Source organism: Niallia sp. FSL M8-0099, from assembly GCF_038006945.1.
Lineage (GTDB): Bacteria > Bacillota > Bacilli > Bacillales > Cytobacillaceae > Niallia > Niallia circulans.
The window spans coordinates 288,358-749,730 of record NZ_JBBOWF010000001.1 but is presented as its reverse complement, the minus strand read 5'-3'; the positions used below and the strand labels follow the sequence as shown (position 1 = coordinate 749,730).

Here is a 461,373-nt window from a genome sequence, read left to right as displayed (position 1 = left end):
AATAAATCTTGAACAATCTTTCCTGCTCCCACTATTCCAAGTTTCATTTTATTTACATCCCTTCATTCCCTCTTCTAAAATTGCCAATTGTAATAGCGTTTCCTCATCTTTTATTATTTTTTCTTCCCCATAGATGATTGTATTATACATTCCATCATACACTCGCCCATAATCCCCTGCCTCTGACACAACTTTTTCTTCATGGTAATTTCCATTCTCATCTATATAAGTTAGGGTGCCATAATGTTCTGGTTGGTCTACCCCAAAACCCTCTCCATCAGGCATATAGAAAAGTTTTAAATGTTCCTCTTGTCTATCTTTCGAATGTTTAATGAAGCTTCCCTTCTTACCGTAAACAACAAAGCTTGGTCTTTCTTTTAGACGGAAGTAACTTGACTTAATTGAAACCTTTAACTGATCATAATAAAAGTCTAAATCAAAATAGTCATTCATTCGTCCTTGACCTAATAATTGTCGTACATCATAATGAACATGCTGCGGTTTTCCAAAATAAGATATGACCTGGTCGATCGTATGGGTACCATGTCCGTACATAAAGCTGCGATAATTATTATAAACCTGGACTGTTTCTGGCACTTCTGGTCGATAATAGTCATAATTCAATTCTACTTCTAATAAATCTCCTAATTTACCACTCTCTATCACCTTTTTTGTTGTCAGAAAATCTGAATCATAACGGCGGTTTTGATAGCATTGAACAACAAGTCCTTTTTCTTTTGCATACAGGAATATTTCTTCGGCTTCTTCTACCGACATCATAAATGGCTTTTCCACTAGCACATGTTTATTATGATCTAAAGCTAACTTAGCAAATGCATAATGAGAGTCATGAGATGTTGTTACTACGATTAATTGAATCTCTTGATCCTTGAGTATCTCATTTAAATCCGTAGTATAATGAATATGTTTATGTTTCTTCCATGTATCATGGGCTGGATTTCTACGATAAATTGTTTTCACCTTAATATGGTCTCTTTGTAAAGTAAAAGGAAGATGATACCTATTTGTACTTTTGCCATTTCCTATGTATCCAATTGTCAGCATAAAAGACACTCCTTTTTTCCTTAATGGGACCATTATAGGATGGAATAACAGAGAATTCCATGTAAAGCTTTAGCCTGAACGGATTTAGGATAAAATGTTCAAGCTTCCATCTGAAATTAAGCTGATTTAATGAACAAAATGTTCAATTTTAAAGGAGTGAGCCGATTTGTTGCTAAAACAAATTGCAAATAGAACGGATTATACAACAGCAGAAAAAAATATTGCAAAATATATTTTGGAGAATGCTAACTTAATAGAGAGAATGACAATCCAAGAGTTAGCACAAAAAACATTTACTTCCCATACTTCTATCATTCGCTTTACACAAAAGTTAGGAATGAAGGGTTTTAAAGATTTTAAAATTATGCTTGTTAAAACTATTGAGCAAAAAAACCATGTTTTATCTGAAATTAATCCCAATATCCCATTTGAAGATGATGCTTCTCTTATGAAAATCAGCCAGGATATGATGTATTTAACTCAACAGGCCATCAAAGAAAGCTATGAGCTCTTAAAGGAAGAATCCCTTTTTAAAATGACTAAGTATCTATACAATGCAAACCGTATCTTTATGTATGCTGTAGGAGATTCGCAAATTCGGGCCGAAAGTTTCCAAAATAAACTTTTGAAGATAAATAAATATGCCATAATCGCAACGGCCCGTAATGAATTTGCCAATAACACTGTTAACATTGATATAAATGACTGCGCCTTTTTTATTACTTATGAAGCTAAATCAAATGAGGACTTCATTGCTGCTCGTATATTAAAAGAAAGAAAGGTGCCGATTTTATTGCTAACCGCCTTTCCTGAAAGTAAATTAGCCAAAATGGCAGATGTTGTTTTAACCATACCAGCTTTAGAAAAGAAAGAAACATACAAAATCGCTACCTTTGCATCACAAGTATCCATTGATTATGTGCTTAATGTCTTATTTTCCAGCTTGTATCAAATAAATTACTCACAGAACAGAGAGCATCAAAGAAAAAGTACGGAATTAATAGATCGCTTTTCTTTTTAGAATATAAGAAAATCCCTTAGTCTAAATATAGTTAAACTAGAGGATTTAAAACAGCACTAGCTGCTAAGTCTTTCTTGCACAGCTGGCATCCACTGGCAAAACAATCTTCTATTTTTCGATGAATTTTCCTTTTTTTGAAAAAAACAAAAAAACTCAGCTAAACCTTTAAGGTATTAACTGAGTTTCTTTTGTAACTTCTACGTTATTGCTTTCTCACCTTTAGATAAAAACGAGATTGGCTGGCATCAAAAAAGCCAGTTTTCTCGATATGCTGATACAAACGATAGAGTTCATTCTGGTACTTTTCTACGCTAAAATCAGGAACTTGCCAAGGAATCGCCTTTAAATAATAAATAAGTGCGCCCAAGTCATAGAAACGCTGGATAGGAAACTCCTCTTGGTACTCTAGAACCTCCCATTCAGTGAGAGAAAACTGGTTAAGAGCAGCTGAAAGTTTCCACTCTTTAAATTCAGGATTGAGCGGAACTCCAAACCAGTCATTTATTTCCTTGCAATCTAAACCTCCAACTTGCTGGGTAAGAAAAATACCCTTTGGCTTTAAGATTCTTTTCACTTCTTTTACAGAGTAAGATTCATGTCTGTTAATGATTAAATCAAAATGATTGTCGGGAAATGGCAATTCATTATCATCAACCACTTCCATCACTCTCACTCCTAATGGCTCAAGCTTCTTTTTGGCAATCGATACGTTCGGCTTGTACCCTTCCGTCGCATAAATGATACTTGGAAAATAGCCTTTCAATAAGGAGAGAAACTCTCCTCCCCCAGTTCCCATATCCAATACAGCTGTGGTTTCCTGCATTGCAGAAATTACTTTGCTCCCGTAAGACCAAGAAATCATGCTGTTTTGGATTCTGCCTGTATCATAAATGCTAGAAAAGTCCCATCCAGAAAATTTCTCGTTTATTTCCTCTAAATACCTATGAAAATTAATATCTGTCACTTTTTATTCCTCCCTATTTTTTATTTTTCAATAAAGAATAGAGGGAGGTCCTCTACAATAATGGTTTTATATTTCATGTTCCAGTGATCTCATACTCTTTCTCCCTTATTAGTTCTTTCAAGCTCTTTGAAACTAAGTACCTGCCACTCCAAGACAGATACTTATCCAACATATTTATGTGTGTATACCCTACATATCTCTAATGGTGTCATTTGTTAACCGAACAAGATTACCACTCGGCTCAAAAATAATAGAAATGAAAAATGTCAAAGGAAGAACAACAACATCTAAATAGCCTTTCACTATTTTTCGGATCAATTGTTCCAGATCCCTCTTCCTAAACTTGGAAATCTATACTCTTAATTATACACTATTTTTTATTTTTTCAAAATATTACACCTTATATTTTCTTATACATGTCTTTTTTCTATAAGCTGAATGCCAATACCTAGCATAATTGTTCCCATCAAACAAAGAATCCCTGCCGGAACCATAATATCATTCCAAGAAGCACTGTCGATAACACCTTTTTTTAATAGTTCCATTCCATAAGTAATAGGAACAACTTTGGATAACAAAATCATTATTTTCGATGTAACAATTTCAATTGGCCAATAGGCTCCGCCAAGCATCGCAAAGCTTACAGATACCAACGGAATAAAGGCATTAAACTGGCTTGGTGTTTTCACAAGACCTGTTAGGAGAATAGTCAATGCCACAATAGCGTATAAATATGGAATGATTAGAACAAACACCAAATGAAAATTCCCATTAAAATCAATATTTAATCCATACCTGAAAAGAAGGAAAATCATTATTATTTGGATATAACCTATCGAAAAACTAAATAATAAATTCCCTAAATATATTTGTGCTTTTGAAGTAGAGGATAAAATAAATCGATCCCATATTCCACCTTGTTTATCTCTTAGAATTTCAATAACCGTAAAGGAAACGGTATAAATACAGAAGAATAAAGTAAACCCAAAGAGCGACTGGAGTGATTGATTATAGCTTGCTTCTTTATCCGTTAATGTTTGTTCTGTTTCTACAGGTATAATTGGTGTCTCTTTATTATGTGCAAGCACCCTTTGAGCTTCTTCTTTATCCGCTGCTCCATTGATCAGCGCTTGTTCCTTAAGCATATTCGCATAATAGGTTTGAAGATAATTTTGAACCATTAATACATTGGACGTATCAGCTACTCGAAAAATAGTATAAGTGTCTGGATTTATCGACACTCCTATATCTGTTTTTCCCTTTGCTAACTGTTCTTTTACTTCTTTTTCTGTATAAATAACAAACGAATAACTTTCACTTTGATTTAAAGCTTCTAGAATATCAGTTGTTTTCTCCGATTGTTCTGTATAAACTGGCACTTCTACTTTTGTGAAAGAAGACATCCCAACTAAATAAGCAAAAACGATACAAATGAAAGAGGTTACAATAAATCCACCTGGCTGTCTAATAAATTTCTTACATTTCCCCCATAGAATTGCATTCATTGGCGAACCCCTCCTCTTGTTTTCAAGGTAATCACACTAATCAACAGCAAAGTAATAGAAAATAGGAGGATTGCTTTAAGATGGCTCCATAAATCTGCCAATGAATAGCCTTGATATGCTTTTAAATAAGCAGTAAGGGCTGCACCTCCAGGAGAATATTCGCCTAATGTTTCCATAAATCCACCAATCGCACTTACATCAAAAAAGCTGCCGCCAATAAACGCAAGAATAGGTACGATTAAGGAAGACATAATACTCTCCACATTTCGTGACTTAGCAGCAAAAGAAATAGAAGTTGCTATAGTAGCAAACGCTGCAGCCATTAGATTTACCGTTAAGATAACAACTAATTGGTTTATCATACTAGAAAAGACGACTCCATAAATCATTGCTATTAAGCTGAATAAAATGGTCTGCTGTAAAAAAGATAGAATAAAGGCTACAGTAAAAACACCTGCAAAAAACACAAACTTTGGAACATTTGCCAGTAAGATACGTTCATACAAAAGCTCTTCTTTTTGCTGATAAGCAAAGCCTGCTACCGTTGTAGATATATAGAATACAAACATCACAGACATGCCGACTCCATAATAAGCAAAAGCGCTGATTTCCTTTTTCTTTTCGATATTTTTGATTTGTCCATTTACCTTTTCACTAACTAATGTCGAATAATCGATTTGAAGATCTTGGGCTGTCTTTAGATACGTCCACTCTTTTTGATAATTCGTCATAATATCCTCGATAATAGTTGCCTGAAGGGACTCTTGGTTTTTTGTCTTTATTATCCACGATGGAAGTTCGGTTTCTTCCTCTAAAAAATTTGTATAAAATTCAGAAGTAAATCCTTCTGGAATATATACTACACCGTCAAAATCCTTTTCCTTTACTATGGTCCGGTCACTATATTCCGTAACGGAAAGGAATTTCTTTAAATCAGGATTTTCCCCGACTGCTTTCATAAATGTAGCTATCGGCTGCAGAGCCTGAATATGCGCTATTTTTGCTTTTTTCTCTTGATCGCTTAGAGGAGACTGGTTTATTTTTTCTATTATTTCTTGTTGGGCTTGCTGTTCTTGATCCTCTACCACCATAGCTAGCTTCGCTTTTACTTCTATTTCGCTATCATTATCCAAAGCCCCTAACGCGCTGCCAAGTATCGTGATAAGCACAAACGGCATTAACAACAAGACAACCAGCTCTCGCGGTCTTCTCCAAATCAGTAATAATTCTTTTTTTATCATTTGCCAAAGCATCTGGAATCCTCCTAATCTCTTAATTGACGGCCAGTTAAATGCAAGAACACATCTTCTAAAGTAGGCGCCTCAATATTTACAGAGAGTACATTTGTCTTCTGTTCTTCGGCAATCCGCAATATATCTTTTAACAAATTCACTCCTCTTGGTACGATAACCGTAATCACCGATTGTTGAATCGAGATATTCTTAATGCTTTCAAGATGACGGAGTGCTTCTGTAAATTCATGTTTGACGATTTCCACCTTAATGTTAATGGCTGTTTCTGCCGATAAAATATTTTTAATATCCTCCTTCGTTCCAGATGCAATGATTTCACCATGGTCCATAATATAAATCCGATTACAAAGAAACTCTACTTCTTCCATATAATGACTTGTATAAAGGACGGTCATTTGCTTTTCTTCATTTAGTCTTTTCACTGTTTCTAAAATATAATTTCTGGATTGTGGATCAATTCCAACAGTTGGTTCATCCATAATAATTATTTCCGGTTCATGTATTAAAGCGACACCAATATTTAATCTCCGTTTCATTCCGCCTGAAAAGGTTTTGACCAAATCCTTTTCCCGTTCTTTTAAACCAATAATTTCAAGAACTTCATCTACTCTCTTCTGTAAAATTTTTTTAGGAATCCGATGCATTTTACCAAAAAAGAGTAAGTTTTCTCGAGCAGATAAATCCATATAAACAGCGAGTTCTTGTGGTACTACTCCAAGAACTTTCCGTAAAGCCTGCGGTGTTTTTAAAATACTTTCATTATTTAAACGTACGTCTCCCTCTTGAGGAGAAACCAAAGAAGATATCATAGATATTGTTGTAGATTTACCTGCACCATTCGGTCCTAGTAAGCCTACAATTTCTCCACGTTCTAAATATAAATTGACAGAATTCACAACTTGCTTCCCTTTAAATGATTTAGATAAATTTATTATTTCTAACAAGGTCATCATCCTTTCTATATACAGCATAATGAAAAGACTCTTCCATTCATATACCTAAAGGTCATTTTTTTCCAAAAATAAAATGACTATAGTCATATCTTTTTATGCTAATTCAATAGCTGCTGCTTATTTAAGCATACTTTCATTTAAAAAGGGTAAAACAAATAAAAGATAATCATCGGAAAGGAGCTGTACTAATTGGGCATTCTAGTCTTGGTCATCCTTATTGCTTTAAACGCTTTCTTTGCAGCTGCAGAAATTGCGCTCATTTCCTTAAATGACAATAAAATTAAACATATGGCTGACACTGGCCACAAGAAGGCTAAAATAGTGCATAAATTGCTGTCAGAGCCGAGTAAATTTCTGGCGACAATCCAAATTGGGATTACTCTAGCAGGATTTCTAGCCAGCGCTTTTGCTGCGGACAGCTTTTCTGGTCACTTAACAGAGTTATTTTTAAGTATGGGTATTCCTCTCTCCAAAGGATTGCTTGACTCTATCTCCGTCATTATTATTACGCTGCTGTTATCTTATTTCACACTTGTATTTGGTGAATTAGTTCCTAAACGAGTTGCTTTGAAGAAAGCAGAAGGAATTGCGATGTTCGCCGCAAGTCCGCTAACAATGCTTTCTAAAATAACAGCGCCATTTGTCGCTTTCTTAACCTTCTCCACTAACCTTGTTGCACGGCTTTTCGGCGTTCGTCCAGATGATGAAGATGAGGAAGTAACAGAAGAAGATATAAAAATGATGATTGATGTAGGAAATGAAAGAGGAAGTATTGATGAAGATGAGCGAATGATGATACATAATATTTTCGAATTTGATAATAAAGATGTCACAGATATTATGACCCATCGCTCTAATATGGTAGCTATTCCTTCCCATTATACGCTAAATGAGATAGCTGCTCTTGTGAATCGTGAAATGTATACTCGCTATCCTGTATATGAGGGAAATATGGATAATATTATCGGTATCCTACATTCTAAAGATCTATTAGCCTATATGGGTAAAGAAGATACCTCCTTTCAACTAAGTAGGGTTATTCGCGAACCATACTTTGTACTAGAATCAAAAAGAATTGATGAATTATTTATCCAGATGCAAAAAAATAATGTCCTTTTCGCAATTGTCGTTGATGAATACGGCGGAACAGACGGTATTGTGACAATGGAGGATTTGGTGGAAGAAATCGTCGGCAATATTTTTGATGAATACGATGAACCAAAACCTCCTGAAATTAAGATTATCGGGGAACATACCTATTTATTGCAAGGGACTATCAGTCTAGATGATGTGCAAGAGTTATTGAAAATTACCTTGCCGATTGAAATTTATGATACATTGAGTGGTTTTCTCATCAGCAGGATTGGCTATATTCCTAATGAGAATGAAAAACCAACCATCCTCTTTAAAAATTTCGAATTTCAAGTCGAAGAAATTGTGGACCGCAGAATCAGTCAAGTGAAGGTTACAAAAATAATCGAAGAGCAGTCCCCATCAAATACTTCTTTAGAAACATGAGTGTTTTCCAAGGAACAGACTTAAACTTATGTTTTGGCTGGGACATAAGTTTCCCAGCCAAAAATATAAATGGATGTGATTATCCCCACACACTAAAATACACTACTCTTTCCATTAGACTGGATGAAAGCCCCTGTCTTTCGCCTGCTCGATTTCATTTTATTATCCATTTCATGGTGTCACATTTTTGTTCTTAAATCTATCATTTATACCGATTACAGTGTCATTTACATTCCCCTCTTCATATGTTCCGCAGCTATCCTGCTGAACCAACATTTATCCGAGTGAGTAACCAAATCATATTACTTTAAAACTTTTCCTATGAATTTGCGTTTTCCTTTATTATACTGGTAATAGTTTGCATTAAGTTTCTGTTATTATTGGAGGTTTTTTTCATGAAAAAATACGGAAAGGATATCCTAGTGATTATTTTTGGAGCCTTCCTTTTTGCATTGGCTGTCAATTTATTTGTTATTCCTAATGATTTGGGAGAAGGAGGAGTAACCGGTTTAGCCATTATAGCTTATTACTTATTTCAATGGTCTCCAGGTATAGTCAACTTTGCTTTAAACACCATTTTGCTTATAATCGGTTATAAATTTTTAAATAAACAAATGATTATTTATACCATTATTGCTGTTTTTTTCAACTCGTTATTTTTACATCTAACAGAGACATGGTCAATCCATTCTGACGAATTATTTGTTAATGTTATTTTCGGCGGCGTATTTGCCGGAGTTGGAATTGGATTAATTATAAGAGTAGGTGGTACAACAGCTGGCTCGACTATTCTAGCAAGACTAACCAATAAATATCTCGGCTGGAGTATAAGTTACGGCTTATTATTTTTTGATCTTCTTGTTGTTTTTGCCTCCTTCTTCCTAATAAAGGCAGAAGGTGTGATGCTGACAATTATTATGCTCTATGTTGGAACAAAGGTGATGGAATTTGTCATAGAAGGCGTTAATCCGAAGAAGGCAGTGACGATTATTTCCAATTACCCTGCAGAAATTGCGGATCAAGTAAACGAACAATTAAATCGTGGCGTAACTGTTCTATCAGGTCATGGCTACTATACAAAAGAGAACAAGGAAATACTCTATATTATTATTAATAAACAAGAAGTTGTGAAACTAAAGAAAATCGTGAAACAAACAGATGAGGATGCTTTTATTACCATTCATGATGTGAGAGACGTCTTCGGCGAGGGCTTTATTCACCTTTCTAAAGCGTAGTGAGGCATTTTCACCCGAACCATTATACAGAGCTGCTAATAAAGCTCTTATATAATCGTTCGGGTTTTATTTCAAAAAAAAGAAGGTTAGTGGAAAGCAGCCGCAGATGACTCTACTTCGCTTTCCTATTACTTAGCTGGCAATGAAATCAAATATAATCATTCCGCACCGCATAAATAGCTAATTGTGTTCGATCTCTTAATTCTAATTTTGCTAGAATTTGAGTGATATGATTTTTAATCGTTCCAACAGATAATAATAACTCACGGGAAATTTCTTTATTTGTTTTCCCTTGGCCTATTTTTTTGAGGATTTCTATTTCTCGTGTTGTTAACACAACTGTCTGATTCAGTTCTTTCTCAGGCAGGTTCTCTTTTTTTAACAGCTTTGGCATTAATTTTGCGGCAACTTGATCATGTATCGACATGCCGCCCGCCAAACAACTTTTGATACTATTTACTAAAGTAGTATTATCTGTTGTTTTTAGCAGAAAACCATTCGCCCCTTCTTGAAATACCTTTATTGCATAATCTTCATCATTAAAAGTAGTGAGGATAAGTATTTTTATATGTGGAAATTGCTGACGAATTTTTTTCGTCGCTTCCATCCCATCCATAATTGGCATACGAATATCCATTAAAACAATGTCTACAATTGTTTTTTCTAATAAAAACAACACTTCTTTTCCATTTTCCGCTTCAGCAACGACCTTGATGTCTTCTTCTTGTTCAATAATCATCTTTAAACCATTTCTAACAATTGCTTGATCCTCCGCAATTAACACGCGAATCATCTTCATTCCTCCCCAACAGGAATATTTCCTTGCAGGATAAATTCTCCATTCGATTGAAGAATCTCTAATTTTCCATGTCTTTCTTCTATTCTTTTTTTCATATTCTCTAAACCAAAACCAAAATGAAAAGGATGCTTATGTATATAGGGATTTCTGATTTCAAATGTCAAATGCCCAATTGGGGAAACACCTAGTGTAATATGCACAGCTTTCGAACTTCCATACTTCATCGCATTTGTGATACCTTCCTGTACAGATCGATAGAGGACAGCACTTTGTTTATTACTAAGGTTTGCTTGTAGTACCCCTTGCTTGGTTGTAAAATGGACGTGAATATTGTTTTCACTTTCCAATTTTTTTATCAGCGTAATAATAGAAGCAATTCCTCTTGGCTCGTCTACTTGTAAAAGACGTACCGCTTTTCTTGTTTCTTCTAAGCTGTCAGCTGCCATATTTTTCAAAGTTAAATATTGATCCTTTTTCTCCTTAATCCAAAATTGTTCGATTTGCATCATTAATGCAGTCAATTTATGACCAACGGAATCATGCATCTGTCTAGCAATTAGATTTCTCTCCTCCACTCTTGCTGCATGCTCATTATAGTAAGATTGTCTTTTCTGTATCCGATAATCATTTAGTAAAGATTCATATGTATTTCTTATTTGGCGATAATCCCCCTCCAGCTCATTTACATGAATAAGTAAATAGGAAATTAACAGAAGAAAACTTATCCAAACCAAAGCTAAATAGGGAAACATTATAATAACTATTGCAGCATTGATTAAAAGAAACAAGCTAATGACAATACGAAACAAATTAGTTGATATATAAGTACTCATTACTATCATAAAATACAAAAGCATTAGTAATAGATAGCTATATAACTCTCTTCCTACTGTAAAGAGGACTATTTCAAGCATAACAATGATAGTAAGAAACGGTATGCTTTTTCTTTTAAATACAGGCACGAGAAAATAGAATCCTATAATAATAGAAAACAGAAATAAGTGCATAGCAAAATGCCAAGCATCAATGTTATATGCTTGATATAAAGTGCCCAAACATAAAAAAACCAGAACCACTATTTTTATCGAAAAGTCCTTCATTGTTTCTCCCTTTTCTCCTTGATCTTCTTTATAAAAAAGCTTGTAAAAGATACCTCTTCTACAAGCCTCTTGATCGTTTCTATTAAATGCTGTATCCAATCGCTAACACAAGCGCAAAAGAAACTACCAATAAAATCCACAGCGTTTTTGTATTTTCGGATTTTTTCGTGCGAATAAGTACCATTTCAAGCATACCGATAACCCAAATGCCTACAAGCATCTTAATTGTATGCATGAAATCCATCCCTGTTTTGGCAATTAAGCCAATTCCAGAACCAATAATCAGAATATACACTACCCGTAACACCATATGTACGATTTTACTTCCCTTTTCTTTTCCTGCTTTATGTAAACCGAATGACAAGGCAAATAGAATTAGCCCAATAATCCATGTCAGTACATGAGCATCTGTTGAACTCATATAGATCCCCTCCTTTTCTCCATTATTTTACCATAGATTACTTTAATCCCTCTATTTTCGACTTATTATTCCTCAGCTGCTACTTGATTTATTAAGGTACCAATTCCTTCCACCGATATTTCAATGCTATCCCCTGCCTTTAAGAAGCGTGGTGGGTTAAAACCTTTCCCAACTCCTGCAGGTGTTCCTGTGGCAATAATATCTCCAGGCTCTAACGTCATCCCTTTAGACAATACACTTATTACTTCTTCGATTGGAAAAATAAAATGCTTTGTATTGGATTGTTGTCTTATTTCTCCATTTACTTTAGTAGTAATATTTAATTCATTCGGGTTGGGAATACTATCCTTTGTTACAATCCATGGTCCAATTGGCGCCGTCGTGTCTAAACTTTTTCCTATAAAAAATTGTTTGTGTTTCTTCTGCAGATCTCTAGCGGTGATATCATTTAAGATGGTATAGCCAAATATGTAATCCAATGCCTTCTCTTTCTTAATTCCTTTTCCTTTTTTTCCAATAATAACAGCTAGTTCGCCTTCATAGTCAAGCTGCTCTGTTACTTGTTTATGTTCCATAATATTCTCCATATGGCCAATAACCGTGGTGGGAGCTTTCGTAAAAATCATCACATGCTCAGGAATGTCCGCTTTACTTCCCATTTCTATTGCGTGTTCTTCGTAATTTTTGCCAACACAAAAGATATTTTTTCTCGGTCTAGGAATCGGTGCTAGAAACTTCACTTTTTCCATTGGTATATAAAGATTTGTGCTATCATAATGCTCTTCTGCCCAATGCATTAAACTTTCTACCTTGTTCATGAATCCTTCTTGTTCTATACATTTAATAAGATCTTCTGGATACGGTCTTCTTCCCGTATGCTTTTCCTCTGCATCATTTAAAGGTAAAACTCTCTTTTCCTCTACTACTCCAATAAAAACTTTATTCTTCCACGCAACCGTTGCAAGCTTCATAGATTAATCCCCCTATAATATCATTATATATATTAGAACATTTAAGAAAATTATAAACTTTCTCAAAAATTTTTCCAAATAAAATTCCCCCCCTCCATTCTGAGCGTTTCTAAGACAAAAAATCGCTATTTATAGCAGTGAATTAACTCCTATTCCTTTTTCTTGTCATAGTACAATCATTCAAAAGAATATGTTAGTTAAGAATAGTATGAAGCTATCTAGGTGAATGTATCACCTAATCCGTTATTTTCCATAGTATGTATAAGAATATTGTATAAAGGATGTTGTATATGCCAGCAATTGTTGGAGTAGCTCAAGTTATATCCGTTGGGGGTAGCTCTATTTTTAATATTGGCGATGTATACAAAATGATGCCTATCTCTAATGCGAAAACCTTTTCTGGATCAGGCTCTTTTAATACAGGGGATGGATTAAAGATTACCAACTACCGCAGTTCTACCAATACGTATGATAACGATGGATTGGATCAGCCAATTGCTGCGAATGCGTAATTAGACTAAAAGGTGATGTGTCTAATGAATTATTTTATCCAACAATCTATAACCATAAATTCAATTAAAATCGGGGGGATTTCTAACTCTTCTGTATTACAGATAGGCAGTGCTGGAATTATTAAACCTGCCTCATACTTATATAATACGGGAGGATTTACAGAATCAGCTCCTGAACTTCAACCAGAAGAACCTGGAATGGATGTAGCAGATGAAGATACCGTTTTCTCACCTGCTGTTCCCTTGCAATCTCCTCGAAAATAGGAATGATTTGCAATAAGGAAAAAAGGGGGGATAGAAATGTCTTATGATTTTTATCAATACAGTGAAAATATGCGTCATTATTTACAATTGCTTGAAAAAAGAATTAAAGATTTAGAAGCACAGGTTGCCAATCTTACGAATGAGGTTACGGCAATCAGCGAAAAGCCAACTGTCCATATTGATCGTATCGATTACAGCTTTGACCAATTAAAAGTGGAAACGTTAGAAGGAACCTTGAATATTGGACTTAATCCTGAAGACTTAAGCAACATTGAAGAACTTGCCATTAATCCAAATTCACCAACCCAACAGCCTCAGGCCCCTTTCTATCCACCCATTGATCCTAAGCAGATGATGAATCGATCCATGGATATAGAAGAGGTCATGCATCAATTTATTCAATTAGAATTGCCAGAAATCATTCGGCAAAAGCAATTAGAACTTAATATGCCCGAAGAGGAATCCTATGTCACCTTTATTCAAGAGGATATTACAAAGCAATTACCAACAAGGATTCAATATTATTTACAACAAAATACTAACCGTAAGCAAAGCGGCAGCACTTTATCTAATGAAGCAATTATCAACGCTTTAAAGGAAGAAATGGAAAATGGAGTTCATTTATTTTTAAGTCATATACCAGATAACATGAAAGGAAGTGGAAAAGAGTGAATTTTCAAGTATATAATCGAGAGCTTCAAGTAGGTAGAATTGATATTATAGGGGTTGCCAGCTCCTCTATTTGCTTAATAGGAGATACACAAACGATTCAATTAGCCTCCACCTTCGATACACCAGCCGAATCTTTAATTATTGGCCCTTTTGTTCCACTGCATCCAAAAATTTAACTATGTTACAGCGTACATCTGTTGTTGATTTAATCACTATTAATACCGTATCCTTTTCCTCCATTGTAGAAATCGGAGATGCAACTTACCATCAATCTGCCTCTAGGGCATTAGCAGTCCAAAGACAAAAAGAGTTCTTTTATGGTTCGGAAACAGAATATGAAGACTATTCTGTGTTTACAGAACCCATTCCCTTACTTCCTATTATCGAAAATGTAACATGTCATTTTGAAAATAGGAAACCGATCATTAAAGTAAATCATATAAATATTATTGGAATATCTTCTGCCTCCTTATTACAAGTAGGCAATTGCCGTCATCTATATGCAGAAGCAAGAATTAAACATATCCGGCAAATAGAGCAACCACTTGCAGCGGAAACAGAAAATAATTTGATCCAATTAAATGAGCCTAGTCAATTTAATACTACAACCCCTGAAAGCCCTATTTCCATTACTGGCACAAATCTTATAGGAACTCCTTTTTCTAATAACACAGAAACAAGTCTAGAATAATAGAAAGCGGAAGATAAAAATTTTTTCGAGAAGAATATTTTAGTATCAGATTAGAATAGATACCACAAAAGGAGGTTAAAAAATGCCTGCAATTGTAGGACCAGTACAAATTGTTAACGTAGGAGAAGGAATTGTGCAATTTGGGGATTCATTATTTATTTCTCCCAAAGGAAATTCAAAGGCAACCTTAGGCTCTGGTACCTCCAATACGGGAGCATTTATTATAACAAATAATGGATTAAACGCTAGTAACTATATAGATACTAGTTTACTTGATCAACCAGTTGTTGCAAATAACTAGCTGCTAAGCCCTTTCATTCGAGTGTTCATATATTTTTCAAGGAGGAAAGAATTATGCCTGCTATAATAGGTCCGATTCAAATTGTTAACACAGGAGAGGGAATTGTGCAATTTGGAGATTCCCTCTTTATTTCTCCAAAGGACAATGCAAAATCAACAATAGGCTCAGGTACTGGAAATAATGGTGCATTTGTAATTACTAATAATGCAGTCAATTCCAGTAATTATACAGATAGCAGCGGGATTGATCAGCCTATATCCGGTAATAATTAATAAATATTCTCCTCTGTTTTCTACATTAATTTGGCCTCCCACAATTTTTGCGGGGGGCCATTTTTATACGACTATGACACGAGAATTTTTACAACTTTAACACATGTGCACCATCAAAGAAGAATAAGTATTTCTCTTCTATTTTTCGCTTTAAGATTTTTTCCAATGCTTCTGTATAAAGCTCTATTTGCACTTTATAGCGTGATTCTAATATTGGTTTTGCTTCTTCATATCCACTCTTATAACGACCAGATATTGTGTCTGTTTTATAATCAAGCAATACAGTACCTAAGTCATCTTCAAAGAATACATCAATAATTCCTTGAATGAGAACAGGCTCTTCTTCTCCCTGCCAATCTGCATATACTCGGCTTGCTGGATAGGCAATATTAAAAGGAATTTCTCGTACAAGCTTTGGTGCCTGCTGCATTCTTTTTCCTAAAGATGATTGGAAAAAGGATAAAATAGAAGAAATATCAATAACTTCGGCCTGCTCAGTCGTTAATAGTTCTTTTTTGACCATCTCTTCTAATAATTGCTTTAGACCAGCTGCCGTAACTTCTGCCTTTACATCTACATGCTGCATAACCATATGCATAGCTGTTCCGATTTCTGCTGGGCTTAATTTTTTTTCCTGCATGAATTTCGGTCGATTCCAGACCGTTTGCTTCCATTTTTCAGCAAGGTCTGTCCCACTTTGAGCATCCCGCAGTTCTCCTTGGCGCTTCAATTCGGATACAGACTGCTTAGAGCGATGAGAGGTGCTTTCCTTAGAAGAATAGGACCATGCGAAAGTTCTCTTAATGTCTTCTTTATAAGCAGAGAAACGATCCATTCGCTTTCCTTCCGATACTATTTCAAGCCATTCATTTTCTTTATTTTCTTCCTCCACCGATCGGTTTAGAAGCTCCTCTTTTTGAAGAATTTTCACTTCCCAATTAGATGGATGAAAAGAAATTTCCTCTTTTTCCCTCCAACTTTCTAAATGAATCCATTTGTTGTCACGATGTCTCACTAATGCTGGACCGATCCAATCTAAGTATGACTTCGCTTGGGCACGATCAAACTCATTTAAAAGCCAATTGGAATGTTCTGCGATTTGGGACCATTTCTGTTTTGCCTTTTCTATATCCTTCACCGCACCTATTAAAATCAGCTTTTCCTTTGCTCTAGTTAATGCAACATATAAGACGCGCATCTCCTCTGCCAGCAACTCCATCTTTTTCTTTTTAGCAAATGCAATTTGCGGGAGGGACGGATAAGATATTCGCTTTTTTGCATCAATATATTTCGTAGCAAAACCTAAATCCTTATCCAATAAAAAGTTCTTTCTTAAATCCATTGTATTGAAATTACGGCCCAATCCTGCCATAAATACAAATGGGAACTCTAAACCTTTACTGCTGTGAATTGTCATAATTCGAATAACATCTTCTTGTTCGGTTAAAGCTCTTGCAGCACCTAAATCATTGCCGCGGTCCCTCATTCTCTCTACAAAACGAAGGAAGCGGAATAACCCGCGAAACGATGTTTCTTCATATTGCCGAGCCCTGTCATAAAGTGCACGCAAATTCGCCTGACGCTGATTTCCTGCTGGTAATCCCCCCACAAAATCATAGAAATATGTTTCCCGATAAAGCTTCCAAATTAGTTCAGATAACGCCCCTCTTCTTGCCTCAGCGCGCCAATCTGCAAATTTATCAAAGAATGGTCTTATTTTTGCATACAAAGCTTCTTCTTTCTGATTATTGGATTGAATAAAAGCTTGAATAGCTTCATAAAAAGCTCCTTGTTTCTTGGCAATCCGCAGCTTACTTAATTCTTCTTCCGTTAATCCCACAATGGGAGAACGAAGAACTGAAGCAAGCGGAATATCTTGATATGGATTATCGATAATCTTTAGTAAAGACATCATGATATCCACTTCTGTGGATTCAAAATAGCCTGTTGTTAAATTCGCATAGGTCGGGATATTATACTGCTTTAATTCTTCCATTATTTGCGGAGCCCATGTCATAGACCGCAATAAGATGACCATATCCTTAAAACGAATTGGTCGATATGCCTTTTGTTTTGCGTCATATACCTCTTGGTTTGTTTCAAATAATTCTTTTACCTTTTCGGCAATTACTCTTGCCTCCAATTGTGATTGCTCCAGTTCCGCTGCATCAAGTCCCGTTGGCTCTCCGTCCATCTCCATGTCTTCACTTGAATCACGCTGATTTACTAATGCAACTTCAATCGGATAAGGAGTTTCTTCTGGATAACTTGCACCTAGCTTTAATTCTGCGCTTTCATCGTATTCGATTTCGCCTACTTTTACACCCATAATTTGCTTGAAGAGAAAGTTGGTTCCTTCTAAAACTTCTTTTCTACTGCGAAAATTTTTCGCTAAATCGATTTTATAACCAGCATCTTCCCGTTCTTGAAACCGAAGATATTTCGCTAAGAATAGATTAGGCTCTGCTAATCGGAAGCGATAAATACTTTGTTTTACATCGCCAACCATAAACAGATTTCCTTCCGATTCACTATCCTTTGTTACTAGCTTTAAAATAGATTCCTGCACTAAATTTACATCCTGATACTCATCGATAAGCACTTCTTTAAACTGATTTCGATAAAACCATGCTGCTTCTGATGGAATAAGCTCCGTATTGGTTTCCTCGGGTTGACTTAAGATAGCTAAACAAAAGTGCTCTAAATCAGCAAAGTCCACTAACCCTTTATCCATTTTTATTTGTTGGAATCTTTGCCCAAAGGCCTCCACTAGATAAACAAGTGTCTCCACATGTGGCTTCATCGCCGCCATATCCTTTAAGAAGCTCTGTGGTTTTCTTGTAAAAAGATCGCTTTGCATTTCTTGCAATATTTTTTTTGCACGATCTCTGATTCTTTGTCCCTCTTCCACTAGCGCTGGATCATATTCGTCTCCTTTGCAAGGTTTTGCCCGTGAAAATTTCAATGACTGCATGGCCTCATATAAAGTTTCCCAGGAATGTGCCTTTGCCTTTTCTAAAATAGACACTAATTCTAAATCGTCCAAGAAGTTGCTCGCTCTCGGGGCGGGACCTCCTGGAAGCTTTGTCAATTCGTAGCCATACTCAAGCAGCTTCCTCACACCGTCTAGCTGCAGCTCCACATCATCGATTAAATGCTTCATAAATGGTAATTCAGTAATATCTGCATCTTCTTTCTTATCATACATGTCGATTAAAGACTGTAAATAAGCAGACGGAAATGGATTAGAGCGGGAAAAATCATATATTTCTTGAATCATTCGCTGCAATGCATCATCACTGCGATCATTTGTAAAAGCATCTACTAAATCAAAAAAAGCGAGATTATTTTCCTTTCCGTATTCCTCTTCAAAAAGATCTTCTAAGCATTCATCTCTTAATAATTGTCCTTCTGTTTCATCCGCAATTCTAAAACCTGGATCCAAATCAATGACATAATAATATTTTCGGATAACTTCTAAACAGAAAGAATGAATGGTAGAAATATGGGCTTTATTTAAAAGGGCCAGCTGTCTTTTTAAATGCTGGGAGGCTGGATTTGCATTGATCTCCTTTTCCAGCACTTCGCCGATCCGGTGCTTCATTTCTGCTGCTGATGCGTTCGTAAAGGTAACAACGAGCAATTCATCCACATTAATTGGCTGATCGGATACGATTTTTCGAATCATTCTTTCTACTAATACGGCTGTTTTACCTGAGCCAGCTGCCGCTGCGACTAAAATATCCTGGCCACTAGACATAATTGCTTTCCACTGATCATCTGTCCAGGTAACATCTGCTGGCTTGTCTGGTATATTAATCTCTTTCACTTGTATTAGCCTCCTCTCTAATTAATTGCAGTACTTCGTCTTTTGAGTAGGCTGGCAATTGTCTATATTGGTTTGTTTCTAATGCTTCATCAAATTGGCAGACAGACTTAAACGAGCAGAAAGTACAAGGCTTCTTGTCATTTAATCGATAAGGTTCTATGCCTACTTCCCCACTAATAATCTTATTTCCTGAATCTCTATATTTGTGACGTACAAATTTTTGCATTTTGCTAAAGTCGTCTCTAGTAGCTACCTTCGATGCCTTCGTAAGAGTGCCATCGGTTTTAAAGCCTGCCGGTACAATCGGCGAATTCCCTTTTTCCAATGTTTCATCCATTAACTGAATGACTCGTTCTTCTCCAAGCATTAACCCATTCATTTTAAATTTCTTTAATAGCTCTTCTTCGATTTCATCTAATGTGAGGATTTTTTTACTGGAAATCATCGGATTATGAACATGAAAATATAATACTCCAGCCGGGCTCGCTTCCTTATCCACCAAAATCGTGCTGTTTGTAATAATTAAGTCCAAATAAGTCAGCATCTGTAAGGACAAGCCATAGTAAACTTCATTCATATTTAATTCTTGCCCGCTTGATTTATAGTCAATTACACGTAAATATACTTCATCCCCTACTTCTGCTTTATCAACACGGTCGATTCTGCCAATCAGATTCATATTCGTACCGTTTTTCAGCGGAAAAGAAATCGATGGCAGCTTCCCTTTTGGTCCAAATTCAAGCTCTAAATCAATTGGCGAGAAACCGCTATGTTTGGCATGTTCGCTTAAAATAAGAGAAGCTCTGCTAATGATTTGTTCTAGCTTTCTTTTTATATAATGATGTCTATTAGTACTAAGCAATATCTCATTCTGCAATTTAGGTGCGAGCATTTCTACCGCATCTCTTGCTAAACTTTCACATTGCTCTCTTGTTAAACTAGACCACATTAACTCTTGATGCATAACTGTTTCCGCAATATATTTTAAAGCTGCATGAAATAAGTCACCAATAGCAGGCGCTTCTAAACGATATACCTGCCGTTCACGAAGCTTTAATCCATGGGTAGCAAAATGCGAAAATGGACAAGCATGAAATAACTCCATTCTCGAAACACTTGCTGATATGGTATCTCCATACAATTCACTGCTTGTTTGTTCCGATAATTTCTCGGTTTTATTTTGATAAGTTAAACTAGAAAAAACCTTTTTGGCTGGTTCTCTCCAATTTGGGTGTTCGATATACTCATTGTAAACATCCCACCAGAAATCATAGATAGGATACTCTCTTTTCTTCAAATAAAGCTGGCCAGTAAGGTAAGACAAAGTTGTTTGTAAATGAACCACATAATCAAGCTGGCCTTCTTCTGACAATTCTTTCGGATCAGACATATAATAGACAGTTTCAGCTTTTGGAAATAGATCCTGCATTCTTTTGATATAAGTAGATGGCAAGATAGACTTTCCTTCATCGTTTGCCAGTGGATAGGTTAAATAAAGATAATCCGTTGGCGTTGTAAATGCTTTGTATGCAAGAAACTCCTCGTCTAATAACCTTGTTTTGCTTGTAGGAGCAAGCTTCATCCCTTTTTGTTGTAATGATTCTCTATCTGTGTCTGCAAGTATGCCCTCATCCTGAAATCTCGATGGAAAAACACCCTCATTTAGACCGATAACAAACGCAACCTTTATATCATTTAAACGAGACTGTTCTAAGTCAGCAATCAATACTTGATCCAGTGCTGGAGGAACAAGAGAAAACTTTAATGTATCTAGCCCTGCACTAATCACCGTTGCAAATTGCTTGGTTGAAAATTCCTCTTCCCCTAGTATCTCCACAAATTGATCTAATAGATCTACTATACTGTTCCATGCTTGATCATGCTCTCCAGCTTTTACTAGCTCCCCTTTGCTTTCTAACTCATTCTTCCAATACTCCATCTTCACCGGCACTTCTAGCTCTTCTAAAAATAAATATAGTGCTTCACATTTCGCTCTGCCGTTTTTCCCTCTTTTCAAGCGGTTTTGAAGGCGGATTAGAGGCGCAGTTAAAGAGAGACGCAGCTCATTTAATTCTTGTTCGAATTCCTTTTCTGCGTCCGTCTGCACACCTTGTTCAAATTCCAGCCCCTTAATTCTTCGATACTTCCAGCGTTCTTTTGAAGTCCACTTACTTCCCTTTATTCCATATGCAAGACAATAGTTTTCAAGCCTGTCTACTTTTTCTCTAATATTATTTTTGCGTTCATGAAGTGGAAATAGTAACTCTGTTTTTATCGAACGAAACACAGGCTCATAGCGCCAATTTGTATCGAAAATTTCTAAAGAGGAACGGATCAGCTCCACCAAAGGATGATCATGCATTCGACTTTTCTGATCAATAAATATTGGTATATGATAATCTCTAAAAACAGTTTCTATAATATTTTGATAAGCTGACAAATTACGAGAGAGTAAACTAATCTCTCGATAGCGATAATTTTTATGTCTAACGAGTTTTATGATTTCCCGTGCAACCCCTTCTATTTCTGCACGCGGATTTACGCTTTCAGCAAATTTAATAGTTGTATCTTTAGTAAAAGCTACAGCTGGTCTACTATCAAAATGACTCTCTATATGAACTAACGATGGATGGCTATTTTTTTTGAATTCCGTAAGCTTGATAACCTCGACTTTCACTCCTAACTGCTTAGCCATTGCTTGGATTGTTTGGAAGGATTCTGTTGTCATTCGGAATAAACTTAAGTCATCATTTTGGAAAGTAAAAGGATCTAATGTATTCGTAATCGTCACCTTTTCACATGTATGCATTAACTGCTGAATGATTAAATACTCTTGAGGCGTAAAACTATAAAAACCATCAATGTAAATTTCAGCATTTTGCAAATAAGAGGACTCGCTAATCTTTTCCGCAAGCAAACGGAAATAATCCTCACCATCAATGTAATTTCCAATTATTCTTTCTTCAAATTTTTCATAGATTAATTCAAGGTCACTGATTTTATCCTGTAAAGCTTTGGTTGCTTCTTTTGTTCCTTCTAATTGTGCTTTCGTTGCTAACAGTTCCTCTGGAGTAACAGTATATCTTCTAAATTCCGTGACTAATTGTTCTACCTGATCAATAAATCCGTTCTTATCGGCAACCTTTTTAAATAGAGTTAGGTCATTTTTATTCTCTTCTATAATTTTTCGAATCAACATGCTTACACCCATACTATTGATGTGATAGCGGCTGATTCCGCCTGTTTCTTGCAACACTCTCCATGCAAGGCGGGTAAAACTATATACTTGTGAACGAAACATTCCCTGAACATTCGAGCCAGACAACAAACGTTGATCTGACATAAAGGTCATCTGATCTGGAACGATATAAATAATCGGATTCCCTTCTGGATTTTCAGCAAGTTTCGCTTGGATTTCTTCGATACAGAATGTTGTTTTCCCAGTACCAGATCGACCTGTTAATAAGCGGACGGTCATCCAAAATCCCCCCTTTTTTTCTATCTCCATTATTTCTTCTCTGTAATTATCATCATAACATAGAAACACATGTTTCTATAGAAAAGTGCTGCTGGATAATTTTTCTCTTTTTCTAAGCGTTAATTTTAACAAAAAAATGCTGGGACATAAGTATCCCAGCTTAAGGTAGACCCAAACAATTATACAAAGATACAGATTCATATAATTGTTTGGCTATTTTATTAATTAAAAAAAGATGCTTACGTCCTACTCTTCCCTAAAAGGAAAATTGTATTTCATTAAATGGCCAATAGCGCAAGCTGACTTTCCCAACTACTTGGTCAATAGAAATAAATCCGAAATGTCGGCTATCCCAGCTCCCTAATCGATTATCCCCTAATACAAATAATTTCCCCTTCGGAACTGTAACTTCTCCAGTAATCTCTTTTAATGTAAAATTCCCTGTCAGCCTTCCTGAAGAAACTTGTTTGCGGTAGTCATCTAAGAAAGGCTCCTCATACTTTTTCCCATTTATAAATAGGTGGTCATCTCTATATTCTACTTTATCTCCAGGGATGCCAATTACTCGTTTCACATAATCATCATTTTTATTTGCATGAAAAACAATAATATCAAAGTGATTAAAATCAGTCATTTTATAACCAACTTTATTAACAACTAATTTATTTCCGTCCTGCAGGGTAGGCATCATCGACTCGCCTTCCACTACATAATTGGAGAAGAAAAAAGCACGAATTATAATAAAGATGATAATTCCGATAGCAAATGCCTTTAACCATTCTATGCTTTCTTTCTTTATTGCTTCTTTCAACCTCTATCTCCTCCAAACAATATTTACAACCATTTTTTAATGGCTTCTCTCTTTCTCATCAATCCCTACATTATTCATTTTCATTTCGATTCTTTTTCCAATAAACCAAAGAATAAAGATAGCAATCACAACAGGTATCGTACGTAATGGCTGAGCAATCATGGATCGTAAATCATAACCAATAAAGCTAATCGTACTAATCATAACAAGCTTACCAGCGATTACTGCCAGAATATATTGGCTTGTACTAATTCTCGATAAACCAGCTACTATATTTACAAGTGCAGATGGTGTAAATGGAAAACATAAAAGCAAGAACAAAGGACCAAATCCATGTCTTTCAATCCAGATCATTGGCTTCTGCACTTTTTTATGATTACTTAAAAATCTCAGCATTCTTTTTTTTCCATATTTCCTAATAATCGAGAATACAAGCAATGCTCCTAAAATTGTTCCAACCCATGAATAGAGAAATCCCAGCCAAAATCCAAATGCGTTCACATTAGCCATAATAAAAACAAACAGCGGCAAAAAAGGTAAAAACGCTTCTATCAGCGGCAGCAGGACCCCTGGCAACGGTCCAAATGAACGATAACTATCAATTAAATCCATTATTCTATCAAGTGTAAACCATTCTTTCATTAAGTTTATATCCATGAGCACAAAACCCCTTGTATAACTTACGCATCTTTTCGTATGTGTATTCTTTCAATAGTGTTGATTTTTTAATTAATCCAATAAAATACAAGGATCATTCCGCTCCTTATATAGCCATTCTCATTTTAACATCGGCAGACCCAAAATTCCCCTGCCTTTTCCATTTTAATTCATACATTGCTAATAAACATAAAGAGTATGTTAATAAACACTCCATTTATTGCGCTAGAAATTCTTTTATCGCTGCTTTATTCGCTTCTAAATCGACAGATAATACAGCAGCCCCATTCACTCTCATATCTTGAAAAGTTCCGTCTACTGGAACTCTTAACGATTCTACCTCATGACTTTTTGAAGTCAGTAAATCTTTCCCGATAAATAGCATGTCGCCAGTATCCATGCTCGTATTAATATATGGCATAATAACTCCTGCCAATTTGGGTAATTTTGCAAATGTTTGAACCGCAGAAACTTGATCAGCGATTGCTTGTAATGTTTTTTGTTGTCTTGATACTCTGCCAAAGTCTGATTCTGCATCGTGTCGGAAGCGTACATATCCCAGTAACTGTTTTCCATTTAAATGTTGTAGTCCCGGCTCTAATGTCACACCAATATTTTTAGACATTTGCTTTTCTACATCGATCTCTACACCATTTGGGAATGCTTCATCAATTACTGCTTCAAATCCTTCAAAATTTACAATTGCATAATATTGTAAATCTATATCAAAATTTTGTTTAATGGTTTGTCTTAGTAATTCAGGACCATCAATCGTATATGCTGTATTGATTCTACCTTGTCCATATCCTGGTATATCTACATACATGTCTCTCATTAACGATATGATTTTATATGTTCCTTTATCTGGATGATATTGAGCAATCATAATTGTATCTGTTCTAGATTGCTTTTCACCTTTACGCTGGTCGCTTCCCAGTAAAAGAATATTCGTGCCCCCATTACTATCTTTTTCCCCATTAAATTCATATTTAACCTCGTCTATTCCTATCTTCCCTAACGATTGCTTTTCGCCTTGCTTAAATTGAAAAATACTATATATAGTTACAGCTAGTATAAATAGAATAAGGAATAGAAAGAAGACTCTTCCTTTTCGTAATCTCCTTCTTTTCTTTCCTTTTCTATACTCCGCTCTCCCCATTTCTTTTAATCCTTTCTATATCAATCTCATTTTTTAATTATTTCATTATTAATTGTAACCTTTGCAAAAAATTTATAGACCTTCTTTTCCATGTAAATTCCTACTGTTATCTAGCCCCTTAATTGCTTTGTCATTATCTTTCTTTTTACTATCATATCAAAAAATGCTCCATTCTACATTTTTTTCTGCTTAAAATTACATTGCAAGGTAACATTGTCCTTTTTCTCTCTTTTTCCATATACGCTCCTCTTAAAATTTCTCTTCCAAAAGAATATTCCTATATCAACAAAAAGAGGGCACCCAACGGCGCCCTCTTAATTTCTTATATATACTCTAAAAACCAATTGTTAATATAGTTTAATCTTTCTATTCGAAGTGCGGGTTTGCCACTCCTGGAAAGTTCATGATTTGATTCTGGAAAACGGACAAATTTTGTTTCTTTCTTTTGTACCTTTAACGCAATAAACAACTGTTCTGCCTGTTCAATTGGACAACGATAATCTTTTTCACCATGTAATATTAGTAAAGGTGTTTGTATATTATTTACATAGGCTAACGGAGAATGCTTCCACAGTGTTTCTATATCATTTAAATCTGCTTTTATTTGCCAATCAGTGAAGTAATACCCTATATCACTAACCCCATAGAAACTAATCCAATTAGAGATCGAGCGCTGTGTAACAGCTGCCTTGAAACGGTCTGTATGTCCAACAATCCAGTTTGTCATAAAGCCGCCATAGCTTCCCCCTGTAACCCCTAGGCGAGAAGCATCAATAAAATCAAATGTTTCTATTGTATAATCAACGGCATCCATAATATCTTCATAATCCTTTCCACCATAATCTCCACGTACAGCATCTACAAATTGCTGTCCATATCCATGGCTTCCTCTCGGATTAATAAATAATACAGCAAAACCATTGGAGGCTAATGTTTGAAATTCATGAAAATAAGAATTAGCATACATTGCATGCGGTCCTCCATGAATCTCTACTACCATCGGATATTTTTCGCCCTCTTTAAAACCTTGTGGCTTCATTAACCACCCATGAAGCTCCCAACCATCCCGAGACACAATTTGAAGCGGCTCTGCTTCAGAGAAAGCATGAGTTTCCGCAAACTTCTTATTTATATTTGTTATTTGCTGAGTTTCGCCAGTCTCTAAATTTAATGTATATAAATCTCCGGGATGTGTAGGTGTGCTAATAGCCACTACCGCTTTTTTTAAACTGCCTCCTGTAGATAAACCATAAACATGCTGGTTATCAATAAGAGATGGATAGATAGCTCCAGAAGTATTTCCAAAATAAACAACTGTATTTCCGTGATCTGTTGCTAAAAAGGTAAAACTTTCATTGTCCTCTCCCCACAGCATACCAGGCGTTACAGTTCCCTGTTGAAAATCACCGATTGCATAATCCCCAACATTCACATCCCATTCTGGAGTTAAGCATTGTAGAGAATCCGTTTCTATCTCATACACCCATAGCTGAGATAGGGTAGCATTTTCATACTCTCTGCCGCTCCCTATTAATCCTAATCTTCTACTATCAGGAGTCCATGTTGCTTTTCCGTAATTTCCATTGCTTTCCGTAATCTTCTTCCAACTGTCTTCTTTTCTATTATAGAGATAAATATCAGAGATAAAACTGAAATCCTTTTCTTTGCTTTCATCTGCACTAATTGCTATGTATTGCCCATCAGGTGACCAGCTTTGCAAATAATAATTATTTTCTCCAGAAGTAAGTTGTGTGATTGTTTTATTCTTAATATTTAAGACAGCAATATGATCATAGCTGCCATCCCAAAAGCCCTTTCCGTCTGATTTATATTTCATATTTGTCACTTCTAGAGCAGAGAGCTTTTCCTCCTTCTCATCTGTTTTCATCTCTTTATTTTCTACTGTTTCTCCTTTTTTTAAATGGCATTGAAAAGCTATTTCTGTCCCATCAGGTGACCATACTGGATTACTCACTCCGTTCGCTAAAGAAGTAAGCTGCTCCGCTTCTCCACCTTTTTTACTTAATAAAAATAATTGATTTGTTCCAGAACGATTAGAAATAAAGACAACTTCTTCTCCAGTCGGTGACCATCTTGGAGAATGATTTCGATGTTTCCCAAACGTCCATTGCATTGTTTCAAGTGTGTTTAGATCTTTATGATAAATATTGGAATAATATTTATCAGTCTCTTTGCAAATGGAAGTGACTACATACAAACATTCTTCCCCTTTTACTTGAGGATCCACCACAGATTTTAATTCATATAAATCTTCTGCATTTATTCTTTTACTTTCTTTCACTTCCATCTTCCTTCCTTATTAAAATAATTATATATTTCGACATCTGAAATAACTTTCCCTTCTTCAGCTGCCTTTTTTCTTTTCTATATTTTATCAAAGATAGCAATTGAGCCTCGTACATTACAGAGGCAAATCTGTAACCCACCCGAAAATTGTCATTATTCACTTGAAAATAGGAAATAAAAAAGGTATGATCATAAACAGAGAACAAATGTTCTGTTTTATATTGAAGGAAAGGGGTAACGAGTATGACAAGAATTCCTGAAATAGAAAGAGATGTTATGGAAAAAGCTATTTATCTTCCTATGCTTTTAACAATACTTAATCGAGATCTGCAGGTCATCAAAATAAGTAATTTAAAATTAAAACAACCTTATATAGATTTACTCGAAAATGCAATGAAAGTAGTACAATCGGAGTTAAGAAAAACGAAGAGTTATATGTATAAGCATACAATGAAGATTCAAGAAGTAAATCGTGATGAAGCATTTACCATGTTTTTATTTATTTATAACGGCTATGAAGAATATCATAACTACTTTAACCCCCGCCTTCGGAATAAAGTTCAAGAATTATTGGAACATTATTTATACAAAAGGTTTACTATTAGCTAACAAAAACAAATAAAAAAAGTTCAATTACTATCCTGCTTTTTTTTATACATCATTTGAGCTTCTGCTAATTTTTTTTGTTTATCCACCAGTAAACTTTTATATGTTAACTTGGGATTAATACTTGCTTCATGATTATAACGCTGTAATGTTTTAAGAGAATTTGTCCGCATTATTTGATTTCTTAGGGTATAGAGCGAAACCCCTATTTCTACACTTTGCAAATTTTGAAACGTTATTCTTACCTTAGAGGCTTCTATTTTTTTGGTATCAAGAATATGATGAAGAGAAATCCATGCACAGTTGTTATTCCTAGGAGAATGAGTGGGAAAAAAATAAACGGAATTAAAATCATCTATTACAATTGGAAGTTTATGATAATAGGTCATTAGTTGGCGAGTCCCCTCCCTTCTCCCTTCATAAGAACTTCCCAGATAACCACATGTTGCTTTCACAATCATTAACGGACTAAGTTTGCATAAGAAAACATTATTATGTTCATATACCTTTGAATAGATATCGCCATTAGCTACAATAGAAGGCAAGACTGCAAGCGTATGATAATTAATATAATACTTATCGACTATTAAAAAATTTTCTTCCAACGATAAATCCTCCTTTTTTAGTAATCTTCCCCTATAATAGCACTTTTTACCTAATGAATCTTAAGACAAAATAATTTTTCAGAATATAGACATACTTTATAATCAAATTTCATAATTTTTAAAAAACAAATTGATAATTATCCATTTCTCCCATATAATATTAAAAAGGCATCAGGAGGGAAAGACAATGAATGATAAGTCCTATACTGAGTTTACAAAGTTAAGTGGCCAGAAAAAAAACACAAATACTTATGTAAAAGACCTCTATATTGAAATGTTGCTTTCTGAAATTCAATTAAATAATGAAAAAGCAAATTTGATGTCCTTGATTGATAAAGCCATTGATGAACATGACAGAGAAACATTCAACGAACTGAGCAGCGAATTTAATTTATTATGTAAGCGCTTCGGAACTTGATAATAATGGATTATTTTAAAGCCAAAGGATGTTCTTAAAGAGTCTAATCACCTACTATGATTAAATTCTTTAAGACATCCTTTATTTTTGGATTATTTTTTCTGATTTTGTAATCGAATGCTTTCTTCTTCCAGCTTACTAATTCTCTCCAGCATCGTCGGATGGCTATAGCGGAATATTTTTACCAATAAAGGTGGATTCACTTCACTCAGTCCGGTCTTTGCTAGCTTCTGAAATGTAACAATACCCGCCTCTGGATTTTCTGTTAATTCGACTGCATAATGATCAGCTCTTTTTTCCTCATATCTTGAAATGACATTAGTTAATGGATTTACAGTAAATAGCAGCATCGAAATTAATAAAAGAATTAAAGGGAAGGACTGTATATCCTCTACTTTTACAATTTTAAGTTCTGTCCCCCATCGATTTACAATCCAGTGCAGCAATTTATAAATAAAATACAAACCAAATAAAGAGGAAAATAAGGAGATGCCTATTCCTATATAAATATGTTTTTCTACATAATGAGCCATTTCATGTGCCATTACAAATAAAATTTCGTCATTATCTAATTCCTTTAAACTAGTATCCCACAGCACAATTCTTGCATTGCTCCCTATCCCTGTAACATAAGCATTTAACGCCCTCGTTTTATCTGACATATTTACTTCAAAAACATGCTCGGCTGGAATATTAGAAGCACTCGCAAGCTTCAATATCTCTGCCTCTAATTCTTTATCCTTTAAAGGGGTGAAATCATTGTATAGCGGGTCAATGACGACAGGCTGAATAAACGTGAGAAATAAAGTAAAAGGAATGGATAATACCCAGGCATAAAGCCACCACCTCTTTTGACTCTTGCTCATTAGCCAGTATAAGACGGAAACAATAAGAAACATAATGACATAATTCACCCAAAAATCAATGAATTGATCCTTCATCCAAGAAGGAAAGCTCTGGGTAGAAATATGATAGGTTTTCGATACAGAATAACTAATATAACTAAGTGGAAAGGTAATAATAAAGGCAGTTATATTCAGCCAAAATAAGTAAATAGCCGTTTGTATCGACTTATATTTCGCAGAAGCCTCTCCCCATTTTTTAAATACTTTGGAAAAACCAAATAACAAAACAAATAAGTAAAAAAGCCATTCAAATGGTGTAGAAATAAAAAACAAGAAGTTCCTTACCCGTGAATATTCCCCACTTAATACTAATTCTCTGCTATTTAAAAAGGTACTTGGATCTGCTTGGGATCCTTGATATTCAAAGGGCAAAGCTGGACTAGTATATTGAAATAAATACCAATAAAAAAACAAACCGTATAACACATAGGCAACTACTGCATAAAAGCCAATTTTTCTAGTCATAATCTCCCTCCTGCCTGCCTAGTACAACCTATTATTAATAAGTAGTCCAAAAAGAATTTTTTTAGAACTAAAAGGAGATATTTTCACTATTTATTTTGATGTAAAAAAAGCGTGTCCAGCTCTCCGTTGCACTCTTACTTTCAAAAAGGGTATAAAAAAAGCATCCAAAATAAGAAGAAACCTTCTATCATTTAAGATGCTAAAAATTATTCTTCTATATAATCAATAAATCAATTGCAGAAAATCTTCTTTTGTCACATTTCCAAAATAATGCTTTATGGAAATATCACCTAATGCCTTTTCTAATTCGGAGCGGTCATAGCGGACCCCGATCAGTCGTTTTTCAATATCTTCTACATCGCCAACTCCAAAGAAATCACCATAAATTTTGCAGTTTTTCACAATTCCTTTTACTACATCAAATCTTACATCGATTTGACCAACTGGGAAACGATGTGAATGCTGTAAATTGAATTTAGGAGATTTGCCATAATTCCAATCCCAATTTTGATATCTTTCTTTAGATAATTGATGAATTTTTTCCCAATCTTCTGCTGTTAAGACATATTCTTGAATATTCTCTTCCCCTTCAAAAAGATAGCTTAATAACAGGCTGCGAAATTCTTGAATGGATATTTTTTCTGGAAGAAATTCAGTAATGTTTGCTACTCTGCTTCTTACTGATTTAATCCCTTTGGATTCGATTTTGTCTTTTTTCACTTTTAGCGCTGACACAATATGATCCATTTCTGAATCAAATAATAATGTTCCGTGCGTAAACATTCTTCCTCTTGTAGAAAATTGTGCATTGCCAGAAATTTTTCTACCTTCAGCAAGAAGATCATTACGACCACTTAATTCAGCATTTACTCCCATGCTTTTAAGTGCTTGAACAACAGGCTCGGTGAATTTTCTAAAGTTATGAAAGCTATTCCCGTCATCTTTCGTGATAAAGCTATAGCTTAAATTACCTAAGTCATGATAGACGGCACCGCCGCCAGATAATCTTCTAACAACATGTATGCCATTTGACTCTACATAATCAGTATTAATTTCTTCTATCGTATTCTGGTTTTTCCCAATAATGATAGAAGGTTCATTTATATAAAATAAAAGATACGTTTCATTTATGTCTAAGTTTTTCAAAGCATACTCTTCAATTGCTAGATTAATGCGTGGATCTGTTATCCCTTTATTATCTATAAACAGCATAAAAAGACACCCCTTATAATTTTGTAGAATTATATCCAATTTTCCCGAATTTAATTACCCTTTTATACTATAACGAAAAAACGGGAAATAATCACTTCATTTGTACTTTTTTCATCGAATTGGCAAAGTTTAAGAAATGGAGTGATCTTTTAGACACCATATAAAAAGCTGCAACTATGTATCTTCCCCACACTCTATCAAGGTTTCGCACAATAGAGGTAACTTAAGAAGATATAAAGTTAGCAGCTTTTTCAAATTATTCTACTGTTACTTCTACTTCCTTATTTGTATAATACCGTTTGTATTTAAAAATAAAATAAACAGCTGTACCTGCAAAGAATACAAGTGGGTAAATACCAAGAATCTCTGCATTATGCCACATAAAGTCCATATCACCAGTAGAGATAACTGCTTTTAATCCAGCTACTGAATAAGACATTGGCAATAGATTGTGAATATGTTGTAAAACATTTGGTATTAACTCTAATGGGAAAGTACCCGCACTTGTTGTTAATTGGAAAATCATGATGATGACGATAATAAATCGTCCTGGGTTTCCAAATAAAGTAACCAAAAATTGAATAATCGAGAAAAACACTAAACTAGTTAGAATGGTAAATAGGATAAACAATGGTACACTTTCCACTTCCATTCCTAAGATGACTAGCAACACAAAGGAGGCAACTAAAGCCTGTAAGATTCCTACCCCAATCAAAATAATCGTTTTGCTTAAGAACCAACGAATTCCACTTTTTGGCTGTTCTTCTGGTTCTGCAAAAGAGAACACAATTGAGAGCATTAATGCACCAACAAATAGTCCTAGCGAAATGAAATATGGAGCTAAGCCAGTTCCATAGTTTGGCACATCCGATACTTTGTCTTGGTCAACTAAGATTGGTTCAGCTATCATGTCATATGTTTTTTCATCAGAATGGATGGAACTTGCTTCCTCAGCTCCGTCTGATAATTTAGACGAAAGCTCCTTGCTTCCATCTAATAAGGATGATGTTCCATTTACCAATTCTTTTGATCCATCTTTGAGCAAATTGGTTCCATCTGATAAAGCAGTCGATCCTGTTGCAAGTGTATTCATCCCTGATACTAAAGTATTTGCACCAGAAGACAATTTAGTAGAACCATCAACAGCTTTTGCGAATTCAGAAGCATACTTATTCATACCAGCCACAAATTGTTCCTGACCAGCTACCTGCTGTTTTACCCCATTTTCTAGCTGGCTGCTTCCATCACTTAACTGATTAATGCCTGTTTGCAATTGTTTTTGCCCTTTATTTAAGTCTGTTATGCCATTAGACAAGCTTGTTCCGCCGGCTGCAAGCTGGTCTGCTGCTTGACTTAACGCTTTTGTATTGGTGGCAATCGAAGAACTGCCGTCCACCAACCCTTTAAGTGCTGCTACAAGCTGCTGCTTATTTTCTTCTGGCAAACCTTGCAGCATGGGCATTATCGCATTAATTGTTTCCTGTAAGGTTGTTGCACCTTCATGCAACTGATTAGCTCCAGCAGCTAATTGTTCTGATTTATCGCTCCAGTCTGTTAAGCCTTGTGTTAAAGTATTGGAGCCTGTTTGCAGCTTATTTGTCCCTTCTATTAACGAAGGAATATTTGCTTTAACTGTGTTGATTCCATCTTTGGCTTGCGAAACACCATCAAGAATTGCCTGGTCTCCCCCTTGCAGTTTCTGTGCAGCATTATTTAATTCCCCTTGGGCTGATTGCAATTGCGTTAATCCTTGCTTTAAATCATCTGCTCCATTGGCAAGCTCTTTCACTCCATTATTAGCACTATTAACACCATCGGAAAATTGTATAGACTTTTCAGCAAGTGTTTCTAGATTTTTATACACTTCTTCTGTACCCGATTTTACTTTATCTGTTCCATCTTTTAAATCTTTTGCACCATTACTTGCTGTTTTTAAGCCGTCTGACATTTCCGTAATATTTTCAAAAATAGATTCCGCATAGGTTTCTGTCACTTCTTTACTAACACCTTGCTTTATTTTTTCAATTGCGGAATTCCCTATTTGAGAAGAAATAAAGTTATATCCTGGATTAGAAACATATTTTAGATCCAATTTTTGTGGATTATCTTCAAGTAATGTTGTCGCATTATCGGAAAAATCCTTAGGGATTTCTATCAGCATATAATACTTCTGATTTTTTAAATTTTTATAAGCAGTTTCTTTATCGACAAATTTAAAATTAAAGTCTTCGCTGTCCTTTAAATTTTCCACTAAATCTTTTCCAATATCTAATGTTTTTCCATTCATCTCTGTCCCAGTATCTTCATTCACAACGGCAACAGGCAATTTATCTAAGTTTCCATAAGGATCCCAGAAGGCCCATAAATAAATACCAGCATATAATATCGGAACAAACACAATAGCGATAACAGAGATCAGCATCATTTTATTTTTAAAAATAGAGGACAGCTCTGCCTTTAGTAAACTTTGTTTCATATAATTCCCTCCATTTTTAATCAATCATTTATCCTTTAAAAAACAATTCTAATAGCTTAGTTAAAAGAAAAACATCCTGGTTATTAACTTTAATAACTAACAGACTATTTTCTCATTTATTAAGCGGGTTTGCTAATCCATGAAATAAATGTAATTCAAAACTAGAAGCTATTTCCTCTGTAGTAAGAGGTGGATGTTGTTTCTCCCACTCAAAAATAAGCGCTAAGTATACTTTAATAATAATAAAGGATGTCAACTCTGGATTCTGGGTTTCAATCTCTCCTTTATCTATCGCTTCTTGTACACGTGTTTTCATATAATTTAAGATCGCATTTTCTAAATGGCTAATTACTTCCTTTACTTCCAGTGTACCAATTTCTCGCTGTTCTTGAAAAAGCTTAACCGTCAGATGATGCTCTTTACGGTATTCAAGCATATTCATCAGTGCACGATGGGCATTTTCCATAAACGTAGAAGAAGGATCAAATGACTCATCTGCTCTTTCCTTCATTTCTTTAATTAAATCATTAACAATTTCAAAAAAGAGCTCCTCTTTATTTTTAAAAAAAGTATAAATCGTTCCTTTTCCTACATTTGCAATTTTAGCGACATGATCCATAGTTGTTGCTTTATAACCAAACATAGAAAATGATTTAGTCGCCGCTTCTAAAATAAGCTTCCTACGATCAACAGCCAAATATTCCACCTCTTTCTTTCCATGCGAATAAAAACAGTTTCTCCAGTTATGTAGAAGAGATTTTCTCTCCAACCATTTATTCGCACTTATTCGCCATTTATGCATTCATTATTGATTCACCACAAAACTGACTAAAATAACATTTCGGTCAGTTAGTACAAAAAAGAATATATCACAGAGTTAAACCCGTTGCAACAAAAGAAACCAAGTGATTTTCGAAAAAATCACTTGGTTCCGTTTACAATATAATAACATCAACAAAAAATAATTTACGGCACTTTACCCTTTAATAGGTACTGCAATTTCTTTTAAAACCACTGTTGCTAGTGCGTCAATAAATTCCGGCTGAGCATTTGGCATTTTTGGTCGATAATAGCTTGCTCCAACTTCTTCCGTCACAACAAGGCACTCGTAATCATTGTCATATAAGACTTCTAGATGTTCCGCTACAAATCCTACTGGCACATATACAAATGCTTTATATCCATATTTCGCATGTAAATCTCTTGTTAAATCCTGGACATCTGGACCAAGCCAAGGATCTGGTGTATTTCCCGCACTTTGCCAGCCTAGATAATAAGTAGATATACCTGCTCCCTTTGCAATTAACTCTGCTGTATCCTTTAATTGGTCTGGATAAGGATCTCCATATTGAAGGATTTTTTCTGGCAAACTATGCGCAGAGACAATTAACGCTGCATTTTCGCGTTCTTCTTGTGACATTTTAGCGTATGTCTGTTTTAATTGATTAATCCAATAACGAATAAATTTGGGCTCCTTATACCAGCTTTCGATACTATGAATGGTTAAGCCCCCTAATTTTTCTGCTTCTTCTTTAGCACGATTATTATATGCCTTAATACTAAAGGTAGAGTAATGAGGGGCTAACACAATACTCACTGCTTCTTCGATTCCATCTTCATGCATCATCTTTACTGCATCTTCTACAAATGGTTCAATATGCTTCAATCCTAAATACATTTTAAATTCAATATCATCTTGTATCTCATTAAGATGTGCTTCTAAACCCTTTGCTTGTTCCATCGTAATTTTTGCTAATGGAGAAATGCCGCCAATTGCTTCGTAGCGACTTTTTAAATCTGCCAGCATTTCATCTGTCGGCTTTCTACCATGTCTAATATCTGTATAATATCTTTCAATATCTTCTTCCTTATATGGTGTACCATATGCCATAACGAGAAGCCCCATTTTTTTTCGACTCATTTTTCATTACCTCGCTTCTTTCTATTATTTTGTATCTTTTTGATTTTAGCTATCCTTAAAATCCCTTTTATTTGCCTGAGCGCTTACTACTTAGTAAGTCACCGGAATATTCATGAATAAAACCAGTCAATTTTTTCAACACAGCTGGATCTACATCTGGGAACACACCATGTCCTAAATTAAAGATAAAGCCTTGCTGCTCTATTCCCTGTTCAATGATTTGCTTTGCTTTTTCCTCAATAACACTCCATGGTGCAAGAAGTACTGCGGGATCTAAATTTCCTTGTACAGCTTTGGTTACTCCCATTTTTCTTGCTTCTGATATAGGTAAGCGCCAATCTAGCCCAACTACATCTAAGGAAAGATCATTCCATTCAAGCGCCAAATGACTCGCCCCGACTCCATGCATAATGAAAGGAACATTTTCATTCTCCAGCTCAGAAAAAATCCTATTCATGACCGGCTTTATAAATAATCGATAGTCCTCCACATTTAAAGCACCTACCCACGAATCGAATATTTGAATCGCACTAGCACCTGCATTAATTTGCGCCTTTACGTAGGTAACCACCATATTACCAAGCTTTTCCATTAAAGCATACCAAGCTTCTGGTTTAGCATACATAAACGCTTTTGTCTTATGATAGTTTTTGGATGGTCCACCTTCAATCATGTAACTAGCAAGAGTAAAAGGAGCGCCGGAAAAGCCTATTAACGGAACATTTAATTGTTCGGTTGTAAGCAGTTTAATCGTGTCAAGGACATATTTAATATCTTGCTCAGGATGTAACATACCAAGTCTTGTAATATCCTCCATTGACTGAATAGGATTCTCTATCACAGGTCCGATTCCTGATTTTATTTCCACATCAACCCCAATGGCCGGAAGCGGCGTCATAATATCTTTATATAATACTGCAGCATCGACATCATACTGATCAACCGGCAATTTCGTAACATAAGCACATAGCTCTGGCTGATGCGTTATTTCAAATAAAGAATATTTCTCTTTAATTGCTCGGTATTCAGGCTGCGAGCGGCCTGCCTGTCGCATATACCATACCGGAACATATTCAGTGGGCTGTCCTTTTGCCGCTTTAATAAATGTATCTTTCATCTGTTTATTCATCCTTTTGATGTCCACCTTTCAAAGGTATGTATTTCGTTCTATATAGTGATTAACGTTTTTTATTTATAATAATTATTAAGTTATAATATTTATAAACAATATGCAAGTAAAAAGTTTTTTAAACAAATTTTTTTATGAACAACATTTGTTTCCAAGTTATTACCATCCCAATAAAAAGGAATGCCTGTCCTAGACATCCCATTCTTTTTTTTACTATATGTAAAAATCTTCTTTCCCAATCATGCATATATTTCAATAATATATCTTTTTTACTATCTTTGCATAGATAACTTATCACTTTGTCACAATTTAGACATTTTTTACCCAAAATTAAAGGAGATTACACCTCTTTTGCTAATTATAGGCAGCGCATACAAAAAGTTAAATCATGAGAACATAAGGGAAAAGCTTTAAATGGAACTAGGCATCTCGAATAACACGGTAGTTAATGTTAATATACAAATGAGAATAGTTTAAGAGGGTTTTATCGTAACTTTCCGCTTTCTATTGTATGCTTAAAATATCCTTATGACTTGGAGGGAGATTAGTGAATATCTATCTTACTAGCGGAACCTATGATTATTTAGGGAAAAAATACGAAAGTAAGTTTTCGAATGAAACATTGTTATTAATGCAGGAAGAAGCCAGCGATCGGGCAATACTATTACACGAAAGTCAAGCTCCTTCTTTCTTCCAAGAACCAAGAAGCTATGACATTTTATTCAGTTATGGAATGTTAGAAAATAAAGGGTTTATTACCATGAATCATATTCCAGTAAGTGAAGAAAATAAACCTGTTTTCGAGCATAAGATGATGAAGTACTTTACATCTATCCCAAACAAAACAATGACAGCTATACGCTTCCTTCGTCCTGCTAAGGGAGACACCTATATCCTCTTTTGTCTATGGGAAGAAAAAGCGAATTATATAAAATGGAAACAGCAAGAAGCAAATGTAGAAGCTCCCATAGGTAAGAGTAATGAAAAAAGCTGGAATAGTTCCCAGCATTCTATCTTTAATGGAAAACCGTATTTTGTACAATTAACGATTCCAAATGAAGAAAAAGCGTAATTAATCTAGTAGCCAGCTGAACTTATGACTATCTTGTTTTAATAATGCCATTCCTATTGGCATACACAGCAGCTTGGGTTCGGTCGGCTACTGCTAATTTCGATAAGATGTTGCTTACATGTGTCTTTACTGTTTTGATTCCAATATATAGTTCTTCACTAATAGCCTGATTAGTCATTCCTTCTCCAATACACATTAATACATCTAATTCTCTTTCTGTTAGATCATCATGTGGCTTTCTTTCTGTTGCTCGCAATTTTTTCACCATCACGTTAGCAACCTTTGGCTCAATCACTGCTTCGCCAGTATAGGCTTTCTTAATTGCTTGCACGACCTCTGTAGCACTTGCTGTTTTTAATAAATAACTAAATGCGCCTGCTTCTATTGCCGGAATGACTTGTGCTTCATCATAGAAGCTTGTAATTATGATTACTTTGCAGCTAGGATACTCTTTTAAAATAGCCTTTGTTGCTTCAATACCATTCCCGTTTTCCATTAATAAATCCATTAACACAATATCCGGCTTCTCCTTTAGTACAAGCTGAACTGCCGTCTGACCACTATTTGCCTCTCCCATAATGTGAATATTGGGTTCTGTCATTAGGTAAGAAATAATTCCTTTTCTCACCATTTCATGATCATCTACTACTACCACTCTAATCATTTTCCCACCCCTTTGTTGGCACTCGAATATCAATATAAGTTCCTTCTCCCATTTTCGAACGAAGTTCCATCACACCACCAATTTCTTCACAGCGCTCTCTCATTGTCTTTAACCCATATGATGCAATTCTTTCTATCGTCGGATCAAAGCCTTTGCCATTATCACTTATATGTAGAGAAGCATATTCTTCTCGTTCTTCCAAAATGATTCTTACTTTATCTGCATGAGAATGACGAAGCACATTGGATAGGGCCTCTTGAACAATTCGAAAAAGATGTTCCTGTCCAGCCGTAGATAGACCATCTATTTCATCAATGCTTGCAGAAAAATGAAGCATTGTTTTTTCTTTCAGCTCTTGAATAAGCTTGATTATGCCATCACACAACGTATCATTGCTTAATTCAATCGGTCTTAGATGAAGCAGCAATGCTCGCATTTCCCCTTGCGCTTTTCCCGCAATCGAAACAATTTCCTGTAACTGCTGCTTGGCTAAAGCAGGATCCCGGTCAAAAATTTTATATGCAGCAGAAGACATCATATTTAATGCAAATAATTGCTGACTAACAACATCATGCAAGTCCCTCGCCAGTCGTTGTCTTTCTTCTATTACTGCGGCATTGTGGGCTGTTTGCCCGAGCGTTGTTTTTTCATTTGCTAATCTCTGCAAAGAATGAATTTGCTCTTGTTGATAATCAGCGAGCTGATTAAGTTCTTCTTTTACATCATAAACATACTCACTTGTTGCAAGCGGCATTTTTGGCGGTATTTTTCCTCTCCTTAAAGATGATATAAACCAAAATATTTCATCTAATTGTTTCTTTATTTTACCGCTCCATTTAAAAGCAAAATAAAAACCCACCACTGTTATCAGAAAAAAAAAGATGGCAGCTAAGGCAAAACTCCCTATCCAAGACGTTGCAAAATTTGGAAGTAAATAGATACTTATAAATAGCAGCAAAGAAATAATCAAACTTGTTAAAATGATATTTCGATAATATCCATAACGACTAATTGTCTGTCTCATGTTTCCCCCTTATACCTTTTGCACTGTAATATCGCCAATATCAAGCAAAATATTTAGCTTTATTTTTTTTATTGCCTCTTCATAATAGGCAGATTTATGCTCCAGACTATTTCCAATTCCCTCCTTAACCGACTGCAGAATTCGTACTTCTCCAATCTTTACTTCGGCTTGAACATAAATGGCTAGATCATCTGGAACAATAATTTTCACATCACCAATCCTCGCATGGATAAACAGCTCGGTTTCTCCTTCAGGAATAAAAGCTTTGCTAAAATCAATATAGACATCTCCTAACCCATGAGAAATTTCCATCGGTTCGACAGCCCAATTATCTGTATTATACTTAACATCTCCCATGCGAAAGGATTTCTTGGTATAACGTTTTCCGCCACTGTCATATTCAAAAGTGAACTTAGGTTTGATGAGTCCTAGTGCCATTAAAATAATAATTAATGGCCATAATTTCCAAAAATCGATAAATCTAAATTCTAATACTTGAAAACGATCCAAAAGGAGAAGAATAGAGAAAATAAGAATAAATAAGGTGAAAAATAAATTGCTTTTTCGTTTTAATGTTATTTGATAGAGCGAAAGCAGACCATAAACAAGCAGCAAAAACGGATATATTATGACAAATAATTTTTTTATTTCCAAGGAAATGACACCAATATTAACAAGTAATAAGATTACTCCTACAATAAGTAAACTAATAGAAAACATTATTTTGGAGATTGATCTTCTCAAAAACTCCCCTTCTTTCCTAGACATCTATAGATAGAATTTTTGTGAAATTCTAAAAAGCAGTCTTTTTCAACTATAAATCTATTGTACTACCTTTATGTAATTTTTTGCTCCTTCTTTCGATGTTTTTTTCTCCACCTTGAGAAGGAGTCTTTGGCACATTTTTCTTCCGGATTTTTAGAATAAATCCTTCCTCCCATTCCAAAGCAATGAAGTGAAACACACTATATTTCAAGGAGGTACCAATCACCTTTTACATACAGCTACATAATCTGTATTAACCGAATGGTGATAGATGCCTATAGCATCCTCCACTTCAAATCGGGAAAGGAGCTGGATTTATTTGGGTATCGAATTAACAGCACTTCATTGGATATATGTACTATTTATTGTCTTTATCATCGGCTTTATGGTAATGAGAAGAGATACTACCTTTATTTGTATCGTTGGAATCTTTCTATTAGCGATAACAGCGACCGGATCTTTAAGTACCTCGATTAGCAGTATTTTCAATAGTTTCATCTTTGCTATTACAGAATTGTTACCTACTATTGTTGTTATCTCTATTATTGTTGCAATGAGTAAAATTTTGACGAAAACAGGTATTAACGATGTAATGATTTCTCCCTTTTCCAAACTTATTCGTTCACCTGGACTCGCTTATTGGACGATCGGAATAGTAATGATGCTCATTTCTTTCTTTTTCTGGCCATCCCCCGCAGTAGCATTGATCGGAGCTGTTCTCTTACCAGTAGCTTTACGGGTTGGTCTGCCAGGAATTGCTGTTGCCATGGCAATGAATTTATTCGGCCATGGGATTGCATTATCAGGAGATTTTATCATCCAAGCTGCACCGAAACTTACAGCAGATGCTGCCGGCATACCTGTCGAAGACGTCATGCATGCAAGTATCCCCCTTGTCATTGTTATGGGGGTTGTAACAACTATTACTGCATTTTATTTTATTAAACGCGATATGAAAAGAGGAACACTGACTTTTGCAACTGGTGTCACCTCTATTAATAAATCAGATATTCTTCCCCAAGTAAATAAATTACTACTAAGTAGTACACAAAAGAAACTGTTCGCCATTCTGATTCCCATTCTCTATATTCTTGATGTTGTTGCAATGTTTTTATTAGATTTACAAGGGGGAGATGCTACCGCACTGGTTGGTGGAACATCCATTTTTATTCTTCTTTTAATAACATTAGTAAGCTACAAAAATAAAGGCTTGGAGAAAACAACGACTTATTTGATCGAAGGATTCCAATTTGGTTTTAAAGTATTTGGACCGGTTATTCCAATCGCTGCTTTCTTTTATTTAGGTGACTCTGGTTTTAGTACGATTATCGGGGACTTTCTCCCAAAGGAGTCCCACGGAATCGTCAATGATCTCGGTATTGCTCTTGCTTCCACTGTTCCATTAACGAAAGAAATTGGCGCCGTTACACTAACAGCTGTAGGAGTTATTACCGGCTTAGATGGTTCTGGCTTCTCTGGCATTTCATTAGCAGGTTCTATTGCAGGGTTGTTTGCCCATGCAATTGGCAGTGGAATAAGCACATTAACTGCTTTAGGGCAAATTGCTGCCATCTGGGTTGGCGGTGGAACTTTAGTCCCTTGGGCATTAATCCCGGCTGCTGCAATCTGTAATGTCGATCCATTTGAATTAGCAAGGAGAAATCTTCTTCCAGTCTGTATCGGCTTAGTAGTGACTACTATTTTTGCCATGTTCCTCATCTAACTAGCGATAGTCAGTTAAAAATTATTTTTACTGGCAAACCCAAATAATTATACGAAGATACTAATGTATGCTTCGTATATTGTTTGGGTTTTAAACCTTTTTAAAAGGAAGTTCCATGAAATTTTCTATAACTTCTTTATCATCCATTAGCTACTTAGTTTTGTTCCTGCTCCTTTTTGTTTATGAAATCGATCATAAAATGTTTCATAGAAACCTACCCATACAAACAGCCAGATCCCTCCTAATAAATAACCACCAATAACATCTGTTGGATAGTGGGCCTCTAAAGCAATTCTACTTATACCAATTAGCAAAATGAATACAAAAGCAATAACTGCCAAAATCAGCTTTCCTGCATTCCCTTTTATTTCTTTCGCTAGAATATGTGCAATAAACAAATAAAGAAGTAATCCTACCATTGCATGCCCGCTAGGAAAACTAAAACTGTCTGTCTCTAATGCTTCAGCAGCTATGGGTCTAGGTCTTGCCACTAAATCTTTCACCCACTTATTCAGTTCATTTCCTAGTCCAACACAAAAGACAAATGCTGCAATTCCTACAAAATCTTTCTTTTTCCACCAAAGAAAAAGAATAAATAGGAAAGCGATAATTCCAATGCCTATTTTATCTGCAATGGATGATATGCCTTCCCAAAAAGGAATAAAACTAGCTGGAAACAATGTATGTATAAACTGGGTTAGTTCTGTATCAAATGCTAATATTGCTTGTCCATTTACAGCTAGGATTAGCAGGATAAACAATAAGAATGACAGGATTATTAATCCCCAAGCCATTTTTGATTTTCTAATATCCATAATTCCTCCTAAATGAATTTCATTTTAACCTTATTTTAACAACATCTCTCTTATAAGGATAGGCATAATCTTTACGATACATAATAGTTTATCCGCTTTTCACCTCTCTTCTTTATTACTACATGCTATAATAAAAATATTCTAAATAGTCAAACGAGGTGGAAGATATGCTACAAATTATATGGGAACAACTAGATAACTATTATAATGAAATGGTTAAAATACGGAGATACCTTCATCAATACCCTGAATTATCATTCAAAGAGGTTAAAACAGCTCAATATATCATCTCTTTCTATGAAAAATTAGGAATTCAAGTTACAGGAAACGTCGGAGGTAATGGAGTAGTCGCAAAAATATCAGGGGGAAAACCTGGAAAAACAGTTGCGCTCCGTGCTGATTTTGACGCTCTTCCAATCCAAGATGAAAAAGATGTTGCTTATAAGTCAAAGGTTTCAGGTGTCATGCACGCCTGTGGTCATGATGGGCATACTGCAACCTTATTAATACTTGCTAAAGTAATAAATGAGTTTAAAGAAGAATTAGCAGGGAATTTTGTTTTTATTCACCAGCATGCTGAAGAATCAAATCCAGGTGGCGCAAAAGCGATGATTGAAGCAGGCTGCCTGGAAAATGTGGAGGCTATATTTGGCACTCATTTATGGGCGACACTTCCCACAGGGACTATTTCCTATAAAGCAGGACCCATGATGGCAGCAGCAGATGAATTTAAAATTAAAATCCAAGGTCAAGGGGGACATGGAGCACAGCCGCACAAAACGAAGGATTCTCTTGTTACCGCATCTCAACTGGTCCTTAACCTTCAACAAATTGTCAGCAGAAAAGTAAATCCTATCCACCATGCTGTTTTAACAGTAGGCTACCTTGAATCTGGTAATGCTTTTAATGTGATTGCTGACACAGCGATCCTAGGGGGAACAGTCCGGACGTTTGATAAAGAAACGCAATTACTTATAAAGGAAGAGCTGGAGAGAGTAATAAAAGGCACGTGCTATACAGCAAATAGTACATATGAATATGAATACGATGACGGCTATCCAGCAGTCGTTAATCACCCTGAGGAAACTTCCTTTTTAGCACATTGTGCGGAAAAGGTCCCAGGAGTGACCGTTCTAGAGGGAGAACCTGAATTAACTGGCGAGGACTTCTCTTATTATCTGCAGCATGTAAAAGGTGCCTTTTTCTTTACAGGAGCAATGCCTGATACAAATGGTCCGACTTATCCGCACCACCATCCTAAATTTGATATTAATGAAAAGGCTATGCTTATTGCCGCAAAAACATTAGGTTCTGCTGCTATTACTTATAATATTTCCTTAAGCGCTGCAAAGGCTAGTACTAACTTAAATTCATAAAATCATAAAAAAAGGAAAGAGATTCTAAACACACGAATCCTTCCTTTTTTCATTTGTTTTGTTCCTGAAAATAACGCCAGCGATAAACATTCTTAGCTGCTTCTCCCAATTGATCCATTAAATTATAATTAGCGTAGGCACCCACAGCTGCCCCAATCCCCGGCACCAATTGCAGCATTTTTACAAAATCAATAAAATCGCGATATTCCTGCTGTAGATCCTGCCAATTAAGGCTAGCAGCTCTCAGCTTTTCTTCTTCCCAATTCTCTATTATCTCTAAAACTTCTCTTCGTTTTCCTTCACTTGAAAAAGCTAGCTGAAAGATATAGAGCAAATAGATTCTTTCTTCCACTTGAGCCGTATCGTAACCATATGTGGCTGCGGCTTCCATTAAAAAGTTCATTTTAATGGAAAGCAATAAGGGAAAATCAGCCAATCCAAGCAATATCCCACCAGCCCCCGTTCCGGCACCTTCTACAACAGCAACCTTTTGAAATTGACTTATTTTTTTCGTTAACTCTTCATCTTTTCCTTGCAAAGAACGGAAGATAGGTGGATTTTTTTTCTTGATAATATTGCTGCCGGCAAGTGTTGCTTGAATCATCTGTTTAATTGCTTCCGTAAGGGTCTGATGAACTTTATCTGGTATATAAGAATTTATTTTATTTTGCGCTTTTTTGGATACTCTATTTAAAATAGAAGACCGTTTTTGGATTTTCCGTTTCCACTCTTCTACTTCTTTTAACGCTCTTTGTTCATATTCATTCATTTATCTTCCTCCTTGCTTATGCTTACGTTCCATAAAAAAAATAGTTCCTGATTTTTTGAAGTTAATTATTAAAAAAGGAGCTTCCCTTCTAATACACACTAAGGTTTAAGCTCCTCTTCTATTTATCCCTTTTTTACTTTTTTATTTATATAAAACGAAGTAAAGAAGATAATAAAAACAATATTAACTACTAAAGAAATCAAAGCATACATCCAATCTCCTTTTAAAGCAATAATTAGAGACAAAATGATTCCTTGGCAACTTAAAATCACAGCTAAGATTTGTTTAAATGATTTTTCTCTAGCAGAGGCTGCCACTGGATAAATTGTAATCCACAATTTATTATCATAGGCATTCCAAAGCGGCAGCAGCTGCAAGCCTGTTAAGAAAACAAATAATACACTTATGAATACTTGTCCAGGTCCAAAAGATAAGAAAAAGATGAAAATTCCACTTATCAATGTTAGCCGAACCGTTAAGCCGAAATAATCTCCTGCACGGACATAGGTTCTCCAGTATAAATGCGTAAATACCTTTTCTCTCGCAAAAGAAACGCGGCTGAATAATACATCTAGAAAACGTCTTCGTTTTATACGATTTCTTAAACTCGGTACCTCTGTAAACATATTGGCAAAGCGATAAAAAGAGGCTAGTCTTTTTTCATCTTGTTCAATTAAATATTCCCATTTTACGCCTTTATTGCTTGTCGCTTTCTGAAAGTATATAAGCAAGAAAGCCATAATTAGAAGAAGAGCAAGAATAAATAACGGAGACGAGTCAGCAAATAATAAATACAAAATAGCTAAATTAATCAAAAATCGTACAACACTATCTATATGATGATAACGCACATTTACATAGTATTGTATTTGCCAGCGAATCAGCAAATTAGCTCCTTTACTTATCAACAACACAATAAGTAGATACCAAAAGCGACTAAAATCACCACCGTGTACTTTTGCATATAACGGCATCAAGGCAGCAAGAATGATGACAAGCAAGTAGCCTTGAAGGACAAAACTAATCATCATGGATTGGAGAAAATACCTTTTCATTTTGGTTTCTACTGCAATTAAAAAGATCCGGTCAGCATCCTTTAAAAAAGTATAGGTTGGACTATTTGTCATAAAAAGAGTAAGGATAATGCTCATAATAAGCGCAACAGGGAAGTCATTCGAAATCGTTTTTAACCATGCTTGATAATAGAAGGCTCCAGTCCCTAGTAAAAAAACTAAAACGATGACAACATGGCCATTAAGAATATACTTTAAATATTGACTATATTCTTTCGCTGTCTGCCCAGCTCTCTCTCTCCATAACTGCTTCTCATTAAATTCAAACATGTTCTTCTTCCTTTGTAAGATAGATATAAATATCATCCAATGTTGCAGCTGGCATGTTAAAGGCTGTCCTTAATTCTTCCATGGTTCCTTGACTCTTTATTTGGCCTTCATGAATAATAATAATCCGATCACAATATCTTTCGGCTGTAGCAAGAATGTGTGTAGACATTAGAATCCCCGCTCCCCCATCCTTCATTTTCTTTAGTTGATCTAATAACGATTGAATCCCAAGCGGATCTAATCCGACAAATGGTTCATCCACTATATAGAGAGAGGGTTCCACTAGAAAAGCACACATAATCATTACCTTCTGCTTCATTCCTTTCGAAAAATGAGCCGGAAACCACTTTAGTCTTTTTTCCATGCGAAATTCTTTTAATAATATTTCCATCCGCTTTTGATAATCAGACTCTGACAAGCCGTATGCCATGGCAGTAATTCTTAAATGTTCTTCTAATGTTAATTCATCATATAAAATAGGCGTTTCAGGTACAAAGGTAAATTCCTTTCGATATGCCTCTTTATCGCCTTCAAACGTCTTGCCATTAATAAGGATTTCTCCTTTATGCGGCTCCATCAATCCAATGATATGACGAATAGTTGTACTTTTTCCAGCACCATTTAATCCGATTAAGCCAACCATTTCATTCGCATGAATAGAAAAGGAAATATCCTTTAAGACAGGATTCCGTGTATACCCTCCAGTAACATTCTTTATTTCTAACAACGCCATCTATTGTACCTCCAATATGTATTATCTATAGTTTAACAACATTCTTCCTTAAATAAAAATGATTGCACAGAAAAATTTTCATTTTCTTCGTATATAAAATCTTGTTCAGGATATTCTATTTATTGAAGGGGAGCACCAAAGAAATATTGCAGTATAACTCCAATATTAAATGAGGTGTTTGCAAAAGATTCTATACAGATTCTTTAAAAAAGCTTCCATTCGTTTATAAAAGGGGATGTTTGCCTTGCATAAGCAAGTTAGGAACAGAAGATCAGTAACACCAAGCTGCTTCATTACGAAAACAGCCTAATTCATTTCCACTTTGAAATGAGGTGTTTGTCGCAGACAGTCATCCATTCTTTATACGTTTTTGACATATAAAGACATTTTAAGGGGATGGTTCGTTTGAACAATGATCGATTTCTCTAAAGCTTAACACAATTCATTTTTTAAATGAGGTGTTTATCAAAGAGAAGAACCCTAAATAACGTTAAATAGAAGTTCTCTCCTTCATTAGAGGGTGTCCTTAAAAGGTATTCTTATTATGTATATCCATAGTAAAGAGGTTTATTCAAACTTCTCGCTTGGACAATCCATATAAGAGGATCCTTTCCAAGGCACCCTCTTCCTTTTGTTGTTCAATAAAATAGTTCCTGTGTTAAAATATTGATAATACATAATGAAGGAAGGTATTTTTATGAGTGATTGTATTTTTTGCAAAATAATTGCTGGAGAAATTCCGTCTAAAAAAGTTTTTGAAAATGAACATGTAATGGCATTCTTAGATATTAGCCAAGTTACTAAAGGACATACATTGGTGATACCAAAACAACATGTAAAGGATGTCTTTGAATTAACTCCTGAAATTGCAAGCAATCTATTTGAAGTTGTGCCAAGTATTGCTTCTGCCATTAAAGAAGCTTATGCACCAATTGGTTTAAATCTCCTTAACAACAATGGTGAAAAAGCCGGACAATCTGTTTTCCATTATCATATGCACCTTATTCCACGTTATGGAAAAGGAGATGGTTTTGGAGCTGTTTGGAAAACAAATTTTGATGGATATTCAAATGAAGAGCTGACAGAGATTGCAGAAAAAATTAATTCTAAAGTTAGATAAGTCCATTAGCTTATTTTCTTGAAAAAACTTTCTAAAAAAATTCATATTTTCAAAAGCTATTTAATAATAGTTTCGTTTTTTATTGGAATACCGCTCCCTTCCTTAAAAAACAACTACGAAGATTCTAGTATCTGGAAGGAAATATTTTTCTAATAGCATGAAAAAACAAAGCATCTTTTTGAAAAATTCTCACTTTTTCAAAAAGGTGTTTTTTTCATCTGTACAAATCAGCTGAATTTGTTAGTATAAGGGTAATCTTTTTGTCTTTAACGCTTTACTATTTGAAAAGTTAATTTAGGAGGAAAGAACGTTGAAAAGAGCATATAACTTTAATGCAGGTCCTGCAGCTTTACCAGAATGGGTTTTACACGAGGCAAAGGAGCATTGGTTAAATTTTAATGATACAGGTATGTCTTTAATGGAATTAAGTCACCGCAGCAAAGATTATGAAGCTGTACATAATGAAGCAAAGGAACTACTTACATCTCTGCTTTCTATACCAGATAATTACGAAATTCTTTTTTTACAAGGTGGAGCAAGTCTTCAATTTACAATGATACCAATGAACTTGCTTCCTAAAAGTCAAACAGCTTATTACGCTCTCACTGGAGTATGGTCAGAAAAAGCCATGAAGGAAGCCTCCAAGCTCGGTAATACGGCCATTTCAACTTCAAGTAAAAACGATAATTATACCTATATCCCTGACCATGAACAGATTAACATACCAGATGATGCAGCATATCTCCATATCACAAGCAACAATACCATTTTTGGCACCCAATGGAGCAGCTTTCCAAGCAATTTATCTGTCCCTTTAATTGCAGACATGTCGAGTGATATTTTAAGCACACCAATTGATGTTTCACAATTTGGAGTTATTTATGCTGGCGCCCAAAAAAACCTTGGCCCCTCTGGAGTAACTGTAGTGATCATTCGAAAAGATTTAATCAAAGAAGATCCTGCTTTGCCAACCATGTTAAGTTATCATACACACGCTAAAAATAATTCTTTATTCAATACCCCGCCAACTTTGGGGATATACCTTTTATCCCTTGTTCTAAAATGGGTAGAGAAACATGGTGGAGTGGAAGGTATTGCTGCCATCAATAACGAAAAAGCAAAACATTTATATGAAGTAATCGATCAAAGCAATGGTTTTTATCGCGGCCATGCAGAAAAAACAAGTCGTTCTAAAATGAATGTTACTTTTACTTTACAGTCAGAAGATCTTACAAAGGATTTTTTAAGAGAAGCAAAGGAAGCAGGATTTGTTGGTCTAAACGGGCATCGCTCTGTGGGCGGCTGCCGAGCTTCTATTTATAATGCCGTTCCCCTCGAACATGTAATAGCATTAAGTACATTTATGAAGGATTTTCAGCTCAAGTATCAACAATAAAAAGACTTTAGCTCTATAGAATTCCCTTTACAATAGTAATGATGGCTTGAATACGTTATAATGATGAAAAAAAGAGCGAGGTGTAAGCAAATGAGTGCAAAATCATTCTTATCAGGATTTTTAATTGGAGGAATCGCAGCCGGAATCACTACCTTATTAACTACTCCTTACTCGGGTAAAGAAGTAAGAAAAGCCTGCAGTGATAATGGAAAAGCTTTTCTTCAACATATTCAAGAATTAAAGTTAGATTTAAATGAGATAAAAGACTCTATTAAAACAGCTACAGTAGAAGGTAAAACGGTATTTAGTACTTTTATTGAAGATCTTAAGCTTTCTTTGGAAACATGGCGGGAAGAAGTAAAACCACATCAAGAAATACTTCAAAAAGAACTAGATGGGCTACAATCCACGATTAATGAGTTAGAAAATGATTTAAAATAATTTAATCGCTTTTACTATACAGAAAAGCTAAGAAAAAAGGAGGAATTCTAACATGAATTTCCTCTTTTTTTCTATTCGCTCATGTCCTTTCTTTTCATGTTATATTTTTTAACACATTGATGTTAATTCTTATTCGCATATAATTTTTCATCACTCATTTTTTTTGTTTTTTCTTTTTTCACTTTTACATCTCTTTTATTATAATTTAATTTTTTATTCACTTTTTTTGGGACTTTTCCCTCCTCCATTTGTTTCCTCTTTGTCTCTAATTCTTATTTTATCCTTTCATTTTTGAGAGAAAATGTATAGACAACTTCTGAATTTTTATTTCTGATATTACATTTTTATGCAATAAAGCGCTTTCTTAAAAGAAAGATTCTTATTTCTAAAAATTTTGTTAATTTTTATCTTTATTAATTTTTGTTTTATTGGCATAATGTTTATAGATAACAGAAAAGTAGGTGAATTTTGGATGGATGAAAGTCAGATTTCTATGAAGGACGCTTTACTCTTCACACAAAGAATTGGACAACTTAGTAAAGCATTATGGAAGGCGATTGAGAAGGACTGGCAAAATTGGATTAAACCATACGATTTAAACATTAATGAACACCATATACTCTGGATTGCTTATCAGCTAAATGGCGCTTCTATTTCAGATGTAGCAAATTTCGGTGTAATGCATGTCTCAACTGCATTTAATTTTTCGAAGAAATTAGAAGAAAGAGGACTACTAGAATTCTCGAAAAAAGAAAATGATAAGAGAAATACGTATATTTGCCTTACGGACAAAGGGAAAAAAGTGTTTGTTCAAATTATGGAAGAATACAATCCAAGCAACAGTTCAGCTCTATCCGCCTCCTTACCAATCAAGAATTTATATGGAAAGTTTCCGGAGCTTTTAGACATAATGACTATCGTTAAACATATTTATGGGGACAATTTCATTGAAATTTTTGAGAAATCCTTTACTAATCTTGACGATATTTTGGAAGAGGATGAAGGACATTTAAAGCAAAAAGAACCAGTATTTACTAAATAGAGATAATATTAAATTGGGGAATAGGACTCCAGGTTTGGGACAATCTAGACCGGTGGTAAAAAAGATAAGAAGGCAGATTGCTTTCTTATCTTTTTTTCGGAAAATTCAAACAAAAATACATAGAGAATAGGTTTTCTTCTTCTTAGAATTACTAAATATAAAAAATGTCATAAATTTGTATAAAGAGACTATTGATTTTTTACTCTATTCATCGTAAAGTAGCAAGGTGAGTTCGCTTGATTAAAACGCAAGATAAGGCAAAGAAAAGATATTCTTCCAATTATTAGTTATTCAAGCAAGAACGTATCATCACAAGTAACTAAAAATTTCTCCCTATGGAGGGTATTAACATGAACTGTTGGAAGACTGTCCACTTCCATAAAAAATATGGAACTCAGCGCCTATTTATTTTGTCTACTATGACAATGATTGGTTGTTTTCTGTTTCTATATGTACCAATTATAAGCTATTTTGCACATAACAAACTTTCTGACGATTACTTTTTACTATTTATGGCAATGTTTTTACTTATGTATCCATTACACAAGCTGCTTCATTTATTACCTATGCTTCATTTAGGCGATAAAATAAAAAAAACTTGGACTAAGCATTTGCAAATTTTACCAATTCTTCACATTCAAGTTAAAGAACCAATTGGTAAAATGCAGTTTCTCTTTGCTTTAATTATTCCATTTGTTATCATTAGTGGAGTATTATTTCTATCTTGTTTCCTTTTTACAAGTTATGTTCATTATTTTTTAATGCTTTTCGCTTATCATACAGGGATTTGTGTTCCTGACTTTATTCGCATAAAAAATCTATGGCATTCTCCGCGCTCTTGTTATGTAGAAGAAAATGAGGATGGATTTGAGATATTAATAAATAATGTTAGTGAATTATCGTAAAAGAAGTCTATTATTGTTTTGTCGCTCATATAATGATATAAAACTAGATGGAATGTTGATTATTCTTTCTTATCGATAGATTATAAGGAGTCATCTAAGTTCTTTCCAGAACAAAATCTCCAAGTTTATATCAAAAAAGTTTATAATACTATCTTTTTATCCTTTTATTTGATAATGTAAATAACATACAATAAATTCCGCTTATAAGGAGGGAATCAATGATGATCTCCATTTTTATTATTTTAGCTATTTTTATTTTATATAATATTAATAGACTTACAAATGCTTTGTGTTTACAAAAAGAAATTCCTGAAGAAAAGCAGCCAAAAGTTTTTCGTACAATAAATGTTCTTATTACGATTCTTTTGATTTCTTCCTATGTAGATATTCTTTTTTAACAAACTCTATTTTCATTAATTAGAGCTATGTAGAAAAGAAGCAGTGTGTAGTTGGTAAGTAACCAACTATCGTACTGCTTCTTTTTATATTCCTTCAGGTCAACTTATAGCCAAGCTGCTCCGATGATTACTAATAAGATGAATAGTACTACTAATAAAGCAAAGCCTCCACCGTAAACTCCTCCACCAGACATGAAGATTCCTCCTCTCTTTATCGTTCCAGTTGTTTTTTGGCGCATCTAGGCAACCCCCTAGTAAGATTGCCGTTTATACGCTTATAGCTTACAGCCATGCAGCGCCAACGATAACTAATAAGATAAACAATACAACGATTAAAGCAAAACCTCCGCCGTAAACGTTACCCATAGTAACACCTCCTTTAAGGTTGCTACCATTTGTTCATTCATTTCATGGTGTTTCGGTTTTTCTTATTCTTTTATTTAATAGCTTAAGAGTCCTTTTATACATGCCCCATAATGTTTGCTCATATAAATCACACTAAGGCCCTATTGGTCACATCTTAAGAAGCTAGTTCTAAATAAAAGACATTGCTGTTAGGAACATTATTATGAATAGTCCACCCTTCTTACTGTCTTTTTTTCTCTATAAACCGTAACAACCTTCTGAATTTGCTAAGAGCGAATTCTTTAGAGCTCTTTTTCAAGCTCAATTTATCATATGTATTTGCCCTAATTTCGGAACAGGACATATACCCATTTTTTATAGGGATAGAAAGGGCAAGAAGATAGGGTTTAGATTACCCGCAAAAAAAAACAAAGGATCCTATCTACAAAATCCCTCCTAAATGAACCCCTGGTTAGGAACGAATCTTATACATGTCATCCTTTGTGATATTAAATAAGTAACCCTTCAGGCCTTATTCCCACCTATCATCTTCTAATTTCCATAAGATGTCCTTATTAACTTCGACCAAGTCTTACAAGATCAAAGCAACTACTTTCTACACATAATCTGAATTTTTTGGAGATATCCAGCCGCTTTCCCTAAAAGGTGCACCGATCTTCTCTATTTCAATAATTCTAAAATATCTACGTGCCATTTAATTTTCATATACTCTTTCTTCCCTATCTCTACGTTTTTTCTCTTCTTCTAACCTTTTCATGTATACCTCTCCTTCTCGTTCAATTATTTCATTTTCTGCTGCTCTATCCTCTTTCCCGGTTTTAACCGCCATAAAGGCACTAATCGCTATTCCTCCTAATACAAGAACAACCCAAAGTGGAATTCCTAGCATTGAAAATTTCCCCTTTCTAGTAATTTCTATCTTTTATTTCATCCTATGCTAGGAAAACTAGATTATTCCCTTGAACATAATTTATCTAGCTGGAAGTTAACTATATTAAAATCTCCCAACACAAAAAGGAAGAGAACCCATGGGAACTCCTCCTTAGTTTTATTTATGGAAAGTCGGCTTATAGAAAGAACGATTTTCTAACGGAAATACTCTTTCCGTAAATTCACCTGGTTTCACTCTATCTAACACACGATCTAGCATATTCATTTTGGCGTCTAAATTGTCAATATAGTGTAAGATTTCTGCTTCCTTAATTAACGGCGCTTTCGGGCTTCCCCATTCAGGTTTCCCATGATGGGATAATACTAAGTGTTGAAGTATTACTACTTCTTCTCCTCTTATCCCTAATTCATCTGCTGCTTTTCCTATTTCATTAATCATAATAGAAATATGTCCAAGCAAATTCCCTTCCAAAGTATAAGAAGTAGAAATCGGACCAGATAATTCAATTACTTTGCCTAGATCATGAAGAATGATCCCTCCATATAGCAAATCTTTATCCAAGCTCGGATAAAGAGAGGCAATCGCCTTCGCCAAATCAAGCATACTAACAACGTGATAAGCTAATCCAGAAACAAATTCATGATGATTTTTCGTTGCTGCTGGATATTGCAAAAACGCTTCTTGATGCTTCTTTACTAAATGTCTTGTTATTCTTTGTATATTAGGATTCTGCATTTCAAAAATGTAATGTGTAATTTTACTTAACATTTCATCTGTAGTTAAGGGCGCTGTTTCAAGGAAATCAGCCAATCGAATGCCCTCTTCTCCTGATGCCACCTTAATTTGGCGAATTCTTAATTGCAGTTTTCCACGATAACTTTGAATATCTCCATTCACTTTAACAATCGTTTCCGGGCGATAGCTCTGCTCATCCATTTCTGTAGCATCCCAAAGCTTTGCTTCAATTTCTCCACTTTTATCTTGAAAAATAAGCGTCATAAACGGTTTTCCGTTACTTGCAATAGCCTTTGTTGCATTCTTTATTAATAAATATGATTCAAATTGCTCCCCAACTTCATACTGAAGTACTCCTTTTTTCTCCAACTCACTCTCTCCTTTATCTTTCTCTTTATTTAGTATAGCACGAAGTCCTTCCATCTTTATAAGCTTGTTTCTCTTTCCTCTGCTGGTAATACATGCAAGCTTTCATCGGGAAAATATTTTAGTAGATGACGGTGACAAGTAAAGAAAATCAGCTGATTTTCTTTACATTTCTGCAGTAATTGAATTACTTTTTCTGTACGTTTTTCATCAAAATTAACGAAGCTGTCATCAATAATAAACGGAAAACAAAAGCTTTTATAAAATGTTTGCGCCAAAGCAATGCGAATGGATAAGTAAAGCTGTTCGGTCGTTCCCTGGCTTAATTCCTTCGCTTCATAAAAAAGATGATGCTGACTCTCTACTAAGAACCCAGCTCCTTCTTCCTTTGGAACTATCCGAATATATTTCCCTTCCGTTAGAAAAGCAAGATTTTCCTCTGCCTGTTGCAGCATAGCAGGCAGCTGTTTTTGTTTATATTGTTCAACGGTTTTCGCTAACAGTTGTTTGGCTACAGCAAATTTTGCCCATTCTTTCACATCTTCCTTGAACTCCGACTGAGCTTGTTTAAAGGAATGCAATAAATCTGTATATGTCCCTCCGCCTTCAATTCTAGAAATGGTAAAGTTAATTGCAGCTGCCTCTTCTACGAGTTCCTGTAAGCGAGATGCTAATTTATCCATTTTCGTTTTCTTTTCCTCTAATTGCAGCTCGGGATTTAGAATTTGTTGATACAATGAAATATGTTCTTTTGATATATTAGTCATTTCTAATTGAACATTAATCGCAGCAAGTCTTTCTTTATATTTAGCTCTCTCCGTTTCCAAGATGGCTTTTTCACGAAATGCCTCTTCATCCGCAACACCTGCAAGGGAAAATAAAGCAGTCTTTTCTTCTGCATAGCGATTATACTCTGTTTGATATTTATCCAGATTCTCTGATAGGTCTGTTTGCTTTGTCCGTAATGCTTCTTTTCGATCCGTTTTCTTTTTTTCTTCCTTTAGTGCCGTTTTTAAACGGTAGCACATATTAGCAATGGTATCTTTCTCATCTTCCATAAACTGTATGAAGAAATTGCTGATCTTGCTAATAATTTCCTCACGCTCTCGATGAATCTCATCCAGTTCTTGATGATAAGAGTTTCTTTCTCTATCCTTTCCTTTCCATTCTTCAATTAATAAAAAGGCATCATATATTTGTTGTGTCGCAAGTTCATATGGAATTTTAAGTTCATCGGCCAATTGTCTTAACAACTTCTGATGGGAAAGAAAATCCCCTTCCCACTTTTCAAATCCCTCTAATACTCTCTCATAACTTTCATTTTGCTGCTCTAATTTAAATTGGAGCTGTGTGAATTTCTCTCTTCTCGTTGTATCCTCTTCAAGCCTCTGAGCTTCATAACGAGAAATGCCTTGTCCTTTTTCAAAGCTTTCGACCAACTGAGCCCGTTCTTCCTTAATAAGCACTAATCTCTTCTCTTTTTTGCTGATTTCGTTTTTAGCCAATTTTCTTCCAGACAGGAAAAATAACACATAAACAACACATACAACGATGCAAATAACGGTTATGAACCATTGCTCAAAAAACAAAGCTCCAGCTCCAGCCAGTAGAAGAAACAGCGTTAAAACACTAGTTATCATTGTATTATGCTTCAAGCGTTTCTCTTCTAACTTCCTCTGATCTTCCAATTGATTTATTTCTCTAGAAAGTAACTCTGCCTTTTCCTTGTTCCAGCTATATTGATTTTCTGTTTTTATACGTTCTTCTAATCTAGCTCTTTCTTCTTTTGGCAAGAGCTTCTGCTTATTCTCCTTTACTGCCTCTTCTAAAGATTCTAAAGCTGTTTGCTCATCCTTCAGCCGCTCGTCAAGCTCTTCTTTCTGCTCTTTTAATCTCCGTTGCTTAGAGGCTGCTTGTGCACATTGCTCTTTTATAAAGATGCTTGTATTACTTTCCCTCAATAATATTTCTTCTTCAATCGGTAGATGCAACTTACTCTTTAAACTATCAATATCTTCTTCTATCTTATTAACTTGATTTTCAACTTGCGTCTGCCGATTTTGTAATTGTTCATACACGGGGAACTTTTCTACGGCAAGTAAGATATTATTTTCAGCGATAAGAAGTTCTTCCTGTATAGGAATGCTTGCTATTTCTTTTTCCATTTCTTCCATCCGTGCTTCTATATGCCGGATTTCAGCTTCTACAGAAAGCAATTTCTCCTTCAATGCTTCCCATCTAATTAATCCATTTTGAGGAAACTTGAAGTCCTTGTAAGCAGCTAATTTTTGCTCTAACAATTCCTGCTCGCGGACCATTCCCCTAATTTTCATCCATTCTTCCAATAACCATTTTTCATGCTCTTCTTTTTTTAAATCTGCTTCTGTCAGCTGTCTTTCTTGTTCTATCTTTCTTTTCTTTGCAAGTAATTGTTCATATTGATTATTATCCTTCTCTGCACTTTTTAATTGGCTATGCTTATCTCGTAAAACTTGCAGTTTTTCATTAAGGACAGGCTTCTTCCCGCTAGGCTTATAGCGTATATCTAGTTCTTTCTGAAGCTCATTTTCTACTTTCAATAAGCGGTCAGAGCCAACAGCACCAGTGGAAAACAAAAATCGTCCCAGCTCTTCTCCTCTTAATTGCTGGACATTTTGCAATCCGTGTAAATTAAAAGAGAAGATTGATTGATAGAGAGCTTTATCGATTCCTGCTAATAGTTCATCTAAAAGCTCCTCTTGTCCTCTTCTCCCATCCTCTAAAGTAACTGTCACGTCCCCTGTAGCTTTTCCTTTTACGCGTTCGATTGTTGTTAGTCCGAATTCTGGAAAATAGATGTCTAATTTCCCGCCATATTTATGCTGCAGCTTTGGCTCATAGCGTAATTCTGTTTGCTGTTTTGTTGGGAAGCCGAATAAGATGCTATGAATAAAACTCATAATGGTCGATTTTCCTGCCTCATTTTCTCCATAAAACACATGGATGGGGGAGTTAATGGAAAACGTTATATTTTCTAGCTTTCCATATCCGTAAATCGTTATTTTCTTTAATTCCACATTAGCTGCCTCCCCTCTTCACAAGCATTGTCAGCAGTAAATCTTCTGCCTCTTCTGCTAATTCTTGTTTTTCTTCAGCTGTAAGCTCTTCTAAAAAGCGATGGGCCTTTGAATGCTGAAATAAAGGTGCAACTGCTTCATTCACTAGTTCGAAATCTTTTGTTACAGCAAATAATTCTTCATAAAATGCCGATTCCCTTAACAAATTCTCTTTTAACCATTCTATATTTTCCTGTACTTTTATCGAGTTAATCCAGACAAAGAAGTCTGCCTCTATCTCCTCTTGCTGAAGGATCTCCAATAAATCAGAAGCTAGAAAAGAGTCTTGTAAGCGCAGTTGCTCTATCTCTAGTGAAATAATGTAAGAATATTTCCTATCTCCTATTGCATCCATTTCTTTCCGACAGAGCTTGTATAAATCATCAAAGGTATGGACAGAGCTGGCATCTATTTTCACATTCTCCCAAATCACTTCCGATGTTGGGATAAATTCTAAGCTGGCATCCCCATCGCTTAGTTCCACATAGTAGCATCCCTTTACTTCTGTTTCCTTTTTATGTCTTCCTTGTATGTTTCCTGGATAGACAATCGGGGGAACAGACTCTAACAATTCCCGTTTATGGATATGTCCCAATGCCCAATAATCCATTTTTTTAGCAAGCAAATCCCTCACTTGAAAAGGAGCATAGGCACTGTGTTCAGTCGATCCCTCTAAATTGCCATGCAAAATTCCTATATGAAAATTCGCCTCATCGCTTCGTTCGTATTCATCAATTCTTCGCTCTTTAATATGTCTTGTTTCATAACTAAACCCATAGAGATTCGCCGATAAATTATGTTTCACATATTTTTTTACTGTTACCATTGATGGAAAAACATGAACATTAGGAGGCAATTCTATTTGTACCCAGCTTCCATTTAAGTGATCATGATTTCCATGTATCAGATACACTTCTATTTGCTCTTCCTCTAAGCGAAGCATTTCATTTCGAAAGCGAATTTGCGCTTTTATACTTCTATCTTCCCCATCATATATATCTCCGGCAATAATTATAAAGTCTACTTTTTTGCTGATAGCTGCATCAATAACCTTTTTAAATGCAGTAAACGTACTTTCTTTTAGTTTGTTATGTATTGTTGTAGGTAAATTTTTCAATCCAACCATGGGGCTGTCTAAATGTAGATCTGCACAATGTATAAAGGATATTCCCATACTCTCACGTCCTAAAACTATTTGCTTCTATTCTACCATGCTAAAAATACGAATGCACGTTCTTATCCTTATTTGCTGCTTGTTTTTGGATAATAAAAAATGCCCCACTTATTATGAGGCATTTTCCGAATTATTCTTTTTTCGTTAGCTGCAGGGCTTTTTTAATATCTTTATAAGAGTTAGATTTTCCGTACATAAGAACTCCGCCTTTATATACTCTTGCACCAAAAATAGCAAGAATCATAATGGTTGCCACTAAAACAACAATTCCTAAAATAGGTTCCCAAACTGGCAAATTCAGCATTCCTACTCTCATAAACATAAGCATAGGTGTAAAGAATGGGATATAAGAAGTAATTGTTACAAAAGTGGTATCAGGTGCGCTTAATCCGAACATCGCAATCATAAATCCGGCCACAATTAATAATGTCATTGGCGTTATCATTTGCTGCACATCTTCAATTCTACTTACAAGCGAACCTAGCAATGCAGCCAGAGTGGCATATAGGAAATAACCTAAAATAAAGAAGATAGCTGCATAAATAATGGTGCTTACTGGCACCTCGCTAAATCCGAGGAATCCTTCCACCGAACCTAGGCTTTCATTGCGAGTTAATGAAAAATAACCTACAAGCATCAATATCGCCAGCTGTGTTAAGCTTAATAATCCGATTCCAAGAATTTTGGCAAACATATGCTTAATTGGAGATACACTTGAAATTAAGATTTCCATTACTCGGGATGATTTTTCAGTCGCCACTTCTGTCGCTATCATATTGGCATATAGGATAACGGCAAAATATATTAAAAATAAGAGAACATAGACTAACCCTCTAGCCTGGTTTAATTCTTCTTCTGTCTTTGCATCTTTCTCAAGAGCAATTTTTTCAAAAGCAACGGGTTCATTCAATTTCGTAAGCTGCTCATTCGTTAAATTGAGTTGATTCGCTGCTAATTGACTTTTAACCATTTGAATACTGTTGGTAATATTATCAGAAATAGTTGTTTCTGCAATATCCATTGTATAATAAGTCGCTATAGGTAATTTACTTTCATCCATATCCACTATCAGTAAGCCACTATACTTTCCTTCTTCTACTTCTTGTTTAGCTGCTTCTTCACTGTCCTTATAAGCAACTAATTTTAAATCTTCATTTAACGTCTCTGTCGCCTCTTGAATTGCTGGTAATAAAGAATTGCTTTGATCAATTACGGCTACTTCCGTCTTTCCTTCATCACTAGAAAAAGTATCGATAATGGTAGTAATATTTGTTAGTGCAACCACAAATATTAAAGTAATAGCCGTTGTAATTAGAAATGATTTCGTTTTGAACTTACTTAAAAAGGTATGAAATAAGATAACCCAAAAACTATTCAAGAGAAGCACCTACCTTTTCGATAAAAATATCATTTAAAGAAGGCTCTTCTAATGCAAATTTGCGAATAAAGCCTTTTCCAACTATATCATTTAAGATTCGCTCCGCAACTTCTTCTCCTTCAATTTGCAGAGAAACACCTTCTGCTGTTTCTTTTAATTTTAATACGCCTGGATAGCGAATTAAATGTGTCAAATCAAAATCAGCATGTATGGTTACATTCTTCTTCCCAAAGCTCCTCTTAATATCCTTAAGCGAGCCATGAACAACAGGCTTTCCTTTATGCATGATACATAGATGCTGGCATAATTCCTCGACATGCTCCATCCGGTGACTAGAGAAAACAATACTTGTTCCTTTATTTTTCAAATCTACTACAGCACTTTTTAACTGCTCCACATTTACTGGGTCTAACCCACTGAATGGCTCATCTAAAATTAGTAGTTTAGGCTTATGTAAAACAGCACTAATAAATTGAATTTTTTGTTGGTTTCCTTTGGAGAGCTCCTCAACTTTTTTATCCATGTATTCAGGAACCTTAAAGCGGTTTAGCCAATATTCTAGCTCACTTAATGCTGCTTTTTTTTCCATGCCTCTAAGTCTCGCTAGATAGATAAGCTGATCTCGTACTTTTAGTTTTGGATATAGACCTCGCTCTTCCGGCAGATATCCAATATATGGACTTGTTGAGTAATTAATCGGCTTACCATCCCAAGTTATTTGTCCTGCTGTACTTTCTAATATTCCTAAAATCATGCGAAAAGTTGTCGTCTTTCCTGCTCCATTTCCTCCAAGAAAGCCGAACATTTCATTTTCAGGAATCGAAATAGATAAATCATCTACTGCTGTGAACGAACCAAATTTTTTTGTCACGTTTCTTAGCTCTAATGACACAAAATCCCCTCCTCACTCTTTTATACGAATAGAACAGTAAAAGGTTTCAATGAATATTGGCTATTATTTGTAGGAAATACAAAATGCTTAAACATTTAGTGGAATAGAACGGAGTTATGTTGATTTTCATAAAAAAAGCTGCTGTTTACTCCATTGAGTCTCTAGCAGCAGCTTTTTTCTTTAATGTGGTAAAAACACTAATTGATAAAGGAATAATACGGCAAATACGTAAACGAGTGGATGAACCGTCTTTCCCTTTCCTTTTACTAGCTTTAATAATGGATAAGAGATAAATCCAAGAGCAATTCCTGTTGCGATGCTTGATGTAAGCGGCATGCTTAGGATGACTATAAAGGCTGGGAATGCTTCATCAAACTCTGACCATTTCACATCACTTATTGCCCCCATCATCAAGCTTCCTACAATTATTAGGGCTGGAGCTGTAATAGCAGATAAACCAGAAATGCTGCTCACTAAAGGAGCAAAAAAGGCAGAAATAATAAATAAAACCGCAATTGTAACACCAGTTAAACCAGTACGGCCGCCTGCTGCAACACCTGATGTCGATTCAATAAAAGCAGTGGTTGGGCTTGTCCCAAACATTGCGCCAACAGATGTTCCAAGTGAATCAGCAAGAAGTGCCTGCCTTGCTTTTGGAAGCTTATTATTTTTTATTAATCCAGCTTGCTCAGCCACCCCAATCATCGTACCAGTGGTATCAAAAATCGTTACCAATAAAAAGGAGAAAACGACAGCGTACAATCCATGTTGAATAACATCGCCAAATGCTGAAATTGGATTGCTAATGATAAGGCCTTCTGGTAAATGCGGGCTTGCCATAATTCCATTTTCAAAGGATAAGTAACCAGTAAAGTAAGCGATAATGCTTGTTACAATCATCCCAATAAATAACGCACCTTTCATATTCAGACTAAACAGAACAATCGTAATAGCTAAACCAATAAGGGCGATTATAACAGTGGGAGACTGAAGATCTCCTAGTCCAACTAGATTTTCTGGATTGGCAACAATAATTCCCGTTTGTCTCAACCCGATAAATGCTATAAATAAACCAATACCAGCTGTTATTCCATGTTTCAAATTATCTGGAATAGCTTGAATTAACTTTTCTCTAAATGATGTTAATGACAAGATAACAAAAATAATACCGGCAACAAATACTGCAGACAGTGCTACCGTATAATCGACGTTATTATTTCCAACAACCGAAAAAGCAAAGTATGCGTTTAACCCCATACCCGGTGCAATAGCAATAGGATAGTTTGCAAATAAAGCCATCCACAATGTCCCGATAGTAGCTGCTATGATGGTTGCTAGGAATACTTGGTCAAATGGAATTCCTGCTTCTTTTAAAATTCCTGGATTGACTACTACTATGTAAACCATTGTTAAGAAAGTTGTGAATCCTGCCATTAACTCTGTTTTCACAGTTGTATTATTTTCCTTTAACTTAAACATGAAAGAACCTCCAAAAAACGAACATTTAAAAACAACATTATCTATGTTATTCGTTTTTACTGCAAAAAGCAACTATTTTTCTCGATCGAAAAATGGCAATTTAGTGAAATACCTTTATTAGTTTGACACCAGTCTTTCTTTTCCATACGAAAATAATTCACAGAAACAAAAAAAATCTACCAGAACGGAAATAGTTCTAATAGATTTTTAATGATCCTTATTTAGATGCTTCTAATGAAAAATGTTCATTTAACAAAGCAATTTTTTTATCTGTATATTCCACGAAACTTTCATTATATGTTTTAGGATGCTTGGGATTAGAGAATTGGGTAATCTTCCCCGTAACAGGATGAATAAACTTGCTGGACGCTCCACAGCCTACACCAATAACCGTCTGCAGTTCTTCCATCATCATAATATTATAGATACTTTCCTGGTTTTTCTTCGAATAGCCGACATTCTCTAAATTTCCTAGAATATTTTTCTGACGGTATAAATAGTAAGGAACATAATCATGTTTCTCTGTCCATTCTTCCGCCATCTTCATCATTTCCTGAATTTCCTCTCTATCTGCTACCTTGTATCTGGATTTATTACGCGTCATTTCAGACGCACGTTTAAATGACAGGGTATGAACAGTCAGTGATTCAGGCATTAACTCTTCTGTTTTATCAAGAGAATATTGAAATTCCTCCACACCTTCACCTGGAAGTCCAATAATTAAATCCATATTAATATTATTCATGCCATGCTTACGTGCTAAATGATATTTATCAATTGTTTCTTCTACTGTATGATGCCTGCCAATCGCTTTTAAGGTTTGTTGTGTATACGATTGGGGATTAATACTAATTCGATCGATATTGTATTTTTTTAACACTTCCAGTTTATCTGGCGTAATCGTATCCGGTCTGCCTGCTTCAACCGTGATTTCACGAATGTTTTCTACATTTGGAAAAGAATCATGCATACGCTCATAAAGCATGTCCATTTCTTCGGCTGAAATACTTGTTGGTGTCCCTCCACCATAATAGACGGTTGTTATATTAATATTTTTTTCTTTCAGCCAGTCCCCTATCTTTTCCATTTCATAATGAAGCCCGCCTAAAAAGGAGGAAACAGAGCCTTGTCGTCCATTAATGGCATACGCTGGGAACGTACAGTAAGCACATTTTGTCGGACAAAACGGAATTCCAATATAGATGCTTACTTCTTTTTTCAAATCATATAAATCAGGAATCACTGCTAGTTGGCGATCAATGATTTTCTGCATGAGCTCGATTTTTTCATCGGACATTAAATATTCCTCACGAAGAGATTGATGCGCCTCTTCTATCGGTGTTTGCTTTTGCATATGACGATGAAGAAGTTTTGTTGGGCGAATGCCCGTTAAAATCCCCCATTTCTGCACCATACCTGTATACTCTTGCAGCATTAATAAATAACTTTTGGAAATGGCTTTTTTCATTTGCTTAAATATTTCTTTATCCGTTAATTGACTAAGATCTGCATGGCCGTTACATATAGTTTCTTCTTTTAATTCCTTGAGCTTGCCTTTTACGATAAATTCATGTCCAATAATTTCTGTTTCGAACTCAACATGAAGGTCTGCCTTTTCTTCTGGTTCCCTATAAAGCACCTTTGTATCTTCAAAAAACAAATTGCCTATGTGCTCTAACGGCCTAATATAACGTTCATCTGTTAACCCTTTTATATATATTTGTTTCATCGTTATTTTTCAACTCACCTTTTATTCTGAAATATTATCATGCTTTATTTAACCAATTATACTGTAGTGTAAAAAAAATAACTAGAAAGGTCAAAAGACTTTCTGTTAGCTATTCAAAAAAAGGGAACAGGAGAAGTCTCCGTATGACTTCTCCTCTATAAAAATATAAATAATAGCTATTTTATAATATTCATCTTGCGCAAAAAATCAATGGGATGCTGTTTACGGAAATGTTCCTTGACCATATAAGCAACCCCTTCTTGATCATTAGATCTCGTTACCCAGTCAGCCGCAATTTTCAACTGATTTGGAGCATTTCCCATTGCCACACCAAGACCTACTGCTTCAATTACCTCTAAATCGTCTAAGCCGTCTCCTATGGCAACCATTTCGCTGCTCTTTATTCCAAGCTTCTCCCCTAAAAGTAACAACCCGCTTCGTTTCGATACACCAGCTGGTAAAATATCTAGACGCAGCTCATTATGTTGAACAATATGGATATTGTCAAACATCTTTTCAAGCACTTCTTTTGCATCCTGGCAGTCTTTTTTCTCTTCAAAATAAACTTCCATTTTGGGCGGACTTACTGGTTCTTCTAATAAAACATCACTTAAAACATCGACAAATTGGTGGGAATAAAAGACTGGATCTCCAGACGACAAGACCGTTTTTGCAAGCATGTTATGATGGAGTTTTGATTTGTTAGCTAGTGAGAATTTTTCATGCACTAAACGAATTTGGCATATGAATCCTTCTAAGAATCGGACAATATCTGATGTAAGGTCTTCTGCGATTCGTTTAACAAAAATAGTATCATCTTCATGATTGGCCACTAATGCTCCTTCGTGTGCCACGATGTAACTATTTAATTTCAACGCTTTTGCCACCTTTTTCGCAGAGGGCAAGCTCCTTGCGGTTACAAGCGTTACATAAATTCCCTTTTGCTGTACATATTCAATCGCCTCTTTCGTCGCTTTCGTTAAGCGCCCATTTGATTGAAGGAGAGTACCATCGATATTTAAAGCTAGTAAGCGATATATCATAAATTTCCCCCATTTCTTCGATGTATTGTCTTTATATATCATTTATGTAGAAAACAAGCATAATAGAACTTTTGAGGGAAGATTAAACAAAAGATGTATGGATTTATTCTAGTAAGATTTTGCAATGTAAGGGTTGGTTGTTAGATAGTAAAATCTAATCCATTCTGGTATCCATCTCTATGGAAAAAATTTCTTTTTACTTTTTTGAATAAAATAGGTCATTTTTTTTAAAATAATAAACGTAACACAAATTAAATTACTCAAGGAGGAAACATTCATCATGGCAAATAACAATTCAAATCAATTATTAGTTCCTGGAGTATCTCAAGCATTGGATCAAATGAAATATGAAATTGCATCAGAGTTTGGAGTAAACCTTGGAGCTGAAACTACTTCACGCGCTAACGGTTCTGTTGGTGGCGAAATCACTAAAAGATTAGTACAAATGGCTGAGCAACAACTTGGCGGCAGCAGATTCTAAGTAATAATTAAATAAATTTGGCTAAATGGAGGACGGCGCCATGCCGTCCTCTTGTTTTATAAAAATAGCAAAAAGAAACGTCATCCCGCTACAAAAAAAACCCCTACTAAAAGTAGAGGAGTTTTGCCAGTATTATTGTTGTTGAGCAGGACCATAAAGCTCTTCTAATGGTTTCATGATGATTTGGTTCAATTCACCAATTAATACGCTCATACGTTGTTCTGCTTCCATCAGTTTCGAAATACTTTCGTGTTGTTGAACAAGTGCTACTGTTTTTTGGGCTTGTTCTACTTCTTCTTGTGTAATTTCCTGACCAGACATTTGCTTTTGCTGAAGCTGTAATTGAATATTACGGAAATTATCAAACATTGCTTTCGCAGAAGGATCTCCATTTACCGTATCATACATCTTTTTCAATTCTGTATATTCATCACTTTGACGAATCGCTTTCTCTAAAGCATTAGCAGGATCATGTAAATTTACTGCCATTTAAACAACTCCTTTTCATTAACAATTGACTCCACTATAACAAACTATGCATCATAATACCAGAAATACCTCTATTTCAGAAATTCAAGAAAGCTTCTAAAAACTTATATAAGCTGTTCTTCCCATCTAATCGATAAATCTTTTTCCTATGTCTTTCACAACTCTGCTCATCTTTCATAAGATATATCAGCACCAAAATAGGCGAATATCCGTATTGCCTCTTCATAACTTGAAAACAAATGGGGAATCTGGATGACTCTGAAATTTTTGCAACTAACAAAAAAAGATGATTTTCAAAAAACATTAAAAGGATTATCTATTGCAATCAGTCCCTCTTTATTAAAATTTTTACAAGTGGATCTCCATGATGCCGTTTATGTATGTATAGCTAAAATGCTTATTCCAGTAAATGTACAAACACATTCTCTTGAAAAACAAGATATTGTTTTTAGTACAGATTTAGAAAAAAACTTGCCCATTCCTAAAGAAATCAACACCTATCTTCTGCCCTATTATCACAAGAATCAAATAATCCATTTAGGCCCTGTTATTGGTATATTAACAGAAGTGAACGACGATAAAGAGGATATTTCTTTTCCTGCTATTCAACATCTATGCAAGGAATTGACGGAAGAATTAACGCAAATAGGCGGATTCTTTTATCTGTTCGGATTACAGCATGTTCAAGATGATTTCGTTCACGGTTATTTTTTTGCTAATAACACCTGGTCTAAACAACCATTCCCTTATCCGAATGTTGTTTATAATCGCCTTCATTCGCGAAAGGCAGAGGCAAGTACTTCTTTTTTGAAGCTCAAAAAAATATTAGAAGACAAAGAAATTCCTATTTTTAATAGTAAATTTTTTTCAAAGGATGAAACATATCAACTTCTCGTTAAAGATGCAGCAGCTGCTCTCCATTTACCGGTAACGGAGCCTTTAACTGCTGAAAACTTACACTTTATGCTAAAGCATTTTCCAGTTCTCTATGTGAAACCTGTTCATGGAAGCCAAGGCAGAAATATCATTCATATTGAGTCCATTAACAATAATTCTATTGCTACCATTTCTTCTGGAAAAAAGAAAGGAAAAAGCCAGCTTTTCACGGAAGAAAAAAAACTCTGGAAATGGCTAGAACGCTATAGTAAGAGAAGATCCTATATTTGCCAGCAAGGAATAGACTTTCAAAAATGGCAAGGGCGCGCCCTTGACTTTCGTATTCTTTGCCACAAAAACTACCAAGGGAACTGGACGATAACATCTACCGTTGCTAGGATTGCCCAAAAGAATGCAATTGTTGCCAATCTTGCCCAAGGCGCAGAGATGAAGCCTGCAAAAGCTGTGTTAAATGAATTGCTGCATACAGAAAATGCAGAACAAAAATTAGAGGAATTAAAAATATTAGCAATCAAAATTGCCAATCTCCTCAATAAAAATACAGATGGATACTTAGGTGAACTTGGAATTGACATCGGTATGGATAAACAAGGACACTTATGGATCATTGAGGTAAACTCTAAACCTTCTAAGAAATTAGAGGAACATATTGAAAAAACAAGGCCATCCACAAAAGCTTTACTTGAATATTTTATTACACTTTCCTTTTCCCCTTGTTTAAAGGAGCTATCAGACGATGAATAATTTCGGGATCATGTCATTATCCCTCGACCATGAAAATCATTACATTCACCAAATCGCAAAATATGGAAGGGATTTCGGATTTACTATTTATCATTTTGTCCCTTCTACTTATCATCCCTTTACACATACCGTAAAAGGAAAACAATATATACCAGATTCAGATAGTTGGATAGAAGCAGAATTTCCAGTTCCTTCTATTCTATATGATCGCTGCTTTTATCATGATGATTCACATTCCATTCAATGCAAAAATATTATTCAGTGGCTGAAAAAACAGCCAACAATTACCTTTCTCGGCAATGGATTGCCAAACAAATGGAAACTATACCAAATATTATGCGAGTCAGAACTTTCTGCATATATTCCTGAAACTTTTCTCTTACAATCAGCCAAACAAATAAATTTTCAACACTTAAATCCCGTCATTATTAAACCAATAAATGGTTCTCAAGGAAATGGACTTTATTTTATTAGAAAGCAAAATAATGAAATCTTAGTTAGAACAGATAAAAAAGAAAAAACAATAGAAAAAATATTTTCGGATCGGGTGACTTTTAATAAATGGCTTGACCAGCTTTTAAATAGAAACGCTTATATCATGCAAGCACATCTTCCCCTTGCTAACAAAGAAGACCAGCCATTTGATATTCGTGCTTTTCTGCAAAAAAATCCAAACGAAGAATGGAACATTATCGAAAAAGGAGTCCGCATTGGCGAAAAAGGAAGAATTATTTCTAATTTAAGTGCTGGTGCGTCGATTTTCCCATTTGAAGATTGGTTTCAAACTGCTCACTTTCCATTAAAAGGCTTTCTTAAACAAGAGATGGAGGAAATTCTTACTCTCCTTCCTTCTATTTTAGAAAATTCCTTCTCTGCATTATTTGAGATTGGCGTAGATATTGGCATTTCACCAAATGGGTCGTTATGGATGCTTGATGTAAATTCAAAACCAGGGAGAAAGGTAATCATGACAGCATATCCACATCTATGTGAAAAGCTCTATAAAGCCCCAATCCTTTATGCTGCTAAACTTGCTGATGAAAAAAGGAGGAATCGAGATGAAGAAACTATATCCTATCGAAATAATCTCTAACAGCGAACATACTGTCTACTTACCAACGGACTTTGAAACAAATAAAAATTTGAAAATGATTGCATTTGGAGCCGTCAGCAAAGAAGCCACTATAAAAAAACATAAAAAATCAAAAAATATGATAGGCATTAGTTCCGATCTTTTTAAAGATTTACTACTGCCTTCCAGCAGTTCAAATGTGCACTTATTTTCAGATGACGAAACCATCTATATTGGACCACTCGTAGGCATATTCACTTCAGGCTTTTCAACAATTAAAGTTCGCCCAATCGGAGATCGTTCGATTCTATTTTCTAAACTTCTTTCTGTCCAAAAAACAGTTGGAGTCATTGCTTTCCTATTTGGAGAGCAGCATATTAATTGGGAAACAGGAACGATTCATGGACTATTTTATGAAGATGGCTGGAAATCAGTAGAGGTTCCTTTTCCTAATGTCGTTTATGACCGTATCCCAAATCGCCGAATTGAAAATCTCCACCGAATCCAGACCGTTAAAACCCGATTACAGAAAGAATATTCTATATCCTGGTATAATCCTGGCTTCTTTAACAAGCTCGATATTTATGAACGGCTTCTTCAGGATGACAGTATTTCCGATTATTTGCCTGAAACCCATGCACTCACTAATTTTTCTGTCATTGAAAGAATGCTGAGCAACTTTGGCAATGTTTATATCAAGCCTAAAAATGGAAGCCTTGGTAAGGGAATCTACCAAATACTATTTGATAAAAAGGATGGCTGCTATTATACTCGCTTTAAAGATGAGGAGCAGGGCAATCGCTTGATGAAATTTGATCATTTAGAAGGATTAATGAATCACTTATTTGAAAATCAGAATTTATCTCATTATATCGTTCAACAAGGTATTCACTTAATTCGTTCAGAAAAAAAATCAGTTGATTTCCGTGTGCATACCAATAAAAATAAAGATGGCAAATGGGAAATGACGGCAATGGCCGCAAAAATTGCAGGCACCGGCAGTGTTACCACTCATCTTAATAATGGTGGTACGGTTAAAGCAATCGAGGAATTAACCAATACAGAACTTAATTGCGAAGAAATAAGCAATAAACTATCTAAGGCTTCCTTGCAAATAAGTAAGGCCTTGGAAAAACAAATGGAAGGATATATCGGAGAAATCGGCTTTGATTTAGGATTGGACCGAAAAGGACGCGTATGGTTATTCGAAGCCAATGCAAAGCCGGGAAGAAGTATTTTTAAGCACCCTTCTCTTAGAAAATTCGATTTAGAGACACGCAGAAAATCACTCGAATACGCAGTCTTCCTAATGGATCAAAGTATTAAAAGTCTTGAGGATATCTACCAATGAATATTTATTATGATTCCGAAAAAGAATGTTGGTACACAGCCTCGCGGGACACTTACTTTTTTGGGACATCTAACATGCGCTTAGCTACTTCAAAGCCAGCTGCCAACCATGCAGCTTTCCCAATTGTCCCACACGAAAATAAGGTTGGTCCATTAATCGGAATTATGATTGCAAGAAATAAGCATAATAAATTAATTGGAAATGGAGAGCTCTTTAAACAGCTACAGGAAAAACTTCAACAACATGCAGGAGGAATTATCGTTATCTTTCCTCCTGAAAACTTACAGACAGAAAAACTAACGGGATATATATTTTGTTCCAGCAGAAACAGTTGGATAAAAGCGATTACTCCGTTACCAAACATTGTCTATAATCGTGTTCCTTTTCGAAAAACAGAGAAGCAGGAACCCTTTCAGACAGCCGTATCTTTATTGAAAGAACAAGAAATCCCCTTTTTTAACGCTTCATTTATTAATAAATGGGAGCTTCATCAATTATTTCGTGATTCTCCCTTATTAAAAGAGCATTTGCCTAAAACCATTCTTTTAAAGCAGAAAGAAGACTTTGCTGATTTTCTGCTTACGTATAAAAATATTTATTTAAAACCAGTAGAAGGCTTTAAGGGGAAAAATATTTACCGTATCAGATTAAAACAAAACGATTCTATCCATGTCAGTACAACCGAGGAGACCAAATACTACTCTACTTTAAATCAAGTCTGGGAACAGTATCAGCAAGATTGGCTCCAAAGACAGTATTTGCTCCAAGAAGAAATTGACGGAGCTTTATACAATGGAAATCGCTATGATTTTCGCCTATTAGTTACCTTTGAAGAAAATCACTATGTCCTTACTGGGGTGGGGGTGAGACAATCAACCCAGCAGAATGTTACAACCCATATACCTTCCGGCGGAAAATTACTTTCCTATCAGGAAGTACAACAAAAAGAGCATGACTTATTTTTCCAAAAAATAGTTGATCACTGTGGAATCTTGTTAACGCAAAAATATGGTTTTACCGGAGAATTTTCCATCGACGCCTGTGTTGATAAGAATGGCCGGTATTATCTTTTCGAGATTAATGCCAAACCAATGTTATTTGACGAAAAAGAAATTGAAGAAAAACGATGCCAGCAGCTAATAAAGCTTTTTTATTCATTAACTAATTTCCCCTTTCAGAATAAATCGCAGGAGATGACCCATCCTAAAACTTAGGAGGGATTATCATGAAAAAAGCTAAAAAAGATCTCGCATACGAGGGAAAAGAAAAAGCTTATTTAGATATTGATCGAATCATAAATGAAGGGTTAGCAGGTGGAGCAGTAATAAATAGAGAAAATAACACAAATATGGAGGAAGCAAGAGAACTACCGGAAGAAGAACCCCCTCATCTAATCGAATAAACTGTTTAGGCATCCCCTCCTTTCGCTTATTATTGGCAAAGGGGATGCTTTTTTGCTTTCATTCGATTGATTTTAAGATTTTGTCAGCTAATGTGACGGATTTTCCAGCCAGATTTTTGTTTTATCACTCAAATCTGTGGGCTTTTCAGCCAAACTTTTGGTTTATCAGCCAAACTTTTATTTTATCAGCCAAAACATCACTCTTTTCAGCCAAACTTTTATTTTATCCACCAAAACACCGGACTTTTCAGCCAAACTCCCCTTTTATCAGCCAAAACACCACTCTTTTCAGCCAAACTCCCCTTTTATCAGCCAAAACACCACTCTTTTCAGCCAAACTTCCTCACCATAAACCATCATCATCACTTGCCCCTTTTCTATAAAACGGTATAGAATAAAATTATGAAAAAATTTCGGAGGGATCCATCTATTGAAGCATAAATTATTAGCCTATTATAAACATAGTTTGGAGCAAGCAGCCCCCCCCTCACCATCACAGCTTTCCGATTACTATTGGTTCAAGGTTGATTTTCAAGATGATTGGATTGGGATTCAAAAACAGGAGATTGATGGCTCTCAGCTAGAATTATTGAAAGCTTGCTATGATTTTTTCCAACCAGATGAAACTCTAGAAAAGGAAGAATATGCTTGGAATCAATATCTATATTTTAACGGAGAACAGCCCTCTTTCAAAAATATGGAGACAGTACGTTTTATCCAGTTTCATATTAAAGGTGATACGGCTTCTATTGAAAGAAAATTAATTGAATCGGCATTTGATGGTTTTATTCATGAAAATAGTCTTATCATTTGGAACGGCTCCAATGAAGGGGCTGTAATAGAGCAAAATGCACAATATTTAGAGGAGGAAGATTTCACCGCTCTTGCACAAGCTTTGCAATCCGATTTCTTTTTTTCCATTTGCTTTTACATGGGAAAAGAGCTGAAACTTAATAGTTCTATTCCGGTTATTTTTGGACAAGAACGAAACTTATTTTCAAAGGGTTTAGCATTTATGCCGAAATCCACCGTTCTTAGCTTAGAAACGATTCTTCCTAACCTGTTAATCAGCAGACTGAAGGAAGACGAACTTGATTTATTTAAAGAATGGTTTTCCATTTTTGAAGAAGACAAAGAATTACTGCTTACCATCAAAACATTTATTGAAAATAATGGACACAGCACTAATACAGCAAAACAATTGTTTATCCATCGCAATACCTTACAATACCGACTTGATAAGTTTACAGAAAAAACAGGTTTGAACCTAAAGAATTATCATTCCTATATCACCACCTATCTTGCCTGCCTATTCTACACTAGCGGGAAGTAGCTCATAAAGCCATTATTGGCTTTTTTTATGGAGAAATTTCTATACAAGTTCTTAGGCATTTTGCTCAAAACTCTGTAAGCGTTTTTCATGCATTTCGCCAATTTGAAAACGGTATCAAAAATGGTAAAGTAGAATTATCAAATTGGTAGGGGGAAAACAAAATGGCAGAACTAGTGTTAAAGAATATTTATAAAATCTATGATGAAAAAGTAGAAGCGGTTAAAGATTTTAATTTACACATTCAGGATAAAGAATTTATCGTATTTGTTGGTCCTTCTGGTTGCGGTAAGTCTACAACTCTACGTATGATTGCTGGTCTTGAAGATATTTCAAAAGGTGATTTCTATATTGATGAGTTACGTGTGAATGATGTTGCACCAAAAGATCGTGATATCGCGATGGTTTTCCAAAACTACGCTCTATACCCACATATGACAGTTTATGATAATATGGCATTTGGTTTAAAGCTTCGTAAATTCCCTAAAGCGGAAATTGAAGAAAGAGTAAATAACGCTGCAAGAATTTTAGGATTAGAAGAATATTTAAAAAGAAAACCAAAAGCATTATCCGGTGGACAACGTCAAAGGGTCGCACTAGGCCGTGCTATTGTTCGTGATGCAAAAGTATTCTTAATGGATGAGCCATTATCAAACTTAGATGCTAAATTACGTGTGCAAATGCGTGCTGAAATTTCAAAGCTTCACCAAAGACTGCAAACTACTACTATTTATGTAACGCATGACCAAACAGAAGCAATGACAATGGCTTCAAGACTTGTTGTTATGAAGGACGGAGTTATCCAACAAGTTGGTGCTCCAAAAGAAGTCTATGAGAAACCTGAAAATGTTTTCGTTGGCGGATTCATTGGTTCACCAGCAATGAACTTCTTTGAAGGAAAAGTAGTAGACAATAAATTAGTACTCGGCGATAATGCTTTCATTATTCCAGAAGGAAAATTAAAGACATTACGTGAACAAAATTATATCGGTAAAGAAGTTATTTTTGGTATCCGACCAGAAGATATTCACGATGAATTGGTATTCTTAAATAGTTCAGAAAATACAAGTTTTGATGCGAAAGTAGAAGTGTTTGAATTAACAGGTGCAGAAAGTCTTGTATATTCTACTCTTTCTGGAAAGGAATTTGTTGCTCGCTTAGATTCTAGAGCAGACCTTCAAGCTGGGCAATCTGTAAAATTAGCACTTGATATGAATAAAGGTCACTTCTTTGATAAAGAAACAGAACTTCGTATTCGTTAATAAAAAACTTAAATTCAAAGCTTACCTTGCTGATGCATGGTAAGCTTTTATTAATGGTTAGCCTCTATTCCTGGATAAACAATACCTCTTCTTGTCCACATTGTGGACAAAGCACAAGATGGGGACATAAATGTGATGATAAATCCTGATAGCCGTTTTCTAGCTTCATTTGATCAATCGGCATATAGGCACTATAGTCATCATAATAATCCATCACTCTGCCCTTGTCTTCTATGCGATAACCACAATTAGAGCAAGTTCTTTCTAAACTTTCCAAGCCATTACAGATAGGACAAATGGAGCCCATTTCAAATCCACCTCTCTTGATTCCGCCCCTAAAATCATCTTTTTTATGCGTTAAATTTATTCTTACCTTTAGTTTCTCTATTGATTTAGAAACTATCCAGCAGGAATAAAAGGAATTAATTTCCTTGATTTTTTCTAGAATAAGATAATGAAATCCAACCATAATAATAGTACAAGCAGCAACCAAGGTAAGAGCAAACATAAGCATCTATCACTTTCCATGATTATTGGGTTATACCTAGTGGTAGTAAGATATATCTTACAGACTGGTGCAATTCCAGTTAACCCAACCAAAAAAACAACTAGAAGGAGCTGGAACACAATGGCAAACAACAATTCTTCAAATCAACTTTTAGTACCAGGAGTATCTCAAGCTCTAGACCAAATGAAATACGAAATTGCATCTGAATTTGGTGTAAACCTTGGTGCAGAAACAACTTCTCGCGCTAACGGATCTGTTGGTGGAGAAATCACAAAACGCTTAGTACAAATGGCTGAAAAGCAACTAGGTGGATTTCAAGGCTAATTGAAAATTTAATATAATGGCTAGAGCCCTCCTAATTTTAGGGGGGCTTGCTTTATTTAGTGTATAACCACTTTATCGCATGGAGAAATTGTTGAATAAAGTACTCTCTTTTATGATCCGCATTTTCTCCCAGAATAAATTGATATTGTTCCTTTGGCAGTTTTTTAAAAAATACTTCATTTACCAGCAAAACATTTTCAACCATATACCTTTGGATATTCCCCTTGCTCTTTCCCTCGTCCTCACCAACATACAAAAAAACACTATTCTCCTTCTGCATCTCATTTTTTTGTACATAGGAAAGGCTGTGCGGATACCATAGTGACGGGGAAAGGAGCCCAAATTTAGAAAAATAGTCAGCAAAGTCATACATGGCATATAAAGAAATCAGCCCTCCTAAGGAGGCTCCTATCATTCCTGTGTTTTGTCGATCTGCTTTTGTTTGAAACATTGTATCAATATATGGTTTAATCGTTTGCGTAACAAAGGATAAATAGGCTTTTCCTTCCCCCTTAAATGGAGGCAAAGTGGGATTAAGACTAGGTGAATACCAAGGCGTATACTCATTAAGCCTCTCCTTTGGTTCAATTCCTACAAGTATTACTTCCTCTGCTATATCTAAAGAGAATAATTCTTCTAATTCATGTAAGATAGGATGAAAAAGATTTCCTCCATCATGAACATAGATTACTGGAAAACTACTTGATAATTTATTATAAGAAGGTGGCAGGTAGATACTCAAAGTTCGAGTTTGTATCTGGACCTCCCTTAACGTTCCCCTCATTTTCCTACTTCTGTGACCATCCATTTATCTACCTCTACACTTTAGCTTTTACTAATAAATAAACAAAATAAGGTGCGCCAATTATACTTAAAATTATCCCAGCTGAAATTTCTGCAGGTGCGACAATTGTTCTGCCGATAAAATCTGCTATTAACATGAAGAGGCTGCCAATTAACCCACAAACTATCATAGAATTTCGATGTTTTAATCCAACTAACAGTCTTGCCATATGTGGAGACATTAGTCCAATAAAACCTATGCTCCCTGAAACAGACACACATGCTCCAATCATGCCAACAGCACATAATAATAATAGCCATTTTTCTTTTTCCACTTTTACTCCTAAACCAATCATTACTGTTTCTTGCAATTGAAATAAATCAAGTGAGTACGCCTTTCGAATAATAAATGGAATGATTAGTAAAAACCATGGTAACATTGCAAGAATAAATAACCAATTGGCATTATAAATACTTCCAGTCAGCCATACTGCTGCCATTTCAAAATCCTGTGCTTTCATTTTTAAGGACATATACATGGCCAAAGAACCAAACCCAGAATTTATGGCTATTCCAGTTAAAATGAGTTTTTGCGAGTTCAGTCTTTCTCTATCTTTTGCTAATAAAAAAATTACAAATGCAGCAATAAATCCTCCAACTAAGCCAATAAGCGGCATACTTAACACAATCCATAAGCTATCCTTATTAAGATTAAGCACTCCTTGAAAGAAAAACATATAGGCAACAATCGCAGCTCCGGCTCCACTGTTAATTCCTAATATTCCAGGATCCGCAAGACCATTTTTCGTTATACTCTGCAGGATAGAACCTGCAATCCCCAATCCGAAGCCAACAAAAATGGCCAAAATAATTCTAGGCAGACGGAACTCAAATATAACTAGATCCGTATTAGCATCAGGATGATAACGAAAAATACTCCTTCCTATATCTTGAAAAGAAAGAATATATTCTCCTTTGGATAAACTAATGATCATGATGATGAGACATAAAGCAATTAATACATAGATCGATACATAGGTTCTTTTTCTTTCATTATCCACGTTGAGTATTCCCTCCTCCCTTTGTCTTTATTAAATACAAGAAGAAAGGAACACCTAAGAAGGCTGTTACGATTCCAATTGGCGATTCAAAAGGGTAATTAATGAAGCGACTGAGAGTATCACATATAACGAGAAATATGGCCCCTATAATTCCAGAGCATGGAATTATTTTTCGATAGTCAACTCCAACTATCATTCTTGTAATATGGGGAATAATTAAACCGACGAAACCTATTTTTCCCGCCAGCGAAACAGAGATCCCCGTCATCACTACAACTGCTGTCATCGTTAAAAGTTGAATAATGAATGTTTTCTGACCAAGGGATGTAGCAATTTCTTTTCCTAACGATAAAATAGCAATCGATTTGGAAAGCGATAATGCCAAAACAATTCCAATAATGGCTATAGGAAAGCAAATAAGCAATAGATCATTATTAAGCTGGTGCAAGCGGGCATTATACCAGAAGCTCATATTTTGGGATACTTGAAAATAGGAGGCAATGGCAGAAGATAAACTGCTTAAAAAAGATCCAAAAACGGTGCCTATAATAGCAAGTCTTAAAGGAGAAAAACCATTCTTCACAACGGAAGCTAAACCTAAAACTAAGAAAACACCTAAGGCAGATCCGAGAAAAGAAAAAGCAACCATTTGAAAGGAGTTCAATCCTGGAAAAAATACAAAAGCAAGTGTTATCATAAATGCTGCACCATCCGAAACTCCCATTATGGACGGCGATGCTAAATAATTCCTTGTCATTCCCTGCATCATAGCTCCGGACATTGCCAAAAGGCCGCCTATTAATAATGTTCCTGCTGCTCTAGGAAATCTGGCTGTCCGGATAATGGTATGCTCCACATTTTCTGCATCAAAATTAAAAAAGGCATCAAAGACTTCCTTTAATGAAATATTCATTGTCCCTAACGAAATAGATAAAAGAATAACTGCAATACATAAAAAAGGCGCACTATATATAATCGCATATGCTCTTACTGTCTCTTTATCCAAATTTGACATCACCTGATCGAATGAACCTCCTTTCAAAAAAAGACCCCCACCAAGATGGAGAAATGAGGTGGGGATAATTCCGTTTCCTTGTTCGCTCTCTTATTTAAATAAATCGGCAAAAGCTTTAAGAAAAGTTGTTTTACTCCATGCAGTTCCCCCAGCTGCCAATGGATCGACTACATTTTCATACACTTGATTATTTTTAACAGCATCAAGGCTCTTCCAAATAGAATTATTCTCTAAATCAGCTAATGCTGTTGGACTATCGGTGTTTTCTGTTTCCTCAAACTGAATAAATAAGTAATCTGGATTCATTTCCGCTAATTTCTCTAATGAAATCATTTCCTGTGCTTTTGCTTTTTTTACTTCTTCAGGAACATCAAGGCCAAGGTCTCCATATAGAACGGGGTTAAAATATACCGTTTCAGGATAAATATATAAGCTGCCTCCTCTTAATCTCAGCATAACAACTTTTTTCTCAGCCAGCTTATCTTGAATGCCTTCTTTTGTCTCTGTAACGTTTTTTTCATAATCCGCAATGATTGTTTCTGCCTTTTCTGTTTTATTTGTCAATTGCCCTAGTAATATTAAATTAGCTTTCCAGTTTGTTGAAATGTGAGAAACAGGAATCATTGGTGCAACTTTATTTAGGTTGTCCGCCACCTCTGGTTGAAATTTACTTGTGCCCAGAATAACATCTGGTTTTAGCTGCAAGAGCTTTTCTACACTTGGCTGCATTTTTTCGCCAATTTGCTCTGCTTCCGACATCGAGTCGCCTAGATAAGCAGGGAATTTTCCAGCTGTTGCAATGGCACCTGCTGGTTTAATCCCCAGCATCGCTGCATCTTCCATCGCTTCTTGGCTTGCTGTTACAATTGTCTCCACTTTTGCAGGAATTTTGTATTTTTCCCCTAAATAGGTAACCTCTTGAGTCGTACTTTGTCCGTCCCCTTTACTATCTTTTATCGATGAAGATGTATTTTTTTCTCCCGTTTGACTACAAGCTGTTAATAATAAAAAAGCCGCTAGGAAAATAAAAAATAAATTCTTTTTCATATACTCTCTTTCCTTTCTCTATATAACCCTAATTGAGATTGATAACCTTTATCAATTAGAATTATACTGAAAAAAGCTCTGATTATAACATGGATAATTTCCGCTAATATGCTTGTACTTTTTCCTTTTCTATCATCAGCTCTCGGAGATTATCAAGAACTCTTAAATGGGAACTTGCAGAATACTCATTCCATGGATCTGAATGGATAAAAGCAACTTTCCTATTTTTAACTGCTGCTATACAATTCCATTCTATTGAGCATTTCAATTTGTCCCAAGCGTCAATTGTCTCCATATCCTGGCGAATATTAACAAATAAAAAAGTTGGATTTAAGCTTACTAAGTCAGAAAGTGTAATGGCTTCGCTTAATTGAATATCTTCTTCAGGCTGTGCTGACGTAAATCCTAAATCTTTATACACAAGCTCAATAGCTGTTCTAGAACGATTGAGGACTATTGTATTTTTAAATAGGCTTACTACTAACACAGCTTCGTTCTGCAATGATTCCTTCAATAACTTTCTTGTTTCCTTTACTTTATCTTCATATATTTTTAAAAAGTTTTCTGCGTCTGTTTCGCAATTAATATAGGTCGCTATTTCTAACAATTGGTTTTTCCAACTGCTATTTTTGAATGAATAATAATAGACTGGTGCAATTTTTTCGAGTTCCTGCTTCTCTTCAGCTGATATGTCATCCTTCGCGATTATTTTATCTAGTTTCACTGCAGACAGTTTTTGTATGTTGTTTTCCCATTCTGAATGAATCTTGTAGGTATTTAAATGGATAAGAATATCATCTCGAAAATTCTGATAATAATAATTGGTCCATTTAGGATGCAGTGGAGCTGCATAGGGAATTATCTGAAGTGCAAGTAAATGACCGGTAGTCGAAAAATCATAAGATGCAATCTTCACCTCTCGCTTCTTCCTATAAATCGTTGGCGGTATTCCAACGATTTTTTTGAACACTCTACTTAAATAAAATTCATCCGCATAACCAACGCTTGCTGCAATCACTCGCAAGCTATTCGATGTTTTGATTAGTAATTCTTTTGCCCCGCGTATACGGATTTCTGTTAAAAAATCCTGCACACCTATTCCATACTCTTTTTTAAAAAGCTGGGAGTAGTATTTAGGGCTTAGCCCCGCTCTTTTTGCTAATAAAGCGGTAGAAATCGCATCAGCATAATGCTTCTCCATATATCTTTTGGTTTCTTCTATCGCAATCATTGTATCTTTTGGAATTTTTTGCTGTTGATTGGTCACAAAATAATGAAATATCATCGAACGTTTTGCCTTTTTTAGAAAATGATTATTTATTGATTCATCTTGTTCTAATTTGAACAGGTCCTCCATTATAGGCTGAATTGTGTCAGCTGACTGAAAAACAAATGATTTCAAGATACTTTTCTCATTCTTTAACACTACTTTTGTATATGTATCCCTATTTATCGCTTTCTTTTGATACAATTGAAATGGCAGCAAATAATAGTCAGCACTGCAAGTTTTTTTAAATTGAAGTTGATAGGTGCTATCCGCTGGAATAAATAAAAGATCCCCTTTACTGAAGAGAAACTTATCGATATCAATCGATAGCATCCCTTCTCCCCTATTAATATAAATAAATAGATAACTAGTTGATAAAACTCGCTCTATCTTCTTGTCATATAATCGTTCTATACGGCCATAGTCTATTTCCATACTCTCCCAGTTATGAATCATCTCATTTTCCTCTCTTGTTATTTTCTTTATTTATATGTACAATATATTAACCTAATTAATATTGATAATCATTATCACTTATTTTACCAAATTATTGCATAGAAAGAAATAGGTGGCGATATTCTTGATGAAATGGAAAGAAAGCTTTTATATTCCCAATACAGAAATTTGGACATATTCTATTGATGAGACAAAAAAATATAAACTCTTTGTCTATATCCCAAATATCCCCGTTCCTGAAGATGGATTTCCTGTCCTCTATCTTTTGGACGGCAACGCTAATTTTGGTAGTTATGTAGAAGCGGTACGCTTGCAGACTAGAACACGAGAAAAAACCGGATTACATCCTGCTGTTATCATTGGTATAGGCTATGAAACTACTGAACCTTATAGTGAGGAAAGATATTTCGACTTTACTTTTCATGCAGACCAGACACAGCTTCCTAAAAATCCAACTGGCACACAATGGCCTCCTCTTGGCGGCGGCAGACAATTTCTTTCCTTTATCGAACAGAAATTAAAGCCATTAGTAGCGCAAAACATTCCAATAAACACAAAAAAGCAAATGATTGCTGGTCATTCACTCGGAGGTCTTTTTGTTCTTTATACACTCTTCACCGTCCCTTCTTCGTTTCAATATTATCTGGCAAGCAGCCCATCCATCCATTGGAACGAAGAGCAGCTATTAAAAGAGCTAGACTTCTTTCCCAAAAGGCTAAACAATCTAGACACAAATAAATTGCTGCTTACCGTTGGAGAAAAAGAGAAATCACATTTTACACAAATGCATCAAAAGGCAATTACTCTCTCTGAGAAATTGCAGTATTATCATTCTCCTTCCTTCCAGCATATTTTTCATGAATTTAAAGAAGAAGATCATCTTACTGTATTACTGCCATTAATCAATAAAACGATACGTTTTATAAATGATAAATGAATTTTACTAAAAAAGGTTTTAAAGCAATCAGGTGGGCTAATCCCTTTTTTGGAGGTTAAATCGGATAGAAGAGATGGAGGCGTGGTTATTATCAAAATAAAAATGAACTTAAATACGGAAGAAGTGAATGTACAGAAGGTACAGACTTTATGGCCTTTAAAACAAAATGTCTATAAATAGCGCAAATAAAATTTATACCATTTTGTTTAAACTGCGGAGAAGTCAATTTAATCCGTTTTGATATCGCTATTTTTATAAAAATAGCATACTAAGTTAAGGAAGTCTTCCCATAACTAAAAAATGGTACTAGCATTTGCAAAATAATAGAATAGTTAAAGTTTACAGCAAAAAAACACCCGAGGCTTGCCATATAAAACGAATGAGGCAAATCTCGGGTGTTCCTATTTCTCCACAATAATTAACTTTTCCTAACTTACTAAACTTGCCCCTTGCTGCAACTGATACATCTGATAATACTTGCCCTTTCTTGCCATTAATTCGTCATGGTTCCCTTTTTCTACTATCTCCCCATGATCAAGGACAAGTATTTGATCCGCATTGCGAATCGTTGATAAACGATGGGCTATAATAAAAGTCGTTCTGCCTTCTTTTAGGACTTCCATTGCATGTTGAATTATTTGTTCTGTTTCTGTATCAATACTGCTTGTTGCTTCATCTAGAATTAGGATTGCTGGATCAAAGGCCAGAGCTCTTGCAAAGGAAATGAGCTGTCTTTGTCCGCTGGATAAAGTACTTCCCTTTTCTATCACAGGCTCATCATATCCTTTTTCTAAATGCTTTAATACTCTATCTGCCCCAACATCCTTCAATGCTTTCTCCACAGCTTCTCGTGAAATAGAAGGATCGTTTAAGGTTACATTGGACGCGATAGTTCCTGTAAATAGAAAAGGATCTTGGAGAACAATTCCCATATATTTACGAAGATCTTGCTTTGAAAATGACATAATATCTTTTCCATCTATCTTAATCTTTCCTGATTGAATATCATAAAAACGGAATAAAAGATTCATAATCGAGCTTTTTCCAGATCCCGTATGACCAACCAATGCAACTGTTTCACCTTGTTTTGCTTCAAAGGAAATATTCTTTAACACATAGTCGTTATCTTTATAGGCAAAGTTAACTTGATCAAAGGTGACATTTCCTTTATATCTTTCTAATGTAACATCTTTCACATCTATTCCATCTTCATCCAATAATTCAAATACTCGTTCCCCTGCAACAAGTGCTTGTTCTAAATTGGCCAATTGATTGACAATACCTTGTACTGGCTGGAATAGTCGGTTTATATAATCAACAAAGGCATAGAGCATTCCAAGAGAAAGTGCTGTAGCTGCTGATAAAGACTGACCAGCAACATACCAGATGAAAACAACAAATACGATGTTTCTTAACACGTTCACTAAGTTATGGGAAGTAAGACTGTTTAATCGAAGCATCTTATTTTGATAGCGAAAATGCTCGTTATTTAAATTCTCAAATTCTTTTCTCGTTTGTTTTTCTTTGCTAAACGCCTGAATGATATGCATCCCTTGAATAGATTCATTAACCATTCCATTAATATCACTAATTTTCGCTCGAATAACATGATTGTATCGGGAAGCAAATTTGCGATATCCGATCATCCATATATATAAAATCGGCAGTAAAATTAAACATATTGCCGCAAGTGGTGGATTTAAGATAAATAAGGCAATATAGATTCCAATAATATTAATTCCACTAGAGAAGAAGTTGGATAGGACTGTTACATATAGTTCCCTAATTGCTTCTGTATCGTTTGTTACTCTAGCAACTACTTTACCTGCAGGAAGATTATCGAAATATTTGATAGGCAACCGCTGAATTTGGGCAAATACATCTTCGCGCATTTTCTGAATAATTCGGTTGGCTGACTTTTGTAATAAATAGTGCTGGCCATATTGGAAAATGGCAGAAATAATGACTAATCCAAAATAAAAAGATAACAGCTTTAAAATAGGCGTAATCTCGGGTTTATAGAAATCAAATACTTCCGCATTTGATAACAGCGTGGCAGGATATGTTTCTACGTCTGTCCCTTTTCTTATAGTCAATGTTCCGTCATGAAACTCGCGACTTCCATCAAATGAAATCTTCCCTTCCACAAAAAGAAATTGTCTTCCCACTTGGAGGATTCTTACTTCTGCAAGCTTTTCTTCATCGGAATCAAGATACGCTGCTTTTTTGTAGAAATTCCCCTTATATTTTACTGCCTCTTTTGTTGGTTCTGTTTGATACCATTGTGATTCAATCCCCGTTATATGATCATCAATTACCTTTTTAGCAACAAATGGACCAGCCAGATCGGCGATAACAGCAATTGTCAGCATGATTAACGCAGCAATAATAATACCTTTGAATTTTAATGCATATTGAAATAATCGTTTACCAGTAGTCATGCTTTCACCTCCGCTTCATCTGCCTCCACTTTTGTCTGTTGCGTTATATATTGTTCCTTATACCAGCCATTTTGTTTCATTAACTCCTCATGTGTTCCATGTTCTGCAATATGGCCATCTTCCATCACAATAATATGATCGGCATGCTGAACAGCAGTCATTCGATGAGTCGAAATAATCGTTGTTTTTGCTTGTCGTTCTTTCTTTATATTCGTGATAATTTTTTGTTCTGTTTTTGCATCTACCGCTGATAAAGAATCATCTAGAATGAGAATTTCTGGTTTACGGATAAGTGCTCTCGCAATCGATATCCGCTGCTTTTGTCCCCCAGACAAAGCTACTCCTTTTTCCCCTACAAGTGTTTCTAACCCCTCTGGAAGCATTTCGATATCCTGGTCAAAAGAGGCAAGACGAATTGCTTCTTCTAATTCTCCTTCAGCAGCACCTTCTTTTCCAAATAAGATATTTTCTCTCACTGTTTTTGAAAAAAGGACATGATCTTGGGGAACATAGCCAATCCAGCCTCTTAATGTATGCAAATCAATGGAATCAATGCTATTCCCATTAATCACCAGCTTCCCTTCCCCTTTCGGATATTCTCGAAGCAGCTGTTTAATTATCGTTGTCTTTCCACTACCTGTTTTCCCAACAATCCCAACTGTTTCTCCTCTTCTAATGGTCAAATAGATGTCACGAAGATTCTCTTGTTTAGACGATGGATATTGAAATTGCACATCTTTGAACTGAATAATTTCAGGAACTTCTTCTGTCTTTCCATTCTCCGGATTACTTACATCCGCCTTGTAACTCAATGTTTCCTGGACCCGATCTAAAGAAGCGTTGCCTCGCTGCATAATATTCATTAATTCACCAACAGCGAACATTGGCCAAACAATCATTCCTAAATAAACATTGAATGTAACAAGCTGCCCAATTGTCAACTGCTGTTGAAACACTAAGTAAGCACCATATCCAAGTCCAATTAGATAGCTTAAACCAACAAGAATTCGAACAGTTGGATCAAATAAAGAATCTATTTTAGCCACATGTAAATTCTTCTTATAGACATCTTCTGTGAAATGATGGAATTGTTTTTGTTCTTCTTTTTCCAAAACATAAGCACGGATTACTCGGACTCCTGAAATAGACTGAAGAACACTATCATTCATATCACCAAATGCATCCTGTGCTTCCATAAAGCGTTTATGGATTCTCTCCCCATATATTTGCATGATAATGGCCATAATAGGCAGTGGAAGAATTGCTGCCAATGTTAATTTCCAGCTTACGGTAATCACCATTGTAATTAAAATCGTCAGCATAAAAATCGTAGAATCAACCAATGTCAAAATTCCAAATCCTGCTGTAACGGAAACAGCCTTTAAATCATTGGTTGCTCTGGCCATTAGATCGCCTGTTTTATTTTTTTCAAAAAAAGTTGGCGTCATCTTAAATAGATGATTCATAAATTTACTTCTTAACTTCAATTCTAAAATATTGGCTCCACCAAATAGCTTATACATCCAAAAATAAGTGATAATATACGTACTTATGGTGATCCCTGCCACCCCAAGTATATAGACCAATGTCTTATTGCTCGTTAATGATCCAATCGTTAGTTCATCAATAAACATGCCGAGGATTCTGGGCGGTAACACTTCTATAAACCCTACAAAAATTAAAAGAATAATAGCTATTGTATAACTCTTCCAATGTTCTTTAAAAAACCATTTTAATTTAAAAAATATCGAAAACATTCACTCATCCCCTGTCTCTCTTCATCTGCAACTAGCCACTTTCTAAATCCTTTAATGCCTTTCTTGCTTCTTTGATCATAACAATCATTACCTTCTCCTCCTTTATTTTTTGAAAACAAATGTTGATCACCCAATTAAGAATTTTTCCACAAAAAAAGAGACAGACCGCAACCATGCGATCTATCTCTTTTATGACAGAAAACTACACAGGCTACCTATATGGCAACCATCTACATCCGCACTAAAATGATCGAAAAGAAAGCAGAAGGTTACCGACATATGAAGTTATAAATACATCATGTCTATTTAGTCTTCTCATCGGTAACTCCTCCTTTCTCTACATTTATTTTCCAATATAATTGAGATTAACATGTAGATTTTATAATGTCAATTGCCATTATTCCGAAAATTATAGATTTTTAATAATTTAATTGAACTTCTTCTTTTCCAGCTATTGCGTCTTTTGCCTCCTTTTCTTTTGCTAATTTAGGTAATACTAGGCTGTAATAAAAACCGACTAAAAGAAAGCAAGCACCGACAAACCAGTATATTATTTCAATAGAAAACCATTTAGGATAACCAATAGAGATAAGTCCTAATGTAATAGACTGTGACAGCATCATTAACGGGGTTATCCACCCTTGAACTCTTCCCATCATCTTCGGCTCAATAATCGTCGGCATCCAGCCTCCTATTGCAATATTAATCAGCGGAAGCCCCAGTGCTAAGAAGAAACAGATGGTTAAGAAGACTAAGATATTCGGTGAATAAGATGCCAAAATAGTCATTATGGCAATATAAAATGCGCCAGTGATAATCAACTTATACAATTTAACCTTCTGTGCAAGAAGAGAGGAAAGGAAACTTCCAATCATAACCCCTGCTCCAAAGACAATTCCAAAATAAATCGATACTTGTTCGTAATTATCAGGTGCTAGTTTATATTTCAAAATAAAGACCTGCATGACGCTAAATCCACCATTGACCACTCCAAAGGCAATAAATCCATATATTAATGCCATCAATAACTTATTGGTCAATATATATTTTAAGCCAATCATAAAGTCACTCCATATAAAGCGAATATTTAATTCCTTTAAAGTATGACTGCCATTAGGCTTTCGAACAGTTTCATCCAGCTTCATTGATTTAATAAGCAATCCGCTAATAGTTAAGGTTGCTACATCCACTAAGATTGCGCCATAAATGCCTAGTGTCCAATAAACAAATATTCCAATCGCATTACCAAATAACATAAAGATACTATTCACTAATTGATTTAATCCTGCTGCGGTTGTAAAATCATCTTTTTTTAATACGCCTTGCAGAATACCTTGTTCCGCTGGGAAAAAGAATTTTTGAATGGCACTTCTTAAAAACAACATCATAAAAATAAGTGGCATCCAGCCAATAAGAACTGCCCCCAACACAAATAGTGACAATACAGCTGCAATCATCTCACAATAATAGGCAATCTTTTGGCGGTCCATCCGATCTGCTACAACTCCGACTAAAAAAAACACGGCTAAAGTTGGCAAAGAAAACATTAATTCAGTCACTGTTGCATAAGCAGGCTGCTCAGAAAAACGATCGAGAATATAAAACATAAAAGCCGTTAAACCAATAACACTGCCCATTTGGGAAGTGACATTGGCAATAAAGAGTCTAGTAAAGCTCGTATTTTTGAATATTTCTGCAAATTTCTTCATCTATTATCCCTCATCCTTTAGTTGATGAGTTCATTTTAGCTTTCTTCCTTTGGAATAAGAACATTCATCCGATGGTTTCTTCGTCGGTCTACAGACGGAAAGAAATTCCATTATAAAGGCTGATGCCCCTCCATTTCAGTAAGGAAGTGAGGGTTCTCTTCCGATGAAAAATAGAGATTGCTCTGTTGTTACTTATTAACTATATCAGCAGGATGGGAGGCTCTTTGCTCTCACTGTTCTCTTCTTTCTTTGTTCTGCTTTCTTTCGGTACAGTGACCCGTCCTCTTTTCCCTTTTCCCTTTTCCCTTGACTTCTCTTCCTCTCGGGCTCAAAGAACGCTTCTGTCCCCTTAGCAAGCAGCAAGCAAAACTTGCACGGACATATACCTTTTCTCCAAAACAAATAGGCTGTCCCTAAATTAATCTTGAATTGGTCAGTCATTCAAGATTAATTTAAAAACAGCCTATATCTTATTTCACGGTGCTTATTCGCCTAAAAGTTCATTAAAACGATCCTTTGATTCTTTTTCGTCAAAGCTAGAAAAAATCCGGAAATGATCTTCGTCAATAATACGAAAATGCTGACTAATGATATTCTGCTGCAGAATAAATCCGTTCTTTTTTTCTACTTCTCTCCACCATACTTTTCCGCCCAATGTTTTCTCTTTTCGGTAATCCATTCCATCACGAGCAACGGTCTCCAACACCTCTAAAGGTTCATTACCAAATAAGAAGCGAACTGTTTCAGTTTCTCTAAAGAGTGCGCAAACTGCTACTACAGTAGACCAGCCAGCATATAGCCTACCTTTCTCAATTTGCACTAACGTCTTTTTTGACAAGCCAATAACCTCTGCCATCTTATCTTGGGTATATCCCGCTTCTGTGCGTATTAATCTCATCTTTTCTGATACACTCTCAATAATTTCTTCTCTAGTCAAAGTTTCTTCATTCCCTTATTAGTTATGTGTAATTTTACACCATATTTACTATATTATAAGCTTCCTTTAGACAAATTTCAATTTAAAACTATTTGTTATTTAAAATTTATTTTTATTCTCCAACTTTATTTGACTAAATATTTGCTTTACTTCCTAAAAAAGGAACTAGTAATGGCAGAAGCTAAATAAAAATAAAAAAAGCCTATGTTCTCCATGAAAACAAGGCTTTCCTATTTATTATTTTGCTAGATTGTATTGTGTTAGCGAATCCTTTAATTCCTCGTTACTGCTCTTCATTATTTCTGCTGTTTTTGCCACATTTCCAATAGCAGAAGTTTGTTCATCTGTACTAGAAGCAATTTGTTCCACTGCCGCTGCAACTGACTCTGATACTTCTGATACTTTTGCAATAGAGCTAGAAATATGATTATTTTGCTCTACAACTCGGTTTAGCTCTACTGTCATTTCTTTCACTGCCTCAATACTATTTACTACAGCCCTAGCAATTGCTGTAAATTCTTTTTCTGTATCCTTTACGGCAGTATCTAATTCAGCGGTTTGATTAGTTGTTTCATAAATGGACATAACCGTGCTTTCCATTTCTTTCTCGATATTTTGAATCATATCTTGAATCTGTTTAGTAGCCGAATTTGTCTCTTCTGCTAAATTACGAACTTCATTGGCAACAACTGAGAAGCCTTTTCCATGCTCACCGGCTCTAGCAGCTTCAATGCTTGCATTTAAAGCAAGCAGGTTTGTTTGTTCTGCTATTCTATTAATTGTAGAAGTAATTTTAGAGATATCTAAGACTTTTTGATATAAGCCACTAATTCCAATACTTACTTCATTCGTTGATTTGCTAGCATTTTCATTACAAATTTTTAAAGTATTAATAGTCTTTTGTCCATTATGTGATGCTTCTTGAGCATTTTCAGTTGCTTTCTTAATGATTTGATTTTTCCCTTCCATATTATCGATGGAATTGGTTAAGCTATCTATCTCTCTTTTCACTTCTTCTAATTCGGAAGCCTGGCTAACAGCTCCCTCAGCAATTTCAGCCATTGCTCTACCAATTTCTTCTGCACTAGCCAATGTTTCTTCAGCAATTACAGATACATCACTAGCTTGACTTATTCCAGTTTCATTTACATTTTTCAAGCTTGAAACAAGGAAGGCAAACTTTTCTTGCAATTCGCTAATAGAACGATTCAGCTGGCCAATTTCATCTTTCGATTTATCATTGAATTCAACAGATAAATCACCATGTGCCAACCTATGTACCTTGTCATTAAGACGGGATATGGCTTTTAATTTCCCCTTCATTAGCACATTAAAAACCAGTGCGCTTAATATAGTAAGAATAATTACTGAAGCTACTATGATTAAATAATCGCTATAAGTGAAGGATAACAAGCCTTGCAAATTTTCGTTTTTAGCAATAAAAAACCCGCTAAAAGCACTAATACAAGTAGTAATAAGGAGAAGCACATTAAACCCAATAAGCGATTTCCCTTTAAAATTATCTTTCTTTTTCATTCGTAACATCCTCTCTTCCGCCGTCCATAATAAGGAGCCATTTCCTAGCAACACCTTTAAATATCCTTAAAACGCTTTCACATATAATAACTTTGTTCTCTCTCTATGTCTTTAATATCGGTAATTTTTACCCATTTTTTAGCCTTTATTTGTAATTCTTTTATAAATTTTTTTACAGAAATAAAAATAGGAGAAATGCCTAATTTTTTTTTCATTCACGTAAGAATCGGAAAGTTTACGAGCCAAATTTTTTTCTAAGCATAAAATACAACGATATCTCCTTCTTAGAAAATTAGAAAGGATGACTGATGTTGTTTAATATATTTGTAGATCAACAGATTAAATTACGTTTATTAGAGCGGACGGACTCTCATGAACTATTTCAATTAGTGAATAAAAATAGGAAGTATTTAAGAAAATGGCTTCCATGGGTGGATCAAATAACTTCTCCTTATCAATATCAAACAATCATTCCCATATGGAATCAACTTTTCACAGAGCAAACAGAACTAAATGCAGGTATTTTTTTTAATAGCAGATTAGTAGGAATGGTTACATTACAACAAATTGATTGGGCAAGCCGCAAAGCTAGCATCGGCTATTTTTTAGCTGAAGATGCACAAGGGCATGGCATTATGACAAAATGTGTTGTTGCTATCTTAAATTATGCGTTTTACTATTTAAAGCTAAACAGAATCGAAATACAATGTGGGGTAAAAAATAGCAAAAGCCAAGCAATTCCTGAGAAACTTTCCTTTAAAAAAGAAGGAATTATCAGAGATGGCGAATTTCTTTATGACCATTTCCATGACCTATATTCCTATAGCATGCTGGCCAGAGAATGGGCAGCCAAATATTAGATTTCTATTCCACATGTACACGAGAAGAAAGAATTTTTTATCTGCAGGACGTATTTCTCATCTTACTGGAGGTTTATGCACTTAACTACTTTACGGGCAAATTTCGCTAACACACATTTTCTATTTTAGCCGTTTTATTGCCCGTTAAGAGTGGAATAATAACAAAGAATCGCTTGAATCCTCTTCCTCTCTTTATCTTCCACGATTTTATTTTATGTAAGAAAAGGTATAATATAAGAAAATAGAAGTTTTAGGATACAAAAAGATTGTAAACTAATACTGCCTTGAGAACAAAAGAATGGTGATGAACGAAATAATGATTGGAATGCAACTACTATTAATTGTCATACTGACTGCTTTTTCTGCTTTTTTTGTAGCAACAGAATTTTCTATTGTTCGTGTGCGACCTGCAAGAATTGAGCAACTTGCAGAGGAAGGCCACAAAAATGCGCGTACTGTAAAAAAAATCATTGAAAATATTGATGCTTATCTTTCGGCTTGCCAATTAGGAATTACTATTACGTCTTTAGGATTAGGATGGTTGGGACAACCTACTATTTTGAAATTGATTCAGCCTTTAATGAATGAGTTGGCTGTACCAGCTGCTTTATCACAAGGTTTAGCCTTTGTTTTATCTTTTTCTATTATTACATATATTAATGTAGTGATTGGAGAGCTCTTTCCGAAGTCTGTTGCTATTATCCTTACAGAGAAGGTCTCTTTATTAGTGAGTAAACCATTAATCTGGTTTTATAACATTATGTATCCTTTTATATGGATTCTCAACAAATCATCTAGACAAGTAGCGAAGTTATGGGGAATTACCAATCCTACAACCAATAGTGACGCCTTGTCAGAAGAAGAACTGCAGATTGTACTAAAGGAAAGTTACAATAATGGGGAAATTAGTTTATCTGAATACAACTATGTTAATCGTATTTTTGCTTTTGATAACCGGCTAGCAAATGAAATTATGATTCCAAGAACAGAAATGGTTACTTTATCAGACCATTTATCCATTGATGAAGCAATAAATATCATTCAAAAAGAACGCTATACGAGGTATCCACTTACCAAAAATGATGATAAAGACAGCATTATTGGCTTTATCCATATTAAACAATTACTAACGGACTGGTTAAAAAATGAAGGTTATGAAAATAAATCATTATTGGAGTATGCACAACCGATTATTCATATAATCGAAACAACTCCAATTCAAGCTGTTTTCTTAAAGATGCAGAAGGAAAGAACGTCTATTGCCATTCTTCATGATGAATTCGGTGGAACAGCTGGTCTAATTTCTGCGGAAGATATCTTAGAAGAAATCGTTGGCGAGATTAGAGATGAATTTGACGAAGAGGAAACGCCTCTTATTCAAAAAATTAATGATCATCACTATATTCTTGATTCCAAGCTTCCCCTGACAGAGGTAAACGAGGTTTTATCGCTATCAATCGATCGAGAAGATATTCATACACTTGGTGGATGGATTTTATATCAAAATCCGAATTTAAAAAAAGGGGAAACAATCGAATATAATGGCTACTTATTCAAGATTGATAAAATGATTCGACAGCATATTTTTAGCTTTGATGTTCAAAAAATACCTGCACCCTTAGCAGAAGATAAATAAATTTTGTACGATGAGCCGTTTTATGTGTAAGAACGGTTCATCGTACTATTTTTGTTCCCTCTTCTTTCATATCTTGGATATAAGACAATTAACATGAAATTTCTCTTTTCTCATATATTTATTTTATAGACAGAAAATTAAAAAAGTAATCGCTATCAAGTTTGACTGGATAGTTTGGCTTACCGTATAATAATTAGTAAAACTAAACAATTGCGAGGTGGTATAATGGGATTGTTTATCTAAATAAAGAAACTTCATACAGCTTCTTTCATACAAACGTTTATTATACTAGCTTCCGCATCGAACCTGCTTTATAAATGTAATTTTTTTATAAAATATAAATCACTGGTGCATCCTCATGGCTGGAAAAACTGTGATTATGTGTAGAAAATAAAGAACTTTATTACTAGATTGTACTCGATAGAGATTTCGCTCATTTCAATCTGAATTAATCAGGAGGTGACTCCTTACTCGGTAAACGAGATAAGGAAATTTATTTGGACATATTTAACTTGGTTATAATAGCCATTTTAATTGCTTTGACTGCTTTTTTTGTAGCTTCAGAGTTTGCTATTATTAGAGTTCGTAGTTCAAGGATTAATCAGCTTATAGAGGAAGGTCATAAAAATGCCCTTTCCGCCAAAAAGGTTACTAGCAATCTCGATGAATACTTATCTGCCTGCCAATTAGGGATAACTGTTACAGCGCTCGGTATTGGTTGGATTGGCGAAGAAACAGTTCAGCACGTTTTAGCACCATTACTACAAATTATCCATGTTCCTGATACAGCAATAACCGTCTTATCCTTCTCTTTAGCATTCGCCTTCATTACTTTTTTACATGTAGTAGTTGGTGAACTTGCTCCCAAAACATTCGCCATTCATAAGGCAGAACAAATTACTTTATGGGCAGCAAAACCATTAATCCTATTTTATAAACTGCTTTATCCCTTTATATGGACTTTGAATGGCTCTTCTAGAATTATTACAAGAATGTTTGGAATAAAGGCTGCTTCTGAGCATGAGTTAGCACATACAGAAGAAGAACTTCGCATTATTGTTTCTGAAAGTTATAAAAATGGTGAAATCAACCAATCGGAGTTTAAATATGTAAATAATATTTTTGATTTTGATGATCGAATAGCTAAAGAAATTATGGTACCACGAACAGAAATTGCTTCTCTTGAACAATCAAGTACATTAGAGGAGTTGCTTAACCTTATCCAAAAAGAGCAATTTACTCGATATCCAATTACAGATGGGGATAAAGATCATATTATCGGCATGATTAATGTAAAAGAAATCATGACAGAGTTACTTAAATCAAGAGATCTAACGACTAAAACATTAAAGCCATATATAAGGCCTGTCATCCGTGTAATTGAAACCTATCCTATTCAAGATCTATTGTTAAAAATGCAAAAAGATCGTATTCATATGGCCATCTTAATGGATGAATATGGTGGAACATCTGGATTAGTTACAGTGGAAGATATTATTGAGGAAATTGTTGGCGATATATGGGATGAATTTGATCAGGAAGAGGTCCCTACTGTACGCACTATAAAGGAAAATCATTATATCTTGGATGCTAAGGTGTTAATAAATGAAGTAAATGCTTTACTGCAAATAGACATAAACGATGAAGTCATCGATACATTAGGCGGCTGGATTCTCACTTCTAATTACGAAGCGTCAGAAGGAGACACAGTTATGTTCAAATCTTACGCTTTTAAAATTGTGGAAATGGAAGACCATCATATTAAATACGTCGAAGTAAAAAAATTATCCGATGTCCCGGTACAGCAAACAAAGCATATTACGGTGCAGCAATCCATTCCCTCTCCTTCATCTGAGGCTGAGATTGTGTCCTAAAACATTTAATACCAACTTTAAATAGAGGGTGGGACATAAGTATTTCAATCAAATATACCCCCGAACAATTATACGTACACACTAAAAAATACTCGTATAATTGTTCGGGGGTTAATTAAATTTAAGAACGAAGGTTTGTGGTGATCACCGCAGCCTGAATACACTTCGCTTTCGATAGGGTACTCGTTAAGGCTATGTTCTCCTTCTAAGAGATTTCATTCAATTGCCGTAGCTGATTGAAGCAGAATGGAAATAAATTTTCTCTTCTTTAGTCATTCACCATTGACTCATCAAATTTATAACCTACACCCCAAATAGTATGAATAAAAGGTTGTTCCTTTGTGCCAATCTTATTTCTTAACCGTTTGATATGGACATCTACCGTTCTCTCATCCCCATAGAACTGATAGCCCCACACTCGATCTAATAGCTGTTCCCTTGTGAAAACTTGTTTTGGATTACTGATTAAATAATAGAGTAGATCAAATTCTTTCGGTGTTAAATTAGTCATTACTTTATTATTATAGATGACTTCTCTTGTTTCCTTGCTTATTTTAAAATGCTCTGTTGTAAGAAACTTGTCTTCAACCTGGTTCGTTGTTTCTTTTTGGTATCTTCTCGTTACCGCTTTAATTCTTGCCATCAATGTCAACGGGCTGAATGGTTTTGTTACGTAATCATCTGCCCCCATCTCCAGGCCAAGCACTTGATCTGATTCGCTGTCTTTTGCAGTAAGCATAATAATCGGAACAGAACTAACTTCTCTAATCTTACGGCAAATCGTAACGCCTTCCATTCCTGGCAGCATCCAATCAATAATGATAATATCCCAGTTTTGATTTTCTAGGAAAAAGTCTAAAGCTTCTTTTCCATTGTGAATAAAATTCCCTTCATATCCTTCTTTTAAGAAAAACATTTCCAGCATGGAGCAAACACTCTCATTATCTTCGATTACAAGTATTTTCATCCTAACACTTCCTATTTTCTAGCATTCCTTTTTTGCTACTTATTATAGCAGATGTAATGTGCAAGTTTCATTTCCAGCTAGCGAAAAGGAAGAAAAATAGTGTCTTTATTTGAAACAACCAAAACTCTAAACGATTCATCCAATATTTCTGCATAAAAAGTTTTTTAATTGTAGTAAACTAATAAAATGAACTATCCTAGTTAATAACACCACCTATAAAGGAGTTATTGATATGATTCATTCTCTCGCTATAAATAAAGAGAAGCAGCTACTCACTAATCTTTCCGTTGAAGAGCTAGTTGCAGGTGATTATGAATGGTTTTGGGTTGACTTTGATCAGCCAATCGATGAAGAAATTGAAAAATTACATCATCCTTTTAATTTTCACCCCTTATCTATTGAAGATTGTCTTCATAATTTACAAAGGCCTAAAATTGATTATTTTGAAACCTATACCTTTTTTGTCACTCATTGTTTAAATCCTAAAACAGTGAAGAAGGACGAGCTTAATATTTTTTTGGGGAAAAATTTTATCGTTACTTTCCATCATCATGCCTCTGTGGAAGTCAATGCCGTAAAAGAAATGTTACTAAAAGAGGAAACTGCAGCATGGACACAATACACGGTTCTTTATCAGCTACTCGATCACCTTGTAGATAATTATTTTCCTATTGTCTATGAAATTGAGGATTCTCTCGCAGAAATCGATGAAAATCCTACTAATAAAACGATGGAAGCATTGCTGGATGAATTATTTTCTACTAGGCACCAGCTGCTTTCCTTGCGACATACAGTCGTCCCAATGAAAGATTTATTACATCAAATGATTAATACGGAAAAACTGGCTGCTCTCTTAATGAAAAGAGAATATTATTCTGATATCTATGACCATTTATTAAAAATCAGTGAATTAATTGAATCCAATCGTGAATTAACAACAGACATAAGGGATAGTTATCTATCCTATAATTCTCATCATTCCAATCGAATTATGCAAATCCTTACTGTTATTACAACTATTTTTATGCCACTAAGTTTCTTAGCAGGCTTATATGGGATGAACTTTTTAAATATGCCGGAGCTGCACTGGCAATATGGATACTTCCTTCTATTATTTGTTATGGCCAGCATAGGAGTGGGCATGTTTATATTGTTCAAAAGAAAAGGATGGTTTAAATAATATTCTGTTATTAAATGCAGAGCATTGATTAGCTATATTTCAAAACTATTATGATAAAATAGAATTATCACTATTTTCACCATATAGGATTATTACATAGAATTTGGGGGGATTAACGATGGAGTCATCAAATTTTCAAACAGAGGCTATCCTAGAAAAACCACAGCATAAGATTATGCCGAAAAGAGTTTTAGCAAAGAGAATAATTTTCATTATTATCGGCAGTATTTTAATGGGAATAGGCATTGAGGAGTTTCTTGTTCCTAATAAAATACTAGATGGAGGAATTGTCGGAATTTCTATCATTCTCTCCCATTTATCTGGTGCGAAATTAGGCTATTTTATCTTTTTACTTAATATTCCCTTCTTCTATATCGGCTACAAGCAAATTGGCAAGACCTTTACTCTTTCCACTATGCTAGGTATCACAGTCCTTTCTCTTACTACAATTTTATTACACGATGTACCTGTATTTACATCTGATTTACTTCTCGCAACGGTATTTGGTGGTATTATCCTCGGCATTGGTGTGGGAATTGTCCTCCGTTTCGGCGGCTCCCTTGATGGAACAGAGGTATTAGCTCTCCTTTTCAGTAAAAAAAGCCCCTTTTCTGTTGGCGAAATCATTATGTTTTTTAACGTCTTCATCTTTATTAGTGCTGGATTTGTTTTCTCGTGGAATCGAGCAATGTATTCACTAATTGCCTATTTTATTGCTTTTAAGGTCATTGATATTGTTATAGCTGGTCTGGATGAATCAAAATCAGTCTGGATTATTAGCGATCATTCAGAAATCATCGGAGAAACGATATTAGCAAGACTTGGGCGCGGCGTTACATATCTAAAGGGTGAAGGTGCCTATACTGGTGACACGAAAAAAGTCATTTTCTGTGTCATTAACCGTCTCGAAGAAGCAAAACTTAAAACAATTATTGAAGAGTTGGACCCTGCTGCCTTTCTTGCCGTTGCCAACATCTCGGAAGTTCGCGGAGGCAGGTTTAAGAAAAAAGATATTCATTAATATTTTTCTCTTTGTTATTGCCTAAAAAGCTAAACATTTTTTAGGCTCCCTCTTTCTACGCAATCTTCCTTCTATGGGCACTTTGGAACCTTCCAAATAACTCCATACTTAGTCAGGAAAATAGAAAATCAAAACTATTCCTAGGTTTATTTCTCTTCTTTTTTGTGAAAAATTTCATTTGATAGGAGGTTATGATTTGCGGAAAAACATAACATTATCGATTATAATCGGCTCAAGCTTTGTTTGTTTACTTTGGCTAATTGGCTTAGGCTGGGTATTAATCGACTATAACATTCAGCCTGAAAGAAGCGCCAAAATAGCTAGTGAAGAGAAAATAAAAGAAATGGAGAAAGATGACATACGCCTTTTAGCTCTAGGTGATTCCCTTACCCGTGGAACCGGCGATGATACTGGGAAGGGTTATGTTGGTTATCTTTCTGATGCTCTAGAAGAAAAAACAGAGGAAGATATCACTATTACCAACTATGGGATCAAAGGATTAACGACCGATAAATTGGCCGAACAAGTAAAAGAAGACGAAGTACAAAGACAAATAACTCATGCTGATCTTCTCTTTATAACAATTGGCGGGAACGATCTTTTTCAAGGGGGAGAATCCTTATCTGAACTCAATGAAGATTCTATAAACAAATTAATGAAAGCTTATTCCAAACAATTGCAGGCGGTACTTACATCGATTCGATCCATTAATAAAGACATCCCCATCTATTTAATGGGCTTATATAATCCTTTTAATGATTTAGACAATAGTGCTTTAACTTCCCAGGTAGTCCGCACTTGGAATAATGCGACTGCTGAAATATGTGCTAATTATCCGCAAACTATTTTTGTTCCAACCTATGATATTTTTCAGCAAAATGTTCAGCAATATTTATATTCTGACCATTTCCATCCAAATAAAAAGGGCTATCAGCTGATGGCTGAACGGGTAGCATCCCTTATTTCCTGGGAGGTAAATGACAATGAGTGACATTACGTTATCAGTTTCGCATTTAACGAAAAAAATCGGAAAGCGGGCTATTATTAAAGACATTAGCTTTGAATTAAAAAGCGGAGAAGTATTTGGTTTTCTTGGACCAAATGGTGCTGGGAAAACAACAACCATCCGGATGCTTGTTGGATTAATCAAACCTACCTCTGGTCAAATATCCATTTGCGGCTATGATGTCAAAAAAGATTTTGCCAAAGCAATGGAACGCTTAGGCTGTATTGTGGAAAATCCAGAGCTTTATCCTTATTTGACCGGATGGGAAAACTTAAAATACTTCGCACGAATGCTGACAAATGCAGATGATAAGCGAATAACAGAAGTTGTAGAGTTAGTAGGATTAACGGAGCGTATTCATGACAAAGTAAAAACTTATTCCCTAGGAATGCGCCAGCGTCTTGGAATTGGACAGGCATTATTAAGCAGGCCGAAAGTTTTGATACTAGATGAACCAACCAATGGATTAGACCCTTCTGGGATAAGAGAAATGAGGCAGTTCATTCGTTTTCTGGCAAAAGAAGAAGGTCTAAGTGTATTAGTCTCCAGCCATTTATTAAGTGAGATTCAGCTCTTATGTGATCGTGTATCCATTATTTTAGACGGTAAAATCATCCATACTGAATCAGTACATACTTTACTGACGCAAAAGGAAAAATTAATTTGGCGATTTACCCCGTTAGAAAAGGGAATAGAAATCTTGAATAAACTTGCTCCATCTGTCACAGTCCAGGAAGAAATGGTGATTACCCCCTATATAGAAGAAGAAGTTTCTAAGTGGAGTCGTTCATTGATGGAAGCCAATGTCGCTATAAAAGAAATGAATCGGCAAATCCCTTCGCTTGAGCATCTATTCTTAGAGCTGACAGGAGGTGATTCTGTCGGTGAATAAACTCATCTATAATGAAATGCTAAAGCTCGTGAAAAGTAAACGCTTATTGGTTGTGACGATTATCATCGGAATAATGATCATGATGTTTACCTATGCACAGCATCGTGAAATGGAAAATGTCAAAAAAAGAATTGGCGATACAGACTGGCGCGTCACCCTGCAGCAATCAATTGTCGATATGCAAAACAGAATCGGTTCAAGCGGGATTTCCGAAGAATTCCGCTCCCAGTTAAAAGTTCGCATCGACCAAAGTCAGTATTATCTCGACCATAACATCAACCCGCAAGATCCAGGTGCTCCCACCTTTTTGCGCGTGTTTCTCGATAATTCCATCCAGCTGCTGCTACCGTTAATGGTAATGATTATTTCAGCTGATATGGTTTCTTCGGAAAAAAGTTTAGGGACCATTAAGCTGTTGCTGACAAGACCGGTACGGCGTTGGAAAATCCTTTTAAGCAAATATATTACGCTTATTCTCTCGGTTTCCTTTATCTTACTTATGTTCGGGCTATTTTCTTATCTCATTTCCGGATTATTCTTTGGATATACGGGATGGACTGCACCAGTGCTAACTGGATTTACCGTGGAGGCTGGTGAATTAAATACTGCCAATGTCCATTTAGTCCCACAATGGCAATACATTCTCATGATTTTTGGACTCGGCTGGTTTGTGTCTGTTGTCGTAGGGACGCTCTCCTTTATGTTCTCTGTCCTTATTAAAAGTACAGCAGCAGGAATGGGCGCTATGCTCGCATTCTTGATTTCTGGTACTATCATTAGTTCGATCGCTTCTTCATGGGAATCAGCCAAATACTTTTTTATGGTAAACTTGCGTCTAACAGATTATCTCCAAGGGAATATACCGCCAATAGAAGGCATGTCTCTTCCATTTTCCCTGATGGTACTATCTATTTGGGGACTTGCCGGGATTATTATCTCCTTCCTTGTCTTTACAAGAAGGGATGTTTACTAAAGTTTAATGTTGTTATACGCATAAAAACGGAACTTCCCATTTTGGGAGACGTTCCGTTTTTGCTTATATACTTTCAGCTTGTTTGACTAACGCCCACGTTAGTTTAAGTCCAATACTTCACGGTCGAAGAAGAGGAATCGGAATATTTAATACAAAAAGAGTGTGAGGTAATATACACTCTTTTCCTGGTTTTAACAATTTTCCTGTCATATTTATTCTTTTATTCATACAAATTTAATCTAAATCATAAAAAATTCTTTTTTTGGTTGAAAGCACAAAGAAATTATTCTATAATTATGACAGCTACTTTGCTATGCAAGGTAGCTGTCATTAGAATAACTAACTTGCAATGCAATTTAGTAGAGGAGGTTATAGAGTTTGTCCATTAGAACTCAATTGTTAAAAGGAATCCTAGATGGCTGCATATTGGGCATTATAGAAGAACAGCCAGTCTATGGATATGAATTATCAAAAAAGTTACTAAAAGCTGGATTGCCTAAGATAAGTAAAGGAACCATATATCCAGTACTACTCAGATTACAGAAAAGCGGATTTATTCGCAGTGAGACAATGACAGCTGCATCAGGGCATAACAGAAAGTACTATTATTTAACAGACAATGGTAAAAATGAATTTGAAAGCATCGCAAAAGAGTGGAGAGTAGTTGCAGTTTCGTTTAGTAATTTATTATTAAAAAGAAAAAGTAGTGTGATCCATAATGATACAAATTAATGAAATAACTTATTAAAGAGCTGATTATGAACAATCATTTTTTTAGAGCACAGTAAAAGGCGGGAAAATATTGTTACTCAATTGGATCAAATGGAAATTAAAAATCAGATGGGAAAATCAAATAAACCATATTCTCTTTTTTAAAAATAAACAGGTGAACAATAAATGGATTTGGATTGTTATATGGAGTTTCATTAACTTTTTTACCCTTTTAGGAGGAAGTTACTTCCTTTTTAAATCAACTATCCTAAATGAACGATTAATTATAAATGAGCAACCATCCAGTATCATTTCAACTCTAGCTATGCGCTTCCTCTTTACCCTAAGGGAAGATTATCATCTGCTATGGTCAATACTATTCTTTATCATATTCATACATGCTATTGTTGCCGGTATTGCGTCTTCTAAATGGCAGCTGCAGTCTATTGATAGAGATTGGTTAATTATTAATCTAAAGATTAGTGCGCAAAAATCAAATATTTATATTTATTTGGAAACTTTAATATGGGATTCGCGAAATTTCCTAATAACCTATGTGCCGATTATGCTATCAATTGGGCATTTGTTAAGTCTAAAACCAATAAAGATAATCCTCATATCTTTAATTGCATTTTTGTGTTTCCTGCTACTTGGAATAATGAGCTCCATTTTTCATAACCGATATATAAACTTACAAAAAAAGAGAGTAAATTCTTTATTTCGAATTGTTACAAGTATTCTTATAAGATCATTTCTATTAGTTACAGCATTAGAGTTGAGCAAATCATTAATGCCTTGGATTAAAGACTTTCCATTAACATCAAATAATATAGAGATTGAAGAATATTATGAATGGATGCAACTTGGCATCACATCTCTAGGACAATTATTTGGACCGCTAGAATATGTGATTTCTTTTCACATTTTGCCAAATAGCATTTTAGCAAATTACGCAATTGGAGACCTAGAGTTTCATGATTTACTCATTTTTTGTTTATTAATTCTTATTGCAGGCGGACTATCAGTTTTTTTAGCCTTTGATAACTCTAAACCTTCTAATAAAAATTACTCACTTTCTTTTTATGAAAAGTGGATTATCTCTTTAAGTGGAATGATAAAAACAAAACCATATATTACATTTTTAATTAAAAGCGATTTACGCACAGACTATTTTTTTAATAGATTTCCGATAATTTTTGGACCTTTCTCTTTCTGGATTCAGGTTGGGATATACACTAGTTTCATCCAAATATTTGAGCCAGCAGATAAGATGTATCATCTTATTTTATCCTTTTATTTCTACTTTTTTGTATATTTTTATGTGTCTACAATGTTCTCGAATTTAAACGGAATGTACTCTTTAGATAGTATTGGAAATCGTATCATATTACATCTGATCTCCAAAAATAATGTTTGGTCTATATTTCTATACAAGATTCGACTATTTTTAATCACTACACTGCCGTTATTTATTGTGTGTGACATTGTTTTTATAATTATTAATCGAATTCCCAGCAAGATTGCGATCATTATCGTTATCAATCATATGCTATTTTATTTGCTATTAAGCACTGTTTTATTTTTACCATCAGTTATATGTCCGCATTATAACTTTTTGAATCTTGAACAACTTGAAGATTATCCAGATCAAAAAACTATACGGAACTCTATAAAGTACTTAACAGTTGGTGTATTTATTCCGTGTTTAATGTTACCAGCAGCGTTGTTAATGTCAGATTACATAAGTATCTCTCAATATCTAATAGTAAATGTTTTTGGAACTATAGCCTTATTTTTTATACTTTTAGGATCTATTATTGCGCTTATAAAATCTAAATTAATAAACTATAAGAGTTTAGATGATTTTTCTTTATAGGAGGGGATAAATTGGAAAATATTTTAGAGGTTAAAAACGTAAATAAAATAATTGAAGGAAAAGAGATATTAAAGAATCTTAGTTTTTCATTACCAAAGAATAAAATTGTTGCATTTTTAGGACCGAATGGGGCAGGAAAAACGACCACACTTAAAATAGGGGCAGGTCTTTTAAAACAAGATTCAGGAGAAATACTAATTCTAGCAAATAAAGATTCACTCCATAAGACATCTCATCCAGTTATGTTTATACCTGATTACCCTTTATTATATGAAGAATTAACAGGCTTTGAATATATAGAAATGATGATTAGTCTTTTTGAAATCAAACTGAAAAATCCTTATGAAGACCTTGCTCTATATGATATGGATAATGAATTACCAAAAAAAATAAAGAATTTTTCTTTAGGAAACAAAAAAAAGATTGCCTTATTTACTACTCTTTTAAGTAAACCATCCTTATTATTGCTAGATGAATTTATATCAGGTATTGACCCATTAAATATGAAGATAATTAAGACTATACTAAGAGATTATGCTAATAGAGGAAATGCAGTACTTTTATCTACACATCAATTAGAAGTGGCTCAGCATTTTTGTGACACTCTTATCTTGATTAAAAATGGTGAAATCCTAGAGGAAAACATGTCAATTACCTCGGTAACCGACAAATATTCTACATTAGAAGATTATTTTTTATCCACATTAAGACTAACGGAGGAAGATTATGAATAAGAAGCTGTACATTATAGGAGCGTTAGTATTTTCTATATTTGCTGTTATTCCACTAGTTTTTTCATTGTATATGGGACATATTAAAGATGCTACTATTATCACTTGTATTCTTATTGCAGTGTTGGCATTTTTAACTGTTGAATATAAAAATTTAAAGAATAAGAAGGGAAAATAGCCCAGTAGAATAGATTAGTTTTAAGTTATCTATTTATCCTAAATTCCAATTAAATCAATCATATACCAGCATTTCCCTCACCACGGACTCCAAATAGTGGTCGAGTGGAATGCTGTAAATTTATTTTGTATTCTTAAGATATTAGTATTAAGCTATTCATTTCCAGCTATTACAACTTCTATTTCGCAATTCCTCAGCCTCTTTCCTCCACTTGGTTTTGGGATTTCTACTCTTCTTACTGGTTGGGGCTTGTATTTTCCTTCTTTTATGAGATTAATTAAGTCTGTTCCTTTTTCTATTAAGTAAAGGCGAGTAGCTTCAATATCTTTCGCATCGACTCCTGCTGCTCATTTATTTCTATTAACCTTCTTAAAAGCTTGGTTCAGATTTTCCTCGTCCATAATTTGTTCAATAATTGTCCGTTGTGATTTCATATTGTTCCCATGTTCTCAAGGTTACACGAGGTGAACTCCACACTTTATGGATGAATCCTGTTTTCCGAACATTCTTCCTGTCATAAAGTCATAAGTTGGCTGTGTCTTTGTTTCCCCGTAAATCGCTCTAACGTGGTCGCTCCTTTCATTCCGTCCTTCCCAATCCTGAGGATTGGTACTATGACATCTGCTGACTTCTCTTAGTTCAGTTACTTATCGCTAAGCAAGTTCTTAAATTAAGGTATCTAAGAGATCTCCCAGGGTAAGTTCATACACTTTCCCCTCATCCATCTGCACATTTATTCCTGCACCATCTGGGGATATTTAGGACTTCGTTTTGTTTAGCAAACTCGTCCTGGAACAGAAACCTCGAATGTGATTCGTGTACCTCAGACCGAGGGTTTGCCTAGAGCTTCCTTTAGATTCCAAGTCACATGGACACCCTTGCTTTCGGCTAATGGTTCGCATATCCCAACGCCCATAACGGACTTTCACCGTCTAGTTGATGAACATGCCTGGCACACTAAAAACGGAACTTCCCATTTTGGGAGAAGTTCCGTTTTTGCTTTTATACTATCAGCTTGTTTGACTAACCTGCCCCGTTTGTTCCACAAGATAAATCAACTATTATGGCAAAAGGCTGCAATAATGCAGCCTTCAGCTTGTTGACAAAAGGAATTTAGGAAATGTAAATGGAATTATTATGCATTGATTGGAGTGAAAGGGGTGAGACTCCTGTGGGATCTGCGAGACAGTCTGAGACCCTGCAGGCCTTTAGGCCGAAGCGGCTCAGCGCGAGCCCCACGGAAAGCGAACCCCTGCAACGGAAATCAACTCTTATTTAAAAGAATGTATATTTATAAACTAAGACAAACTCCTAATTACCGAATTAGGAGTTTGTCGACAGTCTGAAGGCTGCAATAATGCAGCCTTTTAAATTATTTTGTTAGAAAATCTGTTACCACATCACGGAATATATCTGCCGCCTCATAATGAGGAGTGTGACCGCAATTTTCTATAAAATAAATTTCACCTTGTTGTATATCATTTATATAAGTTTCAATTTGAATTGGGCAAGTAACAACATCATACTGACCTAAAATTAAAAGACAAGGCAACCTGATATCTTTTAATAATGGTAAGGCTGATTCAAATATCTTCCCCTCATCTCTAAGTCGGTTAAAATGAATTTCGGATTTATCATAGAATATATCCCACTGTTCATCGGAATACATACTAGTATCAGTTGGATTATTAAAGTTATGAGTATATATATGCATCCTTTTTTCTTCTAGAAATTCACTAAGTTCCATATAGCCTTCTACAAGTTCTTTTGTAGTACAGGAGGAGTCATTAGAAAGTTTTAGACACCTATATCGACTTTCAGACATCTTATATTTTTTAAATAAACTGGCTGTTTTTTCGAGAAGTGCCTTAGCCGTATATTTAAAGTCAAATGTTGGTCCTTCAAAGATTACTTTATCTATGGAGTTGGGATACCGAAAAGCATATAGCACAGCTAGATAACCACCAAAAGAATGCCCTATTATAGACCATTTCTTAATTCCCAGGCAACGGCGAAGTTCCTCACAATCTTCGACTAAATTATCAAGACCAAAGGGTTCATTCTCGCTAATACCTTCAGACCTACAAACGCCTCTTTGATCAAATGCAATCAATCGAAAGTTCTGACCCAATCTATTTGTTTGATGATAAGTAAAGTCGAAACAACTTTCTCCAGGGCCTCCGTGTAAATATAGTATTGCTTTATCAGAGTTTGTATCGTTGACTTCCACGTACAGCTTTTTTCCATTAATCTCAATGAATTGCCCATTCTTCATTAATATCTCCTCCTCATCTTTTAATGAATAGAAACTCAAATTCATATATAGGAGGAGGTCTTGCGAATAGACAAAAAATTAAGGGTTAATGAAATGGTTTGATACAGTATCTCATATAATAGTTCCTCCAAATAAAGTTTTTTATTATATTCGATGTGATTTGAAAAAATCCTTCTTCCGCTAACCTGCCCCGTTTCTTCCATAGGCTAGTTTCAAGGAATGCTTCCATAGTTCCTGAAGATGCAAAGCATTACTATAACTCCATTTTATTTAACTCGAAACTTAATCTTTAAAAATACCTTTTAATTTCGGGAATACTTAAGTGGGATGAGTTCACTAATTGCAGTTTTAATTAACTCGCCATTTATTTCTAGAAGGACAAAACATTCTGGTGCATAGTCAGAAATCAGCTCCCTACACATACCACAAGGACTTACTACCTTTATACGTCTATCTACTTCATCAGAATAGGGATGTCTGACTGCAACGATTGTATCAAAATCCTTTTGTCCATTTGATATAGCACTACCGATTGCAATAGCTTCCGCACAAACCGTCACTCGTCCAATATACGCTTCAATGTGTACTGCCGAAATAATCTCCCCTGTTTTCGTACGAATGGCAGCTCCCACATGATGTTTATCGTCTTCATAAAGCATTGTTATCTTCTGTGTTGCTACTTCTACTAATTCTATATCTTCTTTAGTTGTGTTAAATATTTTCATATGGACTCCTCTTACATTAGTTGAATTTATGCATTTAGTTATCTTCATTTATTATTCAGAATTTTAATGTCCTTGTTACAATGTCTTGTTGCACTATCCTGCACCTGATTGTGACATACAACATTTATTCTTGCAATATGGCTCTGATAAAAAAATAAAGAACTGCAATTTTCCCTGCAGTTCTTTCAGAAATATTTCTTATATAATTCTCGTCTTAATTGTCCACTTAGATAAGCGTAAATCCTTGTTGTTTCACTTTTCTCATGCCCCATCAAGTTTTGAATAACTTCTAATGGTGCTCCATTATTAATTAAGGTGGTTGCATAACTATGCCTTAATTGGTGCGGATGTATACACTTACTAATTTTTGCTCTTAACGAAATCTGTTTAATGACATATCTCATTTGTGCAACACCCATTCGGTGTGGGGCACGGAGAGTAACAAATAAAGCCTACTCATTATCTTTTCTTTCCTCTAGATATCTCTTTAGCCAAATGCTACTTCTTGTATTAAAATATACTTCTCTTTCCTTCTTCCCTTTTCCATATACAACAACCGACTGTTCAGAAAAGTTAATAGCACTTTTATCCAAGTTCATGATTTCACCTATTCTACACCCAGTCGAATACATAAACTCAAATAAGGCTTTTTCAAAAGTAGTTATACAGGCTTCCCGTAATAACTCTATTTCCTCTTCCGTTAAGAATTTTGGAATCTTACTCTCTAATTTCGGTTCTTTAATGGCTTGTGCTGGATTAAAAGTTATATATTTTTCTTCTTGTGCCCATTTAAATAAAGACTTAATAAAACGGATTCGATGGCATAAACTAGATGCTTTCAATTTACTAGCTACTTCCCCTAAATACCATTTTATAGATTCTCTTGTAATATCTTCTAGCAGAATATCTCCTAAATTATTTATTAATAGGATGGATTGTACCTTATATGCTTTTAATGTCTGTGATGAATAACCTTGAATTTGTTTATCGGCTTTATATAAATGCCAAGCTTCAGATAATATCATCTACGAATCTTCCTAACTTTTTAGGAACATTATTAACTAGTAATATATAAAATATACTTCTTTTAAGATTTTCTATGTAAGAAATGCCCCCGTTAACCCATAACGCATTAACTTTTAAACTCCATAAAGTGACTTGAATTTGGATAAAGATTTCCCCTTGTAAATCCGATAGAAGAATAAAATCTATCAGCTTGTTCGGTATCTGTATAAAGAACCAAAATTTTATAATGTCTTTTCGCTTCTTCTATTATCCTTTTTACCAAAAGACTTCCTATACCATTTCGCCTATATTCTTTATAGACATAAAACCTTCTCAGTCTACCGATATTTTGAGCACCTGAAAATGGGTCTTTATTTAACCCACCAATAGCAACAAGTAAACCTTCTTCATTAAAAACCCCAAATAAGCCTTCACCAAGATGGTTGAAAGTATTATTGCCATTTTGATATTCATTTAATAATCTTTCTACAAAACAAAACCCATCTTCTTTGCTTTGTTTTACTAAGCTAACCAAATCAAAATTCAACAGATTGTTAATGTACTTTACCTCAAACTTCTCCATACTCATCCTCCCTCTAGTTTATATAGTTCCTGCCCCGTTAGTGCCCGAATAGATAAAAAAGCATTCCTCCATCTTGGATTAATGCCCCCGAAGTGAAAGAACCATTGATGTTTTTAAGGTTCTTGAAATCCGTATATAGCGACGAAAGAAAGAATTCCAAAGCAAATAATCATCAATGAATTTATTAAAACTAAAGTTTTTCGTGTCGTTCCTTTTGCACTGAAAAAAGCACTTATGACACCAAAAACATTTATAAGGATAGGTGTAAACAAACTTATTCCAAATAAATAATCAAAAAAGCCAATTTCCCAACCTTGCGAGAGATGCATAAGCATAATAAGTGTAAATAAGAAACAACTAACCGATAGAACTGCAAATAATTTTTTCATATAATCTAATCCCCTTATTTTATGACTGCCCCATTACTTAATATTTTCATCAAAAGGGGCATTAACCCCTCTTGGATTAACGCACCCGATAATTGAATATAAATTAAGACAACTAAACGTTCTTCTTTTTAAAGAAGTTAGAAATAAGGAGTAGAATTATCCCTATTATGATTGATGGTAAGGAAAAAGGATAGAAATCTTCTGGAATATCTTCTCTCAACACACCTATACTTTCGTTAAACATGAATCCAAGCATAAAAAATAGAAATCCTAACCAAGCAATTACCTTGCCCAATATAGTATATTTTTTCGTCATAATGTTTAATCACCATCCATTTCATTTTAACTAAATTACCAGTTTACTCCACTAACCTCCCTCAATAAACAAACACTTATCTCTTAAATACGCAGTTTTTCTCCATATTGCTATCTAACTTGTTTAACTTTATAGATTCAGTTAGTGTGAAAAGATCATAAATAAGCAGTTTACAAAGAAAATGAGCGCAAGAAACTAGCCAACCTTCGGTTCATTTCAAAAAGTTGGATAAATAGGTATGTACGCACCAATGGATGTCCACATATCTTATGGAGGTCTACCCTCCCAAGTCTCACAGAGTCTACGCTCCTACATTCCTTCGTTCAACCTTTCCATAAGGTGGATGTCGGTCATGCTGCCCTACAGGATCTTGTCCTTACGTTAGTTGCGTTGCCGACTAATCCCATGCTGATTTTGTCTGTTCATCTGTTCAAATCTAGTCGATAAAAGTTAGTTTTATAGTGATTAAGCTGCTATTGGTTCTTGGATAAATGCATGCATATGTGGGATGTCCTTCAACATCTTCTCCTCTTGAAACACAAACTGTTTCTTACCAATAGAGAAGAGTATGCGGATGAGCTTATTACACAAAGCAATTAAAGACTGCATCTTTTTCAACGGATTGTCAGGTCTCGTTGTGTAGTAATGATGTAGGGCTTTAAAGGCTTTGTTCTTGGCTACTAGAATCATAGATGCCCGGAATAACAATGCTCGTAATTTCTTTCGACCACGTTTGGTTATTCTGGTCCTCCCTTTATGCTTACCTGATGTATTTTCTTTTAAGCTAAGCCCTGCCAGTTTGGTTATCTGACGAGGATGATTATATTCACTCAAATCGCCTACTTCAGCGAAGAAACCCGCCACTGTATCGCGTCCAATACCTGTTATCTCTAACATTTGATCAACACCTGGAATATCTTGAAGCAGTGTATCCAGAGTTTGGTCAAGCTCTTCGAACTTGGCTTGAATGAGTTCATACTTTTGGATTAAGGTTCTTAATTCCATTTTAGCCATCATGGCACCCTGTCGGATGCCAATCGAGCGATTGGCTGCTTCTTTTAAAGCTTGAATTTTCTTAATCCCTATACTACGTTTCACAGCTTGCCTAAGGTATTCTAGTAATTCTTCTTCTGTATATCTAACCAATTCTTCCGGTAATGCTTCAAGCTTTAATAAATGAAGAGCTGCTTTCCCTTCCCAACTTTTAAAAACAGTAAAGAACTCTGGGAAAAATCGATCTATCCAGTTGTGTACTTGTCCTTGTACAATCTGTAAGTCAACAGTTAATAGATCACGTAATTTCTTAGCCACACGCAGCTCCGCGAAAACTCCTTGTGGTATCGTTGGTTCGGCGTATCTACCATCTTTGATTAGTTGTGCAATGACTTTTGCGTCTTTGACATCATTTTTAGTGGGAGAGTTATCGTCTAGCTCCTTACTATGCTTGACGTGTAAAGGATTGACCGTGACGAACTTAATCTGTTCCTCCCTTAGAATATGAGCTAAATTAAGCCAATAATGGCCTGTAGGCTCCATTCCAGTAATGACAGACTCCATTTCGCATGACTCTTTTATTTGATTAATCCAATCAATAAATGTCTTAAATCCTTCTTGGGTATTTTCAAAAAAGCAAGTAGAGCCTAGCTCCATTCCACGATAATCCTGCGCTCTAGCTACATGATGATGTTTGGCAATATCAATACCAATTACTAGAGTTTTAGGTGTGATTTGAGCTATTTTATGATTTTGGTTATAATTCATAGTGAGACCTCCGAGTAGATATTTTGTCCCTTTTAGCTGGCCAGGCTTAGGACACATTTATCTTATCAAGAGGTCTTTTTTCTTTCAAACCGCATTTTCACTTATTACAGGAATGCTGCCCCGTTAGCCCCATAACAAAAAAGGAACGCCGCAGCGAATCCTCTTGTGCTCAGCACTCGTTAGTTGAGCAATCAGCTGACCACCTTATTTTCAAATATTAACTTTATAATTTAGTGTAAGTTCATCACCTGGTAATCCCCTAATTCCCCAATTATGTTTAGGGGTTTCATATATGGTGATTTCCACATCCTGAGAGGTTATGTTTAACTCGTTTTTAATTCGTTTGAACAGTAAATTAATCAACTTCTTCTTACTTTCTATTGTCCTACCTTCAAATATACTTATTTCAATTATGGTATAATCCTCTGTTCTTCCGTCCGCAAATAAAAAATCATCTTTATCCATAGGAAAGAAGCGATGAAACCTCTTTTCTGATGGATACTGAAATGCATCCATAACACAAGAATGTATTACCTCAGATAATTGTTTTTTAATTGGGTTTAAACTTTCTTTGAGACCAAACACTCTAATTTGTGCCATTCTCGATTCATCCTTCCTTATCTACTCTAAACTCATCTGACTTAATTAAAAGATATTCAATAAACTTTATAAAAATCCTTCTTCAACTATCCTGCTCCTTTAATACCTTAATAGATAAAAGTGCATTCATCCTTCTTGAATCAATGCAACAGTTAGCTAAAGAACTAGTGTATTATCTTATCTCTTTAAAGTCCCTATCCAAACATCACCCTTGTCGAGACTATATTGCAGGAAACTCCCATCTTCATCTTTAATTCTTACGGCATCATAGGCTTTTCCCTTAATCCTTGATACTTCTTTTTCGGTTAAAGCACCTTCTTCTAACCATTCATTTAAGTCATTTTCATCGTAATAATCACTCTCTATATGCAAATCCCATTCAAATTGTTCTAACTTGTCTCTCAAAGAATGAAATTTATCAAATGGAAACCCCTTATTTTCTTGCCTTCTTTTGAAGGTTTCATCATAAAAATCAAGACAATTTCTATATGCGACAACAATTTGTGAATTAATAAAATGAGGGTCATAAAGCCAGAGTTTCAAATAAAAGTCTTCATCTTCTTTTTTCATTTTTTGATGCCACTCTAGGTAAACTTCGATCATTGCATCAAGTAAAAGGCTTTTATACCAATTAGGAGGATTTCTTCGTTCTAATTTATAAAAAGGATTAATCCATAATTTTTCGTATTGTCTTTGATAATTCCTTAAGTAGTCCATATCTAAATTCATTGCATTTTGCTTCCATCTTTCGATTTTTCTTTTATGTCTTTTCCAACCTCGTATTTTCTTCTTTTTTGAAAAATAAAACACTTGTACACTTCCTTTATTGATTTATATAACTCAATGATACCTTATCTTCTTGTTTAACTAACCTCCCTCAATAAAAAATGCGATACCCCTGTCCTAAAATTAAGACAGGGGTCATAAAGTTGTTGTTAAATTGTTTAGAAAAAACACATTATTGGATAATATATTCTATCATAAAGTTACTCCTGCATTATCTGAATAAGGTTGCCGCATGTATCGTCGAAAACAGCTATTGTTACTTCGCCCATTTTTTTCGGCTCCATTGTAAACTTCACGCCGTTTTCCAATAATCGTTCATACTCTTTACGAATATCTGCCACGCCAAACATTGTTACCGGGATGCCTTCGGTAAACAGTTTCTTTTGATACTCTTTAGCGGCTGGATGGTTATTAGGTTCGAGCAAAAGCTCGGTACCTTCTTTGTCTTCGGGAGAAACAAGCGTTATCCACCTATATTCTCCTGCTGGAACGTCATGCTTTTTTACAAAGCCCAAGGTTTCTGAATAAAACTCAAGTGCCTTGTCTTGATCTTGTACGAATATACTGGTAACAATGATTTTCATATTTCTTTTCCTCCTTTGATATTGAAATGTATGTTGCTCTAGTCTCATTAACTATTTATATTATACTATTAAGAGCGAATAATAAAGTCAGCTCAATTTTTGGGAGAAACAATGGTTCTCTCTACAATAAACCTGAACCTATAGTTACATAAAAAATATTCATTTGCAGTTAGTGTACACTTGTAAATTCCTTCTTTTACTCTGCTTCTTACATTAGATATCAATAAATGTAATATAGCAGCCAATCACCTGCAGACATTTGACGCAAAAGTGATTGGCTGCCATACCGTGACACAGCTTTGCAAACCCACCTTCTATGGCTAAATTTTTATAAGAGGCGGATTCAACACCAATCCAATATCTGCTATTCTGACTTGTTAGATCCGCCATGACTCAATCCCCTACTCCTCAAATGCTAAACTCGTTTTCAACCGATCTAGTTGTAAGAAATGATGTCTGTAATGCATTACAATCAACAAAAACCACTCCTGTGCGTTTAATGCACCAAATGCCGGATGAAGCATCTTATTACTTACGACCGATTGATGTAAGATTGACTCCATATTCCTCATCCGTTCTACAACCCTATGAAGCCCATCTACCAGGTACTCCATGCTCTCAGGTGGTTGCGGAGTATAATTCGGCGAAGCAGGGACCTTAATACGAACGGCAGGAAATTGTTCTATTTTAAACACTGCCTTCCCCTGCTCCGTTTTTTCCATCGCTGGATTCAATGTCGATTCGCTGCCATCTAAACATTGCTCGGCATTATGCAGATGAATAAAAGCTGATTGAATTAAATGTACATACATCTGTCCAATGGACCAATCATCCTCGTTCAACTTTCTATTTAATTTCTCCATATTAAATTTTTTTAGTTCTGCCAAATATCTTTCTACTGTAATTTCAAATGACTTCAAAACTTCCTTTGTACTACTCATCCTTCTAGCAACTCCTCATCATTTTGATATATTCATAGTATAAAAAAACACTACTGACAGGTGTATGTCAGTAGTGTTCTAAAATTTTTCTCGCTACTTCTCGAACCTTGTGACGCAAAGATTTCGGTTCAATCACCTCAATATCTCCGCCAAAGCCAAGTAAAAAATGCAATATTTCCTCCGGATATCGAACACGAAATTGAAAGATAACCTCCTTCTCCCGCTCTTCAATGGTATCAATATAAAAATTAACTGCCTCTATAATCTTGTCGGCGATTTCTGGGATTGCCCTAATTAAGATTTTTTCATCTCGATTGTCAGGTGGCCGATAGCTGCTTAGATCAAAATTATTTGGCAAAAGAAATCGTTCCTCCAACACAGAAAGTTCGGTCATCCGTGACAAGCGAAAATGACGTATATCTTGTCTCAAATCACAGTGTGCGATTAATATCCAATTTCCATGAACTAGTGTTAATCCATATGGAGAAACCTTACGCTTATTTTTCCGCTTCCCATCCGTTCCTGGCATATTTTTGATATACACAAAACTGATTTTGCATTGTTTCAATATTGCGTCACGAACTTGATTAAGATAAGTTCTTACCCTATCTTCAGTTGATGGTTCACCTACATGAAGCAGTCGCATGGTTTCCCGAACAAGTGTTGATTGGTTGCGGACTGATTCCGATAAAGTAGCCTCGATTTTTCTTTTAGCAGTCTTAGCATAAATACCGTAATCAGTATCCAACCTTTGTTCAATAAAATCAGCTCCCATGAGCAGAGATACTGCCTCTTCTGCTGTAAAACTAACCGGGGGCAGAAAATATCCTTCCATTAAGGAATAACCCAGACCAGGAGCGCCTAAAATCGGAACCCCAGCCTCACTTAGTGCTTGAATGTCCCTATATATCGTACGGACACTTGTCTCAAATTGAGAAGCTAAGTCTTCTGCCCTCAGCGTTTTGCTTCGCTGTAATTCAAGCGTGATTGCAAGCTGCCGCTCAGTTTTATTCATTTTTTCTGTCCTCCACAGTTTATCTTTCAAAATATATTAATGATCCGTCATAGTTGAATAGCAGCATGCAGATCTCTAAGAGAGGATCATCTTCGCAATGTATACGCGCTAAATGCTTCGATTTGTTGCCTCGTAACGATTCTAAAATTCGCTATCCAACTAAAAATTCCCCATAGCAACTCTCGGGTTTCCATCCATGTTCACCAATTCTTAATCTAACAAATATTCTTCAGCAGAATTAATCATCTCTTACCTCAATTTGCAGATTTATTTCTTATAATATCATAAAAAATTTTGTACTAAATGCCCCCGTTAGTCCAATAAAGAAAAATGATACAGCTTACATTAACACAAAAGCGTTGTTGAACTGAGATCAACAACGCTCCTCGTTTTAATATCCCCCTAATTCTTTTCTATTTGGGGCATGTGGTGGTTCCTCCATCCATCCCCTGTCCATTAAAATATCAGCCCCATCCTTTCCAAACTTCAAAATTTCAGGAATCAATTTCAAATATTCAGTAGACAGGTCAATTCGTGATGTGATAGATAATGCATGCCCAATATAGGTCAACCCTTGTGTATTAAGCGTGTTTACAAGGTTCATAATTAACTTTTCCGAAAATGGAGATATAGTAGAAGTTGAAACTTCGGTATTAATCATGATAGTGCCAATTAAATCATCTTTAATTAAGGCATCATTCAGAAAGCGTATTTGTTTTTTAGCTAACTCTTTTCCTTTAATTAAATAATTTTTTATCTCTTTATCTTTTACAACTTGAATAAAACCTGTGAGTAAGATTAAACCAAAATAGTTCCTTTCAATGTTAAAAAACATTTCAGAAATTTCAAGTACATTTAGTGGCCGTTTTGGTTCAATAAATTTAGACAGTAGGCCTTCTTTAGTAACAAACTCGACTGAATCAGGATATGGAATCATTGTTGGTCTATCATATATTCCTTTAGATAGCATCAGATCAACTGATTTATTATAAAGGTCTAATGAAGAAGTCAAACAATTAGAGAAAAAAGTTCTAATATCTTCTCTTGCAACATTAGAAAGCTGAATACTATAGTTCATTAAACCTATCCGACTCATACCATAGATATAGCTTACTGAAAATAAATCAAAAAACAAAGGTGGTGCTGTGAGGTCAAGATCATCATCTGAAAATCCCTTTGGAATAGGGAAGCCTTCACTTTTAAATATGCTTTCTATTTCTTCTATATGTTTATTAGATATATCTAAAGTTAGTTGAATTAGAGGGTTAACATCTGTGTAGTTCGAATGATGTAAGAAATGCTTTGTAAGACAGATAGACAAGCTATCAGATATATAAGTTCCCCATAAACCTGCAATTTCAGTTGATGATAAGCCTACTGAATGTTTTGGCTCCATTGAAAATCTCCTTTTCAATAAAATTTTTTCTAATTTAAGTATGCTCAGTTCAAAGCTATATATACCGTGAGATCGAGTTGCCATAACATCATTCCTGTTCTGCCAACTATACACTTCTTTCAAATAGTAAGCATTAATCATGTAAATGAGCTGAATAATAACATTATATCTACTGATTTAAAGATCGTTTCTTTCTGCCGCATGTAAAAGATAACAACCCTCACAGTTAACAAAAGTTTATGGAAATCCATCCCTTTAAAAATATGGTTTCGGCCCTCTGCCTAACTGTCTATGCTTAAAGATAACTTTACTCCTCCAAGCCCCTCTATATGGATACCACGAACAATTGCATAATTTGTTCAACATTTTCTTGAGTACTCCGTCTTTATATAGTGAACTGACTTTCAGAATTAATAAACTGGAATAAAGAGACTCTAAAATAAGCGATGGAAACTAGGTGCCTAGAATGGAAAGAACCAACTCAATCTCGAGTTGGATTATATAATAATGCAGATAGCGCAAAAACTGTTCAAATGATAATCGATACAATAAAAAAAGAGAGAAAATGGTCGGGAAATACATGTGAAAAGAGGTTTTTTATTAACTCGCTAGAAGCTCTGGAATCCCGGTATAGCCACGAGCTTTCAAAACCATAAAAAGATGCTTTCCTTCATTCAGGAAAGCATCTTTTAGCACAATAATAAAAGTGTTTTTAATCAAAGATTTTTAATTAAGCCTCTGTTAAAGCTTAATGTTGATATTAATAGAAATAACGGAAGTTCCATAAAAATGGAACTTCTATTTTATTGTCTTATTGAACTAACGCACCCAATCGTTGAATAACCTAACTACCATCTTTCTCTAATTTCTTTTATGACAACTTCTGGATTATCCCAATGTAACATATGAGAAATATTAGGTACTAAATTTACAGTTGCTCCTGTTTTTTGTGCAAAGATGCCTGAAGTTATATCCCTATACGTATCTTGTGACTTAGGAAGGGTTGCACGGAGTAATAAGATATTTAAGTTATTAGGGAGTTTTTCATAGATATCCTCCGCTTCATCTTTGTACATACCTTTAATAATGTTACCAGCCGTTTTTCCCCTTGCGTGCCAATAATACTTTCCATCCTTAACAAGAGCTAAATCCTTTGCCGCAGTCATTAATAGTGGAGTTCTTCTGGAGTCACCAAAGACAGCCACATCCAAAAACTTTTCCCAAGTCCCTACATACTCTTCAAAATCCTTTTCGTAATACTCAATTTCTTCTTCTATTGAAGTAGAATTTCTTCTTTTAGTCTGGTAGCCACCGTCAATTAGAATTGTCCCCAGCACTTTCTTAGGATAATTAAGTATATAGAATAAAGAAACAAAACTTCCCCAAGAATGAGATAAAAAATAAAACTTTTCAATTTTTAAGATTCCGATAATATTTTCCAACCATTTTGCTAATGCGGGCATTTCATACCTTTCTACACGATTAAACCCATCTGTTTTACCGTGACCAGGAGCATCTATACTAAAAATTCTATAATCATTCTTTATTTCTTCTGCGATTTCAATAAAACTTAGGCTTGTACTTCCTAATCCGTGTAAGCAAAAAATTACAGGTTTATTTTCACTACCCCATTCTGTTATGTGTACATTGATTTCCCCGTCATTAATTATGTACCTTTTCAATTTTTATTTTTCCTCTCATATCTTTATTTTCTTCTTCAATAAAACTGCTCCATAGTTGAATAAAGAAAAGCCCTTTATACAGTAAACTTAGATAATCTAAGTTTATCATATGTTTCTGCATTTGGAATTTAATTCCCTTTTACTATTATATCGTTCTTAGTGACTTCATTTTGCTGATGATGATTGCTCTCTAACAATTGAAACCACCAAGATAGTTGTTCAGATACGTGGTCGCCACGCCGTTAAAAAGCTGTATCCAACCTTTCACCTTTCAGTCTTCGGTGGTAGTTGTGGACGTTCTGGATGTGATATAGACCCTTGGTGTAGGTATTAATTACACTGTATCTACTTTACAAGGCAACTCTTTAGAAGTTGATTTGTCACTATTAATAAAAAAGGGAATAAAAAACAGTGGGTAAATCATTAAATACAAATTTACTGCCCACCAGCTTATATCAAACTCTAAACTAAATCCCCAAAATGCAATAGCCTGCAAACCCGAACAAAAGGTCAGCACTAATGAAATTAAGGCATACGGCTTCCATTTTGCACTTGTTTTCTTATATAAGTATAAGCTATAGAGCCCTGTTGCTGAGATGAAAATATCTAAAGGAAAAAACGACCAGTTCCAAGCAATAATAATGGGATTATCATAATCCTTAAAGGCCCATTCTATAGGAATAAGACTGAAATATGTAATAATCCAATATATGATAAAGCCTATATCGGTGACGAGAAAAAAAGGCTTTAAATATTTCATTAACAAAATCCTTTCTTATTTAAATATTTCTTTACTGCTGAAATAAGACCAAATGTAGTCACAGTTACAATAAACAATTATAAGAGTTCATTCCTACAGGTAATAGAAGTAAAATAGGATAAAATTTGAATAACTAGTATAACTACTCGCTCATCTGAGACTTGTGATCAGATGCTTCACTATGATCGACAGTAAAGTTAAGAGTTACAACGCCGATAATAATAAGAAAAATCGCAGTTATTTTCACAAGACTTAAACTCTCATTAAAATAATATACTCCAATAATTGAAATAATTAGGATTCCTATACCTGACCAGATTGCATAAGCCACAGAGATTTCGATCGTCTTTAATGCCAACGTTAAAAATACTAAACTGTTTAGATAGAAGAATATTAATAAAATACTTGGTAATAACTTTGTTAAGCCTTCAGATAATTTCATACTTGTTGTACCAGCAACCTCAAATACTATTGCCAAACATAAATATAGCCAAGAAATATTAATCACCTTCCTTATATTTCGAAATGCCATTCAACAATATATCCATAACTGCTTCTAATTTTTCTTTAATTGTTAATGAGCTTTGCGAAGCATAAATTTGATTAATAGCACCTAGATACAATTCAATAAAGATATCTAGATTAATATCTCGAAGGTTTCCTTGTTCTATCCCTTGCTTCATCAAAGTAAGAACAGTTGACCATTCTTCTCTGAGGAAAATATCCAATTTCTCCCATTGTTGAAAATGGTGCTTTTTTAAATCGGACAATAAGCGAATATCCATAATCCCGAACTCTTCAGGAGTACTACAAAGGATAAGTTTAATCTTATCTAACACATTTGTATTCTCATCCATAACTATCTCTTGTTCATTTTGTTTTATACTATGAATAAGTTTTTCGATAATCTCGTCAACAATCTGATCTTTTGAAGAAAAGTATTGATAAATTGTTCGTTTGCTTGTTCCTAAATTAGCAGCTAACTCACTCACTGTAAAACTAAATCCTTTTACTTGAATCAATCTAATTGTTTCATCAATAATTCTATTATGCAAAAACAGACCTCCTACCAATACGAATGAAACTCATTCGGTTTTATTGGTACCAGTATAGTATAATATCTAAAATTGCACAATAGTTTTTGTTATAAAATGTAATAATGACAGATACTCGAACTCTATTTCCGGAATGAGAGAAGCTGCATTATAGTAGAGATAACTGACAAAATATTCATCTAAATGAATCATGAAGTGGATGGAACAGGTCCTCCATTGAATTTCTGACAACTGAAAAGTGTTCCACATTGTAATGTCCATGAAGAGTTGTATTATGGTGCTTGATGATTTGTTCTTCATTTATTACGTCATTGCCCAAAGTAGAGTGTCCATCACCTACTAACGTTACGTCAAAAGTAGCTTGACAAACCATATCGAGAGAAACCGTCTTCATATAATTCCGTTTTATCACTCTGCTTTCCTTGTATTAATAATTGTCCAAACAGAACTAAACAAATTCTTTTAGCCCCCCCTATTTTTACTATAAGTAAAAAGAAACCATTTTGAAGAGTCGTTAATCAAAATGGTTTCTTTTCAAGCAATCTCCCATATAAACATTCGTTAGTTTAATAGTTTTTGAACCTTATCGGCAATATAATCTCTTAATGAGACAAGTTCATCTTTCTCAAAAGTATTAGTAACATTTCCATTTTCATAAGAATCGACGACTTTACTAATGGTAATCCTTACATCCTTTGAGAATGTTTTAAGCCCCCAATTACCAGCTTCTTGCTTGGAGGAAACGACTCCTTCTTTAAGAAACCAAAATACTCTTATTAAATTTAACGAACAATAAATGGGGTCTTTTTCGATATTTTCCAAACAATCGTAATAGTCACCTAGTATGGAAGATGTATAATCTGCGCTTGGAACTAAAGGAAATACTTCCTTTATAGGTTTACCTTCTACACATATGCCTCTTTGATAAGTAATCGTTAAATGAGCTGCTAAATCGGCATCTGAATGAATATCACCATTTATATACTGATAGGTACCATTTAACAAATCTCTTTCGAAGCGTTCTCTCCAAAACTCACTATAATGGAAGTCAAATACACATGGATGCTGCCAATGCCGTAATTGATCCGTATTTAGAAAACTTATTTCAATGGGATATGGAGAATTGGAATAACCTAATAAGAACCGCGCTAATTTTCTTTTATCTTCTACTTCTAATGATTGATGCGTAATAACCAAAACATCCACATCGCTGCTTTTAGGATTAAATCCTCCCATAGCCAAAGAACCATGTATATAAAAACCAAGGTAATTTTCTTTTATAATTTCCTTCATACTTTTATTTAGATGAAAGACAAAATCCTTCACTTCAGAAGAACATGTTTTCCAAACATCCCCCATCTTTCTCCCCCCTGTTCTTACTCCGTTACCAATATGCTTATTTGTTAAAAATAGTAATTTTAGTTAATATTAATACTAACTATCGCCAATGTAAACATTCACAACTATCATATTGCTGTTCTCTGAGGAAATAAGAACATCGTACAAAAAAAAGATAGATAGAGCGAATTCCTTCCACTCTTCTATCCTTTTTCTTTCAATACATATACTGTATGATATTTTATCATCCTTAACTACTAAAAGCTTCACACGATAAAAGCAAAGTATAAAATGAATAACAAGCAAAGTACATACATAATTGGATGAACTTCTTTATAACGCTTTTGTGCTACTAAACATATTGGATAAAAAACAAATCCTAATCCAATCCCAATTGCCACACTAGAAGTAAGAGGCATCATAATAATTGTTAAAAAGGATGGAATGACAATTTCTAACTTCGTCCAGTCTATTCTCCTAATTTCCATTGCCATTAATGCCCCTACCACAATTAATGCAGCAGCTGTAACTTCTACTGAAATCACGGCAACAAGTGGGGAAAAGAACAATGCAATTACAAAGCAAGCTGCAATGACGACAGACGTAAAACCTGTTCTTCCTCCGACAGCAATACCTGCAGAAGATTCCACACTCGTAGCTGGTGTCGATGTACCTAAAATAGCTCCAATAGCACCTGCAGCAGAATCGGCTAGCAGTCCTTTACCGATATTGGGAATCTTATTATCTTTCATCATTCCAGCTTGGCTAGTTAAGGCAATTAATGCACCTGCAGTATCAAAGAAGGCAACAATTAAAAAGGTAAAGATAACTGTTAGTATTTCTGGCGTAAAAATCTTATCTAAATGAGAAAACACAACACCAAATGTTGGTTTAAGGCTTGGTATATCTCCAACAAGCGAAGAGGGAACTTCTATTAATCCAAAAATCATTCCCACAATCGTAGTAATGACCATTCCATAAAAAATCCCGCCGTTAATGCCGCGTACTAACATAACAATTGTAATAACAAGACCTATAATTGCCAGCAGAGTCATAGGGGACGTTAAATCACCAATCGAGACAAATGTATCTGGATTACCAATAATAATTCCACCATTTTTCAACCCAATAAACGTAATGAAAAATCCAATTCCAGCAGCGATTGCATGTTTTAAACTCGCTGGAATGATATTAATGATCTTCTCGCGGATTTTCATTAAACTTAATAACATAAAAATGATTCCTGCAACAAAAACACCAGTTAAAGCGACCTGCCATTCTATTCCCATTCCTATACATACAGAAAAAGTGAAGAACGAATTCAGGCCCATACTAGGTGCAATTGCGATTGGAAAGTTAGCAAGTAAACCTATAAGTAATGTTCCGATGATTGCAGTGAGCGCTGTTGCTGTGAATACAGCCCCGCTATCCATCCCAGATTGGCTTAAGATAATTGGATTTACAACTAATATATACGCTATAGACAGGAAAGTGGTTATTCCTGCAAGTGTTTCCTGCGCATAAGAAGTGTTCCGTTCTGCAAATTTAAAAAAGTCTCTCATGTTGTCGTCTCCTATTTGCTAAATTATAGATCGATAGGGAGTGATTCTAAGATTAGTTTTACCACTAATTCATTTTATTTTCCCCTTAATAAAAAAAACTTTGACCCTTATTTGGTCAAAGCTTTTCTACAAAACGGAATAAAAATGTTATAAAATTTCCATTCCTTGTAGACAAGCTATTTATTGGTAGCTGGTAGAAACTTTCAAGCCATATTCTTGAATTTATACAAGGTTCTATCTATTCTTTTAAAAAAACAATAGGAGAATAATAACAAGTTTAAATTATTATGTCAATAGTATAAATTGGAATAGGATTGTCTAGTAACAAATCAAAGTACTGAGAAGATTGAATGTAAAAAGAATTAAAGGAAAATAATTCGGAAAAAGCCATAAAAAAAGACCATTTCGGTCTTTTTTATGGCTTTGCTTCTTCTACTACTAATGAGATGAATTTATCATTTTTTGTATTATGATTCACCGTAACAATAACTGTTTTTTCCTTTCCACCCTCTTTTACGAGAAATTGAAAGGAATCTTGTTCTTCTTGCGGAGATATTTTTTTACGCCCTAAATATTTATAATCAGTTACAGACTCTTCTGGATAATCTGCCTTTACTACAGCAATTGCAACAGACCCAAATTTCTTATAATCTAACTCCTGGACAGCTAAATGATGCGATGGAAACATAAATGCCATAACTAATACTGATATACTAACAATAAGAACGGATAAAGATTTAGTCTTCATATTTACCTCCAATGTTTTTTCTTATTATGAATCTCCCAGCATTTTTTTATGTATCGCATCTATTTTTTTTGCTTCCTCAATCAGCGTTCTGGGAATGGTTTTATTTCTGGCCCATTCTTTAGAAAAGTTTGTCAAGGAAGGGTGGCGCTCATCTACCAATGGACATATTTCAATTGTATATGCGGGTAAATGATAGGTCGTAATAAACCAATCTGTAAATCCGCCCCCTACGGCATCTTTCGGAGGAATCCCAATCTTGTACCCAGTTTCCTTTGCGAGAACTTCTGCAATCATCCGATCTCTGTTCTCATTCGCCCCATTATTATATTGCCAAAAAATCTCCTGACCAGAAGAATGGTAGGCAACTGCAATGGTTGGTTTTATTTTTTCTGTTAACTTGACTATGGCTTGTACCTCTTGTGCTTCAAATGGAGCTTTCCCTTTATAATTTTTATAAAAAGGTTCTTTTTTGGAATCCTTTATATACTCCCATCCAGCAGGATATTGTCGATTTAGATCCACTCCTAGCCCATTACTTTTCCAACGCGTAAAATCATTTAGGCCGCCATTCATCTTCTTTATTTTTCTTTTCGAGAAAAACGGAAATTTGTTGATTTTCCCCTGTTGAATGGTGACTCCATCTGGATTGATCATCGGTACAATCCAAATCGAATAGGAACCAAGAAAATTGTCTCCATTCTTTATTGTCCTTGCAATATCCTCTGCCATTTTCATGGTTAATAAAGAAGTAATCCATTCCCTTCCATGATGTGCACCTGACAAAAGGATACTTTTCTTTCCTGTCCCTATTTGGATCGCATAAATTTTTCGGCCAAATTCTGATTTCCCAATCGCATGGACTTGGAGCTGTTTCTTATATTTACTTTTTAAAATCCAGACATCGTCTTGAAAGTTTTCATATGTATACACTTCACTCGCATCTACAACTGATTTCGCGTAGGACTCCTTTGTATTTACACAAAGAAAGACTGAAATTGCAGTTAAAATAATAATAAGTCGCCTTTTCATAATAACCCCTTTTTTCTTTATATTGTGGATATGCAGAAGTCCTTATTCATATTGCGTTGAATTTATCTTCAATGAAGCCATAAGAATTTATACAGGTAAAAATAGAAAATCCTTTGAAATCAATATAGCCAACTTTTAGTGGGTAACATTCTTACCTTTATCCATATAATATAATCATCTCCTTCCCACAAAAGGAGGCATTAAGATGAACAAAACAGATTATGATCGAGCCCTATACTATACTCATCGATCAGAGTGGGATAATCTTCTCATATTGATGGTAAGAACCCATGATAACTTTCTCTCAAAAAAAATTGAACAATTTCTGCATGCCTACAACTTTGAACATGATTATTCTGTCATAGAAAAACATTTATATTCCTTATTACGCTACATCGATCACGCCAACGATTTAGCCGCAGAAGAATGGATTCACACAACTACCATGTAATAGATAGAATCCCACCAAAAAACCACGACTCTTCTGTCGTGGTTTTTACCTTTTCATTCATATTACATCTATGATTGATTACTTTTTATATTCAATTCGGTATACATCAAAGCGTCTATCTTTTAATTGGCGGACTGTTCCTCTTTGTCGCTGTCTTCTTAGTATTTCTAAATCTACATCCCCGATCATAACCATTTCTATATTAGGGTTTGTTTCCCCAACAATTCCATCTCGGGCAAATTCAAAATCAGATGGCGCAAAGATAGCCGATTGGGCATATTGAATATCCATATTTTCTGTTTGCGGTAAATTCCCGACAGTCCCAGCAATCACCGTGTAAACCTGGTTTTCTACAGCTCGAGCTTGTGCACAATAGCGTACACGTAAATAGCCTTGACGATCTTCTGTACAAAACGGGGTAAAAATAATTTTTGCCCCCATATCTGTTGCAATCCGGGCTAGTTCTGGAAATTCAATATCATAGCAAATTTGAATCGCAATTTTCCCACAATCTGTATCAAAAACCCTAATGGCATCTCCTCGTCTTATTCCCCACCATTTCCGCTCATTCGGCGTTATATGTAATTTATATTGTTTTTCAATCGTACCATCACGTCTAAAAAGATAAGCAATATTATAAATTTCTTCATCGTCTTCTTTTACAAAATGAGAACCACCGATAATATTAATATTATATCGAATCGCTAAATTAGTAAAAAGCTCAATATACTGCTCTGTGTATTCTGTAACCTTTCTAATAGCCGTACTTGGAACACGTTCATCCAAAAATGACATTAATTGCGATGTAAGCAATTCAGGGAACACAACAAAATCCGATTCCGCATTGGAAGCTACATCTGTATAATACTCTACTTGATTGGCAAAATCCTCAAAGCTCTTTATTTGTCTCATCTTATATTGAACAACGCAAATTCGCACAGGATAGCTGCTTTTGAAAAAACGTTTGGATTTTGGCATGTATTCCACATTGTTCCATTCCATAATCGTTGCATAGCTTTTCGACTGTGCATCATCTGGTAAGTAATTAGGGTTAATCCGCATTAACGTGAAACCATTTAGTAATTGAAAGGACAGTACTGGATCATATATTTTATGATGCAAAACTTCTTGAACATATTCTCTTGCTGTCATTTGATCTTCATATTTATAATAATTTGGAATTCTGCCGCCAATGATTATACTTTGTAAATTTAACTGACGCACTAACTCTTTTCTTGCTTCATAAAGACGATGTCCTATTTTCATTCTTCGGTATTCTGGATCTACCATTACTTCAATTCCATAAAGATTATAGCCATGGGGGTTATGATTTGTGATATATCCGCCATCTGTCACTTCATCCCACGTATGGCGGGCATCATATTCGTCAAAATTTATAATTAAGCTAGAGCATGATCCAATAATTTCCCCATCATATTCTGCAACAAATTGTCCCTCTTGAAAAATCTCAATATGGCTTCTTAATTGATCCTTTGTCCAAGGATCCATGCCTGGAAAGCACTCCGCTTGAAGCTTCATGATTTTATCAATATCCTGGTATTCTGTGTTTCGGATAATGAGTTTTTTTTCAAATTTCGATAAATCCAATTTTGGCATATTATTTTACTCCCTTTATGTATGATCTTCTTAACCCATACTCTTACATTTTATTTACTATTTCTACATTTCCCCATTTTTTTTAGATATAATCTCTCTCCTTTTGGAATTCTAGTTTGTTTACATCAATTCCGTTTACCTTTATACTTTTTCTATAGTGAAAATATTCCTATCAATTTTTAGAATTCAATAAACACAATAAAGGAGAATCGTATGAAAGAAGAAACAAAGCAAAAGGACTCCCGGGAAAACATTTTATATTTAGCATGGATTGCAGCTGTCCTCAGTATGTTTGGCAGTCTCTACTTTTCTGAAATTAGAGACTTTATTCCATGTACTTTGTGTTGGTATCAGCGGATCTTAATGTACCCGTTTGTGATTATTTTAGGAATTGCGGTAATCCGAAAAGATTATAAAATCAGCTTTTATACCATGATTCTTTCTGGGATTGGCGCATGTATTTCCATTTATCACTACTCCATCCAAAAGTTAGCTAGCATCTTTGAAACATCATCAGCCTGCGGACCAGTTTCTTGCACAGGTGAATACATAAATTGGTTAGGATTTATCACGATCCCTTTTATGGCACTAATTGGATTTATTATTATCTTTACTTGCAGCATTATTATTTGGAAAAAAACAAAGGAGATGAATCAATGAAAAAAATTCTGTTTTTTCTGGTCTTTATTATTATTTTATTTGCTGGGGTAGCTTTTCTATCTCATATGAAAAAGGAAAAAGCTGTGGAAGGCAATCTCTATAAGAAAGCAGATTTGAGGCCAGCTACAGTCGAATTATTAGATAATCCGAATTACCAAAATATCATCCTTCCTGATGAACTCGAGGAAAAATTAAAAACAGAGGAAGACGTGACAGTTTATTTCTTTAGCTCTGAATGTCAATATTGCTTAAAAACTACTCCTGAATTAATGCCGCTTGCAAAAGAATTAAATGTATCTATTGATCAATATAATTTATTGGAATTTCAAGAAGGCTGGGATAAATACAATATCGAATCAACTCCAACCATTGTTCAATACAAAAATGGAAAAGAAGTAAGCAGAACTATCGGCTACAACGAACCTGCAGTCTTTAAACAATGGCTCGAAAAATATAGTGTAAAAAAATAAAGTCGCTAAAAAATTGTATCCAAAAAGGCCATCGTCTTTCAATTGACTGTGATGGCCTTTTGTCTTTCCTAAGAATAAGGAATAGGAAAATTAGAAAAAATTATAGTAAGTATGAATTGTTCGCCTCTGCATACATACTAAAATTCGCTTGATCGCAGGAATCCCCGTTGCTGCTGAATTTAAAATTATCTAAATGGAAGGGAAAGAATATATCCAATTCCTCGAGAATGTGGACATTTTTTGCAAAAAGATGTTTATATTTATGCTTATTCTCTGGATCTTCCAATATATTCACAAGGGTTTGAAGACTGGCAATTACTTGATAAGCTGTTTTTAATGTGCTTAATAACTGTGCTTTTTCCGGAGTAATAGCTAGAACCTTTAAGCGCTCGAATTGATTAATTTCCTCATCTGAAAAATAGAAAGGAAAAACCTTTGAATAAAAGGTTTGAATCAACTCATCAATTCTTTCCTCTTGGGTTTGGGTTGATGCAAAAACGACTTTCATAAAACGAAACACCCTCTTTATTTCTATATATTTACACAACCTATCTGTTACCCATAGTCTAACATATCCCTAAAAACCATTTCTGTGGTAATTAAAACCATGATATGATAACTAAGTTATATTTAAGACACTTTTATTATTCATTCTTATAAAAAATAAAGGAGATTTTATGTATGTTATTTGAAAGAAAGGGTGACTGGCTTTTCCTTAAAATCCCTTTACAATGGGAAGGATTATCAATTGAGGAGTTCTTTTCGCGAGTATTACTAGCTTCGAAAAAGCAGATTCATTTGTTTAAAATGGAGAAAAAAGTTCAATTAAATAACCAAAATGTACCATGGAATTCCCTACTTAAGCAGGAAGATATTTTAAAAATTAAGCTCTTTCAGCAGCAGCCAAATGACATTATTCCAACCTATATGGATCTCACTATTCTTTATGAAGATGATTTCCTTTTAGTCGTAAATAAACCTGATTCCATCGATACCCACCCTCATTCTTCTGAAGATACTTCTTCCTTATTAAATGGTGTGGCCTATTATTTATTATTAAGTGGAGAAGAAAGACAATTAAAGCATATCCACCGATTGGATCGGGATACTACCGGGTGTATACTTTTTGCTAAACACGATTTAGTTGCTAACATGCTTGATTATCTTTTAAGAGAAAGAAAAATTAAAAGAACGTATATCGCTCTTATTGAGGGATTTTTAGCACAGAAAAAAGGAACGATTAATAAGCCGATTGGGAAGGATCGACATCATGGCAGTCGTAGAAGAATTTCAGAGACAGGACAGCAGGCAATCACCCATTTTAAACGAATCAAGCGGCTGCCCTTCGATGATTTAACGCTTATCTCATGTACTTTAGACACTGGCAGAACACATCAGATTAGAGTCCATTTAAGCTCCATAAATCATCCTCTTGCTGGAGACAAACTTTATGGCGGAAAACCTATGTTCCATCGACAAGCACTTCATGCGGCGAAAATCCAATTCACCCATCCTATCTCTCAGGAACAAATTACAGTCTTTGCTCCACCATTAGACACCCCGCCGATTTTCCCTGATGAAGATTGGGAATCGTTATTAAGTTGAAGGATATGTTTTCAACAAAAAAAGGAAATGGCTTAAAAAAGCTCATTTCCTTTTTTCTCTTTCTTTATGTTGTTTTACGCATTCCACGCATAATCAAGCTTAGAATAAATACTAGCACGACAGCGCCGATAATGCTCGGAATAATGGCGAAATCAGCAATGGATGGACCCCAATCTCCTAAAATTAATGATCCTAACCAAGCTCCAACAAAACCGGCAATAATATTACCAATAACTCCGCCAGGAATATCCTTACCAGTAATTAATCCTGCTAACCATCCTATAATACCACCTATTATTAATGACCATAAAAATCCCATATTTAACACTCCTTTTCTTATAGTGTTGATAGTTTTCAATGAGATAGTGAAAAACATGCTGCAGCTATGATTTTCCCGTACGGTTTATTTTCACTATCTGCTTGTACTTATATTTACCACCCTTTGAGTCTTTTAAACATATCTATTACATTCATTGTTTTAAAAAGATTCATTCAAGTGCTTCCTAACAAAAAATCTACGCCTAATTAATTAGGCGCAGACCTTTTGTTTGTTCCGTTTTATAGTCCTTAAATTTATTAAAATAATAATTCATCTGGATTACTGCCAAGTCTTTCATTCATATTTAAGCGATCGATTTGATCCATTTCCACTAAGCTTAGTTGAAAATCAAATATCTCTGCATTTTCTTTGATTCTTTCTGGATGAACAGACTTTGGAATAATAATATTTCCATGTTGCAGATGCCAGCGTAAAATAACTTGAACAGGAGTTTTTTCATGTTTTTTTGCAATATAATTAAGTGTCGGTTCATTTACTAACCGACCTTTGGCAATTGGCGACCATGCTTCCACTTTTATATCTTTCTTCTTACAATATTCTCTTACGCTCTCTTGGGAAAGTCTTGGATGTAATTCGATCTGGTTAACAGTTGGCTTCTCATTTGCATTAGCAAGTAAATGATCTAAATGATGTTCATGAAAATTACTTACACCAATTGCTCTAACTAATCCTTCTTCATATAATTTCTCAAGTGCTTTCCATGTTTCCACATATTTATCTTTTCCCGGCCAATGAATTAAATATAAATCTAGGTAGTCTAAATCTAATTTTTTCAAACTCGTTTCAAATGCTCTTAAAGTGGAATCATATCCTTGATCATCATTCCATACTTTAGTAGTAACAAATACCTCCTGTCTTTGGATAGCGCTTTCTTTTATCGCTCTGCCTACTCCTTCTTCATTCTTATAAATGGCAGCAGTATCAATAGAACGATAACCAAGATCCAAAGCAGTTTTTACTGTATGGAAAACGGTGTCTCCCTCTTCTACTTTAAAAACACCAATTCCTAATTGTGGTATTTCTACTCCATTATGCAGCTTCACTTTCTGTTCGATGCTATTGACCAAACAAAACACCTCCAAAAATCAGAATTATCCATATAATAACACTTATTGGAATACTTCTCTATAAATATGAATTAATCCTTTTAAAAAATCGCCTGCTTCCTAATATATTTTTATTTTAAAATAAATTGAACGATTTTCTCCCACCATTTCCATGGCACAATATGCTTAAAAAGAATTGTACCTTTTGTTCCTTTTCCGACTATATAACGCAGTCTTGGATGCTTTTTCTTTGCGATGGAAACTATCTTTTCAGCCACTACCCTTGGATCTCCATTTTTTTTACTGCTATTATGTAAATATGTATCGAGCTGTTTCATATAAGAAGAATAAGGAGAAGAAGGCAAGGTAGATTTTTCAGCAATTTGCTTCCCTGTTGTCCAAATATTTGTTTGAAAAGAACCAGGCTCTACCAGAACGACTGGAATAGAAAAAGGAGCTAACTCTAATCTTAGGGCCTCACTCCATCCTTCTAATGCAAATTTAGAGGAAACATATGGAGATAGGCCTGGAAATCCAATTTCGCCACTTATGCTGCTTATATTAATAATCATTCCTCTCCGCTGCATCCTCATAAGCGGAAGAATACATTGCGTTACACGAATGGCTCCAAAAAAATTTGTATCCATCTGTCGTTGATATTCACCGATCGATATCTCCTCTGAAAAACCCGCTCCCGCATAGCCAGCGTTATTTATCAGTAAGTCAACTTGGCCTATTTTCTGTACATATAAACTTAAGTTTTCTACAGATTGGTCTGAAGTAATATCTAAAGAAACTATGTCTATATTAGAAATTATCCCCATTCTTGTTGCTTCCTCTACTAATTGCCCACTTTTATTCGTATCTCTCATCGATGCTATAACTGTATAGTTCGCTTTTGCAAATTCTAGTGTCATCCATTTCCCAAATCCACTATTCGCTCCAGTTATTAGTACTACTTTTTTTTCCACTTTTTCCCCTTTTCCTGCCACATATTATTCATATTCCCTTCTTAACATGACATTATATTGATTGTTGTTCGTGTTAACACTTCTCGTTGTAATTCTTCTATTCTTAAAGCCTTTTGATTGCATAGAGTGGATTGGGCATAATCTCCCCCACCTAATAAGAAATCTGCTTTCTTCTCGATAATCATAAGTCCATTGTAATATATAGAACTAGTTTATGGGATCCTGTTCTCTTCCCATAAGCCAACTTTCTCCAATAAAAATTTCATCCATTAACAGTGGCTCTCCCTTCTTTTTTGGACATTCTACTCTTACTTTATTATCATAAATAGAATTGGACACAATATAGGATGGAGATATGGAAAAACACTCCATTCTCTGGAGAAAAATATTAAATCCGTGCAAATATTGTAAAAAAGTAATGTAGTTTTCTTAAAACTTTGTAAAGCAAATATTAAGTTTTTGTAAATTTCGTTTCAAAATACTATGCTATTCGACAACTTTCCTATAAAATATGTAAGGCTTAGTCATAATTTGTTATATATTAATGGAGGTAACCATAATGGTTTTTAAAAAACAAGATAAGTTTGCTGTTATGTTAAAAAATATTGCTTCAAATTTAAAAGAAGGAGCAGACTTTTTTGCTGACTATAAACTAACAAATGTTAGCGATTTAAAAACTTTTTCTGAAACAATGAAGGAAATTGAAACAAAAGGTGATACATATGTTCATGAAGTTATCACAGAATTAAATAAAGCCTTTATTACGCCGATTGAAAGAGAAGACATTCTAGCTCTTACAATGAGTATGGATGATGTTTTAGACGGTCTTGAGAGTACTTCTGCACTTTTCGAAATGTACAATATCATTAGTGCAGATGAATATATGCTTCGTTTTGTGGAAGAAATCAAAAACTGTGCAGTAGAAATTGATAAAGCAGTAGATCTGCTTACAACTAAAAAATTACCTAAAATTAGAGAGTATGCAATTAGAATTAAAGATCACGAATCAAAATGTGATGGCATTTTACGTCAATCGATTAAAAACCTTTTCTCTGTAGAAAAAGATCCGATTCGTATTATCCAATATAAAGAAGTGTATGAAAATCTTGAGGATATCGCTGATTACTGTCAAAGTGTTGCCAACACACTTGAAAGTATCATTATGAAGAACGCATAAGGAGTCTTTTTCCAATGAATACATTATTAATACTTACAATTTTAATCGTTGTCTTTGCCCTAGCATTTGATTTTATTAATGGCTTTCATGACACAGCCAATTCCATTGCTACTGCAGTATCAACAAAAGCACTAAAACCGAAGCATGCCATTATTATGGCAGCATGTATGAACTTTATTGGTGCGATGACCTTTACTGGTGTGGCAAAGACAATTACAAAAGGAATCGTAGATCCTTTTCAATTAACAAATGGTTCTCTCGTTATCCTTGCAGCATTGATTTCTGCTATCATCTGGAATTTAGTCACTTGGTATTTTGGAATTCCAAGTAGTTCTTCCCATGCAATTATTGGATCAATCGCTGGAGCAGCAATTGCTTCTTCTGGTTTCTCCTCTCTTAATTACACTGGGTTTATTAAAATCATTGAGGCATTGATTCTTTCGCCTATCATCGCTTTTATTGTTGGATTTACCATTTACTCCATTTTTAAATTCTTTTTTAGGGATTTAAATTTAACAAAAACAAATAGACGTTTCCGCTATTTCCAAATATTCACTGCAGCATTGCAGTCTTATACGCATGGTACAAATGATGCTCAAAAAGCCATGGGGATTATTACGATGGCTTTATTAGCTAATAATTATGTTTCAACAAGCGAGGTGCCATTTTGGGTACAATTTGCCTGTGCTACTGCAATGGGACTAGGGACTTCTGTAGGTGGTTGGAGAATTATCAAAACCGTTGGTGGAAATATTATGAAAATTCGACCAGTAAATGGGGTAGCTGCTGATTTATCAGGAGCTATGATCATTTTCGGATCCACCTTAATTCACCTTCCAGTTAGTACAACCCATGTTATCTCTTCTTCTATTCTCGGTGTTGGTTCTGCACATCGTTTAAAAGGAGTTAAATGGGGAACAGCACAACGAATGATTATTACATGGGTTATTACATTGCCAATTTCAGCAAGTATCGCTGCAATTTGTTACTATATCCTGCATTTCTTTTTTTAAGTAGAAGGATTATCATATACGGCTTAATAAATAAGGCCATAAGAAAAACATCTTCACCCAATTGGGTAAAGATGTTTTTCTTATTTTAAAGGGTAGCCAATCTTTTTTTAACGCTGTTTTCGTTAAGATTGTTGTTTTTAGGTGAAAATTCCTGATTTCCTATTTTTCTGTTAAAATAAGGATATATCTAATACGAAATAGAGAATAGAATGGGGTTGATTATATTGAAATTGCTATTAACCTCTAACGGTTTTTACAATGATGCTATTAAAGAGCAATTTTTAAAACTCATTAACGGCGAACCAAACGAACTGAACGTTGCTATTATCACAACTGCATCGCCGCAAAAGGATAAAAATAGATTTGCTCAGAAGGCGAAAGAGGACTTTAAGGATATGGGGTTTCAAAACATAGATTTCATTGATATAGAGTTTGATAACCCAAAAAGTCTTGCACATAAAGATGTCATATACATCAATGGTGGAAATCCATTTAACTTATTATTCCATACTAAACAGAGTGGGGCAGATAGTATCCTACGAGAGTTAGTTACCAAAAATGTTGTTATTGTAGGTGTAAGTGCTGGTGCTGTTATACTTGGTCCAAACATTAAAGTCGTTCATTTCTTCACACCGCAAATGAATGCACTAAATACTAAGGATTTTTCTGCATTAGACCTAACGGACAAACTTGTTTTTCCTCACTATGACCGAGAAGATTTGTTCAAGGATAGTACAAGCAAGACAATTGAAGATAGACTAAAAGAATTTGAAATCCTTGAAGGATGCGAAGTTACGAGATTAAAGGATGATGAATATATCACGGTAGAAAAGTAATTTATTGACCTCGAATTAGAGGTCTTTTATTATGCACTTCTTCTAAACATCTCAACTGTCGTATAGTTTGATTTATGGACAGCACTAAATAAAAGTTGCTTCACTCGTTCTTTGCGAGCCACCTTTGTGCTTTGTTCAAGGTATCTGAACCAAAACAGGTAGTTATCAAGATATTTGGTTGCCACACCTTGAAAACGGTCCATAAATTGTTTTAGTCGTTTGTGATAAGCATTAACGTGTTGAATATGGAAGATAGATTTTTTCACATAAATCCCTTTCCGCAAATTCACCATTTCGTGCTGTAATCCCTTATCTTCGGCAAACTTTTTATAGTTCGTAGCTGCATCTGAACATAACAAAGCAGAGGTGTCGATAAAGGCACCTAATACCTTATCTATATCTGTTGATTTAATACACCCTTTTCCAGCCATTTGAGAGATGACTTGTCCATTTCGATCTTGTGCTACAAGAACACAGACCTGTTCCTTTGAGATACCTCGTTTTGTTGCGACACCGCCACGCTTACGAGGGTTTCTATGAGTAATAGACTTCTTCCCTTTGTCACTTTCCAAGAAAAAGGTTTCATCGCTTTCAACAATCCCTTTTAAAGTTTGATTGCCTAATGAACGGAGAGCATTCAAGATTTTATGTCGCCAGTAAAAAGCCGTAGAAATATGGATTTCTAAAGTATCAGAGATTTTAGGTAGCGTATAGCCTTCTACCATCATTTCAAAATATTTAACCCATTTATGAGGGTATCCAGAACCTGTCAACGGAGTATTGGTCATATCGTTAAAAGTCTTCCCACAGTCCTTGCACAAATATCGTTGCCTCGCACGATATTTGCCATTCTTCTTGACCGATACGCTTCCACAATGGAGGCAAGCCAAACCGCCAGAAAAACGAGTTTCACGAATATCTTTTAGCATCTTCGCAATATCTTCTCGTTCTTCAGGGAATAAGTCTTGTTTCATTGCTTCGTAGCTTTTATGATGAGCTTGTGCACATTCTTTGTTGAACACCACTTTTTCTTACAGCCGAGCGCATTCTGGCTTTCCTTCCCTTTATGAACACCGTTTTTCCTTGCAGCAAATAAATGCTCGCAATCTTCTGTTACTTAATTTCGCTAAATCACCAGTTTATAGAATTTAATAGCAAAAGTAGTACTTTTACCTATCTTACTTCTAACTTCAATAGCCCACTTGCTCAATCAATTTTCATCCTCATAAGTTCAATTATGTTCTTCTATGTTTATACTCTTACACATATGTATAAGAAGAATGGACAAGGAATAGATAGGATGATGTTTAATGATAGAAAAAATAGCGGCGATATTTGTCGGGAGCTTATTAATAGGCATGGGGGTAAATGGATTTTTAGTCCCACATCATCTGTTAGATGGGGGCATAATTGGAATCGGCCTTATTTTGCACTATCACTACGAGGTTCCGACAGGTCTGTCTATGATTCTTTTAAGCATTCCCTTATATATACTGGTGTGGTTTTATAATAGGGAGTACTTTTTTTATGGCATAATTGGCTTCCTTGCTTCTTCCATCTCTATTGATTTCCTATCTTTTTTACGTGATTTATTTTCATTGAAGCTTGTATTAAGTGCGATTTTGGGCGGAGTGATTATTGGCGTAGGAATTGGCCTCATGCTTCGATTTGAGACCAGCACTGGAGGGACGGATCTCCTTGCCCAAGTCCTGTCAAAGATACTTTCTATTCAGGTAGGTCTCATCATTTTTCTAATAGATGGAATCGTTTTAGCCAGCGGCTATAAAATAATTGGGCTGACAACTTTTTCAGCTTCTTTCTTAACTATTTTCTGTGTGGCTGTGTTTACGACTTTATTATCCAAAAACTCCCCTATAAGGAAGGAGAGGTAGCTATTACCTCTCCTTCCACTTGACTTTAAATGCGACTTTTCACTCTTTATCTTGTTCTGGTATCAATACTTGGCCCACTTTCCCCATCTTTAATAAGGTTTGCATAATCGTTTTAGAAAGTTGGCTAGTTTGGTATGGTTTTACGAGATAATCCATCGCTCCTCGTGATAATCCCTTTTCTTTTTCATCTAATGCAGATGATACGATAACCGGAATATTTCTGAGTTTTTCTGATTCTTTGATATGATTCAAGATTTTCCAACCATCAAAATTTTCATCTTCGAGCATGATATCAAGCACCACTGCATCTGTCGGGAGCTTTTCTAACATTTGCATTGCCTCTTGACCATTTTTATAATACACAACTTGGAAGCCGTTATCTTGCAATTCATGAACAATTAATTCTCCCAGGCTAATATCATCTTCTATCACCATGATCGAGTAAGTTTGCTTATTTTCTATAGATACTTCATCAGAAGCCTCCATTTTATGGACAAGGGGAAAAATAAGCGTAAACGTACTTCCCTTCCCATAATCTGATTCTACTGCCACTTGGCCATCATGGGCAATCATGATTTCTTGAACAATAGACAGTCCAAGGCCCGTACCACCAATCTTTCTTCGGTCCGTATTATCTACTCGATAAAACTTAGTAAATAATTTACTGATCTCCGCTTTTGGGATTCCTAGGCCTTCATCTTTAAACGATACTCGCAGCTGCCCGTTCTCTTTATAAATATTAATCTCTATTGTCCCTCCATCGGGGGAATACTTAATAGCATTACTTAGAAGATTCGCCAGCACTTGTTCAATCTTCGCTTTATCACCAATAATCATGGTTTCCTCTATCAACTGGTTTATTTCGATTCGATGAGAACTAGTATTAATGGATAGTTTTTCCTTGACTCTCTCTACTATTGGAATTAAATCAATGTACTTCTTCTCATAGGTTTGCTTTCCTGCTTCCATTCGTTGAATATCTAAGAAATCATTTATTAAGGAGGTCAGCCTCTTTGCTTCACCATATATTGTTTGTAAGTACTTTTTCTGCTTTTCCACTTTTAATTCTCGATTTATCATTAATTCTGTAAATCCAAGTATGCTTGCTAACGGTGTTCGCAGCTCATGACTCACTGTGCTTACGAACTCAGACTTCATTCTATCCACTTCATATTCTTTTGTTATATCCCTATAAACAAGGATGGTGCCGAACTTAGTGTTTCCTCTGTAAAGTTCCTCCGCATAGATATTAATTACTCGTCCATCTTTCATAAAGGCACTATAGGAATCCGTCTGTTTTTCCTTAATGGATGCTTCTATATATTGAAGCAACCCTTCTTCATCCATAAAATGAGCTGTTAATGGCTGCTTCCATTCATCCCATCTACAGCCAGGATAAAATATTGTTTCCTTTGTGTCCCCAATCATTTCTTCAAGCTTTTCATTCACGAATATTATTTCACCTATTCCACATACTACCTGAATACCCTCTTGAATGGTATTTAAGATATCGTAGTTTAATACACGATCATTTTCTGTTTGCTCAAATAATTCAATTTTATCTAAAGAAATACTTATTTGTTTTGCCAACGCAATAAATTCTTCCTTATCAAACACCGAGTAAGGATCGCTAAAACGACTCAGCATCATCACTGCTGTTATTTCATCATCCGAATTATAGACAGGAATATACAAATCATGTGTAAATCCTTTTTCAAGGTGATAGCCTTTTTCGGCCAATACCATTTCTCTTGAAATAATAAATGGGTCTTTCTCTTTTTTTAGTCGATCGAGCATTCCTTGCCATACATAATTTTTAAATTGCTCTGCTCCTTCTTCGACAATTCCGTAGGATGCATATGCTTGATCCTTTAATAGTAAGATAATTCCTCTGTCTGCCTGTAGAATTGCTGCTAGATGGGTAATAATACTCTCTAATACTTCATTTTTATCTAATGAATTCGAAATGCTATTAATTAATTCATTTCTTCGCCTTAATGATTCCCTATTTGCTCTAACTGTCTCTAAGACCTCTTCTAATTCTATTTGTTGTGCATGCAGTTCATCCTGCTGTGCAAGTAATTCCTCATTTTGCGCCAATAAGTTTTGTTCTTTATCTTGAACACTTTGATACATTTGATAAAAAGCAGCAGAGAGTTTCCCTATCTCATCAGCTCGCTTGGTGTCTATCTTTATCTGTGCATCATTTCCTTTCGCAATTTCATTTGCCGCAACTGATAAATCGGCTAACGGTTTGCCAATTTTTTTTAATCCAGCCCGCCCTATAAAATAAATAACCATCATAATGAAAATAATATAGACAAGAAAGCTGATTTGAAAAATGATGATATTTTTATCTAGTTCATTTACCAAATTATTCAGTTCATTCGTCATCGATTGTAAATAGTTATGTAACGAACCCTTTATATGACTAATTCGATCTGCTCCCCCATCATCTGAGAGTTTCACCACTTTGTCGATTTCTCCTTCATCAAAGTAGTTTAATGCTTTGGGGAGGATATCCTGAAAATAATAAGAATGAAAATTTGCTATCTCTTCTACTAACACTGCATCTTCATCTGTTGTAGCAACAGCTTTTAGCTGTTGAATCAATTCATTTGTCTTGGCATCCATTTTTAAAGCGGATGAACGCATATCGGGATTATTAAACGCGAAGTATCCTCTTGCTTCTGATAAAGCATTTTCTAGCATATCTTGTAATTCTCTAGTGATTGATATTTTTTCAAGGATCACTTCCCTTTCTTCTGCATAGCGATCATTCAATTGCTTTTGACTGAGTGCAAGGAAGGCACAGCCCATAAGGAAAAGCAAACTAAAAAAAAACAGTAAAGCTACAAACTGTCTTGATATGCTTTTACCAAAATAATCTTTAATTTTCATTCAATATTTCTCCTACTTTGTCTAATAAAGCAAGCGGGCTAAATGGCTTTGCCATAAAATAATCTGCTCCTGCTCCCATAATTTCATGTTGCTCACTCGCTTGGCTTTTGGCAGAGAGCATCATAATTTTAAGATGCTCTCTCTCTTTATCTGCTCTTACTTTTTCAATGACTTCTAAGCCGGTCATAATTGGCATCATATAATCAAGGATTAGTAAATCATATTGGTTCTCTTGAATTAACTGAAATGCTTCTTCTCCATCTTGTGCTTCATCCACGATGTACTCATCTTCCAATGTATCAACTATCAACATTCTTAATACTTCTTCATCTTCTGCTAATAAAATTCTTTTCACCATTTAATCCCCCAAATTTATTTCTAAAAAGGCATCCTTTAAGTGGTAATACGATGCCCTTAGCCGTTCATGGTAAGCTGGCATCTCCCATTCGTCCCACGTGTACCATTTAGCATCAGCAGCTAGGATTTCATTATATCTATTAAGCTTAGGGAAGGAAGAGATTATTTCCTCCTCTTTTTCCATTACCGCTGCTATTTGGATTCCCTTAGCCTGTACACTTTCCTCTAATCCCTTTTGCCATAAATCAGCCATTATCTCTTTCCGGCTCGGGTCTTTCATATTCAACAAGGCCCAAGGTATCCGGACTTCAATCGTTTTTTTATCTTTGCTCACGCTTATATCGGTTAAGCTATTAAATTCTTTACTAGCAGGATTTCCATTGCCAAATAGAAGATGTCCAGTTACATAAGATTGAAATGGAATTTTAGTATCTGGGAGCTCTAATTTCTTATTTAAGGTCAGTCGAATAGGATGAAATACTCCATTATCCTTTTTCTTTGCATAAGCTTCTTCTTTGATCATATGCAAAATGGATCCATAATGATAATGGAAGGAATCATAATAACTATCAACTAATATTTGCGAATTGTGTTCATTCGCTATTTTAACAAGAAAGTCAACGCCAAACGTTGATTTAATTGTTTTGTTTTTAAGTGCAATTGTTTTTTGGCCTTGCTTCTCAATGGTATTAAACAATAGATAGGTTGTATCTGTTTGTAAGTCTATTGGCTGGTGATAATCAATTCTCAAGTTGACCTGCTGTTCATCACTTGTTACATATATAGACTCTATTCCTTTTTGTTCCCTTCTATCTTCATACAAAGGAGAAATGCCGAGTTTTTCCCAGTCCTTTTTCTTTCCATCTATATAAATGGGCGACTCATATTTTCCAGGATCAAAGCTGAGTAAGCCAAAATGCTGTTCATTTGTTTGTAGATTGGACCAATATGGTCTTCTATCAGGATTATCATAATCCATCGTATTCCATGTTCGCTTGAACCATTCATCCTGCCAAGCAAATAGTAGCCCACCTGCATAATTTTCATCGACAATCATTTGAAACATTTCTTTATCGAAATTTCCTTGTTCTTGTTCGGAAAGAAACCCTTGTGTCATTCCATTTACATTCTCATGCGTTTTTCCTCTCGATGCGGGTACACCAAATTCAGCAATTAGAACTGGCATATCATGTGCTTCTCTTAACTCCTGTAAATAAGCTCCATAATTACTCTGCTTCCCTTGTTTATTTATATAGCCTTTATATGCAGGCTCATAGTTTAAGAAATCTGGATAATACGGATAGACATGATAGGAAGCAAGGAATCCCGCATGAAAATTCTCTGTCGTCTTTATATGATTGGGATTTACGATGGCCATATCTTCTTTTGGATCCGGCTCATAACGATGTTTAAGCAAGTCCGTTGTTACCCAATTGGTAAAGCTCATTGTATGCTGCCAGTCATATTTATCAACCTCATATTTCACTGTTTCATCCATCTTCTGTGCAAGCCAACTTTCAAAAGGAGAAGCATCTTTTGTTTCAAAGTAAGTGCCATCATATGAAGCTATGCTTTTATGTTTCTCATTTGTGTTCTGTACTACCTCTGGATCCCATTCGATTCCGATCATAATGCCCAATACATATTTTGATATATCATATGTATACTCGCCGGAAGCATGGCCAGGGGCAGCAGCTATAGATGCATTCCCATGAATGATATCTATCATATTCTTCAATTCTCGATTAAAATCATTATCCACTTCATTCGCGTAAGCATCCTGTTTTTCTAGGAGAGTCTCTTCATTAATCCATGCACCATGAAAAAGATATAAAGGTTCCTCTGCCAACTGATTATACTCATACAATGCTTGATAGAAAGCGGGCGGATGCAAGGTATACACTCTAATCGCATTTGCATGCATAGCGCCAATATCTTTAAACCAGCGTAAATATTCATCCTTCGTTATGGACGTTTCTCCTGGAAAAGTTCCTGGCTTTGCTATCCCCATATTAACTCCTTTAACAAGGAGATTTGTCCACTTATTGTCTTTCAACACCTGAATATACGTATCATCTGTTTTCGTATTTATCTTCAAATGATTCACAGTTGTTGTTTCCACATTACTTGCATGATCAGCGGAATGTAAACCATTCTTTAGAATCCCTTTCATAATAGGTACATAACTGTTCCAATAAAAGGAATGGCGATAAGTAATAGATCTTTTCCACGTATCAAACCCGACTGTTTTATAAAGTGCTGGTACCTCTGCTTCATCTGCATAGTCACCTGCAAAATAATAAGACGTGTATTGTTTATTCTTGTATTGAATGACTGCTGGAAACTGACTAGGTAAGCCATATTCGGTTAAGACTGCTTTCCCTTTTTCATTTACTGGAAGTGTATACGTAGCAAGAATATCGGTCTCATCTTTTGCAGCAACTATATCAAACCAATAACCATAATTCGATTTAATAGGCTGATTGAACAAATCCTTTCCTTTATCAGTAGTCGAAAATTGAAGGGCTCCGCTAACAAGCTCTTGATCTGACAATACAATTAGATGATCATCGCTATTAATCAAGATTAACCCTGATCCTTTAAATGACCACTTGTGATCATAGATTTGTTCATATCTTTCTTTGACCCATATAGGAACTTCATTGCTTTCCATGTCAGAAAAATATCTTCCTATCCATCCACTCCATGAAAGATGGAGAAGATTTGTTATTTTTTCGCGGGCTTGATCACTAGTTGGAGCTGCAAAGGTATTAAATTCAGCAATTAATGTTTTATTGGTGTTTTGAAACAAAGCTGACTCTACCCTTTCAACATCTTCTAACGCTAATCCGCCTTCCATCTGCTTCGAAACTTTCTCAACGCTATTCATTCTGGAAGCTTCTTCCTTATCTACTCCATATTGATCTGTCATATAGATCACATCATAGGAGGATAAATCTTTTGGCAGATGAGTTAATTGCTTGTGTTTTTCTTTCAAAGGATTAACTCCTACATAATCACGTTCTTTGCTATAAGGAGCTTGATTGCTTTTTACATATTTCTGATTATTCAACACCCATATTAATCCCGCATGTTCCTGATAGGAAGAATCCGGCACTGTTTTATCCATAATTAAGACATTTAATTCCTTTGAATGCTTTAACTGCCAAAGCCAAAAAGGACTTGTTAAAAGTCCTACACCAAAGAGAATAAGTAAAAAGAAAATAATCGATTTATTCCATTTCATTCGGATACTCCTTTACGGCTCATTTCTCCCCAACTTTTATCGCTTCTTATTAATTGCCAAATGCCTTCACATCGCCAAAAAACAGTTAACGGGCGGTACCAAAAAGATTCTGTCAGCGAATAGAAGAACAAAGAAATGATGTGGGAAACTTTCGGATATTTGCGCAAACTCCATTCTTCTAATAACACTGCTGCCATTGAAAAAATAGAGCCATAAATACAGGACAGTAATAAAATTAAGATGGCAAATTCTAAATATACTCCACCAAAAAACAAGGCAATAATCGTATAAACATATCCTAAAAATTCGACAATAGGGCCCAAAAATTCAATTAGCCAGAAGTATGGAAAAGATATTAGTCCGATATTTCCATATTTCGGGTTAAAGGTTAGCTTTCTATGATTCCATAGACTTTCATATAATCCCCGATGCCACCTTCTTCGCTGTCTTCTTAAAAACGTTATTTCTTCCGGAACTTCTGTCCAGCAAACTGGGTCTGGAACATAAACGATTTTCTTTTTTTCCTTTGTCTCTTTTAATAATCGATGGATTCGCACAACGAGCTCCATATCTTCGCCGACTGTATTCGTTTGATAGCCCCCAGCCTTTAGGACCCATTTTTTTGAAAAAACACCAAAAGCCCCAGAAATAATTAATAATAAATTATGTCTGCTTAATCCAATTCTCCCCATCAAAAAAGCTCTCAAATATTCGATTATTTGCATAATAACCAAGGGATTGCGAGACAATCCTATCTCGAGAACTTGTCCGTTTTTTATCTTACATCCATTAGCAATACGAATACTTCCACTTGAGGCTATCACTTCTTCATCACTATCCATAATAGGCTTCATTACCTTTAAAAAGGCATCTCTTTCTAAGACCGAATCACCATCTAATGAACAAATATAAGGAAAATGAGAAAAGTTCAGTCCTGCATTTAAAGCATCTGCTTTTCCGCCATTTTCTTTATCGATTAAATATAATTTAGGGAGCAGCTTCGATTGATAAATGCCTTTAATAGGCTTTGTCGTAAGTTGTTTCCTGACAACCTTTTCTATATGAACCATCTCATATTGTTCTATCATTTTCTGCAGCGTATAGTCCTTTGATCCATCATTGACAACAATGATTTCAAATTGAGGATAATTAATGCTCAACAAGGACCGTACACTTGGAATGATCCCAGCTTCTTCATTATAAGCTGGAACAATGATAGATACTGGTTTCGTATACCATTCATTTGAAACATCATCAAATGTATCTTCTCTATTTAATTTATATTCCTTTCGTAGCTGAAGCATGGAAATGAAAAGAATAACAGAATAAAACAATATAATAATTATCATATAAACAGCAATAAACGTGGCAAAGATTTGTACAGCAATTGACCACCATTGATAAACCATGCTAATAAACTCCTTTATTTAACCATTCTCTGGCCATATCCTTGGCAAACTTATCCTCTGATTGGTTAACGACTTCAAATAAAACTTCTCTGCCTTTTTTAAAGCTTATGATGGATTCAGCTGCTTGAGATCGCACCCACCAAGAAGAATCATGAAGAAGCTTTACTAACAAAGGAATATATTTATCGAGGCTACTACTCGTTCCTAATAGTTTGGCAACCATCATTCTCTCCTGCCAAACTTCAGAATCTGCCAAGAAAACGTAATCTTCTATATTTCTCACATAGCCAATTGAAGCTATTGCCTTCAAAGCTCTTAATCTGATCTCTTCCTCATACTTCGCGAAAACACTCTCTATAAATTGGACGTACTCTACCTTCTTTTTCATGCTTATTACGTCTAAGATTGCTAATTGTAACGCTTCTCGACAATAATAAAAAGGCTGAATAAACTTCCTAAAACTCTCAGGCTTTAAACGCAGCAGTATACTTCGGTAATTCTTTTCCGTAAGTTCTTCATCCTTATTTATGAGGCTCCAAATGTTTTCAGATTGGAAGGCAGCTAAAATCCGATAAATCTGGATTTTCTCTTCTTTATGACAATTTCTTTTGGATAATCGACTAATCACCTGGTGTTCGATTTCCTTCATATGAAAATCTTCTATTTTATATAGGACATTCATCCGTTTACTCCAATATCTAGACTTTATTTCTTTCCTATATTTATCTATCAAGTAAAACTCAGCAAGTTCAAGCAGCCGTTCTTCCTCCTGTTCTCCCTCTATTCTCTCAGAAAAATCAGTGAGAACCTGTTCTATTGCCTGCTTGTCTATTCTTGTTTGCTTTATATCCTTCAATCTTTCCTTCCCCTCCCGAAGATAGGAAAAGATTGGTCCAATCAGCTGTTTTTTTCGCTCATTAATTTGGTTATCTTGTCTATTCTCTATTATTTTCCTAATGACTAAATAAGTTAATAAGCATAATAGCGTAGCAAATAGGATAATACTAATTATTTGTAATACTCTTATCTCTTGTTCCAAATTAAATCATCCTCATAATTAACCTTGTTATTCTTGCCTGTAACTCTTTAATACTGAATGGTTTTGTAACATAATCATCTGCACCTAACCGTAACGCTTCAGCAATATCATGTTCACTTTTTCTGCCAGTCAACATTAAAATATGAGCATTATGCTGATAAGACGTCTTTTTAACAATTTGCAGGAGCTCGAGTCCATCCATTACAGGCATCATTCCATCCAAGATAAGAAAATGCATCCCATTCTCTTGTAATCGCTTGGATTCTAAAAATTGCATCCCATCTTCATATTCTGCGACATTTATGGTAAGGTTATTTATTTCGATGGAATCCAATATATTTTTTAAAATAGAACGAATGAAGGAATCATCATCAACAATCGAAATATTTAATAATTTTTTATTTGATGCTTCCTTCCTTTTATTAGCGCTTCGAATACAAGCACGTCCATCTTCCTTGGCTAAATAAAGCGCCTCATCTGCCTTCTCAATTGCTTTATTTAATGGTATGTCATTTGAAGTGACTTCAAATACACCAGCAGAAAAGCTCAAAGAAAATTTGCCACCATTTTCTTCGAATTCTATTCCTGAAAAACGCTTAAGCATCCTGTTTAATACATCGATAACTTCAGATTCTCCCGCTCGTTGAAAAAGAATGACAAACTCTTCGCCACCAAAACGAAAAAGTGTATCTGTGGTTCGAATATTTGTTTTCAAGAATTGGGCAAAAGCTTTTAATACCTTATCGCCTACAACGTGACCATATGTATCATTGACTCGTTTAAAATAATCAATATCTACAATAGCAATGGTACCAGAAGTTTTGGTCCGAGCTGTATCACTAATAAAACGAGTATAAGAATCCTTTAAAAACTTGCGATTATATACTTCTGTTAATTCATCAATTAATACAGACTGGTCAAAGATTTTCTTTCGCTCGATATGTCTCTCAATTCGAATCAGAAATTCTTCTATATCAAGCGGCTTTTCCATATAATCATCTGCGCCCTTCTTATATGCAGCTATTCTCTTTTCTCTTGAATTATCAATACTACATATAACCTTTGGAACAAATGAGTGCTTCGTATGCATCTGAATATCATCTAGGATATCTAAACCGGTTTTAAATGGCAGGTTCATATCAATAATGATACAATCTGGCTGCATACTGTAAAATTGCTCAATCGCATTCTCCGCATTAGAATTTGCTATTACCATCCAGCCTTTACGCTCCATCATTTCCTTTAAGAAAATCAATAAAGAAACATCGTCATCAATTAGCTGAATAAGCGGTACTTCAATATCTCTAAAGTCAGGAATTTTATTAATATCTTCGTGAAAATGCTCGTACTCTTCACAAATATCAAGTAATTCACTTAAAAAATTCTTTAGCTCGGATTGTGCCCAGTCTCCTTCTCTTTCTTCCACCTTTGTCATTAATCCCGAAACTAAATGAAATAACAAATCCAAATCTAATGTACCAGAAGTGCCTTTAATCGCATGCAATAACCTATAAACTTCCTCATTTTTAATGATCTCTGCTGCTTGTTTATTTAACAATTCATTTAACTGCTGTGTCATTCTTGTAATAAATATTGCCTTATATTTATCCAACACTATAAATCCTCCCGACTACTTTAACCAAATCATTAAGACTGTTTTGATATTTTTCCCGACATATAAAAATTAATCATAAACATTTCATCCTAAATATTAGGAAAACCAAAAGACTGCGCACAAAAAAACAGACCAAAAAACTGGTCTGATTACTACAATAAATATAACATTTCGATAGATGTGTATAATTAAATTACATTTTTCTTCATTATTAATTTTTTCTTTTATATTATATAAAAAGAAAACAAAATATAATAGAGAAACATTTCCTAATTTCTACTTTTATTACTTGTTAATTTTCCTTCTTCATTCTGCGATTTTTACGATCACAGCTTTCCATTGCTGCCAAAATTGTCCCTCTAAATTGATTTTGTTCCAATGCAGTAATTGCTTCAATTGTCGCTCCACCAGGTGTGCATACTTCATCTTTCAATATTCCTGGATGCTTACCTGTTTCTAAGACCATTTTTGCTGCTCCTAAAACAGATTGAGCAGCTAACTTGTAAGCTTTCTCTCTCGGTATTCCACTGCGAACGCCACCATCTGCCAATGCTTCAATAAACATATAGACATAGGCTGGGGAAGAACCGCTAATCGCAGGAATATAATCCATTAAGCTTTCTTCCACGACTTCCACTTGCCCAAATGCTGTAAACATTTCTATTATAAAAGCAATTTCCGGCTCTGTAACTCTTTCATTTGCACAAAATACAGTCATCCCTTCTCCTACAAGAGAAGGAGTATTTGGCATGGAGCGGATAACCTTTGCATTTTTTGATAACTGTGATTCTATGTATGCCATCTCAATTCCAGCTGCGATTGTAACAATGATTGTTTCATTCTTCACATAGGAGAGAATTTCTTGTAAGACCTCTCCATATAAATGTGGCTTTACTGCAACAATAAGTATATCTGCAAAGCTTGCTACTTTTTTATTATCTAATGTCGTTTCTATTTGAAAGGTTTCCCTTACCATTTGCGCGCTTTCCGCAGATTTCGTACTAGCCAAAATATCCTCTCTACTCAAAAAAGAAGACTGCAGCATTCCATTTACCATTGCTTGAGCCATTTTTCCACAGCCAATGAAACCAACTTTTCTTTTTTCCACTCTGATCTTCCTCTCATGTTTGTCCTTTTACTCTTACATAGTATGAGAAGAAAATCAACAAATCTATCTAAGCTGTTTAGTGTTTAGAATATTAGCACATCATTTTCGGACCATTTTTTCTTTGATAATACTGCTTAATTTGATCAATTCTGATTGCTTCTTCCATACATAAATTCCCTTTATCTGAATGAAAAGACAATAAACTAATACCATATTCGATTAAGGAAACAAGAATAATCTCCATTTCCATTCCATCCAGTCTCAAAATACTGTCATTACTGGTTGTGACTTTTTCCTTTACCATTTCTAAAATGAATAGAATTCCTCTGGATGCATTTCGTATACTAAAATCCAATGCTTCTTTTATTAATAAAAGATTTTCCTCGGTTACGTATATTTGCTCCTTCACTTTAAGCCTCCTAATTCACTTGAAATTCTATCCTTATCTCGAACATCCTTTAACCTCTATATAATCTGGAAGAAAAATCTCATCTGGTGTTTTGGAAAAAATACTAGATATCTGTACTGCTTGCTCATAAGATAATCCTCGTTTGCCATTTTCTATTTGCCAATAATAAGACTTTGTAATTCCTAACTTATCAGCCATCATCTGATAGGTATAGCCATATTGCTTTCTTATGATACGCAGCTTATTCCGATGCATTTTTTACACCTCATCTTCCCCATTCTCATTTTTTTCCTTATTAAAATTATACGGTAAACAAGTGGTTTACTTCAATATATAATTCCGAATTTGTTAACAAAAATTCATTATTTACTGTTAGCTAAACGTTAACTTATAATAGAAGTAACGAAATTAGGAGCTGGTTTAGATGAATTTTCCAGAAAGATTGAGACAATTGCGGAAATCTGCCAACATTTCTCAACAAACGCTTGGGAATGCAATGAATGTAACAAAAGTATCTATCTCAGGATACGAAACAGGTAATCGCAAACCTGATACAGACACCTTACAAAAATTAGCAGATTATTTTGATGTAAGCACTGATTACCTCCTAGGACGATCAGAAGCAAAGGAAACTAGAGCTAGCTATCATAGTAAAGTATCGGATAATAGTATGACGAGCGAAGAAGCAGAGCTGCTAACTCAATTGCAGAAATACCCGACCCTATATAACCATCTTATTAACAACCCTGAAAAGACAGTTTCACAGTTATATAGGCTCTGGCGTTTCTTGGAGGACGAAAAGCAAAATAAATAAGAGCTTCTTAACTTAACAAATTTCTTATAAGAGCGTATAATATACATAATTCTTATAAGAAAGGTTGGTTTTGATGACTAATCTGCTCAAAACAATTCCAGTACCATTAGTCCGAACAAATCAATGGACTATTTTTCTATCTGTATTACTTAGCTTAGTTTTTCAGCAATACTGGATCATGCTAATTCCACTTCTCGCAGGGCTCTGTGGATTATTATTCCAATGGAATCCTATTATGAAAACAGCGAGTATATTTCTTAAAAAACCCATGAGAGAATATCATCAAGAGGATTGGGAGCAGCAGCAATTTAACCAAATAATTGCTGTAATATGCTTGGCAATAGGTTCCCTTTCCTTTTTCTTAGATTGGAATGTTCTTGGCTATATCTTTTCTATTATGGTCGGACTTTCTTCGATTATTGCCATACTTGGTTTTTGTATTGGCTGCTTTATCCGGTTTCAATGGAAAAAATATCAGTATAATCGGAGCTTATAACACGAAAGGGATTCAATCAAAATCGATTGAATCCCCGTTTTTTATAAGCTTCTTTCTTTTATCTGCTTTCCGATCATTTGTTTAAATGCTTCTAAAGAAACTCCTTTTGACTGCTCTTCTCCATATTTTCTCACATTTACAGCATTTTGTTCTTTTTCTTTATCCCCTAATACAAGCAAATAGGGAATCTTTTGCATTTGTCCTGCACGGATTTTATATCCTAATTTTTCATTGCTGTCGTCTATCTTTACTCTTACTCCTGCTTCTTTTAAAACTGATTGAACTTCTAGACAATAATTTAGATGAACATTGGATACCGGAATAATTTCCACCTGTATTGGAGCAAGCCAAACAGGAAAGGCGCCTGCAAAATGTTCAATTAGTATGCCAAAGAATCGATCAAGCGACCCATAGATAGCACGGTGAATAACAACTGGACAGACTTTTTCATTGTTTTCGTTAATATAAGCTAAGTTAAAGAGCTTCGGCATTTGAAAGTCAAGCTGAATTGTTGCACATTGATGGCTTCTTTTTAAAGCATCCTTTATATGAAAATCAATTTTCGGACCATAAAATGCACCATCGCCTTCATTAAGAATATAATCTATTTCTAGCTGTTCTAAAACATTTCTTAATGCTCCCTCTGCTAATTCCCAAATGTCATCCCCATCGAGCGAATCATCCGGTCTAGTAGAGAGCTCTACAGTGTATGCAAATCCAAAAGTACGGTAAACTTTATCGACCAATTGAAAAATGCTTTTAATCTCTGCTTCTATTTGGTCTTCTCTTACAAATAAATGGGCATCATCCTGGCAAAACGTACGAACACGTAACATTCCGTTTAGTGCACCACTATATTCATGACGATGTACCTGCCCAAATTCTGATAAGCGAATCGGCAAATCGCGATAGGAATAGAGACTATTTTTGAAGATAAGCATATGTCCTGGACAATTCATTGGCTTTAACGCAAATTTTTGTTCATCCACTTCGGAAAAGTACATGTTTTCATGATAATGATCCCAGTGGCCAGACTGCTTCCACATTCGCTCATTCATCATCAAAGGAGTTCTTACTTCTTCGTAATCCGCCCCGCCTTGAAGCTCTCTTGAAAATTGTTCTAATTCATTGCGGATGATTTGTCCTTTTGGTAAATAAAACGGCATGCCAGGTGCTTCTTCTGAGAACATAAACAGCTCCAATTGCTTTCCTAGCTTCCGATGATCTCGTTTTGCTGCTTCTTCAATCATTTCTAAGTACTCTGCTAATTGCTGTTGACTGGAAAAGGCAACACCGTACACACGCTGCAATACTTCCCTATCACTATCCCCTCGCCAGTAAGCACCAGATACACGCATTAATTTAAAAGCTTTAATAAAACCAGTCGAAGGGAGATGAGTTCCACGACATAAATCAATAAACTCTCCTTGCTGATAAAGGGAAATCGATTCATTGCTTGGTATAGTCTCTAAGAGCTCCAATTTAAATATCTCTTCTTTCTCTTCAAAAAGCTGTTGCGCTTCCTCGAACGATACTTCTTTGCGAGTAAAAGGAAGGTTTTCCTTGATAATTTTCTTCATCTCTTTTTCAATGGCTTGCAAATCATGGGAAGTTAAACTGTGAGCGAGTTTCATATCATAATAAAAACCATCCTCTACCACTGGTCCAATTGCTAACTGTACATTGGGATACAATCGTTTTATCGCTTGTGCCATGACGTGGGCACTGGAATGGCGCATAATGGATACACCTTCTTCCGAATCTATTGTAATGATAGCTAAATGTACATCCTCTTTTATTTGATGGCTCATATCTACAAACCATTCGTCATTAATCTTTGCTCCAACTGCTTTCTTCTTTAAGCTAACACTAATAGACTCCGCAATTTCTGCGACTGTGCTTCCTTTTGGATATTCCTTCTTACTCCCATCTGCTAATACTACCTTAATCATTTTGTTCACTCCTTATCATTTTTTGGTACAAAAAAAACACTCGTCCCTATTGAAAGGGACGAGTGTTTTCACCCGTGGTTCCACCCAAATTCCCATAAAAAAACACAGTGGTTTTCTTATGGCTTGGTGCAGTAACGCTGCATACACGATATTGACTACTTCTCGTTCACCAATATAGCTCAAAGGTGGTAAATTATTTTCCTTTGCTAGGAAGCTCACACCTATCCTTCCCTCTCTGATAACAGTAAAAATAATTCATGTCCTTTTCATCGCATATTATGAAATTGTAAAAACAAAAAACGCACTCATCCCTAATGAAAGGGACGAGTGCGTTTACCCGTGGTTCCACCCAAATTCCCATGAAAAATACACAGTGTTTTTCATGGCTTGGTACAATAACGTTTGCATCTACGGTATTGGATACTATCAATTCCCCAATACGGCTCAAAGGTGGTAAGATACTTATTCTGCGTTAGGAAGTTTTCAGCAATTCTTCCCTCTCTGGAAACCGAAATAGTAGCTCATGTCCTTATCAAAGCTTTTTATAATCAATTTTTTTTAATATTCTATTACAAAGTAAAAAATTATGCAACCTTATTTTTTATTTTATTTATCTCTTTATGCTTTCTTCTTTCATTTACAAGACTTTTTGAAGCGAGAAAAATCGCTATATGACAAATGTCATATAGCAAGCATGACATGTATGTCTGCCAATTTAATTGATACATAATTATACTATAGATATCCATTAAGAGAAGGGAAATTAAAAATGAATATAAAAAACTTAAAACAATTAAGAACTGCTGTAGCGCCATTTGAGAAATCCACTGTAAGAATTAGTGTCTGGCAGCTTGCCAACACCATTTTACCCTTTGTTTTACTTTGGTTTGCTGCATTTAAAAGCTTAAGTATTTCTTATCTGTTAACCCTTGTGTTCGCCATAGCCGCCGCAGGATTTTTAGTAAGGATTTTTATCATTTTTCACGATTGCTGCCACTTTTCTTTCTTTAAAAACCGTAAAGCTAATAAGGTTTTAGGAACAATTACTGGAATCTTAACCTTATTCCCCTATAGCAAATGGCAGCATAGCCATTCTATTCATCACGCAACAAGCAGCAACCTGGATAAACGAGGAGTCGGCGATTTATGGATGATGACGATAGAAGAGTACGAGAATGCCTCTTTAATGGTAAAAATCCAATATCGTTTATACCGTAATCCGTTCATCATGTTTATACTAGGACCAATTTATGAATTTCTTTTAGCCAACCGCTTCAACCGTAAAGGAGCTAGATTGAAGGAAAGACTAAATACTTATATAACGAATATGGCGATTGTATTATTGGCTGTGCTTCTTGGCAGTACGCTTGGCTGGTCATCTTTCTTGCTTGTACAGCTGCCGATTTTTCTTATATCCGGCTCTGTTGGCGTATGGTTATTTTATGTACAGCATACTTTTGAAGACACGTACTTTGAAGAAGATAAAAATTGGGATTATGTAAAGGCTGCTGTAGAAGGAAGCTCCTTCTATCACCTTCCCAAATGGATGCAGTGGCTGACTGGCAATATTGGCTATCACCATGTCCATCATTTAAGTCCGAGGGTTCCTAATTACAACTTAGAACTAGTCCATAAACAGACAGAGCCCCTGCAAAATGTTCCAACAATAACACTTGCAAGCAGTCTTCGCTCTTTAAAGTTTCGTTTATGGGACGAAAAGGACAAAAAATTTATCAGCTTCTATGAATGGAAGAAGCAAAAGAAATCCCTTTCCATATCTGCAAGATCAGAAATGCAATAAATAAAAGCTTCTATCAGTCAGGTCCACTATCTTTAAAGCAAAAAGATTCCGTTTGCTTTAAGCAACTATCTGAGCAGCAATTAGGCCATTAATTGCTGCTCCATTATGTTAAAATGAATAAATAACAGTCAATAAAACGAGGTTAGAAACTGATGATGAAAAGATTAGAGGTTTTAAAAAAAAGCACGGGGATCTCTCCTTATATTTGGACATTGCTGACCATTCTGCCATTTTATTTCATATTCCATGCCTCTTCTGCAGTTGATGTAATATCAGGCATCATCCTTACCATTTTATTTTTTATTTTTTATAGAATTGCTTATCTGTCAAAAGGCTGGACAATCTATTTATGGCCGTCCTTATTAATCGGAATCTCCACCTTTGCTATTTATACATACAGCTATGTGTATTTTTCCTTTTTTCTTTCCTATTTTATTGGCAATATTAAAAAGCGGATTCCTTTTTTTATCCTTTATTTTATCCACTTGGCAGTTACTACATTTGCCATTTACTTCAAAATTATAATAGGTGATGCCTTGCTGATAAAGCAGCTGCCTTTTGTACTGATCATCTGGTTTGGCGTAATTTTATTGCCATTGAATATCCAGAACCGCAAAGAGAAAGATCAGCTGCAGGAACAATTAGAAGATGCGAATAAGCGTATTTCACATTTAGTGAAACTCGAAGAAAGACAGCGAATTGCCAGAGATCTTCATGATACTCTCGGCCAAAAGCTATCTCTTATTGGTTTAAAAAGTGATTTAGCAAGAAAACTTATCTATAAGGACCCAGAACAAGCCCGCATAGAATTGAAAGATATTCAGCATACTTCTCGATCTGCGCTGAACGAAGTCCGAAAAATGGTCTCTGAAATGCGCGGCATACGATTAAAAGACGAACTCCTTCTTGTCCAAAAAATATTAGGTGCGGCAGAGATAAGCCTGACATGCGATATAGCTTCCAATCTAAGAATTTCATCGATTGCAGAAAACATTATCAGCATGTGTCTAAAAGAGGCGGTTACCAATGTGGTTCGACATAGTAATGCCACCGCTTGCTCTATAAGCATCAGCCAGAACAAAAAAGAAACAATCATGGAAATTAAAGATAATGGAAGCACTCCTTTTCAAGAAGAAAATATGCACAAAGGAAACGGACTAGCGGGCATGAGAGAAAGATTAGATTTTATCAATGGTACTTTAGAAATTAGTGCCGAGGAGGGAACCATCGTAAAAATTGCGGTTCCACGTGATGGAAAAATAATAGAAAAGGAGGAATTAATATGATCCGCATTGTCATTGCCGAAGACCAGCGCCTGCTTTTAGGTGCTTTAGGTTCATTGCTTGATTTAGAAGACGATATCACGGTTGTGGGCAAAGCAAACAATGGAGAAGAAGCCATTCAGCTAGTCAAGGAAAAGAATCCAGATATTTGTATAATGGATATTGAAATGCCTGCAAAAACAGGCTTAGAAGCAGCGGAAGAACTTATGAGCCACCCTTGCAAAGTCATTATCTTAACTACTTTTGCAAGATCTGGTTATTTCCAGCGCGCATTGAAGGCTGGCGTATCTGCCTATTTGCTCAAGGACAGTCCTAGCGACGATTTAGCCAATAGCATCCGCAGTGTAATGGAAGGAAGAAGAATTTACGCACCAGAATTGGTTGATGATGTTTACAAAGAAGAAAATCCTCTTACTGAACGGGAAAAAGAAGTTCTGATGCTTGTTGCGAACGGCAAAAACACAAAAGAAATCGCCCAAGAGCTCTCCATTAAAACAGGCACTGTGCGAAACTATATCAGCATGATCCTCGATAAACTCGAAGTAAAAAACCGCATAGAAGCCATCACTAGATTTAAGGAAAAAGGATGGTTTAAATAGAAAAGAGGCTGGGACATAACTAGCCTCTAATAAAGAGAAAGGTGAATTTGAGGGGACTCAAATTCACCTTTCTCTATTTTTTCATGTTAATTCTTCTATTATCTTAGTTAATGGCAGTGAATTTTCTTAAATTCACTGCCATTAACGCGAGACCCATTTCGTTTTCCACCTTCGATTTTCCTCGTACAGAAAATCGAGTGAAACGCAAATTAGCCTTCAAGAATCCAAAAACTGGTTCCACATCGGTTTTGCGTTTTCGATAGATGGCACTCGTTTTCTCTTCTGAAAGCTTCGCTCTCACATATTCTTTTTGCTGTTCCCATTTTTTGTTCACCATTAGTTTTCGATTGTTTCCTTCTTTTGCCTTGGTACATGATGAGCGGAATGGGCATCCTGAACAGTCTTCGCACTCGTAGATTTTGAAACTCCTTTGGAAACCTGTAGCGTCCGTTCGGACAGAATGATATTGAAATTCTAAACGTTTCTGATTAGGGCATATATATGTATCGGTTTCTTGATCATATTCCCAGTTATCAGGATTAAATGTATTTTGTTTGTACTTTTTCTTTTGTTCCTTCAAAAACATGTTATATGTTATCAGTGCTTCTCGGTTTCTGTTTGAGAGAATATCACTAAAGTTTTGTTCACTACCATAACCTGCATCTGCAACAATATGTTTCGGTAACTCGAAATAATGTTGCTCTATCTCATCTAAAAATGGAATTAACGTACGTGTATCTGTTGGGTTTGGAAATAAACTATAAGCAAGCGCATATTGACCTTCCGTTGCGATTTGTACATTGTAACCAGCTTTCAATTGCCCGTTTTTCATATAATCATCTTTCATTCGCATAAATGTCGCATCTAGATCTGTTTTAGAATAGCTATTACGTGGTCCAAAGATTTTAAGATCCTGTTGGTACTTCCGTTTTCTCAAGACAAAATCAATCAACTGTTTACGCACTTGTTTCGGGTATTTTCGTTCACTTCGTAAGGCTTTTCGTTCAGTAACGTCTGAAGATGCTTCCATTTGTTTATCATATTCGGTCACTACTTCTTCTACTTTTTGAACCATTTGAGTGAGCTCTCCAAATGATAACTGTTCATCACTTTCCCGTTCAATTTGGGGGATGATTTCGTTCTCAAGCAACTCATTGTACAACTGGTTTGACTTATCGATTAAACTCTGATGAAATTTCTCAATCGCTTTCTTCCAGACAAACGTAAATTTATTCGCATTCGCTTCAATCTTTGTACCATCGATAAATATCGCTTCTTGATCGATCAGTTTTTCTTCAATCAATTGGCAGCGAAATTGGATAAAACATTGACGGATTAAATCTTTTACTTCTGGTTGAACACGAAATCGGTTAATTGTACGATAGCTTGGTTCATACCCTTGAGCTAACCACATCATACGGATACTGTCTTTTAATAGGGCCTCCATTTTACGCCCCGAAAAGACAGATTGAGTGTAGGCACATAGAATAATTTTAAGCATCATGCGTGGATGATAGGCAGGACAACCTTCATTTCGAAGAAATGGTTCAAACGCTTCTTGAGGGATACTTTCCACTAAATGATGGACATGGAAGGCAATATCATTATTTTGTAACTTTACTTCTAAATCTAAAGGTAAAACGATTTGATTCATGGTATAATCTTTAAACATAAGGACACTTCTTTCTGATTAGATTTTGTGTGGTAACTTAATTTTATCAGAAGTTGTCCTTATTTTTTATTGTAAATAAGCAAAACGGTGAAATTTTACTTGTCGTAAAATTTCACCGTTTTTTTCGTCTGAGAGGAGGGTTTTGTCCCAGCCTCTTTCTATTTAAAGTAGATTTCTAACCATAGCCAATTTACTGAGCAAAAAACTCAGGCAGTTGACCTTCACGTTTATCGAGCATAATCTGTTCCGGCTTGATGCCCTGTTCACGCAGTACTTCAATGTTCTGTATCAAGAAGTCATCACTGCCAACAACATAGAATAGACCATCCTTGTCTGCAGCTAAATTTTTCACTTCTTCATAATAATCATTACGGTTATCAACAAACTGGGCTTCAAACTTTTTGTCAGGTACAGATGTAAAAATATCTGTAAATAAAAAGGCTTTTGATGAATCAATATTCAAAGAATGAATGCGAGTGACGTTGTCAGCGCGGTCGAAATAATCCAGTACAATCGGTCGAAAAGTTGCCAGTCCAACCCCTGATGACAGTAGATAAACATTTTTGTTTTCTCTTTTAAGCGGTAAGTTTGAATGTGTTTTAAAGATAGCGACTTCATTTCCGACTTCAAGATTTCTTAAAATCGATTTAAATTCTGAGCACTGCTCTCTGATACGCGTTGTAATTGCGATTACATTTTCGTGTGGTAAAGAAGAGATAGACATATGGCGAATCAAACTGCGGTTTGGTTTGTCTCCGGCATTGAAACCTCTCAAAGCGAAATGGGTGTGGGAACCTTCTTCCCATGTAAAGTCTTGCGGACGGTCAAGCAAGTAAGTTTTAACCTCTGGGTTTTCCTCAATAATCTTATTTATTTTCGTCCAGTATATTTGCATGCTATATTCTCCTCTACGGTAACAATATTGTACTATCTACTATACAACAAATGATAATTATTCTCAATTAAAAAGATTACTTTTATAAAGAAAAGCAAAAATCCTTACCCGCCTATCATAAATAGGAACAGGTAAGGATTGGTAAGATTAGAACATAATTATTTTTTCACAGCATGTATATAGTGAATGGTTTCAAATGCTTGCAGGTTATCATCCCGATTAGAAAAAAACTGCTGTTGAATTTTTTGTGGTGATAGATGTTCATAGATTAATAATTCCTCATTAGCAAGTAAATCTTCTAATTCTGCAAGAGAAGCAGCAAACTTCATTGGTTCTCCGGCAGCTTGTGCCATCTGGACCATATTTTGCACACGATTAAAAATACCAGGTTCTGTAAACAAACCCTCATCGGCAAAATCAAAAATAATCGAACTTCCTTTTGAAAGGTCTTTAAAGAAGCCATGCAGCAACTGCTGAAGCACATCTTTTGTTAAATAATAAGATACCCCAAGTAAACTAAACACTGTTTTCTTAGATAGGTCCAATCCTGCCGCAGCTAGTTTTTCTAACGAAAGCTCTTTCGTGAAATCCATTGCTACAAACTTTAAATGAGCAGGAATTTCATAGCCCGCTTGCTCTAACCGTTCTATCTTAAATTTCTGTGTAGATGGGTGGTCAACTTCATATACAGTAACATTTGGTAATGTATCGTAACGCCAAGCAAAAGTATCTAAACCTGCACCCATAATGACATATTGTTCAGCCCCAAGCTGACATTCGTTCCGAACAACATTTTCTGCGTAGGCCGCTCTAGCAAGTGGTGTTGGTGATAGTTGAATTTGTGTAACCCACTTTAATATTGCGTCCTGATCACCTTTTAATTTTTCAGCCATTTCAGAACTAAAAAAAGTAATGCCATTAGACATATTTACTGCAATGGCTTGATATTCTTCTGGTGATAAGAAATCTTGCGCTATATAATCATTGAATATAATCGGGCAGTCCTCTTTCACATGATATGCTCGACTAAATGCTGAAATTAAAGAAGTTAAACTTGATTCATTATTCTTCATCGCTAACACCCCAAAAAAAAGATTCCCCCCTGGCCAGGAGAATCTTATTATATCAGCAATGTTTATTATTGTGAATTATAGCACAAATTGATTTTTTTGTCAAATATTTCAACTTATCTCATAACTATTTTCCAGGAAATACCTTTAAAACAAAAGACGTAAATAAAAGTGCGAATCTCATATACTACATGGATTTAGACACTTCTTTTAGTACTGACCTTCTCATTCCCAAACGTAGACAAGGGCTTTTCCAAACAATAGAGTTTTGTTTAGCATTTTTTATACGCCGTTTTATTCCTAACTCTCAAAACTATCCCATTAGCTTCCCAGCTTTTTCTCCCCAATAATTACAACATCTGCTTCAAAATTATGCATTCCAATAACGGTTATATTATCTTTAAAGGAAACATCCGCTTCCGCAAATCTTCTTTGCTCTAAATCTATTATGGTGAATTCATAGTTTTCTAATAGCTTATTTAATTTCAAGGTAGTGTTAACTGGCATATAAATAGCTATCTTATTTAACCCTGCAGTACTCGCAACCCTAATTTCTTCTGTATTTTTTAACACAATATCCAATGGCTGCAGATCATGGAGACTAAATAATTTAAATAAACTTTTTGCAAAAGCATAATCCCACGCACCTTCAAATTTCACTGCGTCTCTCCAATCAAAAGGCTTATCAAATGCCTCACCAACTAAGCCAAATCCTTTCCCTTTCTTGTGCCAGCTCCATATACCATGGGCTCCGTATGTAATCCCTGCTTCTGCTCCTGATAATAAACTTTGCCACGCTGCTTTTCTCACATCAAATCTAGTAAATCTTCCGTATAAATTTCTGCTATAACCCATTTGCTCGTAACATGGTTCTGAATTAATAGAAGGTCTTTTTACCGGCTTATTACTAAACTCTTCTGCGAGCTGGTAAGACATACTTTGAAACTGAATATTATGACCAGATTGAAACATATAAAAATCCAAATTATCACTATATAGTAGCTCATCAGGTATTTCCATTAGCCTCCCTCTAACATGTAAAGTAGTTAAACATTGAGGACTTAACTTTTTAATGGTATTTAAGGCTAAAGAATAATAGGTAATAGTAAGTTCAGTTGGAAAATCAGTATCCCCACTTACTAAATAAATAGGATTATACTTAGAAAATTTTCCATCGACGTATGTTACATAATCCTCAACTACATCTAAAGGCATATTATTCACACTACTAATTTCTGACCCCCAAGTTTCTGGTACATAGTTGCACCATAATAAAACCAATGCAGGAACAAATCCTTTCTCAACTGCCATTTGCACCATTTTTTCTGCTCGTTCAAAGTATGCTTCATTTCTCTTGGAAAAATCGAATGATCCATCCTCTTTATATTCAAATGGCTTCATATTTAACTCAGTTTCACTCGCATCCCACTGTTGAAGAATATTAATTTGAAGTACATTAAATCCTTGAGTCTTTCTAAGCTCAAGATAATCATTCCACTCTTCTAAAGCTGCATTAGTAAAGGCACTCCAAACCGTATCTGCCAGGTAAAAAAACTTTTCTCCATTGGTTGTTTCCAAGCATTTTTTATTCTCCGCAACTCTTAATTTAATCAATTGATTCCCCTCCAAATTAAATAGTAAAGAGAAAATAGTTTCATTACTATTTTCTCTCTCGACTCTGTTAAATCGCAATTCTATTACCCTACTAAATCCATTTTATATGATTATAGATTACTGTCACTGGTTACTGCAGACTTCTCTTTCGCTGGTTTAGTACTCACTTTTTTGGAATAGCCAAATAAGAAAGTAAGTACAAAAGCAGTTACTAGAGCTGCAAGCAACGAAACAGCAAAGCCATAAAATTCAGAACTGATTCCGTCCGGATCAATAAACATCGGTATCCCAAAAACTCCCCCTGATGCAAATCCCCCATACATCTTCGCACTAAAGAAGCCGGCAATTGCACCACCAACGCCACCGCCGATACACGCCATAATAAACGGCTTCTTCAGTGGTAAGTTAACTCCATAGATGGCAGGCTCTGTAATTCCTAAAAATCCTGAGATGGTGGCAGTGGTTGATAACGATTTCATTTTTGTTTCTTTTGTTCTTAAGGAAACAGCTAAAGCCGCTCCAGTTTGAGCAAATACAGTACAATACAGTAATGCATTTATAGGATCAAATCCTAATGTAGTGATATTATTGATAAATATTGCGATAAAGGCCCAATGCAGTCCAAACATTACTGCAATTTGCCAAATTCCCGCTAATAGTAATCCCGCAATAACAGGGCTTAATGAGTATACAGCCATCGCTCCCTTAGCTAATAATTCACTTGCATATACAGAAACTGGTCCAATTATAATAAAAGATAATGGAACAATTATGACAGTAATAAATAAAGGAACAAAAATCAATTGCAATGATTTAGGAATTACTTTCAGCAGCACTTTTTCTAATTTAGCTGTTAAAAACGAAGCTAGTATGATCGGAATAACCGATTGCGTATAATTCATAAGGATAACGGGAATCTGAAGAAAACTTAATGCTTCCCCCGCATTATAGATTTCAATCATTGTCGGATAAACAAGAGCCGCACCAATAGTTGCTGTAATATAAGAATTCGTTTTAAACACCTTACCAGCTGAAAATCCTAACAGGATAGGCATAAAATAGAAGAATGCATCAGATGCGGCGAATAAGATCTTATATACTCCCATTTCTTCATCTATCCATCCAACCACCGTCAGCGCTACCAAAAATCCTTTTAGAATCCCAGCAGCTGCCATCGCTCCCATTACAGGCATAAATATACCAGAAATAAGGGACACAAATTTGCTAAACAAACCTTTTTTTTCATCCGATTCTTCCGCAGCCTCTACATTTTGAGAAGTTCCTCCCCCAATTAAATTGACCACTTCTGCATATACAATAGGAACTTGATCACCAATCACTACCTGGTATTGCCCTCCGCTAATAACCACGGTCATAACACCATCCATATCTTTGATGACTTCAGTATTTGCAAGTGATTGATCCTTCAGATTAAATCTTAACCGTGTTACACAGTGTATAACACTATTGATATTTTCTTTCCCGCCCACCTCTTGAACAATCTTCTTAGCAAGTGCTCCATAATTCATTTTTTGGCCTCCAATCAACATTATCCTAACTAGTTAATTAAATAACATGCATTTAAAAATTGGGGATACAACAAGAACCTCAAATAGATTGTAAGAGCATTCACCTCCCTTACATAAATTAAAAGCGCATTCATTTACAATCTTCTTAGATTAAGAGAGTGTGCACTGCTTTCATCCATTCCGCATAATACCGCTCGCTCGTTTCTCTATCCATTTTTGGGCTATAAATACGTTTTTCATTATTTAACTGAGATATTTCTTCAACTGATTTCCACATATTCATTCCAAGACCACCAAGATAAACAGAACCTAGTGCTGACAGCTCAGAAACATGTGAAACAATGACTTTGACTCCTAATAAGTCAGAAAGAAACTGCATTAGAAATTCGTTAGCTGTTGCACCGCCATCCACCCTTAACTCTTTTACCACTACGTTTGTTTCCTTATATATTAATTGAATAATATCTTTTACTTGGTAAACGATACTTTCTAACCCTGCTCTTACTAGATGTGACTTGTTTGTGTTTCTGCTCATCCCAGTAATTCCTGCCTTTGTATTGGGACTCCAATACGGTGCACCTAGTCCTACAAAAGCAGGAACTAAGTATACTCCTTCATTATTATCTAGTGTTTCTGCCAATATCTCGGCTTCTTCAAAAGTTGTGAAAAGAGTAAGATCCTCTTTCATCCAGCGGATAATATCACCGGTTGTATTAATAATCCCCTCTAAAGCATAGTGAACATTGCCATTGAATCCCCAAGCTATTGAAGTAACTAACCCTTCTTTTGCTTGAACATATTCATTTGTATACACCATTACAGAAGTACCTGTGCCAAAAGTAGCTTTTGCCATCCCCTTATTAAAACACCGCTGCGCAAATAAAGCTGCTTGTGAATCGCCTATTACTCCCGCTATCGGCACCTTATGTATTAATAGTTCACTGTCCTCGACCATTCCAAATATACGATCAGAAAAATTTACTTCAGGGAGCATTTCCTTTGGTATTTCAAAAATCCTCAGTAATTCATCATCCCAACATAAAGAGTGAATATTAAATAAAAGTGTTCTACTTGCATTCGTTACATCTGTGGCGTGAACCCTTCCATTTGTCAATTTCCAAATTAACCAGCTATCAATTGTCCCAAGTAGAATCTCTCCCTTTTCTGCTCTTTTTTTGAGACCTGGGACATTTTCTAAGATCCATTTTGCTTTCGTTGCCGAGAAATATGGATCTATCTTAAGTCCTGTCTTCGCATGAACCTTTTCTTCACAGCCCTTTGCTTTCAAAGAAGAGCACATAGACGTCGTTCTTCTGCACTGCCACACAATCGCGTTATATACCGGCTCACTCGTATATTTATCCCAAATAACAAGAGTCTCACGCTGATTCGTTATTGTAAGGGTCTTCATTTTTCTCATTAAAGATTGATTTGAATCAACAATACTATTTATTACTTTCTTCACATTATCATATATCTCAATCGGGTCATGTTCCACCCAACCCGACTGAGGATATAGCTGCTTATGACTTGTCGTTTCTTTTGCAATGATAGAACCCTTTTCATCAACAAGTAATGCTTTTGTGCCAGAAGTACTTTGATCTATTGCTAGGATGTAACTATCGCTCATCGCTGTCTCCTCCTATTGACCAAGTAATTTTCTAGCGATACTTGAAATATTCTCAGGACTAATTCCATAATGTTGAAATACTTCTTTCGTGGTTCCAGCTACTGCTGGTTCATCTGGAATTCCTATTATTTTCACGGGAACAGGACATTTATTGGAAGTCACTTCTGAAACCGCAGAACCAAGCCCGCCATATATGCTGTGTTCCTCGATTGTAATGATGTATCCCGTTTCTTTAGCTGCCTTGATAATCGCTTCTTCATCTAGTGGTTTTATCGTATGCATATTTAGGACCCTGCAGCTAATCCCTGCTTCCTTTAGCAAAAAGGCAGTATCAAGCGCAACACGTACCGTCTCCCCAGAAGCAATAATCGTTAAATCACCGCCCTCATGCATCGTAACAGATTTGCCAATTTGAAAGTCGTACTCATCACTTTGATAAGAGTCTTCTACTGGATTTCTACCAATTCTCATATAAACAGGTGTATCATAATCCACTAATGCTTCAATCATTTTTTTCGTTTCATGACGATCAGCCGGCATCATAACATGTAAGCCTGGTATCGCTCTTGTCACCGCTAAATCTTGGACAGAGTGGTGAGACATTCCAAGCGCTCCATAGCTGATACCACCGCTGATTCCAATTAGTTTCACATTTGTTCTTGAGTAAGCGATGTCCACTTTAACCTGCTCTATACTACGCATACTCAGAAAACAAGCTGGAGAAGCAACAAATGGTATTTTTCCAGAAGCAGCCAATCCCGCTGAAATCCCTACCAAGTTTTGTTCAGCAATTCCTACTTCCACTAACTGTTCTGGTAATGCATCTGCAAAAGGAACCATCGAAGCCGAACCTCTAGAATCACTTGTTAAAACGAGAATGTCCTTATTGTCCATTGCTAAATCTAATAAAGTATCGCTTACCACTGTCCGGTTTGCAATTTTATTGCCAGTATTTTTTTTTAGTATGACGTTATTCATGCTAATACCTCCAAACGCTTAGAAAGTTCCTTCATTGCCAGTTCATATTCTTCTTGAGATGGAACATGATGATGCCAGCCAGCCTCATTTTCAGCGAAAGAAATTCCTTTTCCCTTAATTGTATTTGCGAGTATAATAGTAGGCTTCCCTTCTGTCTTCGGGATTGAATGAAAGACTTGCACTAATTCAGCTATATCATTGCCATCCACTTCGATAACGTCCCAGCCAAAGCTCTCCCACTTTTTATCAAGAGGTTCATTGCTCATTACATCATCTGTACTGCCCGTAATCTGCAATCGATTTCGATCCACTATTCCTACTAAATTATCAAGCTTATATTGCGATGCTGCCATAGCGGCTTCCCACACAGAGCCTTCCGCGAGCTCTCCATCACCCATTAATGTAAAAACTCGATAATCCTTATAATCCATTTTGGCCGCTAATGCCATTCCTACTGATATGGATAAACCATGTCCTAATGCACCGGTATTCATTTCTACGCCAGGAACTTTATTGTTTGGATGCCCGATAAGTCTTGTATTGAATTTAGAAAATGTCTTTAATTCTTCTTTCGGAAAGTAGCCTTTATCCGCTAAAACAGCCCAATAGGATTCAACAGCATGACCTTTACTCTGAATATACCGATCTCGTTCTTCCCAGTTTGGATTAACTGGATCATTCTTCATTACCTCATAGAAAAGAACGGTTAAGATATCTGTATTGGATAAGGATGAACCGGTGTGGCCAGTGCCAGCCTCATAAACCATATCAATCACTGTCATTCTAATTTCTGCGGCTTTTCGTTCTAATTTTTTTATATCTATCATAATTATCTCCTCCATTGCATCAATAATTTATGTCACTGCCTCGCAGCCATGCGCGAATTTCCTCTTCAGTTGGATCAACTGGGTCGGGAGTCAATCCAGGAATATACTGACATGCTTCATAGATTATTGGTATTACATTGGCATGAATGCCTGTAGAATGGTGAATATATGGTCCCTTCACTAATTTTTCTTCCCAAAGCGGCCAATCATTTACTTCAACCCACACGTAGGAGCCTCTTGAATAAGGTCCTTCTATCCCTCTTGCCTTTCCTAAAAAGATGGAATATTCCCCATTATCACCATCAAAACGAGCAATGGTCATTTCGCCGCCTTTTATTTCTCCTTCATGTGTACCAGGTGAATGATCATCAAATAAAAAGTGTTTATTCAATTGCGGTTTTTCTTCCACACTTAAAGAAACCGGGAAATTACCACAATGGAATAACAGTTCTCCATTTGGATTTTCGGGATGCCTAATCGTAATGTCCGCAAAAAAGGTTGGCAATGTATTTAGTGTTGCTGCTTGCACCATGATTGAAGTAATTGCGCCATGAATATCGGTTTCACAAGTAACAGGTATTTGCTCATCTGTCAAAATCGCATTTGCAAGGCAGGGCATAATTCCAATAATGTCTTGCAAAGTGGACCAGCATTGAATAGCAATAGCAGAACTGCCTGTTTCTTCCGCGTATTGCTTCATACCAACTTTTAGTGCAGCAATCCGACGAACATCTTCTTCCTTAACCGTACTCCAATCAAGTGTTTTTTTAATATAAGCTACTGCTTGCTCAAGTTCAGCGCCGCCCTCTTTTTCAATCTTAAGTGTTTTCTGTTTAATTTGATCTAAGGTAATCGGATATATTTGAATTCCGAATTTCTCTAACAATTCTCCTTCATTACAAATGACCGACCAAAAATCAGAAGGTCTTGTGGAGATTTGAAGGATTCGAAGTTTCCTAAAATGCTTAACAACATTTGCAGCCCCTATAAAGTTTTTAAAACCCCTCGCAAAAACTTCAGAGTCAACACTACTGTTTGTTATGTAAGTAAATTGGACCTTAAACCTGCGCAATACTTTTCCTGTCGCAAAAATTCCACATTGCGTATCCCGCAGTCTCATTCCATTTTCCAAAGGAGCTTCATCTCTAGGTCCCCAGATTAATACAGGCTTATCGATAGCCTTAGCAATTTTAGCAACAAGATCTTCGGTACCGAAATTACAATGGGGAAAGAATAATGCATCAACATCTTCCCTTTTAAATCGTTGAATGATTGCCTGTTCATCTGCACGGTTATATAGTAATCCTTCTTCATTGATTCCTTCTAAATCCACAATCTCCATATCCAAGCCGAAACTTCTTATCTTCTCTTTTATTAGTTCTTTATATTTGTAAGCATCCTCTTTACTAAACACGAATCTCCGTGTTGGCGCAAAACCTAATTTAAACTTTTCCATGATATTCCCCCAATTGACATTCACTACTAAACTTTCTAAACTATCCTAAACTTTTCTAAACCGTTATAAACTATACAATTACATAATAAGTTTTGATTTATTTCTCGGTATTAGATTAACACCTAAACTAAATTAAAGTCAATAATTTTATATAAACTTTATTTATTTTTTATCATTTTGTAAACGTTATTTTTAGTTAAGTTTAGTTAAATCGTGTAAAAAACCCTAATAAAATAAGCATTATAGTAATCATTTAGTAGTTTTCTAGTTTGACACAACTAAACTTTTTAACTAAACTAATATATGTACTCATTGGAAAATTTTTATTTACTTATATAGGGTGGAGGATTTAAATGAAGATAGATGATATTGCACAAATAGCGGAGGTATCCAAATCAGCTGTTTCTTTGGCGTTAAATGGAAAACCCGGTGTTAGTCAAGAAACGAGAGAAAAAATATTAAAAATCGCAAAGGAAAATGGCTATAACCCAAGAACTTTTTCAAAAGGGAAAAATACTTCTCCAACTAAAATATTTCGTTTTGTAGCATGTACCCATACCGGTATCGTTACCGAACAATATCAGTCGCAGTCTTTTTTTATGGAATTAATCAATAATATTGACCAGTCTATCTCATCAAAAGGATATTCCTTAATCATCTCCTCTATAAATATAGATTCGCTCGAGCAAGAAATAACGAATCTTGAAATGCAGCAACAGTCTTCTGGTATATTGCTGTTAGGGACCAACCTGACTGAAGAACAGATTAAAACCGTTTCTAAGCTGCAGCCAAATTTAGTTGTTTTAGATACTTGTTTTGAAACTTTGGATATTAACTTCATTGTGATGAATAATATCATTGGCGCTTACCAAGCGGGGGAATATTTGATTGAGTTAGGTCATAAGGTAATTGGATATGCAGAATCGGTTTCACGCATGTATAATTTTGATGCGAGGAGAAAAGGATTTCAAAAAATAATTAGTGAAAATGGATTAACCATTAAACCTGAACATATTTTCAAAATGTCTCCAACCGATCTTTCTGTGCAAGAGGATTTCAAACAAAATATAATGGAGTTAAAGGATAACCTACCATCCGCTATATTTTGTGAATGTGATTACATGGCGATTAGTATCATTAAATCACTCCATGAATTAAATATCCATGTACCGGAAGACATATCCATCATTGGATTTGATAATATTGTTGAATCTCAAATTGTCAGCCCAGAACTCACAACTATTCATGTCAAGAAAGACAAGATTGCATCACTAGCTGTTGAGAAGCTTATTCGAGAAATAGATGAAAACGAAGAAGATAAAATGAAAATATTTATAGATACAGAATTAGTGAAACGGAAATCTTGTGTAAAAGTTCCAAATCACAAAACGATACTAAGCTAATAACTAAAAGCAGAATCTAATTAGACTCTGCTTTTATTATATTTACGACTATCAAACTCCAGAATACGAAGAGAAACCTCCATCAATCGGCAGTGTCATACCGGTTATAAAGATTGAATTTTGTAACAGCCATACAACGACATTATCACATAGAATTGACAGCCCAATGTATCAAACCTGTCATTATAAGCAATAACGCCATAAAGAAGGTGATGTACAGCATAAGTCACTTTATAATGTTTATTTCTATTATTTGCTTATACATTACAAACCCTGGCACAATCGATATCAGCCATACAATCATTCCTTGAATGGAAAATAAATACGGTGAATTTGCTATCCATAATCTAATAAAAGAGGATAAAGAAAGGAACGAAACTTTATGACAACAAGAAAAGAAATTTTTTCTTATGCAAAAGAAAAGTATGGTACAAATCCAGAGTATCCATGGAAAAAATTCCAAAACTATGCTGTGTTAAGACATGATAATCAGGGTAAATGGTATGGTTTAATGATGAATGTTCCTAAAAACAAACTAGGATTATCAGGAGAAGAAGTAGTAGATGTCTTAAATGTAAAATGTGAACCTGAATTAAAAAATCAACTTCGGAAAGAAGAGGGTATCTTGCCGGCATACCATATGAATAAGGAACACTGGATTTCTATCGTACTTGACAGCCCATACCCTAAAGATGATATCTATAATTTACTTGATACTAGTTATCATTTAACAAAATAAAATGTGTTTACTACAACCTTAAAAGGTTACAAAGAGATAATTTACATTATAATGAATCCGTATATGAATCTACAGTTTTCTCTAGTTAATAACCTCTATATTTTTAGTTTTCTCAATTTGTAGTATCATTAATAAAGGACCCTTCTTTTAAAAAGGAAGAGTCCTTTATATATATTATAATCCCTCGTCTATCTATTAAGCAGGACGAGGAGGCAACCTCGCCTTTTGTTATTTAAGCTGATTATATGAAATTAATCTGTGGATATGGACAGCAAGATATGCTAATTCCTCATTAGGAATGGTTGTATCATACACTTGTTTGATATATTCCTTAATTTTAAATGCACCATCCATAGCCTGAGGATACAGGCTGGCAATCTGGTCAAAAAGCACATTATCTTTGTCTTCAAGCATGCTATCACTATAGAAACGTTCTACAAAAAATTTAACATGGGTTATAAACCGAATATAATGTACATTTTTCTCATCACTATTGATGTTCAACGTATAGCGAACAAGGTTAACGATGCTCCCAATCATTCTGGCTGTCTTCATTGCATCTTTGGATTCTTGTTTTTCTCCTTGGGCATTTACTAAATGGAATGCTATATTTGCTGCTTCTTCAATTGGCATCTCTATATTTAGCTTTTCATTCAACAACTTTAATGCGTGAACTCCTATTTCGAATTCTTCTGTATAATAATTTTTAATTTCCCAATATACACGATTGGTGATATTGATATTCTTTTTATATCGTTCCACAGCAAAATGCAAATGATCCATTAATGTAAAGTAAATACCCGTATTGAGCTTCGTATTCAATTTACGCTCTGCATAATTGACTATTTGCTGAGTCAGTTCAATAAATATAGATGGCATCGCATCTAATAAACTTAGAAACTCCTTCACTTTAACATTTTCAACCGGTATAAACATTTGATCAGCTTTGTTTTCTTCAATCACACTACCAACTTTTTTTCCATAACCGATTCCACTGCCTAAAAGAATATATTCTTTCTTTTGCGCATTTTCTACTAATACTACGCTTGAATTTAGGACTTTTTTTATTTTTATCACCTTAGTCACCTTCCATTAGTAAGTTTGATTCATTAATCCAATTGTCTTCCATTACTTTCAATCCCCTTTAGATATTTAAGTTTTTTGACCATTTAAGAAGTGAGCGCGATGATTAGTTGTTGATCTGCTTGTATTCTCAAATGCTTTATAGAATAACTCCCTCTTTCCACATAAAGGGTCTGCATATGCAGACCCTGACTTGCTTATATGTTTGTACCGTTAGTTTCAATGACTTGTTTATACCAATCAAAAGATTTTTTCTTGATCCGTTTCATTGTTCCAGTTCCATCATCTTGTTTATCTACATATATAAATCCATATCTCTTCTTCATTTCTCCTGTACCAAGTGAAACGGAATCAATACAAGCCCAGCTATTGTAAGCAATAAGAGGAACTCCTTCATCAATTGCTTGTTTCATTTCTTTTAAGTGGCTTTTGAAGTAATCAATTCGATAGTCGTCATGAATCTCTCCATTTTCATCCAATTCATCTGATGCTCCCAGTCCATTCTCTACAATCATTAATGGAACTTGATATCTATCATTCAAAGTATGGAGTGTGTAGCGCAACCCAATTGGATCTATCTGCCACTTCCATTCACTTTCAACTAAGTAAGGATTTTTTACCCCACCAAGGAGATTTCCACCTGTTTGTTCTTGATTTGGATCAGCACTAACGCAGACAGACATATAGTAACTAAATGAACAATAATCTACCGTATTTTCTTTTAATAATTCGTCATCCCCAGCTTCCTTTTGAATGACAATTCCTTCTTGTTTAAAGTAGTGATCTGCATAAGATGGGTAATATCCTCTATGCAGTATATCTGCGCAATAATAAACTTTCATCTGCATTTCTCTAGTTGCAAGAATAATATCTGCTGGGTTACATGTTAATGGATAAAATGTTAAGTGTGTAATCATAGAACCAAATTGGAAATCGGGATTTATATCTCTTCCCTTCTTCACAGCAAGAGCATTTGCGACAAATTGATGATGTAATGCTTGGAAGCGCAGTTGAGCGTTATCCTTTGTCAAATTAATTAGCGCTCCAGTCTCATCATAAATTATTCCGCCTGCTTGATATGCCTTTTGGGCAAGGGTTAAACAATTGATTTCGTTAAATGGAATCCAATACTTCACGACATTTTTATAACGTTTGAATAATACTTCTGCGTAGCGAAGATAATGATCAATCATTTCTCTGCTTGCCCAGCCATTTATGGTTTTAGATAAATGGAAAGGAAATTCATAATGGGCAATAGTTACAAGTGGTTCTATCCCATATTTCTGTAATTCTTCAAATACACTATCATAAAATTTCAGCCCAGCTTCATTCGGCTCTAACTCATCTCCATTAGGAAAAATTCTTGTCCAATTTATTGACAAGCGGAACATTTTCAATCCAAGTTCAGCCAGCAATTTAATATCTTCCTTATAATGATGGTAGAAATCAATTGCTTCATGTGTTGGATATCGTTCACTAGGATCTAGTTCTAGTGTTATTCGTCTCTTTTGGTGAAGCGACCCACCTGTATACATATCTAGAGTGCTTATACCTTTACCATCCTCTCTCCAAGCGCCTTCAATTTGATTTGCGGCTGTTGCTCCACCCCAATAAAATCCCTCTGGAAAACCTTTATTCATCATAACCATCTCCTCATTTTTAGTTTTCTAATAACGGTGATATATACATCAATGTATCTTTGGGTTCAACCTGCTTTATATCTGCAACTTTGACGGAGTAAGCTTCCTTATTTGTAATAATGGCAACTGTGACTGGATCAAACTTTTCTCTGATTCTATCTAGATCAAATTTCAATAATAGATCTCCAGTTTTTACTTCATCTCCAACTTTAACTTGAGGTTCAAAATACTTCCCAGCTAACTCGACCGTATCAAGACCAACATGGAAAAGAATCTGAGCCCCTTTGTCAGTTGTCATTCCCAATGCATGATTCGTTTCAAAAATCATTTCGATTTTGCCATCAGCCGGGGCATATAGCTCTCCTATGGAAGGAATTACAGCGATGCCATCTCCCATAACTTTAGAAGAAAAAACATCATCATTTACATCCGATAAATCAATCATTTGTCCAATCAATGGGCTTTTAAATTCACTTTCACCTTTTAATGATTTTTTAATCCCCGTCTCTTGTTGTTCTTCTGGAGTCTTTTTATCCATTTGTTTATCTTTGCCTAATAATAAGGCAGAAACAAATGCAACTAGAAACGAAATAACCAAGCCGATAATAGCATTAATAATATTTTTTGGTAATTCGTCAGAAATAAACATTGATAAGCTTGCTAACCCTGGCCCAACAAGAACGAATGACTGTAAACCAGAAATACCAATGTAAATACCTCCTACAAAAGCACCAATCATTACACTGCCTAATACCTTTTTATTTTGGACAGTTACCCCATATAATGCAGGCTCAGTAATTCCAAAAAGAGCGGAGATCCCTGCAGAAATAGCTGTTGATTTCAATATTTTATCTTTTGTTCGTAATGCAACTGCAAAACAAGCTCCGCTCTCTGCAATATTGTGTGCAAGAGAAGCTGGTAAATAAAGGAGCTCTTTTCCAAGTTCACTCATAGTTGTAACCGCATAAGGGACCATTGCTTTATGCATACCTGTTGCAACCATAAACGGCAATACAGCTGCCAATAGTGCTACTGCAATCCAGCCTACTTTATCAAAAATAAAAAGAATGACTGCAGACACCCCTTGTCCGAATGTAAAACCAATTGGTCCCAAAACTAATAATGCAATTGGAACAGTAATTAAGAGTGACATCATCGGAACAAAAAAGATTCTAATTGGTTTTGGAGAAATCTTTGTAAATAGCTTTTCTATCTGTGCATAAAAAAGAACCGTTAAAATTGCTGGAAAAACTTGATAAGTGTATGCAATATTCTCTATATTAAAACTGAAAAGCTGCGCTCCTTCTCCAATCATGGCTGCCATATTTGGCAGTACCAGCGCTCCTACTGCTGAAAGAGCAACAAGCGTATTAACTTTCAGCTTATTAGCAGTTGTAACTGCTACCAGTAAAGGAAGAAAATATAACGGTGCGTCTCCTATCATGTTAAAAATTTGATAGGTCTGTCCTGTCGAATCCATTAACCCCGTAACCGATAATAACAATAAAACCGACTTTAGGATTCCGCCGCCAGCTATTGCTGGAACTAGTGGCTGAAACACACCCACGATAAAGTCTAATATAACGCTTCCAATTTTTTGCTTTTGTTTTGGTTTACTAGCAGTACTTGTAGATTCCATATTTTTTCCTAAGAGTTTCATAACCTCATCATATACTTCTACTACTTCATTTCCAATGACAACCTGGCATTGCACGTTCATTTTTACAGCCATTACACCTGGAATGCTTTTTAATTTTTCTACATTTACTTTGCTATTATCATTTAAAGTAAACCGTAATCGTGATGAACAATGCTCAAAATGGGAAACGTTTTCATTTCCACCGACATTCTCTAACACTAAAGCAGCTGTCTGTTTGTAATCCATCCTTCATTCCTCCTTTTTTCAAATGATGAATGTAACTGGTTTAAAACACAAAAAGGCAGGACCTAAAATGACAAATAAAAAATATTCGTCATTTATAGATCCTGCCTGCATTACCAGTCACATGTCTAATTATATTTATTAGATTTGTCTACATTATATAATCCCATTTGAAAAGAGTCAATCTTTTTTAAAATTTAAGAGTTCGTTTTCTAGAATAATAGCTTACAGTCTCATTTTATAAAGAGCCTCTCTTATAAATAAGCAATCTATCTCACTTGCTACAGTATATCCATCTAATAACTACTTACCAAATCCTTTTTTTTCTTAGTAATTATTTTAGTTTCGGAAACGAAAAGGCCAGTTAGAGTCAGCAAGGTGCCAAGAGCTGCCATCCAAGTTAGAGGTTCCTTTAAGACTATCATCGCCGTGATAACAGTAATTACGGGAACAAGATAGATATATACACTTGCTTTAATTGCCCCTAATTTTTTAATGGCTAAATTCCAAGAAACAAAACAAAGTGCCGATGCGCCTAACCCTAGAAAAATGATGTTAAATAAGTAGATCGGCTGGGCAAAACGTTCGATTCCTAGTTTAAAGTCAAACAAATATAAAGCAGGGATCATAAATAAAATACCGTATAAAAAAATCCGCCTTGTGGCTTGAATCGTATTATATCCATAACTACTAATTTTCTTCGTAATAACAGAATAGATAGCCCATATAAGAGTTGCTGCAACAGCAAGTAAATCACCTAATGGATTTACTTTAAAATTGGCAGTGCCATTAAAGCTGATGAGAAAAATTCCTATTAAAGCTAGAATAAAACCAATGAAGAAATTTAATCGCAAGGGTTCACTTTTCAAATAATAATAAGTGAGAATAGCAGTGAAAAATGGCACCATCGCACTTATTACTCCTACATTAGAGGCAGTAGTAAAGGTCAAGGCAATATTTTCTAAGAGGTAATAAAGTGTTACCCCGCATAACCCCGCAAGTAAAAATAAATAATGATGCTTTCTATTTTTCATTTTTAGTCGATATGGATAAATGATGCTCAAGGCTACAATTCCAATAACAAAACGAAAAAATAATACCTCAATGGGAGTAAAATCAGTTAATAATATTTTTGTAGATATGTATGTTGTCCCCCAAATCAATATCGTGATCATTGCTGAAATATGTCCAAACTTCATCTTGTTCGCCACTCTTTCCTTCTAGTTGAAACGATTTAATTTACACTAACTATATATATATTTCGGTATTGTCCAGGCGTTAATCCAATAAAGTCCATAAAATAATGGCTGAAATGGCTTTGATCCACAAAACCAGTCTGAGCAGCTACATCGGTTGGTTTCATCCCTTGTTCTAATAGCTTCTTTGCTTTATTGATACGCACTGTCTGTAAATACCGATAAGGTGTAATTCCGCGAATTCGCGCAAATGAACGTAATAAGGTGTATTTATTCATATTGCATACCGCCACCAAATCATCAAGAGAAATCGAATCAACATAGTGCCTTTCAATAAATTCACAAACTTTTGATATTTCCTTGGCCATCTTATCCAATTTAATGTTTTTCTCTATTGCACTATATTCTTCAATCAATTGTTCCATTAAGAAATAAAAAGTTTCTTCTTTCTCCAGATCTCCTAACTCAGCCATGATCATTTGATGCAGCCGCTGTAATAATTCTGCATGTTCACTACGGAAGGCGACTGGACCTTTAAAGGAAGGCAGATAGTCTTTACCAGTGATTTCTTCAACTACTTTTCGCATTACTTCTGGCGTAATATTTAAACAACGATAATCTAAGGGCTCATCATCCATTTGTTCACAAGCATGATTATCAAAAGGATTAAAAAAGATAAGATCTCCACTATTAATAACATAATCTTTATTTCTGCATGTCAATTTTCTTTGACCACTCTCGATAAAGCCAATAACATAATATTCATGAAAGTGATTGGGAAATCTTTGCATAATCCCGTGAAAACGATAGGCCTCAATTTGCAAATCTTCATCATAACAAATTTTTCTTTCTTCCCTTCTCATCTGATACTGTTCCCCCTTGTCTTCTGTTTAAATAGCTTAGCATATTTTTATTAGTTGTTCTTGTAGGATATTGACTAAAAAAGCTTTAAGCAAATAAAAAAAGCGTCAAAACCATTTATCCTGGTAATAGACGCTGCTATCAAAAAAGTTACCTCACTTTTTCCATAGCTTAGTTCAAACTCATCATCAAAATTTTTGTTCCTCTAATGAAAGAATCATTTTCCGCAAACAGACGTTGCTATTAATGATTAGCTAAAAGACTAGCTTTATTACATTTCGTAAAAGTTATCTCTTTCTACTTTGCACACTCTTAGCGCAAAGCTTTGGTACCACTCTTTTTTTCCTAATTTCTGCGCAGCAAGATGGACGGAGTTTTCCTTCCAATTCTTTATTGCCTCTAAGGAATCCCAATAGGAAACAGTAATGCCCAGTCCCTCATCACGTGCACTTTCTACACCTAAGAAGCCTTTCTGCTGTGAAGCTAACTCTACCATTTTTTCTGCCATTTTTCCGTAACCTTTATCGCCTTCCGTTCGCTGCGAAGAAAAGATAACCGCATAATAAGGAGGTTTAGGAGTTTTAGCAATCCCATTCATTTTTAATTCCTCCAATACATCTCATTTTCAAAATCACTATTAATAGATGTTAATAACATCGTTTTACGTTTAGTCTGGTAAATTGCTATTTAACAATTGATTATATTCACTCCAAAACTCATCATACATGTTTTTATCAAAGTCATCAGAAATTCGTTTCTCTTTTGAAGAACGAAAGAATTCCCTTGCCTCTATCGCAAATTGACAAACTTGAAATTTATATTCGTTTCTACTAAGCTTAACCTTTAAATCGGGATAGTAGATGCTGCCTGATTGATTATCGGTACTAGTAAACTTAACAAAATCTGAAAGAAATACGTCATCCCCACAGTGCTTTACTGTCCAATGAATGGAAATAGGACAACTCGTCATCAATATTAAACCACATCCATGGAGAATTAACCCTTCATCCTCCTCGGGAGCACAAAGATAATCATTATCTAATGTTCGTAATAAAGCTAATGCCGATTCACTAATCCCCCATTCTTCATCTATTCCGGATTGAGTAATAACGGTGTCATTAACCTTTAAATATATTTCTCCATGAGAGCATAGATCCTCTTCTGAATCAGTTGATCCTAGCCAGTATTGTTTCTTGATATTGATTTTAAACTGTTTCATTGTTTAACCCCTTATAATCCATTTCTAATTTTAATCAAACTTTTAATTGCTTTTATTACTATTCTTTTTCCAATAACTTACTTATTCTATATAGTTTGGTATATTCCTTCTTCTCCCCCCATACCTTGATAGTTTGATAAGTCATCGTTGTTTTTTAGGGTGATTACTATTTAAGTACATTAGGATAATAATAAAAAACGTCTAATTCCTCATGAGTCAAGATTTTAGACGTTTATCCTGTTCTTCTATTTGTTTGAATAAGTAAGGAACTAATTGCTTACTTAAAGTAAACTTCCCCAATTCCTTATATCCTGTAATAATTTACTCCAATCTTCTCTATTAATATTTCAACTCCAATTGTCTATTAGGATAATCAATCACCAAGCTTCCATTATGAGCGATATCCATCCCAAAAACACCATCTAACTTAAAAAAAGTCGCAAGATCTGTTAACGTCTCTCTCACATTTTTTAAAGTAATAGATTGATTTTCATCTAAGTAGACAGGGAGAGTTTCGATAGTATCTATTTCTCTTTCTTTTACATCACCTAAGCCACCAGAATATTTAATGGTTTTGCCTATTTTAAGTTCATCGATTTTAGAAAGAAGCGTTTTTCCAAAATGAGACTTATTTGCACCTGTATCTAAGCCAAAATACAAAGGAACTTGGTTCTTCCCTTTTACTTTTATTATCGGGTATCCACAAAAGAAAAGATTGTTCTTTTCCCCATCTTTTTGTCGATGCTTCTGAATCAGAACTTTCTCTTTTCCATAATCGATCTCGAGGTGTAGATATTGGATGATATCCCATCCTATTATGCCGTCTATCTCCATAACTTTTGCTGAATGAGGAATTGGTATCTTTAATAAATCGCTCGCTAATACTAATGTCGACTGATTTAAGATTGTCAGATTATCAATAACAATGGTATCAATGATTGCCAAATCTGAATTGAAATTTTGGTTTGTGGAATTGCCAACTTCCAAGTCTTCGTTTTCTATAAGGGCCATGCCACATTCTTTCACTATAGAATCAGAAATAACTGTCATCCCCGCTCCTGTATCTAACCAAAAGCATTTCTTCCTTCCATTAATCATTACATCAATGGTTGGTGAACCAGATATGCTGCGTTTCATCGGAATACAGATTTTGTCATTAGAAAAGGAGAAGGTTGCCTGTTCAAACTGTCTTAAAGCTTTTGCAATGATCCGATTACTTTTATCAATGCTTTCATCTTCCAAGAGGCCTAATACCTCTAATTCTTTCCATTCAGAGTTAATGAAATAGAGCTCGAACAATATCTTGGCACAGCTACTTTGTAAGGAAGGATCATTTGACTCCATATACAGTTTTTTTAAGCAATCCATACTTAAGTCTTCTTTTCCTTCAGTCAATAACTTTAAGGCAGAGACAAACACTTTTTGTTCATCATTCATTCCTGATTCTGCAAAATCGAATTTTCTAAATTCATTGAATATTGTCATTTTTCATCCCTCCTATAAAAGCTTAAACATTCATTTTATACTAGTCAAGACTTACTATACTCATTATTCTAAATATTACATCCGATTTTTATTAATTCATCTAACATGTACTTTTCTAATGGACCGAGCAGCATAAAAAACACCGCCAAATCATTAAATCAACAAGAAAATTCTTCATAAACATTTTCCTTTCCGTAGTTATTTTGATTATTTCTGCATTATTGACATTGATATACATACTACCTAAACAAGAATGTTATGCTTCTGCTTCCTTCTTTTCCAAAACTCTTTACAGACAAATATAAATAAAAACAGACAACATTAGTTGTCTGCAAAAAATAGAAATTATGTTACCTGCCTTTATGTTTATTTTTAGCCTTTTGAACCTTACAATTTCTAATATACGTCTTTTTTTCTTCTCTTAGCTGTTTATTTTTAGCTGATTTTGCTTTCTTCCGTTGTTCATATTCAGCCTTGATGGCTTCTTGTGCTTTAGAAGAAACAGAGCATTGCTTTAATTCTTTTGAGACTTTTCTTTGAATTCTTTTAGGATTAATTTTCTTTTGTGATTTCTGACAAATAGGTATCCCTATTTGTTGATTAGATTCAATTACCCTTAATAATTTTCTGTTCACAAAATCTAATACTTCCTGATCTTTTGGTTCTTTACCGAAAATATATCGGCAGGCTTTAAGTTTATTTTCAGACACAATTTCTATAAGCCCTATATAAAATTGACCATCATAATAAATGGTTAGTTTCATTATAGGTCCCTCCTCCATTTATACTAGAACGATGGACATCCCGAGGAGGGGAAGGCTACTGACATTAAATTTTTTAATGCATTCGGACTACCAACCGAATTGTGTTTTTTCATTCCAAAATATATTATACAATAATTTACTTTTTATGTAGAGGTAATAAGATAGTTTTACTCTGTAACTGATCTTACTGAATTATTCTCCTACGTTTATGATAAAAGAATTTCTTTATTTAATACAGGAAAGCCGTTTAGTGCCGTAAGCGTATTAAAAAAACTCGTTTAGCAATTTATCTGTTGTAAGTATTGTGGCAAATTCTTCGTGCAATGTAGCTAGAGATATATTATGGATAGCAGCTGCATCATAATATGTACCATCTTGGTCCTTCATACCAAAAGCAGCTGTTGCATCTGAAATCAAATATGTATCAAAACCTAAATTACCACTCATCCTTGTCGTGGTAGATACACAATGAGGTGTCGTTAAACCAGTGATTACAACTGTTGTTACTTCATTAGCTATTAAAAAGTCTTCTAAATTTGTACCAATAAAGCTACTGTTTACTTTCTTATTTATTATTACTTCTTTATCAATGGGTGCGACGATTTCCTTTATAGCGAATCCTTCATTGTTAGGATGAAATACTGAATCAGGATTATCAGAAGTATGCTGTATATGTATTACTAACCATCCTTTTTCTCTCCAGAATTGTAGTATCTTGCTTATGTTTACTTCTGCATTAAGGTTGTTTCGCTCTCCCCATTTCTTATTATCAAATGCTTTTTGCACATCGACTATAATTAAAGCTTTTTTCTTGTCCTTCATAGATTTTTCCTCCTAGCATCCATTTCCTATCACTAGTTCAATTTTTTCTGTGATAGTTATATAAGCCTCAAACTCCATCGTGAAATAAGTTACCTAACATATCTTCCAATAGCAATTGTTAAATTAAAAAAGCTAAAGATCAGACATAATCTTTAGCTTACATATTAATTATTCATTTAACGAAACGTATGTTCTTTTTTAGGGACATCTCAAATAAGACATACTATTCTTGCTTCTCATAATATTATTATAATTCATAACTCAATATAAGTCTATATCTTTTTGGAAATATCACCTATATTATAAATACCTAGGCCTAGGCATCACATATTAGCGTTAGCCGAAAGGAAGATTACTATGGGAAAATTTATTTGGGATAAGAATTTAAAAGTTCGGCTTATTGGAGAAGGCCTTTTTAACCTGCTTTTTTGGATGTACTACCCCTTTATCACCGTTTATTTTGGCGAAATACTAGGCTTTCAGATTGCAGGTTTACTAATGGCTCTGCCACCTCTACTAAGTATAATTGGGAGCTTGTTTGGAGGAAATTTTGCTGACTCTCTGGGACGGCGGCCCGTTATGCTTCTTGGCACATTTATTCAAATGCTGATGTTTGTCATGTTTGCCCTATCTACATCACCATGGATAGATTATATTGCATTTATCGGAATTGGTTTAGGTTCTGCACTCTACCGACCTGCAAGTTCGGCAATGGTTGCAGACTTGGTGCCTGAAAGGAATCTTCGTCAGGTATTTGCGGCTTTCATGACAGTCAATAATATTGGTGCTGTACTTGGTCCGGTCATCGGAGCCATTTTCTTCTTCCACTATCGTCAAGAACTTCTTTGGACCTGTGCATTAGTTTTATTCCTATATTTATTGGCGATTTATTATATCACTTATGAAACATTACCTAACTCTAAAAAGGAACTTGATTTGACAAGCCCTCTTAAGCATTCTTTTAAAGAAAGGTGGAATGGATACACCATAATCTTTAGAGATAAAATTTTTATGGTATATGTAGTGGCAGGAGTTTTCTCTTTATTCCCAATAATGCAGCTTGACCTATATTTGCCGGTATATATCATAAATAATATACCAACTCAGCCACTCTTCACATGGAATAGTAATTCACTCCTATTATCCAGCAATGAAATTTACGGATGGCTTGTTGGCTTAAATGGCCTCTTATTTGTCTTATTTATTCTTCCTGTCACGAACTGGTTTAAGAATTGGCAAGAACGGAATATATTCATTCTTTCATCACTTTTAGCAGGAATAGGCACTTTTCTAGTAGGAATAAATAATAACATCTGGTACTTATTCTTTGTAACGGTTATCTTCACTTTTGGAGAAATTGTGCGTACACCTGTAACCCAAAGTTTTGTTAGCCACTATGCACCTGAACATGCCAGAGGTCAATACCTTGCGGCCGATAGCTTACAAAATTCTCTAGGAAAAGCAATGGCCCCGTTAACCGTCTTTCTAGCCAGTTTTACACCACCTATGGGCATCTTTAGTTTAATTGTAGTTTTTTCTATTATCGGTGTACTATTATACATTAAATTATTCCGTATGTACTCTCCCAAACTAAAGATAATGGATGAAGATTAAGCATAGGATTAGGCGTAGTTGCCAATTACGCCTTTCTCTCCGTAATCATATAAACTTAAACGATTTATCAGGACCATCGCTATACATAAATGACGAGATTTTCTTACAAATCGGCTTGACAACTTTCAAGGGAATAGTGCAGACACAATGGCATTATTTAATGTCCATATCAGTAATGTCCTATTGCCCGTTTTATTATTATTTTTCTGCTTTCAACGCTATTTTATCGAAGGTTCCAATATTTCTTCTAGTAGAAAAGGATAAAAGTGAAGTACCACCCGTTCTTATGGGTGGTACTTACTCGAGTGGATTTCCTCTCTCTTTCTATGCTTTTACCCTTGTTCTAGGTTTCCCTGTAATCAGTTTACCACGCTGGCTAACATGGTGTTTTTTCAAAATAGATGTATTTATTTATCGTTATAATGAAAAACTAATTCAAGAGTATTAACATGTTAATTTAAACGGGGCACTTCCTGTAAAAAGGACTTGCGCTTTATTTGAGATATCTACTAAAAAATCGCCCGCAGAACTCATGTAAAAGTATCAAGATCACTTTTTATGCCCATAATGAACTAATTTTAACTAGGGAAAACCATTAGATCTTATTATGGTTGTTTTCACTTCCTCTAGTTTCACTAGGTCAGTTTAATATCCTAGTAAACTGACTTCAAACCAGTTTTTCTTCTCTAATTTCATTTGTATCAGAATTAATCTTTTTTTTATGAGCATATGCAGTTAAAATGCATAAGGCGGCAATTAAATAAAATACAAGATTTGTACTTATTGGAAGGTGATAACTTCCCAATTTATCAAAAAATACTCCTCCTAGAGTTGCTGATATTGCAGAAGCAAATGAACCTACCATTGCTATGATAGAATAAATTTGACTATATTCTTTAGCTCCAAATGTTTTTCTTACAAAATAAGGGATGGCTACTAAAGAAATACCTTGACCTAAACCTAATAAAAATCCACTACCAACTAGTGATACTTCACTGGAAAACCAAATAAGTCCTCCCCATCCTACAATACCAAATATCGCATATAAACTAATTACCAAATTCGCATGGAAAATATCTAATAAAATCCCTATTAAAAATTTACCAGCAGCTGCTCCTAGCATTATTGCTGATACAACACTGGCACCTACAGTTAGATTAAAACCTTCATTTACTATATGGCCAGAAACATGTTGTACAATCCCGCCAACCATCGACAATGAAAACATGGTGATTAAATAAAAATAAAAGGATGAAGTACGATAAGCCTCTTTTGCAGTTATTCCAAGTACTACCTCTTCTACGACCTTTTTATTATCAAGAGTGTTACGTTCTCTTCCATAAGGGAGTTCACCCTTTTCCGCATTTGGAGCACTACGAAAAACAAATAAAGTAAATGGTAAAATACAAACTAAAATTAAAATGCCTGAAACAATTGTAGCCGTTCTCCAACCATTATTGATTATAATACTGCTAATCATTGGATTAAAAAATGCTCCACCTAAGCCAGAAACTCCTAATGCTACTCCCATTACAAGTCCTAATTTCTTTTCAAACCAATTTCCTAGCAGCACAGGTATCGCAACTACTAAAGCGAATGCTTGTGCAATTCCAATTAATGTCCACACAATCAAAAAGGGAACTATAGATGTAAAAAATGCAAATAGTATAAATCCGCCACCAAACATTAATATACACAGAGTTAATAGTAACTGGGTATTAACTTTCGACATAATTCTACCAGAGAATATTAAAGTGACGGCACAGGCAATTGCTTGTAAAGTTAATGTTAATGATAATTCTGTCTTATTCAGACCTAGTTCTTCAGTAAGTGGAGCAAAATACAAGCCATGTGTATTTACTACTAAACCAAAACCTACAAATGACATCAAGCAACAGCCAATAAAAATAATCCATGGATTGGCAAATGTTTTAGTTTTCATTTTGTTCACTTCCTAATTTATTTTTATTGTCTATATCTAACAGTAAACGATACAGTGCGCCATATAAGTTGGCATCATTATGGAATGCACTGTTACATATTTCCGGACGAGTTAATGTTTGTTTTGCCAATGGTATCTCATCCAAAATTTGATCATATTGAGAGTTAATTTGGTCAACAACTAAAGTTTGTTCACTAATTCCCCCACAAATGACAAAACGTTTTAGATCTATAACGGACTGAATATTAAAAATTAAAACAGCTATATTTCGACAATAATCATTAAATATCTTGCATGCCACTGGATTTCCTGCTTTAATTGCCTCAAAAACAGCAGGCCCATCATCAATATTTTTCAATTGGAGTTCCCTGGCAATTGACTGTATCATGCGGACAGCAGAACTATTATAACCAAATAACTTTTCATTTCCGGAAGCGTTATCATTTAACATAAAACTTAATTCACCAGCTTGGAAATGACTTCCTTGTATTAATTTACCATTAATAATAATCCCCCCACCAATACCAGTACCTAGCACAATTGCAGCTCCCTCAGAAACATCCTTTAATTGACCTAGCCACATTTCAGCTAAAGCTGCAGATTTCCCATCATTTTCTATACTAATAGGAACATCCTCTCTTATTTTTAATGCTTTTGTTAACTGGACACCATCTAGAAATGGTAAAGATCCACCAAAATGAATCGTTTTATTATTTTGATCAATCTTACCTGGACAACTAAAGGAAATTCCTTTAATTTGTTCTTGATACTTTTGAATAATCAATTCTATTTCAAGCTTAAAATATTCTAATCCTTGCTTAGGGGTAGGTATTTTGTTTCTTTCTATTATGGTACCTGCGCTATTTATTAAAGCGTATTTTAAATATGTACCTCCTATATCAAATGCTAAATAATTTTTTTGAAGTCTCATTACCATAACTCCATTCTTTTCATTGTTATATTTTCACACAACGCTTATTTTTCCTTAACAGTAGGTAATATCAAATGACAGCCATCAATATCACAATAAAGAGTTTGTTTTGCAATAATATTACTCTCCCCTACTGTAGACCATAGTTTTTTTGTATTAGAATGAATATGATACATTGGAAAATTCGAAGAGGAAACATCAATTCTTATTTTAGATCCCACTTGGAACTGCCATGCTATATCCCACATATCAATATCTAAAGCAACTTTTTCATATTTTTTATAGGAATTAGAATGAGTCCCATTTTTGTTAGAACAAATAGAAGTAATACCATCTGTTATATTATACGAATCACCATTAGCAAACTCCTCACACACTTTCACTGTGAATGCGGTATCTTCAGCTGAAGAACTAACTAACAATTTAACTGATATTTTTCCCATAACCGTTAGAGCTTCTCCTATTGGCTCCGACTTAAATATTAAAACATCGTTTCTGTCTTCGTAATCTTCTTGTTTAGTAAAACCATGTGGTAAATTAGTAAAACCTGGGGAAATCCATGCTAAAAGCGCACTTCCACCATTTGTCATCACAGGATTTTTAGGATCATAGTCAAATGAAACGCTTCCCTTTTTCGAAAGTTGGTCTGTTAAGCCATAATCTGCACTGAAAAATAACTTAGTTTGATGGCTTTTGGGCGGCCAGGTTTTAAGTTTTTCCCACTTTTTCATACCGATAACATATACTTCCGATTCAAGTTTTGCTTCTTCTCCTTTAAGCTGACTATCAAACCACAGAAGATGTGCATGAATATTCATAAAACCATGTTTACTACTCATTGGATACTGAAGTTTCCCTGTCGTATTACCTAAATGATCCCACGGTCCAATAATGAGTTTACTTCTGTCTTTTATCTCTTCATTTAATTGTTCATAGGCATACATGGTGCCATCTAGATGATGATCTGCCCATCCACCAGTAATAACAATAGGAATTTTAATTTTACTCGGTATTTCTTTTAAATTTTTCCAAATACTATCCTGCCAATAAGAAGAATCTTCGGAGCACTCCTTAATATAATGCTGATAAAAAGGCAGTTCCGTACCTAATAACTTTTTGTCTCGCTGATTAGCAGGTAGTATCTCCAGTGCTTTTTTATATAAATCGGCAATAGATAATTCACTCTTCACACCAGAATTTGCAAATGCCCAAGATGTATAAATATCTTCTCTAAACATTCCATTCATATAGATTTGACTAAAACGATCTACACCAAATACTTCTATAAACATTATTTTGACCTCTTTAGGTAAACAGTCCGCAACAATCCACTGTGTAAAACCTGAATACGAACGGCCAAAGGTACCAATATTTCCATTCATCCAAAGCTGTTTAGATAGCCATTCTAAACTATCAATTCCATCTTCACGTTCATTGATAAATGGTTCCCACTCACCCTCAGATTCACCTGTTCCACGACAATCTTGAATAACCAAACAATATCCATGCTCTACTAGAGGAGTATAAATAGCCTCCAACACAGTTTTATTATTTGGATAGGGATTTCTAGTAAATAAAACAGGCCATTCCTCCCCCTTATCGGGAAAATAAATAGTAGTAGCAAGCTTAACTCCATCTCTCATCGGAACAAATTCTACGACTTTATTTTTGCATGTATATCGACCTTTAGGTAAGCTCTTCTTGCTTTTATCATAAAATTCCGCCTCACTCATATTAAGAATCCTACCTCCCTCTATAATTCTCTAAGGAATTTATTAAGTACTTATGCAAATTTTTCGAATTTTAATGGTGAATTACCGAAATTATCAGCAGCAAATTCTTAGAAATTTCATGTCGTACTTGAGTTTAAGAATTTGTTTCATACTTACTTAAAAATAGTGCACAATGTTTTTTCTAAAAAAAATGTTTTTAGAACATTCAATTATACGGAATGCTATTCCATAATTAAAATAAAAAAATTTGCTTATCTTTATTGAAAAATTTTTACGATTTCTCCCCTTCCAATTATTTAAATTTAATAAGCACCTTAAAATTAATTCCATTATTTTGAATGATATACTTTATAATGGAATGAAAATCTGTTATAATTGAAATATTAGCATACGCTTTCATTTTTTTCAATCATTATTTTATCCTTTTACATGGAGGTCATCTAATGGCAAATGGTACTAATGTTACATCTAAAACTTTAGAAATTCTAAAGGCTTTTGTTGATAAACAAACAGAATGGGGAGTTAATGAACTTGCTAGATATTTAAACTATCCCCCCAGTTCTTTACATAGAATTCTAAAAATACTTAAAGAAGAAGATATATTACATATGCATCCATCTAATAAGAAATATACTATTGGAAACGAGTGGATTCGCATTTCTTCTGTGGTAAGTTCTAATGCAAGTATAAAAAATGTTGCTAATCCCTTCTTACAAAAGCTATCTTTAGAGCTTGACCAGTCGGTATATTTGGCTATTTACCATAAACAATATAAAAAGTTATCTTTTATTTCTCGCTTCCAAAGCACTAGTGCACTGCAATATTTATTGGAATTGGGAACTTTACAACCTATTCATGTAGCAGCCAGTGGCAAAGCAATACTTTCTTACTTAGATGAAAAAGAGATTGCGGAAATATTTGAACAAGAAAAAGTTTCCCTAGAAGAACAAAAACATATATGGAAAGATATTGAGCAAATAAGAAATCAAGGTTTTTCCTTTTCATTAAATGAGCGAAAAAATGAATCTATTGGAATTGGAGCACCTTTGTTTGATGCGACAAATCAAGTTATTGGCAGTATTATTTGTGCTATTCCCATTAACTTATATAAAAAGGAAAGAAAGGATGAGCTAATTAGTAGTGTCATAGAAGTAGCCCAGAATATATCTTCTGCTTTGGGATTTCAAAAAGAAAATAGCTAACATGATTAGACTGTCTAACAAAGAAATTAGATATATGATACTCACACTTGACGAATAGTGATGTTGGTCATGACTAACTCTTAAAAAAATCTAGCCGAATCTACGGCTAACAGCCCTTTATAACCTAAACGTTTTAAAGGGCTGTTGTTATCCGCTTAAACTCTCCTCCCACCTATAGCAACTTAATAAAGCCTTTGTCTTTCCCTCTACAAATAAGCATAAATTCGTAAATTTAGCGTTAATCTTTCTTAATCTTAATTACGGTATAATAAAGAAAACGTCGAATTCCTTATGTATCAAGGTATTAGACGCTTCGTCTTAGCAATTATTGTAGCGTTAATACGCATTATAAGAACGTTTGTTTCGTTTTATATTTGAGTTTATATCGGATTATATATGGAATGTCTTTTTTTAAAGACATTCCATATATAATCCACTTATTGTACTAACACCCCCCTTACTTTAAGCACATTTATTCACAAAGTAATCTTTTTTACAGGTCATTTAGTGGTAGTCCCAGGAAAATGCGAATTTACAACGTTAAGCAAATTCAACCATAAAAAAAGTCGAATTCCCTGTCCTTTAAGGAAAACGACTTTTTTATACGACTTCTTCAAGTAAATCCCCATTAACCTTTTTTAGGGACTATATGTAATCTCTGCACTGTGAAATTATACCTGAGCTAGCCCGCCATCTACGAACAATTCAACTCCCGTCAAGTAACTGCTTTCGTCTGAAGCAAGGAAAGATACAGCGTTTGCTACTTCTTCAGGTGTCCCAACTTTTCCAGCTGGAACAGTATTTTTGCTATTTTCCATTACTTCTTCAAGTGCATCACCAAAAAGCTCATCGTATGCAGGTGTAAGAATAGCTCCTGGACTAACCACATTTACACGGATTTCAGTACCTTTTAGGTCAAGAATCCAGTTGCGAACTAGTGCTCTTAATGCTGCTTTAGATGCTCCATATACACTAAACGCTGGGTTACCAATTGATCCAGCAGTAGAGCCTGTTACAATAATAGAACCTACTTTGTCCGGGAATAGTGATAACGCTTTTTGAACAGTAAAGATGGTTCCTTTAACGTTAATGTCGAACGTTCTATCAACCTGCTCTTCAGTAATTTCACCTAATGGAAGGAAGTTGCCGATGCCTGCATTAGCAAAAAGAATGTCCAACTTACCTTTTTCCTGCTTTATAATGTCATATAGTTTGTCTAAGTCTTCAAGCTTAGAAATATCACCTTGAACACCGGTTACGTTCTTGCCAATTTGGTTAACAGCTTTATCAAGTTCGTTTTGTCTACGTCCCGTGATATAAACATATGCACCTTCGTTTACAAATTTTTGTGCTGTAGCAAGACCAATCCCACTAGTTCCACCCGTTACAAGCGCTATTTTACCTTCAAATTTACCCATACTTAACACTCCTTTAGAATTAATTTTATTTTATGTCTAGTACCTTAAGTACTTGAAGAACAACTTACAAGATATAGTATCCTTCAGTAAGCACATTATCGGAAGTACCCACTTTTTTGTGATATAGTAACTAAAAAGTAATAAATGTGGAATGGAGAGCTTTAGACATGAAAAAATTTAGTTGTGGGTTTGAAGTGACAAAGGAAGTTATTGGCGGAAAATGGAAAGGTCTTGTATTATACTTTTTAATGAATGGACCAAAGAGAACGAGTGAATTAAAGCGCATTATCCCAAATATAACTCAGAAAATGCTGATTCAAACACTTAGAGAGCTTGAAGCCAGTGGACTTGTGAGCAGAAAGATGTATAATCAAGTACCGCCGAAGGTTGAATATTCATCCACTGAACTTGGAGAATCTCTTAAACCTATCTTGCAGGAGCTCTGTCAATGGGGAAGCCATTATGCGGAGCAAGAGTATGCAGAAGGTGAATATGAAATTGTACAACCAGAACAAGTTTCATATCAAGATAATATAATTTCATAGAGATCTAAAGGGATTAGTCATCTTAATCAATACCTTCAGAATAAGGTTTAGGAATACTTGAACGCACTATCAAGATATAATTACATAATGTAATACAGCATTACCTAAAAACACGGAGCTACTTTAGATTAGATGATTCTTATTATTATTTTAACTTTATAGTTTGGTGTATCTGATATATTTTCTAAAATTACAAAAAGAGAAAAACAATATATTAAAAACTATTTCAGATGATACTATTAAAAATTAGTCGAGATAAACTCGGCTATTTTCATTGCTTAAACTTTCTCTTGTTATTCAATTATCCTCCCTCAATAAACAAACACTTATCTCTTAAATACGCAGTTTTTCTCCATATTGCTATCTAACTTGTTTAACTTTATAGATTCAGTTAGTGTGAAAAGATCATAAATAAGCAGTTTACAAAGAAAATGAGCGCAAGAAACTAGCCAACCTTCGGTTCATTTCAAAAAGTTGGATAAATAGGTATGTACGCACCAATGGATGTCCACATATCTTATGGAGGTCTACCCTCCCAAGTCTCACAGAGTCTACGCTCCTACATTCCTTCGTTCAACCTTTCCATAAGGTGGATGTCGGTCATGCTGCCCTACAGGATCTTGTCCTTACGTTAGTTGCGTTGCCGACTAATCCCATGCTGATTTTGTCTGTTCATCTGTTCAAATCTAGTCGATAAAAGTTAGTTTTATAGTGATTAAGCTGCTATTGGTTCTTGGATAAATGCATGCATATGTGGGATGTCCTTCAACATCTTCTCCTCTTGAAACACAAACTGTTTCTTACCAATAGAGAAGAGTATGCGGATGAGCTTATTACACAAAGCAATTAAAGACTGCATCTTTTTCAACGGATTGTCAGGTCTCGTTGTGTAGTAATGATGTAGGGCTTTAAAGGCTTTGTTCTTGGCTACTAGAATCATAGATGCCCGGAATAACAATGCTCGTAATTTCTTTCGACCACGTTTGGTTATTCTGGTCCTCCCTTTATGCTTACCTGATGTATTTTCTTTTAAGCTAAGCCCTGCCAGTTTGGTTATCTGACGAGGATGATTATATTCACTCAAATCGCCTACTTCAGCGAAGAAACCCGCCACTGTATCGCGTCCAATACCTGTTATCTCTAACATTTGATCAACACCTGGAATATCTTGAAGCAGTGTATCCAGAGTTTGGTCAAGCTCTTCGAACTTGGCTTGAATGAGTTCATACTTTTGGATTAAGGTTCTTAATTCCATTTTAGCCATCATGGCACCCTGTCGGATGCCAATCGAGCGATTGGCTGCTTCTTTTAAAGCTTGAATTTTCTTAATCCCTATACTACGTTTCACAGCTTGCCTAAGGTATTCTAGTAATTCTTCTTCTGTATATCTAACCAATTCTTCCGGTAATGCTTCAAGCTTTAATAAATGAAGAGCTGCTTTCCCTTCCCAACTTTTAAAAACAGTAAAGAACTCTGGGAAAAATCGATCTATCCAGTTGTGTACTTGTCCTTGTACAATCTGTAAGTCAACAGTTAATAGATCACGTAATTTCTTAGCCACACGCAGCTCCGCGAAAACTCCTTGTGGTATCGTTGGTTCGGCGTATCTACCATCTTTGATTAGTTGTGCAATGACTTTTGCGTCTTTGACATCATTTTTAGTGGGAGAGTTATCGTCTAGCTCCTTACTATGCTTGACGTGTAAAGGATTGACCGTGACGAACTTAATCTGTTCCTCCTTTAGAATATGAGCTAAATTAAGCCAATAATGGCCTGTAGGCTCCATTCCAGTAATGACAGACTCCATTTCGCATGACTCTTTTATTTGATTAATCCAATCAATAAATGTCTTAAATCCTTCTTGGGTATTATCAAAAAAGCAAGTAGAGCCTAGCTCCATTCCACGATAATCCTGCGCTCTAGCTACATGATGATGTTTGGCAATATCAATACCAATTACTAGAGTTTTAGGTGTGATTTGAGCTATTTTATGATTTTGGTTATAATTCATAGTGAGACCTCCGAGTAGATATTTTGTCCCTTTTAGCTGGCCAGGCTTAGGACACATTTATCTTATCAAGAGGTCTTTTTTCTTTCAAACCGCATTTTCACTTATTACAGGAATGCTGCCCCGTTAGTTATATAGGAGTCTCTTTATTTAATGAACTACCTCAACTTCTCGATTGAGCGTTAATCCTTCTTAATCTTAATTATAGTATAATAAAGAAAACGTCTAATCCCTTGTGTATCTAAGGATTAGACGTCCATATCCATTTCACCTTCTGTTCTTTTTTTGAAGAAAATAAAGTGTTTAAATTCTTTTGTATTAACAGCCATTCTATGTATCCCTTTAATTCTTACTTAGATTGATGTGCCAGCTTAATTTATTTGATAAAAACTACAGCTGTTCTATTAATACTTATTTATACAGCAACAATGCCTTAATTTTTTCATAAAAGTACTTTTTCCAAGTTTTATTTTCCACCTTTAGTCGCTCCTTATTATAATATATATTCGTTTTGTTTTAGAGGATAACTAGTATTGCCTACCTCTTGTTTTTTGTGCATAATCATAGTTACTGTCGTGTTTAGTAGGGGATTTATACTGATGCTCTCCGATAAAGTCTATTAATAGCTTTTTACCGCAAATTTAATTATCTTGTAAAACTTGAAGCTTTCTCCCCAACTTTTCCTTAACACTAGAACCGTTATTTACATTTTTCGCCTGAACTCCTCCAGCTTGTTTTAAACAATTGCCTGATTTTATTATTTTATAACGATTAAGTCCAACTTCTTTATTACACACATTGCAATAGCTTTTCGGTCAAAAGAAACCCTCTATAATAGGGCGTTGTACCAAATATCTCCATTAAATATACGGTTATTATCTACCAAAACAACTCTTAAGTTCCCAGAAGAACTTAAACGTAATTTTTGTTGATAATACCTTAAAAGTTGCTGCTCCGTACGATTATCGCTTTTATAGTGTAAAATGACTAAACTTTTATTTTCTTTCTCTACCAAGCTTCTGAACATTCCATTTATATGGCCATCATCTCCGTTAAAACCATAACCAATCACACATACTATGTCTGATTCAACAAAATGATCATAAAGATCAACATACTTTCTTGACATACTGACAGAAGTCAAAGGTTTAACACCACTTTGAGTAAACATAAATGGTACAAGAATTCTTCCTTGTCTCTCCTCGGAAGAAGGTTCTGTTAAAATTTCATTTTTGTATGGATCATAGTATTCATTTACACTTCCATTTAAATGATACACAGGTGTTTCTGCGATTTTCGTCCCTGCTAATACCTGTTGTACAAAATTGTTATAATTGGTAGTTCCCACAGCTTTAATATGAAAATAATTTCTTAAATTTATTAAGTCGTGATAATATCCGGGACCATCTGAAATTCTTGTTTCATCAACATGGACTTTGTTAGTAATATATCTTTGAACAGTATGAAGGAATATAGCAATTCGACTAAATTTAGCCCATTGCGCTTTAGGATTATACAGATATCTAAAATGACTATCTATTAAAGCTTGGTAATCCATTGCTTGGCAATAAATTTCTTCTAATATGCTTCTACCAAGTTCTCTAAACACTGTAAGTCCGTCTGTATCTTCCTTTAAATCAATCGAGGTTTCTTCAATTACAATTTCCATTCCAGTTTGTCCAACACCTTGATAATTCAAAGAAAAAACCCCCGATAAATCATCAAATACGTTTAATTCATCAGGTGCTGCAGTAAACAATTCTTCGTTTAGCTGCGAAACAAGACTTTGACCAATTGCTCCAACCAATAATTCCAAAAAAGCCCTTACAATTCTTTTCAAATAACGATCTGTTGGATATTTTTCTAATAATCTTAAGAATGCTGAAAAATAGTCAGATTCAAACAGCAATACACTGGAAGCAAGCTTCTCATTTAACCGAATTGCTTGATTATATCTCATATCACCAATTTGTTCGCCTGTTTCGTTTGTAAACTTATCACGTATTATTGTTTCATTAAACTTCCATTTATTTAACAACTCGGAAACGTTTTCATCAAAATGATCCAGATAATCCAAAATGTTGCTTCTTCTATTTTCTAAACTAGAGGCAATAAGGCCTTCAAACTCTCCTTTTCCAAAAACATTTAATCTCTTACTCGCATAATTATCTGGAAGCCATTGAGTAGCAATCTGTGACCTAGAGTCTAGGCTTTGAATCTGGCTTCTAAATATTTCCTTATCTACTTCATTTGAAACTCTAAATATTTCTAATGCAAATTTCCCTCCTGACGGCAAACCATAACCTATTTCTGCACCTGCTCCGAAAAATACTGATAATGTTGGTAAACTCAAGCATTTTCACCTCATCCATCTATTTTTCTATTATTTTTCTTCAATATTCAAAAGGTTACAAAAATAAATTTTTTTAGTAAAACAAGCCTATGTTTTTTCGAAATTTATATCTTCTATGGTATACCTATTTAATGGCACTCACACATTCTCTCACAGTACTTAATTTCTTATATACGTAGTTTTATGAGAAACTAAGCATCCATCCCTAATGAACTACGCTCCATATTTCTTGGAGCCTGATAACCTTTTTCCTATATTCTACTTCTTAGGAAAAACCATGAACAAATAAAACCACATCATTAATACCAAAAAGATATTAGCATTGTAGATGCACAACGAATGCTATCTTAGCTAGCTCAAAGTCCCTTGAAATAAAGCGGTGATTAAGTATATTTAGTAATCAGCAGCCCTCGGTCTTTTTGCCATTCTGCATAAAACACTTCCTTATACTTTTTAATTTTTTCTTGCTTTAATTGTCTATGTAACCACTCTTCTGTTAACCCAGCCATTTGAAGATTTTGAGATTGTAATTTCCCATCCATAATAATTGCAAAGGATATCTCTACTTGTTTAGGAGGTATGGCTAAATCCTTCGCTGTTGGTACACTAAATGCATGTTTTGGTGCAACACTTATTTTCCCGTCTCTTTCCAAAATTACATATTCTGCTTCATAGATAGAAAAATAACCCTGCTGTCTCATAAGCTGCTGTAATTGGTTTAGATCCATATTATTTTTTTTTAGCTGCTTATAAATAATCTCTCCTTTTTCAATTAAGATTGTGGGATTGCCTTCAAAAAAACTCCGGAATTTTAGAGATTTTTGCGTCAAAAACTCTACTAGATAAATTAGTAACCCCCATATAACAATGCTAAATACTATCTCCAAAATTCCTGTTCTTCTTTCAAAAATTGCGTCTCCTACTAGGTTTCCCATTACCATGGCCGTGATAAAATCAAAAGGAGTTATTTGTGAAAATTGAATCTTCCCAAGTAATTTAAGGACTATTAATAAAGTTAAGAAACCAATAATCAATTCAACTGTTATGTCTTTGTACATTAGTATTTCCCCCTAATTAAACCGTAATTTTCAAATCGTCATTTTCCATCTCTCATACTTTTGCATAATCCTAATTCTACATCGTACATATTATGTTATATCCGATTAGTACGAATATCATACAACGGCTTTAAAATGCAAAATTAGGAGCGTGTTCGGAAAAGAGAGTGTGGTAAATAAATGTACTTAAACAATCCTGCCCGTTCGTACAACAACAATAGGCTGCCAAAGCAGCCAAACGATCTTATACTAATGCCCCCATTACTTTAAGGACCATACTTCACATCATCTTTTTGTGTTCTCACCAGATCTTTATATGTTTTATACTTTGCACGTTTCATTTAAAGACGAACAGAGCCATAATGATGTCGCCCCTCAAAAAGAAAAGCAATGATACTCTCATAATAAGGTATAAATTTTTTCAGTTCGATTAGCTCCAAGATTTCCTCTTTAGAAGCCCATTTGGCTGCTTGTACCTCTTCAATCTGTAATGTCAATTCATTCAAATCAAAGTCATATTCAATTAAATAAAAATCATCAAAGCCACGTTCAAAGTTAATAGTAAATTGTGGACGAATCTTTTCAAAGTTATATTGAATCCCCAACTCCTCGAATAGCTCTCTTGAAGCAGCCTGCTGACTTGTATCACCTGCAACCGCACTACCACCACAAGTGATATCCCAAAGGTTCGGCCATCCTTGCTTAAAGGATTGACGTTGCTGAATGAGCATTTCACCTTTTGAATTAAATATACATATGTGTACTACTAAATGAAACTCTTCTGGTTTCATTTCATCTCCACGAGTTATTTGTTTCTCTATTTTATAACGATGCTTATCAAATAAATCCCACTTTTCCATTGCAAAACTCCTTATGTATATTATTGTAATAAGATTTCCAGTATACTATATAATCAGATTATCATAATGAATTTCACAATAGATATTTAAAGATTGGGAATAAAGTTGAGTAAATTTCCCATAACGACGATTAGGAACATTTTTTACTTAGAGTTGAAAGTCCGCAAAAAAACTGACCATCTCCTTATTGCGCTAAAGCACCCGTTAATTTAAGTGTACCACTTCACAAAGCTAACCGATTTTAACATATATACAGTGAAACTATTCTTACCCACATATCATTTTATATCAAATAGAGCACCTCCCCAAAAAAAGGCACTCTACACACACGAATCATTGAACTCCTTGTTATTCTTTTCCGCTATACTCTAAAATATTTAAACTCTCAGATGCCTCTGGTGCTTCAAAAAATTTAGTAACATGAATAAACACCGCTTCCGTGTCAAAAGCTGATCTTTCTGGTTGTTCATTACGCCTTTGTGCGATTTGACGTAAGCATTGCTCGTTATTTAGATTAAGGAAAATTAGTTGATGGTTTGCATTGACCTCTGACGCCATATCCAAAAACCACTTTCGCAGTTTTTGAGTGTTAGCTGGAAAATCCATCACTACATCTGTACCAACACTTAATATGTTTTGGACATGCTTTTTCACCAATGGCTTGAGCTGCGCTGAGAATTTTAGATAGTCCTCAAATGATGCAATTTGATTGGGATAAAGAGATGAAAGCCATTCATCCTCAGACAACAGTACCGCATGTTTATCTATCGCCAATTGCTTTGATTTAGTTGATTTTCCAGCTCCCATTTTTCCACAGAAAAAGTATAGAGTCCCCAATTTTTTCATTTTTTTCAACCCTCTCAATTATTTTAGTTTAAACTTTTTACTTCGTGAGTTCCCCATAGTTATTATCCTCTTATTAATATTTAAACGTTAAGATTTATATCCAGTATACTTATTCTACCGATTTCGTTTATTTTCCTTTTTTAGCAAACCCACTCTTTAATTCAATAAAAAGAGATGCCGTAGCACCTTCCGTACCTAAATATAAGTCTAGTTAAAATGTAAGCCTCACATTTAATTTTCATTATAAAAAGATTGACACATAACTGACAATAACACTATACTGTTTATAACAGTAACATATTGATAAAAAGTTCATTACATTAAAATTAGGGGGTTCTATCTTTTATGAAACATACAGGGAGACATACTGGTGCATTTCTTTTGCTGTTTTTACTGGAGGGAGATAACTATGGGGGAAAACTGTTGCAAAAATGTAAGGAAGAGCTTCCCATCAATCCAATTGATAGCGCCATACTATATCGCACACTAAAAAAATTAGAGGAAGAAGGTGCCATTGATTCTTATTTAGATGTTTCTGATCAAGATAAACCGGTAAGGATGTATAAAATCACTACACTTGGAAAAAGAAAATTAGAAGAATTTCAAATTGATATTCAAGAAAAAATTAAAAATTTATCATTTTTTCTTGAAAAATACAAAAAATGGAATTGTGAAAATAATGGTTAATGGAATTGTTTTATATGCGATAGCTGCTATTTATCTGAGCCTGTCTTTTATAAAAGACCAATATAAAACAAAGGCAGCCTTATTAAGCTCATGGAAAATGTTTCGCAATGTTTTACCGGATTTATTAGCCATTATGCTTTTCGTTGGGCTGGTACTATCTTTATTGACACCGTCTCTTATTTCTTCAATTATTGGGGGAAATTCCGGTTTACTTGGTATCCTTTATTCAACAATCATTGGATCAATTGCTATAGTCCCTAGCTTTATCGTTTTTCCTCTTGGACATACATTAGTACAAAATGGCGCTGCTCTTCCACAAGTTGCTGTATTAATGTCGACATTAATGTCTGTAGGACTGACAAGTTTATTTATGGAACAAAAAACTTTTGGTCAAAGTTTTGCTTATGCCCGAAATATTTCTGCCATAGTAATGTCTCTTCTATTTGCATTAATTATTTGGGTGGTGATGACATGAAAAAGCTAAAAAGATATCGGTTCTTTCTCATTTTATTATTAGGGCTTCTGCTTATAGCATTTATGAATCAAACGATTGCTGCAAAAACAGTTCAGTTAACTGGTAAAAATATTTTGGATATGTTAATTCTACTTCCTCCAGTATTTATATTAGTGGGATTATTGGACCAATGGGTAAAGAAAGAAACACTCGTTAGGTATATGGGGGAAAAATCAGGTATAATTGGTGTCCTCTTCACCTTATTATTAGCAACAGTAGCTGCTGGACCTCTTTATATAGCCTTTCCAATCGCAGTACTTTTATTGAGAAAAGGAGCTAGCGTCCGCAATATAGTTTTTTTTTTAGGGGCTTGGTCAACAGTGAAATTGCCAGTTCTAGTGTATGAATTTACTTCATTTGGTCCTAAATTCACACTTATTCATATTTGTTTTGGACTCGTGTTTTACTATTTAACAGGAATTCTTTTTGAAAAAATGTATAGCCAACAAAAGTTGCTAAAGTATGATACAACTATCGGAAAATAGATTTAAATCATTTAGTATTTTAAACCCCACAATTCCAAATTCTTTAGTAGCTGTAGTCATTAAATTGAAAACATTCTGTTAGGAACCCCGACTTTTTCACGATAAAATATTATGGAAAGTATTCAGCGAGAATACCATTCGCCAATAAATAATATCTAGTCAGGATTTGATCGTTTAGTATATTGATGTGCGCTCGATTACACCAATAGATTTTATAACTCGAAAAACAGCAAGTATGGATTTGTTGGTAAAAATAGATGCCCTGTTGTTAACTGAATATTTCAACAGATAATTAGTACAACAAATAGGACTGCCCACGGTGCAAAATCTTTTCTGTAGAATGTATCTCCAAACTATATAAGCAATCTGCTGCAAAAAATTACGGGATAGAGCACACAGAAGCATATTCACAATAAAATAATTGAGAAAGCAATAGATTGCTTGGTAACATCAATATTATCGGTTTGTAAAATCGCATACCAAATTAGATTTTAACATACCTAGTCTGTTAGTCTTTTTAAAAGCAATGCCAATAAAACTCCAACGAATTATAGAAACTCATTTAAGTGGACATTTAATTTAACGTCACATACACTTCAACCAAAATCCATGAAACCCTCTTGATCAATCTCCCGGTGGAAGGCAATTATATGTTTCTATGGGTGAAGCCATTTGAACGAGAGATTGTTAGATTACTTAGGATTGTACTCGTAGTATCTATTATAGAAAGCCTCGGTTAAAGACTATGTATAATTCTTTTGAAGTTGAACTTATTTATACATCTTTTCTTTTGGAAAGCCAATCTTATTAAGGCATCTTCGTGTTGTTTAGTGAATAATTTCGGTATTTACTTTTAAAATCTCTGCTCCATGTTGGTCTGGAGACAAGTTTAGCAATTGAGCAACCTTCTTGTATAATTGACTCAAATTGTCCGTTTCTTTATAGTCTTCCCCAATGTCGTCAAGTTTCCATTTCAACATACTTTCACCCATTGCTCTGGTTGCAGTGATTGCGTTTTCTGTATCAGTCTTTGCTTGACTTAACGCTCTATTCCAATCATTTTCAACGTGTTCAATATTATATTTCGACAGTGAAATTCTCAAGCTCTTGTGGCATATATATAGTGTTTTCATATTGAACCTCGTCATTTACAAAAGCATAGCCATCACATTCCAAATAAGATATTACTGTAGCAGTCTTTTCATTTATTTAATGTTTTACTGCGGAAATGAAGAGAACCTTTTTTGTACCATAAGTGTCATATACTTACCCAAGCAATCCCAAGTCCCTTTAACCTTAGTAGTGGCAGTGAAGTCCTCATATCCATAATGATCGAATACCTCCATGGCCTTATGCGATACTTGGTTGGGATTAAATCCCTTGTTTCTTGCCAATTGAACAACCCTTTTTCCTCATACTGCCTTTTTTAGAATATCATAAATCTTATTCTTTCTATTCAACTCAACAATCTATCTCTTTCACTATATTGTTCCATTTTCATATAAAATGATTTTCTAAGCTGTCTGCATATATTTGTGGGCGTTTATATTTTAACGTTTTATAAAGTTTTTATAGACAAAGTTATATTAATATTTAAATTTATTTTAGATAATGTTGCCCCCACACTCTTAAGGAATTAATGATAGATGATAACTCATTTCCTTGTTCGGTTAGGAAGTATTCTACTTTTGGCGGAACAGTATCATCTACCTTCCTTTTCACAATTCCATCGGCTTCGAGTTCCCTAAGTTGCAAAGTTAATATTCTGTGCGAAATCCCTGGTATTACTCGTTTAAGTTCATTAAATCTGATTGATTTTTCGGATAATATGTCGATAATGATACCTTTCCATTTTCCACCTACAATCTGTAAAGCCAGCTCAATAGGACAAGCCTTTGTAACCTCTTCACTGCAATCACCATATCCTTTTAACCCACTTCCCATATTTTCACCTCATTCATTAAGTTACAAAAATGTGCGTACTTACATTGCATTAATCATTTGACTATACTTACTATATCAGAAATGAAAGAGGTTGATGCCTTATAAAATTTATACCTAAGACATTTTGAACTGCAACAGGTTAAATAAATTAATAAAGGGGAAGATTTTATGGATAAGTCAAAGATTGTTTTAATAACAGGGGGAAACAAAGGTATAGGTTTTGAAACAGCTAGACAATTGGGAAAAATGGGATATGAGATTTTACTAGGATCAAGAAATGAAAAAAGAGGACTTGAGGCGGTAACGTTATTGAAAAAGGAGAACATTAAAGCTAAAACAGTGGGTCTTGATGTTACAAATCCGACCTCCATTCTTTCTGCTGTAGAACAAATTGAACAAGAATATGGATTGCTTGATATATTAATTAATAATGCAGGCGTGTTTTTGGAAGGCAATCTCACTCTGAATGAACTGGAATTGTCCCACCTCAGAAGTACATATGAGACAAACGTTTTTGGTGTATTTTCCGTAACAAAAGCGATGCTCCCATTGCTCAGAAAGTCTTCTTCCGGAAGAATCGTTAATCTTTCCAGCGGATTAGGTTCCTTAACCTTGAATAAAGACCCAAAATCAGAATTCTATAATGTAAATACGATCGCCTACAATAGCTCCAAAACGGCTGTAAATGCTTTAACCGTTTTTTTTGCTAAAGAATTAAGCAATTCTCCTATTAAAATCAACTCAGTTTGCCCAGGATTTACAGCAACTGATCTAAATGGTAACAGTGGCTATCGTTCAGTCAAACAAGCAGCTTCCATTGTAGTAAAGCTTGCCACAATAAATAATGATGGTCCAACTGGAGGCTTTTTTGATGATGATGGAGTTGTACCTTGGTAAAATAGGTGGAAGAGATCCGCTTCAATTTTCAATCGTTACACCTTTCACCTGTAGCAGTAATTAACTATTATTTGTAGATGAGGATACTCAGTACACAAAGACAGATTCACCAAAAACTTTTCCAAGTCACTAGTTATCTTGAAAATCGATTTGCAAAGCATGCCCTTGTTTTCATTATGCTGAATCATTAGCAGATAAAAACATAAACATTATTCTTTTTTATACTTAAACTAGAATAATAAGTGTATAACTTATTCATAACTTTGCCTCAAAGGAAGTTAAGTTTTTAATATATTATAATAGTTTACAATAAGGATATAAACCTTTTTATGATTAAGCATAATTCAGATGGAAGGCGTATTGATAAAGCAACCTATTTCACTTGAGGATGCGGATGATATTGTTTGAAAACCATTCTAATGAAGAAACTACACATTACAGTTATGACCAACATGCAGATCTAAATCAAACTTAAAACTTGATAGAAAACTTAAGGCACCTAGAGATTGGTATGACCCAAAAAGACTTTCTCTCACCTCAAGGATCGGTACCTGTTCGATATTCTATCCAATTCATAGGCAATATTGAAGGTTTACAAGATATTAAAGATTATATGAGGTGTATTAATGGCAAATATCGAGGATTTTTTAAAATTAGATATCCGTGTTGGCACTGTGATTAAGGCAGAGCCATTTCCAGAAGCACGAAAACCCGCAATAAAATTAGAAATTGATTTTGGTAATATTGGTGTTAGACAGTCTTCAGCTCAAATAACACGCAGATACAAGGCAGAACAACTTATTGGTAGTCAAGTGGTAGCGATAGTAAATTTTCCTCCAAGGCGAATTGCAGGTTTTAAATCTGAGGTATTAGTAATTGGTGGTATACAAGGGAGAGATGACGTAGTGCTTTTAAAACCAGACCAACCTGTTAAAAATGGTACCCCAATCGCTTAAGAATAAACATACTGCCCTTTCTGGTATTGACGGAAGAGCCTGTCCATTTGATTAATAAATGGGTAATCAGGCTTTTTCTACATAACAGATTACAAAGGAACATTCATTTTATTGAAGAATTGTAAGAAGAAAACTGTTTAGATAAGAATACTTGAATATATCAAAAGGGGGGTACCTATGGTATGTATTAAAGACAACTTTTGGTAGAGTCGAAATACCGAAGCAGGGTATTTATTACAGGAACGCTGCCACCATATTGCTAAGTGAATGATTAGATAGCTCATTAATTTTAATTATTTAAGCCATTTTTCATTTTAGAATATGGCTAATTTCTTAATTTTGTGGAGTTTTACACTTATACTAGTCGAGTAGAAGAGAGCCTTTCTACCTTATGGTAAATTGTACTCTCCCCCCTCACAGAACCGTGCTTGCGCAATTAACGCACACGGCTCCTCCTAATTATCTTTTACAGAATATAGCTAATCTCTTTTCTTAATTCATATATGTTTACTTTAATTCTTGGAGTTGGAAGTGGAAACTTCTGTAGAAAGAGTCTAAATTTATCCCAGGTAAAGGATTTCCTCTGACTTCTTCTATTTAGCCATTTATATAGTAGTTCTTCAATCTTCTCTTTAAAACCATTTACAGTTTGCGTATTGTCTGTAATGCAGTAATAGTTGTAATAACCTATAAGTGACCTTTTAAATCTATCCATGATTAAATGAATAGATTTATTCCTATTAGTCTTCAACCATTCTTTAGTCTCTCTGAGTTTACCTTGGACTTTCTTCCTGCTCGACTTCCGTTTTACACGAAATTTCCCTTGTTTACTTTTGCTGCAATAATGGGTAAATCCAAGAAAATCAAAGGTTGCTGGTTTGCTATTTCCTATTCTTTTTGCGTTATGTTCCGCAAACCTCCCGAAGGGAATGACCTTCGTTTTATCCTCTGCTATCTCCAAATTAAATTTCTTTAATCTCGACTTTAAAGACTCATAAAATTGTTGAGCTTCTCTTTTGTGTTGAAAACAACATACAAAGTCATCTGCATACCTTACTATATAAGCCTGTCCTTCACATTGCTTCCTAACCACTTTCTCAAACCATAAGTCGAGAACATAATGGAGATAAATATTTGCTAAGATAGGCGATACTACTCCACCTTGAGGTGTACCAGTTTCCGTTTTGTATCTCCTACCTTCTTCCATATATCCACCTTTTAGAAACCTACTGATTATTCTCAGAAGGTTTGGGTCGGCTATTCTATGTTTCAAGAACTCCATCATCCATTTGTGATCAACATTATCAAAGAAACCTTTAATATCTACATCTACTACATAGCTTACTGCTCTCTTTTCAATATAAAAGTTTAGTATTTTCAACGCATCGTGGCAGTTTCTATTTGGCCGAAACCCAAATGAACAATTTAGAAAGTCATTCTCATAAATCGCATTAAGTACTTTGGCAATACCTTTTTGTACGATTTTGTCCTCGTGTTCGGGTATCCCCAATGGTCTTTTCTTGTCAGAATTAAGCTTTGGGATATACATTCGTCTAACTGGGACAGGGCGATAACTTTTGCTTTTCAGTCTACTTGCCAAGTCCATTATGTTTTCTTCCAGATTCTCGGTGTACTGTTCTTTAGTTGTACCATGCACACCGGTTGCCTTCTTGTTCGGCAGCTCAAAATGACAATGAGTGAGTGATTGTTCGTTTAATAGATGCGCAAGAGATGTAAATTTCATTTTGGTATTAGATTTTGCTAATTCTGCTATCCTTAGTAGTTTTGTTTCCATTTCTTATCCCTACCTCTGTGTGTAGTAAATGTTTCCCTAATAAGAGTGATAACTGGTAGCTAGCCTTTCCTCCATCGGTATTACCCAACTTCATTGGTACTACGCTGCTATCCGACTCCCTAAACAGCATTTGGTTTCCTTGCTTATTATCGCTTGTACACCATACTCTTCTATAAAGAAGAGACCGATAGGGTCTCCCGAGTTGCCGTATCATATCGATGTATAACGTGCCAAGGTCTCTGACTCCAAAGAGGTTTTATCCTTCTTGCCTTTAACAAAGGATAAAATGTTGCTTTCTGCACGCAGGTAAGGCATCAGCCCTCTCGGTTTACTAACGTTTATGGAGCTCAATCCCTTCAACCATATGGCTTTCGGCCCGCTACCTCACTGTCTACGCTTAAAGATTAAAGTTACCTTTAATCCTCCAAGACTCGCTACGAGCGAATGGCTAATTCTTACTCGGCGGGAATCCCACCCGCTATATGATACGACCTAGGCTCGGCCGCACACCTGCCCCGTTCGTACCATAGCCAAAAAAGGGAATTAATCCTTCATGGATTAATTCCCAATAGTTCAATGAGGTTCCAAATTTATTATAAATTCTTTTTAAATAAAACCCTATCTTGATTTGGTCCGTCATAGTCCTTATACACGGGAACTCCATCTACGACTGCATCTCCTTGTTCAATATCAAAACCCATATTAGTATGAAAGGAAATTGAAACTTTATTAATAGGTGAAGTTACACAACGGATTATACTAGCACCTTTTTGTTTAACCACATAAAAAAATTTGTTATAGAGTGTTTTTCCTACACTGTGTTTTCTATATTCTGGATGTACTCCAACGAAATGAATATACGCCTCTTCAGAATTTGATTGTGATAAAAACCCAATTAGAAACCCTACTATTTTTCCATCTTTTTCAGCAATAAAACTTGTATCTGTAAAATGATCAAAAAAGAGCTTTGGTAACTTATCAGCCATTTGTCTTCCACCCCACCATTGATTTAGTAATGGCGAGATTTCATAGTAATCTAAACTGTTTACTGAACGAATCTCCATTTTTAATCCCCCTACCTTGTATGTTATATTTACCCACTCCTATACTAATTACCAATTTTAGCACATCTTTTATTCACTTCTGTTCAACTAACCTCCCCTTTAGCGACACAAGAATATCGCTAATCTGTAATTAAAATATTGCATAAACTCCAGTTAATTCAATACGAAAATAGCAACTACAGGATGTATGGAATTATAAATCTGCATACCATTTTGTAGGTTTATCAAATTTTCCACAGCCATTTTCCACTTTAGCACATAGAATAGGCCACTCTTTTCTTTAAAGAAAGCCTCGGTTATTGATTATGTATAATTATTTTGTAGTTGAACTTATTTATATACACCTTTTCTTTTGAAAACCCAATCTTCTAAGGCATCTTCGTGTTGTTTAGTGAATAATTTCGGTATTTTATTTATTGGAAAGTACTTCAAATCCAATGTCTCAATACCATCTGCAGTAAGTTCCCCATCAATTGGCTTACATTGAAAAAAGTGAGTAATAGTCTGAGCTTTATCTCCGTTCGGAAACTCACAAAAATATTTAGAGTAGACACCAATAAGATGTTCAACCTTAACATTTAATCCTGTCTCCTCAAGAATTTCTCGTTTTGTTGTTTCTTCAAGAGATTCTCCTAGTTCCATAGCACCGCCTGGAAAACCCCACTCATTTCTATCTCCCCTTTTTTGTAAAAGAATCTCATTTCGTTCGTTATAAACAATACCTCCAGCAAAATTAAGAATAATTAAATCTTGTCCCACTTTTCCACGAATATAGCGAATGTAGTCACTGGATGTAGTCATAAATTTCCTCCTATATAAAAAATACAAGTTAATTATATACCAAATAGAAGAAAATGGTATTTCAAGTTATATTTTTCCGTCTTCCACTAACCTTTTATTTAAGGATGATTTTTTAACTTCCATTTCTAATAAGATTTAATATTAAATTCATTAGGATTTTTTATAATAAGGCAAATAGGAACTGATATGTAAAACAAATTATTTAAAGTCTTCTTTAGATATTGCTATTGAAGGGTAATGCCCAATTTGGGTTAAATCCACATCAAAAGGGACACTGTAAACCATATAGTAGTTGTCATCGTTGACTACAGAATTTATTTCCTCGATAAAACTTCTAGCTTTGTTAGAATCTGTAGTTGCATAAACTACAGCGACAACACCAGCCCCCTCTTCCATCCATCCTTTTAAAATAAGTTTCAATGGATTACTGTCTTTCAATGCAGTCTCTATCATATTCATATATTCGTTCATTTGAATCCTTCCACCTTTCTAAATAATAATTAGAACACTCCTTATCCCCATCAAATTTATATTACCATAGCAATACCTGAGTTTTAATGCATTAACTCTATACTGTTAATTCCTTCTCATACTAACCTCCTTTAGTGCAATAAGAAAATGCGATACCTCCATATTACAAAGTGTTGCTATAGTAACATAAGAGCCGCTCTACACCGAGAAATTTTTTTACCTAAACTTGTTATTTTAAATCCATTTTTTCGGTAAAATCTTACTGCTTCGTTGTCTGTTATAAAGAACCTATGTTAATGTTTATAAGACTATAAATGGTATAAAATATAAAGTTAGATGGTTCAACCTGCCCGTTAGCCCTAAAATAAAAAGACTTCCTTTTTATTTTAGAAAGCAGCCAATAATTGCAGAAAAGACTATTAGGGCTGCCCCCTCACAAGGCCATCCTAATAGTCTTTTTCCTAAATTGTATTTTTACCAATTAATATATCCAAATCAACAGTTATTTGAGCCGAATCCTTAATTAAAAAAGATTTTATTTGTTCCTCTGTTGTTGACCAAGTCAACGGAGTCATTTGAACCAACCATTCAATTGAGGATTTATTAAGGTTCATGGTATAGCTTAATCTTGAACATTCTACAAATTGAAAACTCTTCTTAAATCTCTCCATAGTCTCTGCATTAGAGTAAAACTGTTTTTCGTTTTTTTGAAAAAGATGTTCTCTCAACTCTTTTAAGTAACTATTTTGAGGTACAATTTTGATTACTATACCATTTGGTTTCAACAATCTATCAAATTCAGCATAATTTGAGGGTGATAGGATATTCAGGATAACATCAAATTGTTTAAATTTAAATGGTGTGTTCGCGAGATCAGCCACAGCCCAAATCTTATCAGAATAGTTCTTAGAAGCTACCATAATTCCTTCTTTAGAAATATCTATTCCTACTCCTAATACACTTTAGAAAAAGTTGGAACGAATAATTTCACAAATATTAGAAAGATGTGAACCTTCGCCACATCCCGTATCAAGAATAGAAATTGTTTCTTTTGTCTTAACAAGATGTTCCATAATAAACTTTGCAATTGCATGGCTTAATGGTGTAAAAAATTCCCCTTGGGTAATAAGTTTTCTTCTTGCTTCAAAAAGAGCTTTGCTGTACTTAGTATTTACTGAGTGAGTCATCAAGTTCAGATATCCTTGCCTTGCAAAATCAAATGTATGGTGATTTAAGCAGATTAAACTTTTAAAATCGATAACCTGCATAGACGATCTACATATTGGACAAGCAAAAATGTTTTCAAAATTACTCACATATTTCGCACTCTTTATTCTTTTATTTTCTTTTAACAGTCACCTCATTCATTCGTTTTTACATAAATGAAAAAGGCATAGACAAATAAACCCTCATCAAATTTTTTTGAAAATTCGAGTTGGATTTTATCCAAGTCTATACCCTTTCTATCTATAGCGAATGAATTGAATAATCATGACACTAGCTCCTTTATCCATGTGCAGCATTAAGCCTCACAGTAAATAATAACGAGTCTTTCGAAAATTGGCAAGACTATAAAGCACATAAGAAAAAGCTATCTCTCATATGTAAGATAATTTCTGCTTACGCAGAAATTATCAGCCCTTATCCTTCAAAAATATTCCTTTCTTAAAACTTTTAAGAAAGGAATATTTTATCTTAAATTTGAAACAATACCTTTGTATAAGTCAAAAAAAGGGGACCCATAATGGACATAAAAAAATTAGCCGATCATGAGTCATTGGATCTACATGAAGTTATTAATTTTAAAACCCTATGCTTAGCGAAATCAAAACTAATGCAAGGACTGGTATTTGATCAGGATTTGAGAGCATTAATGCAAAAAGATGTTCAGCAATCCATCCAAGCGCTTGGAGAATTACAGGAAATTTATCAACGCGCACCTTTTGAAGCTCCTGTTCCTCAAAACCGACCTACACCAATAATAAATTGAAAAGGAGGTAAATAAATTGAATCAAGACTATTTAGACCCTATTAACTCTCTACACATGCCTGAGTTAGCAGATACCACATTTGCGATGGATTTCCTCCTTCGTGCCAAAGAAGGTGTTCGCAATATTGCTGTCGCATTAACGGAGTCTGCATCACCTGATGTTAGAGCCCTTCTACGAAACCAGTTAATGCAAGGTATTGCCATGCATCAAGAAATTACGGAACTAATGATTGATAAGAAATGGTTCCATCCATACGAACTAAGTGAACAGTATAAACTAGATCAGCTCTCTGCCAACAATACATTGATGATTGGCAAAATGAATCTATTCCCGGTTGAGACCAATAGAAAAGGTATGTTTGACCGGACACCTGATGAACACTAACACTGGAGGCTATATATCATGAAGGCAGTTACGTATCAAGGTATTAAAAATGTTGTAGTCAAAGAAGTTCCAGACCCAAAAATTGAAAAACCAGATGACATGATTATTAAGGTAACGAGTACAGCAATATGTGGGTCTGATTTACACTTAATTCACGGCATGATTCCTAACATGCAAGAAAACTACGTTATCGGCCATGAACCAATGGGAATAGTCGAAGAAGTTGGTCCAGGTGTGACTAAGGTGAAAAAGGGAGACCGAGTCATTATCCCCTTTAATATAGCTTGTGGTGATTGCATTTATTGTAAAAATAATTTGGAAAGCCAATGTGATAATTCTAATGATAATGGTGATATGGGTGCCTATTTCGGATATTCTGGTACGACTGGTGGCTATCCTGGTGGGCAAGCCGAATATCTAAGAGTACCCTTTGCCAACTTTACTCATTTCAAAATTCCAGAGACTTGTGAAGAACCGGATGAAAAGTTAGCTGTCATTGCGGATGCCATGACTACAGGTTTTTGGAGTGTTGACAACGCAGGCGTCAAAAATGGAGATACAGTTATTGTTCTTGGCTGTGGTCCGGTAGGTCTTTTTGCTCAAAAATTCTGTTGGTTAAAAGGAGCAAAGCGAGTCATTGCCGTTGATTATGTCCATTATCGCCTCCAGCACGCCAAGCGAACTAATAAAGTAGAAATTGTTAACTTTGAGGACCATGAGAATGTAGGAAGTTATCTAAAAGAAATCACTAAAGGCGGTGCAGATGTTGTCATCGACGCTGTTGGTATGGATGGTAAAATGACAGATATGGAATTCCTCGCGAGCGGTTTGAAACTTCAAGGTGGAGCATTAAGTGCATTTGTCATAGCTTCACAAGCTGTGCGTAAAGGCGGGACAATTCAAGTTACTGGCGTTTACGGAGGCAGATACAATGGTTTCCCTTTTGGAGATATTATGCAGCGAAACGTGAATATCCGCTCTGGACAAGCACCGGTAATTCATTATATGCCATATATGTTTGAATTAGTTTCGACGGGAAAAATTGACCCAGGAGATGTCGTGAGTCATGTACTTCCACTTAGTGAAGCAAAACATGGATATGAAATTTTTGACGCGAAACTGGATAATTGTATTAAGGTCTTGTTGAAACCTTAAGGAAGGAGATAAAAAAATGAACTATGCTTTACATGAAGTTCTTGAAGTCCATGAGATATCTACATTTAAAACCACTTGTTTGACTAAATCAAAAACGATGAGAGCGTTAGTTACAGATCCGCAATTAAAAGATATTATGCAGTTAGACATTGATGTGTCTACGAGACAATTACAAGAATATGCTTCAATCCTTTCGAACGCTAAGCAGTAATTAGGAGATGAATATACATGAATCCAATCATTGAAAATTTAACTGGCATGAACGCACTATCCGACCAAGTAGTTACAATGGATTTATTAATTTCAGCTAAAAGTGGAGTTAGAAATTATGCCATGGCAGTTACAGAGGCAGGTACACCAGAAATTAAAGAAATGCTCACTCGCCATTTAGTGGAAGCTCTTGATATCCATGAACAGATATCCGCTTATATGGTAGAAAAAGGATGGTATCATGCTTGGGATACAAACGAACAAATTAGTTTAGATTTAAATAATATCCAAACAGCATTGAATTTACCGACATTATAAAAAATTCTAAGGTACAGTTTATAATTTACCAAATAAACTGTTCCTAAAAATATTTTAAGTTTTTTACGCCGGAAGTAAGTTAATACTTCTAGCTTACTTATGTTTGTTTTACACTATATTAATGAAAATGATTAATTAACTATTTTATTATGAAAAGGTCGGAGCAGGATTTTCATCAACTTTGAGACGAAGTAAACTATAAGGTTTCTGTCGTAAGTCTTTTCCATAATGAAATCTAGGCTGCCGATGTAATTGGTTCACAATGACATACAAATATTGATCCGGACCAATTGAAAAAGTATCCGGCCACAGAATTCTAGGATCATGGGCAATAGTTTCCATTATGCCATTTGGCAATATTTTACGGATACTGTTGTTTTCATAATCCCCCGCATAAACATTTCCCTTTGCATCAGTGATCATTCCATCAGATGCACCTTTTTCTCCCCAATACTCCAGATGATAACGTAAAGCCATGTCTGGTATATTTCTGTCTCTCAAGGCTTCTGTTGAAATCGAAAACAAATGACGACTGGTTAATGGCGCAAAAAATAACCTCTTTCCATCGGGAGATATCGCAAGACTATCAGATGCCAATCTAAATGGAGAAGTTGAACCATCTTTGTTTCTATTCATCAAAATTTCGCCTTCTACTTTCGGTAAAAAGTAAGGATCAGGCGAAGTTGATTTTGCACCATTTAACCGTCTAAACGCGTTCCCACTTGATAAATCTACAACAATAATAGCTCCTGGTCCTTTTGAAGAAGAATCCGTTATATAGGCATAACCTGCTTTTCCAACACGAAAATCAAAACGGACATCATTCATATAAGTTGTAGGCAAGACAACATCTTCTGTAAAATTATATACTTTCCTTATTGTATTTGTTTCTAAATCAACAGCGACTAGTTTTGCTTCACCTTTAATAGGTTCAGAAAAATTTGGTGCTGCTGTATCTAATATCCAAAGCGTTCCTCTACCATCTGCGACTACACTTTGGACGCTGATGAAAGACACTTTGTTATTCGCAGGGTTAAACAAATTAGTTTCATAACTAGGATAAGGCTGCAATTTCCCCCCAACAATTTCAGCTACAGTAAATTTAACAAGGTCTCCCCACTTTGGAAAGCAAATGAAAACGCGACCGGTTTCTGATACACTAACACCTGTAGGCATAGCTCCATAAAATGAATATACTAGTTCTAACTTACCGAAATATTTTTCCATAGGTAATAGTGGTTCCATTATATCCTCCTCATCAAAATAAAACTGGATACCATTTATATATGATTAAATTTCTTTCTAGTGCATGGTTCATACAGTGTATTTAACCAAACGAGAAAAACAAACTAATTAAAAACTGAATTGGAGGAACGAACGTATTAAATCACGTTTCTCTTAGGAAACTCTTACTAGTTTTTTATCTGGAACTTTACCTAATATATAATCTTTACCTTTTATAGTATCCAAGCCATAAACAAAGCTGACTCAATACCTAATTCCATTTACTTTTGGTATTAAAAACGTACCAAAAGAAATCAAAATTAACCTCAAGCCTTTTCGAATACTGATTTAGCATTAATTGTATAACCGACTATTAAATTCCGGCAGCTACTTGGTTCAAAACAACCAACAAATCGTAAAAGTTTATTAATTTTACCCATTCTTTCATTTGTATAAAGCTCTTTCCATGTTTCCCCCCAAAGTACTGCTGCACTTACTCAAAAAATGAAATAATTACCTTCTTTAATTATTAATAAACAAAATATATTAGGTTATTCTAACTATATAAGGCAAATATGAAGGAGGAATTTTTTTTTGAATCGTTTACGTGAATTTGACAAGATTCTACACGGTAGAAAAGAGAATACTGATTCTTTAATTAATTATTGGACAGACTATTCTAACCCTTCTACGTGGCAGTTCTGGTTTTTAATTGTTATTCTTTTAATCCCATTGGTTATTCTTTATATCAAAATGGACCGAAGTAAAGTATATCTAATTGGTTTCTATGGATATAATGTTCATGTTTTTTTTACATTCATCGATTTATACGGTATAAATCGAGGGTATTGGCATTACCCTTATCAAATTATCCCTGCACTGCCAAGCATCTCATTGGACACCTCCATGGTCCCTGTGGCTTTCATGCTTATTTATCAATGGACATTAAATAAGCATAAAAATTATTACCTATACTCTATAATAACTGCTGCCTTATTTGCTTTTATTTTAAAACCTATTTTAGTAAGTATTGGTCTTTTTAGAATGTATGGTGAAATTAATTATTTCCATTTATTTTGGGGTTACGTATTAGTACTTCTGATAGCAAAATTTATAACTTGGTTATTTCATATATTACATAAACCTAATTACTCAACTTCCAATAGAGAATAGGAAAAACACTTATAAAATATGGGTTCTTTTCCTATATTTTTGATTCCAAACATTTAATAAGTATATATTATCAATTATGGTTTTATATGAAAGAAATCCCCGCGTTTGTTCAAGTCAATTATTTCACAAACTTTTTTTATTTTACCTCGCTATAAGCTCTCCGGAACCATAAAATAAGGACCACCCGTGAGAATGAACTGCACCCCAATTGTTAGACACAAACTAACAGTTGGAGGTGCAGTTTTTATATGTCTAAATTTAATATAGAGGAAAAAATAGAAGCAGTTATTCGTTATCTACAGGGAACGGAGGGGGTAAAATTTATTGCGAAATCCATAGGGGTACATCATACAGTCTTATTAAATTGGATAAAACAATATGAATATCATGGTGCCGATGCTTTAATAAAACCCTATACATCTTATACAACACAGTTTAAACTAGACGTACTGAATTATATGAGAGAGACAGGGACGTCTATAAGGGAAACTGCTGCAATATTTAACATTGCAACACATAGTACCATTCTAAAATGGCAAAAAGGTTTTGAATTACATGGAATTGACGCCCTGAAACCAACACAAAAGGGGCGCCCACCAATGAAAAAGGAAACGAATAAACCTCAACCAGTAGAAGGGTCTGAAGAAGCATTACGAGCTGAAAATGAACGTTTACGGATGGAGAATGCTTACTTAAAAAAGTTACATGCCTTAATTCAAGAAAAGGAAAAACTACAGAACAGGACAAAGCGCAAATAATTTATGAATTAAGGCAAGAATTTAAAGTGATTGATCTAGTAAAGGTCGCTGGTATTGCGCGTAGTACGTATTACTATTGGGTAAAACAAATGGATCGCCCAGATAAATATAAGGAAGTTAAAGAGTTAATTCAGGAGATTTTTGATGAACATCAGGGACGATATGGATATCGTCGGATCACATTAGAATTACATAACCGAGGCATCAAAATAAATCATAAAACAGTCCGCCGTCTTATGAATGAGATGGGATTAAAGTGTCTTGTGCGTATGAAAAAATATCGTTCCTACCGTGGGCAAGTAGGGAAAATAGCCCCAAATATTTTGGAACGTGACTTTAAAGCATCGAAACCAAACGAAAAGTGGGTAACGGATGTAACAGAATTCCATCTACACGGGGAGAAGCTATATTTGTCCCCCGTTCTAGATTTATTCAACGGAGAAATCATCGCTTATAACATAGAAAAGCGTCCTGTTTATCTACTTGTTTCGAAAATGCTGGACAAAGCTTTTGAGCATTTGAAAGAGGGTGACACCCCTATCCTCCATTCGGATCAAGGTTGGCAGTATCAAATGAAGAAGTACCAACATGCTTTAAAGAAACATGAGATTACTCAAAGTATGTCACGTAAGGGGAATTGTTTAGATAACGCAGTCATGGAGAATTTCTTTGGCTTATTAAAGTCTGAATTACTCTATTTAAAAGAATTTGAGAGTATGGAGCATTTTAAAGAAGAATTAGAGAATTACATTCACTACTATAACCACAAACGGATTAAGACAAAATTAAAAGGCATGAGTCCGGTGCAATATCGAACTCATGCCCTAGTAGCTGCCTAAATCCCGTGTCTAACTTTTTGGGTTCAGATCAGAACGGGTGGTTTTCTCTGCGGCTGAAAGCCTTTATTACTGACCAAACCCTAAAGGGCTACTGAAAGGTTCGCCAATTGTACTACTTCTACTGGCCAGACCTCAAAGGCCTTCTCTCCTAATTTTTTCGTTTCTTTTTCTTCACTTCTTCCCCTGTAAATGGATCAATATATTCCATCATTGTTAATTGTTCTGCGACTATATCATCTTGTATTTGATTACGGATATATTCTTCAATTACCTTCTTGTTTCTTCCTACCGTATCTACATAATATCCTGTACACCAAAATTTTCGATTTCCATACTTATATTTCAATTGTGCATGTCGATCAAATATCATCAAGCTACTTTTCCCTTTTAGATAGCCTACGAATGCTGATACACTTAATTTTGGCGGAATACTCACTAACATATGTACGTGATCCTTACACGCTGTTGCTTCTATTATCTCCACGCCTTTCCTCTCACATAAGGTACGTAAGATTTGCCCAATATCTTTCTTTATTTTCCCGTAAATTATTTGTCTTCTATATTTTGGTGCAAATACTATGTGATACTTACAATTCCAAGTTGTGTGTGCTAAACTATTATTGTCTTTTGACATAAGGACTTCCTCCTGGCTATTTATTTTCGGTTGGCGAACCAAAAAATATTTTAGCACCAAGAGGAAGTTTTTTTAATACCACGCTGTAAGCTTTTTGGAACCCTAGGCATAGCCCAGGGTTTTCTTTTCTATAATAAGGAAAGGTGAATTTGAGTACTTCAAATTCACCTTTCTTAATTAGTTAAAGCTGGTTATATTCCAGCCTTAGACTCATTGCATTTCTATATAAATTCATTTAGCTTGTTTGAATTAATTCAAAACTTTCTTTTAAAGGTAAATCTTCACTACTAGAACCGATATAAACATCAAATTGACCAGGCTCGCTAGCAAAGCTTAAATCACTTCGATAAATTTTCAATTGCTCCTCTGTAATTGTAAATGAGATTGTTTTCACTTCGCCTTTTCTAATAAATACCTTTTTGAAGTCTTTTAGTACCTTTACTGGTCTAGCAGTACTGCCAAACTGGTCTCTTATGTAAAGCTGCACAATCTCATAACCGTCATAATCCCCAGTATTTTCAACCTCAACTGTTATAATTAATTCATCATGGCTATTTTGCCTTATTAACTTTTTATTAAGTGAGACAGAGTTATACTGATAAGTTGTATAAGATAATCCATAGCCAAAAGAGAATAATGGTTTATTAGATTCATCAATATATCGTGAAGCAAAGCGATAAAAAGCATTTTCTGGCAGATCTGGTCTCCCTGTGTTTAACTCATTATAATAGATTGGTATTTGTCCAACACTCCTTGGGAAAGACATCGACAGCTTTCCTGATGGATTACTTATCCCATAGAGAATATTCGCTAAGGCCTTACCTCCCATAATACCAGGAAACCAAGCCTGTATAAGAGCATCTGAGTGTTTTTCTACATCAGTTAAAATTAAAGGACGCCCACTATAAATGATAGTAATTATTTGTTTATTTAATTTTTTTATAGCTTCGAATAATTTTTGTTGAGGTTTAGGTAATGTAATCTCTGTACGTGATCCACCTTCACCACTCTGAAAAATACTTTCACCTAATGCTAGTATTACAATTTCAGAGTCCTTTGCTAAGTTAACAGCTTCTTCTATTAATTCATCATTACTTATTCTTTCATTTGGAATTTTATCTTCAAATTTTCCAAGTAAGTGTGCAGTTTCCTTCTCTATTAAATGTGATCCTCTGCAAAAGGGATTCTTATTATTCCCTACAATCTCGTTTATCCCATCTTTCAGTGTAATAGTGTCATTTATATCGCCTTTTATAGCCCACATACCAAGTGTTGATTTTTCATCGTGATATGGTCCAATAATTGCAGCCTTTTTGCCCTTTTCTAATGGCAAGACACCATTATTCTTTAATAAAACAATCGATTCCTCACTTAACATTAAAGCAGTCTTTTTATGCTCAGAACATAAGATACTAGAGTTTTCTGCTGATCTTTCTTTTAATCCTCTATATGGATCTTCGAATAAGCCCAGATCATTTTTCAAGGATAAAATCCTATAAACTGCTTTATTTAGTAAATCCATCATTTGCTCATTGTTATTAACAATTGCACCTAATTCATTAGCAAAAACCGATGTTTTCATATCAATATCTACTGTTGCTTTTAATGCTAGCTGCGCTGCTTCTTTTGGTCCATTAGCATATCCATGAGTAATTAATTCCTCAACAGCTGCATAATCTGAAATAAGTACTCCCGCGAATTTAAATTCATCTCTTAATATCATTTTATTTAACCACTCGTTACCGGTTGAAGGTACGCCATTTAAAGTATTGAATGCCGTCATAACAAGCTTAACTTTTGCTTTTACTGCCGATAAGTAACTCGGTAAATATACCTCCCGCAATGTATGCTCAGACATATCTACTGCATTGTACTCACGCCCTGCTATAGGAGCTCCATATGCTGCAAAGTGTTTAACACATCCAGCAATTTTATCTTTCGGTATTTTTTGCTCGGAATTACCTTGAAGTCCTTTTATTACTCTTTCTGCAAATAATTCCGCCATAAGCGTATCTTCTCCAGGAGATTCCATAACACGGCCCCATCTTGGATCTCTTACAATATCAACCATAGGAGAAAATGTAACGTGTAATCCTTCTTCATAGGATTCCTTAGCACTAATGGAAGCTGCTTCTTCTATTAAATCAAAGTTCCAACTACAAGTTTGTGCCAATGGAATGGGAAAGATAGTTCTAAATCCATATATAATATCTGCCATAAAAAGCAAAGGGATTTTATGGCCTGAGTTTTCTAAATATTTCTCTTGAATTTTAATTATTTCATGAGCATTAGTAATATTTAAGATTGATCCTGTATGATAAATATTATAATTTTCATTTAATCCTAATTTTTTTATTGGACCAGTTATCGTTTCTTCCGTTTCATTAGTAAAAAAATCTCCAGTTAATTGCACAAGTTGACCGATTTTTTCCTCAACGGACAGAGAATCGATTAAAGCCATAACTTCATTTTTTTGCATCGATACTCCCTCCTTATTATTTTGTTTTTGGGTGATCTTTATATCCAAAAAGATAGGTAAGAATAAATGCCACACCAAACCCGATTAGGGATACTAATAAATATCCAAAAATTTGACTATTCAGAAATAGCAAAGTCCCTGGAATAGCTGTGATAGACATTCCTGTGGCTGATAAGTGCATTAACCCAGCTACAAATCCACCAGCAGCACCCCCTATTAATCCCATAATAAAAGGCTTCCCGTATCTTAATGTAACACCAAAAATAGCTGGCTCAGTAATTCCTAGTAATGCAGACATAGTGGAGGGATATGCAATAGCCTTAGTTTTCACATTTTTTGATTTAACCGCGACTGCAAATGCTGCTCCTGCTTGAGCACAGATCGAAGCAGTACTTATCGGGTTAACCAAATTTTTTCCTGTATCAGCAAGCATTTGGATTTCAATTAAATTAAGAGGATGGTGCAATCCTGTTATAACGATTATTTGATTAATCCCACCATAAATTAAACCACCAATACCAAATGGTAATTCTAAAACATATGTTACTGCATGTAATAATAATAATTCTACTTCATGAAAAACAGGGCCAATTAAGAAAAACGCTAAAACTATCATGATTAATAAAGTGAAGAACGGAGATAAAATTAAATCAAGAGCACTCGGCACTCTTTTTCTAATAAATCCTTCCACCTTTGCTCCCAAAGCCCCAACAATAAATGCAGGAAGAACAGAACCTTGATAGCCTGCAACTTTTATAATTCCGAAAAATTTTAAAGGCTCTGCTACATTTTGTGCAACATCCCATGATGTGGGCAGACTTGGATGTACAAGCATTAGCCCTAACAGAATTCCTAATAATTGCGAACCTCCAAATACTTTGAAAGCAGACCAACAAACTAATACAGGAAGAAATGCAAAAGCAGTATCTGTTAATATTTGAGTAAACTTAATAAAATTATCTGAAATATGGTCTGGCGTTAAACCAAATACTGCGAGGATATCAGGTTGTAAAATCAATCCTCTTACACCCATAAATAACCCAGTAGCTACCAATGCCGGTATAATTGGCACGAATACATCTCCGAACAAACGTATCATTCTTAAAAAGATATTATCATCTTTATCTGAAGCAATCTCTTTCAATTCAGACTTTGTTGTTCCCGATACGCCTTCTTGCAACATCGCATCATAAACATGATTTACTGTACCCGTTCCAAAAATAATTTGATATTGACCAGAAGTAAAGAAGAAACCTTTAGCAAAATCAATATTTTCAATCAATTCATCATCAATTATATCCCTATCTTTTACAATTAATCTTAGCCTAGTAGCACAATGAGCCATCGAAATAATGTTGTCAGTCCCACCAATACCACGTATTACTTCTTGAGCAATATTTTTATAATTTTTATTACTCATTTCTCCCCCTCATTTCTGTTTATTAATTATCAAAAACACGTGTAATTTAGCTAACCACACAAACAAGGATAACAGGAATACGTTTACATTACGTTGCATTTTCTTACTAATTAAGGGTCATTTTTTGACCTTTTATAGTATTTGGGATTAATATTCATGGTTGATCGAAAATAGTTTCTAAATGATTTTACATTTGAAAAACCTGATTCATAGGCAATTTGTGTAATGGTTTTATCTGTTGTATTCATAAGCTCAATTGCTTTTTCTAAACAAAGATTTCTTTTAAAATCTATGAAAGTCTGTCCAGTTATTGTATGAAATAATCGAGAGAGATACGCTTCAGAATATCCACAGGCATTGGCAATTTCTTTTAAGCTAGGATTATCTTTATAGTTATTTTTGAGATGCCTTATTACAATTTCAAGCTGCTTCAATTTTAATTGTTTGCGATTATTATCTTCACATTTCCCATTAGCTCCAGAGGAAAAATTTGTTACCAACAAATATTTTAGATGAAGTATTTTACTCTGTTCCAATAAGTAGTCATATTCGTTCGTCGATACATGGTATTCTATAATTTCAGTTATTATTTTCCTAGTATAGTCTATTACTTGCGCATCATATTTGTTTTCGCAAGTGCTTAAATGAATCGATTTATTTTCTTCTTCAAGAAAATTTCCAGGAAACTGAATGATGCATACATTATTATGAGTTATACTTTGGGTAGAATGTGGGGTATTAGAATTGATTAATAGCAAATCTCCCTTTCCCAGGGTAACAATTTTTCCTTCATACCAGACTTTTAGCTTTCCTTCTACACAATAAATTAGTTCAGGACTATCATGCCAATGCATAGGGATAATTCTTTCTGTATCTTTGGCTTTGAATGAGAAAAATTTTATTGTTTTTTTCTGATTTATTTCAATATATTCATATAGTTCACCCATCAGTAATTTATCCTTTCGCCCCTATTAAATATTTTCCATACATTATAGCAGATTAATAAAATGATGGAATTTAAAATAGTTAGTGCATTAATAAAATTTATTCATAGTTTTTTTATTTAAAATGGAATAAAATATATTTTTTGTTCGTATAGCTCATACCGTTTTTTATAAAAAAATATGTCATTTATAACCTTTATCCTTCTATTCCATAGTACAATTCATTACGAACCATATGGTAATTTTAACTAACCACTTTTCTAAATTATTAACTCCTCCACTAATGTATTCCCTTACAAACTAAATTCATTTCTCTCGCATAATGAATAGCCCCTCTTTTATAATAAAACAAAAGGAGGAGTAGCAAATGGATTATGTTAAATTAGGATCTACTGGTTTAGAAGTCTCTCGTCTTTGTCTTGGTTGTATGAGTTATGGGGAACCCGATCGTGGCGGCCATGCATGGACATTAACAGAAAATGATAGTCGTCCCTTTATCAAAAAGGCATTAGAGCTTGGCATTAACTTTTTTGACACAGCTAACGTCTACTCTGATGGTTCAAGTGAAGAAATAGTAGGAAGGGCATTGCGTGATTTTGCTAATCGTGATGAGGTCGTTCTTGCTACAAAGGTACACGGAAGAATGCGTCCAGGTGCTAATGGAGCTGGTCTTTCCCGCAAAGCAATTATGAGTGAAATTGACAATAGTTTAAAAAGACTGGGCACCGACTATGTTGATCTCTATCAAATACATAGATGGGATTATGAGACACCTATTGAAGAAACAATGGAAGCATTACATGATATTGTCAAAGCTGGCAAAGCCCGCTACATTGGTGCATCCTCCATGTTTGCATGGCAATTTTTAAAAGCAAATCATGTAGCAGAGAAAAATGGCTGGACTCGTTTTGTTTCCATGCAAAATTACTTAAATCTGCTCTACCGGGAAGAAGAACGAGAAATGCTTCCCCTCTGCAAAGAAGAGGGGATTGGAATCATCCCTTGGAGCCCGATGGCACGCGGCCGCTTAACTAGAGATTGGGAAGAAACAAGTACGCGTAAAGAAACAGATGCCTTTGCAAAAACATTATACTCCCACACAGAAGCAGCAGACCGTCAAGTAGTCGAGCGAGTGAAAGCAATAGCAGAAAAACGCGGTGTGCCTCGTGCCCAAGTTGCCCTTGCATGGGTTTTACAAAAAGAGCCTGTTACTGCTCCAATTATTGGTGCAACGAAACTGCATCATCTAGAAGATGCGGTTGCTGCACTTTCTTTACAATTGTCACAAGAAGAAATCGCTAGCTTAGAAGAACCATATGTCCCACATCCAGTTCTAGGGTTCAAATAATTTTTTTAACCGGGCGTAACCATTAATGTTCGTCCGGTTATTTTAAAAAAGGGAAAAAAATTAGTTTTCTCCCATTAAAGCGAAAGATAAGCTAATTTTCCCCTCTTGATAAAGTTCCCAGTCTTTTTTATCTATACTGTAGATAAGCAAGGTTACTGTCGTAAATATTGCTTTAAACTGAGCGAGTTTCAACGAAGTATCATCTACTTCGCCATAGTTAGTGAAAAATTGTTTTCTCCCTTCAGAAGGGCACAGACTGTAGGCAATCGATAAATCCACGGCAGGATGACCAATATGCGTATCTCCCCAATCAATAATTCCCGTTAATTCCTTTTTTTCATTAATAAGCATATTACGAATATGGAGATCACCATGTGTAAGGACATGAACAGTTGGGACTTCTATATGGGTTAATTTTTTCGCATAGTCTTCTGCTAAATGGAATAAAGGTATATCTTCATGCATACGCAGCTGCTTAATCGAATCGATTAAGCGGGATTTTCTTTTATCAATATGAAGTCGATCAAATTCATCGTATGGAACAAGCTTGAATTGCTTGGTGGAGAAAGAATGCAATTTTTTCAAGAAGCTTCCTAATTGCTCTGCCATCTGTATTCTTTCCTTATTCGTTAAACCTTCTGGAGTATTTCCTGGTAAATACTCATATCCTATAAAAATTCGCGGAAAGGCCCGGCTGGCTGACCCTATATAAATCGGCTTAGGTATGGGGATAGGCAGCTGATCTGCAATAATCCGCAAAAGCTCCCATTCACTTGTTAAAAGCTTCACCGCTATTTCTCTTCTTGGGAAACGAAACGTATAACAATCGTTAACGAGAAGAATTGTATTATCAAACCCCTCCCCTATTTCTCTAATAGAATGAACACTAATTGGAAACTGTTCCTCCAATAATTGAGCAGCTTGCTCCTTTGTTATGGTGTATTCGGGGTCCCATATATTTGGCATTAGACTCCCTCCTTTCTAATCATTTTAATGATAAACAAAAATAAAGCCAACCAAAGAATAAAACTATTCTTTGATCGGCTTCGTCATAGAAGGATAAGAGGACTTAAATGGTCTTCAACCACCATTGCAATAATTGGTAAACGGTAAAGGGTAAACGAGTAATGGGTTAGTGGTCATTGGTTTAGCCAGCACCATGTAAACATACCTTTGTACACAAAAAGAGAAATCCTTCTATCCTTGAATAGGAGTCTCACCTATTCAAGGCAATAATAGATAAGTAAGTTTGAGTTCCTTTCGCGCCTTTTCAAGATAGGAGCAGCAATTTTGCTGCCTGCCCGTTAAGCATGCTATAAAAATTAAAAATATTTTTCCCCATCAAATTCTAGCTCAATTTGATAGTTTTTACTGTTAATTAAATTGGATAAACGGTTTGCTTTTCGTTCGCATTCTAAGCTTTTTAAACGATAATCCTCTGGTTCAAAGGTGGCTACCTTCATTAGTTGGACTGTTTCACTATAAGAATAGACGTATTCTTCCTTTTCCGCTGCCGCAAACTCTTTATATTTTCGGGCTTTTGCGCGGAGCTGTGTCGCCAGTTCAATTGCTTCCACAATGGTGATATTTGTATTTTCAAAGCTTATTTCGTTTTCGATATTGGCACTATACATTAATTTATCAAGCAATCGATAATCAGTGCGTACTTCTTCTAGCTCTTGCTCAACATCAAGGATTGTTCGTGTTTGCTTCGGAATAGGCTTGCCTGCTTCTACTTGTACAAATGCAACTCTATCCATTTCCTCTTCTAGTTCATGAATTCGCTTAGAAAGGACACTTTTTAATTTAACTGCTTCTGCTTGTGAAATTTTATTCATCTTTACCTCCAATAGGAAATGTTAGTGTGACTGGGGAATTATCTTGAGGCTATTAATTGGAAATTACTAGAATCCTATTTTACTATTAAACAAGTATTTTTTTCAACTATTAACCTATAAGAACAAAAAAAGGATTCCTTAAAAAAGGTCATCCACTGTTTTTTTCTTATTCTTTTATGATTACTTCCGGTTCCTCTTTTTTCGTCTTTATGATAAACATTGAAATGGCTTGAACAATCGCAATACAGCCCAGCATGATTCGAGTATAAAAATGATCTACAAGAATAGCGCTGATAGCTAAGCAGCTATAGCACGTGATAATGATTTTGATTTTCTGCTTTTTCGTCAATGCGCCTTTACGAAATCCTTTCACATAGTCACGATAGAACGTTGTAGAACGAAACCATTTATTAATACGCTCAGAACCCCGTGTATAGAAAAAGGATGTTAATAATAAAAAAGGTGTAGTTGGCAGCAAAGGTAAAAAGGCTCCAATTATTCCTAAAACCAAAAAAACTGTCCCTAGAAAAATATAGATCCATCGATAAACAGGCTTCATCTTTTGCTCCCTTCCTACCCTTTTTAAGCAACATTCCATTTCATAAACGGCCAAATTCCTAACGTCTTTTTCTTTTCACCCCTCTAACAACATCTCTTAAACCAAACAGAAGCATAATTACACCAGAGGATAAAAACTCCACACGGAAGATATCCGTATCAAGTACTCCTGCTGCATAAAGAACAATTCCAATGACATTAATTAACAGAATGATATTTACGATTTTTGTCATTTGCTTTCCTTTCTTAGGATTAACTTCTATCCTAATCACGTACAGTATGTAATTACTATTATTGAATGAAACAATCTACGTTACACTATTCTACTTCGCCATTTTACAATAAAAAGAAGGAAATAACTATGTTTTCTTTTAAAATGGGATAGAAAGATTTAGTCTGTCTCCAATATTTTCCCCTTGTTTGTAAGTACATAAACTTTAGAGAAAGCAAATTAGCTCATTTTGTCAAAAAGTTCTTTTTCCTTAACATTTCGATAACGAATCTTGTTATTAATGACTTAAGAATTATGCTTAGAAAAGAATAGTACCATTTCCACCACTTATTCCATTCAATTAATTTTGTCTTATTTTCAGCCCATAATTCAATAATAAAAAAGGGAAGTGTAAAAAAAATCAATTTATAGAAAATAGCAAAGGGTTTATCTCTCTTCGTTAATTGATTATAGAAAACAGTAAATGTCGGATAAATTAAGAAATCAAATAATATATGTATATTAAATATCGTCGGCAGAAAGCGAACTGGATATCTAATTACTTTATGAGATGTTAAAAGCATATCAAGCAAACCATTGGTAATAGCATTATACACAAACACAATAATCCAATCTCTAATTGGGGGTTTTCTATATAAAATCGGCAGCAGGATCAATAAATTTCCGATAAGTAATCCATTTAAAAATCGTTTCTCCATTTTATTTTTCTCCATTAAATACCACCTCAGCATTAATATGTGCTTCCTTGAGCGGTTTATTCGATACTTTTGAATTATGTATTAGTTACAAAGGTAAATGGAATACTAAACCGTAAAGGTGGTCGATGTAATGGATTTCCCAACAATACAAACAAACTTCTGGGATGCTGTCATCGCAGTCCCTGTAGTGATGATTATGACACAATTACTGAAAATGATGATAAAGATACCGAAAAAATATGTTCCGACCATCGCCCTAGCTTTGGGATTATTGATCTCTGTCTTTATTAGTCATAGACATAGTCTTGTTGCTGGTTTGTTTATGGGCTGGTTTTACGGCTATTCAGCCATTGGTTCCTATGCTTCTATGAAAACAACGATTTTAACTTTTCTTGAAAAGAGGAAGAAAAAGGAAGGCAAATGATAAGATACTCAATCGCAACCATATTTAATCGTATACAGTTTATTTGAGGAAGCATGGAAAGTTTCTCTGCCATTCGAATAATTTACTTCTTAGCTATATTTTCACAAATGTAGTGACACTTCTTTTAGAAGCAATGGTTCGGCTTGAAAGATCTTCCCGCCATCTTTTAGGATCCAATTGATATGCACCATATTGATCCTTATACGTTTTCTTCCAAAGATTAATGGTTCTTGCTTCTTCTGGAAAATTTTCAGAGAGCGTTATACCATTTCTTCCTTCTTCATAAATATAGTGTTCCACAACATCCCCTAATTGCATGAAGTCATCAAGAAAGATTATTAATTCTCTATCATCTTCCCCCCATTCATAGATGTATGGTAATGTAAAAGGTAATACCTCTTTATAAGCCTCACCACTTAGAAAAGAGTAGTTATTGTCCCCTTCATGAAATTCAGGAATAGCTCGCATTGTAGCAATAAAATAATGACTCGTCATTTTTCCACTTCTTTCTCAAGAATTAATTTAATATCGAGTAAAATCTAATCTTTTTTAATATTTGCTAGTATTGTATTATATCAATTACCAAACGGTAAACTATCTACTTAGGAATAGGGGATGAAAATGAATAGATTTTCTCTTGCTACTATATTAACAATTTTTATTCTGATTTTATTTATGATGGATATGATTACCGATAGACTTTTTGTCATAGCCTTTATCCCTTTGAGTATTTGGATGCTATTTATCGGTGTCTCTGCATTAAAAAAAACATTAAAAAGTAGAAAACACTGTTGAAGAAGATACAAACAAGCTTAAATAAGAAAACGCAAAAATATTCCTTTTTACTCTTTCTTACTAGTCATGCTGTACAAAGAGAGTAGTTTCTCTAAGTTTTAATTTTTGTAAAAGTAAAGACTTGTATCCATCATTAAATTTTGTATCATTTAGCCTTGTTAGGCCTACTTAAATACCACTTTGTCAAAAGTATCTAATATTTCACCCTGTATATAAGGGTCAAACGAGAGGGTGCTCTTAAGAAAATAAGTTGTTAAAACACGGACATCCTATTTCATCACACTTGTCCGATCAAAAAAAACACAACCCATTTAATGAGTTGTGCTTCTATTCTTTATGCGTACATCTGTCCCTCTTCCTCTTTCCGGAAGAAACTTGCCATAGCATTGAACACATCGGCTTTTTGTCTTAGTAAGTAGTAGCGGAATCTTTCATCTTGAATATTTTTGTAGGCAGACATGAGCGTACTGTGGCGATTGTATTGGTTCACTTCCCCATAGCCAAACATATTGGATACTTCCATCAGCTCTTCTACTAGCTTGACACATCGAGCATTATCAGACGTTAAATTGTCTCCGTCTGAAAAATGGAAGGGATAAATATTAAATCTGCCTGGGTCATACTTATCATTAATCAATTCCAATGCTTTTCGGTAAACAGAGGAACAAATCGTACCACCGCTTTCTCCTTTAGAAAAGAAATCTTCTTCCGACACAACTTTTGCTTCCGTGTGATGGGCAATAAATTCTATTTCTACTGTTTCATATTTGGTGCGAAGAAATCTCGTCATCCAGAAGAAAAAGCTTCTTGCCATATACTTTTCCCACAAGCCCATCGAGCCGCTCGTATCCATCATCGCAAGGACAACTGCTTTGGACTCTGGTTTTTGCACTTCGTTCCACGTCTTGAATTTTAAATCCTCTGGATAAATGGGATGAAATGCTGGTTTCCCAGACATGGCATTGCGCTTAAATGCTGAGATCATTGTTTTTTTCTTATCAATATTACCCATTAAGCCTACTTTTCTAATATCATTAAATTCAATATTTTCCACAACAATTTGATCTTGTTCTTTTCGTTTTAAATTCGGCAATTCTAATTGCTTAAATAGAGCTTCTTCTAATTCCATTAAAGAGACCTCTGCCTCAAAATAATCTTCTCCTGCTTGATCTCCTGCTCCTTGCCCTTTTCCTGGGCCTTTTTGATTTCCAGAACCATCGCGTGCGACCACATCGCCAACTTGACTGTCTCCATTCCCTTGCCCAATATGTTTGTTTTTATCGTAATTATATCGAATCTTGTATTCATCTAATGAACGAATAGGAATTTTCACTACTTCTCGCCCATTTGACATGACGATGTTTTCTTCTGTAATTAAATCAGGGAGGTTATTTTTAATGGCCTCCTGCACCTTTTCCTGATGTCGCTGTTGATCATCGTGGCCTTTGCGATGGAGGGACCAATTTTCTTGGGATATTACAAACTGATGTTTATTTTGCTTTTCGGTCATTTTACCCCTCCTAAAAAATTTTTTCTACGTTTTGTGCACATATAAAGTCCTCTGCGCATACACTAATTTGGGTATCACTCTATCTAAATAAAGTGATTACTCTATCATATGCAGTTGCCTTAAATAATTTACTAATAATTTCGATAATTTTACTTTTTTTAGAAATAGCTTTAGACATGCTCCATCTATTCACTTATTCTATCTTTAAGCCAAAAGAGGAACAGACGCCTTTTAGCCTGTTCCTCCTTGACCAATTTAATTAACGATTTAATAAGCTTCCTACATAACGCAGCAACTCGTTTGCTGATGTGGAATTATAGCCATGTTCATCGATAAGACGTGCAACCACTTCATTTACTTTCTTCAATTGCTGTTCATCTGGTGTCTTAGTAGATGTAGTAATTTTTACAACATCTTTCAGATCTGCGAATAACTTCTTCTGGATGGCTTCCCGTAAGCGATCATGAGAGTTATAATCAAATCGTTTTCCTTTTCTTGCATAGGCAGAAATGCGAATCAGGATTTCTTCACGGAAAGATTTCTTTGCATTTTCGGAGATACCAATTTGCTCTTCAATCGAACGCATTAGTTTTTCATCTGGATTGATCGGCTCACCAGTTAATGGGTCACGAAGCTTATTTTTATTGCAATAGGCTTCTACATTATCTAAATAGTTATCCATTAACGTTTTAGCTGACTCTTCATACGAATAAACAAATGCCTTTTGTACTTCTTTCTTCGCAATTTCATCATATTCCTTCCGTGCTAAGGAAATGCAATTTAAATACTTTTCTTTTAATTCATTCGTAATAGAAGAATGCTGATCCAAGCCTTCTTTTATGGATAAAAGCACATCTAATGCATTGATGCTTGTAACATCCTTGCGAATAATGGTAGAAGAAATCCGGTTAATCACATAACGCGGGTCAATGCCACTCATTCCTTCATCCCCATATTCATTTTGCAGTTCCTTTAAATCAGCCGAACTAAAGCCTTCTACACTTTCGCCATCATATAGACGCATTTTTTTCACTAGATCAATATCACCTTTTTTAGGCTCCTTTAATCTAGTTAAAATAGTAAAGATAGCGGCTATCTTTAAAGTGTGTGGGGCAATATGAACATCGGCAACATCACTTTCGCGAATCATTTTCTCATAGATTCTTTCCTCTTCTGATGCTTTTAAATTATATGGAACTGGCATGACAATAATCCGGGAATGCAGTGCTTCATTCTTTTTATTGGAAATAAAGGAGCGATATTCCGTTTCATTTGTATGGGCGACAATCAACTCATCAGCAGAAATGAGAGCAAATCTTCCCGCTTTAAAGTTTCCTTCTTGTGTTAAGGATAATAAATGCCATAAGAATTTCTCATCGCATTTTAACATCTCCTGGAACTCCATCATCCCTCGGTTTGCCTTATTCAGCTCGCCATCGAAACGATAGGCTCTTGGATCTGATTCAGATCCATATTCAGCAATTGTCGAGAAATCAATACTTCCCGTTAAGTCAGCAATATCTTGGGATTTCGGATCAGATGGACTAAAGGTTCCTATTCCAGTTCGCTTATCTTCTGAGAAAAATACTCTTTCGACGATTACATCTTCGATTTTTCCATTATATTCTTCCTGAAGTCTCATCATATTAAGTGGTGATAAGTTTCCTTCAATGCGGATTCCATATTCATCATAAAAATCTTTTCTTAGACTATGTGGGATCATATGAAGTGGATCTTCATGCATTGGGCAGCCTTTAATCGCATATACCGCTCCACGATCCGTGTACGTATAGGCTTCTAAGCCTCTTTTTAACATGGTTACCAATGTAGATTTTCCACCACTGACTGGACCCATTAATAATAAAATACGTTTCCTTACATCTAAACGCTTAGCAGCTGGATGGAAATATTCCTCTACTAATCTTTCTAACGGCTCTTCTAAACCAAAGAGCTGATCAGAGAAAAATTTATATTGTTTTTTTCCATTTACTTCATCAATACCTGCATCTTTAATCATGTTATAAACCCTTGAATGCGCGGATTGACCAACCCATGGCTTTTCCTTCAATATTTCTAGGTATTCTTCAAATGTCCCTTCCCACTTCAACAACTCTTCTTCTTGTCTATGCATCTCGATTTTCTTTAATATACTCATATGGACCTCCCCTGTCACTTTATCAGAGACGATTAATATAATCTATGCACCAGCGAATACGAACATGCTTAAAAGAGGGAATAGTTTTTTTAGTGAAGCGAACTAATTGGAGGAAAAACCTTTTCTTTGTAGGAAAAATGCTGTCTTATAATCACTAATTTCTTATTTTACTAATAAAAAACAGCATCGGTATACTTCCGACACTGTTTTTTTGTTTATTTCAAATCAAATTTTTTCTGCTGCACAAACTCCTTCATATACATACGCGATTTATGCTCAAAATGAGCAGCCATTTGCGCAGTCCACGTATCCGATCTTGCTCCATTTGTTCTTTCCTGATAATAAGCTGTGATTTCTTCATTATATTCCTGTAGTCCTTTTTTATATTGTGCATCATCCTGCTCATATTGATCTTCATGATAAATATGATGAAAAGGAGCTCTAGGCTTTTTCTCTGTTTGTTGGTCTGGATAACCTACAACTAAAGCAAATAATGGCAGTACATGATCAGGCGTTTTCAATAGCTGACTTACTTCCACTAAATTATTGCGAATACCACCTATATAACAAATACCAAGTCCTAATGATTCTGCAGCAATGGCCATATTTTGCGAAGCAAGCGCAGCATCAATAAGGCTTACCATAAACTTTTCCGTGCTTTCAATGGAGTCCTGAGCGGCTTCCTTCTTTCCTTCCATTTCAGCAGCAACTGTATGACGATATAAATCAGCACAGAAAATAAATAAATGACCATTATTCTCTACGTATTGCTGATTTCCAGCTAAGGATGCTAGTTTTTTCTTTTTCTCCTTATCCTTTACCCCAATAATACTATATGCTTGTACAAAGCTAGAGGTAGAAGCACTTTGCGCAGCTTCAACAAGGAGACGAATTTGCTCTTGTGTTAACTCCTCATCTGTAAATTTTCTAACAGAATGATGATTGAGTATGGTATCGATTGTTTGATTCATGAGATCTTCTCCTTTGTTTTTTCTTATTGTCTCCCAAAATTACTAATAGTAACTATATCCTATATAATATACCAATAATCTTTCTGACCAAAAGAATTAGCCTGCTTGCTAAACTAGATGCCTTTTCTCACTGTAATTCCCAAAAAATAAACAAGTATACGTAGAATCTTCGTATACTTGTTTCGATTTATCCAGTTTTCTAGTTTCATTTTATTTTAAATGAGCAAAGTTTTGCTGCCTTAAAGCCTCATAAATAAGGACAGCTGCTGTATTCGAAAGATTGTAGGAAAGAATATTGTCCGTCATTGGAATTCTTAACGTTTTATTTACATTATTCTGAATGACTTCTTCAGGGAGACCTGTTGTTTCACTTCCGAAAATAAAATAATGCTCTTTATTTAGCGTACTGAAATCGAAGGAATCATAGGGAGATTCCCCTGCCTTCGTCACATAGTAAAAAGCTCCACCTTCATTTTTATCGTAAAATTCCTCTAAAGAGTCATAATAATAAATCTTAACAAACTCCCAATAATCTAAGCCGGCTCTCTTTAACGCTTTATCCTCCATAGAAAATCCAAATGGACGAATTAAATGAAGCACCGTGTCTGTTCCCGCACATGTTCTGGCAATATTGCCTGTATTGGAAGGGATTTGTGGTTGGTATAAAACAATATGTATTGCCAAGTTTGTCACCTCTAAACTGTTACTTTCCGTTCCATTATACACTTTGTGAAAAGGAAATGCGAAAGAGATATGTCTCCTTTTTATCCATCGATAATCGTAAAAAATTTGTATTTAATATTCGGTGTATAAGCTGTCGAATCTTCATATTTCCAGTAACGCATGCGACTATTATACGTATGCGCATTTACTAATGGCTCGCCATTCGCATCTTTCCCTGTAACAATCGTTGTATGATTATATTTCCCATCGCCTTCAAAATCATAGCAAATGACATCTCCAAGTTTTAACTCCATGGCACTATCCACCCGCTTTGCCCGCAATCCAGCAGTAGAGGTTTCTAAGTATCTTGGGAACGCATTCGCTACGGCCCAGCTATAACTCCAATTGTTATTTTGCATCCACCAGCCTTTATTTCGATTAGGATAGCCTCTCATTGGTGCCCCGCCTTCATGCACACACTGAGATATATAATTGGTGCAATCTACTTCAAATTGATGGTATTTCGGATTATAGCTATTCCACCATTTTTCTGCATATTGAACAGCCTTTAAACGATCATACTTATAGCGGCTCTCTCTTTCTATTGTTTCTCCCCATTCTTCCGCTAATGGCACCTCTCGATAGTCTTCTGGATAAGCTGGCAGAATCTCTGTATCTTCAATTATTACCCCCTTGAAAACAACAGCTTTTCGATTTTCGACCTCTTCTTCAATCAAAAAAAGCTCGCCCTGCTTGATAAAATATTGAAAATGAACAGAATACACTAATTCTTCTGTCTCATCCGCCTTTTTTTCCATATCTTCAATTTTCCCTTTCGCCTTCACATGAACAATTTCAGCCTTTCTTTTATGCATACTATTTCTTTTTCTCTCTAATTTTTCATCCACTACTGCTTCCCTATCCTTTGTAACACATTGCTGAATCCTTTTCTCGATTAACTCCATTAATTGTTGTCTCATTCCATCTACTCCCTTCATTAATAACTATGTTAAAGCAGAGTAGAAGTGTACAAAAAAAGAAGGCATTGCTAGCCTTCTCAGCTTGTGGAGAAAGGCACTATATTTTCTTCCACAAGCTTTTTTATTTGGTTTAATATTTATTTTTCCACTGCCTTCCATCATTTTTATGTAAAAAACAAGGATCGTCACAATTACCCTAGCTTGGCTAGGTGCATGGCGATCTTTTTCATATTCTGACACGCTGCGGTGAGTAACACTTGCTCACTCGCGTTGTGCAAGCCCCGTAACCGGCAATAGCGAAGCCCATGCAGTTCTTTTGAATCTGCGAAGCTTCGCTCGACTTTCTCTTTTCTAAGTTTATAAAGCATTTTTCCGGAAAGGGAGAGTCTGTTTAGGCGTACCTTCTCCTTGAACTCTTCCCACACATGGCGTGTTATGACCTTTTGTTTGTTCTTTGACCTTGTGCACTCCTTCAGGAGTGGGCATTCCGAACATTTTTTAGCATCCGACTTATATTCTCTATATCCTTCTCTTGTTGTAGTGCGATAAACTAACTCCTGGCCATTCGGACAAACATAGACATCCTTTTCTTTGTCATAAGTAAACTTCCACTTTGGGAAAAGTCCTTTTGTGGGCTGAAATCTTCGGTGGGCAATGACGCCAAAAATACTTCTGTCGTGAAGACCTTTACAAATGGGATTCGTTAAATAACCTGAGTCTAGTGCTACAGCTTCCACTTTAAATCTAAATCGCTCAATCTGACGATCCAATCTAGAAAGATAAGGGACAGAGTCATGGACATTTCCAGGAGTAACATAGGCATCAGTTATAATATTAAACTTCATATCCGTTGTTCGGTGGTCAAGGTAACAGAACATTTCCTGCTTGTTATCCCTGGACATAAAGCCACAATCCGGATCGGTTGTACTTTTTCGGATTTCTTTTGTCTCTGTCACCTCCTCTCTATCTTTTAGAGCTTTTTTCCGTGGTTTGATCGGTCTTCATCAATAGCTTTATTGAGTTCATCTATGTATTCACGAGTCTCCATTTCTACTTCTTGACGAGTGAACTTGTGCTTGTTGGCATTCGCTTTAAGGTGAGTGGAGTCAGTAAATAAAACTCTTCCACCGACCATTTTATGATTGATAGCTTGAAGGACAATTTCATCAAAGATTTCTTGAAAGATGTTTGTATCCTTAAAACGAGTTCGTCGGTTCCAACTGATTGTTGAATGATCCGGAACGGGGTCATTGAGCTTTAATCCAAGGAACCATCGGTATGCCACGTTCATCTGGACTTCGCGTTCTAATTGTCGCTCTGAGCGGATGCCATAAAAATAACCAATGAACATCATCTTAAATAACATAATTGGATCCGAAGGACGCCCGTTTTTCTCAGAATAGAAGGGACGGACTTTCTCCCCAATAAAAGAAAAATCAATGTACTTATCAACCTTTCTTAGAAGATGATCCTCCGGGACCAAGTCCTCAATAAAAACAAATTCAGCTTCATTTTGTGATTCTTTTTTCGGTTTGAACATACCATCCACCATCCTAGTAATATTAACTATATTATATCATATTAACGCGGTGAATTATTGAAGCAAAAGCATAAAATAAAGACTGTCGAGAGTTTCTCGACAGCCTGAGAAGGCATTGCTAGCCTTCTTTTTTCATCTCGTATTAATTTGTTAAAATGATAAAAGAGTATTTTCTAATGAACGCCTGTTTTCTGCTTGCTCTGTGGATTATTACGTTCATCCGACTTATGAACACCACTTTTTCTCTTGCTCCACGAGATTTCGGCTTTCATCCAACTGATGAACGCCTCTTTTCCTCTTGCTCCGAAAAATTTCAGCGTTCATTCCTATTAATTATTTTGCCAACCGCTGTAATGCATCATCCATTTCTTTTAATACTTCGTGATCGGCTTCTTGTTGTCTTGCTAATTCTAGGGCTGTCTTTGATTCATCGCCGCCAATTTTCCCAAGTGCCCAAGCGGCTGTTCCTCTTATTACTGGTCTTGGATCTTTTTTCATGACTGTAATTAAATCACTGATTGCTCCTTCTTCTTTAAAATGAGCAAGTGCAATAATCGCATTACGCTGGATCGGCTTCTTCCCACGCCATGAACCAGAAATATGACCATATTTTTCTTTAAATTCTTTATTACTGATAAAAAGAAGTGGTTGAAGCAATGGTTTTGCTATTTCAGGGTCTGGTTCCATTTCTGGATGATTATGAAAATCAATGCCCTTATTTTTCGGACAAACCGTTTGACATGTATCACAGCCATAAATTCGATTTCCAAGCTTTTCTCTAAATTCTTCCGCTAAAAAGCCCTTTGTCTGTGTTTGAAACGCTATACATCTTTGTGCATTTAATTGGCCACCTTGAACAAGAGCACCTGTTGGACATACATCAATGCATTTATTACAAGTTCCACATTGATCCTCCATCGGTGTATCAGGCTCGATTGGAAGATTGGTAATCATCTCCCCTAAGTAAACATACGAACCAAATTCAGGAGTAATGATTGCACAGTTTTTTCCAGACCAACCAATTCCCGCTCGCTGGGCAACTGCTCGGTCTACCAATTCTCCGGTATCGACCATTGACTTACACAAAGCATCTGGAATTCGTTCTTTTATATAATCTTCAAGCTTCTGCAAGCGATCTTTTAAGACAACATGATAATCTGTTCCCCAGGAAGCACGACAAAAAATCCCTCTGCGCTCCCCTTTTTTGCTGACTACTCTTTCCTTCATTTTAGAAGGATAAGCTAATGCAATCGAAATAATGGACTTTGGCTGATGTAATAGAAGGGAGGGATTTACCCGCTTATCAATATCCTTTTCTTCAAAACCAGATTGATAGTTTAACTCCTGTTGGGTTATTAGTCGTACTTTCATTTCTTCAAAGGTGCTCGCACTTGTAAAGCCTATTTTATCGATTCCGATCGTTTTACTATATGCAATGATATCTTTCTTGAATTCACGGTAATCCATAGGACCCCCTCCTTCCTTTTCATTGGTTTTTTATAAAGATTACGCTAAAATATAGAATAACATAGACAACTATTATATTGGAGGTGTATATATTGGATATTTCAATCGCAAAAGAGATTAAAGAACGGATACCCAATTTTAAGATTGGCTACATTTATTACCAAGGTATGCAAGTAATGGACACGCCGCAAATGATTAAAGGGCGGATGCGACTTTTTCAAGAGTCTATTTTTTTTGATTTAGAAGATAGTAATGTAACGGATATCCCTTCTATAAAAGAATGGCGGGAAATCTTTAAAAAGACAGGCAAAGATCCAAATCGTTATCGCCATTCAGCCGAAAGCCTGCTGAGACGCATCAAAAAACAGAATTACTTAGAACCAATTAATAGTAGTATTGATATTAATAACTTCTTTTCCCTTCAATACGGTATTCCGATCGGTATTTATGATTGTGCCAATCTTCAAGGAAAAATAAACATACGTATCGGAAAAGAAGGCGAACAATACGCTGGCCTTAATGGAAGAATAAATTCCATTGAAAATTTGATTGTATCAGAAGATGAACTTGGTCCATTTGGCAGCCCCTTTGTCGATTCAGACAGAGCCCCTGTCCAATCATCTACGAAAAATGCCATTCAGATTATTTATCTCCCACCCTCTATTGCAAATGAAAAAGCCAAACAAATGGTAGAATCTCTACTAAAAATGTTTGTACAAGTTCATGGAGGAGAGGCCTCATTTTCTATTGTGGAATAATATGGTTGGAAGAAGAGCTTTTTATAGAACGCTTCTTCCAACTATTTTTTTCGTAAAATATAAAAAACGCAATGCTTCGTTCTTAATGAAACGAAACACTGCGTTGTGAGCTATGTATGGAGCGGGTGATGGGAATCGAACCCACGACATCAGCTTGGAAGGCTGAGGTTTTACCATTAAACTACACCCGCATTTATTAAGTTTTCTTTACTGTTTTTTAACATGTCCTTAACATGTTTTTTATTATATAATCATCATGTAAAAAAAGCAACCTCTTTTCGACAAATTTTTTAATTTTTCTTCAGCCTCTTTTTCTTACATGATTCTACTGCTTAAAGTTTTCATTGGTTAAGGGAATCTACTTATTTATTCAAACCTTCAAGCTAGGCTCCTAGATCGTCTCTGTCTCGGGGCCTTCCAATTCGTTTCTATGATATGTCATAGGTAGATTCCCTCGCCAAATCTTCTACATCAACATTCTATTCAATATCGAGATAATTATTAATACTTTTTTATTTCTTTACAATTCTTTTACTTTTAGTTGGCAGGGTTGAAAAAAGACCAGTTTACTTTTTATAAGTAAATCCGGCCTTTTAATTTACAACATCTCATTTAGGAAAAATGGATTTTCCCTCTTTCCACGCAAAGCCTGCAATTCCTACTAACAGTGCTCCCATAATGAGTACATAAGTCGTTACAGCCCCAGCTACCCCAAAAGACTGAGATAAATAGCCAAGACCAATAACTGGCAGGCTCACACCAAGATAAGTAATGACAAAGAAAGTAGATACAATATTCCCTTTCGTTTTACTTGGAGCTACTTCATTAACTAGTGCTAGACTTCCTGCATAAGCTGGTCCATTTCCCCCGCCAATCAATACAGCAGAAATCAACAATAAGGTCAGTGATTTCGTATCAATCGTAATAACTAGAAGGATAAGACCCAATGCAAGGAACACATATCCAATTGTCATTAATTTCATTAGTGATAATTGTTTTAATAAAATTTGATTAAAAGCAGCGGCGATTAATCCAAGTGCTACAACTACGCCTGATATCGTTAAACTACTTACAGTTGTAAAGCTAGACAGATTAGATGGAATTAACGACATAAACATACTAATAATCGACCATGCCACAAAAGAAGTAAAAGATGCTAGTAAGAATGGTTTCATTATCTCTTTTGGAACAAATGGCTTCTTCAATTGAACAGGCTTTAAACCTGGTCTAATATTTTCATTTAAGAAAAATAGGAAGATAAAGCAGGGAATGATAAATAATAAATGTACATAATAAGATAATCTCAATGGAATTGGAGCAAAATCACCAAGTAATCCGGAGAGAATGGGGCCGAACGCATTCCCAAGGGTAACAGCAAGAGCACATATTAACGCAGTCTTTTTTGTATTTTTATTCTCATCAAGCTCCGTTAAAGCAGCTACTGCTACCCCATTTAAAATTCCAACAGATAATCCTTGGAATAAGCGACCAATAAGCAGCATTCCCAGACCATTCGCTATGGTGAAGCAAAATGTTCCTATAAGGGAAAAGAAAATTCCCGGGATAAGTACTTTCTTTTTTCCAATCTGATCGGATAATTGCCCCGCAATCACAATTGCTGGAATAACCGTAAAAGCATAAATAGCAAATACAAGGGTAATCATTCCCGGTGTAAGTCCCCATTCTACACGGTAAAGAGAATAAAGGGAGGCAGGAATATTCGTACCGAATAATGTTAAGAACAAGCTGCAGGCAACTAGCCAGTAAGATACTTTCTTGCTTAGTGTTTTTTGCTCTCTTAGGGTCTGAATAGTATTTGTACGTTGAAGCAGTCGTTGCTGAAAAGCAGATTGATGAATGGCATCTGCATCTACCTCTACAACATCCATTAATCCCTGTAATCCTAGGATAAGGTTTTGTACTTGCTTCTCCTCTGCCGAACTAGAAATTTGTATTCTCGTCGTTGCTTCTCGTTTATATTTTTTCGTTTTGATATCTTCAATATTAACATGATGCGTTCCAAATAAACTGGATATACGAGCCAGAACTCCCGGCTGATCGTTTACAAGCATTGAAATGCGATATGCTGAAGTCATGAGCTCTTCACTCCCTTATTAGTTTCCATCTTCTATTTTATGATTGAATAAATATAAAGTCTATACATTTGTAAGAAAATATAACATGAATTCTTCGACAAATTATTCCAAGCTGATATTACGCGTTTTATTCTATTTTCCGATACATGAATCATCTTATATTAACAGTATTTTCAGAAAAATCTTGCATATTTTATGTATATTTTTAATTTAGTATTTCGGGAACTATAATAAGATCGTTAACTTTCGGTAGAAATGTGAACAAATTTCGAATATACATTATTATTGTGATTTTTTTCACATAATTTCATTGACCTCTTATGAAATCAACATGATAATAATAGAGTAAGAAACATTACTACAGTGTTAATCGAAGATAACCTTTTTTCAGGAGGATTAGGAATATGGAAGGCGCATCTCTTTATGAAGTAGAAAAATTAGCCTTAAAAAAATTAAAAATTTATAAACGCAGTAAGTTTCGCTTTTTTATGCGTGCCGTTGTCGCCAGCATGTTTATTGGATTTGGAGTAATTGTTGCATTTAAGACAGGGAATTTCTTCTATGCAGTGGAATCTCCTTTTGCCTATCCTATGGCTGCATTAGTATTCGGCGCAGCTATTATTCTTATCGCCTATGGTGGCGGAGATTTATTTACAGGAAACACCTTTTACTATACTTATGCTGCATTAAGAAAAAAAATCAAGTGGACCGATGTCTTTAAAGTTTGGGGAACTAGCTATGCAGGAAATATAGTCGGAGCAATTTTCTTTGCTGTTTTCATTTTATTAACCGGGCTGTTTAAGTCACCTAGTGTCAATGACTTTTTACTTCACGCTGCAGAAACTAAATTGCAGGCACCCATAAGTGAACTTTTCTTTCGAGGAATTTTATGTAACTGGCTTGTTTGTTTAGCATTCTTTATCCCTATGGCTTTAAAAGAAGATATCGCTAAAATAACGGTAATGATTTTATTCGTTTTCTGTTTTTTTATCTCAGGCTATGAACACAGCATTGCTAATATGGCAACATTCTCTATTTCTTATGTTTTAGATCAAAATCCAGCTGTCACTATCCCAGCCATTATTCGTAACTTAGTGCCCGTAACAATAGGGAATTTAATCGGCGGGGTTGGTTTTATGGGGGTTATGTATTATTACGTTAATAAGCCTTTTATGGAAGACGACGAAAAATAAACATTTTTATTAAAAAGAGCCGATTCTCCATGAGTATCAGAGTGTGGAATCGGTTTTTTATTATTTTTTGGACCATTTCCTTTTTTTATTTGCTGTAAGGAAGTATATTAAAGGCTAATTTTGCGGATATCAGCCAAACTCCATTCTTTATCAGCCAAAATTCACCCTTTTTCAGCCAAACCACAAACACCACAAAAACAAAAGAAAGCGGTGATTGAACACCGCTTTCCACACAAAACAATTAACTAATGCGACAAAATCAATCCATCCTCCTCTGCCTTTTCCGGTTTGTCTGCTACTATTTCGATTAAAACTTTATGGGGCAGACATATAATTGTTTGACCAGGTATGCCTTTCCATCCCATTTTGACGCCAATTTGGTCTGGACTATTATCTTCTTTAATTCTGATTTGTTCATTTTCCACTTCGATTAAATTATATTGTTTTCCTTTTCCTTTTATCATAAATTGTTCATTTTCTGTATGACCTGTTAGTTCTACTTCACGAATGACTTTCCCGTCCTGTGTAATGACTGCCATGACTTTATTCCCTTCTTCTTCCTTCCCTTGGTGCATCGCAAATACGACCATTGGGACAAATGAAATGATTAAGAGGAGAACAACCATAATAATATCAAAAGGCTTAATCATCTTGGAGTATTTTCTCATCGAAAACGTCCCTCTCTGTGTTAGCTGGTTTACACTTTTATTATAAAGGGTTAGATAGTAGAAACATATGGATAGCGTCAAATAGTCGATAAATTGCCATATGTTCGGAAGGGGTTGATAAAGAAGTGAAAAGCCATCGATCATCTTCCTTCGATGGCTTTTTCGAACAATTAAGGTTTAAGGACAACTTTAATTACTTCATCCTGGTGATCATTAAACATTTGATAAGCATTGCTCGCATCATCTAATGCAATGCGATGTGTAATAATTTCCGTTGGATCAATTTTTCCTGTAGTAATCCAATCAAATAACATGGGCATATAGTGTATTACTGGTGCTTGTCCTGTTTTAACTGTAATATTTCGTTCAAAAATATTTCCTAATGGGAACATATTATATTTAGATCCATAAACACCTGTTAAATGCATGGTACCAAACTTACGAACAGCATTCATACCAATTTCGATAGCACTGATTGTTCCGCCCTGAATCTTCAACTTTTGACCAATTGCTTCCATAGGTGTTTTCTTTCCGTCCATGCCTACACAATCGATTACTACATCGGCTCCACCAGAAGTCAGTTCCTTTATATAGTTGCCTGTATCTCCATGATTATCAAAATTAACAATTTCCACTTGGTTCATTTTTTGAGCGTGGTTTAAGCGATATGGAATATTATCAACTGCTATAACGCGCTTTGCCCCCTTCATCCAAGCAAATTTTTGAGTCATTAATCCAACAGGTCCACAACCTAAAACGACGACCGTATCGCCCTCTTTTACGCCTGAATTTTCGACACTCCAATATGCCGTTGGAAGGACGTCGGACATAAATAACAAGGCTTCATCCTCTAATTCACAGGACTCCGGGATAACAAAAGGAACAAAATTCCCGTATGGAACTCGTAACAATTCTGCTTGTCCCCCTTGATAATCTCCATACCGTTCTGTAAAGCCAAAATATGCTCCCGTATCTGCAATGTCCTTATTGGAATTAGCATTATCACATTGGCTTTCCATATCATGCTCGCAATAGTAACAATGTCCGCAAGCAATGTTAAATGGTAGTACAACACGATCTCCTTTTTTTACTCTTGTTACTTCAGGCCCTACTTCTTCCACAATTCCCATAGGTTCATGTCCTATGACATAGTCTTTTTCAGCCGGCAATGCCCCCTGATAAATATGTAAATCAGATCCACAAATAGCCGTGGAGGTAATGCGAACGACGATATCATCCTTTTTTTTAAGCTTCGCATTTTCCACTTCCTTTACTTGTACATCTTTCGTTCCTTGAAATGTAACAGCCTTCATCAGCAAACTCCTCCTGTTTTAGTTGATTGTTTATCTATACCATTTCAAGAAGAAGCTACAAACATCCAAATATTTCCGTTATTTACTGCAGGAATAGATTCGAAGTGCGGTTAATTTTAGGCGTAACTGCCGATAAAAAGACTAGATTTGGATTAACGATTACTGTTAAGGAAAAAAACAGAAAAATCTACTACTTCGCTTGATATGACTGCACTCTCCATTAACAAGAGTCATGGGAATTCTAAAGAAGCAGGTGATCAAATAAATGATTCCCTAGGAAATGATACTGCGAGAAGTACTGCAGCTAAAATAGAGCTGATTCCGCCTGTAGCTTTGAAATAAAGTTTGACCAAAAATGTTATTGTGACTCTTTATTTATCAAAGTATTCAAAAAATCCATTTTGAAGAAAGATTGTTAAAAATGGATTTTCTATTAATAGCTCTGTTAATTTTTTATAATAAAATTTGATTATTTCTAGAATCCTTATTCAACTAAAGCAGCCGTTCGTAAAATTAGCATATTAGATTTCTATCCTACTTTTTTTCCAATCCAATGAGCAAGCAAAGCAACTGGGATAATTAAGAGACAAAAAGGTAAGCATAGAAAAATAATTTCCCATGTAATTACTTCATTCACTAATAATGAACGATATAAAAATAAACTGTATGGAATGATAACAATCAACGAAGTAAATGCACCAGGCGTAACGGAACGAAGAATGATAGATTGACCAATATGAGTAAAAGCGTGTAGAAAAAAAGCCAATGTAATAATGGTGAAAATATAAATATTACCAAGTAATCCTTGAATAACATACTGATTTGCCATAACGGTTGAACTACTTACGAATAGAAATATAACTAATACGGCAACTGCAAACTGGGCTGTTGTCATAGAAAATTGTTTAATCACTCTATCCGCAATTTTTTCCGGCAATACGTCATATATCATAGTTGAATTCTTCTTCATCCACCCTTCAGCCATAATAATTTCTTCAAAATCATGAAGGATAAACATAATCGGAAATAACCAGATAAGTGTTTGAACATCAAGCCACTGTTCCATAATCGCCATCCCTTCCAAAAAACTTCTATTATTTTCTTTTAAATTTACTTGGCGTTCTTTCTTCAACTAAGCTGCTGCTTTTTCATACGTTCGAAACGAGAAGAGGTTCCAATTTTAAGTGAATTTCCCAAATATCCAAATCTATTTGATTAATTGTAAATTGTATAAAATATTAAGCTACTAATTGTTCATCAATATATGAATGCATGTGAGGGATGTCCTTCAACATCTTTTCTTCCTGGAACACAAACTGTTTCTTTCCAACGGAAAAGAGAATTCGTATAAGCTTATTACATAAAGCAATTAAAGACTGCATCTTTTTCAACGGATTATCAGGTCTCGTTGTATAGTATAGATGGATGGCTTTAAATGCTTTGTTTTTTGCTACTAGAATCAAAGATGCTCGAAATAATATCTACCATCTTTGACTAGTTGTGCAATGACTTTTGCGTCCTTAACATCATTTTTAGTTGGAGAGTTATCATCTAACTCTTTGCTGTGCTTAACATGTAAGGAAGCCACTAATGTCCTGTAGGCTCCATTCCAGTGATAACAGACTCCATTTGATTGATCTCTTTTAAATGATTAATCCATTCCATGAAGTGCGTAAATCCTTCTTGAATATTATCAAAAAAACAAGTAGAACCAAGTTCTATTCCTCGATAATCTTGTGCTCTAGCTACATGATGATGTTTGGCAATATCAATACCAATGACTAAGGTTTTAGGTGTAATTTGAGCTATTTTATGATTTTGGTTATACGCATTTTCACTTATTACAGGAATGCTGCCCCGTTAGATTAAGTTCACCTCTTCACAAACTATCTATCCCAATTTACAATCAAACTTTGTTTTAAATAACCAATCTTTAATTTAAAACTACACCACCTGCATAATACTGTATTCTTAATGCTGATCTCTGCCTTGTATATCTATATAAAAAGGTGTGACCAAAAAAAGTGTCAAAAACTCGAATAGAGAGTTTTTGACACTTTTCATTCTCCTTATTCTAAAACCTGCCTGACCGAAAAATCGAGTAAATAAGCCAAGCAACCATCAACATGGCGATTGAAAAGCCAATTTCAATGATTGGAAATTTCCAGAGAACGGTTTGTACTCCGCTAAGTGCAACGCCAATAATGAGACCGACCATCACGATACTCAATGCCAGCAGCACAATACTAAACGCGATTTGATTACTGAATCGATCAATTTTTTTGATTAATAAATCTAACTGTGGGGAGGTAAATTCCACCTGCACTTTTCCCTTACGAAGAATTCCCATTAACTGTTTGGCGGTAATCGGAATATCTTTTAATGAAGCAAAGTATTCTGGTATTTCCTCTACTATATTTTTCACTATTTTCCACGGCTTGAGCTTATCAAGAAATAGCTTTCTTCCAAATGGCTCCGCCACATCAAATACACTAAAAGTAGGATCAAGTGCTACAACAACTCCCTCCATCGTCATAAGCGCCTTTCCTAAAAGGGTTAATTCGGAAGGAATTCTTATGTTATGACGGAAGGCAATGATAAATAAATCATTAATTGCTTCACCCACACTTACGTCTTTCAGCGGAATATTATAATATTTATCGCGTAGCTCTTCCACATCAGCTGTTAATTTTTTTATATCAACATTTTCGGGAATCATGCCTAAATCAGAAATCGCGCGAATGATTCCTTTCGTGCTTTTATTACGAAGAGCCACAACGAAGGAAGCAAAACTCTTTTTCGTATAAGAAGAAAGCTGGCCTACCATCCCAAAATCTAATAAAACGATGCGCCCATCCTGTAGGGCAAGTACATTTCCCGGATGAGGATCGGCATGAAAATGACCAACCTCTAGAATTTGATAGAAAATCGTATAGGCTAATCTTTCTGCAAGCAGTTCGCGATCAATTCCAGCTTCATCTAATCGCTTATGGTCAGATAGCTTTATTCCCTCTATATAATCCATCGTCAATACCTTTTTTGTGGAATAATCCCAGTAAACTGACGGGATGACAACATATCCTATCGATTTATTCTGCTCTAGAAAACGCTCCATATTTCTGGCTTCGATTCCATAGTCTAATTCAATCAGCAGACCTTTTGCAAGTTCATCAACAATTTCACGAAGGCCATACTGCTTTGCCCAACCCCATGTATTCTCCGCGATTCGGGCCAAATCGGCGATAATTTCTAAGTCTGTTTCGATGATAGCATGAATATTAGGACGTTGTATTTTGACAGCAACCTGCGTCCCGTCTTTAAGGATTGCTTTATGCACTTGCCCAATGGATGCTGCCGCCAATGGAGTTTCAGAAAAATGTTTGAACAGATGATCGACAGAATCACCTAATTCTTCTTCTAAAATCTGAACGGCTTCTCCATATGTAAAGGGAGGTACTTGGTCTTGCAGTTCTTTTAATTCATTAATTATTTCTGGCGGAATTAAGTCAGGACGGGTACTGGCAATCTGCCCAAGTTTAATAAAAGTAGTTCCAAGTTCTTCGAGTATTAAGCGGATACGTCTTCCAGTGCTTTTAGGAGGATGTTCTTTATGAAAGAAAAACTTCTCCTCCAATCCGATCTTATTGGAAAAAAAGCCTATTCCGTTACGAGCGAGAATAGACGTTATTTTGCGATATCTTTTCATCTGTCTAATACGTTTACTTACACCCATTTACAAACCTACTTTATTCGTCGAGATTTTTTCTTTCTAATGCCTCTATTCTTTTTTCTAATTTCTTTACATCCTCTAAAGTAGCCAGCTTTAATTCTCCATAAGCAGCATTTACCTTTTCTTTAGCTACTGCTTCAAGCTGACCTTTCATTTCCTCTCCCTTTTGAATCAAATGATTGATTAAATCTTTTGATTCATTTTTGCTTACCTCTCCTTTTTTCACTAATTCTTCAACTGTTTTTTCTACTTGTTCTTTACCTGCAATCGCTAAACCTAAACCTAAGGAAAGTGCTTTTTCAATTGTTGTTCTCATCCTCAAAAAACCTCCTTATATTTTTCTAGCATGCTTCATTTTCCCGTTGACTACTTTTCTATTTGTCATTAAAGTAATGCAAATATGACTCAAAGTCAAATCATTCGAGTGTAATTTCTTTCTTTGTACCAACATACTTATGATATGCTTAATAATGTAAATAATGGTGACTTTTTCATAAGGAGGTGTCAAAATTATGGAGAATAAAAGAAGTCTGTATATCGAACTAGTATGGGGTTCCATCGGCATGCTGATTATCTCTCTGGTTATTGCCAATGCCCTCTTGTCCTCCGAGCACTCCTTTTCTGTACCTACTCTTATTCTAGGGTTTGCTCTCATAAACGGTTATATCTTTTTCCTAGAAAAAAGAGCGGGACTCAGCCAAAAAGTAATCTGGACACAATCATTGATTCTTGTTTGCATTTTTATTTTTTACATCGTTAGCAACTCTTCATAAAATGATCTTAAAATTAACTTCTTAGAACTTCTCACTCCCATTTTTCTTTATTTCGCTGTATGATAGGAAAGTCGCATTATTTCTTGACTATTTTGTCATGGAATAGGCACATTTTACTTAACTACTATATACTGTGGATTTCTTTCAAAAGATAAATAAATCTTTTACAGTCATTATTTAGCTAGTTAACGAGAAATAAAGAACGGAGTAATATAGATGAGTACATCCATACATTTCATTTCCCAATTCGGCTACATTGCCATTTTTGTGCTTTTTGCATTAAGCGGTTTAGGCATTCCTGTTCCCGATGAAGCATTGCTAACCTTTGTAGGCTATCTTTCTTCCATTTCCATAATGAATTTTCTAGCTGCAGATATCATTTGCCTTATTGGTGCCCTTAGTGCCATGGTTATCAATTACACATTAGGCAAGAAAATTGGCAAACCCTTTCTGCTTACCCACGGAAAATGGATCAAGCTCACCCCTAGCAAATTAGAACGCGTGGAAAATTGGTTTGATAAATATGGCCCTTGGACAATAGTCATTGCTAATTTCATCCCAGGTGTCAGAAGATTAACGTCTTACTTTTCAGGCATTTCTGGTATGAATCTATCAAAATATATGTTATTTGCCGCAATCGGTTCTTTTCTTTGGTGTTTACTTTTTAATATTATTGGTTACTACATGGGAGTGCTTCCACTTTAAATGGGAACACTCCTTTTTTTTAGGGGAAATTCCAGCTCAAATACTGTATCTTCTAGCTTGCTAATAGTTTATTTCAGCCTAAATAATCAAGACTATGATGAAAGTAGTGGCGGAAATCCAGCTCGGCTACACAAACTGGAGTAAAGTGAAAAGGGACTTTATCCTTAGAATGAACGCAATTTTTACTGGAGTAAGGCGAAATCTAGCTTTCATCCATCGAATGAACACCATATTTCTATAGAGTACGAATAATAAGAACTTTCACCGCCTGCTAGTGAACATGCCCGCACACTAATGAAAACAGCTACCAGTTAGGTAACTGTTTTCTGTTTTCTGTTTTCTGTTTTCTAATACAAGAGACTAAAGTTAGCTCATTCTGATTCAAATGAGTTCTGATTATCCTGCCAAAAGAAGTTAAATATTGCGGTTTTTTTCTCCCCATTCACATAACTGTTCTAAAATAGGCAGGATCGATTCTGCTTTATGTGTTAGACTGTATTCCACTTTAGGAGGAATTTGAGGATATTCCTTTCGTATAATCATCCCATCTGCTTCTAAATCTTTAAGCTGCGAACTTAATGTTTTAAAGGTAATTGTTCCTATTCTTCTTTTCATATCATTAAAGCGAACAGGTTGACTTTCTGAAAGGAGATACAGAATTAGCATTTTCCATTTACCTCCAACAACTGACAGTGTATATCCAAAAGGTGTCTCTTGGATATTACCCTTTTCTTTATAATCAGCCATACTCATATTGACACTTTCCTTTCTGATAGTAGCTATCTAAATAGTGCGTACTATTTTTTTCTTTATATTCATTTTATACTTTCCTTAATTCGAGATAAAGGAGAGAAAAAAAATGACTACTATTAAAACCTACAATCACAACCTATGGGACCACGGTATTACCCAAGGATATAGTGTCAACGGTACTATCTATATTTCAGGTCAATTTTCGCACGATAAGGATGGTATGTTCGTTGGCAAGGATAATATTGAGGCACAAACTCGCCAAACATTAGAAAACCTTGATCGAGTTTTGAATGAATTTGGTATTACGAAGTCCAACCTCGCTTATGTGGAAATCTTTCTAACAAATCCGCAGGAGCACACTGAGCCAGTCATCAGTCTGTTCAAAGAATACCTGGAAAAACACAGACCAGCCGGCAGCCTCATCGGTGTAACTTACCTGGCGTTTCCGGAGCAGTTGATTGAAGTCAAGGCTGTCGCACACTCTGATTAAGTAAGTTACAATTTCAAAATAAATAATGTACCTTGTAATGATATTGATTGAAATATCATTACAAGGGCATAGTTATTTTAAATTTCCTATTACTAATGTCACTTACCTTCCACTTTAGTTGTGATAAAATCAAAATCTGTTTGATTTAAGAAATATCCTTAAAAGAATGACATTCGTTTTTATACTTTTCTTTTTAACCATGTTCCTTCTGCTAACTTTTCATCGATAAAATCCAAAACGGTCTGTAATTGGGCCATCTGATTTTTTACTTTTTCCTTTTGCTGAAGCATACCTGCTATCATTTCAGGGGTCATCTTACTTGTTTCCGCAATACCAAGATATAATTTCACTTCTTCTAAACTAAGATTTGCCTTTTTCATACAAGTGATCATTTGAAGCCTATCCATATCAGCTTGCGTAAAGACTCGATGCTTATTCGGCAGCCGTTTAATGTTTGGAAGCAAACCAATTTTTTCATAATATCTGATTGTATCAATACTTAGTCTAGTAAGAGTACTTACCTGTTTAATGGTATACATTCGTTCGTCCTCCTTCTTATAAAGTCATTATAAGATATGGAGTTAACTCCAGGTCAAGGAGAATTCTTTTTATTGACATGGAGTTAACTCCATATTCTATACTTCCTTCATCACCAATAGGAGGTAATAAAATGATTATAGCAGAAAGAAAAACAGCTCTTGTTACGGGGGCGAACAGCGGAATAGGTCTTGAGCTGACTAAGAAATTAATCGAGAATGGGTGGGCAGTTGCAGCTTTAATTCGCTCTGAATTTCCAAAAGAAGAGCAAATGCTGCAGCAAAAAATCCGTGCAGGAGAAATCCGAGTTTATCATGCTGATATAGCTGATTTTAGGCAATTAAAGTCTGCTTTGAAGTTAATAAAAGAGAAAGAAACAAAGCTTGATGCTCTCTTCAATAATGCAGGAGGCAGTTTCTCGAAGCTCGTCTTTTCCCCACAAGGGCGTGAACTGCATTACGAAATTCAGACTGTGGTTCCCTTTATCATTACGATGGAACTACTTGATCTTTTAAAAAAAGGAAAGCCTGCTATTGTTATACAAACTAGTTCAGATGCATTTAAATTTAAAAAATCTTTCGTACCAGAGGAATTGGCAAACCCGCCTAAATTTCAGAAATTGATTGGTCCCTATGCATCGACGAAGTTGGCAATTACTTTGTGGACGCATGCTTTTGCGCAAGAATTAAAGCGAGAGGGTGTGACAATTATCAGTATAGATCCAGGCAATAACAATACAATGCGCAAAGGGAGAAATGGCTGGCTGCCACTAATTATACAACCATTCATCCATTTATTTGGTCCACATCCTAGTGTGGGGGCAGGTCGGTTGTTTGCTGGATTAGAAAAATCTCCGCATGAAGCTGGGCTATATTTTAGAAAAGGAAAGCCTGTGGAATTCAAATTTAAACAGCACGCAGCCCAAGTTTTACTGCAAGTGCAATATGTATATGAAAAGGAATATTTATCACTTTGAAAAAAACAAGGAGGCTGCCAAAACTCTCTTGACAGCCTTTTTTCCTGCAACGGCTTTAGGCAAAATTTCCATTTTGCAGGAGAACTTTATGTAATTTTTCTTGACACTTTTTTTGATAAGAATGCTTATAGAGTTTACTACTATTGAATTTCCCAATACATTGTCGGACATCCTTATCGTGAATAATTAGCCCTCTACACTCTTCATCATTAAGGTAATTTCGGAACCATTGATGTTTTTTTAGATGTTTTACATTTCTGCATACCTCTTCTTCATCAACCTTTAGAAAAGGTATATAAACTGCAAGATTTAATAAGTCGAGTAAAATTCCCAATGCTTTACCTCCCTAATAATTTGTTAATAAATGGTACGCTTATATGGAATAAAAAGTTTCACCTTATGCAATTTTTAGCTGTCCTAATTCTCATTCTTCCAACCGATATTTGGCCAATACGTATTCTGTGCTCCGGTAATTCTGCACAAACTATGCTAATTTTGACCCACACCACGGACAAAATTCAATTTCAATACTTGAAGTACCACCATCATGTATAAACAATCCGTAGTCATGATCCTTTTCATCGAATAAAATTAATTTATCTGGACAAGTCATAGGGATTTTCATGAATATCACACTTGAATGTTGCATGATACCCCATCCCCCCCCACAGCAATGCGTTTTCCTCTTTCTCATCTCCTTATAAACCATTAAACACCTGTACTAAATGCTATCAGGCAAATGATGTTTGTACATTTCTAATGCATCATTATGGCCCTTTAGCACATTTATTGTTTTGGGATTTGGATGAACATAAATAACGGGATAGTCCTTTTCATCCATTTTTTCGTTAATTGTAAAAGCTAACTTTTCTTCCTCTAAGGAAAATTGTGCATCAATGCCAGCTTTGTTTCCACGAGCATCTAATCGTATCCATTTATTTAGAGATTTTAAATAAACGGCATTTAAAGCATGTAGACAATATCCTTTTTCTGGAGAGTCAAACAACATCAATCGCTGATAACAGAAGCCTGTTGGAATATGCTGAGAACGTAATAAAGCTGCTAATAAATTTGCTTTTGCATAACAAATTCCTTCTTTGTACTTCAAAACATCAGATGCCTTACAAGTCACACGTTTCCCTTGAATATCCCAGGAGTGACCTATTTCATCACGGACGAATTCAAAGGCTGCTTTGGTTTTTTCAATTTCTGTTTGAGTTGAATTAAATAGGTCCTCTCTTTTCTCTTTAATGATTGGATTAGAATAATCCACTTCCTTTTGTTCAGATAAGTAATCTGTTAATTGGCCGGACTCACAAATCAATTTCATTAACTCCATCTCCTTTAATTTATGCATAAAAATTTACATATACGTATTATTATACACTTGATTTTAAAACAGAGTTAAAGATGTACTATAAAATCGCAACATTATTATGCCAATTGGAGAAAAAGAAAAGACCAAATCACAAATGATCTGGTCAGCTAAGAAGTATTAGTTGGAATATTTTCTCCCCGATAGGAACAGCTTATTCCAATGTTTCCATTCTTTTATGAAAATAAATCTGAAGATAAATAACGTTCTCCTGTATCAGGTGCGATACATAACACTTTAGCAGTTGATGGCAGTTCACTTGCTATTTGCACAGCAAAATGCGCGCTAGATGCACCCGATGCCCCTACAAAGATTCCTTCTTCCGCTGCAAGACGTCTTGCCATGACTTCTGCATCATGATCTTTTATTAATAAGACTTCATCAAAAATGTCTCTGTTCAAGATTTTCGGTATAAATCCTGGGCCTGTTCCTGGAATTTTATGAGGGCCTGGTTTACCTCCTGATAATACTGGAGAACCAAATGGCTCTACTACATATATTTTTATGTCTGGAATCATTTTCTTTAATTCTTCTCCAACACCAGTAACTGTTCCACCTGTGCCAGCTGTCAAAACAAGTGCATCTAGCTTTCCTTCAAACGCTTCAAAAATTTCAACAGCAGTAGTACCTCGATGGGCATCAGCATTTGCTGCATTTTCAAATTGCATGGGAATAAAGCTGTCAGCAATATCTATAGCTAAACGATTGGCTTCATCAATTGCCCCTTGCATTCGTCTGTTACCTGGGGTTAAATATACCTCTGCTCCATATGCCTTTAATATTTGGACACGTTCTTTTGTTGCATTATCTGGCATTGTAATGATACAACGGTATCCCTTTACGGCAGCAACCATGGCAATTCCTATCCCTGTATTACCTGAGGTCGGTTCAATAATGGTGCTTCTTCCCGGGATAAGCTTTCCCTCTTTTTCGGCACGCTCAATCATATTTAAAGCTGCACGATCTTTCACACTTCCCCCTGGATTAAAAGATTCTAATTTGATAAAAACCTCTGCTCCAGTAGTATTAGGTATTTTATTCAATCGTACAGTCGGTGTATTGCCAATTAATTCAAGTACAGAATGGTAAAGCTTCATTTTTCTTTATTCCTCCTATAATTTCCGAGCATATTTTTCAATTATATTACTCATCTCTTCTACCTTGGATGTCACTTTATCTGCATAGGTAAAGTCTCCATAGCAATAGGGATATCTAAAATTTAATTTGTCATTATTACATGTATAAATGTCTGGTGACCGTTCGACCATATATTCTGAGTATGTTTTGGCTGATTCTTCACTATGCTCGACTTGATTATTGCTGACAATGAAATCAATATAACCAGGTCCCATATTATAGCTTTGGATGATTGCTTCTATATCTACTCCTTGCTTTTGCCCATACTTGTACACTTCTGCAAAATGAAATACTCCTTGCTTAATGCTCTCGGATGGGTCTTCAATTGCATTTCTTTTCAGCCCTGCTGATTCAGAGGACTGCATGGGATCATTTCCTTTTCCGCGACTTTCTTGATCCATGATAGCAAGTAAAACAGGTGCCAGCTCTTCTGCATTTAATTCATTTTTTTCCAGTTGAGTGGCGATTTCTGGTAAATATTTCAACAATCTTTGTTCTTTATTTTGCTTAATTGTAGTAGAAGCAAATAAATAGCCAAAATATATAACTAATATTAAGACAATAATTGTATTTGTTGTAGTTTTCCTTCTTCTTTTCATCCCTATCCCTCGTTGACGCTTAAATATCAATTAAGCGTTTCGTTTTTGAACGTTGCATTTCCCGATACATTTATCCATTATACAAGAAACACTGTCGAATTTCATTCCTCGTAAGAGAACTTTTAAATTCTCCCAGCCTTTAAAAGAAAAAAAGACTTAGCTGCGCAAACATACTATGCGCACACTAAGCCTAACAGTTGAATCAAACTCTTTCAATAGAAGGTTTTCCAGCTTCGATTAATGCTTTGTCTTTTCCTAAGAAAATCGACAGGATCATAATAAAAATTCCTGTTCCTAATAATAACCATTCGACTTTAATAAAATCGGCAAGCGGTCCAAATATTAACATGCCAATTGGCATCATAGAGGTAGAAATCATCCCCATGACACCGAAAACTCTTCCTAAAAATCCTTCTTCTATTTTTTCCTGCAATAAGACGGTGGTTGGTGTATTAAAAATGGGCATTGCCACTCCGAATAGCGCCATAAATATTAAATAGATCCAAAAGAATGGAATCATCCCGAGTGCAAAAGTGCAAACTCCCATAATAATGCTTGCTAGGGTCATTGTTTTCACTTTATTCTCAAATCCACCCCATGCGGCAATGACTCCTCCGCCTACCATCATTCCAATGGAAAAAGCTATTTCAATGGCCGTTAGCCGCCAGACATCATCTCCAAAGCTGCGAGTAACCTGCAAAGGAGTTAAGAATGCTGCTGGTGCCATCAGCACAAAAAAGATGGAAAAATAAATAAAGAATTTTTTCAAAAAGGCATGATTATGGACATACTTCAGTCCTTCTTTAAAATCACTAAAATAACTTGTCGATTGTTCTAGCGATGCCTTTTGATGTGCAGGAATCTTTAAAAAGGCAAGCAAGGTAAAAATAGCAATAGCTGCCGTTATAACATCAATGAAAAAAATCGCTTCGATGGATGCCATCGTCAATAAAGCAGCACTAACCATCGGAGATATAAACATTATTACTGCCTGAATACTTCCATTAACACCATTCACTTTTGTCAGCTTATCTTTTGGCACTATTTGTGGCAAAATCGCCCCAACAGATGGCGTTTGAACACCTGTTCCAAACGCTCGAACTGCTGCCATCACAAAGAGCAGCCAAATGGAATCATATCCCATTAAAAAGAGCAGCGCCAATATTAATGTCGCAAATGCAATTAATCCATCAGATATCATAATCAAGAGTTTCCGGTTATAGCGATCGGCCCATACTCCAGCCACTGGCGACAAAAGAAACGTGGGAAGAAATCCACAAAGGATATATAATGTCATCATTAAACCGGATTCAGTGGTTAACGTTATATGCCACATAATAGCATATTGCACAAGTGATGATCCAAACAAAGATATCGTCTGGCTGCTAAGAAATAATACAATATTCCGATACCAATTTTCTTTATTATTAACTGTACTCATTTATAAACCTCACATTCTAATTTTTTGTCATGTGAATAAGTCTATCTATTAGAGCAGAAAAAAGAGCGAAGACTTGGTATCTCCCCTCTTTATTAACCATTATTAGGTTTCCAATAAACAGACAGACCAATCCCACTTCTTCTCAAAAGAAGACTATCCAAACGTATTTAGTTAACGATGAAATGTGGGAATCTTAGTCTCATTGATGCTGTCACAAGGAAAACCTCCGCTTCATTTATATTCCAATTAATCATAGCATATGCATCGCCTTTGCTACAATTTGCTTACAAAATAAATTTTTTTATTTCTTTATTTATGATTGCTGATTAAATTAGCTAATCATGTCTGCTTTTTGAGATAAGACTTTCTTTTATCAGCCATATTCGGTTTCTTTTCAGCTGAATTTTTCTTTTATCAGCCAAACTTGGGCGGGAATCAGCCAAATTTCCTTTTTATCAGCCAAAACTGCACACTTTTCAGCCAAACTTTTCTTTTTCTTATCAAAAGAATTTTCCTTCTTAATAACAGAAAAGCTAGTACTCTTCAGCCGAAAAGTACTAGCTTTTTTAGATTTTAACTAGAAATGATTATTTTGACAGATTCATTTTCATGCTGCTCTAATAACTCTCTAATATCGATATCATCGATAAAAAAATCATCTACATATTTCGTTCCTCTGTAGTAATGCTGCTTGCCTTCAAAGTAAAAAATATCAGCTGTTCCTTCATATGTATAAGTTTTCCCCTTTGCACAAACAATAGTAAGAATGATTTCTTTCCCATTGTAGCCTCTATAATACTGCGATACAGGGATATTATTAATAACTAATACATCTGAACCGATATCTCGTTGAATGACAACGATTCCTTCTAATTCCTTCATTTCTTCTTCCTCAATTATAAATACTAATTAGACTAAAATATATAAAAAATATCTCACAAACATTTTCACTTATTAAAAATCGTATTGGGCTTCCTTTTTCGCTCGTATTTCCGTATATGTCTCTGTTAATACTATTGTATCTTCCACTAATCGCTCAATGCGGAATAACACATCATCATCTATAATTTCTTTGCGCTGAAAATCTTTTTCCTCAATAAATACATATGTTTGAACAATCTGCGCTTTCATATAAGCCAAAATCGGTTTTAACTGCTGTTCTGCAATTAAATAATGTTTAGAAGAACCTGCCGTTACAATTATACTAACTACTTTATCGCGAAACGCATTTTGCGGCAATAAATCAAAAATGTTTTTCAACGTAGCAGGTATAGATGCTTGGAAAACTGGTGTACCTATAATAATCGCATCTGCTTCCATCAATGTCTTGGTGACAAGCCCTGTGTCCCCTTCATATTCTAAATAGTTTCTCCCATCACTAAATTGGATATCATAATCCGCCAAATCGAGTAACGTTATCTCAATATCGGGATAATTATCCGCAATAGCTTTCATTGTGTAATCCATCGCTGTTCTCGTTTTAGATCCGACCTTTGATCCGGATAATCCAACAATTTTCATAATCTTATGCCTCCGATTTTTTTGTGTATTTTCTAATAGCCGGCAAAATTTCCGTCCCAATGATCTCCACATTTTTCATAACATTTTTAAATGGCATACCACCAAAATCAATTTGGGCAATATAGCGTTGATGATTAAACATTTCATGTTGATAAAGAATTTTTTCTATGATTTGCTGTGGACTTCCGATATTCATAATGTTATGCGGATCTACCCCTTGAGCAAAATGCTGTTTTGGGAAGCCAGCACCATTTGTTTTTTTCATGCCTTCATTAATATGTGGGTACATATCTTTTAAAGCTTGCTGAGATGATTCTGCTGCATAGAAGAAGCCTGCTGTAGCCACTGGTAATTCGACTGGATCAAATCCGCTGTTCCGAGCTGCTTCACGATAAGCATCTACTGTTCGTTTGAATACAGATGCTGGACCGCCTAAATGTGCCATAAACATTGGAGCTCCTGCCATTCCAGCTCTGATTGCACTTGCTGGTGTCCCTCCAACAGCACGCCAAATCGGAATAAAACTTTTTTTAGGTCGTGGTAACACTCTGGCATTTCTTAACGGGGCACGGAATTCTCCATTCCAGTTCACTACTTCCTCTTCATTAATTTTCATTAATAATTCAAATTTCTCTTCAAACAATTCTTCATAATTACGAAGATCGTAACCTAACAATTCAAATAAACCGACTCTTGAAGCACGCCCAGCAATAATTTCAGCACGGCCTTTAGAAATTAAATCAATTGTTGCAAAATCCTCATATACCCTGACCGGATCTGATGTACTTATAATAGTAGAAGAACTAGCTATTTTAATATTTTTCGTAGCTTGTGCAATAGCTGATAACACAACTGAATGCGCTTGTGTAACAAAATATTCTTGATGACTCTCTCCAACACTAAAGAAATCAAGTCCTGCTTGATCTGCTAATTTTGCGTATTCGATAATCTCATGTACACGTTCTTCTGCAGAAATTCGTTCCCCTGTTAGTGGGTTTGGTAAATGATCCCCTAATGTATAGATTCCAAACTCTAATCCTTTGCTTGGATCTAATCCGTATTTTTTCAATTTCTTCACCTTTCTTCTATTCAGCATTATTTAAACTATTCTTTAATTCCTCAGGCGATCTCTCCCAATAATCATTGTTAAAATCAACAAGGAACTTTTTTAACGACTGCTTGGAATCGTAATCCATATTGTCTAACGCAAATCTTCGTTTGATAGCTTTATCAAGGCTATTTACATGCTCTGGCATCGCCTTGTAGCCAAAACGTTTTCTACTTCCTTCTTTCATTTTCTTTGCTACCAAGATTTCGCAAGCACCAGCACCAGAATAATAAGCACCCTCTTCGTTTCTGTCCAACGCAATCCAAATAACCCAATATTTATGCGGATCCAAATCTAGTACTTCTTCTTTTGTCACATTCTTAAAAAATACTTTTTGTTCCACTTTACTCCTGCCATGCATAGCACCTATATCAATAAATACTTCCTGGCTTTCTCGATCAATAATGATTGGCGTTACATTCTCTAAGGAGATAGATCCTACACCATAGCCGCCATCACCTTTTGTCGGATCATTTCGCAAAATATTAAATTGTGCATTTTTTTTGGATGAACCTTCCTTTTTATTGTCCATATTTGAGTTTGTTCCTCCTTTTTATACAAGTCCCTTATGCTTTTTTCTTATTTAGACCAACTAGATAAGGTATTTTCGGAAAACTAACTTACCGCTTCAAAATGACTTGTCTTGATTGCTATATTAAGGGGAATGGCGTTTTATGGCAATTATTCTGTTTGTTGTTACTATAAATAAGGATTTTTGTATGCTCATTTAATTTATAGCTTGCCATCTTTAGAGTGTGGCTATGTATGAAGTTTGGATGGAATACAGTGGTCGGTGAATTTTTGAATTCAGGTGTTTATGAACACCAATTTTCCCTCTTGCTGACGAACTTTTGGCTTTCATCCTCTCCATGAACACCACTTTTCCCTCTTGCTGACGGTTTTTCGGCTTTCATCCTCTCCATGAACACCACTTTTTCCTCTTCCTGACGAACTTTTGGCTTTCATCCTCTTCATGAATACCACTTTTTCCTCTGGATGACGGTTTTTCGGCTTTCATCCTCTTCATGAACACCATTTTTCCCTCTTCCTGACGAACTTTTGGCTTTCATTCTCTCCATGAACACCATTTTTCCCTCTTCCTGACGAACTTTTGGCTTTCATTCTCTCCATGAACACCATTTTTCCCTCTTCCTGACGAACTTTTGGCTTTCATTCTCTCCATGAACACCATTTTTCCCTCTTGATGACAGCTTTTTGGCTTTCATCCTCTTCATCAACACCATTTTTCCTCTTGATGACCAGGTTCTTGCTTTCATCCTCTCCATGTCAGCAGGCCCATTATTCTCTTTATATAGAAAGAAGTAAGTTTCTTCCCAAACAGAAGTGCATTTCTTTTTTATCTAAAGAGGACAGTTCTAATGCATCCAATTGGATACATAAGAACCGTCCTCCCTCTGTTTCCTTATGCTGGGTTTACTTCTAATTCTACTTTGATTTTGATATCTTTTCCTACTAGTACGCCGCCTGATTCTAATACCGCGTTCCAAGTAAGTCCAAAGTCTTCACGGTTAATTTTTGCTTCTCCTTCGAAACCGTAAACTTCTACGCCCCATGGGTTTGTGCCTTTTCCACCGTATTCTACGTCAAATGTTACTGGCTTTGTAACACCCTTAATAGTTAAATCACCTGTTACTTTATAGTCATCACCATCTTTTGTAATCGATGTTGATTTAAAATCAATTGTTGGGTATTTTTCTGTGTCGAAGAAATCTGCTGATTTCAAGTGATTATCGCGATCTTCACTATGTGTGTTAATGCTTGCTACGTCAAATTTAAATGCAATGCTAGCTGTTGTTAAATCTGCTAAATCTGCAGCTTCTACGTCTGCTGAGTAAGAATCGAATTGTCCCTTCACTTTTGAAACCATCATATGCTTTACTTCAAATCCTACACTAGAATGTGATTGATCTACTGTCCATTTTGCCATTTTAAAATTCCTCCATTTTCCTCTTATTATTTACTTTGAATTCAAGATATTTATTAAAAAAATTAGTTTCCCTCAATCTTATTGAATATTAAGGCAAACTTATTAGAGATATTCCTATCAAAAATACTTTGAAATAAATTATCTCTAATTAAAGATAATTTTACACACATCTATTTGTTTTGTCTACACTTTTGTGAAATTTTTTTCGGAATTTTTGAAAGAGGAGTTAAATTAAACTAATTCCAAAATATAGACATAATTTCATTAAATATAATTCAATCATCTATTTTAAAAATTCTCCTCAAAAAAAAACCCTTCCGCAACTGCGAAAGGGTCTTTTCAACTATTAATTTTATTAAATCTTTGAATATTTAACTTTTCTAAATACCAGGAATCCAATTCCGGCAGCTAATAATATTGCCCCAGCTACAATCATTGTATACATGTTTGTAGCTGTATTTGGAAGAGCATTTCCATCTGCATTGTTGTTTGTTCCTGGTGTTGCACCTTTATCTCCTGGCGTTTCTCCGTTATCTCCCGGGGTTTCTCCATTATCCCCTGGCGTTCCTCCGTTGTCTCCCGGGGTTTCTCCATTATCCCCTGGCGTTTCTTCATTATCTCCAGGAGTTTCTTCGTTGTCTCCTGGCGTTTCTTCATTATCTCCAGGAGTTTCTTCATTATCTCCAGGAGTTTCTTCGTTGTCTCCTGGCGTTTCTTCATTATCTCCAGGAGTTTCTTCGTTATCACCTGGGATTTCTTCTTCGTCTCCTGGGGTTTCTGGCTCAGCTCCACGTAAATCGACAATTCGGCCTTCAAGGACAGGATTTACCTCTCCACGTAAATCGTCTACCATATAAGAGCGTAATTGTTCCCAGTCAACTTCCCCAATGTCCTGTACCCGACCTTCTGCATACGCATTAGCAAATACTGGATACCCATCACCGCCTTTAGCAGTAAAGTTATTTGTCGTCACAAGGTATCTTTGGTCTGGTTGAATTTCTTGAAATTCCCCATTTATATTTACATACATAGAAACAACTCTGGAACCGGAATCTTTAGTGCTATCATAACTATACTTCATACCAGCTATATGAAGGAAACCTCCATTTTCCGCTGGAGCTTGACTAACACTCTGCTCAAGAATTTGCTTGATTTCTGCACCAGTTAATTCTAACACCACTGGATCGTTTCCAAATGGAAGAACTGCAATGATTTCTCCGATAGTAATTGGACCTTCATTAATTGCTGCTCGAATTCCACCGCCATTTTGAAAGGCAATTACTGTTTTTGGATATTTCTCTTTTGCTTTTGCTAACATGGCATCTGTAACAAGATTACCTAACTCTGTTTCATTAGCACGTACACTTACCGTACTTCCTTCACCTAGACGAGGGTTTGCTAATGTCTTTAGTGCAATTGCTCCTGATTCCTGAGTAGAAAGCTGTGTTATTTTATCTTTATATGGAGCTAATATAGCAGCAGCTTCTGGATCTGCTTCTTTTTGTGAAGCATTTATTAGCTGTCCTTCATGCCCAGAAACAACACCATTCTCATCAAACTCAACCGCTAGTTTTCCCAAATATTGTGCATATTGGTATGCTTGAACGATAAGAGTTGGATCTTTCTCCACACCATTCTCATCTGTTTTAATAACGGTTGGCTCATCTAATTGAGTATGTGAATGTCCACCAACAATTACATCAATTCCATCTACATACTTGGCTAATTGTAAGTCATTTCCGAAATCAGGGTTACTATCATAGCCAATATGAGTTACCGCAATAATTTTGTTAATCCCCATATCTTCAAAGGTCTTAACTGCATTTTCTGCCTTTTTAATATAATCTAAAAATTTTACATTTACCGGACTAGAGATGTTTGCTGTATCTTCTGTTGTCAACCCGAAAATACCAACCTTTTCTCCGTTAATTTCTTTCACTATACCATTGAAAATTTTTCCGTCTTCTGGTGATGCAGAGAATTCATTCTTTTGCAGATCTTTCATAAAATCATCGCCTGAAAAATCAACATTAGCTGCAAGGAATGGAAACTTTGCACCCTTAACAAACTCTGCCAATGATTTGTGACCATTCTCATTAGAACCTAAATCAAATTCGTGATTACCAAAGATCATCCCATCCAAATTCATCATGTTTAATAGAGCTAGGTCTGCTTTTCCACGATATTCATTGAAATAGAGTGTGCCGGAAAAAACATCTCCTGCATTAAATACTAATGCATTAGGATCTTCTGCCCGTACTTCTTTAATAGCAGTAATCATATTTGGCAGTAAATCGGCACGAGCATGCGTATCATTCATGTGCATAATCGTTAACTTAAAATGATTATTACTCTCTTCCGCGTATGTACTAGCTGGTGAAATAACAGATACTAATAGTGCTAATGTTGTTATGATGCTAAAAAGAAATGCAAAATGCCTCTTCCTGTTCATTTAAGCAATTACCCCCTAATTAGTTTCGTTGACTTAAAGCAAATAAAAATCAACTTTTCTCCCTTATTGTAGAAATTCTCTATTAACCTATGATGAAACGGTTGTAAATCTCTGTTAATCTAGCTTATCTACTTATTCATAAATTAAATACTTTCTTGAGATAGGTTCTCAACTTACATCCCGTCATTAAATACCTATAACAGGACAATTGCACCTCCCAACCTTTTTCTATATTACTAGTACCTGTTAAAATCTCATCTTCCATATTCAAGAAAAAAATAAATTTCCTCTTCGCGATTAATGAAACGGTAGAAGCTTTTATCAGGAATCCTATCTTTACAACTAGTATAGAAAAGATTGTTTGTATTTTCTACATTTTTTTCATTTTTTTAAGAAAACAGACGAAAAAAATACCCAAAAAGACGAACATTCAATATATTAAATACTTTTCCTGCCAACTTTAGGACTTAAAAAAGATATCCTCTTATATACTAAAATATTCGCACCTTCCCGAAATAAGTGAGACTTGGACATAAAAGAGAAAGACTTGCTCAAATTTCGATAGATTATTATCTTCTATTTAGATGTTTTTTTGAAAAGTTAAGTTTTTTTTACAAAAAAAAAAACAGGCATCATCTAAATGATACCTGCTTTTTCTCTTAACAAAATGTATCTTTTGACTTTGGTACAGAAAGTCCAAATAATGGACGAAGATACAAGGCAACAAATGTCCCAGCTAATGCTAATATTCCCCACACATAACCGTGAACACTGAATGATGCAATCCCGCCAAAGTAAGCACCTACGTTACATCCAAATGCTAGACGTGAGCCATAGCCCATTAGTAAGCCGCCAATGATGGAAGCAAGCACATTTCCAAGCGTCACTTTTGAAAATTTAAAGAGACCGCCAGCTGCTGATGCCAAAAAGGCTCCAAGGATAACACCGAAGTTTAGAATCGTTGTAGAATCTGCAAAAATAGAAGCTTCTAAAGCTTGAGCATTTGCCCCTTGCCAGAATCCCCAGCTTGCTACATCCATACCAAAAAATTGTGCCACTTTTGAACCCCATAAAGCAAAGGCAGAGGTGATTCCCCATGGTGTACCGCGTGTCATTAAGGTTAAAGCATTAAGTACAGCTAACACGATCGCTGCTGCGAATAATGGCCATGAACCGCGGAAAATACGTTTCCAGCCAGTTGTTGTTGGAAGAGGAGCCATTTTTGGTGCTTTTCTTTTTCTTTCCACAACTAATGTAATCCATGCAATTACACCAAATAGAATAATGGATACAATCCAAGCTCCACCATAGCCAAGACCAGTTGATGTCGCTAATGAAATTGGTGCAAAAGATGGTAAGTCTTCTGTCCAAAACGACAGATGAGCTGCACCAATTGTGGATCCGATAATGAAGAATAGTAATGTTACAAATGCAACAGAACGTCCGCCGCCTACTGCATACAAGGTACCAGAAGCACATCCGCCCCCTAGCTGCATGCCAATCCCAAACATAAAGGCACCAACGACAAGACTAACACCAACCGGTGATACATAGCCAGTAGCTCCTGTTCCAAAAAAGGAAACGCCGTATGCTAAAATTGGAGCAAATAGCGTTACCGCCACTGCTAACATCAGCATATGAGCGCGTAACGCCTGCCCATTTCCTACTGAAGCAAGTCTGCGAAATGCGGATGTAAAACCAAAACGAGCATGAAATAATGTATATCCTAGTAAGAGACCTAAAACTAATAATATCGGCTGCATACTTTTTTGTGTCATTAATAAATAGACTAGTAGAATCGCTGCTACAATGAGTCCACCAATAATTAAAGGCATCTGTGGAGCCTTTAATCCTTTTGGTTGTTCTTTTTGACTCTTTATCTTTTGAGCCGATTGAACATTTACTGAAGTTGCCACTCCAAAACACCCTTTCCCTATTAATATAGTCGGAATTACTTTTATCATCTTAATGGTATTTTCAATTTATGTCAATATAAAATTTCCCTTTTAAAAAGCTATATTAAACTTTGTTAATTAAAAAAATAACATTCCGACTGTAAATACACCCTAATTTTTAGAAATAGACGTTTATTTTTGTTTTACTACTCTCTTTGAATAAGATGTTCTTTTCCCCTATAGAGGGATTCACTCCGTAGGATTTGCGCTAAATCTCTGCCTGTTTTTCTCGCCATCCCACAGAGTCCTCTCGCTTTCACTTCTATACAAAAAATACTTTGTCTTTTAAATATAATCAAATATCTTTTGATAGCCTAAGGATAATACGGATGCAATAATTATACTTATTACAATGGAAAAACTTGAAAAAAAAACAAACTTTCGCAGTGATATTTCATCCTCTTAAAAGCGCTAATTAATGCCTTTATTATATAAAAAACAATAATGAATATAATGGCGGCTGAAAAAAAGCTTTTTAAAAACACTTCCATTACTTTCCTTTATTTCCATATAATTGGCATACCAATTTGATTTATTTCACATAATGCTTTTTGAAGTCAGGATAGATGGAAAATTTTCTCCGCAAATCAATAAGGTTCTTCCCAAATGAGTTTTCTAATATATCACGATGTTTCTCCAATATTTCCATTAAGTATAAATCATGGATCATTACTTCTGTAATCGGCATTACAAGTCCAACATGCATGGTCCAAGCTGCACGGCTTTCTTTTCCCAAGGAAATAATCCCAGCTAATACCTCTTGATCATCTCCACTAAAGACTAGCCATCTACCACCGTATTCCTCCGTAATTTCTTGACTCATATCATGGCGATATATATTAGCAAAATCTGATACTATTTCTCCATATGCAATAATCGTGATTGTTACGCCTCGATTTGCAGCCTGCTCTAATTCCATTTCTAGTTCCTTGAAATCCTCTGCCCATATTTCCATCAGTATCCTTTGTTCAGCAGAAGCAATACATTCTTTTACTTTAACCAATATCTCCTTACTTCCAGTGATGTTCCAGATGTTTTCGCGATCACTTGTTGTATTCTCAAATTTTTCCAATAACATTTCCGCCTGTTCAAAATTCTCTTCTGCTTTTAAGCGGCGATTTCGTATCAATTCTTTCGCTGGTACGGGAATGTATTGTGGTGTATTGCCATAGCTGACAAAAATGTCGCCACGATTGACAAGACTTTCCAGTACTTCGTAAATTTTGGAACGCGGCACTCCTGAATTTTTGGCAACGGCGTAGCCCGTTAAGGGAGATTCCGCTAATAAAGCTAGATAAGCCTTTCCCTCATATTCCGTAAAATTTAAATTTCTTAATGTCTCCAAAGTATTGTCTTTCATAGTCCCTCCGAATAGTTGCTACTTTAGTAACTATTATTTTACCAAAAGCTATTGCTTTATCACAAATCATTCTGCTACTATTTTAAGTAGTTACTTTTGTAGCTACTATTTTGAAAAGTGGTGTTGATGATGGAAAAAGGTATTCATATTTATTATTTAGCATGTATTAGTGCTGTGATATTGTGGAGTGGTTCTTTTATTACAACCAAATTAGCTTACGAAACCTTTGCGCCGATTCAGCTTGGAGCTGGAAGAACACTTATAGCAGCCCTTATCATCTGGATCATTCGCAAAATAACAAATTCAACAGAAAAAATCAGAAACAAGGATCGTAAACGACTTTTTTTAAGTGGTTTATTGGGAATTACCCTTTATTTCACCTTAGAGAATATAGGCGTTCAAATGACTTCTGCTTCTAATGCCGCCTTAATTGTTGCGTCCTTTCCTGCCATTACTGCACTGCTTGAATTTTTCCTTTATCGCTCCAAGCCTTCCTTACAAAAGATTTTAGGAATCTTTCTGGCTATTACAGGTGTTGCTATTTTGACACAAATTAAAGTAGATGGAAGCAATCAATCCTTTTGGGGGAATCTTATTCTTCTAGGGGCTGGAATAGTTTGGGCATGCTACAACTTTGTTACAAAAGATATAACGAGGAAATATTCAGCAATGACCATAACATCCTATCAAATGACTGTAGGAACTTTATGCTTTATACCGTTTTTACTTTGGGAAGATGAAGCGTGGAAAATGCCAAATGTGATCAGCATAACCTCTTTGCTCTTTTTAAGCATTGGCTGCTCCGTTGCTGCCTTTATTTTATATAATTATGGATTAAAAAAACTGTCTGCAAGTGCTTCCGTTTCCTTAATGAATCTTGTTCCTGTACTTGGGATAGTCTTCTCCGTTTTTCTTCTAAAGGAAATCGTTACATTGACCCAGGTTATTGGCGGAGCAATTGTCATTATCGGTGTTATTTTAAGCTCCATTCAAAAAGAGGAATTACCTCAACCGCTGCCATCGGAAGCTTCTGTGGAATAACAGCATGCAAAAAAACCAGAAGCTATCTACTCCTGGTTTTCCTATGTTTACAAATTATTGATTTCCTTTTTTAACCCACTCTGCAACGGTAACAGTACGTTTCGCTTGGTGTTTAACTGCACCTTGAACGTCTTCGATCATTTTTCCATCTTGTCCTACTGTTACACTTGTTCCATAAGGGTTTCCACCTGCACCGAAAAGAACTGGATCTGTATATCCTGGTGCAGCAATAATAGCGCCCCAATGCATCATAGAAGTGTATAAGGATAATAATGTTGCTTCTTGTCCACCATGTGGATTTTGCGCAGAAGTCATGGCACTAACTACTTTGTTTACTGTTTTTCCGTTTGCCCATAGACCGCCTTGTAAATCAATGAATTGCTTCATTTGAGAAGGCATTGTACCAAAACGTGTTGGAACACTAAAAATAATCGCATCTGCCCATTCAATATCTTCCGATGATGCAACTGGTACATCTTTTGTTGCATCCACTGTTGCTTTCCAAGCTTCATTGCTGTCAATAACCGATTGTGGCGCTAATTCTTGTACTTTTACCACTTTCACTTCTGCGCCAGCTTCTTTTGCTCCTTCTGCTGCCCATTGTGCTAGTTGATAGTTTGTTCCACCCATACTATAAAAAATTACTGCTACTTTAACATTTGACATATTTTCCATCTCCTTTGATTTTCCAAATAATTTGTTTAAAAATCCCATAAGTACACCTGCTTTATTTTTTTATTGATCTCTTATAAGAATCACCTCCACTGAAATAGTCTTTTCAATGTTAGCTGTTCTTCTTATTCCCCAATTGTAAAAATTTATGATTGATTTTTCTCTTTTTAATGATTAGTTATTCATTAAGGCCGAATACCATTTAGAAGCTGCTTTTACTTCCTCTGCTGTTAGCTGATGGCCTCTGTTTTCCCAATGCATTTCGACATTCGCATTTGCATTAGCAAGCATTGATTGTAGTTCATTTGATTCTTCTTTTGAACAAATTGGATCATTCGTTCCTGCGGTAATAAATACTCCTTTTCCTGTTAAATCAGGGAGCGTGATTCCTCTTCTTGGAACCATTGGATGATGTAGAATAGCTGCTTTTAATGCATCCTGATAGTGAAATAATAAGCTTGCAGCAATATTGGCACCATTAGAGTAGCCAATTGCCACGATATTGTCTCTATCAAATTCATATTTTTGGGCTGCTTCATCTAGAAATTCATTTAATTCCTTTGTACGAAAAATTAAATCTTCTTCATCAAATACACCTTCTGCTAAACGCTTAAAGAAACGCGGCATGCCGTTCTCTAAAATATTCCCACGGACACTTAGCACTGAAGCTTCATCATCAATCATTCCCGCTAGTGGCAATAAATCTAACTCTGTTCCGCCTGTTCCGTGTAACATCAATAACGTGGGTTTTTTCGGATCTTTTCCCTTATTGAAAATATGTTTCATCCCTTCTCCTCCTCTAAGATTCTAACCTCTACTTTAGGCAAAGCAGCTGTTAACTCATCACGCTTTTCTTCTAACCACTCAGGAAGCATAAGCTTCTCTCCCAGCTGTTCTGCTGGCTCATCCACCGCAAATCCAGGTCCATCAGTAGCTATTTCAAATAGAATGCCGCCTTCTTCATGAAAATATAAGGCTTTAAAATAGTTTCGATCCTTCACTTCCGTTGGATAATACCCTTTTTCTTGAAGCAGCGTTCTCCATTGCTGAAGCTCTGTCTCATCTTTTGCCCGCCAAGCAATATGGTGGACAGTTCCTGCTCCCATGAGACCACGAACAGACGGGGTCAATTTGATATCTATCACATTTCCTATCTGTGCATCTGCAAAGAAACGGAGATACCCTGCATCTTCTCCTACACATTTAAGACCCAATATATGTTCTAATACCTCTGCTGTTTTGTTCGGTTGTGCTGAAAGTAATGTTGCTCCGCCAAAACCTTTAATAGCAGCAGCGGGATAGATCGAACCTAGCTGCCAATTACTTGCTGGTCCTTCGTTTCGTTCCACTAATTCGATTTGCAGGCCATCTGGATCGACAAATTGCAAATATTTTTCGTTAAATCTCGCAGCACTTTCCACTTCTACACCAAAGGAAAGAAGACGATTTTTCCAAAATGCACTGCTACCTTGTGGAATAACATAACTCGTTACACCAACTTGCCCTTGGCCAATTCTACCTTTCAGCTGTTTTTCCCATGGAAAGAAGGTAATAATTGTTCCTGGTTCCCCTGTTTCATTCCCAAAATAGAGATGATATACTTCTGGGCGATCAAAATTAATTGTCTTTTTTACCAATCGTAGACCAAGGACACCTGCATAAAAATCAATATTTCTTTGTGCATCATTTACCATTGCTGAAATATGATGAATTCCTGCTGTTTTTTGCATCTTATCCTCTCCATTTCATGGAACTATTGTGGTCTTACTTTTGTAAACATGTCACCAATTTTTGCATAGTCATTTCCCGCTAATCTGCTGACAGCTGCTAACCCTCTTGGATCAATTCTGCCATTTTCATACAGGGTAGAATCAATGTGATAATGAACCACTCTTCCAATTAGAAAATCACATCCAGGAAGTGCCTCGGTACCTCCCAATTCTAATGAATGTTCCAATACACATTCCATACGAATCTTAGCTTCCTTTATCCCCGGTACAGAGATGGCGCTGCTATCTATCGGTGTTAATCCTGCTAATTCAATCTCACTTTCACTTGGCGCAAGACTTGCTGCCGTTTGATTGATTTTATCAACATTTTGTTCATCTACAATATGAATGACAAATTCCTTTTTGTTTAAAATGTTCCTTGCCGTATCCTTTGGTTTCCCATTGGAACGCTGAATGGATAACGATATCATTGGCGGATTAGATGATACAATATTAAAGTAGCTGAAAGGAGCCCCATTTAAGACACCCTCTTCCGACAAGCTAGTAACAAAGGCAATAGGTCTAGGAATTATGCTTCCAATTAGAAATTTATAATTCTCTCTTTCTGAAACGGTTTTCGGATCAATGGAATGCATCAAATCATCCTTTACAAATTAGTCGAGATTTCTAACATCAATTGGTATTAATCTGCTATTAAGCTGTTCTCTATATTGTTCATATTGACTTGGCAGCATTAATGTCTCCCCTAGTGTTTCTTTAGATTCATCAATGGCAAATCCTGGAGGATCTGTCGCAATTTCAAAGAGGATTTCACCATGCTCTCTAAAATAGATGGCATTAAAATAATTTCGATCCTTAACAACTGTTACATGGTATCCATTTTGCGAGACATGTTTTTGCCAGTCTAATTGGTCAAGATCATCCACTGCTCTAAAAGCAATATGATGAACAGTCCCAACACCCATCTCTCCACTTCTGCCTGTAGTTAATTTTAAATCGATGACATTTCCAATATCGCTAAAGGAACGGAAACGTACATATTCTCCTTCTTCGCCAACTTTTTTAAACCCCATCACTTTTTCTAAAAGTTCTGCTGTTTGTGCAGGTTGTTTCGATAAAAGCGTTGCACCGCCAAATCCTTTAATAGCATTTTTAGGTGTCACCTCACCAAACTGCCAGCTATTATTTTTCCCTTCTGCTCTTTCTACTATTTCTAGCAGTAAGCCATGAGGATCAGAAAAAGCTAAGTATTCCTCTCCAAAACGCTCTGTTTTTGTGAAAGAAATATTAAATTTTGCTAACCTTTTTTCCCAAAATGAAAGAGCTCCTTTAGGCACCACATAAGACGTTACGCCGACTTGCCCGTCTCCAATAACTCCTTGACGCGCTCCCGCCCATGGAAAGAAAGTAATAATCGTTCCTGGATTGCCGCCTTCATCTCCAAAATATAAATGATATGTCCCTGGATCATCAAAATTGACAGTCTGTTTCACTAAACGCAATCCTAATACACCTGCATAAAAGTCAACATTCTCTTGCGGGTGGCCTACGATTGCCGTAATATGGTGAATTCCACTTGTGCTCTTCGTCATTCCCGTTCACTCCTATTCCAATTTTCTAGCAAGCTTTATTTAATTACTATTTGTTATAAGCAGAAAAATCATTTATAGAAATTCTCTATTTTGCTCATTACTACGAATTAAAATATTATTAATTCGAGATATAACCTCAAAAAAAATCACATCTCTTGTGCATGAAGCCCTAATTTTTTGAGCTGTTCAATCAGTATTTCTTTTTCTTTATTGTCTAACCCGCCACATATCTCGTTCATAGCTGCTCTATGCTTTGGAAAGACTTTGTCCATAAGCTCGGTTCCCTCTTCTGTTATTACCACATAGGTTATGCGGCGGTCTTTTGGACAAGGTTTTCTTCTGATTAATTTTTTATTCTCTAATTTATCTACAACATAGGTAATGCTGCTGCTTGCAATCAAAACTTTTTCACCAATCTTTTGAATTGGCTGATCCCCTTTGCTATAAATCAATTCCAGCACAGAAAATTCTGTAGGGTTTAACCCGAGACATTTTATATCTTCTTCTACTCGTTTCTTTATCGATTGCAATGCTCTCGACAACACAACGAATACCTTTAGTGATAAATCTTCTTCATATTTACTTACTTCCTTATTATCCATGATAATCTTCCTTTCAATTATCTTGAATTCGAGATAATTATATAATACTTTATTTGTACATGTCAACTACTTTTCATAAAGTGATATACCAAGCGTGTATTAAAGTGGTGTAATCTACATTTGCTTATATAGTCTTACGAATTTCCATTATGCCCATTTCAAATAGCTTTATAAAGAGCTTTTTGACTAAGTAAATCTATTGCTTGTCTCTGTACTTTGATTGCATGTTTCCCATAAAAGATCAAAAGGAAAAAAATACACAAAAAAGAACCTTAACACTATGTTATAGTTCAGACTGTCGACAAACTCCTAATTCAGTAATTAGGAGTTTGTCTTAGTTTATAAATATAGATTCTTTTAAATAAGAGTTGATTTCCGTTTCAGGGTTCGCATTCCGTGGGGCTCGCGCTAAGCCGCTTCGGCTTAAGGCCTGCAGGGTCTCAAACTGTCTCGCAGATCCCACAGGAGCATTCCTGTGGGATTAGTTTCTGTGGTATTGCACAAAAAAAGATCCTCCTTTATGATGCTTATATTGAGACCAATCAACACAGCGTCAGAAGGAGAATCTATTATGAATAATACCCGTAATCACCGTTTAAATCAAGTGTCTACTTCCACTTTAATCATTGGAATTGACATTGCTAAAAATACACACTATGCATGTGCGGTGGACGATCGAGGGGTTGAGTTAAGTACCTCTTTTTCTATCCACCAGTCTCATCATGGTTTTCATCAATTTTATCTCAAGCTTCAAAATCTAAAGGCAATTCATCAAAAGGATGATTTATTGATTGGATTCGAGCCTACTGGGCACTATTGGATGAATTTAGCTGCTTTTCTTACCCAAAATGATATTCGTTTTGTCATGGTCAATCCTCTACATGTGAATCGTTCCAAGGAGTTGGATGATAACTTACAAACGAAGAATGATAAGAAGGATGCGAGAGTCATTGCTAAACTAATAACCAATGGATACTTTAGTGATCCTCGTCAAATAGAAGGAATAGAAGCAGAGCTTAGAGAAGGTTCCTCTATTCGGTGGAATCTGAAAAAGGACATTTCGAAAGTGAAGAATCGTATCATTCGCTGGACGGATCGTTACTTTCCTGAATTTAAAGTAGCATTTAAAGATTTAGGGCTGAATGCATGTGCCATATTAAAACATACCCCTTTACCAGTAGACTTAATGGAAAAAGAAATCGAGGAGTTAGTCCTTTTATACTTGGAAAAGGAAAAACTAAAGTATCCAGCAAGACCTAAAATAGCACAACTAAAGAGAGTGGCGGTACAATCTATTGGATTAACAGAAGGCTCCAATATGGCTCGTATAGAAATTTACTCTTTAATTACTCAATACGAACTTCTGACAAAGCAATTAGAACAGGTAAATGAAAGTTTAAAGACACTAGCAGAGCAACAAGCGGAATATCATTATTTATTATCAATCCCTGGCATTGGGGAAACTACCGTTATAGATTTACTAGCAGAAGTGGGTTCTCTCAAGCATTATAAACATCCACGCCAACTTATTAAATTAGCGGGATTAACCTTACGAGAGAACTCTTCTGGAAAGATGATTGGACAAAAGCGAATCTCCAAAAGAGGGAGAAGAAAGCTGCGAGCCCTTCTCTATCGTGCTGTCTTGCCTTTGATTAGAAATAATGAAACCTTTTATGATTTATATCAGTATTATATCTCTAGAAAAGAAAACCCTTTGAAGAAGAAAGAAGCATTAGTCGTTCTATGTAATAAAATGTTAAAGATTTTTCATGGACTTTGTCAGCAAGAAGTACTGTTTGATAAGGAGCGAATGAGACAAGATCTCTCTATCCTCCAACCCAAATAAAAATCTATAAGACGGTTATATTCAAAAAGATGACAGGAAAGCTGGCTTTTAGAGAGACTTACGACTTAGAGTCCATACAGGAGCATGATGCCAGCCTCTGCCTTATGATGAGACCAAACGAAGGAATGTAAGCGCGCGACGCTAAGAGACATGGGAGGGTACGTCCTCATAAGAAGAGTAGAGATACCGGATGCATCTAATAGTGTATATTTGTCAATAAATCCCTATTGGCTCTAGCGTCGCGTCCACTTACTTACCAAATATTATAATTAATGGAATAGTTAGTTAAAATATGATTCAAAGAGTTTTCCTAAAAAAATATTGGACTAAAAAAATAACGCTGTAAACGTTGGTATATCAACTTTCCTCGAGGGAGTCTCACCCCTTCCACTCCAATCAATGCATAATAATTCCATTTGCATTTCCTAAATTCCTTTTGTCAACAAGCTGCACTTTGTTATAGTTCTTTTCTGTTTACTAATTGCATATTTTATTGGTTGAGCTTATAACAGAAAAATGATGTAAAGCATCCCTTTTCCAGATAAAGGATAATTTATTGGATTAGAGTCGAAATAGTTATATGCTTTTCTCTTACTCTATTACATATCTATTTTAAACCAACTAAAATAAAACACTGATCATCATTATTAAATTTCTCCTCTCCTTCATTTTGAAGAGATTGCAAGACTTTTTCTTTTAACCCTATCAATGGTTCAGTTGAATGCTCCATTAACAAGGAACCTAGCCGATGGAAGCCAAGAGGTTCTGAGACGCCATCGGTGTATAAAAGAATTCTGCTGCCTATATCATAATGAAATGTTTCTATTTCATACTGTATCCCCTCAAATGTCCCTAGTGGAGGCGCAGTTGCTCGAAGTTCTGACTGACTCCCTGCAGAATTCTGAAAGATAGCTGGTGGATGTCCACAATTCGTATACTCTATCGTTTTTTTATCGGTATCAATTACAAGATAAATAGCCGTACAATAATGCCAGGATTCTTGATTGTGATGAAATAAAGTATGTAAATGATCATCTAATTCTTTTATCACTTCGTTAGTAGCAGTTCCTTTTGGAATCAACCTTTGGAATAAAGATTGCAGAGACATAGTTATTAGTGCTGATGAAATACCGTGTCCCATTACATCTAATAGAATAATTCCATATCGATGATTATTTATTTTATAACAGCCATAAATATCCCCTGATAATTCCTTCGATGCAGAATAAAAGGATTCCATTTCGATGTGATCGGCAGATATTATTTCAGGAAGTGATCTTTCTTGTATTTTCTTTGCTAGATTCAATTCTCTATGTGTATCTTTTTTAAATTGTTCATTCTGCTTATTCACTTCTAAAAGTTTCTTCTGATTTTCTTCCAAATTATGAAGGGCTTTCTCCAATTTTACATTAACAATGCTTATTTCCTTTAATGCATCCTCCGTAATTTTTTTGGACATAATTAACTGGTTTTCGTATTCATTTCTTCTCTGTATAGGGATAATTACACAAGTTATAATTTGACTATTCTTATCTTGGCTGAGTGATGCGTTAATCAGAACGGGTATTTCTTCTCCATTCCTATTAGTAAAAGAGAGATACATTTCTTCTACTTGATGCTGAACAGTTACCAAGGGAAAGAAATAAAGTTGCATAAATACCTGTGAAGGCTTAGGAAGAATGATATTGATGTGATGTCCAATTAATTGATCTAAACGATAACCAAGTAATTGAACTAATGTATCATTAATAGATAATAGAATACCCTCTTTCGAAAGCGTAATAAAACCACAAGGAGCTTTGTTTAATTGCTCATTCATAAGACGGGATCAACAACTTTACTAGGAACTTCTCCCAAATATTCTCGAATTAATTGAATCGTCTCTTCTGGATGACTCATATGCGGGCAGTGTCCAGTTGCTTTCATGTATGTCAGCCTACTTTTCGGAACATGTTGACTCAAATACTCACCTACTATAGTTGGAGCAATTATATCTTCAGAGCATTGCATAATCAGAGAGGGCACGGTAACTTTTGGCAATTCTTCCCGGCTATCCGCAAAGAAACAAGCCTCTGCAAATTTACGAGCAATTACGGGATCAGTAGAACAAAAGCGATTTTCCAACTCCTTTGCAACATCTGGCCGACCAGGATTATTGGTAACGGTTGAAGCAAAAATAGTTGCCCAGCCAATATAATTTTTATCCATCATATCAATTAAGCCTATTAGATCTTCTTTTTCAAAACCTCCAAAATAATCAGGAAGATCATTAAGATAACAAGGAGAAGGACCGACCATAATAAGATGGGAAAAATATTCCGGATGTTGCAGGGATGCTAATAAACCAATCATTCCTGAAACGGAATGACCAACAAATATTGCATTTTTAAGATTTAAGGCTGAACAAACATCTAACAAATCTTGAACATAACCGGAAAGATCGCTGTATTTATCCGAATCAAATGCCTTTATATCTGATTTTCCCATCCCAACATAATCAAATAAAACAATTTGCTTATCGCTTTCAAACGACTCTGATACAGATTTCCACACCGTTTGATCACATCCAAAACCTGGTGCGAAAATCATCGCTTGATCTCCATTTCCTAGAACATTGACATTATTTCGGTTCAGGATACTAGGATTCATAACAACGCTCCTTTCTTATCCTATCAATTAATTATAAAAAATTTTCAAGCCCTACTCTTTCTAATAAACCATTCATTCAACATTTTTATCCAAACATTACCAACCGATTCCCCATACAGTAAAACGGATAAACAATTAATGGACTCCAAAAAGTCACTTTGGTATTATAAATAACGTCCTTTAAATTAATTATATTCTTTATTTTATCACTGATTCAAAATAAAGAAAGTATACCCACTTAGTTCTAAAAGTTGGTAAAAGAACGAGAAGGAAAAACCGCCTTTTGTTCAAAGCCGATACCCATCTCTAGAATTAGTCATCTAACATAACACTATTGGGGAAGTCACAAACAATTATATATTGAGCTTGAGGGAGCATTTCTGAAGATTCTTTTTGAATGAAGGAAAACAACGAAAGATAACCGCTAGTATGATAGCTGGAACACTTATAAAATAAGGAAGAGAAAAAAAGTTTCTGCTGGAGCTAGAGTATTCCCCTTCATGCTGAGGAGAGCAGGAGAGCTTAAGTTCAAGAAAATAATATTATAATTAAAAGAAAAACAGGTGAATCTTACTCGCCTGTTTTTCTTCTTATATTCTCACGGTTAAGAACGTTTTTGTTTCTTTCTAGAAGAATCTGCCTTTGTTTTTCCTGTTTCCTTTGAAGTTGTTCCTTGACCTTCTGGCTGGCTAGAACCTAAACCAATTGTGGATGGATCTGCTTTTCTGTTTGTCATTCTATTCACCTCCACAGATTAGTTCTCCATGAATAAATGAAGTTATGTGAATCGTTGTAAAGAATGAAAAATATTCATTGTAACTTTAAATGCTGTTCTTCGTATTACTTTATATAAGGATAAAGCAAACAACCGCAGTATAGAAAGAAAACTTCTATCAGTGATAACCACTGATGGATCGACCTTCAAGGATACATCCCATCCCTAACTGACAGATTTTCCGGAGTTTGAGCTGGGCCAAGTAATAAGAGAAAGGAGGAACGACTGTCATGAACAATCAGACAAACACTAATTCAATTATATCGTTAACATTTGGTATTTTATCGGTATTAATTCCCTTCATTGGTCTTATCTTAGGAATTATCAGCATTATTTTTTCAAGAAAAGCAGTAAATGAAATCAATAAAACGGACGAAAATGGGAGAGGCTTTGCGACAGCAGGCTTAATATGGGGCATAGCGGGAATAATTCTCCAACTGTTAGTACTGTTAGGGATTATTGCGTTTTTTTCACTGGCCACTTTTGGATAAACTATATGTTTTTGTGAGGCTCCCCCTTTATGGAGAGCCTTTTTTGCATATACGAATCATATCTATGTTGCGTCGGACAGTACCTATGACATTTTACTAACAACTTTTTAAAAGCGTTTCTGCCCTTTCCATTATTTAAAAATATATTTCTAGAAAATAACCGTAATTCTAGTTCCTTCCCCTAACTTGCTATCTACAAATATCTTTCCGCCATGTGCTTCGACAATCTGCTTAGCAATAGCTAATCCTAAGCCACTTCCTTTATGTGCTTCTCCTGTATTTGTTCCACGATAGTAGCGAGAAAATAAATCCTCTAGTTCTCCTTCTTCAATGCCATTGCCGTTATCCTCTATCCATACTTTAATCGTTTCTTTTTCTTGACCAATAAACACTTGAATATAGGTATCGGGCGGATTATGAACGATGGCATTATAAATTAAATTCATTAACGCACGTTGTATCAAGGTTTTATCACAGCTAAATAAAACTTGCTCGGTTTCCGTTGAAAAATCAAGATTCGTTTCCTCGTATAAAGGATGATTCAAAATTTGAATAATGGACTCCCTTACGATCTCCACCAAATTTGCTTCTGACTTTTTCAAGAGAAAGACATTGCCTTTTAATTTATAGGTTAGGTTCAAATCATCGATTAAATGCTCAATATAGGCTGATTTATTTAAGATAATATCCACATATCGATTCTTTTCTTTAGCATCTAACTCGTAGTCTTGCAGCAGTTCCGAATAACCTTTAATGGAGGAAAGTGGTGTTTTTATATCATGAGTAATATTCGTAATCCATTCTTCTCTCATCTTTTCTAATTTTCTGCGCTCTGCTTCATTAGATTGAAGTGTATCCGATAATTCATTTAAATTCTCAAATACTGTTTTATAAACACCCTTCACCTGATCTCTTCTCCAAAAGTCCCCTCTCGCAAGCTTTTTAATCCCCTCAATAAGCTGAACAATCGGCTTTGCCAGCCTTCTACTAAAAAAGTAGCCAAATATTAAAGCAATTAACGTTACAACAATTACAATGGAAACAATCACGAGCAAAACATCTCGCAGTAGTGTTTCTGTCCGATAATTGATATAAGCCTTTCCAATAACTTTCTCTGGATACCCCATAATATAGCTCAAATGACGATTTCCTTTTTCTAGCATCCCAACATATATAGTGGAGTTTTCTAGTGCTCCCGTAAATTTATGATAGCGGATTATTTCAGCAGGCGTATAATGGGTAGGCACTTTTTCCGGTTTAAACTTACTGTATATCTCCGTTCCGTTTTCATCTAAAACTTGAATCCAAATTTGTCCCTCTTCGAGATCATCCAGCTTGTTCTTTGCAATAGAAACTTGATCATTTTCATATCGAATATTGTCTACAAAATCCAGTGTATAATAAGTCGGGTTCTGATAGGGGAATATACGTTCCTTTCCCAAATAGCTACTATAGAAGAAAAATACATTAAACAAAAGAAAAACAAAAATGGAAAGCAATAAACTTAATATCATAAAAAAGAGAAACTGCGTTGTAATCTTCCACTTCATCCTTCATTTCCTCTAACTTGCAGCTTATAGCCTAGTCCTTTAACTGTTTTTATCCATTTTGGATTACTAGGATCCTCTTCAATTTTTTCGCGAAGGCGGCGAATATGGACCATAATAGTATTATCTAAACCAATGAAATCTTCTCCCCACACAGCTTCACAGATTTTATTTTTACTAAAAATCTGATTCGGATGTTTGGCCAAATAAACTAATAATTGCAGCTCTTTCGCTTTTAGCGGTATGGAGTTCTCTCCTTTTTTCACTTCTCCAGTATTCGGTGAAATGATGATATCCCCAAACGTAATCTGTTCATCTATATTTTGGCTTTGAATCATATATTGACTTCTTCGGAGTTGAGCCTTAATCCGAAACACTAATTCTTTTGTGCTGAAAGGCTTTGTTACATAATCATCGCCACCTATTCCAAGTCCGAGCAATTTATCAATTTCCTCTGATTTTGCTGATAAAAAAATAATTGGCGCAAAGGTTATCTTACGCATCTTTTGACATACCTCATAGCCTTCCATATCAGGAAGCATAATATCGAGGATAATAATGTCTGGATTAAACGTTTCACTCAGCCTAATTCCCTTTTCACCGGTCGCTGCTTTTTCGATTCGCTTAAAGCCTTCCTTTCGCAATACGGTTTCTAGTAAATTTAAAATATCGACTTCATCATCAACTAATAGTATTTTCTTTTCTGTTAATCCTGTTAATGACATATTATATCCCTTTCTTTTCCACTTCTATATTGCTATAGTACATCTTTTGCCCGAAATCGTAAAAGGCCAATAATAATTGCAAAAAGAAAGATACTTATCGATATAACAAGCATGCTTGTATTTTTTCCACCTACTTCAAATACATCAGTCATCGAAGCAACAATTGGATAATCCCACGGATAAAAAATCCAATACTTCTCTGAATTAGCAACAAACATGGAAGGAAAAGCAAGTCCCGCTCCAATCGCTATAGGTACAGCAAAATGAGTGAAACGATAGCTTAAATAAAAAACAATCCCGATTATCGCGAATGATGAAAGCAATAATAAAGCAAATCTTTTTGCTAACCATAACAATGGAACTGCTTCTAACCCCAGAAAATTAGCTGCTAAAATAATTCCCGCAAACAGTAAAACTAAGCTATAGAAAATAATTCCGCCCCCAATAACAAGCTTTGCTAAATATACTTTCACTCTGTGTACTGGTAATGTCAGATAGTACTTCCAACTATTATTACTATGCTCCATTCTTGACATCATCACGAGAACAAGGGTGATAATAAGCGGGAAAATAATCCAGCTGTAAACAGTAGCAGTCCCTTGAAATAAAAAGTCTTTAAAAACATTCCCCTCCCCTTCTGCATGGCCAGATTTGGCAGAATCCCAGCCTTGATAAAGAGCAAGAAAAGTAAAAATCGTAGTTGCTAATAAAATTTTTGACCGCTTTAATTTATATAATTCTACTTTTAATAATGTAAACATTGTTTTCCCCTCCTACAGAACATCTTTTCTTATAAATTGCCATATTCCAAAACATAAAAATAACAACGTAAAAACGAGAGAATAAGGCAAAAACTCTGCTAATTCCTTATTGACCAGTCCATCTGTAACGTAAGGATACGTATAGGGAAAGAACTTTCCTGCTTCTGGATATTGAAACTTGACAATACCGGATACAATGACTCCAGCAAATCCAATCGCAATAGGAATGATCGTATTCTTAAAATAAGAGCTTAACCAATTATGCAAACTAGCAACAGCTAATATCATCACGATTTGTTTCCCCGCATAAACAAGATAATTGCTCCATTCCACCGCTTCAGGAAAATCCATCATATATCCTACTAAAATAAGGCCGAGCACATTTAGGATTATAAGAGCTATACAGCACAAAAGGCCTGCTAAAAACTTAGAAAAATATACAGTTTCTCGTTTGATAGGTAAGCTAAGAATTTGCTTCCAATTATTTTGGCTTTCTTCCACTTGAAAGATTAAGGAGTAAATGATGCCGATAAACATCGGTAAAAACATGCCCCACCCAAGAACACTATGATTTTCTAACAAAAGAATATCCCATGAATTATAACCAGGACTTGCTGTATCGCGTAAATAGTCATAGCGCTCATTAATATCTAAGAACATCGCCAATGTCGTTCCAGTAGGAATAACTAGTAAAAATAACCACAACCAGCCTTTTTTCTGCTTGTAGCTCTCTAACAAAATCAAGGTTGCAAGTTTCATAACACTGACTCCTTCCCTGTAATAGATAGAAATATTTCCTCTAAGGAGTTCTTTTTCATCATTAATTGATGTACATCATACCCATTCATAATCAGCTCTCGATTTACTTTCGCTGCCTGGTAGTTTGGTTCAAGGTATAAATAGTTCGTATCAGCTTCGAAAGATATCCCAGCATTTTTTAAATAAGCTTCTACCTCTGCCCTCGGCTCCGCCTCTAGTTGAATGACCTCCTTTTGTTTCTCTCGTAAATCATTCATTGAACCTTGAAATAGTAATCTTCCTTTGTTAATAATCCCAACATGGGTTGCCATTAGTTCTATTTCGCTTAAAATATGGCTGGATATCAAAATCGTAATGCCATAATCCTTTGGCAAACTTTTAATTAGTTCCCGAATTTCGATAATGCCAGAGGGGTCCAATCCATTTGTCGGTTCATCAAGAATCAGTAATTCTGGTTTTCCTAACAGAGCTTGAGCTATTCCTAACCGTTGTTTCATGCCCAAAGAAAACTTTTTTACTGCTTTGTTACGAACTTCTGTTAATTTTACAATTTCTAAAACACGCTCTATTTCCTTTTTTTCTGCACCTAAAATTTTTCGCGTTACTTCTAAATTTTCATAAGCAGTTAAATGACCATAATAGGAAGGTGTTTCTACCATGGAGCCAATGCGGCTTAGAATAGCGATGCGGTCATCCTTAATCGACTTATTAAATACCTTCACCTCTCCTTTTGTTTCTTTAATAAGTCCGAGCAGCATTCGAATCGTCGTCGACTTTCCAGCACCATTTGGTCCGAGAAATCCATAAATCCCTCCCTTTGGAACTAATAGGTTTACCTGATCAACGGCTAAAAACTTTCCAAATTTCTTCGTTAAATTGCTTGTTTCAATAATATAATCTGACATAACTTTCTCCTCCATTTCTTTTCTTCCATTTATTCTAGCCGCTCCATCTTAACTGTTCGTTTTCCATACCTTAACTGAACCTTAAAAAACTATAATTTTTCACCTGCACATAAATAGAACAAAAAATACAGTCTTTAAATTAAAGTTATTTTTTCATATAGTTATCACACGGGAATGCAACAGAAAAGGAGTAGTATAGATGAAAATAGAAGAACCAAAGATACCTGCGAACCTACCATCAAGAAATTTTCACGATATATTGTACGAGGAAGAATTAGAGTTAGAAGGATGCGAAGTGCATCACTCCATGTTTGAAGAAGAAGCATTAAATAAAGTACGGTTATCGAAAATGGTGCTGAAGAATTGTAAGTTTATGCATACTGATTTTTCCGGCATGGAATTAACAGACGTTATTTTTGAAAACTGTGATTTCTCTAATGCGAAGCTCAATAGTTCTTCCATTCACAAATGCCAATTTACTAACTGCAAATTATTGGGGGTAGATTTTACAGACTCACGTTTAAGAAATGTGCAGTTTACTGATTCCTTATTGAGGCTAGCCGCTTTTGGAAGCTCCAAACTAGAGAAAGTTAGATTCCAAGACTCACCTGTTGAATCTGCTGATTTTTATGACTGTCTCTTTAAAAAGATTGAATTTAAGAAATGTACGATGGATGGAGCAAATTTTGAAAGAACTTCCCTTAACGGTGTTGATATTAGTACATCTACCTTCCAATCATTGCTTGTATCTCCAACAGATTTAAAAGGGTGTAAAGTTTCTACCTATCAAGCCATCCAATTTTCCGCTTTATTGGGCTTGGAAATTGTTGATTGATTGCATAAAAAAGCTCTGGCTAGCTGAAATATGACGATTTGCTAGAGCTTTTTCTGTTTATCCCCAAACCTTCACATAATTCTTTCCTTTTTCACCATACTGATAGTCCTAATACACCTTTCTCTGATTTTCTTTCCTTTAAAAATCGAGATTGATTACTACTTCGCTCATCTTGATTTTCAAAGTCAGCATCCACCATTCGCACTCATTTAAGGGTTTGTTTGATTGCATTTCTCCCATCATTTTCTCCAAATTCTCTGGAAGTTCGATGGGATCTTCTACTAGCTTTTCTTCTTCCCTTTCAAAAGGTTCTAAGGGCTTTATTCCAGAAAGCAATGTGATTTATTTAAAGGACACCCAATTTGTCTATTTATCGCCAAAAAAGTTTTCTTTATGATATATGTGGTAATTTAGTAGAGGACACTAAATTAACGCCTGTTTCATACTCAACATAGATGAACGTTTTTCATAGAATGATGCTTTATGTAGACAGCCACTACAGTCAAGATTGCACATTGAAAGTCGCAGCAAAGCATCTGCAATATGATTATGCTTATCTTTCCAAACTGTTTGTTCATATAACAAATATGACCTTTACCGAATACTTGACCCAGTATCAAATATCACAGGCGTGTTATCAGTTAAAAAATAGGCAGCTGCCGATTGGCAAAATTGCCATAACTGTGGGTTACAATAATTTGCGATCCTTTCATCGCCATTTTAAAAAGATTACTCGCATTTCGCCTAGAAAATAGCGAGAACTCTCGTAAGATGTATAGAAAGCCGATATTATGTCCATTTTATAGATACAATGCTTAAAGGTGGGATTTCCATGGAAAACGCCTCCAAGAGATTGCAAATATTGATAGGCGACACGTTACAAATACTTGATCATATGAAAGTAGATGCTGACAAAGATCCTTTGCTTCAGCAAGTAAAGAATGATTTACAAGAACAGAAGAACAAAATGGATAACTTTCCAAAATTAGACGAAGAAATCATCAACACAGCCATTTCGATGACACAAAGTCTTGATAGAATAAACAATATGGTTCAACAATTGGAAGCTAGCTTAATGGAGGACTATCAAGCATCAACAGGGGGCATTGATGAATATCAGCATATGTCTATTGATGAGCAAAGAGAACAGCCTGAAAGCTATCATGATAAAATTGATTACATGAGTGCTGTAAAAATCCGCGAAAATATAAATCGAATGAATGAAGTACTACTCAGCATAAGATCTTAATAATATTTAAGTAAAGGGGAGGGGAGATTCCATGCCTTTCGTTATAACTTCACCATGTATGCATGAACAAGCAGGAGATTGTGTAGATGTTTGTCCTGTTGATTGTATCGCAAAGGGAGAAGATCAATTTTATATTGATCCTGATATTTGTATTGACTGTGGTGCATGTGAAGCAGTATGTCCAGTTTCCGCCATTTATCACGAAGAAGAGGTACCACCAGAAGAACAGCCTTATATCCAGAAGGCTATCGATTTTTACAAATCATATGAAGGATAACGAAAAACAAATCAACTTTATTTTTGTTGATTTGTTTTTTATTCTTTTCTTCGTGTTAGGAAAAGTATTGATTGATGCCTTATGCTATCCTTTCCAAAGTATTAAAAACCTTGCCAGAAATCTTCTGACAAGGTTCTTCATTACATCTTAATTTGAGGTCAAGCACCTATCTAACGAGATTAAAGAGATTAAGCTCCCTCTTTCTCCACGTTAGCATCTATATCTTCTTTTAATTTATTTACTTTATCTTCAATTTCAGCTGGAATATACTTCGTTTTATTCAAATATGTTTTACTTAATGTATAATCAGGAACTGCCTTAAAGGCATTTGCTAAAAAGTAAAAATTCACTTGGGCATCACTGCCAAGACCGATTGTTTCATCAATGATTGTTTGATATTCGCCTTTTTCCAATAAAGCAATAAATTTCTTATCTTCATCTGTTAATTCTTTTGCTTTTGTTTCTTGTTTTGCATTCGTTTGTTCTTTTACTGGTTGCTCTTTTTTCTCTTCCGCTGAATTCCCGCATCCTGCAAGCAAGAATAGGAACGCGGCCATAAATAGAGAAAGATATTTCATTTGAATCTCTCCTTATATTCATATAATATAATTACTATTCTATAAACTGTTAGTAGTATATAGCCTATATAAACACTTGGACAAAAATAATGTCCTCACAGTTCTTAGACTGTTGTGTATTATTAGAAAACTTAGAATATTATTTAAAATTACTTAATAATAGATTCTAAACTCTCCTACGAAGATGCTTGACTGGAACATTCTAACACATGATTTTCATTATATCAATATATTAAGATTTGTTTATTAATTCTAAAAAATCTATCATTTTTGATAATCATATCGCTCTTCCTTTTCTAAAATAGTCTAAAAAAACAGTGCTGAATCCCAAAAGGGACAGCACTGTTTATCTAGGCATAAATTATAACTCTTCGCCATTTGTCGCAATAACATTTTTGTACCAATCGAATGATTTTTTCTTTGTTCTCTTTAATGTTCCATTGCCATAATCGTCTTGGTCTACATAGATAAAGCCATATCGTTTAGACATTTCAGAGGTGCTGGCAGAAATAAGATCAATACAGCCCCAGCTTGTGTAGCCAATGAGATCTACCCCCTCTTTAATTGCTTCTTTCATCTGCTCAATATGTGCCCGCATATATTCAATACGGTAATCATCATTAATAGAACCATCTTCTTCTACTTTATCATGCGCACCTAATCCATTTTCAACGATAAATAAAGGTACTTGATAACGATCATACATTTTCTTTAGCGTAATACGCAATCCTTTCGGGTCGATTTGCCAGCCCCAATCAGATGATTCTAAGTATGGATTTTTCACTCCAGAGAAGAAGTTACCTTTTTCTTTTTTCTTATCTGGTGCTCCACTTGCCACCATAGACATATAATAGCTAAAAGATAGGAAATCAACAGTATGTTGTAAAAGCAGCTCTTCATCCCCTGGAAGCATTTCAATCTGAATATTATTTTCCTCAAAGTAGTTCAGCATAAAGCTTGGATAGTATCCGCGCACTTGAACATCTGTGAAAAATAAATTCTTCTGATCCTCTTCTAATGCTGCTAATACATCATCTGGATTACATGTTTCCGGATATACTTCCATACGTGCCAGCATACAGCCAATCTGTGCTTCAGGAATAATCTCATGACATGCCTTCACTGCTCTAGAGCTTGCCACAAATTGATGATGTAAAGCTTGATAAATAGCTTGTTCTTTATTCTCTACCTCATCAATTAAAATACCACTACCAATGTAAGGGGATAGCGTTGAGATATTAATTTCATTAAACGTTAACCAGTACTTCACCTTGTCCTTATAGCGATTAAAGACAGTTTCAGCATAATGAACAAAGAAATCTACTAATTGTCTATCTACCCAGCCATTATATTTTTGAACAAGGTTTAGTGGGATTTCATAATGGGACAGCGTCACTAATGGCTCAATTCCATATTTAGCCAACTCATCAAATACTCGATCATAAAAAGCTAAGCCCTCTTCATTTGGCACCAAGTCATCCCCGTTCGGGAAAATACGCGGCCAAGAAATAGACAGACGGAATGTTTTGAAGCCCATCTCTGCAAAAAGAGCAATATCTTCTTTATAGCGATGATAAAAATCAATCCCGCGACGTTTCGGAAAATTGTCGCCGCCTTTGCCAGCTAATAGTGCTTCTAATTCTGCTTTGCTTTTCACATCCATCTCGATATCATCGCCACGTTCTTCCTTTGGAACGAATGTGACCATATCAAAGATCGATAATCCCTTTCCGCCTTCATTATACGCACCTTCTAATTGATTGGCAGCTGTAGCTCCCCCCCATAAAAAACCTTCAGGAAATCCGTTTTTCTTCATTATATGTTTCCTCCCTTTTCTAATCTCTACCTATAATGATACGCTTACAAAAAAGAAAAAACTGGTCTCTTTCAGACCAGTTAAAAAGAAGGATATCGTTTTTGATAGTGATAGATAAGAATATCAAACAAACGTAATAAGGTATAACTACTCACAGCACTATTATCAATTTTTCCACATTGTATTATCTCATCAAATATTTGTTGGTGCTTCTCAGGATCTGAAAAAGTAATTAGTAATTTCTTTCCATTTGCCGCCTTAATTTTTTCTTTGATTGCTAACGCTTCTGTCAGGATGTTTCCTTCAATGGAAATCGTAATAATCATATCTTCTTCTGTCAAATGAGATACTGTTTCCAATTGTTTAAAAAAATTCGTATTGCATTCACATAGCTTTCCAAGCAGAAATAATTGCTTTTGAAGCTCCATCGCTTGAATCTGATGTTTTTCAAATCCTAGTATGACAATTCTTTTAGACTCATGAATCTTTTTTATGATACGGTCTAGTTGTTCCTTAGAAATCCCTTCCATCATCTCGATATTTTCCTTTAGTTTTAATTCAAATGTTTCTGTAGTTAAGCTCTTTTCCCTTTCCTCATACATTCCCCCTTGATAAGCTACACTGCTGCGGAGATTCGAAAAGTTGCGGAAACCAATGCGCTTACAGAAACGATTAATCGTAGATGGGGCTACATTACATACTTCTGCAGCCATTTCTAAAGAATAGCCTTCTATATGATGAATATTTTCCAGGAAACTATTGGCGATGGAATAGTTAATATCCTTTTCTAAAGAATTATTTATATATGCTAAAAGTGTATAAATTAATTGTTCCAAAATTTCCACCTCATGATGAGAGTATCATATTTTTTTAAGAATGGTTAGGGATTTGAAAGAATGATGAGTAAATGTTAGATTCCCACCTTTCAATAAAAGTTCAAAATAATTTATTTTATGTATATTTTATGAATATTCTTTTTCTATTATTTACTTTTTTTTCTAATTATTCTATATTTGCATTAATATACTAGAAGGGAGGAAATTTTAAATGAAGAAAAAAAACTTTGAGATACCTACTCGTTCTAAAAACTGTAATGGAATTAATTGCGGTTAAATTTATTGACCTTTTTGAAGATTCCCTCACAATTTTTTAGAAATCGTGAGGGAGTTTTACTAATTTATCAGATATATAGATAATTCGCCCCTAATCTAAATTATTATTTCAACTGTAATTTAAGGAGGAAATATTAATGTTTATCTCCAAATATAACATTTATATTAATGAAGATAATCGCATACTTTTTGATTTATTAACTTTTGATATATATGAGTTAAATGAAGAATTTTATAATGGTTTCATTAAACTCTATAAAGGTGAAGCTTTGAAACTTTGCCAGATATTGAAAAATATATTCAGCATAGGAATCCTGTTAATAGTATATTTGATAAATTTACTCCTCGCATTGATAATATTAAGCTTAATGTTTCGCATGGCTGTAATTTGAGATGTTCATATTGTTATGCTGGGCAAGGGAATTATGGTGATAATAGATTATTTATGAAGGAAATAATTGCTGATCGAGTAACAGAATTGATAGATAACTATATTACCAATATTAAATCAATTACCTTTTTTGGAGGAGAACCTACTCTTAATCCTAAGATGATTAAATATTTCTGTGAGAAATATCCTCATCTAACTTTTATGATGCAGACTAATGGCACAAATTTATTAAATCCAACTATTATGAATTTAATCTTAAAGTATAATTTTAAAGTTACTGTCAGTATAGATGGACCAAAAGAAATTCATGATAAGTATAGAAGAGATATTAAAAATAATCCAACGTATGAAAAAATACTAGATAATGTAAAAAAAATCCAAATGACAAATCCTGATAAAATTCTTTCCATTCAAGCAACTTATTCTCCTTCTACTAATCAGCTTTATTCAAAAAAAGAAATTGCTAAACAAATCTATCGTGACTTTGGTATACCAAATATAGCAGTTAATGATGTATGGGAAGTAGGAACGTCTAAATATGTTTATAATATAGTTAGAGAAGAAATTGAAGAAGACTTTGAAGAGTTTCTAAATGAACAATCTTATTTTATGAGAACTAACACTTCTGATATATTATCTTATTTCTTTTCGAAAGAAATAGATTGGTTTCACTTTTGTGAAGCTGGTTTAGAGTTACTATCTATCGATCCAAATGGAAACATTTGGCCATGCCATTTATTTGTTAATACTTCTGAAAAAATCACCAATATAGTTAACGCAGATATAAATTATGTCTGGAAAAGAATTATGAGTTATCCTGAAATATTTCATTCCAAAATGAAAGAACGAAAAGAGTGTGAGTTATGTATTGCTCGCTTCAGATGTGTCATATGTAAAAGAACTAATGAAAATCCATATCAAGAGATTAGTTGTAAGAGTAAAAGGGAAGAAACAAAAATTGTTTTCGATTTAATCGCAAAACACCATGATAGAATAGAGGATATCGTTTCTAAATTAGATAGAATTCATAATATTATTTAATTTTCCTTTAACACCAAAATTCTTTTGTAAAGAATCAACTTAAAAGAAGGTGACTACTTGTCTAAAAATATAAATAAAAAATGGTTAATTATTTTTATCTTTTTACTACCATTTGCAGCATTTGAAAATACCTTTAAAGCATTTGTTTTTAAAGAAGTTTTCGATTATTTTGAAGCCGCAAATAAACTTCCTCTTGTAAATTTAATTATCTTTACTATTGGTGGTTATTTCTTGATTATGATTAGTCAAACATTATATAACTTTACTGTACATCAGATAATTTTTATGAAGATTTCAGCCTTAAAACAAAAAATTTTTAAAGTTTTTATTTATTCAGATAATTTACTCCAAGAGAAGAATACTGCATCTTATGTTTCATTCTTATTAAATGATTTAAAATTAATTCAAACCAACTATTATGACTCCTTATTAAAAATTATTCTAAACCTAATAATTTTTTTCATATCTATTAGTGCTATTTTCTTTCTTAATAGTACAATGGCTATTCTATTAATAGTAGTGTTTATTATTCCTAGTCTTATCCCACAATTATTTAAAAAAAGGATTGTTAATCAAACAGAAGACTGGACAAATAAAAATGAAATTTATACTGGAAAGGTAAAGGATGCTTTTACAGGTATAGACACTATTCGAGGATATGGTATGGAAAAGCGAATGATTGATGATCATATTACATATAATTCTACTGTTGAAAGAAGTTTTGCGACATTAAATAATTGGCGTGTACTTTCAGATAATATTGTAGGTTTTTTTGGGCTTTGTGGCTTTTTCTTTGTTAATCTATATGGAATAATCCTTGCCACTCGAGGGGTTATTACTATTGGAACAGTTCTAGCAATTATTCAGCTTTCTAATACTATTATTGCTCCAGCGCTTGATTCATTGGAAGAGTATAATAAGATATTAACTACCAAAAAAATTCGTGATAGAATTCAAAACTTTATAAAAAGCACACCCGATATACCTGCTAATCATCAAGCAATCTCTTTTAAAGATGCATTAACATGTGAGAATCTCACATACAAAATAGGAGATAAAATGATTCTTTCAGATTTAAACCTTGAAATAAAAAAAGGAAAAAAAATTCTTATTACCGGTCCTTCAGGTTCAGGAAAAAGTACCTTATTGAAAATACTTCAAAAGAGAATTCAAAATTATCAAGGTACTATAAAACTTGATGGCGTAAACTTTCTAGATGTTGATGCAATTTCTTTTTATAAAACAATATCCATGATTAATCAAAAGCCGTTCTTATTTGATGATACGCTTCGAAATAATATAATACTCGGAGAAAATTACAGTGAAACAGATATTATAAATGCCTGTTCTCGGGCTGGACTAACTGAAGTAATTTTTGATAAAGGGCTAGATTATAAAGTTGGAGAAGACGGAAAGAATTTGTCTGGGGGACAGAGACAGCGTATCGAAATAGCACGAGCCTTTCTAAGAAATCGTGAAATTCTCCTTATGGATGAAGCAACATCCTCTTTAGATAGGGAAACTGCTAAGGAAATTGAACAAATAGTCTTACTAGATAAAGAACTAACTGTTGTTTCTGTTTCTCATCATTTTGAAAAAGAAAATTTATCTGTTTATGACGAAATTATTGTTTTGATAGATGGGAATATAGTAGAATTCGGCTCATTCGAACAACTTATGCACAGACCACATTCCTATGTGCATTTCTTAGCATGATTAAGAAGAAAATCAGAAATAAATATTTATTTAATTAAGGAAAAGAGAAAGGGCAATAATAATTTGCTCTTTTTTTATTGATTTGAGGGCCCTTTCATCAGCCTGCTTGACTTAAACCATAGTTTAAACCGTATACTAATATTGTCGACAATGATTGGAGATCTCCGAATGAAATAGCAGTGAAACATCAGCTAAATTTAATATTCCTGAATCAACGATTAGGTATTATGAAAAACAAGGATTACTTCCATTGCTAGAACGCGATGAAGCTGAAAGGCGATTATTTTTAGAAAACAAGATGGCACTATTTGAAACCGTTATTTGTTAAAAAAATACGCATATGTCGATAAAAAGAATTAAACAATATATTGATTGGATTATCGAAGGAGACAGCACCATCCAGCAAAGCCTTGCCATGATAGAAAATCACAAACATGATTTTAATCACTGAAAGATCGTTAATGAAGGAGTCCCTAAAAGTAATGGAAGAGAAAATTTCACGGTACTTGAAAAGATCGAGGAAAGAAAATAGGAAGTAATTAAATAGAATATAAAATAAGTGGAAAAGAGGAATCCCAATGAAACTCTCTAATAACACTATTCTCATTACAGGCGGAAATGCCGGAATCGGCTTAGCTTTTGCAGAAAGATTTATGGACGCTGGAAATACGGTGATTGCATGTGGCCGCAGGGAAGATGCACTTCAACAGGCAAAAGAAAAATATCCTAACTTGATTACATATGTGAGTGATCTCTCTGTGGAAGCTGACCGCATCGCATTATTTGAATGGGTAACAGCGAATTATCCAAAGGTGAACGTATTAGTAAACAATGCAGGCATACAACAACGGTTTAATGTGTTAAAAGCGGATGCAAAGAATGATTGGAGCTATTTCAATAAAGAAATTACCATTAATATGGAAGCTGCTATTCATATGTCTATGCTATTTGCACCTTATTTTTCAGAAAAAGAAAATGCGGCCATTATTAATGTAACATCCGGCTTAGCCTTTACTCCGATGGTTATTGCACCCATTTATTCAGCAACCAAAGCAGCGATGCATTCATTCACTGTCAGCTTAAGACACCAGCTTTCCGAGACATCTATAGAAGTAATTGAAGTTGCCCCTCCAGCAGTAAATACCGATTTAGGTGGAGCTGGGTTACATACAGCAGGAGAGCCTTTAAACGAGTTTGCCGATGGAATATTTCAAGGGTTAAAAGAAGGTAAGGTAGAAATAGGCTATGGCAGTTCGGTAGATCGCTTGCGGATGTCTCGTGATGAAGTGGATCAGCATGTGGAGAATATGTATGAGGCGATGAAGAAGACGATTGAGTAAGAATGAATTGGACAAAAAGCTCACCATAATCTTGGTGAGTTTTTTGTCTATCTAGTTAAATCCTCTATTCCGATCAACCAATGTTTACTTGAGTAACTTTATTTTCTCTTCTTATGGTGTTTCATCTTTTATAGTTTTTCTGTACAAGAGACTTTTCTTTTTTAATATAAAACGGATATTTTATGTTTTTGTAAATCCTCTAGTTCTATTTTTGATAAGGGTTTGTCTACAATCATATAATCAATATCAGAGCAATTTAAGCTTTGATGTAAGTATTTCTGATTCAATTTATCATGTGTTACCATCAGAACAACTTCTTTTGCCCCTTTTCTGAATGATTGCTTTATTAATGCTTCTCCTTCTGTTGTTTCTGTTGCACCTACAGAAAAATCAAAGCCACGACAAGAAACAAATGCTAGATCAACATTATAAGTTAGGGCATCATGATATGCCTTAGACCCATTAACTGTAAACCGCTTAGGAACAATCGAACCTCCTAGAATATTCACTTTTGCTGATGTGTACTCTGATAATAAACTAGCTGTAATAACTCCATTTGTAATCACTTGTAAGCCTTCAAACTTGTTTAATTGATGAACCAAATGTAATGCTGTACTGCTTGAATCAATAAATAGATTCATATCATTTTGAATCAATTCCTTTGCCAATTTTGCCATTCTTTCTTTCTCTTTATCATCATTAAACTTATCAACTTTCATTAAATAAGGAATATCAATCTTTCGGCGGTCAATAATCACGGCGCCGCCACGAGTTCTACGAATTAATCCTTGATTTTCCAATTCTATTAAATCACGCTTTATCGTTGCCTCACTATAATTTAATAACTCAACCAAATCAGTAGTCTTCATAAAATTTTCTACTTTTAAATGATTAACAATTTTATCTTGTCTTTCCTTTTGTATGGATGTTGTCATTCATATCCCTCCTTTCAATAAAGCTATGTTTTACTATTAATCTAGTTAAAATGCATGAAAGGCATGGACATAATCGTCCACACCAATTAATAACATTTAATACAAATCAGCCTTATTTACAGTGTTCAAGATATTTAATTTATGACGTACAACTTCCTTTACCTTCTCATTCGGCCGAATATACACTTGATTTGGTTCATACATGCCTGGATTATCTGCTAAAACTTGATGAACCTCATGAAAAAACACGCTCTTTAAATCAGAAGATAAATTTACCTTCCCTACTCCATATTTAATTGATTCAATGACTTCAGAATCGGGGTTGCCTGAACCACCGTGTAACACAAACGGAATATCTATTCGTTCATTTAATTCTTTTAGTAATGGAATGTTGAGTTTTGGAATAACGTCTTTTGGATAAAGTCCATGGGCGGTTCCAATTGCAACAGCTAAAGTATCAATACCTGTTCGTTTAACAAAATCAACCGCTTGATCTGGTTCAGTATAGATAATTTTATTTGAGCCACCTTCATAGGATCCATTATTTCCAATCGTTCCTAACTCTGCTTCAACTGAAACATTCACCTTATGCGCCAATTCTACCACAGCTCTTGTTATCTTCACATTTTCTTCGTAATCAGATAATGAGGCATCAATCATTACGGACGTATAACCATTTTTGATAGCTCGCATCACATCATCTATATTTCCTCCATGATCCATATGGATTACAACAGGAACTTTACTATATAATGCATATTCTCGAACAGCAGCAATAAACCGGTCTCCTAAATAAGCGATCTCATCTGGATGAATTTCAATAATTACTGGCGCATTCTGGTCTTCTACTTCTTCCATAATAGATTTCAACATATCAAAACTACAAATATTAAACGCTGGTACCGCAAACTGATTTTCCTTTGCCACTTTTAGTAAATCTCTCATTGTATATAACATATTATGCAATCCCTTCTTTGTTTTCCAATTCTCTAGATATGTTTTGTTCCTTTTTAATTGGTGTTTTTTTTAGTAATCCTACTGTCACAGCTGTAACAACTGTACCTGCTACTAATGCAAGAAGATACATTGGTAGATTGTTAATGACGTTTGGAATAAACATAACCCATACTCCACCATGTGGTGCCATTGACGTCACTCCTGAAGCCATTGAAATAGAGGCAGCAACAGCCGATCCAGCCATTAGACTAGGAATCACCCTGATGGGATCAGCGACTGCAAAGGGAATAGCTCCTTCGGTAATATAAGAAGCACCTAAAATCCAACAGGACTTTCCAGAAGTTCTTTCTTCCTCATTAAACTTTTGTTTAAATAATATAGTAGCAAGTGCTAATCCAAGTGGAGGTGTCATTCCTGCTATCATACATGCAGCAATTGGAGCATTTACACCTGCAGACATTAATCCAATAGAAAAAGTAGAAATTGATTTATTAATTGGGCCTCCCATATCTGCGGCCATCATTAATCCTATTAATAATCCAAACACAAGTCCTGAAGTTTCTCCTAATCCGTTTAAAAAGCTAGTTAATGTATTTAATAACCAAGAAATAGGCGTATCAATTAAAAACACCATAGATAGACCGACAACAGTAATTGCTACTAGTGGGACAACAATGAGCTGATAGATAGCCTGAAACGATTTTTTCACATGGATTTTATTTGCTATTTTATCCGTAATATATCCCGCTAATATTCCACCAATCATTCCACCTAAAAAACCCGAACCTCCAGCTGAAGCTAATGTACCGGCTACTAATCCTGGTGCAAATCCTGCTCTTCCTGCAAATGAAACTGCGATTCCTGCTGCTAAGGCTGGGACCATGAGTGCAAAAGCAGTATCGCCACCTATTTTGGACAAAGCAGCAGCCATTACATTGTATTGGTCACTGTTAGGATTCGATGCTTCTATACCAAAAGCAAAGCTTATTGCTATTAGAATTCCCCCAGCAATTACAAAGGGGAGCATATAGTTAACACCATTCATGAAATGGTTATACACACTCTTCTTATTCTGGAAATTCTGTGAGGTATTCTGGTTACTTTCTTGTTGATGAATATAAGTTCCCTTTCCATTAATAGCTTCTTCAATAACAAGATGAGGTTCCTTAATAGCTCTTGCTGTAGAAACTTTTTTCACTTTTTTTCCAACAAATCGATCCAATTCTACTATCTTATCTATAGCAAGTATTACTACATCTGCCTCTTCTATATCAGCGGCCGAAAGCACATTCTCTGTCTTTACACCTTGTGTCTCGAATTTCGTTGCATAACCTTTTTCTAATGCGGTTCTTTGCAGTTTTTCTGCAGCCATATAGGTATGGGCAATTCCAGTTGGACAAGATGTGATGCCAACAATTTTCATAATGAGCTCCCTCCTTTATTCATTAATAAGCTTTGTATATCACTTGCATTGCTTGCTTGTTTTAATTCTAATTTAAAGTCATCATTCATTAGTTGCCTTGCTAAATAGCTAAGTATATCTAAATGAATATCACTTGCTTTTTCAGGCACCGCTAACAGAAAAACACAATCAACATGTGAACCATCTAGCGCAACATAATCTACTATTTTTCCTGTATGAGCGAAAACGATCACAGGATTTTTTACTGTTTTACTTTTTGCATGTGGTATGCCAAATCCATCTTCCATTCCAGTTGGAGACTCCTTCTCTCTTTTTTCTAAGTCTTTTATAAAACGTTTCTTACTTGATATATAACCACTTTTTTCAAGAATAGTAGCTAGACGGGAAAACAAATCCTTTTTCAATTGAATCGTCGAATCAAACAAAATACAATTCGTATCTATCATGGATGAGATATCCATTGTCCCTCCTCCTTCGCTATAGGTAAGCGCTTACCTTTCAGAAATGATTCTATCACCATGCACCAATTAGTTCAATGAAATGAACGAAAGTTGACATTATGGCTTTTTTATATAGAAAATAGTCATTTAAATGATTTTTTTCGTTCATTTTTTCTTCAAGATGATCATCTACTCAACTACATTTTTTTAAATTAACGAATCTAAATAAACAATAAAATCGTGCCTTGCTAATGGTGTGATGAAACTTATTTAAAACGGAAAACAGCAATCAAGAAATTCCGATACAATTGTCACAGCCTCATCTCATTCACTGCACAAAAAACAGGCACCCTCTCTATTTGAAGGTGCCTGTTTGCAGAAAACATACTAATTATGCGTAATATGTTTAGGTGTATTCATCTTTACCGATGATTTACGAACCAATATATAATAAGACAAGAATGCTAGTAAGCTTGATGCGAAAATGATAACTCCCATCGGTACAGCGGTATGTTCTCCGCCGATTCCTACTAGTGGTGCTGTTAAAGAGCCTAGTAAGAACGGTAATAGACCTAATAGCGCAGATGCACTTCCAGCCATATGCCCTTTTGTTTCCATCGCCAATGAAAAAGACGAGGTTCCAATAATACTAATGGAGGTAACGAAAAGGAAAATAGGAATTGCTACTGCCACTAATGGTGCATGCACTAAAATAGCAATTACTAATAAAATCGATGCAGACATGGAAAGAGCTAAACCACTCTTCAAGAATGTTTTCTCTGAAAATCTCGATAAGCGGCCAACAATTTGTGTTCCAATAATTAAACCAATTCCATTTAAGCCAAACAATAAACTAAATACTTGTGGGGAAACGCCATAAATATTTTGATAGACAAAGGAAATACCAGATACGTAGGCAAAGATCCCTGCCGTTGTGAAACCTTGTGTAAAGGCATAGCCGGCAAATTCACGGTCTTTCAGTAAAGAACCGAAATTCGAGACTACTTTTTTAATATTGCTTGGTACACGCTTTTCCACTGGTAATGTTTCTTCCAATTTAAAAGCAACGACTAAAGTCAAAATAATTCCAACACAGGTTAATACAAGAAAAACTACTTTCCAACTCGCGAAAGAAAGAATAGCTCCGCCTATAATTGGTGCTACAATTGGACCAAGGTTTCCGATTAACATTAATGTTGCGAAAAACTTCGTCAGCTCTCTTCCACTATAAAGATCGCGAACGACTGCTCTTGAAATAACAAGGCCTCCTGCTGCTGCAAAGCCTTGGATAAAGCGAGCACCTATCAGCATATAAATATTTGGTGCGATTGCACATATTAACGAAGATAGTAAATATAAGCCAAGAAATGTAAGCAACGGTTTGCGACGTCCTTGAACATCACTCATTGGTCCAATAATTAACTGCCCGAAAGCAAGCCCTAACAAGCATGTTGTCAAACTAACTTGAACTAAGGATGCATTCGTATGAAACTCCTCAACGATTGTTGGAAATGCCGGCAGATATGTGTCTATTGTAAATGGACCTAATAGGGAAAGAGATCCCAATAGAAAAGCAATTTGTAATCGTTTCGTTTTGGTTAATGAATTCAACTTTTCATCGCCTTTCCATATGAAATATTTATTATTTATTTGAATAATGACCTGAAAAAAATGCTTCTTTCAAAGAAGGAAGCATACTTTCATATTGTATTATGAAACGTGGAATATTTCACTAATAAAGCTCACTTTTTTAAAATAAGTATTTTTTATAATAAAGTACTGTCATTTATTCATATGAAGGATAGTGTATTTTATATCAAAAAATTATCTTCTAGCCCAATTTTTCAAATTGCTGTTTTCCGGTTTAAATGTAGATTATTTGCAGCTAATATAGATAACCATCTCATTTGCCTTTTCCATTCTTGTTGAGCTTGTAATATTGATATAGGTTGAAATTTAATAGCATCACCAGGCTTTTTCTGAGCTACCAGGGGAATATCTGTGCCTATGACCATACCGATTTTTGTATAACCACCAGACATTTGGCAATCTGCCATCAAAATAATGGGCTTACCATTTGCCGGGACTTGGATTGTTCCTGGTGCTGCAAATTCACTAAGTATATCTGCAGACTTCTTATGTACTAGCGGATCTCCATTAAGACGGTATCCCATTCGATCTGATTGATTAGTCACTTGATAAAATCCTTTTACAAATATCTCCTTCGACTCTTCTTCAAATTCCCTATCATGCGGCCCCCACACAAATCTAACCACTTCATTTGAAAAATTCGGAATATAACAGCCTGGGATTCTCCGATTTTTCACCTCATTCATCCACTTAGGATGGAACGGTCCTATTGGAATATAATCATTACTTTGAAGAGCTCTTCCTTCTATTCCTCCATATCTTCCGCGAATAAAAGTTGCTTTACTTCCCATTACTGCTGGAACATCTATCCCGCCAAGGATAGCAAGATAGCTGCGACAGCCATTTTTCCCTTTTCCAAACTTCAAAATAGCTCCATCTTCGATATGGATAGCTCTCCACATAGGGATTGCTTTTCCATTTAATGCTGGCGATAAATCTGCTCCAGTAACCGCTATAATCCCTTCTCCTTTGAAAAGTATTTCTGGTCCTAATAATGTTATTTCTAAAGCAGCATAGTCAGGTGGATTGCCGACGATAATATTAGCCAGCTTCAAGGAAAGAGGATCCATCGCACCAGAAACTGAAACACCAAATGACTGATAAGATGGTCTCCCTAAATCTTGGATGGTTGTTAATAAGCCTGGTTTTAAACACTTTATATATTCCATAATTGATTCCACTCTTTTTGTACTTGACTGTTCCAATTTTGGGCGACTTCAGCTGAAATAGGCTCATATTTAACATAATCTCCTGCTTTGATAAGGTTAGGAGGATTCTTTGTCCCATCAAAAATATCCATTGGTGTCCATCCGACTAAGTGCCAACCTCCTGGAGATTCGACTGTGTAAATAGAAGTCATTTTGTCAGCGATAGCAACCGCACCTTTGGGCACTTTTACTCTTGGATTTGATTTTCTAGGAACAGCCATTCGTTTATCTAGATTTCCCATATATGGCAAGCCTGCAATAAATCCAATCATATAGACATAATAGGCATTTGAAGTTATTATTTCGATGATTTCCTCTTCACTTAAAGCCAACTTCTTTGCTAACTCAGGTAAATCAAGACCATACTGTTCATCAAAAACGACTGGAATATGAACCATCCGTGATTCTTGCTCTCGTCCGCTAACTTCTGTAAAATCAATATCGCTAAGCTTATCTTTTAATTGCTCAAAATTTATTAGCAGCGGATCATATAATATCGAGAAATTGCACATACCCTTAACAATATCTTTAACACCGCGAATGTTTAAAGACTTGATCACTTCAGCCACATGCTGCACCATCTGGTTGTTTTCAATTGATAAAATTCCCTCAAACTGGACGATTAAAATTTGTTCTCCCATTGGCAGAAATTCTATCTTTCTTTTGGTTTTCGGGGGTATTAGTTTCAATGAACTCACCTCTTGTCACTAAGCTTATACTCTACATGGATCTCTCCTCATTTTCTATTAACTTTATATGGGATATGATAAACTTCTATTTATTGTTTGTAAATAACAACTGTGTTAATTTTTAAAATATTCAAATAAAAATGCAAGAAGATTGCTGATTTAGGTTCCCTTTCCCCGTTTACTCGTCATATGAGTATGATGAATGGAAAATCATCTATTTTACTTATGACTCTCCATCCTGCTCCCTCCCTTCTAAAAAAAGAATGCGTACAAGAAATTCTTGCACGCATTGTAAACTATCATTATTATTCGTTGGTTAAGTCTTCCCCGTTGGAAGCTATTACTTTTTTATACCAATGAAACGATTTTTTCTTTGCTCTATTTAAAGTGCCATTTCCTTCATTATCGCGGTCCACGTAGATAAAACCATAGCGTTTTTTCATTTCGCCAGTTCCTGCTGATACCAAATCAATGCATCCCCAGCTTGTGTAGCCAAGCAGATCGACACCATCTTCGTCGACTGCTTCCTTCATCGCTTGAATATGTGCAGCAAGATACTCAATGCGATAATCGTCTTCTACATACCCAGATTCATCTGGTGTATCGACTGCACCAAGACCATTTTCTACAATAAATAAAGGTTTTTGGTAACGATCATATAAATCATTCATCGTGATGCGTAAGCCTAATGGGTCAATCTGCCATCCCCATTCGCTGGATTGAAGATAGGGGTTTTTAACAGTAGGGAACAGATTGCCCGCTGTCTTTTCCACATCAGAGTCTTCAGCTGCCGCAACACGAGAAGCATAATAAGAGAAGGAGATAAAATCAACCGTGTGATTTTTCAAAACCTCTAAATCTTCTGCAGTCATTTCTACCTCAATGCCTTTTCTCTCTAATGCTTTGAGTGCATAAGCTGGGTAGGCACCTTTTGATTGAACATCAATGAAAAAGTAATTGCCTCTATCCTTTTGCTTTCCTTCCCAAACATCTTCTGGTCGGCAGCTATAAGGATAGTAACTTGCAGCTGCCAGCATACATCCTATCTTATTCTCCGGATCAATTTCATGGGCGATTTTTGTTGCTTCCGCACTAGCTACCAATTCATGATGGGCAGCTTGGTATTTTATTTGCTCCTCATTTTCTCCTTCTTCAAAGCATAGTCCTGCGCCAAGAAACGGAGCATGCAGAATCATATTAATTTCATTAAAAGTAAGCCAGTATTTAACAAGCCCTTTATAGCGAGTAAATAATACAGTGCATAAACGTTTATAAAAATCAATCAGCTTTCGATTTCTCCATCCGCCATACTCCTCAATTAAATGCATCGGGCAATCAAAGTGAGTAATTGTCACTAACGGTTCGATTCCATATTTATGACATTCATTAAATAGATCTTCATAAAACTGTAGTCCCTCTTCATTCGGCTCCGTTTCATCCCCTTTTGGAAAAATGCGGCTCCACGCAATCGATAATCGATAGGTTTTAAAGCCCATTTCCCCGAACAAAGCAATATCTTCTTTATAACGATGATACATATCAATTGCTTCTTTCGCAGGATAAAAATAACCTTCCTCAAAAGAATACATCTTCTTTTTACCCGTAATAATACTTCTGCGATCAGGACCAGTTGGAATAACGTCCACATTTGCTAGACCTCTGCCACCTTCATTAAATCCGCCTTCACATTGATTCGCTGCGGTCGCACCGCCCCATAAAAAATCTTTTCTAAATCCCATTGTTTGTTCCTCCTATTTCATTACTTTTATTACTTCTTCACCAAAGTGAATGGGACCTTCATTTGCAATTAGAATATCTCCTACTTCTGCTGAATTTGTAATAACAACAGGTGTAATTACCTTATATCCTTTTGCTTTGATTCCCTCTAAATCAAATTGAATCAATTTGTCTCCTATTTGAATTTCTTGTCCTTTCTCAACAAAATATTCATATCCTTCTCCATTCAATTGAACCGTATCGATCCCTACATGAATCAATAGCTCCACTCCGTCTTCACTAGTAATACCAATAGCGTGTTTTGATTCAAATGTCGCACTAACTATTCCATTTACAGGGGAAAGCACAGTCCCTTCGGCTGGTTCAATGGCTACACCTTGTCCTAATATTTCCTCAGAAAACATACCATCATCTACATATTTTAAGCTGTGTAAATTTCCTTGCAGCGGAGATACGATTGTTGCACCACCGATACTCAAATTAGGTGTTTCCTTTGTTGTTGATTCGTCAGCTTCCTCTTTTTCTTCTGCAACAGGGTCTTTGTATAAAATTAATGTCGCAATAAATGTTACAACAATACTAATAGCTGCCCCAATACATGCATAATAGAAGAAACTTAGTGTATTATCTCCAATATAACTAGGTAATGTTAATAGACCAGGTGAACCGCCAGAAAAGTTACGGACTCTACAAATACCCATGAATAGCCCGCCTGCTGCTCCACCAATCATAGCAGCATATAAAGGTGTCTTAAAGCGTAAGTTTACTCCATATAAAGCTGGTTCTGTAATACCAAACAAACCAGTTAGACCAGCAGAATAAGCTAATTGTTTAATTGTACTATCTTTTGACTTAACACCAACCCCAATAGCCGCAGCCCCTTGACTCACGTTCGATGCAAGCATACCTGGATAAATCACGGTATCATAACCAGTTGTCATACGATTGTTAATTCCAATTGGCACTAGACCATAGTGCGTACCAGTTGCCACAAGTAATGGACTAAATGTACCAACCAATAACGGCACGATCCATGGACTTACAGATTCTAATGCGGTGATTCCGTTTGAGATAGCATCACTGATTAAATAACCGATTGGTCCTAATACTACTAAACTTGCTGTTCCTACTATAAAAATAGTAATCATTGGTTTACTAAAGAACTTAATTGCTTTCGGTGAAACTTTATCTGCAAGTGGTTCAATATAAGACATAAACCAAACGGAAAGAATAATCGGGATAACAGAAGAAGAATAGGAAACGGCCGAAATAGGAAGTCCCATTAGTTTAATGGCTTCTCCGCCTTCTTTCGCGATATTTACCATTGCCACAAAGTTAGGATGCAGCAAGATTCCCCCTACCATCATCGCCAAAAATGGGTTGGCTTTGAACTTTTGAGCAGATGAGACAGCTAGTAAGATAGGTAAAAAATAGAAAGCTGCATCTGCCATGAAATTAATAATCTGATAACTTTGGCTTTCTGTTGTTAAAACTTTAAACACTACTAATATAGAAAGTACTGCTTTTAGCATCCCTGCCGCTGTAATCGCTGGGAGAATCGGGGTGAAGATTCCTGTTATCGTATCGATGACCTTTGCAAAAGCAGAACGCTTATCTTCTCCCTCACTCTTAGCTTCATCATTAGCAATATTAGTTTGTGTAATAATTTCTTTATAGACATTTCCAACATCACTGCCAATAATGACTTGGTATTGTCCACCTTTATTAACTACTCCCATTATTCCTGGCGTACTTTTCAATGTTTTTTCGTCTGGTTTCTGATCGTCCTTTAAATTAAATCGTAACCGTGTAGCACAGTGAGTTAAACTTTTAACATTTTTTTCACCACCAACTTTATCGATAATCACTTTAGCCAAATCTTGATAATTCATTTGGTTTGCCCTCCATTATTTTTATAAGCTAAAAAATATTTGTTGTAGTTGTAGTTTAAAAGGAATAAAAAAATACCTAAATGAAACCTCACAAACAGTTAGAGGTTCATTTAGGTATAGCCTGCATTATCAGTAACAATCCTAATCACTAGTTATTCTTTTTATATGAATCGTCAGGTAGATTAACTCATCTTCTTCTAATTCTCTTCCAAATTCTTTCTTAATGTACTCTCTAATTTTCAGAGCACAAGCATACTCATCTGTATACTTTTCCTTCAGCATAAAAATAAAACTAGACGTTCCGGCATCATCCAATTTAACCCCACTAAACATTCGTTGAAAGAAAAATTTCAAGTGGGTGATAAATCGTTCATAATTTAAGGAATACTCGTCTAAATCAATTTTGAAGTGATACTTTACAATATTAAGAATATTCTGGATAACCTTTGCCATTTCTGATACTTTGCTTACTTGACCCATATCAAGCTCCGCATTCACAATATGCAAGGCGATAAATCCAGCCTCATCTTCCGGCAAGTCAACACCGAGTCTGTTTTTTACAATCGATAACGCTTCTTTCCCAATTAAGAATTCATGATTATAAAATCTTTTAATCTCCCAAAGAAGAGCATTCTTAATTTCCATGCCATTCTCATAGCGCTCAATTGCATAACTGATATGATCGGTTAATGTTAAGAAGATATTTTCGCTTAATTTTTTTCCAAGCGATACTTTTGCAAAGCTGATGATTTCATTTGCCACTTGAATATGTTCCATCGGAATAGAAGAAAGCATTTGAGTTAATTTATTGACGCTCCACTCTTTTGAACTGAGATACATATTCTCAATCTTCGATTCATCAATAGCATCACCTGCTTTTTTCTTAAAGCCAAGCCCTTTACCCATAATGACAACTTCTTGATTATCATCATTCCTAGACAATACGATATTATTATTAATTACTTTCCATACGTTCATAAGATAGTCCCTATTCTTTTATTTTCTTTCACTACAACAAAAAATAGGTATAGCCCACAATAAAGCGGTAACAATCCTTTAAAATCAGTCTATCATAGGTAATTTCTACTGTCAATTTGATATTTTTTAAAATCTTGAGACAAGCTGCCTTTGTTTATTCCTAAAATAAAACGGAAAAACTATGTAAGCATAAAAATTTATCCAAAGTATTTGTTACTATATAATGACACTAATACTTTTAAAAGGAGAAAATAATAGATGAATAACAATGAGCTTTTATCTTCTTTTACACTACCTAATGGTGTAACCCTTAAAAATCGAGTCGTTATGGCTCCCATGACTAATTTCTCTTCTAATCAAGATGGAACAGTCACAGCAGAAGAAGTTGATTATTATGCACATCGATCAGCTGGAGTTAGCATGGTTATTACTGCTTGTACAAATGTTACGCGTAATGGTCAAGGATTTCCTGGGGAATTTGCTGCCTATAGCGACGAATTTATTCCTAGCTTAACAAAATTAGCTTCTAGTATTAAAAAACAAGGCGCAAAAGCAGTTCTGCAAATTTTCCACGGTGGACGAATGTGCCCTCCTGACTTAGTAAATGGAGATGTCGTGAGTGCTAGTAATATTCCTGCTGAAGGAGAAGGAAATGCTATTCCAAGAGAATTATCAGAAGCTGAAGTCGAAGCTATTATCGATGCTTTCGGAGAAACAACTCGCCGTGCTATTGAAGCTGGTTATGATGGAGTAGAGATTCATGGAGCAAATGGATATCTTATTCAACAATTTTTCTCTCCTCATTCTAACCGCCGTGAAGATCGCTTTGGTGGAAGCCTTGAAAAACGAATGACTTTTCCTTTAGCCATTATTGATAAGGTTAAAAGTATAGTCGAAAAACATGCTGCCTCTCCTTTCATTGTTGGTTATCGTTTTTCTCCTGAGGAGCCTGAAACACCTGGAATTACCATGGACGATACCCTTGCTCTAGTGGATAAACTTGCCGATAAAGGACTGGATTACTTACATGTATCTCTTCAGGATTTCCATTCAACACCAAGAAGAGGAGTAGAGGATATATCCAAAACTCGTATTGCCTATTTACTTGAAACCATCCATAATCGTGTACCGTTAATTGGCGTTGGCTCTATTTATACTGCAGAGGATGCTCAAAAAGCATTACAAACAGGAGTATCTTTGCTGGCATTAGGTAGAGGCCTTATTATCGAACCACATTGGGTACAAAAGCTAGCGGAAGGAAAAGAAGATACAATTGCTACAACACTGAATAAAGAAAAACAAAAAGAACTCGTCATTCCAGATCCACTCTGGAATGCCATTATCAATGCACCCGGCTGGTTCCCTGGTGTATAAAAAAGAATGCAGCTTTATCAAAAGCACCTGCTAGCAGGTGCTTTTGATGTCTATTTTTTGGAAATCACAGTAAACATTCCTGTCATATTTGGGGAGAAGTCCTTAAAATTATATTTCTCATAGAACGTTTCTTTACCTTGTGAAGCAAACAAACCAACAAACGCTTTGTCTGGGGCATTCGATTTCAAATATTCAACTAAAAGCGCCATTATTTCTTTTCCAATCCCATTTTTCTGATAATCTGGATGGACCACTATATCTTGAATATAAAAATAAATCGCTCCATCACCGACTATTCTGCCCATCCCAATAATTTGTTCCTTATCCTTTACAGTAATGCAGTATAGCGAATTCCTTAATGAGGTTTCGGCCACGTCAAAATTCATAAAATTTGCCCATCCTACTGATTCACACAAAGATCTATATTCAGTTAAGGTGGGGATATTGTTTTCAAACTGATAGGTTTTCAAGTATTTTACCTCCACAGGCCTCTAAATTCCGTCTCTAATCATTCCATAGACAAATCTGGGATTTTACTAACAATGTTGAAAGGTTTCAAAGTTTTCGTTTAAGAAAATACTTATTACCCACTATCAAAATAATCCCCGGTATACCTACTATTATTCTGCCAAGCATAAAATCAAAATAACTAAAAGCTGCAAATAAGAAGAGTAGAATCCCAATTGTGATGGGGAAATTAAATTTCCATTCCGTGCGATCCTTCCATTTAAGCCTGTAATAAAAACAGAAAAAGCTGCCAACAAGGAAATAAGCTTCGATTATAGTCACTCCTAAGGCCTGAAGCCAACCACCATCCTCTTTTTTTAGCTATTTATATCAAAGATAAACAACTTCTTTTTATCCCTATATGGAATATACTACCACATCATAAATGATAATAATTAGATGAATTTTCGAAAATCTGCAGTCCTTTTCCTTATATAAAAACGAGGGTGGGACAAAAGAATTTTACATAAAGAAAAAGCCAAACTATAATACAATAAAACATCGTAATAGTTCGGTTTTTTCTTTTCGCTGATTTATCTTTTTTATAGCTAAAAAACAAGTTCGTTCCATTGCGCTCCAGTCACTCGCTTTCCGCGGGGAGGAAGCTGAGCCTCCTCACTGCGCTGCGGGGTCTCAGCCTTTCCTCTATTTCCCGCAGGAGTCGAGTGTCTTCCACTCCATTTCACTAACCTTATAAAATGGGGCGAGAAACAAAAATAGATTTTATTTATCATTCCTCTAATTCAACAAATGATTATTCAGCTTTAAGCATATCCTTTTTAGTTTTGTCTCAGCCCCGACTAATATATCCATTAAAGAATCATTCTCTTCACTTGTTTTACATAAAAATAGCGAACGATTAAGAAATAAAGAATCTGTATGAAAGCAAAGCTTCCTAACACCAATGCTGCCTCTCTTGTAATATTAAAATCAAACATATTGGATAGGGCAGTAAGTGCAACAGAACCATGAATTAAAGCAACTATAATCGGTGAGAAAAATAAAAGAGCTATTTGTCTGGTAACGACTCTTTTCAACTCCGTCTCCATTAATCCAATTTTGGCAATCGATTGGAATTTGCGCTTTTCTTCCTCTAAATCAGTAAATAATCGGAAATAAAGGAAGCTTCCTGCAGAAACGAAGAATACAATCCCAATAAACAAGCCAATAAACAGAATAGGTCCAAACGCTTTATTGATTTGGTATATGGCATAATCGACAGAAAAAGCTTTATAGGATAATTCCTCATCCAATTGTTCCCCAACTGCAAGGACTTTGTCTTCTTGTCCTTCTTTCGCTTGCCATACAACACTTAGCTTGCTTTTTATTGGTTCATCCAGCTGATCATAAATTTTATCATTTACTACATAATAAGCCGTTATTTCTGTTAAAACAGACGCATCTATTACTCGAGAAGGCGTTAATTCTCGGCCGCCTTTTAAAGGAATGGCCGTTTCCAATAGCTTTTTGCTAGGTTTCTGTCCGCCTTCCTTTAAGACAGCATCACTTTGTTCTACAACAATGGCTTCATCTTCCTTTGGATGAATTTTCGTCTCTCCAATTAGCTCGGCAAAACGATTGTAATCAGATGCTCGCGCAATTAACACGTTCTTCTTTTCCCCAGCTAGTTTGTAATAATTCAATTGAGTCTCTTCACTGCTCACATCAAGCTTTTCATTTTCTATTAACGTATTCATTTTACTCTTATCTTTGGCAATTACTTCTTCACTGTCCTCTTCCAATGGAGAATAAGTAAAAGTATAGCGATTTATTTCTTTTATTCCTTTTGTTATATAGGATTGGAAACCATATAGTGTTCCAATGGCGCTAAAAGCCACTGTTGATATAATCGCCACCAAGAAAAAGGTTCTTGCATTATCTTTCATGCGAAAAGATAAATCGGAAAACAAGAGCATATTTGTTTTTTTCCAAAAAATAGACTTATTCCTTTTTATCTTGCGGATAAAATACACACTCAGTTGAGTAAATAAGAGATAGGTTCCGAGTGTTACTAAGAGAACAACTGGAACCAGCGCGTAAACAACCAATATTCCCTCTACAGAAATTGCAATAACATATCCTACAAGTAAGAGCAATCCTGCTAAAATCGATAGAAATAATGAAGCTTTCGGTTCTCCTTTTGACTTTTTATCCCCTTTGATTAAGTCAATCAACTTATTAGTACGAAGAATAAAGGAAACAAAGATAGAAATAAAGAAAAAGAGAATCAGAAAACTAATAAAGGTCACCACAATTGCCAATGTAGGGAAATAAAAATGGAGTGATTCTGTAATAATTAATACATTCTCAGCAATCAAAAGAATTACCTTCGCAAATACTAAGCCTGCGAGAATCCCACTCACTGTGGCAAAAAAGCCGATTAGAATATTTTCTAGAAAAACCAAAAGACGAATCTGCCGGTTAGATGCCCCAAGCATCATTAATAAGCCAAATTCCTTCTTTCTTGATTGTAAGAAAGAGCTCATAGAATATAAAACAAAAAAGAAAGAAAAGATATAAATAATTCCGCCAGCAACACCCATACCAAATAGTGCATTACTATTCATGTCGGGACCAGAAAAGGCTGGATGGAAAGCAAAGATAGCAAAGGTGAAGAATACCATCACTGTAAACATGCTGCTGAGAAAATAAGCGATATACAGCCGTTTATTACGAAGTACGTTATTAAACGCGAACTGACGAAAAGTCATTGCCGTCGCCTCCCATCAACGAAAGCATATCGATTATTTTTTGGAAGAATGCTTGTCTACTATCTCCTCGATGTATTTCAGAATGTAGCTTTCCATCACGAATAAAGACTACTCTATCAGAATAACTAGCCGCTTGGGGATCATGTGTTACCATTAATAAACTTGTCTGTTTCCTTTCATTAATCGAGACAAGCATATTCATCACATCTTTTGCTGCTTTTGAATCTAAATTTCCTGTGGGCTCATCTGCCAATAATAGCTTTGGTTCATGAATCATTGCTCTGGCAATAGCAACCCGCTGCGCCTGCCCACCTGAGATTTCATATGTGCGTTTATTCAAAATCGCTGTAATCCCCAATTCCTTAGCAATTTCTTCTGCTTTCCTCTTCATTTCCTTAACAGGAGAGCCATCCAATGTTAATGGTAAAACGATATTTTCTTCCACTGTTAAAGTATGCAATAAATTAAAGTCCTGAAAGATAAACCCTAATTCATTTCTGCGAAACTTAGCTAGTGCGTTTTTCTTTAGCTTATGAGGCATTTTTCCTTCTATTTCCACAGCACCTGTAGTTGGACCATCATTCGTAGAAATGATATTAAGCAGCGTTGTTTTTCCACTTCCAGACGGCCCCATAATCACCACAAATTCACCTTTGTCAATTTCAAAATTAATATCAGTAAGGGCACGGTAAGCTACCTTTCCTTCGTAAACCTTACTTACGTTTGTAAGTTTAAGCATAATCCTTCTCCTCTCTAACAATTCTAGTAAAAGTATAGCCTGTAGAGGATATGGCATACTATCGATTATGCTTTCAGCAATCTTACATTGATGTAAGGTTTTGTGTATCCGAAAAAATAATCCTTATCGTTGTACCTATGCCGACCTTAGATTCCAATTCCAGACGATGCTCTAATCTCTCTGCCACTTCTTTTACTAAATAAAGCCCCATACCGGTAGATTCTCGATATTTGCGGCCATTTTCTCCTGTATAGAATTTATTAAAAACACGCTTCTGATCTACAATTGGTATACCAACACCAAAATCTTGCACCTCCAAGACAGCTTCTCCTGATTGTTCATATAAAGAAATAATGAGATGATTTGTTTTCCCTGCCGAATATTTCACAGCATTATGAACAAGCTGTGTCAAGAGAAAGAATAGCCACTTTTCATCTGTTTCTACTGTAATGCCTTGCTTTTCTTCTTTAAATTGCGGATACACTTCATTGCGAATATAAAAACGCTTATTTTCTTGATTCACCTCATGTATTAACTTAGAAAGAACGACAGGCTTAATTTGAAAATCTTCTGCAATGGTGCGAAGTCTCGCCATATAAAGAACAGTATTCAGCCCGTTTCGCATTCGGTCTGTCTCTTCCCGGATACTCGATGATTCTGGCTCATCCAGTGTTTGGGCTGTTAGCTCAATAATCGAAAGAGGTGTCTTCATTTGATGGACCCAGCGATCCATAAAGAGGAGGTGCTCATCTTGTCTGTCCTCTGCTTTTTGAATTTCTTCTTGGTATAAACGATACTGTACCATTAGCAACTGATCGAGAGCTTCGGAAATTGGTTTTGCTTCCGTCGTATCTAAAGAACCATCTAATGTTCCGATTGAATGTTCAAGCCTTTGATAAAATTTCCTTCTACTCACATATTGATATAGTAAAAATACTGTTAAAAATACGATTGATAAGAAAATAGCATATAGACATACTCTAATTCCTCGGTAACCATCCAGCCAAAATATAAACGGAATCAAAAGACATTGGATGAGCTGTATGATAATAAATAAAAAATGCTCGCGAATAAATAGCTTCATGCTTGTTCCTCTTTCCAAGTCGGCCGCAAGCGATATCCCGCTCCCCTTACTGTTTCTACTGCCTCCTCAATCCCTAGCTCTTGAAATTTTTTCCGTACACGCGTGATATTCACATTCAATGTATTCTCGTCGACATATGCTTCATCATCCCAAAGCTTTGCTAATAAATCTTGCCGGCCAGCAACACGTGGGTAGCGATCAAGTAAGCTTTCGATAATGTCTGTTTCTTTTTTCGTTAATTGCGTTACTTTGTCTTTAAATCGTAATTCAAACCGTTCTGGATATAAGCTCAAATCCCCTTCACGAAGCACTCTTTCCTCATGTTTTAAGGAATATTCCCCATATGCTCGGCGGAGCTGGCTTCTAATTTTCGCCATCACAATATCAGGATGAAATGGCTTTGTAATAAAATCATCCCCACCATTTTCAATTGCCATTACTTGATCCATTTCGCCCGTTCTTGCTGAAATGAAAATGACCGGACAAAGGGATTCTTTGCGAATTTGCCGGCACCAATAGTAACCATCGAAACTTGGAAGGTTAATGTCTAATAGAACAAGGTCTGGTTTTTCCCTTCTAAATGTCTCCATTATGGTTTCAAAATCAATTGCGGTGATAACTTCATATTGATATTTCTTTATGTAGGCACTGAGATGTTCTGCGATTTTTACATCGTCTTCGATAATCATGATTTTTTGCATTGTTACTTTCTCCTAGGACTTGATGATTTAGTTTAAGTTTAATTTAAGAGGAGATTCTGTTCAAGATTAGGTTTTGTAGAAGGGAAGGGAGAAAACAAAAAAAGAAGCAAAAGGACTTCTGCCTCCCTGCCTCAAAGCTGATACACTGAAATCCTCCTGCACCATCGACAATCGCTGCTTCATATTGTTTCTGCACCTATGTCCTCCGTTATTCTTTTTAATCTGTCTTCCTCGCCAAAGGTTTTCGAGCTTTTTCCTCCGATTTCCTGATTCATTATTTGAACATTCTTTGTGAAATAATCTTGAAGGAACTCTCCCAAGCCTCCTTGATAGTTGTTATCTTCCAATTTCTGGATAGTTGAATCCGTCGCAAGAAAAATTCTAATCTGATTTGACCTCATAAAAATGGCTCCCTTCCTTCGATGGTATCATCGCCTTTCCTATCTCTTCATTTTTCTATAATACAATGGAACATACCCAGTCACTTCCTTAAATACCCTGCCAAAATGGGTAACACTTCCAAAGCCAACTTTTTTGGATATTAAGTTTACTTTCATTGAAGAACTCTCCAATAGCTTCTTCGCCTCTTTAATCCGCACACTGTTCAAGTACTCTACAAAGGTAAACCCTGTTGCCTCTTTAAAGAAACGACTTAAGTAATATGGACTGATATAGAATTTCTCTGCCACTGATTGAAGCGAGAGTTTGTTCATATAATGGCTGTTGAGATAACGTACAACCTCCGAGATTCTCTCATGCATCGGGCTCGGCGATTCTAATGGCTGCGTGTTATTCTGTTTAATATGCCGGCAGCAAATAATAAGCATCTGCAGGACCAATGTTTGGATATATATTTCATAGCCTGGTCTTTGCTCTTGAATCTCCTCAATAACCTTTTGCGAAAGACTATCTATGGTAAGTAACTCATTCAGCGTGCACCTAACAATAATGTAATCATTCTCAAACAAGGGTTGATAAATATCTAGATAAGAAGGACTTATTTGCGCAAGATGTTTTTCATGAATATTAACTATAAACCGCTCATGTTTTGGCTTTTCTGTATTTGTTGTCCGATGGAGGATATTAGGAGAAATAATAACAATATCTCCTTGGTGAATTACTATAGTACGATCCTTAATAAAAAATTCCCGTTTGCCAGAGATTAAATAATAGATTTCAAATGTACTATGGAAATGATTAGCTGGCATATGATGGCTTAATGCTTTTCGCTGGGACACTATGAATGTCTCCCCCGCATTATGAAATAAAATATCTCTCAGTTTATTCCCCTCCCCTTTTTCCCTTATTATCTTTATTATACGTACCCAAAATTGCAAGATATAAGAAGTTTTTGGATTTTCTCGCAAAAATAGTACATAATTCTGTGCTACCCTAGTCTTATATTTAGGAAGGAGGAATATCAGGTTGACATTCTCTGAATCTAGCACTTATGTGAAGGCTAATGAAACTTTAACCCCTATCCAATGGGCGGAGAAGGCTTGTGAAACAATAATGACTAAATTTGAAGCTGAACAACTTCCACCAGAACGATTTCATTATCATCAAGGAGTCTTTTTATCTGGGATGGAGAAATGCTGGAAAGAAACAAAAAAGGATAAGTATTTTACTTATATAAAGAAATGGGTCGACAGCCATATTCGCGAAGATGGAAGCGTCACCAAATTAAAAACAGATGAACTGGATGATATGCAGCCAGGTGTGCTTCTTTTCAATCTTTATGAACAAACAGGCGATGAACGATACAAAAAAGCACTTTATCATATTGTTCCCTTATTAAAGACCTTAAAGTGCAATCCCTCTGGAGGATTCTGGCATAAAGAACACTATCCAAATCAAATGTGGCTGGACGGATTATATATGGGAGGTCCTATTGCCGTCCAATTTGCAAAAGCCTTCGGAGAAACAGAATATGCAGACATGATCACACACCAAGCACTATTACTGGAGAAACATACGAAGGATCCAGATACTGGCTTATTATATCATGGCTGGGATGAAACCAAAGCTGCCGAATGGGCAGATCCCATTACTGGAGCCGCTCCAGAATTTTGGGGCAGAGCAATTGGCTGGGTCCCTGCAGCTCTCTTGGAAATATTGGAATACCTCCCTGAAGACCATAAAGATAAAAAAGCATTAACAAGTATGCTTCAAGACCTGTTAATTGCTTTAACCAAATACCAAGATTCGAACAGCGGTTTATGGTATCAGGTAATTGATAAAGGACATTTATCCGACAACTGGCTGGAAAACTCTTGCTCTTCCCTGTTTGTTCATGCCATCGCTAAAGCAGTCCGTTTAGGCTATCTAGAAGACAAGTATTTGCCATTTGCTCAGAAAGGCTATCAAGGTGTGATTGATACATTAAAATATGATACGAATGGAAATCTAATCATTGGTAATATCTGCATTGGTACAGGAATCGGGGACTATCAACACTATATTGCCCGTCCTACTAGCGAGAACGATTTACATGGGGCAGGTGCTTTTATTCTCATGTGTGTCGAAATGAACCATGCTTTAGGTCAGCAAGCGAGTTAAAGCTACATTCCAACAAGATAAAGTGGAGGGGCGATTTTTCAGCCTAAAAAAAGCAAACTCTATCGATTGCCCCTTCTACTTAATGATAAATATAAATTCTCTTCCCCTATCCTTCTGTCCTGTTTTCTCGGATACTTTGTATAGAAAGAAGCAAAAGCATAGAGCACCCGATTTATCTTTTATCTGATTTCTCTCTCATTCGATTAGCATCCTCCCTTGGTGGAAGACCAAACATACGAGAATAATCTCGACTAAATTGCGATGGACTTTCATAGCCTACCCTAAATGCGATATTAGCAATATCTGACGAATCAGCTAATAATAAGCGCCTAGCTTCCTGGAGTCTCAATTGTTTTTTGAAATAATTAGGGCTCATGGCTGTAACCTCTTTGAAGTGCCTATGGAGAGAAGCATTACTCATATTAGCTATTTTTGCAAGTTCCTCAATTTTAATAGAGCGAGTATAATTGTTGATAATATATTCAATAACATTTCTTATTCGCTTACCTTTGCTGCCCTCTATAGCCATTTGTTCTAAAGATTCTCCGTGCGGACCATGTAAAATCCAATAGAGAATTTCCTTTGTAAATAACGGTGCTAGTACGGGGATATGTTCCGGTTTTTCTAGCAATCTAGCTAACCTAATAACAGCATCCAAAAGAAATGGCTCTATCTTGCTGACATACATAGCACGCTTGGTATTTTTCTTCATGCCCATTTGAATATCAGCTTCACTCAATACTTCTACGATTTGATGAGGTGTAAATTCAAGCTTAAGAGCCAAATAAGGAGTGTCAGAAGAGGCTTTTACTACTCTTCCGGTAACCGGCAAGTCAGCTGATGCAACAATGTAGTTGCCATAACCATACCTAAAGCGTTCCTTTGATAATAATACTTCCTTCTCCCCTTGAACGATAAGGCAAAAGGATGTTTCGTTTACTCTGGCAATTGGTTCGGAAGTAATTGATTCACGGATTAGGAAGAGTGAGTGGATAGCAGTTGAATGAACCCCATCCTCTTCTGAATAACGTTCAATGAGTTCGGCAAGTTCTTGCAGATGTAAGTTGATTTTTCTAGACATATGGGATTCTCCAGCATTTTTGATAGTCACATTCTATCTTATATTTGTCGATTGTGTAAATGATTTTGATAGGATTAAGCAAAAACTTGAAAGGATTAAGATAACGTTTACGCTTTCATCTGTTGCATAATAGACATAGCCTAATATATTCAAAAAGAGCTAGGAGTAAATGTCATGATTGAAAAACAATATCACTTTAGCGCTAGTATTGGATTGGCTCGTCTAGCAAGTACATTAGTACGTATTTCTAATAAACATCTATCAAAAGTAGTTGTTGAATACAAAGGGATTACAGTTGAATTGGATTATACACTTGAGTCAATCATGGATGTTATGTCCCTTGATATTAGACCTGGTGATCTATTCCACATAAGGGCTGTGGGAATAGACGAAGTTCAGGCTCTGCAATTAATTGAGGATCAATTTGGTAAGATGAATTTATAAATAGCAAGATAGAAATAACTTCAAACAGCGAGGGGGATTAACATGGAATACACAAAACTCGGTAATACAGGCTTAGATATATCGCGATTATGTTTAGGTTGTATGGGCTTTGGGGATGCGAACAAATGGATCCACCAATGGGTACTTAGTGAAAAGGAGTCTCGTTCTATTATCAATAAAGCACTTGAGTTGGGGATTAATTTTTTCGATACAGCAAATGTGTATTCTCAAGGGACAAGTGAAGAATATCTAGGGAGAGCTCTAAAGGAATACGCGAATCGTGATGAAGTGGTAATAGCAACGAAAATATATGGGCAAATGCATGAAGGACCAAATGGATCCGGACTTTCACGAAAAGCAATTATGAGTGAAATTGATAAAAGTCTTCACAGGTTGGAAACAGATTACGTAGACCTTTATATTATTCATCGCTGGGATTACCATACTCCTATTGAAGAAACAATGGAAGCATTACATGATATTGTAAAGGCTGGTAAGGTAAGATATATTGGCGCATCCGCTATGTTTGCATGGCAATTTCAAAAGGCACTACACGTAGCAGAAAAGAATGGCTGGACTAAATTTGTCTCCATGCAGAATCATTTAAACCTTATTTACCGCGAAGAAGAACGAGAAATGCTCCCACTTTGTAAGGAGGAAAGAATCGGTGTAACACCATACAGTCCACTAGCATCAGGGAGATTGACGCGTGATTGGTCGCAAACAACGTACCGTTCAGAAACAGATCAAATTCAAAAAGCTAAATACGACGCAACTGCGGATACTGATCGATTAGTGGTAGAGCGAGTTGCAGAACTTGCAAAAAAATATGGTGTTCCCCGTACTCAAATTGCGCTTGCTTGGTTGCTGCAAAAAGAAACGGTATCGTCCCCTATCATTGGAGCAACTAAAATATCTCATCTGATAGATGCCGTTGGTGCCCTAACCATTAAGTTAACAGCGAATGAGGCTGCATTTCTAGAAGAGCCATATATACCACATTTAATAGTTGGACATAGTTAATGAGTGATTTCATTTGAAGCATATTCTTTAAATAAAAGAGACAAATTCGGACAGCTTACAGAAGTAAATTGATTTTTGGTTTTAAATCACTACCTTATAGATTAGGAAATAATCTTATATTACATGTTTACCACTTAACTTTTTAACGATTCAGCATTTGATTTATTTCTTCGTCAGAATGTTCCCTTCAGCCTAATAATAACTTAATTAAGAAAAGAAACATACATTAGCCCTCCTGTTATGAAGGGCTTATATAATGTAGTAATTGAAAATGGGCCCCTACTATGCAAAATTGTCAATTGGTTGATGGAGCCATTAATAATCATGCAAATTTTTTATATTGCGACCTTTGCCATGAGGGATACATAATGGCGTCCCAAAGAGAGGATCTTCAGTCACTTCACATTCTAGGTTAAAAACGTCTTTAACCATCTTTGCTGTAATTACTTCTTCCGGTTTTCCCTGTACATAAACAGATCTATCCTTAATTGCAATTAGATTATTGGCATAGCGACAGGCTAGATTTAAGTCATGAAGAACCATTACAATCGTACGGTTTTCTTTTTCATTTAATTCGAATAATAAGTCCAGAACCTCGATTTGGTGGGTCATATCCAGGTAGGTTGTCGGTTCATCCAGCAAGATAATGTTGGTATTTTGTGCAAGGGTCATTGCAACCCAGGCACGTTGTCTTTGTCCTCCAGATAACGAATCAACCAGACGATCGCTCAGTGCAGACATACCAGTCGCCTCAAGAGCGTTATGAACGATTTGTTCATCTTCCTCCGACCATTGTCTGTACCATTTTTGATATGGATAACGGCCTTGTTTTACTAATTGCAAAACCGTTAACCCTTCTGGAGCAACAGGGCCTTGCGGAAGAATTGCTAATTGCTTGGCGATGTCTTTGGTGGACAGCTCAGAAATTTTTTGTGCTTCAATTAAAATGGATCCAGACTGTGGTTTTAATAAACGAGCTAATGAACGTAACAGTGTTGATTTTCCACAGCCATTACTGCCAATAAACACAGTGATTTCTCCTTTAGGAATCTTCATATATAAATCATCTATAATGACTGTATCTCCATAAGATAAGGTCAAGGAATTTGTCTCTAAAAGAACCATTGTTTAACTTCTCCTTCCTATACTTTTCGCTGCTTATATAAAAGAAAAATGAAATAGGGCGCTCCAATAGCAGCAGTAAATATTCCCGCAGGAACTTCAATCGGAAGGAATAAAGTTCGACCGATTGTATCTGCTATGAGGACTAGAATTGTGCCAATTAAAGCAGATAAAGGCAATAGCGCACCAAAAGAAGAACCAACTAATTTTCTAGCTATATGAGGTGCCATCAGCCCAACAAAGCCAATTCCACCTGCAAACGCTACAGCTGTGCCAATTAAAGCTGTACTAATCAGCAATAAAAAAAGGCGCTGCTGCTGTACTTTAGAACCTAAGCCAATTACTATTTCTTCTCCGAAATCTTGAATGTTTAAAGTCCTTACCATAATAAAAGATAGTATCAATAATAGAAGAATAATAGGTGCAGCAATCTGAATCTTTTTCCAATCGGCAGTACTGACAGAACCAGTAAGCCAAATATTTGCTTGACTAGCCTGATAAATAGGCCCTAAGATCATGAACAAGTTGGTCAATGCCTTTGTTAACGACCATAAACCAATTCCAACTAGGACGAGACGTACAGGTGAAACACCTTTTTTCCATGCAAGTACATATAGTAGAAACGCTACAAAAGATGCCCCGATAAAAGCTGCTAAAGGCATCCACTTAATGCTTATCGTTAATGAGTGATTCATGTCACTAAATAAAGCCAAAAATAGGACAATAGCTACTGAGGCACCACCTGTAATTCCAATAATATCAGGAGAAGCTAAAGGGTTTCGTACAACTGCTTGTATTATAGCCCCAGCAACTGCCAAACTCATTCCCACTAATATAGCTAAGAGAATTCGCGGCATTCGGAACGACCGGACAATTAAAGTGTCAAAATCCGAACCATGCCCAGATAAAATAGTTATGATCTGCCAAGGAGAAATGTAATCTTCCCCAATACCTGCACTTATGAAAAAAGCTACTAGCAGAATGATAAGGAATATTGATGTAAGGAATAATGCTCTACGATCCACTAAAAAGGAAATCTTGTCATTGGCCGTTCTAAACGATAAATATTTCTTCATGAAGACTTTCCTCCATTTCGTGCTATGTATATAAAGAAAGGGGTGCCAATGATGGCAGTCATTATTCCAACAGGTACTTCTTGGGGCATAAGGATTAATCGAGCACCAATATCGGCCAACAATAACAAGATTCCTCCTGTAATGCTGCAAAAGGGTAGTATCCAGCGGTAGTCATTACCAACCAGCCATTTTACTATATGAGGAACAACTATACCAATAAAGCCAATGGGACCAGCTACTGCAACCGCCGAGCCCGAAAGCAGGATAACCGAGATGCCAATCAGCAATTTGACGGTACCTGTACGCTGGCCAAGTCCTCTTGCTACATCTTCTCCCATGCTATAAACATTCATTTTATTAGAAATTAAAAAAGCTAGCAAAGTTCCGATAATCATATAAGGTAGAACAGAAAATAAAATCTCCAAGCTTCTTCCTTGGACGGAACCAGCCATCCAAAATAAAACTTCTTCTAAGGCAGATTCATTCATGACTAAAAATCCATGAGCAAACGATGAAAACATGGCTGCCATGGCTGCGCCGGCTAGTGTTAATTTTATTGGTGTCAGTCCTTCATTACCTAAAGATCCTAGAAAATAAACAATTAATCCAGCGGCGGCTGCACCTAAAAAGGCAAGCCAAGCAAATGCTTGTAATGAATTAATAGAAAAAAAGAAAAGTCCTATAATGACAAAAAAACTGGCTCCTGAATTAATGCCCAGTATATCCGGAGAAGCCAAGGGATTTTTAGTCAGTGCCTGTAATAAAGCCCCTGTAATCGCTAAACTGCTGCCAACGATAGTTCCAATTAATGCTCTAGGAAGGCGAACTTCTTTAATAATAATATGCTCATTCGAACCATTGAACTGCTGAAAAGCTTGTATGGCTGTCTTAAAGCTCGTATCGGCGTAACCTAGTACAATACTAAAAATGAAAATAGTACATAATAATAGTAAACCAATAATAAGCCCAATGATTCTCCTTCTGTTATTCAATAGTAACATGTAGTTTTCCCTCTCTAATAGTTTCTATTTTTAGTTTAGGAGAAGTCATAGGGACTGTCAATGACTATGAGAATCATTTTCAATTAATGATTGACATATTTTTCATTATAAAATATTATCTAATTGTTATTGAAAATCATTATCAAATAAAAAGGGGAGGCAAATATGCTTACATATTTTCAACAAAAACGATTTACTCCAATGCTGGTATCATTATTGGTAATTATATTTGTTGTGCTGGCAGGATGCGGAAATAACGAAAAAGAAGTATCAGGAAATAAAGAAACCTCCAGCGATACAAACACATCGGATAATAAACCTTATACAATTGAACATGCAATGGGAAAAACGGAAATTAAAGGGACACCAAAGCGTGTTGTCGTATTGACGAATGAAGGAACAGAAGCACTTCTGGCTTTAGGGATTAAACCAGTTGGGGCCGTACAATCATGGCTGGGAAATCCATGGTACGATCACATCAAAAAAGATATGGATGGTGTGGAAGTAGTTGGAGTAGAACACGAAGTAAATTTAGAAAAAATCGCTTCATTAAAACCAGATCTAATTATTGGAACAAAGATACGCCAAGAAGCTATCTATGACAAACTACGTGCTATCGCTCCAACTGTTTTTTCCGAAACTTTAAGAGGTGATTGGAAGGATAACTTTGAATTATATGCAAAAGCACTGAACAAAGAAGAAGAAGGAAAAAAAGTGCTTAGCGCATTTGCAGACCATGTTGCAGAAGTAAAAGCAAAATTAGGGGATAAAGTAAATCAAGAAGTTTCTGTGGTCCGATTTATGGCTGGAACTTCCCGGATATATTATACGGACTCTTTTTCAGGTGTAATTTTGGATGAATTAGGATTCAAACGTGCGGAACAGCAAAAATCGCTTTTCACTGCAGATAATCAGCTTGGTAATCTTGCTATTGAAGTAGGAAAAGAGGCTATCCCGAAAATGGATGCAGATATCCTTTTCTACTTTACCTATGCTCCACAAGATGACCAAAAAGCCTTAGATACGGCAAAAGAATGGACAAGCGACTCCCTATGGAAGAACCTAGATGTCGTCAAAAAAGGAAATGCTTATGAAGTAAGCGATGCAGTATGGAATACAGCAGGCGGTGTTATCGCAGCCAATCAAATGCTAGATGAACTGGAAGAGATCATGCTAAATAAATAACTACCCTGAAGAAAGACGCGATAAGTCACCCCACTAAAGCCCGACAATTATACGGAGATACTAACGTGATTTCGTATAATTGATTGGGCTTTATTAGGTTTTAATGAAGAATTGATGTAATCCCCCTCAGCCTTGCAAAACAGATGAAAAAACTAAAAAATGCCTCTTCCTTTATTCGATTATTAATGAGAAAATCTATTTTTCTCTGACTCTTCAAATGCCGATATTAGACTCTTTCTAAACAGATCTTAAATAAATATTTCTAAAAAGCATTGAGGCAACAGAAGCTTTCTTTAAATAGAAGGGAAAGCTTTTCATATTTTTAAAAGGACAGCTTACAAATATATGTAAGTTAATATATACAAAAGAGAATAGATGTTCCATTAAGTTATTCAACATGATATAATTCAACTTCTAATATTAGGAAATTCAGGATAATAAAGCTAAGGGAAAAATGACAAAAAAGATTGTAACAATAAATATATGGGGGAAACACATTGTGAATGAATTTTATAAAGCATTATCCTTTGTAAAAGAAAATTTTTATGAACCAAATCATTTTATTATAAAATCTATCCAAGAAGAAGCTCAAAATTCTGAGTATGGGGCAGGAAGATTTCAGCTGAATGCAAAATCGGTTAGATTTAGAGTGGCAAAGACTACCCCCAATAAGATAGGTCAGTTTGTTGCCTTCTGGGAAAAAGATGATGCTAATAAAAACCAAGCCTTTTCATGTGACAAAGCAACCGATTTATTGGTAATCAATACATTTTCTAGTAGAAATAGATTAGGACAATTTGTTTTTCCAAAGGAAGTACTCCTGAAACATAATATTCTTAAAACGGCTACTACTAAAGGAAAAATGGCCATAAGAGTTTACCCTCTATGGGATAAACCCACTAATAAACAAGCTATTAAGACGCAAAAGTGGCAATTAGAGTATTTTATTGAAATTAACAATCCTAATATTTCCCACTCGGATTTGCTGAAATTATATTGCTAAAGGGTAGTATTTTAGGATAAAAAAGGACAAAACTATATTAGAATGCAGACTAACATATAATCCAAACCAATTACCTATATTATTTTTGAATAAATGACCATAGTACTAGGAATAGTGATTACCATGATACAAAAAAGGATAATCAGCACCTGCGTTGCATCTAATGTCAAGAATCCTAAAGAGCCTGTTGCTAGAAATAAAACTAATAACGATAAAAAAAGTACAAAGTAGTTTATTGTCATTGCCTTCCCCACTATTTCTTTTGCTCGCTCATCTTTAGGGAAGATATGTGGTGATAAATAAGCTAGAAGCAATTGATTGATACCGAGTGCTAGAATCATTATTGCATTAGGAAATTCGCCTGCTATAATATCCTGATAGTTCAGATAGCCCCCCATTGAGACTCCTATTAACCCGGAGAAAATGTAGATGATTTGATTTTCTTTAGCACTTTTTTTACTTGCCATTCTTAATCCTCCTCATAGATAAAAATATCCTCAATGCTGCAATTGAAAACTCGTGAAACCTTGAAGGCCAAATTAATCGAGGGATTGTAACGACCTTTTTCTAATGAAATAATCGTTTGTCTTGATACATCTAATAATTCAGCTAATTCATCTTGCGTATAATTGTACTTAGTACGCAAGATTTTAATATTATTTTTCATATAATCACCGCCATATGTAAAGTAAACTTTACGTAAAGTTTACTTTACATAAAATTTGATGATACGTCAAGTCCACTTTACTTTTTTAATAGGCCTTTTCTTTCGATACTCGATAATTGAAGGATAATTATCTTACTAATAAAACAAGACATTCTTTTTTATATTATGAAGTAGTAGAATATGAGTAATATTACTTCAACTACCGAGTGGTTAAGTGAACAAAAATAAAAAAACGCCTCTACCTTGAGACGTTTTACTATTTACATTTTTATCCATATTAACAAGCGTCTATTTAACTTGATTCAACTTCTATTACTTAACACTTAACTGTAATGCTTTCAGATTTTCGCGCATTGCATCTAGATAGCCTAAGTCCTTTTCTTTCAGTTCCTTAGATAAAACCTCTAAATCATACAAAACAGCTGTCTTTGTCCCTGTTTCATTAGCAACTGTTTTTGCAATTGCCGAGTTTGCTCCATGTTGATAATAGATTACTGGAACATTATGTTCCTTAACAAGCGTTCCGATCTCTGCCATACGAGATGGGCTTGGTTCTACTTCTGTAGATAAGCCGCCAATGGCAATTTGTTCTAGCTGATATCGCTTTGCAAGATATCCAAATGCTTGGTGCTGTACGACAAAAGCTCGGTTCTTGGCATCTTTTAAAGTAGTTTCATATTCTTTATCCAATGCTTGAAGTTCTTTAATGAAAGCTGCTGTATTTTTATCATAGCTGTCTTTTCCATCTGGATCAGCCTTAATCAATGCATCACGAATAATCTTTACTTGCTCTTGGGCTAACACTGGATCTAACCAAATATGTGGATCGTGATTGTTATGATCATTAATAAAAACAGTTACAGGCTCGGATTCGGCAAATGTATGATGCTCCCCATCAAATAGTGCGGCTTTCACCTCAAAGCTTTCCCCAGTTGTTTTGTATTCAAAATGGTCACTTCCTTGACCAGTTACAACTTCCCAGTCCTCCTCTTCACTGCCGCGTGTATACCAATGCCAGTGATCGTAATCCGTCTCTTCTTTAAGTTCGGCAACAAGTGATACAACATCTCCTGTATGATAATGATCCGCTAATCCAACAATTTCAATCTTTTGAGCATTTGCATCACCTTCATGGTCGTGATCTTTGTCGGCTTTCTCTACATGGTCATGCCCTTCTTCTCCATCAGCATGCTCATGGCTAGCTTCCTCCCCATGATCGTGGCCATGATTATTAACAACTATTTCTATCGGGGCTGACACGGCAAATTCATTATGATTATCATCATATAATACTGCTCGTACCTCGAAGCTTTCGTCTGCTGCTTCATATTTAAACTTAGGCCCGCCTTGATTCGGAACAGTTACCCATTCCTTGTCCGCACTCTCTCTCGTATACCAATGCCAGTGGTCATAGTCTACCTTTTCCTCTAATTTTGCTGTTAATTCAATCATGTCACCAGTATGATAGTGGTCCGCTTTTCCTTGGATTGTTATTTTTTCATCACTTTCCTGATTTGCTTCTCCATCGGTATCTTCATGATCGTGTTCATGACGATGACCTGATTCATTCGTATCCTCTACATCTAGTCCATCCGCCGTGCGTGCTATTACAAGATTATCGTTATCTATCGATTTTAATAAGCTGTTTACCCAATACTCCATTTCTTCGCTGCTATAAACGAAAACATTTGCTTTATTAACCTTTGCTACGTCTTTAGCACTTGGTTCATAGTGATGGGCATCTTGCCCATCTGAGACCATTAACGACACATTTGCCCGATCTCCTGCCACTTGCTGAGTAAATTCATACATTGGGTAAAAGGATGTCACAACTGAAATTTTATCATCCGAACTACTTTCTCCCTTTTGACACCCTAAAAGAACTACACTCATTATTACACCTAGAAAAATAGCTAGTAACCAATTCTTTTTCATCTTATTCTTCCTTTCATTTGCCTAAACAAAGCGTAATGATTACGATTTAAAAACTAGTATTTTCTCATTCTATTTAAATCAAATAAACATCGTTACTTTTAATAAATATTAATGTGCTAACATGTCCCGGACTAACCCATCAGCATCTAATTCAGATGGATAATACGTTGGCCAATTCGTCACTTCTTCTAACAGTTTCTCTCGGTCGTCTCCCCAATACAGATGGTAATGGGCGGAATCAACTGGAAAAATATTATGGTCACTAAATTGGATATATCGAGGCATCTCCTTGGATCCATCTACTAATTTAAAAATAAAGCGTACACCTCTATTTCCTTTTTCATAGGTGAGTATTTCATAACCATCTGATTTATACTCTCCTGAATATTCTTTATCCTTTTCGAAAAAGGTCACCACATTATCCTTAATGGTAATTCGATCTACATCTGTTTTATAGCCTACTGTATAGTACTCCTTATATTCTTCTTTTGTCATATCGCCATTTTCCGCTTTATGTGCAAACACTTCATCTAAATCTCCAGAAAGAAGATACGGATAAACAGACTGCCAATCTCCTTCCCAATCAGATAGTTCGCGATCCTTTACTTGGTTATCATCAAAATACCCTTGATATATTTTTTTACTTGCTTCATCATGTCCATGATGATCATCAATGACAATTTGAGCTGGCACTGATTGAGCAACTGCCTTATCATCACTATCGAATAAGCCTGCTTTTATTTCTAAACCATTAACAGATGCTTCACCTGTAAATGTTGCTGTTTCTTGACCAGAAACAACTTTCCATTCGTCATTGGCACTTTCTCGATTATACCAATGCCAATGATCAGCATCTGTTTCTTTATCTAATACCGCTGTTAACTCAATCTTATCTCCAGTATGATAGTGATCAGCAATTCCTTCCACTTTTATACTTTCCGGAGCTTCATGCACAAGCTGTGCTGCATCTTTTTCCTCTTTATTCGCTTTCTCTTCTTTAGTTCCTTGACACGCGGCTAAGAACACACTTAATAATAATAAGCACGAAACGCTAAATAGCAGTTTTTTCATTTTTTCCCCTCTTCTCTATGTATTTTAATAAATCGTAACCATTACGTTTTATAACCTACCATTTACACCACTTTTATGTCAAGGGTTTTTGGGTATTTATCTATTTAATTAGCGGGACAAGGGGACAAACCCCTTGTCCCTCCTACAGTCAAAAAAGAAGCAAAAGAAATATCCCCTGCTTCCCTACTTAATCCGATCTGTTCCCTTCAATTCCCCAACAGTAGCCGCACCGATTCCGAACATTGTCATCTGTAATTCCAGTTCTCGCGTCTCAAACAATTCGATTAGATCTTCTGGTGATTCAGTAGCTTCTTTTAAAATGGAACGAGCAAAACCAACCATATCTGATCCTAGTGCGATCGCCTTAGCAGCTTCCATTCCATTTTTGATTCCACCGCTGGCAATAATCGGTTGATCAATTGCTTCCTTAACAGAAACAATGCATTCGGCCGTTGGGATTCCCCAGCTGCTGAATGCTTCGGCTGCTATTTTCTTAATTTTCTCTTTGGAGCGTAGCTTTTCTACTTGACTCCACGATGTACCGCCTGCACCTGCGACATCAATAAAGGAGATGCCAACATCAGTCAGTTTTTTCGCGGTGGTGCCATCGATTCCAAAACCAACTTCTTTTGCGCCAACAGGAATCTCTAGCTGTGTGCATACTTGCTCGATTTTTCCAAGCAGATCTTTAAAATTGCGATCACCTTCTTGCTGCACAATTTCTTGAATACTATTCAAATGGAGCACAAGCATATCTGCATCTGTCATCTCGATAATTTGTCTGCACTGGTCGATTCCAAAACCATAATTAAACTGCACTGCTCCTAAATTGGCGATGATGGGTATCGATGGTGCATATTTTCGGATTTGAAAGGATTCCCGATATTTTTCATTTTCAATCAGGGCTCTTGTGGAACCTAATGCAAAGGCCCATCCTCGTTCTTCTGCCGCAATTGCGAGGTTTCGGTTAATCGTCTCCGCCATCGCAGCCCCGCCAGTCATTGAGCTGACTAAAAAAGGAGTCTTCAGCTTTTTACCGAGAAACTCTGTGTTTAATGTGATGTCATCAAAGTTAATTTCCGGCAAGGCATTATGTAAAAAGCGATACGCTTCAAGACCAGTCGTAATATTATCTCCTGTGACTTTTTCATTTAAAACCAACTCAATATGCTGGGCTTTTCTTTTGTCAATTGAATCAGTCATTCTCTAAACTCCAGTCTCATTATATTTGGCTGCAGGGAGGATATCTAATGGTACGATACCAGCCTCCTGCCATTCTTTATGTAATCGTTCCAGCTTGTTTATACTTGTAAAAGCAATTCCACAATCGCCGCCGCCAGCACCAGATGATTTTCCAGCTCCATAACGATCAGCAATTTGAATTAACTTTTCTAATTCCGTCGTTTCAATTGCCCCGCCAGTTTCTCGACTTAGCTCTAATAAAGCAGACCGGTTAGCGGATAAACTCGCCATCGCCATCTTTAAATCGTTCTGTTTAAAGCCTTTCACCATTGCGGAAACAGCATCACGACTTTTCTGAAGGAATCCTTGATAGATATGGGAATCTTGCTGCTTTAATGGTTCAATCTTTTTTATTAAAGAAGCCGTTTTCGCAGCACTGCCTGTCCAGCCGACAGCAAGCACTAATTCTTCGGGCGCTTCTAGCTGTTCTATCTGGAGGTATGGCCAGCTCTCTTCCACCAATTCAGAAATAGAAACTTGGTCTGCAAGCTTTCCTTTTAACCAGCTTGCTTTAAATGCTGCATAGTGAAGCCAGCCGCCATATGTCGATGCTGCTACATCTGCACAGGATCCACTGCCTTGTGTCTGATAATGAGCGATTGCAGCGAGCTTATAAATATGTTTTTTCGTAACAATTAGTTGATCTTGATACAGTGCTAAAATGGAGGATACGACCGCAACTACTACTGCTGCACTAGATCCTAGGCCATATTTCCGACCAGTGGAAACATCATCTAATTCGCTAGTAACACTAAGTGAAAAAGGCTTCGTATGAACAGACTTTTCTCGTAAATACTGATGAACCACAGCCAATGTGTTTTCGATAAATTCCAATTTTGCATTAGTATCTTCCAAAACAACTTGTCCATGCTCGAATCGACAAGCAACATGGGGAAGACCTATTTGCGGCAAGGACAGCATCTGTTTTTCACTAAATGTCACGTTCGCTGTAATAAATCGGTCAACTGCTACAACTATTGCTGGATAGCCTGGTTCTAGCACTGCATATTCCCCAGCAATAAACAGCTTGCCCGGAACTTTTATTTCATGCATCTGGACTCACTCCTTTTAAAAGTCCTCATTTATACCACGCTTAACTGGACGTAACTCCAAGAGCTGGTATGGATAAATTATCCGTAAAGACTCGATAAATGCCACTTTCCTCCGTGAAGGAGATAAGTTTTCTTTAACGATCCCTTTTCCTTCTTATTTTACCATTAACCCACCCATTCAGATAAATATTGAATTCCAGGTCCTGGGTGACATACAACTACATCACGAACAGAAGCTACCGCTGCCAGTTTTTCTTTGATTATATGTTCTTGCTCTGGTTTACAGAGGACTTTTACATTCGGTCCGGCATCAATGGTGAAATAAGCCTCTAGCCCTTGTTGACGCAATTCCATCACCTGTTGCATAACATCGAGCGTTGCACTTTGCCAATATAAAAACGGCGGCTTTGCGCCTAACGTTGTAGCATGCATTTTCATTGCATTTGCTTCGGCAATTTCACCTAGCTTTGTAAAATCACATGCATTTATCGCTTCTTTCATCTGCTGTAAATCCTCAGCTACTGTCGCTAACCAGCCCGCATAGAAAGGAGAAGTTTCCACTGTCCGCTGCATGCCGTCTCGGCTGGATACCGATTTAGGACCAGCTTCCACTACAACAGATAGGACACTAATATCCCACGCTTTTTCGTCTAAAATTTGCGTTGCAAACGAATCCGTTCCGTCTGTCTTCTCGCCTTTCTGCCATTCCACAAATCCTCCAAAAATAGAGCGTGAGGCAGAGCCAGAGCCTTTACGGGCTAAAGCAGAGAGTTCTGTCCCTGTTAAATCTAGCTGCAATGCTTTACTTGCTGCGGCAGCCAACGCTGCATATCCCGAAGCAGAGGAAGCAAAGCCAGCAGCTGTCGGCACATGGTTCACCGATGTTACCTTTGCAAAAACTTTTGTACCTGCAATGTTCCGGACATGATCAAGAAAGGCTGTTATTTTCCCAATTTCCTGATCGGAAACTTGGCTTCCATCTAATATCAAGCTATCCTTTTCAAACTGGTCAGAAAACTGAACCTTGGTTTCTGTGTAAAAATGATCTAATGTAATCGACAAACTACTATTTGTCGGTAAAAACAATTGGGTATTCCGCTTTCCCCAATATTTGATTAATGCAATATTCGTGTGAGCTCGAGCGATCGCTTCCATTAACCACACTCCTCCATTTTTACTAGCATTCCGCTATTGTGTATTGCCATGTTTTGGCAGCACCAGCTTCCAGTAAGGCATCAGCCACTTTTTTTCCGATTTGCTCACTTTCTACTAATGCTAAAATACAGCCGCCGCGGCCGCCGCCTGTTAATTTTGCACCGACTGCTCCTGCAGATCGAGCTGTGTCTACTAAAGCATCTAATCCTGAATCACTGACACCTAACAAACCTAAATGCTGGTGTGCTTGATTTAATTTATCGCCAACCTGTTGAAAATCTCCTGCAGCCAGTGCTACTCGCGTCTCTTGTGTTAATATGCCAAGTAGTGTGATAGATTGCTCTATTTGCTCAGGCTTGATTTCATACTTATCTCGGATTGATTTAACTGCTGCAAAGGTATCGCCAATCCTGCCACTATCTGCTATAACCAGATGAAATGGCGCGCCAATTTGCACATGTTCAACCTCTTGCTGTTTTTTAAACCAAATCGGAGTGGCGCTGGAAGCTGTCATCATATCAATCCCACTTGGCGTTCCATGCGCAAATTTTTCCGCCCGCTCCACCAAGATCATTAATTGACTGTTACTTAGCTTTTGATTGAAAAAGGCAAAAAGACCGCGAACAAGCGCGATCGCAATTGCCGCACTTGAACCTAGTCCTCGTCCAATCGGAATCGTGGAGGAAATCTTAATTTCTAAACCGCAAGACTGCTGCTCCAAAACCTTTAATGTTTGGATAATACAATCACCAATTCCCTCCATTTTTTCAGGAATTTGCTCTATTGGTCCTTGATAAAAAGGGCTTTCGATTTGTAACGAGCTTCCCCCGATATTCTTAACGGTTACTTTTACTTCTATTTGTTTAAACGGAAAAGCAATGGCCGGCTGTCCATAAACAACCGAGTGCTCCCCAATTAAAATTAACTTACTATGTGCTCGGCCTACCGCAATTTTTTGTGGAGTTTCAAGCATCGATATCCCCACTTTCATCGAAATATATATATCTGTCAGGAATTTTTAAAACCAACTAATGATCCACGGTGCTGAATAAAGAATCATAAACTGAACGCCATAATTGACGCCCCAGCGGTGCAGCATACCAGCAAATAAACCGATAACAAGTACACCGATGATATTTATCCAACCAGCGTCCATAAAAGCTAATAATAACACAAGTCCAAAAAATAGTCCTAGAATTGCTTCATGGGGAACCCAGCGAAACACAAAGGCACAGATTTGGTTGGCATACTTCACTGAAACAAAATAGGTGATTACAAGAGCAATCGTGGCCCCGATTAATGTTGCCCACACAAAGTCTGCATTAGATAAGAGGTGATGCAAATTATGCTCTGGTGTAAACACTGGCGGTGCGTTAAAGAGAGCATTTGCTGGGCCAATCGCCATCGGAGACAACGGGATACCGAGCGCAATCAAAGGAATCAATGTTCCAGAAATATAGGTAGCATTTGTCAATCCTTCCATTGAAGCGATTGCTACTGACGCTTTTTTCACAGGATCCTTGATGCGACTTGAAAATACTTCTCCAAGAAAAATCGTCATGCCGACAGGGCTCATAATAAAGGTAATAGAGCCAATAAAGCTGGCAAGCATACTTGTTCCCGTTTCCTGTTTGGTCAATATTTTAAAAGGATTTGGAAAACCTTTAGAGGTATTCGTTTCCGCAAAACGAATCGTTTTCTTTGGATATCTTGGCATACTAGCTCGTTTTTCTTTATGTAATAGTTCAAACAATGTCAAAATAACAGGGCCAATGGTAATTCCTAAGAAAAAGGATATGAAGACATTCGTTCCTTCAGGCACAACCCCGATTCCCCAATAAAGATAGCGTAAGCCTTCTATTAAGAGGGCAAATGGCAGAATCACTAGAAGTGATAACAGCTTATTTTTCGTCATTAATGCCAGTAAAACAGCTCCAATGAAAAAGAGGGGATTTGCGTATTCTTTGATAACATCCGCAAATGGAATTAAGATTTGCGCCATCAATAGGCTCACTGGAACCGCTACAAGCGTCCCAATTACAGAACCAGATGCCATTTTGCGGATACTGATATCTGGCATGCCATGTTTTTTTAACACGAGGGCATGCTCTACCATCGGGGTCGCCATCACTCCCCCTGGAATTCCAGCAAGTGCGACTGGAATGGAATCTGTTACTTTATTGGCAACAATTGCAGACATAAAAAAGGTTAAAACCACAATAGGCTCTACCCCCGCAAGGACAATTGCCAGCGTTACCGGTGCTAAAACAGCCGTTTCGTCTGTCCCCGGTGCTACACCAATTATGGTATATAATACAGCTGCTAAAACGGCTGCAGCAATCATCTCAATAATTAATACGATATCCATTACTTTTCTCCCGTTCTTTCGAAATTTCTTTTTGGTTTAATGATATAACTACAGATAATAAAACCGATAATGGCACCGCCGAGTCCGAAAAACAATGGCTTTGGTGCCTCATTTGGCGCAATAAAATAAGCACCCATAGTCGTTATACTACAAATTATTAGTGCGATCACTAAATCTTTTATATTGATGAGATCCTCCCAGACCTCAATATTATCGTTTTCATCTTGATTATGTTTATTTTCCATGCAATCAAACTCCTTGTATTTAATGAGCGTAAATGAGCATACTGTTAGGTTCCGCTTCCCCACGAAGATTATACACTAAATCCCAACTATTGAAAATGATTCTCAATTGAATTCCGAAAATTAAATATGTATTCATGGTTGTTATACCACAAATAGTAAATGCTATAACCATTATTTATTCAGATATTCAATTCCTCTAAATTTTCATATGAAAGAAACCTCTTTTTCATAAGCAAAAACGATGAACCACATTTAATCATTAATGTGAATTCATCGTTCTTAAAAGGTTAATTAATCGCAAAAAGCCATTATCCCTTCCCCAGGTTAGTTACCCTAACTGACGTTTAAATGCTTTATTAGCGAAGAAATAAGCGATAGCCATGATACCGACACACCAGCCAAGAGCTATCCAGATATCATTTCTAACGGTGCCTTCATACAAAAGAGCACGAATGGCATTTACAATGGAGGTCACAGGCTGATTCTCTGCGAACACACGGATAAACTTAGGCATGGTTTCGGTAGGAACAAAGGCTGAACTGATAAACGGCAGAAAAATCAGCGGGTATGAATAAGCTGTAGCTCCTTCCATAGTTCCTGCTCTTAAGCCAGGAATGACGGCTAGCCATGTTAGTGCAAGTGTAAATAGTCCAAGTATCCCAGCTATCGCAAACCAATCTATAATAGCCGCATTGGAACGAAAGCCCATCAAAAGCGCAGCAAGGATAACGACCACCACAGTAAGCATATTGGAAATAATTGAAGTTAACACGTGCGCCCATAATATCGACGAACGTTTAATAGGCATTGTAACAAAGCGTGCCATCAGCCCGCTTTTCACATCCGTAAACAGCCGCAGCGAAGTGTAAGCAACACCGGATGCGATTGCCATCAGCAGAATGCCTGGCAGTAAATAATTGACGTAGTTATCCGTACCAGTTTCTATCGCACCACCAAATACATAGACAAACAGCAGCATCATCATAATCGGCGTAATCGCCACTGTAATTATCGTGTCTGGGCTGCGCATAATATTGCGCATTAAACGTCCTAGTAGTACCCATGTTTTACTTTTCATTTATATTCTCTCCTTTTTGCCAATTATTGCGAGGAAAATTTCCTCCAATGTCGGCTGCTTCTCGATATACTCCACTTTTCTTGGTGGAAACATCTCTTGAAGTTCAGTCAGAGTACCAGTAGTGATAATTTTTCCGCCATGTAAGATGGCAATACGGTCTGCTAGCTGTTCCGCTTCCTCCAAATACTGAGTCGTTAGCAAGATGGTTGTGCCACCGCCCGCAAGCTCCTTGACTGTATCCCAAACTTCCATCCGCGCCTCAGGATCAAGTCCTGTCGTTGGTTCATCAAGAAAAATGACAGACGGCTTTCCGATTAAACTCATGGCAATGTCAAGTCTACGCTTCATCCCTCCCGAATATTGATCTGCTCTCTGGTTGGCTGTGTCAGTCAGGCTGAATCTAGCAAGCAAATAGTCAGCAGTCTGGACTGGATTAGAAACTCCCCGCAGCTTTGCAACCATGATTAGATTTTCACGACCAGTAAGCATGCCATCTAATGCTGCAAACTGCCCTGTCAGACTGATGCTTTGACGGACATTATCTGGTTGACGATGGATGTCAAAACCATCTATACTTCCTTTTCCATCATCAGGTTTCATCAACGTGGAGAGAATGTTAACTATCGTCGTTTTGCCCGCTCCATTTGAACCTAGCAATGCAAAAATTTCGCCACGCCTCACCTCAAAATCTATTCCCTTTAATACTTCTTTGTCGTTAAAGGATTTCTTTAAACCCTTTACAGAAATTACTGTTTTGCTCATGCTTTTCCCTCCTTATAGAAGTGCTCTCCTAAAACTATCTTGTCTACATACATCTACTTAGTCTAACTGATATTCTGTAATACTTACTACCGGAGCAAAAAAATAACTGAATAGTTAATAATTCACCTTGGCAACAACCATTCAGTCGATACTAGCTTTTTCGTTTACTCTTGCTTAAACGTTTCATGTTGCATTTATTCATGATACTGCGGATGGAGCTAATTCAACCAAATTTTTGGGATTTACATCATTGGACCTAAACTTCAATAGGCAGTTGCGGTTATCCTCGACCAATAGTATCATTTAATTTTTTACGATACTTATCATTCCAAGTTTGTTCACCCTTCACTAGCTCATCGCAAAAAGCTGCCACATCCTCACCCGTAAGGTCAGTAACTTTCTTTCCTTCAGCTGCTCCTGCCTCGAAGAGATCGAGAATACCGTTAAAAATGCGACTGCTGCCCTCCCAGTCAGTGGGACCACCACCAGCATTCCATATATATTTTTGGATCGCTTTATAAGCGCTGTTATATTCACCTGGAAGTGCTTTTGCACGTGTCTCCATCGCCTTCCATTCCCGTTTTTCTTCCAGACTACCAATTATTTTTTCAAATATACTCATATTACAACATCTCCTTTGTTTTTTTTGTTTTAAGTTCATTAATTTTGCTTGATACAAACTCCCATTTTTCCCAAAACATTTTAAGCTGCTCTTGGCCATCTGCATTCAGCCTGTAAAATTTTCTTGGCGGCCCCATAGTGGACGGCTTCTTCTCGATATCAACTAAATTGTTTTTCTCCAGCCGCATGGTAATCGTATAAACAGTCCCTTCCACTACATCCGTGAAACCAAGCTCTCGCAGCTGCTGCGTGATTTCATATCCGTAAGTTTCCCCACGGCTTATAATCTCAAGCACGCACCCCTCAAGCACTCCTTTCAACATCTCTGTAATATTTTCCACATTTCCACCTCACTTACAGTTATTTTATATTTCAATACTATGCATCATCAGTACATTGTGTTACAGATATCAAGTATTACTTATTACTGGTATATAATAATACATATTAGATTTGTTTGTCAAGACGCAAAGAGATTTCTTTATGATGGTATGTCATATGAAAAGAAAAGGCTAAGATTATTTTGAAAATCTCAGCTCTGAAGGATAAAAATTCAATATAATAGTTTCTTTAATTCTTTATCATCTGTAATCAAGTTTCTATACTCTTTCCCATTTATACTTAAACAGCTTGCTTCAATAAAGAAGTTGTCTTTATTATTGACTTGGAAATAGAAATTTGTTGTAGATGAAAGTGTTTCCATTTCTTTTAATGCACTATTTAGGCTTTCAATCATAATTTTTTCCAAATCCTTGAGGAAAATAGCTTAATTCTGTTAATAATAAATGAGACTCATCAAAATTAGTTATTCAGTCTATACGTATCATGATTCTGGTTCTTGATAAATATAATAAGACATGACTTGTTTAAACGTCATATTAATTTTAATTAACCAATACAAAGTATGATCTTATTCGTCAATTTAGTAACTCTATTAACTCATCCGCCTCTTTACTTTTAATGATTTTTTGCACAATCGCCTTATTTTCGATAATAGAAATTAGCTTTTTAAACATGCCATCCAATTCACTATGTGTTCCTTCTTTAATATTTAATAGGCAGACAAACTGAACCATCTGCTGCTCATTCCATTGGACTGGATTTTTCAATGTGCACACTGTCCAAAAAGTTTCTTGCGTTACGGGAACCAAGGGATGGGGAACAGCCACGAGATTCCCATAGCTAGTCGGGGCTATTGCCTCTCTTTCTAAAACAAGATTCATATAGTCTGCTGGTACAAGATTTAATTGGTATAACTCCTTACTTAGAAATTCTATGATGCTTTCTTTATCTTGCAAGTCTAATTGAAGATAAATTCTAGATGCATCTAAGTAATTCCCTACCTTATAAGAAGCAGCTTTTAGATGGTCATGAATAGATCGTATATCCTTGTCCTCTAAGAAAGTATTCACCACTTGGACTGGTATCCCAAAATCTTCCCTTATCGGAATGGTGCTAATAATTAACTCAATATCCGTCAGGTCATATGAGGATAAATTATAATAATTAATGGTATCTATTATTTCCAGTTCTTGTTCAAATCTATTTTGCAAGCGATAATACAGTAACTTAGCACTCCCCACACCTGATGCACAAACGATGATTGCTTTTTTCCTTTTCTTCTTCTCTAATTCTAACCGTTCGAGCGCAACACCTATATGAAGAGAGATATAAGCAATTTCATCTTCTACCACTTCCATCCCTAAGTACTCCTCTATACATTTGCTGGCTATGATAGCTCCTTCAAAGGCAGCAGGGTATTTCCTCTTTATATCATTTAGTAAAGGATTACGTATACTCATTTTATTACGCAATCGATTCATGGCAGGGCGGATATGCAAGGTTAAAGCTTGGATAAACTCTCGATCTTGGCGAAAGTCCCAATTCAATTCAGTGCGCAGTCTTTCTATCATCTCATTTATGATCGTCCCCGCCTCATCAAACTTACTAAATTCGACTAGCTCTCTTTTATGCAAGAGCTTCGTTCCAAGTAAATGAACAATAATATAATTTATTTCTGTATTAGGAAACGTTAGACCAGTAAACTCTTCTACTTTACTAATAATCTCATCCGCTACTATCTTTTCAAATGGATACTCTTCCACTAGAACATCTGTTAACTCTTCTATTACAAAGCCTTCCTGAATTCTTCTGCATGCAATCGCTATATGTGTAGCTAGGTTTTCCAAAGAGATATCAGATATATCAATCTTATATTTAATCACCTTTTGTATGATAACCTCTTTAATCTTTTTTAAAAGAATCTGATCAATAAGCTGCAGAGAGTCTTCTTTAACAAATGTCTCTTGATTACGACTTAATAAGAAATTGGATAAACATAACCGTTTCATATATTCATCACCATGCACTTTAGAGCCATAATGTGGCCGGTTTATTAATTTCAAGTTATATTTATCTAGAATCTCCTTCACTACTTTTAAATCATTATTCAAGGTAGACATCGATATAAACAGTTCATCTGTAAAGTTTTCTAGTTTAATAAAATCCTTTTCTAGAAATAAACGCTTTAAAATATAGAGAACTCTCGTATTTTTATCTGCAAAATCATCCACTAGCTTTTTTTTATCATTAAAATGTTCATGAATAGTATTGGAAAATAAGGCAGGATTAACGATATTCAGTACATAGCCTTTTCCTCTAATGGAATCTATTATAGTCCCGCATGACTCTGTCGTGTCCTGCATCAATTTTATTTCTTTTCGAATAGTCCGATCACTGACACCCAATTCTTTAGCCATCCAGTCTGATGTTACAGGCTCCTTTGATTCTGATAAAAGAAATAAGATATCTTTCTGCCGGCTTGATAGTAAAGCCAATTTCAATCAGCTCCCTTCATTGTCCAATCATTGGACCATTTTTACTCAACTTACTAAATTATACATTTAAGCTCAATACATAGGAAAAAATGGAGTTTAAAGCAAACTCCATTTAGACTATGAAAGCAAATCCTGACCTACTAGCTAGATTAATAGGTACAACAGAAGGCATGCCTTCGAAAAAGATCAAAGTTCTTCCCCATTTGTTTCAATAACGTGTTTGTACCAATCAAATGATTTCTTCTTACTTCTTGCTAAGGAACCTTTTCCTTCATTATCTTTATCTACATAAATAAAGCCGTAACGTTTTTCCATTTCACCTGTTCCCGCGCTAACTAAATCAATACAGCCCCATGGTGTATAACCGATTAAGTCAACACCATCTAATGCGACCGCTTTTTTCATTTCGGCTATATGATCACGGAAATATTGAATTCGGTACTCATCATTAATCGATCCATCTTCTTCCACCGTGTCCCTTGCTCCTAGACCATTCTCCACAATAAATAAGGGAATATTATATCTTTCATATAGAGCATTTAATGAAAAGCGAAGACCAACCGGATCTATTTGCCAGCCCCAATCGCTCGCTTCTACATAAGGATTGCGAACAACGTGGCCGAATTCGCCATCAGATTCACTGCCTTCGACTTCACGACTACTCACTACTTTAGACATGTAATAACTAAAACCAATATAATCTACGGTACCTTCTTTGAGAATCTCTTCATCCTCTTTCGTAATATCCATTTCAAATCCATTGCGTTCCCAATATTTCTTCGTATAGTTAGGAATCTCTCCTCTAACATGTACATCGCCAAAGAACCAGCGATTATGCATTGCTTCTGCGGCATACATAACATCATCGGGATGACAGGAATATGGATAAACGGGTACAATGGCAAGCATACAGCCAATTTTAAAATCAGGGTTGATTTCCCTGCCAATCTTCACTACCTTGGCACTAGCAATTAGTTCATAAAGAGAGGCTTGATACATCGTCTGCTCTCGATTTTCCCCTTCCTCATATTTAATTCCTGAATTAGTGAAGCTCGCGAAATCCATGCTTGTATCTGCTTGATTATTGATTTCATTAAATGTCATCCAATACTTTACTTTCTCTTTGTAGCGTTTTAATACCGTTTCCGCATATTTAACGAAGAAATCGATACACTTTCTATTTCTAAATCCACCATATTTTTTTACAAGATGATATGGTAATTCAAAGTGAGAGAGTGTAATGACTGGTTCAATATTATGTTTTAATAACTCATCAAATAAATCATCATAGAATTGCAGTCCTTCTTCATTTGGTTCTGCCTCGTCTCCATTTGGAAAAATTCTTGTCCAAGCAATAGACGTACGGAAACATTTAAATCCCATTTCTGCAAATAGTTTAATATCTTCCTTGTAGCGCGAATAAAAGTCAATTGCTTCATGGTTTGGATAATTGTATCCTTCTAGCACACCATCTGTAATCTGACGGGCGACACCATGTCTTGCTGCTGTCATTACATCCGCAACACTTACACCCTTTCCCCCTTTATTCCAGCCTCCTTCAAGCTGATGAGCCGCAACCGCTCCACCCCATAAGAAATTTTCTGACAACGCTGTTTTTGACATAATGAGTTTCCTCCATTTAAGATATTAAGTTATTAATAAAAAAAGAAAGCGGTCTATCGTTTCTTGGAGAACCGCCTTCTTCCTGTTAAATGCTTAGAGCTATGATGGACAACTACTTTCGTGTAAGCATCCGTTTCTCCAAATTTAATTATTAGATTATAATACTGATTCTCCACCTTTTTCTTGTATTACTAACTTGTTATCATACATTTTAATAAATGGGAACCAAACCAAGAATGCTACAGCACCGCAAATTAGTGCTACAATTACTGCCATGTAGTCTCCCGCTGTACCAATAAATGCTCCAATACCAATTGGCGATGGCCAAGGTACTTGTGCAATAATCGCATCAACAAATTTCAGCTTGATCGCCCAATACCCAATCGAAGCCGAAGCCATAGGTGCTAAGAAGAATGGAATGGCCAAGTATGGATTATAAACAATTGGCAGTCCGAACAATAATGGTTCATTAATATTGAAAATACCAGGTGCAAGCGATGCTTTTCCTAATATCTTTAATTGCTGTGACTTAGCTAAAAAGGCAATGAAGAACACCAATCCTATAGTTGCTCCAGATCCACCCATAATGACAAATGAGTTCTGGAATTCACCAGCAAAGGGAATATTCCCTCCCTCTAAATTTGTCTGCATATTAGAAAGAACAATAGGTGTTAAGAATGCACCAATAATATTGGCGCCATGAATTCCGACAATCCAAAGGGCATGGATTAAGAAATAAATCACCATGATTCCTAACCAGCTGTTTGTTAAATTCACAACGAAGCTAAATGGAACAGCTACTACTTTGAAAATATCTGTACCTAATGCAACTAGAACCCCATTAATAGCCAAGATAACGACAGCCACTAAAAAGGCTGGAATTAATGCTGTAAAGGATCTCGATACCCCCCCCGGTACTGCTTCAGGCATTTTAATTACCCAATTTTGTTTAACACACAATCTATATAACTGCACGGCGATAATCCCGAGAATAATTGCTGCAAAAATACCTGTAGTACCTAACCGACTCACACCATCCCCAACCATCTGCCAGCCATTTACAATGGTTGTTTCATCATCAATTTGATGAATAAGCGAGATTTTTCCGCCGTCTATTACGAGCATAGGAATGGTCATAAAGAAGGCAAACATAGATAGTAAAGCCCCATTTAACGGGTTTAAATTTAAGTTATCTTCTTCAGCAATAATTTTCGTATACTCATATCCGATGACAAGGTTAAAATAGAGTGCTAATATTCCCATTGTTGATTTATTCGCTAACATATACAAGTCACTAATCTTAAAGAAAGTATTATTGAAAAATCCTTCTAAAAAAGTAAGTGTCTGCGGCAATACATTCAATACTAGGAACATAGAACCAACGATAGTAAAGGGAATGGAAGCCATCCCTGCTGCCATTACTGCCCGCACAAAGCGGAAGGAGGCAACTTTCCCCATTGGACCCATGAGATATTTTTCAAAAAGAGCAAATACTTTATTTTCTCCTGACATATAAACTCCTCTTTTCCATGGTTAATTAATAACTTTCTCATATAGTTTAATGCGGCTATAGTGTTTATCTTCATTTAAACAAATCTTGTGCAAACGTTTTAGCATGAAAGCAGCTAATAATATACCCGAAATTAAAATAGTTAGAATGAACATTCTAGATTCATCTTGATTAATTAAGAACGGATAAAGCAAAGCAAAAGGAGAAGAAAAACAAGCAGGCACTATACAAATTACATTTGCAGCGAGCAATGCCGTAAAACTGTATTTTGTAAATTTAGGATGATGGCTAGGACTGCTGTAAATCTTCACTTGCTCCACAACACTAGCTACCATAAAGAACAATAATACGAAAGGAATAAAGAATAACTTTGAATCACTTAGCACCAATGAAATAAACCAATATAAATTGGTAAAAAAGAATAGGGCAGTTACATAACGAACAAGTAAATACCGATTAAAATACATCGTTTTTATACTTTGTTTCTTTCTTTGCTTTTCTAGCAAGGCTCTTTGTTCATCATTCATATGAATCCCCCCTTCTCTTGTTCTTCGCTACTTGCTTCTTCATTTATTATCAAACCATCAATAGATACCGCTTTCATTTTTTGTAGTGAAAATTAGATTGAACGGACTCCATCGTAGAAAGGGAAAAACTAAAGTAGCTTCCTTCTCTTTCTATCCATTAGCACCTTAGTTCGGAAGTTCTTGTAAAATTACGTTTGCTAATTTTTCAATCCCCATCGGAATTGGAATATACGCTTGTGGTGGTATGTTAACAACCGGCTTCCCAACACGATCCCCTGTTTCTTTCAGCTTATTGAAATACATCTTTGTTTGCGGGCTTACTAAATATAAATCAAATTCACCCTTCTCAATCATCTTACCGCCTTCATTTGCAGATATAGCATCTAATACAATATCTTGACCTTTTGATTTAAAAAACTCCGTTGTCTTTTTTGCCATTAGTGATGATGACATACCAGCTGCACAAATAATTAGGGCTTTTTTCATTTTATATTCCTCCAATAATTAATAAGATTTTTTGATTAAAATCAAACAAATTCCCAGCTTAGTTAGGTAGTTTCTTATGAAGTTCTATGAATTCCTTTGCCATATCAACAACAGTCATGGCATTCATTAAATGATCTTGCGCATGGATAAGCAATAACCGAATTTCAAATTTTTCTCCACGAGCTTCCCCTTGAATCAAATCTGTTTGAAAGCGATGAGCTACGCGCATTGCTTCATTTGCTTCATCCAGTTTTTGCTCTGCTAAAGAAAAGTCGCCACTTTTAGCATCATTTATTGCTTCCATTGCTAAACCTCGAGCATTTCCTCCATTTAAAATAATTTGAAAACTAATTTCTTCTAAGTTCATGCTAATCCACCCTTACGTAAAAAAATATGTGCACCAATTCTCCTATTAGCAGTAAAGATAAAGCTAACAGTACATTCGACTTTAGTCTCTATCGATTGCTAGCTTAAAAGATTAAGAGACTAATCTGGATGACTAAAAATGGTTTGTTAGCGATTTCATCTCTTGCTATCAACTGCTTAACTACATACTATACCTAATTTAATTTAAAGTTAATTTAAACTCTTTCCTTTGCGCAACGGAAACCATTACCATAAAAACGGGTGTCAGGCACCACAAAAAGACAACTGTCTTTTCACGGTGCCTGACACCCACTTCTATTTTTTCCTTTTTTTAATTCGATGTAAAACCAATGCAATTATAATAGTCAACAAAGCAGCAAAACGGAAATTTCCAGGAGCGAACTTTAGTAGCCAAATACTAAGAATGATAGTTGCTAAAGTTAAATGCTCTAAATACTTTTCATGTGTAAGCTTATTTTTATTAGCTATTATAATTATGTACGCAATCGGTGGTACAATAACGCAAATTGCCCAGAGTAATTTATCACGAAGATACCACGGTTGAGTTTTATTCATAATTCACTCCACTTTTTTTGGTCCTTTAATTCACAGTTAGTATACAAAAATATCCATTGAGTTTTATGCTAAGTTTCAATTACAATGCTACAAAATACTCTAGCAGCATCTCACTAAGATATGCGTTAAAATCCATTAAATGCTTTAGTCAAAGCATCTAGCATTTGTTTCTTCATATATTTTGACAGCAATTCTTCGTATATAAATTTTTAAGAAAAGCAGTCCTAATGGTCCAAGGATTTCAATCAACTGGTATTTTTAATTCTGAATCATCAATAATCAAATTTTTATACTCTTCTTCATTAATAATTAATGCGTTAGCTTCAATAAAGAAATAGTCCTTATCATTAACTTGAAAGTAAAAATTTGTAGTTGATGAAAGTGTTTCTATTGCTTTTAATTCACTATGAAGGCTTTCAATCATTATTTTACCAAATCCTTGAGGAAAATAGCTGGATTCTGATAATAATAAATGGGACTCTTCATCAAACTCATTTAATCTAAAAGTATCATAAGCTGGTTCCTGAAATACATAATAAGACAACACTTGTTTAAACGTAATATTAATCAAATTGCGATTTCTATCACCCATTAATTTAAGGGTAATAGTTTCTTTCAGGTAATTAATATTCAAGTCAATAATAGCCAGAGACTCTATTTCCGAAAAAAAATGTTGTAATTTTCTTTCTGTATTCACTTTATCTTGCACCTATGTTCCCTCTCTTCTTTATAAAATGGTGTCAGGCACCACAAAAAGACAACTGTCTTTTTACGGTGCCTGACACCCACTTTACAATTGTTCTATCAATCTTTCTATATCCGCCTTCAATACTTCCTTTTTATCGTTATGAAGCAGCTTGATCATATCTTGGAGAAATTTAATCGCTTGATCGTTTTTTCCTTTCTCTAGGTGTTTTTCGGATTGCTTTAATTTATTGCTTAAGCTCTTATAAAGACTATCCTTTAATTCACCTGATTCCTTGTACATATCGAGTAATGTTTGAATAGACGTATGATCTGCTTGATACGGTCTAACTAAGAAATGATCAAACTTGGTATTATTATAATTGGACCTTACCCCCACTTTCCCTTGCGTAAAGGCAGTACGGCTATTGTCCGTAAAATTAATCTTTGGTGTCGCCATATCATCCACATATACTTTAATTGTTGTCCCAATCACTTCAATTTTCATATGATGCCAGGCAGCTTGTGGGTCTGTGATTGAGGCACCATCAAGATACTCCCAATTATAATTTTGCTTTCCAAGATGGACGCCGTCTTCATTTATATAGGCCACATATCCTTGCATAAAATCAGCATTATTTTGGCTATACTCAATTCCGTTTGCTGGATTATTTACTCGGAAAATGACTCCTCCGTCTCCGGATCCTTCAGCCACTTTAACATCTGCTTCGATAATGTAATCCTTCCACTCTTTTTCACCGATAACTGATTTTGCAAAGGTTTCGCTACTTGCATTGTACTCGCCTATTATTTGTGGCTCTGGTACTTCGATTTCCTCTAGGAATTCAAAATAATAGAAGTCAAATTCGCCTTTTACTATTTCTACTTTAATCGTATGCTGTCCTGCTGGTAAGGAAACATTTTTCTTAATAACGCTTTGCCAATTATTCCAATCGCCAGTGCTAGGGACATCAATAACACCTGTCAAATCAATCGAATCATCAAGCCATAATCGGATTTGACTATCTTTATATGTTGTAGCTACGTTTATGGCTAAATCATAGCTGCCTTCTTCCGCGATATCGACATTATACTTCAGCCATTCTCCTGTTTGATTCCAGCCAACATTGTAGCCACCTTCCGGATTCACACGGATATCGACTGCATCCTGGCGATACTCTCCGCCAATATTTTCAATGGTGTTGTCGTGATAGGCAACCCCTTCACCACCAGTAATATAATCTGCCGCCATTATTCTGCCTGGCAGCTTTTTATACTGATCAAATTGGTGGAACATAAATTTTGAAAGCTCAAAGCCACCTTCTACAGCAACTACTTTTAACGTATGCTGCCCTGCTGGCAAGGTTATATCCTCTAGTGATACAGTCTTCCAACTGTCCACGCTGCCCGTTTTCGGCAGATTAATTTCTCCCGTTAAATCTAGCTTATCATCTAACAGAAGCTTTACTTTCGATCCATCCTTTACAGAGGAAACAAATAAATCAAGACCATAACTTCCTTCTTCTAAAATATTCACATCATATGTTAACCATTCATCCGTCTCAATCGAGGTAACTGCATAATCCCCTGAGGTAGTTTTTCGAATGTCCACATCGTCATTACGGTACTGTCCCCCACTATTTCCTTCCGACTTATCATAATAAGCTACATTTTGCCCACCGTTGTTATAGTCTTCCGCTTCAATGAGCCCAGGTAGCGGCCGATGAACATCAAATGAAGACAATTCCATTTTCGTAAAGTCAAATTCCCCTTCTACGAATTCTAGTTTCAAAGTATGATTTCCCTTAGGCAACGTAATTCCATTTTTAATGACAGCCTGCCAATTGTTCCAGCCGCCAGTAGCAGGAACATCAAATACGCCGGTTAAATCTATTTTATCATCTAACCATAGACGCGCCTTTGCACTTGTAAAAGTTGTTGCAGCATAAAGCTTAAGATTGTATTCGCCAGCTTCTTGAACATTTACATTGTATTTCAGCCATTCACCAGTCTGATTCCACCCAACAGCATAGCCGCCGCCTTCTGGATTGGTTCGGATATCTACTGAATCTCTTCTAAATACTCCACCAATATTTTCTGGTGTCGTATCATGATAGGCAACTCCTTCCCCACCAGTATTGTAATAGGCTGCATTTATTACCCCAGGAACCTGTTTATACTCATCGAAATCAATATTTTGCTCTTCAAAAGGACCAACTTTCCATGTCCCCTCTACTTCATCCCATCCTTCAGCATCCCCATCATTAAAATCGTCATATAATACATCAACTGCTTTATAGCCTTGTACTTTAAAGCTTGAAAAATCAAACGAACCCTTTATCACTTCAATCGTTAGCGTATGCTTTCCTTTTGGTAGTTTCAGCTTTTCGATTGAGAACGTTCTCCAATCCGTTGATTGCGGAATACTTACATCCCCCGTTATATCCGACTTTCCATCTAACAAGATTCTTATCTTGGCATCTTGGGAGGATTCGCCAACTCGTAAATCCAGATTATATAAGCCGTCTTCGGCAATATTTACATTATATTTCAGCCATTCGCCTTTTTCATTTGATTCAATGTAATAACTGCCGTCAGAATCGTCAGCAATATCTACATAATCTTGGCGGTAGGCATTAACTGCTTCTTTCCTTGTTTTATCATGATAGCCGACACCTTCACCACCAGCATTATAATGAACAGCCTCAATTGTCCCTGGTAAAGGCTTGTACGCATCAAAGACATTGCTGCCGTCAACTTTATTGCTAAAAGCTGTATAGGCAAATGCTCCATGTACATCTGATGTGGTATAGCCGATGCTGCCAGCACCAATATTTCGAACTTCTCGTGTTTGCTTTTGCATGCCATCGACAAAGATTCTAAATGTATCTCCCGACCTTTCTACTCTCAATTGATGTAGCTTTGTGTAATCATAGCCTTCTGGCAGATCTGCATACTCCCAGCCTTGTTCCTCACCATCCACAACAAAATTCGTTTCCAATCGATTATGCTTCGAGCTTAGGACAGCTGTTCCGTAGTTCTTTTCATCCTTATAGGAGAAAACTACACCAAGTCGCGGATTTTCACTCTCCCCTTTTTCTACCATTTTCAGATTGAATTCTGCTGTATATTCCTTATCTGTAGATACCTTACTCACTTGTCGTGACCATTTTGCATCACCCAATTTCTTCTGTTCCAGCCAATTAGAAGTATCTTTCATGATACTCCATTTCCCTCCATTTACATTTTTCCAATCCGCTCCAAGTTCGGTTCGATTAAATCGATCACTAAAATCCGGTAAAGCAGGATCAGGCTGTTCAGAAGTTGTCGGCCCTAACACGAGCATTTTCTCGCCATTCCATGCAATGCGGTCGAAGTTTATGTTACGCCCTGGGTTCGCATGACTATGATAGACGATATAGTCGGAATCAAGGTCTGGTCCTCGCACAACTGTGTTATGACCTAAACCTACATTTTCCCCTTCTGTGTTTAGTAAAAGTGGATTCTGTTCTTTATTCGTTGTATAACCAACATTAGGAGAATCACTTACTCCATAGTCAATACGGTATGCTTTATTCCAAATATGGTTTCCTGTATAAGTCATATAGTATTTGCCATGTCTTTTCAGTACGGTTGCCCCTTCTGTCCAGCCATTCATTTTTGCACCTGTATCCGTTGCCTTGCCAAATTCTGTCGGCGTTGGCATAGAGCGTGCATCTATTCTATTTGATCCTGTACTATAAAAATACCATTTGCCGTCATCATCAATAAAAACATGTCCATCAATCCCCATCCCAAGATTATCGGTTTGTTTTTTAAAAGGACCAAGAGGGCTTGAACTTTTATAGACATAATGCCCATTTCCACCTGGAGATGTATACATATAGAAATCGCCATTCCAGTAAACAACTTCCGGGGCATAAGCAGCCTTCGTAGTAGGTTCTTCTGTAACAAGACCAGCATATGTCCAATTCATTAAATCTTCGGATGTCCACGCCTTCACACCGCTTTTATCATCTACGGTACTAACATAGAGATAATAAATACCATTATGCTTTAGGATATATGGATCCCCTTCTCCATAATACTCCCCGCTATCCCATGTCCAAGATTCTGGTAAATCCATCGGGTTACTGTAGGCCAATGCTGCATACGGTAAAGAAAGCCATAAACTCATACACAGTAAGACTTTTACTAACTTCTTCAGGATAATCCCCTCCCCATATTTGTTGAAATACCATCTATATAAAAAGGGCATACCTGATCAGTTATAAATTGATTTTGTACACCCTGAATACCTATATTCTAGTAAAATACTGTTCTCTTAAATTTTGTTGGATAATGTAATCTACTATTACCATCTCATTGTTTAGAAATCATATAGGAAGAGAGGAAAACGATTCATCTAAAAATTATCTACTTAATGTTGTTTTTTAAAAATAAAAGCGCTTACAAACATCTTATATTATCCTCATTCGTAAAAATATACTAAATTTAGTATATAATATACCTTTTATACTTTTTTGATGGAAAAGTCCTACTTATTAGAAGAAAAAGGAAAGAACTGCAAGTGGAGAAAAGGTGAGGAGGATATTTTCCCAACAAAAAAACTACCATAGTCAGGTAGCATTCTTACTTTCTATTTTCTTCGGCAATCACTACATTTACTGGGATAAATATTCGTTTTGGTTCGTATTCTCCAGCCATCTGCTGCATTAATAACTTCACCGCATCCTTGCTGCACTGCTGGATATCCTGCTGAACAAAGGTAATCCCTTCTATTCCAGGAAAATCAAAAGTAACCAACTCTATTTGACGCAAGGACTCTTTTTGAACTTCTAAAATAGCACGATGCGCATACTGTGCCAATTCCGCATTCATCGTAAATAGGCAAGCTAGCTTCGGGTTTTCTAATAAAAATTGTTTAATTATTGCAGGCGTTTCCTGAACGGAGATTTTATCAAATGGCAGTGTTAGCCAAAGGCTTTTATCAATTATAATTTCTTTTCTAAAAAAAGCTTGTTCAAATCCTTTTGCTCTTTCTTCCGTAACCGTGTTTGTTATTAAGGGAGAGATAAGTCCAATCTGTTCATATCCTTTATCCAACAAATAAGAAATAGCCGCAAACGCCCCTTGAGTATTTTCGGAACTGACACTATAGGTAGAAATATTTTTCATATATCGGTCAATCAATACGAGGGGAAACTTATCTAGTGACAGTCGAAGAACCGCTTCATTATACATTTCCTTTTCTGCAGGGAAAATAATAATTCCTTCCACACCAATCATACGAAAAGTCTCAATAGCTTCCGCTTCTTTTAGTTGTGATTCTCTAGAAATCTTAATGACTAAGTTATACCCTTGCTCCGTCACATATTGTTCAAGAAAATTGACAAAATCCTGCTCCACCTTTGTCTTCATCGTTGGAATAATTAATCCAATCAACCCACTTGAAGTTTGGTTTCTTGCTATTGAACCTGTTAAACTACTTTCAATAACAAACGTCCCTTTCCCCTTAATCCGCTCCACAATTCCTTGATCCGCTAAGCCAGCCAACGCATTCTTGGTAGTAATCTGGCTTACATGAAATTCATCCATCAAATCCTTCTCAGAAGGAACTCTATCTCCTACTCTCCATTTCCCGTCCTTTATCCGCTCTATTATCTTATTTTGAATCTGCTGATATAATGGTTCGTTTTTGATTGTACTCATCCTCCAGCCGTTTTATTGTATATATAATGGAAAATATATATCTACTATACTAAGTTTGGTGTGAAAGATGAAGGGGGAGGTTGGAAAGGTGGTTACTTTTAGAACTATAAACCTTTAAAGAAAAAAAGGCACTACAAGCATCATTATTCTATATTTTATAAATAATATCATTACTTTACTTTAATAAAAATTCATTTAAATGGATCTATATTTAGGCGATAAAAACAATAAATTTACTAACAAATACGTTCTGGTGATGAATTCATCATGATATGGCTATGTTTGCAAAAAAATAGTCATAATTCTTTTCTATATTTTTCCCCTTATTTTTTGCTGTCCTTATGCCTCTTGATTCACATCGTTTATATACTAAAAACAGTAACATTCATACCCTTCTCTTTAAACGTATCAATTTGAACCCTCCATTTACAAATAAAATGCTGAATAATGTCGAAATAAAATTTACAAACACATTAAAAAATGTAATATAATTTACAAAAAAAGGAAATTAGGAGGAGTTTCTATGAAAATATTAAAAAGGTCTGCCATATTTTTATCAGTTTTTAGCATATTGTTTCTGGGTATATTTCAAAATGTACCTCAAGTTTCGGCTGACTCTTTAGTAAAAAATACCAAGGTAACAGAAGAATTAGAGCTATATTTAGATGAAAACAATATTGAATTTAAGGATCAAGATAATACTCTTACCTTTTCTAGCATTCATGATAATATTGAATATATACTAACCTATTACAAAGAAGATGGTACATATCAAGCAAATGCTTATGATGTAGTTTCGGGGAGCGAATTAAATATTCAAGAATTAGAGACAAAACAAGAGCAAAATGGACAAGTTGTTATTAAACCAAGTACTCCTGAATCTGGTGGTATAACTACTATGGCTCTTCCTATTGTTTTAGTTCCAGTAGCAGCATGGGTTTTTGAACACCTCGTAGCTATGGCTATTGCAGCAACAATCGTAACAGTGGTTGCTGTATCTAAAGATAAAGTAAAAGCCGAATTAGAAACTAGATTGAAAAAAAAGAACCCAACTATTATATATAGAGGTGGCTCTTCGACAGCTTATAACTTAACGCCTAGAAAAACCGATACAGGTGGACTTTCATATTATCTCAAAATGCCTTCTGGAAAATTCACTGCCACTACAAAAGAAGCAGTGAATAATACTAAAGTATTAAAAGCAGTAGTTGATGGTAGCAACCATGTTTCAGTAAAACCAAAAAATTCAGCAGATATGGCTGGGTGGATAAAGTCGAAAGATAATGCTAATGAGAAACCACATAAATTCACTCGTATATTACAAGCTATTTCTGTTTCATCAAAAAATTGAGGGGTAATATATTATGTCTAAAAGTTATGAAATAGAGGATGAAGAAATTTTATATTACGTATATAACTTAAATTGGCTATTGCCAAAAGAAAATCAAGAAGTAGCTATTGATTTTCTCGCTAACTTACCCCCAGACAAAACCGATATGATTTTACCTAAATACGGGAAAGAGTGCTGGGAAAATGGTGTACATGTTATAAAAAAAATTGGCTATCCTAAAAATAAGAAAGCATTGCCAAAATTAGCCAGACTGTTACAGGACAGAAATTGGCCAGGTTCTTTAGAAGCAATTGAAATTTTCCGTGAACTTGGAAAAGAAATTGCTATCCCTTATATAGAAAATGAGTGTATTTCAGCAACTAAACAACAGGATTTAGACTGGTTAGAGCATTTATTTTTTGCTTGTAACAGCTTAAATTATAACGAAAATGATTTTGAGCACAAAGATGTTTATAGATTTATGAAAAAAAGTGCTGAATCACTTTACTAAAATTAAGCTATTTAAAGATACTACTAGTATAAAAGTACCAAAAGGGACTTAAGAATGTTCTTCTATCAACTTTCTTGAGTCTCTTTTTTTCTTCCAAAAGTTATGAGAGTAGGATTAATAGTCTCCCAGACGCTTTATAACTTTAACTACAAAATTTAAATCATCGTTCTATTCAATAAACCCCTGCTTCTTGCTCCGAATATACTTTGCGATTGTTTATTCATTTCATTCAATCATACTCACGTAATATCCTTTCTCCTAAAACGTTCGGTTTCCATGATTATATTCTAAATTCGCATGTCATTATGGATCATCAATGAACTTTTGCCTTTTAAATATCCTATAAAATACGATACAGACATTTTGGTGTGTATATGATAATGGATTGCATGTGCTTCCATCATTTCTACATCTTTCATATCACATAGTTTTCTGACAATAGCACCTATATCTTTTCTAAATTTCCCATACACTACTTTCTTTCTGTATATTGGGAATAAATACGATACTTACTGTTCCACCTTGTATATAATAAACTATTGTCGCTCGACATGAGCAGAACTCCTCTCGTTATTTGAAGTTTTTTCTAGTATAATTCTACAAGTCATTTGCATACAGGCATATCCTGTGGTTTAAAAAGATTGATGAAAAATATCCAAAAAGCCATAGCCCTTTGGATACCCACTACCTATTCTTTAATAACTTTCCTTCTCCTCAGCAATTTTGATATTTCCATATGCCTCTTCACTATATACGCTTTCTCTCATCAAACGAGTTCTAAAGTATTCTTCTAATTTCTTGTCAGTACAAAAGATATAGCAGCCCTTTTGTCCTCTAGTCATTAATGTGCGATACGTGTTACGAATAATTTTATCTGCTATTTCTCGAGCCTCTTCAGGAGATTCTTTAAGCATTTTCTTAATCCCCTTCAGTGATTGATCTGTTTTTGCTCTTTTTGTATAATCCGTTATAACTTCTCCATTTTCATATCGCAAATCATCACCAATTATAACTCCAACATAATCAAATTCTAATCCCTGACACGTATGTATACATCCTGCTTCATGCACAGAATTTTCATCAATAGCCCATGTTGTAGAGCTATCCAAGTTCCAGCTGATTCCGAAATTATGCTCTTCAATTTTAATATCATGGAAGTTGGAATTCATCCGATTATCCTTAGGCCATTCCCAACAATATCCGGAAACAATTCTAGATTTGTTATTGATTTTATTACTCTTCTCAATTTCTGCTTTCATTTCATTTGGACTAGAGAACACTTTGAAATCATAGTCTAATCCCATATCATTCGCATTTGCTGTTTCACGTATTTGCAATACATCATCTAGCCAGGCAATATATCCATCTGAGCCATCACATCTAAACTGTGAAGATAATACACCTGTTGTAACTTCTGCACCGTATTCTTTAGCAAATTGCATTATCATCTCAACACTTCCGATATCCTTCAGCGTTACTCGCTGATTTTCATCAATAAAAAATATAGACATTCTAGCAGTATGGATGATTTCCTTTACCTGGTTCTCCCCTAGATTTTGAAACATCCCAGATTTCTCATTTAATCTATGAGCTTCATCAACAATCAATACATCCAATTCATCTTTTTCCGATTCTGTATAGCTTCCAGAACCTTTGAATAAATTATCAATTCTTGTTTTTCTAAAGTCACCCTTCAACTTAGTAGAGTAAACATTGCGGGGGGCTGAATTTTTTGTGACATATTGACAAGTCATTGTTTTATTCGTCAATGCCACTAACAAGTTGACAGCCAATACGGATTTCCCAGTGCCTGGTCCGCCTTCAATTATCATAACTTGCTTTGTATCCGTCTTTATGGCCTTTTTTGCTAATTGAAGTGCGGTTTCATAAAACACCTTTTGTTCATCAATCATCACAAACTCTGGGTTACCATTTAGCATATTCGATAATGAATCCTGAAGTGATTTGGAAGGTCGAATTCTCCCTTGTTCCATTTGATATAGAATTTCTTTCTGATCTCCAAATTTTATATATTTCTTTATAAAATTTCGGAGCTTTTCCACTTCCCCTTTGGCATAAACAGGGGCAAGGTTAAGATAATAATCATAATGTTCATCTGTTAATGGATCATTATCACGAATTCGATAATTATGTAAATATGCACATGGCTTTAATTGAATGAATTGCTCTTGTACATTTTCATTGTAATCTTCAATTAGTGCAGCATAGGACCACGCTTGGTAAGAAGGATGAGTTACTTCATGCAAACCACGGTTTAAGGCCGTTTTAACAATAGCCTCTTTCCCCTCAACCTTTTGTACTTCTGACCATTGCTTCAATTCGACAATAACCACAGAATCTTTCTCACCATCATGTCCAGATAAAAGAAAATCCACTCTTTTGGATGTATAGGGAATCTTATATTCAATTGCAATTCCTGCATCATTCGGGATTAATGGATCATTTAAAACACGATACATATGTAACATCGAATTATCCCAAGAACGAATTTCCGACTCACTTGTATGTCCTAGTTTCAATTCAAATTGAGTGAGTATATGGGAAACAAGAACATCTTTATCAACATGTTCAAGAAATTCTTGTTTATTAGCTTCATAGACGATCATTTATGGACCTCCGAAAACAGTTCTATATTAATGAGAATATTTTACCATAGAAATTTGAATTCTTTTAGATTAGAGAAAAAACAACAGAATAAATAATTTGTCTATAACACAATTCCTAAACTCCATTATTACTTGACGTGTAAATAGATTCACACATCAAGTAATAATGGAGGATTCTATGCCAAAAATTTTTCGTTTAAATGAAGCAAGGCATCTAATAGCGCTATGCATCTTTTTGAGGATAATCTTTACGAAGATATTACTATGAAGATGGTTTTAGATAGTTTGTCTATGCACCCCGGAACATTTTATCGGTAAGAACTCAGAGGCAAACGGGATGCTATGGAGATGCGAAATCTTGTTACAGACTATACTAAGAACTTTTTTGACCATTACATACTGCAGAAAGATGCGAATCTAGAAAATTTGGCATACGACGGCGTGGACTTAATCAAAAAGACCAGCAATAAGTGACATAACCGATAAGCTGAGTTAAGCGCTTATCAAATAGCTAGCTGTACAGACACAAAGCCGATAGCACTATTACATAGTTATCGGCTCTTGTCTATTTATTTATTCTAAAGGAAAATGAGTTTTAAGAATGTCCAATATAAATTACAAATTGACAATACTGCCCGTAAGTTTAATGAATTAACAAGCAAATAACGATCAAAAGTACGTCTAATAGGCAATAAGAACACGTTCTTATCCATTCGGGTAATCAGTACAAATTCTTGTTCTTGGCTTTGGTAATCCTTTCATCAATTAATTCAGCCATAAACAACGGAATGATGACTTCCATGGCAATTTCAACAAGTAAAAATATAGGTTTTTGAAAATTTCAGCGAACATGCTTATAGTTTATAATCTCTGTATACCTTGAAATTGCTTATTTGCCCATGCAGCATAAGAAGGGTGTGTCTGAAGTAATTCTTCATGTTTTCCAACTCCTGTAACATGTCCATACTCAAATACAATAATTTGATCCGCATGTACAACTGTCGATAATCTATGTGCAATTACAATGGTTGTACGATCTTGCATCAAATAATGCAGTGCCTTTTGGACCTCATGTTCTGAGTCACTGTCCAAGCTAGCGGTTGCTTCATCTAACAGCAAAATATCCGGTTGTCGCAACAAAGCACGAGCAATAGCTATACGCTGGCGTTGTCCGCCTGATAGCTGAATTCCTCTTTCTCCTACCTCTGTTTCATACTTTCTTGGTAAAGCGTCAATGAAATCATGGGCATATGCAAGTCGGGCTACATTCATCATCTCAAACTCACTCACTTCGTCTTCTCGCCCATAGATAATATTTTCTCGGATTGTACCTGATATAAGAGAACTTTCTTGAGACACATAACCAATTTTTTTGCGCCAATCATGGAGTGAAAAAGAGTCGATTGGCGTATCACCCCAATATATGTTTCCAGTTTCCGGATCATAAAATCTCTCAATAAGCGAAAAAATGGTTGTTTTTCCGCTTCCGCTAGGACCAACAAAAGCAGTTACTTTACGATCTGGTATCGTAAAAGAAGCATTTAGCAAGATTTGCTTATCTCTTTCATAACCAAAGCAAACCTTGCGAAACTCTAAGATGTTATGCTTGTCCGGCATCACATCCTTTTTGTTGTCAGCTTCGAGGGGCTGTTCCAAGATAAGCCTTAGCCTCTCTGTCGATCCCATTACTTTTTTTAAATTCGAAAAAAATGCTCCAAACTGTTCAACAGGCATCATAATTTGAAACAAAAGTAAGATATATGCTACAAGTTTCCCTGCAGTAAGAGCTCCCGAAGAAACACGCACTCCGCCATAACCGATAATTACAACTAGTAGCACAATCATAATTAATGTCATCAATGGCATCAGTACTGCATTAACCCGAGCTTCTTTCATTTCCGATTGAAATAAATCATCCATGTTAGCTTCACCGTTTTTTAATTCTTTTCTCTCCGAGTTAGAAGCCTTAACCAGTCTCATTTCCCCAATGATTTGGGACAGCGTCGAGGATAGTGCTGCCAAATGTTCCTGTAAACGCACGGAATTTTCATACATCTTATTCCCCATCGGCATCATTACAGCTAAACTAATAGGTAATACCAACATAATGATTAACGTCATTTGCCAATCTAAATAAAATAACATGGCCACTGCACCAATAACTGTAATCAAGTTGGAAATAAAGTTGATGAAGTGATCGGTAATGAGTGATTTAATCTCATTTGTATCGTTTGCGATGCGACTCATAAGATCCGCAGAGCGGTAGCGATCAAAGAAACTCATCTGTAAATGAAGCATCTTTTCCCAAAGCTGTTTACGCAATTGATTGACCATTCTATTTCCAACATAAGCTAACAGATAGTATGAGAATCCACTTGATACGGCTTGCAAAATAAAGATAAAGACAAGCTGTATAATCGTACTGGCATTTATTAATTCCAAACGAAATTGGTCAATTATTTTTCCAGTAGCTATCGGAACAATCAACCCCACAAATGAACTGATAATACTTAAAATAAGGGCTATGCTTAGAACCAGCTTGGGAACTTCTGTAGAAAATAAAAGCTTCGCTAAATAGCGTAGACCGGTTTTATTTAAAGAGTTGTCACGATCGCGAATATTTGTAAATTTCTCTTGATTGCTCATAATTACTCCTTACTATATTTTTTTAAATTTTATACTTGATACCATTAAATAGGAAAAAGCAAATAATGAAATTACCGATATAAGTGTTAAATTAATCGTGCTTGGTGCAATCACCGAGTAAATGGACAGAATAAAACCTGCCACGGTTATTGGAATTCCACGAAAGATACCCTCAAACTCTTTGATATTAAATCGTGCTAATCTATATGAACCGCTGACGACGTATAACAATAGAGCAACTATACCTACAAGTCTCAGCATGCCAAGATCATCAAAGTTAAATTTAAAATAAACAAGTAAAGCTGGAGCAATCCCAAAGGAAACCAAATCGGACAAGGAATCCAATTCTTTACCGAATTCACTGCAAACATCTAATCGTCTAGCGATTCTTCCATCGTATCGATCTATAAATGCTGCAATAATAATATATATGGCACTTGCGAAGTAATTTTGATTAATAACCTCGACAATTGAAAGTACCCCAAATGACAAATTTACAAAGGTAAGCAGATTGGGAATATTCTTTATAAACATAGGTTCTCCTCACTAATAATGAATTTTATTATGACTCCCATTTATTGATATTTGGTAATCTGGTTAAATCGTTTTCGCCCTGTAATCTACCCTTTCCTGTTTGCTTATGATATATAAGATTATGGGAGATTTCTTAAGATGGGGGGTTCATAATTCTTAAGAATTCTTAAGTCGCTTAGTATTTACATTTTATGGGTAGCTAATTTAACAACTTGTTAGTACAACTGAATGATAAATGGAAAAGGAGCATTGATATGAAAGAAATAATAAAAGCAGACCATCAACCAGTCTGCTTTTATTGATTATATAATTGTTAATACCAGGATGCCGATAAACCATGACCTCGAACGCTCCATTTGCAATCTTAACCAGATCGCCGTCCTGTTGTTTCACCACGGTTCTGTCCCTTATGGATTTATTTTCTCAATTGTTTTTCTTATGCACCTTTTTCATCATGGATCTATATATCCACTTTGAAGCTATATACACTACATTTATCAACAAGTATAGAACAAATAAGAATAAGGCTACCAAGAACACACCATTATTCTTTATAACAATCTCCTGATAATTCATTGAATATATCAACACATAGAGATAAAACATACAGAACATAAACACAGCTTCAATAAAAAAATAGTTTAACTCCTTATGTTGTTAGAGATTAATTTATTTAGATACAAATTCAAACCGCGGAGAGTGAAGCCCCATTCCCTCCTTGACTCGGAAACAACTGATTTTGGTTCCAGTGACAAGTTGGATGCCCCAGAATCATTCAAAAGTCTGTGCGGTTTTATTTAAAATGACAGGTAACGTTACCTGTAGCAAAAAAGTATCTTTTCGTACCGATACGTTCAACGTCCCGTTGTGCTTCTGTATTATTTTCTGGCAACTAACGAGCCCAATTTTGTTGCTATCTTCCTTTTCGGCTTCACGTAAAATTTTATTCTCGAACCTAAGATCGACCCATTGTTGTTTCAAGGAAACCTGAATAAGAATGGGATGCGTCGGATCGGCATACTTTCGAATATTTGAAAATATATTATCGAATACACGGCGTATAGCGACCAAATTGATTTCCAGTAAAAATTGCTCATCATATGGATCTGCTTGAACTTGAATATCTAAATTATCCATAACCACCAGTTGCTCATCAATGAGTTGATCGATAAGCGCTCTGCCCTCATATAATTCAAATTCCACTTCCTCTTCTTCAGCGGCAGAGGACACCGTAAAATATTCGAATAGTTTGTCCGATAGCGCTTTGATTTGATAGGCCTTTTCCCGGCTATTATGGATATATTGCAGCAAATCCTCATGAGTCTTATACTTGTTAAGCTCGATGATATCCATATACCCCAGCAAAATTGTAAGTGGAGTGCGTAAATCGTGGGAAATTGCCGTGATCAATTCGCGATTGGCCATCCTCATCCTCTCCTCACTGCCGAGTCGCTCAGCAAATGATTTCCTCATCTCATCAATACTTTGGGCCAAAGAGGATAATTCATCCTTTCCAGAAACAGTAATTGAATAATCTAAATTTCCACCTTCAAGTATTTTGATCTCTTGTTCAAGTACTCCAATATAAGATGTTTTCTTATTAATTATCAGTAAGAAGGAGATAATGAATATAATGGCTGCTATGAAAATACCAATAAACAAAATGAGATTATAGTATTGATACTCATAAAGGCCTACCAAGTAGATCTGGGCATCTTGATCCGCAAAATGAACGGTAGTAGGTATTTCCGAAGGCGTAAATCGAGTTAGTAGCTCTTCGTTAATAGCAGGATCAACCTCTTTATTTGAGGAGAAAATTAATTTCTCTTTTGCAAAAATATACAGATTTAAATATCGCTCATTATTTATCCATTCAGACAATTGCTCCCGATCACGAGTGGACACGTTTTTGCTATTCACAAACTCTTCGAATCGTTCAAGCGCGTCTTGCTGCCTATTTTCCATAAAAGCGGATTTGCTTAAATAACTATTTAACACTTTCTCGCCAACGACTTGTAAAATGCCGAAAACACTTAAAGAAATAGCTGAGGAAATTAATACTGCCAGAACGAGCTTGATCTTAAGTTTTTTCCCCATTAGTAATCTATTCAATTTTGTACCCCTTTCCCCAAACAGTCTTTACATATTTAGGGTTCTGCGGGTCATCTTCCAGCTTACTTCTCAAATTACGAATATGGACCATAACTGTGTTATTACAGGTATAAAAGTAGGGTTGCCCCCAAACACTTTCATATATGTTTTCTGCCGAAAACACCTTACGTCGTTTCTTAGCTAACAGCAGCAAAATCTGGTATTCAATTTCAGTCAAAGTGATTTCCTTCTCTCCAACAAATACAGTCTTTGCATCCTGGTAAATCGTAAGATCCTTAATGATAATATGCTCCGTTTCCTCCGTCTTCTCCTTGCCACGATAGACATAATATCTCCGCAGTAAAGCCTTCACTCTCGAAACAAGTTCTGTATAAGAAAAAGGTTTGGACAAAAAGTCATCACTGCCTGAAGAGAAGGCCAATTGTTTGTCCGAATCCTGCGTTTTCGCAGTAAGGAATAAGATCGGTGCGCTTGTTTTTTCACGAATCTCCAAACACGCCTTCAGCCCTGATTTATTGGGCATCATCATATCTAAAATAATAAGATCTGTTTCTTCATTTACTTTATTAATCGCATCTTGACCATCTATCGCTTCAATCACTTCATAATTCTCACTTTCTAACAAAATCCTTACAATTTCTCGGATTTCACTGTTATCATCAGCAATTAAGATTTGCTTGTTCATCTGATCACCTCGTCTAATATCAGTATAATAGTCGTTTTGTGCAACTACCAGTAAATACAGTCGACTTAAGAATTCTTCAGAAATTATGTATGTAACTCTTAATTTATCCATTCTATACTACAAACAGGTAGAAGTAATTACATAAAGGAGTTTTAAGCTATGCCACAACTTTCGAAAAAAACAATCGTAGCAATACTATTAGGTCTAACTCTCATATTGTCTATTGGTTTGATCTATTATTCTCCTACCATTATTAAGATTATGTCGTCCATGAACAATTTTAGGGCGTTTATTCATTCAACAGGTAATTGGGGACCGGTCATGTTTATTTTATTTCAGATTCTTCAAATCGTGGTTGCGCCTATTCCAGGAGAAGTCGTACAGGTTGCAGGCGGTTATATTTACGGGGTTACATTAGGATCCTTATATACTACAATCGGCTTAATAATAGGCTCAGCGATTGCTTTTTATTTCACTCGGTTTATCGGGCGCGATTATATTTCAAAGCTACTGCAAAAGAAAAAATATAAGTGGATGTCGTTAATACAGGATGAGAAAAAGTTTTCTATCTTTTTATTTATCTTTTTCGTGATTCCAGGTTTGCCGAAAGACCTGCTTGTATTTGTGGCCGCTCTTACATCCATGAGTTCATTAAGATTCTTCACCATACTTATAGTTGGTCGTCTGCCGTGGATTATTGCATCTGCCGCTTTGGGGTCCACCATTCATATGCAGCAATATAGCATAGCCATTATCATATCGGTTATCGCTGTTATTGGTTTTATTCTCGGATATATCTATAAAGATAAAATGATGGATCGATTCTCCAATGTGAAGAAAACAAAAGGGACAAGTCATTCCGCCAAATCCAAGGTAAACCTCAGCATTAACAAAAAGGAAAGTTTATGTACAAAAAAAGGAGAATAAATCTAATACAAACAAGCAATTATTCTGCAAAGAAAGAATACCTACCGATTTTTATTTTTGCCATTATTGGTGGAGCGTAAAATCGATGGAATCCCAAAATGTACCCAATATTTCAAAAGAGCAGCAACAATCGGTACTAATTGAAAGTTAAAGAAGGGGGTTCAATACATATTATCACAATTAAATTTGAAAATAATTGCAGGAAAGTTTTTAATTTCTGGTTTAGCATTTGGCATTATACAACCTTTAGATGTCTTTGTCATTATGGAAAATTAGGTCTTGCAAAAGAGAAGGCACAGGGGTTCGCTGCGGCTGAAAGGATTGGAATGCTCATTAGCGGAGGGCTTGCTGTTGCTTTAAGCGCATTCGGAGAAAATCATACGAAGATCATTATGACCGTTTGTCTGTTAAATTTTTGCTATGATAACACTGTTAGAAGTACTATCAGTTAGGTCATTTAAGAATTTTATCTGGCATAGCTGCAGCGTTTTTCCAAGTTGTTTTTAGTACATTGATGATTAAACAGGTTGCCTCTGAATATATTGGACGAACGAACGGAGTCATTATGCCATTGATGATGGCAGGTTTGCTATTTGGCTCTGTTATCTCTGGATTTATTGTTTTTCAACTTGGGTTATTTGGTGCCTATTTCAATACAGCCATTCTAACTGCATTATGTTCATTTTAACAATTAAAATGAACAATCAGCGTGCAACAGCAGAATATATGGAGTAAAGGCTGCAATCTGAATAAAGTCTATAAAATAAGCCGAATAAAGAATCTTAAATAGACAAAATTCCTTGGGGAATATCGTCTACAATCATTATAAAATCATTCGCAATTAAACATCTTTTGAAACAGCATATGAATTTATACCGGCTAATTCAAAATAGATTTATAACTTTGAAAAAATGAAAAGTTATTTTTTAAGGACTATTAAAACAAAGCCTGTTGATGCTTATATGTATATATATAATATTGCTAATAAGGGAAAGCCCTAATCAATGTAGATACCTAATTATGCTTATTCAAGTGATTTCTAGGCCAACTTGTTTGGGCTTTATTGTACATTGATATAAAAAATAATCACCTAATAGTTGCAAGTACAGAAAAACCTTTATCGTTTTCTATCGTATACTCTAAAAACAAAGAAAGCTCACAATTCTTATTAAATCACCGTTTGTGAGCTTTCTTTAGCGATTAATCTAGACATAAATTAATCTGATGATACCGGTGGTCGGGGTCGAAATAGGTCTTTAAAGCTTGATATTACTAAGGTTTCTTAATGTAATGTATAAAATATGTGTAAAAAATAATATTTATTTTTAGCTTATTTCAAACTCTATTGTTTTGTTCTTGGTTATAAATATGCTCTTTTTAAACTTTTAAAAGAAAAACTGCCTATATTTTACTAAATGGACAGAGACTTAGGTGTACGGTGTGTCTAGGTAGCAACCCGAATTTTTAATAGGACTGTATTTACAACCAATTTGTGTATAGAGACGGCGGGAGTCGAACCAACCTTCTCATGAAATGCTGTAATATCCGTGTTTATAAGGGTTTATAGATGCTGGTAAAAATGTTTGACTACGTTTTTGACTACGTTTAATGAAAAATTGAGTTGCGGGGGCAGATTTTCTAATTAATAAGTTTTTATCAAAGTAATTTTGATTTAACACCTAATTAATTGATTGAATCTAATAGCAAATTCTGATGTAATTAACTAAAACTCAGTATACTTAGCATTTCTTCCATATGCCTTATCAACTGGGTATTTGTCATTGTTTTTTTGAATTTTTTGTTCTACAGCTTTCCTAAGGTCAATGCCAGTTTCATTTGCAAATAATAAAGTATAGATAAAAATATCAGCTAATTCATCTTTCATATTATTTAAATTTTTCTCCACAGCTTCTTCACTAGTTTTCCATTGGAAAGTCTCAAGTAATTCGCTTGCTTCTAATGATAGTGATAGCGATAAGTCTTTTGGATTATGAAACTTTTGCCAGTCCCGTGCATCTCTAAATTTAAGAATTTTTTCTGTTAATTGTTTAATCTCATTCATTCTTATCACCTAAATTATTTTGATATTTTATAAGTTGCTCTCTTAATGCATCATCACTGGCATATAAAAACAAGCCTTTTATACCACGCTTCATTAAAATGTTTAAGGAATTTAATATGATTCTTTCCTTAGCTGCTTCGACATTTTCAATTCCTTCTGTGCCTGAATAAGCTCCTATATCCTTGTAAGCATCAGTTTTGATGACCAATTCATCAGACTGAGAATTATAAGTAATCGATGGTCCTAGAATTACACCGACATAATTTAAGTCAAATCCTTGAATTGTATAAATTGAACCCGCTTCATTTACTGTCGAAGTTTTCTCAGCCCATGTATATTTACTATCTGTAATATTCCATGGGATTTGATATTCTCCCTGGTCCGCTTTAATGTAATAGACTCCCCCATCTTTTTTGTGTAAATAATCAAATGTGGCGACCACTCTACTTAACCCATGAATTTAGTTTTTCTCAATTATCGCTTCATGCATCTCTTTTAAGGTTGTAAATACTTTTAACTCGTATCCTTCATCATAAGGTAATGGCAATAAACGTTTTTGCTTAAATTGATTAATCCACTCAATTACTTCATCATTTGCTTGCATCCGGAACTGATTCGTTAACTGAAAATATTCTGTATTTGAACTTTTTTCACGTAAACTTTCCAAAGTTAACTCTTGCCATAAACTTTTTAATTTTAAAACTTGATCACTGTCATATACCATTACAACAACCTTTGCTAGCTTTAATAACTCTTCCAATTGATTTTCTCCATAGAAGTTATTGTATGTATCTGGTCGAGTTAACAATAGATGAGCTTCATCAACTAAAATAATATCTGCCCTTTTGTCTTGTTTAGTTAATTGATTGATTAAAGGAGTTGGTTTTGCAAAATTCTTAGCTTTTAAATGCTTTAATTGAGCAGCAATGCCTTTATAGGTTTTATACATTTCTTCATGATTTACAACTAAATAATTATCTGTTTTATAAAGAGGCGAAGAAGCTTCCGAAGTATATTCTTGTATCGTATTAAATATTGAACTCAGTACAACACTTTTTCCAACCCCTGCTTCCCCTTGGATTACAAACAAACTCCCGTATTCATTCTGTTGTGATTTAACTTGTTCTTCACAAAACTGTAGTACTTTTTCTTTCAAATCCAATTGTTCCAAGGATAGCTCTTTGAACGGGGATAATTTAAATATGTCTTTATTTTCAATAACGTGCTGGGAGTTTGCTACGATGCCTTTTTCATAAAGTTTACTCCATAACTCTTTAAAAACGCTTTGATCATAAAATGGTTTATTGAAATAGTTATGTGTGAAATCATTCGTTGTTTTACTCTTATTTTGAAGTTTATATTTTTCGTCACCTAGAAAATAATTAATAAGCTTCGTTTCAAGATGAAAAGTTGCAGACCGATTAAATTCCTGATGCTTTATAAGATGCATGGTATCTAAATTTTTTCTTTCTATATTTTTTATGTGAAACTTCATTCGCTTTTTAAAATAAACAGTTTCACCAATATAAGCTTCTTTCGAACCATTTAAAATATAAATAACAGGATAATTTAAATAAGATTCACTGTTATCGATTTGATTTAAACTTCTTTCATGGAATGGCCAAGATAAAATCACTAAATTCTCCATAATTTCACCTACAGTATTTAATATAAAGAACCCAATTTACCAAATTCAATTTAGATTTATTATATAAGGAAAACTCCAACATTTCCTTTATATTATTTTACACTAAAATATATACTTACAGTAATTTCGGAATTTATTAATCAATCCGAGATTAGTCATTCTTATTTTTAAAAAAATTTGATTTTAACTGAAACCCCCTAATCTATCTATTGTAATTCATTACAAATAGAAAACGTCAAAACCCTAATATTCTAGGGTTTTGACGTTCAATAAATCACTATGCAAACAACTATGAATACGGCCGGATATAGAATGTAAATCTTAAAAAGCCCGCCACAAATGTTTCCCACGCTTTAATTTCCGTGTGGTAACATATTTGGCACTTTTTATTAAATAACTGTGCTTGAGGAGCATTTTTGAATCTATTTGTTGTATTTGTTGTACAATTTTTTTCGTTTTAAATCATATTCTCACTAATCAATTGCATTTGAAAAAATTTAATCAAAAAGAAAGAAACCTAATTCTTCATTAGTTAGTAACGTACGATCCAAATACTTATTTCCACATTCACATGATGTTTCCGGTAAGTAAGTGCAATTATAGCATGCTGCACCGTTTGAATAATGAATACCTTGGCCTAATGCATGGCCTAATTCCGTACAAACTGGATCGGAACTGCACCAATGAGAAGCTGCTAAAGCATTATCTAATACTTTAAAGAACTTTTGTTTTCGTCCCATGCGTACAAGTCCACCAAATGTCCCTTCAATATCCCCCGCTGATGTATAGATTAAAATTCCTGCTTGATTTTCATCTACATATAAACGTTCACGTATCGAAGCTAAACTATAACCACTTGTTTTAGCGATTTCATCTATTAATAAGTGCGATAACGTATGCATCATCAGATTGCGTGGATGGTCGATGATTTCTGGCATGAAGTGAGTCATATTTTTAATACGTTCCAAATACTTTGCAAAGTACTTTTGAACAATTGGTTTATATTCCCATTTCATAATTTCGTCCAAGTTAAATTGAATAAAAATTCCTTCCCCAAAAACACTATACGCTGGAAGCCATTTTTGTTCATCTGGAATATCTTTATGATACATAAGACTATAATCTGGTTGGAATTTATAGGATCCTTCATCATCGACTGTCGTTACTCGTTTGAAACCAGCTAAAGCAGTAGTTTCTCTTAACTTCGTAATACGATTAACCTTTTTTATATATTTAGAGTATTTTCCAGCGAACTGCTCAGCATCTTCACTTTCATTTGACCACTCTTCAAATACTTTCAAAAATGGTTCATTTTGATTTTCCTTCAGTATTGCGAATTCTTTTTTTCTTAAATGTAGTGGTGATGACAATTCCTGATTTTCATCAACGTTAATTTGATTGCTCAAATATAAAATAACCTTTTCACATGCCTCGATGGTATATCCTTTATCACCAATTGAATCAAACAGCAATTTTGCTTTATTCTCTATTGACTCTTGACCTGAAAGTAGATTTCTTAATATGCTATTTCGCTGAACGATGTTAATAATTTTATCAATATTTTCATTACGCTCACCCGGTAATGAAATTACGCTTACTTTTTGAGGTAAATATACATTAATAGAATTTCTTAAAATCGCCATTACAGGTTCATGACATTCTTCGTAAACCTCTCCACACCAAGCTTTATGTCCAGTGCATGTATATTTATCATTTCCTTCATATAGCTCTTCCGTCAAAACCGTACTTTTTTCTCCACGGTTGGCAGTAATTCCACGTAGAGAACGACTGCTGCCACAAGAACATTTTACAGACCAAGAATCTAAAGAAGCCCCTGAATTTGTATTAAGCTGCATTTTTCCATTACAATCCTGCCCCTTATGAATCCATTTGCTCCAAGGGAAATCTGTAATATGCCCTTTTTTACAAATTGCAATGAAAGGCAATTGTTTAAAATATCGTTTTTCATTGCAACCTGAACACATTTTACGAGAAGATTCATTATTATTACCGAATTTCTCTAAAGTAAAGCACATCGGACAATAATGCCATAAAGGAAATCTTAACAGCGGGATAAGCTGCTCCTTATTCGGAATATCCATGGATGATTTACGATAATCTGGTGGAGAATATAACTTCTGCACCCCTAAAAAGGCTCGCAATCTCGGTTCAATAATTTCAAATTCCATTCGATTAGCTTCATTTTCAGCCTCATTTGTAAACCAATAATCTAAAGCTCCTACAATTGCCATTTCACCTTCTGGGCTAATAATGAGTGAGCCTGGACCATTAGAACCTACTAATTGGCTTCTTCTTAAAGGTATTCTTCTCATAGCAGATCCTCCAAACTATTAACAACTTTTTTCTGCTCATGAATCATTGCAGAAGTAATTCTGCCTAAGCTAGAAGCATCTACACTTCTTAACGAGTTAATTGTGGCAATTGCATCAGGGTATGTCACATTCGCAATCGGGTCTCCACTTCGATACATCATACCTTGTGGAGCATCTTCGTTAGCTTCCCAAGCATTATATAAACCACTTCTTAACAATCGGTTAAACTCATTTAAGTACTTTTTAAAAGACTCAAATTGTTCAGAATCAACTGATTTAACACGTTCTCCTAATGTTTTTATAAATTTACCGAACTTTTCTGTGCCAATAATATACTCATATTCTTCAACATCTGGTTCAATCGCCATTTTTTTAGTGAAAGCTTGTCGTAAAAATGCAATTAACATCGCATTTAATCCTCTTTCTAAACTAGCATCTGAAAATGGTGTAATACTTGTTGACTCTACTTGAGCGTATAATCTTTGGTGATATTCGACAAAATGCTCAAAATGAGATTTATCTCGCGAATTTTTATTCGAATAAATCGTAAAAATTACCCCTGGACGTTCGTCCCAGCGACGCCCAACACGACCTGTAACTTGGATATATTGTGCCGTAGATTTCGGTTGTCCAACGACTGCCATCATTGAAAGGCGATCAATATCGACACCTACTTCGATAATATTAGATGCAAGACAAACATCGAGTACCTTTTTCTCGTTACCTTTTTCCATTTCGACTTTTAGTTTATCGATTGTCTCGACAATTTCACTGTTTTGCATACGAGAAGTTAACTCTAATGGACTTTTTATATATCTATTTTCAGGATACTTCTCTCGATTACGGATAGACTTCATGTAAGAGAGAACGTCCATTGAACATATATTTATCCCTGACCCTAGCTCGCGCAAGCTATTGTAAAAGGATAATAACGTCCAATATGGATCACATTCATCTTTCGGTAATTGATAACCTTCTTGTAGAATGCTAGAAAAAGTTTTAACTTGCGCTTGCATTACACCGACACTAGAAGTATAAATACCTACATAATTTCTTCCTGGTAAAGGTTTACCTTCTTTATCCGTTGCAACTTTAGCAAAAAAGGAATCATCAATATCAAGACATGGACTTGGGAACAGTTTTGATTCTGAACGTCCAAATAATGATTTTGCTTGTGCTTCAAATTCTTTAATTGTTGCTGTAGCTGAAATAATTTTAGGTTTTATTCTTTTGCCATTTACTTTTTTCGTACATAACTCTTCAATAACTGTCTCATATAGACCAGCTAAAGTTCCAAGTGGACCTGAAATTAAATGAAGCTCATCTTGGATAATTAAATTTGGCGGATCTGTTACTTGTTTTCCGTTCTCATCAATCCCAAATAATGCCCTTGCTTCCGGCTTCCAAGTTAATTGAACGAATTTATCAACTGTACCAATTAAAAATGTCGGGCGTTTTTGGTAAATTGCTTCATCTACAAAATAAACAGGGATTTCTTCATAAAAATCACATTTTTTATCTAAACAATGTGTAATAAATTGCTTATTTTCAGCTTTATACCCTAGTACATTAACTTGTTTATCTTTCTTTATTTTTCCAAGTTTACAGCCACACCATGGGCATTTATTTACTACAAAAGAATCGGCACTCGATTTATTTCGTATATTTGCATATTCCGTTTTCGCCGCTTTAAATGTATTTGGTGATGTTTTCGAGCCAACCCACATACCGATTGAAAATGATGTTTTTCCTAATAGTTGTTCATTTTCTCGGCGAACTAATTCTAATGCACATATTAAACGAGAGGAACGTTGGAACTGGTCAGCCGTTAATAGCCTTAATGTATAACGCATAATTACATCTACGCCAGCATCCTCTTTATTTTTTAATCTTCTATATAATATTTGGAAAGCTGCAACGCCAAAATAAGCCTCCGTTTTTCCCCCACCGGTAGGGAACCAAATTAAATCTACTATCTCTCGATCAAGGGACTTCTCAACTTTGAAAGATTCAATAGACATTAAGAAGAAGGCTATTTGGAATGCACGCCAACTATTCCCTAACCCAATAAGCTCATCAACTGGGACAACAGCGTCCTCATAAGAAATATCAAAAGAAATTTTTAAATCTTTTACAGAAGGGGTACGTGTTTTTTTACCGTTAACTTGTTGTAACAACATCGCTTTATTAGCTAAAATAAATGCTTTAAATGCTAACGGATCCGCTAAATGTATTAATCCATTATGCATTCTTTCTAAGCTTTTTCGACATAGGTTTATATTTCTTGTTGCAGCTTTTTGAAGTTTCTCAGAAAGGTTTGGCACTTCCCTTTCTTGCATAGAAATCCATTCGTTATATGCTTCTAACAATGGACTCATAAGCTTTTTCAAATCACGGTGATTATCACAATTGATAATATCAATCATTTTTATCGAGATTTTTTCTACAGTTCCATTGCATTCAAATTCAACATCTGGCGTCATACTTGTTGTTTCGTATGTTGGTAAAAAGGTTGTACTAATTTTTTTTACTTTACTAGTATCTTCCCATGTCGTTGAACAAGCATGTCCAAATGCATAATTGATTTTATTTCGGTAAAGAAGCTCATCATTTGCTTCTTCATTTGACATTGGTAAGTTACGTTCATAATGTTTTGGATAATTTAAAAATTTACCCGTTTCATCTGTTTCAACTGTCATCATCGCTTGGAAAAAGATTAAATCATCAGCCAAACTCGCCTTTTTCTTTTTTGAAACAGAGCGATTTGTTAATGTAATGGTAGTTAAATAACTTTTTTCAATTTCACGACATTGAATTAAACACTCCAACGACAAATCTGAAACCGTCTCACCTAAATTATTTTTCAATACAATTGGATAGGAAGAATTTCTTTTTTGTGATAATTCCTGAATAGGAAGCACTAATTCCCCTATTAACGATTGTCTGAACCACCAAGTTTTTTTACCTTTTCCAGTTATCTTTATATCTCTCGATTTATAATGCCCACCTGTAATCGTAATTTTCAATTCTTTTGTGACTTTACTTATATTACAAGTAAGACCCATAGAACTTGGTAAACGCTCATCATTCAATACCGTAATATCTTCTGATACATCTGTGTCATTATATTTCTCTGAATCAACTTTTTTAGGAGCCTCTTCATCATCTGGATCTTGAGCTGTTAAAATATCGTTAATTAATACTTCCCCTACAGTCGCATCAATTGGATAAAGCATTCCCGCTGCATAACGTCTTGATGGGAACTCGTACTGTAAAATCTCTTCTTTTGTAGCACCTAGGTTATAAAAATAATTTTCATACGCTTCCGTCGGTGAAAGTTCATTCACTTTATCATTAAACATTTTATTGTAAGCATTTGTCTTACTCGGTCCAATGATTTCAATTTTCGCAGCTTCAATGATTCGTTCACGATTGTTTAACGATGTTTCTAACGAAATGGCCAATTTAATCCCTCCAAATTACTAAAGTATCTGCTCTACTTACTGTTACTGTACCATCTACAAATTCCTTTACGGTTTCAATATTAAATGAAGCTCCAGGCATCAATGGTGAAGTAAATGTTGCATAACCATTCTCAATAATTTCCTCAACTTTTTCTTCATCTAATTCTTTAAGTAATTCATCTGTAATTACTCTGCCTGCTTTCAAATGGGCTCTGTTTAATGTATCTGTTGCTTTTACTATTCTCTCTACTTCCTCATCTTTAAATTTCAACGTAAGTAATAGCTGTTCAAAATTATGCTTAGCTCGTATATTAGTTGGACTTAGCCAGTTAGCGATATTAATTAAATTTGCTTGTTTGACGCCTCGTTTTTGTAAAACCCGAATCACTTTATCAATTCCGTTGCGAATAATGACTCTTTCTAGCTTATCTTTCCATAAATATTGATATTTTCTAAGTTTCTTATGTTGTGAACCCAAAATTTTATTGGCAACATCAATTACTAAGTCCGTATTGGAGTTATTTCTAAATAAAATCCAATCGCCAATACCTATTTCATTAATAGATTGATTTACAACTGTTAGTTGGTCTTTATCTATCGTACGCACTTTAGTGTTTAAAGGGATAAAAGTATAATGTTTATTATTTAAAAGCACTAGTTTTGCTTCAACTTGTTCATAAGACTTCATATTTTCAGCATTTATTTGGTGTCGTACTAAAATTTCATTTGTTTCTATTGTATCTTGCAGAACTTCACCGAAATCGGCAGAGGCTATTTCACCATTAAATCCTCTAGCAAACGATACATTTTTAAAAAGTGTATCGATTTGTTCACTTTTCTTTAAGTTACCAAAACGCTTAACACGTCTAATTTTATTTTGGAAAAATTCATACGTAATAAAATAAGTATGTTCTCCTATAAAAAGTTGAGAAAACCGGCTATCATAAAAATCTGGAGAACCTATAAAAAATGTATCTTCATAAAACTCAGCTGATTTTAAATACTTTGTAGCTTTTATAACTGGTACTCCAAGAATAATACTTATGGGACTTTCATATCTTACAACAATACATTGCTTTCTTTTTGTATTTAAATATTGCTTAATTTCTTCCACTAAAAAATTCGTATGAGTATAATGATTTTTAATAGACAGTAGACTCTTTACGATAGGCTTACCATAAATATTGAAGAGGTCTTCATATCCCAATTTAATTTTACTTAAATTCTCTACTAAGCTATTTAAATCCCTATCAATGACTTGTTGGTAGTTCTCAATTGAAGTGAAAAATTTATTAACACCTTTTCGAATTAATGCCAATAATTCGATTAAACTCTCTTCATGCTCGTAATATGTATTTACTTCCTTACTTAAAGCCTTCATACTGGCATACAATTGCGAAAATTCTTCTTGTTTTACATGTAAAAAATCGACTTTTCTCTTTTCTCCATATATAAAGTTTAAAAAATCTATATCGAACTTCTGATTTTTACTTCCATGCAATGATATTCACCCCATTTGGAATACTAACTTGCTCTTGTTCAAGAAGCGTAATTAAATTTTCAGTTAAAATCTTACATTCATCTAGCATGATTCTTTGCATAATAGAGTCCCTTAATTGCTCTGAAGTAGCGACATTTTCAAATTGATCTTCAATGAAAATTTTCCCGCAATTTTTCCTCGTCTCTAAATTAGCTAAAGACTTACTTGCTCCAATAGAAATAAACCATTCATTGTCGTATATTTCCAAATCCTCATCTTTATTAGTTAACCAATAGGCATTTGCAAAATGGTTTTTTAATCCGAAGTGAATAATATCTTCATGGGTAAAAGATATACCCTTGTATTCAAACTTCATACTGTCTAAATATCTATGAAAATCAGCTTTATTGCCAGAAAAGTATGCAGTTGGATTACTTAGACTTTCTAACGCTTTAATAGTTTTAGGTGAATATAATGAGCTTAAGACTCCTGAAAATTTCTCAAAATCTTTCACTACTCTAGCATTTAAAATTTCCTCATATTTTACATTCGTAATAAGGAGCTTATCTTTCCACTGACTTTCTGGCATAAACATTTTAATTCCTTGATTTAATTGGATTTGCAAATGATACTTATGCGGTGGCTTAAAGTTTTCCTCAATACTTATAACCGAACATCTTCTCCAAGTACCTTTATCATCGTAATAGACTATCGATCCAGGTACTAATTCTAGAAAACGGCTAATAATTTTACTATCTCTAATTTTTCTATGCGCTTCTACATCGAACATCCCTTGAAATAAAAAGTATGAAAACATAATTGAATTTGGAACGCTGATATATACATTGAACGCTGTTTTACTTGTATTACTATATCTCTTCAATATTTGACCTATACGGATAGGAAATAACATCCAGTTAGATAATTTTTTATCGTAAATATTTAATTTCGAAAAGTCCATTTAATTCACCTCTATTATACTATTATACAAGAACTTACATTTAGTGGATATAATATAACAATCCCGATTCCCGTCAATATTAATTAGTCTAGTTAATGTTTCTAATTCTGTTTCAAGAGTTATAGGTTATGAACTTCCTAATTGTTAATAGTAGCGATGCTAGTAAATCGTCACTTACTGCAAAAATTACAGTTTTCTACTTTTAGACAAAATAAAAAAACCTCCATTTTCATTAGTGAATTTGAAGGTCTTTAACAGTTTAATATGTAAAACTAATATGTAAATACAAAAAAAGGGACATTAAACAAGAGTTCAGCTCCCGTTTAATAACCCTAATCTCTAAATCGTTGATATGACTACTTCACAATCATATGTATGCAGGAGACTCGGGACATAGAAGGCAATTATCTAAAAGCCCGCCACATCATGATGTTCTGCGTCTAATTTTCACAAAAAATACGTGGTAACTTTATAAAAAAAGTGTTTGAAGAGCAGTTTTATTGAAAATAAAATTTAAATCCTCTTTATTTTTAGAATATGCTTTTAAACATCAATAATGAATGAGAGCATCTCATAATGTGGGTAAATTATTTCATTTTCTTTACGAGTACCACACTGTATTCAATAAAACCTAACATCTCCATAGCCTTGAAATTTATTAAACTGATTCAAAATGATATAAAGATTCATCTAACTCGCTTACAAAGATAGAAGGCTTTCCTTTATATGTTAAATATACATTTTCCTTCGCTCGCGTCATCGAAACGTATAATAGTCGTCGATGAATATCAATATTTTGTTTAATTTCATCATCTAATAAATCTTTTGTGTATGGGTATCTATCACTCATACCTGTAATAATGACAAAATCAAACTCTAGCCCCTTCGCACCGTGCATCGTTAATACCTTTACACCGGGTGTCAAAGCACTGCCACGGTCCTCTTGAATAATTTCCGAGTTCAGCTTGTTTACATATAAGCTTTTACGCCAATTATCCAGTCGGTATCCTTCAAATACTAATACACCAATCGTTGGCTCCCAGCCGTCTAACGCTGTTTGCTGCTGGATTTCTTTAATGATTTTCGCCACTAAATCATTTTCAAATCGAAACGAGCTAGCCTCTAGCACCGATGGTACTAGACCCGATTCCTCCGCGTCATACTCTTGATGAACATCCTCCTCCGATAAAGTCGAATCATGCTTTAATAAGGAATTCGCTAAATCCATAATTTCCTTCGTACTGCGGAATGCGCCGCTTAAGGATTTTGTACGACCACCTAGAACATTAATGCCGACGCTTTTCCAAGTAAAATCGGTTTTATAAATTTTTTGCCCAAGATCCGCTGCCACAACTAGTCCATTTCGGGCTACTTTGCGTAATGTAATTAATTGAACCTCCGCCAAATCCTGCGCCTCATCGATGAAAATATAATCGAACTGGAATTTTTCATTTACCTCTTTCATATGACGATTTAGCACATTTGCATAATCGGCCCAGCTTAGTCTGTTTTCACGCTTTAAGAAAGCATCCCATTGCGAAAGCAGCTCATACACCTTTTTACGATCGTCCACCTGCAATGCTGTACCGCGCCCTGTACGTTTTACACCTTTATAATCATCAAACGATGAAATTCCTTTATTTTTAATCCAGTTAAATTCCTCCATTAAAAACTTTTTATATTTCTCGTTATTGTAAAAGCGATGGCTGCCTGTTAAGCCTTTATAAAATTCAGAGAAAAGATTCTTGTGCTCAGGTGCCTTATCGTAACGAAGTTTCGCTAAAATACCACGCGCCCAGCTATGATAAGTTGATACTTGAATATTTAAGGCATCAACGCTTAAGCCTATTTCAGTTAAATCCTCCTGCAAATATTCCTTAATATAACTTTGCAACGTCTTGTTGTACGTAATAAATAAAATTTTTGCTTGAGGATTTTGTTGCACAATCTTTTGCAGCTTCATCATTAAAACAGTCGTTTTCCCGCTTCCAGGTACGCCCTTTACTAAAATGTGCTCCCCTTTTACATTAACAGCATCCATTTGTGCCGTAGTTAAAGTTACTTTTACCATTTGTTCACCTTTCTAACTAAATAAATCCTCCATCTGATTCATTAAACTTTGCTTATTTTTCGCACGTGCTGCCGCTCGATTTCCACGTCGCACGCCTAAATTAAGCTGTTTATGCTCCACATTTTCTGCTTCAGTAGTAGCGTTTACTGCTACGATTGTTGCGTCTGTCAGCATTTTCAGCTTGTGCAATAGCTGCTTATTCATCTTTGCCAAACCCACTTTCACGGCAACAATCCTGGAACTGACAATATTTGCAGTGTGCACCTGAGTTCGCAAATTCAGGTGAAGCTTGCGGAACTTTACCAAATAAATGAAGCCACTTTAAATCATCTGCAATTTGTACACCGTCAACCGTTAATTCATTCGGCCAGTAGTTCCACTCCTCACCGGTCTCAGCTAAAATTTGCTTTTTCGTCTCGCTCCAATGCGGGAACATACTCGAAACAAGTTCCCTAACCTCAGCTTTAGACAACCTCGTCCTCGTGTTTCTCGCTAAAGCATTCAGGTGCGCAATTAACTTCTCATATAAAAAGCGATGATGGAAATTCGTTTCAAAGCTTGGTGCTGCTTGAAGCATATAGCTAAGTACCATACGCTTTTGACAGTAATCCTTTGTATGTACAAGTAAACTGGTTGCATTGCGTTTGTTAAACTGAATTTCCCCATGCTTATAACCGACACCTTTAACAGAAATCGTTGCATTCTCCTTTGCGTCCTCCGTTGCCTTCGAAAGACCAAGAAGATCTAGGTAAAATGATTTTTTTAAGCCTTGCTCCGTCCCTAAATTGCTAACGACTGAAAATTTAATAGCAGAAGCATTCACCATAATTAAATACAGCAAATATTTCGTAATTGCTGCATCATACTGCTTTCGTCGTTGAACGAAATGAATATAATGCCCCTTCTCTTTTGGTGCTTGCTTATAAAGAATGTCCATCGAATCATCATTAAACGGCCACGTCACTAAATTTTGTGACAGGGGTAACGCCTTATTATCTAAAAACGCCAAATGGACCGCCTGGTTTTCGATAAACGGTAAAATATCGCCATCCTGCAATGAAACAATTTTGCTTTCTATTAAACTTTCGCCGAATAAAGAGTTATCATTATTATCTAGCTCCTCACTTAAGAAAAAGCGCAACCCTTGAATCAGATCCTGCCGGTCAAAGTTTTCGAAGTCGCTATTGCTCATTCCTTCAAAGACTCCTAGTAGCTTGCGTGCCACACTTCTTTCCTCTTCTAGTTCGATATTTGGAATGATTTCTTTATTTAAATGCCCAACAAGACGTACAACGTAATCCTTCACTTGGATTGTACTCGTCGATGAAAAAATTTCCTCATATAGTCTTTCGATTGCCAATAGCGCATCTAAAATATTCGTTAAATTTCCAACTGTCACATCATAGTAAGACAGCACTCGGTTTTTATAAATATACACCTCGTTGTCCGGCGTCACGTCCACATTATCAGGCGTCAATGCATACTCTAGCTGCTGCTTTTCCGCGAGAATGTTTTGGAGCTCCTGCTTCCACTCAGCAAAGCTATACTTACCGAATAATCGCTCACGCAACTTTGACAAGTCCTTCACTAATTCACGAGTTGAAACGTCATTCACATGAATATAACCGAGCGAGAAAATACGCATTAGCAAATCAATACTTAGCTCCTCACGATCCATAAACTGCTTTTTCTCCTCATCGAACGTCGTTAAACTTAACGAATGCAGATCGAGTAAAAACTGACCGATTGGATAATCCTTTAACGTCAGTGGCTTCATTGTCCCCATATCCTCAACTTGGCCACGTACTTCACGGGCGCGTGGTGAAATAATAAAATCATACACCTCTTTTTCCTTACTCATTTCGTCTTGGATGTATTCTTTAAATTGGTACATATGATTAAATTCAAAATATTTATTAGGCAAATCCGTTATATCGAGATGTAAATCCCCTTCACAAACGTGCAAAAACTTTTGCGCAATTTTATTGAGATACGGCAAACTATCACTTACAGCTTTAAACTCCGATTTGCCCTTCTCTAAAAACACATCTACTACTTCAAATACCGTTTGATAGTTATCCTGATAGTTAATTAAATGAATCACTTCAAAGCCAACTGCCTGCAATGCATCAATAATTTGCTGCTGGATAGGGGTAATGAAGTAAAAACCATGTAGAACAATTTTTCGCTTTGTTATGTATTGTTGAACGAGTTTCTTTGCCATCGGTAATAATTGCTCTTCTGTGACGACACTATACTCCGGTAACAGGTTGGCATTTTGGCGCTCTTCATCATTTTCTAAAAGGCTAATAAAAATCTTCGTAAACATATTGTTAATGTTCACTATATTGGGCAGCTTATTTTTCCAACTAGCAAAATTCTGATAGGTCACATCCTTCTCAAGCTTTCTCCACAGAGCTAGGGCTAACTGTTCCTCGTAGGTAATAGCTTGTCCTAGCTTATTTCGAACTGATTCAGCCGTTTCTCCTGCCTCTGTCAACATTCGTAGTGTTCTTAGTAGGACGTCCTTATTTTTTGTCATCGCATTATAGATTTTCGGATGTTTTGCTGGGATTTGCTGATTCAGCTCGCGTAATGATTTCGAAATCAATGTAAACTGCTGTAGTTGCGTTTTACTACTATACCACGGCCATGCATCGTAAGAATCATCTAACGAAATGTCGCAACCGACTACACTCAAAACTTGGGCGAACGTTAAGATTGGTGCTTCAATTAACCGCTGCTCTTCAGTCATATAAGCGGTCAATCCACTTCGTAGCGTTGAAGTAGCTGTTATATGGAGAACATCACTGTATTGATGGAACAATGATTTCAGCTCAAACAGTTGATCGACAGTTGCATAAGTTAAAACATGTTGTGTCATTGTTATTTCGCCCTCCTTTAATTAAATGGAACCATGAATTAGGATTTTGTACATTTTCCTTACGTACATAGCCCTTCATATCAAAAATTGCAAGACGCTCCTTTGCCCGCGTTAAGGCTACATATAAGTTTCGTGTTTCCTCTTGGATTAGATGCGGTCTTTCGTCCTGACGCATTTTCGTAAAATTCTCTGTCACGTTCATAAATTTTTCAGAAGGTTTATAATGCCAGCTATATTGGATATCCATCTCGTCAGAGCCCTCCACATTTTCAGCCTCTACAATAATTTCGCAGTTACGCGCATTATCATAAACGAACTGATCCTTCACATAAGGTAAAATAACCGTGTCGAACTCCAACCCTTTTGATTTATGGACAGTCATTACCTTAATGTAATCCTGTCCGTAATCACTATCCGTTAAGTCCGCCTCATCGTCGCGCGTATTCGTAGTAACCTCGATTTTTAGCCAGTTGTACAGCGAATATAAATCGACTTGATCGTGCTGCACACCATTTGCCATTAACGTTAAGATTTTATGCATATTTAGAATATACTGCTTCACCGTATCCTTACAGCCTGTTTGTGCCAATAAATGGTCAGCATATGGTGTATTTTGCATAAACTCATTGAGTACACTTAACCCTGGCGCTAGCTTAAATTGCTCGCTTGCAATTTCCCATGTTGTTGGCAGCTCATATGTAACATTTGACATTTCGTACTGGCCGGACGTCTCCTGTAGTACTGGTAATGTAAACGGCCTACAAAATGCGGTTTGTGCTAGCTCAAATAGCGCAATTTTATCGTTTGGAAAAAGCCACGAATACAGCAAGGCTAACAGATCCTTTGCAGCCAGTGATTTAAAGAGCGTACCATCCTTCACAATTTGCAATGGAGTATTTTGCTGACTACATACTTCACTTAAAAGCCCATGGATTTCATTTACTTTCGAATTCGTACGCACTAATATAGCAAGCACCCGCACCTCTTTCGAATCATTACGCGGACGATTTTTCATTTCATTAAATAACGTCATGACTGCTTCTGGATTTATTTTGTTATAGCATTCGATATAACTGCCCTCTGCTGAGCTACTCGACTTAGTTGGAATAAGACGCTCACTTTGCGTTAAATGGCCATTTCGCTTCCAAGTATCAAAAATGTCCTCTAAATTATTTAAAACATCTGAAGCTGTTCGATAATTTTTATTTAACTGCGAGATTCGGATTTTGCGGTCTTCTGAAGTTAGAAGCTTTCCTAACAATTCGAACGCCGTCACATTGGCTCCACGGAAACGATAGATGCCTTGCTTAATGTCGCCTACAACAACTAAATAAATGCCCGCCTTTACTGCTAAATTGGCAATGAATTCAATTTGCAAAATGTCGGTATCCTGAAACTCATCAACAAATAAATATTTAAACTTCTTACCTAAACTGTCCATTGACACTTTACTATCCATTAATAGGCGTAAATATCTCGTTAAATCCGATAGCCCTAACACATCACGCTCCTGCTTATAAGCCCTTAACTCATCCTCCACCTGTGCTAGGGAACTAACAACGAGCTGCTCAAACGGATTATCCGCTCCTACCTTATTTAATAAATCTGCGGCAAATACCCCTTTTTGCTCAACCTTCTCCGCAAACGCCTTTACAAACTCTGAAATTTGGTAAAACTCAACTCCGCTTAAATCAGCCTCCTGCAGATTCTTGGCTGTATATACATTATGAAGCTCGCTATCAATAAATTCGATTTTTTTCGTCGTAAGCTGTGAGATGTTAAAACTTTGACCTAACCCAATTTGATGACCGTATTCGAACAAAATAAATTTCGCAAATGCAGGAATCGTCATAATCTTCATTTCGCGCAGCTCATCTAAATAGCGTAAAAAGCGGCTTTCACGTGTGTCCTTAAACATTTGTAAAAAACGTTTTTCTAAGCTTTCTAAGATGTTGTTGGCTGCTTCGTTTGTAAACGTAATCATGGCTATTTCATATACATGCGTCACAATTTCCATATTTAATAAATACAGCGCACGGGATACTAATGTATACGTCTTTCCAGAGCCTGCACCTGCCATTACCGAAATATCGATATTCGTTATCGCGTGCTCGATTTTATATTGCTCCACGTTAAACGTTGTTTGTGCTTTGTCGTCTAGCAAATGCTCATATTGTTCAAAGTACTTTCCATCCATGATATAAATATTTTGCGGCACATTTTGCTCGTAATAATAATAGGTAATTCCTTGCTCTACACATTGCTGCTGACGCTTTTCAATTTCCTGTTTATTGAGATGCCCAATTTCTAAAATTGAATGCTTTGCCTCTAATACTTTCAAAGGGGTAGGCTTTTTTTGTAGTGAGATGCTTTCAACAAAATCATCGAATGGTTCACATTGCTCCTCGTCAATTAAGCTCGTAATCGTTTTACTATTTTGTAGTAGCTCATAGACCGTCTGTACGTCCTCTTCACTATATAAAATGAACGTCGAACCAGAGCAGGTATTTAAAAACTTGCGGTTGCCCTTATATTTCGTGCCATAATAAACGAGCTCAAAATTGTTTTGCCCAAATGCTCTTTTATTTTTTTCCTGCTTCATTGCCTTCATATTTTTGCCACCGCTAAATAGCTGTAACCCTAGCTTTTTTTGCCCTTCTCGAAGCAAAATATCGGTTTTGCCCTTTAAATCAAATAAGTAGCTAATTTTCACTTCATCAAATAACCCACTTTCTTTTAATAAAAAATAAAAATGCAGATCCCTTACAAGTGAACGATAGCCTTTCATTAAAGCAGTCATCTCACTAAAATGGTAGCTATTATTAATACGATGCTTCGAGCTATAATAATCCTGAAACTGCTTTAGTGTTGGTAAATCACCCAGCTGTAAAATTAATAAATATAGCTCCTTTATTAATAAAGGTCGCTTTTTCTTAAAGCTTATATATTCTAATCGTTGAAACGATTCTTCTTGATAATGTGCAATTAATTGCTGTTCAATATGGACTGAGGATTTGAGTTTACTTAAAACCTGTTCCAATTCAAACTCGTTGTAAAAATTACTCATAATTACCTCCTCCTATACAATCTATTATTTATATTCAGCTAGTCCATGCTATCAGTATCTTACCTTATAACCCTATTAATTCCAAATACATCAATACTATTTACCTATATAGAATAAGTCCCATGCTACATTCAAACAAATCCTGTAATAAACATATTTTACTGCTACTCACTTAATCTTGAATGTACAGTATTTAATAGAAAAAGAGAATGAGTTAGGTCTATACTATTGTGATGTCTTATATTACTATTTCGGCTTATTTAAACCAACTTTAATTGGCAGAATATTTTTCCAAAAAAACACACTGAAATAATAATTACAGCTAAAGACCACTTAAACGTGCAGAAACTTTGATGGTGCTATTGGTATTTATAAAAGTCCCGCCAATACCTGGCCCCTTTTAAATATATTTTTATCAGTATCATTGATAATTATGGGTTAGTGCTCCTGAATCTTAATATTACATTACAACAATATAGGTTAGTTTCTTAGCAACTCGCAGTGACTTATCTTAAATAAATAAATTAAAAACAAGCTGCCACTAGTTTTACAGACTAATGGCAGCTTATTTTATAATTTCGCTCTAAAAACAGTAGGTTTCAAGTTTAGTGAATCTTTAATATTCCCTACGATTCTGTAGAACTTACCTGAATTACAATTATCTTCATATTCATAGACTCTATATAATTCATAGTTACTTGTATACTCTGAAGAAAACGCCAATTCATTTACGGTTATTAAAAATGGTGTATTAATTCCACCTCTTGTAGTTTTGACCTCTATGTATAATGAAGTACCATCATCTTTTATAGCTTCTATATCATACCCTGCCCCATCTCCTTCTATGACAGAAGTATGAATAGTGTCATATCCTAAAACATCCCTGAGATGGTCAACAACTAATAATTCCCCTTTTAAACCTAGTTCAGAATTTCTATTGCTGTTTTCAGCATAATCTACTTTGGAAGCATAAAAGCTTCTTGATTCTTTTGTTTTATCTGGCATCGAACTTGGCCGCTGAGTTTCAACCAATTCGTCTTCAACTATATCATTTTGATTAATTAAGGGTTCTAATTTTAAATCCATTCTAACTAATACATCCGAAGGTGGAACTACCCAATCTCTAATCTGCCATTTAAAATAAACTGGTTTTTCTCTAGTTGTATCATGTATAACGTAGGCCAGTCTTCCCAAATAGGTAAATGGTTCAACTTGTTTAGTTAGACTATTTTTCTTCTTAGTTCTTAAAAAAAGGTATATATTATCTACTAAGTGATTATGACTAATCAATTGTTTTATCACTTTATTATCTAAAGTTTGCTTAGGTTGAGATTGCCAAGTCAATATACCATCTTCGGTAATACTTTCATCAAAATCATGGCCTAGTTGTTTTTGTCCGAATGTTACAAAAAACACATAGTCCTTTTTTCTCTTTGGAATTTTTACTAGTCCATGTAGACCCCAATTTCCCGCTCCTATTGTAAATGGAGTTACCCCATCAAAGATTTTATATACATCTTCTCTAGAGTATTGGTCGTATAATTTTAAGGGCTTAACTGACACTTTATTCACCTCTTAATCCTAGATTGATTCAATATTCCCGATTAAATTAGCATCTATTTGAACAGGTAAAAGTAACTTTTGGAATGAATTTGATTCCTTATAAAAAGAAAACCCTGAGATGTAAATTCTCAGGGTTTTTATACCGGTGGTCGGGGTCGAACCGACACTCCAGAAGGAACACGATTTTGAGTCGTGCGCGTCTGCCAATTCCGCCACACCGGCGCGTTTATAATTTGTTTGGTAATGCCGAGGACCGGAATCGAACCGGTACGGTAGTCACCTACCGCAGGATTTTAAGTCCTGTGCGTCTGCCAGTTCCGCCACCCCGGCATGATATGTAACAAATTTAAATTATAAACGATTATGGAGGCGGCAACCGGATTCGAACCGGTGGTAAAGGTTTTGCAGACCTCTGCCTTACCACTTGGCTATGCCGCCATAAATATATTGGAGCGGAAGACGGGATTCGAACCCGCGACCCCCACCTTGGCAAGGTGGTGTTCTACCACTGAACTACTTCCGCGAATGGCTGGGCTAGCTGGATTCGAACCAACGAGTGACGGAGTCAAAGTCCGTTGCCTTACCGCTTGGCTATAGCCCAATACTATATATATGCAATAAAATAAAAAAAGTGTCAAAAATAAATGGGGCGAATAATGGGAATCGAACCCACGAGTGTCGGAGCCACAATCCGATGCGTTAACCACTTCGCCATATCCGCCATAATATTTATTTGAAATTGGCAGGGGTAGTAGGAATCGAACCCACACCAAAGGTTTTGGAGACCTTCGTTCTACCTTTAAACTATACCCCTAGATGAATGGTGGAGGGGGACGGATTCGAACCGCCGAACCCGAAGGAGCGGATTTACAGTCCGCCGCGTTTAGCCACTTCGCTACCCCTCCGACATAAAAGGTGGCTCAGGACGGAATCGAACCGCCGACACAAGGATTTTCAGTCCTTTGCTCTACCGACTGAGCTACTGAGCCATTACTTAATGCTATTTATTTTTTGAAAAATGGCGGTCCGGACGGGACTCGAACCCGCGACCTCCTGCGTGACAGGCAGGCATTCTAACCAACTGAACTACCGGACCAGATTGCGGGGACAGGATTTGAACCTGCGACCTTCGGGTTATGAGCCCGACGAGCTACCAGACTGCTCCACCCCGCGATAATATTAATGGTGGAGGATGACGGGATCGAACCGCCGACCCTCTGCTTGTAAGGCAGATGCTCTCCCAGCTGAGCTAATCCTCCATAAAGTATAATGGTATGTATTGGTGACCCATACGGGATTCGAACCCGTGTTACCGCCGTGAAAGGGCGGTGTCTTAACCGCTTGACCAATGGGCCATATTTGAAAAGTTATAATGGCGGAGAGCAAGGGATTTGAACCCTTGAGACAGGGTTACCCGCCTACACGATTTCCAATCGTGCTCCTTCGGCCACTCGGACAGCTCTCCAATATGGCTCCGCAGGTAGGACTCGAACCTACGACCGTTCGGTTAACAGCCGAATGCTCTACCACTGAGCTACTGCGGAATAATGGTATGCCTGGCGACGTCCTACTCTCACAGGGGGAGAACCCCCAACTACCATCGGCGCTGAGAAGCTTAACTTCCGTGTTCGGTATGGGAACGGGTGTGACCTTCTCGCTATCGCCACCAGACTTTTCTCAAGACATATTTTATTATACATGTTTTTGAGATTTTTTCAAGTATAATTTTAGAAAATTATTCCCTGAAAACTAGATTATGGTAAGAAGAAAGAAACAAGTAATCATTATGTCCAGCTTATCGCCGATTAACAGCGTTTCCGCTTTTCATTTTAGTTAAGTCCTCGATCTATTAGTATCAGTCAGCTCCACATGTCGCCACGCTTCCACCTCTGACCTATCAACCTGATCATCTTTCAGGGATCTTACTAGCTTGCGCTATGGGAAATCTCATCTTGAGGGGGGCTTCATGCTTAGATGCTTTCAGCACTTATCCCTTCCGCACATAGCTACCCAGCGATGCCTTTGGCAAGACAACTGGTACACCAGCGGTGCGTCCATCCCGGTCCTCTCGTACTAAGGACAGCTCCTCTCAAATTTCCTACGCCCACGACGGATAGGGACCGAACTGTCTCACGACGTTCTGAACCCAGCTCGCGTACCGCTTTAATGGGCGAACAGCCCAACCCTTGGGACCGACTACAGCCCCAGGATGCGATGAGCCGACATCGAGGTGCCAAACCTCCCCGTCGATGTGGACTCTTGGGGGAGATAAGCCTGTTATCCCCGGGGTAGCTTTTATCCGTTGAGCGATGGCCCTTCCATGCGGAACCACCGGATCACTAAGCCCGACTTTCGTCCCTGCTCGACTTGTAGGTCTCGCAGTCAAGCTCCCTTGTGCCTTTACACTCTACGAATGATTTCCAACCATTCTGAGGGAACCTTTGGGCGCCTCCGTTACTTTTTAGGAGGCGACCGCCCCAGTCAAACTGCCCACCTGACACTGTCTCCCACCCCGATCAGGGGTGCGGGTTAGAATGTCAATACAGCCAGGGTAGTATCCCACCAATGCCTCCACCGAAGCTGGCGCTCCGGCTTCCAAGGCTCCTACCTATCCTGTACAAGCTGTACCAAAATTCAATATCAGGCTGCAGTAAAGCTCCACGGGGTCTTTCCGTCCTGTCGCGGGTAACCTGCATCTTCACAGGTACTATAATTTCACCGAGTCTCTCGTTGAGACAGTGCCCAGATCGTTACACCTTTCGTGCGGGTCGGAACTTACCCGACAAGGAATTTCGCTACCTTAGGACCGTTATAGTTACGGCCGCCGTTTACTGGGGCTTCAATTCAGAGCTTCGCACTAACGTGCTAACCCCTCCTCTTAACCTTCCAGCACCGGGCAGGTGTCAGCCCCTATACTTCGCCTTGCGGCTTCGCAGAGACCTGTGTTTTTGCTAAACAGTCGCCTGGGCCTATTCACTGCGGCTCTCGCAGGCTTGCACCCGCAAGAGCACCCCTTCTCCCGAAGTTACGGGGTCATTTTGCCGAGTTCCTTAACGAGAGTTCTCTCGCTCACCTTAGGATTCTCTCCTCGCCTACCTGTGTCGGTTTGCGGTACGGGCACCCTAAATCTCGCTAGAGGCTTTTCTTGGCAGTGTGGAATCAGGAACTTCGGTACTATATTTCCCTCGCCGTCACAGCTCCGCTTATGTGGTAATGGGATTTGCCTCATTACCAGCCTAACTGCTTGGACGTGCTAATCCAACAGCACGCTTACCCTATCCTCCTGCGTCCCCCCATTGCTCAAACGATTTAAAGGTGGTACAGGAATATCAACCTGTTGTCCATCGCCTACGCTTTTCAGCCTCGGCTTAGGTCCCGACTAACCCTGAGCGGACGAGCCTTCCTCAGGAAACCTTAGGCATTCGGTGGATGAGATTCTCACTCATCTTTCGCTACTCATACCGGCATTCTCACTTCTAAGCGCTCCACCAGTCCTTACGGTCTAGCTTCAACGCCCTTAGAACGCTCTCCTACCACTGACATCATAGATGTCAATCCACAGCTTCGGTGATACGTTTAGCCCCGGTACATTTTCGGCGCAGAGTCACTCGACCAGTGAGCTATTACGCACTCTTTAAATGGTGGCTGCTTCTAAGCCAACATCCTGGTTGTCTAAGCAACTCCACATCCTTTTCCACTTAACGTATACTTTGGGACCTTAGCTGGTGGTCTGGGCTGTTTCCCTCTTGACCACGGATCTTATCACTCGTAGTCTGACTCCCAAGAATAAGTATTTGGCATTCGGAGTTTGTCTGAATTCGGTAACCCGATGGGGGCCCCTAGTCCAAACAGTGCTCTACCTCCAATACTCTAAATCTTGAGGCTAGCCCTAAAGCTATTTCGGAGAGAACCAGCTATCTCCAAGTTCGATTGGAATTTCTCCGCTACCCACACCTCATCCCCGCACTTTTCAACGTGCGTGGGTTCGGGCCTCCATCCAGTGTTACCTGGACTTCACCCTGGACATGGGTAGATCACCTGGTTTCGGGTCTACAACCACATACTATTTCGCCCTATTCAGACTCGCTTTCGCTGCGGCTCCGTCTCTTCAACTTAACCTCGCATGTAATCGTAACTCGCCGGTTCATTCTACAAAAGGCACGCTATCACCCATAAATGGGCTCTAACTACTTGTAGGCACACGGTTTCAGGATCTATTTCACTCCCCTTCCGGGGTGCTTTTCACCTTTCCCTCACGGTACTGGTTCACTATCGGTCACTAGGGAGTATTTAGCCTTGGGAGATGGTCCTCCCTGCTTCCGACGGGATTTCTCGTGTCCCGCCGTACTCAGGATACACTCAAGAGGGAACGAAGTTTCGACTACAGGGTTTTTACCTTCTACGACTGACCTTTCCAGATCGATTCGTCTACCCCGTTCCTTTGTAACTCCATATAGAGTGTCCTACAACCCCAAGAGGCAAGCCTCTTGGTTTGGGCTAATCCCGTTTCGCTCGCCGCTACTCAGGGAATCGCGTTTGCTTTCTCTTCCTCCGGGTACTTAGATGTTTCAGTTCCCCGGGTCTGCCTTCAGTACCCTATGTATTCAGGTAAAGATTCTATCCCATTACGGATAGAGGGTTTCCCCATTCGGAAATCTCTGGATCAAAGCTTACTTACAGCTCCCCAAAGCATATCGGTGTTAATCCCGTCCTTCATCGGCTCCTAGTGCCAAGGCATCCACCGTGCGCCCTTTCTAACTTAACTTAGTTTCGACCAAAGATAAGCGGCGTATCTCTTCGTCAGCTTCTTCACTCTGCTCCTCACGTACTGTCGTACGCTCCGGTGCTCGTTCGGTCGCTTCCTTGACCTACTTGCTTCTCTTTGCTCTCCAATCTTTGAAGGAGTATTCGTTTAATACGACTACTTTCCAAAGAAGTAATTCTCTAAAATAGAGAATCTAAGATGGCGATTACTCGGTTTCTTTCTTGGTTCTTACATAATCTAGTTTTCAAGGAACAATCAGGCTTATTCAGCCTATCATTTTGAGGAATTGCTCCCTCAAAACTGAACAATCAAATCGTCAACAATCTTTGATGGAATGTAAATTCCATTTTCCTTAGAAAGGAGGTGATCCAGCCGCACCTTCCGATACGGCTACCTTGTTACGACTTCACCCCAATCATCTATCCCACCTTAGGCGGCTGGCTCCAAAAGGTTACCCCACCGACTTCGGGTGTTACAAACTCTCGTGGTGTGACGGGCGGTGTGTACAAGGCCCGGGAACGTATTCACCGCGGCATGCTGATCCGCGATTACTAGCGATTCCAGCTTCATGTAGGCGAGTTGCAGCCTACAATCCGAACTGAGAATGGTTTTATGGGATTTGCTCGACCTCGCGGTTTTGCTGCCCTTTGTACCATCCATTGTAGCACGTGTGTAGCCCAGGTCATAAGGGGCATGATGATTTGACGTCATCCCCACCTTCCTCCGGTTTGTCACCGGCAGTCACCTTAGAGTGCCCAACTGAATGCTGGCAACTAAGATCAAGGGTTGCGCTCGTTGCGGGACTTAACCCAACATCTCACGACACGAGCTGACGACAACCATGCACCACCTGTCACTCTGTCCCCCGAAGGGGAACGTCCTATCTCTAGGAGTGTCAGAGGATGTCAAGACCTGGTAAGGTTCTTCGCGTTGCTTCGAATTAAACCACATGCTCCACCGCTTGTGCGGGCCCCCGTCAATTCCTTTGAGTTTCAGCCTTGCGGCCGTACTCCCCAGGCGGAGTGCTTAATGCGTTTGCTGCAGCACTAAAGGGCGGAAACCCTCTAACACTTAGCACTCATCGTTTACGGCGTGGACTACCAGGGTATCTAATCCTGTTTGCTCCCCACGCTTTCGCGCCTCAGCGTCAGTTACAGACCAAAGAGTCGCCTTCGCCACTGGTGTTCCTCCACATCTCTACGCATTTCACCGCTACACGTGGAATTCCACTCTTCTCTTCTGCACTCAAGTCCCCCAGTTTCCAATGACCCTCCACGGTTGAGCCGTGGGCTTTCACATCAGACTTAAAGGACCGCCTGCGCGCGCTTTACGCCCAATAATTCCGGACAACGCTTGCCACCTACGTATTACCGCGGCTGCTGGCACGTAGTTAGCCGTGGCTTTCTGGTTAGGTACCGTCAAGGTACAAGCAGTTACTCTTGTACTTGTTCTTCCCTAACAACAGAGTTTTACGATCCGAAAACCTTCATCACTCACGCGGCGTTGCTCCGTCAGACTTTCGTCCATTGCGGAAGATTCCCTACTGCTGCCTCCCGTAGGAGTCTGGGCCGTGTCTCAGTCCCAGTGTGGCCGATCACCCTCTCAGGTCGGCTACGCATCGTCGCCTTGGTGAGCCGTTACCTCACCAACTAGCTAATGCGCCGCGGGCCCATCTGTAAGTGACAGCGTAAACCGTCTTTCAGCTTTTCCTCATGAGAGGAAAAGGATTATCCGGTATTAGCTCCGGTTTCCCGAAGTTATCCCAGTCTTACAGGCAGGTTGCCCACGTGTTACTCACCCGTCCGCCGCTAACTTTAAAAGCAAGCTTTTAAAGTCCGCTCGACTTGCATGTATTAGGCACGCCGCCAGCGTTCGTCCTGAGCCAGGATCAAACTCTCCAATAAAGAGTTGATTAGCTCATTGCTAAACTCTAGCTTTTTATTACTTTTTTGTTTTACAACATTCATTATAAAACGATTATTGTTGACGTTTGTTTGTTCAGTTTTCAAAGAGCAATTTAGTTAGTCACTTAGGAAGCGACTTTCCTAATATAACATCTATCAACCTTTATTGTCAATAGTGTTTTTTAGAAATTCTATTCCGTCGTTTACTTCAACAGTTCGTGTTGTTTCAGCGACGGATATTAATATAACATTATTCTACGATAATGGTCAACACTTTTTCTAAAACTTTTTTATTTTTTTTCTAAAACACGATAGCATCGATGATAAACACCTGGGCTTTTCGTAGAAATGTTGACTACTTCTATTAAATGCTTATCGATTAAGTATTCGATCAACATTCCTAAATCAACTGCGTAGATAAGCAGCTCTTCTTTTTCTAACAGTTCGTTAAATGTCCAAGCGTCTTTTTCTTTTAATATATCGAGTATATAGCTTGTGCTTGTTCTCATTCTTGAATGAATTAAAAATTCACTTGCTAAGAATAATAGTTCGAGTCTCTTTTCAATAGGCTCATCACTATTTACTAATTCTACATATAGTTTATAGATTTCTGGCTCCATTTGTTTTACTTGGCTCCATACCGTTACTTCTGGGTGAAATCCATTTTCGATCACAGCTAATCGAGCTAAATGGTGTAAGGAATGAACAATATCATTATATGCGTCCAGATAATGTTTATTTTCAAAGAACGCTTTCCCATCCATATATCGTTTAATAAGCTTGGCGAATTCTAGCGCCATTTTTTGTTTTCTTTCGTTAACGGGAAATTCTTTTAACTCATTTTTGAGTCGATAAATAAATTCATTGCGATCAAAAACAACTCTCCCATTGTATATCCATTCAAAGATTCTTTTGTTATTTCCTAATAAGATCCAGCTTCTTAATTGTTTTTCTGTAACAATATGTAGAGCCGCTTTCTTATCTGCATATGTATAGTGCTTGATAAAAACAGGCTGTTCTGCTTCTTTCACAATAATTAGCATGACTGTATCAAAAGTATCGGTCACGGTCATTTCGTTTTGTTTCTTATCAATGATTAATACGCCCAATGTATTTGTCTGGCTAGCTCTTTCTTGATATATAGGACGAAGAATATCTTCCATCGTTATTCCTCCATCTCCATGAATAAATTTTATTCGTTTCGTATTATTTCGACATTTTCTCTTAAAATCCTGCCCTATTTCCAAGGCATACATGAAATCTTACTATAACTTGTTTAAAAATAGAATTACTTTTTGCTATCATTTCTGCCATATAATATTTCAATCTCGTTTCAACGATTAAACAGAAAAAAGAGGATATCTTTTTAAGATTTCCCTTCGCAACGTTTATACGAAAGTAACTCTTAAAAAGACAGCCTCTTCTATTCTCTACATTAGTGCGCTTCTTTTTGAGCACAATCAGGACAAGTACCGTAAATTTCCAGACGGTGGTGGCTGATTTTGAATCCTGAAACATGGCTGGCAAATTGCTCTACCTCATCAAGTCCTGGATAATGGAAATCAACTATTTTGCCACACTCTTTACAGATAATATGATAATGGTGAGAAGTTATAAAATCAAACCGGCTGGAGGAATCTCCGTATGTCAGTTCCTTTACTAAATTCACTTCACGAAAAACTCTTAAATTATTATAAACAGTGGCTACACTCATATTTGGAAATTTGCCTTCAAGTGCTTTATAAATTTCATCGGCAGTCGGATGTGACATTGAGCTTATTAAATATTCAAGTATCGCATGACGCTGCGGGGTAATGCGCACTCCTGTTTCTTTCAGCTTATCAAGAGCTTCTTGCAACTCATTATGTTCCACGGACATGCACCCCATTTCTAAAAGATATTCTTATTTTATAATGTTTATAAATAGTGTACTAATAATAGGAGGGTTTTGTCAACACAGTTACTGTAAGAGCGCGGTTTTCTAGATGTATGAACAATCTGAATAAACAATAATGATTATTTAACAATAGATACTATTACATAATAGTCGATGCTAAGATGTTATTGATAATACACTTATATTATATGCATGAGACCTTACTTTTTTCACCAGAAGTTTTATCCATTTCCCCTTTTCTCCATAAAAAAAGACCAACGAACGCTTTCGTTGGCCACCGACATATATATGAGGAGGTATATGCTCACTATACAATATGCTCTTCGGCTTTTAATGAATGGACAAAAGTCCCTACCTTAAAAATTAGGCTTCGATTTTTTCTAAAGCTTGTTTGATTTCTTCTACATGACCAGCGACTTTTACTTTGCGCCATTCCTTCACAAGCTTCCCTTCTTTATCGATCAAGAAGGTTGATCTTTCAATTCCCATATACTCTTTTCCGAAATTCTTTTTTAGTTTCCAGACATCAAAGCTTTCCGCTACTTCATGATTTTCATCCGATAATAATGGGAATGGCAGCTCGTGCTTTTCAATAAATTTCTGATGTCTTGAAATCGGATCAGGGCTGACTCCTAGTACTACTGCGTTGTATCCTTGGAAATCTTCATGATTATCGCGAAAATCACATGCTTCTGTTGTACATCCTGGTGTCATATCTTTCGGATAAAAATATAAGACAACATTCCTCCCTCGATAATCGGATAATTTTATTTTCTCTCCATTATTTGCTTCTAATTCAAAATCTGGCACTGCTTCTCCAATATGAACAGACATTGTATCCCGCCTTTGCTTTTTTATTCAAGCCTACCTAAAATGCTTCCATGAATCAAGAAAAGCAGTTTGCTAGTTGTTCAGATCAAATACTGCTCGTGCTACGAAAGCAGCAGGAATCGTGTATCCGATCAATGCTTCAATAAGGACAACCATTCGTCCCATACCAATTGGCATTAAATCACCAAACCCTACGGAAAATAAGGTCACCCCGCTAAAATAAATACTCGTATGGAGTGTATGAAAGAAATCATAATTTAAAGAAGGCGCCTGTCCATCATTATAAACCGGGATGCCATTCATCTGGAATAATGTATAGATTAGACCAAAGCCAATCATAATGGTGATATAGACAAAGATTAAGTACATAAAATTCTCGAATGAGACCCATTTTTCTTTTCTGCGGTAAGGAACAAATAGTGTTTTTAAGCTCATTGCAATAAAAAATAGAATGAGTGCTAATAAGACATAAAACATTTCCTTACCTCCTTACTTCCTTGCATAAATGTGATTCCTCTATCATTAATATCTATGCTTGTCTTGTTTATTTATTCGTTTATCCATTTCTCCTATTGAAAACGTAGGAAAGGTACTCTTAGGTTAAAAAGCTGTTTCCCTTTAACTTCTTTTAAAAAGTGCTAAAATGGGGGAAGGTATTTTTTATAGAATGATACGATTTATAGGAGGTTTATATGTTACATACAAATTCAGAACGATTGCATGAAGAAGCTTTAGAGATTATTGTTGGAGGTGTCAACAGTCCTTCGCGCTCTTATAAGGCGGTTGGCGGCGGATCACCGATTGTAATGGAAAGAGGACAAGGTGCTTACTTCTTTGATGTAGACGGAAATCAATATATCGATTATTTAGCTGCATACGGTCCGATTGTTACAGGACATGCTCATCCACATATTACAAAGGCAGTAACACGCGCTGCAGAAACTGGCCTATTATTCGGAACGCCAACTCCGCATGAAGTGAAATTCGCGAAAATGCTGCAGGAAGCAATTCCTTCCATGGAAAAAATTCGTTTTATGAATTCTGGAACAGAAGCAGTAATGACTACCATTCGTGTTGCTCGCGCGTATACTGGCAGAAATAAAGTCATCAAATTCGCTGGATGCTATCATGGTCACTCTGATCCAATGCTTGTTGCAGCTGGTTCAGGTCCTTCTACGCTTGGCACACCAGATTCTGCCGGTGTTCCTGCAGTAATTGCTGCAGACGTTATCACGGTTCCTTTCAATGATTTAGATGCCTATAAAGATGCATTGGATAAATGGGGCGATCAAGTGGCCGCCGTTCTTGTCGAGCCAATCGTTGGGAACTTCGGAATTGTTGAACCAGTGGAAGGATTTTTACAGGGAATTAATGATTTAACACATGCAGCAGGCGCACTTGTTATTTATGATGAGGTAATTACTGCTTTCCGCTTTACTTACGGTGGAGCACAGGATTTATTAGGTGTTTACCCTGACCTGACCGCCTTAGGAAAAGTAATCGGCGGCGGTCTTCCAATCGGCGCTTATGGCGGAAGAAAAGAAATCATGGATCAAGTGGCACCAGTTGGACCAGCATACCAAGCAGGAACTCATGCTGGAAATCCAGCCTCCATCCAAGCTGGAATCGCTTGTCTAGAAGTATTAAAGCAAGAAGGCGTATACGATCATCTCGATAAATTAGGCGCATTATTAGAAAATGGCATTTTAGAAGCAGCTGCCAAATACAATGTTCCAATTACTATTAACCGCCTAAAAGGAGCACTTACTGTCTTCTTTACTACCGAGAAGGTCTACAACTACAAACAAGCAGAAAGCACTGACAGTGAAATGTTTGGCCGCTTCTTCAAGCTATTAGTAGAACAAGGAATCATGCTGGCACCATCCAAATACGAAGCATGGTTCATCACTATCGCGCATACAGAAGAAGATATCGAAGCAACCCTGCACGCGGTTGACCAAGCGTTCGCTGCATTAAAAGAAGAATATAAGTTTTAAGTTTAGAAAAAGGTTCAGAGGAATTCTGGACCTTTTTTATTTTCACAAAAGTGATCTACTATCTCTTCCTCTTTTAAATTAAATAGATATAAGCTCTCTCTAAAATTCCACCACAGATGATTGAAGCGGAATGAACGCCGAGAAGACTCCCCGCCTGCCCCGCGCCCTCAGCGGAAATCAGTCCCCCATTAGAACGTTTTACACCTTCTACTATTATGTAAAACCATTTCAATTTTAACAACAATATGTCCATTTTTTTAAAATCCTTCGAAAAAAGAAAAAATCAGTCATCAGTCTATTGAAGTTCACATCTAATCAATGTATAGTACATTATTGTGTTTACTTTTCGTGTTTTTCGCAAAAAGTAAGGGGTATAAGAAAATAGTTAGAAAGATTAAATGAAAGGAACACTTATTTATGACATTAGGAGCGCGCGTTCTGAAAACAGGAATCGCCATCGTGTTAGCTTTATTTCTAGCGCAACTTTTAAATGCACCAACTCCTGTTTTCGCAGGAATTTCTGCCATTTTTGCTATACAGCCAACTGTCTATCGTTCTTATTTATCGATCATTGAACAAGTACAAGGCAATATCATTGGTGCTATTATCGCAGTCATCTTTGTATTAAGCTTTGGTAACAACGTTTTTATTATTGGACTTGCCGCCATCATTGTTATTACAATCAACTTAAAATTACACTTAGAAAAGACAATTACTTTATCTGTAGTTACCTTGATTGCCATTATGGAATCACCTACAGATGATTTCATTACCTTTGCGATTATTCGCTTCTCGACGGTAATGCTCGGAATTCTTTCTGCTTCGACTGTCAATCTGATTTTTATACCACCTAAGTATGAAAATAAATTGTACAATCAACTTTCCGATTTAAGTGAGGAAATAACAAAATGGATCCGCCTAAACATTAGACATGCATCGGAACATAGTCTGTTAAAGAATGATATCGATAAAATGTCGGAACGTTTAATGCGCATTGATCAGTTATATATCCTGTACAAAGAAGAGCGGAATTATTTTAAAAGAACAACTTTATTAAAAACGAGAAAATTAGTCATTTACCGGCAAATGATTGCCACATTAAAGAAATCTTTTCAAACCTTGAAAAAGATTCATCGATATGAAAATGAGTTATTAAGTTTGCCGGAGGATTTTCAAAATATTATTCAACAGCAGCTTGACTGCCTTATTCACCATCATGAACATGTCATGCTTAAATTTATTGGAAAAGTAAAGCCAAATGTTGTTTTTGAAGAAGGCAGCATTTCTCTTGACCGAAATATGCTTTTCCAAGAGTTAATGCTTTACTATAAAGAGACAGAACCATCCGTACTTGAAAATGAAGAAGAATTAAAGCAATATCATATGATGCAAATTGTTTCTGCCATTATTGAATATGACGAGAATGTAGAGCATCTAGATACATTAATCACTTCCATTCAAGTTCATCATCAGCATGAAGCTGATGTAACGATTGAAGAGTAAAATAAAAAAGGATCCAGTACTTGCTTCTGGATCCTTTTTTTATCTCTAATTTCCTAATTGCTGAATTTGAAATAGATCGTGATAATGACCTTGCAATTTCATTAGTTCCTCATGTGTACCATCTTCCATAATTTTTCCATGTTCAATCAAAATGATGCGATCGGCATGAGTAATCGTAGATAATCGATGGGCTACAATTAGGGTCGTTCTGTCTTTGGCCAGTTTTTCTAGTGATTCTTGAATGGACTGTTCACTTTCCAAGTCTAAGGCAGAAGTGGCCTCGTCCAAAATTAAGATTGGCGGGTTTTTCAAGAATACACGTGCAATTGCTACTCTTTGCTTCTGACCGCCGCTTAATTTCACGCCTCTTTCGCCCACTTTTGTTTCATACCCTTCTGGAAGCTGGGTGATAAAGTCATGAGCATTGGCAGCTTTAGCAGCGGCAATTACTTCCTCTTCAGTCGCATTAGGCTTTCCTATCATAATATTTTCCCTAATTGATTCACTGAAGAGAATATTTTCTTGCAGAACCATTCCAATTTGATCACGCAAGGAACGTGCTTGCACATCTCTGATATCTATTCCGTCTAAGAGAATTCTCCCTCCTGTTACATCAAAGAATCTTGGAATAAGACTTATCAAGGAAGACTTACCGCCACCGCTCATACCAACAAACGCTACTGTCTCTCCTTGTTTAATATGTAAGGAAATATTATCTAATACTTTCGGATCGTTTGTATCGTAAGCAAAGTCCACTTCTTCAAAAGTAATATCTCCTTTTACATTTGTACAAGGAACTGCATTTGGTTTATCTTGAATATCGTATTTTTCATCAATTAAATCAAACACCCTGTCCATTGATGCGATAGACTGTGTTAAGGTCGTAGAGGAATTCACTAATCTTCTCAATGGATTATATAATCTTTCAATATACGCAAAAAATGCCATCATCGCTCCAAGCGATATATCGCCATTCAATACTTGGTAGCCTGAATAGGCAATTACAATCAATGGCGAAATATCGGTAATCGTATTGACGACAGCGAACGCTTTCGCATTCCATTTCGTATGATTGACCGCTTTTTCCAAGAAGGTATTATTATACTTTTGGAAATGCTTTTGTTCATGATTTTCTGTCGCAAAGCTTTTAATAACCGAAATTCCTTGGACTCTTTCATGGAGAAAGCTTTGTACGCCTGCTAAAGCTTGGGATCTTTCTCTTGTTAATTTGCGTAAATTCCCAAAAAAGTAGCTTACGGAAAGCGCGTAAAACGGCAGTAAAATAATAGAGACAAATGTTAGCTTTACGTCCATCGTGAACATGATTCCGATTGTAATCAAAATCGTTACGGCATCTAACCATAAATTCATTAGGCCGGTTAAAATAAAGTTTTTCGTTTGTTCCACATCATTTATGACACGGGAAATAACTTCCCCTGCACGGGTATTGGAATAATATTTCAGGCTCAATTTCTGCAGATGCATAAAAAGCTGATCTCTAATATCATACAGAATTTTATTAGAGGTCCATTGAGCGAAATATTGACGATAGTATTCAATCGGTGGTCTCACCACGATAAAGACAATGGTCATAATGATCATGATTGTCCACAGATTGCTCATTTTAGTGGTCTGATCTAAGGCTGGATTATTGATAATATCATCAATTACATATTTTAATAACAATGGAATTAATAGCGGAATGGCAAATTTCACAATGCCGATAATGATTGTACCTATGATTTGCCATCGGTATGGCTTTACAAAGGTCATATACCTTTTAATACTGTCCACATATACTCCCCTCTCTATGTTGCGTTTGTTCTTTTTCCTTTTTTTGTGTTTGGAAAACTTCATTTTAGCTCATTCTGTTAAAAACACTGTGAAAGATAGCGCGTAAACTGGTGAGCATGGCTGATCTGCTCTGTGCTCTTTTGAAACGGGCACAGAGGGATGGGTCTCTTTTACCTTTTTCCACTCTTTCTTCTCGGTTCGCGCATTTTCTTTTCGCTTCGGACACAGTGAGCCCCTCTCTATTTTCTTCAACTCACTTTCAAAACCAAATCGGGCACAGAATCAACCCCCTCTAAACATCACTCATTCCCCAAACCAAACGGCCCACGAGCCATCAATCTTCGAACTCTTAATCGTTTTAATAACAATGAACCATTTTATCACTATTCGCAGCGAATGCATAAGAAAAAAGCCTGCTGAAATTCAACATGCTTTTTTCAGTCATCCATATTAACTTCTGTACGTTAAGTATCTTTCATACCACAAATCAACAAAATCTGGTGCAAAGGGACCTTTTCTTTGTCTTATCCAATGTATTAATTGCGTTACTTGCGTCTTCAAAATACGATCAATGACCTCTGGATATTTCATTTCTTGGCGGTGACGTTCATACTCATCTTCATCTAGTAAATTGAATGTCATATCCGGAAAGATTTTGATGTCCAAATCATAATCAATATACTTAAGTGCCTCTCCATCGTAAATAAACGGTGAGCTTAGGTTGCAATAATAATGAATGCCATCTTCTCTAAGCATGCCAATGACATTAAACCATTGTTGGGAATGAAAATAACAGATTGCCGGTTCACGTGTTACCCACGTTCTTCCATCTGATTCCGTAACAATTGTACGATCATTGCCACCTATAATTAAGTTCTGCGTCCCTTTAAGTATTGTTGTTTCGTCCCAGATTCGATGGATGTGCCCATTATGCTTATAACTGTGAATTTGTATTGGTTCACCCTCGATAGGTACGCCCATTTTTATTTCTCCCCTACTTTCTATTTACGGACGCTTTGTAACCTGTTACATACTAAAAGCGATTCATTATTTCCTTTAAGGCAACAAAGTACGATTCCTCTTTTTTCTTATTATAACGGTTCTCTAGTAAATTTAAAACAAAAGAACCATTGAAATTACACAATGGTTTTAAATATTCCATATTTTTATGAACTAGATGATAGTTTCAGTTCATTTTCTTGGTAGACTTTAATAACTTTTTCTGTTTGTAATTCAAAGATTTTTTGTATTTTCTTTAGCTCTTCCTTCATATTGCTGATTTCTATTTGCACTTCTTTTAGTTCCGTTTCTTTTTGGAGAATTAGTAGTTGTGCTTCTATCTCTTCACACCTTTCTAATTCTCCTTGTAAATATAGCAGTTTTTCCATAATTCGCATTTGCTCTCCAACTAAACCATTAAATACATCCATGAAAAAACACATCCTACTCTTCATTTTTAGGTACTGTATTGATTTATATGTTTCAACTTATAAAAAGGGAACGGCCCTTTTTCTATTAACTCTACCTTTTACTATTTCTTCGTATGTATGTTAATTCCTTTGACTACTTCTGTAGACAAAGAAGAAGTTTTGTCGAACATAAAAAGTTTCGATAACAAAAGCAAAGGGCACTCTCCCGTAAGTGAAGTGCCCTTTGTTTGCATTATTTGCTTGTGTTTTGAGATTTTCTAGATTCAGCTTGTTGATTTTGCTTTCTTACTTCTGAAGCGTTTGTTTCGCTTGCAAATTCAGTACCAAATTGTTGACCTTGGCCTGCTTGAGCGTTTTGTTGTTTTACTTCTTGAATGTTAGTTCCACTTTGTGTAGCACCAGCTTTTTTAGCCATGAATATCACCTCCACGCCTATTAATTTGTCCCAGACACTTCGTTTCTATCCAAAGTTTTTTATTACCAATAAAATCCATATCGATAGAAAAAAAAGGAGTTCTCCTTTATAGGAAATCTCCTTTTTTCCACAAACCAAACCGCCCGGCCCGCTTATACTAGCAACGAAATACCGCCATCCACAATAATCGTTTGTCCTCTTATCATGCTTGCATCATCGCTTACTAAGAACATGACAGTATTGACGAGATCTTCCATTTCGACCATTCTGCCAGCCGGTGTTTTTTCCGCTGCCGCTTGAAGCAATTCTTCTCTATTTGGAAAATGTGTTAATGCCTCTGTATCAACTGCTCCACCGGAAACAGCATTTACTACAATATTTTTCGGTGCTAATTCTACCGCTAAATATCTAGTTAAGGCCTCTACAGCAGCTTTACTCACTCCAACTGTTGTATAGTTTTCTAAATAGCGAATCGCTCCCAGCGAGCTGATGCTAACGATTTTTCCGCCTTTATCCATTAGCTTCGCTGCTTCTTGCGCACAGAATAATAAGGCTTTACTATTAATATTCATTGTCCAATTCCAGTGAGATTCTTCTAACTCCATAATTGGTCGTAATACCCCAGATGCTGCGTTGTTAATAAATACATCTAAGCGCCCAAACTCTGCTTTTACTTCTGCAAACATCGCCTTTATTTTGTCTACATCTCCAACATTTGCTTTTACTAGAAGCACTTTTCTGCCAAGCGCCGTAATCTCGTCAGCAGTTTCTTGTGCTGCTTTTTTGCTTCTTGCATAGTTGATAACAATATCATAGCCTTCTTTGGCTAAGCGAATGGCTGTTGCCTTTCCGATTCCTCTACTGCTTCCTGTAATTAATGCTACTTTGTTTGTCATTCTTATTAATTCCTTTCCCATCCATTTACTTCTCATTTTACCTCTATTCATGCATACTTCGCAATCAACATCCACACAATAGAGGAGAATACGGGAAAAGTAAAGGAAGGTATAACACATGTATGTTGGCAGAGATATGACCGAATTAGCCCTTATCGCTAAATCAGATTGGAAAGATAATGAACTTGCCTACTTTCATCACTCCCTGCAGCAAATGACGCCTTATCTCAATAGCGAAGGTGTCAGTATTCACCGCAGCATCATAGAGGAAATCGAAAATAGAGGCGGGTTAAAAAGAAACGAAGCTGATTATACACATGGGACAGAAGTAAGCTATGAGTAATAGGGGATGACCACAAATGGTCACCCTTTCTTCACTTGCTCTGGTAAAAATTTCAGCATCTTCTGATGAGATACAGGGAATGGGAATGGTGCAATTTCATCCGCATTTACTCTTCTGATATCTTCCTTTTCCTCTTTTAATGCTATTAACTTTCCGCTATATACATTGATGTTCCAGATCAAATGTGAAAAAACATGTTCAATCCTAGTAATCATTTCGCCAACTTCTACTTTAGCCTGATAGTCTTCTAACAGCTTCTCCTCAAGCTGTGCTTTCTCGCTCTTTAACACTTGAACAATTTCCATATTAGGAAATTCCCATAAATTTGCCAGCAATCCTGTATTTGGCCGTTTATGAATCAATGTTCGTCCCTCTTCATCTGTTAAAACGACTGCCGCAAGCTGGATTGACTTTTGTTTCTTCGTTTTTGTCTTTACAGGAAGCTCTGTAACAGTCCCATCCTCAAAGGCATGACAATGCTCTCTTACTGGACAAAGCAGGCACGAAGGAGAAGTTGGTGTACAAATTAAGGCACCGAGCTCCATAAGCGCTTGATTGAAAAAGGACGGATTCTCATGCGAGATCAGCACACGTACTGCTTCTTCAAATGTCTTTCTTGTTTTTGGTTTTGCAATATCTTCCCAAATCGAGAGAATCCTCGATAAAACTCTCATTACATTTCCATCAACAGCAGGTTCTGGAACTCCATATGCTATACTTAAAATTGCACCGGCTGTATAAGGTCCTACTCCTTTTAAGGACGCAATTTCTTTCGGAGTATCTGGCACTTTGCCCCCGTACTTTTCATGCACTTCCTTAACAGCAGCATGTAAATTACGCGCTCTTGAATAATAACCTAATCCTTCCCAGGCCTTCAGTACTTTTTCTTCTTCTGCCTCTGACAACGCCTCAATGGTTGGAAATTGAGAAATGAATCGATTAAAATAAGGGATAACCGTATCTACCTTTGTTTGCTGAAGCATGATTTCAGATACCCATACTTTATAGGGATCTTGATCTTGTCTCCATGGCAGTTCCCTTTGTTCCTCTGTAAACCAATTTAATAAATCTTCTCTAAACCGCTCGACATCTACTTGATTTTTGATTATTTCTTGCCTATCTGTCACGATAACCTCCAGATGTTAATTATTATTTTTTTTTGGGAATAACAATATATAGATTTCTTTTACTACTATTGGACATGGTGTGCATCATAGGATGGAATGGGATAGAATGAAAGTAGCACAAAATGATTCACGTTCTTACCAATAGCCAAGTTTGATAGCAATAATAAGTATAAATATGTAAATTTGCCTCATTTTAAATAGAAGAGCTATTTTTTGATAAAATTACGCGTTTGTCCGATTGTTTGCCAACTTTATTTATTATTTAATAACATTATCCGTATTTTTCATTATGCGAATATGTTAACTGTTTGTAGTGTATCTTTTGTTAAGAAAAAAGAAAAGGATATTTTTATTGTAATTATGGTGTTTTCATCCAAATAATTCGGAGAGAAAATCAGGGAGGTTTGGTATTTTGGATACAGGAACACATATTGTTATGGGGATTGCGCTTGGCGGGTTAGCCACGTTAGACCCAGTTGTTGCTTCTGATCCTGCAACAACAACTGGTGTAATAATCGCCACTATCATCGGCTCACAAATACCAGATATCGATACAGTATTAAAATTAAGAAATAATGCTGTTTATATACGCAACCATCGTGGAGTGACACACTCCATCCCAGCAGTACTTTTGTGGCCTCTACTTATACTTGCTGTCATGTACCCGCTTTTCCCAGAGGCAAATTTGTTTCATTTATGGCTTTGGACGTTTATAGCTGTTTTCCTGCATGTATTTGTCGATATATTTAATGCCTATGGAACACAGGCTCTACGTCCTTTTACAAATAAATGGGTCGCATTGGGGATTATTAATACATTTGATCCCATCATTTTCTCCATGCATATTGCAGCAATCTTATTTTGGGTATTTGGATCAGATCCTGGATATACCTTTTTAACTTTATATATCGTACTGATTGGCTATTACCTTCTGCGGGTATTTACACAACGGCAGGTAAAAATAAATGTGAAAAAAAGAATTCCAGATGCAAAGGAAATCATTTTATCGCCAACCATGAGATATAACCATTGGCGTATCGCTGTGATGACCGACGACTCCTTCTATGTCGGCAGGTCCCATCAGCACGAAATTGAAATCTATGATAAGTTCCATCGTATTCCAGTTCCAGATACACCAGTCCTAACCGCAGCTCAAAAAGATAAGAACCTATCTGCTTTCCTATCCTTCTCTCCTGTATTTAGATGGGAAGTTATCGAGCTGGATGACCAATACCAAGTCCGCTTCATTGATTTACGCTACCGAAGCAACGGGCACTATCCATTTGTCGCCGTTGTTCATCTCGATCTAAACTTGAATATCATCACTTCCTACACAGGCTGGATCTTTAGTGAAGATAAGCTGAAAAAGAAACTCGATATCTTAACCAATTAGCATGAAAAATGGTCGACTTTTAAAGTCGACCTCTTTTTAATGCAATTTCTTTTTATCATCTGCAAGGAATTCTTTATATTTTGGGTTTTCAGCTACAAATTCATGAAGCTTTCCCCCGTAGTTCTCAATCCACTGACTAACAACTCGTTCCGTTACTTCTTCTCCCTGATATTTACGACCCGCTTTAGCATAGGTTGCCTCAAAATCCTCCCATAATAATTCCACCCATGTTTGTGCTTGGCCGACTGAAATAAACGAATTAAGCTCCAATAGCCGCTCCACTAATTTCTTCTGTGCTTCATGCATTATTTCATTCCTTCTTTCTTTTTTGTTTTTACTAATAGATTGCTGGTAATTAACAAATACTATCCATTGTAATAAACAAAGTTGAAGTTTATTACCTTTGACTTAGTTGATTCTTTGGAGGTATGACGATGGGAAATGTAGATAATACAAATGATGTTAAGCTTGAGGGAGAACCGAGAGCAAAAACAGAATACGCTTCGAAAAGAGCCAATGGCACAATCAATACACATCCTCAAGAGAGAATGCATGCTTCCTCACATCGCAAACCAAAAAAATAAGCAGATTTTTATTCTGCAGGAAAGAGGGAGAGACCACGTTTGGTCCCTCCTCTCTTTTCCTTATGCTTTCTTTTTTAATAATGCGATCGGAATCCCCTCTTCTTGGCTTCCATCTACTTGTCGCTTTCCCCACGCAAAAACGCCATTCATATAATCGATTTGAAAAAGAACTCCTGGATCGCCTTCTATTTCATATATTTCATTAGCTTTATAATCTTTAGGATTTAATAAATACGATTTGGCAAGAACTGCTTTTCTTTCTAAAACAGCATATTCATTAACCATACCAAGCTGCTCTGCTTTTTTTGCTTGATCATTTAAAGTGGATATTTCCATACGGAGCTCGTGTTCTGTCATCATGCTATATCTTTTTGTCAGCATTTATATTCCCCTCCACTACCAACTAGTTTAATAAAAATCCTCAGAATCGGCAAAAAATCAGCTTTCATTTCTACTGAAGTTTGTTGTTAACACTACGCCGATAACTAATTAGTCTTCATTTTCTATTTCGTCTAAATACTGTTCGATAAGATCCATAGAGAATCCTTTACGGTATAAGAACTGCTTCATTTTTTGCTTGAATTCATATCCAGTGAACTTGGCAAATTTTCTTCTTGCCTTCTCCCCATGGATACGAACGGTTTCTAATTCATCTGTATCCATTTCCACAATCTCCGGCATCCTTTTTACTTGTTGGATAATATCAGAGGTATATCCCTTTCTAACAAGAGTCTGCTCTAATTTCTGGATGATAATCTTCTTAGAATCCTTTTTCTTGCCAGCCAAAAATTTTGCAACAATTTTCTTCGCTGCTTGCATTTGATCCTCATAGGAAAGCTCCTCCATCGAACGTTCGATTAATTCCCGCTGGATCCCTTTTTCCCTTAATTCTCGTTTAATCGTTTCTGCTCCTTTGGTTGTCGTATTCCGTTGAGTGCGAACATAGGAAAAAGCGTAATCCTCATCATCGATGAATTTCATTTCCTTTAACTTTGTCATTACCTCTGCAACCAATGCATCATTTTCCATTTTAGCGGAGAGATGCTTCCTTACTTCCATTTCCGTTCTTTTTACCTTAGACAAATACCGAACGGCCATATGATATCCTTTTCTTATTTCGTCTGTATATTGGATTTCATTTAATAAGAGCGAATCCAGCTCCATCCCTTTTCGCAGCTTATATTTAATTAGAACTGTTTCATCTACGCTAAATGCATACACATCTTTTCCCTGCTTCAGGGTAAAAATATTATAACGGTCATTCAATTCCTTCTGTCTTGTTATTTTGCTTATAATCATTCCAATCACCACGTTATCTATTTTTCGCCTTCTCTAAATCATCCCATGCGAACTTTATCTATTTCAAATGTAGCACATAAAAGGTGGAAAGGCATACTTTTGCCTCTCAACTAATTTACCTTCGCATTTTGAATCTAATTTATATAACTAGGGAAGAATAAAGAACATAGTAGAAAAAATGGAAAGGATTGTTGTGATATGGAAGGGAAGAAAAAGCAAAAACCAAAGCACACACTATCTAGTATGCAAGCCGTAACCTATCAACATGAATTTAAAATGGCTGATCGAGCAGCTAATAGAAAAGATACTAAATAAACGTTTAAAGGAAGAGATGGCTTACATCATTCTCTTCCTCCCCCTTTTTAAAACCCTTACATTTTTGTGGATAACCAAAACCTAATTCTGTTGATAATGTGGATAACCCTGTGGAATACTTTAATTTCCGCCATTTACCTTGTTAGTAATTAAGTTGATAACCTCTCCATTTTTCCACAATCACTATTGTGATTATTTTCTGAAAAAACCATCAACCAACTTCCCTCTCTTGTGGCTAATTTGTTTAACTTTTTCACTAGAAATAATGCTGAAAGAGTATTTTATTTCCCCATCTACCATTCTAAAAACGAAGAACCACTTAATCACTGCAGAAATTAAGTGGTCCATCATGATTTATTCCCCTTTTATGGCCCGTTTTCGTATAACCAAGGATATACTTAAGCCCGCTACCAACAGGAATAATCCTCCGATTATCCAATTATATTCGTTTGTTGCAGTGTTCGGTAATGTTTTCCCTGTGTTGTCAGTCTGCGGATTTTCTGCACTTGGCTTATCTGTTCCCGGTTCTTCTGCTCCCGGCTCTTCTGCTCCCGGTTCTTCTGCTCCTGGCTCTTCTGCTCCCGGTTCTTCTGCTCCTGGCTCTTCTGCTCCTGGATTTTCAAAAAGTGATTGCATTTCGGTTTCTGTAAGAACAATTCCATCATATACGCGTACTTCATCCATTAAACCTTTAAAGGGCATGTCCCAATAGTTTACACCTAAACTAAATTGGGCATTAACGGTTGTAAAGACATCTGGAAAATTCCCATCAGAAAATTTTTCCTCTCCATTAATGTAAACCTTTGCTTCTCCTTCATTTACCGTAAATCCGAAATGTGTCCATTCATTTTTTGGGATTATAGAGTCAGATACCGCATCATACCATTGGTCACTATTATGGGACCATACCTTTGTCACATTCTGTGCATTCGGCACAAGACTAATCCAATTATTCTCTGTTCTCGCGCCGAAGAAAGTCGTTGTAAATTCCGTGATTTCTTCCGGTTTCATCCAAAGTGATATGGAATACTTATTACTTGCAATTAAACCATCTGCCAATTTAAGTCCAGATTCTCCGTTAAATTTAGCAGCATTCCCTGCAATACCCTTTGCAAACGTAACTTCCCCGCCTGTATTGTGAATGCGATCACCTGTTACTATTGCATCGGCTTGATTACCAGATCGATCTGCAAACCCATCATTAAAATCATAATAGGCAGTTAATCTCCCTTCCTCTTCTGCTAATACATGAACCATGACAGACAATGTTTCTTTCGCATCCCCTAAAGTAATAGTTGCTGTTAATTTTACATCAGCATTTTCAGAACCAAATGGCGGTCTTGTTACAATCCCATCATTGGAAATGATTTCTGGCTGTGAAGATTCCCAGACAATGGCTGTACCTTGCGCTGCTTGAGTTGGCAAGGAGATATCCTTGATTGCCTCGGTCGGAATGGCCTTAATTAGTTCCGCTTTCACACTTGCTACCACTTCTTGGTTTGATTTACTATCCACACGACTTCCCCAAATTACGACTCCCTCACCAGACATAGCACTAAAGGTCATCACCCATTTCGCGGCTGCAGGATCATATTGACGAATAAATACGCCATCATATATTTGTCCTTCTATCTCAACTTCGACTCTGTAATCATCGTATAGCTTCCATGTCCCACTTACAGCACCGGAAACTGTCTTATCTGCATTTAATTTAATCCATTGCGATTCTGTTAATTTCCCCGTAATCTCTTTGCCGTGATTGATATACTTATAATCACCAACAATATCTTTCTCAGACACAGTCTCTATTGTTTCACCCGCATATTGAAATGGAGTTGGCACTGGCCATTTCTCCTTGTTTTTAAAGGTTTGATGGACACGCACTTGATGCAGTTCTCCTTGCTGAGGGAATCGAGCATGTGTCACAATAAACTCTTTACCAAGTTCTTCGTCTATCAAATAAGAATTATGTCCTGGTGACATATATCCTGTTCCTATCCCACTGCCCTCTTCTCCAAGATCTCTTTTAAACAAGAAATTCCCCATCATTTTATTCCCAATTTCTTTATGATCATCATTGCTCGGGAAATTCCCTGGTCCTAAATTAAAGCTTTCTGGAAAAACAGCAGCATTACCAGCGGCGTCTTCATACGGGCCATCAATCTTTTTTGATCTAAACTGCCTCATTTGATAACCACCGTCAGAAGCTAATCCACCGTACGTAATGTAAAGATAGTAATACCCTGTTTCCTTATCGTAAACAGCATATGTTCCTTCCCCAGATCTTCCATATCCCCCAGCAATCTTCGTACCGAAATATCGATCAACTATTCTGCCATCCGAGGTTTTTCCATCCTTTCCAGGATAAATGGGTACACCAGTTTTCTTATCTAGCGGCAAAATAAACGTTCCACCTGACCAGGAACCATATGTCATCCATAAATCTCCATTCTCATCATAGAGAATATTTGCATCAATCGCATTCGTATAAAGGGCGTTATTATAATTTCCCTCACTTGTAAACCAATCTGGATTTACATTATCTAAAGTACCGTCTGCAATCAAATCTGCGATATTCGTATTTTCCCAATGTTTATTAATCACACTCTTATTATCAGTCGTTTCAAAATTGGTAAAACCAGAATATATAATAGTATCCCTATAATCATAAGGCCCCTCTATATTCTTCGATACAGCAATGCCTATCGCTGAACGAATATAGGTAGAAGATACACTATAATACAACATATAAGCTCCCTTTGAACCATCATCCCAAGCATAATCTTTATTCCAAAAAATATCAGGAGCCCATACAGAATAACCCCCAGTGCTATCTGCATCATTTTCCCCTGCCCATTTAAAAGACTCTGCAAGATTTTCAGACAAATTCCCATAGATTGGATTATTTTCTGGCGTTTGATATTCACTTGTCACCAGAGAAGTCCAATTCATTAAGTCCGTTGATTTGGCTGCTGCTATATGTGATCCAAAAACATAATAAGAGCCATTATTCCCTTTAATGATGGACGGGTCGTGAACGGAAACATGCTGAAATTCGATCGAATCAGTTTGAGAGCCTTCTGCCTTTACCTGTTTCTCCTTTTCATAAGGCCATGGAAATAGTACGATTATGACCAACAAAAAAAATAACCCTTTTTTTATAACACACTTCACCGTTTCATTCTCCCCTTCACTGCTTTCGTTTGTAAACGCATACATTTCTATCCATAATAAATCCCATCTTATCTACATTTTTTGATAGGAAGTCTTGTGATGTACAGAACCAAAGTGAACGTTCAGATTTTTTATGTAAAATGGGGTACAATATGGATGCCTTTCGATGATACTAATATTTAATCAATTAATTAAGATTAACTTTTAAATTAACTATATTTCCACCCCTTTCTTAACTTCTATCTTACCCTACTCCCCATTAGCTTACTATATTCCCAATCCTTAAACAATAAAAAAACCATATTTCATGGTAATATTCATATAATTATCAAAACTAATCTACTTACTATCCTATGTTTATGTCCCTTAATAAATACTATTTTAGATTACAAAAATAAACAATAAATGTTTTTTATCTTTATTTAATTAATATATTAATTAATTATATATTCGTTTGATTTTATGTAGATAACACCCTCACCGGTAGCAGTACTATATTTCCTCTGCCATTTGGAAAAACAAGGTTGTTTTATTCCTATCATCCCATGAAAGATTCAAAAAACGCATCCATTCTTACAAGCGCTCCCTTTCAAACAGCTGAAAATTCCCTCTTGTTTCAAGTAAGCAATTTCGGGAAAATAGAACTAACTAATACTTTTATTTAAATAGACAGACTCTAATTTGTACGTTTTGATTAGGCTCGTGCTATAATTAATAAATAGTATTAATTTTGTAAAAATGTTAAAGGAGATCTGTTTATGACAAAATTCACTGGCTACATTGGCACATATACAAAAAAGACTAGTAAAGGTATTTATTCATTTGTATTAGACACAGAAGCGAAAAAAATCACAGATGTTTCTCTAGTGGCTGAAATTGAAAACCCTACCTATTTAACGGTTACAATCGATAATCAGCATTTATTCGCTGTCGGTAAAGAAGGCTCTTTAGGTGGTGTTTCTGCTTACTCTATTCATTCAGATGGCAGTCTTGCCCTTATTAACAGCGAATATTCGGAAGGAGCATCTCCTTGCCATGTAAGTGTAAATGCAGACAAAACGCTTGTTCTATCTGCAAACTATCATAAAGGAACTGCCGAATCCTATCCGGTACATACAGATGGCTCATTAAGCAGTGCTGCATCTATCATCGAGCATACAGGGACAGGCCCAAATCCAGCTCGCCAAGAAAAACCTCATATGCATTTTGCTGGATTCAGTCCTAATGATCAATATGCTGTTTCTGTTGATTTAGGAACAGACCGAGTAGATACGTACAAGCTTGTTGATGGAAAGCTAGAAGAAGTTAGCAGTTTATCCGTTAAACCTGGAAGTGGTCCAAGACATATCGCCTTCCATCCTAATGGCAAATTTGCTTATGTCATGACAGAATTAAGCAATGAAGTCATTGCATTATCTTTTAACGCTGAAACTGGAGCATTTGAGGAATTACAATACATTTCTACACTACCGATTGATTTTACGGAAAATAGCCAAGGAAGTGCTATCCATCTTTCTTCAGACGGAAACTATGTTTATGCAGGAAATCGCGGCCATAATTCAATTGCGATTTTCCAAGTAAATGGGGAAACTGGTCAATTAACCTTTATTGACAGAACTTCAACAGAAGGAAACTGGCCAAGAGATTTCGTTCTAGATCCAACAGAACAATTCTTGCTTGCATCCAATGAACAATCGGATACCCTTACTTTATTTGAAAGAGATACAGTTACTGGAAAACTAACTTTATTGCAATCAGAGATAGAAGCACCAGAACCAGTATGTGTAAAATTCTTAAATAATTAATTCAATCATAAAAAAGGAGAAGGGTCTCGTAAAAAGCCTTCTCCTTTTTCTCTGTCATTAAGCTAAGTAAGCTTCCTGCACTTGTTTATTGGTAATCAACTCTGCTCCTGTTCCTTCTAATACAATTTCTCCTGTTTGAATGACATACCCTCTACTGGCAATTTGCAATGCTTGGAAGGCATTCTGTTCTACTAATAAAATTGTCATTCCTTGGTTATTGAGCTCTTTAATAATTTCAAAGATTTGCTCGACAATAATGGGCGCAAGGCCCATGGATGGTTCATCCAACATTAGGACTTCTGGCTGCATCATAAGCGCTCGCCCTATTGCCAGCATTTGCTGTTCGCCACCACTCATGGTTCCTCCTTTTTGCTCGACTCGTTCTTTCAATCTCGGAAAATACTCAAATACTTTTTGCATTCTTGCTTCCGTTAATTGTTTATCCTTTACAGCAAAAGCCCCAATTAATAGATTTTCTCGTACAGATAGCTTAGGAAAAATCCGCCTTCCTTCTGGCACTTGGGAAATCCCTAAAACGGCTGTCTTATGTGCTGCTATATTAGCAATATCTTTTCCATTAAAAAGAATACTGCCTTTTTTGATTGGAACCTGGCCGCTAATAGATTTAAGGGTCGTCGATTTGCCAGCACCATTACTTCCAATGAGGGTAACGATCTCTCCTTTATCAACATGTAAACTAATTCCTTTTAATGCCTGAATTCCTCCATACCAAGCTTCAATATCCGTTAATTCAAGTATCTTTTCCATGCTGCTTCCCCCTTTAAGCAAGTGATACTGCTCCTTTTCCTAAATAGGCTTCAATTACTTTCGGATTGGAACGTATCTCTTCCGGACCACCTTCTGCAATTTTTTCTCCATGATCCAATACGATGATATGGTTTGAAATTTCCATCACCAGCTTCATATCATGTTCAATTAAAATAATGGTCAAATCATATTTCTTACACATATCTTGAATTAAACCGGTTAATAGACTTGTTTCCTTCGGGTTCATACCAGCAGCAGGCTCATCTAATAATAAAACGCTAGGCTTTGTAGCTAGAGCCCGAGCAATTTCTAATCTCCGTTGTGCTCCATATGATAAATTTGCCGCTGCTTCATTTAATAGATCAGCAAGCCCAACATATTCTAATAGGCGATATGCCTCTTTCATTGCTTTCTCTTCCTCCTGTTTAGCCTTTGGCAATTGAAGCAATGTCCCAACCAAGCTGCCTTTGATATGGTTATGCATTCCGACCATGACATTTTCCAATACGGTAATATCACTGAAAAGGCGGATATTCTGAAAGGTTCTGGAAATTCCTTGTTTCGCTACGACATGCGGCTTAAGCCCGGCAATTGTTTTTCCGTCAAGGAGAATTTCCCCAGATGTCGGTTTATACACCCCTGTTATCATATTGAAAAAAGTCGTTTTTCCCGCTCCATTCGGTCCTATTACCGCTGTGATGGAATTCTTCTCGACAGACATATCAATATTGGAATTCGCAACAAGTCCACCAAACTTTTTCGTCAATCCTTTCACTTCGAGTATATTCACTTGTGCCCCTCCTTAAGCAATATAGTAGACTCCTGCTTTTCTGTTATGCTCTCTTTTAATTTCTTGACATTAACCTTTTTATTTTTTGCCGGTATTAATCCTTGTGGACGATATAAGGTCATAATAATTAAAAGGGCACCGAAGATAAATCTTTGCATTTTTGCTGGAGATAAGGCATCAGGAATAGTGGTTACTTGGCTTAGCCACCCCGTTAATTCGGTTAGCACCTGTAAGTTTAATATCGTTACAACTGCCGCTCCCAGAATAACACCTGGCACACTTCCCATTCCTCCAAGGATGACCATAACAAGAATGGTCGTAGATTCTAAGTAAGTGAAACTTGTTGGATCCACAAACATTTGCTTTGCGGCAAACACAACTCCCATCATTCCGGAAAACGATGCCCCAATAGCAAATGCCGTCAACTTTGTTTTTACAAGGGGAATTCCCATCGCTTGTGCAGCAATCTCATTTTCTCTGACCGCCTTCCAAGAACGGCCTAATTTTGTATGTTCCATTCTAGTCACAGCATAAATTACAATAATAAACATAACTAGCACAATATAATAGAATTGGTTCGGCTGTGACAAAGTAATACCAAATAGTTCAGGCTGTTGAATACTTGGCAGCCCCATCGCTCCATTCGTGATATTTACTGGCTTATCTAAGTTATTAAACACAATCCGGATTATTTCCCCAAAACCTAATGTAACAATAGCCAAATAATCTCCTTTTACTCTTAATACTGGAATCCCTAATAAAACCCCAAATAGAGCCGCTACAAATAAACCAATGATAATAAAAAACCAAAAGCTATTTCCGGACAATGGATATGTTCCAAAGGGCATGAAGTTATTCGCTTGTGCTGTCGCAAACACGCCATATGTGTAGGCGCCAACAGCAAAGAAAGCAACAAATCCTAAATCAAGCAACCCTGCAAGACCAACAACGATATTCAGCCCTAAAGCCATACAAACATAAATCCCTACCATAGTTGCTACTTCCATATATGCTTGATAGGATGGTCCTTGACTAGCTGAAACCGGGAGAACAATCACTAAGATAAGTAAAGCAATTCCCCACTTCATTTTATTTCCGAGATTCATATAATATAGGAGTAATAGCGATAACAATAATAGTAAAAAAGCAATCACTGATTTTTGCGAGAAAGCCAATGCAGCAGTAGTCACCAATACATACGCAAAGAAAAGAATAATTTGGGCAACTTTATTTGTTTGGATGGTTTTAATCATGTTAGCCATCTTTTCCACCTACACTTTCTCTGCTACGGCTTTGCCAAATAAGCCTTCTGGTTTAAAAATAAGGACGATAATCAATATGGCAAATGCAACAACATCTTTATATTCTGCTCCCATAATCCCGCCTGTGATAACCGACAGATTCGCTGCTGTGAACATTTCAATCAGTCCAATTAACATACCGCCGAGCATTGCTCCGCGTATATTGCCAATTCCGCCTAAAACTGCGGCAGTAAAAGCTTTAAGTCCTAGTATAAATCCAATGTACGGATCGATTGTTCCATATTGAACAGCAAATAATACACCAGTGGCGCCGCCTAAAGCAGATCCTACGAAGAAAGTAACTGAGATAACCTTGTTCACATTAATAGACATTAAAGATGCTGTGTCTCTATCTTGCGCCACGGCTCTCATCGCCATGCCCCACTTTGTTTTGTTAACAAAAAAATCTAATCCTACCATCAAAATAACGGCTACTATAATAACAACTAAAAACGAGCTTTTAAAACTTGCAGCATGAGAACCGAAAACAGATCCGATATTTATTTTGTCAGAAAATAGATTAGGCGAAGTAATTATGTAATTCCCTTTGAATAATTCTGTGATGAATCGAACGATATCCTGTAGTAAAAAGGAGATACCAATGGCTGAGATAAGAGCAATTAGCTTTGGTGCTTTTCGGAGTGGACGATAAGCCACTCTTTCGATTCCCATTCCTAAAAAACCTGTGATGAGACTAGTAATTAGGAGCATGACAATTAAGGAAAGTACAGCAGGCAGCATCGAAGTCCATCCTAGACTTGTTAAAGTAATTAAGATGGCCGTGCCAATGAATGCTCCTGACATAAATATTTCCCCATGAGCAAAATTTATCAATTCTAATATTCCATAAACCATTGTGTATCCCAATGCAATAACGGCATACACTGCTCCTAATGTTAATCCATCAATTAAAACTTGCGGTAATGTTTGTAAAATTTCAGTTAGCATTCTCTTCCCCACACTTTTGATTTAATGGTTTTAGTAGATAGAGTTTAACGGCATAAGATGAAAGATTTCCCGCTACGGTTACTCAACAGATTCTTTCTATTGACGAAATCACCATATATGCTGATTTCTATCTACTAAATAGCTAAGATTAATTTCCGGCATTTAGTTCTTTGCAAATAAAAAGGACGGTTGATATCCATGTCCTTTTTATTTACTCGTTTATTGGCTAATTTCTCCATCTAATGTAGCTGGGTATTTGGCTTCATCAAATTTATAAATAAAGATTTTTGCGAATTTATTATCTCCTTTCTCATCAAATCCAACTTCTGTCACTACCCCTTTGTAATCTTGTGTAGCACGCACAGCTTTGGTAACCTCTTCACGAGTTGGTAATTTGTTATCATTCTCTTTAATTGCTTTTTCAATGCCTGCTAATAAAACTGCTGCAGAGTCGTATGCATAGGCAGAATAGGACTCAATGTTTTTGCTGAATGCTGCTTTATAATCTTCAGCAAATTTCGTTCCTTCTTCTGATTGGGTTGTATCACCGGCAACGGAAGTAATGAAGGTATTTTTCACAGCATCTCCTGCGATTTCAACAAAAGTAGATGAGTCTAAACCGTCTCCACCCATGAATGGGATATCTAATCCTTTTTCACGTGCTTGCTTTACCAAAATTCCCCCTTCTGCATAAAGGCCACCGTAATAGATTAGATCAGGTTTTTTAGAGGCTACTTGGTTTAAAACACCGTTAAAGTCTTTTTCACCAACGGTAATTCCCTCATAACCAACAACTTCAGCTCCTAAATCTTCCGCTGCCTCTTTAAAGGCATCTGCTAGACCTGAACCGTAAGCTGTTTTATCTTGAACAACAAAAATTTTCTTTGCCCCTAAAGTTTCCACAGCATATTGTGCCCCAGCAGGACCTTGGAAATCATCACGGGCAACAACACGGCTCACTGTTTTTAAACCGCGATCCGTATAGTCAGTGGCTGTACTTGCCGGAGATACACTTACAAGATTATTTTTTTCATAAACTTCAGATGCTGGAATGGAAACACCTGAGTTTAAGTGACCGACTACCCCTAACACAGATTTATCCGCAACCACTAAGTTAGCATTTGCAACCCCTTTTTTCGGATCTCCCTGATCATCCTGTGCATCTAATTTAAGTTCGAATCCTAATTCAGCAAACTTATCCTTTTGTTGATCAATAGCCAGCTGCGCTCCTAATTTAATTGCTTCCCCTAATGTAGCGCTACCTCCAGATAGTGGTGATTGTGTAACAATTTTAATTACTTTTTTGTCTCCTGAATCTCCTGAATCCGAGTTTGCGTTTGAAGCACAACCACTCATAAATCCTAAAGCTAATGTTGCAGTCATCGCGAAAGAAAGTACTTTTTTGGATAACATAATATGCCCCCTATCATTGTCTTTTTATCTATGAAACTACAGGATATTTTCCCAATTGCTCCTGTTCCATGTTTGGATTATAATCTTCTTCTAGACAAGTGTCTTTTATATTGTCAGAAAATTTAACAGTATATTTTCTAAAAAGTTAATATATTCTGACACTTTTCTTCGTACTTCGAAATGATTAGGAATGATTGGTTGTTCAGCATATTGGACATTTGTTGGGGGGAAATTTAATTTAGTTTGAGGATTGGATGAAAGAAAAGATAGCAATTGATTGGGCATTACTTTCTAATATGGGGAGGTTGAGTGGAGCTTATTCGCTTTGTGGGTGTGGTGGAAACGGGGTAGTTTCGTTGTCAAATTGTCTATTTTATCGTTGTTTTAGTGATTTTTTAGCATTTTTTCTGAGATTAATAGAATTCTACACTCAAATTGAATGTAGAGGGTCTGAGTTTGGCTGATATCAGCCAAACTTTTCGACTTATCAGCCAAACTCTACGATTTATCAGCCAAACTTTACTACTTATCAGCCAAACTTACCATTTATCAGCCATACTCTACTACTTATCAGCCAAACTTACCATTTATCAGCCATACTCTACTACTTATCAGCCAAACTTACAACTTATCAGCCAAACTCTACGGCTTATCAGCCAAACTTACGATTTATCAGCCAAACTTACAACTTATCAGCCAAACTCTACGGCTTATCAGCCAAACTTACGATTTATCAGCCAAACTCTACGGCTTATCAGCCAAACTTACCATTTATCAGCCAAACTTACGACTTATCAGCCAAACTTACGACTTATCAGCCAAACTTATGACTTATCAGCCAAACTTACCATTTATCAGCCAAACTTTACTACTTATCAGCCAAACCCTACTACTTATCAGCCAAACTTTACTACTTATCAGCCAAACTCTACGGCTTATCAGCCATACTTACGATTTATCAGCCAAACTCTTCGACTTATCAGCCAAACTTACCATTTATCAGCCAAAACAGGGTCAACTTATCCCCAAGGCATATCTGTACTAATAACACTTGCAAATGCTTTACTATGCTCTCTTCTATCTTTACGGATTTTTACGCGTTGTTCTGCTGTGTTATAAAGCATAGTTTCTTCCTCGGACTGGGGGATTACTTTAGGAACCCGTCTTGGCTTGCCGTTCTCATCTAATGCAACAAAGGTTAAAAAAGACGTAGCAGCAAGCTTTCTTTCCCCTGTTTTTAAATTTTCTGCTATTACCTTCACAAAAACTTCCATCGATGATTTTCCTGTATGTGTAACATAGGATTCTAGACATACGGAATCTGTCGGGCGAATAGGAAACAGGAAATCAACGGAGTCCGTTGAGGCTGTGACTACATCGCTTCTTGAATGTCTCGATGCAGAAATAGAGGCCACATCATCTATATAACTCATCAGTTTCCCACCAAATAAGGAATTATGATTATTTGTATCAATTGGGAATATTCGGCTTGTTTTTACTACTAATGATTCCTTGCAATATTTTTCTTCTTGAACTGTCATTCCGAACAGCCCCCTTTTTTTTTAAGTAAGTATTGGAAATTGTAATAGAAATATTGTAGATCTACCATCTGAATTTTGTAAAGATAAATGTCCTCCCTGTGCTTTTGCGAGGAGAAGACTATATGGCAATCCTAAGCCGAGCCCACGCTCGATATCTTTCTTATTTTTCCCTCGATAAAATCGTTCAAAAATATAAGCCTGTTCTTCTTCTGGTATGCCATAGCCATTATCTTCTACTAAAATTTTGATGTTCTGATTATCATGTGTTAAACGGATTGTTATTTTTCCACCCTGCTTCCCCTTGATAGCATGTAAGCTATTATTTAATAAATTTACGATAATTTGTTGAAAACGAACACTATCAAGCATGGTGAAAATCGGCTTTTCTGGATTTATAAAGGTAAGTTTCGCAGAGGACAAAGAGTCCGTATGGACAATTTCCCATTGATAAATAATTTCTTTTAAAGTCGCCTGTACATTCAGCTTTTCCTTATTCACTTTAATTGAACCAGCACTAAAGCTATTAAAATCTAGTAAATCCTCTACCATGCTTTGCAGTCTGCCAGCTTCCTTTAAACTCATCGATAAAAATTGGCTTTTCTTCTTTTCTGGAATGACATTGTCATTGACAGCTTGAATTAAAGCACTGATAGAGGTGATCGGTGTTTTTAATTCATGGGTAACTCCTGCGAGCAATTGTGTCCGTAAACTTTCCAATGCATAGAGCCGCTTAGTCATTTCGTTAAAAGACAGCATCAATTGGTGTAACTCTTTTTCCTGCACTTCTTCATTTAATGTAATATGATAGTTACCATTCATTAATTGTTGAGCAGCGTTGGCAACCTCTTCAACCGGCTTTGCCATCTTTTTAGATAAAGAATAAATAACGAACCAGCCTAGCAGCGCCAAACTAAGAAGCAATAATCCCAGTAATTGATATTCTTCTTTATTTAAATGCTGTAGCTGATTATGCGGCTGAATAATATAGACTGAACCTGTTGGCGTCCCATCCTTAATAATAGGTGCTATGACAACGGATGCTTTTTGATTATTCCAGAGTGTGACCTTTTTAATCGTTAATTCACTGACTAAGGGCAAAGACTCAATTAGCTGCTGTTTTTCGCGAGAGTCTGGTGGGAAGTTCTGATTCATAGAGCGTATATTACCGGCAGCATCTTTTAGAAAAACATCTAGTGGCTGCCCTTCATTGATAAACTTCTGTCTATCCTGCAAAAATGGCAGACGAATATCCTTCAATCTGCCTTCTCCCATTTCATTAGCATGCTCCGCTATTTCCTGGGCAACTAATTTTGTTAATTCTAAGCGATTTTCCAAAGCATTATGGCGAATCCACAAAATTGAAATAATCCCGATAATCAAAAGACCTCCACATAATGTCAGCAAATATCTTTTTGTCCAATAATATAGAAGAGGCGTTTTTTCTTTATTGTTTTTCCTGAATATAAAATTGATAGCCCAATCCGCGTAATGTTTTAATTTCGCCATCTTTTGGATCCCACCCATTTAATAATTTCCTTATTCTTTTAATCGCTAGATCAACCGCCCGATCACTTCCATCATAGTCATTTCCCCATACATGATCCAGAAGCTGATCCCTTGTAAATGTTTGATTTGGATTGCTTGCTAAAAAGAGAAAGACAGAAAGATCTCGCGGAGTGAAGGGAACCTCAATTCCATTAAGAAAAACTTGATGGGAGACATAATTTATTTTTAAATCGCCATAGTATTTCACTCTCTCATCTTCTTGATAATGGGAGGATCTTCTTAGTACCGCTTGGACACGGGCGATGACTTCCTCCCCTACAAACGGCTTGGTAATATAATCATCCGCTCCATTTTCAAACCCTTTTAGTTTTTGCTCTGTATCTGATAAAGCTGTAAGCATAATAACAGGACATGCCGATTTCTTACGAATAAACGAAAGAACGCTCCAGCCATCTACATATGGCATCATAATATCTAATAGAATAAGGGCAGGAGTTTCTTCCTCTAGCTTCTGTAAAGCCTCTTCTCCATTATAAGCATAATCTACATCATAGCCTGCATTTTCTAAATATGCTCCTAAAACCATAGAAATTGCTAGTTCATCTTCCACAATTAGAATCTTTTTCATCATCTTTTCCTTATGCTTTATTTTTTACTAATGAAATCCATTATACCGATAATTATCAGGAGAAAAAATAGATCAGCCTTCTATCCAGCTGATCTACTCCTCTTATTGATATCTTAATGCTTCAAGGGGACTTAAGTTAGATGCTTTGTTTGCTGGAAAAATCCCAAAGATAATGCCAATTAATACAGAGAAACTAACGGAACCACCGACGATCCACCAAGTAATCTGGGAAGTCATCTCTAATGTGCTCGACAATATGTCTGCACTAGCGATTCCAATAGCTGCTCCTAAAATTCCGCCTAATGCACTAAGTACAATGGCTTCAATTAAAAATTGGAGCATGATATCTTTTTTCCGAGCACCTATCGCTTTTCTAATCCCAATTTCCCTTGTTCTTTCTGTAACCGAAACAAGCATGATATTCATAATTCCGATTCCACCAACGATTAAGGAAATGCTGGCTATGCCGGCTAATAACAATGTCATCGTATTGGAAACCGAATCGAGAGCCTCCGATACAGATGATTGATTTCGCACAGAATAAGAAGTTTCATCTCCATCAAACTGATTGTATAATTCTTGCTTCATTTTTGCCATTCCCATTTCAACTGAATCCTCATCCGTCATAAGCACTGTTGCTGAAGTTACATAGGTTTGACCGATAAAGCGTTGTGCTGTTGTAAATGGAATGAGAACAGAATCATCTACAGATCCAGTTAACTCTTCCCCTTTTTCAGCAAGTACTCCGATTACTTTAAATGTTGTTCCATCAATTTGAACGGTTTTATCGACTGGATTTGTAAATCCAAATAACTCGGATGCTATATTATATCCCAGCACCACTACTTTATTGCGATTATCCAAGTCAATGTCCATGACATTTCTTCCGGACTGTAAAGTAATATCCTGTACCTCTTCATAAGAAGTAGTAACACCTGTAACAGTAACTCCAGAGCTTGATGTCGTTCCATTTTTAAGCGTACTAGATGTTGTCACTGTTGGTGAAACAGCCTTTACTTCGTCAAATTCCGCAAATGCCATTAGTTCATCATAATCAACAACCTCTTCCTCACTAGAGTTTCCCGATAAATTCACAGAAACTGTTGTCGTTCCTAAGCCGGCAATGTCATCGGAAACAGAATTGGAGGCTCCCATTCCTAATGAGGTTAAAGCAATAACCGCTGCCACACCAATGATAATACCCAGCATGGTAAGCACTGCTCTTAATTTATTCATTGCTATATTTTTAAAAGCTATCTTGATTGCTTGTCCTAATTTCAAGAGACAACTACCTCCTTTGTCTCTGCTAGGCGACCATCTTGAATGCGAATAACTCGCTTAGCCTGTTTAGCGATTTGTAAATCATGGGTGATTAAAATTATGGTATGTCCTTGTCTATTTAGGTCTTTCATTAAATTCATTACCTCGACTCCTGTCTTACTGTCTAACGCTCCAGTCGGCTCGTCAGCAAGCAGGATTGGCGGATTCCCCGCAAGAGCTCGGGCAATGGCCACGCGCTGTTGCTGTCCACCAGATAATTCTGTTGGTTTATGTCCCGCTCTTTCCAGTAATCCTACTTTTTTCAATGCCTGCATGGCAATTTCTTTTCTTTCCTTACTTCCGATTCCTCGATAAACCAAGGGCAGCTCCACATTTTCAAAGGCAGACTGTTTTGTTAGCAGGTTAAAGGATTGAAAAATAAAGCCAATCTTATGATTTCTCACTTCTGCTAACTGTTTGCTTTTTAACGAAAAAACATTTTGTCCGTCCAAATAATATTCACCAGAATCAGGGGTATCCAAGCAACCGATCATATTCATTAACGTTGATTTACCTGAACCAGACGGCCCAATGATAGCAATAAAATCTCCTTTATTGACTGTAAAGCTTACATTATCCAATGCCGTTACTGTCTCTCCTCCAAGTGTATATTCCTTTTTGACATTCTTTATTTCGACAATTGCGTGCTGTTCTATCATTCATTTCTACCTCCAAACCCACCGGCAGGCATTCCTCCGCCTTGGCCTCCTCCAGGCATTTGCCCTCTACCTTCACCATTTGGCATTTGGCCTCCACCTGGGAACATTCCTTGTGCTTCACTATCACTTGATGACTCAAATGTTGGCAGTACTACCGTTGTACCTTCCTCTAAACCACTTTTAATCTCCGCAACTTCAGTATTTTGTAATCCTACTTCCACCGTTTGTTTTGTTGAGGCAGTTTCCTTTGTGCCATCTTCATTAGTAGTTGTTCCATTTGCTACTAGAACATAATATTCATCATTTTCCTTTTGTACAGCTTCTACAGGAACCGTCACGACATCTTCCGCTTTATCCGTTGTGATAGTAGCTTCTGCTGTCATCCCAACCAGCAATCCACTTGGCTTAGTTATTTTCACCGCAACCGCATATTTTGCGACACTAGTACTGTCACTGTTTGCTTCTTTTGCTACACTCGTAACTTTTCCAGTAAACTCTTTATCTTCCAGTGCACTCACTTTTACATTAACAGCTTGTCCAGCCTTTACTTTCGAAATATCTAATTCATCTACGTTTACTACCATTTCTAGATTGTCATAATCTGTAACGGTAACGATTTCTGTTCCCATTGATACATTGCCATCTTCCTCTACATTTAGGGCTGTGATTTCACCAGAAAAAGTTGCAACAATTGGGTCGAGCGTATCATTCTCGAACGTTACTAGCTCATCGCCTTCTTCCACCTTATCCCCTGCTTCGACTAACACCTCGTCTACCGTTGCATTCCCTTCAGCAGTGAAAGTCTCTTTATTGATAGCTGCAATGCTTCCGGTACCACTTACCTCTATTTCAACATCACCAGCTTCTGCTGTTGCTGTCTGCGTTCTAGCCTGTGCTCTTACTTCGGTTTGATTATCATTGCTAAAATAATAATAAGAGCCAATCCCCGTCCCTATTACCAAAACTGTTACTCCACTAATAATCCACTTCTTTATACTTTTCTTCATTTTTTGCTTCAACCTCTTTCTATTCTATTTTAATGAATTTACTTGATTCATTGTCTTGCTGTTTACAAGTAATAGAATAAAAGAGTTATGTGTCAGGAAGAAGTCAGGGAGAAATTTTTTTATAGATTTTACAATTTTGTTTTGGGGGGGCAGGGGATTCGGCTCTGTTGCTTTTCTGCTTGTTTGTGGGAATAGAGGCGGATTCTCTGTTCCTATTAGTCTCTTGCATATAAATATTTTTTCTTCAGCCCCTCTGCTTCATATCTTAGTTGAAAGAAATATTGTACAATGTCTTTTTCCTCATGTATCGATTCTTTTATTTTTTGCAGTGTTCTTTTTCCGACTCTTCTATCTATTAAGGAAAGAATTTTAATTACCATATTATCTGACTTTAAAGCTAGTTCTATTGGCAATCGGAGAAATTCCTCAACAGCATCGAAGAAATCATATTGAGCAAAAATCCCTTCCGCCATAACTAGTTCCGCTGCTTGTCTTTGAATATCTCTATTTTGCTCATAGTTATCAACATCATATCTAATATTTTGGGTATTTCTAATTTCATCTTCTTTTTTAACAACTGCCTTTTCTGCTATGATACTGCACATGTTTAAAACCTCTTTATTATCGACAATTATAAAAGCTCTTCCTGTTTGATCATGAGTTCGACGGTAATTTGTTAAATAAAAATCAACTCTATTTTTTAGACAATGGCAAATATAACTTTCTAATTTCTTCTTTACTTTACTCCACTGTTTGTTATGCAATCTTTATCCCACCTTTGGTCATTAAAAAAGAGCATATCGCATCTTATCTCCAAAATTAAAATTGCTACATTTAGCTGGCTACCATCCGCTATTCTTACGTACCATTTATATAACTATATCAGTCTAATAAAAGGTAACTTAATCTTAATTATACAATAACTTACAATTTCTTCTTTACTTCTTCTTTAACACCTGACCTTATCTCATCACGGGATAAAATTCCATTGACGAACATAGACCTCCTATTATATGATAACTTATTGTGTGAAAGTTATTGGATAACGTGGTTCGAGACCATCCCACGTAAAAAAACTAAGGGAGAGAAAAAATGAAAACAAAAACACTTGCGATGAACGGTTTAGTGGCTGCATTGTATGTCGCTGTTACGATTGCGATTGCGCCGATTGCTTTTGGCAGCATTCAATATCGTGTTTCGGAATTATTTAATCATCTTGTTGTATTTAACAAAAAATATATTTATGGAATTGTAGTAGGAGTATTTTTAGCAAACTTATTCCTTTCAACTATTAAGTTATATGATTTAACTTTCGGAGTTGCTCATTCTATTATTTGCTTGTTAATCACAATTGGTATAAACAAGTTTGTTAAGAGTTATCTTCTACGAATGATTATTAACACTCTTGTATTTACTTTTAATATGTTTATTATTGCCTATCAATTGCATCTTGCACTTGGGTTCCCTTTCTTAATCACTTGGGGAACAACAGCTATTGGTGAATTTGTTGTCATGGCAATCGGTATACCTATTATGCATTTCTTAAATAAACGTATTTCCTTTGGGAAGTTAATGGATTAACTAAAAGAGATCAAAATAATCTTGCTCCTTAAGATTATTTTGACCTTTTTTCGTTTTATCACTTTTATTCTATATGAAATATAATCCAATCATTCTTTGTTTATTTTCTTAATCAATTATCCGTTAACTAGAATTTATATTTCAACTATTAATTCCGATAAACTTCCAACTTTGACCCCATTAACTTCTTTACCTTCAACCATTAATTCAACTATTATCTCTGAAGGCTTTTCCATAGTATAACCTTGTTCCATAAAATAGGAATATCACATTCCATTTCTGTATTTTTATACTTAAATAAATAACAAGCAAGGGCACCATTGGATTTACTAGTAGCAGACTCTTCATTTATACCTTATAAAGGAGGCAAAGTTCCGCAGTAAGTATGAGAACCAAACAGAGTTTCAAGTGTGAAAATATCTAAATGAAAATTTAGAAAGCGCCTATTATCAGCCACTGAGACATCAAAAATTACAAAGAATAAATGTTCATTTATAGAAAAATTAATAATTTAATTTCCCTGTAAAATATATATCTTTATTAAGAATACTAGAAGTATCATAAAGTTTGTTTTTTTCACTAAATCTTGTTTTTTACTTGAACAATATATAAAAAGACAATTTAAACGGAGGATTTCACACAAAAAAACATATGATTCTGAAGTATCTCTTGTATTAAAATTTGAACCGGCTAACAAGTTTTTAAGAATTACTAAAGAGGTCAACTACTATTGACGACCTCTTTAGTAATATAAGATCCTTTTGCGGAATTAGAGAAAAAACTATATGAGGACTGCATATGCCAGTTTTGAATTAAAATGATGCAGTTTAGCATATGATTTTTTTTACAATCAATTCTTTCCATTAAGTATATTTTTTTTAATTGTTATCTCTGCAATTAAAAGATTAAGAATCCAACATAACCAGACTGATATCGTATAGGCATTTCCATAGGAAATATTCAATGCATTATGAGTAATGGCTACGATTATATAAATAGTCATATTCGCAAAGGAAAGAAAAAAACTTCGCATGATCCATTGACTGTGTAGGATTACTTTTTTTCTCTTGATATACCAAAACCCTAGTATAGTTGTACTGAGCCATAATGTATTTAAAATTAGAAACCCGATTGTACTTAGCCATCCCCCTGTTGCAAAGAAAGAGACATAAACTCCGGGAATAAAATTTAAAATGATAGACAGGACATATAATCGTCCATTCCAACGGTGAAACTTGATAGACTTTATGCGTATTCTTTTTATCACACCTAATGGGCCAGTGAACAGTGCAATAATAGCCAGCAAAATATGAATACGAATCATTACTATCCATAGGGATTTATTTGTCAGAATAAGATCCTTTCTAGAAATAAATTTTTCAAAAGTAGGATCAACCATAAAATTCTTAGACAATGTATGAAGTATCCATAGGCTTGGGATGATTAAAATGGCTATTCGAATGAATCTTTTCATTAGCTCTTCCTCCATTGCTGTTTAGGAAATAAACTGCGATTAGTCATAATAAAAACAGCGACCATGATGAATAGGAAGGTAATCCAGCTATACCATTTATCTTTGAGACATTTTCTATTAATTTCTTCTCAAGGTACTTTGAAAGAATAATCTTTTTCAGTTTTCTATGTATCATTGCAATCGCGCCGCCAATCAGGACAAGCAGCACGATTGCAATCCCTGCCCATAAGATTGAAGGATAAGATGAATAACCAAAGGTCATTCATCCTCCTGAAATTATCAAAAGAACTAATGCATAATGACTTTTCGTATAAAGTTCAAAGTCGTTTTAAGGACTGTTTTTTATTCATAGCCCGTACGAGAAAAATTTATATGAATGATAAAAGGTAAAGTAAGGAAGCTTCCTAACAAGAATAAATACAAGGAATAAATACATAGTTATATTTCCTTTTAATCAAGACGATGTCCAATTACTTTTGAAGAGGGAAGCATACCAGCCTTCGCCTCACCCACCATTTGGTTTCCATCTATTGAAACAATAAACTTTAAAGTAAGGTTCATAGGTTTCGCTACTTTCATTGACCACTTTAACTGATTTCCTACAAGAAAAGGGTTGTCTAAAGGGACAATCTCTTTTCCTTGCTTTGCAGTTCCGACTATTTGTCCATCATTAGTAGATATATCTATTAATACAGGAAGCTTTCCTATAGGGGTGGAAATGATGGTATCCCATTTTCCTGGAAAATTCCATATTTCATAAGATTGAATAGTGGAAGATTTTCTTGTTTCTTCATCTTGATTTTCATGCTTACTTACATTAGGGACATTTCCTTTAGCTTTCCAAACAGTCCCTCTTCGTTCGTATTCAAATAATTGCTCAACAGCATGTGCAATTTGGGAGCCTAACTCTTGTTCAACTAGGTAAAGGGCAACATCTAATCCAGATGTAACACCACCCCCAGTGATGAGATTACTATCATCAACGACTCGTGCATGAACTGGAATAGCACCTGTGGCACTTAAAAGTTCCATTCCCATATGATGGGTAACGGCATGCCGTCCCTCTAATAAACCACTCATAGCTAATAGGCAAGAGCCACCGCAAACTGTGGTTAGCAAAATATCTGGCTTCGTCATGGCTTCTTTTAATAAATGATTTAATTCCGTTTCCGTTGCTTGTTTTAACTTAAATGGCACCGAATCTGGTCCATTATCATGAACAGACCCAGATGCTCCAGGAATAAGAATGATTCCTTTATGGCTTAAATCAAGTTTATCACTGGCTTGAACTTGTAAATGATTTACGCCGCTTGTCACCAAACGCTCGCCTTCAGCAGATACAAGTTTAACAATTACTTCCTCGTTTGAGTACATTGCAGCAGCAGTAAACACTTCATAAGGTGCAATAGCGTCTAATAAATCAAATCCATCAAACAACACAATTTGGATATGCATACATATTTCCTCCGTTAAAAATAGAATTTAGACCGATAAGGAAAGAATATCCTTTGAATATCTCAAAAGATGGTATAAAACAATCACAAAATAATCACAATCCCCCACAAAACATTATTTTAAAAAGAAAAAATGATAAACTAGAATAGAATTTAATTGTGAGATTCGTTTTTAGATGGTGGTATATAAGGAGAGGTGGATTTTCGTGAAGGAAGTACATACGATTCTAGTTGTTGACGATGATAAAAGCATTGTCGATCTATTGAGGGATTTCTTAGAGAATGAAGGCTTTTATGTAAATACTGCTAATGACACTACTCAGGCACTTGTCCTACTGGAGCAAAATGTTATTGATTGCATTGTTCTTGATGTAATGATGCCCGGACAAAATGGTTTTGAGCTATGTCGGCAAATTCGTATGGAAAGCAACGTACCGATTCTTTTTTTGAGTGCTTTAAGTGATGATGTAGATAAGATTCGCGGCTTAGCACTTGGTGGAGACGATTATATAGTCAAAACTGCTTCTCCGGGTGAGATTGTTGCAAGAGTGAAGGCTGTATTAAGGCGCTCCAGTTCTCAGCAAGAATTGAAGAGAAAGGTCTTGGATTATGGAAGGCTTTTGTTGGATTTGTCAACAAGAGAAGTTTTTGTAGAAGGGCAGTCCATCTCACTAACACCAAAAGAGTATGATTTGCTGCAATTGTTTGCAGAACATCCGAAATTTGTATTTTCTTACGACCAATTACTTAAAAAATTTTGGGAGGGAATTGGTGATAAACATACAATTCGTGTACATTTAAGCCGACTACGGGAGAAAATTGAAGCTGATCCGAATGATCCGCAATTTATCGTCAACGTATGGGGTATTGGCTATCGTTTCAAAGGAGAGTAAAATGAAAAACATTCGTATTCGTAAGTTCACCATTCTCTGCTTATTTATTATCTTAATTTTCCCATGGATATTTTATGTGGGGGGGCATTTTCTTGAAACAAAATCGTTCAATCTTGGCATTCAAGCCAATTCAAAAATGACTCAAATTATTGCAATAATCACTGGTCTACTATTGGCCTTTTTAATTGTTGCCGATGCAATGCGGAGATATATTCTCATTCCTTTGGAGAAAATGAGCGTAAGTGTTAGACAGATTGCAGAAGGAGATTTGGATATCCAGTTACCTTCCTCAAAGATTTCAGAAATTGCTGAAGTCCATGACGGTTTTCATGTGATGGTAGATAGTTTGAAAAAATCATTTAAGAAACAGGTAGAATTAGAAAATGAACGAAGATTTGTGATTGCTGCTGTTGCGCATGATTTACAGACACCATTATTTGCCTTACGGGGCTATTTGGAAGGTTTAGAACAAGGTATTGCTGACTCCCCTGAAAAACAAGCAAAGTATCTGCAGGTTTGTAAGGAGAAGTCTGTACAATTGGACCGACTTGTTGAAGACCTTTTCACATTTACAAAGACAGAATTATTGGAGATAGAATTCAAGGAAAATATGGTAGACCTTTCAATTGTTATACAGAATTCGATTGACAACGTTAGCCAGCTAGCTAAACAGAAGCATATATCGATCATTATAAACCAATTTGGCGAAGAGTTTGTGGTTCTTGGTGATTCACACTTATTGGAGCGATCCATAAACAATTTATTGGATAATGCGGTCAGACATACACCTTGTCATGGGAAGATTTTTGTAGAGTGCTATAAGAGTGATAACAATGCGGCCTTTACTATTAAAGATACTGGTGAGGGTTTCTCTTCCGATGAGCTTCAACGAGTTTTTGAACCATTATATCGTGGGGAAGCATCGAGAAATCGTTTAACTGGGGGCATTGGGCTGGGAATGACGATTTCAAAGAGAATTATTACGCAACATAAAGGTAACCTTGTCGCAGGTAACCATTTAGACGGTGGTGCAATCCTAAGTGGCTGGATACCCTTGGCAAACAGTTCTTTCTATTCCAATACTTGAAAAGACTTATTTAGCAATCATTATTAACTGGATTCCTTTTCTCTAGATGCTCTTTCTAACAAATATTTTGGTTTACCATCAAACTAGCAGTAAACCGGATTATAAATAGTTATTAAAATATTCAACAAATGGGTGCGATAGTAGAATAAATAGCTAGAAATAATCAAACTTTCTTATAAAAAAATTTAACATAGGTTATTAAAAGAAAATCCATTTTGATCAATCTTTCTTCAAATTGGATTTTTTGTTTGCGTTGTTAAATAAGGAGTCAATAACATTTTTTAATCAAACATTATTTCAGAGCTACATGAAGTCTATTATCACTGGAATAGAGCCTACTTGGCTAACTCAAGAACAATGAATAGATGATCAGCTATCTCCAATAAATCAGTGACTATCTCATTGTCTAAGTTGTTGTTACCGACATCAGTAATCGTTACAAGTGCTGAGTTAGTGTGGAATAATTTTATATAATCCTTCAAAGTTCATCCCTGCTGGTTTCTCACTTAATAAAGTGGGATTACGACATATAAGTTCAACCTCGCTATGAATATGTATATATCCTTTTTCATTAACTTTCCTAGTCAGTTTACTACGCTTTTGGCAGAAGAAAAGACCAAATCTTATGCTATTTGGTCTACTTATTAGTTTTATATTTCATGTGGTTGGTCTCCATAAAAAAGGAACAAAATTCCGTATATCTAGTTTTTTTAATACCTACTGTCAACCGTATCTAACACTTGTTTTAAATTACCTTCTCTTTCCGTAATCTCTTGTTCTGCTTGATTACGTTTCTGTTTTCCTTCTTCTTGGATATGTAGTGTCTCTTCTAATGAGCTCATCAGTTTATGCTGTGTTTCTTTTAGCGAATCGATTTCGACCATTGCGGGACGGTTTTCCTGGGCAATTTGTGCCATCTCTTTTACGTTGGCATCCATTCTTCTTGTATTCAGTTTTGCTTGTGTTTCAATCGCATGACGCTGCCTTAAAAGCGTTAAAGCAATGGAAACTTGGTTTCTCCATAATGGGATTGATGTCATGATCGACGACTGGATTTTATCAATAACTGTACGGTTCGTATGTTGAATCAAACGGATTTGTGGAGCTGTTTGTATGGTAATTTCTCTGCTGACTTTTAAATCATAAATACGTTTTTCTAGTAATTCCGCAAAATGAATTAAATCATTTACCTCTTGCAGTTTCATTCGATCACCGGACTCTTCTGCAAGTTTTTTTTGCTCCGGAATAAGCTTTTTCGTCATTTCTTCGTATTTCATTTCTGCTGCAGCAATATATACATTTAAATCTTCAAAATAAGTTTTATTATGTTCATAAAGCTGTTCTAATAAATGAATATCTGCAGTCAATACGTTTTTACTGCGTTCGAGACGCACACTCATCCGATCTATTTGGGCACTTGCCTTTTGATAATTTGATAGAACTTCATGGACACTTTTGGAAGGCTTGCTAAATAATCGGCGGAAAAAGCCCTTCTTTTCTACTCGTAATTCATCAGGATTGATTTCATTTAATTTTTCCATTAAATCACTAACGATATCCCCGACTTCCCCAACATCTTTGCGCTGCACATGCTCAATCATTGTATGGGAAAAAGAAAGTAATTTTTTCTGCGCTGCTGCCCCGTAAGCAATCATCGTACGGTGATTGGTTGGATCTAGTTTATTGGCTAGTTCATATGCTCGTTTTTGATTTTCTGGAGATAAAACATCAATAAGGCGAACAGTTTCAGCTGTTTCGCCTTTTTGCATGAACAAATTATTGCTTTCTCCTAAAGGATCGGAGAAATAATCATCTGTAATGTTTTTCATTTGTCGTTCATCTGTCATTTAGTCCGCCTGCTTTCATCTAACAAATCAGTGTCCTTCTCCTTATTAGAAATATGCTTTACTACATCTAATTCAAAATGCAGATCATCAATATCATCTGATAGGATGCCATGAAGATCGTCTTCCAGCGTTCTAGAAAGCTGCTCTAATGTTCTTCTTGTATCATTTAAAGTTGCCTGCAGTGCTCTGTTTTTCTTCGGCTGGGCAGATAAAAGGGCATACTTTTCTGCGATTTCCACTAATGAATCTAAATGCGAATAATAGAATTTCTCTGCTTTATAGAAACGGCGCGGCTCTTCCTTTGTTAATCGGTAGATTTTCTTTGTTACTCTCATTAAATCGATTCTTTGCTTAAAAGAAGGAAAGTGACGGATAGCAAAAACATGTCGATTTAATCGACTAATTTTCTCATTCGCTTCCTTTAGCTGTGTTTGAATAAATTTATATTCTTTTCTTGATAAACCTTGCCTTACCATTAATTGATGTTTAATTACTCCATCTGTGATGAAATAAGAAACTCCCGTTGCCGCAGCTCCATATAGAACAGATAGGATAAAATATTGGTCAAATGCCACATAACTGATTAGCCATGTTAAAGCACCTACAGGAAAAGAAATGCCTGTTCGTACTAAAAACATTAAAAATGAGTTCACTATAATCGACTCCTGCCTTCGTATTCCTTTATTTTTTATACGTTTCATTTCAGCTTTTGTTTCAAAAATCGATGATTTATTTACTTCTATTTTAACGTAACCAAGTTCTTTCTTGCTATAGACCTTAAATGGAATCTTTTCTACGACTAAAGACGTATTTTGTTATGTGTCCTTACATTATGTGTATGTGGAAAAGCATAAAAAAATGATTTGATGCTTTTATTCTATCAAATCTAGGCTTATGTTTCATGTATTCTCTTTTATTGGATAGATGTGGAAACAACTATTTTACAGCAAAAAACCCGTAAATGGAATTTACCATTTACGGGGTCCTTTTCTTGCTATCTTATCCAAGGCGATTTGCAAGTCTAGGCTGCGGCTGTTTTGGTTCTTTTGGCTGCAGCTTCATATGTGGCGGCTTTATGATTAAAGTAATGATAAAGGAAACGACACATAAAACAGATATGACTGTAAAGGTTGCATGGAATCCTCCGAGTACTGCTGCAATCATCGATCCAGCCAAAGCTCCAAATCCAAAGCCTTGATAGATTACACCATAGTTTTTACTTTGATTTTTCAGTCCAAAGAAATCAGCGATAATAGCCGGATATACGGTGATAACGCCTCCGAAACAAAATGCAATTGCGGCTACACAAGCAAAGAATAATGGATAGCTTAATGGAACTACATTTAATACAGTGACCGCTGCCGCTGTTACGACTAATGTTCCAGATACTACTTTTATACGACCTACTTTGTCAGACAATGCTCCAAGAATAATACGACCGATTGTATTGAATATCGCTACTAAAGCAACGGCATTGGCAGCTGTCGCCACATCTAAATTCGCTAGACTGACACCAATATCTTTTACAATACCGATTAAGTATAATCCACTCATACATGCGGTAAAGAAAATAACAAAGAGTAAATATGCTTGCTTTGTTTTTAGCATTTCTTTCACTGTATAATTCTTTTGCTCTGGTGCTAAAGAAGTTGTAGTTGTTTCTACTTCCTGTGCTTCTTTTAAAAGGAATGATCCGCCGACAACCATTGCTAAAGCAATAATTCCCCAAATTAAGAAGGCTGTTGAAACACCATAAGCTGCGATTAAGCTTGTATTAATATATTTAAAAACTAAGCTGCCGGTTCCATATGCTCCTACAGAGATACCAGAAATTAATCCTTTTTTCTCAGGGAACCATTTAATTAAATTAGATAAAGACGTGATGTACGCAGTTCCGTCTGCAAAACCTACAAAAACACCTGCTACAAGATAAAGCATCCATAAAGAAGATACTTGTGAAGTAACCATTAATCCTCCACCTAGCATGATTCCAGCACAGGCAATTAAGCGGCGGAGTCCCCATTTATCTTGAATTTTCCCGGCAAAAAGGGTTGCGAAGGCAAGCGCAAAACTAGTAATGGAAAAAGTGATAGCCGTTGCGCTCAAATCCCATCCAAATTTATCAACAAGAGGTTGATTGAACAAGCTCCATGTGTATATTGTTCCTAATCCCATTTGCACAATAATGGTACCAATAACTATCAGCAAGCGATTGCCATTTCGTTCTTTCATTCCGATCTCCTCTTTCTACTCGGTTTATAAACAGTATTTTTTACTATAAAAGGTTGTTTATGCTTTCTTTTGATAGTTAAATTATACCGCCTGAAACATTTTTGAAACCGGTATCAGAATGAAATGCCCTTTATTCGGAATGAATGGTATTTATAGATGCATAATTTGTCGAAATGCTTTGGCTTTGCTTCTGCTAACAGGAATTTCCGCCTTAATATCCTTTAATCTCACCAGATACGTATGGTTAAACCATGGGACAATTTCATGGATTTTTGAAAGATTCACGGTGTAGGAGCGATGACAGCGGAAAAAGGTATCCTGCGGCAATTTATCATGAAAATCAGAGATACTCATTGGCATCATATATTCATCTGTCTTCGTATAAACTAATGTTACTTTTTCGCTCGCTTCTGCATAATAAATATCATTGACATCTGTCACAATGATATTTTCATTTTTACGCAAGTTTATCCGACGATTTATTTCTGTCGTAATTTCTTCTTCTCCACCGCTTGCTTTTTGGAAAGCTGCTTCTAATTTTGCCAGCATTGCGGCAATCCGCTTTTCTTCATACGGCTTAAGAATATAATCAAATGCCTCTAATTCAAATGCTTGTGCTGCATGCTCTTTATAAGCAGTTGTAAAAATGATATAAGGCTTTTTCGCAAATTTACTAATATTGCTTGCCAAAAGCATCCCATCTAAAGAAGGTATATTAATATCCAGGAAAATGGCATCCACTTCTTCTGCTTGCAAAAATTTAAGCACATCTAAGCCATCTTCAAAAGTGGCGACAATATCAATTTTGCTATGGGTTTGAATTAAATATTCTAACTCTTCTTTTGCTGGAATTTCATCCTCTACTATTATTGCCTTCATGCTATCTCCTTCGTTATGTCAAAATAAACTTCCGTACCTGGCTCTAATCTACGAATGTTTAAACCGGTTCCATACATTAATTTTACTCGTTGATGGACATTTGTTAAACCGATTTGTTTGGAGGATACCTCTTCTTTCGCTAAACGATCAATTACCTCCTGAGCAATCCCTTCTCCAGTATCTCGCACACTAACCCTTACTGTCTCTCCTAAATCTTTGACTGATATCGTTACAACTCCAGGACCTTTTCGCTTTAAAATTCCATGTACAACCGCATTTTCGACCAATGGCTGGATGAGAAGACTCGGAAGTTTAATATGTATATCATCTATCTCATAGTTCACTTGCAGGCGGTTCCCGAAACGAGCCTTTTCAATTTGAATATAGTCTCTTACTTGCTTAAGTGCGAGCTGGATATCAATAAGTTCTTCTCCAACCTCTAAGTTATAGCGCATATACCCCGATAAATTAATAATTAATTCTCGTGCTTTTTCAGGATCGCGACGGGTTGTGGATGCAATCGCGTTTAGCGCATTAAATAAGAAATGGGGATTAATTTTTGTTTGTAGTGCTTTCAGTTCGGCCTTATTTGCTTCCTCTTTCATTTGCTCCACTCGCGATACTTCCATAAGGGTTGAGATAATTTGCGCCAATCCAATTGCCATTGTTTGCAATGTATTGGTAATTGTATAAGCTTTTCGGTAGTAAATTTTTAGAGTACCGGTTACAATCCCTCTTTCCTCTAACGGAATAATTAATAAACAATGAATTTGCGGAGTATGATGATCGGCAATATTATTCCGAATCGTAATCTTGCCACTTCGAATGGTGTCTTTCGTTAAATCACTGATAATCTCTTGGCCGATCTTATATTTTTCCTCCCCAAACCCTACATATGCAAGAACATCTTTAGTATCCGTAATAGCTACTGCGTCTGCTTGAATATCTTCTTTTATAATGGTACAAATAGTTCGCAAAGAATTCCCATTAATAGAACGAAAATAAGGCAAGGTCTTATTCGCAATATTAAGGGCCAGCTGTGCCTGCTGTGCCGCGATTCTTTCCTTTTCTCCTTCTACGCTGGCAATCATCAAGACAATTAGCCCAATGCTCCCTTGTCCTAAAATCATCGGTAAAGCAATAATCGAAACAATATCTATTCCTAAGTCGAAAGGATCTGCCATAAATAATATCAAAATCATTGTTAGCATTTCACATAGCATTCCAGCAACTATTCCATAAATCCAGCGACTACTCTTTTTCACACGAAGGTGAATATAACCAGATACAATCCCTGCTAAAATACTTGTAATTAAACAAGGAATAGAGGTTACGCCACCAATGTCAATTAAATAACGATGTACGCCGGAAACAATTCCGGTCACAATTCCAACCCATGGGCCAAACAAGATACCACCTGACATAATGGCAATTGTGCGGATGTTGACAATCGAACCTTCTACTTGAATTCCCGAATAGGTTCCAAATAGAGCGAAGGCACAAAATATTAGTGTAATTAACGTCAGCTCTGTTGGCGAGTGATGATCCTTTTGCAAGGTCTCTTTAAACTTCGGTACTCTTGTCATAAAAAATAAAGTAATGAGTAAAAGGGCAGCTCGTTCAAATAATTGAATGAGCATTTGCAATTCTAGGGAAGAGTTCATTTTTCTTCCTCCTTGTGTTCAGCAGTCTTTGGTGTATTTTAATACTAGTAATGTATCATTAATTTAAGAAAAAGAATCCTCGAGATTACTGATTTCTCCACTTTCGACATCGACGCAGTAGTTACAGTCCAACTTCCCGCATAGCACCCATTTCTTATCAGCGGGATCAAACACATAATAAGGGGTTAAGGTGAAATATGGCTTCAGCTTTTTGTAAGCTTCGTCTTTAGTAATTTTTATCTCCTTCTCTTTCTTAATTACTTCCTTTTCCTTTGCATCGAGAATTTCATCCCAAAGTTCTTTTTTATCCATATAATTCACTATCTTTCCCTCTTGATCATGAAAAGTAAGGATTCTTCCTGCAAATATACTTTTAGGGACATTTTCCTCAATCCGTGCAAGCAAATTAAAATTTTCTCTATATAAATATTTAAGCATCCATTTACCTGAATCATTCGGATACTTCATGCGCAAAAAATTGGTTACTTCTTGGATACATTTTTCTGTGTCTTCATCCGTGATTGGCAGCGAATCTGGATGTGGAATCTTTAAATATGCATCTTCCACACTTACTTCATTCGCCCAATCTAAGGGCTTCCTATCAAAATCATCCTCTTTTCCTTCCTGCCATTTTATCTCTTTGTTAATGTTTTTTCGAAAACCAAACTTCTCCTCCATAAATGGAAGGCTTCCTTTCCGATCATTTCTTATATACGTTTCTTCCACTCCATATACGATTAACTTGCCGTCCTCATTAGGAAATTCAGCTAAAACTACTTGATCTCTCGCTATATCCTCGATATCTGCTAGCGATAAAGTATATTTTTCTTCTAACTCTTTCTTATTCGTTAACACACTTATATGTTTCGAATAAAATGTTAGCTCTCCGTCTTCGTTAAACTCTACAGTTATTGAAGAGGATGGAGATAATGGAATACCATTCCACTGTTCCTCAAAGTAATACTCTCTTTTGTCTCTTTGCTTGCAAATAAAATCCTTCTCTATATTTAAGCCTGTGAATTCGGCAAGCCATTTTTTTACCTCTTTTACATCTTTATGTGGAAATACTACCCCATTTTTCGCATAGGTTACTCCTTGGACAAAAATAACAGATTCGAATTCCTCCGTATGTATATTTATATCAATCGAAGCAGTCCCTTCCGGATTCTCCTCCTCATCTGTCCAATCGGCGTATTTATTCGGAAACCATTCCATATTTAAGAAATACACTGTCTCGCCATCCAATGTAAGCTGTCTAAATAAATGATGTCTACCTAAATAATAATCTTCTAACCCCCATTGTCTCCTTGTTAAATTAATTAATTTTTCAATTCTTGTATCCATTCTTAACTCCTCCTTTATATCACTTTCTAATCTATCACATCCCATATATCATCTTCCAGCAATATCCATCCAGCCCTTTTTGGCTATTGCAGTATCACCTGCCAATCCATGAATATAGCCCCTTAGGTGAACATCTTCTTCCTTTAACCCTTGGGCATCCTATGTTCGCTAAATCACATCTTTTCATTTCTTCGCTATTCAGTAAATATTCCACTTCTCTTCACACTCTCTAAAAATTTCTTCTATGATACCAACAGCTTGATATTTTTTGTTACATACTCCTTCTATTCTGTTGACTTTTTCCTGCTCGAAAAAAAGTATCCTCATTTGAAGGATACTTTTCGGAACACTTTATTGTCTTTTTTTCGTCTTTTTATTATTTAATTTCTCCGCTGCTGTTAATGGTTCATTGGCAAATTCATGATCATATTGACGAGCTGTATCATTTTGTACTGCTTGCTTCGCATTTTTATTTTTATTTTTTGTCATGATTATCACCTCCACCCATTATTCTCTCTTGCTCCTTTTTGAAATATGTAAGAACTTAGGTGTATTTTATAATAAAACAGAGACCCCCATTTGGCATTGGAAGTCTCTTAAAATTTATTTCCCATGTGTAACTATTTTAACTTTTTGTTTCATGGTTGGACTAAATATATTCCCTTTTTTATAAGCAATCCCTGTAGCTACAATCAGCAGAATACCTGTTACAATAAACACAGACTGAGCAGGGAGAACTCCTCCAAGGAAACCACCAATCATCGGTCCAAACATTCCTCCTAGTTGATTGGCTGTTTGATTTAAACTAAAGGCTCTGCCACGGAAATCCTCTGCTGTTGATTTCACAACTAACCCATTTAATGCTGGGAATACTGCACAGAAGAAGAGTCCAAAAATGAAACGAGTAATTGAAAAGCCCCAAATATTACTGAAAATGATTTGGGCAAAAGTACCAAGCCCGCCGCCCAGTAATCCGATAAATAAGACGCGGTTAAATCCAACCTTATCCGCCCACTTACCCCAATATGGTGCCATTATGACACTAGCAATACCAGGGAGTGAGAAGATTATACCTGCTAATAAGGAGGCTTTGTCCATGGAACCTCCGACCTCTAATATATAGAGAGGCAATATTGGCTCAATCGTCATGATCGAGCATGAGGTAACAATTGTTAACAAGAGTACAAGCATCAACGGTTTATTGGAAAAAGCAATCCGCAAGTCATTTCTGACAGATCCTTTTTCTTTACTTGGCGAAAAATTATCCTCTTTTACCCAGAAAATAATTAAAAACGTTGCAATAAAAACAAGGAGCCCAGCACTCGCAAAGGAAAGTCGGTTTCCAACTAATTGGGAGATTACGCCTCCAATCAACGGACCCATAATCCCACCCGATGCGGATGCCGTAGAAATCATTGATAATGCATAACCAGTTTTATCTGAAGGAGTATTCGTTCCAATTAAAGCTATCGCCCCAGGAATAAATCCAGACAACAATCCTTGCAGAATACGAAGTACTAATAGCTGATAGGGATTGGTAACAAATGCAGCTAACGTATAAACAACAAATAGCACAAACCCCGCGCGAATAATCATCGGTTTTCTTCCATATTTATCGGCAAGCCTTCCCCAAAACGGTGAAGCAAACGCACCGGCAAAAAACGCTGCACTAAATAGTACTCCAGCCCAAATCTCTGTGTTTTCATGAACATTTAATTCAATAAGAAAAATTGGTAAAAAGGGAATTACCATGTTAAAGGATGCAGAGGTAAAGAAAACCCCTATCCATAAAACAAGCAAATTCCGCTTCCAAATTTCCATTTAGTATCGCTCTCCTAAAACATCAGCAATCAACAACTAAGCCAATGAGATTTATTTCCTCCATCATAGCATACAACCATTTATTTTTATACCCGAAATTTCCATTTCCCGAATAATTTAGGCTGCGGGCGATTACCACAAACCTTCTTTCTTAAAATAAATAAAAAACCCAAACAATTATACGAATTTTTTTAGTGTGTACGTATAATTGTTCGGGATTAAATTTAATTGGAATACTTATGTCCCAACCTTTTTAATGCTTAATTGATTTTAAATTCTTTTACTAATCCATTTAACTCTACTGCTAAGTTAGATAATTCATGTGAGCTATCTGAGAGCTCTTGCATAGAGCTGCTTGTTTGTTGAACGGAAGCGGATGTTTGTTCAATCCCTGCAGCTGCTTCTTCGGAAATTGCAGCGATATCTTCAATCGAACGATTCATCTCTTTACTTGTTTCTAAGATAGATGCTAGATTTTCGGAAACAACTTCAATGCTATTTACCATATCATTAACAGCATCTTTAATACCTTCGAATGTTTCCCCAGTCATCTTAATCTGTTCCGCCCCCTTCATTACTTCTTCATAACCACCTTGCAAGGATTCTGTTACCACACTTGATTCTTTTTGAATGCTTCCGACAATATCGGTAATATCTGTGACGGAGAAAGCAACTTGCTCTGCCAGCTTCCTCACTTCATCTGCAACTACCGCAAATCCTTTTCCATGCTCTCCAGCACGTGCTGCTTCAATAGCTGCATTTAAAGCAAGTAAGTTTGTTTGATCTGCAATCCCCTTAATAACAGAAACTAACTTAGATATTTCGTGCGATTGGGTATCCAAGCCACGCACTTTATCCACAGCTTCCTTCATAATTTGATTAATTACATTCATTTGTTCAATAGAAGATCCCATTAAGCGACTGCCATCATTTGTCATGCCTAATACCTTATTTGATGATTGATAAATTAGTTCCCCTTGATTATAAGCATCACCGATTGTGCCAGAAAAAGATTCCATTGATGATGCTAAATCAGTAGCTGTATTTGCTTGACTTTCTGCTCCTGACGATAGCTCTTGCATGGTCGTTGCAACTTGCTGACTTCCAGCAGTTACTTCATTAGTAGATTGGGATAGGTTCTCACTCTGCTTGTTTACTGTAATCGATACTTCTGATATTTTTTGAATGACCATTCGTAAATTATTGCTCATTTTATTCATGGACTGAGCTAATTGGCCAATCTCATCTTTACCTTTGTAGTTAACCTCTTCTACCGTTAAATCTCCTTGTGCAATCGTATCACTAACCTCTACTACTTTCTTTAAGTTACGTGTAATTCTGCTGCTGATAATAATAATTAGCACCGTACCAATTAGCAATGCTGTAATCATAGAGATAATTAAAGTCTTGGTTGCAACACTTCCACTAGCGATTGCGTCTACCGCTGCCTCTGTCCGACTAACTTGTACCTGTTCTTGCATTTTATTTAAAGCAGTAATTGTTCTATTGCGAATAGTTGTATTGGTTAAACTTAAGGAATTAACCGCCGATCGATCGTTTGCTTCAATCGCAGGAATAATCTGCTCTAAGAATAAGTCATTCATTTGTTTATTGCGATCTACCACTTCATCGAATAACGCTTTTTCATCTTTATTTCGAAGATCTTTTTTTATTTGTTCTTCATATTCATTAAATTTAGTATTAATCACCTGAAATTCATCCACATATGTAGGGTTTTGATAGTCCAGATAATTTAAAATACTAAGACTTTTCTCTCGGGTAAGTGATCCCATTTCCGTAATAATAAGTGCTTTTTCATCTGTTTTATTTAATTGCTCAATACTATTATTAATATGGATTAAACGCGTCGTTACTAATACTGTAGTAATGGTTAAAAGAGCAAAAACAAATAATAATGTTATTCCATATTTCCAGCCAATTGTAATATTATTAAATTTAGTGAACCGGCTATTAACTCCTCTTAAAGTTCTATTCCCTGATATCTTTCTGATATTTAGTTTGCTAAAAATAGATTTCTGCGATTTTTTTTCTTTCTTTAAACTGGTTATTTTTTGTTTTTTAAATTTCATTTTCGCCATCACAAGTTCTCCCCTTTGATGATTTCAAACCTCCACTACTAAAGAGATTTTTCTCTTCTATTCCAAAATAGCAATTTTTGTTTTTTTGTTTATTCCTCCTTCTCATTAAATATCGATCTTTCTGCTTATCTGCCTCTATTTTTATTGTGGCTATGTATGATTGTAATTAGTAAAATAGAATCAGACCCTTTATAAAGCAAGGTACTTTATTACTTTGTATGTATAATACTAATGTAATTTACAGAATAATTCAATTTTATTTACAAATAATTTATCGGACTTTTTACCCTTTTGTTTATATTTAAATAATTTTTTATTATATTATTTCCCTTTATTTTCAACTCTTTAATTAGTGATTCTGTCCAAAATAAAAACAGTGATAGCTTTATCTCATAAAGCTATCACTGTTTTACATTTTTTATAAATAGAGAACCATTAACTCTTCGTCATAATATTTTCCGTTTATTTTTATCGCCTTTCGATCGATTCCATACGTTTCAAATCCAAATGCTCGATATACTTTTTTTGCAGCTGTATTTTCTGCAACAACTGCTAAGTATACTTGTTCTATTCCCTGTAAATCACGTGATTTTTCTATTGTGGCTTTGAGCAATTGCTTCGCCACACCTTTCCCTCTACGTTTAGGGGTCACATAGACAGCGTAAATATTCGCACGATGGCTCATTTTTATCTTGGTTTCTCTCATTAATGTTACAACGCCTACTAAATCCTTTTCCACAAATGCCCCATATACATAAGACGATGGATCACTTAGCCTGCTTTGTGTTCGACTTAGCGGATAATCCTTTTCTTCCTCATAGCTAGAACCAAATGCTTCGGGATTAATTTGCAATGCTTCTAATCTGAGGGCGAAATAAGCCTCTGCATCATCGGGGCGTAATTGCCTGATTTCCATTTGGATCTCTCCCTATCTGATTTGATTAAAGCTGGATTTTGAAATCGGATAAGTTTCTAATTTGCTAGCATTCGCTTTTTTCTCACCTCGAAGTTTTGGAAGTTTATATGTTACTCCCACTTTAACCTGCTGCATTTCTTTTACTCCTTGAATAATTAGTTGCATCGCAAAAATCGATAACATAAAAGCAACTAAAATATAGAAATACCAAAAGCGTCCTGAGGATATTGTACTTCTTCCTACTTGTCCAATTAATCCAGACCACTCATAGGTACTAGACATTGGCGGATCAGGAAACAATGGATCAAAAGATACTTTAGTACCGCCAAAGAAGTAATTAAAAAGACCTAGATGCATAAATATTAGCAACACTTGAATAAACTGCTGCCCAAATAGAATCGTCAAACGAGCGCTTATATGTGGTAAAACATGTCTTGTAAAAAGCTTAAGCTTATTTCCGCCTAATACTTTTGCACTGATTATAAATTCATTTTCCAAGACATGGTTCATTTCTTTTCCGATAAGAACTGTAGTTAGCGGGAGCACCAGTATTGTTAATATCAGTGTTTCTAATAAAATACGCTCTGTAAAAGTGTTTGTGTATCCTTCTATAGTTGGTACAAGTATAGGCCTTAATAGTATATAAGCAACAAGACTCAACGGCATAAAGTGTATAGAATCAGATAATTTTGCGAAAATACTTTGCAAGCCCTTAGTAAAATAGAAGGAATAAAATATAGCCAATATTAATCCTCCTATCACGCGTAAAAAAGCAATCAAGAGAGCAAAAAACAATGTATACTTTGCACCCACCACAAGTTGATCAAATAAGCTGTATCCTAATTTATCCGATCCAAAAAAGAAAGGTTCAGTTGGTGCATGCGGCATAGCAGAAATTAGCGTAGATCCATCATCCGCATAATACAATCTGATTTGGTCAATATGATTATCTGTTATAAGAGAATACGCTACACTATAGCCGATTACACCAATAAAAAATAAACTACCTAAAGCAAACTTCCAATTTTTCATGTATGAACCAAATACTTGAAGAAACTTTATAAAGGGCCTACCCACGGAAAATGTATGCCATTTTATAAGGCTTATTGAATCCCTAATATTTTTAAAATAAATTTTCACTGATGCAACCAGATTATTTATTCTCCAATGATACTTCCAAGCGTTTTTCTTCACATCTTTCACTGTTTCTTTTTCTTCCCTTACAACCTCCTCCATTAATTGAAAGAATACAAAGAAAGGAGTAAAGATTAATAAGAGCGAAACAGCGATGGTGATAGGAGTAAAATTCTCTACAAGAAAATAGGTAATTCCATGAACATTAAACAAACGTTCCATTATAAATTGACTAGAAAGCATCCCCCAGATAATAATCTTTAAATGGTGATAGGAAATCGGAATAATATTACGCAGTATATGCTTAAGTAAAATGGCAATATTGGCAATCCCTTTGCTTCTGGCAAAAGTAACGTAGACCTTTAAATATTCTTCTTCCATCATTAAAAGCAATATTTTAAATAGCGAAACAGCAGGTATAATAGCTAACGTAATAATTGGGGCTAAGTAGGCTTCATTGGAGTAGCTTGCCACCGCAAATATCTCTACACCCGTTTTCATATAGATAACAACTACTATTGTTTGCAAAAGTGTAGCAATAATAATATCTGGAATTGATTCTATTAAATCCAGAAATCTTTTTAATGGCTGTAACAGAAACTTCGGCAGAAAAAAGAATGATAAGGATAAAATAAAAGCAACGAAGCATCCGAGGAGAATAGCGCAAAGCAAAATTTCCATCGAATAAATAAAAGCTGGCCAGAGTACATCTAATATTGGTTTTTGATCTACACCATTTAATGTGTATACCCAGCCTTCTTTTTGAAAAAATTCCTTCGACAAAAAGGAGAATAGAGTGGAGAAATATCCCTCTCCCTCAGGAAAATCTCTCATTTGAAAGTATTTTGGAAAAACACTTAATGCTAGTATCGCAATAGTTCCTAGTAAATAATAGATAATAATTTTCGCGAATTTTCTCATTGATCCCCTTTTCTCCTATCTAAATATTTATACTATTCAAATTATATGGATATATTAATCAATTATCAACCTATTTTTTCCAAACCATAGGATAAAAAAATGGGGCTTCTAATTTAATTAATAGAAGTGAAGTCTATATATTTATTTGGATAACCGAGGGAATTTCAATCCTATCTTTGCTCTTTTCAGCCAAACAGATCTTCTACTTCTTCTCATCAACCAGCCTTTTCTGCAAGAAATATTGTTTAACACCTTCCGAAAAGTTATCTAATGTCCCAAATACTTCATAGCCATGCTTCTCATAAAAGGCCGGAGCTTGAAAGCTGAACGTATCAAGGTAAATAAATGTACATCCTTTTTCTAATGCAGCTTGTTCCATTTTTGCCAGCAGTTCGCTTCCATATCCTTTTTTTCTGACACTCGTGTCCACCCATAAGAAATCAATATGCATATGCTGCCAAAACATATGACCAGTAATACCTGCCTTGATTATGCCCTCATCATCTTTTACAACAAAACTAATATTTTCATAGGGGCTTTTTAATTTTTCTGGTAGTTGCTCCATATTATAAGCAACCAGTTTTCTTCGAATATAATCACTATCTTCCTGAACCCATTGCTGGATAATTTCCATTATGTCATCCTCTTCTCTTCTTTATTTTTTCAGCAAATAAACTAAACATTTCCCTGACAGCCTCTTTCGGAACTTCTTGATAAGCATCCCCTAAGCTGATTTCAAAGGATGAGTTTTTCTCGTCAATCTCCTTCACATAGCCGCTTATTCCAATTCCTGCTATCTCATGAACAACAGTTAAAATTTGTTCTACTTCTTCTTTTCCCAACTCAAAATGAACGTGGAACATATTAGACACTGGTACAACCGGAAGAGTGCGAACTCCTTCGCACCCATTAAATAGTGCGGCCAGCTCTTTAGCAGATTCATAGTATTCAGCCATTTTCGAAGCGCGTTTTTCATAATAATAGTCAGCAGACAAAATATACGGATACAAACTGATTAAATCACCGCCATATCTTCGCTTCCAAACCTTGGATTGACTAGTAAAATCAGCATTCCCCGCAAGTATGGCCCCAGCAATTCCCCCAATTCCTTTATAAAAAGACAGATAGACACTATCAAACAATGCACATACTTCTGCAGCAGTTTTTTGATAGTAAGGGAGCACCTCTAATAATCTTGCACCATCAAGATGGAGTTTAATGCCTTGTTCTTTACAATAGAATGAAATTTGTTCTAATGTTTCAAAGCTTGGTAGTTGTCCCCCAATTTCTCGCTGCGGCAATTCTAACAGCACACAGGCAACTCCGCGCTCCATCTCTTTAATATCATCTAACCCTATTACTCTAGTCTCATCGGCCAAAAGAATCGTTTCTATTTTATGAAGCTTCTTTAATCCATCTTGTTCATGTATTTCTAAATGACTTAATGGGTGATAAGCGACTTTTCCTAAGTCTTTTTCATCACACCATATACGGAGTGCGATTTGCTGTGCCATTGTCCCACTGGGAAAAAATACAGCCGTTTCTTTTCCTAATAGATCAGCCATTTTTTGCTGAAAGTCTTCTATTATTTTTCCTTGTCCGTAAATATCACTTTCTGCATTTTCATCTATTTCTTGTAACGCTTCTTTTAATACTTGGACATTTCTTTTGCCATGATTGCCTAGTTTATAGGTTGTTTTGTTATAGGATTCCCTTATTATATTTGTCATTCTTTCCCCTACTCCCACTCAGAATATTTCGACTATAGAATAACTATAGCACTTTTATATTCTGCGATGTATTTTTTATCCGTTTATTCTTTTGTTTCCCTACAAAAAGCGAACGAGCCCACTTCTATTTCATAAATGAGTATTTCGACATTTCTCTGTTCCCTTTTCTCCTCCTCCAACCACAAAAAGAACAGTAATCTCTCTCATAAGAAATTACTGTTCCTTGCCTTTAATTATAGCAACTGTGCATTTGTATGATTGACGGTTGCTTCTCCTATATCTGTTTCCCGCTTGAATAAACGCGTGTATACTCCATTATTATTCTGTAACAGTTCTGTATGGGTGCCTTCTTCGACAATTACTCCATTATCTAATACGATAATACGATCTGCGGCTAATACGGTTGATAACCGGTGAGAAATAATGAATATCGTTTGTTTCTTCGTTGTTTTCAAAACCGCTTCATTAATTTTCGCCTCTGTAATTGGATCTAGTGCCGAACTTGCTTCATCCAAAACAAGAATCGGCGCATCCTTTAGAATGGCCCTTGCTAAGGACAGACGCTGTTTTTGACCGCCAGAGAGAAGGCTTCCTCTTTCGCCAACTTTTGTATTTAGTCCATCTGGAAGGGAGTCTACTAATTCACCTAAACCGCTCGCACGGAGAACCTCATCCAATTCTTCCTCTGTTGCCTCTTTTTTGCCGATTCGTAAATTATCTGCTAATGTCCCACTTCGCATTAATACATCTTGGGTGACAATGGCCATTTGTGAGCGAAGCCAATCTGTATCCCATTCTTTAATTTCTCGACCATCTACTTCAATCGATCCTTCTGTCGTATCATATAATCGAAACAGCAAGTCAATAATCGTTGATTTCCCTGAACCACTTGGTCCAACTAACGCTATTTTTTCTCCTGCCTTAATGGTAAATGAAACACCCTTTAAGACATTCTCCTCTTTATCAGGGTAAACAAAGGAAACATCTTTCAAACGAACGTCACCCTTTGCTCTTGTTCCCTTCAACCCTTGCTTCGTTTCTGCTTCCGATACTGGTTGTGACAGCAAAATATCCGAGCGATCCAACGCTGGTCCTGTTCTTCTGACCGAAAGCCAATTCCGAAGAAGTCGCTGCATTTCATTTGCTGCAATAGTTACTAAGCCACCTGCCGTAAGCATTTGACCACTTGTTAAATCGTTATTCCAAATAAGTAATGTACTAATAAAATATACTAGACCTAATGCAAAACCATTATAACTTGCAATCACTACAACCGATTGCATTCTTGCTTTTAATTCTTTTAGAGAATGTTTCACAAAAGAATCCCTAATGGAAATAACACTTTCCACTTCACTATCGGAAACACCCATTACTCGGGAAAGATGAATACCTGTTACAGATTCTCTTAATCTCTCTAAATATCTAGAGGCTTCTGCCCGAGCGTCCGCTGATGCTGCTCTCGTTCTTGCGCCAACATAGTTCGATGCCCAATAAAAAAGGATTCCAAGCACAACACTTGTGATCATTAAATACGGGTGAATGAAAAGTAGAACGATACTATAAATCACTACCCCTTGTGCACTCGCCATAAAAGTTGACCCTTCCCATGCTAAAAAATTATGAAGGGTATCTGGATCATCCGAAGTTCGTGCTAGCAATTCTCCAGATGAATTGTTTTGATAAAACGAAAAAGGCAGTACTTGCAGATGTCCAAATAATCGTAGTTTTTGCCTATTTGTAACAGACTTTGCTGTAATATGGCAAAAATACTCATCAATTATCATCATTCCTAAATCTAATACAGCAGATAATACCAATAACCACATTAATCCCCATAACCATGTATGATTCTCACTTGGCAGGATGGTATCAATGAGCCAGCTCAATGCTAAAGTTGGTATTAATGCAGAAAAAACTTGGCTAATCGCAATAACGATAGAATCGCCAATTACCCATTTCTTATAAGGCATTAAAAATCGAATAACACGTTTGCCGTCGCCCATTTGCTTTTGGTTGGAGATTTTCTGCTTACTCATCCAATCATCTCCTTTTCTAGCTCGCTATATTGTGCTCGATATAATTGGTAATACTGCCCTTTTAACGCTAGCAGCTCTTCATGAGTTCCTTGTTCGGCAACCATTCCTTGATCAAGCAAAAGGATAGTATCTGCCTTTCTAACGGTTATCAAGCGATGGGCAATCGTAATGGTTGTTCTCCCTGGAATTAACTGTTCCAGCGATTCTTGAACCTTCTCTTCTGTTTCCCCATCTAGGGATGACGTCGCTTCGTCAAAAATCAATACTGGCGGCTGGCGCAATATCGCTCGTGCAAGGGCAACCCTCTGTCTTTGACCTCCAGATAGTTTTAAACCGCGTTCTCCGACAATCGTTTCATATTTATCCTCTAAAGAATCAATCAGCTCTTTTAACCCTGCCGCTTCCACAGCCTGTTCCAGCTCTTCCATCGTTGCATCTGGTTTACCATATAAAAGATTGTTGCGAAGCGTACTATTTAATAGAAAGGTTTCTTGTGAGACCACACCTACCTGTCTGCGAAAACTATTGCGATTATAAGCAAAGAGATCTTTTCCATCGATGGTGACAGAACCTTTCTCCGGTTCATATAATCCCAGCAGTATTTGAATAAGTGTACTCTTTCCGCCCCCACTCGTTCCAACAATACCGATATGCTTTCCTTTCTCTACCGATACCGACACACCTTTTAATACTTGCTTCTCACTTCCTGGATAGGAGAACCAAATATTATGTAAATCAATTTCCCCTTGGACTGAACCAAAATTCGGAAGATTTTGTTCATGCTCTTCTGGCAGATCAAAATATTCGTAGATTCGTTGTAAAGCAGGAATCGCCTGCTGAATCGTTAAAGCATTTTCCGCTAAGGAACGAACTGGCTGAAACATAATCGGAATAAAATTCAAGCAGGAAATAAGTGTTCCAACCGTAATATTCCCTTGCCAAATTGCCAATCCGCCAATAAGCATCACCACACCAGGTGTAGCAATATTAAATAAATTTCCAAGACGCCAATTGACTTTTCCGATTAAAGCTGCCCGGATAGAATAATTTTTCCAATTTGTTAGTTTCTGCTCTTGAGTTGCTATTTCGTCTTTTTGTGTTTGATAGGTTCTTACTAGTCGAACACTCTCAATGCTTTCCTGGAGATGCTGATACATATCTGCACTCATGTCTCTTTGTACGGCACTCATCTTCCGCATGGTCTTCCCTAATTTAAAGGATGGAAAAATATAAATAGCAAATACTGCGAACATCACAATCGCTGCTGGCCAATATATTGCAAACACGGTGATAAAAGCCGCTACCGCACTAATCACTTGCTGAAGAATCCGAGGTACCACGGTATTGTTCAAATTCTGAATAGATTCTACATCATGGGTCAGGCGATATAACATGTCTCCACGAGGTGTATTCGAGAAAAAGGACATCGGTGTTCGATGAAGCCTTTTAAAGGCACGAATCTGCATATCTGTAATAACATCAAAACCAATCTTCACCTGTACAAATTCTTGTAAGGATTCAAATAGCGCTTTTCCTAAAAATGCTGCTAATATTCCGAAAACAATCCATAATATAAAGGCTATCGGTTTATCACCGATTACTTCGTCTACCAATTTCCCGACAAGGATTGGAGGTAGAATCGTAAACGCACCGCCAACTAATGAGAAAAATAAGGCAATCAGTAACTTGCGCCAATATGGTTTAAAATGCTGTAAAGTAGTTCTTAATAAGTTCATTCTTTCTCCTCCCCACAAAGAGTTATTGTATTACAAATAATGAAAATATTCACCATAATTTCTAAAAATTTTTCGGATTATGAAATTTCTTTCTTTTTAAAATAAAAAAGCTACCTTAATAGTAGCTTTTTTCAGCTTATGGTTTTGGATTGATTGTCCAGGCTAAGCCAAACATCATAATGAAGAAAACGAAAATAAAAACACTAAGAGAAATACCTATAATCGCAAACGCCCTTGACCTATTTCTTGTAAATAAACCAATTATCCCTAAAAGCAAACTAATGAATGGGATTTTTGTAAAGACTAATTCAGGAAAAATATCCACCTCAAAAATAAGCCCTAAGTTTATTCCTGTTAATGCAACTAAGCTTAATAAAAATGAAACAAGTCCAGTCCATGTATTTTTTGTTGATCTTATTCTTTGTTTTTTCAATACCAATTCCATAACCTCACTTCCCCTAGCTTCATTCCTTTAACCATATCGTTGTCCTGCAGCTTAACAAGCGATTCTTTTGGCCCTGTTACAACAGCTCCATAAATGTGAATACCATTTTTCTGCAGATAGGCGATTCTCTCAGGCAAAGCCAGGGGTCTTTCCGCAATCGTTTCTGCCGTTTCTTGATTTTTGCTTAGAAACGTAAGTATTTCCATGAATTGCTTACTGTTTATTTCATCGCTATTAAAAGGAGACCAATTATCAGGATCTTCTTGTGCCGGATATCCAATAGGGGAAATATAATCGCCATCTGCACTTAAATTTTTCTCTTCTAAACCTGTATCAACTGCGAACCAAATTAAATCTATATCCTTTGGAAATTCACTAAAAAGCTCTTTTTCTGTATATAATTGGTCAAATGAAACAAAAGCCTCTGCAACAGTTCCATCCGGCAATCCTTTTAATACCGTTTCGTCTTGTTTAACTGTATAAGGAATTGCTCTATGGGGGTGAAATAATACTTCCTTATCCTCATCGCGGTATTCAGTAAATGGTTTTTCTGTAATAAAACTTGTATCTGGAAAAGAAGGCGTACTAAAGGTGAAGTGAGCCTTTGAATCTCCAATTCGAACATCCTTTTTTCCTACCCTTTTATATAGATCATAGGATAAATCCATATTGAAGAAGCCTATCTTGCTGTCAATCTCCATTTCTTCTAAGCTTACATTCGGTTTGGTAATATAAATCGTTTTGTCCATGATATCAATTAAATCATTCGCCTTATTTCCTATTCCGTAGTAAAGATAGCTCCCTAGCGTTGCAGCCGGGATGATAAGGAGGAGAATGGTAAGACTATATAAAATGTTGGTAAGTCTTGCCTCCACTTTCCCTCTTCTTACAATCAATTGCTGATCCTTATCTGTAAATGGGGTCTCTGCTTCAAATTCATCTATTGCCTCTTGGATTTTATTTAGATAATCTTTCTCTTCTTCTTCTTTAAATCCATCTTTTTTCATAAGTTACCTGCCTTTCTTTCCCATGCTATTTTCCTCTGCCTTTTGAACCATCCTGTTCAATTTTTTTCTTCCGCGGAAGACATGGCTCTTCACCGTATTTTCTTTTAGATTTAGCACTGCAGCTGCTTCTTTATAAGGAAACTGATGGAAATCACACAAAATAATCGCATTTGCTTCTTTCTCTGAAAGCTGGGATATATAGTATAAGAGCTGGTTAAAGCTTTCTTTATGCACGATTTTACTTTCTGGTGTGGAATTGTTTATTTCCTCCTGAAAGGATTCCTTTAGAACAATTCGTTTTCTTTTTCGGGTGTAATCGATAAATGCATGATAAGCTACTTTGAATAACCATGGTTTGATTTCCAGAATGTCATAAGTATCTAATTGTTTATATGCTCGGTAGAAGGCATCTTGTACCAAGTCCTCTGCAGTATGATGGTCCTTTGAAAGGGAATATAGATAACGATATAATTCATTTACATACATGCGATATGCATCATCTAGCTCCAAACTTTTTCCCCCTTTCACCTAGACCACGTTTCATCCATACATAAAGTTGCACTTTTTGTAAAAAAATTCATTTTACGTTTATCCCAGTGTACCGAACCGTAAAATATAGGCGCAACCTTATGAGAAGAAGGCAAAAAAATCCCCTCCGCAAGCAGAGGGGATTTCGAGGTAGTTATCGAGCACTAGCACTCACCTAAACTATTCTTTTTAATAGCTTGCCTTACTTCCAATCAAAAACAAAATCATCATCTGATATAGGTTCTACTTTTGTCGCTTTGACATAACCATTTCCTTTTACAGAAAAGAAGTCATGGTTCTTTGTATCTGTCTTCATGCCATTTTCAACAATCGGGTTGATTGGTTCGGAAGGATAGACAGGTTCATAGCCAAGATTCATACAAGCTTTATTGGCATTGTAACGGATAAATTTATTTACTTCCTCGACTAATCCGATTTGCTGATATAAATCCTGTGTATATTCCAATTCATTCTCATATAGAGAATCTAGTAATGCTAATCTTTCGCGAGTAGCTTGTTCTTGTTCCTCTGGTGTCAATTGTGCATATAATTCTTGAGCGAGAAGCCCAACATAGACCCCATGAATGCTCTCATCCCGAATGATTAAGTTAATAATCTCACCTGAAGCAGTTAGCTTTCCTTGTCCAGCTAAAAATAGAGGATAAAAGAAGCCGGAATAGAAAAGGAATGATTCCAAATAAACGGAAGCAACCATTGCCATATATAGATCATATTTGTTTATTTTCGGGCTAAACAGCTTCTGGTAATATTCAGAGATACGTTTTCCCTTTGCTTGTAGCTGTGGGTGATTATGCACCCAATTAAATACTTCGTCAATTTCTTCCTCAGACGCTAATGTAGTAAAAATAGTGGAATACGATTTAGCATGGATTTGCTCCATCATCCCCATAAAAGAAAGAACGCCCTTACGCTGCAATCCTTCAATGTGCATGCCAATTAGCGGCATTCCCTCGCCACCTTGCTCTGTATCCAGCAGCGTAAGACCACCAAGTACTTTTTTGTAAGTATCTTGCTCCTCTTTCGACAATTCCACCCAAGTATTTTTATCAGAAGAAAGGCTGATTTCTTCTGGCAGCCAAAACTGTCTAGTATTCTGTGTATAGAACATTTGTGTGAAATCATCTTCATGCTGATTCCAGTTAACAGCATACTTTGTCATTTTATTACCCCCAGTAATTCCAGAAAACAGGAGGAGTTTCCTCCTCCTACTTCTTCATTCTTCTCTTAAACGGCACATGCAATGCACTCATCAATAGCTAGATTGCGAGTTCTTGTATAGTAAAGTGATTTTAATCCAATTTCATTTGCATAAATATAATAACGAGCTAATTCTTTCGTAGAAACATCTGAGTTTACGTAAAGAATCGTTGATATCCCTTGGTCAACATGCTCTTGAGCTGCAGCGATTAAGTCCATTACCTTGAATTGGTTCATATCAAACGCTGATTTATAATACCAGAAGTTCGTTTCATCCATATATGGCATCGGATAATAAGTCGTAGAGTTAGCATAAGTGCGAGACTCAATTTGGTTAACAACCGGCATTACCGATGCTGTCGCATTTTGGATATACCCTATTGACTGGGTTGGTGCAACAGCCAAGCGATACGCATTATACATCCCATGTTTTTGCACTTGTGCAGCTAATTCTGCCCAGTCTTCACAAGTTGGAATATAAATACCTGCAAATAGTTCTTTTACTTTGTCTGTTTTCGGAGCAAAGCTTACTTGTTTATATTTTTCAAAATAAGTTCCTTTAGCATACTCCGATTTTTCGAACTCTTTAAATGTTTCTTCTCTTTCTTTAGCTATTAACATGCTCTTCTCAATAGAATAGAAGTTCATCATCATAAAGAAAGTAGCAGTAAAATCTTTTGCTTCTTCTGACTCATAGCTAATCTTGTTTTTCGCTAAATAGCCATGAAGGTTCATCGCCCCTAAACCGACTGCATGAAGTTCTTCATTAGCTTTTTTAACAGATGGAGCATTTTGAATGTCTGAAATATTTGATACAGTAGTTAATGCTTCAATACCAACATGAACAGAATCTCTGAATACTTCGCCTGGCTTCATCACATTTGGGATGTTTAAAGAGCCTAAGTTACAGTTAATATCACGGCGAATAATATCTTCTTGTCCATAATCCGTAATTTCTGATGTCTCTTGAAGCTGGAAAATCTCTGTACATAAATTACTCATTTTAATTTGTCCAATATCTTTAAGAGCATGTCCTTTATTGGCATTTGATTTATTCATAAAATATGGATAACCAGACTCCAATTGGATTTGTGCGATTTTTGTCAGCATTTCACGTGCAGACATAATGACACGTTTTTTCACGTTCGGATTAGCTACAAGCTCCTCATACATTTCATCCATTCTCATGTCATCCATATGAATGCCATATTCCTTGTACACACTGAATGGTGCGAATACGTATAGGTCTTTGTTTTCTTTCGCTAATTGGAAGAATTTATTTTCCACAATTAAGCCGATTGAAAGTGTTTGGATCCGCGACTTCTCGTCGGCATTGATTTTCTTTGTATCTAAGTATTCCACAATGTCCCAATGGAAAATATTTAAGTAGACAGCACCTGCGCCTTTTCGCTGCCCCAATTGGTTTGCATAAGAAAAAGTATCTTCTAGAAGCTTCATGACAGGCACTACACCTGATGCAGCATTATCAATTCCTTTTATTTGCTCATTGCGGGCACGAAGCTTCGAAAGGTTAAGGGCTACGCCTCCTCCTATTTTCGATAGCTGTCCAGATGTATTAATATTATGGAAAATCGAATTTAAAGAGTCGTCCATTTCTAATAAGAAGCAAGAAACCATCTCACCACGGCGACTTCTACCTGCATTCAAGAAAGTAGGTGTAGCAGGCTGGTAACGCTGTTCAATCATTGCGATTGCATTTTTCTTTGCTTTTTCGAAATCACCTTGTCCCAAGAATAAAGCAACAATAATAATTCGGTCCTCATATGTTTCAAGGTATTGCTTCTTGTCATTTGTTTTTAAGGCATAATCTTTATAAAATTTGGATATGGCCATATAGGATTGAAACTCAAATTCATATGCATATACAAGCTTTGTAATTTCCTCAATTTCCGAAATCTTGTATTGTTCTAAAACCTGTGGATAATAGAAGTCCTCTTCCACCATATATTTAAATCTTTGTTCAATAGAGTCAAAACGAATCAATTTTGGATTGATTTCAGATTCTAGAAATTCAGCAACAGCTTCTTTATCTTTTTCGAGGCGGAAAAACCCCTTTTCATTAAGCTGTGTCACTTCGTTGTTTAGTTCTATATGTCTCATAGCTAATACTTTGCACCCTTTCTCTAACTATCTCTACATCTTCAGGCATACCACTCATTTCAAATTTATGTAAGATTGGTACTCCGTACATGGTTGATATTTTATTAGCACTTAAAGCAAAATTCTGGCCCCAGTTTTTATTTCCACTGGCAACTACAGCATGAAGGTTTGGATGATTTATTTTAAGGAAGTCTAAAGTTGTTTGAGGAACTTGTCCCATCCCGGTTGTGTAAGTTAATAGTATATATGGTTCATGAACTTTTAACCCAGCGCTTATCTCGATTCCTTTATTTGCTGGAAGTCCTAATTTATTAAAAAATCTTCGTACATTTCCCGTCTTACTGTCATAAACAATAAGCACTAATTCTCCCTCCTTGCAAAGACTTGAATAAAAAAAAGAAAAAAAGCTATATTTTAAGCAATACGCTCCATTTCTTACAAAGTCTACTAAATATAGATAGATGTCGATATTCCGTTTCAATATATTGTGTCTAAGACTATATAATCCTTTTTTGAGGTAAGAGTCAATAACGTACTTTTATATTTTTTTGTCAACAATTATCGCTTAAATTTGATAGATTTTTATATTTCCTTGTCGAATAATTTTGAATGAATTTAACTAACATTTGATACAGACTGTTTTCATTCGACTTTTCATTTAAAAAGAAGGCTCTTACTTTTTTATCACCCTAAAAAATATTTGTCTTTAGATAAACGCTAAAAAATTTTTATTACTCTTTTGCATAAGTTCATCTTATAAAAAAATTTTATTTTTCCATTTAAATTCAAAAGTTTATTATAAGGTTGCAGCCAATTTTTTTCCATACATTTTTTGCTTTTTTCTTTCCCTTCTCTTAAAAAGATTACACCTTTTTCTCTAAAAAATATTTGTTTGTACTTTTATTCATAAAGAAAGAAGGCAGCAATGTGCTGCCTCCCTTTATCTCACTCGATATTTCATTCTTATTAGTCCTACCACTTTTTATCAGGACAGCTTTTTTTGTCTAAGCTAGCACGGAAGCGAACAAAACATCCGCATTTTCCACATGTATGCTGATTTAGGTGTTCGCATTTGGCACATATGCTCAATCGCAGCTCTCTTATTTCCTCTCGCGCTAAATCTACTTCGAAAGAAAGCTGTTCTTGAACAAGTGTATCAACATCTAATTGACTAACTTGTTCCTTTAGCTCGCAGCCTACACAAGCCATCTTAGTTTTCCTTTGTTATGATGCTTGCAACACTCATAGGCGGTAAAGTAACCTTTAATGTTCCTTTCTCTACTATATAGCTAGTAAACTCTTTTTTTGCTACAGCCTCTGGTTCTTCAAATGTATTATGGGCATTCATTGTATCTGCCGTAATATATTCTGCTTCCACTATTTCAAACTCCCCTTTTTCTCTGGAAAGGGTAATTTCTCTCGTTTCCGTTAAATCATAGTTACATAGAGAAACGGTTAATTTTCCATCCTTCTTAGAAACTGTATATGTTACATGATTACTTTCATCCCCATAAGAATCAACTAACTCTGCATCCTGATGATGTTTATACAAATCAAAAACATGATAAGTAGGGGTTTTGATCATTTTCTCCCCTTCTGTTAATAGCATTGCCTGCAAAACGTTCACCATCTGCGCAATATTTGCCATATGAACTCGGTCTGCATGCTTATGGAAAATATTTAATGTAATTGCAGCAAGCATAGCATCACGAATAGTATTTTGCTGATATAAGAAGCCAGGGTTTGTTCCAGGTTCTACGTTATACCAAGCTCCCCACTCGTCTACAATTAAACCAACACGTTTTTCGGGATCATATTTATCCATTATTGTACTGTGTTTTGTAATCAATTCGTCCATGTACTGAGCATGCTCTAATACAGAATACCACTGTTCTTCTGGAAAATTTACAGCATCGCCTTTATCCTGCCATACTCTGGTTGGAATGGAGTAATGGTGCAGGCTGATTCCATCCATAAATCTTGCTGCATTTTTCATTAATACTTCTGTCCAATTATAGTCATCTACATTTGCCCCACAGGCAATTTTGTAGATATTATGCTCTCCATATTTCCGAACATAGGTCTGATATCTCCGGTAAAGGTCCGCATAATATTCTGGACGCATATTTCCGCCACAGCCCCAAGATTCATTACCTACACCAAAAAATGCTACTTTCCAAGCTTCCTCCTGGCCATTTTGCCGGCGGAGGTTTGCCATTGGAGATTCGCCATTCATGGTCATATACTCCACCCATTCTTGCATTTCTTGGACTGTACCGCTTCCTACATTCCCATTAATATACGCTTCACAATCTAATTGGCGGATCAATTCAAAAAATTCATGTGTACCAAAGTGATTATTTTCGGTTACTCCGCCCCAATGTGTATTCACTATTGTACTTCTATTCTCTATTGGTCCAATCCCGTCTTTCCAATGATATTCATCAGCAAAACAACCACCTGGCCAACGAACTACAGGAATTTGAATCTCTTTTAATGCATTTACCACATCTTTACGAATTCCATTTTCATTTGGAATATCAGAGTCGGTACCAACCCAAACACCTTCATAAATGCACCGTCCTAGATGTTCTGCAAATTGTCCATAAATATATTTACTTATTGTTGGTCCTTGCTTATCAACTAATAAATTCACTTGCATGTTGTGATTCCTCCATTTTCAATTTTTGGAAAAACAATAACAGGATACTAAGTTGTTCACAATACTATGTACGATATCCTCCTTTCTACTATTGCTAGTTACATAGTTAAAAAGATAAACTCATGACTAAAATATAATACAATAAGAAAGCGTTGTCAATAACTAGTTAGTATACTATTATGACAAAAATATTAATATTGATTAACCTGTTGGTTATATAAAATATTTGATTTTGCTATTCATTTATTCTTGTAGTAATATAATAGTAATAAAGGGGGTACCAAAGATGCAATTAGATATATCGGAAAATTCTATCCCTGTGTACGAGGTTCTATCCAGCTCTACACGAATAAACATTATTAAATTATTATCCAAGAAAAAAATGAATATTGGCGAACTCGCAAAGGAATTGAATATAAGCAGTGCAATAGTCAGTAGACATATTACAAAAATGAGTGATGCAGGTTTAGTAAAAACTGAAACGATCCCTGGCAAATCTGGTCTGCAAAAAATTGCTATCCTAAAAGTAGATCGAATCGAAATACAATTTCCTCAAAAGATTTACTCTGCTTTTGAAACCTATAAACAAGAAATTCCTGTAGGTCACTATTTTAATTTTAAAGTTTACCCTACCTGCGGCCTGGCGACTATCGCTAAAGCTATCGGCGAATACGATGATCCTAAATACTTTATGGATCCAGAAAAAAACCAAGCAGCTATCCTGTGGTTCACAAAAGGATTTATTGAATATCGTATTCCTTCCATTCTGAAAGAAAAAGATAAACTAGAGATGATTGATATTGTCTTGGAAGCTTCTTCTGAATTTCCTTATTCGAATAATGTCTGGCCTTCTGATATTACGTTTTCTTTAAACGGTAAAGAACTGTGTACATGGACCAGTCCAGGAGACTTCTCTGATACAAGAGGCCGTTTTACCCCCGGCTGGTGGCCAAATGATACCAACCAATACGGTATCTTACTTACTATCCGCATCACTAAGCATGGCGTTTATGCTGATGGCAAAAAATTATCCGATACTACCATTGATCAGTTTCGCGAAGAACAAAGTGGGATGTGGGATTTAAAAGTAGAAGTAAAAGAAGATGCAGAAAATCTTGGCGGCGTTACTTTATTTGGAAAAGGGTTTGGAAATTACGATCAAGATATAAATTTCATTACTTATTATAGTAATCCCGTGTAGTCGATCTGATAAAAGTCGTACAAATTAATAGAATAAAACTTTACGTCTAAAGAAAAGGTGTTGGAAGAAAAGCACCTTTTCTTTTTGTTTTAAATCTTCTTTTAATGAACACCACTTTTCCCTCGGTCTTCCTGGATTGTGGCTTTCATCCCCTTGATGAACACCATTTTTTCCTCGGCCTTCTTGGATTGTGGTGTTCATTTGCTTGATGAACACCTCTTTTCCCTCTTCCTTCCTGGATTGTGGTTTTCATCCGCTTGATGAACACCATTTTTTCCTCGGCCTTCTTGGATTGTGGTGTTCATTTGCTTGGTGAACACCATTTTTTTCTCGGTCTTCTTGGATTGTGGCTTTCATCTGCTTGATGAACACCATTTTTTCCTCGGCCTTCTTGGATTGTGGTGTTCATTTGCTGGTGAACACCATTTTTTTCTCGGTCTTCCTGAATTGTGGCTTTCATCCCCTTGATGAACACCATTTTTTCCTCGGTCTTCCTGCATTGTGGTGTTCATTTGCTTGATGAACACCACTTTTTCCTCTTCCTCCCCGGATTGTGGCTTTCATCCTCTCCATGAACACCACTTTTCCCTCAGCCTCCCCGGATTGTGGCTTTCATCCTCTCCATGAACGCCACTTTCCCCTCGGTCTCCCAGGATTGTGGTTTTCATCCCCTCCATGAACACCACTTTTCCCTTCTCTCTCACAAATTGTGACTTCCCCCCCCCTCCAGCAGCGTCATCTCGCCCGCCCCTTCATCTATCAGGTAAAATACCATCCACCTTCCTCCCAAATAAAAAAGCTACATCAACTTATTCGATGTAGCCAAACTCCACGTAATTTTTATTTCAATATAAGTACATCAAATTGCTTTAATTCCACAGCTTCCTTCACCACTTCTCCAGTTAGTAGATTAACTTTGCCAACCAGATCTTTCGGTAATAGCTGCTTGTTTACCTGTTGGTTAATGACAAAATAAAACGAAGCTTCGTCTGTATCTCTTTTGGTAATTTCCAAGCCCTCTCCGTGCGAACAAATCGGCTTTGCCTCTGTTCCTTCTATCACTTGGTTCAATAAATGAGTAAGACCGTCCTCTTCTACCTGTGTACCAACATACCATACAGTCCCTTTTCCATAAGTGTTTTTTGTAATAGCTGGTGTATTTCCGTAAAAATCTTCTTTATAAAAAGCAACGGTCTCTGCTCCTTCTAGATGAATAATGTCACATAGCAGCTGACAGACATAGACATTACCATCCACAAATTCAACCCCGTTCTTTTGTTCTGGGGCTAATGCGTCAATTTCCTCGACCCAGATTCCTGCTATTTCTCTTAATGGCCCTGGGTAACCGCCAAGATAGACATTATCTGATTCGTTAACTATTCCACTCATAAAAGTAGTAACCAAATGTCCGCCATTTTCCACAAATGCGGTGATTCGCTCTGCCAGCCCAGCTTTCATCATATAAAGAACTGGGGCAACGACCACGTCATACTTAGAAAGGTCACTATCAACCGATATCATATCAACTGAAATATTCTTTGTATAAAAGTATTGATAGTATTGATGAATTTGATCAACATATTTTAAATCTTTATTTGGTCCACTCGTATACTCAAGTGCCCAATAGTTTTCCCAGTCAAAAATGATACCAACCTTACTATGAATGGTAGAGCCTAAAAATTCATCCCCTAATTTCTGTAATTCATTCCCAAGTTCCCTTACCTCGCGAAACACTCTTGTATTTTCATGGCCGACATGCTCAATAACAGCACCATGAAATTTCTCGCATGCTCCGACGGAACGACGCAGCTGGAAAAATTGAATCGTATCTGCTCCATGTGCTAACGTCTGGTAACTTTGTGCCCGCATTTTTCCAGGTCGCTTTAAGGAATTATAAGGCTGCCAGTTTTGCTGGCTAGGGGTTTGTTCCATTAACATGAACGGCTGCCCATCTTTAAGCCCGCGCATTAAATCATGACACATCGCAGTGTAGCTCAATGGTGTATTATAGCTTGGATAATTATCCCATGAAACGAGATCCATTTCTTTTGCCCATTTAAAGTAATCTAAATTTTTATAAGTGCCCATTAAATTTGTGGTGATGGGCGTATCGGCATCATATTTTCGTATAGCATCCCGTTCCATCTTGTAATTTTCCAGCATACTATCGGAATTAAAGCGGCGGTAATCGATAGATATTCCAGCAAATGCGGTTTTATCACTGCCAATTCCTTCACTTAGTGCATTCGGAAGAACGATTTCATCCCACGCATAGATGGTATGACCCCAAAATTCTAAATTCCATGCTTGGTTCAATGCTTCAATCGTTTGATATCGTTTTTTCAGCCACACTCGAAATGCCTTTTCACAGTTTTCACAGTAACACTCGCCGCCATATTCATTGTTAATATGCCAACAAGTAACATATGGATTATCTCCGTATCTTTCTGCTAATTTCCCCGCTAGTTTACTTGCATACTTTTGGTAAACGAGACTATTTGGGCAGGCATTATGTCTCTGTCCAAATTTATGGTGTCTGCCCTCATAATCTGTTCGAGCTACTTCAGGATATTTTTTTACCATCCATGCTGGTAACGAAGCTGTTGACGTGGCCAGGATGATGTCATATTTATCCTTGCTCAGCATTTCAACTATGTCATCTAGCTCCTCAAAGTAGTATTCATCTTCAGAAGGTTGAATTTTAGCCCATGAAAAAACATTAATCGTCGCTGAATTAATACCCGCCTTTTTAAATATCCGCATATCCTCTTCCCAAATATCTTTTGGCCATTGATTCGGATTATAATCTCCTCCATATAAAATACGGTTAAATACTTTTTTCGCCATCTTCATCCCTCCACCTTTTTTATACATTCATTATAGATAGGCAAATAAAGAAAAAGTATAATAAGAGTAACTAGTTTATATAAAAATATGAACCTAATGTAAGGGGATACATAAATGGAAGTACATTTTAATTTATTAGATGGTTCTAACCCCTTTTCCATCGAAAGCATCGGCTATCAGTGGGAGCAAGAAATGATTATGCGAGCGGATGGCTATCCGTATTACCATTGGTTACAAACGGAAAAGGGGTTAGGGGAGGTCACTATTGAAAATGAAAAAATCCGCTTAAGACCTTCAGAAGGAATTCTGATTGCACCATTTGTTTCACATTACTATGAGGCTATTTCCGCCAATGGCTGGCAAACAAATTTTTTAACGATTAACGGTAGTTTTTCGCCAAATATAGCAGATATCCTTGGAGCTGCTCCCTACTATCTTGCCAACGATTGCCCAGATTTTTCTTACAGTGATTGGACGAGAAGAATGTTGTCCCGTATAAAAAACGAAAACCAAAATAGCCAGCAGCAGCAGCTTTCCATTGATGTGTATACCTTCTTATTAAATATACGAGACCATGGCTTACATAGAACCGTCCATACCAATGATTTATATCAGCAATATATTTGGCCAAGTATCCAATGGATTGAAACAAACTATGTAGAGAAATGTGATATTGCCGATATCGCAAAGAGACTCTATATCTCCCCACAATATTTGAATAAGCTTTTTCGACGCTTTGTCGGTGTTTCTGTCTATCAATATGTCCTTGCATACAGAATAAAAAAGGCAAAAGAAATCTTAGTTACCAATAGAGATATAAAAATCAAGGACATTACGTTCTTAACTGGCTTCAATGACACCAGTCATTTTGTTGCCACCTTTAAAAAGGAAACGGGGTTTACACCGAAAGAATTTCGTTCGTTTTATTAAAGAAGCTCCTCCCTATCATAGGGAGGAGCTGTACATTGTCAAAAGAACTTCTTTTTCCAAAAGACTAGAGCGGTTATTCCTGATAATAGGAAGGAAATCATAATTGCAATGGTGAAAGAATAGGACATATCCTGAAATGGAATATGCACATTCATTCCGTAAAAGCTCGCAACCATTGTTGGTAAGGATAAAATAATCGTGAAGGATGTGAGAAACTTCATGACCATATTAACATTATTGGAAATAACCGAAGCAAAGGCATCCATCATCCCACTTAAAATCGACATATGGGTTTCAGCCATCTCAATTGCTTGCTGATTCTCTATGATAACATCCTCTAACAATTCTTGATCATCTTCATACATTTTCAAATAATTACTTTTGAGCATTTTTTGCATAACAATATTATTCGATTTTAAAGAAGTCGTAAAGTACACTAAACTTTTTTCGATGTTAAGCAAAGAGAAAAGCTCTTTATTTTTCATGGACTGCTGTAGTTCTTTTTCAATGCTATCTGTCTTCTTGCTGATTTGCTTTAAATATTTTAAATAAGCTGTCGCCATACTATACAGTATTTGCAAGGAAAAACGAGTTTTTTTGTACGTAAAAAAGCTCTTCATTCTCCCTTCAGAAAATTGTTGAAAAATAGGATTATCCTTTAAGCAGACAGTAATAAAGCAATTCTTGGAAATAATCATTCCTAATGGAATGGTGTCATAAATTTGTGTCTTTTTTTCATCAAACGAAACGAGCGGAAGATTGACAATGATCAATATATTCTCCCCATCTTTTTCAATTCTTGAACGCTCTTCTTCATCCAATGGATCTTTCATAAACGCTAATGGAATATCTAAACCTGTTGCAATTTCTGTTATCTCATGCTCTGTTGGTGCTATTAAATTGATCCAGCAGCCATTGACTATTTTATCTGTTTCCTGCAACATTCCATCTTCATTTGAAATATAAATTTTTCTCATGCTTTTACCTCCTCTTGTTGTAGAGGAAGTCAACATTCTCTGCCAAATAAAGTTGAATCTTTATCAGTATTCAAACTTCTAAAGGAAGGGCTATATATGACTTCCTCTTTCATGGCCGTGGGTTCTGGTTCAGGTTCCATACACTTTCGAGTACTCATAAAAATTCAACTCCTTGCTTGTAATCTTTAAACCTCTTACATACTACTTTATAATTTATTGATTGTAAACCGATAAAGATTAAATTTCTCTCGTTCTCCTTATACCTTACATAAATAGACACTATCTCTGCAATATTGCTGAGAATACAGGTAGTATTTCTTCCCCTTCCCCTATTACAGCAATATTGCATTTTTGTTTATCAAAGCAAGAATCCATTATTTTGGCGTATTATTCTCCCTGCAGCAACTCTTCCACAGAAGGACTATTTAATTTATTTCTTAATACATATAGTATTGCTGCGGCTACTATGAATGTAATACTATCTGCTAAAAACAGGGACCAAACGACACCATGAAAACCAAAAGTGAAATTAGCAAAAAACAAAATAGGAATTAACACCAATCCTTGCACAAAGGCCATAACAAAGGCAGCAGTTCCCTGACCAGTCGCCTGAAACATCCCAATAATTAAAAACGTAAATCCAGATAAAAACATAGATAAGAACGTTACTTTTAAGATATAGCTTCCTACAGTAATTAATGCGATATCATTAGTAAATAAACCGATAAGGTTGCTGGATGCAAAAAAGATGATTAATCCGA

The 461,373-nt window shown here is 35.8% G+C and carries 421 protein-coding genes, 16 tRNA genes, 3 rRNA genes, 7 pseudogenes, 2 riboswitches and 2 other annotated features (2 of these 451 cut by a window edge); of the genes and pseudogenes, 117 read left to right on the top strand and 330 right to left on the bottom strand.

Translation table 11 applies throughout. The features are described 5' to 3' along the window. Both NSQ92_RS03545 and NSQ92_RS03540 read right to left on the bottom strand, forming a co-directional pair. On the bottom strand, window positions 1-47 hold the 5' portion of the coding sequence (locus NSQ92_RS03545) for a Gfo/Idh/MocA family protein (RefSeq protein ID WP_341152379.1). Its footprint begins 952 nt before the window's first position; 47 of the gene's 999 nt are visible here — the first part of the coding sequence; its start codon is at window positions 45-47; its stop codon lies beyond the left edge, outside the window. Between the two features lies 1 nt (window position 48). Beyond that, the gene (locus NSQ92_RS03540; protein ID WP_095320246.1) at window positions 49-1,065 is read right to left on the bottom strand and encodes a Gfo/Idh/MocA family oxidoreductase; all 1,017 of its coding nucleotides are present in this window, start codon (window positions 1,063-1,065) and stop codon (window positions 49-51) included. A gap of 166 nt (window positions 1,066-1,231) precedes the next feature. On the opposite strand from NSQ92_RS03540, the gene NSQ92_RS03535 reads away from it, so the two are divergent. After that, window positions 1,232-2,086 (top strand): SIS domain-containing protein, encoded by an 855-nt coding sequence (locus NSQ92_RS03535; protein WP_144545322.1) that lies wholly within the window; start codon window positions 1,232-1,234, stop codon window positions 2,084-2,086. A gap of 202 nt (window positions 2,087-2,288) precedes the next feature. Here the strand turns inward: NSQ92_RS03535 and NSQ92_RS03530 are convergent, their stop codons facing one another. The 5 genes from NSQ92_RS03530 to NSQ92_RS03510 all read right to left on the bottom strand — a co-directional run bounded on the left by NSQ92_RS03530 (window position 2,289) and on the right by NSQ92_RS03510 (window position 6,752). After that, complete coding sequence (locus tag NSQ92_RS03530) at window positions 2,289-3,050, bottom strand: class I SAM-dependent methyltransferase (RefSeq protein WP_328283467.1); 762 nt, start codon at window positions 3,048-3,050, stop codon at window positions 2,289-2,291. A gap of 189 nt (window positions 3,051-3,239) precedes the next feature. After that, the gene (locus NSQ92_RS03525; protein ID WP_268874800.1) at window positions 3,240-3,368 is read right to left on the bottom strand and encodes a hypothetical protein; all 129 of its coding nucleotides are present in this window, start codon (window positions 3,366-3,368) and stop codon (window positions 3,240-3,242) included. Window positions 3,369-3,460: 92 nt separating this feature from the next. Then, the gene (locus NSQ92_RS03520; protein WP_095258811.1) at window positions 3,461-4,555 is read right to left on the bottom strand and encodes an ABC transporter permease; all 1,095 of its coding nucleotides are present in this window, start codon (window positions 4,553-4,555) and stop codon (window positions 3,461-3,463) included. After that, window positions 4,552-5,808 carry an ABC transporter permease gene (locus NSQ92_RS03515; RefSeq protein ID WP_047943106.1) on the bottom strand — a complete coding sequence of 419 codons (1,257 nt, stop codon included), beginning with the start codon at window positions 5,806-5,808 and terminating at the stop codon, window positions 4,552-4,554. The genes NSQ92_RS03520 and NSQ92_RS03515 overlap by 4 nt, the downstream gene beginning before the upstream one ends. 11 nt (window positions 5,809-5,819) lie before the next feature. Beyond that, window positions 5,820-6,752: an ABC transporter ATP-binding protein gene (locus NSQ92_RS03510; RefSeq protein WP_047943105.1), complete on the bottom strand. Its 933-nt coding sequence runs from the start codon at window positions 6,750-6,752 to the stop codon at window positions 5,820-5,822. A gap of 198 nt (window positions 6,753-6,950) precedes the next feature. Between NSQ92_RS03510 and NSQ92_RS03505 the strand changes: the two genes are divergently transcribed. Together NSQ92_RS03505 and NSQ92_RS03500 are read left to right on the top strand one after the other, a co-directional pair. After that, a complete protein-coding gene (locus NSQ92_RS03505; protein WP_144581040.1) occupies window positions 6,951-8,279 on the top strand; it encodes a hemolysin family protein in 1,329 nt (442 codons plus the stop codon). Between the two features lie 395 nt (window positions 8,280-8,674). Beyond that, complete coding sequence (locus NSQ92_RS03500; protein WP_047943103.1) at window positions 8,675-9,514, top strand: YitT family protein; 840 nt, start codon at window positions 8,675-8,677, stop codon at window positions 9,512-9,514. 148 nt (window positions 9,515-9,662) lie between these two features. Here the strand turns inward: NSQ92_RS03500 and NSQ92_RS03495 are convergent, their stop codons facing one another. From NSQ92_RS03495 to NSQ92_RS03480, 4 genes are all read right to left on the bottom strand, one after another. Continuing rightward, window positions 9,663-10,307 carry a response regulator transcription factor gene (locus NSQ92_RS03495; RefSeq protein ID WP_047943102.1) on the bottom strand — a complete coding sequence of 215 codons (645 nt, stop codon included), beginning with the start codon at window positions 10,305-10,307 and terminating at the stop codon, window positions 9,663-9,665. A 2-nt stretch (window positions 10,308-10,309) separates the two neighbouring features. Further along, window positions 10,310-11,512 carry a sensor histidine kinase gene (locus NSQ92_RS03490; protein WP_082138365.1) on the bottom strand — a complete coding sequence of 401 codons (1,203 nt, stop codon included), beginning with the start codon at window positions 11,510-11,512 and terminating at the stop codon, window positions 10,310-10,312. Continuing rightward, window positions 11,496-11,834, bottom strand: a complete 339-nt coding sequence (locus NSQ92_RS03485; protein ID WP_047943101.1) for a DUF1516 family protein — start codon at window positions 11,832-11,834, stop codon at window positions 11,496-11,498. Before NSQ92_RS03485 ends, NSQ92_RS03490 begins: the two co-directional genes overlap by 17 nt. 65 nt (window positions 11,835-11,899) lie before the next feature. After that, the gene (locus NSQ92_RS03480) at window positions 11,900-12,805 is read right to left on the bottom strand and encodes a fumarylacetoacetate hydrolase family protein (RefSeq protein WP_144581041.1); all 906 of its coding nucleotides are present in this window, start codon (window positions 12,803-12,805) and stop codon (window positions 11,900-11,902) included. A gap of 290 nt (window positions 12,806-13,095) precedes the next feature. Here NSQ92_RS03480 and NSQ92_RS03475 point away from each other — a divergent pair, with 290 nt between their 5' ends. From NSQ92_RS03475 to NSQ92_RS03445, 7 genes are all read left to right on the top strand, one after another. Continuing rightward, window positions 13,096-13,317 carry a spore germination protein gene (locus NSQ92_RS03475; protein ID WP_047943099.1) on the top strand — a complete coding sequence of 74 codons (222 nt, stop codon included), beginning with the start codon at window positions 13,096-13,098 and terminating at the stop codon, window positions 13,315-13,317. Window positions 13,318-13,341: 24 nt separating this feature from the next. Continuing rightward, on the top strand, window positions 13,342-13,581 hold the full coding sequence (locus NSQ92_RS03470) for a spore germination protein GerPB (protein WP_047943098.1): 240 nt from the start codon (window positions 13,342-13,344) through the stop codon (window positions 13,579-13,581). A gap of 36 nt (window positions 13,582-13,617) precedes the next feature. Then, window positions 13,618-14,253: a spore germination protein GerPC gene (gene gerPC / locus NSQ92_RS03465; RefSeq protein ID WP_047943097.1), complete on the top strand. Its 636-nt coding sequence runs from the start codon at window positions 13,618-13,620 to the stop codon at window positions 14,251-14,253. Beyond that, on the top strand, window positions 14,250-14,429 hold the full coding sequence (locus NSQ92_RS03460; RefSeq protein ID WP_047943096.1) for a hypothetical protein: 180 nt from the start codon (window positions 14,250-14,252) through the stop codon (window positions 14,427-14,429). Before gerPC ends, NSQ92_RS03460 begins: the two co-directional genes overlap by 4 nt. Before the next feature lie 2 nt (window positions 14,430-14,431). Next, window positions 14,432-14,944, top strand: a complete 513-nt coding sequence (locus NSQ92_RS03455; protein ID WP_082138364.1) for a spore germination protein GerPE — start codon at window positions 14,432-14,434, stop codon at window positions 14,942-14,944. An 82-nt stretch (window positions 14,945-15,026) separates the two neighbouring features. After that, entirely contained in the window at window positions 15,027-15,245 is a 219-nt protein-coding gene (locus NSQ92_RS03450) for a spore germination protein (protein WP_047943094.1), read from the top strand. A 53-nt stretch (window positions 15,246-15,298) separates the two neighbouring features. Further along, window positions 15,299-15,517 carry a spore germination protein gene (locus NSQ92_RS03445; RefSeq protein WP_047943093.1) on the top strand — a complete coding sequence of 73 codons (219 nt, stop codon included), beginning with the start codon at window positions 15,299-15,301 and terminating at the stop codon, window positions 15,515-15,517. Between the two features lie 88 nt (window positions 15,518-15,605). Here the strand turns inward: NSQ92_RS03445 and addA are convergent, their stop codons facing one another. From addA to NSQ92_RS03415, 6 genes are all read right to left on the bottom strand, one after another. Then, entirely contained in the window at window positions 15,606-19,346 is a 3,741-nt protein-coding gene (addA, locus tag NSQ92_RS03440; RefSeq protein ID WP_341152378.1) for a helicase-exonuclease AddAB subunit AddA, read from the bottom strand. Beyond that, entirely contained in the window at window positions 19,333-22,824 is a 3,492-nt protein-coding gene (gene addB / locus NSQ92_RS03435; protein WP_336045114.1) for a helicase-exonuclease AddAB subunit AddB, read from the bottom strand. Before addB ends, addA begins: the two co-directional genes overlap by 14 nt. Before the next feature lie 256 nt (window positions 22,825-23,080). Continuing rightward, a complete protein-coding gene (gene lepB / locus NSQ92_RS03430) occupies window positions 23,081-23,635 on the bottom strand; it encodes a signal peptidase I (protein WP_061797496.1) in 555 nt (184 codons plus the stop codon). 36 nt (window positions 23,636-23,671) lie between these two features. Next, on the bottom strand, window positions 23,672-24,292 hold the full coding sequence (locus NSQ92_RS03425) for a TVP38/TMEM64 family protein (RefSeq protein ID WP_047943089.1): 621 nt from the start codon (window positions 24,290-24,292) through the stop codon (window positions 23,672-23,674). 217 nt (window positions 24,293-24,509) lie between these two features. After that, window positions 24,510-25,451 (bottom strand): LCP family protein, encoded by a 942-nt coding sequence (locus tag NSQ92_RS03420; RefSeq protein ID WP_047943088.1) that lies wholly within the window; start codon window positions 25,449-25,451, stop codon window positions 24,510-24,512. A 322-nt stretch (window positions 25,452-25,773) separates the two neighbouring features. Beyond that, window positions 25,774-27,759 carry a S9 family peptidase gene (locus tag NSQ92_RS03415; protein ID WP_341152377.1) on the bottom strand — a complete coding sequence of 662 codons (1,986 nt, stop codon included), beginning with the start codon at window positions 27,757-27,759 and terminating at the stop codon, window positions 25,774-25,776. Between the two features lie 242 nt (window positions 27,760-28,001). Here NSQ92_RS03415 and NSQ92_RS03410 point away from each other — a divergent pair, with 242 nt between their 5' ends. Then, entirely contained in the window at window positions 28,002-28,367 is a 366-nt protein-coding gene (locus NSQ92_RS03410; RefSeq protein WP_047943085.1) for a hypothetical protein, read from the top strand. A 20-nt stretch (window positions 28,368-28,387) separates the two neighbouring features. Here NSQ92_RS03410 and NSQ92_RS03405 read toward each other — a convergent pair whose 3' ends face one another. Beyond that, window positions 28,388-28,969: a competence protein ComK gene (locus NSQ92_RS03405; protein ID WP_053215721.1), complete on the bottom strand. Its 582-nt coding sequence runs from the start codon at window positions 28,967-28,969 to the stop codon at window positions 28,388-28,390. A gap of 187 nt (window positions 28,970-29,156) precedes the next feature. Between NSQ92_RS03405 and NSQ92_RS03400 the strand changes: the two genes are divergently transcribed. Continuing rightward, on the top strand, window positions 29,157-29,387 hold the full coding sequence (locus NSQ92_RS03400; RefSeq protein ID WP_061797508.1) for an IDEAL domain-containing protein: 231 nt from the start codon (window positions 29,157-29,159) through the stop codon (window positions 29,385-29,387). A gap of 92 nt (window positions 29,388-29,479) precedes the next feature. Here NSQ92_RS03400 and NSQ92_RS03395 read toward each other — a convergent pair whose 3' ends face one another. The 6 genes from NSQ92_RS03395 to hemE all read right to left on the bottom strand — a co-directional run bounded on the left by NSQ92_RS03395 (window position 29,480) and on the right by hemE (window position 37,495). Then, window positions 29,480-30,757 (bottom strand): M48 family metalloprotease, encoded by a 1,278-nt coding sequence (locus tag NSQ92_RS03395; RefSeq protein ID WP_144581047.1) that lies wholly within the window; start codon window positions 30,755-30,757, stop codon window positions 29,480-29,482. Window positions 30,758-30,979: 222 nt separating this feature from the next. Further along, window positions 30,980-31,969: a lipoate--protein ligase gene (locus NSQ92_RS03390; RefSeq protein WP_047943079.1), complete on the bottom strand. Its 990-nt coding sequence runs from the start codon at window positions 31,967-31,969 to the stop codon at window positions 30,980-30,982. A 256-nt stretch (window positions 31,970-32,225) separates the two neighbouring features. Next, window positions 32,226-34,445 (bottom strand): YhgE/Pip domain-containing protein, encoded by a 2,220-nt coding sequence (locus NSQ92_RS03385; protein ID WP_047943078.1) that lies wholly within the window; start codon window positions 34,443-34,445, stop codon window positions 32,226-32,228. Between the two features lie 112 nt (window positions 34,446-34,557). Then, a complete protein-coding gene (locus tag NSQ92_RS03380) occupies window positions 34,558-35,142 on the bottom strand; it encodes a TetR/AcrR family transcriptional regulator (RefSeq protein WP_047943077.1) in 585 nt (194 codons plus the stop codon). 279 nt (window positions 35,143-35,421) lie between these two features. Further along, window positions 35,422-36,366, bottom strand: a complete 945-nt coding sequence (gene hemH / locus NSQ92_RS03375; protein WP_341132249.1) for a ferrochelatase — start codon at window positions 36,364-36,366, stop codon at window positions 35,422-35,424. A gap of 67 nt (window positions 36,367-36,433) precedes the next feature. Continuing rightward, window positions 36,434-37,495, bottom strand: coding sequence for a uroporphyrinogen decarboxylase (hemE, locus tag NSQ92_RS03370; protein WP_095320239.1), 1,062 nt, complete (start codon window positions 37,493-37,495; stop codon window positions 36,434-36,436). Window positions 37,496-38,042: 547 nt separating this feature from the next. Here hemE and NSQ92_RS03365 point away from each other — a divergent pair. Next, entirely contained in the window at window positions 38,043-38,567 is a 525-nt protein-coding gene (locus tag NSQ92_RS03365) for an antibiotic biosynthesis monooxygenase (protein ID WP_095320238.1), read from the top strand. Window positions 38,568-38,595: 28 nt separating this feature from the next. On the opposite strand, the gene NSQ92_RS03360 is transcribed toward NSQ92_RS03365, so the two are convergent. From NSQ92_RS03360 to liaF, 3 genes are read right to left on the bottom strand one after another with little or no spacing between them, the layout of a single operon-like run. Further along, window positions 38,596-39,231, bottom strand: coding sequence for a response regulator (locus tag NSQ92_RS03360; RefSeq protein WP_095320237.1), 636 nt, complete (start codon window positions 39,229-39,231; stop codon window positions 38,596-38,598). Continuing rightward, a complete protein-coding gene (locus NSQ92_RS03355; RefSeq protein WP_061797529.1) occupies window positions 39,224-40,255 on the bottom strand; it encodes a sensor histidine kinase in 1,032 nt (343 codons plus the stop codon). The genes NSQ92_RS03360 and NSQ92_RS03355 overlap by 8 nt, the downstream gene beginning before the upstream one ends. Before the next feature lie 9 nt (window positions 40,256-40,264). Beyond that, the gene (gene liaF, locus NSQ92_RS03350; protein WP_167555725.1) at window positions 40,265-40,999 is read right to left on the bottom strand and encodes a cell wall-active antibiotics response protein LiaF; all 735 of its coding nucleotides are present in this window, start codon (window positions 40,997-40,999) and stop codon (window positions 40,265-40,267) included. 340 nt (window positions 41,000-41,339) lie between these two features. Between liaF and NSQ92_RS03345 the strand changes: the two genes are divergently transcribed. After that, window positions 41,340-42,743, top strand: a complete 1,404-nt coding sequence (locus NSQ92_RS03345) for a hypothetical protein (RefSeq protein ID WP_047943066.1) — start codon at window positions 41,340-41,342, stop codon at window positions 42,741-42,743. Between the two features lie 146 nt (window positions 42,744-42,889). Here the strand turns inward: NSQ92_RS03345 and NSQ92_RS03340 are convergent, their stop codons facing one another. Continuing rightward, window positions 42,890-43,558, bottom strand: a complete 669-nt coding sequence (locus NSQ92_RS03340) for a phosphatase PAP2 family protein (protein WP_095320236.1) — start codon at window positions 43,556-43,558, stop codon at window positions 42,890-42,892. Between the two features lie 167 nt (window positions 43,559-43,725). On the opposite strand from NSQ92_RS03340, the gene NSQ92_RS03335 reads away from it, so the two are divergent. After that, window positions 43,726-44,934, top strand: coding sequence for a M20 family metallopeptidase (locus NSQ92_RS03335; protein ID WP_336045507.1), 1,209 nt, complete (start codon window positions 43,726-43,728; stop codon window positions 44,932-44,934). A 49-nt stretch (window positions 44,935-44,983) separates the two neighbouring features. Here the strand turns inward: NSQ92_RS03335 and NSQ92_RS03330 are convergent, their stop codons facing one another. From NSQ92_RS03330 to NSQ92_RS03320, 3 genes are all read right to left on the bottom strand, one after another. Beyond that, entirely contained in the window at window positions 44,984-45,703 is a 720-nt protein-coding gene (locus NSQ92_RS03330; protein WP_047943063.1) for an EcsC family protein, read from the bottom strand. A 122-nt stretch (window positions 45,704-45,825) separates the two neighbouring features. Then, on the bottom strand, window positions 45,826-47,046 hold the full coding sequence (locus NSQ92_RS03325; RefSeq protein ID WP_047943062.1) for an ABC transporter permease: 1,221 nt from the start codon (window positions 47,044-47,046) through the stop codon (window positions 45,826-45,828). Then, complete coding sequence (locus NSQ92_RS03320; RefSeq protein WP_047943061.1) at window positions 47,039-47,779, bottom strand: ABC transporter ATP-binding protein; 741 nt, start codon at window positions 47,777-47,779, stop codon at window positions 47,039-47,041. Before NSQ92_RS03320 ends, NSQ92_RS03325 begins: the two co-directional genes overlap by 8 nt. 697 nt (window positions 47,780-48,476) lie before the next feature. On the opposite strand from NSQ92_RS03320, the gene NSQ92_RS03315 reads away from it, so the two are divergent. The 3 genes from NSQ92_RS03315 to NSQ92_RS03305 all read left to right on the top strand — a co-directional run bounded on the left by NSQ92_RS03315 (window position 48,477) and on the right by NSQ92_RS03305 (window position 50,736). Continuing rightward, entirely contained in the window at window positions 48,477-48,899 is a 423-nt protein-coding gene (locus NSQ92_RS03315; protein WP_047943060.1) for an HIT family protein, read from the top strand. Between the two features lie 310 nt (window positions 48,900-49,209). After that, window positions 49,210-50,295 (top strand): 3-phosphoserine/phosphohydroxythreonine transaminase, encoded by a 1,086-nt coding sequence (gene serC, locus NSQ92_RS03310; RefSeq protein ID WP_047943059.1) that lies wholly within the window; start codon window positions 49,210-49,212, stop codon window positions 50,293-50,295. Window positions 50,296-50,385: 90 nt separating this feature from the next. Continuing rightward, window positions 50,386-50,736 (top strand): YtxH domain-containing protein, encoded by a 351-nt coding sequence (locus NSQ92_RS03305; protein ID WP_047943058.1) that lies wholly within the window; start codon window positions 50,386-50,388, stop codon window positions 50,734-50,736. Window positions 50,737-50,858: 122 nt separating this feature from the next. On the opposite strand, the gene NSQ92_RS03300 is transcribed toward NSQ92_RS03305, so the two are convergent. Continuing rightward, window positions 50,859-50,984 carry a hypothetical protein gene (locus tag NSQ92_RS03300; protein ID WP_268874801.1) on the bottom strand — a complete coding sequence of 42 codons (126 nt, stop codon included), beginning with the start codon at window positions 50,982-50,984 and terminating at the stop codon, window positions 50,859-50,861. A gap of 224 nt (window positions 50,985-51,208) precedes the next feature. On the opposite strand from NSQ92_RS03300, the gene NSQ92_RS03295 reads away from it, so the two are divergent. The 3 genes from NSQ92_RS03295 to NSQ92_RS03285 all read left to right on the top strand — a co-directional run bounded on the left by NSQ92_RS03295 (window position 51,209) and on the right by NSQ92_RS03285 (window position 53,081). Beyond that, entirely contained in the window at window positions 51,209-51,778 is a 570-nt protein-coding gene (locus tag NSQ92_RS03295) for an HTH-type transcriptional regulator Hpr (RefSeq protein WP_047943056.1), read from the top strand. A gap of 350 nt (window positions 51,779-52,128) precedes the next feature. Next, a complete protein-coding gene (locus NSQ92_RS03290; RefSeq protein ID WP_047943055.1) occupies window positions 52,129-52,683 on the top strand; it encodes a DUF3267 domain-containing protein in 555 nt (184 codons plus the stop codon). Between the two features lie 218 nt (window positions 52,684-52,901). Beyond that, on the top strand, window positions 52,902-53,081 hold the full coding sequence (locus tag NSQ92_RS03285) for a hypothetical protein (protein ID WP_035416273.1): 180 nt from the start codon (window positions 52,902-52,904) through the stop codon (window positions 53,079-53,081). A gap of 104 nt (window positions 53,082-53,185) precedes the next feature. Here the strand turns inward: NSQ92_RS03285 and NSQ92_RS03280 are convergent, their stop codons facing one another. The 11 genes from NSQ92_RS03280 to NSQ92_RS03230 form a co-directional block, all read right to left on the bottom strand. Further along, window positions 53,186-53,275 carry a YjcZ family sporulation protein gene (locus NSQ92_RS03280; RefSeq protein WP_035416274.1) on the bottom strand — a complete coding sequence of 30 codons (90 nt, stop codon included), beginning with the start codon at window positions 53,273-53,275 and terminating at the stop codon, window positions 53,186-53,188. Window positions 53,276-53,363: 88 nt separating this feature from the next. Continuing rightward, window positions 53,364-53,447: a YjcZ family sporulation protein gene (locus NSQ92_RS03275; RefSeq protein WP_035416275.1), complete on the bottom strand. Its 84-nt coding sequence runs from the start codon at window positions 53,445-53,447 to the stop codon at window positions 53,364-53,366. Window positions 53,448-54,141: 694 nt separating this feature from the next. After that, window positions 54,142-54,336 carry a sporulation YhaL family protein gene (locus NSQ92_RS03270; RefSeq protein WP_047943053.1) on the bottom strand — a complete coding sequence of 65 codons (195 nt, stop codon included), beginning with the start codon at window positions 54,334-54,336 and terminating at the stop codon, window positions 54,142-54,144. A 159-nt stretch (window positions 54,337-54,495) separates the two neighbouring features. After that, a complete protein-coding gene (gene yhaM, locus NSQ92_RS03265) occupies window positions 54,496-55,497 on the bottom strand; it encodes a 3'-5' exoribonuclease YhaM (protein WP_235850417.1) in 1,002 nt (333 codons plus the stop codon). Between the two features lie 2 nt (window positions 55,498-55,499). Further along, the gene (locus tag NSQ92_RS03260; RefSeq protein ID WP_341152376.1) at window positions 55,500-58,496 is read right to left on the bottom strand and encodes an ATP-binding protein; all 2,997 of its coding nucleotides are present in this window, start codon (window positions 58,494-58,496) and stop codon (window positions 55,500-55,502) included. A 1-nt stretch (window position 58,497) separates the two neighbouring features. Then, the gene (locus tag NSQ92_RS03255; protein WP_341152375.1) at window positions 58,498-59,709 is read right to left on the bottom strand and encodes a metallophosphoesterase family protein; all 1,212 of its coding nucleotides are present in this window, start codon (window positions 59,707-59,709) and stop codon (window positions 58,498-58,500) included. Between the two features lie 130 nt (window positions 59,710-59,839). Beyond that, a complete protein-coding gene (locus NSQ92_RS03250; protein WP_047943049.1) occupies window positions 59,840-61,087 on the bottom strand; it encodes an ABC transporter permease in 1,248 nt (415 codons plus the stop codon). Then, window positions 61,080-61,979 carry an ABC transporter ATP-binding protein gene (locus NSQ92_RS03245; protein ID WP_047943048.1) on the bottom strand — a complete coding sequence of 300 codons (900 nt, stop codon included), beginning with the start codon at window positions 61,977-61,979 and terminating at the stop codon, window positions 61,080-61,082. Before NSQ92_RS03245 ends, NSQ92_RS03250 begins: the two co-directional genes overlap by 8 nt. A gap of 180 nt (window positions 61,980-62,159) precedes the next feature. Continuing rightward, window positions 62,160-63,458, bottom strand: a complete 1,299-nt coding sequence (locus NSQ92_RS03240) for an NCS2 family permease (protein WP_047943046.1) — start codon at window positions 63,456-63,458, stop codon at window positions 62,160-62,162. A 217-nt stretch (window positions 63,459-63,675) separates the two neighbouring features. Continuing rightward, complete coding sequence (locus tag NSQ92_RS03235) at window positions 63,676-65,187, bottom strand: coproporphyrinogen III oxidase (RefSeq protein ID WP_047943044.1); 1,512 nt, start codon at window positions 65,185-65,187, stop codon at window positions 63,676-63,678. A gap of 176 nt (window positions 65,188-65,363) precedes the next feature. Further along, window positions 65,364-66,230 carry a Cof-type HAD-IIB family hydrolase gene (locus tag NSQ92_RS03230; RefSeq protein WP_047943043.1) on the bottom strand — a complete coding sequence of 289 codons (867 nt, stop codon included), beginning with the start codon at window positions 66,228-66,230 and terminating at the stop codon, window positions 65,364-65,366. A gap of 280 nt (window positions 66,231-66,510) precedes the next feature. Between NSQ92_RS03230 and NSQ92_RS03225 the strand changes: the two genes are divergently transcribed. Continuing rightward, window positions 66,511-66,711, top strand: a complete 201-nt coding sequence (locus tag NSQ92_RS03225; protein WP_047943041.1) for an alpha/beta-type small acid-soluble spore protein — start codon at window positions 66,511-66,513, stop codon at window positions 66,709-66,711. A gap of 132 nt (window positions 66,712-66,843) precedes the next feature. Here the strand turns inward: NSQ92_RS03225 and NSQ92_RS03220 are convergent, their stop codons facing one another. Beyond that, window positions 66,844-67,200 carry a YlbF family regulator gene (locus tag NSQ92_RS03220; protein ID WP_047943039.1) on the bottom strand — a complete coding sequence of 119 codons (357 nt, stop codon included), beginning with the start codon at window positions 67,198-67,200 and terminating at the stop codon, window positions 66,844-66,846. 252 nt (window positions 67,201-67,452) lie between these two features. On the opposite strand from NSQ92_RS03220, the gene NSQ92_RS03215 reads away from it, so the two are divergent. From NSQ92_RS03215 to NSQ92_RS03185, 7 genes are all read left to right on the top strand, one after another. Continuing rightward, entirely contained in the window at window positions 67,453-68,841 is a 1,389-nt protein-coding gene (locus tag NSQ92_RS03215) for a YheC/YheD family endospore coat-associated protein (protein WP_047943037.1), read from the top strand. Next, window positions 68,834-69,934, top strand: coding sequence for a YheC/YheD family endospore coat-associated protein (locus NSQ92_RS03210; protein ID WP_047943036.1), 1,101 nt, complete (start codon window positions 68,834-68,836; stop codon window positions 69,932-69,934). Before NSQ92_RS03215 ends, NSQ92_RS03210 begins: the two co-directional genes overlap by 8 nt. After that, window positions 69,900-71,264, top strand: a complete 1,365-nt coding sequence (locus NSQ92_RS03205; protein WP_341152374.1) for a YheC/YheD family endospore coat-associated protein — start codon at window positions 69,900-69,902, stop codon at window positions 71,262-71,264. Before NSQ92_RS03210 ends, NSQ92_RS03205 begins: the two co-directional genes overlap by 35 nt. Continuing rightward, complete coding sequence (locus NSQ92_RS03200) at window positions 71,261-72,478, top strand: YheC/YheD family endospore coat-associated protein (RefSeq protein ID WP_095320224.1); 1,218 nt, start codon at window positions 71,261-71,263, stop codon at window positions 72,476-72,478. The genes NSQ92_RS03205 and NSQ92_RS03200 overlap by 4 nt, the downstream gene beginning before the upstream one ends. 11 nt (window positions 72,479-72,489) lie before the next feature. Next, window positions 72,490-72,666 (top strand): hypothetical protein, encoded by a 177-nt coding sequence (locus tag NSQ92_RS03195; protein ID WP_162837586.1) that lies wholly within the window; start codon window positions 72,490-72,492, stop codon window positions 72,664-72,666. A gap of 430 nt (window positions 72,667-73,096) precedes the next feature. Further along, on the top strand, window positions 73,097-73,999 hold the full coding sequence (locus NSQ92_RS03190; RefSeq protein ID WP_053215718.1) for a PucR family transcriptional regulator: 903 nt from the start codon (window positions 73,097-73,099) through the stop codon (window positions 73,997-73,999). 161 nt (window positions 74,000-74,160) lie between these two features. After that, window positions 74,161-75,258: an ABC transporter ATP-binding protein gene (locus NSQ92_RS03185; protein ID WP_061797584.1), complete on the top strand. Its 1,098-nt coding sequence runs from the start codon at window positions 74,161-74,163 to the stop codon at window positions 75,256-75,258. Window positions 75,259-75,322: 64 nt separating this feature from the next. On the opposite strand, the gene NSQ92_RS26775 is transcribed toward NSQ92_RS03185, so the two are convergent. Next, on the bottom strand, window positions 75,323-75,772 hold the full coding sequence (locus NSQ92_RS26775) for a hypothetical protein (RefSeq protein WP_369989585.1): 450 nt from the start codon (window positions 75,770-75,772) through the stop codon (window positions 75,323-75,325). 114 nt (window positions 75,773-75,886) lie between these two features. Here NSQ92_RS26775 and NSQ92_RS03175 point away from each other — a divergent pair, with 114 nt between their 5' ends. Further along, entirely contained in the window at window positions 75,887-76,090 is a 204-nt protein-coding gene (locus NSQ92_RS03175; protein ID WP_031535675.1) for an alpha/beta-type small acid-soluble spore protein, read from the top strand. 52 nt (window positions 76,091-76,142) lie between these two features. Here the strand turns inward: NSQ92_RS03175 and NSQ92_RS03170 are convergent, their stop codons facing one another. The 5 genes from NSQ92_RS03170 to NSQ92_RS03150 form a co-directional block, all read right to left on the bottom strand. Further along, entirely contained in the window at window positions 76,143-76,898 is a 756-nt protein-coding gene (locus NSQ92_RS03170; protein WP_053215717.1) for an alpha/beta hydrolase, read from the bottom strand. Between the two features lie 10 nt (window positions 76,899-76,908). Beyond that, a complete protein-coding gene (locus tag NSQ92_RS03165) occupies window positions 76,909-77,943 on the bottom strand; it encodes a FecCD family ABC transporter permease (RefSeq protein WP_047943029.1) in 1,035 nt (344 codons plus the stop codon). After that, window positions 77,927-78,949: a FecCD family ABC transporter permease gene (locus NSQ92_RS03160; RefSeq protein ID WP_047943141.1), complete on the bottom strand. Its 1,023-nt coding sequence runs from the start codon at window positions 78,947-78,949 to the stop codon at window positions 77,927-77,929. The genes NSQ92_RS03165 and NSQ92_RS03160 overlap by 17 nt, the downstream gene beginning before the upstream one ends. Window positions 78,950-79,039: 90 nt before the next feature. Next, the gene (locus tag NSQ92_RS03155) at window positions 79,040-79,996 is read right to left on the bottom strand and encodes an iron-hydroxamate ABC transporter substrate-binding protein (RefSeq protein WP_341152373.1); all 957 of its coding nucleotides are present in this window, start codon (window positions 79,994-79,996) and stop codon (window positions 79,040-79,042) included. A 103-nt stretch (window positions 79,997-80,099) separates the two neighbouring features. Beyond that, window positions 80,100-81,719, bottom strand: a complete 1,620-nt coding sequence (locus NSQ92_RS03150) for an AraC family transcriptional regulator (RefSeq protein WP_341152372.1) — start codon at window positions 81,717-81,719, stop codon at window positions 80,100-80,102. Window positions 81,720-81,846: 127 nt separating this feature from the next. Here NSQ92_RS03150 and NSQ92_RS03145 point away from each other — a divergent pair, with 127 nt between their 5' ends. Further along, the gene (locus tag NSQ92_RS03145; RefSeq protein ID WP_047943026.1) at window positions 81,847-82,656 is read left to right on the top strand and encodes an alpha/beta hydrolase; all 810 of its coding nucleotides are present in this window, start codon (window positions 81,847-81,849) and stop codon (window positions 82,654-82,656) included. A gap of 428 nt (window positions 82,657-83,084) precedes the next feature. Here the strand turns inward: NSQ92_RS03145 and NSQ92_RS03140 are convergent, their stop codons facing one another. From NSQ92_RS03140 to NSQ92_RS03120, 5 genes are all read right to left on the bottom strand, one after another. Next, on the bottom strand, window positions 83,085-85,097 hold the full coding sequence (locus NSQ92_RS03140) for an ABC transporter ATP-binding protein (RefSeq protein ID WP_144545345.1): 2,013 nt from the start codon (window positions 85,095-85,097) through the stop codon (window positions 83,085-83,087). Next, window positions 85,094-86,854 (bottom strand): ABC transporter ATP-binding protein, encoded by a 1,761-nt coding sequence (locus tag NSQ92_RS03135; protein ID WP_047943024.1) that lies wholly within the window; start codon window positions 86,852-86,854, stop codon window positions 85,094-85,096. The genes NSQ92_RS03140 and NSQ92_RS03135 overlap by 4 nt, the downstream gene beginning before the upstream one ends. Window positions 86,855-87,273: 419 nt before the next feature. Further along, window positions 87,274-88,563, bottom strand: coding sequence for an MFS transporter (locus tag NSQ92_RS03130; protein WP_341152371.1), 1,290 nt, complete (start codon window positions 88,561-88,563; stop codon window positions 87,274-87,276). Between the two features lie 484 nt (window positions 88,564-89,047). Beyond that, on the bottom strand, window positions 89,048-89,500 hold the full coding sequence (locus NSQ92_RS03125) for a helix-turn-helix transcriptional regulator (protein ID WP_047943022.1): 453 nt from the start codon (window positions 89,498-89,500) through the stop codon (window positions 89,048-89,050). A 237-nt stretch (window positions 89,501-89,737) separates the two neighbouring features. Beyond that, a complete protein-coding gene (locus tag NSQ92_RS03120) occupies window positions 89,738-91,036 on the bottom strand; it encodes a methyl-accepting chemotaxis protein (RefSeq protein ID WP_161798423.1) in 1,299 nt (432 codons plus the stop codon). 311 nt (window positions 91,037-91,347) lie between these two features. On the opposite strand from NSQ92_RS03120, the gene NSQ92_RS03115 reads away from it, so the two are divergent. From NSQ92_RS03115 to NSQ92_RS03105, 3 genes are all read left to right on the top strand, one after another. Then, a complete protein-coding gene (locus NSQ92_RS03115) occupies window positions 91,348-91,896 on the top strand; it encodes a GNAT family N-acetyltransferase (protein WP_061797621.1) in 549 nt (182 codons plus the stop codon). 298 nt (window positions 91,897-92,194) lie between these two features. Beyond that, window positions 92,195-93,532: a hemolysin family protein gene (locus tag NSQ92_RS03110; protein ID WP_235844455.1), complete on the top strand. Its 1,338-nt coding sequence runs from the start codon at window positions 92,195-92,197 to the stop codon at window positions 93,530-93,532. A gap of 497 nt (window positions 93,533-94,029) precedes the next feature. Then, window positions 94,030-95,406 carry a hemolysin family protein gene (locus tag NSQ92_RS03105; protein ID WP_047945012.1) on the top strand — a complete coding sequence of 459 codons (1,377 nt, stop codon included), beginning with the start codon at window positions 94,030-94,032 and terminating at the stop codon, window positions 95,404-95,406. A 268-nt stretch (window positions 95,407-95,674) separates the two neighbouring features. On the opposite strand, the gene NSQ92_RS03100 is transcribed toward NSQ92_RS03105, so the two are convergent. Next, window positions 95,675-96,373, bottom strand: coding sequence for a response regulator transcription factor (locus tag NSQ92_RS03100; RefSeq protein ID WP_061797625.1), 699 nt, complete (start codon window positions 96,371-96,373; stop codon window positions 95,675-95,677). 232 nt (window positions 96,374-96,605) lie between these two features. Here NSQ92_RS03100 and corA point away from each other — a divergent pair, with 232 nt between their 5' ends. The 9 genes from corA (at window position 96,606) to NSQ92_RS03055 (ending at window position 104,941) form a co-directional block, all read left to right on the top strand. Continuing rightward, a complete protein-coding gene (gene corA, locus NSQ92_RS03095; RefSeq protein ID WP_061797628.1) occupies window positions 96,606-97,553 on the top strand; it encodes a magnesium/cobalt transporter CorA in 948 nt (315 codons plus the stop codon). Window positions 97,554-97,728: 175 nt separating this feature from the next. Next, window positions 97,729-98,574 (top strand): YitT family protein, encoded by an 846-nt coding sequence (locus tag NSQ92_RS03090; protein ID WP_369989488.1) that lies wholly within the window; start codon window positions 97,729-97,731, stop codon window positions 98,572-98,574. 196 nt (window positions 98,575-98,770) lie between these two features. After that, a complete protein-coding gene (locus NSQ92_RS03085) occupies window positions 98,771-99,565 on the top strand; it encodes an SGNH/GDSL hydrolase family protein (protein WP_341132237.1) in 795 nt (264 codons plus the stop codon). Next, window positions 99,558-100,472 (top strand): ABC transporter ATP-binding protein, encoded by a 915-nt coding sequence (locus NSQ92_RS03080; protein ID WP_341132236.1) that lies wholly within the window; start codon window positions 99,558-99,560, stop codon window positions 100,470-100,472. The genes NSQ92_RS03085 and NSQ92_RS03080 overlap by 8 nt, the downstream gene beginning before the upstream one ends. After that, window positions 100,465-101,445 (top strand): ABC transporter permease, encoded by a 981-nt coding sequence (locus NSQ92_RS03075; RefSeq protein WP_095330149.1) that lies wholly within the window; start codon window positions 100,465-100,467, stop codon window positions 101,443-101,445. The genes NSQ92_RS03080 and NSQ92_RS03075 overlap by 8 nt, the downstream gene beginning before the upstream one ends. Before the next feature lie 378 nt (window positions 101,446-101,823). Next, window positions 101,824-102,177, top strand: a complete 354-nt coding sequence (locus NSQ92_RS03070) for a PadR family transcriptional regulator (protein WP_047945006.1) — start codon at window positions 101,824-101,826, stop codon at window positions 102,175-102,177. 70 nt (window positions 102,178-102,247) lie between these two features. Continuing rightward, on the top strand, window positions 102,248-104,032 hold the full coding sequence (locus NSQ92_RS03065) for a hypothetical protein (protein WP_341152370.1): 1,785 nt from the start codon (window positions 102,248-102,250) through the stop codon (window positions 104,030-104,032). 11 nt (window positions 104,033-104,043) lie between these two features. Further along, complete coding sequence (locus tag NSQ92_RS03060; protein ID WP_053215823.1) at window positions 104,044-104,766, top strand: ATP-binding cassette domain-containing protein; 723 nt, start codon at window positions 104,044-104,046, stop codon at window positions 104,764-104,766. Beyond that, a complete protein-coding gene (locus tag NSQ92_RS03055; RefSeq protein WP_047945004.1) occupies window positions 104,759-104,941 on the top strand; it encodes a hypothetical protein in 183 nt (60 codons plus the stop codon). Before NSQ92_RS03060 ends, NSQ92_RS03055 begins: the two co-directional genes overlap by 8 nt. Window positions 104,942-106,313: 1,372 nt before the next feature. Here NSQ92_RS03055 and NSQ92_RS03050 read toward each other — a convergent pair. From NSQ92_RS03050 to NSQ92_RS02935, 24 genes and pseudogenes are all read right to left on the bottom strand, one after another. Beyond that, the gene (locus tag NSQ92_RS03050; RefSeq protein WP_047945072.1) at window positions 106,314-107,216 is read right to left on the bottom strand and encodes an alpha/beta fold hydrolase; all 903 of its coding nucleotides are present in this window, start codon (window positions 107,214-107,216) and stop codon (window positions 106,314-106,316) included. A gap of 302 nt (window positions 107,217-107,518) precedes the next feature. Continuing rightward, a complete protein-coding gene (locus NSQ92_RS03045; RefSeq protein WP_047945071.1) occupies window positions 107,519-107,941 on the bottom strand; it encodes a cytidine deaminase in 423 nt (140 codons plus the stop codon). A 185-nt stretch (window positions 107,942-108,126) separates the two neighbouring features. Next, window positions 108,127-108,966, bottom strand: a pseudogene (locus NSQ92_RS03040) (tyrosine-type recombinase/integrase). 107 nt (window positions 108,967-109,073) lie between these two features. Next, the gene (locus NSQ92_RS03035) at window positions 109,074-109,529 is read right to left on the bottom strand and encodes a GNAT family N-acetyltransferase (RefSeq protein WP_047945070.1); all 456 of its coding nucleotides are present in this window, start codon (window positions 109,527-109,529) and stop codon (window positions 109,074-109,076) included. A 113-nt stretch (window positions 109,530-109,642) separates the two neighbouring features. Then, the gene (locus NSQ92_RS03030; protein ID WP_144545349.1) at window positions 109,643-109,918 is read right to left on the bottom strand and encodes a hypothetical protein; all 276 of its coding nucleotides are present in this window, start codon (window positions 109,916-109,918) and stop codon (window positions 109,643-109,645) included. Between the two features lie 112 nt (window positions 109,919-110,030). Then, window positions 110,031-110,234 (bottom strand): hypothetical protein, encoded by a 204-nt coding sequence (locus NSQ92_RS03025; protein WP_047945068.1) that lies wholly within the window; start codon window positions 110,232-110,234, stop codon window positions 110,031-110,033. A gap of 465 nt (window positions 110,235-110,699) precedes the next feature. After that, window positions 110,700-111,995 (bottom strand): IS110 family transposase, encoded by a 1,296-nt coding sequence (locus NSQ92_RS03020; protein WP_341152369.1) that lies wholly within the window; start codon window positions 111,993-111,995, stop codon window positions 110,700-110,702. A 210-nt stretch (window positions 111,996-112,205) separates the two neighbouring features. Beyond that, window positions 112,206-112,595, bottom strand: a complete 390-nt coding sequence (locus tag NSQ92_RS03015) for a tautomerase family protein (RefSeq protein ID WP_095320220.1) — start codon at window positions 112,593-112,595, stop codon at window positions 112,206-112,208. A 177-nt stretch (window positions 112,596-112,772) separates the two neighbouring features. Then, window positions 112,773-113,348 carry a hypothetical protein gene (locus NSQ92_RS03010; protein WP_369989489.1) on the bottom strand — a complete coding sequence of 192 codons (576 nt, stop codon included), beginning with the start codon at window positions 113,346-113,348 and terminating at the stop codon, window positions 112,773-112,775. 233 nt (window positions 113,349-113,581) lie between these two features. Continuing rightward, complete coding sequence (locus tag NSQ92_RS03005; protein WP_061797659.1) at window positions 113,582-113,965, bottom strand: VOC family protein; 384 nt, start codon at window positions 113,963-113,965, stop codon at window positions 113,582-113,584. 213 nt (window positions 113,966-114,178) lie between these two features. After that, window positions 114,179-114,355, bottom strand: coding sequence for a hypothetical protein (locus NSQ92_RS03000; RefSeq protein ID WP_235850110.1), 177 nt, complete (start codon window positions 114,353-114,355; stop codon window positions 114,179-114,181). A gap of 11 nt (window positions 114,356-114,366) precedes the next feature. Further along, window positions 114,367-114,906, bottom strand: coding sequence for a DinB family protein (locus NSQ92_RS02995; protein WP_061797662.1), 540 nt, complete (start codon window positions 114,904-114,906; stop codon window positions 114,367-114,369). A gap of 67 nt (window positions 114,907-114,973) precedes the next feature. Continuing rightward, a complete protein-coding gene (locus NSQ92_RS02990; RefSeq protein WP_341152368.1) occupies window positions 114,974-115,921 on the bottom strand; it encodes a helix-turn-helix transcriptional regulator in 948 nt (315 codons plus the stop codon). Window positions 115,922-116,312: 391 nt separating this feature from the next. After that, window positions 116,313-117,317 carry a DUF3231 family protein gene (locus NSQ92_RS02985; RefSeq protein ID WP_144546714.1) on the bottom strand — a complete coding sequence of 335 codons (1,005 nt, stop codon included), beginning with the start codon at window positions 117,315-117,317 and terminating at the stop codon, window positions 116,313-116,315. An 848-nt stretch (window positions 117,318-118,165) separates the two neighbouring features. After that, a complete protein-coding gene (locus NSQ92_RS02980) occupies window positions 118,166-118,999 on the bottom strand; it encodes an alpha/beta fold hydrolase (RefSeq protein WP_047942733.1) in 834 nt (277 codons plus the stop codon). 128 nt (window positions 119,000-119,127) lie between these two features. After that, window positions 119,128-119,322: pseudogene (locus tag NSQ92_RS02975) on the bottom strand (IS1595 family transposase); the annotation flags it as partial. A gap of 11 nt (window positions 119,323-119,333) precedes the next feature. Further along, the gene (locus NSQ92_RS02970) at window positions 119,334-119,759 is read right to left on the bottom strand and encodes a YvaD family protein (protein WP_047942734.1); all 426 of its coding nucleotides are present in this window, start codon (window positions 119,757-119,759) and stop codon (window positions 119,334-119,336) included. Between the two features lie 142 nt (window positions 119,760-119,901). Next, window positions 119,902-120,258 (bottom strand): DMT family transporter, encoded by a 357-nt coding sequence (locus NSQ92_RS02965; RefSeq protein WP_047942879.1) that lies wholly within the window; start codon window positions 120,256-120,258, stop codon window positions 119,902-119,904. Between the two features lies 1 nt (window position 120,259). Next, on the bottom strand, window positions 120,260-120,814 hold the full coding sequence (locus tag NSQ92_RS02960) for a TetR/AcrR family transcriptional regulator (protein ID WP_341152367.1): 555 nt from the start codon (window positions 120,812-120,814) through the stop codon (window positions 120,260-120,262). Between the two features lie 175 nt (window positions 120,815-120,989). Further along, window positions 120,990-121,166: pseudogene (locus NSQ92_RS02955) on the bottom strand (cysteine hydrolase); the annotation flags it as partial. 209 nt (window positions 121,167-121,375) lie between these two features. Then, the gene (locus NSQ92_RS02950) at window positions 121,376-122,173 is read right to left on the bottom strand and encodes an aminoglycoside adenylyltransferase domain-containing protein (protein WP_341152366.1); all 798 of its coding nucleotides are present in this window, start codon (window positions 122,171-122,173) and stop codon (window positions 121,376-121,378) included. Between the two features lie 245 nt (window positions 122,174-122,418). After that, window positions 122,419-123,714, bottom strand: a complete 1,296-nt coding sequence (locus NSQ92_RS02945; protein WP_095258747.1) for an NCS2 family permease — start codon at window positions 123,712-123,714, stop codon at window positions 122,419-122,421. A gap of 148 nt (window positions 123,715-123,862) precedes the next feature. Continuing rightward, window positions 123,863-123,964: riboswitch (purine riboswitch) on the bottom strand. A 165-nt stretch (window positions 123,965-124,129) separates the two neighbouring features. Further along, window positions 124,130-124,462: a DUF3889 domain-containing protein gene (locus tag NSQ92_RS02940; RefSeq protein WP_047942740.1), complete on the bottom strand. Its 333-nt coding sequence runs from the start codon at window positions 124,460-124,462 to the stop codon at window positions 124,130-124,132. Window positions 124,463-124,486: 24 nt separating this feature from the next. Continuing rightward, entirely contained in the window at window positions 124,487-125,491 is a 1,005-nt protein-coding gene (locus tag NSQ92_RS02935) for a M14 family zinc carboxypeptidase (RefSeq protein ID WP_341152137.1), read from the bottom strand. Between the two features lie 205 nt (window positions 125,492-125,696). Between NSQ92_RS02935 and NSQ92_RS02930 the strand changes: the two genes are divergently transcribed. Beyond that, window positions 125,697-125,942, top strand: coding sequence for a YhdB family protein (locus tag NSQ92_RS02930; protein WP_047942743.1), 246 nt, complete (start codon window positions 125,697-125,699; stop codon window positions 125,940-125,942). 78 nt (window positions 125,943-126,020) lie between these two features. Here the strand turns inward: NSQ92_RS02930 and NSQ92_RS02925 are convergent, their stop codons facing one another. Further along, window positions 126,021-127,559 (bottom strand): bifunctional GNAT family N-acetyltransferase/carbon-nitrogen hydrolase family protein, encoded by a 1,539-nt coding sequence (locus tag NSQ92_RS02925; protein WP_095258745.1) that lies wholly within the window; start codon window positions 127,557-127,559, stop codon window positions 126,021-126,023. A 213-nt stretch (window positions 127,560-127,772) separates the two neighbouring features. On the opposite strand from NSQ92_RS02925, the gene NSQ92_RS02920 reads away from it, so the two are divergent. Both NSQ92_RS02920 and NSQ92_RS02915 read left to right on the top strand, forming a co-directional pair. Further along, entirely contained in the window at window positions 127,773-128,219 is a 447-nt protein-coding gene (locus NSQ92_RS02920) for a disulfide oxidoreductase (protein ID WP_095258744.1), read from the top strand. Further along, window positions 128,216-128,689: a thioredoxin family protein gene (locus NSQ92_RS02915; RefSeq protein WP_061797731.1), complete on the top strand. Its 474-nt coding sequence runs from the start codon at window positions 128,216-128,218 to the stop codon at window positions 128,687-128,689. Before NSQ92_RS02920 ends, NSQ92_RS02915 begins: the two co-directional genes overlap by 4 nt. A 100-nt stretch (window positions 128,690-128,789) precedes the next feature. Here NSQ92_RS02915 and NSQ92_RS02910 read toward each other — a convergent pair whose 3' ends face one another. After that, window positions 128,790-129,197: a DUF5365 family protein gene (locus NSQ92_RS02910; RefSeq protein WP_095258743.1), complete on the bottom strand. Its 408-nt coding sequence runs from the start codon at window positions 129,195-129,197 to the stop codon at window positions 128,790-128,792. A gap of 173 nt (window positions 129,198-129,370) precedes the next feature. Here NSQ92_RS02910 and NSQ92_RS02905 point away from each other — a divergent pair, with 173 nt between their 5' ends. Beyond that, window positions 129,371-130,294: an RluA family pseudouridine synthase gene (locus NSQ92_RS02905; RefSeq protein WP_061797734.1), complete on the top strand. Its 924-nt coding sequence runs from the start codon at window positions 129,371-129,373 to the stop codon at window positions 130,292-130,294. 64 nt (window positions 130,295-130,358) lie between these two features. Here the strand turns inward: NSQ92_RS02905 and NSQ92_RS02900 are convergent, their stop codons facing one another. From NSQ92_RS02900 to NSQ92_RS02890, 3 genes are all read right to left on the bottom strand, one after another. After that, window positions 130,359-130,613 carry a GlsB/YeaQ/YmgE family stress response membrane protein gene (locus tag NSQ92_RS02900; RefSeq protein WP_061797736.1) on the bottom strand — a complete coding sequence of 85 codons (255 nt, stop codon included), beginning with the start codon at window positions 130,611-130,613 and terminating at the stop codon, window positions 130,359-130,361. A 257-nt stretch (window positions 130,614-130,870) separates the two neighbouring features. Next, complete coding sequence (locus NSQ92_RS02895; protein ID WP_341152365.1) at window positions 130,871-131,701, bottom strand: aldo/keto reductase; 831 nt, start codon at window positions 131,699-131,701, stop codon at window positions 130,871-130,873. A gap of 110 nt (window positions 131,702-131,811) precedes the next feature. Next, a complete protein-coding gene (locus NSQ92_RS02890) occupies window positions 131,812-132,651 on the bottom strand; it encodes an SDR family oxidoreductase (RefSeq protein ID WP_341152364.1) in 840 nt (279 codons plus the stop codon). Window positions 132,652-133,210: 559 nt separating this feature from the next. On the opposite strand from NSQ92_RS02890, the gene NSQ92_RS02885 reads away from it, so the two are divergent. The 3 genes from NSQ92_RS02885 to NSQ92_RS02875 all read left to right on the top strand — a co-directional run bounded on the left by NSQ92_RS02885 (window position 133,211) and on the right by NSQ92_RS02875 (window position 135,677). After that, window positions 133,211-133,828: a DUF47 domain-containing protein gene (locus NSQ92_RS02885; RefSeq protein WP_047942753.1), complete on the top strand. Its 618-nt coding sequence runs from the start codon at window positions 133,211-133,213 to the stop codon at window positions 133,826-133,828. 14 nt (window positions 133,829-133,842) lie between these two features. Beyond that, window positions 133,843-134,841 carry an inorganic phosphate transporter gene (locus NSQ92_RS02880; protein WP_047942755.1) on the top strand — a complete coding sequence of 333 codons (999 nt, stop codon included), beginning with the start codon at window positions 133,843-133,845 and terminating at the stop codon, window positions 134,839-134,841. Window positions 134,842-135,065: 224 nt separating this feature from the next. Continuing rightward, window positions 135,066-135,677: a Type 1 glutamine amidotransferase-like domain-containing protein gene (locus tag NSQ92_RS02875; RefSeq protein WP_341152363.1), complete on the top strand. Its 612-nt coding sequence runs from the start codon at window positions 135,066-135,068 to the stop codon at window positions 135,675-135,677. A gap of 29 nt (window positions 135,678-135,706) precedes the next feature. Here the strand turns inward: NSQ92_RS02875 and NSQ92_RS02870 are convergent, their stop codons facing one another. After that, on the bottom strand, window positions 135,707-136,702 hold the full coding sequence (locus tag NSQ92_RS02870; protein WP_341152362.1) for an IS1595 family transposase: 996 nt from the start codon (window positions 136,700-136,702) through the stop codon (window positions 135,707-135,709). Between the two features lie 285 nt (window positions 136,703-136,987). Between NSQ92_RS02870 and NSQ92_RS02865 the strand changes: the two genes are divergently transcribed. Next, entirely contained in the window at window positions 136,988-137,569 is a 582-nt protein-coding gene (locus tag NSQ92_RS02865; RefSeq protein WP_095258741.1) for a YitT family protein, read from the top strand. Window positions 137,570-137,608: 39 nt separating this feature from the next. On the opposite strand, the gene NSQ92_RS02860 is transcribed toward NSQ92_RS02865, so the two are convergent. The 9 genes from NSQ92_RS02860 to NSQ92_RS02820 form a co-directional block, all read right to left on the bottom strand. Beyond that, entirely contained in the window at window positions 137,609-140,470 is a 2,862-nt protein-coding gene (locus tag NSQ92_RS02860; protein WP_341152361.1) for an ATP-binding protein, read from the bottom strand. Continuing rightward, entirely contained in the window at window positions 140,460-140,825 is a 366-nt protein-coding gene (locus NSQ92_RS02855; protein ID WP_095320217.1) for a response regulator transcription factor, read from the bottom strand. Before NSQ92_RS02855 ends, NSQ92_RS02860 begins: the two co-directional genes overlap by 11 nt. A 3-nt stretch (window positions 140,826-140,828) precedes the next feature. After that, window positions 140,829-144,074: a hypothetical protein gene (locus NSQ92_RS02850; protein WP_336045213.1), complete on the bottom strand. Its 3,246-nt coding sequence runs from the start codon at window positions 144,072-144,074 to the stop codon at window positions 140,829-140,831. Next, window positions 144,071-145,483 carry a glycosyltransferase family 2 protein gene (locus NSQ92_RS02845; protein WP_341152131.1) on the bottom strand — a complete coding sequence of 471 codons (1,413 nt, stop codon included), beginning with the start codon at window positions 145,481-145,483 and terminating at the stop codon, window positions 144,071-144,073. The genes NSQ92_RS02850 and NSQ92_RS02845 overlap by 4 nt, the downstream gene beginning before the upstream one ends. Before the next feature lies 1 nt (window position 145,484). Next, window positions 145,485-146,522, bottom strand: a complete 1,038-nt coding sequence (locus tag NSQ92_RS02840) for a HEAT repeat domain-containing protein (RefSeq protein WP_047942763.1) — start codon at window positions 146,520-146,522, stop codon at window positions 145,485-145,487. A gap of 1 nt (window position 146,523) precedes the next feature. Beyond that, a complete protein-coding gene (locus NSQ92_RS02835) occupies window positions 146,524-148,137 on the bottom strand; it encodes a response regulator (RefSeq protein ID WP_235844459.1) in 1,614 nt (537 codons plus the stop codon). A gap of 292 nt (window positions 148,138-148,429) precedes the next feature. Next, window positions 148,430-149,245: a pyrroline-5-carboxylate reductase gene (gene proC / locus NSQ92_RS02830; protein WP_341152360.1), complete on the bottom strand. Its 816-nt coding sequence runs from the start codon at window positions 149,243-149,245 to the stop codon at window positions 148,430-148,432. Window positions 149,246-149,336: 91 nt separating this feature from the next. Beyond that, the gene (locus NSQ92_RS02825) at window positions 149,337-149,654 is read right to left on the bottom strand and encodes a hypothetical protein (protein WP_047942765.1); all 318 of its coding nucleotides are present in this window, start codon (window positions 149,652-149,654) and stop codon (window positions 149,337-149,339) included. Window positions 149,655-149,687: 33 nt separating this feature from the next. Further along, window positions 149,688-149,909, bottom strand: a complete 222-nt coding sequence (locus NSQ92_RS02820; RefSeq protein WP_047942767.1) for a helix-turn-helix transcriptional regulator — start codon at window positions 149,907-149,909, stop codon at window positions 149,688-149,690. A gap of 169 nt (window positions 149,910-150,078) precedes the next feature. Here NSQ92_RS02820 and NSQ92_RS02815 point away from each other — a divergent pair, with 169 nt between their 5' ends. Together NSQ92_RS02815 and NSQ92_RS02810 are read left to right on the top strand one after the other, a co-directional pair. Next, window positions 150,079-150,468, top strand: a complete 390-nt coding sequence (locus NSQ92_RS02815; protein ID WP_082138351.1) for a helix-turn-helix domain-containing protein — start codon at window positions 150,079-150,081, stop codon at window positions 150,466-150,468. Between the two features lie 73 nt (window positions 150,469-150,541). After that, window positions 150,542-150,964 carry a DUF4395 domain-containing protein gene (locus NSQ92_RS02810; protein WP_047942769.1) on the top strand — a complete coding sequence of 141 codons (423 nt, stop codon included), beginning with the start codon at window positions 150,542-150,544 and terminating at the stop codon, window positions 150,962-150,964. A gap of 41 nt (window positions 150,965-151,005) precedes the next feature. Here the strand turns inward: NSQ92_RS02810 and thrS are convergent, their stop codons facing one another. After that, a complete protein-coding gene (gene thrS, locus NSQ92_RS02805) occupies window positions 151,006-152,925 on the bottom strand; it encodes a threonine--tRNA ligase (RefSeq protein ID WP_341152359.1) in 1,920 nt (639 codons plus the stop codon). 42 nt (window positions 152,926-152,967) lie between these two features. Beyond that, window positions 152,968-153,195 (bottom strand) — a binding site (T-box leader). Between the two features lie 37 nt (window positions 153,196-153,232). Next, window positions 153,233-153,461, bottom strand: a binding site (T-box leader). Window positions 153,462-153,685: 224 nt separating this feature from the next. Here thrS and NSQ92_RS02800 point away from each other — a divergent pair. The 3 genes from NSQ92_RS02800 (at window position 153,686) to NSQ92_RS02790 (ending at window position 156,599) form a co-directional block, all read left to right on the top strand. Next, window positions 153,686-154,717 (top strand): fatty acid desaturase, encoded by a 1,032-nt coding sequence (locus NSQ92_RS02800; protein WP_061797771.1) that lies wholly within the window; start codon window positions 153,686-153,688, stop codon window positions 154,715-154,717. Window positions 154,718-154,869: 152 nt separating this feature from the next. Then, entirely contained in the window at window positions 154,870-156,003 is a 1,134-nt protein-coding gene (locus tag NSQ92_RS02795) for a sensor histidine kinase (RefSeq protein WP_047942776.1), read from the top strand. Next, entirely contained in the window at window positions 156,000-156,599 is a 600-nt protein-coding gene (locus NSQ92_RS02790; RefSeq protein ID WP_047942777.1) for a response regulator transcription factor, read from the top strand. The genes NSQ92_RS02795 and NSQ92_RS02790 overlap by 4 nt, the downstream gene beginning before the upstream one ends. A 103-nt stretch (window positions 156,600-156,702) precedes the next feature. Here the strand turns inward: NSQ92_RS02790 and NSQ92_RS02785 are convergent, their stop codons facing one another. The 9 genes from NSQ92_RS02785 to NSQ92_RS02745 form a co-directional block, all read right to left on the bottom strand. Next, a complete protein-coding gene (locus tag NSQ92_RS02785; RefSeq protein WP_341152358.1) occupies window positions 156,703-158,271 on the bottom strand; it encodes an IS1182 family transposase in 1,569 nt (522 codons plus the stop codon). Window positions 158,272-158,461: 190 nt separating this feature from the next. Next, a complete protein-coding gene (locus tag NSQ92_RS02780) occupies window positions 158,462-159,166 on the bottom strand; it encodes a hypothetical protein (RefSeq protein WP_061797777.1) in 705 nt (234 codons plus the stop codon). Window positions 159,167-159,324: 158 nt separating this feature from the next. Next, window positions 159,325-160,239, bottom strand: a complete 915-nt coding sequence (locus NSQ92_RS02775; RefSeq protein WP_061797782.1) for a class I SAM-dependent methyltransferase — start codon at window positions 160,237-160,239, stop codon at window positions 159,325-159,327. Window positions 160,240-160,557: 318 nt separating this feature from the next. Continuing rightward, the gene (locus NSQ92_RS02770) at window positions 160,558-161,850 is read right to left on the bottom strand and encodes an apiosidase-like domain-containing protein (protein ID WP_061797788.1); all 1,293 of its coding nucleotides are present in this window, start codon (window positions 161,848-161,850) and stop codon (window positions 160,558-160,560) included. 110 nt (window positions 161,851-161,960) lie between these two features. Beyond that, entirely contained in the window at window positions 161,961-163,379 is a 1,419-nt protein-coding gene (locus tag NSQ92_RS02765) for a PTS transporter subunit EIIC (RefSeq protein ID WP_053215706.1), read from the bottom strand. 145 nt (window positions 163,380-163,524) lie between these two features. Then, entirely contained in the window at window positions 163,525-165,009 is a 1,485-nt protein-coding gene (gene glpK, locus NSQ92_RS02760; protein ID WP_061797800.1) for a glycerol kinase GlpK, read from the bottom strand. A gap of 12 nt (window positions 165,010-165,021) precedes the next feature. Beyond that, on the bottom strand, window positions 165,022-165,987 hold the full coding sequence (locus tag NSQ92_RS02755) for a transketolase family protein (RefSeq protein ID WP_047942785.1): 966 nt from the start codon (window positions 165,985-165,987) through the stop codon (window positions 165,022-165,024). Next, a complete protein-coding gene (locus NSQ92_RS02750) occupies window positions 165,984-166,814 on the bottom strand; it encodes a transketolase (protein WP_445669257.1) in 831 nt (276 codons plus the stop codon). The genes NSQ92_RS02755 and NSQ92_RS02750 overlap by 4 nt, the downstream gene beginning before the upstream one ends. Window positions 166,815-166,833: 19 nt before the next feature. After that, the gene (locus NSQ92_RS02745) at window positions 166,834-168,270 is read right to left on the bottom strand and encodes an L-fucose/L-arabinose isomerase family protein (protein ID WP_095258729.1); all 1,437 of its coding nucleotides are present in this window, start codon (window positions 168,268-168,270) and stop codon (window positions 166,834-166,836) included. 353 nt (window positions 168,271-168,623) lie between these two features. Between NSQ92_RS02745 and NSQ92_RS02740 the strand changes: the two genes are divergently transcribed. Together NSQ92_RS02740 and NSQ92_RS02735 are read left to right on the top strand one after the other, a co-directional pair. After that, window positions 168,624-169,673 (top strand): LacI family DNA-binding transcriptional regulator, encoded by a 1,050-nt coding sequence (locus tag NSQ92_RS02740; RefSeq protein ID WP_341152357.1) that lies wholly within the window; start codon window positions 168,624-168,626, stop codon window positions 169,671-169,673. 382 nt (window positions 169,674-170,055) lie between these two features. Next, a complete protein-coding gene (locus NSQ92_RS02735) occupies window positions 170,056-170,412 on the top strand; it encodes an MmcQ/YjbR family DNA-binding protein (protein WP_095258727.1) in 357 nt (118 codons plus the stop codon). A gap of 228 nt (window positions 170,413-170,640) precedes the next feature. On the opposite strand, the gene NSQ92_RS02730 is transcribed toward NSQ92_RS02735, so the two are convergent. The 10 genes from NSQ92_RS02730 to NSQ92_RS02685 form a co-directional block, all read right to left on the bottom strand. Continuing rightward, window positions 170,641-171,489 carry a PRD domain-containing protein gene (locus tag NSQ92_RS02730; protein WP_095258726.1) on the bottom strand — a complete coding sequence of 283 codons (849 nt, stop codon included), beginning with the start codon at window positions 171,487-171,489 and terminating at the stop codon, window positions 170,641-170,643. 203 nt (window positions 171,490-171,692) lie between these two features. After that, window positions 171,693-173,144 (bottom strand): glycoside hydrolase family 1 protein, encoded by a 1,452-nt coding sequence (locus NSQ92_RS02725; protein WP_445669256.1) that lies wholly within the window; start codon window positions 173,142-173,144, stop codon window positions 171,693-171,695. A gap of 10 nt (window positions 173,145-173,154) precedes the next feature. Then, window positions 173,155-175,020, bottom strand: a complete 1,866-nt coding sequence (locus tag NSQ92_RS02720) for a beta-glucoside-specific PTS transporter subunit IIABC (protein WP_341152356.1) — start codon at window positions 175,018-175,020, stop codon at window positions 173,155-173,157. A gap of 293 nt (window positions 175,021-175,313) precedes the next feature. Then, a complete protein-coding gene (locus NSQ92_RS02715; RefSeq protein ID WP_144581503.1) occupies window positions 175,314-176,216 on the bottom strand; it encodes an EamA family transporter in 903 nt (300 codons plus the stop codon). A 35-nt stretch (window positions 176,217-176,251) separates the two neighbouring features. Continuing rightward, on the bottom strand, window positions 176,252-177,076 hold the full coding sequence (locus NSQ92_RS02710) for an AraC family transcriptional regulator (protein WP_341152355.1): 825 nt from the start codon (window positions 177,074-177,076) through the stop codon (window positions 176,252-176,254). Between the two features lie 269 nt (window positions 177,077-177,345). Further along, entirely contained in the window at window positions 177,346-177,672 is a 327-nt protein-coding gene (locus NSQ92_RS02705) for an antibiotic biosynthesis monooxygenase family protein (protein ID WP_095320185.1), read from the bottom strand. Between the two features lie 69 nt (window positions 177,673-177,741). Further along, entirely contained in the window at window positions 177,742-178,293 is a 552-nt protein-coding gene (locus NSQ92_RS02700; RefSeq protein ID WP_144581483.1) for a hypothetical protein, read from the bottom strand. 339 nt (window positions 178,294-178,632) lie between these two features. Continuing rightward, window positions 178,633-179,778 carry an aspartyl protease family protein gene (locus NSQ92_RS02695; protein WP_341152354.1) on the bottom strand — a complete coding sequence of 382 codons (1,146 nt, stop codon included), beginning with the start codon at window positions 179,776-179,778 and terminating at the stop codon, window positions 178,633-178,635. Between the two features lie 350 nt (window positions 179,779-180,128). Continuing rightward, window positions 180,129-180,542, bottom strand: coding sequence for a YjdF family protein (locus tag NSQ92_RS02690; protein WP_123259047.1), 414 nt, complete (start codon window positions 180,540-180,542; stop codon window positions 180,129-180,131). 264 nt (window positions 180,543-180,806) lie between these two features. Beyond that, window positions 180,807-181,364, bottom strand: a complete 558-nt coding sequence (locus NSQ92_RS02685) for an isochorismatase family protein (protein WP_144581481.1) — start codon at window positions 181,362-181,364, stop codon at window positions 180,807-180,809. Window positions 181,365-181,721: 357 nt separating this feature from the next. On the opposite strand from NSQ92_RS02685, the gene NSQ92_RS02680 reads away from it, so the two are divergent. Together NSQ92_RS02680 and NSQ92_RS02675 are read left to right on the top strand one after the other, a co-directional pair. Beyond that, window positions 181,722-182,978, top strand: a complete 1,257-nt coding sequence (locus NSQ92_RS02680; protein ID WP_341152353.1) for an MDR family MFS transporter — start codon at window positions 181,722-181,724, stop codon at window positions 182,976-182,978. Between the two features lie 136 nt (window positions 182,979-183,114). Next, on the top strand, window positions 183,115-183,426 hold the full coding sequence (locus tag NSQ92_RS02675; RefSeq protein ID WP_341152352.1) for a hypothetical protein: 312 nt from the start codon (window positions 183,115-183,117) through the stop codon (window positions 183,424-183,426). 219 nt (window positions 183,427-183,645) lie between these two features. Here the strand turns inward: NSQ92_RS02675 and NSQ92_RS02670 are convergent, their stop codons facing one another. From NSQ92_RS02670 to NSQ92_RS02660, 3 genes are read right to left on the bottom strand one after another with little or no spacing between them, the layout of a single operon-like run. Next, on the bottom strand, window positions 183,646-184,920 hold the full coding sequence (locus NSQ92_RS02670; RefSeq protein WP_144581480.1) for an MFS transporter: 1,275 nt from the start codon (window positions 184,918-184,920) through the stop codon (window positions 183,646-183,648). Then, window positions 184,910-185,851 (bottom strand): ROK family protein, encoded by a 942-nt coding sequence (locus tag NSQ92_RS02665; RefSeq protein WP_341152351.1) that lies wholly within the window; start codon window positions 185,849-185,851, stop codon window positions 184,910-184,912. The genes NSQ92_RS02670 and NSQ92_RS02665 overlap by 11 nt, the downstream gene beginning before the upstream one ends. A 44-nt stretch (window positions 185,852-185,895) precedes the next feature. Next, window positions 185,896-187,584: a CocE/NonD family hydrolase gene (locus tag NSQ92_RS02660; RefSeq protein ID WP_341152350.1), complete on the bottom strand. Its 1,689-nt coding sequence runs from the start codon at window positions 187,582-187,584 to the stop codon at window positions 185,896-185,898. A gap of 443 nt (window positions 187,585-188,027) precedes the next feature. On the opposite strand from NSQ92_RS02660, the gene NSQ92_RS02655 reads away from it, so the two are divergent. Continuing rightward, window positions 188,028-188,786, top strand: a complete 759-nt coding sequence (locus NSQ92_RS02655) for an IclR family transcriptional regulator (protein ID WP_172866427.1) — start codon at window positions 188,028-188,030, stop codon at window positions 188,784-188,786. A 671-nt stretch (window positions 188,787-189,457) separates the two neighbouring features. Here NSQ92_RS02655 and NSQ92_RS02650 read toward each other — a convergent pair. Beyond that, entirely contained in the window at window positions 189,458-190,204 is a 747-nt protein-coding gene (locus NSQ92_RS02650) for an SDR family NAD(P)-dependent oxidoreductase (RefSeq protein ID WP_047942799.1), read from the bottom strand. A 167-nt stretch (window positions 190,205-190,371) separates the two neighbouring features. On the opposite strand from NSQ92_RS02650, the gene NSQ92_RS02645 reads away from it, so the two are divergent. Then, on the top strand, window positions 190,372-190,749 hold the full coding sequence (locus NSQ92_RS02645; RefSeq protein ID WP_047942800.1) for a winged helix-turn-helix transcriptional regulator: 378 nt from the start codon (window positions 190,372-190,374) through the stop codon (window positions 190,747-190,749). Window positions 190,750-191,464: 715 nt separating this feature from the next. Here NSQ92_RS02645 and NSQ92_RS02640 read toward each other — a convergent pair. The 5 genes from NSQ92_RS02640 to NSQ92_RS02620 all read right to left on the bottom strand — a co-directional run bounded on the left by NSQ92_RS02640 (window position 191,465) and on the right by NSQ92_RS02620 (window position 197,874). After that, window positions 191,465-192,760, bottom strand: coding sequence for an IS110 family transposase (locus tag NSQ92_RS02640; protein ID WP_341132193.1), 1,296 nt, complete (start codon window positions 192,758-192,760; stop codon window positions 191,465-191,467). An 826-nt stretch (window positions 192,761-193,586) separates the two neighbouring features. After that, the gene (locus NSQ92_RS02635) at window positions 193,587-195,110 is read right to left on the bottom strand and encodes a hypothetical protein (protein ID WP_341152127.1); all 1,524 of its coding nucleotides are present in this window, start codon (window positions 195,108-195,110) and stop codon (window positions 193,587-193,589) included. A 383-nt stretch (window positions 195,111-195,493) separates the two neighbouring features. Beyond that, window positions 195,494-196,168 (bottom strand): DUF421 domain-containing protein, encoded by a 675-nt coding sequence (locus NSQ92_RS02630; RefSeq protein WP_061797822.1) that lies wholly within the window; start codon window positions 196,166-196,168, stop codon window positions 195,494-195,496. A gap of 341 nt (window positions 196,169-196,509) precedes the next feature. Continuing rightward, complete coding sequence (locus NSQ92_RS02625) at window positions 196,510-197,028, bottom strand: NUDIX hydrolase (protein ID WP_061797824.1); 519 nt, start codon at window positions 197,026-197,028, stop codon at window positions 196,510-196,512. Window positions 197,029-197,376: 348 nt separating this feature from the next. Further along, on the bottom strand, window positions 197,377-197,874 hold the full coding sequence (locus NSQ92_RS02620) for an AAA family ATPase (protein ID WP_047942806.1): 498 nt from the start codon (window positions 197,872-197,874) through the stop codon (window positions 197,377-197,379). A gap of 345 nt (window positions 197,875-198,219) precedes the next feature. Between NSQ92_RS02620 and NSQ92_RS02615 the strand changes: the two genes are divergently transcribed. Genes NSQ92_RS02615 through NSQ92_RS02605 form a run of 3 tightly spaced genes read left to right on the top strand, consistent with a single transcriptional unit; the run spans window position 198,220 to window position 199,560 of the window. Further along, a complete protein-coding gene (locus NSQ92_RS02615) occupies window positions 198,220-198,561 on the top strand; it encodes a PadR family transcriptional regulator (RefSeq protein ID WP_095258705.1) in 342 nt (113 codons plus the stop codon). Beyond that, window positions 198,554-199,036 (top strand): hypothetical protein, encoded by a 483-nt coding sequence (locus NSQ92_RS02610; protein WP_336045166.1) that lies wholly within the window; start codon window positions 198,554-198,556, stop codon window positions 199,034-199,036. The genes NSQ92_RS02615 and NSQ92_RS02610 overlap by 8 nt, the downstream gene beginning before the upstream one ends. Further along, window positions 199,033-199,560 carry a permease gene (locus NSQ92_RS02605; RefSeq protein ID WP_061797828.1) on the top strand — a complete coding sequence of 176 codons (528 nt, stop codon included), beginning with the start codon at window positions 199,033-199,035 and terminating at the stop codon, window positions 199,558-199,560. Before NSQ92_RS02610 ends, NSQ92_RS02605 begins: the two co-directional genes overlap by 4 nt. A gap of 827 nt (window positions 199,561-200,387) precedes the next feature. On the opposite strand, the gene NSQ92_RS02600 is transcribed toward NSQ92_RS02605, so the two are convergent. Together NSQ92_RS02600 and NSQ92_RS02595 are read right to left on the bottom strand one after the other, a co-directional pair. Continuing rightward, entirely contained in the window at window positions 200,388-200,693 is a 306-nt protein-coding gene (locus NSQ92_RS02600) for a hypothetical protein (protein WP_341152349.1), read from the bottom strand. 466 nt (window positions 200,694-201,159) lie between these two features. Then, window positions 201,160-201,504, bottom strand: a complete 345-nt coding sequence (locus NSQ92_RS02595) for a winged helix-turn-helix transcriptional regulator (RefSeq protein WP_341152348.1) — start codon at window positions 201,502-201,504, stop codon at window positions 201,160-201,162. Window positions 201,505-201,672: 168 nt separating this feature from the next. Between NSQ92_RS02595 and NSQ92_RS02590 the strand changes: the two genes are divergently transcribed. Both NSQ92_RS02590 and csaA read left to right on the top strand, forming a co-directional pair. Continuing rightward, window positions 201,673-202,401 (top strand): SDR family oxidoreductase, encoded by a 729-nt coding sequence (locus tag NSQ92_RS02590; RefSeq protein ID WP_341152347.1) that lies wholly within the window; start codon window positions 201,673-201,675, stop codon window positions 202,399-202,401. 626 nt (window positions 202,402-203,027) lie between these two features. Further along, entirely contained in the window at window positions 203,028-203,357 is a 330-nt protein-coding gene (csaA, locus tag NSQ92_RS02585) for a chaperone CsaA (RefSeq protein ID WP_095258702.1), read from the top strand. A 466-nt stretch (window positions 203,358-203,823) separates the two neighbouring features. Here the strand turns inward: csaA and ltrA are convergent, their stop codons facing one another. The 6 genes from ltrA to NSQ92_RS02555 all read right to left on the bottom strand — a co-directional run bounded on the left by ltrA (window position 203,824) and on the right by NSQ92_RS02555 (window position 208,804). After that, window positions 203,824-205,152, bottom strand: coding sequence for a group II intron reverse transcriptase/maturase (gene ltrA, locus NSQ92_RS02580; protein WP_341132227.1), 1,329 nt, complete (start codon window positions 205,150-205,152; stop codon window positions 203,824-203,826). Between the two features lie 593 nt (window positions 205,153-205,745). Continuing rightward, window positions 205,746-206,216, bottom strand: coding sequence for a GNAT family N-acetyltransferase (locus NSQ92_RS02575; protein ID WP_047942813.1), 471 nt, complete (start codon window positions 206,214-206,216; stop codon window positions 205,746-205,748). A 330-nt stretch (window positions 206,217-206,546) separates the two neighbouring features. Next, on the bottom strand, window positions 206,547-207,017 hold the full coding sequence (locus tag NSQ92_RS02570; protein WP_047942814.1) for an NUDIX hydrolase: 471 nt from the start codon (window positions 207,015-207,017) through the stop codon (window positions 206,547-206,549). 198 nt (window positions 207,018-207,215) lie between these two features. Beyond that, window positions 207,216-207,488 (bottom strand): hypothetical protein, encoded by a 273-nt coding sequence (locus NSQ92_RS02565; protein WP_172885222.1) that lies wholly within the window; start codon window positions 207,486-207,488, stop codon window positions 207,216-207,218. Window positions 207,489-207,949: 461 nt separating this feature from the next. Then, window positions 207,950-208,426: a hypothetical protein gene (locus tag NSQ92_RS02560; protein ID WP_280529781.1), complete on the bottom strand. Its 477-nt coding sequence runs from the start codon at window positions 208,424-208,426 to the stop codon at window positions 207,950-207,952. Between the two features lie 24 nt (window positions 208,427-208,450). Next, window positions 208,451-208,804: a putative RNA methyltransferase gene (locus NSQ92_RS02555; protein WP_341152346.1), complete on the bottom strand. Its 354-nt coding sequence runs from the start codon at window positions 208,802-208,804 to the stop codon at window positions 208,451-208,453. Window positions 208,805-209,232: 428 nt separating this feature from the next. On the opposite strand from NSQ92_RS02555, the gene NSQ92_RS02550 reads away from it, so the two are divergent. From NSQ92_RS02550 to NSQ92_RS02530, 5 genes are read left to right on the top strand one after another with little or no spacing between them, the layout of a single operon-like run. Next, window positions 209,233-209,478, top strand: coding sequence for a hypothetical protein (locus NSQ92_RS02550; protein ID WP_047942817.1), 246 nt, complete (start codon window positions 209,233-209,235; stop codon window positions 209,476-209,478). Window positions 209,479-209,494: 16 nt separating this feature from the next. After that, entirely contained in the window at window positions 209,495-209,863 is a 369-nt protein-coding gene (locus NSQ92_RS02545; RefSeq protein ID WP_047942818.1) for a spore coat protein, read from the top strand. 18 nt (window positions 209,864-209,881) lie between these two features. Then, the gene (locus NSQ92_RS02540) at window positions 209,882-211,018 is read left to right on the top strand and encodes a zinc-dependent alcohol dehydrogenase (protein ID WP_047942819.1); all 1,137 of its coding nucleotides are present in this window, start codon (window positions 209,882-209,884) and stop codon (window positions 211,016-211,018) included. A 16-nt stretch (window positions 211,019-211,034) separates the two neighbouring features. Continuing rightward, window positions 211,035-211,229 (top strand): hypothetical protein, encoded by a 195-nt coding sequence (locus NSQ92_RS02535; protein WP_336045160.1) that lies wholly within the window; start codon window positions 211,035-211,037, stop codon window positions 211,227-211,229. A gap of 17 nt (window positions 211,230-211,246) precedes the next feature. After that, complete coding sequence (locus NSQ92_RS02530) at window positions 211,247-211,546, top strand: spore coat protein (protein ID WP_047942823.1); 300 nt, start codon at window positions 211,247-211,249, stop codon at window positions 211,544-211,546. A gap of 147 nt (window positions 211,547-211,693) precedes the next feature. On the opposite strand, the gene NSQ92_RS02525 is transcribed toward NSQ92_RS02530, so the two are convergent. Continuing rightward, window positions 211,694-212,791 (bottom strand): L-dopachrome tautomerase-related protein, encoded by a 1,098-nt coding sequence (locus NSQ92_RS02525; RefSeq protein WP_336045159.1) that lies wholly within the window; start codon window positions 212,789-212,791, stop codon window positions 211,694-211,696. 573 nt (window positions 212,792-213,364) lie between these two features. On the opposite strand from NSQ92_RS02525, the gene NSQ92_RS02520 reads away from it, so the two are divergent. Both NSQ92_RS02520 and NSQ92_RS02515 read left to right on the top strand, forming a co-directional pair. Beyond that, on the top strand, window positions 213,365-213,943 hold the full coding sequence (locus NSQ92_RS02520) for a CBO0543 family protein (protein WP_336045414.1): 579 nt from the start codon (window positions 213,365-213,367) through the stop codon (window positions 213,941-213,943). A gap of 248 nt (window positions 213,944-214,191) precedes the next feature. Continuing rightward, a protein-coding gene (locus tag NSQ92_RS02515; RefSeq protein WP_341152345.1) for an IS3 family transposase occupies window positions 214,192-215,540 on the top strand; the annotation gives its coding sequence in 2 pieces (ribosomal slippage) (window positions 214,192-214,648 and window positions 214,648-215,540; 1,350 coding nt in all). A gap of 148 nt (window positions 215,541-215,688) precedes the next feature. Here the strand turns inward: NSQ92_RS02515 and tnpA are convergent. The 4 genes from tnpA to NSQ92_RS02495 all read right to left on the bottom strand — a co-directional run bounded on the left by tnpA (window position 215,689) and on the right by NSQ92_RS02495 (window position 221,020). Then, window positions 215,689-216,174 (bottom strand): IS200/IS605 family transposase, encoded by a 486-nt coding sequence (gene tnpA / locus NSQ92_RS02510; RefSeq protein ID WP_047944525.1) that lies wholly within the window; start codon window positions 216,172-216,174, stop codon window positions 215,689-215,691. A 235-nt stretch (window positions 216,175-216,409) separates the two neighbouring features. Next, on the bottom strand, window positions 216,410-218,653 hold the full coding sequence (gene bglX, locus NSQ92_RS02505) for a beta-glucosidase BglX (protein ID WP_341117275.1): 2,244 nt from the start codon (window positions 218,651-218,653) through the stop codon (window positions 216,410-216,412). A gap of 16 nt (window positions 218,654-218,669) precedes the next feature. Continuing rightward, complete coding sequence (locus NSQ92_RS02500) at window positions 218,670-220,073, bottom strand: sucrose-specific PTS transporter subunit IIBC (RefSeq protein ID WP_047942829.1); 1,404 nt, start codon at window positions 220,071-220,073, stop codon at window positions 218,670-218,672. Window positions 220,074-220,183: 110 nt separating this feature from the next. Then, complete coding sequence (locus NSQ92_RS02495; RefSeq protein WP_047942830.1) at window positions 220,184-221,020, bottom strand: AraC family transcriptional regulator; 837 nt, start codon at window positions 221,018-221,020, stop codon at window positions 220,184-220,186. 364 nt (window positions 221,021-221,384) lie between these two features. Here NSQ92_RS02495 and NSQ92_RS02490 point away from each other — a divergent pair, with 364 nt between their 5' ends. After that, window positions 221,385-222,365 (top strand): aldo/keto reductase, encoded by a 981-nt coding sequence (locus NSQ92_RS02490; protein WP_341152344.1) that lies wholly within the window; start codon window positions 221,385-221,387, stop codon window positions 222,363-222,365. Between the two features lie 60 nt (window positions 222,366-222,425). Here the strand turns inward: NSQ92_RS02490 and NSQ92_RS02485 are convergent, their stop codons facing one another. The 5 genes from NSQ92_RS02485 to NSQ92_RS02465 all read right to left on the bottom strand — a co-directional run bounded on the left by NSQ92_RS02485 (window position 222,426) and on the right by NSQ92_RS02465 (window position 225,706). Continuing rightward, complete coding sequence (locus NSQ92_RS02485; protein ID WP_095258696.1) at window positions 222,426-223,331, bottom strand: phosphotransferase; 906 nt, start codon at window positions 223,329-223,331, stop codon at window positions 222,426-222,428. A 356-nt stretch (window positions 223,332-223,687) separates the two neighbouring features. Continuing rightward, window positions 223,688-224,203: a hypothetical protein gene (locus NSQ92_RS02480; RefSeq protein WP_047942835.1), complete on the bottom strand. Its 516-nt coding sequence runs from the start codon at window positions 224,201-224,203 to the stop codon at window positions 223,688-223,690. A 166-nt stretch (window positions 224,204-224,369) separates the two neighbouring features. Beyond that, window positions 224,370-224,762 (bottom strand): DUF454 family protein, encoded by a 393-nt coding sequence (locus NSQ92_RS02475; protein WP_047942837.1) that lies wholly within the window; start codon window positions 224,760-224,762, stop codon window positions 224,370-224,372. Between the two features lie 58 nt (window positions 224,763-224,820). Beyond that, window positions 224,821-224,994: a hypothetical protein gene (locus NSQ92_RS02470; RefSeq protein ID WP_156485448.1), complete on the bottom strand. Its 174-nt coding sequence runs from the start codon at window positions 224,992-224,994 to the stop codon at window positions 224,821-224,823. A gap of 223 nt (window positions 224,995-225,217) precedes the next feature. Next, entirely contained in the window at window positions 225,218-225,706 is a 489-nt protein-coding gene (locus NSQ92_RS02465; protein ID WP_144581168.1) for a CBO0543 family protein, read from the bottom strand. 115 nt (window positions 225,707-225,821) lie between these two features. Here NSQ92_RS02465 and NSQ92_RS02460 point away from each other — a divergent pair, with 115 nt between their 5' ends. Continuing rightward, on the top strand, window positions 225,822-226,115 hold the full coding sequence (locus tag NSQ92_RS02460; RefSeq protein WP_047942839.1) for a hypothetical protein: 294 nt from the start codon (window positions 225,822-225,824) through the stop codon (window positions 226,113-226,115). A gap of 93 nt (window positions 226,116-226,208) precedes the next feature. Here NSQ92_RS02460 and NSQ92_RS02455 read toward each other — a convergent pair whose 3' ends face one another. From NSQ92_RS02455 to queG, 8 genes are all read right to left on the bottom strand, one after another. Next, window positions 226,209-226,610, bottom strand: a complete 402-nt coding sequence (locus NSQ92_RS02455; RefSeq protein ID WP_047942841.1) for a hypothetical protein — start codon at window positions 226,608-226,610, stop codon at window positions 226,209-226,211. Between the two features lie 634 nt (window positions 226,611-227,244). Further along, a complete protein-coding gene (gene yhbH / locus NSQ92_RS02450; RefSeq protein WP_047942843.1) occupies window positions 227,245-228,420 on the bottom strand; it encodes a sporulation protein YhbH in 1,176 nt (391 codons plus the stop codon). 259 nt (window positions 228,421-228,679) lie between these two features. Next, window positions 228,680-230,575: a PrkA family serine protein kinase gene (locus NSQ92_RS02445; protein WP_047942845.1), complete on the bottom strand. Its 1,896-nt coding sequence runs from the start codon at window positions 230,573-230,575 to the stop codon at window positions 228,680-228,682. 215 nt (window positions 230,576-230,790) lie between these two features. Next, window positions 230,791-231,546 carry an oxygen-insensitive NADPH nitroreductase gene (nfsA, locus tag NSQ92_RS02440; protein WP_047942847.1) on the bottom strand — a complete coding sequence of 252 codons (756 nt, stop codon included), beginning with the start codon at window positions 231,544-231,546 and terminating at the stop codon, window positions 230,791-230,793. A gap of 210 nt (window positions 231,547-231,756) precedes the next feature. Continuing rightward, window positions 231,757-232,230, bottom strand: coding sequence for a tRNA (uridine(34)/cytosine(34)/5-carboxymethylaminomethyluridine(34)-2'-O)-methyltransferase TrmL (gene trmL / locus NSQ92_RS02435; RefSeq protein ID WP_047942893.1), 474 nt, complete (start codon window positions 232,228-232,230; stop codon window positions 231,757-231,759). Window positions 232,231-232,310: 80 nt separating this feature from the next. Continuing rightward, complete coding sequence (locus tag NSQ92_RS02430) at window positions 232,311-233,189, bottom strand: amidase domain-containing protein (protein ID WP_328282858.1); 879 nt, start codon at window positions 233,187-233,189, stop codon at window positions 232,311-232,313. Between the two features lie 191 nt (window positions 233,190-233,380). Then, window positions 233,381-234,729 (bottom strand): IS1182 family transposase gene (locus tag NSQ92_RS02425; protein ID WP_341152343.1). Its coding sequence is split into 2 segments (ribosomal slippage): window positions 233,381-234,165 and window positions 234,165-234,729, totalling 1,350 coding nucleotides; the frame shifts between segments, so codons are not numbered across the junction. A gap of 333 nt (window positions 234,730-235,062) precedes the next feature. Continuing rightward, the gene (gene queG / locus NSQ92_RS02420) at window positions 235,063-236,196 is read right to left on the bottom strand and encodes a tRNA epoxyqueuosine(34) reductase QueG (protein ID WP_047942849.1); all 1,134 of its coding nucleotides are present in this window, start codon (window positions 236,194-236,196) and stop codon (window positions 235,063-235,065) included. Between the two features lie 92 nt (window positions 236,197-236,288). Between queG and NSQ92_RS02415 the strand changes: the two genes are divergently transcribed. Next, on the top strand, window positions 236,289-236,954 hold the full coding sequence (locus NSQ92_RS02415; protein WP_047942850.1) for a B3/B4 domain-containing protein: 666 nt from the start codon (window positions 236,289-236,291) through the stop codon (window positions 236,952-236,954). A gap of 117 nt (window positions 236,955-237,071) precedes the next feature. Here NSQ92_RS02415 and NSQ92_RS02410 read toward each other — a convergent pair. Both NSQ92_RS02410 and NSQ92_RS02405 read right to left on the bottom strand, forming a co-directional pair. Then, window positions 237,072-237,145 (bottom strand) — tRNA-Gly (locus tag NSQ92_RS02410). A 417-nt stretch (window positions 237,146-237,562) separates the two neighbouring features. Next, complete coding sequence (locus NSQ92_RS02405; RefSeq protein ID WP_061800057.1) at window positions 237,563-239,050, bottom strand: MFS transporter; 1,488 nt, start codon at window positions 239,048-239,050, stop codon at window positions 237,563-237,565. Window positions 239,051-239,454: 404 nt separating this feature from the next. Here NSQ92_RS02405 and NSQ92_RS02400 point away from each other — a divergent pair, with 404 nt between their 5' ends. After that, a complete protein-coding gene (locus tag NSQ92_RS02400; RefSeq protein WP_047942853.1) occupies window positions 239,455-240,243 on the top strand; it encodes a formate/nitrite transporter family protein in 789 nt (262 codons plus the stop codon). 245 nt (window positions 240,244-240,488) lie between these two features. On the opposite strand, the gene NSQ92_RS02395 is transcribed toward NSQ92_RS02400, so the two are convergent. The 6 genes and pseudogenes from NSQ92_RS02395 to NSQ92_RS02370 form a co-directional block, all read right to left on the bottom strand. After that, window positions 240,489-240,911 (bottom strand): NusG domain II-containing protein, encoded by a 423-nt coding sequence (locus tag NSQ92_RS02395; RefSeq protein WP_047942854.1) that lies wholly within the window; start codon window positions 240,909-240,911, stop codon window positions 240,489-240,491. A gap of 170 nt (window positions 240,912-241,081) precedes the next feature. Beyond that, window positions 241,082-242,224 carry a zinc-dependent alcohol dehydrogenase gene (locus tag NSQ92_RS02390; protein ID WP_047942855.1) on the bottom strand — a complete coding sequence of 381 codons (1,143 nt, stop codon included), beginning with the start codon at window positions 242,222-242,224 and terminating at the stop codon, window positions 241,082-241,084. A gap of 529 nt (window positions 242,225-242,753) precedes the next feature. Then, window positions 242,754-243,356 carry an HXXEE domain-containing protein gene (locus tag NSQ92_RS02385; protein ID WP_341152342.1) on the bottom strand — a complete coding sequence of 201 codons (603 nt, stop codon included), beginning with the start codon at window positions 243,354-243,356 and terminating at the stop codon, window positions 242,754-242,756. 330 nt (window positions 243,357-243,686) lie between these two features. Continuing rightward, window positions 243,687-244,066 (bottom strand): annotated as a pseudogene (locus NSQ92_RS26770) (IS110 family transposase); the annotation flags it as partial. A gap of 232 nt (window positions 244,067-244,298) precedes the next feature. Continuing rightward, complete coding sequence (locus tag NSQ92_RS02375; RefSeq protein WP_336045199.1) at window positions 244,299-245,957, bottom strand: ABC1 kinase family protein; 1,659 nt, start codon at window positions 245,955-245,957, stop codon at window positions 244,299-244,301. A gap of 13 nt (window positions 245,958-245,970) precedes the next feature. Further along, window positions 245,971-246,270, bottom strand: coding sequence for a phasin family protein (locus NSQ92_RS02370; protein ID WP_047942858.1), 300 nt, complete (start codon window positions 246,268-246,270; stop codon window positions 245,971-245,973). Window positions 246,271-246,466: 196 nt separating this feature from the next. Here NSQ92_RS02370 and NSQ92_RS02365 point away from each other — a divergent pair, with 196 nt between their 5' ends. Then, the gene (locus tag NSQ92_RS02365) at window positions 246,467-246,727 is read left to right on the top strand and encodes a hypothetical protein (protein WP_095320150.1); all 261 of its coding nucleotides are present in this window, start codon (window positions 246,467-246,469) and stop codon (window positions 246,725-246,727) included. Window positions 246,728-246,943: 216 nt separating this feature from the next. After that, window positions 246,944-247,432, top strand: a complete 489-nt coding sequence (locus NSQ92_RS02360; protein ID WP_341152341.1) for a DedA family protein — start codon at window positions 246,944-246,946, stop codon at window positions 247,430-247,432. Window positions 247,433-247,846: 414 nt separating this feature from the next. Here the strand turns inward: NSQ92_RS02360 and NSQ92_RS02355 are convergent, their stop codons facing one another. After that, the gene (locus tag NSQ92_RS02355) at window positions 247,847-248,185 is read right to left on the bottom strand and encodes a winged helix-turn-helix transcriptional regulator (protein ID WP_047942861.1); all 339 of its coding nucleotides are present in this window, start codon (window positions 248,183-248,185) and stop codon (window positions 247,847-247,849) included. A gap of 106 nt (window positions 248,186-248,291) precedes the next feature. On the opposite strand from NSQ92_RS02355, the gene NSQ92_RS02350 reads away from it, so the two are divergent. After that, complete coding sequence (locus NSQ92_RS02350) at window positions 248,292-248,675, top strand: RidA family protein (protein ID WP_047942862.1); 384 nt, start codon at window positions 248,292-248,294, stop codon at window positions 248,673-248,675. A 179-nt stretch (window positions 248,676-248,854) separates the two neighbouring features. Here the strand turns inward: NSQ92_RS02350 and NSQ92_RS02345 are convergent, their stop codons facing one another. Then, entirely contained in the window at window positions 248,855-249,214 is a 360-nt protein-coding gene (locus tag NSQ92_RS02345; protein WP_047942863.1) for a MerR family transcriptional regulator, read from the bottom strand. 131 nt (window positions 249,215-249,345) lie between these two features. On the opposite strand from NSQ92_RS02345, the gene NSQ92_RS02340 reads away from it, so the two are divergent. Further along, window positions 249,346-250,188: an SDR family NAD(P)-dependent oxidoreductase gene (locus NSQ92_RS02340; protein WP_341152340.1), complete on the top strand. Its 843-nt coding sequence runs from the start codon at window positions 249,346-249,348 to the stop codon at window positions 250,186-250,188. 55 nt (window positions 250,189-250,243) lie between these two features. On the opposite strand, the gene NSQ92_RS02335 is transcribed toward NSQ92_RS02340, so the two are convergent. From NSQ92_RS02335 to NSQ92_RS02270, 14 genes are all read right to left on the bottom strand, one after another. After that, entirely contained in the window at window positions 250,244-250,522 is a 279-nt protein-coding gene (locus tag NSQ92_RS02335; protein ID WP_047942866.1) for a hypothetical protein, read from the bottom strand. A 150-nt stretch (window positions 250,523-250,672) separates the two neighbouring features. After that, a complete protein-coding gene (locus tag NSQ92_RS02330; protein ID WP_445669265.1) occupies window positions 250,673-250,882 on the bottom strand; it encodes a DUF6980 family protein in 210 nt (69 codons plus the stop codon). A 27-nt stretch (window positions 250,883-250,909) separates the two neighbouring features. After that, window positions 250,910-251,518 carry a transglutaminase-like domain-containing protein gene (locus NSQ92_RS02325; protein ID WP_047942868.1) on the bottom strand — a complete coding sequence of 203 codons (609 nt, stop codon included), beginning with the start codon at window positions 251,516-251,518 and terminating at the stop codon, window positions 250,910-250,912. 221 nt (window positions 251,519-251,739) lie between these two features. Further along, window positions 251,740-252,660 carry a cysteine synthase A gene (gene cysK / locus NSQ92_RS02320; protein WP_095258666.1) on the bottom strand — a complete coding sequence of 307 codons (921 nt, stop codon included), beginning with the start codon at window positions 252,658-252,660 and terminating at the stop codon, window positions 251,740-251,742. A gap of 15 nt (window positions 252,661-252,675) precedes the next feature. After that, a complete protein-coding gene (locus NSQ92_RS02315) occupies window positions 252,676-253,299 on the bottom strand; it encodes a lysozyme family protein (RefSeq protein WP_053215709.1) in 624 nt (207 codons plus the stop codon). 202 nt (window positions 253,300-253,501) lie between these two features. Beyond that, window positions 253,502-254,740, bottom strand: a complete 1,239-nt coding sequence (locus NSQ92_RS02310; protein ID WP_047942872.1) for an MFS transporter — start codon at window positions 254,738-254,740, stop codon at window positions 253,502-253,504. Between the two features lie 573 nt (window positions 254,741-255,313). Continuing rightward, complete coding sequence (locus tag NSQ92_RS02305) at window positions 255,314-255,622, bottom strand: hypothetical protein (RefSeq protein WP_061800037.1); 309 nt, start codon at window positions 255,620-255,622, stop codon at window positions 255,314-255,316. A gap of 72 nt (window positions 255,623-255,694) precedes the next feature. Next, window positions 255,695-256,261 (bottom strand): NADPH-dependent FMN reductase, encoded by a 567-nt coding sequence (locus NSQ92_RS02300; protein ID WP_047942875.1) that lies wholly within the window; start codon window positions 256,259-256,261, stop codon window positions 255,695-255,697. Window positions 256,262-256,265: 4 nt separating this feature from the next. Next, entirely contained in the window at window positions 256,266-257,330 is a 1,065-nt protein-coding gene (locus tag NSQ92_RS02295) for an LLM class flavin-dependent oxidoreductase (protein ID WP_061800068.1), read from the bottom strand. Window positions 257,331-257,346: 16 nt separating this feature from the next. Continuing rightward, window positions 257,347-257,901: a YwhD family protein gene (locus NSQ92_RS02290; protein ID WP_047942876.1), complete on the bottom strand. Its 555-nt coding sequence runs from the start codon at window positions 257,899-257,901 to the stop codon at window positions 257,347-257,349. Between the two features lie 891 nt (window positions 257,902-258,792). After that, complete coding sequence (locus tag NSQ92_RS02285; RefSeq protein ID WP_047942877.1) at window positions 258,793-259,317, bottom strand: YceI family protein; 525 nt, start codon at window positions 259,315-259,317, stop codon at window positions 258,793-258,795. Window positions 259,318-259,672: 355 nt separating this feature from the next. Then, window positions 259,673-261,769, bottom strand: a complete 2,097-nt coding sequence (locus NSQ92_RS02280) for a 5'-nucleotidase C-terminal domain-containing protein (protein ID WP_341132182.1) — start codon at window positions 261,767-261,769, stop codon at window positions 259,673-259,675. A gap of 659 nt (window positions 261,770-262,428) precedes the next feature. Next, the gene (locus tag NSQ92_RS02275) at window positions 262,429-263,685 is read right to left on the bottom strand and encodes a YeeE/YedE family protein (protein ID WP_176474106.1); all 1,257 of its coding nucleotides are present in this window, start codon (window positions 263,683-263,685) and stop codon (window positions 262,429-262,431) included. Window positions 263,686-264,256: 571 nt separating this feature from the next. Next, window positions 264,257-265,084: a TrmB family transcriptional regulator gene (locus NSQ92_RS02270; protein ID WP_047945034.1), complete on the bottom strand. Its 828-nt coding sequence runs from the start codon at window positions 265,082-265,084 to the stop codon at window positions 264,257-264,259. 126 nt (window positions 265,085-265,210) lie between these two features. Here NSQ92_RS02270 and NSQ92_RS02265 point away from each other — a divergent pair, with 126 nt between their 5' ends. Next, the gene (locus NSQ92_RS02265) at window positions 265,211-266,125 is read left to right on the top strand and encodes a DMT family transporter (RefSeq protein WP_047945035.1); all 915 of its coding nucleotides are present in this window, start codon (window positions 265,211-265,213) and stop codon (window positions 266,123-266,125) included. 54 nt (window positions 266,126-266,179) lie between these two features. On the opposite strand, the gene wrbA is transcribed toward NSQ92_RS02265, so the two are convergent. From wrbA to NSQ92_RS02235, 6 genes are all read right to left on the bottom strand, one after another. Further along, on the bottom strand, window positions 266,180-266,791 hold the full coding sequence (wrbA, locus tag NSQ92_RS02260) for an NAD(P)H:quinone oxidoreductase (protein ID WP_047945041.1): 612 nt from the start codon (window positions 266,789-266,791) through the stop codon (window positions 266,180-266,182). Between the two features lie 180 nt (window positions 266,792-266,971). Next, window positions 266,972-267,583, bottom strand: a complete 612-nt coding sequence (locus tag NSQ92_RS02255) for an alpha/beta hydrolase (protein ID WP_047945036.1) — start codon at window positions 267,581-267,583, stop codon at window positions 266,972-266,974. Next, complete coding sequence (locus NSQ92_RS02250; RefSeq protein WP_341152338.1) at window positions 267,580-268,527, bottom strand: ring-cleaving dioxygenase; 948 nt, start codon at window positions 268,525-268,527, stop codon at window positions 267,580-267,582. Before NSQ92_RS02250 ends, NSQ92_RS02255 begins: the two co-directional genes overlap by 4 nt. Window positions 268,528-268,550: 23 nt before the next feature. Beyond that, complete coding sequence (locus NSQ92_RS02245) at window positions 268,551-269,162, bottom strand: flavin reductase family protein (protein ID WP_341132179.1); 612 nt, start codon at window positions 269,160-269,162, stop codon at window positions 268,551-268,553. 18 nt (window positions 269,163-269,180) lie between these two features. Beyond that, entirely contained in the window at window positions 269,181-270,119 is a 939-nt protein-coding gene (locus NSQ92_RS02240; RefSeq protein WP_341132178.1) for a ring-cleaving dioxygenase, read from the bottom strand. 146 nt (window positions 270,120-270,265) lie between these two features. Next, window positions 270,266-270,721, bottom strand: a complete 456-nt coding sequence (locus NSQ92_RS02235; RefSeq protein ID WP_047945040.1) for a MarR family winged helix-turn-helix transcriptional regulator — start codon at window positions 270,719-270,721, stop codon at window positions 270,266-270,268. 571 nt (window positions 270,722-271,292) lie between these two features. Here NSQ92_RS02235 and NSQ92_RS02230 point away from each other — a divergent pair. Next, window positions 271,293-272,567 (top strand): IS110 family transposase, encoded by a 1,275-nt coding sequence (locus tag NSQ92_RS02230; RefSeq protein WP_047945042.1) that lies wholly within the window; start codon window positions 271,293-271,295, stop codon window positions 272,565-272,567. A gap of 607 nt (window positions 272,568-273,174) precedes the next feature. On the opposite strand, the gene NSQ92_RS02225 is transcribed toward NSQ92_RS02230, so the two are convergent. From NSQ92_RS02225 to NSQ92_RS02215, 3 genes are all read right to left on the bottom strand, one after another. Further along, window positions 273,175-274,386 (bottom strand): SpoIIE family protein phosphatase, encoded by a 1,212-nt coding sequence (locus NSQ92_RS02225; RefSeq protein WP_341152337.1) that lies wholly within the window; start codon window positions 274,384-274,386, stop codon window positions 273,175-273,177. Beyond that, window positions 274,383-275,216, bottom strand: a complete 834-nt coding sequence (locus NSQ92_RS02220) for an alpha/beta fold hydrolase (RefSeq protein WP_341152336.1) — start codon at window positions 275,214-275,216, stop codon at window positions 274,383-274,385. Before NSQ92_RS02220 ends, NSQ92_RS02225 begins: the two co-directional genes overlap by 4 nt. Before the next feature lie 604 nt (window positions 275,217-275,820). Continuing rightward, a complete protein-coding gene (locus tag NSQ92_RS02215; protein WP_095259472.1) occupies window positions 275,821-275,952 on the bottom strand; it encodes a YuzL family protein in 132 nt (43 codons plus the stop codon). Window positions 275,953-276,221: 269 nt separating this feature from the next. Here NSQ92_RS02215 and NSQ92_RS02210 point away from each other — a divergent pair, with 269 nt between their 5' ends. Further along, on the top strand, window positions 276,222-276,482 hold the full coding sequence (locus NSQ92_RS02210; protein WP_061800014.1) for a DUF4190 domain-containing protein: 261 nt from the start codon (window positions 276,222-276,224) through the stop codon (window positions 276,480-276,482). A 149-nt stretch (window positions 276,483-276,631) separates the two neighbouring features. Here NSQ92_RS02210 and NSQ92_RS02205 read toward each other — a convergent pair whose 3' ends face one another. The 5 genes from NSQ92_RS02205 to NSQ92_RS02185 are packed head-to-tail and all read right to left on the bottom strand — an operon-like array spanning window position 276,632 to window position 281,179. Beyond that, on the bottom strand, window positions 276,632-278,032 hold the full coding sequence (locus tag NSQ92_RS02205) for a sensor histidine kinase (RefSeq protein ID WP_341132176.1): 1,401 nt from the start codon (window positions 278,030-278,032) through the stop codon (window positions 276,632-276,634). Next, the gene (locus tag NSQ92_RS02200) at window positions 278,029-278,754 is read right to left on the bottom strand and encodes a response regulator transcription factor (RefSeq protein ID WP_061800009.1); all 726 of its coding nucleotides are present in this window, start codon (window positions 278,752-278,754) and stop codon (window positions 278,029-278,031) included. Before NSQ92_RS02200 ends, NSQ92_RS02205 begins: the two co-directional genes overlap by 4 nt. Window positions 278,755-278,786: 32 nt before the next feature. Continuing rightward, the gene (locus tag NSQ92_RS02195) at window positions 278,787-279,515 is read right to left on the bottom strand and encodes an ABC transporter permease (RefSeq protein ID WP_341132175.1); all 729 of its coding nucleotides are present in this window, start codon (window positions 279,513-279,515) and stop codon (window positions 278,787-278,789) included. A 12-nt stretch (window positions 279,516-279,527) separates the two neighbouring features. Beyond that, on the bottom strand, window positions 279,528-280,274 hold the full coding sequence (locus tag NSQ92_RS02190; protein ID WP_341152335.1) for an ABC transporter permease: 747 nt from the start codon (window positions 280,272-280,274) through the stop codon (window positions 279,528-279,530). Then, complete coding sequence (locus NSQ92_RS02185) at window positions 280,271-281,179, bottom strand: ABC transporter ATP-binding protein (protein WP_047943249.1); 909 nt, start codon at window positions 281,177-281,179, stop codon at window positions 280,271-280,273. The genes NSQ92_RS02190 and NSQ92_RS02185 overlap by 4 nt, the downstream gene beginning before the upstream one ends. Before the next feature lie 199 nt (window positions 281,180-281,378). On the opposite strand from NSQ92_RS02185, the gene NSQ92_RS02180 reads away from it, so the two are divergent. From NSQ92_RS02180 to NSQ92_RS02170, 4 genes are all read left to right on the top strand, one after another. Next, the gene (locus tag NSQ92_RS02180; RefSeq protein ID WP_047943250.1) at window positions 281,379-282,014 is read left to right on the top strand and encodes a pentapeptide repeat-containing protein; all 636 of its coding nucleotides are present in this window, start codon (window positions 281,379-281,381) and stop codon (window positions 282,012-282,014) included. Window positions 282,015-282,469: 455 nt separating this feature from the next. Then, the gene (locus NSQ92_RS26765) at window positions 282,470-282,769 is read left to right on the top strand and encodes a helix-turn-helix transcriptional regulator (protein ID WP_328282727.1); all 300 of its coding nucleotides are present in this window, start codon (window positions 282,470-282,472) and stop codon (window positions 282,767-282,769) included. A 77-nt stretch (window positions 282,770-282,846) separates the two neighbouring features. Continuing rightward, window positions 282,847-283,263: a hypothetical protein gene (locus NSQ92_RS02175; protein ID WP_341152334.1), complete on the top strand. Its 417-nt coding sequence runs from the start codon at window positions 282,847-282,849 to the stop codon at window positions 283,261-283,263. A 31-nt stretch (window positions 283,264-283,294) separates the two neighbouring features. Continuing rightward, entirely contained in the window at window positions 283,295-283,540 is a 246-nt protein-coding gene (locus NSQ92_RS02170) for an indolepyruvate ferredoxin oxidoreductase subunit alpha (RefSeq protein WP_047943252.1), read from the top strand. A 188-nt stretch (window positions 283,541-283,728) separates the two neighbouring features. Here NSQ92_RS02170 and NSQ92_RS02165 read toward each other — a convergent pair whose 3' ends face one another. From NSQ92_RS02165 to NSQ92_RS02155, 3 genes are all read right to left on the bottom strand, one after another. After that, the gene (locus NSQ92_RS02165) at window positions 283,729-284,118 is read right to left on the bottom strand and encodes a hypothetical protein (protein ID WP_047943253.1); all 390 of its coding nucleotides are present in this window, start codon (window positions 284,116-284,118) and stop codon (window positions 283,729-283,731) included. 361 nt (window positions 284,119-284,479) lie between these two features. Then, entirely contained in the window at window positions 284,480-285,934 is a 1,455-nt protein-coding gene (locus NSQ92_RS02160; protein WP_047943254.1) for a glycoside hydrolase family 1 protein, read from the bottom strand. Window positions 285,935-286,014: 80 nt separating this feature from the next. After that, entirely contained in the window at window positions 286,015-286,770 is a 756-nt protein-coding gene (locus tag NSQ92_RS02155; RefSeq protein ID WP_047943255.1) for a MurR/RpiR family transcriptional regulator, read from the bottom strand. 553 nt (window positions 286,771-287,323) lie between these two features. Here NSQ92_RS02155 and NSQ92_RS02150 point away from each other — a divergent pair. The 4 genes from NSQ92_RS02150 (at window position 287,324) to NSQ92_RS02135 (ending at window position 291,534) form a co-directional block, all read left to right on the top strand. Then, a complete protein-coding gene (locus NSQ92_RS02150; RefSeq protein WP_341132171.1) occupies window positions 287,324-288,478 on the top strand; it encodes a radical SAM/SPASM domain-containing protein in 1,155 nt (384 codons plus the stop codon). Between the two features lie 57 nt (window positions 288,479-288,535). Then, window positions 288,536-290,194 (top strand): ABC transporter ATP-binding protein, encoded by a 1,659-nt coding sequence (locus NSQ92_RS02145; protein WP_061799992.1) that lies wholly within the window; start codon window positions 288,536-288,538, stop codon window positions 290,192-290,194. Window positions 290,195-290,396: 202 nt separating this feature from the next. Further along, window positions 290,397-290,522 carry a MerR family DNA-binding transcriptional regulator gene (locus tag NSQ92_RS02140; protein ID WP_341133134.1) on the top strand — a complete coding sequence of 42 codons (126 nt, stop codon included), beginning with the start codon at window positions 290,397-290,399 and terminating at the stop codon, window positions 290,520-290,522. A 250-nt stretch (window positions 290,523-290,772) separates the two neighbouring features. Then, window positions 290,773-291,534 carry an SDR family oxidoreductase gene (locus tag NSQ92_RS02135; protein WP_341132170.1) on the top strand — a complete coding sequence of 254 codons (762 nt, stop codon included), beginning with the start codon at window positions 290,773-290,775 and terminating at the stop codon, window positions 291,532-291,534. Window positions 291,535-291,695: 161 nt separating this feature from the next. On the opposite strand, the gene NSQ92_RS02130 is transcribed toward NSQ92_RS02135, so the two are convergent. The 10 genes from NSQ92_RS02130 to licT form a co-directional block, all read right to left on the bottom strand. Further along, window positions 291,696-292,469: a DeoR/GlpR family DNA-binding transcription regulator gene (locus NSQ92_RS02130; protein ID WP_047943257.1), complete on the bottom strand. Its 774-nt coding sequence runs from the start codon at window positions 292,467-292,469 to the stop codon at window positions 291,696-291,698. 96 nt (window positions 292,470-292,565) lie between these two features. Beyond that, window positions 292,566-293,426, bottom strand: coding sequence for a ketose-bisphosphate aldolase (locus NSQ92_RS02125; RefSeq protein ID WP_047943258.1), 861 nt, complete (start codon window positions 293,424-293,426; stop codon window positions 292,566-292,568). Between the two features lies 1 nt (window position 293,427). After that, complete coding sequence (locus NSQ92_RS02120; RefSeq protein ID WP_047943259.1) at window positions 293,428-294,849, bottom strand: PTS fructose transporter subunit IIC; 1,422 nt, start codon at window positions 294,847-294,849, stop codon at window positions 293,428-293,430. Continuing rightward, entirely contained in the window at window positions 294,846-295,310 is a 465-nt protein-coding gene (locus NSQ92_RS02115) for a fructose PTS transporter subunit IIA (RefSeq protein WP_144546634.1), read from the bottom strand. Before NSQ92_RS02115 ends, NSQ92_RS02120 begins: the two co-directional genes overlap by 4 nt. A gap of 366 nt (window positions 295,311-295,676) precedes the next feature. Then, window positions 295,677-296,900: a Bcr/CflA family multidrug efflux MFS transporter gene (locus NSQ92_RS02110; protein ID WP_047943261.1), complete on the bottom strand. Its 1,224-nt coding sequence runs from the start codon at window positions 296,898-296,900 to the stop codon at window positions 295,677-295,679. Window positions 296,901-297,133: 233 nt separating this feature from the next. Beyond that, complete coding sequence (locus NSQ92_RS02105) at window positions 297,134-298,108, bottom strand: 5-oxoprolinase subunit C family protein (RefSeq protein WP_047943262.1); 975 nt, start codon at window positions 298,106-298,108, stop codon at window positions 297,134-297,136. Further along, complete coding sequence (gene pxpB, locus NSQ92_RS02100) at window positions 298,096-298,836, bottom strand: 5-oxoprolinase subunit PxpB (RefSeq protein WP_236691801.1); 741 nt, start codon at window positions 298,834-298,836, stop codon at window positions 298,096-298,098. The genes NSQ92_RS02105 and pxpB overlap by 13 nt, the downstream gene beginning before the upstream one ends. 305 nt (window positions 298,837-299,141) lie before the next feature. Continuing rightward, complete coding sequence (locus NSQ92_RS02095; RefSeq protein WP_047943263.1) at window positions 299,142-300,575, bottom strand: 6-phospho-beta-glucosidase; 1,434 nt, start codon at window positions 300,573-300,575, stop codon at window positions 299,142-299,144. A 12-nt stretch (window positions 300,576-300,587) separates the two neighbouring features. Then, the gene (locus NSQ92_RS02090) at window positions 300,588-302,465 is read right to left on the bottom strand and encodes a beta-glucoside-specific PTS transporter subunit IIABC (protein WP_095322966.1); all 1,878 of its coding nucleotides are present in this window, start codon (window positions 302,463-302,465) and stop codon (window positions 300,588-300,590) included. A 141-nt stretch (window positions 302,466-302,606) separates the two neighbouring features. After that, complete coding sequence (licT, locus tag NSQ92_RS02085) at window positions 302,607-303,443, bottom strand: BglG family transcription antiterminator LicT (RefSeq protein ID WP_047943265.1); 837 nt, start codon at window positions 303,441-303,443, stop codon at window positions 302,607-302,609. Between the two features lie 258 nt (window positions 303,444-303,701). Between licT and NSQ92_RS02080 the strand changes: the two genes are divergently transcribed. Beyond that, window positions 303,702-304,817: an NADH-dependent flavin oxidoreductase gene (locus tag NSQ92_RS02080; protein ID WP_251688586.1), complete on the top strand. Its 1,116-nt coding sequence runs from the start codon at window positions 303,702-303,704 to the stop codon at window positions 304,815-304,817. Window positions 304,818-304,867: 50 nt separating this feature from the next. Here NSQ92_RS02080 and NSQ92_RS02075 read toward each other — a convergent pair whose 3' ends face one another. The 7 genes from NSQ92_RS02075 to NSQ92_RS02045 form a co-directional block, all read right to left on the bottom strand. Beyond that, window positions 304,868-305,287, bottom strand: coding sequence for a GNAT family N-acetyltransferase (locus NSQ92_RS02075; RefSeq protein WP_341132169.1), 420 nt, complete (start codon window positions 305,285-305,287; stop codon window positions 304,868-304,870). A gap of 849 nt (window positions 305,288-306,136) precedes the next feature. Then, window positions 306,137-308,035 (bottom strand): ABC transporter permease, encoded by a 1,899-nt coding sequence (locus tag NSQ92_RS02070; RefSeq protein ID WP_341152333.1) that lies wholly within the window; start codon window positions 308,033-308,035, stop codon window positions 306,137-306,139. Continuing rightward, on the bottom strand, window positions 308,010-308,774 hold the full coding sequence (locus NSQ92_RS02065) for an ABC transporter ATP-binding protein (RefSeq protein ID WP_095320993.1): 765 nt from the start codon (window positions 308,772-308,774) through the stop codon (window positions 308,010-308,012). Before NSQ92_RS02065 ends, NSQ92_RS02070 begins: the two co-directional genes overlap by 26 nt. An 82-nt stretch (window positions 308,775-308,856) precedes the next feature. Beyond that, window positions 308,857-309,858, bottom strand: a complete 1,002-nt coding sequence (locus tag NSQ92_RS02060) for a sensor histidine kinase (protein WP_341151982.1) — start codon at window positions 309,856-309,858, stop codon at window positions 308,857-308,859. After that, the gene (locus NSQ92_RS02055) at window positions 309,855-310,559 is read right to left on the bottom strand and encodes a response regulator transcription factor (protein ID WP_095259454.1); all 705 of its coding nucleotides are present in this window, start codon (window positions 310,557-310,559) and stop codon (window positions 309,855-309,857) included. Before NSQ92_RS02055 ends, NSQ92_RS02060 begins: the two co-directional genes overlap by 4 nt. 179 nt (window positions 310,560-310,738) lie before the next feature. Continuing rightward, the gene (locus tag NSQ92_RS02050; RefSeq protein WP_341152332.1) at window positions 310,739-310,960 is read right to left on the bottom strand and encodes a hypothetical protein; all 222 of its coding nucleotides are present in this window, start codon (window positions 310,958-310,960) and stop codon (window positions 310,739-310,741) included. A 39-nt stretch (window positions 310,961-310,999) separates the two neighbouring features. Then, window positions 311,000-311,797, bottom strand: coding sequence for a helix-turn-helix transcriptional regulator (locus NSQ92_RS02045; RefSeq protein ID WP_341152331.1), 798 nt, complete (start codon window positions 311,795-311,797; stop codon window positions 311,000-311,002). Between the two features lie 187 nt (window positions 311,798-311,984). Here NSQ92_RS02045 and NSQ92_RS02040 point away from each other — a divergent pair, with 187 nt between their 5' ends. Beyond that, window positions 311,985-313,118 carry a glycoside hydrolase family 88/105 protein gene (locus NSQ92_RS02040; protein ID WP_341152330.1) on the top strand — a complete coding sequence of 378 codons (1,134 nt, stop codon included), beginning with the start codon at window positions 311,985-311,987 and terminating at the stop codon, window positions 313,116-313,118. Between the two features lie 172 nt (window positions 313,119-313,290). Here the strand turns inward: NSQ92_RS02040 and NSQ92_RS02035 are convergent, their stop codons facing one another. Then, window positions 313,291-314,199, bottom strand: a complete 909-nt coding sequence (locus NSQ92_RS02035; protein ID WP_061799977.1) for an AraC family transcriptional regulator — start codon at window positions 314,197-314,199, stop codon at window positions 313,291-313,293. Window positions 314,200-314,373: 174 nt separating this feature from the next. Between NSQ92_RS02035 and NSQ92_RS02030 the strand changes: the two genes are divergently transcribed. After that, on the top strand, window positions 314,374-314,643 hold the full coding sequence (locus tag NSQ92_RS02030) for an HPr family phosphocarrier protein (protein ID WP_341152329.1): 270 nt from the start codon (window positions 314,374-314,376) through the stop codon (window positions 314,641-314,643). Between the two features lie 42 nt (window positions 314,644-314,685). After that, entirely contained in the window at window positions 314,686-315,666 is a 981-nt protein-coding gene (locus NSQ92_RS02025; RefSeq protein WP_341152328.1) for an aldo/keto reductase, read from the top strand. A 315-nt stretch (window positions 315,667-315,981) separates the two neighbouring features. Here NSQ92_RS02025 and NSQ92_RS02020 read toward each other — a convergent pair whose 3' ends face one another. Genes NSQ92_RS02020 through NSQ92_RS02010 form a run of 3 tightly spaced genes read right to left on the bottom strand, consistent with a single transcriptional unit; the run spans window position 315,982 to window position 318,865 of the window. Further along, window positions 315,982-316,791 carry an ABC transporter ATP-binding protein gene (locus NSQ92_RS02020; protein ID WP_341152327.1) on the bottom strand — a complete coding sequence of 270 codons (810 nt, stop codon included), beginning with the start codon at window positions 316,789-316,791 and terminating at the stop codon, window positions 315,982-315,984. Between the two features lie 17 nt (window positions 316,792-316,808). Continuing rightward, window positions 316,809-317,864 (bottom strand): FecCD family ABC transporter permease, encoded by a 1,056-nt coding sequence (locus NSQ92_RS02015; protein WP_061799969.1) that lies wholly within the window; start codon window positions 317,862-317,864, stop codon window positions 316,809-316,811. Then, window positions 317,861-318,865, bottom strand: a complete 1,005-nt coding sequence (locus tag NSQ92_RS02010; protein WP_061799967.1) for a FecCD family ABC transporter permease — start codon at window positions 318,863-318,865, stop codon at window positions 317,861-317,863. The genes NSQ92_RS02015 and NSQ92_RS02010 overlap by 4 nt, the downstream gene beginning before the upstream one ends. 165 nt (window positions 318,866-319,030) lie before the next feature. Here NSQ92_RS02010 and NSQ92_RS02005 point away from each other — a divergent pair, with 165 nt between their 5' ends. Continuing rightward, entirely contained in the window at window positions 319,031-320,050 is a 1,020-nt protein-coding gene (locus NSQ92_RS02005) for an ABC transporter substrate-binding protein (protein ID WP_061799966.1), read from the top strand. Window positions 320,051-320,549: 499 nt separating this feature from the next. Continuing rightward, on the top strand, window positions 320,550-321,053 hold the full coding sequence (locus NSQ92_RS02000) for a MepB family protein (RefSeq protein WP_061799964.1): 504 nt from the start codon (window positions 320,550-320,552) through the stop codon (window positions 321,051-321,053). A 74-nt stretch (window positions 321,054-321,127) separates the two neighbouring features. Here the strand turns inward: NSQ92_RS02000 and NSQ92_RS01995 are convergent, their stop codons facing one another. The 25 genes from NSQ92_RS01995 to NSQ92_RS01875 all read right to left on the bottom strand — a co-directional run bounded on the left by NSQ92_RS01995 (window position 321,128) and on the right by NSQ92_RS01875 (window position 347,570). Continuing rightward, window positions 321,128-321,520, bottom strand: a complete 393-nt coding sequence (locus tag NSQ92_RS01995) for a hypothetical protein (RefSeq protein WP_061799963.1) — start codon at window positions 321,518-321,520, stop codon at window positions 321,128-321,130. Window positions 321,521-321,522: 2 nt separating this feature from the next. Then, window positions 321,523-321,720: a helix-turn-helix transcriptional regulator gene (locus NSQ92_RS01990; protein ID WP_061799961.1), complete on the bottom strand. Its 198-nt coding sequence runs from the start codon at window positions 321,718-321,720 to the stop codon at window positions 321,523-321,525. 312 nt (window positions 321,721-322,032) lie between these two features. Beyond that, entirely contained in the window at window positions 322,033-323,655 is a 1,623-nt protein-coding gene (locus NSQ92_RS01985; RefSeq protein ID WP_341152326.1) for a metal ABC transporter solute-binding protein, Zn/Mn family, read from the bottom strand. 108 nt (window positions 323,656-323,763) lie between these two features. Next, a complete protein-coding gene (locus NSQ92_RS01980) occupies window positions 323,764-324,726 on the bottom strand; it encodes a ZinT family metal-binding protein (RefSeq protein ID WP_341152325.1) in 963 nt (320 codons plus the stop codon). Window positions 324,727-324,909: 183 nt separating this feature from the next. Next, window positions 324,910-325,929, bottom strand: coding sequence for a type 2 isopentenyl-diphosphate Delta-isomerase (fni, locus tag NSQ92_RS01975; protein WP_341152324.1), 1,020 nt, complete (start codon window positions 325,927-325,929; stop codon window positions 324,910-324,912). Window positions 325,930-325,932: 3 nt separating this feature from the next. Beyond that, entirely contained in the window at window positions 325,933-327,021 is a 1,089-nt protein-coding gene (locus NSQ92_RS01970; protein WP_341152323.1) for a phosphomevalonate kinase, read from the bottom strand. 164 nt (window positions 327,022-327,185) lie between these two features. Continuing rightward, window positions 327,186-328,175, bottom strand: a complete 990-nt coding sequence (mvaD, locus tag NSQ92_RS01965) for a diphosphomevalonate decarboxylase (protein ID WP_341152322.1) — start codon at window positions 328,173-328,175, stop codon at window positions 327,186-327,188. Window positions 328,176-328,197: 22 nt separating this feature from the next. Then, complete coding sequence (gene mvk, locus NSQ92_RS01960; protein ID WP_341152321.1) at window positions 328,198-329,148, bottom strand: mevalonate kinase; 951 nt, start codon at window positions 329,146-329,148, stop codon at window positions 328,198-328,200. Between the two features lie 45 nt (window positions 329,149-329,193). Further along, a complete protein-coding gene (locus NSQ92_RS01955) occupies window positions 329,194-330,543 on the bottom strand; it encodes a tripartite tricarboxylate transporter permease (RefSeq protein ID WP_251688551.1) in 1,350 nt (449 codons plus the stop codon). Further along, the gene (locus NSQ92_RS01950; protein ID WP_095322940.1) at window positions 330,543-330,788 is read right to left on the bottom strand and encodes a hypothetical protein; all 246 of its coding nucleotides are present in this window, start codon (window positions 330,786-330,788) and stop codon (window positions 330,543-330,545) included. The genes NSQ92_RS01955 and NSQ92_RS01950 overlap by 1 nt, the downstream gene beginning before the upstream one ends. A gap of 328 nt (window positions 330,789-331,116) precedes the next feature. Continuing rightward, on the bottom strand, window positions 331,117-331,866 hold the full coding sequence (locus NSQ92_RS01945) for an ABC transporter permease (protein ID WP_341152320.1): 750 nt from the start codon (window positions 331,864-331,866) through the stop codon (window positions 331,117-331,119). Further along, a complete protein-coding gene (locus tag NSQ92_RS01940; RefSeq protein ID WP_341152319.1) occupies window positions 331,867-332,628 on the bottom strand; it encodes an ABC transporter ATP-binding protein in 762 nt (253 codons plus the stop codon). A 280-nt stretch (window positions 332,629-332,908) separates the two neighbouring features. Next, the gene (locus tag NSQ92_RS01935; RefSeq protein WP_047943295.1) at window positions 332,909-333,250 is read right to left on the bottom strand and encodes a DUF1048 domain-containing protein; all 342 of its coding nucleotides are present in this window, start codon (window positions 333,248-333,250) and stop codon (window positions 332,909-332,911) included. A 1-nt stretch (window position 333,251) separates the two neighbouring features. Beyond that, a complete protein-coding gene (locus NSQ92_RS01930; RefSeq protein ID WP_047943296.1) occupies window positions 333,252-333,590 on the bottom strand; it encodes a PadR family transcriptional regulator in 339 nt (112 codons plus the stop codon). A 212-nt stretch (window positions 333,591-333,802) separates the two neighbouring features. Further along, window positions 333,803-333,997: a YxiG family protein gene (locus NSQ92_RS01925; protein WP_418789598.1), complete on the bottom strand. Its 195-nt coding sequence runs from the start codon at window positions 333,995-333,997 to the stop codon at window positions 333,803-333,805. Between the two features lie 169 nt (window positions 333,998-334,166). Next, complete coding sequence (locus NSQ92_RS01920) at window positions 334,167-336,092, bottom strand: BglG family transcription antiterminator (RefSeq protein WP_341132148.1); 1,926 nt, start codon at window positions 336,090-336,092, stop codon at window positions 334,167-334,169. A gap of 180 nt (window positions 336,093-336,272) precedes the next feature. Continuing rightward, complete coding sequence (locus tag NSQ92_RS01915) at window positions 336,273-337,709, bottom strand: 6-phospho-beta-glucosidase (RefSeq protein ID WP_341152318.1); 1,437 nt, start codon at window positions 337,707-337,709, stop codon at window positions 336,273-336,275. 156 nt (window positions 337,710-337,865) lie between these two features. Then, window positions 337,866-339,221 carry a PTS cellobiose transporter subunit IIC gene (gene celB, locus NSQ92_RS01910; protein ID WP_341152317.1) on the bottom strand — a complete coding sequence of 452 codons (1,356 nt, stop codon included), beginning with the start codon at window positions 339,219-339,221 and terminating at the stop codon, window positions 337,866-337,868. A 21-nt stretch (window positions 339,222-339,242) separates the two neighbouring features. Further along, window positions 339,243-339,746 (bottom strand): hypothetical protein, encoded by a 504-nt coding sequence (locus tag NSQ92_RS01905; protein WP_341152316.1) that lies wholly within the window; start codon window positions 339,744-339,746, stop codon window positions 339,243-339,245. Between the two features lie 165 nt (window positions 339,747-339,911). Next, window positions 339,912-340,232 carry a PTS cellobiose transporter subunit IIB gene (locus NSQ92_RS01900; RefSeq protein WP_095333496.1) on the bottom strand — a complete coding sequence of 107 codons (321 nt, stop codon included), beginning with the start codon at window positions 340,230-340,232 and terminating at the stop codon, window positions 339,912-339,914. A 58-nt stretch (window positions 340,233-340,290) separates the two neighbouring features. Next, complete coding sequence (locus NSQ92_RS01895; RefSeq protein WP_047943303.1) at window positions 340,291-340,599, bottom strand: PTS lactose/cellobiose transporter subunit IIA; 309 nt, start codon at window positions 340,597-340,599, stop codon at window positions 340,291-340,293. Window positions 340,600-340,913: 314 nt separating this feature from the next. Beyond that, window positions 340,914-341,174 (bottom strand): hypothetical protein, encoded by a 261-nt coding sequence (locus NSQ92_RS01890; protein WP_095320958.1) that lies wholly within the window; start codon window positions 341,172-341,174, stop codon window positions 340,914-340,916. Between the two features lie 241 nt (window positions 341,175-341,415). Next, window positions 341,416-341,883 carry a YxiG family protein gene (locus NSQ92_RS01885; RefSeq protein ID WP_341152315.1) on the bottom strand — a complete coding sequence of 156 codons (468 nt, stop codon included), beginning with the start codon at window positions 341,881-341,883 and terminating at the stop codon, window positions 341,416-341,418. An 81-nt stretch (window positions 341,884-341,964) separates the two neighbouring features. Then, window positions 341,965-346,035 (bottom strand): carbohydrate-binding protein, encoded by a 4,071-nt coding sequence (locus NSQ92_RS01880; protein ID WP_341152314.1) that lies wholly within the window; start codon window positions 346,033-346,035, stop codon window positions 341,965-341,967. 455 nt (window positions 346,036-346,490) lie between these two features. Further along, the gene (locus NSQ92_RS01875) at window positions 346,491-347,570 is read right to left on the bottom strand and encodes a GntR family transcriptional regulator (protein ID WP_341132142.1); all 1,080 of its coding nucleotides are present in this window, start codon (window positions 347,568-347,570) and stop codon (window positions 346,491-346,493) included. Between the two features lie 523 nt (window positions 347,571-348,093). On the opposite strand from NSQ92_RS01875, the gene NSQ92_RS01870 reads away from it, so the two are divergent. Then, on the top strand, window positions 348,094-348,921 hold the full coding sequence (locus NSQ92_RS01870) for a hypothetical protein (protein WP_047943307.1): 828 nt from the start codon (window positions 348,094-348,096) through the stop codon (window positions 348,919-348,921). 13 nt (window positions 348,922-348,934) lie between these two features. After that, entirely contained in the window at window positions 348,935-349,411 is a 477-nt protein-coding gene (locus NSQ92_RS01865) for a hypothetical protein (protein WP_047943308.1), read from the top strand. Between the two features lie 261 nt (window positions 349,412-349,672). Here the strand turns inward: NSQ92_RS01865 and NSQ92_RS01860 are convergent. After that, a pseudogene (locus NSQ92_RS01860) lies at window positions 349,673-349,964 on the bottom strand (transposase); the annotation flags it as partial. Window positions 349,965-350,106: 142 nt separating this feature from the next. After that, the gene (locus NSQ92_RS01855; RefSeq protein ID WP_047943309.1) at window positions 350,107-352,038 is read right to left on the bottom strand and encodes a DUF2075 domain-containing protein; all 1,932 of its coding nucleotides are present in this window, start codon (window positions 352,036-352,038) and stop codon (window positions 350,107-350,109) included. Window positions 352,039-352,356: 318 nt separating this feature from the next. Here NSQ92_RS01855 and NSQ92_RS01850 point away from each other — a divergent pair. Beyond that, window positions 352,357-352,512 (top strand): annotated as a pseudogene (locus NSQ92_RS01850) (choline esterase); the annotation flags it as partial. Between the two features lie 387 nt (window positions 352,513-352,899). Here NSQ92_RS01850 and NSQ92_RS01845 read toward each other — a convergent pair. From NSQ92_RS01845 to NSQ92_RS01830, 4 genes are all read right to left on the bottom strand, one after another. After that, on the bottom strand, window positions 352,900-354,684 hold the full coding sequence (locus tag NSQ92_RS01845) for an ABC transporter ATP-binding protein (protein ID WP_341152313.1): 1,785 nt from the start codon (window positions 354,682-354,684) through the stop codon (window positions 352,900-352,902). Between the two features lie 12 nt (window positions 354,685-354,696). Further along, complete coding sequence (pssA, locus tag NSQ92_RS01840) at window positions 354,697-355,218, bottom strand: CDP-diacylglycerol--serine O-phosphatidyltransferase (RefSeq protein ID WP_144581235.1); 522 nt, start codon at window positions 355,216-355,218, stop codon at window positions 354,697-354,699. A 771-nt stretch (window positions 355,219-355,989) separates the two neighbouring features. Next, window positions 355,990-357,330, bottom strand: a complete 1,341-nt coding sequence (locus NSQ92_RS01835; RefSeq protein ID WP_095320965.1) for a HAMP domain-containing sensor histidine kinase — start codon at window positions 357,328-357,330, stop codon at window positions 355,990-355,992. Beyond that, window positions 357,323-358,126: a response regulator transcription factor gene (locus tag NSQ92_RS01830; protein ID WP_328824074.1), complete on the bottom strand. Its 804-nt coding sequence runs from the start codon at window positions 358,124-358,126 to the stop codon at window positions 357,323-357,325. The genes NSQ92_RS01835 and NSQ92_RS01830 overlap by 8 nt, the downstream gene beginning before the upstream one ends. Window positions 358,127-358,174: 48 nt before the next feature. Between NSQ92_RS01830 and NSQ92_RS01825 the strand changes: the two genes are divergently transcribed. Together NSQ92_RS01825 and NSQ92_RS01820 are read left to right on the top strand one after the other, a co-directional pair. After that, a complete protein-coding gene (locus NSQ92_RS01825; protein ID WP_047943314.1) occupies window positions 358,175-358,942 on the top strand; it encodes a TVP38/TMEM64 family protein in 768 nt (255 codons plus the stop codon). 511 nt (window positions 358,943-359,453) lie between these two features. Beyond that, window positions 359,454-359,630 (top strand): hypothetical protein, encoded by a 177-nt coding sequence (locus tag NSQ92_RS01820; RefSeq protein WP_341152312.1) that lies wholly within the window; start codon window positions 359,454-359,456, stop codon window positions 359,628-359,630. Between the two features lie 1,035 nt (window positions 359,631-360,665). Here the strand turns inward: NSQ92_RS01820 and NSQ92_RS01815 are convergent. The 33 genes and pseudogenes from NSQ92_RS01815 to NSQ92_RS01655 form a co-directional block, all read right to left on the bottom strand. Then, entirely contained in the window at window positions 360,666-361,010 is a 345-nt protein-coding gene (locus NSQ92_RS01815; RefSeq protein WP_445669264.1) for a MazG-like family protein, read from the bottom strand. Continuing rightward, window positions 360,997-362,454 (bottom strand): annotated as a pseudogene (locus tag NSQ92_RS01810) (DNA/RNA helicase domain-containing protein). The gene NSQ92_RS01815 and the pseudogene NSQ92_RS01810 overlap by 14 nt, the downstream one beginning before the upstream one ends. Before the next feature lie 695 nt (window positions 362,455-363,149). Then, window positions 363,150-364,985 carry a DUF1998 domain-containing protein gene (locus tag NSQ92_RS01805; protein WP_341152310.1) on the bottom strand — a complete coding sequence of 612 codons (1,836 nt, stop codon included), beginning with the start codon at window positions 364,983-364,985 and terminating at the stop codon, window positions 363,150-363,152. Further along, the gene (locus tag NSQ92_RS01800) at window positions 364,982-368,449 is read right to left on the bottom strand and encodes a helicase-related protein (RefSeq protein WP_341152309.1); all 3,468 of its coding nucleotides are present in this window, start codon (window positions 368,447-368,449) and stop codon (window positions 364,982-364,984) included. Before NSQ92_RS01800 ends, NSQ92_RS01805 begins: the two co-directional genes overlap by 4 nt. A gap of 1 nt (window position 368,450) precedes the next feature. Then, on the bottom strand, window positions 368,451-369,950 hold the full coding sequence (locus NSQ92_RS01795; protein ID WP_341152308.1) for a hypothetical protein: 1,500 nt from the start codon (window positions 369,948-369,950) through the stop codon (window positions 368,451-368,453). Next, complete coding sequence (locus tag NSQ92_RS01790; protein ID WP_341152307.1) at window positions 369,937-370,890, bottom strand: hypothetical protein; 954 nt, start codon at window positions 370,888-370,890, stop codon at window positions 369,937-369,939. The genes NSQ92_RS01795 and NSQ92_RS01790 overlap by 14 nt, the downstream gene beginning before the upstream one ends. A gap of 658 nt (window positions 370,891-371,548) precedes the next feature. Then, entirely contained in the window at window positions 371,549-372,961 is a 1,413-nt protein-coding gene (locus tag NSQ92_RS01785) for a 3'-5' exonuclease (protein WP_341152306.1), read from the bottom strand. Window positions 372,962-372,973: 12 nt separating this feature from the next. Next, window positions 372,974-373,165, bottom strand: a complete 192-nt coding sequence (locus tag NSQ92_RS01780; RefSeq protein ID WP_341152305.1) for a hypothetical protein — start codon at window positions 373,163-373,165, stop codon at window positions 372,974-372,976. Then, window positions 373,158-375,845, bottom strand: a complete 2,688-nt coding sequence (locus NSQ92_RS01775; RefSeq protein WP_341152304.1) for a hypothetical protein — start codon at window positions 375,843-375,845, stop codon at window positions 373,158-373,160. The genes NSQ92_RS01780 and NSQ92_RS01775 overlap by 8 nt, the downstream gene beginning before the upstream one ends. After that, a complete protein-coding gene (locus tag NSQ92_RS01770) occupies window positions 375,799-378,912 on the bottom strand; it encodes a UvrD-helicase domain-containing protein (RefSeq protein WP_341152303.1) in 3,114 nt (1,037 codons plus the stop codon). The genes NSQ92_RS01775 and NSQ92_RS01770 overlap by 47 nt, the downstream gene beginning before the upstream one ends. 570 nt (window positions 378,913-379,482) lie before the next feature. Continuing rightward, a complete protein-coding gene (locus NSQ92_RS01765; protein WP_341152302.1) occupies window positions 379,483-380,475 on the bottom strand; it encodes a DUF3427 domain-containing protein in 993 nt (330 codons plus the stop codon). A 140-nt stretch (window positions 380,476-380,615) separates the two neighbouring features. Next, a tRNA-Leu gene (locus tag NSQ92_RS01760) sits at window positions 380,616-380,697 on the bottom strand. A 22-nt stretch (window positions 380,698-380,719) separates the two neighbouring features. Beyond that, window positions 380,720-380,805: transfer RNA gene (locus NSQ92_RS01755), tRNA-Leu, on the bottom strand. 34 nt (window positions 380,806-380,839) lie between these two features. Next, window positions 380,840-380,913 (bottom strand) — tRNA-Cys (locus NSQ92_RS01750). A gap of 10 nt (window positions 380,914-380,923) precedes the next feature. Next, window positions 380,924-380,998, bottom strand: a tRNA-Gly gene (locus NSQ92_RS01745). Between the two features lie 3 nt (window positions 380,999-381,001). Then, window positions 381,002-381,076 (bottom strand) — tRNA-Gln (locus NSQ92_RS01740). A gap of 44 nt (window positions 381,077-381,120) precedes the next feature. Then, window positions 381,121-381,196 (bottom strand) — tRNA-His (locus NSQ92_RS01735). Window positions 381,197-381,215: 19 nt separating this feature from the next. Further along, window positions 381,216-381,289: transfer RNA gene (locus NSQ92_RS01730), tRNA-Trp, on the bottom strand. Between the two features lie 7 nt (window positions 381,290-381,296). Then, window positions 381,297-381,380 (bottom strand) — tRNA-Tyr (locus NSQ92_RS01725). Between the two features lie 11 nt (window positions 381,381-381,391). After that, window positions 381,392-381,464 (bottom strand) — tRNA-Phe (locus NSQ92_RS01720). Window positions 381,465-381,494: 30 nt separating this feature from the next. Beyond that, window positions 381,495-381,571 (bottom strand) — tRNA-Asp (locus NSQ92_RS01715). A 3-nt stretch (window positions 381,572-381,574) separates the two neighbouring features. After that, a tRNA-Met gene (locus NSQ92_RS01710) sits at window positions 381,575-381,648 on the bottom strand. Window positions 381,649-381,658: 10 nt separating this feature from the next. Further along, window positions 381,659-381,734, bottom strand: a tRNA-Val gene (locus NSQ92_RS01705). Window positions 381,735-381,755: 21 nt separating this feature from the next. Then, window positions 381,756-381,830: transfer RNA gene (locus tag NSQ92_RS01700), tRNA-Glu, on the bottom strand. An 18-nt stretch (window positions 381,831-381,848) separates the two neighbouring features. Then, window positions 381,849-381,940, bottom strand: a tRNA-Ser gene (locus NSQ92_RS01695). Between the two features lie 4 nt (window positions 381,941-381,944). Further along, window positions 381,945-382,019 (bottom strand) — tRNA-Asn (locus NSQ92_RS01690). A gap of 10 nt (window positions 382,020-382,029) precedes the next feature. Then, window positions 382,030-382,146: ribosomal RNA gene (gene rrf, locus NSQ92_RS01685) — 5S ribosomal RNA — on the bottom strand. Between the two features lie 158 nt (window positions 382,147-382,304). Continuing rightward, a 23S ribosomal RNA gene (locus NSQ92_RS01680) occupies window positions 382,305-385,240 on the bottom strand. A gap of 356 nt (window positions 385,241-385,596) precedes the next feature. Beyond that, a 16S ribosomal RNA gene (locus NSQ92_RS01675) occupies window positions 385,597-387,144 on the bottom strand. Together the 16S, 23S and 5S rRNA genes with 15 tRNA genes alongside form the textbook arrangement of a ribosomal RNA operon. Before the next feature lie 290 nt (window positions 387,145-387,434). Beyond that, window positions 387,435-388,307: a nucleotidyltransferase-like protein gene (locus NSQ92_RS01670; RefSeq protein WP_047944904.1), complete on the bottom strand. Its 873-nt coding sequence runs from the start codon at window positions 388,305-388,307 to the stop codon at window positions 387,435-387,437. A gap of 272 nt (window positions 388,308-388,579) precedes the next feature. Next, window positions 388,580-389,023, bottom strand: coding sequence for a peroxide-responsive transcriptional repressor PerR (gene perR, locus NSQ92_RS01665; RefSeq protein WP_016202777.1), 444 nt, complete (start codon window positions 389,021-389,023; stop codon window positions 388,580-388,582). 381 nt (window positions 389,024-389,404) lie between these two features. Continuing rightward, window positions 389,405-389,875, bottom strand: coding sequence for a thioredoxin-dependent thiol peroxidase (gene bcp / locus NSQ92_RS01660; protein ID WP_336044955.1), 471 nt, complete (start codon window positions 389,873-389,875; stop codon window positions 389,405-389,407). A 69-nt stretch (window positions 389,876-389,944) separates the two neighbouring features. Next, window positions 389,945-390,349, bottom strand: a complete 405-nt coding sequence (locus tag NSQ92_RS01655) for an ion channel (protein WP_047944907.1) — start codon at window positions 390,347-390,349, stop codon at window positions 389,945-389,947. Window positions 390,350-390,564: 215 nt separating this feature from the next. Here NSQ92_RS01655 and NSQ92_RS01650 point away from each other — a divergent pair, with 215 nt between their 5' ends. Next, complete coding sequence (locus tag NSQ92_RS01650; RefSeq protein ID WP_061800640.1) at window positions 390,565-391,869, top strand: glutamate-1-semialdehyde 2,1-aminomutase; 1,305 nt, start codon at window positions 390,565-390,567, stop codon at window positions 391,867-391,869. 417 nt (window positions 391,870-392,286) lie between these two features. Continuing rightward, on the top strand, window positions 392,287-393,372 hold the full coding sequence (locus NSQ92_RS01645) for an FUSC family protein (protein WP_047944910.1): 1,086 nt from the start codon (window positions 392,287-392,289) through the stop codon (window positions 393,370-393,372). 45 nt (window positions 393,373-393,417) lie between these two features. Here NSQ92_RS01645 and NSQ92_RS01640 read toward each other — a convergent pair whose 3' ends face one another. From NSQ92_RS01640 to fabL, 5 genes are all read right to left on the bottom strand, one after another. Then, window positions 393,418-395,166, bottom strand: coding sequence for an ABC transporter ATP-binding protein (locus NSQ92_RS01640; protein ID WP_341152301.1), 1,749 nt, complete (start codon window positions 395,164-395,166; stop codon window positions 393,418-393,420). Window positions 395,167-395,616: 450 nt separating this feature from the next. After that, complete coding sequence (gene ntdP, locus NSQ92_RS01635; RefSeq protein WP_047944913.1) at window positions 395,617-396,147, bottom strand: nucleoside tri-diphosphate phosphatase; 531 nt, start codon at window positions 396,145-396,147, stop codon at window positions 395,617-395,619. A 185-nt stretch (window positions 396,148-396,332) separates the two neighbouring features. Beyond that, window positions 396,333-396,596, bottom strand: a complete 264-nt coding sequence (locus NSQ92_RS01630; RefSeq protein WP_047944915.1) for a YgaB family protein — start codon at window positions 396,594-396,596, stop codon at window positions 396,333-396,335. Window positions 396,597-396,828: 232 nt separating this feature from the next. After that, on the bottom strand, window positions 396,829-397,011 hold the full coding sequence (locus tag NSQ92_RS01625) for a gamma-type small acid-soluble spore protein (protein WP_047944917.1): 183 nt from the start codon (window positions 397,009-397,011) through the stop codon (window positions 396,829-396,831). Window positions 397,012-397,163: 152 nt separating this feature from the next. Then, window positions 397,164-397,907: an enoyl-[acyl-carrier-protein] reductase FabL gene (gene fabL / locus NSQ92_RS01620; RefSeq protein WP_047944930.1), complete on the bottom strand. Its 744-nt coding sequence runs from the start codon at window positions 397,905-397,907 to the stop codon at window positions 397,164-397,166. Window positions 397,908-398,025: 118 nt separating this feature from the next. Between fabL and NSQ92_RS01615 the strand changes: the two genes are divergently transcribed. Then, entirely contained in the window at window positions 398,026-398,250 is a 225-nt protein-coding gene (locus tag NSQ92_RS01615) for a hypothetical protein (RefSeq protein WP_341152300.1), read from the top strand. 20 nt (window positions 398,251-398,270) lie between these two features. Here NSQ92_RS01615 and mutY read toward each other — a convergent pair whose 3' ends face one another. Further along, window positions 398,271-399,377: an A/G-specific adenine glycosylase gene (gene mutY / locus NSQ92_RS01610; RefSeq protein WP_047944920.1), complete on the bottom strand. Its 1,107-nt coding sequence runs from the start codon at window positions 399,375-399,377 to the stop codon at window positions 398,271-398,273. Window positions 399,378-399,789: 412 nt separating this feature from the next. Between mutY and NSQ92_RS01605 the strand changes: the two genes are divergently transcribed. After that, complete coding sequence (locus NSQ92_RS01605; protein WP_341152299.1) at window positions 399,790-400,770, top strand: metal-dependent hydrolase; 981 nt, start codon at window positions 399,790-399,792, stop codon at window positions 400,768-400,770. Between the two features lie 36 nt (window positions 400,771-400,806). Here NSQ92_RS01605 and NSQ92_RS01600 read toward each other — a convergent pair whose 3' ends face one another. Continuing rightward, window positions 400,807-401,076: a YfhJ family protein gene (locus NSQ92_RS01600; RefSeq protein WP_047944924.1), complete on the bottom strand. Its 270-nt coding sequence runs from the start codon at window positions 401,074-401,076 to the stop codon at window positions 400,807-400,809. Window positions 401,077-401,204: 128 nt separating this feature from the next. Here NSQ92_RS01600 and NSQ92_RS01595 point away from each other — a divergent pair, with 128 nt between their 5' ends. Then, entirely contained in the window at window positions 401,205-401,354 is a 150-nt protein-coding gene (locus NSQ92_RS01595; RefSeq protein ID WP_047944925.1) for a small, acid-soluble spore protein K, read from the top strand. Window positions 401,355-401,414: 60 nt separating this feature from the next. Here NSQ92_RS01595 and NSQ92_RS01590 read toward each other — a convergent pair whose 3' ends face one another. Further along, window positions 401,415-401,735 (bottom strand): YfhH family protein, encoded by a 321-nt coding sequence (locus NSQ92_RS01590; RefSeq protein ID WP_047944926.1) that lies wholly within the window; start codon window positions 401,733-401,735, stop codon window positions 401,415-401,417. A 108-nt stretch (window positions 401,736-401,843) separates the two neighbouring features. Continuing rightward, window positions 401,844-402,653, bottom strand: a complete 810-nt coding sequence (gene recX, locus NSQ92_RS01585) for a recombination regulator RecX (RefSeq protein WP_047944928.1) — start codon at window positions 402,651-402,653, stop codon at window positions 401,844-401,846. Window positions 402,654-402,851: 198 nt separating this feature from the next. On the opposite strand from recX, the gene NSQ92_RS01580 reads away from it, so the two are divergent. Next, complete coding sequence (locus NSQ92_RS01580; RefSeq protein ID WP_082138460.1) at window positions 402,852-402,968, top strand: YfhE family protein; 117 nt, start codon at window positions 402,852-402,854, stop codon at window positions 402,966-402,968. A gap of 192 nt (window positions 402,969-403,160) precedes the next feature. Here the strand turns inward: NSQ92_RS01580 and NSQ92_RS01575 are convergent, their stop codons facing one another. Both NSQ92_RS01575 and NSQ92_RS01570 read right to left on the bottom strand, forming a co-directional pair. After that, window positions 403,161-403,319, bottom strand: a complete 159-nt coding sequence (locus tag NSQ92_RS01575) for a hypothetical protein (RefSeq protein ID WP_251688091.1) — start codon at window positions 403,317-403,319, stop codon at window positions 403,161-403,163. Between the two features lie 3 nt (window positions 403,320-403,322). Continuing rightward, window positions 403,323-406,142 carry a lipocalin-like domain-containing protein gene (locus NSQ92_RS01570; RefSeq protein ID WP_341152298.1) on the bottom strand — a complete coding sequence of 940 codons (2,820 nt, stop codon included), beginning with the start codon at window positions 406,140-406,142 and terminating at the stop codon, window positions 403,323-403,325. Between the two features lie 758 nt (window positions 406,143-406,900). Between NSQ92_RS01570 and NSQ92_RS01565 the strand changes: the two genes are divergently transcribed. Continuing rightward, the gene (locus NSQ92_RS01565) at window positions 406,901-407,947 is read left to right on the top strand and encodes a lactonase family protein (protein ID WP_172865025.1); all 1,047 of its coding nucleotides are present in this window, start codon (window positions 406,901-406,903) and stop codon (window positions 407,945-407,947) included. A 57-nt stretch (window positions 407,948-408,004) separates the two neighbouring features. Here the strand turns inward: NSQ92_RS01565 and NSQ92_RS01560 are convergent, their stop codons facing one another. From NSQ92_RS01560 to NSQ92_RS01540, 5 genes are all read right to left on the bottom strand, one after another. Next, window positions 408,005-408,715, bottom strand: a complete 711-nt coding sequence (locus NSQ92_RS01560; RefSeq protein ID WP_047944670.1) for an ABC transporter ATP-binding protein — start codon at window positions 408,713-408,715, stop codon at window positions 408,005-408,007. 13 nt (window positions 408,716-408,728) lie between these two features. After that, a complete protein-coding gene (locus NSQ92_RS01555) occupies window positions 408,729-409,505 on the bottom strand; it encodes an ABC transporter ATP-binding protein (protein WP_336044958.1) in 777 nt (258 codons plus the stop codon). After that, window positions 409,502-410,767, bottom strand: a complete 1,266-nt coding sequence (locus tag NSQ92_RS01550; RefSeq protein ID WP_047944648.1) for a branched-chain amino acid ABC transporter permease — start codon at window positions 410,765-410,767, stop codon at window positions 409,502-409,504. The genes NSQ92_RS01555 and NSQ92_RS01550 overlap by 4 nt, the downstream gene beginning before the upstream one ends. A 9-nt stretch (window positions 410,768-410,776) precedes the next feature. Beyond that, window positions 410,777-411,754, bottom strand: a complete 978-nt coding sequence (locus NSQ92_RS01545; RefSeq protein ID WP_047944649.1) for a branched-chain amino acid ABC transporter permease — start codon at window positions 411,752-411,754, stop codon at window positions 410,777-410,779. A gap of 219 nt (window positions 411,755-411,973) precedes the next feature. Beyond that, complete coding sequence (locus NSQ92_RS01540; protein WP_047944650.1) at window positions 411,974-413,167, bottom strand: branched-chain amino acid ABC transporter substrate-binding protein; 1,194 nt, start codon at window positions 413,165-413,167, stop codon at window positions 411,974-411,976. Between the two features lie 456 nt (window positions 413,168-413,623). Here NSQ92_RS01540 and NSQ92_RS01535 point away from each other — a divergent pair, with 456 nt between their 5' ends. Beyond that, window positions 413,624-414,286 carry a hypothetical protein gene (locus tag NSQ92_RS01535; RefSeq protein ID WP_341152297.1) on the top strand — a complete coding sequence of 221 codons (663 nt, stop codon included), beginning with the start codon at window positions 413,624-413,626 and terminating at the stop codon, window positions 414,284-414,286. Here the strand turns inward: NSQ92_RS01535 and NSQ92_RS01530 are convergent. The 7 genes from NSQ92_RS01530 to NSQ92_RS01500 form a co-directional block, all read right to left on the bottom strand. Next, window positions 414,187-414,708 (bottom strand): acyl-CoA thioesterase, encoded by a 522-nt coding sequence (locus tag NSQ92_RS01530; RefSeq protein WP_047944652.1) that lies wholly within the window; start codon window positions 414,706-414,708, stop codon window positions 414,187-414,189. The two genes, NSQ92_RS01535 and NSQ92_RS01530, sit on opposite strands and share 100 nt — an antisense overlap. A 21-nt stretch (window positions 414,709-414,729) precedes the next feature. Continuing rightward, entirely contained in the window at window positions 414,730-416,214 is a 1,485-nt protein-coding gene (locus tag NSQ92_RS01525; RefSeq protein WP_176473301.1) for a HAMP domain-containing sensor histidine kinase, read from the bottom strand. After that, window positions 416,153-416,842 carry a response regulator transcription factor gene (locus tag NSQ92_RS01520; protein ID WP_047944654.1) on the bottom strand — a complete coding sequence of 230 codons (690 nt, stop codon included), beginning with the start codon at window positions 416,840-416,842 and terminating at the stop codon, window positions 416,153-416,155. Before NSQ92_RS01520 ends, NSQ92_RS01525 begins: the two co-directional genes overlap by 62 nt. Window positions 416,843-416,944: 102 nt before the next feature. Beyond that, window positions 416,945-418,123 (bottom strand): ABC transporter permease, encoded by a 1,179-nt coding sequence (locus NSQ92_RS01515; RefSeq protein ID WP_336044959.1) that lies wholly within the window; start codon window positions 418,121-418,123, stop codon window positions 416,945-416,947. Then, window positions 418,120-418,821, bottom strand: coding sequence for an ABC transporter ATP-binding protein (locus NSQ92_RS01510; RefSeq protein ID WP_047944656.1), 702 nt, complete (start codon window positions 418,819-418,821; stop codon window positions 418,120-418,122). The genes NSQ92_RS01515 and NSQ92_RS01510 overlap by 4 nt, the downstream gene beginning before the upstream one ends. Then, window positions 418,818-419,828 (bottom strand): efflux RND transporter periplasmic adaptor subunit, encoded by a 1,011-nt coding sequence (locus NSQ92_RS01505; RefSeq protein WP_336044960.1) that lies wholly within the window; start codon window positions 419,826-419,828, stop codon window positions 418,818-418,820. The genes NSQ92_RS01510 and NSQ92_RS01505 overlap by 4 nt, the downstream gene beginning before the upstream one ends. A 215-nt stretch (window positions 419,829-420,043) precedes the next feature. Then, window positions 420,044-420,592 (bottom strand): SF0329 family protein, encoded by a 549-nt coding sequence (locus NSQ92_RS01500; RefSeq protein ID WP_144580307.1) that lies wholly within the window; start codon window positions 420,590-420,592, stop codon window positions 420,044-420,046. A 277-nt stretch (window positions 420,593-420,869) separates the two neighbouring features. Further along, window positions 420,870-420,914: riboswitch (PreQ1 riboswitch) on the top strand. A gap of 6 nt (window positions 420,915-420,920) precedes the next feature. Between NSQ92_RS01500 and NSQ92_RS01495 the strand changes: the two genes are divergently transcribed. Further along, window positions 420,921-421,409, top strand: coding sequence for a QueT transporter family protein (locus tag NSQ92_RS01495; protein WP_341152296.1), 489 nt, complete (start codon window positions 420,921-420,923; stop codon window positions 421,407-421,409). A gap of 850 nt (window positions 421,410-422,259) precedes the next feature. On the opposite strand, the gene NSQ92_RS01490 is transcribed toward NSQ92_RS01495, so the two are convergent. The 3 genes from NSQ92_RS01490 to NSQ92_RS01480 all read right to left on the bottom strand — a co-directional run bounded on the left by NSQ92_RS01490 (window position 422,260) and on the right by NSQ92_RS01480 (window position 424,338). Beyond that, window positions 422,260-422,883, bottom strand: a complete 624-nt coding sequence (locus NSQ92_RS01490; protein ID WP_341152295.1) for a DUF2306 domain-containing protein — start codon at window positions 422,881-422,883, stop codon at window positions 422,260-422,262. A 43-nt stretch (window positions 422,884-422,926) separates the two neighbouring features. Further along, entirely contained in the window at window positions 422,927-423,145 is a 219-nt protein-coding gene (locus NSQ92_RS01485; protein WP_235850136.1) for a hypothetical protein, read from the bottom strand. Window positions 423,146-423,333: 188 nt separating this feature from the next. Beyond that, a complete protein-coding gene (locus tag NSQ92_RS01480; protein WP_341152294.1) occupies window positions 423,334-424,338 on the bottom strand; it encodes a DJ-1/PfpI family protein in 1,005 nt (334 codons plus the stop codon). 205 nt (window positions 424,339-424,543) lie between these two features. On the opposite strand from NSQ92_RS01480, the gene NSQ92_RS01475 reads away from it, so the two are divergent. Both NSQ92_RS01475 and NSQ92_RS01470 read left to right on the top strand, forming a co-directional pair. Then, on the top strand, window positions 424,544-425,230 hold the full coding sequence (locus tag NSQ92_RS01475) for a response regulator transcription factor (RefSeq protein WP_095259215.1): 687 nt from the start codon (window positions 424,544-424,546) through the stop codon (window positions 425,228-425,230). Window position 425,231: 1 nt separating this feature from the next. Beyond that, window positions 425,232-426,317 (top strand): sensor histidine kinase, encoded by a 1,086-nt coding sequence (locus NSQ92_RS01470; protein ID WP_144580299.1) that lies wholly within the window; start codon window positions 425,232-425,234, stop codon window positions 426,315-426,317. A gap of 710 nt (window positions 426,318-427,027) precedes the next feature. On the opposite strand, the gene NSQ92_RS01465 is transcribed toward NSQ92_RS01470, so the two are convergent. From NSQ92_RS01465 to NSQ92_RS01355, 23 genes are all read right to left on the bottom strand, one after another. After that, complete coding sequence (locus NSQ92_RS01465; RefSeq protein ID WP_341152293.1) at window positions 427,028-428,164, bottom strand: toxic anion resistance protein; 1,137 nt, start codon at window positions 428,162-428,164, stop codon at window positions 427,028-427,030. Next, the gene (locus tag NSQ92_RS01460; protein WP_047944660.1) at window positions 428,161-428,817 is read right to left on the bottom strand and encodes a 5-bromo-4-chloroindolyl phosphate hydrolysis family protein; all 657 of its coding nucleotides are present in this window, start codon (window positions 428,815-428,817) and stop codon (window positions 428,161-428,163) included. The genes NSQ92_RS01465 and NSQ92_RS01460 overlap by 4 nt, the downstream gene beginning before the upstream one ends. Before the next feature lie 346 nt (window positions 428,818-429,163). Then, window positions 429,164-430,396 carry an L-lactate MFS transporter gene (locus NSQ92_RS01455; RefSeq protein WP_095259212.1) on the bottom strand — a complete coding sequence of 411 codons (1,233 nt, stop codon included), beginning with the start codon at window positions 430,394-430,396 and terminating at the stop codon, window positions 429,164-429,166. 150 nt (window positions 430,397-430,546) lie between these two features. Further along, the gene (locus tag NSQ92_RS01450) at window positions 430,547-431,275 is read right to left on the bottom strand and encodes a LytR/AlgR family response regulator transcription factor (protein ID WP_047944662.1); all 729 of its coding nucleotides are present in this window, start codon (window positions 431,273-431,275) and stop codon (window positions 430,547-430,549) included. Continuing rightward, window positions 431,272-432,939, bottom strand: coding sequence for a sensor histidine kinase (locus tag NSQ92_RS01445; RefSeq protein WP_095323078.1), 1,668 nt, complete (start codon window positions 432,937-432,939; stop codon window positions 431,272-431,274). Before NSQ92_RS01445 ends, NSQ92_RS01450 begins: the two co-directional genes overlap by 4 nt. A 63-nt stretch (window positions 432,940-433,002) precedes the next feature. Next, window positions 433,003-434,283, bottom strand: coding sequence for a hypothetical protein (locus tag NSQ92_RS01440; RefSeq protein WP_341152292.1), 1,281 nt, complete (start codon window positions 434,281-434,283; stop codon window positions 433,003-433,005). A gap of 351 nt (window positions 434,284-434,634) precedes the next feature. Then, the gene (gene sspO, locus NSQ92_RS01435; protein ID WP_047944664.1) at window positions 434,635-434,772 is read right to left on the bottom strand and encodes a small acid-soluble spore protein O; all 138 of its coding nucleotides are present in this window, start codon (window positions 434,770-434,772) and stop codon (window positions 434,635-434,637) included. A 114-nt stretch (window positions 434,773-434,886) separates the two neighbouring features. After that, complete coding sequence (locus NSQ92_RS01430) at window positions 434,887-436,104, bottom strand: MFS transporter (RefSeq protein WP_047944665.1); 1,218 nt, start codon at window positions 436,102-436,104, stop codon at window positions 434,887-434,889. A 260-nt stretch (window positions 436,105-436,364) separates the two neighbouring features. Continuing rightward, window positions 436,365-438,203 (bottom strand): methyl-accepting chemotaxis protein, encoded by a 1,839-nt coding sequence (locus NSQ92_RS01425; RefSeq protein WP_061800630.1) that lies wholly within the window; start codon window positions 438,201-438,203, stop codon window positions 436,365-436,367. Window positions 438,204-438,621: 418 nt separating this feature from the next. Beyond that, on the bottom strand, window positions 438,622-439,119 hold the full coding sequence (locus NSQ92_RS01420) for a GNAT family N-acetyltransferase (protein ID WP_047944666.1): 498 nt from the start codon (window positions 439,117-439,119) through the stop codon (window positions 438,622-438,624). A gap of 12 nt (window positions 439,120-439,131) precedes the next feature. Beyond that, window positions 439,132-441,174 (bottom strand): ABC transporter permease, encoded by a 2,043-nt coding sequence (locus tag NSQ92_RS01415; RefSeq protein ID WP_047944667.1) that lies wholly within the window; start codon window positions 441,172-441,174, stop codon window positions 439,132-439,134. Between the two features lie 202 nt (window positions 441,175-441,376). Next, complete coding sequence (locus tag NSQ92_RS01410; RefSeq protein ID WP_047944668.1) at window positions 441,377-441,808, bottom strand: GNAT family N-acetyltransferase; 432 nt, start codon at window positions 441,806-441,808, stop codon at window positions 441,377-441,379. A gap of 4 nt (window positions 441,809-441,812) precedes the next feature. Continuing rightward, window positions 441,813-442,904: a threonine aldolase family protein gene (locus tag NSQ92_RS01405; protein ID WP_047944669.1), complete on the bottom strand. Its 1,092-nt coding sequence runs from the start codon at window positions 442,902-442,904 to the stop codon at window positions 441,813-441,815. A 233-nt stretch (window positions 442,905-443,137) separates the two neighbouring features. Then, complete coding sequence (locus NSQ92_RS01400) at window positions 443,138-444,940, bottom strand: ABC transporter ATP-binding protein (protein WP_061800626.1); 1,803 nt, start codon at window positions 444,938-444,940, stop codon at window positions 443,138-443,140. Continuing rightward, window positions 444,937-446,676 carry an ABC transporter ATP-binding protein gene (locus NSQ92_RS01395; protein WP_047945026.1) on the bottom strand — a complete coding sequence of 580 codons (1,740 nt, stop codon included), beginning with the start codon at window positions 446,674-446,676 and terminating at the stop codon, window positions 444,937-444,939. The genes NSQ92_RS01400 and NSQ92_RS01395 overlap by 4 nt, the downstream gene beginning before the upstream one ends. Before the next feature lie 136 nt (window positions 446,677-446,812). Beyond that, window positions 446,813-447,121, bottom strand: coding sequence for a hypothetical protein (locus tag NSQ92_RS01390; protein ID WP_047945025.1), 309 nt, complete (start codon window positions 447,119-447,121; stop codon window positions 446,813-446,815). After that, window positions 447,106-448,128, bottom strand: coding sequence for an anti-sigma factor (locus NSQ92_RS01385; RefSeq protein WP_047945024.1), 1,023 nt, complete (start codon window positions 448,126-448,128; stop codon window positions 447,106-447,108). Before NSQ92_RS01385 ends, NSQ92_RS01390 begins: the two co-directional genes overlap by 16 nt. Before the next feature lie 3 nt (window positions 448,129-448,131). Further along, window positions 448,132-448,638 carry a sigma-70 family RNA polymerase sigma factor gene (locus NSQ92_RS01380; RefSeq protein WP_047945023.1) on the bottom strand — a complete coding sequence of 169 codons (507 nt, stop codon included), beginning with the start codon at window positions 448,636-448,638 and terminating at the stop codon, window positions 448,132-448,134. Between the two features lie 220 nt (window positions 448,639-448,858). Further along, window positions 448,859-449,836, bottom strand: coding sequence for a class 1b ribonucleoside-diphosphate reductase subunit beta (gene nrdF / locus NSQ92_RS01375; RefSeq protein WP_047945022.1), 978 nt, complete (start codon window positions 449,834-449,836; stop codon window positions 448,859-448,861). Between the two features lie 65 nt (window positions 449,837-449,901). Next, on the bottom strand, window positions 449,902-451,995 hold the full coding sequence (gene nrdE, locus NSQ92_RS01370; RefSeq protein ID WP_047945021.1) for a class 1b ribonucleoside-diphosphate reductase subunit alpha: 2,094 nt from the start codon (window positions 451,993-451,995) through the stop codon (window positions 449,902-449,904). Further along, window positions 451,955-452,356, bottom strand: coding sequence for a class Ib ribonucleoside-diphosphate reductase assembly flavoprotein NrdI (gene nrdI, locus NSQ92_RS01365; RefSeq protein WP_047945020.1), 402 nt, complete (start codon window positions 452,354-452,356; stop codon window positions 451,955-451,957). Before nrdI ends, nrdE begins: the two co-directional genes overlap by 41 nt. Window positions 452,357-452,967: 611 nt before the next feature. Further along, entirely contained in the window at window positions 452,968-453,204 is a 237-nt protein-coding gene (locus NSQ92_RS01360) for a DUF6171 family protein (protein ID WP_047945019.1), read from the bottom strand. 1 nt (window position 453,205) lies between these two features. After that, window positions 453,206-454,657, bottom strand: coding sequence for an alpha-N-arabinofuranosidase (locus tag NSQ92_RS01355; protein WP_095320577.1), 1,452 nt, complete (start codon window positions 454,655-454,657; stop codon window positions 453,206-453,208). Between the two features lie 286 nt (window positions 454,658-454,943). On the opposite strand from NSQ92_RS01355, the gene NSQ92_RS01350 reads away from it, so the two are divergent. Next, the gene (locus NSQ92_RS01350; RefSeq protein ID WP_341152291.1) at window positions 454,944-455,858 is read left to right on the top strand and encodes an ArsR/SmtB family transcription factor; all 915 of its coding nucleotides are present in this window, start codon (window positions 454,944-454,946) and stop codon (window positions 455,856-455,858) included. A gap of 24 nt (window positions 455,859-455,882) precedes the next feature. On the opposite strand, the gene NSQ92_RS01345 is transcribed toward NSQ92_RS01350, so the two are convergent. The 3 genes from NSQ92_RS01345 to NSQ92_RS01335 all read right to left on the bottom strand — a co-directional run bounded on the left by NSQ92_RS01345 (window position 455,883) and on the right by NSQ92_RS01335 (window position 458,705). Continuing rightward, window positions 455,883-456,074, bottom strand: a complete 192-nt coding sequence (locus NSQ92_RS01345; protein ID WP_341152290.1) for a hypothetical protein — start codon at window positions 456,072-456,074, stop codon at window positions 455,883-455,885. 85 nt (window positions 456,075-456,159) lie between these two features. Beyond that, entirely contained in the window at window positions 456,160-456,318 is a 159-nt protein-coding gene (locus NSQ92_RS01340) for a hypothetical protein (protein WP_161798424.1), read from the bottom strand. A 380-nt stretch (window positions 456,319-456,698) separates the two neighbouring features. Continuing rightward, on the bottom strand, window positions 456,699-458,705 hold the full coding sequence (locus tag NSQ92_RS01335; RefSeq protein ID WP_047941639.1) for a beta-galactosidase: 2,007 nt from the start codon (window positions 458,703-458,705) through the stop codon (window positions 456,699-456,701). Between the two features lie 114 nt (window positions 458,706-458,819). Between NSQ92_RS01335 and NSQ92_RS01330 the strand changes: the two genes are divergently transcribed. Beyond that, the gene (locus NSQ92_RS01330) at window positions 458,820-459,635 is read left to right on the top strand and encodes an AraC family transcriptional regulator (RefSeq protein ID WP_095259203.1); all 816 of its coding nucleotides are present in this window, start codon (window positions 458,820-458,822) and stop codon (window positions 459,633-459,635) included. Between the two features lie 38 nt (window positions 459,636-459,673). Here the strand turns inward: NSQ92_RS01330 and NSQ92_RS01325 are convergent, their stop codons facing one another. Together NSQ92_RS01325 and NSQ92_RS01320 are read right to left on the bottom strand one after the other, a co-directional pair. After that, window positions 459,674-460,612, bottom strand: a complete 939-nt coding sequence (locus NSQ92_RS01325) for a magnesium transporter CorA family protein (protein ID WP_095259202.1) — start codon at window positions 460,610-460,612, stop codon at window positions 459,674-459,676. Between the two features lie 387 nt (window positions 460,613-460,999). Next, on the bottom strand, window positions 461,000-461,373 hold the end of the coding sequence (locus tag NSQ92_RS01320; protein WP_341152289.1) for an MATE family efflux transporter. 988 nt of this gene lie beyond the right edge of the window; only the last 374 of its 1,362 coding nucleotides appear in the window; its start codon lies beyond the right edge, outside the window — the gene reads right to left on this strand; its stop codon occupies window positions 461,000-461,002.

What these genes read in the sequence shown, in the direction of transcription:
- NSQ92_RS03540 (WP_095320246.1), bottom strand. Translation starts at nt 1,065, where the DNA reads ATGCTGACAATTGGATACATAGGAAATGGCAAAAGTACAAATAGGTAT.
- NSQ92_RS03520 (WP_095258811.1), bottom strand. Translation starts at nt 4,555, where the DNA reads ATGAATGCAATTCTATGGGGGAAATGTAAGAAATTTATTAGACAGCCA.
- NSQ92_RS03515 (WP_047943106.1), bottom strand. Translation starts at nt 5,808, where the DNA reads ATGCTTTGGCAAATGATAAAAAAAGAATTATTACTGATTTGGAGAAGA.
- NSQ92_RS03500 (WP_047943103.1), top strand. Translation starts at nt 8,675, where the DNA reads ATGAAAAAATACGGAAAGGATATCCTAGTGATTATTTTTGGAGCCTTC.
- NSQ92_RS03495 (WP_047943102.1), bottom strand. Translation starts at nt 10,307, where the DNA reads ATGATTCGCGTGTTAATTGCGGAGGATCAAGCAATTGTTAGAAATGGT.
- NSQ92_RS03485 (WP_047943101.1), bottom strand. Translation starts at nt 11,834, where the DNA reads ATGAGTTCAACAGATGCTCATGTACTGACATGGATTATTGGGCTAATT.
- NSQ92_RS03480 (WP_144581041.1), bottom strand. Translation starts at nt 12,805, where the DNA reads ATGAAGCTTGCAACGGTTGCGTGGAAGAATAAAGTTTTTATTGGAGTA.
- NSQ92_RS03475 (WP_047943099.1), top strand. Translation starts at nt 13,096, where the DNA reads ATGCCAGCAATTGTTGGAGTAGCTCAAGTTATATCCGTTGGGGGTAGC.
- NSQ92_RS03470 (WP_047943098.1), top strand. Translation starts at nt 13,342, where the DNA reads ATGAATTATTTTATCCAACAATCTATAACCATAAATTCAATTAAAATC.
- gerPC (WP_047943097.1), top strand. Translation starts at nt 13,618, where the DNA reads ATGTCTTATGATTTTTATCAATACAGTGAAAATATGCGTCATTATTTA.
- NSQ92_RS03455 (WP_082138364.1), top strand. Translation starts at nt 14,432, where the DNA reads ATGTTACAGCGTACATCTGTTGTTGATTTAATCACTATTAATACCGTA.
- NSQ92_RS03450 (WP_047943094.1), top strand. Translation starts at nt 15,027, where the DNA reads ATGCCTGCAATTGTAGGACCAGTACAAATTGTTAACGTAGGAGAAGGA.
- NSQ92_RS03445 (WP_047943093.1), top strand. Translation starts at nt 15,299, where the DNA reads ATGCCTGCTATAATAGGTCCGATTCAAATTGTTAACACAGGAGAGGGA.
- addB (WP_336045114.1), bottom strand. Translation starts at nt 22,824, where the DNA reads ATGACCGTCCGCTTATTAACAGGTCGATCTGGTACTGGGAAAACAACA.
- NSQ92_RS03425 (WP_047943089.1), bottom strand. Translation starts at nt 24,292, where the DNA reads ATGGATATAAACTTAATGAAAGAATGGTTTACACTTGATAGAATAATG.
- NSQ92_RS03420 (WP_047943088.1), bottom strand. Translation starts at nt 25,451, where the DNA reads ATGGGGAGAGCGGAGTATAGAAAAGGAAAGAAAAGAAGGAGATTACGA.
- NSQ92_RS03415 (WP_341152377.1), bottom strand. Translation starts at nt 27,759, where the DNA reads ATGGAAGTGAAAGAAAGTAAAAGAATAAATGCAGAAGATTTATATGAA.
- NSQ92_RS03410 (WP_047943085.1), top strand. Translation starts at nt 28,002, where the DNA reads ATGACAAGAATTCCTGAAATAGAAAGAGATGTTATGGAAAAAGCTATT.
- NSQ92_RS03400 (WP_061797508.1), top strand. Translation starts at nt 29,157, where the DNA reads ATGAATGATAAGTCCTATACTGAGTTTACAAAGTTAAGTGGCCAGAAA.
- NSQ92_RS03395 (WP_144581047.1), bottom strand. Translation starts at nt 30,757, where the DNA reads ATGACTAGAAAAATTGGCTTTTATGCAGTAGTTGCCTATGTGTTATAC.
- NSQ92_RS03390 (WP_047943079.1), bottom strand. Translation starts at nt 31,969, where the DNA reads ATGCTGTTTATAGATAATAAAGGGATAACAGATCCACGCATTAATCTA.
- NSQ92_RS03385 (WP_047943078.1), bottom strand. Translation starts at nt 34,445, where the DNA reads ATGAAACAAAGTTTACTAAAGGCAGAGCTGTCCTCTATTTTTAAAAAT.
- hemH (WP_341132249.1), bottom strand. Translation starts at nt 36,366, where the DNA reads ATGAGTCGAAAAAAAATGGGGCTTCTCGTTATGGCATATGGTACACCA.
- hemE (WP_095320239.1), bottom strand. Translation starts at nt 37,495, where the DNA reads ATGAATAAACAGATGAAAGATACATTTATTAAAGCGGCAAAAGGACAG.
- NSQ92_RS03360 (WP_095320237.1), bottom strand. Translation starts at nt 39,231, where the DNA reads ATGATTAGAGTGGTAGTAGTAGATGATCATGAAATGGTGAGAAAAGGA.
- NSQ92_RS03355 (WP_061797529.1), bottom strand. Translation starts at nt 40,255, where the DNA reads ATGAGACAGACAATTAGTCGTTATGGATATTATCGAAATATCATTTTA.
- NSQ92_RS03340 (WP_095320236.1), bottom strand. Translation starts at nt 43,558, where the DNA reads ATGGATATTAGAAAATCAAAAATGGCTTGGGGATTAATAATCCTGTCA.
- NSQ92_RS03335 (WP_336045507.1), top strand. Translation starts at nt 43,726, where the DNA reads ATGCTACAAATTATATGGGAACAACTAGATAACTATTATAATGAAATG.
- NSQ92_RS03330 (WP_047943063.1), bottom strand. Translation starts at nt 45,703, where the DNA reads ATGAATGAATATGAACAAAGAGCGTTAAAAGAAGTAGAAGAGTGGAAA.
- NSQ92_RS03325 (WP_047943062.1), bottom strand. Translation starts at nt 47,046, where the DNA reads ATGTTTGAATTTAATGAGAAGCAGTTATGGAGAGAGAGAGCTGGGCAG.
- NSQ92_RS03320 (WP_047943061.1), bottom strand. Translation starts at nt 47,779, where the DNA reads ATGGCGTTGTTAGAAATAAAGAATGTTACTGGAGGGTATACACGGAAT.
- NSQ92_RS03315 (WP_047943060.1), top strand. Translation starts at nt 48,477, where the DNA reads ATGAGTGATTGTATTTTTTGCAAAATAATTGCTGGAGAAATTCCGTCT.
- NSQ92_RS03305 (WP_047943058.1), top strand. Translation starts at nt 50,386, where the DNA reads ATGAGTGCAAAATCATTCTTATCAGGATTTTTAATTGGAGGAATCGCA.
- NSQ92_RS03300 (WP_268874801.1), bottom strand. Translation starts at nt 50,984, where the DNA reads ATGGAGGAGGGAAAAGTCCCAAAAAAAGTGAATAAAAAATTAAATTAT.
- NSQ92_RS03295 (WP_047943056.1), top strand. Translation starts at nt 51,209, where the DNA reads ATGGATGAAAGTCAGATTTCTATGAAGGACGCTTTACTCTTCACACAA.
- NSQ92_RS03290 (WP_047943055.1), top strand. Translation starts at nt 52,129, where the DNA reads ATGAACTGTTGGAAGACTGTCCACTTCCATAAAAAATATGGAACTCAG.
- NSQ92_RS03285 (WP_035416273.1), top strand. Translation starts at nt 52,902, where the DNA reads ATGATGATCTCCATTTTTATTATTTTAGCTATTTTTATTTTATATAAT.
- NSQ92_RS03280 (WP_035416274.1), bottom strand. Translation starts at nt 53,275, where the DNA reads ATGTCTGGTGGAGGAGTTTACGGTGGAGGCTTTGCTTTATTAGTAGTA.
- NSQ92_RS03275 (WP_035416275.1), bottom strand. Translation starts at nt 53,447, where the DNA reads ATGGGTAACGTTTACGGCGGAGGTTTTGCTTTAATCGTTGTATTGTTT.
- NSQ92_RS03270 (WP_047943053.1), bottom strand. Translation starts at nt 54,336, where the DNA reads ATGCTAGGAATTCCACTTTGGGTTGTTCTTGTATTAGGAGGAATAGCG.
- yhaM (WP_235850417.1), bottom strand. Translation starts at nt 55,497, where the DNA reads ATGGAAGGACTTCGTGCTATACTAAATAAAGAGAAAGATAAAGGAGAG.
- NSQ92_RS03255 (WP_341152375.1), bottom strand. Translation starts at nt 59,709, where the DNA reads ATGGGAATATCCTTTATACATTGTGCAGATCTACATTTAGACAGCCCC.
- NSQ92_RS03240 (WP_047943046.1), bottom strand. Translation starts at nt 63,458, where the DNA reads ATGTTTAAGTTAAAGGAAAATAATACAACTGTGAAAACAGAGTTAATG.
- NSQ92_RS03235 (WP_047943044.1), bottom strand. Translation starts at nt 65,187, where the DNA reads ATGAAACAAATATATATAAAAGGGTTAACAGATGAACGTTATATTAGG.
- NSQ92_RS03230 (WP_047943043.1), bottom strand. Translation starts at nt 66,230, where the DNA reads ATGATATATCGCTTACTAGCTTTAAATATCGATGGTACTCTCCTTCAA.
- NSQ92_RS03225 (WP_047943041.1), top strand. Translation starts at nt 66,511, where the DNA reads ATGGCAAATAACAATTCAAATCAATTATTAGTTCCTGGAGTATCTCAA.
- NSQ92_RS03220 (WP_047943039.1), bottom strand. Translation starts at nt 67,200, where the DNA reads ATGGCAGTAAATTTACATGATCCTGCTAATGCTTTAGAGAAAGCGATT.
- NSQ92_RS03215 (WP_047943037.1), top strand. Translation starts at nt 67,453, where the DNA reads ATGACTCTGAAATTTTTGCAACTAACAAAAAAAGATGATTTTCAAAAA.
- NSQ92_RS03210 (WP_047943036.1), top strand. Translation starts at nt 68,834, where the DNA reads ATGAATAATTTCGGGATCATGTCATTATCCCTCGACCATGAAAATCAT.
- NSQ92_RS03205 (WP_341152374.1), top strand. Translation starts at nt 69,900, where the DNA reads ATGAAGAAACTATATCCTATCGAAATAATCTCTAACAGCGAACATACT.
- NSQ92_RS03200 (WP_095320224.1), top strand. Translation starts at nt 71,261, where the DNA reads ATGAATATTTATTATGATTCCGAAAAAGAATGTTGGTACACAGCCTCG.
- NSQ92_RS03195 (WP_162837586.1), top strand. Translation starts at nt 72,490, where the DNA reads ATGAAAAAAGCTAAAAAAGATCTCGCATACGAGGGAAAAGAAAAAGCT.
- NSQ92_RS03185 (WP_061797584.1), top strand. Translation starts at nt 74,161, where the DNA reads ATGGCAGAACTAGTGTTAAAGAATATTTATAAAATCTATGATGAAAAA.
- NSQ92_RS26775 (WP_369989585.1), bottom strand. Translation starts at nt 75,772, where the DNA reads ATGCTTATGTTTGCTCTTACCTTGGTTGCTGCTTGTACTATTATTATG.
- NSQ92_RS03175 (WP_031535675.1), top strand. Translation starts at nt 75,887, where the DNA reads ATGGCAAACAACAATTCTTCAAATCAACTTTTAGTACCAGGAGTATCT.
- NSQ92_RS03170 (WP_053215717.1), bottom strand. Translation starts at nt 76,898, where the DNA reads ATGGATGGTCACAGAAGTAGGAAAATGAGGGGAACGTTAAGGGAGGTC.
- NSQ92_RS03160 (WP_047943141.1), bottom strand. Translation starts at nt 78,949, where the DNA reads ATGTCAAATTTGGATAAAGAGACAGTAAGAGCATATGCGATTATATAT.
- NSQ92_RS03155 (WP_341152373.1), bottom strand. Translation starts at nt 79,996, where the DNA reads ATGAAAAAGAATTTATTTTTTATTTTCCTAGCGGCTTTTTTATTATTA.
- NSQ92_RS03150 (WP_341152372.1), bottom strand. Translation starts at nt 81,719, where the DNA reads ATGATTCATAACTGGGAGAGTATGGAAATAGACTATGGCCGTATAGAA.
- NSQ92_RS03145 (WP_047943026.1), top strand. Translation starts at nt 81,847, where the DNA reads ATGAAATGGAAAGAAAGCTTTTATATTCCCAATACAGAAATTTGGACA.
- NSQ92_RS03140 (WP_144545345.1), bottom strand. Translation starts at nt 85,097, where the DNA reads ATGACTACTGGTAAACGATTATTTCAATATGCATTAAAATTCAAAGGT.
- NSQ92_RS03135 (WP_047943024.1), bottom strand. Translation starts at nt 86,854, where the DNA reads ATGTTTTCGATATTTTTTAAATTAAAATGGTTTTTTAAAGAACATTGG.
- NSQ92_RS03130 (WP_341152371.1), bottom strand. Translation starts at nt 88,563, where the DNA reads ATGAAGAAATTTGCAGAAATATTCAAAAATACGAGCTTTACTAGACTC.
- NSQ92_RS03120 (WP_161798423.1), bottom strand. Translation starts at nt 91,036, where the DNA reads ATGAAAAAGAAAGATAATTTTAAAGGGAAATCGCTTATTGGGTTTAAT.
- NSQ92_RS03110 (WP_235844455.1), top strand. Translation starts at nt 92,195, where the DNA reads ATGGTGATGAACGAAATAATGATTGGAATGCAACTACTATTAATTGTC.
- NSQ92_RS03100 (WP_061797625.1), bottom strand. Translation starts at nt 96,373, where the DNA reads ATGAAAATACTTGTAATCGAAGATAATGAGAGTGTTTGCTCCATGCTG.
- corA (WP_061797628.1), top strand. Translation starts at nt 96,606, where the DNA reads ATGATTCATTCTCTCGCTATAAATAAAGAGAAGCAGCTACTCACTAAT.
- NSQ92_RS03090 (WP_369989488.1), top strand. Translation starts at nt 97,729, where the DNA reads ATGCCGAAAAGAGTTTTAGCAAAGAGAATAATTTTCATTATTATCGGC.
- NSQ92_RS03080 (WP_341132236.1), top strand. Translation starts at nt 99,558, where the DNA reads ATGAGTGACATTACGTTATCAGTTTCGCATTTAACGAAAAAAATCGGA.
- NSQ92_RS03055 (WP_047945004.1), top strand. Translation starts at nt 104,759, where the DNA reads ATGAATAAGAAGCTGTACATTATAGGAGCGTTAGTATTTTCTATATTT.
- NSQ92_RS03050 (WP_047945072.1), bottom strand. Translation starts at nt 107,216, where the DNA reads ATGAAGAATGGGCAATTCATTGAGATTAATGGAAAAAAGCTGTACGTG.
- NSQ92_RS03045 (WP_047945071.1), bottom strand. Translation starts at nt 107,941, where the DNA reads ATGAAAATATTTAACACAACTAAAGAAGATATAGAATTAGTAGAAGTA.
- NSQ92_RS03035 (WP_047945070.1), bottom strand. Translation starts at nt 109,529, where the DNA reads ATGGAGAAGTTTGAGGTAAAGTACATTAACAATCTGTTGAATTTTGAT.
- NSQ92_RS03030 (WP_144545349.1), bottom strand. Translation starts at nt 109,918, where the DNA reads ATGAAAAAATTATTTGCAGTTCTATCGGTTAGTTGTTTCTTATTTACA.
- NSQ92_RS03025 (WP_047945068.1), bottom strand. Translation starts at nt 110,234, where the DNA reads ATGACGAAAAAATATACTATATTGGGCAAGGTAATTGCTTGGTTAGGA.
- NSQ92_RS03020 (WP_341152369.1), bottom strand. Translation starts at nt 111,995, where the DNA reads ATGAATTATAACCAAAATCATAAAATAGCTCAAATCACACCTAAAACT.
- NSQ92_RS03015 (WP_095320220.1), bottom strand. Translation starts at nt 112,595, where the DNA reads ATGGCACAAATTAGAGTGTTTGGTCTCAAAGAAAGTTTAAACCCAATT.
- NSQ92_RS03005 (WP_061797659.1), bottom strand. Translation starts at nt 113,965, where the DNA reads ATGAAAATCATTGTTACCAGTATATTCGTACAAGATCAAGACAAGGCA.
- NSQ92_RS03000 (WP_235850110.1), bottom strand. Translation starts at nt 114,355, where the DNA reads ATGGCGGATCTAACAAGTCAGAATAGCAGATATTGGATTGGTGTTGAA.
- NSQ92_RS02995 (WP_061797662.1), bottom strand. Translation starts at nt 114,906, where the DNA reads ATGAGTAGTACAAAGGAAGTTTTGAAGTCATTTGAAATTACAGTAGAA.
- NSQ92_RS02990 (WP_341152368.1), bottom strand. Translation starts at nt 115,921, where the DNA reads ATGAATAAAACTGAGCGGCAGCTTGCAATCACGCTTGAATTACAGCGA.
- NSQ92_RS02985 (WP_144546714.1), bottom strand. Translation starts at nt 117,317, where the DNA reads ATGGAGCCAAAACATTCAGTAGGCTTATCATCAACTGAAATTGCAGGT.
- NSQ92_RS02970 (WP_047942734.1), bottom strand. Translation starts at nt 119,759, where the DNA reads ATGAAATATTTAAAGCCTTTTTTTCTCGTCACCGATATAGGCTTTATC.
- NSQ92_RS02950 (WP_341152366.1), bottom strand. Translation starts at nt 122,173, where the DNA reads ATGGGGGATGTTTGGAAAACATGTTCTTCTGAAGTGAAGGATTTTGTC.
- NSQ92_RS02945 (WP_095258747.1), bottom strand. Translation starts at nt 123,714, where the DNA reads ATGAGAGACTTTTTTAAATTTGCAGAACGGAACACTTCTTATGCGCAG.
- NSQ92_RS02940 (WP_047942740.1), bottom strand. Translation starts at nt 124,462, where the DNA reads ATGAAGACTAAATCTTTATCCGTTCTTATTGTTAGTATATCAGTATTA.
- NSQ92_RS02935 (WP_341152137.1), bottom strand. Translation starts at nt 125,491, where the DNA reads ATGAAAAGGCGACTTATTATTATTTTAACTGCAATTTCAGTCTTTCTT.
- NSQ92_RS02930 (WP_047942743.1), top strand. Translation starts at nt 125,697, where the DNA reads ATGAACAAAACAGATTATGATCGAGCCCTATACTATACTCATCGATCA.
- NSQ92_RS02925 (WP_095258745.1), bottom strand. Translation starts at nt 127,559, where the DNA reads ATGCCAAAATTGGATTTATCGAAATTTGAAAAAAAACTCATTATCCGA.
- NSQ92_RS02920 (WP_095258744.1), top strand. Translation starts at nt 127,773, where the DNA reads ATGAAAGAAGAAACAAAGCAAAAGGACTCCCGGGAAAACATTTTATAT.
- NSQ92_RS02915 (WP_061797731.1), top strand. Translation starts at nt 128,216, where the DNA reads ATGAAAAAAATTCTGTTTTTTCTGGTCTTTATTATTATTTTATTTGCT.
- NSQ92_RS02910 (WP_095258743.1), bottom strand. Translation starts at nt 129,197, where the DNA reads ATGAAAGTCGTTTTTGCATCAACCCAAACCCAAGAGGAAAGAATTGAT.
- NSQ92_RS02905 (WP_061797734.1), top strand. Translation starts at nt 129,371, where the DNA reads ATGTTATTTGAAAGAAAGGGTGACTGGCTTTTCCTTAAAATCCCTTTA.
- NSQ92_RS02900 (WP_061797736.1), bottom strand. Translation starts at nt 130,613, where the DNA reads ATGGGATTTTTATGGTCATTAATAATAGGTGGTATTATAGGATGGTTA.
- NSQ92_RS02885 (WP_047942753.1), top strand. Translation starts at nt 133,211, where the DNA reads ATGGTTTTTAAAAAACAAGATAAGTTTGCTGTTATGTTAAAAAATATT.
- NSQ92_RS02880 (WP_047942755.1), top strand. Translation starts at nt 133,843, where the DNA reads ATGAATACATTATTAATACTTACAATTTTAATCGTTGTCTTTGCCCTA.
- NSQ92_RS02865 (WP_095258741.1), top strand. Translation starts at nt 136,988, where the DNA reads ATGATAGAAAAAATAGCGGCGATATTTGTCGGGAGCTTATTAATAGGC.
- NSQ92_RS02860 (WP_341152361.1), bottom strand. Translation starts at nt 140,470, where the DNA reads ATGAAAATTAAAGATTATTTTGGTAAAAGCATATCAAGACAGTTTGTA.
- NSQ92_RS02850 (WP_336045213.1), bottom strand. Translation starts at nt 144,074, where the DNA reads ATGAAATGGAATAAATCGATTATTTTCTTTTTACTTATTCTCTTTGGT.
- NSQ92_RS02845 (WP_341152131.1), bottom strand. Translation starts at nt 145,483, where the DNA reads ATGGTTTATCAATGGTGGTCAATTGCTGTACAAATCTTTGCCACGTTT.
- NSQ92_RS02820 (WP_047942767.1), bottom strand. Translation starts at nt 149,909, where the DNA reads ATGCATCGGAATAAGCTGCGTATCATAAGAAAGCAATATGGCTATACC.
- NSQ92_RS02815 (WP_082138351.1), top strand. Translation starts at nt 150,079, where the DNA reads ATGAATTTTCCAGAAAGATTGAGACAATTGCGGAAATCTGCCAACATT.
- NSQ92_RS02810 (WP_047942769.1), top strand. Translation starts at nt 150,542, where the DNA reads ATGACTAATCTGCTCAAAACAATTCCAGTACCATTAGTCCGAACAAAT.
- NSQ92_RS02800 (WP_061797771.1), top strand. Translation starts at nt 153,686, where the DNA reads ATGAATATAAAAAACTTAAAACAATTAAGAACTGCTGTAGCGCCATTT.
- NSQ92_RS02795 (WP_047942776.1), top strand. Translation starts at nt 154,870, where the DNA reads ATGATGAAAAGATTAGAGGTTTTAAAAAAAAGCACGGGGATCTCTCCT.
- NSQ92_RS02790 (WP_047942777.1), top strand. Translation starts at nt 156,000, where the DNA reads ATGATCCGCATTGTCATTGCCGAAGACCAGCGCCTGCTTTTAGGTGCT.
- NSQ92_RS02785 (WP_341152358.1), bottom strand. Translation starts at nt 158,271, where the DNA reads ATGTTTAAAGATTATACCATGAATCAAATCGTTTTACCTTTAGATTTA.
- NSQ92_RS02780 (WP_061797777.1), bottom strand. Translation starts at nt 159,166, where the DNA reads ATGCAAATATACTGGACGAAAATAAATAAGATTATTGAGGAAAACCCA.
- NSQ92_RS02775 (WP_061797782.1), bottom strand. Translation starts at nt 160,239, where the DNA reads ATGAAGAATAATGAATCAAGTTTAACTTCTTTAATTTCAGCATTTAGT.
- NSQ92_RS02765 (WP_053215706.1), bottom strand. Translation starts at nt 163,379, where the DNA reads ATGAATTATGGAGCACTTGCTAAGAAGATTGTTCAAGAGGTGGGCGGG.
- glpK (WP_061797800.1), bottom strand. Translation starts at nt 165,009, where the DNA reads ATGAGCGATAGTTACATCCTAGCAATAGATCAAAGTACTTCTGGCACA.
- NSQ92_RS02755 (WP_047942785.1), bottom strand. Translation starts at nt 165,987, where the DNA reads ATGAATAACGTCATACTAAAAAAAAATACTGGCAATAAAATTGCAAAC.
- NSQ92_RS02750 (WP_445669257.1), bottom strand. Translation starts at nt 166,814, where the DNA reads ATGATAGATATAAAAAAATTAGAACGAAAAGCCGCAGAAATTAGAATG.
- NSQ92_RS02745 (WP_095258729.1), bottom strand. Translation starts at nt 168,270, where the DNA reads ATGGAAAAGTTTAAATTAGGTTTTGCGCCAACACGGAGATTCGTGTTT.
- NSQ92_RS02740 (WP_341152357.1), top strand. Translation starts at nt 168,624, where the DNA reads ATGAAGATAGATGATATTGCACAAATAGCGGAGGTATCCAAATCAGCT.
- NSQ92_RS02735 (WP_095258727.1), top strand. Translation starts at nt 170,056, where the DNA reads ATGACAACAAGAAAAGAAATTTTTTCTTATGCAAAAGAAAAGTATGGT.
- NSQ92_RS02725 (WP_445669256.1), bottom strand. Translation starts at nt 173,144, where the DNA reads ATGGTTATGATGAATAAAGGTTTTCCAGAGGGATTTTATTGGGGTGGA.
- NSQ92_RS02720 (WP_341152356.1), bottom strand. Translation starts at nt 175,020, where the DNA reads ATGGATTACAAACAGACAGCTGCTTTAGTGTTAGAGAATGTCGGTGGA.
- NSQ92_RS02715 (WP_144581503.1), bottom strand. Translation starts at nt 176,216, where the DNA reads ATGAAGTTTGGACATATTTCAGCAATGATCACGATATTGATTTGGGGG.
- NSQ92_RS02710 (WP_341152355.1), bottom strand. Translation starts at nt 177,076, where the DNA reads ATGAGAAGGGAAGAAAGAAAAATTTGTTATGATGAAGATTTGCAAATT.
- NSQ92_RS02705 (WP_095320185.1), bottom strand. Translation starts at nt 177,672, where the DNA reads ATGAATGGGATTGCTAAAACTCCTAAACCTCCTTATTATGCGGTTATC.
- NSQ92_RS02700 (WP_144581483.1), bottom strand. Translation starts at nt 178,293, where the DNA reads ATGAAACAGTTTAAAATCAATATCAAGAAACAATACTGGCTAGGATCA.
- NSQ92_RS02695 (WP_341152354.1), bottom strand. Translation starts at nt 179,778, where the DNA reads ATGACAATATTCAATGAATTTAGAAAATTCGATTTTGCAGAATCAGGA.
- NSQ92_RS02690 (WP_123259047.1), bottom strand. Translation starts at nt 180,542, where the DNA reads ATGAAACTAACCATTTATTATGATGGTCAATTTTATATAGGGCTTATA.
- NSQ92_RS02685 (WP_144581481.1), bottom strand. Translation starts at nt 181,364, where the DNA reads ATGAAGGACAAGAAAAAAGCTTTAATTATAGTCGATGTGCAAAAAGCA.
- NSQ92_RS02680 (WP_341152353.1), top strand. Translation starts at nt 181,722, where the DNA reads ATGGGAAAATTTATTTGGGATAAGAATTTAAAAGTTCGGCTTATTGGA.
- NSQ92_RS02670 (WP_144581480.1), bottom strand. Translation starts at nt 184,920, where the DNA reads ATGAAAACTAAAACATTTGCCAATCCATGGATTATTTTTATTGGCTGT.
- NSQ92_RS02665 (WP_341152351.1), bottom strand. Translation starts at nt 185,851, where the DNA reads ATGAGACTTCAAAAAAATTATTTAGCATTTGATATAGGAGGTACATAT.
- NSQ92_RS02660 (WP_341152350.1), bottom strand. Translation starts at nt 187,584, where the DNA reads ATGAGTGAGGCGGAATTTTATGATAAAAGCAAGAAGAGCTTACCTAAA.
- NSQ92_RS02655 (WP_172866427.1), top strand. Translation starts at nt 188,028, where the DNA reads ATGGCAAATGGTACTAATGTTACATCTAAAACTTTAGAAATTCTAAAG.
- NSQ92_RS02650 (WP_047942799.1), bottom strand. Translation starts at nt 190,204, where the DNA reads ATGGGTAAATTTGAAGGTAAAATAGCGCTTGTAACGGGTGGAACTAGT.
- NSQ92_RS02645 (WP_047942800.1), top strand. Translation starts at nt 190,372, where the DNA reads ATGAAAAAATTTAGTTGTGGGTTTGAAGTGACAAAGGAAGTTATTGGC.
- NSQ92_RS02640 (WP_341132193.1), bottom strand. Translation starts at nt 192,760, where the DNA reads ATGAATTATAACCAAAATCATAAAATAGCTCAAATCACACCTAAAACT.
- NSQ92_RS02630 (WP_061797822.1), bottom strand. Translation starts at nt 196,168, where the DNA reads ATGTACAAAGACATAACAGTTGAATTGATTATTGGTTTCTTAACTTTA.
- NSQ92_RS02625 (WP_061797824.1), bottom strand. Translation starts at nt 197,028, where the DNA reads ATGGAAAAGTGGGATTTATTTGATAAGCATCGTTATAAAATAGAGAAA.
- NSQ92_RS02620 (WP_047942806.1), bottom strand. Translation starts at nt 197,874, where the DNA reads ATGAAAAAATTGGGGACTCTATACTTTTTCTGTGGAAAAATGGGAGCT.
- NSQ92_RS02615 (WP_095258705.1), top strand. Translation starts at nt 198,220, where the DNA reads ATGAAACATACAGGGAGACATACTGGTGCATTTCTTTTGCTGTTTTTA.
- NSQ92_RS02610 (WP_336045166.1), top strand. Translation starts at nt 198,554, where the DNA reads ATGGTTAATGGAATTGTTTTATATGCGATAGCTGCTATTTATCTGAGC.
- NSQ92_RS02605 (WP_061797828.1), top strand. Translation starts at nt 199,033, where the DNA reads ATGAAAAAGCTAAAAAGATATCGGTTCTTTCTCATTTTATTATTAGGG.
- NSQ92_RS02600 (WP_341152349.1), bottom strand. Translation starts at nt 200,693, where the DNA reads ATGAAAACACTATATATATGCCACAAGAGCTTGAGAATTTCACTGTCG.
- NSQ92_RS02595 (WP_341152348.1), bottom strand. Translation starts at nt 201,504, where the DNA reads ATGGGAAGTGGGTTAAAAGGATATGGTGATTGCAGTGAAGAGGTTACA.
- NSQ92_RS02590 (WP_341152347.1), top strand. Translation starts at nt 201,673, where the DNA reads ATGGATAAGTCAAAGATTGTTTTAATAACAGGGGGAAACAAAGGTATA.
- csaA (WP_095258702.1), top strand. Translation starts at nt 203,028, where the DNA reads ATGGCAAATATCGAGGATTTTTTAAAATTAGATATCCGTGTTGGCACT.
- ltrA (WP_341132227.1), bottom strand. Translation starts at nt 205,152, where the DNA reads ATGGAAACAAAACTACTAAGGATAGCAGAATTAGCAAAATCTAATACC.
- NSQ92_RS02575 (WP_047942813.1), bottom strand. Translation starts at nt 206,216, where the DNA reads ATGGAGATTCGTTCAGTAAACAGTTTAGATTACTATGAAATCTCGCCA.
- NSQ92_RS02570 (WP_047942814.1), bottom strand. Translation starts at nt 207,017, where the DNA reads ATGACTACATCCAGTGACTACATTCGCTATATTCGTGGAAAAGTGGGA.
- NSQ92_RS02565 (WP_172885222.1), bottom strand. Translation starts at nt 207,488, where the DNA reads ATGAACGAATATATGAATATGATAGAGACTGCATTGAAAGACAGTAAT.
- NSQ92_RS02550 (WP_047942817.1), top strand. Translation starts at nt 209,233, where the DNA reads ATGGACATAAAAAAATTAGCCGATCATGAGTCATTGGATCTACATGAA.
- NSQ92_RS02540 (WP_047942819.1), top strand. Translation starts at nt 209,882, where the DNA reads ATGAAGGCAGTTACGTATCAAGGTATTAAAAATGTTGTAGTCAAAGAA.
- NSQ92_RS02535 (WP_336045160.1), top strand. Translation starts at nt 211,035, where the DNA reads ATGAACTATGCTTTACATGAAGTTCTTGAAGTCCATGAGATATCTACA.
- NSQ92_RS02530 (WP_047942823.1), top strand. Translation starts at nt 211,247, where the DNA reads ATGAATCCAATCATTGAAAATTTAACTGGCATGAACGCACTATCCGAC.
- NSQ92_RS02525 (WP_336045159.1), bottom strand. Translation starts at nt 212,791, where the DNA reads ATGGAACCACTATTACCTATGGAAAAATATTTCGGTAAGTTAGAACTA.
- tnpA (WP_047944525.1), bottom strand. Translation starts at nt 216,174, where the DNA reads ATGTCAAAAGACAATAATAGTTTAGCACACACAACTTGGAATTGTAAG.
- bglX (WP_341117275.1), bottom strand. Translation starts at nt 218,653, where the DNA reads ATGCAAAAAAATGAAGTTATGGCTTTAATCGATTCTCTGTCCGTTGAG.
- NSQ92_RS02500 (WP_047942829.1), bottom strand. Translation starts at nt 220,073, where the DNA reads ATGAGTAATAAAAATTATAAAAATATTGCTCAAGAAGTAATACGTGGT.
- NSQ92_RS02495 (WP_047942830.1), bottom strand. Translation starts at nt 221,020, where the DNA reads ATGGGTGAACTATATGAATATATTGAAATAAATCAGAAAAAAACAATA.
- NSQ92_RS02490 (WP_341152344.1), top strand. Translation starts at nt 221,385, where the DNA reads ATGGATTATGTTAAATTAGGATCTACTGGTTTAGAAGTCTCTCGTCTT.
- NSQ92_RS02485 (WP_095258696.1), bottom strand. Translation starts at nt 223,331, where the DNA reads ATGCCAAATATATGGGACCCCGAATACACCATAACAAAGGAGCAAGCT.
- NSQ92_RS02480 (WP_047942835.1), bottom strand. Translation starts at nt 224,203, where the DNA reads ATGAATAAAATTTCACAAGCAGAAGCAGTTAAATTAAAAAGTGTCCTT.
- NSQ92_RS02475 (WP_047942837.1), bottom strand. Translation starts at nt 224,762, where the DNA reads ATGAAGCCTGTTTATCGATGGATCTATATTTTTCTAGGGACAGTTTTT.
- NSQ92_RS02470 (WP_156485448.1), bottom strand. Translation starts at nt 224,994, where the DNA reads ATGACAAAAATCGTAAATATCATTCTGTTAATTAATGTCATTGGAATT.
- NSQ92_RS02465 (WP_144581168.1), bottom strand. Translation starts at nt 225,706, where the DNA reads ATGGAGAAAAATAAAATGGAGAAACGATTTTTAAATGGATTACTTATC.
- NSQ92_RS02460 (WP_047942839.1), top strand. Translation starts at nt 225,822, where the DNA reads ATGGATTTCCCAACAATACAAACAAACTTCTGGGATGCTGTCATCGCA.
- NSQ92_RS02455 (WP_047942841.1), bottom strand. Translation starts at nt 226,610, where the DNA reads ATGACGAGTCATTATTTTATTGCTACAATGCGAGCTATTCCTGAATTT.
- yhbH (WP_047942843.1), bottom strand. Translation starts at nt 228,420, where the DNA reads ATGACCGAAAAGCAAAATAAACATCAGTTTGTAATATCCCAAGAAAAT.
- NSQ92_RS02445 (WP_047942845.1), bottom strand. Translation starts at nt 230,575, where the DNA reads ATGAGTATATTAAAGAAAATCGAGATGCATAGACAAGAAGAAGAGTTG.
- nfsA (WP_047942847.1), bottom strand. Translation starts at nt 231,546, where the DNA reads ATGAATCAAACAATCGATACCATACTCAATCATCATTCTGTTAGAAAA.
- NSQ92_RS02430 (WP_328282858.1), bottom strand. Translation starts at nt 233,189, where the DNA reads ATGAGACAACAATTAATGGAGTTAATCGAGAAAAGGATTCAGCAATGT.
- queG (WP_047942849.1), bottom strand. Translation starts at nt 236,196, where the DNA reads ATGGATTACCGTGAATTCAAGAAAGATATCATTGCATATAGTAAAACG.
- NSQ92_RS02405 (WP_061800057.1), bottom strand. Translation starts at nt 239,050, where the DNA reads ATGACTTCAGCATATCGCATTTCAATGCTTGTAAACGATCAGCCGGGA.
- NSQ92_RS02400 (WP_047942853.1), top strand. Translation starts at nt 239,455, where the DNA reads ATGGAAGGCGCATCTCTTTATGAAGTAGAAAAATTAGCCTTAAAAAAA.
- NSQ92_RS02395 (WP_047942854.1), bottom strand. Translation starts at nt 240,911, where the DNA reads ATGAGAAAATACTCCAAGATGATTAAGCCTTTTGATATTATTATGGTT.
- NSQ92_RS02390 (WP_047942855.1), bottom strand. Translation starts at nt 242,224, where the DNA reads ATGAAGGCTGTTACATTTCAAGGAACGAAAGATGTACAAGTAAAGGAA.
- NSQ92_RS02375 (WP_336045199.1), bottom strand. Translation starts at nt 245,957, where the DNA reads ATGGGTGTAAGTAAACGTATTAGACAGATGAAAAGATATCGCAAAATA.
- NSQ92_RS02370 (WP_047942858.1), bottom strand. Translation starts at nt 246,270, where the DNA reads ATGAGAACAACAATTGAAAAAGCACTTTCCTTAGGTTTAGGTTTAGCG.
- NSQ92_RS02365 (WP_095320150.1), top strand. Translation starts at nt 246,467, where the DNA reads ATGGAGAATAAAAGAAGTCTGTATATCGAACTAGTATGGGGTTCCATC.
- NSQ92_RS02360 (WP_341152341.1), top strand. Translation starts at nt 246,944, where the DNA reads ATGAGTACATCCATACATTTCATTTCCCAATTCGGCTACATTGCCATT.
- NSQ92_RS02355 (WP_047942861.1), bottom strand. Translation starts at nt 248,185, where the DNA reads ATGAGTATGGCTGATTATAAAGAAAAGGGTAATATCCAAGAGACACCT.
- NSQ92_RS02350 (WP_047942862.1), top strand. Translation starts at nt 248,292, where the DNA reads ATGACTACTATTAAAACCTACAATCACAACCTATGGGACCACGGTATT.
- NSQ92_RS02345 (WP_047942863.1), bottom strand. Translation starts at nt 249,214, where the DNA reads ATGTATACCATTAAACAGGTAAGTACTCTTACTAGACTAAGTATTGAT.
- NSQ92_RS02340 (WP_341152340.1), top strand. Translation starts at nt 249,346, where the DNA reads ATGATTATAGCAGAAAGAAAAACAGCTCTTGTTACGGGGGCGAACAGC.
- NSQ92_RS02330 (WP_445669265.1), bottom strand. Translation starts at nt 250,882, where the DNA reads ATGAGAAAGAGGAAAACGCATTGCTGTGGGGGGGGATGGGGTATCATG.
- NSQ92_RS02325 (WP_047942868.1), bottom strand. Translation starts at nt 251,518, where the DNA reads ATGAAATTGATTTGTGAGTCCGGCCAATTAACAGATTACTTATCTGAA.
- cysK (WP_095258666.1), bottom strand. Translation starts at nt 252,660, where the DNA reads ATGAAGCTTTACCATTCTGTACTTGAATTAATTGGCAATACACCGACT.
- NSQ92_RS02315 (WP_053215709.1), bottom strand. Translation starts at nt 253,299, where the DNA reads ATGAAAAGAAGAAGGAAAACTACAACAAATACAATTATTGTCTTAATA.
- NSQ92_RS02310 (WP_047942872.1), bottom strand. Translation starts at nt 254,740, where the DNA reads ATGAGTACAGTTAATAATAAAGAAAATTGGTATCGGAATATTGTATTA.
- NSQ92_RS02305 (WP_061800037.1), bottom strand. Translation starts at nt 255,622, where the DNA reads ATGAAGGAATTAGAAGGAATCGTTGTCATTCAACGAGATATCGGTTCA.
- NSQ92_RS02300 (WP_047942875.1), bottom strand. Translation starts at nt 256,261, where the DNA reads ATGAAAATTGTTGGATTATCCGGATCAAAGGTCGGATCTAAAACGAGA.
- NSQ92_RS02290 (WP_047942876.1), bottom strand. Translation starts at nt 257,901, where the DNA reads ATGGACAATAAAAAGGAAGGTTCATCCAAAAAAAATGCACAATTTAAT.
- NSQ92_RS02285 (WP_047942877.1), bottom strand. Translation starts at nt 259,317, where the DNA reads ATGGCAAAATGGACAGTAGATCAATCACATTCTAGTGTAGGATTTGAA.
- NSQ92_RS02280 (WP_341132182.1), bottom strand. Translation starts at nt 261,769, where the DNA reads ATGAACAGGAAGAGGCATTTTGCATTTCTTTTTAGCATCATAACAACA.
- NSQ92_RS02270 (WP_047945034.1), bottom strand. Translation starts at nt 265,084, where the DNA reads ATGAAAGACAATACTTTGGAGACATTAAGAAATTTAAATTTTACGGAA.
- NSQ92_RS02265 (WP_047945035.1), top strand. Translation starts at nt 265,211, where the DNA reads ATGATGGAAAAAGGTATTCATATTTATTATTTAGCATGTATTAGTGCT.
- wrbA (WP_047945041.1), bottom strand. Translation starts at nt 266,791, where the DNA reads ATGTCAAATGTTAAAGTAGCAGTAATTTTTTATAGTATGGGTGGAACA.
- NSQ92_RS02255 (WP_047945036.1), bottom strand. Translation starts at nt 267,583, where the DNA reads ATGAAACATATTTTCAATAAGGGAAAAGATCCGAAAAAACCCACGTTA.
- NSQ92_RS02250 (WP_341152338.1), bottom strand. Translation starts at nt 268,527, where the DNA reads ATGCAAAAAACAGCAGGAATTCATCATATTTCAGCAATGGTAAATGAT.
- NSQ92_RS02245 (WP_341132179.1), bottom strand. Translation starts at nt 269,162, where the DNA reads ATGCATTCCATTGATCCGAAAACCGTTTCAGAAAGAGAGAATTATAAA.
- NSQ92_RS02240 (WP_341132178.1), bottom strand. Translation starts at nt 270,119, where the DNA reads ATGACGAAGAGCACAAGTGGAATTCACCATATTACGGCAATCGTAGGC.
- NSQ92_RS02235 (WP_047945040.1), bottom strand. Translation starts at nt 270,721, where the DNA reads ATGGATAATAAGGAAGTAAGTAAATATGAAGAAGATTTATCACTAAAG.
- NSQ92_RS02230 (WP_047945042.1), top strand. Translation starts at nt 271,293, where the DNA reads ATGAATAATACCCGTAATCACCGTTTAAATCAAGTGTCTACTTCCACT.
- NSQ92_RS02225 (WP_341152337.1), bottom strand. Translation starts at nt 274,386, where the DNA reads ATGAATGAGCAATTAAACAAAGCTCCTTGTGGTTTTATTACGCTTTCG.
- NSQ92_RS02220 (WP_341152336.1), bottom strand. Translation starts at nt 275,216, where the DNA reads ATGAATCCTAGTATCCTGAACCGAAATAATGTCAATGTTCTAGGAAAT.
- NSQ92_RS02215 (WP_095259472.1), bottom strand. Translation starts at nt 275,952, where the DNA reads ATGACAAACAGAAAAGCAGATCCATCCACAATTGGTTTAGGTTCTAGC.
- NSQ92_RS02210 (WP_061800014.1), top strand. Translation starts at nt 276,222, where the DNA reads ATGAACAATCAGACAAACACTAATTCAATTATATCGTTAACATTTGGT.
- NSQ92_RS02205 (WP_341132176.1), bottom strand. Translation starts at nt 278,032, where the DNA reads ATGAAGTGGAAGATTACAACGCAGTTTCTCTTTTTTATGATATTAAGT.
- NSQ92_RS02200 (WP_061800009.1), bottom strand. Translation starts at nt 278,754, where the DNA reads ATGTCATTAACAGGATTAACAGAAAAGAAAATACTATTAGTTGATGAT.
- NSQ92_RS02195 (WP_341132175.1), bottom strand. Translation starts at nt 279,515, where the DNA reads ATGTTTACATTATTAAAAGTAGAATTATATAAATTAAAGCGGTCAAAA.
- NSQ92_RS02190 (WP_341152335.1), bottom strand. Translation starts at nt 280,274, where the DNA reads ATGAAACTTGCAACCTTGATTTTGTTAGAGAGCTACAAGCAGAAAAAA.
- NSQ92_RS02185 (WP_047943249.1), bottom strand. Translation starts at nt 281,179, where the DNA reads ATGTCAGATTATATTATTGAAACAAGCAATTTAACGAAGAAATTTGGA.
- NSQ92_RS02180 (WP_047943250.1), top strand. Translation starts at nt 281,379, where the DNA reads ATGAAAATAGAAGAACCAAAGATACCTGCGAACCTACCATCAAGAAAT.
- NSQ92_RS26765 (WP_328282727.1), top strand. Translation starts at nt 282,470, where the DNA reads ATGAACGTTTTTCATAGAATGATGCTTTATGTAGACAGCCACTACAGT.
- NSQ92_RS02175 (WP_341152334.1), top strand. Translation starts at nt 282,847, where the DNA reads ATGGAAAACGCCTCCAAGAGATTGCAAATATTGATAGGCGACACGTTA.
- NSQ92_RS02170 (WP_047943252.1), top strand. Translation starts at nt 283,295, where the DNA reads ATGCCTTTCGTTATAACTTCACCATGTATGCATGAACAAGCAGGAGAT.
- NSQ92_RS02165 (WP_047943253.1), bottom strand. Translation starts at nt 284,118, where the DNA reads ATGAAATATCTTTCTCTATTTATGGCCGCGTTCCTATTCTTGCTTGCA.
- NSQ92_RS02160 (WP_047943254.1), bottom strand. Translation starts at nt 285,934, where the DNA reads ATGAAGAAAAACGGATTTCCTGAAGGTTTTTTATGGGGGGGAGCTACA.
- NSQ92_RS02135 (WP_341132170.1), top strand. Translation starts at nt 290,773, where the DNA reads ATGAAACTCTCTAATAACACTATTCTCATTACAGGCGGAAATGCCGGA.
- NSQ92_RS02130 (WP_047943257.1), bottom strand. Translation starts at nt 292,469, where the DNA reads ATGACAACATCCATACAAAAGGAAAGACAAGATAAAATTGTTAATCAT.
- NSQ92_RS02125 (WP_047943258.1), bottom strand. Translation starts at nt 293,426, where the DNA reads ATGTTATATACAATGAGAGATTTACTAAAAGTGGCAAAGGAAAATCAG.
- NSQ92_RS02120 (WP_047943259.1), bottom strand. Translation starts at nt 294,849, where the DNA reads ATGAAAATTGTTGGCATCACATCTTGTCCAACTGGAATTGCCCATACC.
- NSQ92_RS02115 (WP_144546634.1), bottom strand. Translation starts at nt 295,310, where the DNA reads ATGGATATCTCATCCATGATAGATACGAATTGTATTTTGTTTGATTCG.
- NSQ92_RS02105 (WP_047943262.1), bottom strand. Translation starts at nt 298,108, where the DNA reads ATGGAATATATAAAGTGTTTAAAACCAGGCTTATTAACAACCATCCAA.
- NSQ92_RS02095 (WP_047943263.1), bottom strand. Translation starts at nt 300,575, where the DNA reads ATGGGATTTAGAAAAGATTTTTTATGGGGCGGTGCGACCGCAGCGAAT.
- NSQ92_RS02090 (WP_095322966.1), bottom strand. Translation starts at nt 302,465, where the DNA reads ATGAATTATCAAGATTTGGCTAAAGTGATTATCGATAAAGTTGGTGGT.
- licT (WP_047943265.1), bottom strand. Translation starts at nt 303,443, where the DNA reads ATGAACGTATGGAAAGTAATTAATAATAATATCGTATTGTCTAGGAAT.
- NSQ92_RS02080 (WP_251688586.1), top strand. Translation starts at nt 303,702, where the DNA reads ATGAATAACAATGAGCTTTTATCTTCTTTTACACTACCTAATGGTGTA.
- NSQ92_RS02070 (WP_341152333.1), bottom strand. Translation starts at nt 308,035, where the DNA reads ATGACTTTTCGTCAGTTCGCGTTTAATAACGTACTTCGTAATAAACGG.
- NSQ92_RS02065 (WP_095320993.1), bottom strand. Translation starts at nt 308,774, where the DNA reads ATGCTTAAACTTACAAACGTAAGTAAGGTTTACGAAGGAAAGGTAGCT.
- NSQ92_RS02060 (WP_341151982.1), bottom strand. Translation starts at nt 309,858, where the DNA reads ATGAAGCTATTTATTCGCGAGCATTTTTTATTTATTATCATACAGCTC.
- NSQ92_RS02055 (WP_095259454.1), bottom strand. Translation starts at nt 310,559, where the DNA reads ATGCAAAAAATCATGATTATCGAAGACGATGTAAAAATCGCAGAACAT.
- NSQ92_RS02050 (WP_341152332.1), bottom strand. Translation starts at nt 310,960, where the DNA reads ATGAGGTCAAATCAGATTAGAATTTTTCTTGCGACGGATTCAACTATC.
- NSQ92_RS02035 (WP_061799977.1), bottom strand. Translation starts at nt 314,199, where the DNA reads ATGTCTAGAAAAATCAACTTACATCTGCAAGAACTTGCCGAACTCATT.
- NSQ92_RS02030 (WP_341152329.1), top strand. Translation starts at nt 314,374, where the DNA reads ATGATTGAAAAACAATATCACTTTAGCGCTAGTATTGGATTGGCTCGT.
- NSQ92_RS02025 (WP_341152328.1), top strand. Translation starts at nt 314,686, where the DNA reads ATGGAATACACAAAACTCGGTAATACAGGCTTAGATATATCGCGATTA.
- NSQ92_RS02020 (WP_341152327.1), bottom strand. Translation starts at nt 316,791, where the DNA reads ATGGTTCTTTTAGAGACAAATTCCTTGACCTTATCTTATGGAGATACA.
- NSQ92_RS02015 (WP_061799969.1), bottom strand. Translation starts at nt 317,864, where the DNA reads ATGAAGAAATATTTATCGTTTAGAACGGCCAATGACAAGATTTCCTTT.
- NSQ92_RS02010 (WP_061799967.1), bottom strand. Translation starts at nt 318,865, where the DNA reads ATGTTACTATTGAATAACAGAAGGAGAATCATTGGGCTTATTATTGGT.
- NSQ92_RS02005 (WP_061799966.1), top strand. Translation starts at nt 319,031, where the DNA reads ATGCTTACATATTTTCAACAAAAACGATTTACTCCAATGCTGGTATCA.
- NSQ92_RS01995 (WP_061799963.1), bottom strand. Translation starts at nt 321,520, where the DNA reads ATGGCAAGTAAAAAAAGTGCTAAAGAAAATCAAATCATCTACATTTTC.
- NSQ92_RS01990 (WP_061799961.1), bottom strand. Translation starts at nt 321,720, where the DNA reads ATGAAAAATAATATTAAAATCTTGCGTACTAAGTACAATTATACGCAA.
- NSQ92_RS01985 (WP_341152326.1), bottom strand. Translation starts at nt 323,655, where the DNA reads ATGAAAAAGAATTGGTTACTAGCTATTTTTCTAGGTGTAATAATGAGT.
- NSQ92_RS01980 (WP_341152325.1), bottom strand. Translation starts at nt 324,726, where the DNA reads ATGAAAAAACTGCTATTTAGCGTTTCGTGCTTATTATTATTAAGTGTG.
- fni (WP_341152324.1), bottom strand. Translation starts at nt 325,929, where the DNA reads ATGACTGATTCAATTGACAAAAGAAAAGCCCAGCATATTGAGTTGGTT.
- NSQ92_RS01970 (WP_341152323.1), bottom strand. Translation starts at nt 327,021, where the DNA reads ATGCATGAAATAAAAGTTCCGGGCAAGCTGTTTATTGCTGGGGAATAT.
- mvaD (WP_341152322.1), bottom strand. Translation starts at nt 328,175, where the DNA reads ATGGAAGCGATCGCTCGAGCTCACACGAATATTGCATTAATCAAATAT.
- mvk (WP_341152321.1), bottom strand. Translation starts at nt 329,148, where the DNA reads ATGCTTGAAACTCCACAAAAAATTGCGGTAGGCCGAGCACATAGTAAG.
- NSQ92_RS01955 (WP_251688551.1), bottom strand. Translation starts at nt 330,543, where the DNA reads ATGGATATCGTATTAATTATTGAGATGATTGCTGCAGCCGTTTTAGCA.
- NSQ92_RS01950 (WP_095322940.1), bottom strand. Translation starts at nt 330,788, where the DNA reads ATGGAAAATAAACATAATCAAGATGAAAACGATAATATTGAGGTCTGG.
- NSQ92_RS01945 (WP_341152320.1), bottom strand. Translation starts at nt 331,866, where the DNA reads ATGAAAAGTAAAACATGGGTACTACTAGGACGTTTAATGCGCAATATT.
- NSQ92_RS01940 (WP_341152319.1), bottom strand. Translation starts at nt 332,628, where the DNA reads ATGAGCAAAACAGTAATTTCTGTAAAGGGTTTAAAGAAATCCTTTAAC.
- NSQ92_RS01935 (WP_047943295.1), bottom strand. Translation starts at nt 333,250, where the DNA reads ATGAGTATATTTGAAAAAATAATTGGTAGTCTGGAAGAAAAACGGGAA.
- NSQ92_RS01915 (WP_341152318.1), bottom strand. Translation starts at nt 337,709, where the DNA reads ATGTCAAAAACAGCGTTGTCAGAAAATTTCTTATGGGGTGGAGCGGTT.
- celB (WP_341152317.1), bottom strand. Translation starts at nt 339,221, where the DNA reads ATGTCAGGAGAAAATAAAGTATTTGCTCTTTTTGAAAAATATCTCATG.
- NSQ92_RS01905 (WP_341152316.1), bottom strand. Translation starts at nt 339,746, where the DNA reads ATGAATGATGAACAAAGAGCCTTGCTAGAAAAGCAAAGAAAGAAACAA.
- NSQ92_RS01900 (WP_095333496.1), bottom strand. Translation starts at nt 340,232, where the DNA reads ATGAAAAAAGCCCTAATTATTTGTGCAGCTGGTATGTCATCATCACTA.
- NSQ92_RS01895 (WP_047943303.1), bottom strand. Translation starts at nt 340,599, where the DNA reads ATGAACTTAGAAGAAATTAGTTTTCAAATTATTTTAAATGGAGGAAAT.
- NSQ92_RS01890 (WP_095320958.1), bottom strand. Translation starts at nt 341,174, where the DNA reads ATGAATAAAACTCAACCGTGGTATCTTCGTGATAAATTACTCTGGGCA.
- NSQ92_RS01880 (WP_341152314.1), bottom strand. Translation starts at nt 346,035, where the DNA reads ATGAGTTTATGGCTTTCTTTACCGTATGCAGCATTGGCCTACAGTAAC.
- NSQ92_RS01875 (WP_341132142.1), bottom strand. Translation starts at nt 347,570, where the DNA reads ATGAGTACAATCAAAAACGAACCATTATATCAGCAGATTCAAAATAAG.
- NSQ92_RS01870 (WP_047943307.1), top strand. Translation starts at nt 348,094, where the DNA reads ATGAAAATATTAAAAAGGTCTGCCATATTTTTATCAGTTTTTAGCATA.
- NSQ92_RS01865 (WP_047943308.1), top strand. Translation starts at nt 348,935, where the DNA reads ATGTCTAAAAGTTATGAAATAGAGGATGAAGAAATTTTATATTACGTA.
- NSQ92_RS01855 (WP_047943309.1), bottom strand. Translation starts at nt 352,038, where the DNA reads ATGATCGTCTATGAAGCTAATAAACAAGAATTTCTTGAACATGTTGAT.
- NSQ92_RS01845 (WP_341152313.1), bottom strand. Translation starts at nt 354,684, where the DNA reads ATGAGCAATCAAGAGAAATTTACAAATATTCGCGATCGTGACAACTCT.
- pssA (WP_144581235.1), bottom strand. Translation starts at nt 355,218, where the DNA reads ATGTTTATAAAGAATATTCCCAATCTGCTTACCTTTGTAAATTTGTCA.
- NSQ92_RS01830 (WP_328824074.1), bottom strand. Translation starts at nt 358,126, where the DNA reads ATGGATAAATTAAGAGTTACATACATAATTTCTGAAGAATTCTTAAGT.
- NSQ92_RS01825 (WP_047943314.1), top strand. Translation starts at nt 358,175, where the DNA reads ATGCCACAACTTTCGAAAAAAACAATCGTAGCAATACTATTAGGTCTA.
- NSQ92_RS01805 (WP_341152310.1), bottom strand. Translation starts at nt 364,985, where the DNA reads ATGAGAAGAATACCTTTAAGAAGAAGCCAATTAGTAGGTTCTAATGGT.
- NSQ92_RS01790 (WP_341152307.1), bottom strand. Translation starts at nt 370,890, where the DNA reads ATGGACTTTTCGAAATTAAATATTTACGATAAAAAATTATCTAACTGG.
- NSQ92_RS01785 (WP_341152306.1), bottom strand. Translation starts at nt 372,961, where the DNA reads ATGGTAAAAGTAACTTTAACTACGGCACAAATGGATGCTGTTAATGTA.
- NSQ92_RS01780 (WP_341152305.1), bottom strand. Translation starts at nt 373,165, where the DNA reads ATGAATAAGCAGCTATTGCACAAGCTGAAAATGCTGACAGACGCAACA.
- NSQ92_RS01775 (WP_341152304.1), bottom strand. Translation starts at nt 375,845, where the DNA reads ATGACACAACATGTTTTAACTTATGCAACTGTCGATCAACTGTTTGAG.
- NSQ92_RS01770 (WP_341152303.1), bottom strand. Translation starts at nt 378,912, where the DNA reads ATGAGTAATTTTTACAACGAGTTTGAATTGGAACAGGTTTTAAGTAAA.
- NSQ92_RS01670 (WP_047944904.1), bottom strand. Translation starts at nt 388,307, where the DNA reads ATGGAAGATATTCTTCGTCCTATATATCAAGAAAGAGCTAGCCAGACA.
- perR (WP_016202777.1), bottom strand. Translation starts at nt 389,023, where the DNA reads ATGTCCGTGGAACATAATGAGTTGCAAGAAGCTCTTGATAAGCTGAAA.
- bcp (WP_336044955.1), bottom strand. Translation starts at nt 389,875, where the DNA reads ATGTCTGTTCATATTGGAGAAGCAGTGCCAGATTTTGAATTAGAAGCA.
- NSQ92_RS01655 (WP_047944907.1), bottom strand. Translation starts at nt 390,349, where the DNA reads ATGTTTTATGTCTTATTAGCACTCATTCTATTTTTTATTGCAATGAGC.
- NSQ92_RS01650 (WP_061800640.1), top strand. Translation starts at nt 390,565, where the DNA reads ATGTTACATACAAATTCAGAACGATTGCATGAAGAAGCTTTAGAGATT.
- NSQ92_RS01645 (WP_047944910.1), top strand. Translation starts at nt 392,287, where the DNA reads ATGACATTAGGAGCGCGCGTTCTGAAAACAGGAATCGCCATCGTGTTA.
- ntdP (WP_047944913.1), bottom strand. Translation starts at nt 396,147, where the DNA reads ATGGGCGTACCTATCGAGGGTGAACCAATACAAATTCACAGTTATAAG.
- NSQ92_RS01630 (WP_047944915.1), bottom strand. Translation starts at nt 396,596, where the DNA reads ATGGATGTATTTAATGGTTTAGTTGGAGAGCAAATGCGAATTATGGAA.
- NSQ92_RS01625 (WP_047944917.1), bottom strand. Translation starts at nt 397,011, where the DNA reads ATGGCTAAAAAAGCTGGTGCTACACAAAGTGGAACTAACATTCAAGAA.
- fabL (WP_047944930.1), bottom strand. Translation starts at nt 397,907, where the DNA reads ATGACAAACAAAGTAGCATTAATTACAGGAAGCAGTAGAGGAATCGGA.
- NSQ92_RS01615 (WP_341152300.1), top strand. Translation starts at nt 398,026, where the DNA reads ATGTATGTTGGCAGAGATATGACCGAATTAGCCCTTATCGCTAAATCA.
- NSQ92_RS01600 (WP_047944924.1), bottom strand. Translation starts at nt 401,076, where the DNA reads ATGCATGAAGCACAGAAGAAATTAGTGGAGCGGCTATTGGAGCTTAAT.
- NSQ92_RS01595 (WP_047944925.1), top strand. Translation starts at nt 401,205, where the DNA reads ATGGGAAATGTAGATAATACAAATGATGTTAAGCTTGAGGGAGAACCG.
- NSQ92_RS01590 (WP_047944926.1), bottom strand. Translation starts at nt 401,735, where the DNA reads ATGCTGACAAAAAGATATAGCATGATGACAGAACACGAGCTCCGTATG.
- recX (WP_047944928.1), bottom strand. Translation starts at nt 402,653, where the DNA reads ATGATTATAAGCAAAATAACAAGACAGAAGGAATTGAATGACCGTTAT.
- NSQ92_RS01580 (WP_082138460.1), top strand. Translation starts at nt 402,852, where the DNA reads ATGGAAGGGAAGAAAAAGCAAAAACCAAAGCACACACTATCTAGTATG.
- NSQ92_RS01575 (WP_251688091.1), bottom strand. Translation starts at nt 403,319, where the DNA reads ATGATGGACCACTTAATTTCTGCAGTGATTAAGTGGTTCTTCGTTTTT.
- NSQ92_RS01565 (WP_172865025.1), top strand. Translation starts at nt 406,901, where the DNA reads ATGACAAAATTCACTGGCTACATTGGCACATATACAAAAAAGACTAGT.
- NSQ92_RS01560 (WP_047944670.1), bottom strand. Translation starts at nt 408,715, where the DNA reads ATGGAAAAGATACTTGAATTAACGGATATTGAAGCTTGGTATGGAGGA.
- NSQ92_RS01550 (WP_047944648.1), bottom strand. Translation starts at nt 410,767, where the DNA reads ATGGCTAACATGATTAAAACCATCCAAACAAATAAAGTTGCCCAAATT.
- NSQ92_RS01545 (WP_047944649.1), bottom strand. Translation starts at nt 411,754, where the DNA reads ATGCTAACTGAAATTTTACAAACATTACCGCAAGTTTTAATTGATGGA.
- NSQ92_RS01540 (WP_047944650.1), bottom strand. Translation starts at nt 413,167, where the DNA reads ATGTTATCCAAAAAAGTACTTTCTTTCGCGATGACTGCAACATTAGCT.
- NSQ92_RS01530 (WP_047944652.1), bottom strand. Translation starts at nt 414,708, where the DNA reads ATGACAGTTCAAGAAGAAAAATATTGCAAGGAATCATTAGTAGTAAAA.
- NSQ92_RS01525 (WP_176473301.1), bottom strand. Translation starts at nt 416,214, where the DNA reads ATGGCGAAATTAAAACATTACGCGGATTGGGCTATCAATTTTATATTC.
- NSQ92_RS01520 (WP_047944654.1), bottom strand. Translation starts at nt 416,842, where the DNA reads ATGAAAAAGATTCTAATTGTGGAAGATGAACTAGCAATTTCTATGGTT.
- NSQ92_RS01510 (WP_047944656.1), bottom strand. Translation starts at nt 418,821, where the DNA reads ATGATAGAACAGCACGCAATTGTCGAAATAAAGAATGTCAAAAAGGAA.
- NSQ92_RS01505 (WP_336044960.1), bottom strand. Translation starts at nt 419,828, where the DNA reads ATGAAGAAAAGTATAAAGAAGTGGATTATTAGTGGAGTAACAGTTTTG.
- NSQ92_RS01495 (WP_341152296.1), top strand. Translation starts at nt 420,921, where the DNA reads ATGAAAACAAAAACACTTGCGATGAACGGTTTAGTGGCTGCATTGTAT.
- NSQ92_RS01490 (WP_341152295.1), bottom strand. Translation starts at nt 422,883, where the DNA reads ATGAAAAGATTCATTCGAATAGCCATTTTAATCATCCCAAGCCTATGG.
- NSQ92_RS01485 (WP_235850136.1), bottom strand. Translation starts at nt 423,145, where the DNA reads ATGACCTTTGGTTATTCATCTTATCCTTCAATCTTATGGGCAGGGATT.
- NSQ92_RS01480 (WP_341152294.1), bottom strand. Translation starts at nt 424,338, where the DNA reads ATGCATATCCAAATTGTGTTGTTTGATGGATTTGATTTATTAGACGCT.
- NSQ92_RS01470 (WP_144580299.1), top strand. Translation starts at nt 425,232, where the DNA reads ATGAAAAACATTCGTATTCGTAAGTTCACCATTCTCTGCTTATTTATT.
- NSQ92_RS01465 (WP_341152293.1), bottom strand. Translation starts at nt 428,164, where the DNA reads ATGACAGATGAACGACAAATGAAAAACATTACAGATGATTATTTCTCC.
- NSQ92_RS01455 (WP_095259212.1), bottom strand. Translation starts at nt 430,396, where the DNA reads ATGAAAGAACGAAATGGCAATCGCTTGCTGATAGTTATTGGTACCATT.
- NSQ92_RS01450 (WP_047944662.1), bottom strand. Translation starts at nt 431,275, where the DNA reads ATGAAGGCAATAATAGTAGAGGATGAAATTCCAGCAAAAGAAGAGTTA.
- NSQ92_RS01445 (WP_095323078.1), bottom strand. Translation starts at nt 432,939, where the DNA reads ATGAACTCTTCCCTAGAATTGCAAATGCTCATTCAATTATTTGAACGA.
- NSQ92_RS01440 (WP_341152292.1), bottom strand. Translation starts at nt 434,283, where the DNA reads ATGGATACAAGAATTGAAAAATTAATTAATTTAACAAGGAGACAATGG.
- sspO (WP_047944664.1), bottom strand. Translation starts at nt 434,772, where the DNA reads ATGACAAAAAATAAAAATAAAAATGCGAAGCAAGCAGTACAAAATGAT.
- NSQ92_RS01430 (WP_047944665.1), bottom strand. Translation starts at nt 436,104, where the DNA reads ATGGAAATTTGGAAGCGGAATTTGCTTGTTTTATGGATAGGGGTTTTC.
- NSQ92_RS01425 (WP_061800630.1), bottom strand. Translation starts at nt 438,203, where the DNA reads ATGGCGAAAATGAAATTTAAAAAACAAAAAATAACCAGTTTAAAGAAA.
- NSQ92_RS01420 (WP_047944666.1), bottom strand. Translation starts at nt 439,119, where the DNA reads ATGGAAATCAGGCAATTACGCCCCGATGATGCAGAGGCTTATTTCGCC.
- NSQ92_RS01415 (WP_047944667.1), bottom strand. Translation starts at nt 441,174, where the DNA reads ATGAGAAAATTCGCGAAAATTATTATCTATTATTTACTAGGAACTATT.
- NSQ92_RS01410 (WP_047944668.1), bottom strand. Translation starts at nt 441,808, where the DNA reads ATGGAAATTATCCAGCAATGGGTTCAGGAAGATAGTGATTATATTCGA.
- NSQ92_RS01405 (WP_047944669.1), bottom strand. Translation starts at nt 442,904, where the DNA reads ATGACAAATATAATAAGGGAATCCTATAACAAAACAACCTATAAACTA.
- NSQ92_RS01400 (WP_061800626.1), bottom strand. Translation starts at nt 444,940, where the DNA reads ATGAGTAAGCAGAAAATCTCCAACCAAAAGCAAATGGGCGACGGCAAA.
- NSQ92_RS01395 (WP_047945026.1), bottom strand. Translation starts at nt 446,676, where the DNA reads ATGAACTTATTAAGAACTACTTTACAGCATTTTAAACCATATTGGCGC.
- NSQ92_RS01390 (WP_047945025.1), bottom strand. Translation starts at nt 447,121, where the DNA reads ATGGAATTGGTATTGAAAAAACAAAGAATAAGATCAACAAAAAATACA.
- NSQ92_RS01385 (WP_047945024.1), bottom strand. Translation starts at nt 448,128, where the DNA reads ATGAAAAAAGATGGATTTAAAGAAGAAGAAGAGAAAGATTATCTAAAT.
- nrdF (WP_047945022.1), bottom strand. Translation starts at nt 449,836, where the DNA reads ATGACAAAGTATGCTGTTAACTGGAATCAGCATGAAGATGATTTCACA.
- nrdE (WP_047945021.1), bottom strand. Translation starts at nt 451,995, where the DNA reads ATGAGACATATAGAACTAAACAACGAAGTGACACAGCTTAATGAAAAG.
- NSQ92_RS01360 (WP_047945019.1), bottom strand. Translation starts at nt 453,204, where the DNA reads ATGGCTTGTGTAGGCTGCGAGCTAAAGGAACAAGTTAGTCAATTAGAT.
- NSQ92_RS01355 (WP_095320577.1), bottom strand. Translation starts at nt 454,657, where the DNA reads ATGCAAGTGAATTTATTAGTTGATAAGCAAGGACCAACAATAAGTAAA.
- NSQ92_RS01350 (WP_341152291.1), top strand. Translation starts at nt 454,944, where the DNA reads ATGCAATTAGATATATCGGAAAATTCTATCCCTGTGTACGAGGTTCTA.
- NSQ92_RS01340 (WP_161798424.1), bottom strand. Translation starts at nt 456,318, where the DNA reads ATGAAAGCCACAATTCAGGAAGACCGAGAAAAAAATGGTGTTCACCAG.
- NSQ92_RS01335 (WP_047941639.1), bottom strand. Translation starts at nt 458,705, where the DNA reads ATGGCGAAAAAAGTATTTAACCGTATTTTATATGGAGGAGATTATAAT.
- NSQ92_RS01330 (WP_095259203.1), top strand. Translation starts at nt 458,820, where the DNA reads ATGGAAGTACATTTTAATTTATTAGATGGTTCTAACCCCTTTTCCATC.
- NSQ92_RS01325 (WP_095259202.1), bottom strand. Translation starts at nt 460,612, where the DNA reads ATGAGAAAAATTTATATTTCAAATGAAGATGGAATGTTGCAGGAAACA.